Consider the following 451,104-nt stretch of genomic DNA (forward strand, 5'->3'; position numbering starts at 1 on the left):
GTGGGGAAGCGTGGCCCGGCTCGTCGAGGCCGAGGGGCGACCCGCGATGCCGGGACCCGAGCATCTGCTGACGCGCATCGTGACGATGAACGGCGCGCTCGTCTTCCCCGGCCTCGACGAACCCCACGGCTGGAACGACCCGGCCCTGCACGCCATGGAACTCCCGGGAGCGGGCGCCGTCGCCTCCGCGAGCGGCCTCGCCGGTCTGTACGCGGCCGCCGTGACCGGCGTCGAGGGAGGGGAACGGCTGCTCACGCCGGACACGGTGACCGATGCGCTGCGCGAGGTGTCGTCCGGTGCGGGCTGGCTCGGCTTCGACGCCGGTGCGCGCTGGGGCTCCGGCTTCCTGCTCGACTCACCCTCGTTCCGCCCGATGCTCGGCGCGCGCAGCTTCGGGAACGACGGCGCGGGCGGCCAGTTCGCCTTCGGTGACGACGAGTTCGGGGTGGGATTCGCCTATGTGGCGAACCGCATGATCGGCCACGGCGACGCCCGCGCCAACCGCCTGATCGCGGCGGTGCGCGAATGTGTCGGCGGGTGACGCGGGCGGTGTGGAGGCGGCGCATGGCCGCCCCCGGGTGCTCGCACCTTTGCTGAGCGTGTCCTCAGGCAGGCCGCAGCCACACCGTCGCCAGCGGTGGCAGCGTCAGCCGGAGTGAGCCGGGCCGGCCGTGGCTGGGCTCCGGATCCGGCTTGAGGATCCCGCTGTTGAGGACGTCGCCGCCCCCGTACCGCGCCGCGTCCGTGTTCAGGGCCTCGTACCACCCGGGGACGCTGTCCGGCACGCCGAGCCGGTAGTCCTCGCGGACCACGGGGGAGAAGTTGCACACGGCCAGCAGAGGAGCGCCGTCCGCCGCCAACCGCAGGAACGCGAAGACGTTGTCGTCGGATGCGTCCGCGGTGATCCACGAGAACCCCTCGGGCGAGGTGTCCCGCTCCCACAGGGCGGGCGCGTCCGCGTAGGTGGTGTTGAGGTCGCGCACCAGGTCGCGTACGCCGCGGTGGTCCGGCTCGGCCTCGTACGCCGGGTCGAGGAGCCACCAGTCGAGTCCCTGCTCCGCCGACCACTCGCCGCCCTGCGCGAACTCCTGCCCCATGAACAGGAGTTGCTTGCCCGGGTGGGCCCACATGAAGCCCAGATAGGCGCGGTGATTCGCGCGCCGCTGCCACCAGTCGCCGGGCATCTTCGACACCAGGGCCTGCTTGCCGTGCACCACCTCGTCGTGGGAGATGGGCAGGACGTAGTTCTCGCTGTACGCGTACACCATCGAGAACGTCATCTCGTTGTGGTGGTACTTGCGATGCACGGGCTCCTTCTGGATGTACTGGAGCGAGTCGTGCATCCAGCCCATGTTCCACTTCAGCCCGAACCCGAGCCCGCCGCTGTCCGTCGGCCGGGTCACCCCGTCCCAGGCGGTCGACTCCTCGGCGATGGTCACCACACCCGGGCAGCGCCGGTAGACGGTGGCGTTCATCTCCTGGAGGAAGGCGACCGCGTCCAGGTCCTCCCGCCCGCCGAACACGTTCGGCGCCCACTGCCCGGAGTCACGCGAGTAGTCGAGGTAGAGCATCGAGGCGACGGCGTCCACACGCAGCCCGTCGATGTGGAACTCCTCGCACCAGTACACGGCGTTGGCGACGAGGAAGTTGCGCACCTCGGTGCGGCCGAAGTCGAACTCGTACGTGCCCCAGTCCGGATGCTCCGCCCGCCGGGAGTCCCCGGGCTCGTACAACGGGACTCCGTCGAACCGGCCGAGCGCCCAGTCGTCCTTGGGGAAGTGCGCCGGTACCCAGTCCATGATCACGCCGATCCCCGCCCGGTGCAGCGCGTCGACCAGGTACTTGAAGTCGTCCGGCGAGCCGAGGCGGGGTGTCGGCGCGTAGTAGGAGGTGACCTGGTAGCCCCAGGACCCGCTGAAGGGATGCCCGGCGACGGGCATCAGCTCCACGTGGGTGAAGCCCATCTCCTTGACGTACGCGGGGAGTTCATCAGCCAGCTGGCGGTACGTCAGCCCGGGCCGCCAGGACGGCAGATGGACCTCGTACACCGAGAACGGCGCCTTGTGCACGGGGGTGTCGCCCCGGTGGGTCATCCAGCCGGCGTCGCCCCACTCGTACCGCGACACCGTGACGACCGAGGCCGTGTCGGGCGGGACCTCCGTGCGGCGGGCCATCGGGTCCGCCTTCAGGAACCGGTCGCCGTGGCGTGAGGTGATCTCGAACTTGTAGCGGGCGCCCTCGCCGATCCCCGGCAGGAACAGCTCCCAGACACCGGACGCGCCCAGCGAGCGCATCGGGTACTGCGTGCCGTCCCAGTACGTGAAGTCCCCGGCGACCCGCACCCCCTGGGCGTTCGGCGCCCACACGGTGAAACGGGTGCCGGCCACGCCCTCGTGCGTCATCGGCTCGGCCCCGAGAGCGGTCCACAGCTCCTCGTGCCTCCCCTCGCGGATCAGATGCAGATCGAACTCGCCGAGGGCGGGCAGGAAGCGGTACGGGTCGTGGACCTCCCTCTCGTCACCGTCGTACGTCACGAGCAGCGAGTACGCGGGGATCGCGTCGAGGGGCAGCATCGCGGAGAAGAAGCCGTCACCGTCGTCGTGCAGCGCGACGCGCCGGCGGCCGATCCGCACCGCGACGCCCTGCGCGTACGGCCGCAGCACCCGGAACACGACCCCGCCCTTCACGGGATGCGCGCCGAGCACGGAATGTGGATCGTGATGTGTCCCCGACAGCAGGCGTTCGCGGTCCGTCCCGTCCAGCGCGGGTGCGGCCAGGACGGTGCGGCGACCGGGGCCGGGCTTGTCGGGGCGGCCGACACGCTCGGGGGCGGACGTCTTGCGAGCAGCCACGGTTCTGTCTCCTCGGGGAGGGTGGGGCACTCCGGCGGGCGGCGGCGGGATTGCCGCCGCCCGGTTCAGCGGGGTTCGGCGGGGCCGGGTTCGGCGAGGCGGCTGATCGCCGCCATCGGGACGGGCAGCCAGTCGGGCCGGTGCCGCGCCTCGTAGAGCACTTCGTACAGGGCACGGTCCGTCTCGTAGGCGCGCAGCAGACCGGGTTCCTCGCGCGGGTCCGACGTCGCCTCGGCGGCGTAGCCGGCGCAGTACGCGTCCCGGCAGCGGCGCGCCCACTCGGGCCGCCAGGGGAGGCGGGTGCGGGCCGCGTAGTCGAAGGAGCGCAGCATGCCCGCGACATCGCGTACGGGGGACTGGGCGCGGCGGCGTTCGGCGAGCGGGCGGGCCGGCTCGCCCTCGAAATCGATGACGAACCACTGCTGCCCCGACCACAGCACCTGCCCGAGGTGCAGATCGCCGTGGATCCGCTGCGCGGGCCGCTCCGTGTCGAGGAGGGCGAACGCGTCGAACGCGGCCCGCAGCCCCGGTACGTGCGGGAGCAGCGCGGGCACGGACCTGGCCGTCGCGTCGAGGCGTTCCGTCATCGCGGCCGCGAGCCGCTTGTTTCGGTGAGGTTCGGGCGGATCCACGGGAAAGGCCGAGGTCAGCGCGAGATGGACCTCTGCCGTGGCCCGACCCAGTTCGTACGCCTCGTCGGTGAAGTCACCGCCGGACTCGAGAGACCGGAGCGCGAGCGTCCAGCCGTCGTCGGCGTCGGGCAGGAACGGCTGGAGGACACCGAGCGTCGCCTCCTGCGGCTGGGACGTCCGGAACCAGGCCACAGGAGCCGGAACGCGCGTGCAGCCGTGCCGGGCGAGCGCCCGCGGCACTTCCAGATCGGGGTTGATGCCGGCCTGCACGCGCCGGAACACCTTCAGGATGAACGCGTCCCCGTACACCAGGGACGTGTTGGACTGCTCGGCGTCGAGAACCCGCGGGGTGAGTCCGGCGGGCACGTCGATCCGCGCGTCCCGCTCGAAACGCAGGGGGCCCGCCGCGCCCGGGTGGCGCAGCCGGTCGAGCAGCAGCCCGGCCGACCGCGGCTCCTGGAGTGCGTCGTACACCATGAGCCCGGTCAGCGGCCCCTCGGTGGCACGGCCGATGAAGGCAGGCGCCAGATAGGGCGGCAGCATCTCGCGTACGCCGAGCAGGAGTTGGTACAGGTTGTCCGCCGGGGCTGTGCCAGGACCGGAGCGGGTCGCCTGCTCGGCGTGTTCCGCCCGCACCAGAAGATGCAGGCAGCCGGGGTGCAGCTCGGTCATCGAGGCCAGGGTGAGCCCGGTGACAGGCCGTCCCTTGCCCGCGAACCAGCGCTGCCGTGGCAGCCACTCGTGCAGCAGACCGGCGAGTGAGTTCAGCAGCAGAGAGGGGCTGACGCCGGTCGGACTCTGCAGTGCGGTCTTGGGCATGGCGACGACTCCTTTCGAAGGCGGACGGACGGTCCCTGGGGGGCGTGGGGCCGGCCGTCACCAGGTGGTGCTGACGGCTTCCTTGCGGAGCCGGAACCAGTAGAAGCCGTGACCCGCGAGGGTCAGCAGATACGGGAGCCGGCCGATTGCGGGGAAGCGGACCCCACCGATGAGCTCGACCGGGTGTCGGCCGTCGAAGGCCTGGAGGTCGAGTTCGGTGGGCTGCGCGAAACGCGAGAAGTTGTGCACGCACAGCACCAAGTCATCTTTGTACTCGCGCAGGAACGCGATCACCGCCGGGTTGGACGACGGGAGTTCGGTGTAGGAACCGAGTCCGAACGCCTCGTTCTGCTTGCGGATCTCGATCATCCTGCGCGTCCAGTGCAGCAGGGACGACGGGGACGACATGGACGCTTCCACGTTCGTGACCTGGTAGCCGTAGACCGGGTCCATGATCGTGGGCAGGTAGAGCCGGCCGGGGTCGCTGGACGAGAAGCCCGCGTTGCGGTCCGGGGTCCACTGCATCGGGGTGCGCACGGCGTCACGGTCGCCGAGCCAGATGTTGTCGCCCATCCCGATCTCGTCGCCGTAGTACAGGATCGGCGAGCCGGGCAGGGACAGGAGGAGCGCGGTGAAGAGCTCGATCTGGTTGCGGTCGTTGTCGAGGAGCGGGGCGAGGCGGCGGCGGATGCCGATGTTCGCCCGCATCCGCGGATCCTTCGCGTACTCCGCGTACATGTAGTCACGTTCGTCGTCCGTGACCATTTCCAGCGTCAGCTCGTCGTGGTTGCGCAGGAAGATGCCCCACTGGCAACTCGACGGAATGGCAGGGGTCTTGGCGAGGATTTCCGACACCGGGTAGCGGGACTCGCGGCGGACGGCCATGAAGATGCGTGGCATCACCGGGAAGTGGAACGCCATGTGGCACTCGTCGCCGCCCGACGCGTAGTCGCCGAAGTAGTCGACCACGTCTTCAGGCCACTGGTTGGCCTCGGCGAGCAGGACCGTGTCCGGGTAGTGGGTGTCCACCTCGGCCCGTACGCGCTTCAGGAACGCGTGGGACGCCGGCAGGTTCTCGCAGTTGGTGCCCTCCTCGGCGTAGAGGTAGGGCACGGCGTCGAGCCGGAATCCGTCGATGCCGAGGTCCAGCCAGAACTTCAGGGCGGCGAGGATCTCCTCCTGGACGCGCGGGTTCTCGTAGTTGAGGTCCGGCTGGTGGGAGAAGAAGCGGTGCCAGAAGTACTGCTTGCGGACCGGGTCGAACGTCCAGTTGGACGCTTCCGTGTCGACGAAGATGATGCGGGCGTCCGGGTACTGCTTGTCGTCGTCCGCCCAGACGTAGTAGTCCCCGTACGGGCCGGTGGGGTCGCTGCGCGACTCCTGGAACCACGGATGCTGGTCGCTCGTGTGGTTCATGACGAAGTCGATGATCACGCGCATGCCGCGCTGGTGGGCCGCGTCCACGAACTCCACGAAGTCGGCGAGATTGCCGAACTCGGGCAGGACGGCGGTGTAGTCGGAGACGTCGTAACCGCCGTCTCGGAGTGGGGACTTGAAGAACGGGGGCAACCAGAGGCAGTCGACGCCGAGCCACTGCAGGTAGTCGAGGCGGGACGTGATGCCTTTGAGGTCGCCGACGCCGTCGCCGTTGCTGTCCTGGAAGGAGCGGACGAGGACCTCATAGAACACGGCCCGTTTGAACCAGTCGGGGTCGCGGTCCTTGGCGGGGGTGTCTTCGAACGTGTCCGGGACGGGCTTGTTGACGATCATGTGGTGGGTGACCCTCCGGTGGGCGGTGAGGACGGTCGCAGGACGGTGAGGATGTGCGCGGGCGCGCGGCCCGGTTCGAGGCGCACGTAGTTCGTCCTGCCCCATTGGTATGTCTCGCCGGTCAGCTCGTCGTGGACCGGCACCGTCGCGTGTGCGTCGAGTCCGAGCTGAGGCATGTCCAGAGAAACCGTCGCCTCCTTCGTGTGGTGGGGGTCGAGATTCACGACCACCAGGACCGTGTCCGCGCCCGAGCGCTTGCTGTAGGCGATGACCGCGTCGTTGTCGGTGTGGTGGAAGTGCAGATTGCGCAGCCGGCGCAGCGCGGGGTGGCCGCGCCTGACGTGGTTGAGGGTGGTGATGAGGGGGGCGATCGAACGGCCCTCGCGCTCCGCCGACTCCCAGTCGCGCGGACGCAGTTCGTACTTCTCCGAGTGCAGGTACTCCTCGCCGCCCCGGCGGGCCGGGGTGTTCTCGCACAGCTCGTACCCGGCGTACACGCCCCAGGCCGGTGAGAGCGTGGCCGCCAGCACGGCGCGCACCTCGAACGCGGTGCGCCCGCCCTTCTGGAGGTAGCCGGGCAGGATGTCCGGCGTGTTCACGAAGAAGTTCGGCCGCATGTAGGCCGCCGTGTCCCGGGACAGCTCGGTCAGATACTCGGTGAGCTCCTGCTTGGTGTCGCGCCATGTGAAGTACGTGTACGACTGCTGGAAGCCGGCCTTTGCCAGCTCCCGCATGATCGCGGGCCGGGTGAACGCCTCGGCGAGGAAGACGACGTCGGGGTCGGTGCGGTTGATGTCGGCGATCACCCGCTCCCAGAACACGACGGGCTTGGTGTGCGGGTTGTCCACGCGGAAGACACGCACCCCGTGCCGCATCCAGAAGCGCAGGATCCGGGTCGTCTCCTCGATCAGGCCCGGCATGTCCTGGTCGAAGGCGATCGGGTAGATGTCCTGGTACTTCTTCGGCGGGTTCTCCGCGTACGCGATCGTGCCGTCGGGCCGGTGCTGGAACCACTCCGGGTGCTTCTCCACCCACGGATGGTCGGGCGAGCACTGGAGCGCGAAGTCGAGGGCGATCTCCAGACCGAGTTCCTCGGCCCGGCGCACGAACGCGTCGAAGTCGTCGAGGGTGCCGAGGTCCGGGTGGATCGCGTCATGGCCACCCTCCGGCGAGCCGACCGCCCACGGCACACCGACGTCCCACGGGTCGGCCGACAGACTGTTGTCTGGCCCCTTGCGGTACGTCGTGCCGATGGGGTGGATCGGGGGCAGGTAGACCACGTCGAAGCCCATGGCCGCGATCGCGGGGAGGCGGGCGGCAGCGGTCTTGAAGGTGCCGCTCACGGGACGTTCGCCGGCCCGGACCACGGCCCCCTCGGAGCGCGGGAACATCTCGTACCACGCGCCGTACAGGGCCCGTTCGCGCTCGACGAGCAGCGGCAGGGGGGCCGAGCGGGAGACGTGCTCGCGCAGCGGGTGGTCGGCGAGGGCGGCGGTGACGTCCGGGGAGAGGGCCGCCGCGTGGCGGGCGGCGGGCGGCCGCGTATCGTCGCGGAGCGCGTCCACGGCCGCGAGGACCGCGTCCCGGGCCGGGCCTTCCGGCACTCCGGAGGCGGCCCGCTCGTACAGCTCGGCGCCCTCCTCCAGGATCAGCTCGGTGTCGATCCCGGCCGGGACCTTGATGCCCGCCGACCGGCGCCACGAGGACACGGGATCGCCCCACGCCTCCACCAGGAACGTCCAGTTGCCCACGGCCGTAGGGGTGACGTCGGCGCCCCACCGGTCGCTGCCCGGCGACAGTTCGCGCATCGGGGTCCACGGTCCGGGCCGGCCGTCGGGGTCACGCAGCACGACATTGGCGCCGACCGCGGCATGGCCTTCGCCGAAGACCGTCGCGCTGACCTGGAAGGACTCGCCCGGAACCGCCTTGGCCGGACGCCTGCCGCAGTCGACGGCCGGGCGTACGTCCACGATCGGGACGCGGCTCGTCACCGTTCCTGGGTTCATCGGTTGTACCTCCGCCGTGCTCGAGGTCTGCCCGCTCCCGCTGTGGGCGGGCCGCCGGGTTCACATGCGCCGCGGGACGGGCCGTCATCCGCACACCAGTTGGCCCGGCCCGTGGCCGGGCACAGCCGATGACGGGTCGACGGCCTGCGCCCCTCCGGCGACACGCTACGGGAGCCGACCGGCGTCGGCCTGTCGGGAAATGCCCCGATTTCTGCGTGTCGTCCGGCGCCCTGTGTCGACCGGAGGGGTCGGACTACCGCCCGCTGCAGGCGGCGACCGCGACAGCGGTGGCCGCGAGCGGCGGGGCGGCCATGGGCGGATGCTCCACCCCGGGCCGGAGATACCGTTCGGCCGCGTCCGCGGCCTCGCGTCCACAGCGCTTCCCCATCAGCACGCACAGCGTGTAGGCCACGTCCTCGAAGTGCGCGCGCACCTGGTGGTCCGCGGGCGCCGCGAGCAACAGGCGTTCCCACGCGCGGTACTGCGCCAGATGACTGGCGACCTTGGTTTTGGTAGGCAGCAACATGTCGCTGTTCACTTCCCACTCTCGAGTGCGCACGGTGCACCGGGCCGGTGCGCGGGGGCCGTGCACGGAGAGGTACCGGCCCACTACTCCGATCGGTACCCCGTCCCATGGTGCATTTGGCGGCACTTCCCGTCCTGTTGGAGCTTCAACGACGCCGGGGCCGGCTCCTCGTGTTGCACGAATGGAGTAGCACTCCCATGCTGGGGCTGACTCAGGAGCGATCAGCGCTCACGCTACGTGTTCGGGGTACGGCCCGAAGGGGCGAACAACGAGCGGGAGCTTCGCCGGTGAGGAGCCGAAGACGATGAACGCAGTGCCCTGCTACTACCACCTCGATGTCGAGGTCAGCTCGGAGCGCGTCGGACAGGTCAGGCGCATTCTGGCCGCCCACCTCCGGTACTGGAAGCTGGACATTCTCGTCGAGCCCGTCTGCCGAGGCGTCGAGGTGCTGCTTCACACGATCGACGAGCACTCCACGGACAAGAACACCACGGTCGAGATGTGGTGGAACGGCCAGCACCTGATCACCGCGGTGTCCGACCACGAACGTGAACTGCCCGGCCACGCCCCGCAGGGATGTTTCGCGGAGATCGCCGCGCTGAGCGACGGCTGGGGCGGTTGCGCCACGGCCACCGGAAAGATCATCTGGTTCTCGCGCAGGGCCCGTCTCGGTGAGCGCGCCCCGCTGGTCCCGGCCGGACCCGCGCCCACCATCCGGGAGGCGCTGGAGATGCCCCGCGAGGAACCGGTCCCGGCCTACGCCGGATCAGCGCTCCGGGAACCGCTCGTGGCCGCGGCCCCGGCCGCCCGCGCCGGCGGACCGGGAGTGTCCGTCCCGCGCCACATCGTCCGCCCGGCCCCGGCCGGATAGACGCCACACCGCGCTCCGTCCGGAGCGCACCGTCCCGGGCCGCGGCCTGCTTCGGCAGCCGCGGCCCGGCGGCGTGTCAGGGGGCGCCGCCCGTAAGGGCGAAGGACGCGGGCACAGTCGGGGCGCGGGCGGCGCGGTGACGACACAGCCACCAAGATCATCCGTACGGTGGCCGGATGCTCATCTGGACCGGACGCCCCTATCCCCTCGGCGCGGCATTCGACGGCGACGGCACGAACTTCGCCCTGTTCACGGAGGTCGCCGAACGCGTCGACCTCGTCCTCCTCCACGACGACGGCACCCACGACACGGTCACCCTCACCGAGGTCGACGGCTTCGTATGGCACTGCTACCTGCCCGGCGTCGGCCCCGGCCAGCGCTACGGCTACCGGGTGCACGGCCCGTGGGACCCGGCCGCGGGCCACCGCTGCAACCCCGCGAAGCTGCTCCTCGACCCCTACGCCACCGCCGTCGACGGGCAGATGGACAACGACGCGTCCCTCTTCGAGCGGTCGGCCGACGGCCCCTCCCCGGCCGACAGCGCGGAACACACCCTCGTCGCCGTGGTCACCGACAACGCGTTCGACTGGGGCCACGACCGCCCGCCCCTGCGCCCGTACGCGGACTCCGTCATCTACGAGGCCCACGTCCGCGGACTGACCCGCACCCATCCGAAGGTCCCCGCGAAGCTGCGCGGCACCTACGCGGGCCTCGCCCACCCGGCAGTCATCGAGCACCTGACCTCGCTGGGCGTGACCGCCGTCGAGCTGATGCCGGTGCACCAGTTCGCGCAGGACGGCTTCCTGCGCGACCAGGGCCTCTCCAACTACTGGGGCTACAGCACCATCGGCTTCTTCGCCCCGCACAACGCCTACGCCGCGCACGGCACCCGCGGCCAGCAGGTCACCGAGTTCAAGTCGATGGTGAAGGCCCTGCACGCGGCCGGCCTCGAAGTGATCCTCGACGTCGTCTACAACCACACCGCGGAAGGCAACGAGAACGGCCCCACGCTCTCCTTCCGCGGCATCGACAACGCCTCCTACTACCGGCTCGTCGACGGCGACCCGGCGCACTACTACGACACCACCGGCACCGGGAACAGCCTCCTGATGCGGCACCCCAGTGTGCTCCAGCTCATCATGGACTCCCTGCGGTACTGGGTCACCGAGATGCACGTCGACGGGTTCCGCTTCGACCTGGCGGCCACCCTGGCCCGGCAGTTCCACGAGGTCGACCGGCTCTCCGCGTTCTTCGACCTGATCCAGCAGGACCCCGTGATCAGCCGGGTCAAGCTCATCGCCGAGCCGTGGGACGTCGGCGAGGGCGGCTACCAGGTGGGGAACTTCCCGCCCCGCTGGTCCGAGTGGAACGGCCGGTACCGCGACTCCGTACGGGACTTCTGGCGCGCCGGAGAGAACACCCTCGCGGACTTCGCCTCCCGTCTCACCGGCTCCTCCGACCTCTACCAGCACGACAGCCGGCGCCCGCGCGCGAGCGTCAACTTCGTCACCGCTCACGACGGCTTCACCCTGCGCGACCTGGTCTCGTACAACGACAAGCACAACGAGGCCAACGGCGAGGGCAACCGGGACGGCGAGAGCACCAACCGCTCCTGGAACTGCGGCGCGGAGGGCCCCACCGACGACGAGGGCGTCCTCGAACTGCGCGCACGACAGCAGCGCAACCTCCTCGCCACCCTGCTGCTCTCCCAGGGCATCCCCATGCTCGCCCACGGCGACGAACTGGGCCGCACCCAGCAGGGCAACAACAACGCCTACTGCCAGGACAACGAGATCTCCTGGATCGACTGGCGGCTGAGCGAAGAACAGCGCGACCTGATGGAGTTCACCAGGAAGACCATCGCCCTGCGCGCCGCCCACCCCGTCCTGCGGCGCCGCCGCTTCTTCCTCGGCGACACCGCCACCCACGAGGGCCAGCCCCATCCCGACCTCATGTGGCTGCGCCCGGACGCGCGCGAGATGACGGACGACGACTGGCGGCGCGCCGACGCCCACTCCGTCGCCGTGTTCCTCAACGGCGACGCCATCGCCGAGCCCGACCCCTACGGCAGGCCCGTGGTCGACGACTCGTTCCTGCTGCTGCTCAACAGCTACTGGAAGCCGGTCCGCTTCCGCCTCCCGGACGCCACCTACGGCGAGCGGTGGACCACCCGCATCGACACCGCCGATCCGCAGGGCGTCGCGGACGAGACGGAACACAAGCCGGACACCGACGTGGTCGTCGAGGCACGCAGCCTGATCCTGCTGTCGCGGCCGGCCAGGACACCGCGCTGACAGCTCCTGCGGTGGGCCGGACACACGGTCGGCCCACCGCAGGACACCGGCTCAGGCCCGCTTCAGGCGCAGCGTCACCAGCTCGAAGGGACGCAGCGACAGCGTGATGCGCTCCCCGTCCCGCTCGGGGGCCGCCGCGTCGGCGAGCGGACGCTCCAGCAGGTCCGTCGCCGTCGCGGCCGCGACCTCGAAGCCCGCCGTGAGCGTGGCCCGCACCCGCCCGCCACGCGACTCGTGGAAGCGGACCACCACGTCGCCGGAGCCGTCGTCGGCCAGCTTGACCGCCGTCACGACCACCGCGTCCCGGTCGACACCCACGAGCGGCGCCACCTCACCGGAGCCGGTGACGCGCCGTTCGGGCAGGTTGATCCGCCAGCCCTCGCGGACCGCGTCGCCGATCGCCGCGCCCGGCACCAGCGCGTGCCGGAAGCGGTGCACACCCTGGTCCGTCTCCGGGTCGGGGAAGCGCGGCGCGCGCAGCAGCGACACCCGCACGGTCGTCGTGGTGCCCGAGTCACTGTCCCGCACGGCCCGCGTCACGTCGTGCCCGTACGTGGAGTCGTTGACGAGCGAGACACCCCAGCCGGGCTCCTCGATGTGCACGAACCGGTGGTTGCACGCCTCGAACTTGGCGGCCTCCCAGCTGGTGTTGGTGTGCGTGGGCCGGTAGAAGTGCCCGAACTGCGTCTCGGACGCGTACCGCTCCGCGTGGATGTCCAGCGGGAACGCCAGCTTCAGGAACTTCTCCGTCTCGTGCCAGTCGACCTCGGTGTCGATGCCGAGCCGCCGCTCACCCGCCGCGAGCGAGAGCACCTGGGTGACGCGCGAGTCGCCGAAGCTGCGCACCACGCGCACCGAGGCGCCGTCGCCGGGTGCCACCTCGTCGGCGTCCACGAGATCGGTGACCGTGTTGCGGTAGAACTCGTCGACGTCCCACGCGTCCCACATGTTCGGGAAGTCCGGGTGGATCTGGAGCAGGTTCGCCGCCTGCCCCGGAGCCACCGTCTCGCGCCCCGCGACCAGGTCGTACGCGGACACGACCAGGCCCCGGCCGTCGACCTCGACCCGCAGCAGCCCGTTGTCCAGGACGTAGCCGCCCGCGGAGCGCGAGGCGATCGCCGACTCGCCCTCGACGACGGGGGTACGGGCGCCACCCGCGGGCACACCGTCACGGGTGTGCGGCGCCGCGTTGAAGACGAGGGTCCCCGAGCCCTCGCCCGCGAGGGCGCGCTGCGCCGCTCCGATGATCCCGGTCAGCTCGTCGGCGACCCGCTCGTACGTCCTCCGCGCCTCGCGGTGCACCCAGGCGATGGACGAGCCGGGCAGGATGTCGTGGAACTGGTGCAGCAGCACCGTCTTCCAGATCCGGTCCAACTCCTCGTAGGGATACGGGAATCCGACCCGCACCGCGGCCGTCGCGGCCCACAGCTCGGCCTCGCGCAGCAGATGCTCGCTGCGCCGGTTGCCCTGCTTGGTCTTCGCCTGGCTGGTGAGAGTCGCCCGATGCAGTTCGAGGTACAGCTCACCCACCCACACCGGCGCGTCCGGGTACTCGGCCTCGGCCTTCCCGAAGAACTCCGCCGGCGTCTCCCACACCACCGTCGCGGACCCTTCGAGGTCGCGAAGGCGGGCCGCCTTCGCGACCATCTCCCGCGTGGTGCCACCGCCGCCGTCGCCCCAGCCGGTCGGCGCGAGCGAGTGCCGGGCGACGCCCTTGTCCTTGAAGTTCCTCGCCGCGTGGGCGATCTCGCTGCCCTTCATGGAGCAGTTGTACGTGTCGACCGGCGGGAAGTGCGTGAAGATCCGCGTGCCGTCGATGCCCTCCCACCGGAACGTGTGGTGGGGGAACTTGTTGGTCTGCGACCACGAGATCTTCTGCGTGAGCAGCCACTTGGAACCCGCGGCCTTGATGATCTGCGGCAGACCCGCCGCGAAGCCGAACGTGTCGGGCAGCCACGCCTCGTCGTTCTCCACCCCGAACTCGTCGAGGAAGAACCGCTTCCCGTGCACGAACTGACGGGCCATCGCCTCCGAGCCCGGCATGTTCGTGTCCGACTCCACCCACATGCCGCCCGCCGGTACGAACCGCCCGTCCGCGACCGCCTTCTTCACCCGCGCCCACACCTCGGGCCGGTGCTCCTTGACCCACGCCCACTGCTGGGCCTGCGACATCGCGAACACGAAGTCGGGCTCGTCCTCCAGGAGCGCCGTCATGTTCGACGTCGTACGGGCCACCTTGCGCACCGTCTCGCGCAGCGGCCACAGCCACGCCGAGTCGATGTGCGCGTGTCCGACGGCGCTGATGCGGTGCGCGGACGGGACGGCCGGCGCGGACAGCACGTCGGTGAGCCGCGAACGGGCCGCGGCCGCCGTGCCGTTGACATCCTGGAGGTCCACCGCGTCGAGGGCGCGCTCAACTGCCCGCAGGATGTCGTAGCGCCGAGCGGAGTCCGCCGGCAGCTCGGCCATCAGCTCGCCGAGCACCTCCAGGTCGATGACCAGCTGCCACACGTCCTCGTCGAGGACCGCGAGATCCATTCGGGCCAGCGTGTACTGCGGCTCGCTGCCCGCGGTCTCCCTGTCGCCCAACTGCGTGGGCAGGAAGGGGTGGTAGTCGAGGATGACCGGGTTGGACGCCGCCTCGATGTGCAGGCGCACCTCCTCGCCGCCCTCGACCGGGGCGCCGATCCGCACCCACTGGTTGCGCGGGTTGAGGCCCTTCACCGGGGTGCCGTCCGGGCGGTAGACGAGGCCCTCGCACTGGAAGCCGGGCATGTTCTCGTCGAAGCCGAGGTCGAGGATCGCCTCCACGGTCCGGCCCGCCCACGCCTCGGGCACCGTACCGGTCACGCGGAACCAGCAGGTGGCCCACGGGGCGCCCCAGCGCGCGCCCACCGCGATCGGCTCGGGCGTGGCCGCGAGCCCATCGGCGACCGGCACCGGCTCGCCGGGCGCGTTCCACACCGCGACCTCCAGCGGCACGGACTCGGGGTACACGGCGGGTCGGATGCGCTCGTCGAGGACGCGCTTGAGACGGGCTTCGACCAGGGTGCGGTCGTCATGCATGAGGGGTACTCCGTAGGTCCGTGGTGCGGGTGGTTGCCAGGGGTGGACGGTGGTGGCGGGCGGGACGCCTTACAACTCCCCGACGCGGCCGGCTTCGAACCGTCCGGCGACGCCGGACGGCGTGACCACCTCGGTGATACCGCGCGCGGCCAGGTGTTCCCTGTCGTCGGCGCGGCTCGCCAGGACCGTGGTGGGCCGGGCCCCGTCGGCGGTGAGCCGGGCGAACGCCTCGAAGACGGCGCCGCCGGGAGCGCACACCGAGCGGTGCGGAGCGGCTTCGTCGTCGCCCACGTCGACGACGAGCGCGGTGGTGCGGGGCGCGGGTGTGCGCGGCTCGGCGCGCCGGTCCGCGACGATGCGGGCGAGGGCCTTCGCGGCGGGCTTCGGATGCCGGTCGCTCGTCAACAGGCCCAGGCTGTACTCGAGTTCGGGGAAATCGGCGAGATCCCGGCTGACGTCGTGCGAGCACCACCAGGTCACGCCCCACAGGCCCGGGCAGTCCAGGGCGTTCTCGACGGTGGCCTCGGTGAAGTGGGCGGCGTGCTCGGCCGGGACGAGCGGCGCGGGGGCGCCGACCTCCTGGAGCCACACCGGCCGGTGCGGATCGTCGGCCCACGCCTTGGACAGCTCGACGAGATACGCGGCGTGGTGCTCGGTCGCGGTGCCCGTACGGCCGTGGCGCTGCGCCGTTCCGTTGAACACCCAGGAGTGCACGGCGGTGAGCGCGCCGAGCCGGGCCGAGTGCGCGGGGGTGAACGGCTGGTCGTCCTGGTACCAGGCGGCGTCGTACGAGGCGTGCAGATGCGTCCGGCCGGGCGCGCCCTCCTCACACGCCGCGAGCACGCGGCGCAGCCACTCGCCCGCCTGCTCCCGCGTGATCCGGTCGGGGTCGGGGTGCGGGCCGGCCGCGAACTGGTTGACCTCGTTGCCGATGGTCATCCCGATGAAGTTGGGCCGGTCGGCGAGCGCCGCCGCGAGGGTCCGCAGATACGCCACCTCGCCCTCGATCACCTGAGGGTCGGTGAAGATGTTCCGGCGGTGCCAGGTCTGCGTCCACGCGGGCAGGAAGTCGAAGCTGGACAGGTGGCCCTGGAGTCCGTCCACGTTGATGTCGAGCCCGCGTTCGGCCGCCGCGTCGGCGAGCTGGACGAGCTGGTCGACGGCGCTCGGGCGGATGAGGGTGCGGTTGGGCTGGAAGTAGGGCCACAGCGGGAAGACCCGGACGTGGTCGAGGCCGAGGGCGGCGATCGAGTCGAGATCGGCCCGCACGGCGTCGAGGTCGAAGTCGAGCCAGTGGTGGAACCACCCCTGGCTCGGGGTGTAGTTGACGCCGAAGCGCACGGCGGAAGTCATGCGGAGTCCTGGTTCTGGAGTACGTGGGGGCTTCGGTGGGACGGCATCCGCGGTCAGCCCTTGACGGCCCCCTCGCCGACCCCGCGGAAGAAGTACCGCTGGAGGCAGGCGAAGAGGATGATCAGCGGCGCGACGGCGATGATCGTGCCGGCCGCGACGAGGCGCTCGTCGTTGGCGAAGGTGCCGTGCAGGTAGTTGAGGCCGATGGTGAGGGTGAACTTCGCGGGGTCGCTGAGCACGATGAGCGGCCACAGGAAGTCGTCCCAGGCGCCCATGAAGGCGAAGATCGCGACGACCGCGAGGGTGCCCTTCACGGACGGCAGCGCGATCCTCAGGAAGCGCTGCCAGGCGTTCGCCCCGTCCACGAAGGCCGCCTCCTCGATCTCGTAGGGGAGATTGAGGAACGCGTTGCGCATCAGCAGGACGTTCATCGCGGCGATGCAGGCGGGCAGGACCACGCCGATCAGGGTGTTGTTGAGGCCGAGTTCGCGCATCGTCGTGAACTGCGCGATGACGATGCTCTCGACGGGTACCAGCATCGCCAAAATGAACACCAGGGTGGCCGTCCTGCGGCCGCGGTAGCGCAGCCGGGCGAGCGCGTAGCCGGCGAGGGCCGAACCGACGCAGTTCGTGACGACGTTGGCGGTGGCGACCTTCAGGGAGTTGAACGCGTAGTCCCAGACCGGGATGGTGTTCGCGACGCGTTCGTAGTTGTGCAGGGTGGGGCTGCCCGGCAGGAACTTCGGCGGGGAGCTGAAGATGTCCTCGTGCGTCCCCTTGAGCGAGGTGGACAGCTGCCACAGGAACGGCCCGATCGTGATCGCGAGCACGGCGAGCAGCAGCACGTAGCGCAGGACGAGTTCCCAGACGCGGATGCGCTTGCCGTTGTCGTCGGTGACGCGCGGCGCGCGGCGGCGTCGTACAGGGCCGGCCGCGGGGGTCTCCTCGGCGCGGACGTCCTCGGTGACGCTCACGCGTCCTCCTTCCGGTCGGCGCGGAGCACGAGCAGCATCAGCGCCACGGTGATGACGAAGACGACGACGGAGATCGCCGACGCGTAGCCGACGCGGCCGGTGAGGCCCGTGCCGGTGCGCTGCACGAGCATCACGAGCGTGGTGTCCTCGCCCGCGGGTCCGCCGTTCGGTCCGGCCATCAGATACACCTCGGAGAACACCTTGAAGGCGGCGACCGAGGACAGCGCGGCGACCAGGACCATGGTGGAGCGGACGGCCGGGACGGTGACGGTGAAGAAGCGGCGCACCGCGCCCGCACCGTCCACCGCGGCGGCCTCGTGCAGCTCGCGCGGCACGTTGGCCAGGGCGGCCAGATAAATGATCATGTAGTAGCCGAGGCCCTTCCAGACCGTGACGGCCATGGCGCTCAGCAGGAGCAGCCACTGGTCGCTGAGGAAGCCGACCCTGCCGATCCCCACGGCTTCGAGAACCGCGTTCACCAGGCCTCGTTCGTCCAGCAGCCACACCCAGATCAGGCCGACCACGACGATGGACGCGACCACCGGCGTGTAGAAGGCCGACCGGAAGAAGGTGATGCCCGGGATGTTCTTCTGGACGAGAAGGGCGAGCAGCAGCGGAAGCAGTACGAGGGCGGGGACGACCCCGACCATGTACAGGACGCTGTTGCGCAGCCCGGTCCAGAACATGTCGTCGTGGAGCAGCTCCCGGAAGTTGTCCAGGCCCACGAACGTGCCGGGGATCAGGGTCCGCCGGTCGGTGAAGGCGTTGACCAGGGTGGAGACGAACGGATACAGGATGAAGATGCCGACGACCAGCAGCCCGGGGGCGGCGAACAGCCAGGGGCTGGTGGGCAGTTGGCGTCGGACGCGGGAGACGGGCCGCGCGCCCGGGGGCTTCGCGGACGGCGTCGCGGGGGATGTCGCGGGGGTCTTCACGGAGGGAAGGGGACTCGTCATGGTGTACGGCTCCGGGGCTCAGCCCTGCTGCTGGAGCAGCCGGTCACAGGCCTTGACAGCGTTGTCAAGTGCGGTCTTCGGGCTCTCCTTGCCCTGCAGGGCCTTGGCGACGGAGTTCCGCAGCTCGTTCTTCATCTGCTCACTGAAGAGGACCGGCGTGTAGTTGACCGCGTTCTTCAGGGAGTCGGCCGCGGCGATCCGCACCCGCGTCTCGTCCGAACCGTCCTGCTGGGTGAAGTACGGGTCGTCCAGGGAGCCCGCGGTGCTCGGGAAGATGGCGACCTTCTTCGCGAACTCCATCTGGTGCTGCGCGTCGGTCACGTAGTGCGCGAAGGCCACGGCGGCGGGCTTCTGCTTGGTGCGCGAGTTCACCATCACGCCCATCACGTACATGTTCACCTTGCCGGTGCTGGTGATCTGGTCCGTGATCCCGATGTTCTTGTAGAGGCTCGGCGCGTCCTTCTTGAACTTCTGCAGGTCGAGCGCACTGCCGGGGTTCATGGCGACGGCGCCGGTCAGGAACTTCTTGCCCGTGGACTCCGGCGTCGCCGTCAGCGCCTGCGGGTCGAGCGCCTTCGCGTCGTACAACTCCTTGTACTTGGTGAGGAGTTCGACGCCCTTGGCGTCGTTGAACGCGAAGCCGGTGCCCTGCTTGTTCATGAGGGGGGCGCCGTAGCGGCCGAAGTCCTCGATGGTGGGCACGTTGGCGAGCGTGGCTACCTTGCCCTTGCTCTTCTTCGCGAGCTGCAGCGCGTCGGTGAAGAGCGCGTCGTACGTCTTCGGCGGCTTGGAGTCGTCGAGTCCGGCCTTCCTGAACAGGGTCTTGTTGTAGAACAGCGGCCCGGTGTTGAGGTACCAGGGGAACGCGTACGTGCCGTCCATGCCCGGTATCTGGTGGCTCGCCCAGGCCCCCGGCAGGTACTCCTTCCCGTACTTCGGGGCCGCCTTGTCCAGGTCGAGCGCGAGGCCCGCCTTGGCGAGCGGGGCGACGAGGTCGGGGGAGACGTTGACGACGTCGGGCAGCGTGCCGCCGGCGGCGTCCGCGCTGATCTTGTCGGCGTAGCCCTCGCCCGGCTGGTCGATCCACTTCACGTGGGTGCCGGGGTACTTCTTCTCGAAGTCCTTGACCAGGCCGTCGAAGTACGGCTTGAAGTTGGCCCTGAGGTTCCACGTCTGGAACGTGATGTTGCCTTCGATCTTGCCCGAGGCGTCCGTCGAGGCGCTGTCGTCACCGCCGGAGCCGCACGCGCTCAGCGGCAGGAGGACGGCGATGGCGGCGGCAGCGGCTAGTGCTCTGCGAGAGGTGGGCACGGTGACACGGCTCCTTTGCGGCGGCATCGAATGTTGCCGTGCAGACCCTGCATTGCGATCACGGAAGAAGTCAATGCATTCTTGCGAACTGATGTGAGGTGGATGGTATATGTACTGGTCAGCGTGATGAAGTAGACCTTTCATAGTTCTGGACTAATGCGCTTTAGGGTCTTGAACTCAAGCGCATTAGTGTGCGGTCCGCATGCGCTACGCTGGTCGCGGCAACCCACCGGGGTTCCACGGGAAAGGGGCAGCTGTGCCAGCCAAGCGGTCTCCCGCGCGCCGACCGACCATGAAGGACATCGCGCTCAGGGCGGGTGTCTCGGAGAGTGCCGTGTCCTTCGCGCTCAACGACCGGCCAGGAGTCTCCGAGGTCACGCGCGACCGCGTACGCCGGGTGGCCGAACAGCTCGGCTGGCGGCCCAGCACCGCGGCTCGCGCGCTGTCCGGCGAGGGCGCGGCCACGGTCGGCCTGGTCGTGGCGCGTCCCGCCGACACCCTGGGCGTCGACTCGTTCTTCCTCCAGCTCATCTCCGGCATCCAGGAAGTCCTGGCGGAGCGTCACCTCGGCCTGCTGTTCCAGGTGGTGGAGGACGTCGAGGCCGAGTGCGCCGTCTACCGGCGCTGGTGGGCCGAGCACCGCGTGGACGGTGTGATGGCCGTCGACCCGCGCACCGCCGACCCGCGCCCCGCCCTCCTCGACGAACTGGGACTGCCCGCCGTCGTGATCGGCGGAGCGCCCGACGCGCAGCACCCGGGCCTGTCCACGGTGTGGGCGGACGACGCCGGCGCCATGGCGTCCGTGGTCGACGAGCTGTACGCCCTCGGCCACCGCCGCATCGTGCACATCGCCGGACTGCCCGGCCTCGCGCACACCGAGCGGCGCATCCGCACCCTGCGCGCCGAGGCCGAGCGGCGGGGCCTGACCGAGGTGCGCTCCGTGACCACGGACTACTCGGACGCCGAGGGCGCCGCGGTCACACGCCGCGTCCTGGAGGGGGACGCACCCCCGACCGCGCTCGTCTACGACAACGACGTGATGGCCGTCGCCGGGGTCGCCGCCGCCGGTGAGCTGGGCTTCTCGGTGCCCGGCGACGTCTCGGTGGTGGCCTGGGAGGACTCGCCGCTGTGCCGCATGGTCAAGCCGTGGCTGTCGGCGCTCTCCCGCGACACGGTGGAGTTCGGCCGCACCGCGGCCCAGGAACTGACGGCGCTCCTGGACGGGGGCCCGGCACGGACGGTGCAGGTGCCGCTGCCGCGCCTGATCGAGCGTGAGAGTACGGGCGTGGCGAGGGGGGCCGAGGTCGGGTCGGGCTGACCCGCCTGCCGTACGTACGGCAGGTTCGTGGCCGAGGTCAGTGGCCGTGCGGCAGGATCCGGCCGACGGCCTTCCACGCGTCGTGCACGCGGCGGTGATGAACGGCCCCGGACGCGGCGGCCGCCGGACCGGCCGCGTGGGGCGACGGCATCGCGGTCGGCTCCCAGTCGCAGGGCGGAGCCGTACGGACGGAGCGGGGTCCGCCGCACTCCTCGTCACGGCCCCTGACCGCGTCGTGTTCCTTGAGCGCCACACTCATGAGCATCAGAAGCAGCGCCACGTCGTCGTCACAGTCGAGCAGCACCGTGATCCACGAGGCGCCCGGGCGGACCCTGATCGCGGTGCAGTGCAGGAGCTGCGGCAGGAGCCGCTCGACCGCCGCCCGCGTGAGGTAGAGATCTGCCGCATCGTTGGCATGGAAGTGCACAAGGTCGCACCCCGCCGTCCCGAAGGAGCGCCCGACGGCGCACCGGGGAGAGCCACTTACCAGGTTCGGCCACGACTCCAGCTGGGTCATGGCGCGATGGGCCGCGGTCATGTGCACATGGTCGCGCACACTTCACCCTGTCAACCAGCCCCATTCACCACCGGCTTGATGATTCGGGGAATCCGCCGAGCTCACGGGGTGCTCCGCCGCCTCCCCGAGTCGTTACTGTGCCGAGGTGACCGGATCCGCACACCTCCCCCTGCTGTTCCTCGACATCGACGGGCCGCTGATCCCGTTCGGGGGCCCGCCCGAGAGCTACCCGACGTATCCGCTGCGCGGGCCCGGTGGCGCCGTCGACGCGCTGGGCGCGGACCTCCACCCCCTCCTGACCAGGATCGACCCCGCGTACGGGCCCCGGCTCGCGGCGCTCCCGTGCGAGATCGTCTGGGCGACCACCTGGATGGACGACGCCAACGACTGTGTCGCCCCGCTCCTCGGACTGCCGCGCCTGCCGGTCGTGGACTGGCCCGAGCCGACGGCGTGGGAGGCACGGGAGGAATGGCGCGGGGCGCGCGGACTGCACTGGAAGACCCGCGCCCTGGTCGACCAGGCGGGGGGCCGCCCCTTCGTCTGGGTCGACGACGAGATCACCGACATCGACCGCAAGTGGGTCGGCGCGCACCACACGGGACCCGCCCTGCTGCACCGGGTCGACCCCCGGCAGGGCCTCACCGAGGCGGACTTCATCGTGCTCGACGACTGGCTGCGCGCGGTGACGGACTGACTTTCGTCGCGGCCTGCGCTGCGTATCGCGTCTGCGCTGCGTATCACGTCCTGCCCTGCGTTTCACGTGCCCGGAGGCGGGTCGGCGAGCAGCTCCGCGATGACGTGGCGGGCGATGGAGGCCATCACGGGGTTGCTCTCGCGGTAGTGCTGGAGTTCCAGGAGGGCGACCGACAGCGCCCAGCCCCGGCCCCGCGCCCAGGCCGCGTCGTCCGCGCCCGTGCCACTGCGGAAGACGTCGCGCGCACCGGCGGGCAGCAGATACCAGGCCGCGATGAGATCGACCGCCGGGTCACCGAGCCCCAGGCATCCGAAGTCGATGACGGCGCTGAGCCGGCCGTCCGCGACGAGCACGTTCCCGGGCTGCAGATCGGCGTGGATCCACACCGCGGGCCCGGACGCCTCGGACGCGCGCAGGGCCGACGCCCATACGGCGGACACCTGCTCCGCGGCCAGTTCCGCCCGCAGCTCATGGATCGCTGCGCGCGTCACGTCGTCCCGCCGCGCCAGGGGTTCGCTGCGGTAGGAAGCGGGCCCGCCGGCGGGGTCGACGCGTCGCAGGGCGCAGACGAAGCGCGCCAAGTCCTGTGCCAGCAGCGCGGGTTCGGGGGTGCGGCCGGGGCCAGGGTTGGCGCCCTCGAGCCACCGGTAGACGGACCAGGGCCAGGGATATCCCTCGCCGGGGATGCCTCTGCCCTGCGGTGAGGGGATGGCCACGGGGAGCGTTCCGGCGAGCAGCGGCAGCCACCGGTGCTCCTTCGCCACGTCCTGCGCGGACCCTGCGAGGCGGGGGAGCCGCACGGCCAGGTCCTCGCCGAGGCGGAACATGGCGTTGGACGTACCGGCCGAGTCGACCTCGGTGAGCGCGAGACCGGACCACTGAGGAAACTGCGCGTCGACGAGCCGGCGCACCAACGAGGCGTCGATGTCCGCCTCTTCGGGCCGGAACTTACGAGCACACATCGGTGGCCTCTCGGGTTGAACGGTGTCACCGACGCGCCACGATACGAAAACCGGGCCCGGGGGCCCAGCGATTAATCCGGGGCGGGTGGTCCCGGAGACCGTCCCATCCCACCGATCGGCCTCCCTTCACCTCACAGCGACCGGCGCGCCACTTGGCCGTCGAGCGCCGCGCACAGCCAGTCGTGGGCGGCGCCCGCCGTCGGCCGTGACGGGCCCGCCAGCTCCGCGGCGAGCCGCCAGTAGTGGTCGATGCGTGGATCGGCGGCGAGAACCGCGCTGAGCCGCCGACGGAACGACGGCGTGTCCCGTACGCCCCGCGACGCGGCGTACGCGGAGACGAAGCAGTCCAGTGCCTCGCCCCCGTGCGGTGCCCGGCCGGCGCGCAGCCCGGGAGACGCCAGGGCGTAGGCCTCGCGCAGCCCTTCGTAGAGCACGGCGGGCCGGAACCCCTCCTCCGTCCGGTGCGCGGCGGGCTGCCCGCGGTCGCCGCCGTCGCAGGAACGCGAAGTGAACGCGTGCAGCCGCGCGAAGGCGAGGACGTGGGCCGGGGTCGGTTCGTCCGGAAGCTGCGGCACCGCCTCGTCCACGACGGCGGCGACGACCCCCGCCGGCATCCGGGGAGGCAGCCAGCGGCGCCAGAAGCGGGCCGTGGCATCCGTGCTGGGCGGGGCGGACACGGCGCCCACGAGCAGCAGCCGCTCGGCACGCTCGGCGGGAGCGCAGTCCTGGAGCAGCTGAAGGGCCGCCTGCCGCCAGCGCAGCGCGGCGAGTTGTGAGCCGACGTCCCGCAACCGCCCGGCGATGACGCCCTCAAGGACATCGTCCAGTACGTCCTGAGCCGCTTCCTCCCCGTCCCCGGCGAGTACGCGGCTCACGTCCGGCACCGGCAGGTCGAGGGCGCGCAGCGAGCGGATGACCCGGAGCCGGTCGAGCGCCTCGGGCCCGTACCGGCGATGACCTCCCGTGCTGCGCGCGCCCTCGGGCAGCAGACCGCGGTCCGAGTAGAAGCGGACGGTCTTGACGGTGACGCCCGCGCGTTCGGCGAGCTCCCCGATGCTCCATGCGCTGTCGGCGGGCACGGCTTGAACCTCCCTCAGGGGGAGTTCCTACGGTACCGGCGAGCGCGGACGGCCTGGGTGGCCGGTCCGTGGACCACGGCGTGGGAGGAGACGGACGTGACGGCATTCATCCTGGTGGCGGGGGCGCACACCGGTGGCTGGGTCTGGGACGAGGTGGCCGCAGGGCTGTCCGCGGCGGGGGCGCAGGCGTACGCCGTGACGCTCACCGGTATGGACGCAGAGGGGAGTCGTCAGGAGGCGGAGGGGATCGAACTCGCCACGCACGTGGAGGAGTTGGTGCGGATCGTCGACGGGGTCGAGGCGCCGGACGTGGTCCTCGTCGGCCATTGCTACGGCATCCACCCGGTGCGCGGCGCCGCCGACCGGCGGCCCGGACGGATCGCCCGGATCGTCCACGTGGACGTCGGCATCCCGCGGGACGGTGACCCGGCGCTCGCTCTGGTGCCCGACCAGGCGGTGCGCGAACGCGTGATGCGCCTGGCCGGCGATGACGGTGGCGATGGCGACGGCGACGGGTCGATGCCGCCGCCGGGCCCGGGCGAGTGGCAGCGCTGGGGGAGTGCCGAGGGTCTTTCGGAAGAGGCGCTGGCGCGGCTCGCCGAACGGGCCGTTCCGCAGCCACTGGCCACGCTCACCCGGCCGCTGCGTCTCACCGGCGCGGCCTCCGAACTGCCCACGACCGGGATCCTATGCACGGCCAACGGGTCCAGCATCGCCGTGGTCGAGGCCATGGTCGGCATGGGTGACCCCGCGTTCCAGGCGCTCGCAGACCCGCACGTCTCGTTCTTCGAACTCGCCACCGGACACTGGCCGATGCTGTCCGCTCCCCGCGAGCTCGTCGAGGTACTGCTCCTGGCCGCCGCCGGAGAGGGGCACCGTGTGGGCGCGGAGGTACGGGAGAGGCCCGCGCACCTGCGACCGTTCCTCATGGACGTGAAGGAGCGGCCCAGGGAGCGGACCGGCCGCGTCGATCTGCATCTGCCCGACGCCGAAGGACCCAGGCCCGCCGTGCTGTTCGTGCACGGCGGACCGGTGCACGCCGCCGCGCGGCCCACCCCGCGCGACTGGCCCGCGTTCGTCGGCTACGGACAGTACGTGGCGGGCCTCGGCGCGGTCGGCGCGACCGTGGACCACGGGCTCCATGACCTGACCGCGTTCGGGCGGGCCGCCGACGACGTGGCCGGGGCGGTCGAACTCGTGCGGGCCGATCCACGCGTCGACGGCGACCGCGTGGCCCTCTGGTTCCTGTCGGCCGGCGGGCTGCTCGCGGCCGACTGGCTCCGCACGCCGCCGCCCTGGCTGCGGTGCGTCGCGGCCTCGTACCCGGTGCTCGCGCCGCTGCCGGGCTGGGGGCTGTCCGGGGACCGGTTCCGCCCCGTGTCCGCGGTTGGTGGCGCGGGGCGGCTGCCGATCGTGCTCACCCGTGTGGGGCTGGAACGCCCCGAGATCGCGGTGACGGTCGAGGAGTTCGTGGCCGCGGCCGACGACTGCGGGGCCGCCGTCGAGGTGATCGACCTGCCCCGGGGCCACCACGGCTTCGAGACGGCCGATCCCACCGCCGCGTCACGCGACGCGGTGGAACGGGCGGTGCGCTCGGTGCTCGGACACCTGGGGGAGCGGCCCCAGGTGCATTGACCACTCTCCCCGGACGACCCGCTGTCGATCAGTTGACGTTGGCGGCGCCTGACCAAGGCGCGGCGCCTCATCTCGGTCAGGCGCCGCGTCCCGCGAGGACCCCGCGCGGGGTGAGCCGGTTGCGGAGCGCGCCGAACAGGGCGTCCGCGGCCAGCGCGAGGACCGCCACCCACAGCGCCGCGGCGATGACTCCGGACAGGCCGTACGACACCTGGTTGAGGATGATGTCGCCGAGCCCGCCGCCGCCGGCGACCGCGGCCAGGGTCGCGCTGGAGATCACGTACACCGCCGCGATCCTGATGCCGGTGAACAACACCGGTAGTGCCAGGGGCAGTTCGACCCGGGTGAGGATCTGCCACTCCGTCAGGCCCATGCCGCGAGCGGCGCGTACGAGATCGGGGTCGACCTGTTCGACCGACAGGTACGCGTGCGTGAGCACTGGTGGGACCGCCATCACCACCAGTGCCGTCAGCACGTTGACGAAGCCGATGCCGAGCAGCCCCAGGAAGATCGCGATGAGGGCGAGGGACGGCAGGGCGCGGCCGATGTTGGAGATGCTCACCGTGAGGAAGAACCCCTTGCCGCGGTGGCCGAGCCACACGCCGAGCGGCAGCGCGATCACGAGGGCGAGAGCGACGGCGGCGGCCGACAGCTCCAGATGGCCGAGGGTCCGGTCGGCGAGCAGGCCGAAGTGGTCGGCCATGAACGTGAAACTGGCGAAGAAGGTGTGCATCAGACGGTCCTCCGCGTCCGGGCCCACGGCGTGAGCAGCCGCCCCACCAGCACGATCAGCCCGTCCGCGGCCAGCGCGAGCGCCACCGCCAGCAGACCGGCCCCGATGAACTGGGTGTTGAACGGCGACTGAAGGCCCTGGATGATCGGCGACCCGAGCCCCTGGTCGATGATGAACGCGGCGACCTCCACCACACTGATCGTGGTGACCGTGGCCACCCGAAGCCCGCCGATCACCGCGGGCAGGGCCAGGGGGAGTTCGATGCGCCACAGGATCTCGCGCCGGGTGAGCCCCATGCCCTCGCCCGCCCTGCGCACCTCCTCCGGCACCTCACCGAGGCCCGTGAGCGACGACTTGAACAGGACCATCAGGGTGTACGACACAAGCGCGATCTCGGCGGTGAGCACGGAGAGGCCGAAGACCGGGACGAGCAGCGTGAACAGGGCCATCGGCGGGATCGTGTAGAGGAACGAGGTCAGCCCACCGAGCGGCTTCACCAGAGCGCGCCGGAAGTGCGCGAACAGCGCCAGGGGGAACGCGATGAGGAAGCCGACCCCCACGGCGATCACGGTGAGCCGCACATGCTGGGCCAGCGCGGGCCCGAACACGCTGGAGAAGTTGGCGGTGAACCAGTCCACGCAGAACAGTCCGTTGTCCCGGACACACGAACTGACGGTGCCGAAGTCGGGGATGACGGGCCGCGGGCCGACCGCCGCGAGCAGTGCCGCGCTCACGCCGCCTCCCTGATGAGATCCACGGTCACGCAGCCGACGGTCTTCCCGGCCTCGTCCGCGACCGGCAGCCGCTCGGCGCCCGCGGCGAGCAGCGCCGAGAGCGCGGTCCGCAGGGTGTCACCGGTGCGCAGCGACGCCTCGAACTCGCCGTCCGGCGGGTCGAGTTCAAGGTCGCCCAGACTGCGCAGCGTCAGGGCCTTGAGGCCGCGGTCCGCGCCGACGAACCGCGCCACGTAGTCGTCCGCGGGCGCGCGCAGGATGCGGTCGGGGGAGTCGTACTGGAGGAGTTTGCCGCCCTTGGCGAGGATCGCGACGCGGTCGCCCATGCGGACGGCCTCGTCGATGTCGTGGCTCACGAACAGCGTGGTCTTGCGGACCTGCTCGTGCAGCCGCAGGAACTCGTCCTGCATGTGCTCGCGCGTCACCGGGTCGAGCGCGCCGAACGGCTCGTCCATCAGCATGATCGGCGGGTCGGCGGCCAACGCCCGTGCGATGCCGACGCGTTGGCGCTGGCCGCCGGACAGCTGGGCCGGATAGCGCTCCCCGTACTCCTTGTGCGGCAGGCCGACCAGGTCGAGGAGTTCACGCACGCGCTCGGCGATGCGTGGCCGCTTCCAGCCGAGGACCTGCGGGACCGTCGCGATGTTCTCCTCGATGGTCATGTGCGGGAAGAGCCCGGCCTGCTGGATGACGTAGCCGATGGAGCGGCGCAGCTCGATGACGTCCTGGTCGCGGATGCTGCGCCCGTCGATGCGGATGTCGCCGGATGTCAGCTCGGTGAGCCGGTTGACGAGGGTGAGGGCGGTCGTCTTGCCGCAGCCGGACGCGCCCAGTAGGACGCAGATCTCTCCCGCCGGGACGGTCAGGGACAGGGCGTCGACGGCGGGCTCGGCGGCCCCCGCGTAGGTCTTGGTGGCCGCGTCGAAGACGATGTCGGCAGCGCTCTGCATGATCGTGTACTCCTCGGTCACTTCAGGTCGTTGGCGCGCAGGAACCGGTCGGCCACCTTGGCGGGACTCAGGCGCATCATGGCCGCGGCCTCGTTCAGCGCCTGCATGGCCTTCTCGGTGAGCAGTGCGTTCACCGCGTCCAGTGGCTCGGTGAGGCGGGTGCCGTACTCCTCGACCAGCGAGCGCCGCACCACCGGTGACACGTTCTGGAAGCCGAAGATCGCCTGGTCGTCGTCCAGGATGGTGAAGTCGTAGCGCCGCAGCTGCGGGTCGGTGGTGAAGACGTCGGCGGCGTCCACGTCACCGTTCTTGAGTGCCGGGTACTGCAGGCCGATGTTGAGCGGCCTGACCTTCATGCGCGAGAGTCCGTACGCCTTGACGATCGCGTCGTAGCCGAGCGGGCCGGTGATGTTGTCCGGGTACTCGGCGTACGAGATGCTCCCCATGCGGCGCAGGTCACCGACGGTGCGCAGGCGGTGCTCGCGGGCGTCCGAGGTGCGTATGGCGACGGCGTTGCGGTTCTGGAACGGCGTGGGCGTGAGCAGGGTGAGCCCGCGCGACTCCTCGAACTCCTTCGCCGCCAGATACGTTCCGTGCGCCGTCGTCGGCATGTGCTTCGGCTGCGCGAAGGTCTGCAGGATGACGCCCGTGTACTCGGGATAGAGGTCGATCTGGCGGCTGCGCAGGGCGCGGTCGATGATGTCGGCGCTGCCGATGTTGGACTTGAGGACGACCTGGAAGCCGCGGGCCGTGAGGATCTGCGCGTACAGCTCGCCCATCACCCACGACTCGGTGAACTGCTTCGAACCGACGGTGATCACGGGCCCGGTGCCCGCGACCGATCCGGTCGCCGCGCTCACCCCGGCGGCGGCCGCGACGGCGAGGGTGCCGGTGAGCAGGGTACGTCTGCGCATGCTCACACCCCCCTGCGAGGTATGACGGCATCGGTGGTGCGGTGGTACACGCGCTGCTCCCCCTCGTAGGCGGACAGGGTGTTCGTGACAGTGAACGAGCTTTCCTCCGAGCGCATCTGACTGGACGTCACAATCTTCCAGTGCCAGTCATCCCGGCCCCCCTCCTCGGTGCGTTCGCACGCGACGAGCGCGGAGTGCGGGTCGCCCTCGGTGAGGGTGAAGCGGTCGACGGCGTCGGTGCGCCGCCAGGCGCCGTCGCCGAGGTCGGTGAACTCACCGTCGTCGACACCCAGCGTGACGACGGTGGTGTCGCTCACCGGGTCGTGCTCGACACGCCGCCAGGTGGAGCCGGGGGCCTGGCGCAGCGGCGCGGGCAGATCCGGCAGGGGCTTCCCGTACGGGCGCAGCTTCGCGTCGTCCGCGCTCGCCGGGCGCACCGGGAGGCGCAGCGCGGCGGACGGGGCCGGGTGCAGGGTCACCGTGACCGGCCGCGGCGACGGCCAGGCCAGCGGCCAGTACGAGGTCGAGACGGCGACCCGGACGCGGTGCCCGGGGGCGAAGGAGTGCGCGGTCGCGAGCAGCGGCACGCTCACGTCGTACGCGCGTCCCGGCTCCAGGGCGTGCGGCTCGGCGTGGCCGTCGCGATGCGTGAGATTGAGCAGGCCGCGGGTGATCAGGCGGGAACTGCCGTCGGGCGCCACGTCGTTGAGGCGCACCGCGAGCTGGGCGTCAGGGCGGTCCGCGCTGACGCGCAGGGTCACGGTCGGCACGCCCAGGATCTCGGCGCCCTCGTCCAGCGGCACGGTCGTGAACGTGTGGGAGAGTCCGTCGTCGCCACCCTGCGGCCCGAACTGGCCCGCAGCGTCACCGAACTGCAGCCAGCTGCCGCCCGCGGTGCCGATCACCCGGGTGCTGTCGAGGTGCACGGCCCGCTCCCGCAGCGGGTCGCTCGCGGCGCTCGTGCCCGCCGACTCGCCGGCCAGCGGGTACACGCGCTCCTCGATCCGGTGCGAGGGCCAGCTCTCCTCGGCGACCCAGCGCCCCGGCCGCACCTCGCGGTCGCTGCCGGGCGCCGCCCACTCGGGCATCCACACCCGCAGCGCCGGATCGTCGAGCGCGCCGCTCTCCCGGCCGCGCAGGAACTGGTCGAACCAACGCACGACCTCGGCGTGGAAGTCGATGGCCGGACCGGGCTCGGCCTGGTGCGGATAGGTGTGCGCCCAGGGCCCGACCAGCCCCCGCACCGGTACGTCCAGCCCTTCGAGCAGGCGAAGGACGGCGCCGCAGTACGGGTCGTACCAGCCGCCGACCGCCAGTACGGGAGCCTGGATCGCGCCGAAGTCCTCGCACACGGACCCGTGCTCCCAGTACGCGTCGCGTGCCTGGTGGCGCAGCCACTCCTCGACGTAGACGGGGGTGTCCGCCATCCGCCGCAGCCACTGCTCGCGCCAGCCGTCACCGACGACGGCCGGGTCGGCGGGCCGCGCGTTGTAGGCCAGCATGGTCGACGCCCACGGCAGCATCTCGGAGGCGATCAGCGAGCCGCCGGTGTAGTGGACGTCGTCCGCGTACCGGTCGTCCGTCGAGCAGACCGTGACGACCGCCTTGAGCGCGGGCGGGCGGAGCGCGGCGATCTGGAGGCCGTTGAAACCGCCCCAGGACTTGCCGATCATGCCGACGTTCCCGTCGCACCAGGGCTGCCGGGCCAGCCAGTCGATCACCTCGACGCCGTCGGTCAGCTCCTGCCGCGCGTACTCGTCGAGCATCAGCCCGTCCGAGTCGCCGCTGCCGCGCAGATCGACGCGGACGGCGGCGTAACCGGCCTCCGCGAACCGGGCGTGCAGGCTGTTGTCGCGGGCGGCTGTCGCGTCGTTCTTGCGGTACGGGATGTACTCCAGGATCGCGGGGGCGGGCCGGCCGGCGGCCGGGGGCAGCCAGACGCGGGCGGCGAGACGTGTGCCGTCCGCCAGCGGGATCCAGAGGTGGCGCAGCAGGTGTGACGATGTGTCGGGCAAGGTGAAGAACTCCTCGCGAACGGGGGTGCGTGCACGGGCAGGTCCCGGCGAGGCGGCGGGCCCCACCGCCGCTACTCAACGGCCGTTCAGTAGCGGATGACTGGGCACCCTACCCGCGCACCCGGGAGCCGCAACCGTGTTTCACCAGATGGGATCCGCGGGGGAGAGTGGGGACATGGACACCACGGACAGTTCCGTACAGGACGCCCGGCCGTCGCACCGGCTGGTCCCGGGGGACGCGGCATCGCCCGTCCTCCTCCATGTGCCGCACGGGTCGCGCGTCGTGCCGCCGCACGTCCGCGAGGGCATCGTGCTCGACGATGCCTCCCTGGAAAGGGAGTTGGACCTCATCACGGACGCGCACACGCAGGAGATCGCCGAACTCGCGGCCCGTTCGGCGCAGATGACGCCCTGGCGGTTCGTCAACGGACTCTCCCGCCTCGTCGTCGACCCCGAGCGCTTCCCCGACGAACGCGAGGAGATGAACGCGGTGGGCATGGGCGCGGTGTACACCCGCACCACCCACCGCCGTCCCCTCAGGCCCGAACCGCCCGCCGACGGACCCGGACTCCTGGAGACCTACTTCCACCCCTACGCCGCCGCGATGACCGAAGCGGTCGAGGACCGGCTCGCCGCGACCGGCCGCGCCGTGATCGTCGACGTGCACTCGTACCCGAGCCGGGCCCTGCCCTACGAACTGCACGGCACGGGCTCACGCCCGCCCGTGTGCCTCGGCACCGACGCCTTCCACACCCCGGGCGCCCTCCTCGCGCGGGCCCGCGCCGCCTTCGGGACGCTCGGGGACGTCGCCCTCGACACCCCGTTCGCCGGGACCTACGTACCCCTGCGGCACTACGGCGAGGACCCGCGGGTCAGCGCCCTCATGGTCGAACTCCGGCGCGACATCTACCTGGACGAACCGGTGACGCCCACGCCGGGCCTGGCGAGGGCGGCCGCCGCGCTGGCCCGACTGGTCGACATGTGTCACTTGCGGGCCACGTAGTACACGTTCAGGATGTCGCCCTCGACCTGCTCCACCGAGATGTCACCGAACCCGGCGTCGCCGAGCATCTGGAGCGCCCGCTGCCGGCCCCACACCGTGCCGAGGCCCGCGCCGCCCTCGCCCAGCGAGACGGTCATGCAGTAGAAGACCGAGAAGGTGTAGAGGGCGGGGCCCAGCGGATGCCCGATGTTCTCCTCGAGGTTGCTGGACGCGGAGATGTCGCCCATGAGGAACACACCGTCGTCGCGCAGCGCGGCCGCGACGGCCTCCAGGGTCCGCGCGGGCCGGGCCAGGTCGTGGATCACGTCGAACGCCGTGATCAGGTCGTACGAACCCGTCAGTTCGGCCGTGTCGGCCACGTCGAAGCGGACGTTGTCGAGACCGAGCCGCTCCGCCTCGTCGCGTGCGGCCGCGATGCCCTTCTCGGAGATGTCGACCCCACGGAAGGTGCTGGCGGGGAACGCCTGCGCCAGCAGGTTCACCGCGTGCCCCTGGCCGGTCCCGATGTCCAGCGCGTCGATCCCGGCGCGCAGCCGCTCGGTGAGACCGTCGGCGAGCGGCACGATCGCGTCGACCAGGGCCACGTCGTACACGCGCCCCGTCTCCTCGGCCTGCAGCTCCTGGAACCGCGGATACGAGGAGTAGGAGACACCGCCGCCACGCCGGAACGCGTCGAGCACCTCGTCCTCGACGGTGCCGAGGAGCGCGAGATCCTGGAGGAGGGAGGCCATGTTCTCCGGCCCGGCGGCCCGGGTGAGGGAGGCGGCGTGCTCGGGCGGCAACCGGTACGTGCCGTCCTCCGGCCGGTATTCGACGACCCCCGCGACCGTCAGACCGCCGAGCCACTCCCGTACGTAACGCTCGTCGAGATCCGCGGCCTTGGCGATCCGGGTGCTGGTGGACGGCGGCAGCGGAGCCATGGCGTCGAAGAGCCCCGTCCGATGACCGAGGCTGCACAGGTATCCGATGCACGCGTCGTTGAGCACCTGGACCATGCGCCCTGCGAACCGCTCCTGCCGTACGGCGTCGAGACCCGGTCCGGTCGTCATCGCGGACTCCTTCCGGCGAGGCGCGCGGCACACACTCCCCGTGACCGCCGCACCCGCGAGGCGTCGCCCATCGCGTGCAGGATTAGCACCTTTTGTCATGATTCTTATCCTGATTCTATGTCGCCCTACTGGGCGATGGCGCCCGCGAGAGCGTTCTTGCTGCAATGAGCCCCCAGGCCGTGATTCAGGGAGGGTGCACGATGACCGAAGGACTGGCCACCGGAGCCGGTGACGAGGACGGCCTGCCGGACGGCGCCGTGCTCGGGGCCCCTTGCTGGGTGAGCCTCGCCGCACATGACCTCGCCGCCTCCCGGGCGTTCTACGAGGAGGTGCTCGGCTGGGAGTTCCGCCCCGGGAGCCTCGGCGACCGCTTCGCCGTCGCGCTCACCGACGGCAGGCCGGTGGCGGGCATCGGCGCCGTGGCACCCGCCCTCGGCGTGGCCACGGCCTGGATGCCCTACTTCGCCGTCGCCGACCCGGACGAGACGGCCGGCCGTGTCCGGGAGCGCAGCGGCACGGTCGGCGTCGGCCCGATCCCCTTCGCGCTCGGCCGCGCGGCACTGCTGTCCGACCCCAGCGGCGCGGCCTTCGGTATCTGGGCAGGTCAGCTCATGCGGGACTGGAGCGGATGGCGCCCGGACGCGCCGGTCGGGCTCCGCCTCGTGACCAGGGACGCCTTCGAAGCCGCCATCTTCTACGGCCAGGTCCTCGGCTGGACCGGGCCGGGCGGCTGCGACGTCGCCTACGAGGACGACGAGGTCGTCCTGGTCTGCGGGGGGCGGCACCTGGCCCGCATCAGCTCGGGGGCGGTCGAGGCGGCGCCCGACCCCGACGTCCGGCCGCACTGGGAGGTCCGCTTCACCGTGGACGACGTGGCCGACAGCGCCCGGGCGGCCGTCAAGAACGACGGCGCGGTGACGGGCGAGCACGAGGACGAGGCCGGGCTGTGGGCCACCCTCCGGGACGGGCAGGGAGCACAGTTCACGGTGTTCACGCCGCACCCGGCAGGGGAGCGCGGCCAGGTCAGCGGATGACCAACTGGCCGAGCGCGAGCGTCCCCACCGCCAGGACCAGGCTCCGCAGCACCCGGGGGCTCAGGCGTCGGCCCGCCCGCGCGCCGAGCTGACCGCCGAGCGCGGAGCCGGCCGCGACGAGCAGCACCGCCGTCCAGTCGAACTCGGCGACGAAGAGGAAGAACAGCGCGGCGACCGCGTTGACGAGAGCCACCAGGACGTTCTTGACGGCGTTGAGGCGCTGCAGCGGCTCGTCGAGCAGCAGGCCCATGAGCGCGACGTAGATGATCCCCTGCGCCGCCGAGAAGTAGCCGCCGTAGACGCTGGCGAGCGTCAGGCCGCAGAACAGGAGCGGGCCCACGTCGGCGCGCGGTCGTCCCCCGGAGCGCTCGCGGCGCCGCCGCAGCCGGCCGGCGATCAGGGGCTGGACCGCGACCAGGACGAGAGCGAGGCCGACGAGGATGGGCACGATCCTCTCGAACGCGGCGGCCGGCAGCGTCAGCAGGAGCGTGGCGCCCGCCAACCCGCCGCACACGGCACCCGCACCCAGCTTCAGGATGCGCCGCCCCTGGCCCGCGAGTTCGGCGCGGTAGCCGATGGCGCCGCTCACGGAGCCAGGGACGACCCCGAGCGCGTTCGAGACGGTCGCGGTGACAGGCGGTAGACCCGTGGCCAACAGGACGGGGAACGTGATCAGTGACCCGGACCCCACCACGGTGTTGATGGCACCCGCCCCCACCCCCGCGGCACACACGGCGACCATCTCCCACCACGTCACGCTGCCCCACCCCTCGCGGTTCCGCATCCAGTGCCGCCGACGTTAGGGTGTGGACACTTCGGCGCGCGTCGAAGTGTCGTGACGGGGGGCCGGATGGACCGGAACATACACAGCGTCGACGACGTACTCGCGCTCCTGGACGGCCTGTTCGCACCGGAGGCCGACCGCTGGACCAGCGGCGCGGCCACCTGGTGGGACGGCTTTTACGCGGACCGCGACCGGCCCGTGCCGTTCTTCGTGGACAAGCCCGACGAGAACCTCGTCTCCTACCTTCAGCGCGGCCTCGTCACCCCGGGACGCGCACTCGACCTGGGCTGCGGCGCCGGCCGTAACGCGATCCACCTCGCCTCCCACGGCTTCGAGGTGGACGCCGTCGACCTCTCGCCGGAGGCCGTCGCGTGGGCCGGAGACCGCGCCCGGGACGCGGGCGCCACGATCCGCTTCCACCGCGGCGACGCCTTCGCCCTCGCGGGCACCGAACTCCGCGGCCCGTACGACCTGATCTGTGACTCGGGCTGCTTCCACCACCTGCCGCCGCACCGCCGGATCAGCTACCTCGACCTCCTCGACCGGACACTGGCCCCGGGCGGTCAACTCGCCCTGAGCTGCTTCGCGTCCGGAGCGATGGGCTCGGAGGTACCCGACGCCGACCTCTACCGCGGCTCAGGGCTGCACGGCGGTCTCGCCTACACGCCGGAGGCGCTGCGCCGGATCTTCTCGGACCTGACCGAGGTCGAGCTGCGCCGCATGCGCGACGAACCCCCGGAGTCGCCGAACTTCGGCGAACCCTTACTCTGGACAGCGCTGTTCCGGCGCGACGCGTAACCCCCTTGTACCCGCTGGTTCCCGGCGCCTCAGTTGTGGCCGAACTTGTGCGGCTTCTTGTGCGACACATGCTCGGAGATCCGGCGCGCGGGCTCGTCCGACGGTTCGGTCGCCTTCGTCGGCGGCTGCTTGGACTCCGCGGTGGTGCCGTAAGTGTGGCCGCCCGTGCGGGCGCCCCTATTCTGACGGCTCTGTTTCTTGCCCATGATCATTCCTCCTGCGGGGAAGCCGGACGTCAGGCCACTTTCAGAGTTGCACGCGGCCACAAAGGGTGCATGTCGGGCCGTCCTGTCCGCTGTCCGAGGCACACCGTCCGTGCACGCGCGGACGCGCCCCGTCGTCTGTGACCAGGGGTGACCGGGGGTGACCAGGGACTCTTGCCTTTCGATCACGTGGTGGCTATGGTTTTCGGCGTCTCTGTTGTCTCCGATTGAGGTGGACGTTGCGCATCTGAGGATCGCGATCACCGCGCCGTACGGCCTTCCCCGCCGTACGCCCGTCACGCCGTAGCGGCCATCCGTGCCGCCCGTGACCCCGCGTGGATGCGACCTCGGTGCATGAGCCGTCCCCGATGATCTTTCGGGCAGCCGCACCCCTCTTTCCTTCCTGGCCTGGTCGCCGCGTGGTGCTCGCATACGTAGCCCCTTTTCCCCTGCGCCTGCGATTGCGAGATTCACCCATGGCTACCCCCACCGTGCCCAGTGCCTCCCTGACCTGTTCCGGCCTGTCCTTCCAGTGGCAGGACGGCACCACCGTCTTCGACGGGCTCTCCCTCACCATCGGCCGCGGCCGCACCGGACTCGTCGGGACGAACGGCACCGGAAAGTCCACCCTGCTCCGGCTGCTCGCCGGTCAACTCGCCCCCTCCCAGGGGTCGGTGACCGTCGGTGGCAGCCTCGCCCACCTTCCACAGAACATCACCCTCGACACCACGCTCCGCGTCGACCAGGCCCTCGGGATCGCCGACCGGCGCGCCGCGCTGCGTGCCATCGAGGACGGGGACGTGCGCGAGGAACACTTCGACACGGTCGGCGACGACTGGGACGTCGAGGAGCGGGCCCTGGCCACACTCGGCTCGCTCGGCCTCGGCGACGTCGAACTCGACCGCACGGTGGGCCAGTTGTCCGGCGGGGAGACCATCCTCCTGCGCCTGGCCGCCCTCCTCCTGGAGCGCCCCGACGTCCTCCTCCTCGACGAGCCGACCAACAACCTGGACGTCTTCGCCCGCCGCAGGCTCTACGAGGCCGTGGACTCCTGGCGCTCCGGAGTCCTGGTCGTGGTGAGCCACGACCGTGAACTCCTCGAACGCGTCGACCGCATCGCCGAGCTGCGCTCCGGCTCCGTGAGCTGGTACGGCGGCGGCTACTCCGCGTACGAGGACGCCCTCGCCACCCAGCAGGAAGCGGCCGGACGGACACTGCGGGCCGCCGAGGCCGACGTACGCCGGCAGAAGCGCGAACTGGAGGAGACCCAGATCAAGGTGGCCCGCCGGGCACGGGCCAACAAGAAACTCGACGCCCAGCGCAAGGCCCCGAGGATCGTCGCGGGTGAGAAGAAGAGGCAGGCGCAGGAGTCCGGGGACAAACTGCGCGGGCTGCACGAGGACCGGCTCAGCGAGGCGCACGAGCGGCGCGAGGAGGCCGCCGAGGCTATCCGCAGCGACGCCGAGATCCGTGTGAGCCTGCCCCACACCGCGGTACCCGCCGGCCGCACCGTGCTCGGCATCGACGAACTGAGCCTGGCGCACGGCAGGTTGCGGGGCGGCAGCCTGCACATCCACGGCCCCGAACGCATCGCGCTCGTGGGGCGCAACGGAGCCGGGAAGACCACGCTCCTGCGCACCCTCACCGGCGAGCTGGCACCCCTGGCCGGCGAGGCGAAGACGTTCGTCCCGCTGCGGTTCCTGCCGCAGCGACTGGACGTGCTCGACGACGAGCTCAGCGTCGCGGCGAACGTGGCACGCCTCGCGCCCGGCGTCACCGACAACCACATCCGCTCCCAGCTCGCCCGCTTCCTGTTCAAGGGGGCCCGCGCCGAGCAGCCCGCCGGCACCTTGTCCGGCGGCGAACGCTTCCGCGCCGCACTCGCGGCGACGATGCTCGCCGCCCCCGCCCCGCAGCTGCTCATGCTCGACGAGCCGACCAACAGCCTGGACATGGCCAGCGTGCGGCAACTGACCAGCGCACTCGCCTCGTACGAGGGCGCGCTCCTCATCGCGAGCCACGACCTGCCCTTCCTCGAATCGGTCGGCATCACCCGCTGGCTGCTGCTCGGCGAGGACCTTCGGGAGACCTCCGCGGAGGAGGTGCGCGAGCTGCTCGAGGCGCCGGACGCCGGGTGAGGGCCGGGCCGCGCGGGCGCGTTGATCGATTGGCGGGGCCGCGCGGCCAGGATTAACGTCGGTGTAGTGAATGCGGTGAACGACTCCGTTCAGCGCACCACTTCACCGCAGCACTTCACCGCGGCTCTGAGGCGCACGGACACCATGTCGGGTACTCGGTCGACATCCTCGAAGCCTGCCGAAGCCCCGGAGCGGGGCCGAAGCAGGGGGGTCGCGCTATTCGTCATCTGCTCGTGCCAGCTGATGGTGGTCCTCGACATCACCATCGTGAACATCGCCCTGCCGCACATCCAGACCGCGCTCGGTTTCTCGACCGAGAACCTGTCCTGGGTGATCAACGCGTACACGCTGACCTTCGGTGGTCTGCTGCTGCTCGGCGGGCGGCTCGGCGACATCCTCGGCCGCCGCCGCGTCTTCATGTCCGGAGTCCTGCTCTTCGTACTCGCCTCACTGCTCGGCGGACTCGCGCAGGAATCCTGGCAACTGCTCGCCGCACGCTCGCTGCAGGGCGTCGGCGGCGCCATCGCCTCGCCCACCGCCCTCGCGCTGATCACCACGACCTTCCGCGAAGGACCCGAGCGGAACCGGGCGTTCGGCGTGTTCTCGGCCGTCTCCGCGGGCGGCGGTGCGATCGGCCTCATCACGGGCGGTGTGCTCGTCGAGTGGCTCGACTGGCGCTGGGTGTTCTTCGTCAACGTGCCCATCGGCATCCTGATCGCGCTCGCCACACCCCGCTACATCCGCGAGTCCGAACGCCACCCGGGCCACTTCGACATCGCCGGTGCGCTCACCGCCACCGTCGGCATGGTCCTGCTCGTCTACGGCTTCATCCGCGCCTCGAAGGACGGCTGGAGCGACAGTCTGACCCTCGCCGCGTTCGGCGCGGCCATCGTGCTCCTCACCCTGTTCCTCGCCATCGAGAGCCGCTCCAGGCAGCCCATCACACCGTTGTGGATGTTCCGCGACCGCAACCGCGCCGGCGTCTACGGGATGATGCTGTGCCTGGCCGGGGCGATCTTCGGCATGTTCTTCTTCTTGACGCTCTTCGTGCAGAACGTCCTCGGCTTCAGCCCGCTGCGGACCGGCCTCGCCTTCCTTCCCATCAGCGGGATCATCGCCGTCGCCGCCGGATTCGCCTCGCAGTTCCTGCCCAGGTTCGGGCCCAAACCCTTCATGGTCGCCGGCGCGCTCCTGGCGGCGACCGGCCTCGGCTGGCTGACGATGACGGACAGCGACAGCACCTATGCGAGCGGCATCCTCGGCCCGACGCTGGTCCTCGGCTTCGGCATGGGCCTGCAGTTCGTGTCCCTGACGCTGATGGCGCTGTCGGGCGTGGCCACGAAGGACTCGGGAGCGGCCTCCGGAGTCCTCAACACCACCCAGCAGGTCGGTGGTTCGCTCGGCCTGTCCATCCTGGTCACGGTCTACGGCACGGCCAGCCGGAACGAAGCCACCGACCAGATACCGAAGTTCCTCGCGCAGGCGACCCCGGCGCAGCGCATCCAGTTCCGCAGGACCGGACAGCTCCCGCCGCCCTGGAGCGACCAGATCCTCGCGTCGGGCGTCTCCAGCGCGTTCATCGCCGCCGCCGCGTTCGCCGTGTGCGGCGCCCTGATCGCCCTCGTCGTCATCCAGGTGCGCGCCTCCGACCTCGAACGACTCCAGGGCGGCGCCATGCCGCTCGCAGCCGCCGAGGAGGGCGCGACGGACGCGGGCGGCGCGCCGTCCGGCGCCTCGCCGCCGAACCCCGCCGCGCACGAGCGACCACCCCCGGACGGCTGAGCCCTACGCCGTACGCGGCGGCAGCCCCAGGCCGGACGGGTCCACGAACTGGATCCGCCCGGCCGTGCCGAGTCCCCGCGGCGTGCCCGGGAACAGCCAGAGGCCGCCCTTGCCGCGCCGGTAGCCCGGGGCGTCGGCCACGACGTCGGAGCGGCCGTCGCCGTTCACGTCGAGAAGCGGGAACGTGGCGGCGAACCCGTCACCGCCCGTCGGGTCGTGCCGGCCGGGCACACCGGGAGTGTCGAGGTCGAAGGCGGTCGCGCCCGCACCCGTCGGGGGACCGTCCGGGCCGCCCGGGAGCAGCGTGAAGCGCCCGTCGCCCTGGTCCTCGCCCGGCGTGTCCACGACCAGATCCGGCTGCCCGTCACCGTTCACGTCGCCGGTGCCCGCGCCCCTGCCGAAACCGTCCTTGCCCTGCGAGTCGCCCGGGACGCCGGGCGTCTCCTGGTCGAAGACGGAGTGCGGCCGCCCCCTTCCCACACCCGACTTCGACCCGTACGTCACGGTGAGCCGCCCCGAGGCGGGGCCCTCCGCGACACCCACGTCGCGGTAGCCGGGCGCGAGGATGTCCTCGATCCCGTCGCCGTCGACGTCACCGCTGCGCGGCACCATGACCCCGTCGTACGTCTCGTTGCCGAGGTTCCCGGGCGGCGGGGCCGGTGTCAGCCCGCGGGGGCCGCCGCGGAAGTACGTCACGGCCGGGCCGTTGTCCACCGGCGGATCCGCGTCCTCCTCGCCCGGGTCGGGGTCGGTGAACAGGACATCGCCGTAGCCGTCGCCGTCGAAGTCCCCGCTGGTCGCCTGCCTGGGGCCCGCCGTGCTCCTGAGGTCGGCGGTGCGGGCGGGAGCGCCGTCCTTGCCGAAGGGGCCGTACGCCACCAGGCCCTGCCGGTCCGGCAGTTCGGTGTCGTTCCCGTTCGGGTGGTAGCCCGCGTAGACCAGGTCGACGGCCCCGTCGCCGTCGACGTCGACGGCCGCGTGCGCGGAGACGAGCCCTTCGGCCCGGACCGGGAGCGGGTCGCCGAGGCCCTTCCTGCCGCCGGGGATGATCACGGCGTTGCCGGGGTCGTCACGGCGGGCCGGATCCGCGGCGTGGCGGTCGGTGCGCGTCGCGACCAGATCCGTGTAGCCGTCACCGTTCAGGTCGGCGCGGAGCAGCGGGCCGTAGTAGGAGTCGCGGTACGTCCTGCGGCGCCCGGGGTCCAGGCCCTTGGCCGAGCCCGGAAGGACGAGCAGGTGATAGCCGGTCGGCTGTCGGAACTTGTTCCGTGTGGTCAGGGACGTCACGAAGTCGTCGTAGCCGTCCCGGTCGAAGTCCCCGAGCCCGCGCTCGCCCGCACCCCGGCCCGTGGGCACCCGGGGAGCGGGGTCGGCGGTGCGGTCCTGGGCCTCACCCGCCGAGCAGCCCGCGAGCAGCGTCACCGCGCACCCGATGGCGATCAGGGCCGGTGACAGCCGAGGGCGATGACGGGGCGCACGGGACAAGGCGTTCCTCCTGAGGCTCCTGTTGAGCTTTCTCCTGTCGAGCTACGGATAGGACCGCTCGGGAACAGCCATGGTTGCGGTCCTGAAGATCGCGTTTCCGCAACATCGCACGGGGGCCGCCCCGGTGCCATCCTGGAAGGGAGACATCGACATGGAGGACCGTCATGGGTTTCTATGCCGAGCAGGTGCTGCCCCGGATCATCGATGTCGCGTGTGGCGTGAAGTCCGCCGGACCGCTGCGACGCAGGGTCTGCGAGGGGCTGCGGGGCCAGGTCGTGGAGATCGGCTTCGGCACCGGCCACAACGTCCCCTACTACCCGCAGGCCGTCATCGGCGTGATGGCGATCGAGCCCTCGGACGTCGCATGGAGGCTGGCCGCCGAGCGGATCGGGGCGACGAACATCCCCGTACGCCGCGCGGGCCCGGACGGCCAGTCGCTGCCCTTCGACGACGACAGCTTCGACACCGCCCTGTCGACGTGGACGCTGTGCACCATCCCCGACGCCGGTGCCGCGCTGCGCGAGCTGCGCCGGGTGCTGCGGCCGGGCGGGACCCTGCACTTCCTCGAACACGGGCTCGCACCCGAGGAGGACGAGGACGTACGCCGCTGGCAGCGGCGTCTGGAGCCGGTGAACAAGCGGGTCCTGGGCGGCTGCCATCTGACACGGCGGATCCCGGACCTCGTGATCGACGCCGGATTCACCATCACGGCCCTCGACGTCTTCTACGAGAAGGGCGCCCCGAGGCCCCTGGGCGCCGACTCCCTGGGCGTCGCGCTCGTACCGTGAACCGGTTGGTCGTGAACCGGTTGGTCGTGAACCGGTCAGTCGTGAACCAGTCGGTCGTGAGCTAGTCGGTGCGACCCGTCGCCGCGACGGCCACGCCCAGGCCGATCATCGTGAGCCCGCCGACACCGCCGACCATGCCGAGCCGCCGGGGCGAGGTGGTGAACCAGGTCCGCGTCGTCGCCGCGACCAGGCCCCACACGCTGTCCGACGCCACCGCGATGACGTTGAAGACGAGTCCGAGCAGCAGCATCTGCAGCGTGACGTGCCCCTGGCCGCGGTCCACGAACTGCGGCAGCACGGCCGCGAAGAACACGATGGTCTTGGGGTTGGCCACGCCGACGGCGAACCCCTCCCACAACGTACGCAGGGTGCCGTGTGCGACCCCGTCACCGGCGAACGCCGCCTGCAGCGACCGCCGTTGACGCACCGCCTTCACCCCGAGGTACACGAGATACGCGGCGCCCACGAGCTTGAGCGCGGTGAAGACGAGGACCGAGCGCTCCACGACGGCGCCCACCCCGAGCGCCACGGCCACCACGAGGACGTATGCGCCGAGGGTGTTCCCCACGACCGTGGTCAGGGCGGCGCGACGCCCCTGCGACAGGGCCCGCCCGATCACGAACAGCACGCTGGGGCCAGGAATCACGATCAGGAGGAACGACATCGCCGCGAAGGCCAGCAGTCGGTCGGTAGACACCATGCGGGCCATATAACACGCAGGCGCGTCGGGCCCGCAGGTCTTTTTCCGCGCGAAGGCCCCGGGCCCTAGACTCGCTGAATGGCGAAGTACTTCGACGTACACCCCGAGAACCCCCAGCGGCGCACCATCAGCAGTGTGGCCGACAGCATCCGGGCCGACGAACTCGTCGCGTACCCGACCGACTCCTGCTACGCCCTGGGGTGCCGGCTCGGCAGCCGGGACGGGATCACCCGGATCCGGCAGATCCGCAACCTCGACGACCGTCACCACTTCACGCTGGTGTGCCAGAACTTCGCCCAGCTGGGCCAGTTCGTGCACATCGACAACGACGTGTTCCGCGCGATCAAGGCGGCGACGCCCGGCAGCTACACGTTCATCCTGCCCGCCACGAAGGAAGTGCCGCGTCAGCTGCTGCACCCGAAGAAGAAGACGGTCGGCGTCCGCATCCCCGACCACGCGGTCGTGCAGGCACTCCTCGCCGAGCTGGGGGAGCCGCTGCTGTCCAGCACGCTGCTCCTGCCCGACGAGGACGAGCCGCTCACGCAGGGCTGGGAGATCAAGGAGCGCCTCGACCACGTGGTGGACGTCGTGGTCGACTCCGGCGACTGCGGCACCGAGCCGACCACGGTCATCGACTTCTCCGGCGGCGCGACGGAGATCGTGCGGCACGGGGCGGGCGACACGTCGCGGTTCGAATAGGGGACCGGCGGTTCGAGCAGCGGCCTATTCGCGGCGCCGGTGCAGGATGCCGGCGCCCGCCGCTCCTCCCGCGGCCGGCGTCCCGTTCGGGCCGCCATCGCCGGCACCGCCGTTCCCCACGACCGGGAGCGGCGGGAGCGGGCCACGCCGCAGCCACGCCGTCATGAGCTGGTCGACCGGCCGCGCCGCCGGCGCGTACCGGGCCACGTGCGCCATGAACGCCTCCGTGCCGACCACGCCGTGCCGGTGCGCCGACACCCAGTCGCGCACCATGCGGAAGAACGCCTCGTCACCGAGCGCGCAGCGCACCGCGTGCACCGTGAGCCCGCCGCGCTCGTAGACCCGGTCGTCGAACAGCGACTTGCGGCCCGGATCGGCAAGGACGAGGTCCTGCGGCAGCACCGACAGCTCGCGGTGCGCGGCCGCGGCCAGTTCCTGCGTGGTCCGGCCGCCCGAGCGCTCCGACCACAGCCACTCCGCGTACTTGGCGAAGCCCTCGTTGAGCCAGATGTCCCGCCAGGCCGCGATGGTGACGCTGTTGCCGAACCACTGGTGGGCGAGCTCGTGCGCGACGAGCCGCTCCCAGCTCCGCGTGCCGTCCACATGGTTGGCGCCGAACAGCGAAAGCCCCTGCGCCTCCACGGGGACGTCGAAGTCCTCGTCGGCCACCACGACGGCGTACTCACCGAAGGGATACGCCCCGAAGAGCTCTTCGAAGAACCGCATCATCTGGGGCTGCCGGGCGAAGTCCCGGGAGAACTCCGACAGCAGCGGCACCGGCACGTACGCGCTCTGCGGGACACCGCCGAGCCCCGGGTCGCCGAGGAGGACGGTCTGGTACACGCCGATGGACAGGCCCAGCAGATAGCTCGGGGTCGGCGCCGCCTGCTCGTACACCCAGGTCGTCGTCGACGACTTCGTCGTACGGGTGAGCAGGCGCCCGCCGATCACGACGGTGTACGGCGAGGGGACCGTCAGGGAGATGTGGTACGCGGCCTTGTCGTCGGGCCGGTCGTTGCACGGGAACCAGGACGGGGCGCCGGTGGGCTGGCTCGCCACGAGCGCGCCGTCCGACAGCTCCTCCCAGCCGAGCCCGCCCCAGGGGCTGTTGACCGGCTTCGGGTTGCCCGACCAGTGCACCTCCACCGTGAACGCGGCACCGGCCCGCAGCGGCTTCGCGGGCCGGATCCGCAGCTTGCCGCCCCGGTGCGTGTAGCGCGGCTGGCGGCCGTCGACGAGCACCTTGCCGAGCCGGAAGGCCGCGAGGTCGAGATGGAATTCGGCCAGCGGGGCCCGGCCCGCTATGGCGCTGATCCGGGCGCTCCCGGCGAGGCGGTTGGGGCCGGGACGGTAGTCGAGGGAGAGCTCGTAGCGGTGCACCCGGTAGCGGGGGTCGCCGTGGCCGGGGAAGTACGGGTCCGATACCGGTGTCTCGCCGCTCACTGAAGTGTCCACTCCCTGCGCCGTGCTCGTTCAACGTGTCTGTGTCGTGCCCCCCACCCCGTGCCGTACGCATCGAAGCTCTGACCGACTCCGACCGACCATAAGGCGTGCCGCCCCTCCAGGGCGTGTCCGGCCATGATCCGCCGCACACGTCCTAAGGGCGCCACGCCTCGATCGGGTTGCCCAGCCAGCGGGTGTCGTCGGGCACGGACTCCGCCGCCATCACCAGGGACGCGGGACCCAGCGTGGCGCGGGCGCCGACCGTACTGCCCGGCAGGACGATCCCGCCTGGGCCGACCGTCGCGCCGCCGCCGAGCGTCACCGTGTCCATGCGCAGGATGCGGTCGTGGAAGAGGTGCGTCTGGAGCACGCAGCCACGGTTCACGCTGACCGCGCCGCCGAGGGTCACAAGGTCGGTCTCCGGCAGCCAGTAACTCTCGCACCACACGCCCCGGCCGACCCGCGCGCCCAGGCCGCGCAGCCACAGCGTCATGAGCGGGGTGCCCGGCGCCGCGCCGATCAGCCAGGGCACGGCGACGACCTCGACGAACGTGTCGGCCAGCTCGTCCCGCCAGACGAAACCGCTCCACAGAGGGTGTTCGCCGGCCCGGTGCCGGCCCACCAGAAGCCACTTCGCGGCCACCGCCGACAGCGCCCCCGCGCCGCCCGCGCAGAGGAGCACCGGACCCGACAGCGCGGCGGCCGCCCACAAGCCCCACAAGCCCCACCCGGCCGCCGAGGCGAGCGCACACAGCGCCCCCGCCGTCAGCACCGCCAGCGTCGCCGAGCAGAACACCGGCACGAGCCGGAACAGCTCCACGGCGCCCCGCGCCCACAGCAGCCGCGCCGGCGGGTCGTACGTACGGGAGTGGTCGCCGCCCTCGGGCGCGCGGGGCAGCTTCATCGGCGGAAGGCCCAGATACGACGTGCCCTTCTTGGCCTTCTTCGGAGTGGCCGAGAGGACCCCGACGAGACCGCCGTCGGGGACGCTGCGCCCCGGCCCGGTCATGCCGGAGTTGCCGAGGAACGCCCGCCGGCCGATCGCGGCCCGCCCGATCCGCATCCAGCCGCCGCCGAGTTCGTACGGCGCGGTCAGGGTGTCGTCGGCGAGGAACGCACCGTCACCGACCGTGGTGAGGCTCGGCAGGGCGAGGACCGTGGAGATCTCGGCGCGGCGGCCCACCTTCATGCCGAGCAGCCGCAGCCACAGGGGCGTGGCGAGCCCCGCGTACAGGGGGAACAGCGTCTGCCGGGCCGCGTCCATCAGCTGCGTGACCGTCCAGGCCTGCCAGCCGGTGCGGCTGTGCGTCGGGTGAAGGCCGGGCCGCAGCCCGAGGCTCAGCAGCCGCACGGCTCCCACCAGCAGCGACGCGTACGCGCATCCGAAGGCGAGGGTCGCGGGCACCACCGCGGGCAGCGCGCCGCGCAGCGCGTCGCCGAGGCCCGCGTCCCCGGGCACGAAACGCCCCGCGACCGCCAGCGCGGGCACGGCCGCGAGCACCGGAAGGGCGGACAGGGACAGGCCCGAGGCGCCGTACATGAGCCGCAAGGCGTAGGACCGCTTCGGGCGCTGCTTGGGCCAGTCCCGCTTGGCCTTGCCGAGTTTCACCGCGGGGGAGCCCGCCCAGCGCTGGCCGGTGGGGATCTGCCCGGTCACCGCCGAGCCGGGGGCCACCTCGGCCTTCTTGCCGACGCGCGCCCCGGGGAAGAGCAGGCTGCGGGTGCCGACGACGGCGCCGACGCCGACCTTGACGGCGCCGATCACAAGCCGGTCGCCGTCCACCCAGTGACCGGAGAGATCCACTTCCGCCTCGACGGCGCAGCCCCGGCCCAGCTTGAGCATGCCGGTCACCGGCGGCAGCGAGTGCAGATCCACGTCCGGGCCGATACGGGCGCCCAGGGCGCGCGCGTACCGCAGCAGCCACGCACCGGTCAGCGACGTCGCGCCGCTGCACTCGGCGAGCCGCTCCGCCGTCCACAGCCGCAGATGGACCCGCCCGCCGCGCGGATACGTGCCGGGCGTGACGCCCCGCAGCAGCAGCCGCGCGCCTCCCGCCGCGAGCGCGAGCCGCCCCGCCGGGCTGAACAGCACCAAGGCCCCCGCGGCCACCCACCACCACGACACCGCCGGGGCCCACGGATAGGCACCGAACCGGTGCAGCACGTTGCCGAGCGCGGCGAGGGCCACGCACCAGCGCAGCCCCACGAGGGTGAACAGCGGGACAAGGAGCAGGAGTTGGATCACCTGGGCGCGCACGGGGACCGGAGCGATGTCGCGCCTCGTCTCCGTGCCCTGCGCCGACTCCTCGAGGTGGCGGGCGAGCTTGCGGAGCGTCGGGTGCTGGTAGATGTCGAGGACGGCGGCGCTGGGGTAGCGGGCGCGCAGCCGGGTGGTCAGCTGGGCGGCGGCCAGGCTGGAGCCGCCGATCGCGAAGAAGTCGTCCTTGGCGCCGGTCACGGACACCCCGAGCGTGTGGGCCCACTGTTCGGCGAGCCACGCCTCCGTGCCGTACAGCTGCTCGGCGGGTCCGGTGGAGGTCTCCAGGTCGGGCAGCGGCCAGGGCAGCGCTGCCCGGTCGACCTTCCCGGACGTACGCGTGGGCAGGTTCTCGACGGGGGCGAGGAGCGGCACCAGGGCGGCGGGCAGCGCGGCCCGCAGGCGTTCGACGGCCCCGGCGCGGTCCCAGCCGTCCTGCGTGACGACATAGCCGACGAGGAGCTGGTTGCCGCTGCGCGCCGTGCGCACAGCGGCGGCCGCGCCCGCGACGCCGGGCAGCGCCTGCAACGCGGCGTCGACCTCGCCGAGTTCGATGCGGCGCCCGCCGAGCTTGATCTGCTCGTCCCCGCGCCCGAGGAAGACGAGTCCTTCCGGGTCCGCCCGCACCAGGTCGCCGCTCCGATAGGCCCGCTCCCAGCCGAGGGAGGGCAGCGGGCCGTACTTCTCGGCGTCCTTATCGGGGTCGAGGTAGCGGGCGAGGCCCACGCCGCCGATGACGAGTTCGCCGGTGGCGCCGGGCGGGACGGGGGTGCCCGCCTCGTCGACGACGGCCAGCTCCCAGCCCGCCAGCGGCAGTCCGATCCTGACGGGTTCCTCACCGGTCATCAGACAGGCGCAGGCGACGACGGTGGCCTCGGTGGGGCCGTACGTGTTCCACACCTCGCGGCCCTCGGTGACCAGGCGCTGCGCGAGTTCGGGCGGGCAGGCCTCGCCCCCGAAGATGAGCAGGCGTACGTCGTCGAGGACGTGGGGCTCCCACAGCGCGGCGAGTGTGGGCACCGTGGAGACGACGCTGATGTCCTGCTCGACGAGCCAGGGGCCGAGGTCGGCGCCGCTGCGGACCCGGGAGCGCGGCACCGGCACCAGACAGGCGCCGCTGCGCCAGGCCAGCCACATCTCCTCGCAGGAGGCGTCGAACGCGACGGACAGGCCGGCCATCACGCGGTCGCCGGGGCCGATCGGCTCGTCGGCGAGGAACAGGGACGCCTCGGCGTCGACGAAGGCGGCGGCGCTGCGGTGGGAGACGGCGACGCCCTTGGGCTTGCCGGTGGAGCCGGACGTGAAGATGATCCAGGCGTCGTCCTCGGTGCCGGGCAGGCACGCGGCGGACGACGGGAGCGTCCGCACCGCGTCCTCCTCCCCGCGCAGGGATCCCCACGCGGTGAGGTCGTGGCCGGCGCCGATCACGGCGCGGCACCCGGCCTCCCCGAACACCAGGTCCGCCCGCTCGTCAGGGTCCTCGGCGTCCACCGGGACATAGGCGGCGCCCGCCGCGAGCACCGCGAGGATCGCCACGTAGAGGTCGTTCGTCCCGGACGGGACGCGGACGCCGACGCGGTCGCCCCTGCGGATCCCGGCCAGCGCGAGCCGCACCCGCAGGCTCTCCACCTCGTCGGCGAGCGCGCGGTACGTGAGCTGCTTCGCCCCGTCGTCCAGGGCCACCTCGTCCCGGTGGTCGCGCACGGACGAGCCGAAGACGTCCATGAGGGTGCGGGGCGGGGCCGCCGGGCCCCCGGTGAACAGGGCCGTCACCTGCGGCTCGAGCGTGTTGCGTGAGGTCGTCATGAGGTCCTTGCGTGTCGCCGTCGCCGAACAACCTGACGAAGTGTAGTAACCCGCTCGATTGTTTACATGCAGGGACTTGGCCGGATCTGTGAACCGGCGGGGCACCAGGGGAGGCGTGGACGCGAGTTAACAATTCGGCGCAGCCGAATTACCTGTTCGTGTGTAGTGACTTGATAGGCGATCGGCAGTAGAACTCGTTTCGATTCCATCGAGAGTGAGGAACATGCAATGAGTGGTTCTACCACGCGTGCAAACGGTTCCAAGAACGTCTCGCGACGCACTTTTATCGCTGGAACCAGTTCTATTCTGGGCGCCGTCGCACTGTCGGGCCGCGCCTTCGCCGCCGAGGCGTCCGTCACACCGGCCGCCGCACCGATCGACTCCGGAGCGCACGTCCCGGCCCTGGTCGTCGGCACGGGATACGGCGGCTCCGTGGCCGCGCTGAGACTCGCGCAGGCGGGCGTCGACGTCCACATGATCGAAATGGGGATGGCCTGGGACACCCCCGGATCCGACGGAAAGATATTCGCCAACACCACAAGCCCGGATGTCCGTTCCTACTGGCTCAGGACCAGGACCAAACAGCCGATCAGCAACTTCCTCGGCTACCCGCTCGACAAAGACGTCCCCCGCCACACCGGAATTCTGGACGCCGAGGAGATGGGCCAGATCATCGTCTACCAGGGCCGGGGCGTCGGCGGCGGCTCCCTGGTCAACGGCGGGATGGCGGTGACGCCCCGACGCGAGAACTTCGGCGCCATCCTCCCGTCGGTCGACGCGGCGGAGATGTACGGGACGTACTACCCCCGTGCCAACGCGACGCTCGGGGTCGGCACCGTCGACCCGGCCTGGTTCGAGAGCGCCGACTGCTACCAGTTCGCGCGCGTCGGCCGTAAGCACGCCGAGCGCTCCGGCTTCCCGTTCGTCTTCGTGCCCGACGTCTACGACTGGGACTACATGGAGAAGGAGGCGGCCGGCACCGTCCCGCGGTCGGCGCTCGCCGGCGAGATCCTCTACGGCAACAACTACGGCAAGAAGTCCCTGCAGAAGACCTACCTCGCCCAGGCCGGAGCGACCGGCAAGGTCGCCATCTCGCCACTTCACAAGGTCACTTCGGTCGCCCCGGCGGCCGGGGGCGGCTACACGGTCGTCATCGACCAGATCGACACCACCGGCACCACCACCGCCACGAAGACCGTGACCGCGGACAAGGTGTTCTTCGCGGCCGGCAGCGTCGGCACCAGCAAGCTCCTGGTCCAGCTCAAGGCCACCGGCGCCCTGCCCGCCCTGAACGCCGAGATCGGCAAGGGCTGGGGCGACAACGGCAACGTCATGTGCGGCCGCGCCAACCACATGTGGGACCCGACCGGCAAGCTCCAGGCGTCGATCCCCTGCGGCGGCATCGACAACTGGACCGCGGGCGGGGCGTTCGCCGAGGTCGCGCCGCTGCCGACCGGCATCGAGACCTACGCCTCGTTCTACCTGTCGATCACGAACACCCCGCACCGCGCCGAGTTCACCTGGAACCCGCAGACGGGCAGGGCCGACCTGAACTGGCAGACGGCCTGGAAGCAGACGTCCGTCGACATGGCCAGGACGATCTTCGACAAGATCAACGCGAAGGAGGGCACGATCTACCGCACCGACCTCTTCGGCGCCTACAAGATCTGGGGCGACCACCTCACGTACCACCCGCTCGGCGGCGCGGTCCTGGACAAGGCCACCGACAACTACGGCCGCCTGCACGGCTATGCGGGCCTCTACGTCATCGACGGCTCGCTGATCCCCGGCAACACGAGCGTCAACCCGTTCGTCACGATCACGGCGCTCGCCGAGCGGAACATCGAGAAGATCATCGCCACCGATCTGTAGGAGGCGCACGTCTGTAGGAGGGCGCGGTGCGGGGGCCGGACACGGCCCCCGCGCCTCAGCCCGTGGGCAGGACGCACACCGTGTCGAGACCCAGCACATGGTTGAGCCGGCCGAACGCCAGCCAGGAACCGATGCTCATGCTCAGCTCCACGATCTCGGCCTGGCTGTAGTGCGTGGTCATCCGGGACCAGAACTCCTCGTCCAGGCCGTGGTGGTCGAGCGCGTACCGCTCGGCGTACTCGGCCGCGAGACGGGTGCGGTCGTCGAAGGCACCGGTGGTACGCCACGCGGTCACCGCGTCGGCGAACGACTCCTCGACCTTCTCCCCGTCCCGGTCCGTTCGCCAGTCCAGACAGAACCGGCACCCGTTGATCTGCGCGATGCGCAGCCGGGCCGCCTCGAACTCCCGCAGCCCCAGGGTCGTGTGGGCGTACACCGACAGCGAGAAGTTCGCGGCCGCGGTGCCGATGCCGGGGACCAGGTCGCCCCAGACGTAGCCGATCGGTTCCTGTCCCTCGGGGATGTCGATGATCATCGTGGCTTCCTTCCGCTTCGGCCGAGCTTTCCGACTGCGGGGCGCAGCGGGACGTCGAGCGCGTCGTAGAGGCCCGGGTCCGCGTCCACGAGCCAGTCGATGGCGTTCACCAGGCGGCCCACGGCGGTGGCGTTGCCGCCCGCGGACCGGTTGTCTCCCTCGTCCGCCGCCTCCACGGTGACCTCGATGCGCGGACGGCCCTCGATGATCACCCGGTGCGCCCCGGTGCCGTCGGGAGGCGTCGGCCAGTCGGGGCCGCACGACGCGTGGATGCGGGTGACGTGCTCGATGACGAGGAGGGGTTCACCGCCGACGATGCCCTGCACCTCGAACCGCACGGCGCCCTGGGTGCCGGCCGCGAAGTCGCCCATCGTGCGGGTGCTCACGGTGGAGTCGAGGGGGCGGCGCTCCAACGTCTCGCGGATCCCGTCGAGTTCGACGCCAAGGGCCCGCGCCATCAGGCGCAGCTGCCCGCCCCACACCATGGTGGGCACGGTGTCCCAGAGCATGGGCGGGTCGTAGCCCATCGGCTGCCCCATGCCGACCAGGAGCCGCACCGAGTCGGGCTGGTCGTACGTCGAGTAGTCGAAGATCTCCTGGCAGCGGATCGCGTCGACCGTGCTGCCGAGGCCGCTGACGAGGAGCGGCAGGACGTCGTTGCCCCAGCCCGGGTCGACGCCGGACGAGAACAGGGACCCGCCACCTTCCTTGACGGCCGCCACCACCGGGTCCCGGAACTCCGGCGGGGCGCTCCGGTGGTCGTAGAGCGGGTAGAGCGCGGGGGAGACGACGACGGCGCCGGACCGCACGGCCCGGGTGATGTCGGCCAGGGCGTCGTCGGGACGGATGTCGCCGGAGGCCGCGTACACGACGGCGCGCGGCCGGTCCGCAAGCACCGCGTCGATGTCGTCGGTCGCCGCGACCCCCAACTCCCGGTCTAATCCTGCGAGTTCGCCCGCGTCACGGCCGACCTTCGCCGGGTTGTGCACCAGTACGGCGCCCAGGCTCAGCGCCGGATGCGCCTCGACGGCACGGATCGCCGCCCGCCCGACATTTCCGGTACCCCAGACAACGGTGGAAATCATGCGCGGAGGGTAGCGCCGGGGCCCGAACCTTCCTAGGGGCATGACGGATCCGGTGCCCGGCTATGCTCGGCGGCTCGGCCGGGGCGAGGTGTGCCCGGGCCCGCATGCCGAGTTGTACGGGGATCACGGAGGAAACGTGCGCAGGACGGTAACCGGAATTGCTCTCGTCGCGGCGACGGCCGTACTGCTGACCGGGTGCGGCAGTGGCGGGGGAGGCAAGGCGGAGGCCGGGAAGAAGGACGCCTCGAAGGCCCCCTCGCAAGCCGCCTCGACGCCGGCCGGGAAGCCCGCGGGCGAGGAGGCGACCCGTGAGGTGACCTTCGAGGTGCAGGGCCAGGGCAGCACCCAGGTCTTCTGGACGGCGGGCACCAGCAAGACGGAGCAGGTGAAACTGCCCTGGAACAAGACCGTCCAACTTGCCGTCAAAGGAGCCGAGTTGAAGGTCGGCAGCCTCGTGTCGATCGTCCCGGGCTCGGTGTCCGGCTCGGACGGTCGGCTGAGGCCCGCGCCGTGCGTCATCAAGGTCGACGGCAAGCAGGTCGCGGACAACGAAGAAGGCAAGTCGATCGCGGGCTGCAAGTACCTCGTGAAGTGACGGCCGTCGTGCCACGGGGGCAGGGGCTGCTACCTCAACTACCTCAACGAGGCACTGAACCAAGGCCGTTGTCCTACGCCGACGTCTCCTTCAGTTCGATCTCGACGAACGCCAGCCAGGAACCGCCCGTGTTGACGACATCGTGCTCGCCGCCCGCCGGGCGCGCGTAGGACACCCCCGCACGCAGCTGCGACTCCGTCACCGTGCCGTCGGGCGCGAACGCGCTGATCCGGCCGTCCACCACCGGCACGACCACATAGTCGTGCTCGTGGACGTGGCGGCCGGTACGTGTGTCCGGCTCGAAGTCCCAGCGGGTCACCCGGACCCGGTCGTCCTCGTGCTGCACGGTCGGCTTCGCGGTCGTCGTCATCGGACCTCTCCCTGCTTCCGGTCCTGGGCACCGGCTCCGCAGCCCAGGTCAGAGGCCCCTTCGGCCTCCGGCGACCATTCGAACACACCGCGCCGGGGGCGGGCGAAACCGACAGCTCGGGCACATCGGCGTCAGGGATGCGCGCGCTCAGGGTGGGCGCGCTCAGGATGCGCGCGCTCGGGGTGCGGGTGCCAGAAGGCGTCGCAGGGCGTTCGGCGTGTGGCCGAGGTGCCGGCGCATGGTCCGGGTGAGGTGGGCCTGGTCGGCGTAACCGAGGTCGGCGGCGAGGGTGCTGAGGCGGGTCTCGCCGGCCTCCAGACGGTCCAGGGCCCAGCCGATGCGGACGCGGTGGCGATAGCGGGTCACCGAGACACCGAACGTGCAGCCGCACGGCCTGGCGGAGTCCATCGCCGCCATGGTCGACCAGGGGATCCGGGTGATCCGGCGGACGCTAACCTGTACCGGTCAGTTCGACAGGAGGCACGAGTGAGCAACGGACGGATCGTCGCCGCCCTCGACGGGGCCAGCGTGCGCAGGTTCACCACCGGTCAGGTCATCCTCGACGACATCAGCTGGACGGTGCGGTCCGGCGAACACTGGGCGCTGCTCGGTGCCAACGGCGCCGGCAAGACCAGTGTCCTGCGGCTCATCGGCGCCCTGATGCACCCCACCACCGGCACCGTCGAGGTGCTCGGCCAACGGCTCGGCAGCGTCGACGTACGCGAACTGCGGGCCCACATCGGCCTCGTGTCGAGCGCGCAGCGCGTGCCACAGGACCTCACCGGGCACACCGTCGTCCTCACCGGGCACACCGGCACCGTGCAGCCGCTGTGGCGCTCCTACGACGCCGACGTGCGCGAGCGGGCGCACACACTGCTCGCCGAACTCGACATCAAGGAACTCGCCGACCGGCCGTACGGCGTCTGCTCCGGCGGCCAGCGGGCCCGCCTCCTCATCGCCCGCGCCCTGATGGCGGACCCGTCCCTGCTCCTGCTCGACGAGCCCTTCAACGCGCTCGACCTGCCCTCGCGCGAGGACCTCATCGACACGATGCAGCAACTCGCCGAAGCCCGCCAGGAGTTGGCGACCATCACGGTCACGCACCACCTGGAGGAGCTGTCGCCGGCGATCAGCCACGCGCTGCTCCTGCGCGACGGCCGCGTCCTCGCGACGGGCCTGGCCGACGACGTGCTCACGGCCCCCTCGATGACGGCCTGCTTCGGCCGCCCCATCGAGGTCTCCCGCCACGGCGGCCGCTGGCTCGCCCGCTCAGGAGTGGCGAACCAAGGGACACGCCGCCGATGACGTAATTGGTGCTCCGGCCCCGCCGCTGGGACACCCTGTGGTCGTTCGACCGCGGGGTGCCCGGGGCACCCGTCGCGGCACACGCAAGGAGGCGGGACGCGTCGTGAGGGATTCCGGAATCGACTACGAGCAGGTGTTCCGGGCGCTGCCCGGGTCGGTCGCCCTGCTCAGACCCGACCTCGTGTACGTGGACGCGAACGAGGCGTTCTGCCGGATGTCGGGGCGCACCCGCGAACAGCTTGTCGGCCGCTACCTGTTCGACGTCTTCCCTGACAACCCGAACGACGCCTCCGCGACCGGCATGCGCAACCTGGAACTGTCGCTGCGCAGGGTCGTGGCCACCGGGGAACGCGACACGATGGCGCTCCAGCGGTACGACGTCGAGTATCCGGACCGGCCCGGGGAGTGGGACGAGCGGTACTGGAGCCCGGTCAACGTGCCGGTGCTCGGCCCGGACGGCAGCGTGGTGCTCCTCGTGCACCGGGTCGAGGAGGTCACCGAGCTGATCCGCGCCAAGGGCGGCCGCGAGGGCGATCACGCCAAGGTCCTCGAGGCCGAGCTGTACACCCGCGCCCGGGAACTCCAGGAGGTCAACGAGCGGCTGCGCCAGGCCCACGCCCGCGAACGCGAGGTCGCCCTGTCCCTCCAGGCCGCCATGCTGCCGGTCCCCGGCCCGGTCGGCAGGAGCAGGGTGGCCGTCCGCTACCGGCCTGCCGTCGGCGCCCTGAACGTGTGCGGCGACTGGTACGACCTGGCCGAACTGCCGGGCGGCCGGCTCGCGGTGGCCGTCGGCGACGTCGTCGGCCACGGACTGCACGCGGCCGGCGTCATGGGCCAGCTCCGCAGCGCGCTGAGCGCCGCGGTACGGGTGGCGGACGGCCCGGCGGCCGCCCTCGACGCACTCGGTCTCTACGCCCGCTCGGTCGAGGGCGCCGAATCCACCACCGCCGTGCAGGTGGTCGTCGACTACGACAGCCACACCCTCACCTACAGCAGCGCCGGCCACCTCCCGCCCGCGCTGCTGCACACCGACGGCTCCGTGGAGTTCCTCGACCAGGCGACCGACCCGCCGCTCGGCGCGCGTCCGGAACACATCCCCAGACCCGAGGCGGGGACCACCTTCGAAGAAGGCGGCGCCCTCGTCCTCTACACCGACGGCCTGGTCGAGCGGCGCCGCGAGGACATCGACACGGGTCTGCGACGCCTCGCCGACTGCCTCACCCGCCACGGGTCGGCGGACGCGGAACGTCTCGCCGACACCGTGCTGGCCGAACTCCTCCCGCGCGCCGGCAATTCCGACGACACGGCGGTCGTGATCGTCCGCTTCTGACCGAAGTGCCTCAGCCGCGCACCGAGTTACGGTGCTGGAGAGTACGGGCGAGGCGCGGGCCCAGCCACTGCTTGAGCCTGCGGAGCGACTGCAGCTGGTCGGCGGCCCGGTCGAGCCGGTAGTAGAGCTGGGGCGGGACGTGGGGGAGGAGCGGGGAGTGCCGCTGGCCGAGCAGCGCGAACATGTGGGCCGGCGGGAGATGGATGTAGCGGGGGAGGTTCTCGTACCACTGGGCGCTGTGGCGGGCCGCGCTCTGCACGGAGAGCAGCTCGCTCCTGCGGGTGCGCTCGTAACGGGTGAGGGCCGGCCGGAGCGTGTCCGCGTCCGCGTCGGCGACGGCGCTCGCCAGCGTCATCGCGTCCTGCATCGCGAGCGTCGTGCCCGCGCCGATCGAGTAGTGCGTGGTGTGCGCGGCGTCACCGAGGAGGACCAGGTTGCCGTGTGACCAGGTCTCGTTGGTGAGCGTGCGGAAGGTCTGCCAGGGGGCGGGCCCGCCGAGGTCGCTGCGGCCGATGAGCCGGTGGCCGTCGAGGAGCGACGCGAAGATTCCTTCGAGCCGGCGCAGGGCCTCGGCCTGGGGCAGCCGGTCGAGTTCGAGGCCCTGCCAGGTGTCCCGGGAGCACTCGACGACGCAGGTGCTGTGCTCGTCGCTGTACCCGTAGGCGTAGCACCAGATCCAGCCGTGCGCGGTCTCGGCGAACGCGAAGGTGAAGGAGGTGAACACCTTGGTCGTGCCCAGCCAGAGATAGGGGTTGCGGCCCTGGGTGGAGCGGGTGCCGAAGTGGTCGCGGTGGCGGTCGCGCAGCCGGCTGTTGGCGCCGTCGCCGGCCACGACCAGGTCGGCGTCAGGCAGTTGCTCGAGGTCAGCGATCTCGCTGCCGTACTCGATGCCGACGCCCAGGGACTCGGCCCGCCGGGCGAGGATGCCGAGGAGCCGGTGCCGGCCGACAGCGAAGCCCTCGTCGCCCTCGTGCGTCGTCGTGCGCTCCCCGACATGGGCGACCCCGTCACGCCAGCGCAGTGACGCCTCGCTGATCGCGGCCGCCGAGTCGGGGTCGTGGCCGCGCAGCCGTTCCAGCATGTCCGGCCAGTACGTGACACCCCAGCCGTAGGTGGAGCCGGCCGGGTTCCGCTCGTGGACGGTGACGTCGTGCGAACGGTTTTGGAGCTTCAGCAGGATCGAGAAGTACAGGGCGGCGGGTCCTCCGCCGACACAGACAACCTTCACGCACACTCCCTGGGTCTCGTCGCGGCCCGGCCTCGGTGGCCTGGGCCATTCGTGCAACGACGGTAGGGGGAACTGGTTTCGCAAACGCGCACAACACCCTCTGAAATCACACGAAGTGCCCAGAGCCCGCACCGGCTTTTCATCCCCGTTCACGCGCTACGGCATCGACAGGACCGTCTTCGCCGGGGCCGTCCGGTTCTCCAGGGCCTCGTGCACCTTGCCGGCGTTCTCCAGCGGCTCGACCGCCGGCAAGGGCTCGTCCAGAATGCCGCGGGCCACCAAGGAGATGACCGCCGTGAGGGCCTTGGTGCAGGTGGCGGGGCGCAGATGGGCGACGCCGCCGATGCTCAGACCCGACACCGTGCGCGTCGCCAGCCAGGTCTCGTCGCCGGAGAAGGGGCGGTCGTCGCGGCCGGCGTTGCCGAGGACGACATGGCGCCCGAAGGGGGCGAGGTGCTCGAACGCGGTCGCGCGCAGCGGCCCGCCCACCGGGTCGATGACGACGTCCACCGAACCGTCCGGCGTGATCCGGTCCAGCTCGTCGGCGAGCGCGTCCGCGACCACCACGTCCGTGCACGCGGCGGGCGCCCGGTCCGGATCGCGGCCGACGACGCCGATGACCTGCCGGGCCGGGAAGAGCGCCGCCATCCGCGCCGTGGTCCCGCCCAGGCCGCCCGTCACGCCGAGGACCAGGACCCGGTCCCGGGAGTCGATCCGCGCGACATCGTGCAGGGCCACCCACGCCGTGACGCCGTTGACGACGGCGGCGGTCACCCGGCGCAGATCCACGCCGTCCGGCACCGGCGCGGCCATCGTGTGGTGGGCGACGGCGACCTGCGCGTAGCCCCCGGCGCGCTGTCCGCGCCCGAAGTCGTTGAGCAGCGCGGCGACGCTCTGGCCGACCACGAATCCCTCGACGTCGCGGCCCACGGCGCGCACCCGGCCCGTGACCTCGATGCCGGGCACCATCGGCGTCCACAGCGGGAACGCCCCGGAGCGCAGCAGCGTGTCGACGAAGCCGACGCCCGCGTAGGTGACGTCGATGCCGATCTCGCCGGGACCGGGCTCCGGAACCGGCCGGCGTGACACGGCGAGCGTCGAGGCGGGCCCGAACTCGTCGACCCCGGCGGCGAACATGGTCTCGTCATTCATCAGCGGATCTCCAGCCGGGCCGTCGGTGTCACCTGCGTGGGTCGCCTGCCTGTGTCGCTCAGAGGAGTCGCACAGAGGCGTGTCATGTACGTACGTCGTCGGGGGATCCGGCAGTCCGCCCCGGCAGCGCCCGTATCCCCACGGGACGACCTTGCCACCGTGACGGCCGGACGGGTGGGACCACACGCACGCGGGCTCACCCGGCCACGTACCTTCTCCCTGTGCAACTCCTCGAGATATCCGATCTGGTCGTGGACCACGACCCCGGCACGCGTGAGCGCCTGCCCGTCCGGCGCGGTGACGTCGTCGCGCGGCTGACCGCCGCGGGGGACCGGAGCGGTGCCCGTATCGCCGCGGGCCTCGCGTGCGACGACGCGGGGCACCTCGATCCGCTCGCCGTGGACCGCCGTCTCGTCGCCGTCCACACCGAGTTGCAGCGACTCAGCGAGGAACTGCGCCTGGGCGACCGCATCGCGGAACTGCTGGGCCCGCTGCTCGCGGTGATCCGCGCCGCGGGGAGTGCCGACGGCCCGCTGCGGGTGGTCGACGTCGGCTGCGGACTCGGCTATCTCGTGCGGTGGCTGGCCGCGTCCGGCGTCCTGGGACCGGACGTCGACCTGGTCGGTGTGGACTTCAACGCCGCCCTCGTCCGCGAGGCCGAGCGGCTCGCCCGCGCGGAAGGCCTGCCGTGCCGCTTCGTACGGGGTGACGCGTTCGCCCTGGACGAGCCCGCCACCGTGTACGTGTCGACAGGCGTACTCCACCACTTCCGGGGATCCGACCTCGACGCGTTCTTCGCCGCCCAGGCCACCCGGGGCACCGCCGCCTTCTGCCACTTCGACATCGCCGCCACCGGCCTCGCCCCCATCGGCGCGTGGGTCTTCCACCGGGCCCGGATGCGGGACCCGCTGGGCCGTCACGACGGCGTGATGTCCGCGCGCCGGGCCCACGACGACGACACCCTGCTGACCGCCGCCGCGCACGCCGACGGCCTGGTCCCGCTCATGTACGAGCCGCGCGGCCGCAGCAACCCGTTCTGCACCACACTCCGGCCCGTCATCGGCGTACGCCCGGAGCTCCTGTCGCCGCTGCGGGCCGCCCTCGGCCCCGGGCCGTCGGGACGGCTCGTCGGCCGGGCGGACGCCGAAGCGGCGGTGCGCCGGGAGGCCTCGGCGGGCGGGGGCGCCGGGTGAACGCCTTCCTTCTCGCCGCCCTGGCACTCGTCGACGCGGCGTTCGCCGGGTTCCGCGCGTACACCGGGCGGGACGGCCGCATCCGCAAGACGAGACGCGCGCTGCTCGCGGCCCGCCGGGGTCTCGCGGTCGGGGTTCCCGGCCTGCTGCTCAGCACGGCGGTGGCCGTGTCACTGCTCTTCGGTGCCGCGGACCGGGTCGCGCGCTACGCCGAACTCGACGCCGCCGCCCACCGCATGCTCCTGTGCTACGCGCCCTACGCGGCGGTCGTCGTGCTCAGCCTCGCCTGCTATCTGTGGGGTCCGTTCCGGGCCGGCACCCTCGCCGTGGTGGTCGGCCTGGGACCGCTGACCCTGCTGCGCCCGCTGGTCGTGCTCGCGGGGGCGCTCGCGGCCGCCTGGGGTTCGCTCCCCGCGGCCCCGGTGTCAGCCGTCGCGGCGGTGGGGGTGCTTCTGGTCGAGCCGGCCGTCCACCGCCGCTGGTACGCGGAGCCGGTGTGAGCGGCTCCACGCACACGTGCCGTCCCCACTGCGACACCTGGCCGGGGGGCCGGTCCGCTCCTGCGGCTCGCGTGGCGGGAGGCACTACCCGGGGCGGCCCGTACGAGCGGGAGTTCGCACTGATCGCCCGTCCCGATCACACCGTGGTGGGTGTCGTCAGCAACACCCCCCTTCCGGTGTCCAGGCCCAGCGACGGCGACCCCCGTGCGCGGAAGGATCGACCTTGCCGGTGAACGAGCCGGCCGACGAGGAATCCACCCACACGGACACACGACCCGGGGGACACCATGAACGAGATCCTGGCCCGGCGCCTGGCGGGCGTCACCGGCATCGCCGCCGCAGCCGCACTCATCCTCGAAGTGCCCCTGTACTTCGTCTACTCCGGCCCGCCGCCGGACGCGAACGTGCTGAGCAGGCTCCTGATCGGCATCGTCGCGCTCGGCCTCCTGGTCATGTTCGTGACGGCGTTCCGCGAACTGGTCAGGCGCGTGAGCCCCGCGTACGAGTGGGCCGCCTCGCTGGCCTTCTCCGCGGGCCTGGTCTACGCGACCGTCACCCTGGTCTCCAGCGGACTCGAGGCCGGCGCGGTCATCGCCGCCGACCACCCGATCGACCCGACGATCGCGGTCAGCGGCACGTACATCCTCTACGGATCGATCTCCCGGCTCATGCTGGGCTTCTTCCTGACGGCGGTGGGCTTCGTCATCTCGCGGACGCGGCTGCTGCCCCGGTGGACCGGCCGCTCCGCGTACGTCCTGGCGGCCGTCAACCTCCTCTTCGTGCCGTCCCTGTTCTTCGGCAACGCCCCCGCGCACTTCTACGCCGCGAACGGCTGGGGTACGACCGCGCTGATGGGCGCGATCCTCAGCTACTGGCTGCTGGCCGTCGGGATCTCCACGTACCGCAGCTCCCGCCGCGTCGCCCTGGAGCACTGACGCTGACGCGGCACGGGCAGAGGTGACAGGAGTGGGGCCCGCCACGCGCACGTGGCGGGCCCCACCGTCATGCCGTCCGGGCCCGGTCAGGGGGCGTCGTCGAGAGCCTTCAGGCCGGAGGCGGCCTGCCCGGAGCGGAGGGGCAGGAACGCCTGCTGGTCGCCGACCGTGCGCTGGCCCTGCTTGCTGAGGATGAAGCGGGTGAGTTCCTCCATGACCGGGTCGAGACGCTCACCCGGCCGCTTGTTGACGTTCAGGTACGTGAGGCGGCTCAGCGGATAGTTGGCCGAGGCGACGTTCTCGTACGTGGGCGCGTAGGCCGGACCGCCGGCTTCCTGGCTGAGGGAGAGCACCTTGACCGGCCGGTCGACGTAGGCCATTCCGGTGTAGCCGATGGCGTACGGGTCCTGCTCGACGTCCTTGGCGATGTTGAAGACAGTCTTCTCCCAGCGCACGTCCGGGTCGGCCGGGGTGGAGCCGCTCGCCGCGCCGGGGCGCCACTCGCCGCGCTTGCCGCCGCTGCCCAGGACCCGCTGCCGTACGAACTCCTCGAACCCGTTCCACGGCTGGATGCCGACGATGTGGACCGGCTTGTCGGCCCACTCGCCCGTGGCGCCGAGGTCACCCCACGTCCTGACGGCGGCGCCGCCACGGTTGCGGGTCGTGGACAGGGCGGCGTCGAGCTGCGCGAAGGAGAGCTTGTCGATCGGGTTGTCCTTGTTCACGACGAACCCGACGGAGTCCAGGAAACCGAAGTGCCGGTAACTGCCGCCCGAGATGGGGATGCTCAGCGGGTCGTAGCCGAAGGCGTCGTGGAACCCCTGGACGTCGGTGGGTTTGAGCTCGCGGGAGACGAAGACGCAGTCGAGGTTGCCCTTGATCAGCTCCAGGGCGCCGAGACTGCCCGCGTACGGCGGGTTCACCGCGATGTGGACCTTGGGGTACTCCTTCTCGAACTCCTTGATCCACCGATGGGAGAGGTCGGCCAGCACATCGGAGGCACCGCACTCGTAGTTCCCCTGCAGGGAGTTCTTGGGCTTGGCGCGGTAGTCCGCGAGTTTGGCGTCGAGCGTGGGCTGCAGCAGCTCGGGGGTGGGCAGCGGGCGGCCGTTCGCCTTGTTGTACGCGTCCTGCTGGTCGGTCTGCGGGGTCACCGGCTTCTGCGGGGCGACGGCCCAGTGGGTCAGATGCTCGGCGGTGTCGTCGGAACTGGCCATGCTGGTGAGAGTGCCAGCCGTTGCGAGCGTCGCCACGGCGACGGCCAGTGTGGTCGCTGCGCGAACCGTGCGTCTCATCAATGGTCTCCCGGGGGATCCGTCCGGACGGCACACGACGCCGACAGCCCGAGCGGGGGGCCGCCGCACCGTCGTGTGCCGTGATGACGACCGGAACGCTAGGTCCGGCGCGCGCGGCGGGGCCACGACGGTGCGGGAAAATCCCCTAGATCGTCTTTCTGCTCGTTATGCGCACCCGCGCCGTGCCGGCCCCCGGCCCGACGAACGCCGTCGTCACCAGGGGAGCGGGCCCTCGACATCGACGTACGTGCCGGTCGGGCCGTCCGGGCCCAGCTGTGCCATCCGCACGATGATCTCGGCGCCTTCCTCGACCGTCTGTGTGCCGGTGTGAGCGTTGAGGTCCGTCGCCGTGTAGCCGGGCTCCACCGCGTTGATCCGCATGCCGGGGAACGCCTTCGCGTACTGCACGGTGAGCATGTTGACCGCCGCCTTCGACGCCGGATAGGCGACCCCGGGGTACGCGTGGGCCGGTGTGCCCGCGGCGGTGACCCTGGTCAGCGAGGCCAGACCGCTGCTCACGTTGACCACGACCGGCGCCTGCGAGCGTCGCAGCAGGGGCAGGAACGCGTGGGTGACGCGCACGACGCCGAAGACGTTGGTCTCGAACGTCGACCGCATCTCGTCGGCGGTCACCTCCGCGGCGCCGATCACCCCGCCCTCCGGTGTCCGGCCCTCGATGCCGGCGTTGTTGATCAGCACGTCGAGACCGCCGTCGGCCTCGACGGACTTCGCCGCGGCGGTGACGGACGCGTCGTCCGTGACGTCGAGCAGTACCCAGCGTGCGCCGATCCGCTCGGCGGCGAGACGCCCGCGCCCGGCGTCCCGGCTGCCCACGTAGACGGTGTGGCCGGCCTCGACGAGCCGCCGGGCGGTCTCGAAGCCGAGACCCTTGTTCGCTCCGGTGATGAGTGTTGTCGTCATGCCTCCACCTTCGCGCGGGGGAGCGCAACGGGCCAGGAGGACGCGCTTCCTGGGACTGGCGGTACCGGTCCGGAGGCGGGCGGGTCGTAGATGTCTCGACCTCAGGTTTAGGGTGAGAGTTCGGTTATTGGCGGGCTTCAGCCGGCCACCGCGCGCACCGGCACCGACGACCAGCCCCGCAGGGTGTTGTGGACGAACGGCACGTCAGGCCCGGCCGGCTCCAGGCGCTCGATCCGGCGGACCAGCGCGCCGAGCAGGACCTCCATCTCCAGACGCGAGACCGGCTGCCCCACGCACTGGTGGATCCCCATCCCGAACGCCAGATGACCGCTCGCCGCCCGGGTGACCCGGAAAGCGTCGGCGTCCGGGCCCCACTGGCGCGGGTCACGGTTGGCCGCGCCGACGAACAGCAGCACCTTCGCCCCGGCCGGCACCGGGACCCCGCCCGGACAGGCGTCGCGCGCGGCCGTCCGGTAGAAGGACTGGAACGGCGACTCGTGGCGGAACGACTCGTCGACGGCGAACCGGATGTTCGCCGGATCCTCGCGCAGCAGGGCCCACTGCTCAGGAGTGTTGGCCAGGGCGCGCAGCACGTTGCCGATGGCGATCACCGTGGTGTCCAGACCGGCCGAGAGCATCGCCCGCACCAGGAGCGTCGCCTGTTCCTCGCTCACACGACCCGCCTCGGCGTGTTCCCAGATACGCGCCCCGAGCCCGTCGCCGGACAGGGACTCGCGGGCGCAGTTGCGCATCACCCATTCATGCGTGCCCTGTCCGGCGGCGAAGTGGGCGCGGTGGAGTGCGTTGTCCGGGCCGAACGCGCTGAAGTTCATCGCTCCGTGCGCCAGCAGGTTCTCGTGCCGCCCTTCGCGGGGGATGCCGACGGCGTCGCCGAAGACCCGCAGGGGAAAGACCTCGGCGACGTCGGTGACGGCGTCGAACCGGCCCCGGGCGACGACCCGGTCGGCCAGTTCCTCGGCGAACGCCTCGAACGCGGTGCGCAGGGACCGTACCGAGCGGGGTGAGATGACGTTCGCCATCGCGTCGCGCATCACGGTGTGGGCCGGCTGGTCGGTCTCCAGGATGCCCTGTGTGCGCCAGGCCTTCTCGCGACGCAGGTCGACCGGGCCGACGCCGGCGCCGGAGATGAACGTCGGGTGGTCGGCCAGGATCTCCCGGCAGACGTCGAAGCGCGTGAACGCGTGGACGTCGTACCGCGGCAGCCACACCGCAGGACCGGCCTCCCGCATCCGCGCGAACAGGGGATGCGGGTCGGCCAGGTGCTCGGGAGCGTAGGGGTCTTCGTCGAAGACGGGGATCTGCGGGGCGTGCGTCGTCATGGCCTGTCCTCTCGACGGGCCGGCGCCGGGGCGGGGCGCCGGGATCCGCACGGTAGAGACGGCGGCACCGGGCGTGATACCGCTGTTCTCACTCAGTGAGAACAGCGCTGGCCAGCCACTGCGGCACGGACGGAACCTTTGCGTACTTCGGCGGCCGGCGCGGACAGGGAGGGAAGCCATGGGGGAGACCTCGTCGTTCGAACGCGGCCTCGCCGTGCTCCGGGACCTCGCGGTCACCGGCGAGACCACCGTCGCGGCGACCGCCGCACGCGTCGGCCTGCCGGTGAGCACCACCTACCGCTACTTCCGGATCCTGCGGGAGCAGGGCTACACGGAAGAGGACGACGGTGTGTACCGGGCCGGGCCCGCCCTGGCCGGGCTATGGGGCACCAGCTCGGTGCAGGCCCACCTCATCGAGACCGGGACGGCCGTGCTGCGCCGGGTCGTCGAGCGGGTCGGGGAGACGGCCGTACTGATCATCCGGGTGGGCACGCAGGCGCTGTGCCTGCGGCGCGTCGAGCCGGACAAGGCCCTCAAGTACACCTTCGCGATCAACGAGTTGCTGCCGCTGTACGCCGGCGCGGGCCAACGCGTCCTGCTGGCCTGGGCGCCCGCGGCCGTCGTCCGGCAGGTGCTCGACGGGCCCCTCACCCGGTACACCGACGCCACACCGAACCGCGCCCAGCTCGACACGGTCCTGCCGACCGTCCGCCGCAACGGGTGGGCCGTCTCCCGCGGCGAACTGCATCCCGGCTCGCTGTCCGTGGCCGTGCCGGTCTTCCACCACGGCGAGGCCGTCTGCTCCCTCGACGTGGCGGGCCCGGCCACGCGCTGCGACACCCGGGACTGGATCGGCTCCGCCCACGAGACGCTCCTTGCGTCGGCCGCCGAACTGGGCGACTCGCTGCACACCTGGGCGCCGACGGCCCCGCCCGGCCATCTCGGACACTCACCCACCCATCCACCGACCGACGACCGGACGAGGTAACCCATGACCGCTGAACTCCCGTCCCCCGCGCCCGCAGTGCGCGACGGAGCCGCAGACGCCGACGAGCCCGTCGTGCTCGACGGCGGCCGCGTCACCCTGAGCGACCTGGTCGGCGTGGCCCGGCACGGCCGCCCGGTCCGCGTCACCGACGAAGCCCTCAAGCGCATCCTGCCGTCGGCCGAGTGGCTCGGCGGTGTCCTCGACGCCATGGAACGGGGCGAACCGGTCGAGCCCGTCTACAGCGTCAACACCGGCTTCGGATCGCTCGCGGGGCGCGAGGCGTTCACCGACCCGCGCGACGCCGCCGAACTGTCACGGCGTCTGGTGATCTCGAACGCCTCCGGCGTCGGGACGAACGTGGACGCCGAGGTCGTCCGCGCCACCATGCTCATCCGGCTCGTCAGCCTCCTCCAGGGCCACTCGGCCGTCGGCACGGCCGTCGTCGAGACCCTCGTCGAGATGCTCAACCGCCGTGTCCTGCCCGCCGTCCCGGAGTACGGCTCCCTGGGCGCGTCCGGCGACCTGATCCCTCTCGCCCACATCGCCCTCGTGCTGTGCCGCCCGGCCGACGACGAGGACGACGAGCGGGACTCCGGTGAGGCGATCCTCGACGGGCGCGTGGTGAGCGGCAAGGAGGCGATGGCCGCCGCCGGCATCCCGCGCATCCCGCTCGGGGCCAAGGACGGCCTCGCCCTGCTGAACGGCACCTCGTTCTCCTGCGCCCAGACCGCGCTCGCCGTGCACGACGCCGCCAACCTCCTTGAGCACGCGCACATCACCGCCGCCATGTCGACCGAGGCACTCAACGGGTTCGGGGACGCCTTCATCGACGACCTCCACCGGGCGCGGGGCCAGGCCGGGCAGATCGCGGTCGCCGCCCGCATGCGTGAACTGCTCGCCGGCAGCGCCTTCGTCGACGGCGACCGGGACCACGACCCCGGCCGGCAGCCCCCGCAGGACGCGTACTCGCTGCGCTGCGTGCCGCAGGTCCACGGTGCCGTCCACGACACCCTCGCCTTCGTCACCGGCATCGTCGAGAACGAGATCAACGCCGCCACCGACAACCCCCTGATCTTCCCCGGGCTCCCCGCGGGCCGCCGCCTCAAGGCCGTCTCCGGCGGCAACTTCCACGCCGAGTACGTCGCCTTCGCCGCCGACTTCGTGTCGATCGTGGTGACCGAGATCGGCAGCATCTCCGAACGCCGACTCTTCCGGCTCGACGACGGCACCCTCAACCGGGGCCTGCCCGACATGCTCGTCGCCAGCCAGAAGACCGGCCTGGACTGCGGCTACATGCTCCCGCAGTACCTCGCCGCCGCCCTCGTCTCCGACTGCAAGACCCTCGCGCACCCCGACAGCGTGGACTCCATCCCGACCAGCGCCAACCAGGAGGACCACGTGAGCATGGCCAACAACGCCGGCCGCCATGCCCGTACCGTCGTCCGCAACATCGAGAACGTCATCGGCATCGAACTGCTCATGGCGGCCCAGGCGTTGGACCTGCGGCTCGCGGCGGCCGGCGCGGAGCCGTCCGCCCTCAGCCCCGCCACCCGCACCGCCTGGGAGACGGTGCGCGCGGCCAGGTCGTCCGACGGCCGGCCCGTCGACCGCACCGACCAGGACGTCGTGCTCTACCCGCGGGTGCGGCGGGCCGTCGAGCTGGTGCATGACGGCGACGTGCTGACGGCCGTCAACGCCCGGCTGGCGCGCGGCGGTGCGGCATGACGGGGGACTTCATCGACGTGCGCGTGACCGAGGTTCGCACCGAGGCCGACCGGGTCGTCTCCCTGCGCCTCGCGCGGGGCGACCAGGGGGACCTGCCGTCCTGGGAGCCCGGCGCGCACATCGAGGTCGCCACGGACGACGGCACGATCAGGCACTACTCCCTGTGCTCCGACCCCGCCGACACCCGGTCATGGCGGATCGCCGTGCTGCGCGAGAAGAACGGCAGGGGCGGCTCGGAGCGGCTGCACACGATCGCCCGCCCGGGGCTGCGCCTGGCGGTGCGGGGCCCGCGCCACACCTTCCCCTACCGGCCCGGCCGCGAGCGGATCCTCTTCGTGGCGGGCGGCATCGGCATCACCCCCATCCTGCCGATGCTGGCGGCGGCCGAGCGCGCCGGCGCCGACTGGCGGCTCCTCTATCTCGGCGCCGCCGAGTCGTCGATGGCGTTCGTACCCGAACTCCGGCCGTACGGCGACCGGGTGGACGTCCTGCCGGCCGCGCGTACCGGGCCGGTGGACCTCGAAGCCCTCGTCGCCCGGCACACCGCCGGCGGGCCCGCCCACCTCGTCGCCTGCGGTCCGCCGCGCCTCCTCGACGCCCTGGAGGAACTGGCTGCGGCGCGGTCGGAACTGACGCTCAGCAGCGAGCGCTTCAGCCCGCAGGCGCCCGCGGCCGCCACGGCGGCAGGGGAGGACAAGGGCTTCGACGTCGAGACCCGTGACGGCCGCGTCGTCACGGTCGCGCCGGACGAGTCCATCCTCGACGCCCTCGACCGCGCCGGGGTACGCACCCTGAGCAGCTGCCGCCAGGGAACGTGCGGGACCTGCGAGACCCCGGTCCTGGCAGGCGTCCCCGAACACCGCGACGACCTGCTCACCGAACAGGAACACGCCGAGAACCGCACGATGCTGCTGTGCGTGTCCCGGAGCGCCGGGCCACGCCTCACGCTCGACGTGTGAGGTATCTGAGGTGTGAGTGTGAGGTGTGACGCGAGGGCGGGGCGGGCTCCGCGAACGGGTGCGGGACGTGCGTGCGGGAGACGTAGACAGGGTCGCCTCCATGAGGTGGCGCCCCTCGGATATGTGTCCCGGCAAAGATCCCCCGACCGTGGCGTGGCCGGGAGCGGACGCGGTCGTTGGGCAGCGCATGAACGACCCGCGCAAAAGCGTTCCTGCGCCCCGACCGCGCCACGCGGCACCCCTGCTCACCGCCGGGCCCGCCTCGTCGACGCCCATCTACGACGCGCTGGTGCACCAATGGCGCGCCCAGCACCGGGAGGTCCCGCGCCCGCCCGCATCACGCCAGGGCTGGGTGCGCGTCGACCCGCAGGACCTCTTCCACCGTGGCTGAGGGGGACGGCGACGCGTCGGGCGGCGCGGTACGACGAGCATGACGGGCGTCCACGGAGGGCGGAACCGTCGAACGCCGGGCCGGATGGGCGTAGAGTCCCGGGCGTCGTGTCGCGCAGCTTCACTTCGACGGGGAGGCATCTCCATGCAGTACCGCCGCATCGGCAGTGTCACGGTCAGTGCCATCGGGCTCGGCGGGATGCCGCTGTCCATCGAGGGACGGCCGGACGAGGCGCGCGCGATCGCGACCGTCCACGCCGCCCTCGACGCGGGCATCACCTTCATCGACACGGCCATGTCGTACTGCCTGGACTCCTCCGAGACCGGGCACAACGAATCGCTGATCGCGCGGGCGCTCGCGGCCTACGGCGGTGACACCTCCGGCGTGCTCGTCGGCACGAAGGGCGGCGCCGCCCGTGGAGCCACGGGGGAGTGGTCCTTCCACGGCGACCCCGCGACCCTGCGGGAGGCGTGCGAGGGCTCGCTCAAGCGCCTCGGCGTCGACTCCATCGGGCTGTACCAACTCCACGTTCCCGACCCGGACGTGCCGTACGCCGAGTCCGTCGGCGCGCTCGGCGAGCTCCACGACGCGGGCAAGATCCGTGCCGTAGGCATCTCGAACGTGAGCTCCGGCCAACTCCGCGAAGCCCACGGGATCCTCGGCGAGCGGCTGGTGTCCGTCCAGAACAACTTCTCGCCGGCGGTCCGCGAGAGCGAGCCGCAGCTGAGGCTGTGCGAGGAGCTAGGGATCGCGTTCCTGCCGTACAGCCCGCTGGGCGGCATCTCCCGTGCGGGCGGACTGGGTTCGGCGCACGCCGCCTTCGCGCGCATCGCGGAGTCGCGCGGTGTCAGCCCCCAACAGGTGTGTCTGGCGTGGGAGTTGGCAAAGTCTCCGGTGGTCGTGCCGATCCCCGGATCGTCAAGGCCCGCCACGATCACCGCCTCGGCCGCGGCGGCCGACCTGGAACTCACCGCCGCCGAGCTCGCCGAGCTCGACGCCGGCCAGGGCGTGTCCTAGGGCTTCTCGGCGGATCGGATTCCCGCCCGCTCGACCGGTGAACGCCGGAACCCTCTCCCGTCGCGCACCGTGTCCGTCCGTCCGCGAGGCGTGGTTCCCCTCGGGGCGTGAGTCTGTGAAACTCGAACAGTCACGCTCGCCGTGGCAGCCCCCGCCGTCCCATCCCCGTGACGGCGGGGTGCTACGTCCCCGTGCCAAGAGGGGACATGTCGCCTGCTTTCGAGGAGGTGGCGCCGCCTGAATCCCTGTACGACCGGCCGTCCCCGATCGAGGTGTTGCCGGGAGCGGCGTGCGTGACCGGGGAGATGGTGAAAGTACGATCGACGAATGTCTGACACGACCGAGACCACGCCCGGCTGGCTCACCTCCGACGATCTCGAACTGGCACGCGCCCGCATGCCGATCCTGTACGTCGAAGCCGTCCCGGTGCGGGTCGACAACAATGGTGAAGTCACCCACATCGGACTGCTGTTGCGCATCGGGCGGGACGGGACGGTCAGCCGCTCCCTGGTCTCCGGCCGGGTGCTGCACCACGAGCGCGTCCGTGACGCCCTGCTGCGCCATCTGGAGAAGGACCTCGGCCCGGTGGCGCTGCCGCGCGTCCCGGCGTCCCTGCAGCCCTTCACCGTCGCCGAGTACTTCCCCACGCTCGGCGTCACCCCGTTCCACGACCCCCGCCAGCACGCCGTGTCCCTCGCGTACATCGTTCCGGTGAGCGGCGACTGCCGGCCCCGGCAGGACGCGCTCGACCTGGTCTGGTTCACCCCGGAGGAGGCTTCGTCGCAGGCGGTCCAGAACGAGATGCCGGGCGGGCACGGCGTCCTCCTCAAGCAGGCGCTCGCACACGTCGGCGCCCTCTCCTGACCGAGGCCCGGCGCACGCCGGTGGGTCGGCACCCGTCTCATGAGGTCGCCCGTGGTCCGGACCGTCGCGAAGACATGAGACGGGTTGCCGCCCGGGCCCTGCACTGATCGTCGTGGACCCCGAAACCCAAGTCAATCCTCCGGATTTCTAACGAAACCCAAGCGATGACTTGGGGGTTGGGCCGGGAACGGGGAATGCCGGGAACAGGGGACAGGGGGAATAGGGGATGGGCCGCGAGCCTTGGGACCGTACATGACCGACACTTCGTTCAACCCGCGCACGCTGCTCGCACACAGCCGACTCGGTGTCCTCGCCACGATCAAGTCGGACGGTCTGCCCCAGCTCTCCCCTGTCATGCCCTTCTACGACGAGAAGGCCGGAGTCCTCTATGTCTCGATGACCGAGGGGCGCGCCAAGACGGCGAACCTTCGCCGGGACCCGCGCGCCGCACTGGAGGTCACCAGCGCCGACGGCCGGTCGTGGGCCACGGCCGAGGGTCCGGTGACCCTCGTCGGCCCGGGAACCGATCCGAACGGCCCCGAGGCCGACGCGCTCGTGGACTACTACCGCGCCGCCGCCGGTGAGCACCCCGACTGGGACGAGTACCGGTCGGTGATGGTGGCCGACCGCAGGGTACTCATGACGATGACCGTGGACCACGTGTACGGTTCCGCGATCGGCTGACCGCCCCCCGGGTGCGGGCGTCCGGACGAGCGGGGCTCTCCTTGCCGGGGCACGCGATCACCTTGTCACTCGTTGTGAGCGAAAGCGGGGCGCTACGGGCGAAATCGCCATGGACAGGTAAAGCTTCTCGGTACAGGCCCCGGTCTGAGGGCCGGGGCCCGCAGGGGCCATCGCCCCTGATTACGCAGAGTGCTACAAAGGGGATATGACGGAGTCTCTCGGGCGGCGTGCCGTCCGGCAGGGGAGGGCCCTCCGCAGGGAGCCACGGTTGTCCTGGGGACAGAGCCTCCGCGCCCTCGTCAATGTGCACAGCGTCGCGGGCCAGGTGTTCCTGGTCCAGCTGGCGCTGACCCTGGCGCTCGTCGTCGCGGCCGGCACGGCGCTCGTGCTCCAGACCAGGGACGCCACCATGACGGAAGCCAGACAGCGTTCCGTCGCCACCGCCGACACGTTCGCGCACGCCCCCGGGACGCTGGCCGCCATGAAGTCGGCCCACCCCACCGCGCTCCTCCAGCCCAGCGCCGAGGCGACCCGCAAGGCGACCGGTGTCGACTACGTCGTCGCGTTCAACCCGGCGGGTATCCGCTGGACCCACCCCGATCCGAAACTGATCGGCAAACACGTCGTCGGCACGTACTACACCGCTCTCGCCGGACACACGCACACGAGCGTCTTCAACACGAGCGTCGGCCTGGCCGTGAACACGGCAGCCCCCGTCATCGACAGAAACGGCACCGTCGTCGGCATCGTGAGCGTCGGGATAACCGTCCACAACGTGAACGCCGGGGTGGCGGGCAAGCTGCCCCTGCTCCTCGGGTCCGCCGCCGGCGCGCTCCTCGTCGTGACGGCCGGATCGGTCCTCGCGAGCAGGAGGGTGCGGCGCCAGACCCACGGGATGGACCCCGCGGAACTGTCGCGAATGTACGAGCACCACGACGCGGTCCTGCACGCCGTGAAGGAAGGCGTGATCATCACCAGCGAGGACGGCCGGCTGCTGCTCGCCAACGACGAGGCGAAACGGCTCCTCGCCCTGCCCCCGGAGGTGGAGGGGCGCGCGGTGACCGACCTCGGGCTCGACCCGCACATGGCCGAACTCCTCGTCTCCGAGCGCTTCGTGACCGACGAGGTGCACCGCGCCGGCGACCGCCTGCTCGCCGTGAACGTGCGGCCGACCGCCCCGTACGGCGGGCCCGCCGGGAACGCGGTGACGCTGCGTGACTCCACCGAGCTGCGCGCCCTCGCGGGCCGGGCGCAAGCGACCAGAGAACGCCTGGAACTCCTCTACGACGCGGGCGTACGGATCGGCACCACCCTGGACGTCGTGCGCACCGCCGAGGAGCTGGCCGACGTCGCCGTGCCCCGCTTCGCGGACGTCGTGACCGTCGAACTCCTCGAAGGCGTCCTGCGGGGCGGCGAGCCGACCGAGGGCATCACGGAACTGCGCCGTACCGCCGTCACCGGCGTGGAGCAGAAGGACGCGTTCTATCCGGTGGGCGAACTGATCAGGTTCGCCCCCAGCACACCGATGGCCCAGTCCATGAACAGCGGCCGCGCGGTCCTGGAACAGGACCTGAGCGCGGCGCACGCCTGGCGCACCCAGGATCCGGAGCGGGCCCGGCGCGTCCTCGACCACGGCATCCGCTCCCTGGTCAGTGTGCCGTTGCGGGCACGGGGTGTCGTGCTGGGCCTCGCCGACTTCTGGCGGATGGAGAGCACCGGGCCGTTCGAGCCGGACGACCTGTCCGCCGCCGAAGAGCTCGCGGCCCGCGCCGCCGTGGCGATCGACAACGCCCGCCGCTTCACCCGCGAACACACCATGGCGGTCACCCTGCAGCAGAGCCTGCTGCCCGGAGCGTTCCCCGCGCAGTCCGCCCTCGAGGTCGCCCACCGCTACCTGCCGGCCGAGGCAGGCGTCGGCGGTGACTGGTTCGACCTGATCCCGATGCCCGGCGCCCGTGTCGCGCTGGTCGTCGGCGACGTCGTGGGGCACGGGGTGCACGCGGCGGCCACCATGGGTCAACTGCGCACCGCCATCCACAACTTCTCGTCCCTCGACCTCGCCCCCGACGAACTCCTGAGCCATCTCGACGAACAGGTCGCCCGCATCGACGCTGACGCGCGGGAGGGCGAGAGCACGGGCATCGTCGGGGCGACCTGCCTGTACGCGATCTACGACGCGGTCACCGGACGCGCGACGCTGGCCTCGTCGGGCCACCCGGGACCGGCCGTCGTCCTGCCCGACGGCACCGTCACCTTCCCCGACGTACCCGTGTCCCCGCCCCTCGGCCTCGGCGACAGCATGCCGATGGAGACCGTCGAACTGGTCCTGCCCGAAGGCTCCCAACTCGTCCTCTACACGGACGGCTTGATCGAGGACCGCCACCGCGACTTCGACACCGGCATCGAGCTGCTGCGCGACGCCCTGTCCAGGGCGGCGGACCGGACCCCCGAGCAGACCTGCACGGACGTGCTCGCCGCGGTGATGCCCGACCGGCCCGGTGACGACGTCGCCCTGATGGTGGCCCGCACCCGGCTCCTGGACCCCGGCCGGGTCGCCGAGTGGGACGTGCCCGACGACCCCGCGGCCGTCGGCCCCGTACGTTCCGTGTGCCTGCGCACGCTGGAGGCGTGGGGTCTCGACGAGCTCGCGTTCACCGCCGAGCTGGTCCTCAGCGAGCTGATCACCAACGCGATCCGCTACGGCACTCAGCCCATCCGCGTGCGCCTGCTGTACGACCTCAACCTGATCTGCGAGGTCGCCGACGGCAGCAGCACGTCCCCCCACCTGCGCCAGGCGGCCACCACCGACGAGGGCGGACGAGGCCTCTTCCTCGTCGCCCACTACGCGGAACGCTGGGGCACGCGGTACTCGCCGCGCGGGAAGGTCATCTGGGCCGAACTGTCTCCGCACCCCGCAGAGCAGCCGATGCCGGACCTGGGCGAGGACTTCCTGGACCAGTGGGCCGAACCGGAGATCTGAAGCGGGCGGCGAGTCCGTCGGCCTAGGGCGTGTCCGGCGGCGCGGCGGGCTCGTCCCGGGTCACGACCACGATCTGTACGTCGTCCTCGTAGATTACGCGGCCCGGGTCGGCGGAGCGGACAAGGCGGCACTCCACTCCGTGCGCGGCGAGGATCTCCAGATATCCGCCGACGCGGTCCAGCAGGTGCGTCGCCGTCGGCTTGAACCAGGCCGTCGCGGTGGGGTTGACCTCGGGGTCGTAGACGGACGGGTCCACCGAGCCGGGGTCCGGGTACGCGGCGTCGTACCAGGCGTTGTTCGCGCGCCGGAAACGCTCCTGCTCCTCGCTGAGCTTCCCGGCCCGCCCCAGACGGTTGACCAGCCCGAATATGCCGGTGAAGTGTCCGCGCTCGTTCGGTGCCGTGGCCTGGAAACGCAGGTACTCGGTGGATTGGCTGCCCTGAGTCGTCATCGGGTGATCTTCGCATGCCCCTGCCGAGCGGGTTCGGTACGCCGGCGGGCCGTTCCTGCCCCCGCCGCCGCACGGCCGTATCCGGCATCAACAAGGCGCAAAGACTGCCGGGTCACGGCAATGCGCGGCGCTCTCCGTGAGGGCGACCATGTGCGCGGCAGGAACGGGGGCACGGTCCCGGCACCGGGCCGCTCACGCGGAACCCGGTGCCGGGACGGAGCCCCGGCGAGTCGCAAGGGGGTTGGGGGATGGGGGAGTTCCTCGATGCCGCCGTGAGTTCTCCGGTGGCAGCAAGGGGCGGGGCCTGCGCAGGGGCCGGGGCCGACGTGTTCACGGGGCCGCCGTAAGCCACGGGGCCGCAGTAACGCAGCGACACCGGCCCGCCGTAGCGCACAGGGCCGTCCGCGACGGCACCCCCCGCGTTCCGCCGGGCCGCGCCCTTCGATGCGGCGGCGACCCGGAGTCGTACACCGGCCGTCATCCGCGCCGGGTCAGGATCACCACCTCGCGGGGACTCGACCTCCCCGGAATCCCTAGGACTTCACATGGATGCCATCACCGTGGGCGTCGGCGTGTCCGTCGCCGTCGTCCTGATCGTCGTCGTCGCCCTGCTGTTCGTCCTCGGCCGGCTGTTCCGCAAGGTGGAGCAGGGCAAGGCACTCATCGTCTCCCGGATGCGCAAGGTCGACGTGACCTTCACCGGACAGATCGTGCTGCCCGTCCTGCACAAGGCCGAGATCATGGACATCTCCGTGAAGGCCATCGAGATCACCCGGACCGGCCGGGACGGGCTCATCTGCCAGGACAACATCCGCGCCGACATCCGCATCTCGTTCTTCGTGCGCGTCAACAAGACCGTCGAGGACGTCATCAAGGTCGCGCAGGCCGTCGGCACCCAGCGGGCCAGCGACCAGGCCACGCTCCAGGAACTGTTCCACGCGAAGTTCTCCGAAGCGCTCAAGACGGTGGGAAAACAGCTCGACTTCACCGACCTGTACACCAAGCGCGAGGAACTGCGGTACCGCATCATCGAGGTCATCGGCGTCGACCTCAACGGCTACCACCTGGAGGACGCGGCGATCGACTACCTGGAGCAGACGCCGCTGAGCCAGCTCGACCCGCACAACGTCCTCGACGCCCAGGGCATCCGGAAGATCACCGAGCTGACCACGGTGGAACACGTGCGCACGAACGAGTTCCAGCGCACCGAGGAGAAGGAGCTCACGCGGCAGAACGTGGACGCCCGCGAGGCGATCCTGGAGCTGGAGCGCCGCCAGGCCGACGCCGAGATCAAGCAGAAGCGGGAGATCGACACGGTGCGGGCCCGCGAGGAGGCCGAGACGGCGAGCGTCGTGGCGGCGGAACGGCTGCGCGCGGAGGCCGCGTTCCTCGCCACGGAGGAGAAGCTCGGCGTGCAGCGCGAGAACCAGGCCCGCGAGATCGCCGTCGCGCAGAAGAACCGCGAGCGGGTCATCGCCGTGGAGAACGAACGCATCGAGAAGGACCGCCTCCTCGAAGTCATCGCCCGGGAACGGGAGACGCAGCTGACGCGGATCGCCGCCGAGAAGGAGGTCGAGGCGGAGAAGCGGGAGATCGCCGAGGTCATCCGCGAGCGCGTCGCCGTGGACCGTACGGTCGCCGAGCAGGAAGAGTCGATCAAGAAGCTGCGGGCCGTCGAATCGGCCGAACGCGACCGCCAGGCCATCGTCATCGCCGCGGAGGCAGAGGCGCAGGAGAAGCTGGTCAAGGACATCAAGGCGGCGGAGGCCGCCGAGCAGGCCGCGACGCACCGGGCGGCCGAGCAACTGACGCTGGCCGAAGCTCAGTTGAAGTCCGCCGACCTGGAGTCCCAGGCGAAGCTGCGGCTCGCGCAGGGCATCCAGGCGGAGGCCGCGGCGGCGGGCCTCGCCGAGGTGCAGGTGCGGGACAAGGAGGCCGAGGTCACGGAGAAGGCGGGGCGGGCCGAGGCCGAGGCCACCGAGGCGCGCATGCGGGCGGAGGCCGAGGGCGCCCGCGCCAAGGCGCTCGCCGAGGCGACCGGCATCGCGGAGAAGCTCAAGGCCGAGGCCGAGGGCATCAACCAGAAGGCGGTGGCGATGGCCGCGCTCGACGAGGCGTCCCGTGGGCACGAGGAGTACCGGCTGCGCCTCGCGGCCGAGAAGGACATCCGGCTCGCCGGGCTCGACATGCAGCGTCAGGTCGCCGAGGCGCAGGCGACAGTCCTCGCCACCGGCCTGGAGAACGCCGACATCAACATCGTGGGCGGCGAGTCGATGTTCTTCGACCGGCTCATGTCGGCGGTCACGCTCGGCAAGAGCGTCGACGGGTTCGTGCAGCACTCCGAGACGGCCCAGGCGCTCACCGCGCCATGGCTGGACGGCTCCGCGAACTTCACGGAGGACCTGACGAAGGTGCTCAGTTCCGTGGGAGCGGTCAACGCGCAGAACCTCACCGTGTCCACCCTGCTGATGAAGCTGGCGCAGGGCGGCGGCGACCGGTCCGGACAGTGGCGCGAACTGCTCGACAAAGCCGGGCAGTTGGGACTCTCGGACATGCCTCTCACCCAGCTGAACGGCGCCGGCCGCAGCTGACCTGACCGGCCGGAGCCGCCGTACGAGGGGTGGCGGCTCCGGCCACGCACGACATCGCCACGGGAGGAAGAACGGACATGGACACCGGTCTCGACGCGGGTACGTACGACGTCTTGCGCGACCGGCTCGCCGGGCAGGCGCGGCAGCTCGCGGAGCGGGCCACGGCCCTCAACGCCCGCCGCGTGGAGGCCTTCGGCTCGACCGGCCTCACCCTCGCCGGCACCGAGAGCGTCCGCACCGGACAGCCCTGCGTGCCCCGCGACATCGTCGCCGTCGGCGACCGGCTTCTGTTCGGCTACCACGCCGCGCCCGGCCCGGCCCAGGAGACCGCCGTCGGCGACGTGCTCGCCCTGCACGACCGCGACCGGAACCGCCTGCCGGACGACGCGGTGCCCGGACTCCTCGACGACCCCGACTTCCTCCGCGAATTCGCCGCGCTGTTCCGCTACTTCCGCGACGCCCGCCTCCTCCGGCTGCGGCACGTCGAGGGCCGGCTCCTCGCCGTCTTCCAGACCGGCGAGAAGCCCGAGGACATCCGTGTCCTGCGGTGGGCGCTGTCCGGCGACGGGACGGCCCGTTTCCTCGACGCGCGCGGCGAGCGCGATCACGTCTTCCCGCCGTCCCACGACTTCGAGTGGACCGGCACCACCCGCGACGACCATGTCCTGGGCCGCCACCCGCACGTCTCGATCGAAGGAGAGGTCTTCGTCGCGACCGTCGGCGGCTCACTCACCGTCAAGACCGCGGACGACACCGAGTCGGGCGACGGCGTGTACGAGGAGCCCGTCGAGGAGCCCCTCCAGTCGCTGGCCGACGCGGACATCACATACGCGCGCGTGGGCGCCCTGATCCTGCTCCGGGTGCGCCCCTACAAGGAGGACGCCTGGCGGCACCTGGTCTTCAACACGCTCACCGGGACCGTCGTCCGCCTCGACGGCATCGGCCAGGCGTGCCGCACCCTTCCCGAGGGCCAGGGCGTCGTCTTCCCCGGCGGATACTGCCTGGCGGCCGGCGGGCACAAGAAGTTCGACACGGTCGACACCACCGGCCTCGCGTTCGAACGGGCCGTACGTTCCCCCAACGGCGAGGACGTCCTCTACGTCTTCCACGCGCGCGCCGAGGGCCGCAGCCTGCTCCTCCCGTACAACCTGATCCGCAAGGAGATCGCCAACCCGCTGGCCTGCCACGGGTACGCCCTCTTCGACGACGGCGGACTCGTCGTGCTGCGGGCCGAGACCGACGAACCGGCGCGCGTGCACCCGCTCCAGTTCTGGCAGTCCCCGTACGTCGCCGACACCTATGCCGCGTCCCGCCCCGCCGGCGACGGCCCGCTGGCCCGGATCGGCAACGCCGACCTCGTCCGCGGCATCTCCGACTGCCTCTCCGTCGCCCGCGCCGTGGACGGCACCACCCCGACCGCCGCCGTGTACGCGACACTGGCCGCGTCCTGCGTGCGGGCCGCCGACTCCTACCACTGGCTGGCGCGGCCGGAACTCGGCGACCTCCGTACGCCCCTCGACGCGGTGCGCGCCACCGCCGAGCAGGTGCTCACGGAGTTCGAGACCGTCCAGACCCTGCGGCGACAGGCCTCCGAAGCCCTGGCCGAGTCCGCCGCACACATCGCGGGACTCGTCCGCAGGCTGCGCGGCGAAACGCCCCGCGGCGCCACGGAATGGGTCGAGCGGCTGACCGAACTGCGCCGCGCCCAGGGCAGGCTGCTCACCCTGAAGGACCTGCGGTACGCCGACACCGCCCGTATCGACGCCCTGGCCGGTGACCTGGCCGCGGACATCGCCTCGGCGGGGCAGCGCGCCGTGGCCTTCCTCCACCGGCCCGACGCGTTCGCCGACCACCACGCCGAGACCGCACAGCTCACGGCCGACGCCGGGGCGATCGGCACGGTCGCGCGCAGCGCCCAGCTCGCCGAGCGGCTTCAGGAGCTGACCGAACAGCTGCAGACCGTCACGGACGTCGTCGGCGGCCTCGACGTCGGTGACGCCACCGTCCGCACCGGGATCCTGGAGCACATCGCCGAGGTGCTCGCCGGCGTCAACCGCGCCCGCGCGACCCTCGACGCCCGGCGCCGCGAACTGACGGCGCGCGAGGGCCGGGCCGAGTTCGCCGCCGAGTTCTCCCTCCTCGGCCAGGCCGTCACCGGCGCGCTCGCCGCCGCGACCACCCCCGACGCCTGCGACGACCAGCTGGCCCGCCTGCTGCTCCAACTGGAGAACCTGGAGAGCCGGTTCGCCGAGTCCGACGAGTTCCTCGCCGAGCTCGACGCGAAGCGGGACGAGATCCACGAGGCGTTCGCGTCCCGTAGACAGACCCTCACCGACGCCCGTTCCCGGCGCACCGAGCGCCTCGCGGCCTCCGCCGGCCGGATCCTGGAGACGGTCGCACGGCGCCTCGCCGGACTCGGCTCCAGCGACGAGATCAACACCTGCTTCGCCTCTGACCCGATGGTCGCCAAGATCCGCCGCACCATCGACGAACTGCGCCAACTCGACGACCAGGTACGCGCGGAGGAACTGGACGGCCGGCTCAGGTCGGCCCGCCAGGACGCCGCCCTCGCGCTGCGCGACCGCACCGACCTCTACGGCGACGACGGCACCACCATCCGCCTCGGACGCCACCGCTTCGCCGTCAACACCCAGCCACTCGACCTCACCCTCGTCCCGTACGGCGACGGCATGGCGTTCGCCCTCACCGGCACCGACCTCCGCGTCCCGGTCACCGACCCGTCCTTCGCGGCGACGCGCCCGTACTGGGACCAGTCGCTGCCCTCCGAGACCGCCGGCGTCTACCGGGCCGAACACCTGGCCGCCCGGCTCCTCGCCGAGCACGGCGCTGACGCGCTCCAGGCGGCCGACGACCTTCCCGCACTCGTGCGCGCGGCGGCCGAGACCGCGTACGACGAAGGGTACGAGCGCGGCGTGCACGACCATGACGCCGCGCTCGTCCTCGGCGCGCTCCTGCGCCTGCACGCCGGAGCCGGACTGCTGCGTCACGCCCCCGCCGCCCGGGCGGCCGCCCAGCTCGCCTGGGCCCACGACCTCGCGCAGGGAGAGCGGGAGCTGTGGCGGCGCCGCGCCACCTCGCTGGCCCGCGCCCGCGACATCTTCGGCCCCACCCCCGCCATCACCGAGGCGCGCGCCGAACTCGCCGCGCGCATCGGCGGTCCGCAGGCCGCGCCGGCCGCCGACTACCTCTTCGAGGAACTCACCAGCACACCGGCCGGCTTCGTGACCTCCGCGGCCACCCGGGCCTTCCTGGACAAGTTCCGCCGTTCCATCGACGCCGACAACGACGCGTACGAGGCGGACCTGGCCGCCGTGGAGGATCTGGCGGTGCGCCGCCAGCTCGTCGAGGCGTGGCTGGGCGCGTACGCCGCCACGGCCGGGGAGGGCACGGCAGCCGACATCGGCGAAGCGGTCGCCGTCGAACTCTGCCCCGGACTCGACCGGTACGACGCCGAGGCGCCCCTCACCGAGACCGTCGACGGCCTCCTCGGCACACACGCCCGCGTCACCGGCCGCCGCCTCACCGTGCGCCTCGACGAACTCCTCACCCGTACCCGCCAGTTGCGCGAGAACATCGCACCCGGCTTCCGCGCCTACCGAAGCCGCAGAGCCGAACTCGTCGCCGCCGAGCGCGCGCGCCTGCGCCTCGACGAGTACCGGCCCAGGGCCATGTCGTCCTTCGTCCGCGGCCGGCTCGTCGACGAGGTGTACCTGCCGCTCGTCGGCGACAGCCTGCACAAACAGTTCGGCGGCGCCGGCGGACTGCTGCTCCTCGTCTCCCCGCCCGGCTACGGCAAGACGACCCTCATGGAATACGTGGCCGACCGCCTCGGCCTGGTCCTCGTCAAGGTCGACGGCCCCGCGCTCGGCCACACCGTGACGTCGCTCGACCCCGACGAGGCCCCGAACGCCACGGCACGCCAGGAGGTCGAGAAGATCAACTTCGCCCTGGAGGCGGGGAACAACGTCCTGCTCCACCTCGACGACATCCAGCACACCTCGCCCGAACTCCTCCAGAAGTTCCTCTCGTTGTGCGACGCCCAGCGCCGGATGGAAGGAGTCAGTGGCGGCACCTCGCGCACGTACGACCTCCGGGGGAAGCGGTTCGCCGTATGCATGACCGGCAACCCCTACACCGAGTCGGGGCGGCGCTTCCGGATCCCCGACATGCTCGCCAACCGCGCCGACGTGTGGAACCTCGGCGACGTCCTGACCGGCAAGGAGGACGCGTTCGCCCTGAGCTTCGTCGAGAACGCCCTGACCGCCCACCCGGTCCTCGCCCCGCTGGCCGGCCGCGACCGCGCGGACCTGGACCTCCTGATCCGGCTCGCCGAGGGCGACCCCGCCGCCCGCACCGACCGGCTCGCCCACCCCTACGACCCGGCGGAGACCGAGCGGATCGTCACGCTCCTGCGCCACCTGCTGACGGTGCGCACCACCGTCCTCGCGGTCAACGCCGCCTACATCGCCTCGGCGGGCCAGGACGACAGCGCCAGGACCGAACCGGCCTTCCGGCTCCAGGGCTCCTACCGCGACATGAACAGGATCGCCGCACGGATCGATCCCGCGATGAACGCCGCCGAAGTGGCCGCCCTCGTCGAAGACCACTACAAGGGCGAAGCTCAGACCCTCACCACCGGCGCCGAGGCCAACCTCCTCAAGCTCGCCGAACTTCGCGGCACCCTCACCCCCGAACAGGCCGACCGCTGGCAGGCCGTCCGGCAGGCCCACGTCAGGAACCGGGCCCTCGGCGGACCCGACGACGACCCACTCGTCCGGGCGGTCGCCGCCCTCGGCCTGCTCGCGGACCGCGTCGCGGCGGTCGAATCCGCCATCACCCGCGCCGGAGACCCACGGCACGCGCCCACCGGCGACGCGGCCCGGCACGCCCGCCGCACATGACACGGCGACCCCCTTGGTACAGCAACCCCGGAGCTGCGCTAGAAAGGCGGCAGAGACTCATCAAGATTCCGGGGGCGAACGTGGCGGACCAGGGCATACCTGACGTATTTCTGGACGGGTACGCCCGTATCCTGGCCGACGCCTCCGCCACGGGACGCCGCCTGACCCGCGACGAACTCGAGTCCCGCCGCGTCGTGGGCGAGCGCGCCGCCGAAGCGGGCCACGGCCTGCGGGCCCTCGTGGGCGCCCACCTCGACGCGACGCGCAGACACTGGCCGGCCGCAGCCGTCTCACCCGACAGCGTGCTGGCTGCCGCGGCCCAGGCCGTCGACGCCTTCGCCGAGGGCTACGAAAGAGCCCAGCGCCTGGCCGTACGTCAGGAGGAGGCCGCACGCCGCGAGTTCATCGACGACCTCCTGTACGGGCGCAGCGACCTCGGCCAACTAGCCGAGCGCGCCGAACGGTTCGGGCTTCGCCTGTCCTTCGAGCACGCCGTCGCCGTCGCGCAGGGAACCGTCGCCTACGACGAGGGCGACGACGCGCCACGAGAGGTCGAGCGCGCGCTGAACGGCCGCTTCGCCGACCGCAGCATCCTGGTCACCACCAAGGACGGACGCCTCGTCTGTATCGCCCCAGGCGACCAGGACGAGGTCCTCGCCTTCTTCGCCAAGCAGGCCTACGCCGCCACCGACGGCGGCCAGGTCGCCATCGGCCGCGCGCAGCCAGGACCCGGCGGCGTCGTCCAGTCCTACGAGGAAGCGCTGAACGCCCTGGACCTCGCCGGGCGCCTGGAGTTGGACGCCCCGGTCCTGCGCGCCGCCGACCTCCTCGTCTACCCCGTCCTCACCCGCGACCGCCAGGCCATGGCCGACCTCGTGCACAGCGTCCTCGGCCCGATGCGCGAGGCCCGCGGGGGAGCGCAGCCGCTCCTCGACACGCTCACCGCCTACTTCGACGCGGGGTGCGTCGCCGCCGAGGCGGCACGTCGCCTCTCCCTGAGCGTGCGCGCCCTGACCTACCGCCTGGAGCGCATCCGCCATCTGACCGGCGCGGACCCGTCCGACCCCGTCCACCGCTACACGCTCCAGACAGCGGTGATCGGCGCGCGTCTCCTCGACTGGCCCGCGGCCGACTTCTGACCGCCGCGCGGCGGGAGCCGGGAGTCACGCGTGTGCGGCTAGTGCGGCGACGACGACACCGGGAACTCCGTGCCGCAGGGGCCGCCCCCCTGCGCCTCGGCCAGGAAGACCTCCTCGCCCTCCAGCGTGAACGTGCGGTAGTGCCGTGCGATGCGCTCGGCGGAACGCGGCGCGTAGTGGCAGACGAAACTGCGGCGGAACCGGTCCGTGGTCGTGTTCGGCTCCGAGCCGTGGACGAGGCTGCCGTTGAAGAACAGGACGTCCCCCGGGGCCATGTCGACGGGCACGCGGGTACAGCCCGCCGGCGGCGGCACGTACTCCCTCGTGAAGTAGGTGTCCGGGTCGGCCTCCTCGGGACAGAACAGGTCCATGAGGTGGGTGCCGGGCACGACTTCGAGCCCGCCGTTGGCCCGGTCCACCTCGTCGAGCGCCACCCACGCGGCGACACAGGTGCCGGGTTCGACCCGCAGATAGAAGTTGTCCTGGTGAAGCGCCTGCCCCCGCGCCCCCGGCGGCTTGAAGTACAGCATGCTCTGTGCTGCTATCGGTTCCTCACCGATCAGCTCGCCGACGATCGACGTGATGCGCGCGTCGAGCAGACAGCGCATCGCGATGTCGTCGATGAGGTGAGGGTGCATGATGCGCGGGTACTCGCGCAGCGGGTCGTACGGCCCGTCGGGATCCTGCGGCGACGGCTGGAAGTGCCCTGGTACGACGCCTCGTCGGGGGTACGCCATGAAGGCTTCGGCGAGCGAGGCCGCCTCGTGGCGTGACAGGAGACCGCGGGCGACGGCGTGACCGGAGGACCGGAACATCGAGATGTCGACTGTATTCATGGGGCGACCGTAGGACCGCCGTGGTGTGCCAGGCTATGCGCGTGTCCGCCACAGACCTTCGCGAAACTGCTGCACCGCCTCCCGGCGTCGTGATCGTCGGCCGCTACGACGGGCAGCCCGACTACGCGGTCCGCAGGACGGCGGGCGCCCCCAGCTGGCTGCTGCTGTGGACGGAGGCCGGCGCCGGGCACGTCCGCCAGGGCGGGGCCGGGACCGTCGCGGGACCCGGCAGCCTCGTACTCCTCGCGCCGGGCGTGCGGCACACGTACCGGACCGCGCCGGACGAGGAGCACTGGGGGCTGTGGTGGTCCCACTTCATGCTCCGCCCGGGCTGGGAGCGGCGCCTGCGCCCGTACGATCTCGGCAGCGGCTGCCATGTGGTGCCCCATGTCGACCCGGGGGCCCGGCCCGGCATCGCCGCGGCGCTGCGACAGGCGCACGCGGACAGCCGCTGGACCGGCGCGGGCGCCCCGCCCCGCCCGGTGAGCGCCACCCGCCGCACCGTCCCGGCATCGGTGGCGACCGGCCCGGACGCCGCCGCGCTGGCCCTGGGCGCCGTCGAACGCGCCCTGCTGCTCGCCACCTCCCCGGCGGGCGGCACCGGCCCCGGTGACGCGCGGGTCCGCCGCGCCCAGGCCCTCATCGACGCCGACCCGGCGGCCGCGCACACCGTCGACTCCCTCGCCGCGGCCGTGGCGCTGTCACCGTCCCGTTTCGCCCACCTCTTCGCGCAGGAGACCGGCTCCACGCCGATGCGCGCCCTGCGGGAGGCACGCCTGCGCCACGCGGCATGCCTCCTGACGAGCACGGAACTCACCGTGGCGCAGGTCGCCGCCGCCTCGGGATTCGCGGGGCCTTTCCACTTCAGTCACGCGTTCCGCGCCCGGTACGGATCTCCGCCGAAGGCGTACCGGGCCGCGGCGGGGTCGGACAACCCCTCTTCGGTGATCCATTCGACGTAGCGGAGTTCCCGAGTTCCCTTTCCTTCCAGAACACGGATAGGGCTAGGCCGCCGACGTAATCCGCGTCGATATCGAAAGAGACATCGATTCGCTCCCGGTGCGAAAACGCGGATGATGGCCGGTCCGCGCCGGAATGCTCCGGTGCGGGCCGGCCATCCGCTTTCGGGCCGCGCGCTACCTGACGGCCGCGAGGTCCGTGATCTTGCGGGTCCTGAGGTCCGACTGGACCTTGATCTTGGTGACCTCGGGGTTCTTGCCGTCGCTCCAGGTGAGCGTCACCAGCGAGGTCGCGTGCCCCGCGCCCGAGCCGGTGTACGTGACCTTCCACTTCACCGGCACGTTCTGCGCGAACAGGATGCCGTCGGCGTGCTCCTTCGCCTCGAACGCGGCGACCTTCTTCCTCGCCGCGGCCGACAGGTAGAAGGAGCGCAGCGCCTTGGCGTTGGCGCCCGCCGCCGGGTCCTCGTTGTCCCAGACCGAGTCGATGTACGCGCCGTAGAAGTCGGCGACGCGGTTGGTGGTGCTGCGCGGGTCGCCCTGGGACGGCGCGGGGGCGGAGGAGACGGCGGCGGCGTGGGCGGACGTGGACGGGCCGGCGAGGGCCGGGGTGACCGCGGTGAGCGAGAGCGTCGCAGCGATGGCCGCGGAGGCGAAGAGGGCGGTGCGGGTGCGAGCGTGCATGGTCGGTAATACCTTCCCCGATTATGGGCGCCGCAGTGAATGCTGCGGGCTCCTGGTCACGGGATAAGACTGCGCTCGCGGCCCGCCAGTTCCACCCTTCCGGGAATTCTTTTCGCGCACGGTCGCGCGAATGGGATTCATGAAATGGTTGTGCGGTCGGATGGAAAAATGACGGCAAAAATAGCGGCCGCGCTGGAAGGCGAGTCGGGGGCGTCAGGCCGTGGCGGTGCGCAGGCCGTCGATCAGCGCGCCGAGGGCGGCCAGTTCCTCAGCGGTGAGGTCGGTCAGCGGCGGGCGCACCGGGCCCGCGCTGTGGCCGACCGCCGTCATTCCGGCCTTCACGATGCTCACCGCGTAGCCGGGCCGGCGGTTACGGATCTCGGTGTACGGCAGGACGAAGTCGTCGAGCATCTTGAAGACGGCGTCGTGCCGGCGCTCACGGACGGCTCCGTAGAAGTCGAGGGCGAACTCGGGCAGGAAGTTGAAGATGGCCGACGAGTAGGTGGTGACGCCGAGTTCGAGGTAGGGGAGGGCGAACATCTCCGCGGTCGGCAGGCCGCCGATGTAGGTGAGGCGATCGCCGAGGCGGGTGTAGATGCGGGTCATGGCGTCGATGTCACCGACGCCGTCCTTGTAGCCGATGAGGTTCGGGCAGCGCTCGGCGACGCGGGCCAGCGTGGGTGCGGTGTAGACGGCGTTGGCGCGGCTGTAGACGATGACGCCGAGTGAGGTGGCGCGGCAGACGGCCTCCACGTGTTCGGCCAGGCCGTCCTGCCCGGCCTCGGTGAGGTAGGGCGGGAAGAGCAGGATGCCGTCGGCGCCCGCGCGTTCCGCGGCCTGGGCGTACTCGATCGCGGTGCGCGTGCCGTAACCGGCCGGGGCCAGGATGGGTGTGCCCTCGGGTGCGCTCTGTACGGCGGCGGTGACGACGCGCTCGACCTCGGCGCCGGTCAGGGAGAAGAACTCACCGGTGCCGCCGGCCGCGAACAGGCCGCCCACCTCGTACTCGGCGAGGCGCCCGATGTGGTCTCGGTAGGCCCCCTCGTCGAAGGAGTGGTCGTCGGCGGTGAAGTGGGTGACGGGGAAGGACAGCAGTCCGGATCCGATGCGCGGGCCGAGTTCGGACGGGGCGAAGGACGTCATCTTGCGTGCTGCTCCTGAAGAGTGGGCGTGGGGGTCGGGGAGGGGTGGGGCGTGGTCAGCGGCGCTTGCCGGCCTCGTGGGTGGCCCGCGTCCAGGCGCGGGCCTGGTCGGTGAGGGTGATGCCGAGGCCGGGGCGGGACGGCACGTGCATGCGTCCGTCGCTGATCGTGAGCCGCTCGTTGAACAACGGCTCCAGCCAGTCGAAGTGCTCCACCCACGGCTCGATCGGGTACGCGGCGGCGAGGTGGAGGTGGATCTCCATGGCGAAGTGCGGGGCGAGCTGGAGGTGGTGGTGCTCGGCGAGCGCGGCGAGCTTGAGGAACTGCGTGATGCCGCCGATCCGGGGCGCGTCGGGCTGGATGACGTCTGCCGCGTGGTGACGGATGAGCTCCCAGTGCTCGGCGACGCTGGCGAGCATCTCGCCGGTGGCGATGGGGGTGTCGAGGGACGCGGCGAGCGCGGCGTGGCCCTGGGCGTCGTAGGCGTCGAGAGGTTCCTCGATCCAGACGAGGCCGAACTCCTCCATGGCCCGGCCCATGCGCCGGGCGGTCGGCCGGTCCCACTGCTGGTTGGCGTCGACCATCAGCGGGGCGTCGTCGCCGACGCGCTCGCGGACGGCGGTCAGGCGGCGCAGGTCCTCCTTGTGATCGGGGTTGCCGACCTTGATCTTGATGCCGCCGATGCCGTTCGCCAGCGAGGCGGCGGCGTTGTCGAGGACCTGCCCGGTCGGGGTGTGGAGGAAGCCGCCGGAGGTGTTGTAGCAGCGCACGGAGTCACGGTGGGCGCCCAGGAGCTTGGCCAGCGGCAGGCCCGCGCGCCTGGCCTTGAGGTCCCACAGGGCCACGTCGTAGGCGGCGATGGCCTGGATCGCGAGACCGCTGCGGCCGACCGAGGCGCCCGCCCACGCCAGCTTCGTCCAGATCCTGCCGATGTCGCTGGGGTCCTCGCCGAGCAGGCTGCCGGCGATCTCCCGCGCGTGGGCGAACTGCCCGGGGCCGCCGGCCCGCTTGGAGTAGCTGAAGCCGATGCCCTCGTGCCCCTGCTCGGTCTCCAGCTCCACGAAGAGGAACGCGACCTCGGTCATGGGCTTCTGGCGTCCGGTCAGGACTTTCGCGTCGCTGACCGGTGTGGTCAGCGGCAGGGTGACCGAGGAGAGCCTGATCCAGGAGATCCTGTCGAGCGTCGCCTCGCCTGCGACGTGCGCGGCGTTGGTGGTCGTGTGGGTCATGGTCACCACTTCGTGTCCCTGGGGTGTGAGGCGGATGCGGCCGCGCCGTGGCCGGGCGGAGCGTGGACTCGCCCTGGAGCCGGCGCGGACTGGTCCTGAAGCTAAGGTCGGCGATTGATCCACGTCCAACTCAGATTTTGCATGCGCTGATACCTGGAGGGCATCGTTGTTCACGCTGGCACAACTCACCAGTTTCGTGGCGGTGGCCGAGGAGCTGCACTTCACCCGGGCCGCGGAGCGGCTGCAGATGACGCAGCCCCCACTGAGCCGCCAGATCCAGCTCCTCGAACACGACCTGGGGGTACGGCTGCTCGACCGCACCAACCGGTCCGTGCGGCTCACCCCGGCGGGCCGCACCTTCCTCAACGAGGCGCGCCATATCCTGCGCCAGTCCGAGCACGCGGCGCTCGCCGTCCGGCAGGTGTCCACCGGTGAGGCCGGGGCCATCGCCATCGGGTTCACGGCGGCCGGTGCGTACTCGGCCCTCGGCACCCTGCTCGACGCCGCCCGCTCGGCCATGCCCGGAGTGGAGGTCGTGCTCCGCGAGATGGTCACCCGTGACCAGTTGGAGGCCATCACCGAGGGCTCCCTCGACCTGGGCATGATCCGCCCCGCGAACACCGGGCCCGACCTGGAGACGCGGTCCGCCGGCCGGGAGGGACTGCTCGCCGCGCTCCCCAACAGCCATCCGCTGGCCGCACGCGAGGGGGATCTGCGGGTGGCGGACTTCCACGGGGAGGAGGTGCTCATGTACTCGCCGGTCGAGGCCCGCTACTTCCACGAACTGCTCGTCAGCATCTTCCGCGCCGCCCAGGTCGTCCCCGTCTTCACCCAGTACCTCAGCCAGGTGCACAGCCTGCTGGCGATGGTCAACGCCAGCTGGGGCATCGCCCTGGTCCCGGAGGCCGCGGCCCAGATGCGGTTCGGCGGGATCACCTTCAAGCCGCTGTCCCTCGCGGAACCCGAGCCGGTCGAGCTCAATCTGGTGTGGCGCAGGACCAACGACAACCCCGCGCTGGGGGCGTTGCTGCGACATCTGTGACATGAGGGGCGATACGCACCGGGATACGCGGGAGGCCCCGGCCAGTCATGCGCGCAAGGTATCGCAGCCTACAAAAATCGACGTGGACGCGATCCGGAACCGAACCTACGGTCGACCCAGCCACCGCTGCCGTGGCTGGGGAGCCCCCGTCGGGGGCGGCCAACGGGTCGCCCGTCGAGGCGAATTCGCATGCGGCGCGTACGGGGATCAGCTCCCGCCAACTGATCGTCCGCCCCTCACCCGGTCCACAGTTCAAAGGGGAACTGACTTGCCTCTCGTCGTAGTGGGAATCAGCGTTCTGGTCCTGCTCTTCCTCATGACCAGACTGAGAATGAACGGGTTCGCCGCCCTCCTCCTCGTGGCGGTCGGCGTCGCGCTGGTGCAGGGAATCCCGGCGGCGACGGTCCCGGACGTCCTCTCGGAGGGGATCGGCGGCCAGATCGGCGACACGATGCTGACCATCGGCCTCGGCGCCATGGTCGGCCGCGTCATGGGCGACTCCGGAGCGGCGCAACGCATAGCCGACCGGCTCCTCGAAGCCTTCGGGCCGCGCTGGGTCCAGGTCGCCATGGTGGTCACGGCCATGCTCATCGGCGTCACCATGTTCTACGAGGTCGCCTTCATCATCATCGTGCCGATCGCGTTCACCCTCGTACGCGTCACCGGGGCGAACCTGCTCTGGGTCGGACTGCCGATGTCGATCGCACTGTCCACCATGCACAGCTTCCTGCCGCCGCACCCCGGCCCCACCGCGGTCGCCGCGACCTTCCACGCCTCCGTCGGACACACCCTGTTCTACGGCCTCTTCATCGCCGTACCGGCCGGCGCGCTCATCGCCCTCGTGTGGCCGCGCCTGCCCTTCGTCAAGGCGATGAACCCGACCATCCCCAAGGGCCTCGTCAGCGAAAGGGAGTTCACGGACGAGGAGATGCCGGGCCTGGGCTGGTCGCTGCTCGTCGCCCTCTTCCCGGTGGTCCTCATCGCGGGCGCCGCGGTGACCGACATGGCCACCTCCGGCGACAGCCCCGTCCTGCACGCGGTCGCGTTCATCGGCTCGGCGCCGATCGCCCTCATGGTGACGCTGCTCCTCGCGATATGGGCCTTCGGGCCGCGCATCGGCCGCAGCCTGGCCGACGTCAGCGCCTCCTGCGCCTCGGCCGCCCAGGCGATGGCGATGATCCTCCTGGTCATCGGCGCCGGCGGTGCCTTCAAGAACGTCCTCGTCGAAGGCGGGATATCCGACTACATCAAGGACGCCACCGACCACTGGGCCATCTCGCCCCTGGTCCTCGCGTGGCTCATCGCGGTCATCCTCCGCGTCGCCCTCGGCTCGGCGACGGTTGCCGTCGTCACGGCGTCCGGCGTGGTACTTCCGCTCCTCGCGGGCAGCGGCATCCACCCCGAGATCATGGTCCTCGCCGTCTCCTGCGGGTCGATCGCCTTCTCCCACGTCAACGACCCGGGATTCTGGCTCTTCAAGGAGTACTTCAACCTCTCCGTCATCCAGGCGATCAAGGTCAGGACCACCTACACGACGGTACTCGCGGTGCTGGGCCTGGGCGGCGTACTCGCCCTTGAACGCGCTCTGGACGCGCTGAGCCTGTGACCCGCACCCACCCGCACACCTTCCGACCACGGGAACCCGCAATGACCCTGAGCAAGCAGCCGACCGTCACCGCGTTCGACGTCTACCCGGTCGCCGGCCGGGACTGCATGGAACTGAACCTCTCCGGCGCACACGGCCCCTACTTCACCCGCAACATCGTCGTCCTCAAGGACTCCGAGGGCCGCACCGGCCTGGGGGAGGTGCCGGGCGGCGAGAAGATCACCCGGACGCTGCGCGACGCCGAATCCCTCGTCGTCGGCGCGAAGGTGGGCGACTACCAGCGCGTCCTGCGCGAGATCGGAGCCCGGTTCGCCGACCGCGACGCGGGCGGACGCGGCACCCAGACCTTCGATCTGCGCACCACCGTCCACGCCGTCACCGCCGTCGAGTCGGCCCTGCTCGACCTCCTCGGCCGGCACCTCGACGTCCCCGTCGCAGCCCTCCTAGGTGACGGCCAACAGCGCGACTCGGTAAGGGTGTTGGGCTACCTCTTCTACATCGGTGACCCCGACCGCACCGACCTGGAATACGTCCGCGAACCCGACGCGGCGGCCGACTGGCACCGGATCCGGCACGAAGAGGCGCTGACACCCGAAGCGATCGTCCGCCAGGCCGAGGCCGCGTACGACCGGTACGGGTTCCGTGACTTCAAGCTCAAGGGCGGCGTCCTGGAAGGCGCCGAGGAGGTCCGGGCCGTGCGGGCGCTGAAGGACCGCTTCCCCGAGGCGAGGATCACCCTCGACCCGAACGGCGCGTGGTCCCTGCGCGAGGCGATCGACCTGTGCGCACCCCTGACCGGCACCCTCGCCTACGCCGAGGACCCCTGCGGTGCCGAGGACGGCTACTCGGGCCGGGAGATCCTCGCCGAGTTCCGCCGCGCCACGGGCCTGCCCACCGCCACCAACATGATCGCCACGGACTGGCGCCAGCTCACCCACGCGCTGGCCCTCCAGTCCGTGTCCATCCCCCTCGCCGACCCGCACTTCTGGACCATGCGGGGCTCGGTACGCGTGGCCCAGCTCTGCCACGCGATGGGCCTCACCTGGGGATGCCACTCCAACAACCACTTCGACATCTCGCTGGCCATGGTCACCCACTGCGGCGCGGCGGCCCCGGGCGAGTACAACGCTCTGGACACGCACTGGATCTGGCAGGAGGGCCTGGAGCGCCTCACCACGGCCCCGCCCCGGATCGTCGACGGGGAGATCGCCGTCCCCGACGCCCCGGGCCTGGGCGTCGAACTCGACATGGACAGGCTCCTCGCGGCCCACGACCTGTACCGGAGCAAGGCGCTCGGAGCCCGCGACGACGCCGCCGGAATGCGGTACCTCGTCCCGGACTGGCAGTTCGACAGCAAGCGCCCCTGCCTCGTCCGCTAGGGAAGTGGTCAGAGGTACCGGCTGTGATGGCGTACGGTGGTGTCTACCGACGCGGGGTGGAGCAGCTCGGTAGCTCGCTGGGCTCATAACCCAGAGGTCGCAGGTTCAAATCCTGTCCCCGCTACTGGCCATCGAGGCCCGGATCCTTTCGGATCCGGGCCTCGATGCTTTCCGTCTGCATGTTGGCCTACGCGGCCTTCACAACCTCGCCACGTATCGCAGCGGACCACTCGATGACGAGGACTTCGTACTCACGGCGCTGCGCCGCGCTCAACCGGCCACCGCTGCGCAGCATGAGGCAGCGGATCTCTTCGTTCAGATCGTCGGCGGACCGCACGGAACCAGGGCTCGGAGTGGTGGACATGTGAAGAAGCCTAGAGGGTCGGTCTGACAATCCGCGTGCGAATACCGCCGGGGCGGCGTCGGGTGTTGTCGCGCGTACGTCGCTGACCTGGGGGATCGGCAGCGGAATCACCGCCTCCGCACGAAACTGTGACCTTGGCCTCACGTAGTGTCGCGGCCGTTTCGGGCCGTTTCACGCGCTCCGCGAGGGGTAAAGGGGCGGCTACTCGCCGGGGTCCGCCGGGTCGGACCCGGCGGCCGGGGTCCTGCGGCGGGCCACCATGACGGCCAGGGTGATGACGGCCGACAGCGACACGGCGAGCCCGCCCAGGCTGGTGATCGCGCCGGAGAGCCACCGCCACGGCTGCCTGAGCCATGCGAGGCCGTCGCCGGGCGGAGACGCGACCTCGACGCGCGCCGTCAGGGGCGGCTTCTCGAGGAGCACGGTGTCGGTGTCCCGGTAGTAGGCGGTCACGGTCAGGGTCATGCTGACCGTTCCCGCCCGCTCCGCGCCCACGTCCCACAGCCACGTCGCCGAGTCGCTCTTCGACAGGACGTTCTGGCGCTCCGAGGACAGCGGCGTGCACCGTACGTGGGCGCCCGAGCAGTGCAGCTTCACGCCGATCTCGGCGCCCGCGCCGGTCGGGGAGTGGGTCTCACCGGGCCCGTCCGCGTGCCAGGTGCCCATGATCCGGGCGCGGAACTGGCGTGGCTCCCCGCCGGCCACGAGGTGCAGCGACCTGGTGTCCGTGCGGACGAGCTCACCGGTGAAGAGCTGTCGACGCGCCTGGCCGATCTCGTCGACGTAGGTCTGCTGCGGCTTGCCGCCCTTGGGTTCGTCGCTGCGGCCGAGGAACAGGAACACGCTTGAGCCCAGGACGATCAGCACGGTGAGGACGGTCCACGGGAAGCAGCCGGAGGCCAGGCCGGCGGCGGCCGCCCTCTCCGGGGGCCGAGGTTCCTGTGGTGCCGCCATGGTCCCCCGTACCTTCTGCTCGCCGATGTGTCGCCCGGCTCGCCGTGTGACGTCCTGAGCGGGGCATCCCCATGGTCACTCAACTCCCGTGCCGGGCGCTCGTGTTCGGGAAGATCCACGGTGGGACCGTGCGGGGAGGGGGAGCGGCGAGGGCCCTGACCGGGCGCCCCGCGCCTGGTGCCAAACCCCCGGAAGGTAAAGTTGATCCCGGACTGTGCCGGCCCTGACCGGGGCCGGGCGCAAGGTCAGTACCACTGTCGATCACAGAGGTGTGCTCCGCGCAGCTACGACCGTTCCCTCTCCCGTCGTCCTGCCGGCCGTGAGCCGCCCGCCCCGGAAACCGTCACCTTGAGCACCGATTCCATGCTGCGCCCCGCGCCTGCCACCCCTGCCACCGATGCGCCCCGCGCGCCGGCCCGGCCCACGCCGGCGGCCGCGTTCCACACCGTCAGCGCGGTCACGGCCGTCCTGTTCGGCCTCGTGGCCATAGGCGCCATGATCCACGAGCCGGTCCTGATACCGCCGCTGGCCGCGAGCGCCGCCCTCGTGCACAACGCCCCCACCCTGCCCCTGGCGCAGCCCCGCAGCGTCATCCTGGGACACCTTCTCGGCGCCGGAGCCGGCTACGGGGTCCTCGCGCTGACCCACAGCAGCCCCTGGGCCGCGGCGCTGGCCGGAGCCATCACGCTCGCGGCGACGATGCTCGCCCGTACCCCGCATTCGGCGGCCTGCGCGACGGCCGTGATCGTCGTGCTGCAGACGCCCGCTCCCGGGCGCTTCGTGCCGCTGCTGTTCGGCGCCACCGTGCTGCTCGTCCTGACCGGCTTCGCCGCCTCTCGCGTGCGCCGCGCGGCGCCGAAGTACCCGGCGTACTGGTGGTGATCCGCGGGGCACGCCTGGCCGGCGGCAGGCCCGGGGCGTGACAAACGAAACGGAGGGGTGTGCGCACCGGTGAGACCGGCGCGCACACCCCTCCGTCATGGCGATCAGGCCAGGTCGAACCGGTCCAGGTTCATGACCTTGTCCCACGCGGCGACGAAGTCCTTGACGAACTTCTCCTTCGCGTCATCGCTCGCGTAGACCTCCGCGACCGCGCGCAGCTCGGAGTTCGATCCGAAGACGAGGTCGGCACGGGTGCCCGTCCACTGGACCTTGCCCGAGGCGTCGCGGCCCTCGAAGGTGCTCGCGTCGTCGGCCGTCGCGCTCCACGTCGTGTCCAGGTCGAGCAGGTTGACGAAGAAGTCGTTCGTCAGCGTCCCGGGGGTCGTGGTGAGCACGCCGTGCGTCGACTGCCCGTGGTTCGCGCCCAGGACGCGCAGGCCGCCGACGAGGACGGTCAGCTCGGGCGCGCTCAGGTCGAGCAGGTTCGCCTTGTCGACGAGCAGGTACTCGGCCGGCAGGCGGTTGCCCTTGCCGAGGTAGTTGCGGAACCCGTCGGCGGACGGCTCGAGCGCGGAGAACGACTCCACGTCCGTCTGCTCCTGCGTGGCGTCCGCACGCCCCGGCGTGAAGGGCACCTGGATGTCGTGGCCCGCGTCCTTCGCGGCCTTCTCGACGCCCGCGGCACCCGCGAGCACGATCAGGTCGGCCAGCGAGATCTGCTTGCCGCCGGACTGGGCGCTGTTGAAGGTCTCGCGGATGCCTTCCAGCTTGCGCAGCACGGCCGCGAGCTCGTCGGGCTCGTTGACCTCCCAGCCGCTCTGCGGCTGGAGGCGGATGCGCGCACCGTTCGCGCCACCGCGCTTGTCGCTGTTACGGAAGGACGAGGCCGACGCCCATGCCGTGGACACGAGCTGAGACACCGTCAGGCCCGAGGCCAGGATCTGGTCCTTGAGGGCGGCGACGTCAGCGGCGTCGACGAGCGGGTGCGTCACCGCGGGCAGCGGGTCCTGCCACAGCAGCTCCTCGCTCGGTACCTCCGGGCCGAGGTAGCGCACGATCGGGCCCATGTCGCGGTGGGTCAGCTTGAACCACGCGCGGGCGAAGGCGTCCGCGAACTCGGCCGGGTTCTCGTGGAACCGGCGCGAGATCTGCTCGTAGGCCGGGTCGAACCGGAGCGAGAGGTCGGTCGTGAGCATCGTCGGGGCGTGGCTCTTCGACGCGTCGTGGGCGTCCGGTACGGAGCCGGCACCCGCGCCCTCCTTCGGCCGCCACTGGTTCGCGCCCGCGGGGCTCTTGAAGAGCTCCCACTCGTAGCCGAAGAGGATGTCGAAGAACGTGTTGTCCCAGGCGGTCGGGGTGTTCGTCCAGATCCCCTCGAGACCACTGGTGATCGCGTCGCCACCCTTGCCGGTGCCGTACGAGTTCTTCCAGCCGAGGCCCATCTCCTCGATCGAGGCGCCCTCGGGAGCCTCGCCGACGCTCTCCGCGGGGCCCGCGCCGTGGGTCTTGCCGAAGGTGTGGCCACCGGCGATGAGGGCGACCGTCTCCTCGTCGTTCATCGCCATCCGGCGGAACGTCTCACGGATGTCGCGGGCCGCGGCGAGCGGGTCCGGGTTGCCGTTCGGGCCCTCCGGGTTGACGTAGATGAGGCCCATCTGGACCGCGGCGAGCGGGTTCTCCAGCTCACGGTCGCCCGTGTAGCGCTCGTCGCCGAGCCAGGTGGTCTCGGGGCCCCAGTAGACGTCGTCGTCGGGCTCCCAGGCGTCGACGCGTCCGCCGCCGAAGCCGAACGTGTCGAAGCCCATCGTCTCCAGGGCGACATTGCCCGTGAGGATCATGAGGTCGGCCCACGAAAGGTTCTTGCCGTACTTCTTCTTCACGGGCCACAGCAGACGGCGGGCCTTGTCGAGGTTGCCGTTGTCCGGCCAGCTGTTGAGCGGCGCGAAACGCTGCTGGCCGGTGTCGGCGCCACCGCGGCCGTCGCTGATCCGGTAGGTGCCGGCGCTGTGCCACGCCATGCGGATCATGAACGGGCCGTAGTGGCCGAAGTCGGCGGGCCACCAGTCCTTCGAAGTGGTGAGCACCTCCGCGATGTCCTGCTTGACCTCGGCGAGGTCAAGGGTCTTGAACGCCGCGGCGTAGTCGAAGTCCTCGCCGAGAGGGTTGGACACGGCGGGGTTCTTGGCAAGGATCTTCAGGTTGAGCCGCTGCGGCCACCACTGGCTGTTCGCGCCGTTGCCCTGCGTGGGGTGCGGGGCGTTCCCGTGCACGACCGGGCAGCCTCCCGCGCCCTCGGTTTTTGCGTCGGTGACGATCGCGTCTTGGTTCTCGGACATTGGAAATCCTTCCGGACGGGGCGAATCACACTGCTCAGGAACTGCGGTGGGTCAGCGGCAGAACGGCTGCGGGTCGACAGTAAGGCTCAGAGCGAGGCGAAGGGGTGCGCGCTCAGCCGTGGCGAGCGCGTGGAGGGCCTCACACGGCGTGCGGGGAGCAACGACCTACGCGCGATCGCGCGCCCCTCGGAGGTGATCAAACGTCCGTCTCCTGCCGCACTGGAGTCTTCCTGTCCCTTGGCTATCGCCGTAACCGATCCTACGATGGACAGAGTCCAAGTCAAGAAGTGCACCAAGCCCATTTCCCATGGGTCCGGTTACGTACCGGTCAACCCCGGGTATCCCACCGAACCTGAATAGGTGAACCTATGAGTGGCCTGCTGGAGCGACTGCGAGGGCGTGGCTGGCGGATGACCTCTCAGCGGCGCGTCGTTGCGGAGGTTCTCGATGGTGATCATGTGCATCTCACGGCCGACGAGGTGCATGCCCGCGCGGCCGAGCGCCTGCCCGAGATCTCCCGGGCGACGGTGTACAACGCCCTGGGGGAACTGGTCGCCCTGGGCGAGGTCGTAGAGGTCGCCACCGACGGCCGCGCCAAGCGCTACGACCCGAACGCGCACCGGCCGCACCAGCACTTGGTGTGCTCCAACTGCGGAATCATCCGCGACGTCCATCCGACGGGAGACCCGCTGTCCGTCCTGCCCGCGGAGGAGCGGTTCGGCTTCAGCGTGTCCAAGGCCGAGGTCACCTACAGGGGGATCTGCCCGTCCTGCACCTGAGGCAGCGCCCACTCAGGCCCGGGCCGGGCGGTCATCCAGGACACGGTGGCGAAGAGCGGACCCAGGACGGTGGCGGGGCCCTCTCCCGGCATCGGGCCCGCGAGAGGGGTCATGCCCTGGTCGGGAGCCGCGCCCTCGTCCGGAGCCGCGCCCTTGTCCGGGGTCAGGCCCTCTTCGGGTGCGGCGTTCCCCGCGGTCGCCGCGCCCTCGTCCGCCGTCCCGGTCCCGGCAGGGGTGGGGCCGCCGCCGGGAGTGGGGCCCACCGCGAAGGGGGCGCTGTAGGCGCGCGCGCCCGTGTCCCGGGTCGTGACCTCGATGGAGTAGTCGGCGCCGTCCGGCACCGGGGGCACCGCCGCGACCAGCTCGGCACTCGGCTTACTGCTCGCCTTCGAGGCCAGCTTGAACATGCGCTGCCCGCCGCTCGCCCCGCCGCCCTGCACCAGCCAGATGTCGACCTCCTGACCAGTGGTGTTGTGCCACCCGACGAACAGACTGCTGTCCACGGGATGCACGGAGTCGGCGGCCGGAGAGGTGACGGTGACCGGGGTGTCCGAAGCGTCGGACACCGCGGGGGACGCGGCGCCGATGCAGCACAGAAGCGCTGAGGCGGTGACGGGTAGAACCTTGGTGCGAAGCATGGGACGACGACCTCGTTCCGGGTGTGGGAGGTGTACGGCCATACCCCTCCCACATGTCCTCCGCGCCGAAGAGGGGCCCCGGCAAGCTTCACCCCATGGGGTGCCGCGTCCGCCCGGCGGGCCCGTGTCGTGGTCCCGTGCAGGTCGGTGCGCTTTGTTTCAGTGAGCGCCATGTCGGACGCACACGCCGAGGGGCGGCATGCCGGGGGCGGGCACATGGAGGAGCAGGCCAGGGCGATCGACGGCAAAGGGGGGCCCGGTCACACGGTCCTGATCGCGCTGGCCCTCGCCGTGCCGGTCACCAAGGTCGCCTACACCGTCGGGGGCGGCGGCGCCGTCCGCGACGTGTTCGTCGGGATGGAACTGTCGAACTGGCCCGACGTCCTGATCGGCATGGTCCTCACCGACCCGCTGCTGGCGTCGGTCCTCGCGGTGGTCGTCTCCCGGGTGGTGTTCGCGCTCTTCGCGGCCCGTGGGTCGGTGCCGACGGGAGGGGGTGTGGCGAAGGCCGCGCGGCGGACAGCCATGACCGTCGTCAACCCGGTCGCCGTCGGCGTGATCGACGCGTGCTTCTTCGGGCCCTGGTGGGGTATCGGCACCGGCCTTGCGGCGTACGCGCTCCGCAAGGGCGTCGTCGTCGAGTACCGGACGGGCCGCCGCCGCTCGCACCACGGCACCGGTCACCCGGCGAACGGCTACCGGCCGCCGTCCTGGTTGCGCCGGGCCGCGGCCGTCGAGCAGTGGGTGGCGCTCGCCCTCACCGTCGTCGCCCTGCCGCTGCTCGCCTTCACCTCGGCGCTCGACGGCAAGGCGTGGACGTCGGTCGTGGACTGCCAGGTCACGGAAGGCACACACAGCACGCACAACCGCCTGATCGAACTCGGCCGTAAGGGCAACGGCGTCGTGGGCTGGAACCTCGACACGGAGCAGGTCTCCAACGGCCTGGGCTGCACGAGCGACGAGAGCCTGTACGTGCGTGAGCCGTGGTGGCGTCGCTGAGCGGACGCGACCGCGCATGAAGCGGCCGAACCGAGCTCCGCCGTCGGGACGTTGTCCTCCAGACCCTGATCACCGGCGGGGACGCCGTGTCGCCCCGGGTGGCGAAGCCCACACCTTCCGGCCGGCCCGCCCCGTCGTCAGCCGCGTCCCGCCCGCGCGTGCCCCTGCGGCGGTGCGAGCGGTTCGGCCACTCCTGGGGTGAAGAACCGTTCGTCGACCATGTCCAGGGCGATCCGCACGGCCCCGAGCACGACGGCCTCGCGGTCCAGGGCGGACGCCACGATGCGCGGCACCCGGATGCAGACCCGTTCCAGCTCCTCGGTGATGTGTCCGAGCACGATGTCGGCGGAGCGTGAGATGCCGCCGCCGAGGACGACGAGCTGCGGATCGAACGTGAGGCACAGCGCCACGATGCCCTGGGCGAGCGCCGTCGAGAACCGTTCGACGGCCGCCTGCGCCAGCGGGTCGCCCGCCCGGGCGCGGGTGAACACACGCTCGGCGACTTCCTCCGGGGCGATGCCCGCTCCGAGGCCGGGCAGGCTGATGAGGTGCATCGGGGCCTCGGCCCAGCCCAGGGCGCTCATCGCCCCGATCTCGCCCGCGGCGCCGCTGTATCCGCGCAGGGGCTTGCCGTTGACGAGGACTCCGGTGCCGGTGCGCAGACCGGCGTGGATGTAGACCAGGTCGTCGGTTCCCTGAGCGGCGCCCTGCCAGCGTTCGGCGAGGGCGGCGGCGCGGCAGTCGTTCTCCACGTGGAGCGCGCAGGGGAGGGTGTCGGCGAAGGCCGCGCCGAGGTCGAGGCCCGACCATTCGGGCAGGGCGACCGACTTGACGACCCGGCCGGCGTGGTCGACCACTCCTGTCGTGGCGAGGCCGACGCTCCACAGGTCGGCGGGTTCGATGCCGGCGTCCCGGGCCGCGTTCGCGATGGCGGTGCGGGTCGCGGCCAGTCGGGCGTCGGCTCCGTCGCCGGGGGAGACGGTGATCCTCGACTGTGCGCGGAGAGTGCCGGCGAGGTCGGAGATCGCGGCGGAGACGCTGTGCGCGCCGATGTCGATGCCGGCGACGTGACCGGCCTCGCTGCGGAACCGGAAGAGCCGTGCCGGACGCCCCACCGAGCGCACGGTGTCCGTGCCGGTGTCGTCGGCGGCCGTGTCGATCCAGCCGGTCCCGGTGAGTTCGTCGACCACCGTCTGCGCGACGGGGCGGGAGAGTCCGGACCGGGCGGCGAGTGGTGTCAGCGCGAGCGGACCGGCGGAGCGCAGGGTGCTGAGCACCGTCAGGGCGCGTATCCGCCGGAGCAGTACCGGGTCGGCCCCCTTGATCGTCACCGCGAGCTCATTCATCCCACACCCCTGACCCAGATTTCTCGTTCGTGCGAAGCAATATTAGTGCCGCAGGCCCACCGCGTGGTCGTCCCCTGATCGCCTTCTGCCTCTCCTCGTGATCGCGTTCTTGGCCGTGCGGCCAAGAAGATATCGGGCGAACTCTATCAACTAGCGCTATTTCCAAGCCTGTTCGTCTGATGTGCGAGCCCTTCCTCTTGACGACGGTCCCTCAATTATTAATCATCCCCGTATTAATTATTGGGCCACCGTGGAGGGGATGGTGCGGACAGTGCCGTTGGGGCCGGCAGAACCGGTGACGCTCGTCGTGGCCGGCGCGGGAATGCGCGGGATGATCTACGCCCGACGCGCCGTGCTCGAAGGGCGTGCGCGGATCGTCGCGCTCGCCGAGCCACGCGCCGACATACGTGAGGCGGCGGCAGCGGAGTTCGGCATCGACCCGTCCCGGGTGTTCGCCGACTGGCGCGAGCTGGCCGCCGCGGGACGCCTCGCCGACGCGGCCGTCGTGGCCACCCAGGACTCGATGCACACCGAACCCGCCGTCGTCTTCGCCGAGTTGGGCTACCACCTCGTACTCGAGAAGCCGATGGCGCCGACCGAGGAGGAGAGCGCGCGGATCGTCGCGGCGGCGGAGAAGGCCGGCGTGATGCTCGCGGTCTGCCACGTGCTGCGCTACACCCCCTACACCCGGGCCCTCAAGGCGCTCATCGACTCGGGCCGCATCGGCACGATCGCCAGCATCGAGCACCTGGAACCGGTGGGCTGGTGGCACCAGGCGCATTCCTTCGTACGCGGCAACTGGCGCAGCGAGGCCGAGTCCTCGTCCATGCTGCTCCAAAAATCGTGCCACGACATCGACTGGCTGATCCATCTCATGGGTCAAGTCCCCACCCGTGTTGCCTCGTTCGGCTCGCTGCTGCACTTCAGGCCGGAGAACAAGCCGGACGGCGCGGCCGACAACTGCCTCGACTGCGGCGTCGAAGCCGGCTGCCCGTACTCCGCGAAGCGCATCTACACCGGCTTCCTCGACCACCCGGACACCCGCCACTGGCCGCTGTCCGTCGTCACCACCGACCACACCGAGGAGGGCGTGCTCGCGGCACTGCGCACCAGCCCCTACGGAGCATGTGTCTACTCGGGCGGCAACGACGTCGTCGACCACCAGGTGGTGACCATGGAGTTCGCCACCGGCGGCACCGTGTCGTTCACCATGACCGCGTTCACCGCCGCCGACCACCGCAAGACGCGGATCTTCGGCACCCACGGCTCGGTGGAGGGTGACGGAGTCAGGCTGCGGGTGCACGACTTCACGACCGACACCGTCGAGACCATCGACACCGGGAGCGGCGAGGACGGCACGGCCGCCGCCGGGCACGGCGGCGGTGACGAGATGCTCCTGGACGCGTTCGTCGAAGCGGTCCGCACCGGCGACCGCTCCCTGATCCTCACCGACGCACGCGACAGCCTCGCCTCCCACCAGGTCGTGTGGGCGGCCGAACGGGCCAGGAAGACCGCCCGGGTGGTCGCCCTGTGACCGGCCCACCCACCGCGCACCACCACAGCTCCGCACCACCACAAGCCCCGCACCGTCGCAGCACCCGTCCATCCACCGTCATCCAGCAGGAGGATTCCCACGATGCATGCCATCCGCCGCACGACAGCCCGGACCGCACTGGCAGCGGCCATCGCGACAGTGATGTTCGCGGCCGGCTGCGGGCAGAAGATCGACGGTGACAAGAAGACGGGCCAGGCCGGCGGCAAGGGCGCGGACATCGGCGCGGCGGCGAAGTCCGAGAAGCGGGTCGACTACTGGTCCACCTGGGGCGAGAGCGAGCCGCAGGCCAAGATATTCAAGGCCCGCGCCACGGCCTTCACCAAGGCGACCGGCATCGCCGTCAACATCAAGTACCTGGGCCGCAGCGGCAACAAGGTCCTGCCGCAGGCCATCACCTCGGGCAACGGCCCCGACCTCTTCGACGGGGGCAGCGACCACATCGCCGCCGACGAGGCGCAGCATCTGACGCAGAGCGTGGACGGCGTCCTGAAGCTCCCCGTGCCCGGCGAGAACGGCAAGAGCGTGTCCGACGTCCTGCCGGCGAACGTCCTCAAGTCCGCCCAGGACAAGGACGGCCGGCTGATCGTCGTCCCGCACACCCTGATCTCCACCGCGATCTGGTACGACAAGGCCCGCACCCCTGCCATCGCCAAGGACAAGCCCAAGACGTGGAGTGACTTCCTCGCCCTCCTCGACAAGGAGAAGGCCGCGGGTAAGACCCCGATCGCGCAGGACGGCCTCGTCAACTCGTACAACGTCTACTGGTTCTACTGGCTGATGATGCGGCACGGCGGGCCCGGCAGCCTCGTCGGGCTCAGCACCGACGCCAAGAACTGGGACAGCCCGGCCGTCCTGAAGGCGGCGAAGGACGTGGCGCGGCTCGCCAAGGGCGGCTACTTCCAGTCCGGCTACATGGGCACCAAGTACCCGGCCGCGCAGAACGACTGGGCGCAGGGCAAGGGCGCCCTGAACATCAACGGCACCTGGCTGGCCGCCGAGACCAAGCCGCAGGCCCCGGCCGACGCCGCCCCCGACAGCTTCCCCTTCCCGGCCGTCCCCGGCGGCCACGACTCCGTCGAGATCGGCTCGCTCGGCTGGGAGCTCAGCGCCAAGGCCAAGCACCCCAACGCCGCCAAGCTCTTCCTGAGCTACCTCGTGCAGAAGGCCGTTAGCGAGCAGATCAGCCGCACCGCCCTCAACATCCCCGCCCGCCAGGACACCCCCGCCCCCGTCGCCCTCAAGTCCGCGCAAGCGGCGATGGTGTCCGCGAAGGAGACCAACACGACGTACGACGGCGCCACCGCGAACAGCGCCTGGTGGAACAACGTGCTGCTGCCGCTCGACGACAAGCTGCTCGGCGGGAAGATCAGCCCCTCGGCGTTCGTGGCCGAGGGCAGGAAGAAGACCGCTGATGCTCTCGCCAACGGCTGAGCGCACGGCCCCCGTCGCGGACCGGGCGGGTGCGGCGACGCGTCCCGCCCGGCGCCGCGGCACGAGCGAGGGCCCCGCCGACCGCGCCTACCGCCGGTTCATGTTCCCCGCCGCGCTCGTCTACACCGCCGGCTTCGTGCTGCCCTCGGTCTACGGCGTGGTGCTCAGCTTCATGAAGTGGTCGGGGCCCGGCACCGAACAGAAGTGGGTCGGCTGGCACAACTACGTGCGCGTCTTCCGCGACGACACCGTCCGCCAGGCGTTCGGCAACACCCTCGTCATCGTCGTGGTGGGCGGGGCCGGTGTGTTCGCGCTCGCGTTCTGCGCCATGGCCGTGCTGCGGGAGATGCGCGGTCGCGCGTTCGTGCGCGCCGCCGTCTACCTCCCCTCGATCATCTCCATGATCGCCATCGGCACGTCGCTCGGCTTCCTGCTCAACCCGGACGGGGTCGTCAACCGCCTCCTGCGCTTCGTGGGCCTGCACACCCTCGAGCGGTCCTGGCTGGAACCGCAGCACATCTTCGGCTGCATCGTGCTCGGCGTCATCTGGATGACCAGCGGAACGTACATCGTGCTCCTCATGACGTCCGTCGACGGCATCCCTCAACACCTCTACGAGGAAGCCAAGTTGACGGGTCTGACGCGCCTGCAGCAGTTCCGTCACATCACCTTTCCGCTCAGCCGGGACATGATCTCGATCGCGGCGGTGCTGTGGACGGTGAACAGCCTGCGCACCTTCGACATCGTCATCGGCTTCACCGGCACGGCGGGCACCCCGACCCCCGAGGCACGCACCTACGCGGTGCAGCAGTGGATGACGACCAACTCCCAGGTGGGCATCCCCGAACTCGGCTACGGCTCGGCGATGGCGACGCTGCTGACCGTGCTCACCATCGTGCTCCTCGTCCTTGTCAGGCGGATGAGCCGGAGCGAACGGCTGGAGATCTCATGAGGACCGTCGGCCGCTACTTCGGCGACATCGCGATCCCGCGCGCCATCAAGGCCGTGCTGTGGGTGTTCGTCGCGTTCAACCTGGTCATCCTGGGCTGGACACTGCTCAGTTCCTTCCGCGGCTCGCGCTCGCTGTGGACCGACCCCCTCGGCGCGGACGGCCTGAACGTGGGCGGCTACGCACGCGCCTGGCACGCGGGCGACTTCGCCGGCATGGCACTCAACAGCGCCCTGACCACCGCCGCTTCCGTGGCCGGCATCATGGCGCTCTCCGCGCCCGCCGCCTACGCGCTGGCCCGCTCCCGGCGCCGCAGCGCGGCCCCCGTCGTCACGTACTTCGCCGCCGGGCTCGCCCTGCCGGTCCAGGCGGTGCTGATCCCTTACCAGACACTGTCGATCAAGCTCAGCCAGTTCATGGTCGACTGGGTCACCGGCTGGTGGGACGCGCGGATCTCGCTCGTGATCTGCAACGTCGCCCTGTCGCTGCCGTTCGCCGTCTTCGTCCTGACCGGCTACTTCAGGTCGCTGCCGACCGAGCTCGAAGAGGCCGCGGCGCTCGACGGCGCCGGGTCCCTGCGCACGTTCCTCCAGGTGATGGTGCCCGTGGCCCGGCCGGGTCTGACGATCGTCGCCGTACTGAACGTCATCGGGATCTGGAACGAGCTGCTGCTCGTGATGGTCCTGATCGACGACCCGAAGAAGCAGACACTGCCCGCGGGACTCAGCCAGCTGAGCAGCACCATGCAGTACACCTCGGACTGGGGCGGCCTGTTCGCGGGTGTGGTCATCCTCGTCGCCCCGATGATCCTCCTGTTCTTCTGGTTCGGCCGGAAGATCATGGACGGGATGACGCTCGGCATCTCGAAGTAGGCCTCCGTACCCCTCGCTGTCCGCACCTCTGTCCGCACAACTCCCGCCGGCCGCCCGGTCGGCGGCGCAGAGCGATCCGACAAGGAGCCCCTCATGTCACGTGGTTGGCGTTTCGCCGGGCCGGCCCTCGCGGCCGTGCTCATAGGAACGAGTACCGGCATCACCGCTCCAACGGCATGGGCCGCACCGGCCCGTGACCACGGTGGCCCCTCGCTCAAGGCCGCCACCTCGTACTACGTGGATCCGCAGGGCAGCGACAGCGCGGACGGCCGCACGCCGGCCACCGCCTGGAAGACGCTGAGCAAGGTCAACGCCCAGACGTTCAAGGCCGGTGACACCGTCAGCTTCAAGGCGGGCGGCGCGTGGACAGGGCAGTTGACCCCGCACGGCTCCGGGACCGCGTCGAGCCCGGTCACCCTCACGTCCTACGGGACGGGCGCCAGACCCCGGATCGACGGCGGCGGTTCGGTGGACGCGGCGATCAAGATCGCCGACCTGCACGACGTCGTCGTGGACGGCTTCGAGGTCACCAACACCGGATCCGGCACCACACCCCGCATCGGCATCGGCGTGAGCGCCACCGACAAGGGAGCCGTCCCGGGCATCACCGTCCGCAACAACCAGGTGCACGCCATCCAGGGCGCGGCCTCCGGCAGCCAGGCGTCCAACCCCTCCGCCGGCGGCATCATCGTCAGCGCCCTCGGCAAGCAGACGCCCACCTACTACGACAACCTGCGGATCGAGGACAACGAGGTCTTCGACAGCCGGTCCTACGGCATCGTCACCTGGTCGCAGTGGATGCAGAGGGAGGGCTGGAACAGCCTCTGGGCCGACCTCATGGGCATCCCCGACGCGGACTACCGGCCCTGGACGCCGAGCACCGGCGTGGTCGTCGACGGCAACACCGTCCACGACATCTCCGCGGGCGGCATCACCGTGATGCAGGCCCAGGGCGCCAGGATCGAGCACAACCGCGTGGACAAGACCGCGCAGAACCACGGCAACGTCGGCATCTGGTGGGCCGGCGCCGACGACACGATGGTGCAGTACAACGACGTGTCCGGCACGAAGTACTGGGGCGTCGCCAGCGACGGCACCGCGTTCGACGCCGACGCGTCCGTGCACCGCAGCATCGTCCAGCACAACTTCAGCCACGACAACGAGGGCGGCTTCTTCATCGCCGTCTCGACGGCCTCCGCACCCGCCGAGGCGAAGATCCGCTACAACGTGAGCCAGGGCGACGCCAACCAGGTCTTCGCGCTGTCGACCAACGCCAAGAACATCGACATCTACAACAACACCATCTGGGTGCCGCTGACCCCGTTCATCGCCAACCACCCCGACCGGGCGTCCTTCAGCCTCGTCAAGGTGTGGAACAGCACGGTGAAGGACGTCAGGTTCCGCAACAACGTGATCTACAACGGCGCGAAGCTGCCGTACAACGACCAGTCCGTGGTCACCTACGACCGTAACCTCTACCAGGACGGCCCCGTGCCGTCCGCGGACAAGGCGGCCCTCACCGGTGACTCGAAACTGACCTCCCCCGGCACCGCCAAGTCGATCGCGGACCTGTCCGGTTACGTGCCGTCGGCGAACTCCCCGGCGATCGCCGCGGGCCTCGACATCGCGAACGACGGAGGCCGGGACACCGTCGACACCAAGCTGCCGTCCGGCATGCCCGACCTCGGCGGTCTCCAGCGTGCCGGCGGTCCGGGCCGCGACGAGGCGGCGCCGACCGCCACCACCACGTTCGGCGACGGCCAGTCGACGTCGCCCGCCGCGCTCACCGACGGCTCCGACTACACCAGTTGGGCGAGCCCCAGCTCCGGCGTCACCTACCCGGGCACCATCACCCTGAACTTCCCGAGCGACCGCACGGTCTCCGAGGTCGTCCTGGCCACCCACTTCGGCCAGGGACAGGGCATCACGAAGGCCGACGTCCAGACGTGGAACGGCTCCTCGTGGGTCACCCGGGCCACCGACGCACAGATCACCTGGACGAGCAACTCCGCGACCGTCGAACGGCAGTCGGTACGCCTGCCGAGCGCCGTCTCCACCACCGGCCTGCGCCTCGTCGTGAAGTCCGCCAACCACACGTGGGGCAACCTCTCGGTCAACGAGATCACCACCCGCTGACGTCCCTCCGGGGATTCGGCGCCACGCCCCCGATGGGTGCAATGAATCGCGTCCGGGGCGCGGTGGGGGTCTGATGGGTCCGGCAAGTACCGTCATCCCACTTGAGGAGAAGAATGCGTATCCGGACCTTTATCGCCGCCACCGCCCTGGGCGCCGCCGCCATCCTCGCGGGAGCCGGCGCGGCCAGCGCCGACAGTGACGCGGACGGCTACGCCGTCGGCTCGCCGGGCATCATCTCCGGCAACAACATCCAGGTACCGATCGACCTGGACGCCAATGTCTGCGGCAACACGATCAACGTCATCGGGCTGCTGAACCCCGCGGCAGCCAACTTCTGCGCCAACAAGTGATCTGACGCAGAGCACCACGGCTGGGCCCGTCCGGAATCCCCGGACGGGCCCGGTCCTGTTCCGGCGCCGCACATCCGCAGGGGGAGCGCCGCACCCGTGCCGCACGCGTCGCGCACCCGCCGCCTCCTGCCTAGGCTCGAAGTACCGAGTGGCACTGTCGAGGACGGACGTCATGGCCGGCACGGTGGCGGGCTTTCCCTTCGTCTGGCGCGACGACGTGCTGGGCGAGGTCCAGGCCGTGCTCGCGGGAGCGGCGGCCGGGCACGGCGGACTCGTCACCCTCGTCGGGGCGGCGGGCGCCGGCAAGACCCGTACCGCTGAGGCCGCCGCGCGGGCCGACGGGTTCCGGGTGCTGTGGACCTGGTGCCCGCCCGGCACGGCGGGCACCGCCTTCCGGCCCTGGACCCGGCTGCTGCGTGAACTCGTCGCCGACGACGTGCGGTGCGGCCGGCTCCTGAGCGCGTCACCGCCCTTGCGGGCCCTGGTGTCCGGCACGTCCGCGGGACCGCCGCACGGCACGGACCCCGAGGCGGAGCGGCTGCGGCTCGCGGACGACGTCGCCGAGGTGCTGGCCGTCGTGGCGGGACACCGGCCCCTGCTGCTGGTCCTGGACGACGTGCACGCCGCCGCCGCCTCGCTGAGCCTGCTGATGGAGACCGTGGACGCGGCCCGCACCGCCCCGGTCGTCCTCTTGGCCACGGCACGTGACGACGCCGTCGCGTGGCAGGACCGCACCTGGGCGCGGGCCCAGTTGCTGGTCACCGCCCGCCTTTCGCTGGCCGCCGGGCTCGTCGAGCCGGAGGAGGACCGGATCGCCCTCGCCGAGGAAGCGGTCCGCACCGCCCGCGAGGTCCACGACCCCGCGACCCTCGGCCCGGCCCTCGCGGCCCTGTGCGACGCCAGGGCGGGCCCCGACCACTGCCGCCAGCGGCTCGCCTGGTCCACAGAGATCGTCGCCCTGGCACGCGAACTGCCCGATCCGGTCCTCGAACTCCTGGGCCGGCGCCTGAGGCTCCTGGCCCTCACCGAGACCGGCGCCTTCGCGGAGGCCGACGCCGAGGCCACCGCGTACGAGGGAGTGGCCCGGCTGCTCAGGCGGCCGCTGTGGCGCGGCGCCCGGTCGTTGCGCGAGGGCAGGTACGAGGACTGCGCGGCGGCGATCGGCGAGGTGGAGGCCCTGGGACGTGAGGCGGACAGCGCGAACGCGCGGATACTCGCCGGCACGCAGACCTGGTGCCTGTTCACGGAGACGGGCGACCCCGAGGCGGGGCAGCGGGTGCGGGAGACGGTGCCGGTCCCGGAGACGTTTCCGCACCTGTGGGCCAGGGTCTCGCTGGGGCTTGTCGCGGCACAGTTCGGCCGCCTGGACGAGGCGGCGAAGCGCCTGACCGCGGTGGCGCCCCGGCTGGGCGGAGCGCCGCGGGACAGCGAGTGGCTTCCCATGATGGCGCAGGCCGCGGAGACCGTCGGCATGCTCGGCACCCACCCCTGCGCACCCCTCCTGTACGACGCACTCGTCCCCTACGCCCCGCTCTTCGCCGTCGAGGGCATCGGCGCGGCCGTACGCGGACCGGTCGACCGGCACCTCGCGCTCCTCGCCTCCGCGATGGGGCGCGAGGGCGACGCCGGAGTTCCGGACGGGCTCCGTGCCCGACGGACTCTTCACCGACGACGTGTTCTGCGACCTGAGTCTGGCGCAGTGGCGGATCCAGACGAGCGGCCGCGACGAGCTGGCCACGCTCCGCCGCACCAGCCACCCCCAGATCGGCACCGTTCCCCGCCACCGCGTCTCCGTCACGGACACCGGGCTCGTCATCGAGTTCGAGGAGAGCTGGGAGGACGGCGGCGGCGACTGGTACTGCCGCGAGATGCTGCGCGCCGACGTGCGCGACGGCGCGATGAGCGACGTGTCCGTCTACTGCACGGGCGACTGGTCCCCGGACGTACAGGCGGCCCACCGCAAGGAGGTGACCCTGCTGCGTCCGTGACCGGAAGTCCGCGTTGTCAGACCCCTCTGCGATGGTGTCGGTACGGGGGGTGGCGTGACGAGCCGCCCCCGCCGGGCACGGGAGGGGGCATGGTGGAAGGACTCGCCGAGCTGTGGGAGGCGGTCATGGACGACGAGCCCGCCGAGGCACGGGAGTTGGTCTCGGAGGGGGTCGATCCATGGCGGCCCCTGTACGGGGGCTGGTCGCCCGGCAGGCTCAGCCTCGCCGGGCCGACGCCTGATCTGTTCACGCGGCCCGCGGGTGAACGCGGGCTGACCGAGGAGGAGTTCGCGACGGTCCGCGAGGGCCGACGCCTCGTAGCCGCGCTGGGAACGTTCCACCACGACGGCACGGGACTCGCCTGCGTGTCCGGGATCGACGCGCAGGAGGCGGTCCGCCGCCTGGCGGCAACGCCCGCCGGCCCGGAGGACCTGGACGAACTCCTGGAAGACCCGTACGCGCTCGACATGGACGAGAGCCTGCACATCGTCGGCGTGACCACGGTGCCCGGCGGGTGCGTGGTCACCCAGCCGTGGGGATACGCGCCCCAGATGCCGGGCGTCCTGACCACGCTGTCCGCAGGCACATACGCCTACGGCCTGTACGCCAACCCCAAGAGCGGCAACCAGGGAAGCATCGCCCGCGACGGACACATCGAAGGCTCGGACCTCCACCCGGGCGGGGCGCCGGACCGTGACGACACACCGGAGGAAGTCCTGGCCTCCTACCTGTACCGGTACAACGCGGTGGCGTACGCGTGCGCCTACGCGGGGCTGCGCCCGACCGACGCGCGCGCGGTCACCGGGCCACCGGACGTGTGGGTCGAGCTGCCCCGCCGTGACTACTGGGCCATCAGTCGAAGAGGTCCGGCTGCTCCTCGGTGATCTGGTCCCACAGCGGCCTGAGCTGGAACCAGCCCGCCAGCGGAGTGCCGATCTGCTCGCGCACCTGGAGCGCCGTGTCGCGGTCGATCGGGTACGGGGTGCCGGCCGCCATGGCCAGGAGCTGCGCCTGGCAGGAGCGCTCCATGGTGATGAACCACCAGGCGGCCTCGGCCACGGTCGCGCCGACCGTCAGCAGTCCGTGGTTGGCGAGGATGACGGCCTTGTTCGGGCCGAGCGCCGTGCCGATCCGCCGGCCTTCCTCCGTGTCGTTGACGACCCCGCGGAAGTCCTCGTAGAGCCCGTGGTCCTCGAAGAACGCGCAGGCGTCCTGCGTGAGCGGGTCGAGGCGGCGGCGCAGCGTCGAGAAGGCCTTGCCGTGCACGGAGTGGGCGTGGGCCGCGGCGACGGCGTCCGGGCGGGCCTTGTGCACCTCGGAGTGGATGCAGAAGGCGGCGCGGTTGACGGGCTGGTCGCCCTCGACGACGTTGCCCTCGTGGTCGACCAGGACGAGGTCGGAGACCTTGATCTGGGTGAAGCTCATGCCGAAGGGATTGACCCAGAACCAGTGCGGGTTCTCCGGGTCGCGTGCCGTGATGTGTCCCGCCACCCCTTCGGAGAAGCCGAACTTGCCGAACAGGCGGAACGCCGCGGCGAGTTCCTGCTTGCGATGCAGCCGCTCCTCCTCCAACGAGTGGAAGACCGGAGGGACCTTCGCCTTGAATCCCGGCGGTACGGGCCCGACGCCGGTGTGGGGTGTCCGTGTCGCAGTGGACGTGTCCATCGACTGTCTCCTCGCGAGCGTGAGAATCGGATACAGGTCTGTATCCGATACGGCCCTGTATCGTGATGCGGGTCTCATCGACGTGTCAACGGCCAGGGAGGGACCAGTTGCCGAAAGGGCTCACCAAGCGGCGCCCCCAGACGACCGCGCGGCTGCTCGAAGCCGCGCAGGAGACGTTCGCGGAACGCGGCTTCTACGGATCCTCGATCGAGGTCATCAGCGAGCGGGCGGGGCTGACCCGAGGGGCGTTCTACTCCAACTTCCGCAACAAGGAAGAGCTGTTCTTCGCCCTGTTCGACCTGCACGCGCAGCGTGTCGTCGACCGGCTCGACCAGGCCGTCGGTGAACTGGACGCCTCGGACGACCCCGTGCGGGCACTGTTCGCGCGCGCGGTCACCGTCGACGCGGCCGAGCGCCGCTGGTACCTGCTGTCCACCGAGTTCACGCTGCACGCCATCAGGCACCCCGAGACCGCCCGCCTGCTGGCCGAGCGGGACCGCGCGCTGCGGGAACAGATCGTCGGGATACTCGCGCGCCTCTTCGCGCGCATCGGACGCCGGCCCACCGCGGACCTGGACTCCCTCGCCCGGCTCACCACGGCCGTCTACGAGGGATCCCTGGCTCAAAGCCTCGTGGAACCCGGCGAGTTGGCGCCCGAGGAGCTGGCGGTCACGTATCTGCCGCCACTGTTCGACGCGGTCTCGGAGCCGGTGGCTCCGGGGGAGGACGCGGAGCAGGCGTAACCTCGCCCCTCACGGAGCGAGGCCGAGCCGCCGCATGGTGTCCCGTGTCAGCGAATCTGATCCGGCGTCACCGTCAGCCACCGCTTGTCCGCCGTGACCTTCCGCCCGAGTTCCTTCTGCCGCTGCGCGCCCGCGGCCTTCATGCCGTCGATCTCCTTCATGTAGCTGTCCTTGCGGTTGACCCACACCCGCACCCCGCCGTGCGTCACATCCGTCGACCGCAGCAGCATCGGACCGTCGCTCTTCGGGGTGTCACCGGCGGCCAGGACGGGCTTCTGCCAGGCGTCGATGTACGTACTGATGGCTGCGGGCTTGCCCTCGTACCAGGTGGCCGGCGCCCAGAGGGTCGGCGTCAGTTCGTGGTCGGCGAGCTTCCCCTGGTCGTAGTGTCCGGCGGCGATCTCCTTGCGGGCGCTGGTCACTTCGCCGGTCTTGCGGTCCTTGAGGAGGGCGGAGACGCCGAGCACGTTCTCGGGCCGCACGTCGTAGCCGTACTTCGGGTCCGCGAGCACCATGCGGACGAGATCCTCGCTCGCGGCGCTCACGACGTAGACCCTGATGCCGTGCTCGTCCAGCGCGTGGTAGAGCTCCCGCATGCCCGTGGAGAACTGCGGCGGCTTCACCCCGCCCGGCAGCGGCTTGTCATAGGCGAGCAACTCGTCCACGTACCCCTTGAGTTGCCTCAGGGTGAACCCGGAGAAGATCTGCGCGGCCCACGGGTAGGAGACCTGGTCGTCGATGTCGCACAGGCGGGCGTAGTACTCGGTCAGCGTCTCCTTGTGCGTGGCCGTGTCCTTGAAGGGGATGATCTTCAGGGAGGGATCCATGGTGTCGCGCGTGAGGACGCCCTTCATCTCCAGGAAGGGAAGCAGCGACTCCTCCAGGTCGTTGCGGTACGAGGTGTTGTCCGCGTCGAACACGGCGTAGGCGCCCTGGTGGTCGTGGTCGGCGATGACCTCCGCCAGCTTCTTCGCCACCGGCGCCGGCCAGTGCTTCAGCTCCGCGGCCACCGCGCGCTGCCGCGCCCCGTCCGCCGCCGCCGTGGCCTCGGTGTCCGGCCACAGGGCGCCCGCGGCGAACACGGCACCGGTGAGAGCGCCCACCGCGCCGAGCAGAACGGCCTTCTTACGCATCGGGTGTCTGTTCACGGCGCGCAATGATAGGCCGAGCCACCCGGATCGCCCATGATCGAAATCATGGAGTGGGGCGGCGGGACCGGGGTAGGCAGGGCTTCAGCGCTTGCGGTAAGGCCCGACTGAAGGGGACGGTGGGCGCGATGACTTCAGCGTGGAAGTGGGACGAGACCCTGTTCGCCGGGACGTCCCCCTACTACCGGCGCGGGCGGTTGCCGTACGCCGCCGGACTGGCGGACGAGCTGGCCGGAATGCTGGAACTCGACGGGCGCGGACGGCTCGTCGACGTCGGATGCGGGCCGGGCACCCTCGCCCTGAGCCTTGCGCACCTGTTCGGCGAGGTCGTCGGTGTGGACCCGGACGAGGGGATGATCGCCGAGGCCACCCGCGAAGCGGCCGCACAGGGTGTGAGCGGGAAGACGCGCTGGGTTCGAGCCCGCGCCGAGCAACTGCCGTCGGATCTCGGCACCTTCGACATCGCGACCTTCGGACAGTCCTTCCACTGGATGGACCGCGAGCTGGTGGCCGCGACCACCCGGGACATGCTCCGGCCGGGCGGCGCGCTCGTGCACATCACCGACCTGAGCACGGCGACCCCCACGGCCGCTGGCCTCCAGTACCCCGGTGTGCCCGGCGCGGCGGTCGACGCGCTGGTGAAGCGTTACTTGGGACCGGTGCGCCGGGCCGGGCAGGGCGTGTTGCCGCACGGAACGCCCGGCGGCGAGGCCGAGGTGTACCGGCGGGCGGGCTTCTTCGGTCCCGAGCACCGGGTCGTTCCCGCCGGACAGGCGCTGGAGCGCACGGTCGACGACGTCGTGGCAGGGGTGTTCTCCAGGTCGTTCTCGGCCCCGCACCTGTTCGGTGCGCGGCGCGGCGCGTTCGAGGTGGACCTGCGGAGACTGCTGCGGGAGGCTTCGGCGACGGGCCGGTTCTCCGAACTCCAGCCGGACACCGAGGTCTTCGTCTGGTGGAAGGATCCCCGGTGACGGGTCGGCGTCCGCGGGACTTTCGCCACGCGCCCTAGGGCGTGTTTCGAAAGTCCCGCCTGCCCCGCGGCGTCTGGCACGCACTCCCCCACTCTCGGCTTCGCTCGAGCGGGGGGACCCCCATGCGGCGTTGCCGGAACGTCCGAGTGGCTCCGCCACTAGGACGCTCCGGCGCCTTGCGATCGCACGCACCAGACGCCGCGGGGCCCGCCCTCCGGGCGGACGACGCTACTTTCGAAACACGCCCTAGGGCCTCTCGTTTGGATCAGGCCGGATCAGGGAGCGGGGCCTGGTGCCGTGCATCGCAAGGCGGAGGAAGGAGCCCACGGAGCGTCGGCGACTGACGACAACGCCGCGAGGTGCGGTGCCAGGCCCCGCGAGCCTGGCCTGATCCAAACGCGAGGCCCTAGTCCTGCGGCCCCTGCACCGCGCGTCGCATGAGGGCGAGGAACTGGTCCCGTTCGGCGGGGGTGAAGTGGGTCAGGATCTGCTCGCTGACGCCGACGACGGCGGAGGCGAGAGCCGTGGCCAGGTCGTGGCCGGCCCCGGTGATCGTGACGAGCTTGCGGCGCCGGTCCTTGTCGTCCTTGGTGAGCTCGACGAGGCCGCGCCGCTTGAGGCGTTCGAGGAGCGGCGCCGCGGTCGACTTGTCGAGACTTGCGAGGGTGCCGAGCGTGCCCTGGTCCATCGGGCCGTGCATCTGGAGCAGTCCGAGGACCGTGAACTGCGGGCCGGTCAGGTCCTGATGCACCTGCTCGTGCCACAGGCGGGTGTGGAGCTGGCCGAGCTGGCGCACCAGGGGGCCGAGGCCGTCGAGCGCCGCGTGCACGGCGGGCGAGGCGCCGGGTGCGGCGCCGTGTGGGGTGCCGGGTGTGGCAGGGGCTGTAGGTGCGGCGCCCGGTGCTGCGGGGGCCGGGTCGTCGTGTCCGTTCATCGCTCGGCGCTGCTCCCTCGGGATTGATTAGGACGTACACGTACTATACCCTCGGCCGAAATAGGGCGTGTACGTCCTTCTTGGGTTTCGGGCGTGTGGACGCGGGACGGAGGTGCGGCGTGCGGCTTGTCGTCGCGATGACGGGAGCGACCGGGGCGCCGTTCGGTGTACGGCTCCTTGAGGTGCTGGCGGAGCTGGGCGTGGAGACACACCTGGTCGTCAGCCGGTGGGCGCGGGCCACGCTCGCCCAGGAGACCGGGCGCAGCGTGCGTGAGGTGCAGGCGATGGCGTCGGTGTGCCACAGCCCCGACGACCAGGGGGCGTCGGTCTCCAGCGGGTCGTTCCGCGTGGACGGCATGGTCGTCGTGCCGTGCAGCATGAAGACGCTGGCCGCCATCCGCACCGGCTGCGGGGACGGCCTGATCGGGCGTGCGGCCGACGTGATGCTCAAGGAGCGGCGCCGCCTCGTCCTCGTGGCGCGCGAGACCCCGCTCTCCGCCGTGCACCTGGAGAACATGCTCGAACTGACCCGCATGGGCGCCACCGTCATGCCACCGGTCCCCGCCTTCTACAACCACCCCGCCACCATCGCCGACCTCGTCGACCACATCGTGGCGCGCGTCCTCGACCAGTTCGGCCTGGACATGCCCGCCGCCAAGCGCTGGCAGGGCATGGGGCCGACCGCTCCGAGCGGCGGGCGCGCCGGCGGCGGCGTCAGGGACGACGTCCGCATCTGAGGCACCTCGCCGGCCACCCCCACCCTCACCCCTCACGACAGCAGAACAGGACTCGCCATGACTCAACGCGGCAGCGCGCTCAACTTCCGTGACTTCGTACAGGAGTTGCTCGACACCGGTGACGCGGTCGACATCCGGAAGGCCGTCAGCCCCACCCTCGAAGCCGGTGCCGTCACCCGCCGTGTCTACGAAACCCGCGGCCCCGCCCCGCTGTTCGGCAACCTCACCGAGGGAGACCCGGGATTCCGGATCCTCGGCGCGCCCGCCGGACTGAGCCCCGTCAAGGACGGCACCTACGGACGGATCGCCGCACACTTCGGACTGCCCCGCGACACCACACCCCGCGCCCTGCTGGAACACCTCGTCGCCGCCATGCACGCCGACCCCGTCGCCCCACGCGTCGTGGAAACCGGTCCCTGCAAGGAGAACGTGCTGCGCGGACCCGACGTCGACCTGCACCGCCTCCCCGTACCCCTGCTGCACGAACAGGACGGCGGCCGTTACCTCGGCACGTACGGATTCCACGTGGTGCGCACCCCCGACGGGCAGTGGACGAGCTGGTCCGTCGCCCGCACCATGCTGAACGGCCGGAACACCCTGGTCGGTCCGGCCATGCCGCAGCAGCACATCGGCATGATCCACCGGATGTGGCGGGAGAAGGGCGAGCCCACCCCCTGGGCCATGGTGCTCGGCGCCCCGCCCGCCGCGCTCGCCGCCGCGGGCATGCCGCTGCCCGCCGAGGTCGACGAGGACGGTTACGTGGGCGCGCTGACCGGCAGCCCCGTCGAGGTGGTCCGTACCGAGACGAACGGCCTGTACGTACCCGCCTGTTCGGAGATCGTCCTGGAGGGCTGGATCAGCCCCGACGAGACCGCCCCCGAAGGACCGATGGGGGAGTACCACGGCTACGCCTTCTCCGGCAGCAAGCCGCAGCCCGTCTTCCACGTCGAGGCGGTGACCTACCGCGACGACGCCGTCCTGCCCATCTGCGTGGCAGGTGTGCCGCCGGAGGAGAACCACACCATCTGGGGCACCATGATCTCGGCCGCCTCCCTGGACGTCCTGCGCTCGGCCGGCCTGCCGGTCACCATGGCCTGGTGTTCGTACGAGGCCGCGACCTGCTGGATCGCCGTGGCGATCGACACCCGGCGTCTGGCGGGGACGGGCATGGGGGAGAAGGAGCTGGCGGACGCGGTGGCCGGCGTTCTCTTCGGCTCGCACACGGGGTGGCTCGTGCCCAAGGTCGTGCTGGTCGCCGACGACATCGACATCACCGACATCGACCAGCTGGTGTGGGCGATGGCCACGCGCTACCACCCCGGCACCGGTGAGTACGTCTACCCCGACGCGCCGGGCATCCCCATGGTCCCGTACCTCACCGGCGAAGAGGTGCGCACGGGCAGGGGAGGCAAGTCCGTCATGAGCTGTCTGCTGCCCGCGCAGTTCGAGGGCCGCGCCCCGGGCGTCACCGCCTCGTTCGCCAACTCGTTCCCGGACGACGTACGCCGGCGGGTGCTCGGGAACTGGGCGGAGTACGGGTTCCCCGAAGCGGGGTGAAGGCCCGTGGCGTTCAGCCCACGTGGACTCGGGGACGGCGGGAGCGGTCGGGTTCGGCCTCGCGCAGGACCTCGCGGGTGACGGGGGCCACCTCGCCCTGGCCGAAGAGGAAGAAGCGCAGGAAGTTGGTGAACGGATTGCCTTCCGTCCACTCGAAGTAGATGTGCGGATTCTGCCCGGTGATGTCACGGACGTGAAGGAGCAGGGCGGCCAGGGCGTTGGGGATGGAGGAACCCTCCAGCGTCAGGACCCGGTAGCGGCCGTGCAGCACCTCGCCGCGGACGTTCAGGCCCCCCTCGAACTCCGACGGGTCGAGCACCGTGACCTCGACGAAGACAAAGTCCTCCTGGACCGGGACGTCGTTGTCGTGGCGGATCTGGTCGATTTTCTCGCGGTACTCGGCGATGTCCCGCTTGTCGGGTTCGTTGGCGACGAAGCGGATTCGGCGGCTCGCGATGTCGCGTACGAAGCGCTCCGCGAGGTCGTCCAGGGTCACGCTCGTGACGCGCAGTTCGAAGGCGCGGGCGAGTCGTGAGGCGAGCGAGACGAGGATGATGCCGGCGATGAAGCAGGCACCGATCTTCACGCCGTCGGGGCGCTCGATCACGTTCACGACCGTGGTGTAGAGGAACACCGCGGAGATGACGGCGAACCCGATGGTCCAGTTGCGCTGGCGGGCCTTGTGCGCGGCGATGGTGACGGCGATGGCCGCCGAGCTGATCAGGACCAGGACGCCGGTGGCGTAGGCGCCGCCCTGCTTGTCGACATTGGCGTCGAAGATCCACGTCACCAGGAACGCGACCAGGATGAAGACGATCACCATGGGGCGCACGGCGCGCGCCCAGTGCGGGGCCATGCCGTACCGCGGCAGGTAGCGGGGCATCAGGTTGAGGAGCCCGGCCATGGCGGAGGCGCCGGCGAACCACAGGATCGCGATGGTCGAGACGTCGTAGACCGTACCGAAGGTGCTGCCGAGGTACTCGTGGGCCAGATAGGCGAGCGCCCTGCCGTTGGCCTGGCCGCCCGTCTTGAACTCCTTCTCCGGGATGAGCAGCGTGGTGATGAAGCTGGTGCAGACGAGGAACACGCTCATGATCACCGCGGCGGTCGTCAGCAGCTTCTTGGCGCCCCGGATACGGCCCTTCGGGCTCGCCTCGGTGTCGTCGGGGTCGCCCTTCACATGGGGCATGACCGCCACGCCGGTCTCGAAGCCGGAGAGGCCGAGCGCCAGCTTGGGGAAGACGAGCAGCGCGACTCCGATCATGGCGAAAGCGTTGCCGTGCTCGGTGGTGAGCGCCGTGGTCCAGTCGGTGATCACATGGCCCTTAGTGACGACGTGCCAGAGCCCGGTCACCACCACCACGGCGTTGAGCGCCAGATAGATGCCGACGAGGACGAAAGCGACGCCGATGGCCTCCAGGAACCCCTTGAGGAACACCGCGCCGAGCAGGGCGACCAGGCCCAGCGTGATGACCATCTGACTGTTGTGCAGGGCGTCGGCCAGATGGGGGTTCTCCACGAGGTGGGTGGAGGCGTCCGCCGCCGACAGCGTGATGGTGATGAGGAAGTCGGTGGCGGCGAAGCCCAGCAGGGTGAGGACGAACAGCTTGCCCTTCCAGAAGGACAGCAGCCGCTCCAGCATCGCGATCGAACCCTCGCCGTGCGGGCTCTCCTCGGCGACCCGGCGGTACACCGGCAGAGCGCCCACCAGGGTGACGATCACCAGCACGATGGTGGCCACCGGCGACAGCAGGCCGGCCGCGAGGGCGGCGATGCCGGGCTGGTAGCCGAGGGTCGAGAAGTAGTCGACGCCCGTCAGGCACATCACGCGCCACCAGGGCTGCCCGCCGTGGGGCGGCTCCGACGGGGCGTGCGGTCCGTGGGGCTCGCCCTTGGCCATGTCGGACAGGCCCTCGAGCATCCACGCGCGCAGGCGACTCGTACGGGCCTGGTCTCCGCTGGCCATCGACGTACTCCTGACATGCTGCCGAGCCCGGGATTCCGGCCGTCACCCGGACACACCACTCGTCCGTGCCGCCCATTGTCACCACCGGTGGACGGATCGGCACGACGGAGGAGCGCGTCCGGGGCTGTGGCGTACGGGGGCGCGCTGGGGGGGGCAGCCGCGTTGCCGGTGTGATGCCGCCGCTGATGAGGTGTCGATAGCCTGCGCGGATGAAGCGTGTGGAGCGGGCAGTGGGTGCTGTTGTGGGTTCGGCCGTGGGGGATGCGCTGGGGGCTCCCTTCGAGTTCGGGCCTGAAGGCGCGTTCTCCGCGCGGTTTCCCCGGCCGCACGCCGGTGGCGAGATGTGCGGAGGCGGTGGCTGGGAGCCGGGGGAGGCGACGGACGACACGCAGATGGCGGTCCTGGTGGGGGAGTCGCTGCTGCGCCACGGGCGACTGGATCTGCCGGACGTCTTCGCCCGCTTTCAGCGGTGGGCGGCGTCGGAGCCCAAGGACATCGGTCTGCAGACCGAGGACGTCCTGACCAACGGCATGCCGTGGGACAGGGCCGCTGCCGTGCACTTCCAGGTCAACCAGCGAGCCGCCGGGAACGGCTCCCTGATGAGGGCGTCGACCTCCGCGGTCCACTTCGCCATGGACGGCCGTTCGGCCACGATGGATGCCGCCCGGCGTATCGCCGCCCTCACTCACGGCGACCGGGCCGCTTGGGAGGGCACCGCCGTCTTCCACGAACTCATCCGTGTCACCCTCGCGGACATCGACCCCCTGCAGGCTCTCCCGGAGATCCTCTCTCTGGTCCATCCCGACCACCGCCCGCGCTACGCGACCGTCCTCGCCCCCGACTGGCACCCTGACCGGGCGACCGAGTTCAACGGTGCGGTCTGGCCCTGTCTCGGGTCGGCCGTATGGGCTCTGCGGACGACGACGAGCTTCGAGGACGCGGTCCGTGCAGCCGTCGACCTCGGTGGTGACACCGACACCGTCGCCGCGGTCACGGGTGGACTAGCGGGTGCCTACTACGGACTTGATGCGATTCCCGCGCGCTGGACTGCGCCGCTGCATGTTCCGTTGCCGGGGTTCGACGGGCGGGTGCTGCGGCTGCCCGAGCTGACCGATCTCGCGACGCGCCTTGCCGGCTGACCCAGGCGCGTGATCCGCCGCACCCCGGAGCGTCGGCCGGGGTGCGGGGTGAAGGCCGGCCGGCCCTCAGGACACCGTCACTTCCACCGGAAGTTGCTTGATGCCGTTGACGAAGTTCGAGCGGACTCGGGGGACTTCGCCGGTGAGGCGGATCGTGGAGAGGCGGGGGACCAGTTCCTCGAACATGATGCGGATCTCCGTGCGGGCCAGCAGGTTGCCCAGGCACAGGTGCGGGCTGCCCTTGCCGAAGGTGACGTGGTCGTTGTCGGCGCGGGCGACGTCGAAGTCGTACGGGTTGCCGAAGACCTTCTCGTCGCGGTTGCCGGATGCGTACCACATGACGACCTTGTCGCCCTCCTTGACCTGCTTGCCGCCGAGTTCGACGTCGCGGGTCGCGGTGCGGCGGAAGTGGTAGACGGGGGACGCCCAGCGCAGGAACTCCTCGACCGCCGTCGGGATCAGGGAGGGGTCCTCCTGGAGGCGGGCCAGCTGCTCGGGGTGCTGGAGGAGCGCCAGCATGGAGTGGCTGATGGTGTGCCGGGTGGTCTCGTTGCCGGCGACCACGAGGAGCAGGAAGTAGTTGTCGAAGTCCTGTCCGGAGAGGGGGACTCCGTCGCGGGGGGTCTCGTTGACCAGCCTGGAGATCAGGTCGATGCCGTCCCCTCCGCGCCTCTGGCGCGCCAACTCCCGCCCGTACTCGAAGACTTCGAGGGAGGCGGGGGAGCGGAACGGCAGGTCGCGGTACTTCTCGCTCTCCGCGCTGCCGAGGAGCACGTCCGCATAGTCGGGGTCGGTGTTGCCGATGATGCGGTTGCCCCAGTCGATGAGCTGCTGGTTGTCCTCCGGGGGCACGTCGAGGAGGCGGGCCAGTACGTTGATGGGGAAGTCGGCGGAGACCTCCTTGACGAAGTCGAAGCGGCCCTTGGCGAGCGCCGCGTCCAGCGTCCTGGCGGTGAGTCCGCGCAGGAAGTCGGCGTAGCTGTTGATGACGCTCGCGCCGAACTGGCGCTGCAGCAGGCTGCGCAGGGCGCGGTGGCGCACGCCGTCGAGTTCGAGGATGGAGGCGCGCTTGCTGATCTGGTCGTCGTCCACCTCCTCCAGGTTGACGAACTTCGTGGAGGTGAACGTCTCGGCGTCGCGGTCGACGCGGGCGATGTCCTCGTGCCGGGTGACGGCCCAGAAGCCGGAGTTGGGGGCGTCCTCGGGCTGCCAGTGGACCGGGTCCTCGTGGCGCAGGGTGTGGAACATGCGCCACGGGGTGACGCCGTCCGTGAAGTTGTCGAGGTCGGCGAGGTCGACCTCGGCGAGCGGCATGGGGTCGGTCGGGTCGACGGCGTCGGCGGGGTTCGTCATGAGGGTGCTCCTGAGGGTGGTGCGGCCGGTCAGAGGTGGTAGGAGTACTCGGTGAACTCCCAGTCCGTGACGTGGTGGTTGAAGCGCTCGACCTCGTTGCGCTTGTAGGAGAGGAAGGAGGCCGTGAACGCCTTGCCGAGGACCTCGGTCAGCGCGTCGTCCGCCTCCAGTGCGTCGAGCGCGGCGGGCAGCGTCGTCGGCAGCGGCGGCGACTTCTCGGGGTCGTAGCCGTAGCCCTCGAGGGGCGCGGGCGGCTCGCTGCCGTCCTGGATGCCGAGGACGGCGGCGGCGCAGAGCGCGGCGACGGCGAGATAGGGGTTGGCGCTGGCGTCGCCGAGCCGCAGTTCGAGACGGGTGCCGCAGCCGCGCTCGGGTGGGACACGGACCATGGCGCTGCGGTTGTCGAGGCCCCAGTCGACCAGCCAGGGCGCGAGGGTGTCGGGCCCGAAGCGCTTGTAGGAGTTGACGGTCGGGTTGAGCAGCGCCGCCAGGGCGGGCGCGTGGGCGAGGATGCCGGCGACGGCGTGCCGGGCGGTGTCCGACAGGCCGTACGCGCCGGTGGGGTCGTCGAAGACGTTGCGGCCCGCGCCGGTCCCGGTGCCGGTCCCGGTTCCGGTGTCGGCCCCGGTCGCGGAGTCATCGGCGGATTCGGCGGATACGGCGGATACGGCGGAGAAGTGGAGGTGGAAGCCGGAGCCGCCCGCGTCGTTGAAGGGTTTGGCCATGAAGGTGGCCAACTTCCCTTCCTTTCGGGCGAGTTCCTTGACGGCGGCCTTGAAGAGGAACGCGCGGTCGGCGGCGTCCATGGCCTCGGAGTGGTTCAGGTTGATCTCGAACTGCCCGGCGTCGAACTCGTGGTTCCCGCTGATCACGCCGATGTCGAGATCGCGGAGCCGGCGCAGCGCGGGCAGCAGGTGGTTGTCGGCGTCGGCGCGCAGGCCCGCGGTGTAGACGGCGCCGGTGACGCCCTGTCCGTAGCGGCGCCAGCCGGTCGGCGCCGCGGTGTCCGGTTCGAGCAGGAAGTACTCCAGCTCGGGGCCGACGACGGGGCGCAGGCCGGCCTGTTCGCAGCGGGCGAGCACCGAGCGGAGCAGGTCGCGCGGGGACTCCGGGCTGGGGGAGCCGGTCGCGGGGTCGGTGCTCTCGCCCAGACACCAGGCGACGCCGGGCTCCCACGGAAGGGCGCGGAGGGTGCTCAGGTCGGGCCGTACGGTCACGTCGGGAAGGCCCGCGTCGAGCCCGCCCGCGACCGGTACGACATCACCCTGGGGGCTGGTGTGGTAGACGGCGCGACAGAAGGCGAGTCCGTGATCGCGGGCCGAGGGCAGATGGTCGAGCAGGACGTCGCGGGCGCGGTCGGTGCCGATGAGGTCGGGGTACGTCACCCGGACCACGTCGATGCCGTCGGCGGCGAGCCGGTCCATGGTCGGGCGGAGTTCTGGGGTGTCTTGAGCGCTCACCGATGTCTCCTCGGCGGATGTGAACGGGGCGTGGTGGACGGCGGCGGGCGGGGGCGGACCACCCGGTGAGGCGCCGGCGCCGGAGCCGGAGCCGGAGTCCGAGCCGGAGCCGGAGTCCGAGCCGGCGCCGGAGCCGGGGGCGGGCGGCGGTCGCGTCGGGCCTCTGCCGCCTGCTGTTTGATGCCAAACGGTATGGATGGCCGCCCCTCTCCGCAAGGGGTCGGGGGAAAGAATTTATCCATCTGGATAGCTCTTGACCAGGGTCCGTTCGCTTCCTATGTTGTTTGAAGCCAAACGAGTGAGGGTGTGGCGGTCGTCCACACCCTTTTGGCCGGGGCCCGGCCTAGGGGCCGGGCCCCACTTCCCCCGGTGCGCCCCGACGCCCTCACCTCCAGGAGGACCGGCCATGAAGGTCGTCGTCGACATGAACAAATGCCAGGACCACGGACAGTGCGTCTTCTCGGCCCCTGACGTCTTCCAGCTGGACGACACCGGGCGCCTCGCCTACGTCAGCGAGCCCGACGACGCGCTGCGCGACGAGGTCGAGGAGGCCGCCGACGTCTGTCCCCTGCAGGCCATCCGGATCGAGGCCTGAGATGACCGCCACGCCCCACGACTCCCCGGGCCCGGGGCGCGTCGTCGTCGCCGGTGCCTCGATGGGTGGTCTGCGCGCCGCCGAGCAGCTGCGTGCCGCCGGCTGGACCGGGGCGATCACGGTCGTCGGGGACGAGCCCCACATGCCGTACAACCGGCCCCCGCTGAGCAAGGACGTCCTCGCGGGCGCCGCGCCGTTCGAGTCCCTCGCGTTCACACCGCGAGCGAGCACCGCGGACGTCGAGTGGCGTCTCGGCACCTCCGTCACCGCGGCCCGTCTCGCCGAGCGGGTCGTCGTCCTCGACGACGGGACGGAACTCCCCTTCGACGGCCTGGTCGTCGCCACCGGAATGCGGCCACGCAGGCTCCGTTGCGCCGGTCCCGCCGGCCCCGGCAGCGGCCGGCACACCGTGCGGACCCTCGCCGACGCCCAGGCTCTGCGGGACGAACTCACCCGGCCCGGCGTCCGCGTGGTCGTCGTCGGCGCGGGCTTCATCGGCTGCGAGGTGGCCGCCACGGCCAAGGGTCTCGGCGTAGCCGACATCACCGTGGTCGACCCCGAACCGCTGCCCATGCTGCGCCCGCTCGGCGAACTGCTGGCCCGCTCGCTGCACCGGCGCCACGAGGAACGCGGAGTGCGCTTCGCCCTCGGCGTGGGCGTCGCCCGCTTCGAGGGCGAGGACCGGGTGACCGGCGTAGTCCTGAGCGACGGGTCCGTCCTGCCGGCCGACGTCGTCGTGGAGTCGGTCGGCTCCATCGCCAACACCGAATGGCTCGACGGCAACGGCCTCGACCTCACCGACGGCGTCCTCACCGACGAGCACCTGCGCGTCGGCGGCCACCTCCACGTCGTCGCCGTCGGCGACGTGGCACGCTTCCCCAACGCCCGCTACGACGGCGTGCCCCGACGCGTCGAGCACTGGTCGATCCCCACCGACACCGCCAAGCACGCCGCGAAGACCCTGGTGGCCCATCTCGCCGGGACGCAGGCGAAGGCCGAGCCGTTCGCCCCGCTGCCCACCTTCTGGAGCGACCAGCACGAGTTCCGGCTGCAGTCGTTCGGCGCCCCCGCCCTCGGCACCGCCGACGTACGCGTCCTGGACGGCGACCCGGAAGGCGACGTCCTCGTGGGCTACCACGCCGACGACCGGCTCGTCGGGGTGGTGGCGCTCGGCGGCCGTGCCGCCACCACCGGCGCCGCCCGCTACCGCGCCCAGCTCCTCGCGCAGCCCGCCCTCACCTCGTAAGGAACCCCTGTCATGGCCAGCGTCCGTGGTTACTTCCACCCCAAGACGGCGACCGGCGACGCCTCGCTGATCCCCTCCCCGCCGTGGCACTACTCCGGCGACCTGCTCACCGTCGAGTACCGCACCGACCCGGCCCGGGTCCGCGAACTCCTGCCCGAACCACTGGAGTTGGCCGACGAGGATCCCGGCGCCGTCGCGCTGATCTGGGCCGACTGGCAGTCGTGCGCCGCGGACGGGAGTCAGCTACTCGACCCCGTGCTCGCCCAGTACAAGGAGGCCTTCGCGGTCGTGCGCTGCCAGTACAAGGGGCGCACCTACTCGCGGTGCGTGTACATCTGGGTCGACAAGGACTTCGCCCTCGCGCGCGGCCTGCACCAGGGCTACCCGAAGAAGCTCGGCTCGATCCACCAGACCCGCCCCCACCCCTACGGGCCCGCCCCCAGGATCGAGGCGGGCGCCCGCTTCGGCGCCACCCTCGCCGCGGCCGACCGGCGCCTCGCCCAGGCCGTGGTCACTCTGCGGGAGCCGTCCGAGACCAACGGGTTCGTCAACGGCCACCCGATGGCACACCACCGCTGGCTGCCCTCGATCGAGAAGGGCAAGGGTCTCGCCCTCGACGAGCTGATCGAGACCGGCGCCGCGTCCTTCGAGGCGGGCCAGGCGTGGGTCGGCGACGGCGACCTCGAACTCTTCGAGGCGCCCACCGAGGAACTGGCCCGCCTCGAGATCCGCGAGCCCATCGCCGCCTACTACCGGCAGGTCGGCGTGGTGTGGGACGGCGGCACGCTCCTCGAATCCGGCACGTCCGAGGCCGGGTAACTCCCTTGTTCCGTACGCTGCTTGGAGACTGGACATGAGTGCACACACCCTCACCGTGGCCGGGGTCGCCGTCGACACCCGGCACTGGGTCGGCGGCGAGCGCGTCACCTCCGCCGAGACCTTCACCGACCACTCGCCGATCGACGGGACCGTCCTCGGTGAGATCGCCCGCGGCACCGCCACGGAGGCCTCGGCCGCCGTCGCCGCCGCACGCGCCGCGTTCCCCGGCTGGGCGGCCACCCCGCCCGCCGAACGGGCCCGCATCCTGCACGTCGTCGCCGACGGTGTGGAGAAGCGTATCGAGGACCTGGCGATCGTCGAGACGCATGACAACGGGGCCCTCCTCCGTTCCCACCGGCGCGGTGTGATGCCCCGCGTGGCACACAACTTCCGCTTCTTCGCCGACTGGCTCCTCAAGCTGGGCCACGACGACTTCGCCACCCGCGGCCACACCAACCACGTCAGCTGGGATCCGGCCGGCCCCTGCGTCCTGATCACGCCGTGGAACGCGCCCCTGATGCTGGCCAGTTGGAAGATCGCCCCCGCGCTCGCCGCGGGCGACACGGTGATCCTCAAGCCCGCCGAATGGTCGCCGCTCACCGCTTCCCTGCTCGCCGACATCGCCGCCGAGGCAGGACTCCCCGCCGGCGTGCTGAACATCGTGCAGGGCTATGGCGCCGAGGCCGGCAGCGCCCTCGTCTCCCACCCCGACGTGCGCCGCATCAGCTTCACCGGGTCGGTGCCCACCGCGAAGACCATCGCCGCCGCAGCAGCCGCCAACCTGGTGCCCGCCAGCTTCGAACTCGGCGGAAAATCACCGCTGTTGGTCTTCGCCGACGCCGACCTCGACCTCGCCGTGGATCTCGCCGTCGAGCAGTACGACAACGCCGGCCAGGTGTGCCTCGCCGCCACCCGCATCCTCGTCGAGGAGACGGTCGCGGACGAGTTCACCCGGCGGTTCACCGAGAAGGCGTCGGCCCTGCGGCAGGGCGACCCGCGCGACGAGGCCACCGACATCGGGCCCAACATCCACCCCCGTCAGCTGGAGAAGATCGACGGCTTCGTGCAGCGCGCGCTCACGGCCGGGGCGCGCGCCGTCATCGGCGGCCACCGGGGCGAGGGCCAGTTCTACGCGCCGACGCTCCTCACCGACGTCGCGCAGGACTCCGAGATCGTCCAGGAGGAGGTCTTCGGCCCGGTCCTGACCCTGCAGACCTTCGCCGACGAGGACGAGGCGGTCCGCCTGGCCAATGACACCCGCTTCGGGCTCGCCGCCACCGTCGCCACCGGCGACAAGGCACGCGCCGAGCGCGTGACCGCGCAGCTCGTGGCCGGCACCGTCTGGGTCAACTGCTTCTTCGTACGGGACCTCCAGGCCCCCTTCGGCGGCTCCCGGCAGTCCGGGGTGGGCCGCGAGGGCGGCACGTGGAGCTTCGACTTCTACTGCGACCTCAAGAACACCGTCACCGCGCCGAGGGGCTGGCGGGACCATGGGTGAGATCGTCGGGGCGGGACTGCTCGCCCATGTCCCCACCGTCGTACTCCCGCAGGAGACACGGTTCGAGCTGAACGAGGGCAAGGAGATCACCCTTGTCACCGGGCTCGACGAACTGCGGCGCGAGGTGTTCGAGAGCGACGACTACGACACCGTCGTCGTCCTGGACTCGCACTGGGCCACCACCGTCGAGTTCGTCGTCACCGCACAGCAGCGCAGGGCCGGCCTCTTCACCTCCGAAGAGCTGCCGCGCGGCATGTGCCGCATGCCGTACGACTTTCCCGGCGACCCCGAACTGGCCGCGAACATAGCCAGGTTCGCCGACAAGCACGGCACGTGGATCACCGCGATCGACGACCCGTACCTGCCGATCTACTACGCCACCACCAACCTGTGGAAGTTCCTCGGCGAGGGCCTGCCCGACAAGAGGTGGGTCACCATCGGTGTGTGTCAGACAGGCGACATGGAGGACCACCTGCGCCTCGGCCGCGCGCTCGCCGACGGCATCGCCGCCACCCCGGGCCGCCGCGTCCTGCTCATCGCCTCGGGCGCCCTCTCGCACACCTTCTGGCCGCTGCGTGAGCTGCGCGACCACGAATCGAGCGACCCCGCTCACATCTTCTCGCCCGGGGCCCGCGAGGCCGACCTCGAACGCATCGCCTGGTTCAAGGAGGGCCGCCACGACAAGGTGCTCGACACCATGGACGCATTCTGGAAGTTCAAGCCCGAGGCCAGGTTCTTCCACTACATCATGATGGCGGGCGCCCTCGGCGAGCGTGCCTGCGTCGCCGAGGCACGCCAGTACGGCGCGTACGAGAACTCGATCGGCACCGGCCAGGTCCACCTGTGGTTCGACCGCCCCGCCGCCGGGTGGACCGGCGACGGCCTGCCCGCACGACCCGCCCCGCACAACCCCCACCGCCGCGCCTAGGAGCCCTCTCATGCCCGAGTACCGCCGCATTCTGCTGGACGGCGCGGCCGTCCAGGTCGTCCGCGAGGACGACGAGCTGGTCGCCGGTGACGGCCGCCGCGTCAAGGCGGAGGACGCCCACCACCTCCCGCCGGTCGTCCCGTCGAAGGTCGTCGCCGTCCACCTCAACCACCGCAGCCGCGTCGACGAGTTCCGGATCGACCTCGCGCCCACACCGACGTACTTCCACAAGCCGACCTCGGCACTCAACTCCCACAAGGGCGCGGTCGTCCGCCCCGAGGGCTGCAAGTGGCTCAACTACGAGGGTGAGGTGGCGATCGTCATCGGCAAGACGGCGCGGAACATCTCGCCGGCGGAGGCGGGGGAGTACATCGCGGGCTACACGGTCGCCAACGACTACGGCCTGCACGACTTCCGTGACACCGACGCCGGGTCCATGCTCCGGGTGAAGGGCTCCGACACCCTGTGCCCGCTCGGCCCCGGCCTGGTCACCGACTGGGACTTCCACGACAAGTACCTGCGCACCTACGTCAACGGAGAGGTGGTGCAGGACGGTTCGACCGCCGAGATGGAGTGGGACATGCACTACCTCGTGGCCGACATCGCCCGCACCATCACCCTGTACCCGGGCGACGTGCTGCTGTCCGGCACACCGGCCAACTCCCGCCCCGTACAGCCCGGTGACGTGGTGGAGGTCGAGGTGGAGGGCCTGGGCCGGCTGACCAACCACATCGTCACCGGCCCCACCCCGATCCGCTCCGACGTGGGCGCCCAGCCCACCGAGTCGGAGGAGGTCCGCTCGACCGCGCTGGGCGGCGACTGGGAGTTCCGCGGCATCCGCCCGCCGCGCCGCGGCTGACGGCACACGAGCCGCGTCGCGCCGGGCCGGACCGAGAACCGCCCGGCGCGGCGCCCCACGTGCGGTGACGCGCCGCGGACGGCGTGCCACCGCCGGACACGCCCTAGGTAGGGTCCCTGACGTGACCGAATCCGCCGAAGCGCCAGACGACAAGAAGAGCCGGAGCCCGCGGGCCAAGGCGCGCAAACGGGTGGACTACGGGACCGGCCGGGACGCGCTCCTGAGCGCTGCCGTACGTGTGGTGGCCCGCGGTGGCCTGCGCAGACTGACCTACCGGGCGGTCGCGGAGGAGGCCGGTGTCACCCACGGTCTGGTCGTGCACCACTTCGGATCCCGTGACGCGCTCATCGAGGCGGCGCTGGCCCACACGGTGCACACCAGTCTGCACAGCAGCGCGATGGAGTCCGGTACCGGCAGGACCGCGGACTTCGCGGCCGGGCTCTCGGAGATGGTCGCCGCGAGCCCGGACGCGCAGGCGTTCCAGTACGAGCTGATGCTGGAGTCCCGTCGCAGACCGGAGCTGCTGCCACCGCTGCGGGCCCTGTACGACGAGTACTTCGAGGCGGCCCTGCGCGAGCTGAACCGCATGCTGCCGGGCGACGCGAGCCCGGCGCTCATGCGGCTCGTCTTCGCCGCCCTGGACGGCCTCGTCCTGCACCAACTGGTGCTCGGCGAGCCGGAGATGACCGACGCCGCCCTCGGCGAGCTCAGGTCCTTGCTGCGCCTGCTCGGGGCCGACTCCGGCACGGACGTCCGACCTTCGTAGCCCGCGGGTGCGAGGGGCGGGCGGGGCAGCACCGGAACCAACCCGCAGGGCCTTGCCAAACGCCGAGTCCCGACCCACCATGGGGCAACTCGTTTGGCCTGAAACGAATCGCCCCTCCCTCATCCCCGGCAGGTGATCCGCGTGGACAGTCAGACGGTCACACGGCAAGAGACCGTGCAGGACCCGCCCACAGCAGGCAAGCTCAAGTCCAACGCCCTCGGTGTCGTGGGCATCCTCTTCTTCGTCCTCTCCGCGCAGGCGCCGCTGACCGGCATCGCCGGCGCCCTCCCCCTCTCGGTCGGCCTCGGTAACGGCGCCGGCGCCCCCGCCGGATACGCCGTGGCCGGGGCGGTGATCTTCCTCTTCTCCGTCGGCTTCGTCGCCATGGGCCGCCACGTCGTGGACGCGGGCGCCTTCTACACGTACATAGGCAAGGGCCTCGGCCGGACCACGGGCACCGGCAGCGCGGGCGTCGCGCTCTTCGCGTACTGCACGATCCAGGCCGCCATGTACGGGCTCTACGGGTCCCTCGTGAGCGGCCTTGTCGCGCAGTACACCGGCCTCCACGCGCCCTGGTGGGTCTGGGCCGTCGTCACGATGCTGGTCGTCCAGGTGCTCGGCGCAGCCGGCATCGAGATGGGCGCCAAGGTACTCGCCGTGTTCGTCCTCGCGGAGTTCAGCATCCTGCTCGCCTTCGCCCTGGTCACCCTGGTCAAGGGCGGCGGACCCGAAGGGCTCGGCCTCGCCCAGAGCTTCTCGCCGAAGGCCGCGCTGCAAGGGGCACCGGGGGTGGCGCTGATGTTCGCCGTGGCGTCGATGTTCGGCTTCGAGGCCACCGCGATCTACGGGGAGGAGGCGCGCGAGCCCAAGAAGACCGTCCCGCGCGCCACCTACCTGTCGGTCGCCGTCGTCACCGGCTTCTTCGCCTTCACCTCCTGGATGCTCGTGTCCGCCTACGGCGCCTCCCACGCCACCGCCGCCGCCGGGAAGGCACTCGCGGGCGGCGACGGTGTGGCGTTCGTCCTCAAGCCGGTCGCCGACCTGTTCGGCGGCTGGGCGGGCGACGTGCTGCCGGTCCTGCTCGCCACGTCGCTGTTCGCCGGCATCCTCGCCTTCCACAACTCCGCCAACCGGTACCTGTTCTCGCTCGGGCGCGAAGGGGTGCTGCCCCGCAGGCTCTGCGCGCTCAACCGCCGCCACTCACCCTGGGCCGCGGGCACCGTACAGACCGCGCTCGCGCTCCTGCTGGTCGTGCCGTTCGCGCTGCTCGGCAAGGACCCCGTACTGAGCCTCTTCTCCTGGTTCAGCGGCGTCGCCGTCCTCGCGATGATGCTGCTGTACTTCCTCACGTCGGTCTCCGTGATCGTCTTCTTCCGGCGCGAGCGCCTCGACACCCGCCCCTGGAACACCCTGATCGCCCCGCTCCTCGGCGCGCTCGGGATCGGGAGTGCGATCTGGGTGATCCTGGCCAACTTCACGACGCTGATCGGCGGTTCGGCGGCTTGGCTGGTGGCCAGTGTCCCGGCCGTCCTCGTCCTGAGCGCCGTCGCCGCCCGCACGGTCCGTACGCGACCCTCAAAAGAAATTCAGTGAGCCGGAGGCCACACCATGCTTGATCTCACCCACGACGCGTGGCTGAGCCGCGCCAAGGACCTCGACCTGTCCGGCGTCCACCACATCGACGGCGTCGACGAACCGGGCGGCGGAGCCACGTACGCAGCTGTCTCACCCCGTGACGGACAGGTACTCGCCCAGATCGCGGACGGTGGCGCGGCCGAGGTCGACGCCGCCGTGGCCGCCGCGCGCCGCGCCTTCGACACAGGCCCGTGGCCGCGCCTCGCCCCCGCCGACCGCGGACGCGCGCTCCTGCGCCTCGCCGACCTCCTGGACGAACAGCGCGACCGGCTCGCACTGACCGTCAGCCTGGAGATGGGCAAACCCATCACGGACGCGTACGACATCGAACTGCGCGCCGCCGTCAACACCTTCCGTTTCTATGGTCAGTTGGCGGACAAGCTCACCGACGAGTCCCCGCACACCGCGCCCGACGCACTCGCCCTCGTCACCCGGGAACCGGCCGGAGTCGTGGGCGCGGTCGTCCCCTGGAACTTTCCGCTCACCCTCGCCTCGTGGAAGGTGGCACCCGCGCTCGCCGCCGGCTGCACCGTCGTCCTCAAGCCCTCGGAGAACTCGCCCCTGTCGGCACTGCACCTCGCGCGCCTGGCCACCGAGGCGGGCCTGCCTCCGGGTGTCCTGAACGTCGTCACCGGCAACGGCGCCACCGCCGGACGCGCCCTCGGACTGCACCCCGACGTCGACGTCCTGGCCTTCACCGGATCCACCGCCGTCGGACGCCACTTCCTGCGCTACGCCGCCGACTCCAACCTCAAGCGGGTCTGGCTCGAACTCGGCGGCAAGTCACCCAACATCATCCTCCCCGACGCCCCCGACCTGGAGAAGGCCGCCGCCACCGCCGCCTGGGGCATCTTCTTCAACCAGGGCGCGATGTGCACCGCACCCTCCCGCCTCCTCGTCCACACCTCCGTCGCCGAACGCGTCACCGAAGCCATCGTGCGACGGGCACACGAACTGCGCGTCGGTGACCCCCTCGACCCCGCCACCGAGATGGGCGCCCTGGTCGGCGAGAGCCACCTCGACCGCGTACTCGACCACATCGGCACCGGGACCGCCGAGGGCGCCCGGCTGCGCACCGGCGGCACCCGGACCCTGGCCGGCACCGGCGGCAGCTACCTGCAGCCCACCGTCTTCGACCGGGTGAACCCCGGGATGCGGCTCGCCCGGGAGGAGATCTTCGGCCCCGTCCTGTCGGTCCTCACCTTCGACGACCTCGACGAAGCCGTCACCCTCGCCAACGCCACCGAGTACGGACTCGCCGCCGGACTGTGGACCTCCGACCTGTCCACCGCACACCGGGTCTCCCGCGCCCTCAAGGCCGGCACGGTCTGGGTCAACTGCTACGAGGAGGGCGACCTCACCGTCCCCTTCGGCGGCATGAAGCAGTCCGGCAACGGCCGCGACAAGTCCGCCCACGCCCTCGAGAAGTACACCGAACTCAAGACCACCTGGATCCAGCTGTGACGACGCGCCCCCTCATCGCCGTACCGGCCCGCTTCGCCGCCTCCACCTCTGCCCTCCGCTACACCGCCGAGGTCAACGCACGCGCCCTGATCGAAGCCGTCTGGAACGCCGGCGGGGAACCGGTCACCCTCCACCCGCACGCACCCGGCGGCACGGCCGACCCCACGGAGGTGGCCACCCGCCTCGCCCGCTTCGACGGACTGCTGCTGCCCGGCGGCGGCGACATCGCCCCGCACCGCTACGGCGCCACGGCGGTACACGCCGGCGTGTACGACGTCGACGACACCCAGGACGCCTTCGACCTCGAACTCGCCCGTCAGGCCCTGCACTTGGGCCTGCCGCTGCTCGCGGTGTGCCGGGGACTGCAGGTCGTCAACACCGTGCTCGGCGGCACGCTGCACCAGGACATGGGAGGCCCGGAGCGCGAGCACCGGCATGTCGTGCACCCGGTGGCGGTGGAGCGGCTCTCACTCCTCGAACAGGCCACCGGCGCCGAGAAGGTGGACGCGTCCTGCTACCACCACCAGCGGGTGGACCGGCTCGGCTCCGGACTCGAAGTAACTGCCCGCGCTGCCGACGGCACCGTGGAAGCACTCGAACTCCCGGGCGCGCGCGGCTGGTTCACCGCAGTGCAGTGGCACCCGGAGGACACGGCGCACGAGGACCCCGCCCAGCGAGGCCTCTTCGAGGCACTGGTGCGCGCGGCACGTGGGGGAGCGAGGGAGGGTTAGGCCTTCGGGCGGCGGCCGCTGCGGCGCGGGGCCGGCTCCGCGCCGTCCAGAAGGGCGAGCCGGCGCTCCTCGCCGTGCTCCTCGACCTGGAGCACGACGCGGCGCAGCGCGTCCGCGACACCGCGGCACTCCTCGTCGCTGAGCTGCCCGGCGACGAAGGCCTCCTCCTCGTTGAACTTGGGGAACACGCGCCGCATCAGCTCCTCACCCTCGTCCGTGAGGCTGAGCAGGACGAGCCTGCCGTCGCTGGGATGCCCGGCGCGCCGCACCAGGCCCCGCGTCTCCAGGGTGCGGGACACGCCGGTGAGCGTGCCCTTGGAAATCCCGGCTTCCTCGGCCACGTGACGGGTCTCCGACTCGCCCCACACCCAGATCACCCAGAGCACGACGAACGCGGTCCACGTCAGGTCGGACTCGCGGAGAACCGAGTTCTCCAGGTGCTGGCGGACGGCGGAGGCGGCGCGGTAGATGTTGGCCACGACCGCCATCTGCTCATGGCGCACCGGCATTCCACCGAGCTTCGCCTCTGCCAGCTTCTCCGCTTCGGTGATGGATCGTTGGCCTGGCACGAGCACACTCCTTCGGCGCCACCACGGCGCGTTCGGGGCAGGATATCGTTCGGGGCCAAATTGCACGAAGTGCCGCGGTTTCCGTCACCCGTGGCGTACCTCCCAGGTGCCGCCGTCGGCGGTGGCACCGCGCAGCCCCTCGAGGATGTCCGGGCCGGTGAGCGCGGGCAGGCGCGCGTCGCGGAGGGAGGCGAACGCGTAGGTGCGGGCCGGGTCCCAGTCCGTGGAGTGGCGCAGCCGTCGCGCCAACCGGGCGAAGCCGAGCGGAGCGGCGGCCATCACCCACGCGTCGGGGAGCCCGGACGTGAGGCGGGTGGCGGGCCGCAGCCACGAGGCCGCGCTCTCGGGCCAGGTGACCGTAGCCAGGACCGTGCCGCCCCGCGCCTTCCAGGCGGCGGCGAAAGCGGCGGCGGCCGCACGGGAAGCATCGTCGCGACTGCGTCCCACGGTGACGGTCTCGATCCCGGACGATCCCGGAGGCGTCAACAAGCTGATGAGGGACGCCAGTTCGGCCTCGGTGTGCGGGGCGGGCCGGGGCAGGTCACCGTACGCGGCTAGCTCGGCGGCACTGATCAGGGGTGAGCGGGGTGCTTCCCGCCTGAAGAGGTGGCTCATGCCGCATCGTGGAAGACGAGGCCGAGGGTGTGGCGGCTACCGGAACGGACGGTGCTCACACCGTGCCGCATAGGGGCGTTGGACCAGCCGCGCCGGGAGGGGACTGGCCGGTCCCGGGTGGTGAAGATCAAGCCGTGGCCCTGGAGCAGGGTGGTGGCCGATCCCCTCGACTGTGCGCGGGCGCGCTGTTCGGTCATGAGGAACTCGCCGCCGGTGAAGTCGGTGCCCGGCGCGTCCAGACCGATGACGACCTGGAGCGGGAAGGCCATGTCGCCGAACACGTCCCGGTGCAGCGCGTTCCAGTCGCCGGGCCCGTACCGCAGCAGAATCTGCGCGGAGCGGTCCTGCCCTGCCGCGTGGCACATGGCCAGCCACTCCGTCAGGGAGTCGGGCCACGGTGCGGGCTTGCCGAGCCTTCCGGCCCAGTCGCGGGCGACGGGGAGCAGGCGCGGATAGAACGCCTCCCTCAACTCCCGCACGATGACGGGCAGTTCATGGGTGAAGTAGCGGTACTGGCCGGATCCGAACCGGTGGCGGGCCATGTCGACGGTGGTACGGAAGCGGGCGACGTCTTCGTAGAGGCCCGCGATCTGCCGGCACTCGTCGGGCGTGAGGAGCGGACCTGTCGGCGCGTGTCCATGTGCGTCGAGCTCATCGGACAAGGCGCCCCAGTCCTGACCGGCGACACGGTCGATGACGGGGCCTGTCGGGTGGGTGTTGGTGTCCAACATGGTGCGGGTCCTCGGGTGGCTCGGGGTTCTGGGGATCCTCGGGGAGTTCGGGGATCTGGGGGGGGGTGGGTTTGTGGAGTCCGTACCTTCCTGCCGCCCACTCTGTGGCTTTGGCGCCGTGATGTCCGGCGGGATTCGGACGTCACGTTGTGAAGGTCCTTGAGGAACATCACAGGCAGTCAAAGCGCGCCAAACGGACATATCACGCAAGGGTCGCCCCGCTCTCACGCTCGACCCCTGTAGCGTCGCCGGCCGAAGGGCAGACCTACAGAGCAGGACGGAAGAACCCCCATGCCGGGAACGCACATACCGCGACGCGCGAAGCGGGGACTGGCCGCGGTCCTGGCGGCCGGGTCGGCGCTCACCGTCTTCGCCGCCGCCACACCGGCCGGCGCGAGCACCCCCGGCGCGACCGTCGGCGGGTCCAAGGTGACGTGCACCTCGCAGCAGCACGGATTGGCGGACCTCCTGGAACGCGACATCACCACCGCGCTCCACGGACACGGCAACGCCTCGGCCCTCGCGCTCTACGACCGCACCACGGCGACCACGTGCACGTTCCGGGCCGACCAGGCCTTCGACTCGGCGAGCGTCGTCAAGGTCACCGTCCTGGGGGCGCTGCTGCGCCAGGCCATGGAGCGGCACCGCGCGCTGACCTCACGCGAGGTGGCCCTGACCACCGCCATGATCACCAAGTCGGACAACGACGCCACCAACGCCCTGTGGCACCAGATCGGCCATGCCGGAATCCAGCACTTCCTGGACGTGGCCGGGATGCGGGACACGGTTCCCGGTCCGAAGGGCAAGTGGGGACGTACGCAGATCACGGCCGGCGACCAGGTGAAGCTGCTCCGTCTGCTCACCTCCGACAACCAGGTCCTCGACACCGGCGCCCGCACCTACGCGCTCCGCCTGATGAACCGTGTCGTCCCCGAGCAGCGCTGGGGAGCGCCCGCCGGTGCGCCCAGGACGGCGACCGTCCACGTGAAGAACGGCTGGCTGCCGCTGGACACCAATGGCTGGCGCGTGCACAGCCTCGGCGTCTTCACGGGCCGGGGCCACGACTACGGAATGGCCGTTCTCTCGCACGGCAATCGCACGATGCAGAAGGGTGTCGCGACCGTCGAGAGCGCGGCACGCGTCATCAACCGCGACCTGAACCTGCCGTCGACCTCATAGCTCCGACTCCCCGCGGACCGCTCCACCGGCGACGGCCGCTGAAACAGCACCACGCCAGCGCCGTCCCCATGCCGAGGAACATCACCACGTCCTTGAAGGCGTGCCGGCGACTCGTGTCGGCCCACGGCCAGTCGATCCCGGCGATCTGAGGCACCAGCGGCAGCCAGACCCACGGGGAACGCGCGGCGGCACCGGGCGCCGTGGCCGAGGCGAGCAGCACCAGGACGACCACGAGCACATAGTGCACGAAGGTGGGCCGGGAGATCAGAAACGTCGACAGCATCAAAAGGCAGCTGGTCTCCACCAGGCGAAGCGCGGCGTCATCGGCACGCCGCCACCGCACCCACGACAAGTACAGGCCGGTCACGGACAGTGCCACAGCGAGCACGACCGCGACCGCCTCCGGGACACCGAGCCGCGGCAGTACGGAGACGAGCGAGGCGTCGAACGGCTTCGCGTACGCGTCCTGGCCATGGAGGAGAAAAGGGACGGTCTTCGTCAGGAACAATCCGGGCTGCGGCATGAAAAGCACGGAGACCAGGCTCGCCGCCGCCGGAACACCGACGAGTGCCGCACACGCCTGCCACTTCCTGGCGAAGACGAAGAGCAGGAGCATCGGCGCCAGTATCGGTTTGAACGCGATCGCCGCTCCGGTCACCGCGGCGGCTCCCACCCAGCGGCCCCGCGCGGCGAGCAACAAGGTGATGGGCAGGGCCGCGACCGAGAACGCCGTCCAGTTTCCGAGAGCCACTTCGCTGCGAAAGGGAGCGAAAAGCGCGAGCCCGCCCGCTCCGAAAGCCGCCAGCCTGCTTCGCGGGGACACATCGAAGATCCGCAGAGCGAAGAACCAGCCCACCAGCACCAGGCCCGCCGCGCCCACAGGCACGACCACGCGCAGCACCTCGGGGCCGGCCAGCGTCTCCGGAACGGCCAGCAGCGCGCTGCTGGGCAGATACAGGAAACGCCGGTCCTCGTAAGGGGAAATACCGCTGAGGTATTGGCGGGCCGCGTCCACCAGTACGGCGTTGTCCGATTCACGGACACGGCGCTGGATCTCGCTCACGAGAAACGCGGCCAGCAACAGGGCGGCCGCGACGTGTGCCGTGAAGGGCGCCCGCCCTCTCATCCAGCGCGTCAGTGGATCCTCGACGCGGGAATGCCGGGCAGTGTCCAGTGACATGCGGCACATGCTAAGTCGGGCCGTCGCGCGGGCTGCGGAAGCCGAGTTCCGGCGTGGTGACGGCGAGAGACGGCAGGGGGACGGCAAGCGGGGGGCAGAGATACGGCAGGGGTATGCGGATGGGAAAAGGGCGGGAATTCAGAGCCAGCGCCGGGCTGCCTCGACGCTGTCGCCGCCACTGGTGTTGAACGCGATCGAGGCCTGGGGCGCGTGGCGTCGGATCAAGTTCACGATCTGCTCGAAGAGCGGGAGCAGCTGTTCCGTCTTGCGGATACCGCCGCCCACGACCACCACGTCCCAGGGACGCTCGGTCAGTGCGGCGACCAGTACGGACTCGGCCGACTCGTCGAACACCACGAGGGCCATGGCCGCATCGATGCCGTGCTCACCGAACCGGGTCAGCTCCTCGTCGAGAGCCGCGCGAAGGGCGTCCCCGTCGACGCCGGGTGCCGCTTGCGGGGCGTAACCGACAACAAGTGCAGAAGGCATACGGGCAAGCTACCGGGATTGTCCGAGCGGTGCGGGCGGGTCGAGCGGCCCGGTCGTCCCCCGGAACCGACACCGCCGGCCGTCACCCGGTCAAGGCGCTCACGCTGAGGCACTCCGGGTGACCTGCGGAGACGCTGCGCCGAGCGGCGATTGTCAGTGGGGGCTGCCATGCTGCGTCTGAGTGGGAATCGTCAGTGAACGAAAGGCCTGATCATGCTTTCGACGACGTATGTGCCGGGTGCGCCCAACTGGCTCGACCTCGGTGTTCCGGATGTGGGCGCGGCCGCCGAATTCTACGGCGGGGTGTTCGGCTGGACGTTCCAGTCCGCCGGCCCTGAAGGGGGCGGGTACGGGTTCTTCCAGCTCGACGGCAAGTCCGTGGGGGCCGCCGGACCGCTGACCGAGCCGGGCGCCACCCCGTCCTGGACGGTCTACTTCCACACGCCCGACGCGGACGGAGTCGCCAAGGCGGTGGAGGCGTCCGGCGGAAGGGTCCGCGTCCCGCCCGGCGACGTCTTCACCGCCGGACGGATGGCCGCGTTCACTGATCCGACCGGCGCGGATTTCGCGGTCTGGCAGCCCGGTGACACGAAGGGCCTCGACGTGGTGATGCAGCCCAACGCCCTGTGCTGGACCGAGCTTTACACCACCGACGACGCCACGGCCAAGGACTTCTACCGCACGGTGTTCTCCTGGCAGTACCAGAGCATGCCGACGGGTGAGGGAGGCCCCGAGTACACCGTCGTCGCGCCCGCCACGGCGTCGGACGTGGCCGAGGCGTCCCACGGCGGCATCATGCAGCTGCAGCAGGACAACCTCGATGCCGGCTCCGGCTCCGAGTGGCACCCGTACTTCGGAGTCGAGGACTGCGACGCGACGTACGCGGCGGCGACCGCGCGTGGTGCCACGACTCTCTTCCCGCCCATGGACGTGCCCGGCGTCGGGCGGATGGCGATGGTGAACGACCCGTTCGGCGCCACCTTCGCCCTGATCAAGGGCGACCCGACCATGGGCTGACGGAGTCGAGGAATTGACGGAGCTGAGGTGCCGGTGGAGCTGACGGAGCTGAGGTGCCGGCGGACTTGAGGAGTCGGCGGACGAGCGGACGGGATCAGCGCACGACGAGGACCAGCTTGCCCGTCGTCCGGCCGGTCTCGCCGAGCTCGTGGGCCTTCGCGGCCTCGGCGAGCGGGAAGGCGCCGGCGATCGTCGCGCGCAGTTCGCCCGTGGCGATCAGGCCGGCGATCGCGTTCATGGCGGCGTGATCGGACTCCACGGCCATCTCCACGCCCCGCACGCCGAGCCGCTCGGCCTCCTCCGCCAGTTCCGAGGTGCCCGTCGGCAGGATCGAGACCAGCACGCCACCCGGGCGCAGCGTGCGCAGGGACCGGCCGCGGTAGTCACCGCCGATGGTGTCCAGGACGACGTCCAGGTCACCGACGGCCTCGGCGAAGTCGGTCGTGCGGTAGTCGATCAGCTCGTCGGCGCCCAGACCGCGCAGGAAGTCGTGCTTGGCCGCGCTCGCCGTACCGATCACGTACGCGCCCCGCGCCTTGGCGATCTGCACGGCGAGGTGACCGACGCCGCCGGCCGCCGCATGGATCAGGACGCGCTGTCCGGGCCGCACCTGCGCGGTGTCGACGAGTGACTGCCAGGCGGTGAGCGCGGCCAGGGGGACGGCGCCCGCCTGCACGTGGTCCACCTGGGACGGCTTGTGCGCGAAGGCGCGGGCGGGCGCGGTGACGTACTCGGCGTGCGAGCCCGCCCCGTGCGGGTAGGGCAGCATGCCGAACACCTCGTCGCCCGGCTTGAACAGGGTCACGCCGACGCCCGTCGCCTCGACGACCCCGGACACGTCCCAGCCCAGGACGAACGGAGGCTGCCCCAGGAAGACGCCCGCCTCCCGGTGCTTCCAGTCGGTCGGGTTGACGCCCGCGGCATGAACCCTGACCAGGATCTGGCTCACGCCCGGGACCGGTCGTTCGCGCACGACCTCCTTCAGTACCTCGGGGCCGCCGAGCACGTCCTGGCTGACGGCGCGCATGGTGGCGGCGGGGGAGACGGGGGAGACGGGGGAGGTGGGTGCGGTGCTCTGTGCAGTGCTCATGAGTCCAGCGTGCCGTCACGTACCCCTGGAGAAAATGGCATGACTGCCACCCTTCGATAGAATCGTGCCATGAGTGGCAGTGGGGCGACCGATGTCCGTGACCTCGATGATCTCCGTGATCTCCGTGACCCGGGTGCCGTGCACCGGGTCGTGGTGCTGGCCCTTGACGGGGTGCACCCGTTCGAACTGGGCATTCCGCAGCGGATCTTCGGCGCCGCGGACGGCCGGTACGAGATCCGCACGTGCAGCGTCGACGGCGGCCCGGTGCGCGCGGACTCCGATTTCCGGATCACCGTCGAGCACGGCCCCGAAGTGCTGGCCGAGGCCGACACCGTGGTGATCCCGCCGGTCGAGCAGTACCCGTCCGACAGCACCGCGCTCACCGGCCCCCTCGCCGACGCGCTCGCACGCATCCGGCCCGGCACCCGCATCGTGTCCATCTGCACCGGCGCCTTCGTCCTCGCCGCGGCCGGTCTGCTCGACGGCCGCCGGGCCACCACGCACTGGGTTCTCGCCGAGAGGTTCATGCGCCTGTTCCCGCAGGTCAAGCTGGACCCGGACGTGCTCTTCGTGGACGACGGCGACATCCTCACCTCGGCGGGCGCCGGTGCCGGGGTGGATGTCTGCCTCCATGTCGTACGCCGCGATCACGGCGCTGAGATGGCCAACCATGTGGCGCGGCAGTGTGTGGTGCCGCCCTGGCGCGAGGGCGGTCAGGCGCAGTACATCGAGCAGCCGGTCCCCGAGGCGTCCACGGCCGGGACGGCCGCCACCCGGGAGTGGGCGCTGGGCCACCTCGACCTGCCGCTGACCCTGGCCGACCTCGCGGACCACGCGCAGATGAGTCTTCGGACGTTCGCCCGCCGGTTCCGGGACGAGGCCGGGATGAGCCCCGGGCGCTGGCTCACCCAGCAGCGCGTCGCCCGGGCCCGCCATCTGCTGGAATCCAGCGACATGCCGGTGGACCGGATCGCCGGGGAGGTGGGCTTCGCGACGGCCGCGTCGCTGCGGCAGCATCTGCACGCCGCGATCGGGGTCTCCCCGCTCGCATACCGGCGCACGTTCCAGTCGACAAGACAGGCGTACTGACCGGGGCAGTTGCGCCCGTCGCGGGCGTACTGGCCAGGCCGGTTGCGCGTGTCTTCATATCGCACGGTGAGACAATGGTGTCCACATGGCGGATCGCGTTTGTCGTGGGCGCCAGGTGCACGTCAGGATGCGTCCATGAACCCCGCCCTCGTCTCCCGCCGCCACGTGGATCTGCTGCGTGTCTCGGGGATGCTCTGTCGGGCGAATTCCTGCTGTCGTACAGCCTGTTGCTGACCACCCGCAACCCCGCTCGCCGCTGACGACACACCTTCCTCCAGTCCTTCGTGACCCCTGAGACGGGGTCATCACGCGCGCCCCCGCCCCTCACGCACGGCGGTGGTGTGTCCGCGTCCACCCCCTCACCAGAGGTGTTTCCCGCATGCCCTCACGCCCTGCCCCCGTACTGCACTGGTTCCTGCCCACCGGCGGCGACGGCCGCGACCCGGGCGCCGTCACCGCCGTCCAGGGCCGCACCGCGACCGCGACCCGGCGCGGCGCCGACCTCGGCTATCTCGCCCAAGTCGCCCGCGCCGCCGAGCAGTCGGGGTTCGCCAAGCTGCTGACTCCCGTCGGCCTGGGATGCGTGGATCCCTGGGTGCTGACGTCGGCCGTGGCCGCCGTCACCGAGCGGATCGGCTTCCTCGTCGCCTTCCGTGCCGGTCTCGCCCAGCCGACGCTCCTCGCCCAACAGGCCGACACCTTCCGCCGGTTGTTCGGCGACCGCATCGCGCTGAACGTGGTCACCGGCGGGGACCCGGTCGAGCAGCGCGCGTACGGCGACCAGCTCCCCAAGGAGGAGCGCTACGTCAGGACCGGCGAACTCATGCACATCGTCCGGGAGTTGCTCGACGGCAAGCCCGTCGACTTCGACGGGAAGCATGTGCGCGTGGAGGGGGCCCGCTTGGAGGACCCTGCCCTCGAGTCACGGATCCCGCTGTACTTCGGCGGCGCGTCCCCGGCCGCCGAAGACGTCTCCGCCCGGCACGCGGAGGTGCAGCTGCTGTGGGGCGAGCCGCCCACCGCCGTCGCCGAGCGCGTCGAACGTGTCCGGGCCAAGGCCGCCCGCCTCGGGCGCGCCCTGCGCTTCGGTCTCCGGCTGCACGTCATCACCCGCGACACGGCCGCCGAGGCGTGGGCGGAGGCCGACCGGATCCTCGCCGGATTCGACCCCGATGCCGTCCGTGCCTCGCAGGAACGCTTCGCACGCATGGACTCCACCGGACAGGCCCGCATGACCGCCCTGCACGGCGGATCGGCCGAACACCTGACCGTCGCGCCCAACCTCTGGGCCGGCATCGGCCTCGTCCGCGAGGGAGCCGGCACCGCGCTCGTCGGCTCGCACGACGAGGTCGCCCAGCGGCTCTTCGAGTACCGGCAGCTCGGTGTCGACGAGTTCCTCCTGTCCGGCTATCCCCACCTCGAAGAGGCGTACCGCGTCGGCGAAGAGGTGGCGCCCCGGCTGCGCGCGCTCGTGGAGGCCGCGGGATGACCCTGGTCAAGGAAGCCCACCGGAGCCGGACCGCGACCGACCCGGCGCCGGGCCAGGTCGCCGGGAAGCGTGCCTGGGCCGCCGCGACGGCGCTGCGCTGGACGGCGCTGCGCCTCCTCGCGCTCGTCGTGCTCCTCGCGGCCTGGCAGGCGGTGGTCACGGCGGAGATCTGGCCCCGCGTCCTCGTCCCGTCCCCCGCGGACGTGTGGCACGCCTTCGTGCAGGCGTCGACCGTCCACGACGGTGTACGTGGCTACAGCGGCCACCTCCTCGTCGAACACCTGGCGGTCTCCCTGCGCCGGATCGGCGTCGGAACCGGCTACGCCGCGCTCGTCGGCATCCCGCTCGGGCTGCTGATCGGCGTACTGAAACCGCTCGCCGTGGTGCTGGAACCCGCCGTCACCTTCCTGCGCACGCTTCCGCCCCTCGCGTATCTGTCGCTGCTGGTCATCTGGTTCGGCATCGACGAGTCCCCGAAGATCTGGCTGCTCGTCATCGCCGCACTGCCGCCGATCGCCGCGGCCACCGCCGCCGCGGTCCGGGGTGTGCCGGGCGACCTGGTGGAGGCCGCCCGGGCACTCGGCGCCGGGCCCGGGTCCCTGCTCCTGGCCGTGCGGCTGCCCGCCGCCCTCCCGGAGATCCTCACCGGCGTGCGCATCGCGGTCGGCGTCGCGTACACGTCCGTCGTCGCGGCCGAGACGATCAACGGCGTACCGGGCATCGGCGGCATGATCCGCGACGCCCAGCGCTACAACCAGACCGACGTCGTCATCGCCGGGATCATCGCCATCGGCATCTCCGGAATCGTCCTCGACGCGCTGTTCAAGGGCGCGGAGCGGCTCACGGTGCCGTGGCGCGGCCGCGCCTGAGTTCCCCCCAACTGCCCTTCCCTGTAATCCCTTTACGAAGGAACGATCTCTGATGCCCGGACGTACCCGCCGCACCCTCCTTCTCGCCTCCGCCACCGCCCTCGTCGCACTCACCGCGACCGCCTGCGGCGGCGGTGCCGACGCCGCGTCCGGGAGTGGGAAGACCCAGGTCCGGATCGCCTACCAGGCGATACCCAACGCCGACCTCGTGGTGAAGAACCGGAAACTGCTGGAGAAGGCGCTCCCGGACGCCGATGTGAAGTGGGTGAAGTTCGACTCGGGCGCCGACGTCAACACGGCGGTGATCGCCGGGTCGGTGGACCTCGGCCTGGCCGGATCGAGCCCCGTCACGAAGGGACTCTCGGCGCCCCTGAACATCCCGTACAAGGTGCTCTGGATCCACGACCTGATCGGCGAGAACGAGGCGCTCGTCGCCCGGAAGGGCATCACGTCGGTCAAGGCGCTCAAGGGCCGGAAGATCGCGACACCCTTCGGATCCACGTCCCACTACTCGCTGCTCGCGGCACTGCAGGCGGCCGGGCTCAAGGAGTCCGACGTGACCCTCGTCGACCTCCAGCCGCAGGACGCGCTCGCCGCGTGGCAGCGCGGCGACATCGACGCCGCGTACGTGTGGACGCCCACACTCACCGAGCTCGCGGCCAAGGGCGGCAAGGTGCTCGTGACCAGCCGGCAGATCGCCGAACAGGGCAAGCCCACGGCCGACCTGGGCGTGGTCACGAACGCCTTCGCGGCCAAGCACCCGAAGATCGTCGATGCCTGGCTCACGGCGGAGAACCGGGCCGTCGAGCTGGCCAAGAGCGATCCCGCGAAGGCGGCCGAGGCCATCGGCGCCGAACTGAACGTGAGCCCCGCCGACGCCCGCAAGCAACTCGCCCAGCTCGTCCTGCTCACGGCCGAGGAACAGCAGGGCGCCGACTACCTGGGCAAGCCCGGCGCCCCCGGCGCGCTCGCGAAGAACCTGCGGGACGCGGCGGTCTTCCTCAAGACGCAGAAGGCCGTCGACGCGGTGCCGGACCGGTCGGTGTTCGAGAAGGCCCTCGCGGTGAAGGAGCTGTCCCGTGTCGCCAAGTGAGGCCGCGCGCAAGGAAGGTGACGCCGCGCGCAAGGAAAGCGAGGCGGCGCACAAGGAAAGTGAGGCCGCGCGCCAGGAAAGTGAGGCGCTGCGTAAGAAGATTGCGGACGCCGACATCGAGCTGACGGACGTCAGTGTTCGGTACGGCACGGCCAAGGCGCCGGTGACCGCCGTCGCCGACGTGTCCCTGACCGTGGAACGCGGTGAGTTCGTGGTGCTGGTCGGGCCGTCGGGCTGCGGCAAGACGACACTGCTGCGACTGGTGGCCGGCTTCGAGCGACCGGCCACGGGAAGCGTGGAGGTGCGGCGCAAGGTCGGGGTCGTCTTCCAGCAGCCACGCCTGTTCCCGTGGCGCACGGTGGGCGGCAACCTCGCCTTCGCCCTCGCGCGCAACGGAACCCCGCGCGCCCAACGGACCTCCCGGGTAGAGGAGTTGCTGTCCCTGGTCGGCCTGCCCGGCATGGCAGGGCGACGCACCTGGGAACTGTCCGGCGGACAGCAGCAGCGGGTGGCCATCGCCCGCGCCCTGGCCACCGAACCGCAGGTGCTGCTGATGGACGAGCCGTTCGCCGCGCTGGACGCACTCACCCGCGAACGCCTCCAGGAGGAGGTCAGGACCCTCGCGGCGATCACGGGGACCACCGTCCTGTTCGTCACCCACTCCGCCGAGGAGGCCGTACTGCTCGGATCCCGCGTCCTGGTCATGGCGGCGGGTCCCGGCCGGGTGATCGACGAGGTGAGCGTCCCGCTCCCACGCGAGCCGACGACGGACGTCGCCGCCCTCCGCGGAGACCCCTGCTTCGCCGCACTGCGCGCCGAACTGGCGGCGGCGACGCGGAGGGTGGTGGCGGCCTGAGGACACGGGCCGGTCGGCAGGCGAACCGGTCAGCCGGCCGTCGTGTCCACGTCCTCAAGGCTCAGCCGGCGCCGGGCACGGCGTGCAGGACGTGCAAGTCGGCTCCGCGCCCAGTCACTTGCGCGCCCTTCGGCCGCAGCGGTGACGTCGTCCGTCGGGTGCGTGTACCGGCGTGGTGCTAACCGCGCGGGAACACCGGAGGGAAGAGTTCGTCCACCGGGCGCCGGCGGTGGTCGCGCTCCGGGTATGCCGCGCGCATCTGGTCGAACAGCCGCTGGCCGGCTCGCCGCAGCGCGGGGAGGTCGACGCCGGGGATCGCGCCGTCGCGCATGACCACCTTGCCGGCGACCATGGTGAGGACCGCGTCGCGGGCGGTGCCGTTGAGGACCAGGGTGCGCAGCGGGTCCTCGGTCACGCCCATGCGAAAGTCGTCCAGGGCGAACGCCGCGAGGTCGGCTGCCGCTCCCGGCGCGAGACGGCCGAGGTCCGGGCGGTGCAGGGCGGTCGCGCCGCCGGTCCACAGGGCGTCGAAGTAACCGGCGAGGTGGCCCTGCCCGAGGTCACCGGCCTGGAGCTTGGCGATCTGGGTGCCGACGTCGATGCCCCGGATCAGGTCGGGTGGGAAGGAGTCCGTACCGAGGCACAGGTTCACGCCCTGCGCCCGGTAGCCGCCGAAGGTGTGCAGGTTGTGGGCGTACCGGGCGTTGGTGAGCGGGCAGTGCACGATCGAGACACCGGCGTCCGCCAGCACGGCGACATCCCCCGTGTCGGTGCCGAGGATCTCGGGATGCACGTCGAGCACGACACCGTGCGGGACGATCAGCCGGTCGGACAACAGGCCTGATTCGGCGATGAGTTGGAGCGGGGTGCGCCCGTAGGTCCGCTGGATGAACTCCCGCTCGGACACACCCTGCAGGGCGTGCAGGCGTATCAGCGCGCCCCGCCGGCCGGCGGCCTCGGCGACGTCGCGGAGCAGGTCGGGGGTGAGTGTCTCGATGCGGCAGGGGAGCAGGACTCCCGTCACCAGCGGGTCGTCGAGCAGCTCGGTGTGGTCCAGGAAGCGCAGCGCGTCGGCGAGGCCGCGCCGGCCCGCCTCCTCGTCGAAGCGCACGGTGCGCTTGCCGTCGGTGCCGATCACGTTGACGCCGGAGCGGAACGAGGGGCCGAGGAACGAGCGCAGCCCGAGCCGCGACGACACCTCGGCCATCGCCACGAAGTCCTCGTAGGTCTCGGCCCAGTCGCTGTGCACCTCGGACGCGATCGGCATGTAGCTGGTGATGCCGTGCAGGGCGAGCTGGGTGAGCGCGTACTCGCGCACCGTGCGACGCTCCGCCGCGTCGAACACCGCGCGGGGCGCGTCGAAGTATTCGCTCGACCAGGTGAAGCCGGTGGACAGCTCGGGGGAGCCCCAGGAGTCCAGGATCAGGTGGTCGATGTCGGTGAGGGCGTCGAGGTCGATGAGGCCGGGGGTGATCACCGCGTCGCCGAGGTCGATGCGCTCGCCGGCCGGGTGCCGGTCGAGTTCCGTGCGCTCGCCCACGGCGAGGACGGTGTCTCCCTCGATCAGCACGGCGCCGTCGGGGATCTCCACGTGTGAGCGTCCGTCGTGGGCGATCACCCAGGACGCGGTCACCAAGGTCTTCATCGGTCTCCCTCTCGGATTTGGTACACCACGTGGGCGTAGCGCTCGCCGATGACCGGGTGGTGGGTGGTCGTCCCGCACGATCGGAACACGCCGCCGGCGTCGGTACGCGCCTTGCTGTGCGTGACCATATCCCGTCCGTGAGAAGGGACGTAAGGGCTGTTGCGGGGTGCGCTCGGGGCACGCAACGAGTCGGTCGCGGATCGAAAAAGACCCTGGTGGAAACCCGGATGCTTGGTATACCGTTCCGGCCACCCACACCCCCGAGCACCGAAGGATCGACGTGCCGGATCCGCATGAGCCGCCGAGTCGGACGCCCCGCGCCGACGCGCCGCAGCCCCCCGACGGGCAGGTGGCCACCCTGCCTTCACCGGAGCCCGTGGCCACACCCACCGAGCTCAGGCCCTCGGCGGAGATCGCCACCGCGCGGTCGCTGCTCGGCACGGCCTGGCTCCGGATCCGGCGCAGCCGGATCGCCGTCGCCGCGCTCGCCGTGGTGACCTTGATGGTCCTGTCCGCCGTCCTGGCCCCGGTGCTCGTACACATCGAGGGCTCCGACCCGTTCACCTCCCGTACCGGCCCTGACTTCCTGGACGACTTCACCACCCCGGGCCTGCCGCTCTCGTACTACCGCTTCCCGTCCGGCGAGCACTGGCTCGGTCTCGAACCGGGGCTCGGCCGCGACATCTTCGCGCGCATGGCCTACGGCGCCAGGATCTCCCTGACCATCGCGCTGCTGTCCACGGTGGTGTCGGTCGTCCTCGGTACGGTGCTCGGCGCGGCCGCCGGCTACTTCGGCGGCAAGGTCGACATGGTGATCAGCCGGGTCATGGACCTGTTCCTGGCCTTCCCGCACCTGCTCCTGGTGCTCTCGCTGACCCCGATCCTGCAGTCCCGGCTCCACGGCACCGCGCTCGACTCGGGCAGCCTCGTGCCGATCGCCTCGCTGGTGATCATCCTCGGGTTCTTCGGCTGGGCCTATCTGGCGCGGGTCGTGCGCGGCCAGGTCCTCTCGATCCGGCAGCAGGAGTTCGTCGAGGCCGCGCAGGCCTACGGCGCCTCCCACCGCAGCATCATCTTCCGGCAGATCATCCCGAACGTCATGGGGGTCGTGCTGGTCTACGCCACCATGATGATCCCCACCAACATCACCGCCGAGGCGGCCCTCTCGTTCCTCGGCGTCGGCGTCAAGGACCCCACACCCTCCTGGGGCCAGATGCTCAACGCGGCCCAGTCCGGGAACTGGTACCTGTCCGACCCGTGGTTCCTGGCCGTCCCGGCCGGCGCGCTGGTGATCACCGTGCTCGCCTTCAACCTCCTTGGCGACGCCGTACGCGACGCCCTGGACCCCAAGTCCTCCCGCAACTGATCCACTCGCGGCGCGTCCACGGTCCACCCGTGACCCACCCTCTGTTCCACCCCCTGTTTCACCGTCTGTTCCACCTCTCTGACGCGCCACACCTTTCCGTCCGCAAGGAGTAGCAGTGAATCGAAGCACCATCGCGGCGATCGCCCTGACGGCGACCGCAGGGCTGGCCCTCACCGCCTGTGGCGGCGCCAAGCCCACCCCCGGAGACAAGCAGGGCGCCAACGCCGACGCCTACGCGCCGGTCACGGTCGGGAAGGGTTTCACCACCAAGGGCGGCAACATCAACGTCCTGATGTCCTCCGACTTCCAGACCCTCGACCCCGGCAACAGCAACTACGTGCAGACGGCCAATGTCGGTCAGCTGTACTACCGCACGCTCGTCATGGCCAAGGAGACCGCGGGGCAGCCGCCCAAGATGGTCCCCGACCTCGCCACCGACCTCGGCAAGGCCTCCAAGGACGGTCTCACCTGGACCTACACCCTTAAGAAGGGGCTCAAGTTCGAGGACGGCTCGCCGATCACCAGCAAGGACATCAAGTACGGCGTCGAGCGCACCTACGCCCGCGACGTCTACACCCAGGCACCGCAGGAGCTCGACTCCGCGCTGGCGGACGACAGTTACAAGGGCCCGTACCACGGCGGCGACTTCAAGGGGATAGACACCCCGGACGACCAGACGGTCGTCTTCCACCTGAAGCAGCCGTACGCCGAGTTCCCCGCCCTGGTCTCCCGGTCCAACACGGCGCCGGTGCCGAAGGCCAAGGACACCAAGCTCGACTACACCAACCACCCGCTGTCCTCCGGCCCGTACAAGATCAAGTCGTACGACCGCGGGCGCTCGATGAAGCTGGTCCGCAACAGCAACTGGGACCCGGCCACCGACCCCAACCGGTCCGCCCTGCCGGACACGTTCACCTTCAGCCTGTCCACCGCCCAGGCCACCATCAGCCAGCAGCTCCTCGCGAACTCCGACCCGACGGCGATCACGCTGGACAGCAACGGCGGCCTCCAGGCGTCGGACGCGGCCAAGCTCAACGACCCGAAGGTCAAGAAGCGCACCGCCGCCGGCCTGCTCGGCTGCACCGACGTGCTGAATCTCAACACCGAGACCATCAAGGACAAGGACGTGCGCAAGGCGATGGCACTCGCCATCGACCGCGCCGCCGTCCAGGTGCAGTACGGCGGCGCCCGCTTCGGCAAGATCGCCCAGTCGTACATCAACCCGGCCCAGGTCGGCTACGTCCCGCAGCACACGGACCTGGACCCGGCGGGCAAGCCGAAGCTCGACGAGGCCAAGAAGCTCATCAAGGGCAAGAACGTCCCCAAGAAGCTGGTCTACGGCTACGCCGACACCAACGCCCGGTACAAGAATGTCGGCACCGTGCTGCAGCAGAACCTCAAGCAGCTCGGCATCGACCTCCAGCTCCGCCCGATCCCGGCCGCCAACTACTACACCGTGCTCGCCGGTGACCAGATGCCGGACATCGCCCGCAGCGGCTGGTGCGGCGGCGCGGACAGCGGTTCCGTGCGCACCACCATCGACCCGAACGTGGGCCCGAGCCTCGACGGCAAGACCTACGGGTTCTCCAACATCCCGCGCTACCACGACGCGAAGATCGCCAAGGCCATGTACGAGCTGCGCGGCACCAACGGCACCAGCGAGGAGCTGGGCAAGAAGTGGGCCACCCTCTACGACCAGGCCATGCAGGACTACCCGCTGGTCCCGCTGGTCCGCAGCTACACCAGCAGCGTCGTCGGCTCCAAGGTGCGTAACGCCCAGATGGGTTACTTCTTCGGCGCCATCGACCTGTCGACCGTCGGCGCCGAGCACTGACGCTCGCGGCACAAGAGAGGTAGAACGGTGAGTTCATCCCGAGCAGGGTGGTCGCAGCCATGACCAGTTTCCTGATGCGGCGCTTCGTCGCGATGATCGTGCTCCTGTTTGTCATCAGCTTCGTGACGTTCACCTTGTTCCAGCTCGGTCCTGCGGACCCGGCCGCGGCAGCCTGCGGACAGGAGTGCACCCCGCAGCGCATCGCCGAGGCCCGGGTCGCGCTCGGGATGGACAAGCCGTTCCTCACCCAGTACTTCACCTATATGTCCGGGCTCTTCAGCAGCCACATGGTGGGCGCGCCAGGGTCCCAGGCCCTGTGCTCATGGCCGTGCCTCGGCAAGTCGTTCCAGACGAACGAGGACGTCACCACCATCATCGCGAGGGCCCTGCCCTACACGCTGTCGGTGGCCTGCGGCGCCGTCGTCCTGTGGACCGTCGCCGGCGTCGGCCTCGGCCTCCTCGCGGCCCTGCGCAAGGGCAGGTTCACCGACAAGCTCATCGTCGGCGGTGCCTCGGTGGGCGTGTCCCTCCCCATCCCGGTGACCGGCCTGTTGCTGCTGCTCCTGTTCGTCAGCACGCTCGACCTGCTGCCGTTCACCACCAACGAGATCGCCTCACCGTTCGGGGCCGCGGGCCCCGGCGGCTGGTTCCTCAACTACCTGTTGCCGTGGGTCGCGTTGGCCGTGCTGTTCAGCGCGCAGTACATCCGCGTCACGCGAAGCAACATGCTGGAGACCCTCGGCGAGGACTTCATGCGGACCGCCCGCTCGAAGGGCCTGTCCCGGCGCAGCATCGTGTTCAGGCACGGAGCACGCGCCGGCCTCACCCCGGTGGTCACCATGCTCGGCCTCGACATCGGCAGCCTCCTCGGCGGCGCCGTACTCACCGAGACGATCTTCTCCGTGCCGGGCGTCGGCTTCACCGCCGTGCACGCCGCGCAGTCCGGTGACCTGCCGGTCACGATGGCCATCACGATGATGGCCGCGTTCTTCATCATTGTCGCCAACGTCCTGGTCGACATCGCCTACGCGGTGATCGACCCGCGAGTGAGGGTCGCCTGATGACCACGCCCGAAGACGCTCCCATGCTGGCCATCCGCGATCTGCGGGTGAGCTTCCCGACCGACGACGGCGTCGTGCACGCCGTCAACGGGATGGACCTGACCCTGGCGCGCGGGGAAACCGTCGGAATCGTCGGCGAGTCCGGCTCCGGCAAGACCGTCACGAGCCAGGCGCTCATGGGCCTGCTCAAGGACACCACGGCCTCCGTCACCGGAGAGATCCTGCTCGACGGGCAGGACCTCAACACGCTCACCGAGACCCAGATGCGCGCCTACCGGGGCAAGAAGATCGCGATGATCTTCCAGGACCCGCTGTCGGCGATGCACCCCTTCTACCCGGTCGGCGCCCAGATCGCCGAGGCGTACCGGGTGCACAACAACGTGTCGAAGAAGGCCGCCGCACAGGTCGCCGTCGACATGCTCGGCCGCGTCGGGATCCCCGACCCGAAGCGGCGGTACGCGGCGTACCCGCACGAGTTCTCCGGCGGCATGCGCCAGCGCGCGATGATCGCCATGGCGCTCGTCTGCGAACCCGAGCTCCTGATCGCCGACGAGCCCACCACCGCACTCGACGTCACCGTCCAGGCCCAGATCCTCGACCTGCTCAACGAACTGCAGGAGGAGACCGGGACCTCCGTGATCCTCGTGACACACGACCTCGGCGTCGTCGCCGAGGTCTGCCACCAGGTCGTGGTGATGTACGGCGGTGTGTGCGTGGAGCAGGCGACCGTGGCCAACCTGTTCGACGACCCGCGCCACCCCTACACCCAGGGCCTGCTGGCCTCCATGCCGTCACTGGCCAGGCGGTCCGAACGGCTCAGCCCGATCCCGGGCTTCCCGCCGTCGCTCCTGGCCCTGCCCGACGGCTGCCTCTTCGCGGACCGCTGCCCGAAGACGCACCTGGTCCCGGACGGCGCCTGCGCCACGCACCGCCCGACGCTGACCGGCGTCGACGGACACCCGTCGCGGTGCCACCTCGAGACCCTGCAACCGACCCGAGAGGTGGCCTGATGACGCCCCTGCTGCAGGTCACCGACCTGACCAAACACTTCCCCGTCCGCTCCCGCGGACTGCAGCGCGCCAGTGGCGCGATCAAAGCCGTCGACGGCGTCAGCTTCTCGGTCGAGGCCGGCCAGACCCTCGGCCTGGTGGGCGAGTCCGGCTGCGGCAAGTCGACCACGGGCCGCCTGCTCATGCGGCTCCTCGAACCCACCTCGGGCAGCATCAAGCTCGACGGCCGGGAAATCGCCGAACTGAAGCGTTCGGAACTTCAGGAGTACCGGCGCCGGGTCCAGATGGTGTTCCAGAACCCGTCGTCCTCCCTCAACCCCCGCCAGTCCGTGGGCAGTGCGATCGCCGCACCCCTGCTGGCCCAGGGCATCACGCCGCCCGGCGGCGTGAAGGCCAGGGTGCGGGACCTCATGGACCGCGTGGGCCTGCGCCCCGACCACTACAACCGCTTCCCCCACGAGTTCTCCGGCGGCCAGAAGCAGCGCGTCGGCATCGCCCGCGCGCTCGCCCTGGACCCGCAGCTGATCATCTGCGACGAACCCGTGTCCGCGCTGGACGTCTCCGTGCAGGCGCAGGTGATCAACCTCCTCGAGGACATCCAGCGGGACACCGGGGTGGCGTACCTCTTCATCGCCCACGACCTGTCCGTGGTCCAGCACTTCGCCGACCGCATCGCCGTGATGTACCTCGGCAAGATCATGGAATACGGGGACACCGACGGGGTCTTCGGCGCTCCCGAACACCCCTACACCCGGGCCCTGTTGTCCGCCGTCCCGCAGCCCGATCCGGCGGCGGACCGCAGCGGGCGGATCCGGCTGAAGGGCGATCTGCCCAGCCCGGCCGACCCGCCGCGCGGCTGCGTCTTCCAGTCCCGCTGCCCCGTGCAGCCGGGCCTGGACCCGGAGCGCAGGCAGCGCTGCACGGAGAGCGTGCCGAGCGGTGACGTGGCCTGCCACCATGTCGACATCGCGGCGGAGGCACTGGCGGCGACGCTCCGCTGACTCCCTCTCCGCACCGAGCCGTACCGCACAACCGCTTAACCGCTCAGTCGCACAACCGCACAACCGCACAACAGAAAGGTGACAGCAGTGTTGATCCGTGACGTCCGTCCGTGGGGTGGCGAGCGCAGCGACGTCGTCCTGTCCGGTGACCGCATCGCGGCGATCCGCCCGCACGATCCGGCGGCGGCCGCGCCGGCCGGCGAGGTGGTCGAAGGCCGCGGCCGGCTGCTGCTGCCCTCGTTCAGCGACGTGCACGTACACCTGGACTCCACCAGGATCGGCCTGCCGTTCCGGCCCCACACCGGCGGCCCGGGCGTGTGGACGATGACGATGAACGACCGGGAGAACTGGCGCTCGGCGGAGGTCCCGCTCGTGGAGCGCGTGGCCGGCACGCTGGAGCGGATGATCGCCCGCGGCACCACGCGGGTGCGGTCCTACGCCCAGGTCGACGTGGACTGCAAGCTCGAGAAGTTCGACGCGGTGGTGGCCGCGAAGGAGAAGTTCGCCGGGCAGGCCGACGTCCAGATCATGACGTTCCCGCAGGCGGGCATCCTTCGCGAGAAGGGCACCGTCGACTACCTGGAGGCCTCGCTCAAGGCGGGCGCCGAGGTCATGGGCGGCATCGACCCGTGCACCCTCGACAAGGACCCCAAGGGACACCTGGACGTCGTGTTCGGGCTTGCCGAGAAGTACCAGGTCGAGGTGGACATCCACCTGCACGAGCCCGGCCACCTCGGCGTCTTCTCCACCGACCTGATCCTTGAGCGCACCCGGGCGCTCGGCATGCAGGGCAAGGTCACCATGTCCCACGCCTACGAGCTCGGCTCGGTCTCCGAGTCCGTGAGCCGCCGCATCATCGACGAGTTCGCCGAGCTCGACATCGCGATGGCCACGGTGGCACCGTCGTTGCGCGGACAGCTCTCCCTCGTGGACCTCACGGAGGCGGGCGTCCGCGTGGGCCTCGGCGAGGACGGCCAGCGCGACTACTGGAGCCCGTACGGCAACTGCGACATGCTCGACCGCACCTGGCAGCTGGCCTTCACGAACAACTTCCGTCGTGACGACCATGTCGAGATGTCCCTCGCCGTCGCGACCATGGGTGGCGCGTCGATCATGAGCCATGACGTCCCGCGCCTCGCCGGCGTCACGGACCGCCCCGGCCTGGCCGTCGGCGACCGAGCCGACCTGCTCCTGGTCGACGGCGAGACCCCGACGAGCGCCGTGATGGACCGCGGCACGGACCGCACGGTCCTGCACGACGGAGTCGTGGTCGCGGACCAACTGGCTCTGATCCACGGCTGATCCGCGAGACACCGACGGCGCGCTTCCCCTCGACCGGTCAGGGGGAAGCGCGCCACATGTGCGGGTCGGTGTCCTGCCGTAGACCCACGTTGAACTGATTCAAGGCGTTGCGGCGAGCGTGACGAGGTGTTTCGTCGTGGCTGCCGGGGCGATGATCTGGTGGAGGTGTTCGCCGGGTAGGTGGGCCACCTGCCAGCCGCGTGTGCGTGCCTCGGTGGCCATGGCGTCGTACGGAGGGCCGAACAGTAGGTACGAGCATGGGTGGTCGTCCCAGCCCTCGGGGACGGGGATGTGCTGCTCGTAGTAGGAGAGCGGGAGCGTGGGCTGTTCCTCGATGATCTTCTGCCGTTGCGCCGGGTTGGAGTCGGAGAACATGGGGGCGATGTCTTCCTCGGCCCACCAGTCGGTCCAGCGAGGGAGTCGGCCGTTCACCGCCATCGGGCCGAGGAAGTCCAGAAACTCCGGTGTGGCCACGGGAGTTGGGCCGAACCGGGCCGGTAGCGGGGCGTCGACGAAGACCGAGGCGGCCACCGGGTGGTCGAGTCGTGAGCGGATCGCCGGCAGGAACAAGCCCGCGTTGCTGTGTGCCACCAAGGTGACCGGGCTGTCGACGGGGACCTGTCGCAGGTCTTCGTGGACGGCGTCGGCGACGCGGGGCCAGAAGGGCGGGTCACCGCTGCCGATGTGGAGCAGCGATGGCACCCGTACCTGGTACCCCGCCGCAGTGAGGTGCTCGGCGACGGGATGCCAGGTCGAGGGTCCGACGGACGGACTGTGTACGAGAACGAAGACAGGGCGCACGTGACCATCCTGTCCCCTTGCCGACGTGGGCGGGTACGGCTCGGCCCGCGGCAGAATGTCCTGTCGCTCTGTCAGGCGTAGGTCCAGCGCCAGGCGTTGGAGCTGTACGCGCACTTGATGGCCGTGCCGCTCTGCGTGGTGGTCACGGCCCCATGGTCGCTGTTGCGGCAGAACTGGCCCGCCGAGTAGCAGTTGCCGGCGTTGGAGACGATCGAGCACGTGCCGGACGAGTCCTGGCTTCCGCTTCCGCTCCCCGTGCTGCCGCTGGTGCCGTTCGCGGCGGCGGCGTGGGCGGTCCTCGTGACGGTGACCGTGGGGCGGGGCTTGGGCTTCGCCCTGACCGTCTCGGTGACGGTCGGTCCGGGTTCGGGTGTGGTCGTCACGGTGGCGGTGACCGTCGTCGCGGGCTTGGCGCGAGCGGCGACGGGCTGCGGCTGCTCGCTGTTCCCGGCGCCCACGAGAAGCGCACCGGTGAGAAGCAGGCCCGAGCCGCCGAGCCATATTCGCTTCCGCTTGTGAAGCGGGCGGGTGTCCGGCGGGCGCGGCGCGGGCGGCGTCGTGTACGGGTTGTTGGCCATGTTGTCCCCCCTGAGGTGTTGCGGGTGGGATGACGGTAATACGCCAACGGAGTATGTGGAGGAGATGTGGAGGTCTAGTGCTGTATTCGTAACTCCTTGATTGCCGGATCGCGTCCTCGTCGAGATCGAGGCGGACGGACTCCTGCCGTAGTCCCCGGAACTGACTGGCGGCGCGTGGATCGTGCCGGGTAGCTTCCCGGCATGGTTGACGAGGAATTTGGGCATCCGCGGCTCGCCGCCGTCTACGACGCGCTCGATCCCGACCGCAGCGATCTCGACGCGTACCTGCGCGTCGCGGAGGAGTTCGAAGCGCGTCGGGTGCTCGACATCGGCTGTGGCACCGGCGTGTTCGCCCTGCTGCTCGCTGATCGCGCGGTCGACGTCGTCGGCGTCGACCCCGCCCGAGCGTCCGTCGACGTCGCTCGCGCCAAGCCCGGCGCTGAACGGGTGCGCTGGATCTGCGGCGACGCGGCCACGCTCCCGCCCCTGCGGGTGGATCTGGCGACCATGACGGCGAACGTCGCCCAGGCCATCGTCGATCCGCAGGGGTGGAGGGAAACGCTGCGAGGCGCCTACGAAGCCCTGCGGCCCGGCGGGCATCTCGTGTTCGAGACCCGCGATCCCGCGAGACGTGCCTGGGAGGAGTGGAACCGGGCGGAGTCGTACGCCGAGACGCGGATCCCCGGTGTGGGTGTCGTCGAGAGCTGGGTCGCGGTCACCGACGTGAGCGGACCACTCGTGACGTTCCGGTGGACGTATGTCTTCGCCGAGGACAGCGAGGTCTTGACGTCTGACTCGACCTTGCGGTTCCGCGAGCGGGACGAGGTCGAGTCGGATCTAGCCGCGCAGGGGTTCGTGGTGGCGGACGTTCGCGACGCCGCGGATCGTCCAGGCAGGGAGTTCGTCTTCGTCGCACGGCGCCCCGACAACGACTAACCGACACCGCGCCGCGTCGAGTCCCGCACCACCACCGTGCACGGCACCATCGCACTGCGCGGCGCCTTCCCGTCGAGTACGTCGATCAGCATCGTGACCGACTCCGCACCCAGACGTCGTGCGTCCAGGCTCAGCGCGGTGAGCGGTACCTCCCAGTCCTCGGCGCCGCCGGACTGCGCACTCTCCCGCATGACGCTGATCATCAGGTCGCCGGGGATGCTCAGGCCGAGCCGGCGTGCCGCGATCACCAGCGCCTGCCCGTACGTCTCGTTGAGCCCGTGCACCGCGTCCGGGCGGTCGGGACCGGACAGCAGCCGCAGCGCGGCCTCCACCGCGTCCTCCGAAGCGGCCGGTGTCTCCACGACCGGCGTCTGCCCGGCCGCCTCGCACCACTCCCGGTAGTGGCGCTCGCAGTCCTGGGTGTACGCGTCGGGCTCGGCGCCCGAGAGGAGGCCGATGCGGGTGGCACCCGCCGTGCGGAGGTGGTCGAGCACCTCCGCCATGCCGTGCTCCAAGTCGCTCTCGACCGTGGGGACTTCCTCGTAACCCGGGTCGATGGGGCGGCCGTCGGTGACGACGGGGAGTCCGCGGCGCGCGCAGTCCGCGAGCAGCGGGTCGTCGCGTACCGGGTCGACGATGATCAGGCCGTCCATGGGGACCCGCGCCCACAGGCCGGAGGCCGGGTCGCCGGGGACGACGACGAGCGCGTAGTCACGTTCGACGGCGGCCATGGTGGCTCCGGCGGAGAACGCCGCGTAGTACGGGCGGTACGTGCTCGCCCACGGGCGGTCCGCCATGTGGCCGACGGCGACGCCGATGATGCCGGTGCGTCCGGACACCAGGCCCTGGGCCACGGGGTCGGGGCGGTAGCCGAGTTCCGCCGCCGCGCTGCGCACCCGCTCACGCGTGGCAGGGGCGATCTGGCCCTTGCCGCTGAGGGCGTGGGACACCGTCGTGATGGACAGTCCGGTGGCCCGTGCCACGTCGCGGATCCCGGGTCGCCGGCCCCCGGTCTCCGCTCGCGTGGATTTCCGGCTGGTCATGCCTCGGTCCGCCTTCCCTGTCGATCCCCGTGCGGCCCCCGGAGCGTACTGGAGAGCCGCTGTCCCGCTGCTGCGTCCCAAAACGTTTTTGTTGCGATGGGCTCAGGGTCTTGACGGGCCCAAAACGTTTTGGGCACTGTAACGCATCACCGAATACCGGCACTTGCCCGAGGAGCTCCATGCGCATCCGTACGTCCGCCGTGCCCGCACTCACCGCCCTGATGCTGGCGGCCCTCACGGCCTGCGGAGGTTCCGCCGCGGGCAGCGGGGACGACTCCACCACCCACACCACCGACGCCAAGGGCGCGACCTACGGCAAGTGCAAGGTGACCGGTGAACGCGGCTCGATCCACCTCAGGACCGTCCAGAAGGACACCCTGACCGTCGTCGGCGACCTGCCCAGTCCCGGCTGGTGGAACGGCGACACCGTGCGCCAGATCGCGGACGGCTACGAGTACTGCTTGGCCGCGAACATCGCCTACCGTGCGGGCCTGTCCAGGCTCACCGTGCGCAACGTGTCCTTCGACGCGCTCGTCGCGGGCAAGACGCAGGACTTCGACATGGCGCTCGCCGAGATCTCCATCACCGAGCCGCGCCGCAAGGTGGTCGACTTCTCCGCCCCCTACTTCGCCTCCAACATCGGTGTCCTCGTGACCTCGGGCTCCAAGGCGACCGCCAAGAACATCGCGGGTCTGCGTCTCGGGGTGAAGCAGGGCACGACCGGTGCCGACTTCGTCCGCGACAAGATCCGCCCCAAGACGGCCCCGAAGGTCTTCGCCGGTGACGTCGAACTGCAGGCGGCCCTCCAGGCCGGACAGGTCGACGCGGCGCTCACCGACGTCGCCATCGTGCTCGGCAAGGCCCAGGAGTCGAAGGGCAAGCTGCAGGTCATCGGCCAGTACAACACCGGTGAGTCCTACGGAGCGCTCTACCCCAAGGGCAGCAAGAACTCCGCCGCCCTCGACGGAGCCATCGACGGCATGAAGAAGGACGGCACGCTCGACAAGCTCTCCTCCGTCTACCTGGCCAAGGCCTTCGGCGGCGACCCCTCCGCGATCCCCACCTGGAGCACCAAGTGACCGTCGGCTCCGACCTGTTGACGGCCGGCCCCGCCCGGCCGAAGGCGGCCGCGCCGCCCCGCAACGCCCTTCCGCTGGCGGGCACCGCGGTGGCCGCCGTCCTCGCCGCCGTCGCGCTGACGGCCGTCACCGCCCTGTCCGTCATGGACGCGGTACCCGGCGCAGGGGTCGCCGTGACGGCGGGTGCCGTCATCGTGGCCGCCGCCGTCCTGACCCAACTGCGGCCCGCGCTACGGGCGGTGCGCTCCAGCCGGAAAGCGGCCGAGGCCTGGGCGCAGGACCGGCGGGCCGACGCCCGGCGCGCCGTCTCCGAGGCACGCGAGGACGCCTGGACCGCACTGGGCTGGTGCCTGACCGCACTCGTCGTGCTGGGCGCGGTGTGGTTCCTGTTCGCCAACGACCGTGCCGTGCAGCGCACGTTCTTCGACCGCGACGTCATCGGGATCAGCATCTCGGAGATCGCCTCCGCCTTCGGCACCAACCTGTTCATCGCCGTCGTCGCCCAGGTGCTCATCCTCGTGTGGGGGCTCGCCCTCGCGCTCGCCCGGATGGCCCCCGGCCGGGCAGGACGGCCGCTGCGGCTGCTCGCCACCAGCTACATCGACGGCTTCCGCGCCGTACCCGCGATCATCATCATCTACCTCATCGGCTTCGGACTGCCGCTGGCCAAGGTGCCGTTCCTCAGCTCGCTCAGCCCCGTCTGGTTCGCGATCCTGGCCCTCACCCTGACCTACGGCGCGTACGTCGCCGAGGTGTTCCGCGCCGGCATCGAGTCCATCGCGCCCGGCCAGAGCGCCGCCGCCCGCTCCCTCGGCCTGTCACAGAGCTCGACCCTGCGCCACGTGGTACTGCCGCAGGCCACCCGCCGCGTCGTCCCGCCGCTCCTCAACGACTTCATCAGCCTGCAGAAGGACACCGCGCTGGTGAACGTCATCGGCACCATCGACGCCTTCAACCAGTCGAAGATCTTCGCCTCCAACCACTTCAACCTGTCCTCGGTGACCGTGGTCGCGGCGCTCTTCATCCTCATCACCATCCCGCAGGCCCGCCTCGTCGACCGGCTTGTGGCCCGCGAGCAGCGCCGCGGCAAGGGAGCCTGACATGCCCTTCATCGAGATCGACGGTGTACACAAGAGCTACGGGGACACCCCCGTGCTCAAGGGCATCGACCTGAACGTGGAACAACACCAGGTCGTGACCCTCATCGGCGCCTCCGGCAGCGGCAAGAGCACCCTGCTGCGCTGCATCAACGGCCTGGAAGACATCAGCGGCGGCCAGATCCGGGTCGACGGAGAGGTCGCCTCGGGACGGGGCACCGACGTGGACCGGCTGCGCCGCGACGTCGGCATGGTCTTCCAGCACTTCAACCTCTTCCCGCACATGAGCGTGGTGCGCAACGTCGCCCTCGCGCCGATGCGGGTGGGGGGCGTGCCGCGGGCCGTGGCCGAGGAACAGGCCCGCGTCCTGCTCGAGAGGGTCGGTCTCGCCGACAAGGCCGACCGTATGCCGGACCAGCTCTCCGGCGGCCAGCAGCAGCGCGTGGCCATCGTCCGCGCCCTGGCCACCGGGCCCCGCGCCCTGCTGCTCGACGAGATCACGTCCGCCCTGGACCCCGAACTCGTCGCCGAAGTGCTCGCGATCGTCCGCGAACTCGCCGAAGGCGGCATGACCATGCTGCTGGCCACCCACGAGATGGGCTTCGCCCGGGAGGTGTCGAACAAGGTGTGTTTCCTGCATCAGGGTGTACTGCTGGAGGAAGGTCCGCCGGAGCAGATATTCGGCGAACCGCAGCAGGAGCGCACCCGCGCCTTCCTGCGCCGCATCGTCGAGGCGGGGCGGCTGTGACCGGCGCGCGGGTGCTCGTCGTCGAGCACGAGGACGGTACGGGGCCGGCCCAGGTCGGTGAACGCCTCGCCGCGCAGGGGCTGGTGATCGACCTGTGCCGCCCCTGGGCCGGGGACACGCTGCCCAACACGCTCGACGGCCATGACGGGTTCCTGGTCCTCGGCGGCTCCATGGGCCCGTACGACGAGGAACGGGCGCCGTGGCTGCCCGCGGTGGGCGGCCTGCTGCGTGAGGCGGTGGCCCGGGACATGCCCACGCTCGGGATCTGCCTGGGCATGGAGCTGCTCACGGTGGCCTGCGGGGGAGAGGTCCGGCACGCGGCACGCCCCGAGGTCGGGCTCTGTGAGCTGACCCCCCTTCAAGAGGCCGCCAAGGACCGGCTGTTCGGCCCCTTCGTCGACGCGGACACATGGCTGAGCGCGGTGCAGTGGCACTGGGAGGAGACGGGAACGCTCCCCGAGGGCGCCGTCGCGCTCCTCACCAGCGAGCGCTGCGCCCACCAGGCGTACCGGATCGGCACGTCGGTCTGGGGTGTGCAGTTCCATCCCGAGGTCCTGGCCGGCGACATCGGCACCTGGGGATCATCGGACGTGGGCCCGCTGCAGGCCCTCGGACTCGACCCGGCCGGGGTCGTGGCCGAGGTGGCCCGCGAGGAGACGGCGCTGCGCGAGCTGTGGGGCGCGTTCGCCGAACAGTGGGGCGCCATCGTGACGGAGGACCGCAGCACGGTCGAGGCCCCTCCGTCGGCGTAGGAACTGTCCGCGCGGTGAGCCACGCGGCCGTCCCGTGCCGTTGTGGCTCACCGGCGGGCTCCCGGGCGGCAGACTGGCCCCATGACCGCCACGGATCCGAAGGACGACCTCCGCCAGTATCTGCAGTCCGCCCGCGACGCCCTGCTCTGGAAACTCGAAGGGCTCTCCGAGTACGACGCCCGACGCCCGATGACGCCCACCGGCACCAACCTGCTGGGCCTGGTCAAGCACGTGGCCAGTGTGGAACTCGGGTACCTCGGGGACACGTTCGGGCGGCCGTCCGGCGAGCCGCTGCCCTGGCTGGCGGACGGGGCCGAGCCCAACGCCGACATGTGGGTCACCCCCGACGAGTCACGCGAGGACATCGTGGCGCTCTACCGCCGCGCCTGGGCCCACGCGGACGCGACGATCGACGCGCTGCCCCTGGACACGACGGGCAAGGTGCCGTGGTGGCCCGACGGCAAGGACGAGGTGACGCTGCACCATGCCGTGGTACGCGTCATCGCCGACACGCACCGCCACGCCGGGCACGCCGACATCCTCCGCGAACTCGTCGACGGCGCCGTGGGGATGAACGAGGGCAAGGACAACATGGCGTCCACCGACCCGGATTGGTGGGCGGACCACCGGAGCCGGCTGGAGCGCGCCGCCCGGGAGGCCGACCGGCGCGCGTGAACCTGGCCCCCGGGCGCGGCAGCGGACTCAGCGGACTCAGTGGACCGAGAACCCGCCGTCCACGAAGATCGCCTGCCCGGTGACGTAGGCGGAGCCACGGCCCGCCAGGAACACCGCCGCTCCGGCGAAGTCCTCGGCCAGGCCGTTGCGCCCGACCATGGTGCGCGCGGCCAGCGCCTCGACCTTGTCCGGGTCGCTCGCCAGGCGGGCGTTGAGCGGGGTCATGACGAAGCCCGGCACCAGCGTGTTGCAGGTGACACCGTGCGGCGACCACGCCTCCGCCTGCGAGCGGGCCAGCGCTTCGAGAGCACCCTTGGAGACGCCGTACGCGCCGCTCTGGACGAACGCGCGGTGCGCCTGCTGGGAGGTGATGTGGATGATCCGCCCGAAGCCCCGCTCGGCCATGCCGGGACCGAACCGCTGGCCCAGCAGGAACGGCGCCTCCAGGTTCACCGCCATCGTGGTGTCCCACACCTCGTCGACGAGGTCGCTCATCGGTGGCCGCAGGTTGATCCCCGCGCTGTTGACCAGGATGTCGGGCTCGCCGAACACCGCGGCCGCTTCATCGGCGGCCGCACGTACTCCGTCGCGGGTTCCGAGGTCCGCGCTCACCCAGCCCGCCCGGCAGCCGGCCGCCGTCAACTCATCGACCGTAGCGGTGAGTTCGGCCTCCTTGCGGGCCACGATCACCACGTTCGCCCCCGCCCGCGCGAGCGCTTCGGCGATGGCACGTCCGATTCCGGAACTGCCACCGGTCACCACCGCGGTCCGGCCGTCGAGCGAGAAGAGTTCGGAGAGGTAGGTGTGCGACGTCATACCCGCACCCTAATGTCTCAACGGGCCGCCTCGATGGTCACCTTGACGTGCTTCATGATCGGCTGGTCGCTCTGGGTGCTGTAGTCGCCAAGGGCGCACAGCACGTTCATCTCGGGCATGTACCCGGCCGCACACCCTCGCGGGATGTCGTAGGGGATGGCGAGATGGCCGTTGAGGTGGCGCTGGGAGCCGTCCTTGGCGGTGCTGGTGATGTCGACGGGGTCGAACTCGGCGATGCCGCGTTCCCGCATGTCGTCCTTGTTCATGAAGACGAGGGTGCGCAGGTTCTTGACGCCGCGATACCGGTCGTTGTCCGAGTAGATCGTCGTGTTCCACTGGTCGTGCGAACGCATCGTCCCGAGCGCCAGCGTGCCGGGGGCGGGTACGACGTCGGGCAGCGCGGCGGCGGAGAACTCGGCGCCGCCGGACTCCGTCAGGAAGACCAGTTCGCGGGCGGGCTGCTTGAGGCGGAAGCCCAGGGGCAGGCGCACCCGCCGGTTGAAGTCCTCGAAGCCGTCCAGGGCTTGGGCCATGGTGTCGCGGATGCGGTCGTAGTCCTCGATGTACCACTCCCACGGGGTGGCACTGTCGGGCAGCGCCGCGCGGGCCATGCCCGCGACGATGGCGGGCTCGGACAGCAGATGCGAAGAGGCGGGGCGCTTCATGCCGACCGACAGGTGGACCATGCTCATCGAGTCCTCGACCGATGTGCTCTGGAGCCCCTTGCGCTGGTGGTCCTTCTCGGTGCGGCCCAGACACGGCAGGATGAGCGCCTGCCGGCCGTGCACGAGATGGCTGCGGTTGAGCTTGGTGCTCACCTGGACGGTGAGGTCGCAGTTGCGCAGGGCTTCGTGCGTGACCGGGGTGTCCGGGGCGGCGTTGGCGAAGTTGCCGCCCATGCCGACGAACACCTTCACATCGCCGCGGAGCATGGCCTGGATGGTGTTGACGGTGTCGAGACCGTGGTCGCGCGGCGGGTCGATCTTGCAGACCTCGGCAAGCCGGTCCAGGAACGCCTCGGTCGGCCGGTGATCGATGCCGCAGGTGCGGTTCCCCTGGACGTTGCTGTGCCCGCGCACGGGGGAGGGGCCCGCGCCCTCACGGCCCAGATTCCCGCGCAGCAGAAGGAGGTTGACGATCTCGCGGACGGTGTCGACGCCGTGCTCGTGCTGGGTGAGACCCAGGCACCAGCTGATGATGCTGCGGTCGGCGTCGCGGTACACGCGCGCGGCCTTGAGGATGTCGTCGCGGCTGACCCCGGACTGGTTCTCGAGCTCCTCCCAGGACGTGCTCTCGCACAGCTCCCGGTACGCCTCGAAGCCCGTGGTGTGGCGGTCGACGAACTCCTTGTCCAGCGCCTTGGGATCCGTATGGGCCTGCTCCAGGATCGCCTTCGCCATGCCGCGCAGGAGCGCCATGTCGCCGCCGATGCGCGGCTGGAGGTTCAGGGTGCTGGTCTTCGTCGTCTTGAACAGCGCCATGTCCAGGAAGTCGTGCGGGACGATGGTGCGGGTGGCCGCGGCCTCGACGAGCGGGTTGATGTGCACGATCTGGGCGCCGCGCCGGTAGGCCTCGGAGAGGGCCGTGAGCATACGGGGGGCGTTCGAGGCGGCGTTGACTCCCAGGATGAACAGGGCGTCCGCGCTCTCCCAGTCCTTGAGGTCGACGGTCCCCTTGCCCGTTCCGAGCGACGCCTGCAGCGCGCGGCCGCTGGCCTCGTGACACATGTTGGAACAGTCGGGGAGGTTGTTCGTCCCCAGCTCACGGGCCATCAACTGGTAGAGGAACGTGGCCTCGTTGCCGAGCCGGCCGGACGTGTAGAACGACGCCTGGTTCGGGTTGTCCAGCTCGCGCAGCGCGCGGCCCGCCACCTCGAACGCGTCCTTCCAGGTGATCGGGACGTAGTGGTCCGTATCGGGGTCGTAGACCATCGGCTCGGTCAGGCGGCCCTGGTTCTCGAGCTCGAAGTCGCTCCAGGCGGACAGCTCGCTCACCGAGTGCGCGGCGAAGAACTCACGCCCGACGCGCTTGCGCGTCATCTCCCAGGTGACGTGCTTGATGCCGTTCTCGCAGATGTCGAGCTTGAGGCCCTTGGTGTCGTCCGGCCACGCGCACCCGGGACAGTCGAAGCCCGTGTTCTCGTGGTTCATCCGCATGATCGCCCGAGGCCCGTCGACCAGCTCACGCTCGCGCACCAGGAACTGCGTCACGCTCTTCGCGGCACCCCAGCCCGCGGCGGGGTGGTGGTAGGGGTGGAACTCCGGTTCCTCCAGGGGGACCGGCCCCACCCTGGGCTCCAGCTCTTCCTGCGGCTTCGCGTCACTTTCGGTGCTCAAGAGTCTCAGATCCTTCGACGCACGAATCAGGGCACAAGTCGAACAAAGCTAGTCTTGTCCGTAGGCTAGGTGCCCTGATACACGCACGCCACTCGGTCTTCCGACGCGGCGTTCTCACACCGGGGTGTGGCCCTCCAGGTAGTGGCGCACGGTGCCGGACAGTCCGTCGGCGGCGCTGACGGCCGCCGCGACCGGTACCCAGTGGATCTCGTCCGGAGGCAGCCGCGCCCCGTCCGACGGATCCTCGGTCAGCAGTTGGCACACGACCGCAGACGGTGCGTCGGTGTCGGCGTACGGCTGCAGCGGCCTCGAACCGTCGACCAGATAGCCGGTGAGCTCGTACACCGATCGCGCGGCGCAGGCCTCGGCCGACTCGGCGGGCTCGGGGAGGCCGGACGGCAGGGTTCTGGAGTCGGGTCCCCGCCCCACCAACAGCAGGCTTCCGTTGTGGATGACAACCGCCTGTACCACGCCCTGGTCCGCCCGCTCCGGCGTCATGGCCCCACCGCCCCTTCGTCGTACGCCCGGCACCCGGGCCCTGCGTTCCTACCCGTCGGCGGTCACTTCACGCGGCCGCCCCCCATCCGCCTCGGGACGGAGTCGGACGCGGTCGGCCGCGATCAGCAGTTACTGGAGGGACAACTCGTACGCGCGCTGCGTGAGTTCGTGGTCCGCGAAGCCGCCGGACAGCGTCGGCTCGCCCGTGCGGCCGGACTGTACGGGGACGTGGAGCGGGTGACGTGTGACGCGGTGCGAGAATGGGGCCATGGCAGGGGATGACACTTTTGAACCCGAGTCCGAGCGGGTCACTCGCACATTGCGCGACCAGATTCTCGACGGGGTGCGCGCGCCGGGCAGCAAGCTCGTGGAGCGCGAACTGGCGGCTGAGCTCGGGGTGAGCCGGCTGCCGGTCCGCGACGCCCTCAAGGACCTGGTGAACGAGGGGCTCGTGACCCCGCGCCCGCGGAGCTGGGCGGTGGTCCGTGAGTTCACCGCCGCCGACGTCGAGGACCTCGACGAGGTCAAGGCGGCGCTCGAGATGCTGGCGTTCCGGCTCGCCGCCCAGCGGCGCACCCGCGCGGGACTCGCGCGGCTGCGCGCGGACCTGGACGCCGAGCTGAGCGCGGCGGCGAAGGGGGAGGCCGTACCGGCGCGGCGGGCCGCGGCCGACTTCCACGAGACCGTGACGGCGCTCGCCGACAACGAGCTCCTGAACGAGCTCGGCCGCACCCTGAGCAGCAGGATGCGCTGGCTCCTCGGTCAGCACGACGACATCGTGGGCGTCGCGAAGGAACACGAGGAGCTGTACGAGGCCATCGAGGCCCGGGACGTGCCGCGGGTCGAGGAGCTGGCCCTCAAGCACCTGGCGACGGGACGCAGCGAGGCCGCCGCACACAGGAAGCGGGGCTCCGAGCAGTAGCCGCCGGCCTGCGCAGGCGCTACGCGCGTCGCGGCCGGGGCAGGTCCGGGCACACACGACGGCGCCCCCTCCCAGCGGCTGGGAGGGGGCGCCGTCGTGTGCTGCGCTACGACGTAGCGGTCGCGTTGCGCGTCGAGATCCCTTCGAAGGCGACGTAGGCGATCAGGGCGACCACCAGGCCGCTGACCGCGTCGGAGAACTGCGGCGCGTACCAGTGCACGAGTCCGCCGGCCGCCGCGCCGACCGCCCACGCGGCGAAGGCGGTGGGACGCACGGCCGAGGCGACCCGGCCCTCGAGCTTGCCCCGCAGCACCACCTGGTCGGCGATCAGCACACCGCCGAGCGGCGGCACGAAGACGCTGAGGACGACCAGCCAGTCCAGGAAGTGGTTCCACACTCCGGCCAGAGCGGCGACCGTGCCGATGACACCCAGGACGATCGTCATGACGCGCATCTTGCTGCCGGTCAGGTGCGACCAGCTGAGCGCACCGTTGTAGAGGCAGTGGCTGCACACGGACCCGAGGTTCACGAACACGAAGATCGCGGCGAGAACGCTGAGCACGGCCCCGTGACCGCTGGTGAGGATCGGCAGGAAGTTGCCGCCCACCGTCTGGGCCGAGGCGATGGCACCGGCCGCGACGATGACGCCGCCGGTGATCTGGGCGACGAGGCTGGCCACCGGGAACGCGGTGGCCGTCGCGATGACCGCTTCCCTGCCGTTCTTGGACCAGCGGGTGAAGTCGGCCGTCATCGTGCCCGAGTCGGCGAAGGTGGCCATGATCAGCGAGACCGCCGCACCGAAGGTGAGGGCGGCGCCGCCACCGACACCCTTGTAGTCGAACACCGCGGTGAGGCTGTGGTCCCTGGCCACGATCACCAGGGCGATGATGCCGACCACGATGAACAGCGGGGCCGCGACCGCGCCCAGCCACGACAGGGCGCGGATGCCGAGGAACGTGATCGCGATGAACACGACACCGGCGACGACCGCCACGAGCTTCTCGTGCCAGCCGAACGCCTGGTGGAGCGTGGCTCCGGTGGCGCCGGTGTTGAACGCGAACCAGCCGACGACGACCGTCGCGAGGAAGCCGGCGGCCACGACGTACCCGACCTTGCCGAACGTCTTCGTCGCCTGGAGGGAGAAGCTCTCGCCGGTGCTGCCCGCCCGGTGGCTGAGCAGACCGACGTAGACGAGCATCACCAGGTTCGCGGTGAGGATGGCGGCGAGGCCGTGCCAGAAGCCCATCAGCGCGACGACGACCCCGCCGGGGACCGCATTGGTGAGGATCATGGGGAATCCGAACCACACGGCGGACACGGTGAGGAGGGACTTGCGGCTCTCCTGGGGAACAGCTGTGTGCTCGAACTCCGGGTCCAGCTCGTGGCTGGTGGCCTGGGCCGGTTCCGCCACGACGGCGGGGTCCTGTCTGGTCATGGTGGTCTCCCTGGGGGAACCTGGGCGCTGTCAGGCGACCGTGCGGGCGAGGGCGACTGCGGCCTGCTCGAAAGCGGTCGCGGGCGGATGCGTGATACCGGCGCCGATCATGCCGATGCCCGCGTCCTTGTGGGCGATGGCGGTGTTGATGATGGGCAGGATCCCGGTGGCGAGCACCTTGCGGACGTCGATACCGGTGGGCAGACCCTGGAAGTTGAGCGCCGGGATCGTCACGTTCGGGTTCTCCGCCGTCGTGATCTCACCCATGTCGCGGGTGTAGCCCATGGCCTCGGCCACGGTGCCGCCGACCAGGGCGACGATGGCGGGCGCGGCCGACATGGCGAAGCCTCCGAAGCCGTACGTCTCGGTGATGGCGCTGTCACCGATGTCGAGACCGGAGTCCTCGGGCTTGTAGCCGGCGAACATCGGGCCGACGACCTTCTGCGCCGGGCCGGTGAACCACTGGCCGGGCAGACCGGCGACGCGGATTCCGAACTCGACGCCGTTGCGGGCCATCGTGGTGACGACGGTGGAGTTCTCCACGCCGTTGGCGGCGTCGAGAGCGGCCTTGGCCACGGCCATCCAGGTCGGGCCCGAGAAGTAGTCGGAGGACGCGACGAAGTCGAAGACCTCCTTCTTCTGCGCGGTCGTGAAGGACGACTGGAGCAGTCCGGGGGCGAGCGCCTGGAAGAGGAGCAGGGTGCCGGCGCCGTTGCGGTTGTGGCACTCGTCGCCCATGTGGATGGCCTGCGAGAGCAGCAGCCGCAGGTCGATCGGGCCGGTGAACTCGACGGCTTCCTTCAGCATCGGGCCGAAGACGTCGCGCATCCAGACCAGGCGGTCGATGACGCTCTGGTCGTTGGCGCCCATCCGCAGGATCTTGGCCATCTGCTCGGACAGGTTGGTGTACGCGACGTTGCCGTGCGTCTCGTTCTTGACGATGTGCACGTACATCGACGCCGAGGTGACACCGGCCATCGAGCCGACCGAGTCCGCCTCGTGGCAGGGCTTGAAGGTGATCTGTCCGGAGGCGGCGACCTCGGCGGCCTCGTCCAGGTCCTTGGCCAGGCCCTCGAAGACGATGGCACCGGTGACGGCACCCTTCATCGGGCCGTTCATCCGGTCCCAGGTGATGGGCGGGCCGGAGTGCAGGATCGTGGTGGGCGTCATGCCGGGCACCACGTCGAGCGCGCGGCCGTAGCCGATGAGCATCGGGCGCGCGGACATGATGCGCTCGACGGCCTCGGCGTTGGCCGCCGCGATCCGCTCGGCGACCTCAGGGGCCTCAAGGGCGTCGAGCGCGGCGAGGGCCTCGGGGTTGCCGCCCGCGGGCGGGGTCCAGTCGAGGGTGGTGACCTGCGCGCCCTGCGCCGTGATGTCCCGGTCGAACATGGCGAGGCCGACGTTGATGACGCTGAGGTCGCTGCTGAAGAGGCTGGTGGCGGGGGTGCTCATGCGCGGTGTGCCTTCCGGGCGGTCTCGCGGGCGAAGGTGCCCGTCTCGGTGCTGCTGCGGGTGACGGTGACGCCGGCTGCATCGAGGGCCGCGACCTGCTCGTCGAGGCCCGGGGTGTCGCGGTCGGTGCCGAGGACGTAGCCCACGATCTCCAGGTGGCGGCCGGCGTCGGACGCGGTCTTCTTGGCCTGGGCGATGGCGGGCAGGGTGACGCCGACCGGGTCCTCGTGGGCGCCGAAGCCGAGGACGAAGTCCATGACGATCAGGGCGACCTCGGGGTCCTTCGCCTCCTCGACCAGACGCGCGAGGCGCAGGGACGGGTCGATCATCGGGTGCGGGCGGCCGTTGGTGAACTCGTCGTCACCGAAGTCGAGGAAGGTGTGCCCCGTGCTGGCGCTGCCGGCCGGCAGCTGACGCTCGGGGTTCTTCTGGATGTTGCTCCACACGTTGTCGCTGACGTCGAGCACCGCGTACATGGACTCGTCACACAGGGTGCCGCCGCAGAACAGGCCGCGTACGTAGCGCTGCTCGGGCGTGAGACGGGCGACGAGCTCGTCCACCCGCTTCGGGTCGGGCTCCTCGACGGAGGCCTCGGCGTCCACCCCGAGGCGCACCGCCTGGAGCGCCGCGTCCTGGGTGCTCGCCGCGAAGTGACCGCCGGCCGCGACCACGGCCTCCTCGGTACCGCCGACGAAGTAGACGACGACGGGCTTGCCCGCCTTCGCGATCTCGTCGAGGACCTTGCTCTCCACGGCCTTGGCCGGGGGCTTGGACACGAGCAGGATGACACTGGTGCCGGGGTCGGCCGCGAGCGCCCGGATCCCGTCGATCATCATGATGCCGCCGACCTCTTCGCTGAGGTCGCGGCCGCCGGTGCCGATGAGCTGGGAGATGCCCGCGCCCAGGGCGTGGATACGGACACTGACTTCCTGGGCGCCGGTGCCGGACGCCGCGACGACACCGACCGTGCCGGGCCGTACGGCGTTGCCGAAGCACAGGGCGACGTTGTTGATGATCGCGGTGCCGCAGTCGGGGCCCATCATGAACAGGCCCTTGCTGTGGGCGAGTTGCTTGAGCGCGACCTCCTCCTCGACCGGCACGTTGTCGCTGAAGACCATGACGTGCAGGCCGTTCTCCAGCGCCTTGCGGGCTTCCCGGCCCGCGTACGCGCCGTTGACCGCGACGATCGCGAGGTTCGCCCCGGGGGTGCCGCTCGCGGCGCTGTCGACGGTCCGGTACGTGACCGCGTTCTCACCGCCCGACGCGGGAGCCTTCTGCGTCAGGAGTGCCTCGACCTCCGTCAGCAGCTCCGTGTGGTCGGCGCCCTCGTCCGCCTCGACGACGATCATGAGATCGCCGGTGCCCGCGGCCTCGAGATCCGCCGTGAGGAGGCCGAGGCTGCCCAGCACACCCTTGTTCATCTCGGTGCCCATGGCGACGAACGCCTGGACCACGCCGGGCAGTTGGTTCGCCCGGGTCGAGATGGACATCAGCGATACCGAGTCGAAATAGGTGTTCTTCTTGACGACTGCTGTGATGCTCACAGCGAACCTCGCAGTTCTTTCTCCAGGCGAAGCCCGGTCACGAGACCGGACAAGATGTCGGTGCCGGACGTGTGGCCGATGGCCAGCACGTCCCGGACCGGGTTTCGAAGGGATCGCGTGACCCGTGCCTCGGTGTGTCCGGAGGTGTGGGACAGCGTGTGCACCAGGTCGAGGAGCGGGGCGAGGGCTCGTCCCCGCAGTGCCTCGTCCAGGGTCGCGGCGCTGAGCCGCGTGGTGCGTCCGGGGTGCTCGCGCAGCACGTGTGAGAGGACGCGCGCGAGCGGGGTGAGTCCGCTGCCGGGCAGGGCCGACAGGAGGGCGAGGGCCGTGAGGAAGTCGTCGCCGGACGGGGTGAGGCCTGGGCCGAGTCCGATGAGGGCCAGGAAGGCGCGGCGCATCGCGGGTTCGTCCGCCGACGCGACGGCTTGCGTGAGCAGGTCGCGCCCCTCTGCCAGTGCCCGGGTGACGGCGACTTCCATGGGGGGCGCGGCGGGTGAGGGGCCGAGCAGGCCGCCCGGCGACCCGTGTTCGCGCACAAGCCGGTCGAGCGCGTGGGCCGCGACTGTGAGGTCATCGGGGCCGAGGTTGGCGAGCGACGGCGTAATGGGATGCCATTCGCCGGCACCTTCCACCTGCACATGTGTGGGGGTGGCGGGGGCCCCGAGAGTGATCGTCGGCGGCGTGAAGAGCACGGCCTGCCCCGGCGAGATGCCTCGGTCCGACCAGTGGTCCACGTCGGTTATGAGGGTGCGGGGTGCGTCGGCACCGTCGTGTGCGGAGAGGGAAATGAGCATGTCATCCGGCATGAGGATGTTGACGGTGCGACGGAAGACACCTTCCACCACACCCTGCCCGCGGAAGGTGCGCAGGTGTGCCAGGAGCGCGGCGTCGCCCGAGCGTGTGCGCACGGTGCCGGTGGCGGTCACGGATGGCACTGCGACCTCCTCTCCGTGGCTGTGTGAACCGGTGTGACGGTTCCCCTTGACGTTCGCCTACTGGTATACCATTTGACAATAGGAAGCGAACAAGTCTGTGGAGGGAATCCATGCGCATCGTCGCGGCTCTCGGAGGTAACGCGTTGGCGCGACGGGGGGAGCCGATGACGGCCGACCACCTGCGTGCGAACGTACGGGCCACCTGTGAGGCACTCGCCGGCCTCGCTCGCGAGCACGAGCTCGTCATCACGCACGGCAACGGACCCCAGGTGGGCCTGCTGGCGCTGCAGAACCTCGCGTACCAGGATGTGGCGGCCTACCCGCTCGACATCCTCGGCGCCGAGACGCAGGGCATGATCGGCTACGTCATCCAGCAGGAGCTCTCCAACGCCCTGGCAGGTGAGCGTGAGGTGGCGGCCGTCGTCACCACGACCGTGGTCGACGAGGCGGACCCCGCCTTCGACCGCCCCACCAAGCTCATCGGTCCCACGTACTCCGCGCAGGACGCCGCGGAGGCCGCGTCCGAGTACCGGTGGACCATCGCGCGTGACGGCGCGGCGTTCCGGCGTGTGGTGCCGTCCCCGGCCCCGATCCGCATCGTCCAGTCGCCTCTCGTGAGCATGCTCCTCGAGAACGGCCGGCTCGTCGTCTGCGTCGGTGGCGGTGGCGTGCCCGTCAAGATCGACAGCAAGGGCCGCCAGACCGGCATGCAGGCGGTCGTCGACAAGGACGCCGCCAGCGCGGCCCTCGCGGCCGAGCTGAAGGCCGACATGCTGATCATGCTCACGGACGGCGACTACGTCAGTGAGAACTGGGGCACCCCCGAGCAGCGGGACATCCTGACCGCCTCCCCGGAGGGCATCTCCGAACTGTCCTTCGCCGAGGGCTCCATGAAGCCGAAGGTCGACTCCGCGGTGCGGTTCGCGAAGTCGGGCGGCAGCGCCCTCATCGGTCCGCTCGACCGGCTCGACGACCTGATCGCGCGTCGCGTGGGCACGGAGATCCGTCCCGACGTCCCGGAAGGCATCGTCTGGGCCTGACACGCCCCGGACGGGTCGCCTCCGGTGACCTGACGAGCCGCTCAGCCGCACCCGCCGAATTCCTCGACTTTCACCGGTCGAGCGTCCTGGATTCCTTGGATTCCTCGGATATTATTGGGCGGGTGCGGCTATTTCTATGCCGGTCTCCATTCGGCGCACAGAGTATTTGCGCACGCAGAGCATGCAGAAAAGGGGCCCGGTAGGCCCCTCATCATGCGTGATGCGCGTTTTACGCGGGATTTTCCCGCCCCTGGCGGGAGCCCCTGAGCGCCATGTCCGGCCCCGACGGCTCCGCCTCCGCGCGCGGGACGGCGCGGGGCAGCGGCTCGGCGGGCGGGGTGGGGCGGGGCGGCTTCGGGGTGCGTCCGCCGGCCAGCGTGGCCGTCGCGGCCGCTGCTACGAGGAGGACGATCAGGGGGACCCGGATCGCCGAGGTGAAGCCGTGCAGGGTGGCGGCCCGCTCGCTGCCGGGGAACGCGGCGGCCGCGCTCGCCGCCACCGTGTTGAAGACGGCGGAGCCGATGGAGCCGCCCATCTGCTGGGCGGAGTTGACCGTGGCCGAGGCGATGCCCGAGTCCTGGGGCGGCACGTCGGACGTGGCGGCCGTCATGATGGCCAGGAAGCTTCCGCCCATGCCGACGCTGAACGTGACAAGCGCGGGCACGACGTTCGCCGCGTACGTCGACTGCGGGTCCAGGAGCGTGAGCTGGAACAGGCCGCAGGCCGCGATGAACAGGCCCGCCGTCATCATCACGCGCGGGCCGAGCCTGGGCAGGAGACGCGTGCCGAGCTGGGTGGCCGTCGTCGTGGTGACGAGGCTGATCGGCAGGAAGCCCAGACCGCTGGCGAGGGCGGACCAGCCGAGCACGGTCTGCAGGTAGTAGGTGAGATACAGAGACACGGACAGCTGGCCCGCCATCAGCGCGCTGCCGGCGAGCAGCGCGGCGACGCGGCGCCGGTCGCGTACCAGGCGGGGCGGCAGCAGGGGGGCGGCCGCGCGGGTCTGCCACCAGGCGAACGCCGTCAGGAGGGCGACTCCGGCGAGCAGGGCGCCGAGTACCGCAGGCGTCGTCCAGCCGTGCGCCTCCGCCTGGCTGCACCCGAACACCAGCGTCGTCAGGCCCCCGCAGCCGAGGACGGCCCCGGCGATGTCGATGCGGCCGGTGAGGCGCTGCGTCCGGTCGCGCGGCGTCCAGAACGTGCCGAGGAGCGTGACGAGGGCGATCGGCACGTTCACCAGCAGGCACCAGCGCCAGCCGAACCACTGGGTGAGCAGTCCGCCGAGCACGACGCCGAGGGACGCGCCGGCTCCGCCGAGCGCTCCGAAGACGGCGATGGCCTTGCGGCGTTCGCGTGCGTCGGTGAAGGTCGTGGCCACCAGGGCGAGCGCCGAGGCGGCCAGCAGCGCGGCGAACGCCCCCTGCACGGCGCGGGCGGCGAACAGTGTCTGTGCGGTGGGCGCGGCCCCCGCCGCCGCCGAGGCGACCGCGAAGCCGAGCAGGCCCGCGGAGAACACACGCTTGCGTCCCGCGTGGTCGGCGATGCGCCCGGCGAGCAGGAGCAGCCCTCCGAAGGCGACGGTGTAGGAGGTCACCACCCAGGGGCGGTCGCCGTCGGCCATGGCAAGGTCCGACTGCATGGACGGCATGGCCACGTTCACGATGGTGCTGTCGAGCAAGATCATCAGCTGGGCCAGGCCGAGGACGCACAGCGCCCACCAGCGCCGGGGATCCGGAAGCTGCTCCTGAGGTGTTCGGGCGGGCGCGGGAGGGACTGGCATGCAATTTTTGTATACCAAAGTTCACCTCAACGTAAAGGTGAGGACCGAGGGGTGGACAGGGGGTTCTGAATGGCATACAGAACGCCTACCTTCGGTAGCGCGTCGCCGCGGAGGGGCTGTGCCCTCGTTCGCTGCCTACTTGCAAATTTGCCCAAGCAATGAATTCGGCGTGAGTGGCGAGGTCGCCAAGGGGATGTGCAAATTCCTATTCACCTATTGACCGCCCCCGGTGACCCCCGTAATCTCCCTTTCCGAAACAAGGAAGTGTTATTCCGCAATACGGAAAGCCGGGTGTGCCATGGCCGCCGTGCACGAAAAGCCATCCCTTGCCGCGGTCGACGCGGGCCCGCGGACGAGTCCCGCGCTGTACAGCAGGGACCTCGCCCCCACGAAGAAGGAAGGGCGCAAGTGGGGCGCCTACAGTGTGTTCACCCTCTGGGGTAACGACGTCCACAGCCTCGGCAACTACGCCTTCGCGATCGGCCTGTTCGCGCTCGGGATGAGCGTCTGGAGCATCCTCGCCGCCTTCGTGATCGCCTCGGTGCTGCTGTTCCTGCTTCTGACCCTCTCCGGGTACATGGGGAGCAAGACGGGTGTCCCGTTCCCCGTCATGAGCCGCATCTCCTTCGGTATCAAGGGCGCGCAGATCCCGGCCATCGTCCGCGGTGTCGTGGCCATCGCCTGGTTCGGCATCCAGACGTACCTCGCGTCGTCCGTGCTCGGCGCGCTCGCCAAGGTCCTCTTCCCCGGACTCCGCTCGCTCGACGAGAACTCGATCCTCGGACTGTCCACCCTCGGCTGGGCGACGTTCCTCACCCTCTGGGTCGTGCAGGTCGTCATCGTCAGCTACGGCATGGAACTCATCCGTAAGTACATGGAGTTCGCCGCCCCGACCATCCTGATCACGATGACCGCGCTCGCGATCTGGATGTTCGTCCGCGCCGGCGGCTCGATCGCCATGTCGACCGGGCACGCGCCGAGCGGCTTCGGCATGTGGCGTCAGATCTTCGAGAGCGCCGCCCTCTGGGTCGTCATCTACGGCACGTTCGTGCTCAACTTCTGCGACTTCACCCGCTCCGCGAAGAGCGACCGCGCCATCGTCCGCGGCAACCTCGTCGGCATCCCGGTGAACATGCTGTTCTTCGCCGTCATCGTGGTCGTGCTCAGCGGCGCCCAGTTCAAGCTGAACGGCGAGGTCATCACCGGACCCGAGGACATCGTCCGGTCGATCCCCAACACGTACCTCATGGCGGCGGCCTCGCTCGCGTTCATCACGCTGACCATCGCGGTGAACCTCATGGCGAACTTCGTGGCGCCCATCTACGCCCTCGTCAACCTCTTCCCGCGCACGCTCAACTTCCGCCGCGCGGGCATCGTGAGCGCCGTCATCGGCCTGGTCATCCTGCCGTGGAACCTCTACGACAACCCGACCGTCGTCAACTACTTCCTCGGTGGCCTGGGAGCACTCCTCGGCCCGATCTTCGGCGTCGTCATGGCCGACTACTGGCTGGTGCGCCGCACCCGGGTCAACGTGCCCGACCTCTACACCGAAGAGCGTGACGGCGAGTACTTCTACCAGCGCGGATTCCACCTGCGGGCCATCGGCGCGTTCGTGCCCGCCGCGGCCGTCGCCGTCGTCATCGCGCTTGTCCCCGCCTTCAAGTCCGTCTCCGGATTCTCCTGGTTCATCGGCGCGGCCCTCTCCGCCGCGATCTACCTGGTCGTGGCCGACCGCAAGAAGGCCACCCAGGACGTCGACGGCGAAGCGATCGCCGTAGCCGCCGGCTGACCGACCCGCGTCACCCCCGGCCCCGGCCGACCCCCAGCAAGGAAAAGCACACATGCGTATCCTCGTCGTCAACGTCAACACCACCGTCTCGATGACCGAGAGCATCGGCGCGCAGGCCCGCTCCGTGGCCTCTCCCGGAACCGAGATCGTGGCCCTCACCCCGCCGTTCGGTGCGGAGTCCGTGGAGGGGAACTACGAGAGCTACCTCGCGGCCATCGCCGTGATGGAAGCGGTCCGCACCTACCCGCACCCCTTCGACGCGGTCATCCAGGCCGGGTACGGCGAGCACGGCAGGGAGGGACTCCAGGAACTCCTGGACGTCCCGGTCGTCGACATCACGGAGGCCGCCGCCAGCACCGCCCAGTTCCTCGGCCACCGCTACTCCGTGGTCACCACCCTGGACCGGGCCGTGCCGCTCATCGAGGACCGGCTCAAGCTCGCGGGCCTCACGGACCGCTGCGCCTCGGTCCGCGCCAGCGGCATGTCCGTACTGGAACTGGAGAGCGACGAGGAAGCCGCCGTCGAGGCCATCGTCGAGCAGGCCGCGCAGGCCGTCGAGCACGACAAGGCCGAGGTCATCTGCCTGGGCTGCGGCGGCATGGCCGGCCTCACCGAGCAGGTCGTGAAGCGCACCGGCGTACCCGTGGTGGACGGGGTGGCGGCGGCCGTGACCATCGCCGAGTCCCTCGTCCGCCTCGGCCTCTCCACGTCGAAGGTCCGCACCTACGCGTCGCCGCGCCCCAAGAAGATCAGCAACTGGCCGCCGAACCTGACCGGGGCCGGCACGGACGGCGAGACCCAGGCCTAGGACTCACGGGCAGCGGCCGCCCTGCCCCGTCAGTGGGCAGGGCGGCCGCTGCCGCGCTCCGTCAGTGGGCAGGGCCCGCGTCGCCGCGCTCCGCTACCGGGCGTCGAGGTCGGCGGAGACGAGTGCCGCCAGCTCGTCGATGGCGGCGTCAGCGCCGTCGCCCTCGGCGGCGAGGGTCACGGAGTCGCCGTGCTTGACCGCGAGCGCGAGCACGGACAGCAGGCTTCGCGCGTCGACCGGGCTCTGCCCTTCGCGGGCCACCGTCACCTTGACCGGCTGCCTGGCGGCGGCCTGGACGAAGACGGAAGCCGGACGGGCGTGCAGACCGGCGGGCGAACCGATGACGACAGTGCGCTGAGGCATACCTTGCTCCTCTTGTCCGAGGGTCGCTGAACGGATGTGGTTTTGCATCCGTTCAATGACCGACTCTGTGGATTTACCAGGATGCTACGGCGATGATGCGGGGAAGTAAACAGATACGGGCATGAACGGAAGGGGTTCGGGCCCGAACGGGAATCGGCGCCGATCGTCCCGCGGGCACGACGGCCGACCGCCGTTTCCTCCGCCGTGACACGGGCGGTCTACGAGGTCGGGAGGCTGCCGCCCGATCGGGGAAGGGACCAGAGGTGCGACTGGTATCCGAGCGGCTGGTGAAGCTGCTGAACCGTGTGCCCGGCGGCAGCGTGCTCGTGAGACAGCTGCGCAACCCGGTCGTCGTACAGATGCTGCGGGCCACCGCCGCGGCGACGATCGCCTACGTCATCGCACTCCACCTCAGCCGCGAGCCGGCCCCGCTGACCGCGCCGCTCACGGCGCTCCTCGTCGTCCAGGTGACCCTGTACGCCACCGTGAAGATGAGCATCAGCCGCATCAACGCCGTGGTCGTCGGTGTGTTCATCGCCATCGGATTCAGCGCGCTGGTGGGGCTGAGCTGGTGGAGCCTGGCGCTGATCATCCTGGCCTCCCTCACCATCGGCCCGCTCGTACGCGCCAACGAGTTCGTGCCCGAGGTGGCGATCAGCGCGATGCTCGTACTGGGCGTCACCCAGGTCGCGTCGAGCGCCTGGGACCGCGTGCTTGAAACCCTCATCGGAGCCCTGACCGGCCTCGGCTTCAACCTCTTCTTCGCGCCGCCCCTGTGGGTGGACACGGCGGGCGACGCGCTGGAGGACCTCGCCCGGCGCATGCGCCGGCTGCTCCTCGACCTCGGCGACCAGCTCGACGCCGAGACGCCATGGCCGGTCGCCGCGGAACGGCTGCACGAGGCGCGCCGCCTCGACCAGGACATCGCGGAAGTGGACGGCTCCCTGCGTCAGGCCGAGGACAGCCTCCGGCTCAATCCGCGGGTGCGCGAGGGGAGACTGCACAGGGTGGTCCTGAGGACCGGTCTCGACACTCTCGAGATCTGCACCGTCGTGCTGCGCGTCATCGCCCGGACCCTGACGGACCTGGCCAAACAGCGCGAGGAGGAGTGGCTGCTCGAACCCGAGGTGTCGTTCGCGATGCGCGAACTGCTCGGCCATGTCGCGGACGCGATCGTCAGCTTCGCCGTCCTCGTCGCCACCGGCACCAGCGCGGAATCGGAGACGGCCGAGGACCGCCTGGTGAGCGACCTCGCGGCCGCCGGCACCCAGCGCGAACGGGTCGCGCAGCTGCTCCTCGACGCCGTCCAGGACAACCCACGTCAATGGCAGCTGCAGGGCGCCCTGCTCACCGAGATCGACCGCATCCTCGCCGAACTCGACACGGAGCACCGTTCGCAGCGCCTGATGGAGGAACTGGACCGCAACAGTCAGCAACTCCACGACCGCATCCCGGCGCTCGCCCGGGTGTGGAACTGGGCCCGCAAGCACAGGCCCCGCGCCCGCCGCAGCCGTTCATGACGGCGCGGTGACTCGGGCGGTGACTCCAGCCGTGGTGAGCTCTCAGGCGGACAGGTGGCGGATTTCGGCGTGGATCCGGTCGACGAGCGGTTGTGCCAGGTGACGGTGGCCGTGGTCGGTGAGGGCGGTGACGACCGATCCGCCGCCGTGGCGCATGAACGTGAGCGCGAGGGGGTGGCCCGGGCCGAGCGCAGGAAGGCCCGCCATCGCGGTGAGCCGCGCGGAGCCGAGGGTGAGTTCCCCCGCGTGTGTGGCCACGCTGCTGCACACCAGTGAGAAGTAGCGGGGCGAATCGACATAGCGGCTCGCCGCGTTGCCCAGGGCAGTCACTTTGCGCGGCCGTGACGAGACCACGGCGGCTTGGGCCCGCGCCCGCGCGCCGATCGCGCCGCGCCTGATGAAGGAGTCCACGGCGGCGAGCCGCAGCCGCCCGTCCCGCTGCGCGGGGAGCGGGATGCGGACCGTCGCGTAGTGATTGCCGAGCAGTTCTCTCTGCTCGTCGGTGCGTACGTCGACCGGCACCAGGGCGCACACTCCGGGCAGCCGCGGGAAGCGGCCGGTGAGCCCCAGGGTGCGCAGCGCTCCGGAAGTGGCGGCGAGGAAGACGGCGTTGGCGGAGGCCCGTTCACGGCCGGTGGCGCCGGAGACCGATGCGGCCCGAGCGGCGGCCAGTTCCTCACTCGGCACCCGGCGGAAGGCGATGACGCGGTGCGGGTCCACGGGACCGTGCAGGGGCAGCGGACGTGCCTTGGGCACCAAGTCGCCCAGGGTCCAGGCCAGTTGACGGAACCGTGAAGGTGGCTCCACGGGGGGCGGACCGGTCGGCGATCGGTGGGCGGGACCGGTCGGCGGCCGGTGGGCCGGAGTGGTTTCGTCGAGCAGGGCGCGGAGCACCGTCGCGATGGACCGGCCGTCCAGCAGGGCATGGTGTGCGCGGAGCAGGAGGACGAAGCCGCCCGTGGTGGGGATGAGGTGCAGCTGCCAGGGCGGGCGATCGGGATCGAGGGGCGCCGTGAACAGGGCCGCGATGTGCGCTTCGAGCCCGGTGGCGGGGACGTGCGGGCTCTCTGCGATGTGGCGGTCCGCCTCGAACCGTGGGCCGGTCGACCAGAGCGGCCAGCTGCCGGTGGCGTGAGCGGTCGTGGGGGAATGGGGAACGAGGCGCAGCCGTGCGTAGCGCGCGAGACGCTGCCGGGCCAGGGAGCGGAGCGTGGTCACCGTGGGTGGCGGGCCCTCGAACCAGGTGAGCAGCGCGCCGGTCATGTTGGAACCGCCGTAGACCTGTTGGCGATGCAGCCAGGCGTCCAGCGGGGGCATGGCCGAGAGGGTGGGCTCTGAGTCGTCGTACTCGGGCGACGTGGAGGGCGAAGGCGGTGCCGGTGATGGGGTGGCGAGAGGGGACGGAGTAGCGGACTGTGTCATGGGGGGTGTCCTCACGTTCATGACGTACGGCAGATGGGGGACGGGTGCGGCCGGCCTCCGGAGAAGCCCGGAGAAGCCCGGAGAAGCCCGGAGAAGCCCGGAGAAGCCCGGAGAAGTCCGGAGAGGCCGTCCTTGCGCCGGCAGTGCGATGATCGCCCGACCACCGCGCAGGGCGACCGTTTCGACGGGCTCAGGCCATCGCCGCGACCGCGCGGGCCACCGCGCCCGCCCCGTCCTCGCGGGCCAGCCGCGCCGCCGCCGCTGTGGCGTTGCGGGCCAGGTCACGATCTTGGACCGCCCGGGTGAGCGCGTCGGCCAGCCGTGGGGCGGTCAGCTCGGCGCAGGGAAGTGCTTCCGCGCTCACCCCGAGTTCCACGAGCCGGGCCGCCCACCAGGGCTGGTCGGTCATGACCGGGACCGGCACCGCCGGTACGCCCGCCCGCAGACCGGCCGCCGTGGTGCCCGCGCCCGCGTGGTGGACGACCGCGGCGGTCTGCGGCATCAGCCAGCCGTGCGGCAGTTGGCCGACCGTGATGACGTCGTCGTCGACCACCGAGAGACCGGCCCAGCCCGACTGGACCACACCGCGCAGCCCCGCGCGCCGCAGTGCCTGTGCCGCGATCTGCCCCAGCTGCTCGGGATCGCCGGGCATCATGCTCCCGAATCCGATGAGCACGGGGGGCGGACCGGCTGACAGGAAGTCCGTTACCAGAGACGGGGGTTGCCAGTTCGGGCACTCGTGCGGCCACCAGTAGCCGCCCACGTGCAGTCCGGGCCGCCAGTCCGCCGGGCGGGGAACGACCCAGGGGCTGTATCCGTGCCAGATCGGCCACTGGGAGCGTTCGCGCGCGCTGCGCAGCCGATGGCCGCCGCGGTGGCCGACGCCGAGGCGGTCGTGCGTGGCGCGGTGGGCCGTGCGGTAGAGGGTGTCGAAGAGCGCGTTCGTGGCGTGACCCCGTAGACGGTTGGTGCGGGCCGGGCCGCGCCAGGGCGTCGTACAGGGGGAGAACTCGCTTGTGGGGACGTCGGGTTGGAGGAAGACGCCCATGGTGGGGATGTGATGGTGGCGCGCGACGGCCGAACCGATGGGGGCGGCGATGGTCGACAGAAGGATGAGGTCGGCCTTGGGGTCCACCGCGTCGAGGACGTCGTCGACCAGCGACAGCATGGCCTGCCGGGTGTCCCGGGCGAGGGAGCGCAACGACCGCACCGCACGCACGGCGTCCGAAGGACGCGACGGCGACGGCGCCGGCGATAGGGACGGCGACGGCGGTGCGGAGGTGCCGGTGAGATGGCTGTGCGCGCCGATCAGCGCCTCGAAGGGGTCGGCCTGCAGCGGCTTCATGCGAAGCCCGCAGCACGCCACCATGGGGGCGAACTTGGCGTGGGTGACGACCTCGACGGCGTGGCCCTCGGCCAGAAGCCGGTGTGCGAGGCCGGTGTACGGGGCGACCGAGCCGGTCGTGCCCACCGTGATGACTTGGATCCGCATCGGGTCGGAGCTCTCCTGTCGGAATGTCGGACGGTTGTGCGGGGGACGGGATCCGCCCGGTTCTCAAGGTGTCGCGCAGAGCGGGGAGGTGCGCTCGACACCGCGGCAGTACGAAAGCTGCTCCAGCGGCTCGCCCATCAGGAAGTGCGTGATCAGATCGGCGAGTTCGACCGGCCGCTCCAGCGGAAGCATGTGGTCGGCGTCGGCCACCCGCGTGAACCAGCTGTCGGAGCACGTGGCGGCGAGGGCCCGGCACAGCTCCGGCGTCGTGAACGCGTCGTGCTCCCCGGTGGCGACCAGCACCGGCATGCCCGGGGGCCGGCTCGTGTCGAGCATCTCGTGCCGGAGCAGGCGCATCGTGTTGGAGAGGTGCTTCTCGACGTCCTCGTCGCTGAGGTTGAGCATGCGGCGCATCAGGAAACGGCGGACCCGCGTGCCGGCGGCCACGGAGTCGATCCGGTCGGCGTTGACCATGAACGCGACCGTCTCCTGGGCGAACTCCTCCATACGCCCCTCGACCAGCAGATCCAGGGTCCGGCGCATGGCGACCCGGGCGTGCCCGGGAATGGACGTCATCGTGCCCACCAGCACCATCTTCGCGACCAGTTCGGGCCGGCGCTGCGCGAGCCGGTAGGCGATCGCGGTGCCGTACGAGCCGCCCACGAGGTGCACGGAGGTCAGTCCCGCCTCGTCGATCATGTGCCCCAGGGCGTCCGCGAGGAAGTCCGCGCCGTGGCGGTCCGGCAGGACGTTTCCCGCACCCCAGCCCGGCAGGTCGACGGTGAAGACGTCCACGTGGGCGAGGAGCTCGCGCTCCAGGCGGCCCCAGCTCTCCTTGGTCTGGAACGCGCCGCCGACCAGGACGAGGGGCGCGATGCGCGGGGAGACGGCCGGCACCAGGCGTGACTCGCAGCGGTAGCCCTCCCACTCATGACGGGACACGACGGCCGACCGGGCACGGGTGTTCGGGATGGCCGGCGCGGGGGGCATCAGAGACACGGGACGTCGACCCCTTCCGCATGAACTGCCGTACCGCACCACGCTGTCGATTCGGTCGAGGTCCTGACATAAACGTACATTGGCATGCCATCACGGTAGCGCTCGAATGGAACATTAGGTTCCATTCGCTGGAAATTGGCCGAGCCGCGAAAGGTTGCCTGCTCGGCGGGCGTGGCGCGGGTCGATAACGCCCGTATGCCACCGGAGAGTTGATCTCCCGTGACCGGTCCGCTGATCGATTCGGTGGCCGATCCCATGACCGAACGGGTACGGGAACGGGTGTTCCGGTCGGCTGTCCTGACCGACCGGAACACCCGTGACGCCGTACCAACAGCCGCCTCTACAAGGAGAGTTCGGCAGGCTCGTCGAGGCGCGTCAGCTTGCGCGGGTTCGCCATCGCGTAGATCCGCGTGACCCGCCCGTTCTCCACCACGAGGCTCACCGTGGCCAGCCGGCCGTCGCCCTCGATCCGGCCCGCCGGCGCACCGTTCAGCCACACGGCGGACACCACGCGGCCCGGCCGGGCGAGCATCCTGGCCACGGCCTCCGCCCCGTGGACCGGCGCCTGGGCGGCGGCCGCGTGCCCGCCGCCGTCGGCGATCAGGACGACGTCGGGCGCCAGCACGTCCAGCAGTTCCTGCAACCGCCCCGTGCGCAGCGCGCCCAGGAACCGCTCCACCACGGCCTGTTGCTCCGGCCCGCTCACCGGCACGCGCGGCCGACGTGCGGCCACGTGTTCGCGTGCGCGACGCGCGATCTGCCGTACCGAGGCCGCGGACTTCCCCGTGGCCTCGGCGATCTCCCCGTACGGCAGGTCGAAGACCTCGCGGAGGACGAACACCGCGCGTTCCGCCGGTCCGAGTGTCTCCAGCACGGTCAGCATCGCGATCGAGACGCTCTCGGCGAGTTCGACGTCCTCGGCGACATCGGGGCTCGTCAGCAGAGGCTCCGGCAGCCACTCGCCCACGTAGTCCTCGCGGCGCCGGGACAGCGTGCGCAGCCGGTTGAGCGCCTGCCGCGTGACCACGCGCACGAGGTACGCCCGCGGGTCACCCACCCGGGACCGGTCGGCGCCGGCCCACCGCAGCCAGGACTCCTGCACGACGTCCTCCGCGTCGGCCGCCGACCCGAGCATCTCGTACGCGACCGTGAACAGCAGGCTGCGATGGGCGACGAACGGGTCCTCGGTCATGCCGTCGCGGCCGCGTCGGACGGCGTGGGGCGCGGGGCCAGCGGAATCTCGCAGGCGGCGGAGAAGCCCTGCGACGTGACCCCGTTCGCCACGTTGGCCCGGGTGGCCAGATTGACGTAGGCGATGAACGCGGTGAGTTCGACCATGGCCGCGGGGCCGAGCCGGTCGAGCAGGCCCGCGTACAGCTCGTCGGTGACGGTGGGTGGTGTGTTCGTCATTGCCTCTGCATACTCCAGCACGTCCCGCTCCAGCGCGTCGAACACGTCCGACTCACGCCAGCGCGGCACCTGGCTCGCCTTGGTCAGGTCCAGGTTCTCGTTCTGCGCCTGGAAGTACCCGACGTCGAGGCACCAACTGCAGCCGACCTGCGCCGCGACGGCCATGTGCGCGAACGACTTGAGGCTCGCGTCCGCCCCGTTCCACGCGCCGATCCTGGCGCCGAACTCCAGGCTGTCCTGGGTGACCTGCGGGCTGTGCCACAGCACTTCGACGTTCTCGGGCACGGCGCCCAGTTGCTTGATCATGTTCTCCGCGAGCTCGCTGGGGAGCTCGGCCTTCGGGATACGAAGTGCCATGGTCTCCTGTCCTCCTCGGACGTCCGCCTGGGTGGCTGTCAGGCATGAAGACACCGGCGGTCGCGCGAATGTGACAGCCCGGGGGACACCGGCTTTGATCGGCCAGTTCTTCGGCGCAGACCCCGGCCTTCAGGCCGGGGATAGCCGATCCTCGCAGCGGAGCCGCGGAGTTCGCTGCGTTGTCAGTGGCGGGCACTATGTTGATCACATCAGTTGGGGGGGTGTTTTCATGCTGTCGGGCCGCAGGTATCGGCTTGAGTTGACGTCCGAACAGGCGGAGATGTGCGAGGAGTTCGGCAACGTCTGTCGGTCGGTGTGGAACACCGGCCTTCACCAGCGCCGGGAGTACCGGCGGCGCGGGGCGTGGATGAACTACGTGCCCCAGGCCGCCGAGCTGGCCGACGCGAAGAAAGAACACGCCTGGTTGAAGGCCGCGCCGTCGCACGTGTTGCAGCAGACCCTGCGGGATCTCGACAAGGCGTGCCGGGATCATGGCACGTTCAAGGTGCGGTGGAGGTCGAAGGTGCGTTGGTCGCCTTCGTTCCGGTTTCCCGACGCCAAGCAGATCAGCGTGGAGCGCTTGGGCCGGAAGTGGGGCCGGGCGAAGCTGCCGAAGGTGGGTTGGGTCCGCTTCCGCTGGTCCCGTCCCCTGGGCGGTGAGATCCGGTCCGCGACCGTGTCGAAGAAGTCCGGGCACTGGTTTGTGTCGTTCCTCGTGGACGACCAGGCCGTCACACCCGAGCGGCATGCGATGCCCGGCACAGCGGTCGGGATCGACCGGGGCGTCAAGACCGCGGCGGTCACCTCGGACGGCGACTTCCACGACCGGGAGTTCATCACCGCAGGTGAGGCTGGACGGTACCGGCGGCTTCAGCAGCAGTTCGCCCGCGCCAAGAAGGGCAGCGCCAACCGGTCCAAGACCCGGGCGGCGATGAACCGGATCATGGGCCGGGTCACGGACCGGCGTGCGGATTTCTGTGCGCAGACCGCTTCCCGGATCGTCGCGAAAAACGCTCTGGTGGTGCTGGAAGACCTGCGGATCAAGAACATGTCCGCGTCCGCCTCGGGCACGATCGAGGCGCCGGGTTCCCGCGTCGCTCAGAAACGGGGCCTGAACAGGGCCATCCTCGACAAGGGATGGCACCGCCTCGAACTCGCCCTCGTGGGCGCCGCCCGGTACACGGGCACGACCGTGGTGAAGGTCAATGCCGCGTACACGTCGCAAAGGTGTTCCGCCTGCGGCTTCGCCTGCGAAGAAAACCGAGAGAGCCAATCGGTCTTCGTGTGCAAGGCCGAAGGCTGCGGATACACCGCACACGCCGACGTGAACGCGGCCGTCAACATCAAACACGCGGGCGGGCAGCCCGTGTCAGCCTGTGGAGACCTCGGCGCCAGCCGGTCTGCGAAGCAGGAACCCGTAAGCCGGGCGACCGGCCGAACCCCCTCATAGGGGATTCCCCCTCCCTTCAGGAGGGGGAGGAAGTCAACGAGCCCTCACCCGTGTGATCGCATGTGCTGATGCAATCGAACGAACCCGCCGCAGACCTCACGGCAGAACCCGCCGCAGATCCCGCCGCAGACCTCACGGCAGAACCCGCCGCGCGAATACGGGGGACGCGCCCCCGTGTCATCGCTCGCCGGACCGCGAAGACGGTCCTCGGCCTGGGCGTCGCGCTCGCCTTCCTGGCCGTCGGCGACCGCTGGGCCGTGCTCTACGCCGAGAACCTGGCCGCGAGCCAGGTGCGGGACGCGCTGCACCTGCGTGCCGAGCCCGAGGTGCACATCGACAGCTTCCCGTTCGTCGGGCAGCTCGCCACCGGCGACCTCGACCACGTCGAGGTCAACGTCCCCGACATCTCCGCCGGGCCCGTCTCCGTCGCACAGGTGAAGGCGACGGTCGACGACATCCGGATCGTCGGCAGCCTCCCCTCGTCGGTCAAGGGCGCCGTCCTGGGCCGGGTACGAGGCGACGTCTTCCTCGACTTCGACGACCTGAACCGTGAAGTCGGCGCCTCGCAGGTCCACTTGGCCCCTGGCCGGCAGAAGAACACGGTGGTGGCCCACGGAGACGTGCCCGTGGCGGGTACTCAGGTACAGGTCCGGGCGCGCGGGCAGGTCCGCCGTACCGGTGACCGGGGTGTGGCACTGACCGTGTCCGGCACCCGCCTCGTCGTGCCCGGCCTCCTCACCTACACCCCGGGCAAGGGCGGCGGACTCCAACTGGCCGCGCCCGCCGCCGGCAAGGTGGACGCGGGAGACTTCGAGGAGACGACCGGGCAGCGACTGGTCCCGGGCCGGATGATGAAGGGCCCAGTGCTGGACACACTGATCGAGCACCCCGCGCTGCTGAAGCCCGCGGGCATCGATCCGACGCTGCTCAAGGGCCTCCGCAAGACGCAGGAGCCCAAGGTCGCCGAGGCCATGGAGTTCTCGGCCCGGCTCCCGGACGACATGCCGGGCGACCTGGGCCTGCGTGACATCTCCGTGCGGAAGGACGGCATCGCGGTGAAGCTGACCGGCACCTCGGTACCCGTGGGCTAGCGCCGATTTCGGCGACGGTCCTCCGGTGGACCACCCCGGCGCGTACGGGCGGTCGCGGGGGAGATGTCTCATCCGCCGATGAGTTCCTTGACGGCCTTGAGGGTCTGGCCCGGGGCGTCCTCCGTCGCCATGTGGCGCGCGGCATCCGCGGCGGCGCGGGTGTACGTCTGCCGTTTCACGACCAGGTCGAGCGCGTCGGCGAGCCGTTCGGCGGTGAGGGACGAGAAGGGGATCGGGGCGGGGGCGGCCCCGACGGCGGCGAGCCGCCCCGCCCAGAACGGCTGGTCCGCCGTCACCGGCACGGTGACCGCCGGAACGCCCGCGCGCAGGGCCGCGGCCGCCGTACCGGCCCCCGCGTGATGGACCACCGCGGCCAGCCGGGGGAACAGCTGGGCGTGCGGCACCTCTCCGACGGTCAGCATGTCGTCGGCCTCGTACGCGAGTCCCGCCCTGCCGGCCTGGAGGATGCCGCGCAGCCCGGCGCGCCGCAGGGCCCGCACGGCGATGTCGCTCAGGCGTTCCCCCTCACCGGCCGCCATGCTCCCGAAGCCGACGAAGACCGGCCGGGCTCCGGCGCGGAGGAAGTCCTCGATCTCCGTGGGGAGTTGTGAGGTCAGGTCGTGGTGGGGCCACCAGTTGCCCACGACTTTCAGGCCGGACCGCCAGTCGGCGGGGCGGGGCACCAGCGCGGTGCTGAAGCCGTGCAGGACGGGCCAGTTCGCCTGTTCCTGCCGGCGGCGCGTCTCGGTGGGCGTGGCCGGGGGCAGTTGGAGGCGGCGGCGAAGTGCGGGGACAGCCTGCTCGTAGACGCGGTCGGCCATGCGGAGGGCGAAGCGTCCGGTGGCGTGGTTGGCGAAGCGGCCCAGGGAGCGGGCGCCGGTGACGGCGGGCGGGAAATCGCCCGTCGGCGTGGTGGGCTGGAGGTACACGCCGAGGGTCGGTGTGCCGGTGGCCTCGGCGAGGTGCCAGCCGAGCGGGGCCGTGGTGGTCGACAGCAGGAGCAGATCCGTGCCGCCGTCCATCGCGTCGGCGAACCCCTCGCCCAGTTCGGTGATGAACCCCGCGGCGGCGCGCATCAGCTCACGCTTGCCCCGAACGCCGGCCGGCGCGTGTGTGTCGGCGGGCAGCCGGCGGAATCCGAGACCGGCGGCGCGCACGAGGGGCGCGTAGGCGTCGGTGGTGGCCAGGGACACGTCGTACCCGGCGCGGCGCAGCTCCGCGCCGAGGCCCGTGTACGGCGCGACGTCCCCGCGCGAACCGGCCGTGGCGATCATGATTCTCATCGGTCTTCCTCGCAGGTGGTGGTCGGGGACTGCGTGCGGCGGGACGCGTTGGCGTGGATCGCTTCGCGCAGGTACGCGTCGAGGCCCGGGCGTTGCTCCGGCGCCGGTACGGCGAGGGCGAAGGCGCGCGGATCGGCCGCGAAGTCGTCCGCGATGCGCCGGTGCATGTCGGGCGGGCAGGCGGTGAACCAGCGTGTGAGGTGCAGGCGGTGCTCCTCCGCGATGTCCATGGCTCGGTCGCCGTCGCCGGGCACGCCGTCGTCGAAGGCGGCGAGCAGTTCCGCCCGCCAGGCGGCGGCCTCGCCCATGAGCTGCCGCCAGTCCTCCTTGCTGTGGGCCGCGGCACGGGCCATCGACTCCTGGTGCCCCGGCGAGTCCTCCCATTTCAGCTGGGCCTCGGTGGCGTAGCTGAGGTCGAAGGTGACGGGGCCGAAGACCTCGGAGCGTTCCTCCGGGGTCAGCTCCACACCGGTCCGCTGCACCTCGATGGCCCGCTCCGTCACCTCGGCGAGCCGCTGCAGCCTGGCGATCTGGTCCCTCAACTGGCCATGCCGAGCGCGGAGTTGGTCCAGCGCGTTGGCCTGGGGGTCCGTGAGGATGGCTGCGGTCTCGTCGAGGGAGAAGCCGAGTTCGCGGTAGAAGAGGATCTGCTGAAGGCGCGCGAGGTCCGCGTCGCCGTAGAGCCGGTACCCCGCATGACTGCGCTCGCCGGGTGACAGCAGGCCCGTCCGGTCGTAGTGGTGCAGGGTACGCACCGTGACCCCGGCAAGAGCCGAGACCTGCCCCACGGAGTAACTCACGCGCCTGTCCTTTCGTCCGCTCACAGCTTCAAGCCTGACGTAAGGGGAGGGTCAACCCGCTCCCACTCTCGGCCCCGCTCCCGGTCGGGGCCGCCGGCCGGTGGATACCGGGGGCGGCGTCGCATACCGTGAGTGGAGCGATCTTCGAGCACTGGAGTGCCATGACTGATCCGTCCGCCACCGGCCGCCTCACGCGGGACCTGGTCTCACGGGTGAAGCTCACCGACCTGGAGGCCTGCTACCAGGATCTGCACCGCCACCCCGAACTCGCCTTCCAGGAGCACCGCACGGCAGGTCTGCTCGCCGACCGCCTGGAGAGCGCCGGATTCACGGTGACGCGAGGCGTCGCCCGTACCGGTGTGGTGGGTGTCCTCGCGAACGGGGACGGTCCGGTGGTGTGGCTGCGCGGAGACATGGACGCGCTGCCGGTCCAGGAGGCCACGGGCCTGGCGTACGCGTCCACGGTCGACGGTGTGATGCATGCCTGCGGCCACGATCTGCACGTCACCTGGCTGGTGGGCGCGGCGGAACTGCTCGCCGACGCCCGCGACACGTGGTCGGGCACGCTCGTGGTGATCGGCCAGCCCGCCGAGGAGGGTTCCGGCGGAGCCGCGGCGATGGTCGCCGACGGACTGCACCGGCTGGCGCCGCGCCCCGACGCCGTCTTCGGCCAGCACGTCGCCCCCGGACCGGCGGGCCTCTACCCGCACACACCCGGGCTGATCATGTCGGCCGCCGACGACATCCACGTCACCGTTCCCGGCGTCGGTGGCCACGGCTCACGTCCGGAGTCCACCGTCGACCCGGTCGTCGCGGCCGCGTACATCGTGACCCGGCTGCAGACCGTCGTCTCCCGGGAAGTGTCCGCAGCCGACTCCGCCGTGCTGACGGTCGGCCAGTTCAACGCCGGTCTGCGCCCCAACATCATCCCGGCCGAGGCGCGGCTCGGGCTCAATCTGCGCACGCAGAAAGCGCACGTGCGGGAGCGGATCCTGGCCGCCGTCCGGCGGATCGTCGAGGCGGAGTGCCAGGCCGCGGGGTGCCCGGCGCCGCCCACGATCACGACCGGCGGCAGCTACCCGGCCACCGTCAACGACGCCGCCCTCGACCAGGAGATCGCGGCGGTGCACCGCGAACTGTTCGGCCACGACACGGTGTTCGACTTTGGCCCGGCCATGGGGAGCGAGGACTTCTCCCTCCTCGTCCCCGCTGGGGTGCCGTACGACTTCTGGTTCGTGACGTCGACACCGCAGGACGTGTGGCAGGCCGCGCCGGGCGACGATCTCGCACAGAAGCTCGACGCCGTGCCGGGCAACCACAGTCCCCTCTTCGCCCCCGACCTGTCCGTGCTCGGCCCCGGTGTCCAGACGCTGGTGTCGGCGGCCCTCAGCCGACTGGCCGCCTGACCCGGGGCCGCCCCCGTCACCCGTTCCTGAGCCGGTGTCAGGTGCGTCCCGGTCCGAGTGACGCGAGGAAGTCGTCGAGCATGGCGGCCTGTACGCCCTCGGGGAAACGGCCGGGATCGAAGAGCGCCTGGACGACGAGCCCGTGGGTGAACGCCACGGCGGTGGCGGCGAGTTGTTCCGGGTCGGCGGTGGTGGGCAGCTCGCCCAGGGCGCGCGCGGCTTCGAGGTGCGGGCGGATCGTCGCGCGCAGCCGGGTGTACCGGTCGGCCTGGCCGGTGGCGAGCCCTTCGTCGGCGAGCGCCAGGTCCCAGGAGCTGACCCAGATGCGGTTGCGGGCGGTGTCGTCGCCGGTCAGCGGCAGGATGTCGAGCAGCATGGCCCGCACGGAGGCGAGGCCCTCGGCGGGACGCTCGCGGCGCGGACGTTCCGCGGTGCGCTTCTCCAGCAGGTCCAGGGCATGCGCGATGAGGGCCCGCTTGGTCGGGAAGTAGTGCATGAGCATCCCCGTGGAGACGTTCATCGCGGTGGCGACGGAGCGCAGGGTCAGTCCGCCGAACCCCTTGTCGGCGAGCACGCGCCACACCGCCTCGGACACGTCTTTCCGGCGGGCTTCACGATCTCCAGGTGCGGGGGGCATGCGGCATCTCCAGGTACGGGGGCGTGGTGCTACCTTACGTACCGAACGCATGTTACGTACCTGGAACGAGGTGTCCGTGTTCACCCTGACGCTCGGCGACGACGCGCAACTCCGCCCCCTGGAGCCCTGGCACGCACAGGAGTTCCTCGCCCACATCGACCGCGCCCGCCCTTACGTCGACCCGTGGATACCCTGGGCCTCCTTCAGCACCGACCTCACCTCCGCCACCGCGGTGCTCCAGCGCTACGCCGACCGCCAGGCCTCGGACACCGGACGGATCTACGGGATCTGGCTGGACGGCACGCTCGTGGGCGGCGTCATGTTCACCACCTTCGACGTGGACGCCGGGGTGTGCGAGGTCGGCTGCTGGCTGGAGGAGGCGGGGGCGGGCCGGGGCCTGGTGACCCGGGCGGGCCGCGTCCTGATCGACTGGGCGTTCAAGGTGCGGGGGATGAGCCGCGTCGAGTGGTGGGCCGCGTCGGGCAACACCCGCAGCATCCAGGCCGCGCGCCGCCTCGGCATGACCCGCGACGGAGTGCTGCGCCGGCGTATCGACTACCGCGGCGAGCGGCGCGACTGCGAGATCTGGTCGGTCCTCGCGGAGGAATGGCCCCCGGCCGACGAGCGTGTGGGCGAGCGGCCCTCGTCCGGCAAGCACGTGGCCCGACCCGCCGCCCAGGCACCCGCCGCCGAGACACCCGCCCGCGCCGACGACAAGGCCGAACTCGACGAGCTGGTACGGCGTTTCTTCGGCGCGTTCACCAACACCGGCGGCACCCGGCCGGACGTCGCGGCCATCCGGGAGGTGTTCATCCCGCAGGGCCTGATCACCGCGAACTCCGGGGGTGACCCCGTCGTCTATGACCTCGACGGGTTCGTCGAGCCCCGCGAGAAGATGCTCACCGACGGCACCCTGACCGAGTTCTCCGAGTGGGAGGTCTCCGAACGGACCGAGATTTTCCATGCGATCGCCCACCGGCGGAGCGAGTACCGCAAGTCCGGCTACCTCAAGGGCGAATGGTTCGAGGGCTCCGGCCGCAAGACCACACAGTTCGTCCGGACGTCGGCGGGCTGGCGCATGAGCGCGGTGTCCTGGGAGGACGACGAGTAGGACTCGGACTCCGGACGAGCAGACGCTCCGACCCCGGCCGATGACCTGCCGGGGCGCGTCGACATAATGATCACGTGACTCCTCTCCAGCACCCCAATTCCCCTGCTCCAGAACGTGTTTCGGTCGTCGTGGTGGGCGCCGGACCCGCCGGGCTCACGGTCGGGAACATCCTGAGACGCGCCGGGGTCGACTGCGTGGTCCTGGAGACGGAGACACGCGAGTTCATCCAGGGGCGGCAGCGGGCCGGAGTCATCGAGGAGTGGGCGGTGCGGGCCCTCCAGGAGCGCGGCCTCGCCGGGAACCTGCTGAGCAGGGCGGAGCGGCACACCGCCTGTGAATTCCGGTTCGAAGGACGCCGACAACGCTTCTCCTACGGTGAACTGACGGGGCGGCACCACTTCATCTACCCCCAGCCCATGCTCGTCACGGACCTGCTGCGCGAGTACACCGACGTGCGCGGCGGCACGGTCAGGTTCGATGTGCGGGACGTGCGGGTGCACGACGTGGACACGGACCGGCCGTCGGTCTCGTACCTCTGCCCCCGGTCCGGACGCCGGGAGGTCGTGCACTGCGACTTCATCGCCGGGTGTGACGGGGCGCGCGGGGTGACCCGGAAGGCGCTCGCCGCGGGCCGGACAGCCCGGCACGACTACGGCATCGGCTGGCTGTCCCTGCTGGCCGAGGCGCCGCCCTCCTCCGACTGCGTGCTCTTCGGTATCCATCAGGACGGATTCGCGGGACAGATGCCCCGCAGCCCCGAGGTGACCCGGTACTACCTCCAGTGCCCGCCCGGCGACGACCCGGAGAACTGGCCGCACGACCGCGTATGGGCGGAGCTGCGCCGACGGCTCGCCGCCGACGGCGCCCCGGAACCGGTCGAGGGTCGCCTGATCGAGAAGCGCGTGCTCGACATGCACGACTACGTCGTCGAGCCGATGGCGTCCGGGCGCCTCTTCCTGGCCGGCGACGCGGCCCACCTCGTCGCACCCATCGCGGCGAAGGGCATGAACCTCGCTCTGCACGACGCGTTCCTGCTCGGCGACGCGCTGGTGGCCCGGCTCCAGAGGGAAGACGGTGACGACAGCGCTCTGGCGGGCTACTCGGAGGCCTGTCTGCGACGGGTGTGGGACTACCAGGAGTTCTCGCAGTGGCTGTCCGAGGTGTATCACGGGCCCGCCGCGGGGGAGCCGTTCCGCACGGGCACCGCACTCGCCCGGCTGCGCCGCCTGTTCGCCTCTCCGGTCGCGGCGGCGGCCTTCGCCGAGCAGTACCTCGGCACGGCCGAACGCTACTGACGCCGGGTCGACCCAGGGCGAACGGCCACACACCGGTGCGCGCGCAATGATCTGCCGTGCCTGCGCAACGAATGAGCGTTAACAGGGCGGCGCCTCCCTCGTAATCTCTGTGCCACCCCTCACACATCGCTCGTTCGCCGACAGATCCAAGGAGCAGGAATGGCACTCTCCCGACGCACCGTCGTCACGGGAATCGCGGGCGGGTCGGTGCTGTCGGCCGCGGGCCGCGCACAGGCCGGCACGGCGGACGACGCCGTGCAGAACATCCTGAGCACCGCCGGCGCCTGGCGGCAGACCGCGGCCGAGCGCGACATGCTGTACCGGCAGGCGTTCAACATCGCGCGGGACCGCATCGACGCCGTGTTGCGTGGCAGGGGCCAGCAGCACCGCGGCAGCAGACCGCTCGCGGTCATCTCCGACGTCGACGACACCGTGCTGTCCTCCGACACCTACTGGGCGCGGCTCGTCTCCGCCGGCAAGCAGGCCTTCGACGACGACATGTGGGACGCCTGGGTACGCGAGAACGGCCCCACCGCGACCCCCGGCGCCGTCGAGTTCACCCACTACGCGCAGAGCAAGGGCGTGGAGGTCTTCTACGTCTCCTCCCGCGACCAGGGGCCGGACACACAGGAGTTGGGGATCGCCAACCTGCGTCACGTAGGCCTGGCCTTCGCCGACGACGCCCACGTGAACATGCTGCGGGAGTCGTCGAACAAGGAGCCGGCGCAGCAGGCCGTCGCCGCCGGACACGACGTGATCGCCTACCTCGGCGACAACCTCAACGACTTCCGCCGCCGCTACTACGTCACCTCCGTCGCGCAACGCAAGGCGCTGGCCACGGAGGACGCCGAACACTTCGGGCGCGACTTCATCCTGTTCCCGAACAACACCGACGGCCACTGGATCCGGGCCGTCTTCGGGGAGAGCGAGCCCGCCGACACACCGGCCTACCGCGCCCGCATGCTCCAGGCGGCGGAGGGACTGGTCAACTGACCTGTTCTCTGCCTGCCCTGACGAGTCGTCAGGGCAGGCAGAGTCGTCAGGCGAAGACCGACAGCAGGAGCGCCATCCCCAGGCCGAACACGCTCACCAGGGTCTGCACGGCGGTCTGGGTCTTCGTGGCCTGCGTGAGGTCCATCCCGAACGACTCCTTCACCAGCCAGAACCCGGCGTGGTTCACGTAGTTGAGGCCGAGGGAGCCGGCGCCGATGGCCACCACGAGCAGCGACGCCTCCAGACCGCCGCCGGTGCCGATGAGCGGTGCGACGATGCCGGTGGCGGAGACGATGCCGACCGTCGCCGAGCCCGTCGTCAGGGACAGCAGGAGGGCGATCAGCCAGCCGAGGACGATCACGTTGAGGTGCGCGCCCTGGGCCGCCGACGCGATCGCGTCGCCGATGCCGGAGTCCTGGAGCACCTGCTTGAACGCGCCGCCACCGCCGATGATGAGCAGGATCGCGGCGATGGACTTGAGGCTGTCCGTGAGGGAGTCACGGGTCGCGTCGCCGGAGCGGCGGCCGGCGGTGAGCGTGACGCCGAGCGCGAAGAGGAACCCGGCGAGCATCGCGACGAGGGGCTCGCCGACGAAGGTGAGGGCGGACCGTACCGGGCTCGACTCGTCGAGCACGGTCTCCGCGAAGGTGCGCAGCAGCATGAGCCCGACGGGGATCAGGACGGCGGTGACGGCCAGGCCGGTGCGCACGCGCGGGCGGGTCGCCGTGTCCGTGGCCAGCTGCGCGCCGGGCCCGTCGGAAGCATGTGCGGTCGCGGCCTCCGATCGGGCGGGGCCGGTGAACTGGGCGACGAGCGCGGCGTCCGGGCGGACGTCGCTGAGACGGGGCGCGATCCAGCGGGCGTAGACCGGTCCGGCGAGGATGACGGTGGGGACGGCGCACACGATGCCGACGGCGAGCGTCAGTCCGAGGTCGGCGTGGAGGCCGGTCATCGCCGTGAGCGGCCCGGGGTGGGGCGGCAGCATGCCGTGGAGAGTGGCGAGGGCGGCGATCGCGGGGACCCCGAGCAGCACGTACGGCGACCCCTTGGCCCCGCCCTGGTCCTCCAGGCGCCGGGCCACGCTGAAGATCAGCGGAAGCAGCACGATCAGGCCGACCTCGAAGAACATCGGCACACCGATCACGAACGCGGCGGCGGCGACGAGCCACGGCAGCCTGCGCGATGACGAGCGGTCGACGATGGCGTGGGCGATGGCGTCGGTCGCGCCCGAGTCGGACAGCAGACGGCCGAGCATGGCACCGAGCGCAAGCGTGATGCCGACGTCGCCCAGGGTGCCCCCGGCGCCGTCCTCGATGGAACCGATCAGCTTCTCGACGGGCTCTCCGGCGGCGATCCCGGTGCCGACGGTGACCACGATGAGCGCGATGAACGGATGTATGCGCAGGCGGGAGTTGATGAGGTAGATGAGTGCGCCGATCGCCACGGCCAGGATGAGCAGCAGTGACCAGGTGTGGGACGTCATGCGGGTGCCTTTCGGGGGTTCTGGCCGCGTGCGGGCGCAGGGGAGCGCGACGGCGCGCGGGCCGTCCAGGGGTGGGTAAAGGGGGGTGCGGTTGAAGCGAGTGGGCGGAGGGGGGTCCGCCTACTCCAGGCCGAGACGCGTGACGAGATCCGCCACGGTCCTGTCCTGCCGGGACAGATACGCGGCGAACGCGTCGCCGGTGAGGAACGCGTCGCTCCAGCCGTGCCGGGTCAGCTCGGCCTGCCACCGGCCGGAGTCGTGCAGCGCGGTGAGGGCGTCGATCCAGGTCTTCCGGTCCGCGGCGCTGATGCCGGGCGGTGCGACGATCCCGCGCCAGTTGTCGAAGACCAGGTCGATGCCGGACGCCTTGAGCGTGGGAACACCGGGCAGGGCGTGAACGGGCCGCGCGCTGGTGACGGCGAGTACCCGCAGCCGGCCCGCCTGGATCTGGTCCAGGAACTCGCCGAAGCCGGTCGTGGCGAACGCGACCTTCCCGTCGAGGAGAGCGGGCAGCAGTTCGCCGCCGCCTCCGTCGTAGGCGCCGTAGTCGACCTTCGTGGGGTCGATGCCGACGGCCTTCGCGAGCTCCATGGGCAGCAGGTGGTCCGGCCCGCCGGGCGAGGAGCCACCCCCGACCCGCAGCCCCGCGGGATCCTTCCGCCACGCCGCGACGAGGTCCTCGACGGTCCGGTACGGCGAGTCCTCGCGTACGACGACGGCGCCGGCCTCCTCGATGAGGCGGGCGAGGGGTGTGGTCCGTGCGACGGTCACCCTCGCCCCCGACACATGTGACGTGCCGACGACTCCGAGACCCATCTGCAGGGCCAGCCTGCCGTTGCCCCGTTCGTTCACGACACGTTGCAGACCCACCGCGCCCCCGGCCCCGGGGACGTTGAAAACCTGCACGTCGGAGGCGATCCGGGCCTCTTCCATCACCCTGGCCGCGGTGCGGGCCGTGGTGTCGTAGCCGCCCCCGGGCGTGTTGGGGACCAGGATCCGCAGGCCCTCGACGGGCTCGCCCGCACCACCGGGCCCGGCGCCGCACGCGGTGACGGCGAGCAGGGTGAGTACGGAGAGGGCACCGAGAACGACGCGTGCCGGACCTCTCATGCCACCCTCCCTTCCACTCACGTCGCTGCGGGCCTCATGATTGTGCAGCCCGGCAGCCGGGCCGTCCGCGTTGTGTCAGCAGGAGAGATTGAGTTCATTGTGGTAACGCCGTTCCGCCGCCATACGCTCGCGGGCGAGATGCTGGTGCTCCAGCTCGCCATCGTCGTCGTGGTGATGCTGGTGGTCGCCGCCCTCTCGCTGGCCCAGTCCGAGGCGACGTTCCGGCGGGTGGAGGGGCGGCGTGTCACCGCGCTCGCCGAACAGATGGCTGCGAACCCCCTGATCCGCAGCGAGCTGGTGCTGCCCGCGCCCGAGAAGACCCTGGCTCCGCTGGTGCACTCCACGGTCGCCCAGTCCGGCGTCTCGTCGGTGACCGTCGCCGACGCCGAGGGGAGCGTGGTCAGTTCGACGAATCCCACCGTGATCGGCACCCGGCTCGCCCTCGGCACCGGCGTCGCGGGCGGCCGGGGCTGGTCCGGGGAACTCGCCCTGGACGGCAACCGCCAGCTGGTGGCCCAGGTCCCGGTGATCGGAGCGACCCGGCACAACCTCGGACGCCAGCTCGGCACCGTCATGATCGGCGAGACCTCCCCGACGGTGTGGCAGCGCATCGGCGGAGCCTCGTCGTACCTGCTCGCCTATGTAGGCATCGCCAGCGGCCTCGGCCTCGCCGGATGCTGGCTGCTCGCACGCCGCGTCAAGCGCCAGACACTCGGCCTCGAACCCCGCGAGATCACCGGACTCGCCGAACACCGCGAGGCCATGCTGTACGGGATCGCCGAGGGAGTGATCGCCCTCGACCCGCAGCTGCGGCTCACACTCGTGAACGAGGTGGGCAGAAGCCTGCTCGACCTGCCGGGGGACTGCGTCGGACAGAGCCTGGCCGACCTCGGGATCGACGGCCGGCTGCGGGACGTACTCGCCGGGGTCCCGGGCGAGCCGGCGCGCGGCGGGACGACCGACCGCAAGGACGAGGTCGTCATCCGCCGAGGCCGCGTCCTGGTGATGAACCGGATGACCGTCACCAAGGACGGCCGCCTGCTCGGCTCGGTCACCACCCTGCGGGACCGGACCGAACTCGCCCGCCTGGAGCGGGAGATCGGCTCGTTCCGCAGCTCCTCGGAACTGCTGCGCGCCCAGGCCCACGAGTTCGCCAACCAGCTCCACACCATCTCCGGCCTCATCCAGATCGGGGAGCAGGACGAGGTCGTGCGCTACATCCGCGCGCTGAATCAGCGCCGCCAGTCGCTGGACGTGACCCTCAGCCGGCGCGTCCGCGAGACCGCCGTCGCCGCCCTGCTCACGGCCAAGTCCTCGCTCGCCGCCGAACGCAGGGTCACCCTGCGCATCTCGGAGCGCACCGCGCTCGACCGGCTTGCGCCCGAGGACGCCGCGGACGTGGCGACCGTGGTCGGCAACCTCGTCGACAACGCCGTGGACGCGGCCGCCCCGCACGCCGAGGGGCACGACGCATGGGTCGAGGTCGAACTGCGGCAGGACGCCGCCAGCGTGGAGATCGTGGTCCGCGACTCGGGCCCAGGTGTCGCCCCCGGACTCGCCCGCGAAGTCTTCGCCCACGGCTTCACCACCAAGGCCGCACGCGAGGGCGAGCGCGGCATCGGACTGGCCCTGACCCGGCTCGTCTGCGAACGCCACGGCGGCGAGATCTCCGTGGCCAACACCCCGGACGGGGCCATGTTCACAGCCCGTATGACCGTCAAGGTTCCCGCCGACACGGTCACAGTTCCCGCCGACTCGGTGACAGTCTCCGCCGACTCGGCGACAGAAGGAGTTCCGCGATGAGTGACACGATCGATGTGCTGGTCGTCGACGACGACTTCATGGTGGCGCGCGTCCACCGCACCTTCGTCGAACGCGTCACGCCCTTCCGGGTGGTCGGCGAGGCGAGTACCGGCGAGCGGGCCATCGCGGCCGTGGGCCGGCTGCGCCCGGACCTCGTCCTGCTCGACCTCTATCTGCCGGACATGTTCGGCCTCGACGTCATCCCGCGGCTGCGCACCGCCGGGCACGACTGCGACGTCATGGTCATCAGCGCCGCACGCGAGGCCGACGCGCTGCGCGGCGCCGTACGCCACGGCGTCGTCGACTACCTGCTCAAACCGTTCGACTTCGACGACCTGGAACCCCGCCTCACGCGGTACGCGACGCGCCGCCGCCGTCTGCTGACCACCGTCGTGCGCGGCCAGGCCGACGTGGACCGGATGCTGGCGGGTGCGGCCGCGCCCGCTCCCGGCGGCCCGCTCCCCAAGGGCATGAGCGTGGAGACGGCGGAACTCGTCGAACGCTCGTTGCGGGAGGCCGACGGCACCCTGTCCGCGACGGAGTGCGCGGCCCTCACCGGCGTCTCACGCGTCAGCGCCCGCCGTTACCTGGAGTACTTCCAGTCCACCGGCAGCGCGGACGTCTCCCTGCGCTACGGGGTCGCGGGCCGCCCGGAGCGCCGTTACGGCTGGCGCGTGTGACACGGCGCGGCCCCGCGCGATCACGCAGCGGTCGCAGATCCTGCCGTGAGAGGTGATGGTGGAGTGAGGGGGACCGCGCCGAGGAGGTTGCACATGTCCATGATGGACAAGCTGAAGAGCATGCTGAAGGGCCACGAGGAGCAGGCGGGAAAGGGCGTCGACAAGGCCGGTGACATGGTCGACGACAAGACCCAGGGCAAGTACAGCGGCCAGGTCGACCAGGCCCAGGACAAGCTCAAGGACCAGTTCGGCAGGGGCGACCAGGGACAGCCGCCGCAGCAGTCCTGACCGCGGAACATCAGCGGGCCGGATCAGCGCCGGATCAGCCCCGATCATCCCCGGATCGGCCGGCCCGCCCCCTCCCGCCCCTCCTGTCGACGAGTTCGAGGATCACGCCTTCCGGACAGGGTGGACAGGGCCGTCACCGACCTCGTAACTTAACGAATGTTCGACTTGACGTCGGTCGCACGCCGACGGACGTCCGGCATTCGGCGGGGTTACGGGAGGGGTGGCGCGATGAAGGCGGCGGAGGCGGAGGGGTCCCCGGGGTCACCGGCGTCGGCCGGAGACGCCGGCGGGTCACGGGACGCGCACGCGGCGGCCTTCTCCGACTTCCCGGCCCCCCTCGGCCCCCTGGGCAAGGGCGAGACGCTCAGCCTCGAACGGCTCGACGACGGGACGTTCACCGGGTACTGCCACGGTGGTCGTGCCGCCCACCGGGCCTACGGGGGCGCCGTGGTGGCGCAGGCGCTCGCGGCCGCGTGCCGCACCGTGGACGAGGACCGCCCGGTGCATTCCCTGCATGCGTACTTCCTCCGGGCGCTCGACTCCCGGCGGCCTGTCCGCTTCGCCTCCCGCGTCCTGCGCGACGGGCGCAGCTACTCCGCCCGCCAGGTGGAGGCGACGCAGGAGGGCCACCACGCCCTGACGATGACGGTCTCCTTCAAGGAGCGGCAGCCGACCGCGAACTGGCGGCACCCCGAGATGCCCGACCTACCAGGGCCGGACGGCCTGGAGGACGGCTTCGCCCACCGCCCCGCCACGCATCCCCTGCGGCAGGCCGTCGAGTTCCGGGAGATCCCGCCGGTCCTGGACCCGGGGCAGCCCGAGATCGAGCGGTTCGGGTGGTTCCGTACGGTGGGCGCCCTGCCGGACGGGCCCGCGGCGCACGCCGGCGCCGTCGCCTACCTGTGTGACGCGACCCTGGCGCCGACCGCGCTGGTGCCGCACGAGCCCACGTCCTTCGAACGCGGCCGGCCTTCGCGGCACACCATCGCCTCGCTCGATCATGCGATGTGGTTCCACCGCCCCTTCCGCGCGGACCGCTGGCTTCTCTACGCCCAGCGCAGCCGCGTGGAAGGTGACGGCCGCACCCTGGCCTACGGCGAATTCTGGTCGCCCGAGGGCGAGTTGGCGGTGTCGGTGATTCAGGAGGCGCTGCTTCACGTGCGGGAGCCGTGAGCCCGCACTCGCGGGCCGAGCAGGCAACCCTCGTTTGGCGTGGACAGGTCCGCGTGACCGGTCTACTTTAACGATCGTTCGCCAGCATTCCAGGGGTCGGGCCACCCGGACCAGTCGGACGAACGAGCCTTCGGGGCGCCCGACTTCGCCATGCCGCACCAGTGCCCGAGACGATGGAGGAACCCCGTATGGGCCCGTACCTTCCGGACACCGTTCGTCAGCACGCCGTCGAGCGCCCCGACGCACCCGCCGTGACCGAGGGCGAGCGCACCCTCACCTACGCCGAACTGAACGAACGCAGCAACCGTGCGGCTCAGGCCCTGCTCGCCGCCGGTCTCGGCGAAGGCGCTCGGGTCGGCTGTCTGGCGCGGCCGGGCATCATGTCGGCGGAGCTGCTCCTCGCCTGCGGCAAGGCCGGGCTCGTGGCCACACCGCTGAACTGGCGCCTCACGGAACGGGAGTTGGCGGCCGTGGCGCGGGACGCGGAGCTGGGGGCCGTGGTGACACAGGGCGAGTTCCTGCCCGGCGCGCGTGCCGTCCGAGGCGTACTCCCCGGGATCCCGCTGATCGTCGACGGCGAACCGGCACCCGACGAACTCGCCTACGAGACCTGGCTGACGGGCGCGTCGGACAAGGACCCCCTCCAGGGCGGTGCGGTCCACGGTGACACGGTCTTCCTCCAGCTGTACACCTCGGGCACGACGGGCCTGGCGAAGGGGGTGCAGCTGACGCTCGACAATGTCGACGCCGGGCACTCCCAGCTCGCGGAGATGGGCTGGAGCGGGCGGAGCGTCGGGCTGAACGCGATGCCCGTCTTCCACATCGCCGGCACCGGCTGGCTGCTCACCGGGCTCAGCGCCGGCGCGCACACCGTGACCCTGCCGGACCTGGACCCGCTCCGGGCCGTGGAACTCATGGAGCGGCATCGCGTCACCCATGCCTTCTTCGTCCCGGCGGTGCTGCACCTCCTGACGCAACTGCCCGACATCCGCGAACGCGACTTCTCCGCACTCGAAATGATCGTCTACGGGGCCTCGCCCATCACGCCGACGCTGCTCCGCAGGTCCATGGAGATCTTCGGCTGCGGCTTCCTCCAGAAGTACGGGCTGACGGAGACGACCGGCTCCGCGACCCGGCTGCTGCCGTCGGACCACGACCCGGACGGCCCGCGGGCCCACCTGTTGCGGTCGGCGGGCAACGCCCTCCCGGACATCGACGTCGCGGTCGTCGACCCGGTGACGGCCGAGCCGCTCGCCTCGGGAGAAGTCGGTGAGATCGTCACGCGTTCCCACCAGGTGACGCCCGGCTACTGGCAGCGGCCCGAGGACAACGCCCGGCTCTTCACCGAGGACGGCTGGCTCAGGACGGGAGACGCGGGCTACCTGGACGCCGACGGCTACCTGTTCATCACAGACCGCATCAAGGACATGGTGATCACCGGCGGGGAGAACGTGTACCCGGTCGAGGTCGAGTCGGCGCTCGCCGAGCATCCGGACGTCTGCGACGTGGCCGTTTTCGGGACCCCGGACGAGACATGGGGCGAGGCCGTCACCGCGGCCGTCGTCCTGAACGCCGAGGCCGGCGACGTCACCGCCGACGACCTCGTCGAGTTCACCCGCACCCGCATCGCCTCGTACAAGAAGCCGCGCATCGTCCACTTCGTGGAGGAGCTGCCGCGCAACCCCAGCGGCAAGTTCCTCAAGCGCGTGCTGCGGGAAAGTCTGGGGCGCTGAACGGACCCTGGCGCGGGCTGACGGGTGGTGAGGCCGTTGCCGCCTATGCTCCTCGCATGATCAATGGTGGACACGTCATCCTCTACAGCCGGGACGCGGAAGCCGACCGGGCGTTCTTCAGGGATGTGCTGGACTATCCGCACGTCGACGCGGGCGGCGGCTGGCTGATCTTCAAGCTGCCGCCCGCGGAGATCGCCGTGCATCCCACGGACGGCCCGGCCTCACAGGAGTTCTACCTGATGTGCGACGACGTCGAGGCGACGGTGGCCGAGCTGTCCGCGCGGGGCGTCGAGTTCACACAGCCCGTCACCGACGCGCGCTGGGGGCGCCTCACCCGGTTCCGGCTGCCGGGCGGCGGCGAGGTGGGCATGTACGAACCCCGCCACGAGCGAGCCACCGACCTCTGACCCGCACACCCGCACACCCGCCCTCACTCCACCGGCATCACCGGCAACGCGAGTGCCTTGCGTACCGTCGTCCGGGCCAGGACCGCCGTCGGGTCGACGACCTTGAGACCGGCGCTCATCTCGCCCAGCAGCAAGGGGAGTTCGGTGCATCCGGCGACGAGCAGACCGGCACCGCGAGCCGCCAACTCGCCCGCCGCCCGCTCGATCAGGCAGACCGGGTCCGCGCCCACCTCGCCGGCCTTCACCCGGCGGATGGCCCCCGTGACCGCCTCCTCCTGGGTCAGGGTCGTCGGGACGACGGTCCTCAACCCCGCCGCCTCCAGCGCGTGTTGGTAGAGCTCCGCCCGTAGCGTCCCCGTGGTCGCGAGGAGCCCGACCGAGGTGACGTCCGGATGGCACGCGCGGATCTCGGCCACCGTCTCCGCGATCATGTCGGGCATCGGTACGCGCACACTGGCGCGGACGGCGTCGAGGAAGGCGTGCGCGGTGTTGCAGGGCGTCGCGATGACCTGCGCGCCCAGCGCCTCCAGGCGATGCGCCCCGCGCACCAGCCAGGGCGTCGGGTCCGGTCCGCGCCCGGTGAGGGCGGCCGAGCGGTCCGGCACCGTCGGGTCCGCCCACACCACCACCGGCACATGGTCCTGGTCGGCCCCGGCGGGTGTCGCGTCGATGACCTTCCGGTAGAAGTCGACGGTGGCCAGCGGCCCCATCCCGCCGAGGATGCCGATCGTCATCCGCTTCACGTTCCCCACTGGTCGAAGGCGAGCTTGCCGACGAGCGCGACCACGACGACGAGCATCACGCCGCGCACGAATCCACTGCCGCGCTTGAGTGCCATGCGGGCCCCCACGGAGGCACCCGCCAGGTTGAACAGCGCCATGAAGGGCGCCAGGGTCCACAGCACGGTCCCCTGGTAGGTGAACATCGCGAGGGCGCCCAGGTTCGTGCCTACGTTGACGACCTTCGCCGTCGCGGTCGCCGTCACCATGTCCATGTTGAGCAGGGCGACGAGACCGATCACGAGGAACGTGCCGGTCCCGGGCCCGAGCAGCCCGTCGTAGAAACCGATGCCCGCGCCGACGACCACGATCGCCGTCAGGACCCGCTGCCGGGACACGGAGCCGGACGGCTTCTGCCCGAACTGGGGCTTGAGCACGACGAACGCGGCCACCGCGAGCAGCAGCGCCATGATGACCGGCCGCAGCACCGCGCTGTTCACACCCGCCGCGAAGAAGGCACCGCCGACGGCGGCCAGGGCGGCGAGCCCGCCGAGCCGCGCCGCGAGCCGCACGTCGACGGTGGCCCGCCGCGCGTACGTCACCGCGGCCGCCGAGGTGCCGACGACGCCGACGGCCTTGTTGGTGCCGAGGGCGAACGCCGGAGCCAGGTGGGGGAAGGCGATCAGCAGGGCGGGCACCTGGAGCAGCCCGCCACCGCCGACGACCGCGTCCACCCAGCCCGCGAGGGCGGCGGCGACGCACAGCATCACCGCCGTGGTGAGGGTCAGGTCATGCATCGGCGCGCGTGTCCTCGCCCGTGCCGGTCCTGCCGTAGCTGTCCTTGCTCAGGACGCGGCCGCCCGCGCGGACCAGCACGTCGGCCGTCAGCTCACCCGGGTACGGGTAGAAGCGGCGCAGCCAGCGGTCGGCACCGTCGTAGCGCGGAGTGAAGTCGCTGCGGCCGTGCACGACGATCCGGTTGTCGACGAGCAGCATCTCGCCCCGGTCGGCGCGCACCGCGCGGTGCACCGTGTGCATGGCCTCGTTGAGCCGCTCCAGAGCCTGCTGCGCCTCGGGGTCCGTGCCGAAGGTGTTGTGCATGTTGAACCGCACGCGGGTGCCCGGCGCGCCGGCCGGACCGTCCGCAAGGACCGGGTGCGGCTCGGTCACCGGCCGCGCGTCCTCCGCGAGTCCGCGGGTGAAGGAGAGCGGGAAGCGGCTGCGGTAGCGGTCCGTGCGCAGCGTCTCGCGGTCGGCCGCGGAGAGCAGCGGCTCGGCCTCGCGCACGGAGGCGACCATGGTGGCGGCCCGCCGGTCGTGGTCGGGGCGCAGGCAGAGCAGGCCGAGGTGGGACGGGCGCACCGGGTGGTGGACGTTCTCGGTGTGGAAGTCGAAGAGCGAGGAGCCCGAGTTGAGTGGCTTCGCGGCGTCCGAGGCCACCGGGTACACATCGTGCACGAGGGCGCCGGACTTCTCGTCCTCGTATCCGATGAGACCGCCGAGGGGGTGGGCGACCAGGGCGACGAGGAGGCTGGAGGGGTGGGTCTCGCCGAGGACGTTCGAGCCGTAGGCGCCTGGGGTGGCCGGGATGTCGCCGACCGGAAGGCCGCGCACCACCATCAGGCCGTGGTCCGGGGGTGTGTCGCGGAAAGACTCGACACCTTCCAGGAGCCGGGTCGGCAGATGCTCGGCGAGGGTGGCGAACGCGTCGGACATCAGGGTGTGTTCGAGCGGCCCGGGCAACTGTGCCGCCGTGCGTATCAGCTCCTCCAAGCTGGCGGTGTCACGCGCGTCGAGAGTGAGCGGGGCAACTTCTGTACGGGGCTGTGCGTATGTCGTCATGGCCATGATCCTGGGCCCCAAGACCCGTCCCCACCAGGGAAGTTGACTGTCCGGAAACGTCCATGACCCGCTCCGGACACAGGCCCTCGGTGGCCGGAAGGGGCCGCGGCCTGAAGCGGACGAGCCCCCGGCCGCCGGCCGCACCGCTCCGTGAGGCAGCATGGTCGCACGTGCACTCCATACGTTCCTTCCCGTTCACGGCGGTCAACGCCGGCATCGTGGCCACCGTGGTCTCGTACGCCGGGCCGCTCGCCCTCGTCCTGGCCGCGGCCGACGCGGCCGGCCTCACCGGCGCGCAGAGCTCGTCGTGGGTGTGGGCCCTCTCCATGGGCGCCGGACTGACCTGCGTCGGACTCAGCTGGTGGAGCCGGACGCCGGTGATCACGGCGTTCTCGACGCCCGGCGCGGCCATCCTCGTCACCGCGCTGCCCCAGCACGCGTACGCCGAGGCCGTCGGAGCCTTCCTGCTGGCCGGTGTCGCGGCCACCGCGCTGACCGCGACGGGGGTGTTCGCGCGGGTGCTGGCCAGGATCCCGGCCGGTGTGGTCTCCGCGATGCTCGCCGGGACGCTCTTCTCCTTCGGCACCGCGATCTTCACCTCGCTGCGTGCCGCACCCCTGATCGCCGGCGCGATGCTGCTCACCCACCTCCTGGCGCGCCGCTTCGCACCCACGTACGCGGTGGTGTGCGCCCTCGCCGTCGGGCTGGCCGTGGCGGCCTTCGACGGCGGGCTCCATGTGCACCTGGCGGGCGCCGGGCTCGCCGCACCGCACTTCACGATGCCCGCGTTCTCCGTCGGCGCCGTCATCGGGATCGGTGTGCCGCTCCTTGTGGCCACGCTCGCCGGACAGTACGCGCCGGGCATGGCCGTCCTGCACGCGGACGGCTTCCGGCCGGACGAGCGGGTGGTGTGCGGGACCACGGGCCTGGTGTCGGTGCTCCTCGCGCCGTTCGGCTCGCACGCGATCAACCCGGCCGCCATCACCGCGGCGATCTGCACGGGGCCCGACGCCCACCGCGACCCGGGCAAGCGCTGGGTCGCGGGCGTGAGCTGCGGCATCGGCTACCTCGTCGTCGGCTGCTTCGGCTCGACGCTGGTCGCGCTGTTCACCGGGCTGCCCAAGGCGCTCGTGGCGACGCTCGCGGGACTCGCGCTGCTTGGCGCGCTGTCCGGCAGTCTCGCGAGGACCGTCGCCGACGAACGCGACCGCGAGGCCTCCGTCATCACCTTCCTGGCGACGGCCTCCGGAGTGACGATCGCCGGAATCGGCTCACCCTTCTGGGGCCTGCTCGCCGGAGTCCTCGCGCACGTACTGCTCAATGTCGCCCGTTCCCGGCGAGAGCCAGTCGGCGCGCTCGGCGAGGACCGCGACCTGGAACCGGCTCGTGGCACCCAGACGGGTCGTCAGTTCGCCGACCATACGGCGGACCGTACGGTCGGAGACGCCGAGCCTGCGCCCGACCGCCTCGTCGGTGAGGCCCTCCGCGAGTAGCCGCAGCACCGCCCGGTGCCGCCGGTCGGTCAGACCGTCGCTCTCGTCGCCGGGACCGTCGGACCGGCCGAACCCGGCGGCCTCGGTCCAGGCGTGCTCGAACTGCACACGGAACACCTCGACCAGCGAAGGGTCGTACACGACCACGGCGGCCGACTGCCCCTCGGTCCCCGTGGCGGGCACGACCGCGAGGTGCCGGTCGATCACGATCATCCAGTGCGGCAGCGTCACCGCCGTCCTGACCTGCCCGCCCGCCCTCCTCAACTCCCGTACGTGCGGACCGATCTCGGGCGTCGCGGCGGACGACGTGAGATACACGGCGCGCATCGCGACCCCGCGCCGCAGCACCCGCAGGTCCCGCGCGAGTCCGTCCTCCAGCAGATGCTGGGGCACCCCGCGTCCCGGGCGCAGTGTGAGGACCTCGTCGCGGGCCTGCTGGGCGGCGTCCTCGAGCGCGGCCGCGATGTTGGCGGTGCCCTCCACGAGCACCGCCTGGGTGCCGGACACGCGCTGGGCGTGGATCGGCGCGAAGTCGGTCAGCATCCGCACGAGCGCGTCGCGGGTACGGGTGCTCTGCTCGATGAGCGCGTCCACGCGTGACGCGTCGGCGGCGAGGAGGTGGCCGAGCGCGGACTCGGAGGACATGCACGCCCAGCCGCTCGGCGTCGCGGTGGTCCGCACCAGAAGGCCCAGCTCCGAAAGGACCTGCACGGCCGCCACGTACTCGTCGCTGCCCCAGCCGAGCCGCCGGCAGACGGTGGCGGGTGTCCAGGACGCGTCCTGGACGGCGATCACGTACAGCTGCCGGGCCAGCTTCTGGTCAACGGTCGCGACCTTGCCCATGAAAATCCCCCTTGTTCATCCCGTGCGCGCGCGACGAAGGGCCGCCACTCCTGTGCGGAGGAGTGACGGCCCTTGTCACACGACGGGGCTCAGGGTACGCGAACTGCCCATGGCGCCCGAGGGGTTGTCCCCTTCAGTGTCAGCCGTCGGACTCCGCCGACGGGATGTAGGCGCCGGGGACGTCCTTCGGCGCGTAGAGCTTCTTCTCGCCCGGGTACGGCTTCGACCACTCGTGCGTCTGGTACCACGTGAAGTGGTTCATCTGCGCGGGGTTCGCGTAGTCCGGTACGGCGCCCGGCCCGGTGAGCCGCTGGTGCGACTTCCAGTCGTCCCACTGCGCCGCGAGCTCCTGCTTGTCAGCCGGCACCTTCGTGGAAGGCACGGCCGCGGCGCTGGGGTTCTGCGGGGCAGGGGTGTCCACGCCGCAGGACGGCGGGGTCTTGAGGCCGTCGGTCAGCGAGGTCCGGTTGGGCAGCGCCTTGAACGGCGTGAGGTCCGGGGTCTTCGTGAACGCCCCGCGCATCGGGGTGGCCGCGCTGTCCTTCTGGTTCATCGGGTGGACACCGAGGATCTGCTCGATGGTCCGGATCATCGTGATCTGGGAGTAGTACCGGCTGTCGACGACGCCGTGCCGGGCGTAGGGGCTGATGATCTGGATGGGGGCGCGGTGGCCGTCCACGTGGTCGAGCCCGGCCTGGGAGTCGTCCTCGACGACGAAGATCGCGGAGTCCTTCCAGTACTTGCTGTGCGAGATCTTGTCGACCATCTTGCCGACCGCGAGGTCGTTGTCCGCGACCTGGGCGGACGGGCTGGCGGGACCGCCGGTGTGGTCGTTGGAGAACCAGAACATGTTCAGGTTCGCCGGACCGTTCTTCTCGAAGTCCTGGTTCCAGATCTGGTACTTGTAGACATCCGGGACATTGAGGTCGAACATCGGGAAGCCCTGCACCGAGACGTCGTTGAGCGAGGGGATCGCCGAACCCGTCTTGATGGGGTAGGCCGTGGACCGGCCCGTCGCGTCCATGTCCTTGGCGTCGCAGTACAGGTTCTGCCAGGACGCGCCGGAGGGCTTGCTCTCCATCGACTGGAACTCGCCGAAGTCCTTGACGGACCGGCCCGCCGCCTGCGCACCGGTCCACAGGAAACCGGACTTCTGGTGGCCGAGAGCGTCGTCCTCGGTGTCGTAACTGCGCGCGTACTCACCGGCCGAGGACTCGGTGTACTCCGGGTTGTCCGCCTGCATCAGCCAGTTGTGGCCCTCGGCGGAGTTCGTGCCGATGTCGTACGTGTTGTCGTACAGGCCGAACTGGTCCGCCAGCGCGTGCTGGTTGGGGGTCACGTTCTCGCCGAACTGCGCCAGCTTCGGGTCGCCGTTGCCCTTGGCGATGTCGCCGAAGACCTGGTCGTAGGTCCGGTTCTCCTTGACGATCATGAAGACGTGCTTGATCGTCGAGGGGTCACCGAGCCGCTGGGGGACCGGTACCGGGTCGGCGTGGCTCGTGCCCTTTGCCACCTTGACCGAGCCGCCCGTCCAGCCGTTCTGCTGGAAGACCTTGTCCGTCTGGGACTTGATGTCACGGTCGCTCGGCAGCGTGAACCGCTGCAGGCTGGACGTCGTGTCGTGGGTGGCGTGCCCCGCGTTGTTCGTGGCGCGACGGGCGTCGACGCCACGGGTGTTGGAGACCACGACCTGATCGCCGACGGTGGCGATCTCGGACGGGAAGTAGTCCGTCGGCAGCAGACCGACGTAACTGACCGGCTCCTGCGGGCTCGTGTACCGGTAGACGGCCACCGCGTTGGCGCGGCCGAGCGTCACCAGCAGATGGCCGTCGTCGGTCACCGTCACCGCGTCGGGCTCGTAGCCGACCGACGCCTCGGGCCACGGCTGGGTGTTGACGGTCTGCACGACCTTGTTCTTGGTCGTGTCGATGACCGACACGTCGTTGGTCGCCGTGTTGGTGACGAACAGCGCGTTCTTCTTCGCGTACAGCGCCGTCGGATGCAGGCCGACGTCGATGCTAGTCACGTTGGCCGCCGGGTCCGCGAGGTCGATGACGCTGACCGTGCCCGTGGTCGTGGCGGCCGTCTTCGGGTCGGCCGGCACCTGGGTGTTGTACGAGTTGACGGTGCTCTCACCGGGCTTCGCCGGGCGCCCGCCCTCGTTGCTGACGTAGAGCTTGGAGCCGACCTTCGCCAGGTCGCGCGGGGCGTTGCCGACGGCCCAGCTGTGCTGGACGGAGCCGGTCGCCGCGTCGATGGCCACGACCCGGTTCTGGCCGTTGACCGCCGAGTACACGGTCGAGCCGTCGGGGGAGAAGACCGCCTCGCCCACCAGCGCGTGCTTGGGCCCGTCCGCCGGGATCGGCACGGACTTCGGGTCGGCGAGACTGCCGTCCGCCTTCACCGTGAACCTGGTGTACCCGTCGGCCTGCCCCAGCCACAGCTGCGACCCGTCGGGCGAGTACGTGGGGCCTTCCTGGCCCACGCTGTTGCCGCTGATGCGCAGGTCCGCGGCAGCGTTGTTGCCGACGTACTGCTGCACCTTCCACGACTTCAGGTCGACGATGGACAGCGCCATGCCGCCGTCCGTGACCGAGGCCGCGAGGTGGGTGCCGTCCGGGCTGACCGACGACGACATGATCTTGCCCTTCTGGAGGACGAGACGGTCACCGTACGGCGCGATGTACTGGTTGCTGGAGATGACCTGGCCGCGGTCGGTGACCTGGCCGACCTGGTCGCTGCCGAACTGCTGGGTCTGGGCGAAGGCGGTGCCGGCGGCGGCGAGCCCGAGCACGGTGACGCCTGCCACGGCCAGAGGTATTCGACGTCCGGTGCGTCTGCCGGGAAGACCGGAAAGGTCTCCAGCGGCACGCCTGCGACGGCGCGTTACCTGCATTGATTTGTCCCTTCTGGACGGGAGAGCTGGGGGGTGGCGGTATGGGGGTATCTGGGGGGTGGGATCTGGGGGGGGGCGGCGATCTACGGGGCGGCGATCTACGGGGTGGCGAGCAGTCCGACCGTGCCGTCGAACTGCCAGAGCGGGTTGGGCTCGTCCCCGGTCGGGGTGCGCACCAGGAAGTAGCCGTTGACTTCCTTCGGCCCGTCGCCGTCGGCCAGGAACCGGCCGTCCGCGGTGATGTCCAGCTGGTAGATGGCCGAACCGGTGGCCTCGACGCCGGGGAGATGCCACGACACGACGCAGCGCCAGTCGTTGCCGGGCCCCTTGGCGTCGTCGCTCACATCGCCCTTGGTGCACGCGGCCGAGGCCTTGAGCTGCTTCTCGGTGACGGCGGGCCGGTGGAGCTGCGTGGTCTGCAGGCGGTACAGGTGGGCGAACGCCGTGGCGACCGCACGCTGCACCTTCTTCTGCTCGATCCCGGAACCCGTGCCCGTACTCGTCGGCGCGAGCGCCCCGACCGTCACCGCCATGAGGGCGACGAGGGGGAGGACGGCGGTGGCGACCGCGCCGCGCCCCGCGCCGTCGTGGGCCGGGTTGGTGAAGTCCCGCCGCAGGAAGAGCCGGTAGGCGAGGGCCGTCGCGGTCACGGCCCACAGCAGGCTGACCGCGAGGGAGATGAGGAGGGGGCCCAGCTGCACCGGGTCGGTGAACAGGCCGTTCCAGGCGATGAACGCGTAGCCGGGCAGGGCGAGTCGTACGGCGACGGGCAGCGGAAGCAGCTGCGCGAGCTGCATCGCCAGCGCGACGAGCGCCGGCAGCAGGAGGCCCATCGGGGACCGGCCCAGGGCCACGGACCCGAGAAGTCCGACCGCGGCCAGAGCGAGGGTCGGCGCGAGGACGCACACCCACGCGAGGAGGACCTTGACCGCCGCGTCCCCCGGAGTCAGGAGGTGGCCGTCGAGGCCAGGCAGCGGCTGGTCGCCGACCGCCACCACGCCGCCGGCCGTGCTGGAACAGACGAGCCCGGCGAAGAGCAGAAGGATCACGGTCAGGCCGGCCAGCGTCTTCGCCGCGAAGATCCGCCGGGGCGAGCGCACCGCCACGAGCAGATGCCGCCACGTGCCGAGCCGGTCCTCGGAGGCGAACACGTCACCGGCGACCATCGACGTCAGCAGCGGGAGCGCCCACGACCCCGCGAAGCCGAGCGTCACCAGCGGCCCGGCCCACCCCGTGGCGTGCATCCAGCGGCCGAACAGCGTGTCCACGGGGAGCGAACTCTGCCGGCTGACCGCGGCGACGAACAGCGCCGGAGCGATCCAGCACACGAGCAGCAGCAGACGGATCCGCCACTGCGAGACCAGCTTGACCAGTTCGAAGCGGTAGCCGCGCGCCATGGACACGCCGCGCGCCTTTGTGGGTCGGGGCGCGGTGACGGTCGCGGTCACAGGCCGGCCTCCTGCTGCTCGGTGAGCTCTTGCTGTCCGGTGAGCTCCTGTTGCTCGGTGAGCTCCTGCTGTTCGGCGAGCTCCTGCTGTTCGGTGAGGGAGAGGAACGCCGCCTCGAGCGGCGACACCAGGGGGGCGAGTTCGCGCAGCGCGATGCCGTCCCGGACGAGCCGCACCACCAGTGCGTCGAGGGCGGGAACGAGCGCGCGGACGACGAGCATGTCCGCGTCGTGGCGCGTCCCGGCGTCGTCGACCACCTGGATCCCGGGGGTGTCGGCTGCCAGCCGGCGCGCTGCTCGGGCGTCACCGGTCAGCAGGCGGTAGTCGAGTTCACGGTTCTCGGCGGCCAGCTTGCCGAGCGGGCCGGAGAACACGACGCGTCCCGTGGCGACGATGGTGACCTCGGAGCACAACGCCTCCAGGTCGTCCATGCGGTGACTCGAAAGGACGACGGTCGTCCCCTCCTCCGCGAGCCGGGACAGGACGCCGTGCACGTGCTTCTTGCCCGCCGGGTCGAGACCGTTGGCGGGCTCGTCGAGCACGAGCAGCCGGGGCCGGGTGAGCAGGGCGGCGGCCAGGCCGAGCCGCTGACGCATGCCCAGAGAGAAGCCGCGGGCCCGGTCGTCGGCGACGTCGGTGAGACCGACCTGGTGCAGTACGTCGTCGATCCCCGCCGTCCGCGCGTCGTGGCCCCGCAGGGCGGCCAGCGCGGCGAGGTTCTGCCGGGCGGTGAGCCAGGGGTACAGGCCGGGGCCGTCGACGAAGCCCGAGACGCCCTCGGCCGCGGTCAGCGCGCGCCCGACCGGTGTGCCCAGAATCTCCAGGCTGCCGCTGTCGGCGACGGCGAGGCCCAGCAAGAGACCGAGCAGTGTGGTCTTGCCGGCGCCGTTCGGACCGACCAGACCGTGGATCTGACCCTGTGCCACATCCAGGTCGATGCCGTCGAGCGCGACGACGTCGCCGAAACATTTGGTGATCCCGCGGGCCCGGATGGCGAGCTGTACGTCCATGAGTCCCTTCCTTCGAACCTCCGAGGACCTTAGGGACGGCACGCGACGCAGGCAGGGACAGCTACTTGACAACCATGGAACGGAAGACGACGGGTTACCGACGCGCGGCCGAACTGATGTTTGTGCGCGGCAAGTTGACCACGGTGGTCCGAGAGGCGTCTACCATTCCAAACCCGGTCATTCGGTGCGGAGCGGGAGCGGAGGTGCGCCCGGTACCGCACACGTCCGACACCCGTCTATAGGCTGGCCGGATGTCGACGACGCCGGTCATCTTGTTGCTGTCGGGGAGCCTGCGGGACGGCTCCACCAACGAAGCGGTACTGCGCACGGCGCAGGCCGCGGCCCCCGGGCGGCTGCGCACCGTCCTGTACGACGGCCTCGCCGGGCTCCCGCACTTCAACCCCGACCACGACACCGACCCGCTCCCCGCCCCCGTGGCCCGGCTGCGGGAGGCGATCGACGCGGCGACCGGAATCCTGATCTGCGCCCCGGAGTACGCGGGCACCCTGCCGGGCTCGTTCAAGAACCTGCTGGACTGGACGGTCGGCGGCACCGAGATCTGCGACAAACCGGTGGCCTGGATCAACGCGGCGGGCCCCGGACGGGGCGACGGCGCCGCCGCCACGCTCCGCACCGTCCTCGGCTACACCGGCGCAGCCGTCGTGGAACCGGCCTGCGCGAGAATCCCGGTGGACCGGGGGGCGCTCGACGCGGACGGCCTGATCACCGACCCGGCCGTCCGCGCCCGACTGGCCGACGTGCTGGACCTGTTGGCGGCGCACCATGCGGAGCTTCAGGAAGCGCCGCAGGAACTGCGGGCCACGTAACTCGCGGCCTCCTCCTCGATCTCGTCGATGTCTGTGCCGGGACACCGTCGTACGGAGTGACCCGGTCGGCCCATCCGCGTGGACGACCGGCATCCGGGAGGGTTGCGTGGGAGGGGACGAGTGCCGCGAACGCGCGCACCCGCCCGGCAAGAGAGACGAGGCCCCGCATGGGCGGCTACCCGCCGATCGCCGACCACGGGCTGATCGGCGACCTCCAGACCGCCGCGCTCGTCTCCGGCACCGGCGCCGTCGACTGGTTCTGCGTGCCCCGCTTCGACTCGCCGAGCATCTTCGCCGCCCTCCTCGACCACGAGCGCGGCGGCCACTTCACCATCGCGCCGGACACGGACGACGTGACCGTGCACCAGATCTACCTGGCCGACACGGCCGTCCTCATCACCAGGTTCCTGACCCCGGACGGCGTCGGCGAGGTCGTCGACTTCATGCCCGTCGACCCGCACCCCGACGTGCCGAGCGACCGGCACCGGCTGGTGCGCGCACTGCGCGTGGTCCGGGGAACGGTCACCTTCCGCCTCGAATGCAGGCCCCGCTTCGACTACGGCCGCGCCCCGCACACCCTGGTCCTGGACGGGCGCGGCGCCGCCTTCCACGGCCCCGGCCTCGACGTCCACCTGCGGAGCACCTTCCCGCTGGACGAGGACGGAGACGACGTGCGCGCCACCGTGACCCTCGGGGCGGGACAGCTCGCGGGCGTCGTGCTCGACACCCGCGCCCAGGGAGCCGCGGGGCCGGGGCCGGTCGATGAGACGCAACTCCAGGCGGAGTTCCACGCGACCCGCCTCTTCTGGCACGACTGGATCCGCCGCTGCCGCTACCGGGGCCGCTGGCAGCAGATGGTGAACCGCTCGGCGATCACCCTCAAACTGCTCACCTACGCGCCGTCCGGAGCCCCGGTCGCCGCCGCCACCATGGGCCTGCCCGAACAGGTCGGTGGCGAGCGCAACTGGGACTACCGCTACACGTGGATCCGCGACGCCTCCCTCTCGATGAGGGTCCTGCTCGATCTCGGCTACGTCGACGAGGCCGACGCGTTCCGGAAGTGGCTCGGCGCCCGCCTGCGCGCGCCCCGCCCGGCCGGAGCGGAACCGATGCAGATCATGTACAGGATCGACGGCGACCCCGAGCTGGCCGAGGAGATCCTGGAACACCTCAGCGGCTACCGGGACTCGTACCCCGTACGGGCCGGGAACGGCGCCGCGGGCCAGCTGCAGCTCGACATCTACGGCGAGTTCGCCTACGCGATGACGCACTCACCGGACCTGGCCGAGGTCGCGGGCTACGAGGGGTGGAAGGCGTTCGCCGCGCTGCTCGACTGGCTCGCCGGCACCTGGGACCGCCCCGACGAGGGCATCTGGGAGACCCGGGGCGGGCGCAAGGACTTCACGTACAGCCGGCTCATGTGCTGGGTCGCCCTCGATCGAGGGATCCGCCTCGCCACCGAGTACGCGCGGCCCGCCGACCTGGCCCGCTGGACGGCAGAACGCGACGCCATCCTCCACCAGGTCATGGCACGCGGCTGGAACCCGGACCGCAAGGCGTTCGTCCAGCACTACGACGGCGACGTCCTCGACGCGTCGCTCCTGCTGATGCCGCTGGTCGGCTTCGTCTCACCCAAGGCCTCGCAGTGGCTGGACACGCTCGACGCCATGGACCGCGAACTGGTCACCGACAGCCTCGTCTACCGCTACAACCCCCAGGCATCCCCCGACGGCCTGCGCGGCAGCGAGGGCACGTTCTCGCTGTGCAGCTTCCTCTACGTGTACGCGCTGGCCAGGGCGGGCCGCCTCGAACAGGCCCGCTACGCGATGGACAAGATGCTCACCTACGCCAACCACGTGGGCCTCTTCGCCGAGGAGATCGGCCCGACGGGCGAGCAGCTCGGCAACTTCCCCCAGGCCTTCACCCACCTCGCCCTGATCACCGCCGCGCTGGCCCTCGACGAGGAACTCGACAAGGCCGACGGGCGCTGAGCCCGGACACAGACGTCGGCGCCGCTACGGGGGGAAGCGGCGCCGACGTGTTCGGTGAGTGTGGCATATGCCGAGGGCGCGATGGAAGCCTCGGCCGAGGGGCGAGACGGCGAAACGGCGCAATGTTCAGGACGGGGTCGGCGCGGTGACCGGAGCGACCGTGAAGACGTTCGAGCAGACGCGGAACGGCGCCGGGATGAGAAGGGCGTCGTACGAGGCCGGCGGATAGACCCGCACGTACGTGCCCGTGGTCCGGCAGGGACCGCCGACGGGACCGTTCGTGGTGTGGAGGACCGCACCGACCGTACGGGCCGGCTGGATCGTGACCGTGCTGTACGTCTGCCCCGAGCGTCCCGCGGCCCCGCCGATCTGCTGGTGGGCGGTGTTCAGGACGCTCACACCCGGATAGCCGCGCAGCGAGCAGGCGGTGGTGCTGGTGTTGGTGAACTCGACGGGCCAGTACAGCTGGCCGGCCCCCGTGCCCTTGGCGCCCATCGACCCGTACAGGTCGTGGACGGTGCACGTACGGACGCTGCTCGCGGCCTGTGTCCGGGCGGTCCCGGACGTGGCACCGGCCGCGACGCCGCCGGTGGCCAGGGCCACGAGGGCCCCGATGGCCGCGAGTTTGCCGAGAAGAGGGATTCTGGAAGGAAGGAACATGGCAACACGCCTCCGTCGCCGTATTCCGACATGGTGTCGGCTGTGAACGGTGACCCGCGAGCGCGCCGAATGGTTGTACCGGCCGCGGCGGCCGCGGCGGCCGACGCGGTCGGGCGCGGGCGCGTGACCGTGGATCAGCTCGTGAGGACCACCAGTTGCTGGGTCGCCCGCGTCATCGCGACGTAATGGTCGACCGCTCCCTCGATGCCGTCGCCGAACGTGGCCGGGTCGACGAGGACGACCAGGTCGAACTCAAGCCCCTTCGACAGCTCGGGGGTGAGCGACCGGACGCGGGGCGTCGACCGGAACGTCGGATCGCCGATGACGCACGCGATTCCTTCGGCGTGCCCGGCGAGCCAGGTTTCCAGGACGGCGTCCAGGTCCGAGAGGGAACCATGGACGACGGGGACACCGCTGCTGCGGACGGAGGTCGGGACGTTGGCGTCCGGGAGCACGGCCCGGATGACCGGCTCGGCCTCCGTCATGACCTCTTCCGGCGTGCGGTAGTTGATGCTCAGGGAGGCCACGTCGATCCGGTCGAGGCCCACCCGCTCGAGCCGTTCCTCCCACGACTCGGTGAACCCGTGCCGTGCCTGGGCGCGGTCCCCGACGATCGTGAAGCTGCGGGACGGGCAGCGGAACAGCAGCATCTGCCACTCCGCGTCGGTCAGTTCCTGCGCCTCGTCCACGACCACGTGGGCGAACGGGCCCGCGAGGCGGTCCGGTTCGACGGTGGGCAGGGCGCTCTCGTCGATCAGCGTGTCCTGGAGGTCCTTGCCGCGCAGCATCCGCACCGCGCCCTCGCTGTCGTCGCCGGCCGAGGAGAAGTCGGCGGCCGACAGGATCTCGTCGATGACGCCGGCCATGCGTTCGCGCTCGGCGGCGACCGCCGCGTCGTGGCGGCGCTGACGACGTGCCGTCTCCGGGTCGCCGAGCCGCTGCCGCGCCGCGTCAAGCAGCGGCAGGTCGGACACCGTCCACGCCCGGGCGTCCGCACGCTGTAGCGTCCGGACGTCGTCGCGGCTCAGCCAGGGAGCGCACAGCCGCAGATAGGCGGGCACCGTCCACAGATCGCCGACGAGGTCGGTCGCTTCGAGGAGCGGCCACGCGCGATGGAGGGCCGTGACCAGTTCCCTGTCCTGGCGCAGCGACCGCAGGAACCGCTCGGGCGAGATGCCGTCCTCGTCCTCGTCCATCCCCTGCTTGTCCATGAGGATCGACGCCAGCTCCTCCCAGATCTGCTCGCGCGCCTCGTTGTGCGGGGTGCCCGGGCCCGGAGCGCGGAACGCCTCGGCCCAGTCGGCGGCGCTCACCCGGACGTCGGACCAGGCCGTCGTGACGGTCATGGCTTCGGTGGGCGGCTCTTCGTAGATGGAGACGGCCTTCTCGATCGCCTGCACCATGTTCGCGGACGACTTCAGACGCGCCACCTCCGGATCGGCCTCGGCCGGCGCTCCGGAGCCCTCGGCGACGAGGTCCCGCAGCGTGCAGATCTGGACCCCCTCCTCACCGAGGCTGGGGAGGACATCGGCGACGTAGGCCAGATACGGCTCGTGCGGGCCGACGAACAGGACACCACCCCTGTTGTGGCTGAGGCGCGGGTCCGAGTAGAGGAGGTAGGCGGAGCGGTGCAGGGCGACGACCGTCTTGCCCGTACCGGGACCGCCGTCGACGACGAGAGCGCCGCGGGAACCGGCCCGGATGATGGCGTCCTGGTCGGCCTGGATGGTGGAGAGCACGTCCCGCATCCGTTCGGAGCGGTTGGTGCCCAGGCTGGCGATGAAGGCGGACTGGTCGTCGAGCGCGGCGTGCCGTTCGAACCCGTCGGCGGTGAACACCTCGTCCCAGTAGTCGCTGATCCTGCCGCCCGTCCAGCGGTATCTGCGGCGGCTCGCGAGACCCATCGGGTTGGCGTGGGTCGCCGCGAAGAACGGCTCGGCCGCGGGGGAGCGCCAGTCGATCAGCAGCCGGCGCCCCTCGTTGTCGGTGAGCCCGAGCCGCCCGACGTACAGCGGCTCGGAGCCGTCCGCGCCAACGACGCGTCCGAGGCAGAGGTCCAGGCCGAAGCGCCGCAAGGTACGCAGGCGACCGGTCAGGCGGTGGATCTCCAGGTCCCGGTCCATCGCCTCCCGGCCGATCCCGCCGGGGGCCCGCCGCTCGGCGTCGAGACGGTCGGACAGCTCGTCGATCGACTGCCGGAGGCTGTGCGCGATGGCCGCGAAATGCCGCTCGTCGTCGGCGATCAGGGTCGGGTCGGCCTTGGGGGAGAGGTTCGTGGGGAGGGCGAACGCGCTGGTGGTGAGGGGTTCCATGTCTCCTGTTTCTGCAGGTCCCGGCCTTAAGGTCAGGGATTCTGCAGCACAGTGGGGGCCTTGCCGCAAGCCCCCCACTGCGCTATAAGTTGAAAGTGGCAAGGAGTGGGTTCTCCTCCTGCCCCTCTCCTCCCTCCCTCCCTCCCTCCCTCCTCTCCCTCGCCTGCGTGTACACGGCGGAGCGATGGGTGGCGTTTTATCGTGGATTGATGCGGCATGTTCCGAAATGGGCCCTGTTCACGTCGGGGTGCGCGCCCGTCCTGCTGATCGGCGGCTGGACGATGGCGGCCAGACTGGAGGGGCCCGCGTACAACCCCGTCACGCAGACGATCAGCGTCCTCGCGGCCTATGGCTCCGCCGGATTCTGGTGGATGACCGGAGCGCTGCTCGCCCTCGGCACGTGCCATCTGCTGACCGCCTTGGGGCTGCGTACGGCGGCGCTCGCGGGACGCCTCGCCCTCGGCGCGGGCGGGGTGGCCGCACTGGTCGTGACCCTCTTCCCGGCGCCGAGCAGCGGAGGCTCCTACCGCCACGGCTCGGTCACCGCGGTCGGCTTCGCCCTCCTGACCGTGTGGCCCATCCTGGCCGCCGCCCGCGACGGAACCAAACCGTGGGGACTCCGCCTCGTCCCCTCCGTCACGGCGACGGCCTGCATGTGCGCGGCCGCGGTCTGGTACCTGGTCGAAACACAGAGTCACGGCGCCGCGGGCATCGCCGAACGCCTCGTCACCGTCCTGCAGTCCGTATGGCCGTTCGTGGTCGTGGCGTCATGTCTCCTGCATCGCGTCGACGACAGCGCGTCGACCTGACAGCCCGGGCGGCCGCGCGCCGCTCAGGTGTCGTACGAGCTCGCGCGCGTCACGCATCGTGTCGAGCCCCTCGACGGCGTCGGCGACGGACCCGGCCTGGCGCGGAGCCATGACCCGTCCGGCGAGTCCGTGGAACTTGGCGGCGACGGCGTGCGCGTCCAGGGGATTGGTCGCTGACCCGAGAGGGTCGGCGACCTGTCGCGTATGGACTGTTCCCGCGCGAGTGGTGAGCGTGATGACCGGCTCGGCGTCCGAGTGCATCGCCGTGTCGACGTCCAGCACGATCCGGTCCAGGACGGAACGCACGTGTGGAGAGCGCCGGTTGTCCAGGTCGTAGGCGGTGAGGTCGGCCCGGCCCAGGGCGATGCGTGCTGCGATCGCGTACGGAAGACTCAACTGCGCGGCAGGCAGGGAGTCCACCTCGGTTCCGCCGCACATACCGTGGACGAAAGTGCTGAGGCGTACGTGGACACCGGTGACGTCGTCACGGCCGAGGCCGTGAGCGTCGAGGACCGCGCCGACCGCGTCGACGGCGGAGTGGGTGCTGCGGCATGAGGCGTACGGCTTGATCGAGCAGCGGGAGATCCGCCACCGTCGGCCGAGACCTGCGGTGAGCGCGTCCGGTGCCTGGTGTGCGGGCGCGAGGGTGCGCAGGAAACCGCCCCATACGTCTTCGAAGACGTGGGCCGGGCCGGTGACGCCGTGCGCGGCCAGCAGCGCGGCCGTGAGCCCGGATTCCGCGGCGCGTCCCGCGTGCAGTCGCTTGCTCATCGCCCCGTCGTGGACGAAGGCCCACACGCCACCGCTGGAACTGGCCGACAGGGCGAGGGCGTGGGCGGTCCGTGGTGCGTCAAGGCCCAGGACATGGGCGGCGGCCGCCGCGGCGCCGAAGGGCCCACAGGTTCCGGTGGAGTGCCACCCCGCCTGATTGTGGGGTGTGTATCCGCCGAGCGCTTCGAGGACGCGGCGGGCCACGTCGTAACCGAGGACGACCGCGGTGAGGAGTCGCGCTCCGGAGACGACGCGGTCGGTGGCCTGGAGTGCGGCGAGGGCCGCGGGCACGACGACGGCTCCCGAGTGGTCGCAGCCTCCCGAGTCGTCGAGTTCGAATGCGTGCGCAGACACGCCGTTGACCAGCGCCGCACTGCGCGGTGTGAGGGTGAGGCACGTTCCCCAGACGGCGGCTTCGCCCGTAGGTTCCGTGGCCGTGAGGGCGGCACACAGGGCTGAGGTTTCCGCGCTGTCCGTGCCGGCCAGCGCGGCCCCGAGAGTGTCCAGGAGATGGTGCTTGGCCTTGGTGACGACAGGCGCGGGCAGGTCATCGATCCGGGTACGGACGGTGAAGCGAGCGAGGGCGCCGAGGGCGTCGGCGGCCCCGTCCCGGTGGTCCGCGGCCGTCATGTGCCCACCCGGGTGAGACGGGCGAACACCTCGGCGGGGTGGTCGGGTTCGTTGCTGTCATGGGTGGCTGCCCACCAGTCGGCGATCTCGCCCACGGTCGCGAGCCACACGTCGTCGTGGCCACGGATGTGGGCGAGCAGTTCGCGCACCAGGGAGATGCGCCCGGGAGTGCCGGTGACCTCGGGCTGGAGGCGCAGGACATAGCAGAGCCCGAACCGGTGGTAGGCGGTGAACTCGGTCGTCCAGTTGCCCAGGACCTCGCGGTAGGAGGCGATACGCGACTGTCCGGACGGGAAGGCCGGGTCCAGGTTGAAGAAGAAGTAGGGGTGGTCCTCCAGCTCGAAATGGACCGGGACCTCGACAAGGCGTCGCGCTGAGCCCGCTGTTGCGGGATGCAGGTGGGGGAGGTCGTCACCGCGCAGGGACGACGACCATGTGAACCCCAACTCTCCCAGAACCTCCGGCAGTTCGGGTGCCCAGTCCCCGTCCGGGATGCGGAATCCCCTGGGGTGCCGGCCGGTCACCTCTGCGAGGGCCGCGCTGCCACGCTCGACGACGGCGCGCTGGCCGGCCAGGTCAAGGAGGTCGAAGTTCTCGTGCGCGTGGCCGTGGTGGGCGATCTCGTGGCCGGCCTGTGCGATGTCATGGACCAGTGCGGGGCGGAGCTCGGCCTGGCGTCCTGGCACGAACCACGTGGTGCGCACGTCCAGTTCACCGAAGGCCGCCAACAGCCGGTGCACGCCACGGGTGGCGCCGTAGCGGCCCACGGAGAGCGTCTTCTCGCGGCGTGCGATGTCGGGGGACGAGGCGAGAAGGGGGAGTTCCGCGTCGAAGTCGACCGTGACGGCGACCGCGCAACGGGCCCCGCCGGGCCAGCGGCCCTGTGCCGCACTCGGCTCAGACACGCTGATCACCCCGCTGCGGGTTCACGGGCGCCTCCGTACGCGACCACCATGCGGCCACCTCACGGCAGGTGGCGAACCAGACCTCACCGCTGGAGCGCATGTGGGCGAGAAAGCGTTCGAGCAGGAGCAGCCGTCCGGGCTTTCCGCACACCTTCGGATGGAACAGGGTGGTCATGCACAGCCCTTCGGCGTGTGAGCCGTCGAACTCGCGTATCCAGTTGTCGAGCGTCAGCTCGTAACTGGCGATACGGTCCTGGCCGGCCGGGTAGTCGGGATTGCGGGTGTAGGCGAGGGACGCGTAGTCGTCGAGGTCCCAGCGCCCGGGTATCTCGACCAGCGGGGTGAGCGCGCCGTCGACCTCGTGCAGATACGGCCGGTCGTCGCCGCGCATCGAGCTGGAGTAGGTGAAACCCGCCTCGACGAGCAGCCGGGGTGTGTCTGGGTGCCAGTCGCCCGAGGGGGTGCGGAAGCCGACCGCCGGGGCGCCGAGCACATCGTGGAAGATCCGCTGGCTGCGTTCGACGACCTCGGCCTGCTGGTCGGGCTCCAGATCCCAGTACCGTTCGTGCCGGTAGCCGTGGTGGGCCATCTCGTGACCGCGTTCGATCACGGCGCGGCAGGCGTCGGGCCAGATCTCCACGACCCAGGCGGGGGTGAAGAACGTCGCGCTCACGCCGGCCTCGTCGAGCAGGTCCAGGATGCGGGGCAGCGCACGGTGGGGGCCGTAGGCGCCGAGGGCGAAGTAGCTGGGCTTGTGCCAGATGGAGCCGTCCAGCATGGCGTCGCCGGTGGGTCCGTCGAGGTCGAAGGCGAGCGCGACCGCGCTGCGGTGACCGGTCGGCCAGTACCCGGGTGTGCCGGGCTCGGTGGTGCTCACACGTGGTCCTAGGGGAGGAGGGAGGGGCGCGGTGGGGCCCCGGAGGCCGGGACTCCACCGCGCGGGCGGCGCTTGCTACTTGGAGCCGTTCAGAGCCGGGGCGACGAGGGCGTACTTCATGCCCGCGTCAGTCAGGATGCGGCCGTAGGTACCGTCCTTGACCAGGGCGTTCATGGCCTTCAGGACCGCGCCGGACATCTTGGTGTCGCCCTTCTTCAGGACTATCCCGAAGGGCGTGGACGGCAGCGGTGCCAGAACGGGCTCGAACTTGGCCGGGTCCTTCTTCTCGAAGTACGTGAGGTTCTCCGCGCCCTGCAGGGCGATGTCCACGCGGCCCTGTTCGAGCTGGAGGCGGGCCGCGGAGCCGGAGTCGGTCGGCAGCAGGGTGATCGCCCGCTTGCCGGCGCCGGAACAGTTCTTCCTGCTGAAGTCCTGGGCCTGCTCGTAGTAGTCGGTCTTCTTGCTCACGGCGAGCGTCTTGCCGCAGGCGTCGCCGGCTTCCTTGTACTTCGTGGCGTCCATCTGGCGGGTGTAGAAACGGCCCTGGGAACCGAAGTAGTCGATGAAGTCGACCGTCTTCTGACGCTCGGGGGTGTCCGAGAGGCCCGACATGACGAGGTCGACGCGGCCGGTCTGGACGGAGTTGAGAAGCTGGTCGAAGGACTGCTGGACGATCTGGACCTTCACACCCAGCTGCTTCCCGAGCGCGTGGGCCAGCTGGACGTCGACGCCGGTGACACCCTTGGTCTTCTCGTCGAGGTACTCCATCGGCGGGAAGTCGGGAGACATGCCCACGCGAAGGGTGCCGGACTGGGCGACGGCGGCGGGCAGTCCGCTCTTCGCGGCGGCGTCGCTGTTCGCGGCGCTGTTACCGCCGCAGGCGGAGGCGAGCAGGATCGTGCCCACCGCGAGCACGGGCAGGGGCTTGATGGCACGGACGAATCGGGACACGGCGCAACTCCAAGGGGGACGAGCGGAGATGAGGGACTGTGGCGCTGAGTGCGGTGCGGGCTTCGCTCACCGGTGTGAACCGGATGCGCAGCAGGACAGGGACGAGAGGACCCGGGACGAGAGGACCCGGGACTAGAGGACCCGGGACAGGAACGCCTTCGTGCGGTCGTGCCGAGGGGCGTCGAGGACCTCGGCGGGAGTCCCGGTCTCGACGATCCGGCCGCCGTCCATGAAGGCGACGCGGTCGGCCACCTCGCGGGCGAAGCCGATCTCGTGCGTGACGACGATCATGGTGAGACCGGTTGCCGCCAGGTCCTTCATCACCGTGAGGACCTCGCCGACGAGCTCGGGGTCGAGCGCCGAGGTGGGTTCGTCGAAGAGCATCAGCTCCGGCTCCATCGCCAGGGCCCGCGCGATGGCCACCCGCTGCTGCTGGCCACCGGACAGCTGCCGGGGATAGGCATGGAGCTTGTCGCCGAGACCCACCCGCTCCAGGAGCAGGGTGCCGCGCTCCTTGGCCGACCTGGAGTTCTCGCCCTTGACCTGTACGGGGCCCTCGATGACGTTCTCCAGGGCGGTGCGGTGCGGGAACAGGTTGAACCGCTGGAAGACCATGCCCATGGACCGGCGCTGACGGATGATCTCCCGCTCGGGCCGCTCGACGAGCCTGGTGCCCTGCAGGCGGTAGCCGATGGTCTCGTCGCCGAGCCAGATCTGACCCGAGTGGATCGTCTCCAGGTGGTTGATGCAGCGCAGGAACGTGCTCTTCCCCGAACCCGAAGGCCCGAGCAGACACAGCACTTCACCGGGCGCGATGTCCAGGTCCACGCCCTTGAGGACATGGTGGTCGCCGAAGTACTTGTGGACCGCCTCGGCGCGCACGAGGGGGGACGGAGTGGTCGAAGTGGTCATCGCAGCACGGGCTTTCGTCCGGCGGCCGCGCGCAGCCGCTGCAGGGGAGTGGGGGGCAGCGGGCGGGAGGAACCCTTGGCGAAGTGCCGCTCGACGTAGAACTGCGCCACGCTCAGAACCGAGACGGCGGCCAGGTACCACACGGCGCAGACGATCAGCAGTTCCATGATGCGGTTGTTGACGTAGTACGCGTGCTGGGCCTCCAGCAGGATCTCCGTCACGCCGACCGCCGACGCCAGCGACGTGGTCTTGAGCATGCCGATGGTCTCGTTGCCGATCGGAGGCACGATGACGCGCATGGCCTGCGGGAGGACGACCCGGTACATCGTCTTGATGCGGCCCATACCGATCGCGTACGCGGCCTCCACCTGCCCCTCGTCGACGGAGAGGATGCCCGCGCGTACGACCTCCGAGGTGTACGCGCCCTGGTTGATGCCGAGGCCGAGGGCGGCGGCGACGAACGGCGTCATGACCTCGACGGTGCGGGCGCTGTAGACGCCGGGGATGGACACCATCGGGAAGATCAGCGCGAGGTTGAACCACATCAGCAGCTGGAGATAGACCGGGGTGCCCCGGAAGACCCAGACGTAGAACCAGGCGATCCCGCTGGTGACCGGGTTCTTCGACAGGCGCATCACGGCGATCAGCACACCGAGGACCACGCCAAGGAGCATGGCCACCACTGTGAGGAGGATCGTCATCCCCAGGCCCTGGAGGAGGAATCCCGCGCCGAGGTAGTGGCGTACGACGCCCCAGTCGATCGCCGCGCCGGCGAAGGCGTTGACGAGGAAGACGGCGACCAGCAGCACTGCGACGGCGCCCGCCCAGCGGCCGGGATGTTTGCGCGGCGCGGTCAGCAACTCCTCGGTGGCACACGGCGGATCGGTGCTGCTCGCGGTCTTCGTGACGGATGTGCTGGGCATCGGGGGGCTCCTCATGGCGCGGTCCTGGGGGTGGACCGGGGGACGGGGACGAGGGGAGATGCGGGGAGACGCCGGGAGACGCGGGGAGATGAAGCGGTCGGCCGGGAGGGGAGGGAGCGGGCGCCGGGGCGTCAGACGCGCGGGCCCGCGTACGCGGCGACCCAGTCGCGGTGGGCGACGATCCGCTCCGTGAACTCGTCGATCTGTTCGGCGACGCGTGCGGGTGAGGTCCCGCCGCGGCCGGAGCGCGCCGCGAGCGCTGCCTCCACCGTCAGGACCGAGCGGACCTCGGGTGTGAGGCGCGGGTCGACGGCGGCGAGGTCGTCGTCGCTGAGATCCGGGAGGTCGATGCCGAGGTCCTCGCAGCGCCGCACCACCGAGCCGGTGATCTCGTGCGCGTCCTGGAACGGCACCCCGCGCAGGGCGAGCCAGTCGGCCATCTCGGTGGCCAGGGTGAAACCGGCGGTGGCCTGCGCGCGCATTTCGGCGGTGTTCACCGTGAGCGTGCGCATCAGGCCGGCCATGGCGGGCAGCACGGTCAGCAGGGTGTCGACGCTGTCCATCGCCGCGCGCTTGTCCTCGGCGAGGTCACGGTTGTAGGCGAGCGGAAGTCCCTTGAGCGCGCCCATCAGGCCGGTGAGGTTGCCCAGCAGCCGGCCGGCCTTACCGCGGGCGAGCTCGGCGATGTCCGGGTTCTTCTTCTGCGGCATGATCGACGACCCGGTGGCGAACCGGTCGTCGAGGGCGACCCAGCGGAACTGGCGCGACGCCCACAGGCACACCTCCTCGGCGAGCCGGGAGATGTCGACAGCGAGCATCGAGGCGGCGAAGGCGAACTCGGCGACGTGGTCGCGGGAGGCGACCGCGTCGATCGAGTTGCGGCACACCCGGTCGTAGCCCAACTCCTCGGCCGCGAGCTCCGGTCGCCGGGCTACCGCGGACCCGGCCAGCGCGGCGGCGCCGAGCGGGGACTGTGCCGCGCGCCGGTCCCAGTCCCGGAAGCGATCCGCGTCCCGGTCCAAGGCGTGGGCGTGTGCGAGGAGTTGGTGCCCGAAGGTGATCGGCTGCGCCGGCTGCAGATGGGTGAAGCCCGGTGCGGGTGTGTCCGTGTGCTCGGCGGCCTGCGCGAGGAGCGCCTCGATGAGACCGACGGCGGCGAGGACGACAGCGCGGGACTGGTCGCGCAGATAGAGGCGAAGATCGTTCGCGGCCTGGTCGTTGCGGGAGCGGCCCGCCCTCAGTTTGCCGCCCAGCGGGCCGAGGCGCTGCGTGAGGACGCGCTCCAGGAACGTGTGGACGTCCTCGTCGTCGGGTGACGGGGCGACCGTGCCGGCGCGGTAGTCGGTGTCGAGCTGGTCCATGCCCGTGAGCACCGTGGTGAGTTCGGCTTCGTCGAGGATTCCCGCCCGCAGGAGTTCGCGGGCGTGAGCCCGGGATCCGGCGAGGTCGTACGGGGCCATGTCGAAGTACCCGGGCTCCGAACGGGAGAGTTTGGCCAGCGCCGGATCGGAGGCCTCGCGGAAGCGGCCGCCCCACAGCTTGGTCGTCGTACTCGTCACAGAACACCCTTCGTTTGCGCGTCCGGAGCCGAATTCGGCACCGGACACTCGACACGCGTCTGATCGTCGGACAATGTTGTGGATGTGAGGTCCTGGGAGTCAATACATCGTCCGACATTCGGACGATCGTGCGTTAGATTGCCTGCATGGAACCGATCAACCTCGATCGCTCCAGCGTGGTGGAGCAGGTGGCGTCCGCGCTGAGGGAGCAACTGTTCACCGGGCGCCTGAAGCCCGGTGCCGCGCTGCGTGAAGGGACTCTCGTGGAGAGCCTCAACGTGTCACGGAGTACGGTCCGCGAGGCGATGCAGCTGCTCATCGGCGAGAAGCTGCTCGTCAGGGTGCCCAACAAAGGTGTGCTGGTACGTCAGCTCACCGAGGACGACGTCGAGGACATCTTCCGCGCCCGGCGCATCCTCGAACTCTCCGGCGTCCGCGCGGTCGTCAGCGCGAGCCGGCGGGATCTGACGACTCTGAACACCAGGCTCGAGGAGTACGAGGCCGCCGTCAGGGGCGGTGGGCCGGTCGAGATCGCGCGGACCCACATGCGGTTCCACGTGGCCATCGTCGGACTGCTCGGCAGCCCGCGCCTGACCGAGGTCGCCGGATCCCTGCTGGCCGAACTCCAGCTCGCCATCTCCTCGGTGGACCAGACCAGCGACGACCTGCCCGAGATGCTCCAGGCGCACCGGAAGATCGGCGAGATGATCAGAAAGGCCAAGGTCGACGAGGCGGTCCAGCTCCTCGACCAGCACATCTCCAACGCCAAGGCCTTCGTGCCCGCGTCGCCGGACTGAAGGCCGTACGTCGGATTGCCGCACGTCGGATTGCGGTGCGCCGTGGCCGGGCGCCGCAACAAAGAGGGAAAGGGCAGAGGTCCCGCTCAGCGCATCAGCACGTCGCGTACGGCGATGTTGTGGTGCGCGCGGAGCCGGTGAAGTTCCCACAGGCCGACGGCGGTCACGGAGAGGGGGGCGCCGAGGATGAGCAGCGCCCGCAGCGCGCCGGGCACGCCCGGGTAGGCGCCGGTGAACACGTCGATCGCCGCCATCTCCCACACCAGCGTGATGGCCAGCAGCGGCGGCACGGTCTCGTGGATGTCGGCCGTGCGGAAGACGTGGGTGAGTGCCAGGCCGAGGCCCCAGACGATGAAGGGCAGTACCCACACCAAGGTCAGTACGATCGCGGTGTAGGTGACGACGGTCATCAACGGGGTCGTGGCGAACCGGCCGTTGTAGAAGCCGGTGAGCACGGACGCGGGAAAGACGGCGACCGCGGCGAAGAGAGCGACGATCGCACCGAAGCACCTGCCGGCGCGGCGCAGCAGCTCACGGCGGGCCGTGGGCGAGGCGAGGGCCAGCAGGACGCCGACCGCGACAGGGAAGGTCACGGACAGCATCAGGAAGCTGAGCCACGACTGGTCGGCACGGTCGTTCGCGACGTCACCCACGGAGTGGGCCAGGTTGGTCGACATCGACACCCAGACCACGGCGCCCAGTCCGACCAGGGTGCGGATCTTCTGGATGCGGGCGACGAACGGGTCGTCGATGATGCCGGGGCGCGACGGCTTGAACACGCGCCGCGCGGTGTGGATCGGCCCGATCCTCTGCCGGAGCCTTCGCGTGAGGGTGGGGGCGGGAGCCGGCGGGAAAGGGTGCGGCGGGTAGGGATGCGGAGGGAACGGCTGCGGGGAGGGATGCGGGATCTGCGGCGGCCTGCCCCCGTTGGGCACCGGTGGCGGCGGGGGGTACGGGCCGGGCTGTGGCTGGGGAGCGCCGTGCGGGTCATAAGGCGGTTGCCCGCCCGGGTTCCATGCGTTCATCCGTGATTCCCCCGAGGTGACTGATGGAGCGTGAGCGTCAACAGGATAGGCGGATCTGTGTCCTGGGTCACTCCTGCCCGGCGGCGGCTGGATGACGGGCGATCAGACCGGGGGTGAGCGTCGGGTGTTGATGTCGGCCGGCTCGGCCCCGGCGCGCCATCCCGGCAGGGGATTTCCCTGGGGTCTGCCGGGTGGAGGTCGCCGGGTGAAAGGTGCTCCGGGGTCAGCGCACCGTGAGCGTGCCGTGCATGGTCGGGTGGATGGTGCAGTGGTAGGAGTACGGGCCCGACTTCGACGGCGCGGTGAACGTGGCTGACTTCCCCGGCGCGATGTGGCCGGTGTCGAACGACTTGTCGTCGGCGGTCAGCGTGTGGGCGGTCGTGTCCTGGTTCGTGACGGTGATCTTCGTCCCGGGGGCGGCCTCGGCCTTGGCCGGGTGGAAGGCGAAGTTCTGGATCGTGATCTTCACCCCGGTCCTGCCGCTCGCGGACGCCGCCGGGGAGGAGGCCGAGGTGCGGGGAGCGGCGGAGGGCGACGAGTTCGGGGTGCTGCTCGACGAGTACCCGCCGCCCGAGTCGGAGCAGCCGGTGAGCGAGGGGAGGAGGCACAGGGCGGCGACGACGAGGGCCGCGTGCGTTCGGCGGTGACGGATCTTCATCGGAACTCCGGAGGGGCTGAGGCTTCCTGCCGCGGGCCGGGCGGTGGCGCGTACGCCCGACCCGTTCGGGGCGGTCACAAGGTCACGACGCCTTCGCCGGCGGTTCGGCCGGTTCGGGCGTCGCTATGAGACTTCGGCAGGAGCACGTCCTCGCGCGAGCGGGGCGGCCCGAATGGCCTACGCGCCGTACGGAGACGCCGGTGCGCCCTACTTGTTCGGGTCGCGGAAGCGGCCGAACGCCTTCGTGAGCGCGCCGAGCGGTGAGCCGCCGTCCCTCCCGGCCGGCCCCGGCACGGGCAGCCGCGGCACACCGTTGCCGCCGGTCGCCTCGGCCAGCGCGGCCTGCGCCGCCTCGGCCGCCTGCTGGTACAGGTCACGGGACTTCGTCATGGCGGTCAGCGCGTCGGCGTACTTGGTGACCATGCCCTGGGCGTGGACCAGCTCCTCCTCCGGGGTGAGCAGGTGCCAGCCCCGCCGCAGACGGGCCAGGGCCTGCTCGGCGTCGGCCGGCAGCGGCCTGGGCAGCGCGGCGAACTCCCTGATCCGGTCGAGGAGTTCGGTCGGTTCGGTGCCGTCGAGGAAGACGCTGCGCACCGTGAACCGCTCGGCGTCGTACCCCTGGGTCTGTGGCGTCGTGGGCAGGACGGTGGCGCCGCCGCGCGGCATCCGCACGCTCAGCTCCCGCTTCAGCGCGAAGTCGGCGATCTGCGCCTGCTCGGGCGTGGCCCGGTGCTCGACCACCCGGTGCCGCAGGCTCGGCGGCAGGAACGCCGACACCGGCCGCTGTCCCAGGGCGTCCGGCGTCATCGCCTCGTGCACCACGACGTGGATGAACCAGCTCCTGCGGGTGCAGTCCCGCAGCCGGTGGCGCAGCTCGTCGTCGTCCTTCGGCAGCTGGTTCGTCGCCCGCAGGCGCACGCCCGGCACAGTGTCGTGGTCCCAGGCGACCTGGTCGCTGTCCGGCCAGAACATGGTGGCGGGCGAGGGCCAGTGCGCGTCCCACGCCCGCTCCGCCTCGGCGACCAGTACCCAGATGACGCCCTCACCGTCCTTGCGGCGGGCCTCGGGGTCGTACGTGGTGAGCTGCGCGCGCACCGTGACGTCGTCGGCCACGCGCCAGCGCGCCTCGAAGAGGCGGCGGGCCGAGGGGCCGGGGTCGGCGGACTCGTCCCGCGGGTGCAGGACGGTGGAGCGGGCCGCTTCGACGGGGTCGAGGTCCAGGAAGTCGTCGAGCACCCCGGCCGCCTTGAGGGCGATCAGGTTGCGCCGGACGTCCTGTTCGGGCTCGGGCCCGAGGTGGCGCCCGCGCCCCAGCCACGCGGTGTCGGGGACGATGGTCGAGGAGCTGCTGTTCTTGGCCATGGAATCGTTCTGTGGGTGATCAGGACCCGACCAGTATGGTCCGTGCGCCTGCCGATCGAAACGGTGCCCCGGCGACAAAATTCGCCACGCCGGGACGGGATGCCCGCCCGGGAACGGCGCGGCGGCCGGACACCGCCGGTCCTAGACTCGGGTCATGGCCAGAACCGATCGCGTCAGCCGGGTGATCGCCGCGCCGCCCGCCGCCGTCTACGGAGCGCTCCTCGACCGGGAGTCCGTCGAGGCCTGGCTGCCGCCGGAGGGCATGCGCGGGCGGGTCGAGCGATGGGATCCCCGGCCGGGCGGAGGGTTCCGGATGGTCCTCACGTATCTCGACCCCGCCGGCAGCCCCGGCAAGACCGCGGACGCGACGGACGTCGTCGACATCGGGTTCGCCGACCTGGTGCCGCCGGAGCGTGTCGTGCAGCGGGCCGTGTTCGAGTCCGACGACCCGTCGTACGCGGGCACCATGACGATGACCTGGCAGCTGGCCGCCGCCGGTGACGGGACGGAAGTGACCGTCACCGCCACCGACGTGCCACCCGGCATCGATAAAGAGGCCCATGAGACCGGGATCGCCTCGTCGCTCGCGCATCTCGCGTCGTACGTCGAAACGGCGGCCTGACGCACGTCGGCGTGACCGAAAGACTTCGGTCAGGGCGCGACCGGACGACTCCGGTCAGGGCGCGACCGGCAGCTGACGCTTGTGCTCGGTGAGGCGGTAGCGGCGCACGATCGACTCGAACGCGGGCTCGCTGACCGGCTTGCCCTCCAGGAAGTCGTCGATGTCGTCGTACGTCACACCGAGCGCGTCCTCGTCGGGCTTGCCCGGCTCGAGCGTCTCCAGGTCGGCCGTCGGCGTCTTCCACACCAGCTCGGCCGGGGCGCCCAGCTCGTCGGCGATCGCCCGCACCCGGCGCTTGGTGAGCCCCGTCAGCGGTACGACGTCCGCGGCGCCGTCACCGTACTTCGTGAAGAACCCGGAGACGGCCTCGGCGGCGTGATCCGTGCCCACGACCAGGCCGGCGTGCGCGCCCGCGACCGCGTACTGGGCGATCATGCGCTGCCGTGCCTTGATGTTGCCGTGCACGAAGTCCTCGTGATGGGCGTCACGGAAGACGACGCCACCGGCGAGCGAGGCCGCGAGGGCGGAGTCGCTCGCGCCCTTCACATCGACGCTCAGCACGTGGTCGGCCTTGATGAACGACAGGGCGAGCTGGGCGTCCTTCTCGTCGGCCTGGACGCCGTAGGGCAGGCGCATGGCGTAGAACACCGCGTCGTGCCCGGCGGCGCGGGCGCGCTCCACCGCGAGCTGGCACAGCCGGCCGGCGGTCGTGGAGTCCACGCCGCCACTGATCCCGAGCACGAGGGACCGCAGCCCGGTCGACGTCAGCCGCTCCGTGAGGAAGGCCACCCGGCGCTCGATCTCCAGCCGGGCGTCGAAGGTCTCGGACACCTGGAGATCGCGGGCGATCTCCTCCTGCAGGGCGCGGGACACCGGCTCGCTCAAGGCTGCTCCTCGTGGTCGTCGTGAGGCGGGACGTTTTTCCGGTCCAACTGTATGCGGCGTGCGGCCGGGCCCGGCCGCGGAGGTCCTCCCGGCGCCGGGCGGGACGCGACCGGCAGCTGACCAGGCCCGCGACCCGTCAGCCGACGACCCGGGTCGCGACGGCCCGCGCGCACACCAGGGACTCCGTGTGGGCCGTGTCGACCTCCATGTCGTACGTGATCCCCTCGTGCACCGCTTCCGCCTGCGCCGCGGCCATGCCCCGGACCCGGTCCCCCCGCGCGACCTCACGGCCCGCGGCGATCGCGCTCTCGCACCGGACGCCGACCCACAGCACCCCCAGGTCCCCCAGTGCCTTCCGCCACCGCTGCTGGGAATCCGGTCCGCCCAGGAAGACGTCGTCGACAATGACGCGGGCGCCCGCGCGGGCCATCGCCGCGATGCCCTCCGTCCAGGCCGCCTCGAGCGCCCGGAACTCCGCCCCGACACTCACCCCGCCGTCCGCCGCGATCTCGATCCCCGCGTCCGACGCCTGCATGCTCGCGGGCATCGACGCGACGAAGGAATCGACTCCGAACGCCAGCCACGGATCCGGCAGCACAGCTTGCAGGCACCGTACGATCCCGGACTTCCCCGAGCTGGAACCACCATTGAGAATGATCACCTGAGTCGTCGTCACCGCGCCACACTAGGGGCGCCGGTCACGGTCGCGAAGCGAATTTCCCAGGACCTCAGATCCACCCCCTGCGCGCCGCGATCACGCCCGCCTGGAAGCGGTTCGCCGCGCCCAGTTCCTCGTGGAGACGGCTGATGCGGCGGCGCATCGTCCGGATCGACCAGCCCAACTGGCGTGCTATCGCCTCGTCCTTGAGGCCCGAGACCAGGAGGGTCAGCAGCCGGCGGTCCTCCTCCCCGAGGGGGTCCTCCTCCGTCGTGGTGCCGAGCGGGGTCGCCGTGCGCCAGCACAGTTCCCAGTAGTCGATCAGTCCGTCGAGCAGCGCCGACGGACGGATGACCGCGGCCCGTACCTCGGAGGTGAAGTCCAGGGTCAGCGGCATCAGGGCGAGGCGGCGGTCGGAGATCGCCAGCTTGATACGCAGGCCCGGCAGTACGCGGGCCTGTTCGCCGTGGGCGACCAACTCGCGGATGTCGCCGAGCACTCCGGGCCACTCCAGCGCCTCGGGTGCGTACACGGCGCGGTAGCGGACACCCCGGGTGAGGGCGGTCGCCTCGACCGGGTTGGAGGTCGTGAGCGCGTACGGGGGACGGTCGAGGGTGATCACCTCGTCGCGCGCCTCCTGCTGCAGCTGTACGAACCAGCGGCCCAACGCCTCGCCGCCGGTGATGACTTCGACCTGTTCGGAGTCGCCCTGACGGGCCGCCGTGAACAGCCGTGACAGCTCGCCGGCCGCCGCCCGGACGCTGTCGAGGTCGGCGGTGCGGGAGCGGACCAGGGACTCCAGGGCCGCGCCCGGCTCGATGGCCGCGTACCGGCGGCGGGTTCCGGAAAGGCGTCCGACCAGACCGTTCTCGCGCAGCCGGTCGAGGGCGCGGGCCGCCCGTTCGGTGGAGCAGGACAGGTCGCCGGCCAGTTCGGCGGGTGCGGCGGTGTGCCGGACGAGGATCGCGCGGTAGACGCTCTCGTCGAAGGCTTCGATTCCTGCAGCGGTCAGCTGGGGCATGACCGGATCCTGGCCCGTGTGTGCCAGAGGCAGCAATGGGCCAGGCCAAATCGTTGTCCGGACCACGGGATTGCGCTTTCTTCGTGTGTCATGACCCCTCGAAGAACGCTCACCGCCGGGCTCACGGCCGCCGTCATCGGCGGCCTGCTGTCCGCGGTGCCCCAGTCCGCGAACGCGGACCAGCCCAAGGATCCCGGACAGCGCGTCATCGTCACGCTGTCCGGGGACGCCGCCGCGGCCGGAAGAGGCAGGCTGCGGTCCGCCGACGCGAAGGAGATCGGCGCCGACCGTGCCGTTCTCGCCGCCCGGCAGAGGACGTTCCTCGACGACGCGAAGGACGCCGGACTGCACACTGGCTCCCCGCGCAGGCTGAGCCTGCTGCTCAACTCCGTCGCGGTGACCGTGAAGTCCTCCGAGACCGACGCACTGAAGCGGCTGCCCGGTGTGACCTCCGTGGTCCCCGACGCCAGGATGCACGTCCTCACCGACGACAGCGTGCCGCTGATCAACGCCCCGCAGGTCTGGCAGCGCAAGGACCCCGCAGGCAACGGCGCCGACGGCAAGGGCGTCACCGTCGCCGTCCTCGACAGCGGTGTCGACTACAGCCACCCCGACCTCGGCGGCGCCCTAGGCGAGGGCCACAAGGTCGTCGGCGGCCACGACTTCGTCAACGGCGACGACGACCCGATGGACGACAACGGCCACGGCACCCACGTCGCCGGCATCATCGCGGGCAAAGCCGCCGAGAAGGGCGGCGTCACCGGCGTGGCCCCGGGCGCGAACCTCCTGGCGTACAAGGTCATGGACGACGCCGGGCAGGGCTACACCTCCGACATCGTCGCCGGTATCGAGGCCGCGATCGACCCGGCGAATCCGCACCGCGCCGATGTGATCAACATGAGCCTCGGCGGTTACGGAGACGGTCACGACCCGCTCGGGCTCGCCGCGACGGCCGCTGTCAGGGCGGGAGTTGTCGTGGTCGCCTCGGCCGGCAACGAGGGACCGGGCAGCGGCACCGTCGGCACCCCGGCCGCCGCCGACGGCGTCATCGCGGTCGGCGCCTCGGTCAGCGGGCTGCGCATACCCGGCGCCACCTACAAGGGTGGCGAGAAGATCCAGACGTACCGGGGCGTGCTCTCCGCCAATCCGCCCGTCGCCCCCGTCACCACCGAACTCGTCGACGTCGGCCAGGGCACCCCCGAGGACTGGGACCGCGCCGGTGACGTCAAGGGCAAGGCCGTCCGTATCGACACGCTCGTCGCCGACTCCCAGGAGCACCTGACCGGACGGGATCTGGAGACGGCCCGCGAGGCGGAGCGCCGTGGCGCGCTCGCCGTCGTCGGCGGCTCGGACTCGGGCGGCGGGCCGGTGCTCGCCGCGCAGCCGGACGCGTCGGGACGGCCGGGCGCGACGGGACAGCCGGACGCGGCGGGACGGTCTGGCCGGAAGGCCGACGGCACCGTGCCGCTCGCCCCGCAGACCTCCGTCAAGGAGTCGGGCGACTCCCTGCGCATGGACTCCCTCATCCTCCTGGGCGTCGACTCGACCCAGTACGCTGAGCTCGGCCGACGCCTCGCGGACGGCACGGTCGAGGTGACGATCAGCGGCACCGACGTCACCGACAGCATCGCCTCCTTCTCCTCCCGCGGCCCCGCCCTGGACTGGAACCTCAAACCGGACCTGGTCGCACCGGGCTACGACATCCGCTCCACGATCCCCAAGTCCCTCTACAAGCCCGGCTATTACCGCCTGTCCGGTACGTCGATGGCGGGACCGCACGTCGCGGGCTCCGCGGCCCTGCTGCGCCAGCTGCACCCCGGTGAGACCCCGGCGAACGTCACGTCCGAACTCGTGGGCAGCGCCCGGCAGGTGAAGGACCAGGCGGCCACGACCGCCGGTTCGGGCCGGCTCGACGTGGCCGCCGCGGCGGACCGGGCGGACACCGGCGTCACCACCACGCCGGCCACCCTCTCGTACGGGCTCGCCGACCTCGCCCGGCCCACGGTGGGCGGCAGCAAGAAGCTCACGGTGAGCAACTCGGGTGCCCGGGCCCGCACCGTCCGCCTGAAGGTGAGCGGCGAGGCGGAGGTCAGCCCGCGCACTCTGCGGATCCCGGCGGGCGGCGGCGCCACCGCGACCGTGACCCTGAGGGCGAAGCGCCCCGCGGGCGAGGCCGAGATCAGCGGCGCGGTCACCGTCACACCGGAGGGCGGCGCTCCCCTGCGCGTGCCCTATCTCCTGGTCGTCCGGCAGCTGTTCGTCCAGGCGGGGCCCGACCCGAGCGACGGCACGTCCACCGCGGTGGTGTTCACCCCGGCGCCGCTGGCGAAGCCGCCGGTGCTGACCGTGACCCCGCCGCACGGCAGGCCGTACAAGGTCACCACCGTACGGCGCTCCGGGAACGTCTACCAGGCCGGGATCACCGGCCGGGGCGTCGGCGCGCACCTGGTCTCGGCGAGCGGGGTGACCACCGACGGCAAGACCCTGACCGCCAACCGCGACGGCTTCGAGGTCACTCCCGAGGACAGCCGCGACGCCCGCTGGCAGCCCGTCGGACCCAACTCGGAGAGCGGCGACATCACCACCGCCCAGAGTGATCCGGGGGCCGCCGTCCTCACCCAGTACGGCAAGCTCGGCCCCTGGTCGACCGAGGACAACGGCGCGACCTGGAAGCAGCACACCCGACTGCCCCTCGGCGACGTGGCGGGCCAGGCCTTCACCGTCGTCGACCCGAAGAACGCGAAACGCTGGTGGTACGCCGCGAACAGCGCCTCCGGCATCCCCCGCACCGGCTCGATCCTGCGCACCGAGGACGGCGGCCGTACGTGGCAGACGCTGGACACCCCCGACACACCCGTCTACGACTTCCTGGCCGACGAGGCGGCGAAGACGCTCGTCGCCCGCACCGCCACCGAACTGCTGATCAGCAAGGACGGGGGCGACACCTGGACCCGGGAACCCCTGGGCATCCCCGCCGACCGCGTGTACGGCCTGGCGATCGGCGGTGACAGCCTCTACTTCTCGGCGGGCAAGTCCCTCTGGAAGCGCGACGGCCTCTCCACCGGCACGCTCGGCCTGGCCGTCAAGGTCCGTGACGCGGCGAACGGCGGCGTCTCCGTCACCGTCGTCGCGGACAGCCAGGTCGTGGCGGTCTACGAGATCGGCTCGGGCATCGTCGGCTCCTTCGACGGAGGCAGGACCTGGGCGACCCTGGACAACCACGGCTACGGCGCCAGCGGCATGACCCTCACGGGGGGAGACCTCTACGTCGGCTACGGCGGTGACATCCGCGTCGGCCGCGACCACGGCCGGAACTGGAGCACCATCCCGAACGTCAACCGCGCCTCGACCACGTCCGACTTCGACCGCTGGGCGGACGGCTCACTGACCGTGTCCGCGGACGCGGCCGGTGTGTACCGGGGCACGGCCGACGGCAAGGACTACCGGCGCCTGGGCGTCCAGGGCGGCACCGTCAACTCCCTTGCGGTGAGCGGAGACCAGCTCCTCGCGGCCGGCCGGCAGGGCATCCACCGCTCGAAACTCCCGGTCTCCGGAGCCGAGTGGGGCACCACCCGCGGCGAGGGCATGATCGGCGTCGCGGCCCGCCTGATGCAGACGTCCCCCAAGGACTCCCGGACGGTCTGGCAGGTCCGGTACGACGCGTGGGGCGGGTTCCATCTGAAGCGCAGCGGCGACAGCGGCGCCACGTGGCAGGAGAAGGGCGCGAGCGACGGCACGGTGTTCGCGCTCGCCGTGCACCCCGCCGACCCCGACCGGGTGTACGTCGCGTACGGCAATCTGCGGGGCGTGGGCCTGTTCTCCACGGAGGATGGCGGAGCGCACTGGAAGAACCGGCTCAACGACAGGACGCACTTCACCGCGGTCGCGGGTGATCCCGGGAACCCGGACCGGCTGTGGCTCGGCGCCCCCGACGGGCTCTACCGCTCGGACAACGGCGGCGACGACATCACCAAGGTGGCGGACGGACGGGTGGACACCATCGAGTTCGCCGGTGCGCGAATGGTGACCGGTGGTGACACCATCAAGGTCTCCACGGACGGCGGGAAGACCTTCCGTACGGCGGACACCGGCAAGCTGCCGGTCCGGGTGAGCGATGTGCTCCAGGTGGACGGCACGCTGTACGCGGCGACCACCGGTTACTGGGACAAGGCCCTGCCGCGTGGCGGCCGTGGCGTGCTGCGCTCCACGGACGGCGGCCGGAGCTGGCAGAACATCTCCACCGGGTTGCAGAACCTCGACGCGACCAGCCTCGCCGCCGACGGCGGATGGCTGTACGTGGGCACGGTCGAAGGAGGTGTGCACCGGCTCAAGCTCTGACCGTTCCCTCGAAGGCCGTTCCCCTCGAACCCGCGCCGCACACGACCCTGCCCAGGGCGTGTGCGGCGCACGGGTGTGTGGGCGGAGGGATCAGGGGGTGCCGGTCCCGGTCTGCGCCTCTGCGGGTTCGAAATCGATCTTCTCCCGGACGCCGCAGTCCGGACAGCACCAGTCGTCCGGGACGGCGCTCCAGGGCGTTCCGGCGGGGAAGCCCTCGCGGGGCACGCCGGCCTGTTCGTCGTAGACGAAGTCGCAGACCGGGCAGACGTATCGCGTCATGAGGCCTGCTCCGCCTTTCCGTAACGGGTCAGGATGGCACGGGACTTGGAGGGCTGGATGTTCGCGCGGGTCACGTCGCCGTCGTAGTGCGCCAGGACGCGGTGGTCCATGGTGCGGCGCCACAGCGGCGGGAAGTAGGCCAGGACGATCATGCCGGCGTATCCGGTGGGCAGTTCGGGCGCCTCTTCGAAGTGCCGCAGGGCCTGGTAGCGGCGGGTGGGGTTGGCGTGGTGGTCGCTGTGCCGCTGGAGGTGGTACAGGAACACGTTCGTGGCGACGTTGTCGCTGTTCCAGCTGTGCCGCGGGGCGCAGCGTTCGTAGCGTCCGGTCGCCGTGCGGGCCCGGAGCAGGCCGTAGTGCTCCGTGTAGTTGATGACCTCCAGCAGACAGAACCCGAAGACCGCCTGGACGGCCAGATAGGGCAGGATGCCCGGGCCGAACGCCACCGTGAGCGCCGCGAAGAGCACGACGGACATCGCCCACGCGTTCAGTACGTCGTTGTGCACGGTCCAGGGGCTCCTGCCCCGGCGGTTCAGGCGGGCCTTCTCCAGGTGCAGGGCGTTGCGCAGGCTGCCGACGACGGTGCGCGGCAGGAACCGCCAGAAGCTCTCGCCGAGCCGGGCGCTCGCCGGGTCCTCGGGCGTGGCCACGCGGACGTGATGGCCGCGGTTGTGCTCGATGAAGAAGTGCCCGTAGAAGGTCTGGGCGAGAGCGATCTTGGACATCCAGCGCTCCACGCTCTCCTTCTTGTGGCCCAGTTCGTGGGCGGTGTTGATGCCGATGCCCGCGACGCCGCCGAGGGTGATGGTGAGTCCGAGGCGGTCGGGCAGGCCGAGGCCGCCGTGGGTCAGCAGCCAGCAGCCGGTGACGAGTCCCGCGTACTGGAGGGGGAGGTACAGGAAGATGCACCACCGGTAGTAGCGGTCCTGTTCGAGCCAGGTGAGGGCCTTGTCCGGCGGGTTGGCGGAGTCCTTGCCGAACAGGTGGTCGACGACTGGGAAGATCACGTAGAGGAGGACGATCCCCGTCCACCAGAAGGCTCCCAGTCCGGTGAACGTCACGAGTCCCCAGGAGATGAAGGGGAAGAGAGGGACGACGAGTCCGATGAGCCAGAGGTAGCGCTTGGGGTCGCGCCAGGTGACCTGCCCGCTCTCGGCTCCGGTGGGTGCCGTCATGTGCCAACTCCTTGATGTGGAAGGGCAGTTGAGCGACCGATGGTCCAGTATTTAGACACTTCGGGGGTGGAGTGTCAATGATGTGGACATGAGGGGAGTCGGTAGAGTGAGGACACGATGACAAGATTTCGTGAAAGCGTCCGATCGCTGCTCCGTGAGCAGGTGTTGAACGCCGCCTATGACCTTGTCGCGGCCCGGGGGTGGAGCGGGCTGCGACTGGCGCCCGTGGCCCGGATCGCGGGCATCAGCCGGCAGACCCTCTACAACGAGTTCGGCTCGAAGGAAGCCGTCGGCCGGGCCCTCGTCGAGCGGGAGGCGGAGCGTTTTCTGCTCGGCATCCAGCAGGAACTGGACGCCCATCGCGACGACTTGGAGGCGGCCGCCGCGGCCGGCGTCGGCTTCACCCTGCAGCAGGCCGCGGACAACTCGCTCATCAAGGCCGTACTCACCGCCGCCCGCGGTGGCGACGACCATCTGCTCGCCTACCTGACCACCCGTCCCGAGCCCGTCTTCAACACCGCGACCGCCATGCTCGACGCGTACGCGGCCGACGCCTGGCCCGAGGTCGACGAGGAGTCCCGTCATCTCGCCGTCGAGGTGATCGTCCGGCTCACGGTCAGTCACATCGTGCAGCCCGCGGCCTCTCCAGAGGAGTCGGCACGGCGGATCGCGAAGATCACCGTGCGCACGGCCCAGTACGTCCGCCCCGACCCGGCCCCCGGCGCCGCCGACGATTCCCTGCCCGCCTGAGGTCCGGCGCTCGAGCTGCCGGCGACGGGCATCGCCTCACGGCGTCGGCAGCAGCCGGTCCGCAGTCGCCGTGATCGCCTCCACCGCGTGGACGAGCGCGGGGTGCTCGCGGGCGCCGAGGCGGGTGACGGACATGATGCGCCGGGCCGGGGCGGGCTCCCCGCTGAGCGGGATACGGGCCACCGGGCCCTCCTCGTGCAGCTGCGCGAGGCGCGGCACGAGCATCACGCCGAAGCCGTGGGCGACCAGCGCCGTTCCCGTGGCCCACTCGTCCGCGTAGTGCGCGATGTGCGGGGTGAAACCGGCGCTCATGCAGGACGCGAGCACGAGCCGGTGGTACGTCGTACCCGGGTTGCCCAGGACCCACGGTTCGTGCGCGGCGTCGGCGAGAGTGACCCGCGACCGCCGGGTCAACGGGTGGTCCCGCGGCACGACCAGGTCCAACGGGTCGTCCAGCAGCGGCCGTTGGTCGAAGCGCCCGTCCGTCATGGGCGGCGAGTCCGCCGTCACCACCAGGAGCGCGAGGTCCGCCTCCTCCGACAGCAGCAGGTCGAAACACCGGTCGGGCTCCGCCTCGATGATCCGTACGCCGATGAGCGGGTGGGCGTCACGCAGGGCGGCAGCGGCGGCCGGGAGCAGCCGGCTCGCGGCCGTGGAGAAACCGCAGAGCGTGATCCGGCCGGTGGGCTGGGTGCCGAGCGCGGCCAGTTCGGCGCGGGCCAGCTCCCACTGCTCGTGCAGCCGCTCGGCGTGACGCAGCAGGACGCGGGCCGCGTGCGTCAGGCGTATGCCCCGGCCCTGCTGCACGACCAGTTCGGCACCCACGGCGGCGGACAGCTGACGCAACTGGTAGGAGACGGCGGACGGCGTGTAGTGCAGGGTCTGCGCGGCGGCGGTCACCGTGCCGTGCTCGGCGACCATCTGCAGGATGCGGAGCCGGGGGTCGATCATGCCGACAGTCTGGGCGCTCATGTGCGGCTCCGTTCGGGCTTCCACCGCGCCGGGTGGGTCAGGCATCGATCACCAGGTTCTCCAGCGGAGTGGAGCAGCACAAGAGGATCTTGTTCTGGGCCCTGTCCCTGGGACGGAGGCCGCCGTTGTCCCGCATGTCGACCGACCCCTTCTCCAGAGTGGTCACACAGGAACCGCACAGGCCCTGCCCGCACGAGGAGGGGAGCGTGATGCCCGCACGCGCGGCGGCGTCGAGCACCGGCACGCCGGCCTCGCACTCGATGGTCGTCCCACTGCGGGACAGCGCCACGGAGAACGTGGTGCTCGCGCCCGGATCGGCCGCCCCTGCCGGAGCGGCCGGGCCCGTGAAGCTCTCCTGGTGATACCGGTCCTCCGGCAGGCCGGCCGCGGAGAGCAGCCGACGGGCCGCGTCCATGTATCCCGCCGGACCGCACACGAACACCTCCCGCGCCAGGAAGTCGGGGGCGACCCGCAGGAGCACGTCGGAGGTGAGACGTCCGCGCTCCCCGGCCCACCCCGCCACCGCCCCGTCGGCCTCGCAGACGTGGATGACGCGCAGGCCCGGCGCAGTCGCCGCCAACACCTCCAGCTCACGCCGGAAGGGGATGTCCTCGGGGGTGCGTGCGCTGTGTACGAAGATCACGTCCGCCGGGGCGGCCCCGTCATGGAGCGCCCGCGTCATCGACATCAGCGGTGTCACCCCGCTGCCGGCCGACAGGAACAGATAGGCGGGTGCCGGATGCCGTGCTGTCGAGAAGTCGCCGAACGGTCCTCGGGCCCGGACCGCTCTGCCCGGCGCCAGGTGGTCGTGCAGCCAGTTCGACACCAGGCCGCCGGGGACACGTTTAACGGTGATGGCGAGCGTGCCGGGCCGCGTCGGGGGTGACGAGATCGTGTAGCAGCGGACCGCCTCCCGGCCGCCGACGTCGAAGGTGAACGTCAGGTACTGGCCCGGGTCATGAGTCCCCGGACCGGACCCCGGACCGGCCGGTTCGAAGGCGAAGGTACGCATGTCGTGGGTGACGTCCTCGAACCCGGTGCACACCAGCACGTGTTCGGGCGCACCCTCCTGGGGTCCGCCGTCCGCACCGGCATTGGACGACGCGAGGGATTCCGGGCCGGGCCGGGCCAGCATCTCGGTCAACGCTGCAACTCCTCGCTCAGGCGGGCCAGATACCAGGCGCAGAACGCCTCGACCTGGTACTCGCCGGGGGCGTACGGGCCCGGTTCGTAGGCCGGGCCACCGACACCCTGCTGGGCGCGCGCGACGAGCCGGGCGTCCTGTTCGTTCGTCGCGGTCCACACCTTGAGCAGGGTGTCCCGGTCGTAGTCCACACCCTCCTCGGCCTCCGGATGGACGAGCCACGTGGTGCGCAGGAGCGTCTTGTCCGGGGTGAGCGGCAGAACGCTGAACGTGATCGCGTGGTCGCCCACGACGTGGAACCACGCGTTGGGCTGCATGTGCAGGGACAGGTGTCCCAGGCGCGGAGTCGGCAGATCCCCGAGGCGGCGGCGGCACGCGGCCGTGCCGTCCGGGGTGAAGGACTCGCCGGCCAGGTCGAGCGCGTCGCGCTGGATGCGGAACCCGGTGGGGCGTTCCGCCAGTTCCTCGATCAGGCCGTACGGCAGGCCGAGCCCGGTGTACGTGGCGCGCATCTCGGCGTCGGCCCGCAGGTAGCGCTCGTGCGCCGGGCGCAGCCGCGCGGGGACGTCCGCCTCCGTGTAGCCGTAGGTGGGGAAGAACGTGCGGAGCAGTTCGGGGTGGCCGTCGCAGTGGTAACACTCGCGGTTGTTCTCCATCACGAGCTTCCAGTTGCCGTCCTCGACGAGCTCCGTGCGTGCCGCGACCCTGGTCCGGCGCAGGTCGTGGGGGAGGAGGTAAGGCTCGATACGGGAGGCGACCTCGTCGAAGTCCGCCGGGGGACGTTCGGCGAGGCAGATGAACACGAGCCCGCCGACACCACGCACGTGCACGGGCTTCAGGACGAAGCAGGAGCGGTCGAAGTCCGCGGCCTGGGACGGCGCGTGCAGCAGCGAGCCGTCGGTCGCGTACGTCCACTTGTGGTAGCCGCAGACGAGGTTGCCGCCCGACGCCTGTCCCGGGTCGAGGAGCCGGGCGCCGCGGTGCCGGCACACGTTGTGGAACGCCCGGAGCCCCTCGTCGTCGTCACGCAGCACGATGACGGAGTACGGGCCGAACTCCACGGTGGTGCGGTCGCCCGGCTCGGGCAGGTCGGCTTCCACGGCCACGAAGATCCACTGCCGGGCGAACACCGCCTCGATGTCGAAGTCGAAGAAGTCCCGGTCGGTGTAGAAGGGGCCGTCGAGGCTGTGGCCCGCCCTGCGTGCCGCCACCGCGTCCGAAATCCGTTCCTGTGCGGGGGAGATGATGCCTGTCCGCGTGGTCACTTCGCTCTCCTCTCGTCGCTGCGGATGGGCCGGTCGTCGCTGCGCCTCTGCCGGTCAGACGGACCGGCAGAGCCGCAGCGCGTCCAGCACCGCGGCATGGATGTTGCGGCTGGTGACGGCGTCACCGATCCGGAACAGCTGATACGTGCCCTGCGGGTTGCCGGCCGTGCGCTGCGGCCGGCCGGCGAGGAGGGCGTCGTGGTCGACCTCGCCGAGGTTGCTCGAACCGGGGAGCAGATCCCAGTACAGATCGGCGTGGGGCAGCGTGCCGTGCTCCACCACCACGTGGTCGACGGTGCGCTGCACCTCCCTCTCCGCGTACTCGCCGCGCAGCGTCGCGGACAGCCGCCCGCCTTCCGCCCGGCGTACGGACACGAGCCGGTGGGTCAGCGTGGTGCGCACGTCGTGTTCCGTGAACACCCGTAGATAGGCAGGGGAGTTCATGCTGCCGACGTCGGGGGCGAGGGTGCGCTCGGGTGTGACGTACTCGACGGCTATGCCCTGACGGGCCATCACCTCTACGGCGTCCAGTGCGGGGTAGGAGCCGTTGTCGTCGTAGACCAGCACGCTGCCGCGCGGGCGCAGGGTCCTGCCGAGGACGTCCCAGGTGTCGGCGACGAGTCCGGCGCCCTCGGTGAGGAACGACGTGTCGGGCAGGCCCCCGGTGGCGATCAGGACGATGTCGGGGTGCTCGGCGCGGACGTCGGCGGCCTCGGCGGGCGTACCGAGCCGCAGCTCGACACCGAGGGTCTTGCACTCGTCGACACGCCAGTCGACGATGCCGAGCAGATCGCGCCTGCGGGGGTTGGCGGCGGCGATGCGCAGCTGGCCGCCGGGCTGGTCGCCCGCCTCGAACAGGACGACGTCGTGCCCGCGCTCGCCCAGGACGCGGGCCGCTTCGAGGCCGGCGGGACCCCCGCCGACGACCACCGCCCGACGGCGCTCGGCCGCCCGCGCGACCGTGTGCGGCAGGGTGAGCTCGCGTCCCGTGGAAGGATTGTGGACACACTTGGCGTCCCCGGACGCGTAGATGGCGTCGAGACAGTAACTCGCGCCCACACACGGCCGGATGCGGTCCTCCGCCCCGGCGGCGACCTTGGCCACGAGGTGCGGGTCGGCCATCTGCGCCCGTGTCATCCCGACCAGATCGAGCAGCCCCTCCCGCACGGCGTGCCGGGCGGTGGCCACGTCGGCTATCCGGGCCGCGTGCATCACCGGGACGCCGAGGCGGCGCCTGACCTCCGCGGTGAAGTCGAGGAACGGCGCCGAAGGCGTGCCCATGGACGGGATCGCCCTGGCCAGGGCCGCGTCACTCTCGATCGTGCCGCGGACGGTGCTGACGAAGTCGATGCCGTCCTCGACGTACCGACGGGCCGCCGCCAGCGCGTCCTCGAAGATGAGCCCGTCCGGCCGGTCCTCGTCCAGCGACATCCGGATACCCACGACGAACCCGGGCCCCACCGCCGACCTGATCGCGCGGATCACCCGCCGGGGGAAGGCGGTCCGGTTCGCGAGACCGCCGCCGAGCGCGTCCTGCCGCCGGTTCGTCGCCGGAGACACGAACCCGTCGAGGAAATGGCCGTACGACTGGATCTCGATGCCGTCGAGACCGCCCGCCTCACATCGCGCGGCGGCGTCCGCGTAGTGCCGCACGATCCGGTCGAGGTCCCAGGGCTCGGCCTCTTTCGGGAACGCGCGGTGCGCGGGCTCCCGCAGCGGTGACGCCGCGAGCACGGGCAGCCAGTCGCCCGCGTAGTTGCTGGTGCGCCGCCCCAGATGGGTGACCTGACACATGACCGCGGCCCCGGCCTCGTGGACGTCGTCGGAAAGGCGGCGCAGCCACGGCACCACCTCGTCGCGGTAGAGCAGCAGGTTGCCGAAGGACGGCGGACTGTCGGGCGACACGACGGCCGAGCCGCCGATCATGGTCAGGCCGACCCCGCCCCTGGCCTTCTCCAAGTGATACGCGCGGTAGCGGTCCTTGGGCAGGCCGTCCTCCCCGAAAGCCGGTTCGTGCGACGTGCTGACCACCCTGTTGCGCAGGGTGAGGTCTTTGATCGTGAAGGGCTGCAGTAAGGGATCCGACGCTCGCGTAGGCATGGCGCCAGCGTGGCGCCCGTCCGGCCTCGGCACAATCAAGGGAAGTTCGACGAAATCGTGCGAACCGCCTCCACGATCAACAGCCGTCGCCCCTCTTCCCGGGACGCCCGACGCCTGCTAGCCGACCGCGGATCAAGCGATCGGGGGCAAGCAATCCGGATCAAGTAATCCAGATCACACCGCCGGGGTGTCACAGCCCGGCCGGGCGCGGCGTCCAGTGTCCGACAACCGTCGAGACCAGGAGGAAGCATGAAGGTCGTGGTGGTGGGCGCCGGCTACGCGGGGACGATCGCGGCGAACCGGCTGGCCAGGAAGGTGCCGGGAGCGGAGATCACGATGGTCAACCCGCGCCCGGAATTCGTCGAACGCGTACGGCTGCACCAGCACATCGCCGCGAGCGGCGCGGTCGCCACGCCGCTGACCCGGATGCTGGGCGACGGCATCCGGGTGCACCAGGGCACCGCGGACAAGATCGGCGACGGCACCGTCACCCTCACCGACGGCGAGAGCCTCGACTTCGACCACCTGTTCCTCGCCGTGGGCAGCACCGTCGTACCCCTGCTGGGCTCGATCCCGATCGGGACGTGGGAAGGGGCGGAACAGGCGCGTGAGGCGCTGACCCGGCTCCCCGACGGCAGTCGTGTCACCGTCGTCGGCGGCGGACTGACCGGCATCGAGACCGCGGCCGAGATCGCCGGGTCCCGCCCCGCCCTGAGCATCCGCCTCGTGGCCCAGGCGATCGCCCCGAGCCTGTCGGCGGGCGCGCGGGCCCGGGTGCGTACCGCTCTGGACCGCTTCGGCGTGGACGTCGTGACCGACACGGTCACGGAGGTGGCGGACGGGGGCGGCCCGGAGAACGGCAAGGGTGTGGTGCGTCTGAGCTCCGGAGCCGAACTCGACACGGATCTCACCCTGTGGGGAATCGCGGCGAGCGTGCCCGACCTGGCCGCGCGCAGCGGCCTGGAGGTGAACGCCGAAGGCCGCGCACTGGTCGACGAGTTCCTGCGCAGCGTGAGCGATCCCCGGATCTTCGTCATCGGTGACTGCGCCGCCGTTCCGGGCGCGCGGCTGTCCTGCGCCACCGCCATGCCGCAGGGCGCGCACGCGGCGGACACGCTCGCCCGCATCGTCAAGGGCCGTACGCCCGAGCCGTATTCGATGAGCTACGTCGGACAGGCTGTCAGCCTCGGCCGGCGCGACGGACTGCTGCAGGTCAGCCGTCGCGACGACACGGTGAGGCGACTGTACGTCTCAGGGCGCGCCGCGGCCCTGGTCAAGGAAGGTGTGTGCCGGGTCGTGAAGTACGGTGCCAGGACTGCTAATTACGCGTGGCTGCCGGGGAAGAAGTGACCGACGTACCGAAGCCGATGGATGTCTTTACGTCCCACCGGCCGCTGTTGTTCTCGATCGCCTACGAGATCCTGGGGTCGGTGGCCGACGCCGAGGACGTGCTGCAGGACAGCTATCTGCGCTGGCAGACGGTGGACGAGACGTCCGTGAAGAACCCGCGGGCCTACATCGCGCAGATCGTCACGCGCCAGTCGCTCAGCGCCCTGCGGTCGGCCGCCCGCCGCCGGGAGGAGTACGTGGGGCCATGGCTCCCCGAACCCCTCGACACCGACCCGAACCGGGCACCCGACGGCGTCACCCACCTGCTCACCGGCGAGGCCGTGACCACGGCGATGCTGCTGGTGCTCGAATCCCTGACGCCGACCGAGCGGGCCGTGTTCGTCCTGCGCGAGGTCTTCGACTTCGGCTACGCGGAGATCGCCGCCGCGGTGGGGAAGTCCGAGCCGGCGGTGCGACAGGTCAACCACCGCGCCCGGAACCACGTGCACGCGCGGCGCCAGGTGGCGGTCGCCGCGCCGAAGGAGGCACAGTCGGTCGCCGAGCGGTTCATGGTCGCGGCGGCAACCGGTGACGTCCAGTCACTCATGGACGTGCTCGCCCCCGAGGTGGTGTTCATCGGTGACGGCGGCGGCAAGGTGACGGCGGTGATGCGGCCCGTGCGCGGGGCCGACAAGGTGGGCCGCCTTGTCCGGGGCCTGCTGGAGAAGGGGGCGCGGATGGGCGAGGTCGACGTGCGCGTGGGCGTGTACAACGGGATGCCCGCGGTCATCGGCCTGCTCGACGGAGAGCTCGATCAGGTGACCTGCATCGAGGTGCGCGGCGGCCTCGTCACCGCGCTGTACTGCACGCGGAACCCGGACAAGCTCAAGGCCGTACGGATCTGAGGGTGGAGGGCACGCCGAAAGGCGTGCCCTCCACTTGCCGTTGCCACGTGCCGCTACCGTCCGCGCAGCCAGACCCGTAGCGGGCCGACCGGTTCGAAGCCGTGACGGAGGGCGCCCGCCAGGTCCTCCCCGTGCTCGTAGCCGACCACCGGCAAGGCGGGGAACAGGGAGTTGACCGCGTCCAGGACGACCGGCCAGGCCGCGTCGGGACCGCCGTCGCGCGCGAAGACGTTGGAGACGCCGACCACCTCGTCGCTCCTGCTCGCCACCGCTCCGGCAACCACGTGACCGCCGGCCGACCGTGCGGCGAGCACGAAATGCCCTGCCGCATCGAGGAGTTCGGGCCGGAACAGGTCCGCGTCGCCCTGTCCGCCGTCCCAGGCCACCGCCCACGCGCGCAGGGTTTCCGGGGTGTCGGCCACGCCCCAGTCCCAGGAAAGCTCCGGAGTGACGGCGGGCGGACCGGCGGGGCGGTGGATCCAATGGGCCTCGAACAGCACGTGGAAACCGGCCTCGGTGAGGTCGAGGTCGGCGAAGCTGTCCTTCACGGTGGCCCCGGCCGTGGCGTCGATCGCGGCGGTCACGGCCGGCGCGGCGACGCCCGGCGCGAGGGTCACGGCGTCCGGGTGGAAGAGCGGAGTGCGCGAGGGGGCGGCCCAGGCGTGAGCGCCGAACTCCCCGGCCAGGCCGTGGGATCGGCACATCGCGGCGCACCACTCGGCGTTGTTGCGCGCCGCGGCCCGGACCAGGTGCTGCTCTGTCGTCGTCACAAGGGGCGATCATGGCGCGTACGCCCGGGCCCGTCGAGCGACTTTCGTGCGTTCACCCCGTCACGTGGCCGACGCGGGGCCGGGTGGCAGATGGACCGTCATGATCAGGTGGCAGGTCTCGGTGCCTGAGCCGAGATAGGTGTGCGCGGTGTCGCCGTCGAACGTGGCGGTCTGTCCGGCGCCGACGGTGTGCTCGGTGCCGTCGACGATCAGCGTGACGCTGCCGGAGGTGACGCTGACGGTTTCGACGACGCCGGCCTGGTGGGGGTGGCTGGGGTAGTCCTCGCCCGGCTCCAGTCGCCAGCGCCAGACCTCGACGGGAGCCGGCCCGGAGGTCGTCAGCATGAGGCGCGCCTCGCTGCCCTTCTCGCCGGTCCACAGCGGTGCCACGTCGTCGGCGGTCACCACGCGGACGCGACCTTGGGGCGGGCCCTGCATCAGGGCGGACACCGAGATGCCGAGCGTGTCGGCCAGCCGGACCAGGGTCGCCAGATTGGGGTTGCCCTGGGCCCTCTCCAGGGCGACCAGAGCGCCCTTGCTGACCTGGGCGCGGCGGCTGAGCTCGTCCAGGGACAGGCCCGCGCGGGTGCGGGCCGCCCTGACGTTGTGGGCGACCGTCCGCAGGGCCGCGGCCGTCTCGGTCACGTGATCACCATCCTCGCCTCACCACTGCCGGTGGAACAGCGCCGAACGCCCACGGCACAGTCGAATGCACCGTGCGGTCGTTTGGTTGACATCTATCGGTCGGTTCACTGTACGATCCGGTCGTTCGAGTAGATAGTAAGGGATGTACGTACCGTGATCGCTCTGCTGCTGGCTCTGGGCAGCTCCCTCGCCTACGGGTGCGCCGACTTCCTCGGCGGCCTCGGCGCCCGGAAAGCCCATGTGCTGCGCACCGTGATGGTGGCCGCGCCGGCCAGTCTCGCGGTCGAGCTGCTGCTCTGGCCGTTCCTCGGGGCCTCGTTCAGTGCGGACGCCGTCGGCTGGGGTGCCGCGTCGGGAATCGCCTCGGCCGCCGCGTTCGCCCTGCTCTACCGGACCCTGGCGATCGGCCCGATGAACGTGCTCTCGCCCGTGACCGCGCTGGTGTCCGCCGCCCTGCCCGTCGGCGTCGGCCTGATGCAGGGCGAGCACCTGGCCCTCGCCGGAATCGTGGGTCTGCCGCTCGCGCTGGTCGCGGTGGTGCTGGTCAGCGCCGGACATGGCGCGGGCTCGGCGCGCCCGTCCCGTACGGCGCTGCTCCTGGCCTTCGGCGCGGGCGCCGCGATCGCGCTGCAGCTGGTCTTTCTGCACCAGGCGCCGTCCGACAGCGGTGTCGCCCCGCTGATCATCGGGCGGGCCGTCTCCTCCGCCGTCACCCTGGCCGCGGCGGGACTCATGCGCCGCAGGCTCGGCACCGAGCGCCCCGCCTACGCGATGTCGGCCGGCGCCGGGGCCCTGGACTCCGTGGCGAACCTGATGTTCCTGCTCGCCGCCCGCAGCGGGGACCTCACCGTCGTCGCGGTGATCACCGCCCTCTACCCGGCCGGCACCGTCCTCCTCGCCCGCAGCGTGCTGGCCGAACGCATCCACCGCAGCCAGCTCGTGGGCCTCGGCACCGCCGCCGTCGCCGTAGGCCTCCTCGCCCTGACCTGACGACCTGAGCATCCCGGGGCCCCTGGAAGTCCTGACCCCCACCACTCGCCCGTACGTCCGCACGTCCGAAGGAAACGGAACCTCGCTCATGACCGCCTTCCGCCTCGCCCCCGCCGTCGCCGACGCCTTCCCCGACACGCTCATCGCCCTGGTCACCGCCAAGGGACTGCGCGGCCGTGAGGCCTGGCCCGACACCGCCGCGGCAGTGGCGGACCTGGAGCAGCAACTCGCCCTCGGCGCCTGGCAGCCCGCGGACGAGCACGACCCCCGCATCGAGGCCTGGCACACCGCCTACCGCTCCTTCGGCACGAACCCGCGCCGCGTCCGCCCCAGCGTCGACGCGCTCGGCCGCCGCCTCGCGAAGAAGGGCGCCCTGCCCCGCATCAATCCGGCCGTCGACACCTACAACACCGTCTCCGTGCGCCACGGCCTTCCGGCCGGCGCCTTCGACCTCGACCAGGTGTCCGGCGACGTCGAGATCCGGTACGCGGACGGCACCGAGTCCTTCACACCGCTCGGCGAACCCGACACCGTGGAGACCCCCAAGCCCGGCGAGGTCGTCTACGCCGACGCCGCCGGAGTCCTGACCCGTCACTGGAACCATCGCGACGCCCACCGCACCCGGGTCGGCGAGGACTCCACCCATGTCGTCTTCATCCTCGAAACCCTCCACGAGACCCGTGACGGCCACCTCCTCAAGACCGCGGCGGAGGAACTGCGGGGCTTGCTGATGCCGCACGCCGAACAGACCGCCGTGCACCAACTCGGCCCGGCGCAGCCCCGGATCACCGTCTGAGGCCGCGCAGCCGAAGCCAGCAAGGGGACTTACTCCTGGACGCCCGGCAGAGGCGGCCTGCGGTGGGACCACGGCGCCGCTTCCTCGTAGGCCGCACAGGCGTCAAGCAGCAGGTCGTCGGCGAGATGGCGGCCGATGAGGTGGAGTCCGACGGGGCGCCCGTCCGCGGTCCAGCCGGCCGGCACGTTCGCGGCGGGGAGGCCGGCGAGGTTGGCGAGGGGCGTGAACGACGTCCAGTGGTCGGCGCCGACCATGCGGCCGTCGATGACCTCGGGCCCGTGGAACCCGACCGGGAAGGCGGCGGAGGACGTGGTCGGGGTGACGATCAGGTCGTAGTCGGCCAGCAGGCGGGCGAGCCGGTTGACGACCCGCTTGCGCATGATGTTCGCGTCGGTCAGCTGCTCCGCGGTCCACGGGGTGCGGACGAATTCGAGCAGGCGCGGTGACATCTCGTCGCCGTACCGGTCGGCGAGGGCGCGCAGGCCCGTGAGGTCGGTGTCCGCGGCGATGATCGCGCCGAACGTGTCCTCGAAGTGGGGGAGTCGGAGGTCCGGCTGCTCCACCTTGGCGCCCAGGTCGCGCTCGAGGACGGACACGGCGGCGTCCGTGACGCGGCGTACCTCGGGATCGACGGCGATGCGTCCCAGGTCGGGGCTGTAGGCGACGCGGAGTTCGGAGACCGGGCGGCGGCGCGTCCAGTCGACATCGCCACCGGGGACGGAGTGCCGGTCGCGCGGGTCGGGCCCGGCGAGCACGGACAGGGCGAGGGCCGCGTCGGCGACGGTGCGGGACAGCGGGCCGATGTGCTCGATCGACTCCCAGCCGGAGACGCCGGGGTAGCGGTCGTCGCGGCAGCCCGGGTAGACCGGCACGCGCCCCATCGACGCCTTGAAGCCGAACAGGCCGCACAGCGCCGCGGGGATGCGGATCGAGCCGCCCCCGTCGCTGCCGAGGGCGAGCGGGCCGAGCCCGGCGGCGACCGCGGCCGCGGAACCGGCACTGGAACCGCCCGGCGTGAGGCCGGTGTTCCAGGGGTTGCGGGTCGTGGGGAAGAGCGGGTTCTGGCCCACCGGGCCGAAGCCGAACTCGGAGGCGTTGGTCTTGCCGAGCACCACCGCGCCCGCGGCGACGGCACGCTCGACGACGATGTCGTCCTCGTCGGGCACGAAGTCGCGGTAGGCGGGGGAACCGGAGGTCGTGCGGATGCCCTGGGTGGAGATCAGGTCCTTGATCCCCATCGGAACTCCGGCGAGCGGGCCGGGATCTCGTCCGGCGGCCACGTCGTCGGCCACGCGGCGGGCCTGGGCGCGAGCCTGTTCGGGGACGACGGTGCAGAAGGCGTGCAGGTGCGGGTCGACGGCCTCGATGCGCGCCAGGACCGCGTCGGTCACCTCGACGGGGGAGAGTTCACCGGCACGCACTCCGGCGGCCGTCTCGGTGGCGGTCAGGGCGCAGATCTCGTCGCGTTCCGCGGCGTTCACGTCGTTACTCCTTCTGAAGGGGGCGAGTTGGTGCAGGAGAGGCGCCGCACCGGCCCGTCGTACGGGCGGGTGCGGCGCCGGCGCTACCGGGACGGCGGCCGCGCTTCGGGTGCTACGCGGACAGCGCGGGGTCGGGCCGTCCGGCGGTGGGCCGGCGCCGCATGACCGTCTCGGCGGCCGCGTACACCACAGCCGCCGTGATCATGCCGATCACCGGGTCCACGAGCTCGGGCAGCGTGTAGTGCGCGAGGCCCGCCGCGGCGGCTCCGGCCGCCCAGGACGCGAGCGCGGTGACGCGGAACGCCCCGGCGGGGCGGTCGCCCGTACGGGCCTTCAGCAGACGGTCGGTGATCAGCACCGCGCCGATCGGCGGGACGAACACGCCCAGCAGGTTGAGCCAGTTGAGGAAGTAGCCCCACACGCCGCTCAGGGCGAAGGCCACGCCGACCGTTCCGAGGATGACGGTGAGGGAGCGCATCCGGAGCGGGGTGAGGGCCGACCAGCCGACGGCACCGTTGTAGAGACAGTGGGAGGCCACGGAGCCCAGGTTGACGAAGACGAAGATGATCGCGATGCCGGTGAGCAGGGTGCTGTGGCCGGTGAGCAGATTGAGGAAGCCGCCGCCGTCCTTGGCGGGGTTGGCCGTGGCGCCCACGGCCACGATCAGGCCGCCGGCCCCGTTGGCGAGGAAGTTGGCGAAGGGGAAGGCGGTGAGCGTGGCGAGGACCGCGGAACGGCCGTCCTTGGACCAGCGGGTGAAGTCGGCCGTCATGGTGCCCGAGTCGGCGAATCCGGCGATGATGATGGCGACGGCGCCGCCGAAGCCGAGGGCGGTGCCCGCACCCTGGTATCCGATGGTGTCGCCCAGGGTGGTGTGCGCGTCCAGGCCGTAGGCCAGTGCCACCACGGTCAGTACGAGGAACAGGGGCGTGGCGATCATCCCGATGAGGGAGAGCGCGCGGATCCCGGCCATGGTCAGGAGCGTGTACAGGACGCCGCCGACGGCCGCGCCGCCCAGGGCCGACCAGCCGAGGGAGCCACTGAGGGTGGTGCCGGTGAGGCCGACCTGGAAGGAGAACCAGCCGATGACGACGGTGGCGAGCAGTCCGGCGGGCAGGTTGCGGCCGCGGCTGCCGAAGGTGTCGGCGGTCAGGAGGGCGAAGTTCTTGCCGGTGCTGCCCGCGTGGTGGCTGAGCGCACCCACGTAGCAGAAGAGCACCAGGTTGCCGACCAGGATGGCGAGGGAGCCCTTGGCCAGGCCGAGGTTGTAGACGATGACTCCGCCGAAGACCGCGCTGCCCAGGTTCATCGGGAAGCCGAACCAGGTGGCTGCCACGGACATCAGGCTGCGCCGGGCCGACGCGGGGACGGGTTCGTGCTCGTACTCCTCCGCGTGGGAGGAGTGGTGGGGGTTGCTTCCTTCGGGCTTTGCGGGTGCTGCGGGGCGGTGCGCTGTGGTCATGACGCCTCCGTGCTGGCAAATGGAACCTGAGGACATGGGGGGGAGCGTGCACGCGTGCGGGACCGGTCCGAGCAGGGCGGATGGCTGTGCACCGGCCGGATGCACTGTGCCCTTGACGTCGCCGTTCCGCGCTATGGCATACCAAATACTGTGGGTGCGTCAGGCCGCCGTCAAGAGTTTGGTATACCGTAATGAGTTCTTTACGGAGAGGGGTTCGCCGCGGATTAGGGTGCTTTGCCCCGGGTACTCGGCAGCCATGATCACAGCGCAGACTGGAATGTACGAGCTGGCCTCGGCCAACACGCTCCTGTCGGCGATCGGCGCCTTCGCCGGCGGAATGGTGATCGCCGGAGCGCTGATCTGGATAGTGCGCGGCGGCATCAGGGTGCGACGGGAAGAGCTGCCGACGCCCAGCCCGGAGGAGCAGCCCAGACTCCCCGACACCGGTCCCGTCCGTGAGGAACGGGAGATGCGCGACCCGGACGAGATGCCGGTAGCCACGAACGAGAGCGAACGGATGTACCCGTACGAGCTCCATCACTCGGGAAGCAAACGCAGTGAGAACCAGGAGCCACGGCACTGGCGTCCCGGCTCGAGCGGCGGCTTCGGCAGCGGCGGACCGGGCAGGACATAGAAGGGGAGGCGCCGTTCGGCGCGCAGGTCTCACGTGGGGTGTCGAAGCGGTGCCGCGGGGAACCCGGAGGCGGCACGGCAGGTCATCAGCAGCGGAGGAAGGAGGCGGTGAGCCGCCCGAGCAGATACGCCGACTTCGGGGATCGGAGGCGGGTCGGCCCGCTCCTCGGCCGTTTCGTGGCGGCACGGTACACGTGGGGAGGACACCAGTCACGTGGTGACCACACCTGGAGGAGAGGCATGGTGGCAACCCGACTCGACGAGTCCCAGATCGAACAGCGAATGTCCGGCGCAGACATGGCGGACTGGCACCGGACGGGCGACGTCCTGCGCCGCAGCATCGAGGTGTACGACTTCTCCACGGCCGTCAACGTCGTCCACGACATCGTCTACCACGTCAAGACGCTCGACCGGCACCCCGAAGTCCACATCCGGGGCAACCAGGTGAGCTTCGTCATCCGCTCCGACGGCGGTCTCACGGACACGGACCTGGAACTGGCCCACCGCATCGAGAGGGCGGCGGGCTCACACGTACGGGGCTACGCGTAGGCGTCGCTGGAGAATGGGACGCGAGGCGAGGGCCGGTGCGCCGCCGGCCCTCACCGCTCGCCACAACGGGCGGCAATCTGTGAGATTCGGGTAAGAACGGTCCGCGCCCCTCGAGTTCCCGTGTAGTGCCTACGTATATTCCGCATGCGTGCGCGCAGGGACCTCGACGGTCGGCGATCGAGGCCCCTGCGCGCACGCGTCGTGTACTACCCAACCCGGCTACCCGGCGGTAAGGTGCGGGCCCCGTCCGCACTATGGGGGAGTGGCATGGGTTCCGTCACGAGATTCGATCGCGCCGCCGAGCACGAGAGGACCCGCGCCGCGCTGGGCGCCGTCGTCCCGCGACTGGTCCGGCTGCTGCGCGAAGTACCCGACCAGGACGCGGCCTCGGGCGTCCCGGTGTGGTCCGTGGGCGACGTCGGAGCGCACCTCGCGGCCGTGTATCTCGCGTACTGCTCAGCAGTCTCCCTCGAGGAGGCTGTCGACTGGGACAGTGTCCTGCCGCCGGGCGACGGGCCGCTCGCCGAGCGCCTCAGGGCTGTGAACGCCGAGTCCATCCGTCTGTTCGGCGGTCAGGAGCGCGCCCGGCTCGGTGACTTCCTCACCGAGCGGGCCGAGGCGTACCTGCGGGCCACCGAGGGCGTCGCGCCGGACACCCCGGTGGCCGCGCCCTGGTACGGGCCGGGGCGGACGATCCCGCTGGCGGCCGCGACCGGCCTCATGCTCAGCGAGAGTCTGGTGCACGGCCTGGACATCGCGCGCGGCGCCGGACTTCCCTGGGCGATCGGCCCGGACGAGGCACGCCTGGTCATCGGGCAGTCGATGCCGACGATGATGCCCCTCGCCCTCGACACGGAGAAGGCGCGGGGCGTCAGCGTCGCGTTCGACCTCGCGGTCAGGGGCGGTCCACGGCTCGCGGTCGTCGTCGACGACGGGACGATGACCGTGACCCGCGACGCCCCGCCGCGCGCCTACGACTGCAGGATCATGGTGGACCCGACCGCGTTCCTGTTGGTCGCCTTCCGGCGCACACCGATGTGGAAGCCGATCGCCCGGGGCCGGATGAGGGCCGGAGGGCGCCGGCCGTGGCTCGCCACACGGCTCGGCGCACTCATGGCCACACCCTGATCACTCAGGACGCGGGGGCTCCGGGACGCTCTCGGCCTCAGCTGAAGACCACGGTCCGGTTGCCGTGCAGCAGGATCCGGCCCTGGCAGTGCCAGTTGACGGCGCGGGCCAGTGCCAGGCGTTCGGCGTCGCGGCCGACGGTGACGAGGCGTTCGGGTCCCGCGCGGTGGTCGACGCGGATGATCTCCTGCTCGATGATCGGACCCTCGTCCAGGTCGGCGGTGACGTAGTGGGCGGTCGCGCCGACCAGCTTCACCCCGCGCCGGTGGGCCTGGTGGTACGGCTTGGCTCCGGCGAAGCTCGGCAGGAAGGAGTGGTGGATGTTGATGGCCCGCCCCTCCAACTGCTTGCACAGGTCGTCGGAGAGCACCTGCATGTAGCGGGCGAGGACCACGAGGTCGATGCGGTGTTCCTCGACCAGGTCCAGAAGCAGGGCCTCCGCCTCCGGCTTGGTCGCGGCCGTGACCGGGACGTGCTGGAACGGCACGCCCTCGGCCGCCGCCAGCGGCTCCAGGTCGGGATGGTTGGAGACCACCAGGACGATCTCGGCGTCCAGGGCGTCGCTGCGCCACCGGTAGAGCAGGTCCGCGAGGCAGTGGTCGAACTTCGACACCATCACCAGGACGCGCGGCTTGACCGCCGCGTCCCTGAGCTGCCACTCCATCCCGAAGCCGGCGGCCACGGGGGCGAATTCGTCCCGCAGGCCGTCGAGGGTGACCCCGTCGGTGGGGGCGCTGAAACTGGTGCGCAGGAAGACGCTGCCGTGCTCGGTGTCGTCGAACTGCTGGTGTTCCGTGATGTCGCAGCCGTGCCCGAGGAGGAAGGACGTCACGGCATGGAGGATGCCGGGGCGTTCGGGGCAGCTGAGGGTGAGGACGAACTCGCTGTTCATGCAGGGCCCTTCAGCACTCGACGACGTTGAGAGCGAGACCGCCGCGGGCGGTCTCCTTGTACTTGTCCTTCATGTCGGCCCCGGTCTCGCGCATGGTCTTGATCGCCTTGTCGAGCGAGACATGGTGGGTGCCGTCACCGTGCAGCGCCATGCGCGCCGCGGTGATCGCCTTGAGGGAGGCGACCGCGTTGCGTTCGATGCAGGGGATCTGGACCAGACCGCCGACCGGGTCGCAGGTGAGGCCGAGGTTGTGCTCGATGCCGATCTCGGCGGCGTTCTCCACCTGTTCCGGGGTTCCGCCCAGGATCTCGGCCAGGCCCGCCGCGGCCATCGAGCACGCGGAACCGACCTCGCCCTGGCAGCCGACCTCGGCGCCCGAGATCGAGGCGTTCTCCTTGAACAGCACGCCGATCGCGGCCGCGGTCAGCAGGAAGCGGACGATGCCGTCCGGGCTCGCGCCCCGCACGAAACGGTCGTAGTAGTGCAGGACCGCGGGGACGATGCCGGCCGCCCCGTTCGTCGGGGCGGTCGCCACCCGCCCGCCCGCCGCGTTCTCCTCGTTGACCGCAAGGGCGTACAGCGTCACCCACTCCATGGCGTGCAGGGAGTCGGTCTCGGCCTCGGCGTCCGCCGTCAGGAGCTTGCGGTGCAGGGCGGCCGCCCTGCGGCGCACCTTCAGGCCGCCCGGCAGCACCCCGTCGATTCCGCACCCCTTGCGTACGCACTCCTGCATCACCGACCAGATGTGCAGGAGGCCGGCGCGCACGTCGTCCTCACTGCGCCAGGCCAGCTCGTTCGCCATCATGATCGAGCTGATCGGCAGTCCGGTGGCCCGGGTGTGGGCCAGCAACTCGGCGCCGGTGGTGAACGGATAGCGCACCGGTGTGCTGTCCGGGACGATCTGCGGACCGCCGGCCTCCGTCTCGTCCAGCACGAAGCCGCCGCCCACGGAGTAGTACGTCCGCGACGCCAGACGGCGCCCGTCGTCGGCCGTGGCCTCGAAGGTCATCGCGTTGGAGTGGAAGTCGAGGCGCTTGTTGCGGTGCAGCACCACATCGTCGTCGAGGTGGAACGCGATCGTGTGCTTGCCGAGGAGTCGCAGGGACCGCGTCGCCTCCACGCGGTCCATCGTCGGCTGCGCGACGGCGGGGTCGACGAGTTCGGGTGTCTCGCCCTCGAGTCCCAGGACTACGGCCTTCACACTGCCGTGTCCGTGCCCGGTGGCGCCCAGCGAGCCGAACAGCTCGACGTGGACGTGGCTCGTCTCCGCCAGCAGACCGTCCTGCTCCAGGGCGTACGCGAAGGTGTGCGCCGCCCGCATCGGGCCCACCGTGTGGGAACTGGAGGGCCCGATGCCGACCTTGAACATGTCGAAGACGCTGATGGTCATGCGGTGCTTCCCCGGTACTCGGTGCACGCGTCGACGAGCCAGGTCGCCAGGTAGGTCGCGAACGAGGAGCGGACCAGCAGCCAGACGGCGGACGCCGCCTCCTCGCGTACGACGAGGGTGACGGGGGCCTGCGCCAGGACCGTCGTGAGGCACGAACCCACGGGCGTCACGCGCGGATCGAGGTCGATGGCACACCCCTGGGCGAGCACGTCGCGGACGAGGTCCCCGGACAGGGACAGCGTGGTGCGCTGCGCGGACACGTCGGTGACGGTGGCGAACTCGTCACCGATCGCGGCCCGCAACTTCCCTGCCAGGTCGTCCTGCTGGCCCTCGGGAGCTACCAGCAGCCATTCGTCCGGGCCCATCCACAGCGCCTTGACGTCCCCCGCCATCTCGCTGCCCGAGGGACCCGGCAGCGTGATGCCGAGCGTCGCCTCGACGGCGGCGGCCGCGGGGCTGCCGGGCCGCACCCGCAGCGTGAGCTGGGTCAGGAAGGGCAGTTCCGTCGCCCGCAGGCCGGCGGGCAGCTGCGCGAGTTCGTCCCGCCAGGCGGCGAGCGGGCTGAAGCGAGTGGGCGTCTCAACCGTCACGGCGAGCTCCCTCCTTGTCGAAGAGCACGGGTTCGGTCACGGTCACGGCGACGGTCTGTCCGTCCAGTGGCACGTAGAGGGTTTCGCCGATGCGCTGCGTTCCCGAGCGCACCAGGGCCAGGGCGAACGTCCGTTGCAGGGCGTCGCTGCGGTAGCTGGAGGTGACATGACCCAGCATCGGAACGGGCGGCGCCGGAATGTCGCTGGTGGCGATGATCTGGGCGCCTTCCGGAAGGAGCGTCCGCTCGTCGGCAGGCAGCAGGCCCACCAGCTGCTTGCGGTCACCCCGCTGGTTCTCCTCGCGGGCGAAGGACCGCTTGCCCACGAAATCCGGCTTCTTCTTCGACACGACCCACGACATGCCCAGGTCCTGCGGCGTCACGGTGCCGTCGGTGTCCTGCCCGATGATCGGGTACGCCTTCTCGGCGCGCAGCACGTGCATGGTCTCGGTGCCGTACGGGGTGATGCCGAAGCTGTCGCCCGCCGCAATCAGGGCCTTCCACACGGTGATGGCGTCCCACGCGGGCACGTTGACCTCGTAGGCGAGTTCACCGGAGAAGCTGATGCGGCACACCCGCGCGGGGATGCCGGCGACGGGTGTGTCCCGCCACGACATGAACGGGAACGCCTCGTTGTCGACGTCGAGTTCGGGAGCCACCAGGGCCAGCACGTCCCGGGAGCGGGGGCCGACCAGGGGGATGGTCGCCCAGTGCTCGGTGACGGAGGTGAGATGGACGCGCAGGTCGGGCCACTCCGTCTGGAGCCACTCCTCCATCCATTCGAGGATCCTGGCCGCGTTGCCGGTGGTCGTCGTGAGCAGGTACTCCTGCTCGGCCACCCGGATCACCGTGCCGTCGTCGATGGCCATGCCGTCGACGCCGCACATGACGCCGTAGCGGACCCGGCCCACCTTGAGGGTGCTCATCATGTTCGTGTAGAGCCGGTCCAGGAGCACGCCGGCGTCCGGGCCCTGCACGTTGATCTTGCCGAGTGTGGAGCCGTCCATCAGCGCGACGCCGGTGCGGGCCGCCCGGCACTCGCGCAGCACGGCCTCGTCCATGGTCTCGCCCGCCCGCGGGTAGTACCAGGGTCGCTTCCACTGGCCGACGTCCTCGAACAGCGCGCCGTGCTCGACATGCCAGGGGTGCAGCGAGGTCACGCGGACCGGGTCGAACAGCTCCCCGCGGTTGCGGCCCGCGAAGGCGGCGAAGGGCACAGGCACGGCGGGCGGACGCAGGCGCATGGTTCCCATGTCGGCGACGTCCACGCCGAGTGCCTCGGCGATGATGCCCGAGGTCATCACGCCGGACGTGCGGCCCTGGTCGTGCGCGGTGCCGATCGTGGTGTACCGCTTGACGTGCTCCACCGATCGAAGACCGGCCCCGGTGGCCCGCAGCACGTCGGAGACCAGTGCATCTCGCTGCAGGTCGACGAACTGGTGGGAGCCGTCGGCGCCGTCCCGCGGACTCGGCACCCGCCACAGCACCCGGCCGGGTGCCGCGTCCGGAAGGGGGTCGGTGGCCGGAAGGGCGACGGGCCCGCCGGTCCTGCCGAGGGCGGACAGGGCCCGCGCGGCGGCGTCGGCGCCGTCGGCCAGACAGCCGGCCAGGGTGAAGTTCCCGCCGGCCGCTCCGGCCGTGCGGACGCAGGCCAGGGCCTGCGCCGGCACGAACGCCCCGATCGCGGCGTCGTAGCGCAGGGCGCCGCGGGCCTGGCTGAACAGCGCGACGGCCGGGTTCCAGCCGCCGGAGACGAGCAGCAGGTCGCAGTCGATGCCCTGCCGTTCGCCCGGACGTCCCTGGCCGAAGGCGGCGACGTGGGCGCGCGAGACACGCTCGATGCCACTGGTCCCGGTGACGACATGGCCTGCGCGCACGTCGATGCCCCGCTCGTCGCACGCGGCGCGCCAGTGTGCCGGCACCTCCTCGCGGGCGTCGACCACGGCGGCGATCCGCACGCCGGCGTCGGCCAGTTCGAGCGCGGCCGGGTAGGCGCTGTCGTTCGTGGTGAAGACGACGGCCCGCCGTCCGGGCAGTACGCCGAAGCGGTTCAGGTAGGTGCGCGCCGAGCCGGCCAGCATGATGCCGGGCCGGTCGTTGTCGTCGAACGCGACCGGCCGCTCGTAGGCGCCGGTCGCGAAGACGACCTGCTGGGCGCGGATGCGCCAGATCCGCTGGCGCGAGACGTGCTCCGGAGCTGCGGCGCCGAGGTGGTCCGTGCGCTTCTCCAGGGCCAGGACGAGCCCGTCGTCGTAGTGGCCGAAGGCGGTGGTGCGCCGGAGCACCCGCACGTCGGGCAAGGTGTCGAGCTCGGCCACGACGTCGCTGACCCACGCGGCCGAGGGGGCGCCGTCGAGACGTTCCTGGCTGCCCAGCAACGACCCGCCGGGGAGCGGGAGTTCGTCGACGAGGATCACCCGGGCCCCGGAGCGGGCCGCCGTCAGCGTCGCGGCGAGCCCGGCGGGTCCTGCGCCGACGACCAGGACGTCGCAGTGGGCGTGCACGGTGTCGTAGCGGGCGGAGTCCGGCTCGCTGCTCAGGCGGCCCTGCCCGGAGAGCCCCCGCGCCACGAGACCCTCGTACAGCTCGACGGTCGTGGACGTGAGCATGGGCTCGGGGAAGGGCGCCTCGATCTGGACGAGCGCGTTGGGCTCTTCGACGCCGGCCGTGAGAATCCCGCGCGGCCTGCGGTACTTGATGCTGTCGGCCACGTGGTGCACGCCGCTCGCGAGCAGGGCCGAGGCGAGGGTGTCGCCGCGGTGCCCGGTGTAGGCGGTGCCGTCGAACGTGAACGAGAGGGTGATGTCGCGGTCGACGTGGCCGTGGCCGTCGGCACGGAAGGGGGCGTTCATCGGCTGGCCTCCTGACCCTTCCGCTGCGGCGCGGCGGGTGCGGTGCTCGTGGTGGAAGGGGGTGTGGCGCCGGTGTACACCGCGAGGAACTCGTGGGTGACGGTGTCACGCAGGGCGTTGAACCAGCGGCGGCAGCCGGCCGAGTGCACCCAGCGCTCGGCGAAGGGGCCCTTGGGGTTGTCGCGGAAGAACACGTACTGGGCCCACTGCTCGTCGTCGAGCGCGTACGGGTCCTCGGGGTAGGCGATGTGCGCCTGGCCGCCGTAGTGGAATTCCGTTTCCTCGCGCTGACCGCACCAGGGGCAGGCTATGAGCTGCATGTCGATCTCCTTGCCGTGGACGGCGGTCAGTGGGCGACGCCGGCCGCGCCGTGCTCGTCGACGAGGGCGCCGCTGGTGAAGCGGGAGAGGGTGAAGGGCGCGTTGTACGGGTGCGGTTCGCCGGTGGCGATGGTGTGCGCGTAGCACCAGCCGACGCCCGGTGTGGCCTTGAAACCGCCGGTGCCCCAGCCGCAGTTGAGGTAGAGGCCCTCGACGGGGGTCGCGCCGACGATGGGCGAGGCGTCGGGGGTGACGTCGACGATGCCGGCCCAGGTGCGCAGCATGTGGGCGCGGGCGAACACGGGGAAGAGTTCGAGGGCGGCCGCCATCTGGCGCTCCAGGATGTGGAAGGCGCCGCGCTGCCCGTAGCCGTTGTAGCTGTCGATGCCGGCGCCCATCACGAGCTCGCCCTTGTGCGCCTGGGAGACGTACACGTGCACGGCGTTGGACATCACCACGGTCGGGTGCACCGGTTCGAGGAGTTCCGAGACCAGGGCCTGCAGCGGGTGGCTCTGCAGCGGGAGGCGCAGACCGGCCATGGAGGCCAGTACGGAGGTGTGTCCCGCGGCCGCGAGCGCGACCTTTCCGGCGGCGATGTCACCGCGCGTGGTCCGTACGCCGTGGATCCGGCCGCCGCGGATGTCGAGGCCCGTGACCTCGCAGTCCTGGATCAGGTCGATGCCGTACTCGTCGGCCCGGCGGGCGAAGCCCCAGGCCACGTAGTCGTGCTTGGCGATGCCCGCGCGCGGCTGGTAGGTGGCGCCGTGCACCGGATAGCGCACGTCCTGGGAGGTGTTGACGATGGGACAGACCTTGGCGACCTCTTCCGGCTCCAGCCACTCGGCGTCGATGCCGTTGAGCTGGTTCGCGTAGACGCGGCGCTTGCTGTCGCGGACGTCCTGGAGGCTGTGCGCGAGGTTGAGCACGCCGCGCTGGCTGAAGAGGATGGGGTAGTCGAGGTCCTCTTCGAGGGTCTCCCACAGCTTCAGGGAGTGCTCGTAGATGCCGGAGCTCTCGTCCCACAGGTAGTTGGAACGGATGATCGTCGTGTTGCGGGCCATGTTGCCGCCCGCGAGCCAGCCCTTCTCCAGGACCGCGATGTTCGTGATGCCGTGGTTCTTGGCGAGGTAGTAGGCGGTGGCCAGACCGTGCCCGCCGCCGCCGACGATGACGACGTCGTAGGACGGCTTGGGGTCGGGGTTGCGCCACAGGAAGTCGGGATGGTCGGGCAGGACGTCCTCGTGCGCGTCGGGGGCGTTGTCGATCGGGCGCATTACTGACCAGCCTCCTGGGCCGCGGGCTGCGGATGAACGGGGTACAGGACTGCCTCAGAGCTAAAAGCCGACTGATATATCAATCTTCTGTTGCGCTACGCTAGGAGGGCGGAGCGAGCCGCGTCAAGGGAGGGTGTGGAGTGACTTCGACTTCTTCGACCGTCACCGGTCAGGGCCAGGGAACGCTGGCCGACCAGGCCTACCGCTCCATCTCGGAACGGCTGGTGACCCTGCGGATCCGCCCCGGCGAGCCCATCAACGACGAGCGGATCGCCGCCGAACTCGGCTTCGGGCGCACCCCGGTCCGGGAGGCGCTCAAACGCCTCGAACACGAACGCCTCATCGTCTCCTACCCCCGGCGCGGAACGTTCGCCACCGAGGTGCAGATCGCCGATCTCGGACACATCTCAGAGGTCCGCCAGCAGCTGGAGCCACTAGCGGCGGGCCTCGCGGCCCAGCGCGCCGACGAGCGCCACCGCGACGAACTGGGCCAGCTGCTCGCGCAGTTGGCCGAGACACCCGAGGACGGCGCGGACCTGATCCGGCTCGACATGACGCTGCACCGCGCCATCTACGCCGCGACCCGCAACCCCTACCTGGAAGACACGCTGGTCAGGTACGACAACCTGGCCACCCGCATCTGGTGCCTCTTCATCGACCGGCTGCCGGGTCTCGCGGGCCACGTCCACGAACACGGACCGCTGTTGCGGGCCATCATCGACCGTGACCCGGACAAGGCGGCAGCCCTGGCAGCGGGCCACGTGGAAGGGTTCGAGGCGGCGATCCGGGCGGTCATCTGAGCACGACTACGCCCTGTCGTCACCTATGCGGTGACCGGAGTGATGGTGAAGATGTTCGAGCAGACGCGGAGCGCCGCCGGGATCAGGACGGAGTGGGAGGAGCCCGGGGGGAAGACCTGTATGTAGGTGCCGGTCGGCCGGCAGGAGCCGCCGATGGGACCGTTCGTGGTGTGGATGACCGCGGTGACCGTGTGGGCCGGGCGGACCGTCACGGTGTGGATCGGCTGCGTCGTGCGTGTCGCGGGTGCACCGATCTGCTGGTGAGCGGTGTTGAGCACGCTCACGCCGGGGAAGCCGCGCAGCGTGCACGAGGTGGTGCTGGTATTGGTGAACCTGATGGGCCAGAACAGCTGCCCGGCGCCCAGGCCCTTGGCCCCCATGGACAGATAGAGGTCGCTGACGCCGCAGGCGCGCGTGCTGCTCACGGTCTGCGCCTGCGGGGCCCCGGTGGCGACCCCGGCGCCGGCGCCACTCGCGGCGAGGGCCAGAGCGACCCCGACGGTCGCGAGCTTGCCGCGTCGGGAGAGTTCGGAAGGGAGGAACATGGCCACACCCCCGTTGCCTGATTCCGGCATTTCGTCGGCTACTTGTAAAGACTAGTCGGGGGCCCGGATGGTTGCAGTCGGGGCGCCCGGGCGTCCGGCCGCCTCGCCGTCGCCCTCGCCTGCACCCACTTCGCGCACTGACGGGGACCGGTCGGCGCCTACAGGTGAGGCGGGACGACGGCGTCGATCAGGTGCGGGCCGGGTTCCGCGAGGGCGCGGCGGAACTGCTCGGCGAGTTCCTCGCAGGTGGTCGCCCGTGACGAGGGGACACCCATGCCTTCCGCGATCCTGGCGAAGTCCAGGCCGGGGGAGGAGAGATCGAGGAGCGTCTTCGCCGCGGGCCCCGAGAGGTCGGCGCCGACCCGCAGCATCTCGACGCGCAGTACGGCGTAGGCGCTGTTGTTGAGGATGACGGTGGTGACGTCGAGATTCTCGCGGGCCTGGGTCCACAGGGCCGAGATCGTGTACATCGCGCTGCCGTCGGCCTCCAGGTTCACCACCGGCCGGTCGGGCGCCGCGATCGCGGCCCCGGTGGCGACCGGGATGCCCTGGCCGATCGCGCCTCCGGTGAGGGTCAGTACGTCGTGCCGGGGCGCACCGGCCGTGGCCGCGGGCAGGGCCACGCCTGACGTGTTCGCCTCGTCGGAGACGATCGCGCCGTCGGGCAGCAGGGCGCCGATGACCTCGGCCCAGTTGTTCGCGGTGAGAGGGCCGCTCGGCAGCACGGGGCGGGACGGCTCGGCGAGCGTCGGGAGGGTGTCAGGCGCCACCTCCTCGGCCAGCGCCTCCAGTGCGGCGACCACGTCCTGCGACGGGTCGGCCAGGGTGTGCATCTGGGCGCCGTCCGGCACCAGGTCGCTCGGCTTTCCGGGGTAGGCGAAGAACGAGACGGGGGAGCGGGTGCCGGCCACGATCAGGTGCTTGACGCCGTCGAGTTGTTGGGCGGCCTGCTCGGCGAGGTAGCGCAGACGGTCGAGGGCGGGCAGGCCCGCGCCGCGCTCGAGGCGGGCGGGAAAGGTCTCGACGAGCGCCCGCGCACCGGTGGCGTTCGCGATCCGGCTGGCCGCCAGGAGCCCTGGCTCACGGCAGGCCTGACCGCCGATCAGCAGCGCGACGGGCTCGCCGCCGCGCAGGACGTCGGCGACGGACGCCACCGCCTGCGGGTCGGGCGCCGCGGGAGTGCGCGGGGGCAGCGGTTCGGCGACCTGGCCGCCCTCGTCCCAGGATGCGTCGGCGGCCAGGATCAGCGTCGCGACCTGCCCCGGCGGGTCCATGGACGCGGCCACCGCGGCGGCGGCGACGGAACCGACGTCGGCGACCTGGTCGCCGCGCCGCACCCAGCCGCTCACCGAACCGGCCACCGCGTCGATGTCGGACTCCAGCGGAGCGTCGTACTTCTTGTGGTGGGTGGCGTGGTCGCCCACGACGTTCACGACGGGGGTGTGGGCGCGGCGCGCGTTGTGGAGATTGGCCAGCCCGTTGCCGAGGCCGGGGCCCAGATGCAGCAGGGTCGCGGCCGGCTTCCCGGCGATGCGCGCGTAACCGTCGGCGGCTCCGGTGACCGCACCCTCGAACAGGCCGAGCACGCCCCGCATTTCGGGGACGGAGTCGAGCGCGGCGACGAAATGCATCTCCGACGTGCCGGGATTGGCGAAGCACACGTCGACGCCGCTGCGGACGAGAGTACGGATCAGCGACTGCGCGCCGTTCATGGGCTGCCTCTCTGTCGTGCTGCCTGCCAGGCGGACCGACTGGCCGACTGCCTGGGCGGACCGACTGGCCGCCTGCTGGATACTAAGCGGTCGGTAAATGGGGTGTCGAGGGTCCGTCGAGCGCCCGTCCGACGCCCCGGCTCACCCGTACGGGCCGCCCTCGCGTGCGCACCGACGCCGCGCCGCCGATCGTCGAAGCATCACGATCGGCGCGGTGCGGGGGGACGGTGTGGCAGAGCCAGGGACGCTCATCCTCATCATGGCGGCGGCCGTCGTGGCGCCTCTGCTGGCCCACGGCCTCGGCCGCCGGGTACGGGTGCCGCTGGTCATCTTCGAGATCGTGCTCGGCATTCTCATCGGCCCCGACGTGCTTGGCCTGGCACATCCGGGCCAGGTGATCGACGTCCTGTCGGACCTGGGCCTGTGCATGCTCATCTTCCTCGCCGGCTACGAGATCCAGTTCGCCGCCATCCGCGGTGACACGCTGCGCCGCTCCTGCTGGTCCTGGGTGGTCACCCTGCTGCTGGGCCTCGGCGTGGCGCTCGCCATGACCGGACTGGACTTCTCCCGCAGCGTCATCATCGGCACGGCGCTGACGAGTACGGCGGTGGGCGCGGTGCTGCCGATCCTGCGGGACAACGGCGACCTGCAAGGGCGGTTCGGCACCGTGACGATGGCGTTCGGAGCGCTCGGCGAATTCGGGCCCATCATCGCCATGTCGGTACTGCTCAGCGGCCGCGCCCCCGGTACGGCCACGGTCATTCTCGTGGCCTTCGCCGCGATCACGGCGGCCGCCCTGTACTGGGCCCTGCGCCCACGCCCCGCCTGGTTCAGCCAGGTCATCCGCACCACCCTGCACACAAGCGGACAGTTCGCCGTGCGGTTCGTCATGCTGCTGCTGGTGTCGATGCTCGCGCTGTCGCAGGCGTTCGGCCTCGATGTGCTCCTCGGTGCCTTCGCCGCCGGACTGCTCACCCGGCTCGTCCTGCACGGCGCGGTCCCGGAGAGCAGCGAAGAGGTGCTGGCCAAGGTGGAGGCGATGGGCTTCGGCTTCCTCGTTCCGCTCTTCTACATCGTCACCGGCATCGAGTTCGACCTCGCCTCGCTCCTCGACGGCGGCCGCTACCTGCTGCTGCTCCCCGTGTTCCTCCTCCTCTTCCTCGTCGTACGGGGACTGCCGGCGTACGTACTCGCTCCGCGCGACCTCACGCCCCTCAGCCGCAGGGCGCTGTCCCTCTACACGTCGACCTGCCTGCCACTGGTCGTCGCCATCACGACGATCGGGCTCGACGACGGCGTCCTGGGCAAGGGCGAGGCAGCCGCCCTGGTCGGCGCCGCGATGATCTCCGTCCTCGTCTTCCCCCTCCTGGGCATGGGGGTACGCGCCCGGGAGCAGAAGAAGCAGCCTCAGCTCACGGGTGCGTCGGAGGCGGAGTCGTGGTGACCGCCGGCCGTTGAGTCCGAGGACAACAACCCCACCGTACGGGAACATGTGAACAGGTCTTCAAGTGTCATCAGTAGGATAGGAGCCATGGGCCACGGAGTCGATGACAAGAACGCCGCCACCACCCGCGAACGCCTGGACGCCGTGGGGAGCGCGGACGTCGCCGCCACCCTCCAGGCCCTCGCCACACCCTCGCGGCTGTACATCCTGGCCCGGCTCCAGGAAGGGCCGTGCGCCGTCGGCGACCTGGCCGAGGCCGTCGGCATGGAAGCCTCCGCCTGCTCCCACCAGCTACGCCTGCTGCGCAACCTGGGCCTGGTCGCCGGTGAACGCCGCGGCCGTTCGATCGTCTACGCCCTGTACGACCACCATGTCGCCGAACTCCTCGACCAGGCCCTGTTCCACGTCGAACACCTCCGCCTCGGCCTGCCCGACGCCCCCGATTCCGTGGCGGAAGCGACGCACGCGATGTGACCCGGCGTCAGTCGGCGATGTGCAGGAGCAGCTTGCCCGTTGAGGAGCGTCCGCCCATCAACTCGTGCGCTGCGGACGCCTCGGACAGCTCGAACTCGGCGGTGACCGGCACGGTGACGGTGCCGTCGACGACGGTGCGGAAGGCGCGTTCCGTGAGGGCGCGCAGTGCGTCGGGAGCCGACTGGGCGAGGGCGAGGATGGAGAAGCCCGCGACGGTGACGCCCCGTTCGGCGAGGTCGGACTGGCCGACCTGCCACGGCTCCGCCCCGCTCGCGTTGCCGTAGGACACCAGGCGCCCGAAGACGGCCAGGGAGCCGAGGCCGCGGCGGAGGGTGTCGCCGCCCACCGGGTCCAGGATCAGGTCGACGCCCCGTCCGCCGGTGACGCGGAGGATGTCGTCGGTGAACGTGTCGGCCGTGAACACCTCGTCGTAGCCGTACCTGCGGGCGTAGTCGGCCTTCGCGGCGGAGGAGCTGACGCCGTACACCGCGCCGGCGCCCGCCGCCCTGGCCAGTTGCCCGGCCACCGTGCCGACGCCTCCCGCGGCGCCGTGCACCAGCACGCTCTCACCCTTGCGCAGCCGGCCCACGTCGTGAATCAGGGCGTACGCGGTGGGCACCACCGTCGGGAGCGCTGCCGCCGTCCGCAGGTCGAGCCCCTCGGGCAACGGGAAAACGGTGGCGGCGGAGGCGATGACGACCTCCGCGTAGGCGCCACTGTCGACCAGCGCGACGACTTCCTGTCCCGGGGCCAGCCCCTCGACGCCCGAGCCGAGGGCCCGGATCCGGCCGGATACCTCCAGGCCCGGGACGAACGGCAGCGAGGGCACCCGGTACCCCGCGGCGCGTGCCTTGAGATCCGCGAAGTTCACCCCCGCGTAGGCCACGTCGATGGTCACCTGGCCCGGCCCGGGACCGGGCGTTGCGGTCTCGACCACCTTCAGCACCTCGGGGGTGCCGTACTCCTGGAACTCGACTGCACGCATCGGCGTCACGCACCCTTAGGTCGGGAAGTGTTCAACGGAAAGCGAACACCCAAACTGTATGATGAGCATCGAACACTCGGCAAGTGGTTCCGGAGGAGAGCGACATGACAGATCAGGTGGGGGGCGCCGGTCATCGCGCCGCGCCGGTACACACCGATCCCGACAAGGTCCCGCTCCTGACGGCACTGTCCGCGCTGGCCGACCCCGTGCGCATCCAGCTCGTCCGCGAGCTGGCGGGCTCCGACGACTGGACGCGCAGCTGCGGCAGTTTCGACGTCCCCGTCGGCAAGGCGGCCCTCAGTCACCACTTCACGGTCCTGCGCGCGGCGGGCCTGGTCGAACAGCGCGACCAGGGCGCCAAGCGGGTCAACCGGCTGCGCCGCGAGGAATTCGAAGCCCGCTTTCCCGGGCTGCTCGACCTGCTTCTGCGAACCGACGACGTGGGCTGACGGCGTGGACCGACGGTGCGGACCGGCGGCGTGTACTGACGGCGTGGACTGAGCGGACGGTGCCGGGCGCGCGCCGACGCGCCGTGCGTGGGCGGGGAATTCGGTCGCGTCCGGTCGGCGCAGCCCGTTAACTATCGCCTGAGCATGGCGAGTTACGAGACGCGACCCCGGGGGAGCCAGGCATGGACGCGAACGCCATGAGCGCACGGACCGACCGTTTGGGCCTGCTGCTCGACCAGTTCGACCATGCCCGGGAGATGGCCCAGGTACGGCTTGACGGCCTCGGCGACGAGGAGTTCCTGTGGGAGCCGGTGCCTGACTGCTGGTCACTGCGGCGCCGGGGAGAGGCGACGACGCCCAGGGCGTTCGGGCCGGGGGAGTGGGTCCTCGACCAGGGCGCCCCGGACATCCCCGCGAGCGAGTACGCCGAGGTCGCCCGGCAGGCCGCCGGCGGCATGACCGTGGCCAAGATCGCCGACGACTGGAGCGTGAGCGTCGAGCGGGTCGAGCAGGTCCTCGCGCACACCGGGCGGCCGGAGCCGGACAAGGTGCCGGTGACGACCATCGCGTGGCGCCTCGCACACCTCCACTTCCACTTCGCCGGCGGCTGGGAGTGGACCTTCGGCGAACGGCGGCGGGAGCCCAGGCTGTTGGTCGACTTCACCCCCTCCGCCGCCTTGGCGCTCGACCGGTTCTGGCGGCTCATCGACCGCTGGCGCGACAGCGTCGGCGCCGTCACCGACGAGCAGCTCGACACCGTGGGCTTCTCGCAGTACCCGTACGGCTCCGACCCCGACAACCCCTTCATCGCCGTACTGGCGGGGGCCAACCTCGAGTTCATCCACCACATGGCCGAGATCGCGCTGCTCCGCGACCTGTGGCGAGCTTCGAACAACACCACACAGCACACCCGTTGAGTGTTTGTTCGCGCGCGGATATGTTCACTGAGGATCCGTCAGTTCTGTGCTCTCCCGTGTTCTTCTGTGTTCATGTGAAGGAGTGGGTGTGTCTCGTTTTTGGGGTAGGTGTGCGTTGATGGTGGCGGCTGCGCTGACGGCTGTCGGAACAGCCCCGGTGGTCTCGGCCTCGGCGGTCCCGGCCTCGAACCGCGGTCAGGACGTCACGGTGGTGACGTTCAACATCCATCACGGAGCGGACCCGGACGAGGCCCTCGACCTGGAGAAGGTCGCCGGCGTGGTGCGGGGCTCGGGCGCCGACATCGTCGGCCTGCAGGAGGTGGACCGGCACTGGTCCTCGCGCAGCGACTTCATTGATCAGGCGCAGTGGCTCGCCGACCGCCTGGACCTGCACGTCGCCTACGGCGCGAACCTGGACCTGGACCCGGCGCAGCCGGGTGACCCGCGCCGCCAGTACGGCACGGCGGTCCTCTCGCGCCACCCGATCGTGGACGCGCACAACACGCTCCTGCCACGGTCGGAGGCAGGCGAGCAGCGGGGCCTGCTGGAGGCGGACGTCCTCGTGCGCGGCAAGAAGATGCGCTTCCTGAACACGCACCTGGAGCACACCTCGCAGGCGGAGCGCCTGTCGCAGGTCAAGGCGATCAACGACATCGTGGACGACTCGCGACTGCCCACCGTCCTGGTGGGTGACCTCAACGCCACGCCGGACACCGAGGAAGTCGGCGTGCTGACCGAGCAGTTGGCCGACACCTGGCCGCTGGCAGGGCAGGGCGACGGGTTCACATACAGCGCGGAGAGCCCGTACGAGCGCATCGACTACGTGCTCACCTCGCCGGGCATCAAGGCCCGGCAGGCGCAGGTCCTGAGTACGAACGCCTCCGACCATCGGCCGGTCCGCGTCGAACTCAGTCTGCCGTGACGCACTACGCTGGACCCATGTGACGCACGTCACAAGCAGTCGTGTCACAACTCGTCGAGCCGGACCGTCAATGGTGTGTAACCGCAAGTCGACGGCATGGGAGCGCATCATGGAAGCACGCCTCAACCCCTTCACCAACCCGGTCCTGGGCAAGGTCTTCAAGCACATCATCGCCGCGGGCAAGGTGCTTGAGGACTCGACCCTGCCGGCCTCGACGCAGGAGCTGGTGAAGCTCCGGGCCAGCCAGATCAACGGCTGTGGCTTCTGCACCGACATGCACTTCAAGGACGCCGTGCACGCCGGAGAGTCCGCGGAGCGCCTCAACCTGGTCGCGGCCTGGCGCGAGGCCACCGTGTTCACCGAGGCCGAGCGTGCCGCGCTGGAGCTGACCGAGCAGGCCACGCGCATCGCCGACGCGGCCGGCGGCGTCCCGGACGAGGTGTGGGAGAACGCCGCCAAGCACTATGACGAGGACCAGCTCGGAGCTCTGGTGGGCGTCATCACCGTCATCAACGCCTTCAATCGCGGGAACGTCATGCTGCAGATGCCCGCGGGCGACTACCAGCCCGGCCAGTTCGGGTGACCGCAGGCGCAGCCTGAAGTGAGCGGTTCCGCCCCGGTGTTGTGGCTGTCGCGTGCATCGCGCGCAGGTCACGGCGCCGGGGCCGCCTTCTGTGGTGGGGCTGCCCGCCACCTGCGCGATATTTCTCGTAACACTCGTTGCGTGAAAAATTGGGGCTCGGTACGATGTCCGCCCCAGGGAGTCGGCCGGTGTCCGGAGGTGCAGGGTGACGGTGATACGGGCCGCCAGGTACGCGGAAGAGGAATACGGCGGGGTCGTCGTGCTCGTCGGGGCCCAGCGGGGTGCCTACCCGTTCGGGAACTCGCTGCTCGTGCGCGGCGCTGACGCCACGCTGGTCGTCGATCCGTCGTTGTCGCTGGTCGAAGAGGCGCCGCACGCGGACGTCGTCCTGGTGAGCCATGCGCACGAGGACCATGTCGCGGGCCTGGGGAGCTACGACGTTCCGGTCCACATCCACGAAGAGGACGTCGCCGGACTGCGGTCGCGCGAGGCCATGGTCGCCGGGATCGGTCTCCCGCCCGAGGCCGTCGGCGAGGCCGACCGGACGTTCAGGGACAAGTTCCATGTGCGCGACCGCCCGGACGCGACGGGCTTCACCGACGGTGCCGTGTTCGACCTCGGTGGGCGCACCGTCACCGTGGTCCACCTGCCCGGTCACACCGCGGGCCACTGCGGGTTCCTGATCGAGCCGGACGGTTTCCTGTTCGTGGCGGACATCGATCTGACGTCGTTCGGCCCCTACTACGGCGATCTGGGCAGCAGCCTCGGGGACTTCGAGGCGTCCATGCGCCGCTGCCGTGAGATCGACGCCCGCTGGTACGGCACGTCCCACCAGAAGGGTGTGATCGAGGGGGCCACGGAGTTCCGCAAACGGCTCGACGACTACGCGGGTGTGGTCGAGCGGCGGGACGCGGTGCTCCTCTCCCTCCTCGCCGAACCGCGGACCGTCGCGGAGATCGTCGAGCACCGGCTGGTCTACCGGCCGCACATCGAAGGCGCACATGTGGGTCCCGTCGAGCGGAGGACGGCGCGGCAACACCTGGACCGCTTGCTGGTGTCGGGGTCCGTCGCGGACGTCGGCGACGGCCGGTACCGCGCGACGTAGCGCCGAAGGGGTGGTCGACCCGTCGCCGGACCGGTCAGGTTGCGCGGCGGGTGGTGGGCGCCGGGGTGATCAGGGTGATGGCGGCGTCGAGGAGCGCCTTCACCCGCGCCGGTGTGAACCGCTCCGGTTCGAAGGGGAACATCATCATCCAGCCGTCGCCCATGGCGCTGAGCTGGTCGGCCAGCAGGTCGGCGGGGATGTCGGCGCGGACGGTGCCCTGCTCCTGGCCCCTCGCCAGGATCGAGGTGTACACCTCGCGGAAGCGCGCGTACCGGCGCTCGATGAGGGCGGCGAAACCCGGCTCGTACCGTGCGTGGGCGAACAGTTGGGACATCACGGGCCAGAACTCCGGATCACCCGTCGTCAGCTCCAGCCACCGCTCGAAGAGCTTCTTGACGCCGGGCTCGGCCCGGGCGGCCTCCAGCATCGCGTCGTAGCGGTCGAACCGGCTCTCGGCCAACGCGGCGACGAGGTCCTCCTTGTTGGCGAAGTAGTACGTCACCGCCCCCGTCGTGCACCCCGCTTGCTGGGCCACCTTGCGCAGTGATGCGTTGGCGTAACCGTCTCGTGCGATCACGGTCGTCGCCGCCTTGAGCAGCTCGGCCCGCTTGGCGGCGTGGTCGCCTGTCGGGCGGCCACGCCGCACGGTGGACTCGCCGTTGACATCGCCGTGCACGCGGGGGGCTGGGCTCTTGGGCATCCTCCGATCCTTGCACAGTCGTTCCGCGGGGATCCGATGCCGGAGGACGGCTCCGCAAGCGCCTGGGATAACGTCCCTGGTGCTCCGGGTGGTCCGGACATCCGAGTACTCCGGTCAATTCCGGGAGGTACTCCGGACGAGCGAGAGGGCTTTTGTGCAGTTTCGGGTGCGTGGGTGGAGCGGCCGCAACGTGATCACCCTGGTGTTCATCGGGTTCGGGGTGCTGTTCCTGGCCATCGGGCTGACCTTTACGTGGGTGACGGCCTCGTTCGTCGCCGACGCGAAGCGCGCCCGGGGGATGGTCGTGGAGCTGGACTGGCGTACCGACCACAGCAGCAGCTCGTACCGCAAGCACCAGAACGACGACAAGCCCATGGCCTACCCGGTCGTCACGTTCACCCCGGCAGGCGGTCCGGAGCGGACGTTCCGCAGCACCTCGGGTTCCAACCCGCCTTCGTACGACAGGGGCGAGTGGGTCGAGGTGCTGTACCGCGCCGACTCCCCGCAGGACGCGAAGATCGACGGGTTCGCCTCGCTGTGGCTCGGTCCGGTGATCTTCAGCGCGTTCGGGCTGGTGTTCTCGGGGATCGGGACCGGTCTCGCGATGTCGATGCGGAGGCGGTAGTCGGACGGTGCGCCGCCGACGGCATGGACCGTGGTGGACGCCCTCGCGGGTTCCGGCCGCGTGTCGTCCCGGACCGGGGAGCGTGTCGAGGCCGCCGCGACGGCGCACGGCTACGTGTCCAACCGCGTGGCCAAGAACCTGCGGCAACGGTCGACCGGCGCGCTCGGCCTGCACATCCCGCCGGTGTTCCGGGCCGCCACCTTCTACCTGGAGTTCGCGTTCGGGGGCGCCGAGCGGGCCTCCGCCGACGGCTACGACCTGACGCTCTTCGCCCAACAGGGCGCTTGTGAGGGCGGGTTCATGGTCGACGGCGCCGTCGACGTCGACCCGCTGCCCGAGCTGCCCGACCCGGCCATCACGTGCGTGCGCCTGGGGGCACGGCAGTTCGCGGACGAGGCCTTCGGGCTGCTGGTCGACATCCTCGCGGGCACGGCGGAACGCGATGCGCACCGTACGCATCAGGCGGTGCTGGTGACGGACGAGCTCGGCTGACGTCGCCGGTTCCGCTGCCGTCCGGATGCGTGCCGACCCGGTGGTGCATCGCTCCCGCCGCTCGCCGACGTAGGGTCGAAGTGTGGACAACCGACAACCGTGAAACGGAGCGATCATGAGCCGGATCCTGGTGACCGGGTCCGCGGACGGCCTGGGACGTGCCGCAGCGGACGCGCTGCTGTCCGCCGGACATGACGTCGTGGTACACGCCCGGAACGAGGAGCGCGCGGCGGGACTTGCCGCGCTCGTCGACCGCGGGGCGGGCCTCGTCGTGGGCGACTTCACGGAACGTGACGCGGTGCGGCGCGTCGCCGCCGAGCTGAACGACGCGAAGCCGCTCGACGCGGTGATCCACAACGCCGGCGTGTGGAGCGGGCGGGCGGTCATGCCGGTCAATATCATCGCGCCGTACCTGCTCACGGCGCTGCTGCGCGGCCCGCGCCGGCTGGTGTATCTGAGCAGCGGCTCGCACTTCGACGGGCGTGCCTCGCTCGCCGGGGTCGACTGGCGAGGGGCGAGCGCAGGCTCGTACTCCGACAGCAAGCTGTTCGTCACGACGCTCGCGGCCGCGGTGGCGCGCCTGCGCCCCGCGGTGCCGAGCAACGCCGTGGATCCGGGCTGGGTTCCGACCAGGATGGGTGGCCCGAGCGCACCGGACGACCTGGAGCTCGGCCACCGGACGCAGGAGTGGCTGGCGTCCAGTGACGACCCGCGGGCCCTCACCACCGGTGGGTACTGGTACCACGGTGAGCGCCAGCAGCCGCACCAGGCGGTTCACGACGAGGCGTTCCAGGACCGGCTCATGAGGGCGCTGGCCGAGGAGACGGGCACCGCGCTCGACTGAACGCGGCCTCGTATCCCGGTCGTATCTCCCCGGAGCCGGAGCCGGAGCCGGAGCCGGTCGGCTGTTTCAGGCCTTCTTGACCACGCTGGACTTGAGCTGCATGGCGCCGAAGCCGTCCACCTTGCAGTCGATGTCATGGCCGTCGACGCCGTCCTCGATGAGGCGGATGTTGCGGACCTTCGTGCCGGCCTTGATGCCGGAGGGGCTGCCCTTGACCTTGAGGGTCTTGACTACGGTGACGGTGTCCCCGTCGGCGAGCACATTGCCCACCGAGTCCTTGATGACCCGCTCCGCGTGGGCGCCGTCGGACGCGTCACCGGACGCGAGGGACCACTCGTGCCCGCACTCGGGGCAGACCAGCAGCGCGCCCATCTCGTAGGTGTAGGCGCTCGAACACTGGGGGCAAGGGGGAAGCGATTCAGTCACCGGGACAGTGTAGGTAACGACTAGCTGAATTGCGAAATTATGCAATTCGTTAGATGGTGTGCGGGTCGTGTCCGTGACTGTCGAAGGCCGGGAGAGGTCGCGTGTCGGTTCCGCTGTATCAGGCCAAGGCCGAGTTCTTCCGGATGCTCGGACATCCCGTGCGGATACGCGTACTTGAGCTGCTGCAGGAGGGCCCGACCCCGGTACGGGACCTGCTGGCCGCGATCGAGGTCGAGCCCGCCGCGCTGTCGCAGCAGCTCGCGGTGCTGCGCCGCTCCGGCATCGTCAGCTCCCGGCGTGAGGGCTCGACCGTGGTGTACGCGCTGGCCGGCGGCGACGTCGCCGACCTCATGAGGGCGGCCCGGCGGATCCTCACACAGATGCTCACGGGCCAGAACGAGCTCCTGTCGGAACTGCGCGAGTCCGAGGAGCAGGGATCCGGGATGGAGGGGTCCGAGGCCCAGGGGTCAGAGCTGCGCGAGTCCGAGGTCGCGGCCCGATGAGTACGCGTTCCAGGGGCCGGTCCGAGGCAGGCCGGTCCACGCCAGGCCGGTCCACGCCAGGCCGGGCCATGACGGGCCGAGCCTTGATGGGCCGAGCCCTGACAGGCCGGTTGGCCTCGCTTCTGCCCACACGTGCCGATCTCGCCGACGTGCGCCGTGATCCGCGCCGCGACCTGCTCGCCGGACTGACGGTCGCCGTCGTCGCGCTGCCCCTCGCGCTCGGTTTCGGTGTCTCCTCCGGTCTGGGCGCGGCGGCCGGGCTGGCGACCGCGGTGGTGGCGGGTGCCCTCGCCGCCGTGTTCGGCGGATCGAACCTGCAGGTGTCCGGGCCGACCGGCGCGATGACCGTGGTGCTCGTGCCGATCACCGCGAAGTACGGTCCCGGGGGCGTGCTGACCGTCGGTCTCGTCGCCGGACTCATGCTGGTCGCGCTCGCGGTGGCGCGAGCGGGCCGGTACATGCAGTTCGTGCCCGCCCCTGTGGTCGAGGGGTTCACCCTGGGCATCGCGGGCGTCATCGGACTCCAGCAGGTGCCGAACGCCCTCGGCGTGGCCAAGCCCGACGGCGAGCAGGTCCTCGCGGTCACCTGGCGGGCCGTCGAGGAGTTCACGAAGTCGCCGAACTGGACCGCCCTCGGCCTTGCCGGCGGAGTGGCCCTCCTGATGCTGGCCGGGGCGCGCCGGTGGCCGCGGATCCCGTTCTCCCTCGTCGCCGTGATCGCCGCGACGCTCGTCGCCCAGATCTTCCACCTGGACGCCGCACCGCCCATCGGAGATCTGCCGGCCGGCCTGCCCGTGCCGTCGTTCGGCTTCCTCGACCTCGGAGCGCTCGGCACCCTGCTTCCGTCGGCGGTCGCGGTGGCCGCGCTCGCCGCCCTGGAGTCGCTGCTGTCCGCGTCGGTCGCCGACGGAATGACGACAGGTCAGAAACACGATCCGGACCGGGAGTTGTTCGGTCAGGGCCTGTCGAACATCGCCGCCCCGCTCTTCGGCGGCGTCCCCGCGACGGGCGCGATCGCCCGCACCGCGGTCAATGTGCGCACGGGCGCACGCTCGCGGCTCGCCGCGCTCACCCACGCCGCCGTGCTCGCCGTGATCGTGTTCGCCGCCGCTCCGCTCGTCTCGAAGATCCCCCTCGCGGCGCTCGCGGGTGTCCTGCTGGCCACCGCGATCCGCATGGTCGAGGTCGGCTCCCTGCGCGCCATGGCCGGGGCGACTCGCTCCGACGCCCTCATCCTCGTCCTGACCGCCGCCGCCACCCTCGCCCTCGACCTGGTCCACGCCGTGATCATCGGCCTGGTCGTGGCCGGGGCGCTCGCGCTGCGCGCGGTCGCCAGTCAGGCCCGCATGGATCAGATGCCGCTCGACCGGGACGGTGACGCGGACGAGGAACACGCCCTGCTGGCCGAGCACATCGTGGTCTACCGCATCGACGGGCCGCTCTTCTTCGCCGCCGCGCACCGCTCGCTCGTGGAACTCGGCGAGGTCTCCGACGTCCGCGTGGTCATCCTGCGCATGTCCCGCGTGACGACCATGGACGCCACCGGCGCCCTGGCCCTCAAGGGCGTCGTCGAGAAGCTGAAGCGGCGCGGTATCACCGTCATGACCTCCGGGGTACGCCCAGGACAACGCCAAGTCCTGGAATCCGTAGGGGCGTTGGAACTGCTACGGCTCGACGGGCGCGAGTACGCCACCGCGCCCGAGGCCCTTCAGGGCGCACGCGACCACCTGCGGTGCGCCGGAATCCTGACCGCTCTTCCCGTTCAGCGGACGGCAGTTCACGGCAGCGAGGAACCAGCCCGATGAGCACCACCCTGGACAACGCGCCGCGCATGATCGAGGTCTCAGGGGCCGAAGCCCTGTGGCTCCTGGAAGGCAGCAGCCTGGGCCGCCTCGTGTACGTCCAGCGGGAGCGGGCGGTGATCCGCCCAGGCCGTCACCTCTGGGGCACCGGACGCCTGATCGTCCGCGCGCCCGCCGCGGCCGGTGCGCTTCCGGCTGCCGTGTCCTACCAGGTGGACGAGGTGGACGCCACGACCGGAGAGGGCTGGACGGTCACGGCCACCGGTCCCGTCGACGCGGTCACCGACCCCCACGAGGCCGCGCACTACCGCCGAACCCTGCCCGGCTGGGCCTACGGACCACACGACACCGTGCTGCGGCTGCGCCCCCAGACGGTCAGCGGATTCCGCCTGACCACCGCCAAGGAGAGCCGATGAGTGCCGCGACCGAGGAGCTGCCGCTGCGGCACGCGCTCACCGTGCCGGCCGTGGGCGCGGCGGTGCGGATGGCGCGCGAGACCGCGGAGATGGTGTTCACCGAATGGGGCGTGAACCCGGGACACCCGACGGTGAATCCGGCGCTGCTGGTCCTCAGCGAGCTGGTCACCAACAGCGTCCGGCACGCGGCCGAGGTGTCCCCGATGGTCACGGTGATCTTCGCGGGCGGCAGGGACTGCCTGGCCTTCGGTGTCCACGACCGTCACCCCTACCGGCCGTCGTTGTCCGCGTCCTTGATCGGTCCGGACGCCGGCGGCCTGGGCACCGTCATGGAACTCACCCTGGGCCTTGGCGGTACGGCGGTCGTGCACGGCGACCCCGACGGTCAGGGCAAGAGCATCTGGATCACTCTGCCCCTTTGAACCGGGTTTCCGAGCCAGGAGCGGCACGCCTGTCAGCGCCGCGCACCGCATCGACCCTGACGAGTTCGGGATGTCCGCAGCGGGGGCAGCCGCCGTCGGGGCCCACCGCGGCCTGCAGGCACTTCAGGCGGCAGGAGGGACATGTGAGCAGCGTCCCGTCCGCGCCTCGCAGTCGTGGGATGCGCATGGAAACTCCCCCTTCTGACCTGGGTGATTGCTAATGTTAGCAATTATGAAGGTCATCAGTCCGGTCCCGGCAGGCGAAGATGGCCCCATGGCGACGATTTCTTGGCAGCGGGGACGGGCGCGGCACTCTGACGCCGGCGCGGGCAGCGGGAGGCGGAATCGATGAGTACGCCCCTGTACCAACTCAAGGCCGAGTTCTTCAAGACGCTCGGACACCCCGCCCGCATCCGGGTCCTGGAGCTGCTGAGCGAGCGCGAGCACGCGGTGGCCGAGATGCTGCCCGAGGTGGGCATCGAACCGGCACACCTCTCCCAGCAGTTGGCGGTGCTGCGCCGCGCGAACCTGGTGGTCACCCGCAAGGAAGGGTCGAACGTCTACTACTCGCTGACCAGCCCGCACATCGCGGAGCTGCTGCGGGTGGCGCGCACCATCCTGTCCGGGGTCCTCAGCAGTCAGGCCGAACTCCTCGCCGACCTGCGCCTCACGGCAGGTGAGCCGAAACCGCCGTCGTAGGCGACACCTGGAAACGTGGCCGGGTCGGTCAGGCGCCGGTGGCCCCGGCCTTGTCGGCCAGGCGGCGGTGCAGCTCCTTGATCGCGGGAACCAGCTCGTCGACCGGCCCCTCGACCCGCACGTCCGGCGCGATCTCTTGCACCGGCAGGGAGCGTACGGGGCCCTGAGGCCGTCCCCACTCGGACAGCCACTCGCCCAGCTGGGCCGACGACGCGACGTAGACGATCCGGCCCAGTCCGACCCAGGCGTGCGCGGCCGAGCACATCGGGCAGTGTTCGCCGGAGGTGTACACGGTGGCGGCGTCGCGCTCGTCGGGGGTGAGGTTCTCGGCGGCCCAGCGGGCCAGCTCGAACTCGGGGTGGCGGGTGGAGTCACCGCCCGCGACCCGGTTCCGGTCCTCCGCGCGGACCGTGCCGGCGCCGTCCACAAGCACCGACCCGAAGGGTTCGTCACCGGCCTCCAGGGCTTCCTCGGCCAGCTCCACACACCGGCGCAGATGCGCCAGTTCACGATTTTCCATCACAGCCTCACTCCACGACGCGACCGGGCAGTGCGCTGGCCATGATGACATAGGCCACCTCGGCGTGACCTGGACGAATCGCCGCCCGGCACACGTCCACGCGTGCTCCGGGCGGACCGCGCCCCGGTACCCCTCCTGTGGCATCCGTCGGCGCTTTCAGGCCGGTTCGCACAGGAGGAGGTTTTACGCCGTGCGGTTCTCCAGACGCGCGTAGAGAAGTGGCATACGGTCAACACATGGACGGGGAACAGTGGTTGGCGGCATGCCATCCGGATCCGGCGGCGGTGTACAGACAGTGGGGCGGGCCACCGCACCTGGCCCGCCTGCCCACCGGGAAGCACTTCGCGGCCCTGCGCCTGTTCCAGCCACTCGGTCTGACCGTGCTGTGGGAACTCGGCGACCAGGCCGACAAGGTGCCGGTGCTGGAGGAGCACGCCCGGCCGCGCCCGTTCTTCTACCTCCTCATGCAGCCCACCGACTCCGACTCGGACGCCTGGCCGTCGGAGCAGGACGCCACCTTCCTGGGCGCGGGTGACGAGTTCACCGCGCCCTCGCCACACGCCGACGGCATCACCGGCGTACAACAGCACTCCTTCATGTGGCGGGTGGCCCCCGACGGAAGCGGCCGCCTCGCCGACCCGGACGCCCTGCGCGCCGCGCTGCGCCTGGCCCGCGACTGCGACCGGCAGGCGGCCCGCATCCGCGCCGCCCGCTCGGTCTTCTACGGCGCCAAGCACACGAAGCACACCCGGCAGACGTAAGGCGGGGTCCGGGCGGAAGCCTCGGCGCCGGTACACGGCCGGACGTGCGCGGACTCGCCGACGAAGGGGTGACGGTCGGCGGTCCGACAGGGGTGGCCGGATATCAATGGAGGCCCCCCACCAAGGAGGTTCTCCCATGTCACCTCGGCTTCGCCCGGCCCTGGGCACGGTCGCCGGCGCCATCCTGCTGCTGTTCGGCGCCCCGGCGGCGGGTGCCGCGGCGCCGAACGATTCCGTTACCGTCGATGCGCCGAACGATTCCGTCACCGTCGATCCGGTCGGTCACCTCGCGCCGGACGGCACCGTGACGCTCTCCGGTACCTACAGCTGCACGAGCAGTTCAGGACCCGCGTTCGTCTCCTCCTCCGTCGGACAGGATCCCGCCGGGCAGAACTCCGCAGGGCAGAACTCCGCAGGGCAGAACTCCGCAGGGCAGAACTCCGCAGGGCAGAACTCCGCCGGCCAGGCCAGTGTTGTCGTGCGGCAGGGCATCGGCGGTACCCAGGCCGTGTGCGACGGCGCAGAGCACCGTTGGGAGAACACCGGCAAGGCGTCCGCCGAGGCGGTCAGGGCCGGTGCTGTCCAGGTCGAGGCCGCGGTGATGGAGCTCCGCTCCCAGGGTGGCCTGCCTCTGCCCTACATCCACGCCACGCACAGTCAGGACGTGAACTTGGTGGCGGAGGGCTGAGTTCCCGCTGCTCCCCTAGGTGTTGTGCTGCGTAGACCTGTTCACGGGCAGCCAGGCCTACGCGGCAGATCACGTGATTTCGAGGTTGGCCATCATGCCCATGTCCTCGTGTTCCGCGTTGTGGCAGTGGAACAGGTAGCGGCCGCGGTACCCGTCGAAGCGGGTGATGATCTCCGCTGATTCGCCCGGTCGCAGCGAGATCGTGTCCTTCAGTCCGGCATCGTGCGGCAACGGGGCGCGGCCGCCGCGGGACAGCACCCGGAACCCGACCAGGTGGAGATGGACCGGGTGGTGGACGTCGGCGACGAACCGCCACACCTCCACGGCACCGAGCCGGGTGCGGACGTCGGTGCGTGCGGGGTCGAACGTCCGCCCGCCGATGACCCAGCTGCGGCCGTGCTCCTTCTCCCCGGCACGGAACGCGAAGTCCCGGACCGCGGTCGCCTCGGAACGCCGCCACGTGGGCAGGTCGTCCGAGAGTCTCTTGGGGATGTGGCTCTCGTCCCGGGCGCGGCGCGCTATGCGGAAGGCCATGACCTCACGGGTACGGCCGGTGCCGAGCCGGTTGATCAGACGCACGCGGCTGCCGGTCGGGAGTCCCGCGAAGTCGATGACGACGTCGTAGCGTTCGGCCGGTGCGACCGGCAGGGTGGTGTGGGTGACGGGGGCGGCCAGCAGCCCCTGGTCGGCGCCGACCTGCACCAGATCCAGACGGCGCCCGTCGTCGGTGACCGCCTGGAACTCGTAGTGGCGGGCGTTGGACGCGTTGAGCAGCCGCAGCCGGTAGCGGACGGCGTCGACTTCGTGGATCGGCCACGGTGCGCCGTTGACCAGCACCACGTCGCCGAGCACCCCGGCGGCGTAGGGCCCCTTGACTCCGGGCCGGTCGCGCAGCGAGGGGTCGAGGGAGGGGTAGGTCAGGGAGCCGTCGGCGGCGAACGCCCGGTCGGCGATCATCAGCGGGAGTTCGCGTTCCCCGCGGGGCAGGCCGAGGGCGTCCTCGGTGTCGTCGCGGACGATGTGCAGCCCGGCCAGGCCGCGCCAGACCGCCGGGGCGGTGAAGTCCATACGGTGGTCGTGGTACCAGAGCATGGTGGCCCGCTGGTCGAGCGGGAAGGTGTAGTCGCGGGTGCCCCGGCTGGTGACCGCGCGCGGGTCGGCCATGGAGTGCGCCCCGGCGTGCTGGTGTTGTTGGCTATGGCTATGGCTATGGCTCTGGTTCGGGGGCTGGTGGTCGTGTGCTGCGGGGGTGGGCCAGTCGTGCGGGAGGACGAGGTCGGTGGGGTAGCCGTCGGAGGCGGCGGGTGTGCGGCCGCCGTGCAGATGCACCACGGTCGGGACCGGCAGTTCGTTGCGGTGCGTCACGGTCGCCGGCCGTCCCCGACGGGAGTCGATCGTCGGGCCGGGGAAGACGCCGTTGTAGGTCCACAGCTTCGTCCGGATCCCGGGCAGGATCTCCGCGGTCGTCTCGCGCTGCGTGATCTCGTACCGGTCGGTGCCGCCGGAGGTGCTGACGGGTTTGAGTACGGGCGGGATCGGCAGCGGCACCGTGTACGGCTCGGGCAGCGGTACGGCGCTGCGCAGCTGGTTGCCGGTGCTCGCGGGGCGGTGTGCCATCGTGCTGGCGAGTGCCAGGCCGCCCGCCGTCGCCAGCCCCAGCGTGCCGCCTATCCCGAGCACGCGGCGGCGCGTCCACTCCGTGCTGCTCCAGCGGTCACGGCGGAAGGGGTGAGTGCGCTCAGACATGGGTCTCGTCCCGCCGGGACTTGCTTGCTCCCTGGGCCTGATCGGCTGTTGCGGCACGGTCCGGCAGTGGCCGTACCCAGAGCGCGGCCGACAGCACGGCCAGCGAGGCGATGATCATTACGCCGAGGGGGAGATGCACCCAGAGCAGGCCGGCCAACCCCGCCCCGTACTGCCCCGACTCGGCCACCAGGATCAGCACCGAGACCGCCGTCGGCCACCGGAGGCCCCACCGCACCCAGGCGGCGACGGCGACGGCGACCTGCAGCACACCGAGGGAGAATACGACGTCGGCGCCGCGGGCGTGCCAGTCGAGGCCGCCGATCTCCCCGGAGAGATAGACACCCGCGAAGACCGGCTGGCCGAAGGCCACGACGGTGTGCAGGGTCACCGCCGCCCGGAACAGTCGACCGACAACACCCTTGGGCGGCACGGTAGTTGATGGTCGTTCATCGATGGTGGTCACGGGTACTACAGAAATGCCTCGCACGGCATCACGTCAAAGATCAATATTGCTATCCTGCTATGCCCTTGGTGTTATGCCCTCGGGCATGACGTCCTTGGGGGGATGGCGATGGATCTGCATGCGCTCGAACAGTTCCTCGTAGTCGCACGGCTGGAGCACCTCAGCCGGGCCGCCGGTGAACTGCACGTGGCCCAGCCGTCGTTGAGCCGCACCGTCGCACGCCTTGAGGCAGAGCTCGGGGCGCCGCTGTTCGACCGGGCGGGTCGTCTGCGGCTGAACGAATCCGGGCGGCGCTTTCGCGACCATGTGGAGCGCTCCCTCGGGGAGCTGGAGGCCGGGCGGCGGGCGGTGGCGGAGGCGGCCCGCGAGGGGGTCGGCAGTGTGCGGCTCGCCTCGGAGACGTTCCTGACCATCACCGGTCCGCTGGCCGTCTTCAAGACCGCCCACCCCGACATCGACGTCGAGCTCCACCAGATGCCGGCCGTGGACATGCACCGGGCCCTGCGCACCCGCGAGGTCGACCTGTGTGTCGCCTCCCAGCCGATCCGGGGCGACGGCCTGGACAGCGTCCACCTGCACGACGAGCAGGTCTGGCTGACGGCGCCGCCCGGCCACCGGCTCGCCTCCCGCGCGTCCGTCGGCGTCGAGGAACTGCGCGACGAACCGTTCGTCATCTCACGCCCCGGGCACTGGCAACGCCGCCTGCTCGACCGGCTCTTCGCCGGCCACAACCTGATGCCACGGATCGTCTGCGAGGGCGACGAACCCGCGGCCCTCGCCGGCCTGGTGATCGCCGGTATCGGCCTCAGCCTCATCCCGGCGATGGCCCGCGATTCCGACCTCAGCGCACTGGGCGCGTGGATCGCCATCGACGACACGGCCTGCCGCCGCATCCTGACCCTGCACCGGTCCGCCGACAGCCGGCTCTCGAAGGCCGCGCAACTGATGCACGCCACGCTCGTTGCGTGGCCCTGGAACACCCCGGGTGGTGACCGGAGTGTTGGGTGACGCCCGCGGTGCGGCGGGTCACCCGTGTGAAGATCGGGGTGTGAACGATCTACGTATTCGTCTCGCCGACGACGCCGACCTCGCCTCTCTCGTGCGTCTGCGTGATGACGCCGCGCGCTGGATGCTCGTTCGGGGTGTCACTGGTCAGTGGCAGCCCGGCGAGTTGGATGAGGCGCACTTCCGTCGGGTGATGGAGCGAGGGGAGGTGTGGCTCGCAGAGCATGGCGGACTTGCTGTCGGGGCTTGGGAGTTGTGGTGGGACGACCAGGACGCCTGGGGAGCGCAGCCGCCGGTCGCGGGGTATGTGCACCGGCTGATGGTGGACCACACCCGTGTCCCGTCAGGAACAGGACTGCGGCTGTTGGGAGTCGCGGAACGGCGGGTGGCCGAGGTGGGCCGACAGTTGGTGCGTCTGGACTGCGTGGCCGGCAACGCGCGCCTCAACGCGTACTACGTCAAGGCCGGTTACCGGGTGGCCGGGCACAAGCGCGGCAAGGCGCAGCCAGGCGGCACGCCCAAGTCGTTCACGCTCCTCGAAAAGTCCGTACAGGACAGCGAGAAGTCCGTACGGGGCAGCGTGCCGTCCTGACGTCACCGACCCGGCCTGACCCGGCCCGGTATCGGCGTCAGCTGCTCCCCTCCCCGTAAGCCGCCGCGATCTCTTCCGATCCCGCCCACCGGCTGTACGTGGGGGACTGCGGCCAGCCCTCCGGCGAGTCCTGCCACACTTCCTGGCGGCCGTAGGGGAGCAGGTCGACGAGGCCGAAGAGGTGGCTCAGCTGCTCGGTGCCCCGGCCGTCCGTGTGCCAGGTCCGGTACACCGTGTCGCCGTCGCGCAGGAACACGTTGACCGCGAATCCGCCGTTCGCCGGTGCACCGACATCGCTGCCGAAGGAGCTGTTCGCCGTCGAGTACCAGGTCATCGTGTTCCCGACCTTGCGCCTGTAGGCGAGCGCCTCGTCGATCGGGCCCTGGGTCACGATCACGAACCGGGCGTCGAACTTCTCAAGGCCCAGGAGCCGGGTGAACTGGGAGGTGAAGCCGGTGCAGCCGCTGCACTGCCACGGTGCGCCTTCGTGCCACATGTGGTTGTAGACGATCAGCTGCGGGTGCTCGCCGAAGATCTCGGCGAGCCGGACCGGGCCGTCCTCGCCCTCCAGGACGTAGTCGGGCATCTCGACCATCGGCAGCCGGCGGCGCTGCGCGGCGATCGCGTCGAGTTCGCGGGTGGCGGCCTTCTCCCGGACCCGTAGGGCCGCCAGTTCCTTCTGCCAGGTGGCTGTGTCGACGACGGGCGGGAGGGCGTTCGCGGTGGTGGACATGGTGCCTCCGGACGATCGGGTTGCCTTCTGGGAGTACCGACTGGCCGGCCGAGGAGAAGTCATCGGTCGGGAGGCGTTCGGAGGCATTCGGTGCACATTCGGGAGGCATGTCGCAACACACAATGGGGAGACATGTCGCAGCCTGGGTGCATCAGAGCCGACCGGCTGTGGTCAGAGGGCGCTGCCGCTGCCGTAGGGGGCGTACAGGTCCAGGAGGCGGGTGCGTGTCAGCTGCAGGCGGTGGGCGACGATGCTGCCCACCCACTGGAACACGGCGGCGCCGAGTACGGGATCCCGCTCGCACATCTCGCGCACCGCGGCACCGTCGAACTCGTAGGCGCTCACCGGGCTCGTCGCCTCGGCGCCCAGATGCCAGACGTGTGGTCTGAACAGCCAGGACCAGCCGACGAGTTGGTTGTGGGTGAGTGTCTCCACGACGACGGCGCGGCGGCCCGGCACGTGGAGGTCGAGCGAGACGGTGCCGCTGCGGATGATCCAGAACCGGTCGGCGCAGCCGCCCTCTTTGAACAGGCGCATACCTTGGGGGAACGACACCTCTCGGGCCACGCTCATCAGCCGGTCCCGGAGCTCGGCGGGCAGGGCCCGCACCATGGTCGCGGTGGGGGAAGCGTTCATGGCTCTGCCTCCTCGGGCTGGACTCTCCCATCTCCAAGGTCTTCCGGGGCGGGTTCTTCCACCATGGGCCGCCTGGCTCCGCGAGGGGGCCCGTTCGGCACTCGACGGCCAAGGGGGTCGGCCAAGGGGGTCGGGCGGGCCCCGGCGGCGCGCAGAGTCCCGCGTCATGTCATCCGGCGGCCCCATCCCGGTTCGACCTGCTCCCACTCGCGGGCCCACTGGTCGTAACGCCGCTGGTCGAGACGCCACCGCGCGAGACGGCCGGCGGCGAAGACGACACCGCCGAACGCGGCCGCGGCACCCGCGCCGAGCGTGCCCGCCTCGACGGCGGCCTCACCCGTGGCCGGCGGGTTGTCGGTGATCTGTCCGTGACCGTTCACCCACACCGTGACCGGCGAACCGACCTTCAGACGGGAGTCCACCGGCGCGCTGCCGGTGTGGACGGATCCGTCCGACGCCTTCCACCGGACCTGCGCCCAGACGTGGCCGTACACGTCCGCTCGCCCGGCCCGTGCCGCGTGGGCGGTGCTCTCGACGAGAACGGCCTGGGCCGTGTGCCGGTCGTTCCGCAGCTGGGTGAACGACGCGCCGGCCGCCTGGGCCGTGATCAGGCCGACGAACACGCCGCCCAGGGCGATGACGATCCACGTGACGAGGACGATCCAGGTCTCCACGACGTCGTCGTGCCGGCGCAACGGATTGCTCCGCCACCGCCAGCACCTCTGTTCCACGGCCTTGGGTGCACGCATGGAGTGCACCTCCTCGTCACCGTATCCGTCCGGCACAAGTAGCTGACACCCGGAAGAGGGCCGGCGGCATGGGCCGGTCGGACCGGGTCGGGGGCCATGCGGTCCCTTCGCGCGCGGGAACACCTTCGGTACGTCACGCGCCACGGCGTGTGACGGCGAAGTCAGCTCCTGCTCGGCGTGACCCCGCGGAGGCCCTTGTAGGGAACGGGTCGGCCGGTGTGCGCGTCGAGCAGGGCGCGGTCACCCAGGGGGCGTTGTAGTTTCACCGTAACCCGCTGCATCCTGGCCTGCTTGGTGCAGTTCCCGTCGTGCCCGTCGCCCTTGGTGGAGGCCGACAGGACCACGCTGCCGCGTGTTTCCAGCACGTCGACGGAGGCGCCCTGGTCGCAGACGCCATGAAGGGCGATGACGGCCACCGATCGCGCGTCCGCGGCGATGCGAACGAGCCTGTCGACCGGATACCCGGGCATGCCCTGGGCCGGGCGGATCGGGGGCTGAGGGCGTTTCGACGGGACGGCGGCGGCCTGCTTGAGAGGGGAGGCGTAGCCGTCCAGGGTGAAGAGCCAGGCCGGCACGGTCGCCGGCCCACGACTGGTGGCCAGCGTCATCTCACCCAGCTTCACTCCCGTCACCGTGAGCTGCGGCTTCGAGCGGTCGCGGGCGTCGCGGGCGCGGGCTCCCGTCCCGGCCAGGGACTTGAACGATTCGCCCGCCCCCGTCAACGGCCGCGTGAGCGACTGGCCACCGGCCCACTTCACCCGCCCGTCCTTCGGGCCGGTGCCGGGCAACTTCCCCCGCAGGACGACGTTCCGATCCCGGTACGCCCGCTTGTCGGCCGGGCCGCTCAGGCCGCCCCGCGGCAGCTGGACCGACTCCCCCATGGGGTAGTAGCCGGCGCGCCACGCGGCGGACGCGGCCGAGCCGTCCCAGGCCGCGGCGACCCGTCGGGCGCGGTCCGCCGGCCTGTCCGCGCCTCCGCCACCGGCCACCTGATGGCTGCTGCCACAACCCGACAAGGCGATGAGCCCCAGTCCAGCGGCGGATAAAGCGACCCAGACACCGGGTCGGCCGACGGATCGCGACGGCCCGTTGTACGGCATGTGCCCCTCCCGGCGAACTGGGTGAACTCGGTGAACTGGGCGAACTGAGTGAACTGGGCGAACGACGTGACATGGATCCCGACGTCGATTCTGCCTCGCGTCATGGCCCGGCCCGGCAGGAACAGGTCAAACAGGAACAGGTCAAGTGCGTCCGCAGACCTTGCCGCTCACCTCTCCGCCGTCCTCGGTGTCGAACGCGCCGACCGCCGTGAGGCTCCTGCGGTCAGTTGCCGGCCGGCCCCTCCTGCTCGTCCAGCCGGGCCCGCAGCACATGCTTCGTGATCTTCCCGGAGGGTGTGCGCGGCAGTTCACGTCGCAGGACGAGCTCGCGCGGGATCTTGTAGCGGGCGATCCGGCTCTCCAGCCATGTGCGCAGCTCCGCCAGGTCGGGCTCCGTACCCTCGCGCGGCACCACGACCGCCACGACCGTCTCGCCCCACTGCGGATGCGGGCGGCCGACGACGGCGACGTCGAGGATGTCCGGGTGGCCGCGCAGCGCGCCCTCGACCTCCTGTGAGGCGACGTTCTCGCCGCCGGTGATGATCACGTCCTTCATCCGGTCGACGACGGTCACGAAGCCGTCCTCGTCGATCCGGCCCAGGTCACCGGTGCGGTACCAGTCGCCCACGAACACCTCCGCGGTGGCCGCCTCGTCGTCGAGGTAGCCGGCCATGCGGGTGTCCGAGCGGAGCCAGATCTCCCCGGTCTCGCCCGGCCCGGCGTCCGTGCCCTCCGGACGTACGACCCTCAGGTCCACCCCGGGCATGCCGCCGCGCCCGATGGAGCCCGCCTTCGCCACCTGCTCGGCGGGGGAGAGGGAGGTCCCGACGGGGCCCATCTCGCTCATCCCGTACACCTGGTGGAAGTCGTCCGAGCCGTACGCCTTCATCAGGCGGCGCGCGGTGTCCGCGTCGAGGGGGCCACCGCCGTAGATCCACGCGCGCATCGACGTGAGGTCGAAGTCGGGGAAGTCGGCGACGGTCTGCAATGGGGCGATGAGCGCGATCGGGGCGGCGAACAGGGCGGTGACCCGCTCGCGCTGGATCGTCTCCAGCATGCCGCGCGGGTCGTACTCGCGCTGGAGCACGACCGTGGCGCGCAGGAGCAGGTTGCTCATCGTCCAGTTGTTGAGCGGGGACGCGTGCCAGATCGGCATGCAGATCAGGAAGCGCTCGTCACGGTGGAGGGGGACCGTGGCCGCGGTGTACGTGGCCGCCAGTGCGATGCCGCGATGCGTGTGCACGCAGCCCTTGGGGTTTCCGGAGGTGCCGGACGTGTAGAGGATCTGGGCGATGTCGCTGTCCGGGCCCGCCTCCCCGGTCCACGGTTCGGCGTGCGCGACGCGGGACTCGAAGGAGTCGGCGGGACGGGTGTCCGCGTCGGCGTCGGGGTGGCTGACCAGCCACGGGACGACCACATCTGCGGCGGTGGCGCGCTTGCCGATCTCCGCGTCCACGATCCCCAGGCGGGCCCCGCAGTGCCGGAGCTGGCGCTCCACCTCGGCCGTCTGGAGCTTGTGGTTCACCGGTACGAGTGTGGCGCCCGCGTACCAGGCGCCGAACGCCGCGAACAGGAAGGCCGGGGTGTTGTACGTCATCACCGCCACCCGGTCGCCCGGGCGCACGCCGGCCTCCCGCAGCACCGTCGCGGCGCGCCGGGCGGCACCGGCGAACTCCCGGTAGGTCCACCGCTGTTCACGGTAGACGACCGCTTCCTTGTCGCCGGCCGAGCGAACCGCGCTGTCCAGCAGGGCACTGAGGTGCATCACGTTCTCCTGACGAGCCGGGCCGGTGCCGACCGACCGTGGCGGGAAACTCTGAATCATGGTTCACTGCTTCCATGGCCTACCGCAAGACCCCTGCCGAAATCAGCCGGCTCGAAGCTGCGAGAGAACGACTCGTCGCCTGCGCCACCTCGGTCGTCGCGGAAGTGGGCTGGTCACAGGCGTCCGTCACCGCCGTCGCCGCCTCGGCGGGCATCGCGGCGGGCTCTGTCTACCAGCACTTCCCGTCCAAGGCGGCGCTCGCCGTGGAGGTGTTCCGCCGCGCGGCCGAACGCGAGGTGGAGGTGCTCGGCGACGTACTCCGTGGCCCCGGCGACCCCGTCGAACGCTTGACCAGAGCCGTGGACGTCTTCGCCCGCCGCGCCCTGGAGAACCGCGGCCTGGCCTACGCCCTGCTCGCCGCCCCCGCCGAACCCGCTGTCGGCGCCGAACGCCTCGACTTCCGCCGCCGCTACCGCGCGCTGTACGCCGAGGTGGTGCGCGAGGGCATGGCGACGGGCCAACTGCCGGACCAGAACGCCGAGATCACGGCCGCCGTGCTCACCGGCGCGATCGGCGAAGCCCTCGTCGACCCCCTGGGCGCCCCCGACGAGAACGCCACCGAGGAACTCCTCGCCGACCTGACCGCCGCCGTGCTGCGGTGCGCCGGCGCACCGACCGCCTGAACCCCGCCCGCCCCTCTGAAGGAGGCCCCATGACCAGCAACCCCACGGCCGTGACGCACGAAGTGACCAACCAGGTGCCGCCGTTGACCGGTCACGACGCCGCCGACGACCCGGTGCTGCTGGAGGGCGTACGCCGAGAGGGGGCCGCCTGGTACCTCGACGACCTGCACCGGCTCGGCCGCCGTGCGGTCAGCGAGGAGGTGCAGCGCTGGGCCGACGAGGCCAACCGCTTCGAGCCGGTGCTGCGCACCCACGACCGCTACGGCAACCGTGTCGACGAGGTCGACTTCCACCCCTCCTACCACGCACTCATGGACGTGGCGATCAGCGAAGGCCTCGGCGGCAGCGCGTGGGCCGACGAGCGGGAGGGCGCGCACGTCGCGCGCGCGGCCGGTTTCATGGTGTGGAGCGGCACCGAGGCGGGACACGGCTGCCCCGTCTCCATGACCTACGCGGTCGTCCCCGCCCTGCGCCACGCCCCCGACCTGGCCAAGACGTACGAGCCGCTGCTGACCAGCCGCGTCTACGAATCCGGCCTGCGCACCCCCGCCGACAAGCCCGGCCTGCTCGCGGGCATGGGCATGACCGAGAAGCAGGGCGGCACCGACGTCCGCGCGAACACCACCTCCGCCACCCCGCACACCGACGGCACATGGCGGCTGCGCGGTCACAAGTGGTTCACCAGCGCTCCCATGAACGACCTGTTCCTGGTGCTCGCCCAGGCGCCCGGCGGCCTCTCCTGCTTCCTGGTCCCACGCGTCCTGCCCGACGGCAGCCGCAACACCTTCCGCATCCAGCGCCTCAAGGACAAGCTCGGCAACCGCTCCAACGCGTCCAGCGAGCCCGAGTTCGACGACACGGTCGCCTGGCTCGTCGGCGCGGAGGGCAAGGGCGTCCGGACCATCATCGACATGGTGACGATGACCCGCCTGGACTGCGTCCTCGGCTCCGCCGCCGGCACCCGCGCCGCGCTCGCGCAGGCCGCCCACCACGCCCGGCACCGCTCCGTGTTCGGCGCGAAGCTGATCGACCAGCCGCTGATGCGCAACGTACTGGCGGACCTGAGCGTCGAGTCCGAGGCCGCGACGACCCTCGCCCTGCGTCTCGCCGGCGCCGCCGACCGTGCCCAGCACGGCGACGACACCGAGCGCGCCTTCCTCCGCCTGGCCACCGCCGTCGGCAAGTACTGGGTGTGCAAGCGCCAGCCCGTCGCCGTGGCCGAAGCCCTGGAATGCCTCGGCGGCAACGGGTATGACGAGGCGTCAGGCATGCCCAGGCTCTACCGCGAGGCCCCGCTCAACGGCATCTGGGAGGGCTCCGGAAACGTCAACGCCCTCGACATGCTCCGCGCGTTGGCACGCGAGCCGGAGTCCCTGGAGGCGTTCCGTACGGAGATCGAGGCGGCGGCGGGCGGCGACCGGCGCCTCGACGCGGCCTGGCAGGACCTCCAGGGCGAACTCGTCCTCACCGAGGACGCGCCGCTGCGTGCCCGCCGGGTCATCGAACGCGCCGCCCTCGTGCTGCAGGGATCGCTCCTGGTCCGGCACGCGCCCGCCGCCGTCGCCGACGCGTTCTGCGCCTCCCGCCTCGCCGGCGACCGAGGCCTCGCCTTCGGCACGCTCCCCCCGGACACGGACTTCGCGGCGCTGCTGGAGCGTCTGCCGGTCTGACGTCCGGGCTTCATTCAGGTCGCGGGCCGGGGCTCGCGCTCTCCGTCGCCGGTCCCCGCCCCCGACCCCGCCCCCAGGAACTCCACGACAGCCATCACGAACAGCAGACACAGCGCGATCCCGAACACCACCCAGCCCGTCGGATAGGACCAGAGCAGGAGCACGACCAGCGCGGCGACCACGACGATCCAGGTGATCCAGGTGCGGTAACGGCGGACGAAGGGACCCACCGGGCCGAGGCGCATCCCCGCCCCGTCGGCCGTCGATCGTACGGCTCCGATGCCCGACGTCCACAGCCCGCGCACCACCCCCGCGCGGCGCCCCGGCCCGGTGAGCCAGGCGCCCAGCGCGACCACGACACCCAGCGCGATGACCATCCGCACCATGGTGAACAGGAAGTGGGTCATGGTGTCGTACACGGCGGCGGCCGCGTCCTGCGAGACGCTCGCCGGCAGCCGGTCGAGGTAGATCACCCGGAAGATCCGCAGCCCGATGCCGAGCAGCCCGACGGCGACGGCGACGCCCAGCGCGCCGCTGACCACGGCCCGGCGTCTGCGCACCGAGAGCAGGACGCCCGCGGCGACCAGCACGAGGGCGATGACGGGCAGCCAGTTCCCGGCCACCTGTAGCAGCCGCACATACGTCTTGACCTTGCTGATCTTGTCCGAGGTGAGGATCGTGAAGTTGGTGTGGATCTCGGGGATCCGTCCCGCGGCACTCATCCCGGAGTCGACGAGCCGCTTCTTCACCCGGTCCACGAGCGGCCCGATGTCAAGGGTGACCGTGTTGCCCTTGAGCTGGACGGCGCCACCCCCCTTTCCGGTCAGCGCCTTGTCGAGGGAGCTGTGGATCTGCCGGTTCGCCTGTTTCCAGATGGTCTCGAACGCGCTGGAACCGGCCACGGCGAGCGCCTTGTCGTGGACGAAGCTGCGGACCGCGCCCTCCAGCGAGTTGCCGAGTTTGCCGAGCGCCTTCTCCAGCCGGGGCCGGTCCGCCGGCGCCACGCCGGCGAGCAGGGTCGACAGATCGATATGGGACATGAGCGCGTCGGTCGCACGGTTCGCGACGGCTTCCTGAACGGCCGGGTTCGAGGCGAGCGGGCCGACCGTGGCGACGTACCGGTCGGTGTCGCCGACCTCGTCGGCCGCCCAGGCCGCGACCACGGACAGCGGCGCGAGTACGCATCCGATGACGATGAGGATCGCGGCGAGGAGGGACCGGCCCCGATGTCGTGGGGCCCGGGGGGCGCGTGCGGATTCGAGTGTCGCCACCCGGTCGCGCAGTTCCCGGATCTCGTCCCGATCGTCGGGCTGCGCGGGCCCGTTGCCGTCCGTCACGGTTGCCTCCTTGCGGCGCCGTCGTGCTGCTCCCAGGGGACCGCCGGAGTGGCGTACCGGCGAGGTGGGGCGTCCGTTCAGGTGAGGTGGCGGGCGGGAAATGCGCGTACACGTGACCGGAGCAATACTGAATTCCCCTTCCCCCATCCCCCTGTCGACTTCTCTCTCCACCTTCTCCGAAAGGCGTGTGGAGTGGACATGCCGGTGCCGTCGGCGAACATCCCTGAGGGGACCCGCCCCACCGTCCGAGGAGGCCGCGTATGACGGCCGCCGACGGTCCGGCGCCGGGGAGTCCGGCCGAGGACGCGTCGGCGGACGCCGCGCAACAGGTCCTGCTCAGCGGACGCTACCTCCGCGTCCTTTTGCTGTCCCTCCTGCTCGGCGTGCCGATCGCGCTGGCCTGCTTCTTCTTCGTGGGACTCCAGCACTCGCTGCAGCACGAGGTCTGGACGTCGCTCCCGAAGGCCGTCGGCTACAAGGAGGCGCCGTGGTGGTGGCCCCTGCCCGCGCTGGCCCTCGCGGGAGTGATCCTCGCGCCCATCGTCACCCGGATGCCGGGAGGCGGCGGGCACCTGCCGGTGAACGGACTCGGCGGCAGCGGCAGACCCATCGGTCCGCGCGAGCTGCCGGGAGTCGTCCTGGCGGCGCTCGCGACCTTGCCGCTCGGCGTCGTCCTCGGACCGGAGGCCCCGCTCATGGCGATGGGCAGCGGGCTCGCACTCCTCGCGGTGCGCAGGTTCGACGTGACGAACCCTCAGACGGCCGCGATCGTCGCGACCGCCGGGTCCACGGCCGCGATCTCCACCATCCTCGGTGGACCGATCGTCGCGGCCATCCTCGTCGTCGAGGCAGCAGGCCTCGCGGGCGCCCGCCTCGCCGTGCTCCTGTTGCCCTGCCTCATCGCGAGCGCTGCCGGAGCGGTGGTCTTCACCGGGTTCGGCACCTGGACGGGACTCTCCGTCGGCGGACTCGCGCTGCCCACCGTGCCGCCCCTGGTCACCCCCGACGCCGGCGACTTCCTGTGGGGCGTGCCGCTCGCCGTGGTCATCGCGGGCGTCATCACCGTGACCCATCGCCTCGGCTACGTGACAAGCCGCTGGACGGCCGGTCGTCGCACCACGCTACGCACGCTCGCCTGCGCCGTCGCCGTGGGCATCTGCCTCACCGCGTACGCCCTGCTCACCGGAAGGTCGCCCGAGGAGGCGGCGCTCTCCGGACAGGCGACCCTCGGCGACCTCGCCGCGAACACCGGCGTGTGGCCCGTGGGGGCTCTGCTCGCACTGGTCGTCTGCAAGGGACTGGCCTGGGGCATCAGCCTCGGCAGCCTGCGCGGTGGCCCGATCTTCCCGGCGCTGCTGCTCGGCGCCGCCGGGGGCGTCGCCTGCGCCGGACTGCCCGGCCTCGGCGCGACACCGGCCCTCGCCCTCGGCATCTGCGCGGCAGGTACGGCCGTGATGGGACTGCCGCTGTGCAGCGCGGTGCTGACGGTGCTGCTGATGGGGAAGGACGCACACGACCAGACGCCGTTGATCGTGACGGCCGCGGTGGTCGCGCATCTCACCGTGCTGTTCGTGAACCGGGGGCACGCTGCCGACGCGCAGCCGGATCACACGGCATGACGGAGGGCGCGGAACTCGTCGGCGTGTTCCTGAGCCCATGACCGGAACGTGCGTGCCGGTGCACCGGTGATCTCCTCCACCGTGCCGGTGATCAGGTGTGACGCGGGCCGGTTCTCCGCGCTCGCCAACAGGGCCTCGACGAGGGCGGGCGGCCGTCCGTCGGCGAGCATCCGCTCTCGCGCGACCCGCACGGGAACCTCCTCGAAGCGCGTCGTGCGGCCGATCGCCTCCCCGATCAGGCGCACCTGGTCGGCCCGGCCGAGCACCTCCGGGCCGGTCAGGACGTGGGTCGCCCCCTCATGCTCATGCCCGTCATCGGTCAACACCCGTACGGCCACGGCCGCGACGTCGCGCTCGTGGATCAGCGCGGTGGCGGCGATGCCGGGACCGCGCACGACGTGGGTGGTGCGGATCTGCCCGGCCCACCCTCGCGCATTGGAGGCGAGCGTGTCCGACCGCAGGACGGTCCACGCCGGTCCGGACTTCTCGATCAGCCGCTCCATGTCGGCGTGGAGCTGGTTGATCGGGTCGGTCTGCCGCTCGGCGCCCTCGTCCACACCGGACGACGAGAGGTAGACGACGCGGCGGGCGTGCCGCGCCACCGCCGCCAGCACGGCGGTGGCGCCTTCGGTGCTGAGGAAGGGCCAGATCAGAAACACGGTCTCGACGCCGCTCAGGGCCTCGTCCAGCGTGTCCGGCCGGGAGAGATCCCCGGCGACGACGGTGACCGCCCCCGGGAGTCCGGCCGACTCGGGATCACGCGCCAACGCGCGAACGCCCGCGCCCCCGGCCAGAAGCTGAGCGACAACTTCCCGCCCGACATTGCCCGTTGCCCCCGTCACAAGAATCTCACTCATGATCAGGTAAGCCGCCGCCGTGGCCGGAGTATTCCGCGGCGCCCGACGAGGTGCGCGCCGTGCGCCGGTGCGATGTTGAGTACGGGTACTCATGTCGTGGTCGCCGGGCCCGCGCATACTCGCGCCATGCAGATGGAATCGCCGGGGTGCCCGGACTGCGGTACGCCTCTCGGGTCGCCTCCGCCCGCTTCGTGCGCGCGCTGCGGGCTGCCGTTGACCGGGCCGGACGCGTACGCGTTGTGGCAGGTCGCGGGGGAGCTGAACGCGCTGGACACGCGCAGGCGCTGGCTGGTGTGGCGCCACGGTGAGCTGTTGGCCGCGTTGCGGGCGCGTCGGGATGCGCCGGTGGCGGTGTCCGCGGGGGCGGTACCCGCCGGCGTGCCGGGATTTGCTTCCGCCGGGTGGGGCAGGGCCGGGGCGCCCGGGCGGGAGGTTTCCGCGCCGTCCGCCCGGACCGTGCTGCTGATCATCGGCGGAGTGCTGGTGGTCGTGGCCGCACTCGTGTTCACGGTGGTGAGCTGGGGCGGCCTTGGCATCGGCGGGCGGGCCGCCGTACTCCTCGCGCTGACCGCGTGCGCGCTCGCCCTGCCCCGGCCGCTGATACGGCGGCGGCTCACCGCCACCGCCGAGGCGTCGGCCGTGATGGGCCTTGCCCTGGTGCTCCTGGACGGCTACGCGGCCCGGCAGGCCGGGCTCGGTGGCCTGGACCGAATGGGGACGGAGGGCTACTGGGCGGTGCTCACCGTGCTGACGGCGGTGGGGGCGGCGGGTTACGGCTGGTGGCAGCGGCTCCGGCTCCCGCTGGCCGTCGGTCTGTTGACGGCCCGGCTGCCGGGGCTGCTGATCGTGGCGGCTCTGGGCGGCGGAGCCGAGGACTACGCGACCGCGCTGATCGCCACGGCCGCCGTGGACTTCGTGACGTTGTACGCGCTCACGGAGCGCGGCGGCGCCGGGACCGATGGGGTGCGTGACCGGCTGGGCGGCGAACGGGCTGCCGCCGTCCTCGTCGTGGGTGTCCGGGCCGTCGGTGGTGGGTGGGCGCTGGTGGGCGGCGCGATCGCGGTCGCGCACGCGGTGGCTGCCGTGTCGTGGGCCGAGGTGGTGCCGGCCTGGGTGCCGCTGGGGCTGCTCGCGCTCGTGGGTGTGGTGTTCTGCCGAGCCTTCCGCGCTCTGCCGTTCGCGCTGCGCTGCGGTGCCGAGGGCGCGGCCGTCGTGGCGTTGATCGTGGCCGTCGGCTCCGGGCTGCGGTGTGTCACGCCCGGAGGGTGGGGCGTGGCCGGTTATGCCGCACCGGCGGCGGTCATCGCGGTGTGGGCGGCGATGTCCTGCGCGCGCGGCGGCCGGTGGGTGAAGGCTGAGGCGGAGGCCGGGGCATTCGTACCACCGGCCGGCGTCGCGGCTGCGGTGGGGGAGCTGGCCTCGGCCTCAACTGCCTTGCTGCTCACGGGTGTTCTGGTGTTGCCGGACATCGTGCACGCCCTCACCCTGCCCGCCGTCCACGGCGTGGAACTGTGGTTCGACGGTCACCCGCAGCGTTGGAACTGGGAGGTCGCGAGCGCGCCGCTCGTCGTGCTGTGGCTGTTCGCCGCCGTCCTGGCGGCCATGGCCGCCCTGCGTGCCCGTTCCGCCGCCGCCGCGAACACGGACCGGCTGGCGAACGCGTTGCGCAACGCCCGCGCGCTGAGCGCCGTTCCCGCGCTGCTCCTCCTGCCGGTGGCGCTCCGGGTGCCGTACGGGTGGGTACTGGCGGCCGCCACGGTCGGATCCCTCGCGGTAGTGGTGGACGTCGTGCGCCGGCCGGGGGCCGCACTCACCTCCCGGCTCGTGGCGTCGGTCGCCGCCGGGGCGCTCGCCCTGCTGTGGTCGTGGGCCGACCGGGCCGCCGTACTCGCGGTGTGGGGGACGTTCGCCGCGTCGGCCGCCGTACTTGCACACGTCCTGTCGGCGCCGATGAGGGGCCACCCCACCGCCCGTGCGGCGGCACGCGTCGCGGGTGCCTTCGCCGTCCTCGCCCTTGGCGTCGAAGCGGTCGCGTCCGGGGTCACCGCCGACCTGCCCTGGCATGGCACGGCGTTCGTCGTGCTCGCCGTTGCCGGTGTCTCCGCCGGCGCCGCGGCGGCCTGGCACCGGATTCCGGGGCGCGATCAGGTCGCCACCGCCGTCGAAGGTACGGGCTACGTACTCGCGGCCGTCGCCATCGCCCTGACGGTCCCTCACTTCGATGCGCTGAGCCTCGCCCTGGCCGTGAGCGGCGTCGCCGGCCTCGCCGTCGCGCTGCGCCCCGACCGCCGTCGCGCCGCACTCGTCGGAACCGGCCTGCTCATCGCCTCCTCCTGGGTGCGCCTCGCGCTCGCGGGTGTCGACTCCCCTGAGGCGTACACGCTCCCGGTCACGGCAGCCGCGCTGGTCATCGGCCACCGCCGTCGTACGAGCGCTCCGGACACGGGTTCCTGGGCCGCGTACGGGGCGGGCCTTGGTGCGACGATGTTCCCCAGCCTCGCCGCCACCTGGACCGACCCGAGCTGGGTACGGCCGCTACTCCTCGGCCTGGCCGCCCTGTCGGTCACCGTCGTGGGTGTACGGGCCCGCCTGCAGGCGCCGTTGGTCGTCGGCGGCGCCGTACTCGTGATGGTGGGGCTGCACGAACTCGCCCCGACCGTGGTCCAGGTGTTCGGCCTGCTCCCGCGCTGGGTGCCGCTGGCCGCGGCGGGCCTGCTCCTGCTGCTGCTCGGGGCCACGTACGAGAAGCGGATCGAGGAGGCCCGGCGTCTGCGTGACGCGGTGGGCGGCATGAGGTGAGCCGGCCGGCGGTGCCACGGGCACCGCCATGACCGGGCCGCCGTCACCGTGGTGATGAGTCGAGCACGCGCCGCGTGGCGGGTGAGACCTCGGCCGTCAGCACGGCGAGGCCGGCGTCGACCAGGTCCGCCGCGAGCAGGCTCTGGCTCGGCCGGTCCTGCGCCCCGGCGCCACGCGCCTGAAGCAGCCTCTCGCGCTGGGCGAGGGTGTGCAGCAGCAGTCCGATGAAGAAGTCCCACCGGTCGGCCCTGATCTCCTCGGGGAGATCGCGCAGGCAGTCCTCGATGCGGGTGCGGATCAGATGCAGGCCCCGAGTCCACTCCTGGGCGGACAGGTCGAACGGCGCGATCTCCTCCACGTACAGCGCGTTGGCGACGAACCGCAGGAACCAGCTGGGGTGTTCGGGGCTGCCCAGCCGCTCCACCATGGGACGGACGAGCACTTCGGCCAGTGAGCGCAGGTCCTTGCCCCGCCCCTGTGCGTCGAGTGACTCCAGCATGCGGAGCTGCCGGCACGTCGTCGGCGTCAGTCGGTGCTCGTAGACGGCGTCGACCAGCGCCCGCTTGGTCCCGAAGTGGTAGGCGACCGCGGAGGTGTTGCGCTGGCCGGCCGCCGCCGCGATCTCGCGCAGGGACACGGCGTTGATGCCGCGCTCGGCGAACAGCCGCTCGGAGACCTCGATCAGTCGGACTCGGGTGTCGGAATTCTCTGCCACACCGATCAGTGTGGAGGCCTTGCGTGATTAACGCAAGCGCGTTAAAACTTCCCACGGCCCGCATCCGTGAAGCCGGTCCCTACCGCGAGGAGAACGCCGTGCGCGATGCCTCCCCACCTCTCTTCAACGCGCGCCCCGGTCCCGACACGGCCGTCGGCCGGCTCGACGCCAGGTCCACCGCCTCCTGCGTTCTCCTGCTCGTCCCCCTCGTCCTGCTCACCGAGGTCGTCGCGCTGGAACTGTCCCTCGTGTACCCGGCCCTTCCCGCGATGGCGGCGGAGTTCCGCACGCCCGCGATCGGATGGGCGCTCACCGTCGTCAGCCTGGTCGGAGTGGTGGCCCAGCCGCTCCTCGGCAAGGTCGCCGACGCCGTGGGCAAGAAGCGGATGATCACGCTCGCCGCCGTCGCCTTCGCCGCGGGCTCGCTCGTCTGCGCCCTCGCCCCTTCCTTCCCCGTACTGCTGATCGGCCGTGCGCTGCAAGGGACTTGCCTGGTCATCGCGCCCTGCGCCTACGGCCTGATCCGCGACGTCCTCCCGCCCCGTGCCGTACCGGTCGCGCTGGGTGCCATCACGACCGGGCTCGGGCTCAGCGCCGTGGCCGGGCCGGTGATCGGCGGACTGCTGGTCAACGCCTTCGGCTTCCGCGCCGTCTTCTGGTTCTGCCTGGCGTACGTCCTCGTGCTGACCCCGGTCCTGGTGCTGACCGTCCCCGAGTCGGGGGTGCGGCTGCGTCGCCGCGTCGACCTCGCCGGCGGAGTGCTGTTCGGCGCGGGAGCCGCGGGCCTGTTGCTCGCGGTCGGCCAGGGCAGCTCCTGGGGATGGGCTGCACCCCGGACCCTCGCCGTCATCGGGGGCGCCGGCGTCCTGCTCGCGCTGTTCGTCCTGTGCGAGCTGCGCAGGGAGGAGCCGCTGATCGACGTGCGGCTCCTGACGGGACCGGCGCTGCGGTGGACACTCCTGGCGACCTTCGGCGGTGCCTTCGCGATCGGCGGTCAGGCCTTCGTCGTCCCCCTGCTCGTACAGACCCCGAAGTTGCCCGGATACGGCCTGGGGGCGGACGCACTCGGCGTGGCGATGTTCCTCGTGCCCCAGGGGCTGGTCGGCGCCGTCTGCGGACCGGTCGGCGGTCTTGTGGCGCGCCGCCGCGCACCCCGGACCAGTTTCCTCGTGGCGCTGGCCGCTCTCACCGCCGGCGCGGTGATCCTCGCGATGCTGCACGCCGAGCCATGGCAGGTGCTCGTCGCCGCGCTGGTGCAGGGGATCGGATTCGGGTTCTTCTTCGTGTCGGCCTCGAACCTGGTCGTCGAGGCGGTTCCCGCCACCCACACGGCGGTGAGCGCGGGAATGATGGGCGTGGCCAACAACCTCGGCAACGCGACCGGGGTGACGGTTCTCGGCGTCGTCCTCGCGCAGCACGTCCTGCGCGCCGATCAGGACACGGGCCGGATCGTCTACGCCGAATCCGGGTTCACCCTCTCCTTTCTGCTGGCCGCTGCCGTGGCGGGCGTCGCGGTGGCCGTCGCGGTGTTCATGCGCGGCGGCCGGAGCCCGGCCACCGGCGGACAGGCCGGCCCCGTACACGTGTGATCACGACGAAAGCGAGTCAGACACATGAATGAGTCAACGACAAAGCACCCCACGACAAAGCGGCCCAACATCCTTCTCGTCGTCTCGGACCAGGAACGGCAACGCGGCTGGCTGCCTCCCACGGTGCGGCTGCCCTGGCGCGAACGGCTGCTCGCCGAGGGGCTCGAGTTCACCAACTACTGGACGCATTCGGCGCCTTGCTCCCCGTCACGCGCGACGATGATGACGGGCCAGTACGTCCCGCAGCACGGCGTCGCGGAGAACGTCATCTTCCCCTGGCAGCCGGAACTCGACACGACCGTCCCCACCATCGGAAGTTCCCTGCGGAAGGCCGGCTACCGGACCTCCTACATCGGCAAATGGCACCTGTCCCGGTCGGCACGGCCCGACATGGAGGCGTACGGGTACGGCGACTGGGACGGCAACGACCACCACTTCATGGGGATGGCCGGCACCGGAGTGCACTTCGACCCGGTCATCGCCCGCAACGCCGCACACTGGCTGACCCGCAACGCGGACGCACCACAGCCCTGGTTCCTCACCGTCGCCCTCGTCAACCCGCACGACGTGATGTGGTACCCGATCGACCAGCCGGACTACCAGCGGGCCAACCCGAAGATGCTCGACTTCGTCCGGCAGTTCCTGGACAGCGGCGACTGGGGCGGCGGGCAGGCCATACCGCCCTACGAACAGTCGTATGACGAGGTGTTCACCGATCTGCCCGCCAACTTCGACGACGATCTGCACACCAAGCCGGACACCCAGCGGCAGTGGCGCCACGACCAGCAGAACAGTCTGTGGGGGCACATCGACCCCAAGGACAAGCGGGCGTGGCTGCGCCACCTCGACTACTACGCGCAGCTGCACCGGCTCGCCGACGAGAGCCTGGGCACGGTGCTCGGCGCCCTGGAATCCTCGGGCAACTGGGACGACACGATCGTCATCTTCACGTCCGACCACGGCGACATGTGCGGCTCGCACGGGCTCCGGTCGAAGGGGCCGTTCGTCTACGACGAGATCATGCGCGTGCCCTGCTACGTCAAGGTCCCCGGCGTGACGCGGCCGGGCAGCACGACCCATGCGCTCGCCTCGCACGTCGACCTGGCCACCACGATCTGCTCGCTCGCCGGCGTCGCTCCGGACCCGTCGTTCCAGGGGACCGACCTCTCCCCGGTGTTCGCAGATCCGGCCACCTCCGTGCGCGACTACGTGCTCTTCGCCCACGACGCCGTACACACCCGGCGGATCCAGCACACGCGGTACGCCGTGCGCGGCATGTTCGACGGGCGCTTCAAGTACGCCCGCTACTTCGGGGTGGGCGGAGGCATGCCCGCCGACCGCCCCGAACCACCGGCTCCCTCACGGCAGTTGTACGGCCCGGACGCCGCGTTCGACGACAACGACCATGAGCTCTACGACCTTCGGGAGGACCCGGGGGAGCTGGTCAACCTCGCCATGGACCGGGGCCGCCGAGCGGAGGTGCGTGAGCGCTTCGCGCAACTGCGGGCCATCGAGCACACCGACCTCGCGCCGCTGAAGGAGTAGTTGGCGGGAACGTGCTCGTCCGGCACGGCACCGCAGCCATGTCACGCTGCTCGTGCCGTGCCGGACGAAAACACTCGGCGAAACACCCGGCCGAAAGCGCTCGGCCCGGACCACTCAGTCGGTGCCGCTGACCGCCGCGACGTCCAGGGCCGTCCAGGCGAGCGCGGTGGCCGCGTCCAGGAGAGCCTTCTCGGCGTCGCCGCCGACACAGTGGGCGGCGAACTCGGGCTGATGGTTCAACGCCGGAAGGGACCCGATGCCCACGTAGGGATGAATCGCGTTCACCACCTGGGACACGTTGCCCATGTCGGTGGACGCGCGGTTCATGTCCCGCGCCGGCGAGTTCCGGTCGAAGACCCGGCCCAGGTGCTCCGCGTTCCGCACGTAGGCGTTCAACGCCGGCTGGTACGTGCGGAATTCGGCGTAGGGCTTGCTCTCCGGCTGGATGTCGAGGGAGGCGCCGGTGGCCAGCGCGCCCGCCTCGAAGCAGCGCCAGACCTTGTCCTCGGTCTCGGTGAGCTGGTCCAGGCTGGCCGCCCGCACGTACCAACGTCCCTCGGTGCGGGCGGGAATGGCGTTCGGCGCCTCTCCACCGTTGGTCATCACACCGTGGACCCGCACCGTGGGCGGCAACTGCTGGCGCAGCAGACCGATCGCCACCTGCGCGACGGTGAAGGCATCGGCCGCGTTGACACCCTGCTCCGGGTAGGCGGCCGCGTGGGCCGCCTTGCCCTGGTACGACACGTGCGAGTGCGACACCGCGAACGGCTCCGCCTCCGCCACGTCGACAGGGGCGGGATGCGCCATCATCGCCAGGTCGAGCCCGGCGAACGCCCCGCGCTCGAGCAGCTCGATCTTGCCGCCGCCGCCCTCCTCGGCCGGGGTGCCGTAGACCTCGATCGTGAGCCCGGCGGCATCGGCCAGCGGGGCCAGGGCCCGCGCCGCGCCGACGGTGATCGCCGAGATCAGATTGTGTCCGCAGGCGTGGCCGAGGCCGGGCAGCGCGTCGTACTCGGCGCAGAGCCCGAGCCGGAACGGGCCGCTGCCGAACGTCGCGAGGAACGCGGTGTCGAGCCCGAGGTACGCCGGCTGGACCGTGAAGCCCGCCTCTTCCAGGGACTCGGCCACCCAGCGTGCCGAGCGGTGTTCCTCCCATGCCGTCTCCGGATGGGCGTGGAGCTGCTCCGACAGCCGGATGAGCCGTTCGGCGTCCGAGGCGACCGTGCGGGCGGCACTCTCCTTCGTCGCCTCGACGGATGCGTCCCGCCCGGTCATGTCGTCGGCGGCCATCACTCGTCTCCGGGGACGCCGTACGACGGCGCGGCGGCCGGGTTGAGCCCGCGGGCCACGTAGTCGTCGCGCTGGGGCAGCCAGACGTCCAGGAGGGAGCGCAGCTCGGCGAGGGGCGCCTCGCTCCAGTCGACCCGCAAGTCGGTCTCGCGCCACGGGACTTCACGGACGACGGAGAGCCCGGCGGAGTGCACGGGACCCGCCTCGCCACCGGCCTCGAGGCCGGCTTCGAGGGCGGCCATCAGTCGCTCCTCCAGCTCGCCCGCCGAGCCCTCGAAGGCCTCGACGATCGCGTCGACGACCTCGGGGGAGGCCAGCATGTTCCCCGCCGCGACGACGTGTGCGCCGACGCGGTCGCGGTGCTCGCCGAGCGTCTTGGTGCCGGAGAACGCGGCGCCGTCGCCGTTCAGTTCGAGGACGGTGAGCTGGCGGTACTCGATCAGGTCGCGGCCCTGCACCACGGCGTCCAGCGCACCGCGCGCGCCGATGCCGGTCTCCAGCGCGTCCAGGAGCGCGGGGCCGAGGCGCGGGTCGGTGATGTTCTGCGACGACGCACCGCCCACGCCCGCCCGCAGGTGGACGCAGCGGGCGGCGACCGCCGGGCTCGACGAGGTCACGGCCATCCCGACGGCGCCCTTGCCGTCGGTGGCCAGCACAGAGAACGTCACTTCTCACCCTCCGGAATGACGGCGATCGCGTCGACCTCGACCAGCCACTCGGGCCGGGCGAGCGCGGAGACCACGATTCCGGTGGAGATCGGGTGCACGCCCTTGGTCCAGCGGCCGATGGTGCGGTAGACGGTCTCGCGGTAGCGCGGGTCGATGATGTAGATCGTCAGCTTGACCAGGTGCTCCATGCGGGCACCGGACTCCTTCAGGAGCATGTCGATGTTGGCCATCGCCTGCTCCGTCTGGGCCTCCACGTCCCCGATGCCGACGGACTCGCTGGTGTCGAGGTTCTGCCCGATCTGGCCCCGCACGTAGACGGTGTTACCAGCGACGACGGCCTGGCACAGGTCGTTGTCGAGGTTCTGCTCGGGGTACGTGACGCTGGTGTTGAACGGCCGGATCCGGGTGTGCCCGCCGGCGACGATCGGGGCCGGCACCTCGCGGCCCGTGCTGGTGGAAGTCATCGTCTGTTCCTCAGTCCTTCAGTTCTGCGGGGCGGCCGGCGCCGCGTCGGTCCGGGCGGTCGAGTCGTACGAGAGGTAGGACCGCTGGATCCCGATGTGGTCGGCGACGTACCGCGCGTCGTGCCAGACACCCCAGATGAAACTCGATCCACGGCGGGACAGCCACGGCAGGCCCAGGAAGTAGACACCGGGCTCGGAGGAGACGCCGCGGCGCTGGACCGGCCGGCCCCGCTCGTCGAACGTGTCGGCCTTGAGCCAGCTGTAGTCGGCGGCGAAACCCGTCGCCCAGACGATCGACGTGACGCCCGCCTCCGCCAGGTCGAGCTCAAGCAGCGGATCGGTCACGCACTGCGGGTCCGGTCCGATGACGTGGGCCTCGGGCTCCTCGGGAAGGTCGATCCCGTTGCGCTCGACGTACTCGTCGGCGGCCCGGAGGAGTTCGAGGTACTTGGCGTCGCCGGCGGCGATGTTCGCGCCGAGGTCCGTCGCGAAGCGCAGCACACCGTCCTCGTAGGACGCCGTCATGCCGACCAGCTCGACGCCCGTGCCGGCCAGGGCGCGGAAGTCGACGGTGTGGCCACCGCGGGCGCCGCTGACCGCGATCGTCACGTGCTCGGCACCCTGCGGCGGCGTCTCCGCGTCCCAGCGGCCGAGAACCCCGAGCCACCAGCAGAAGTCGCGGCCGCGGTACTCGCGCGGCGGGCGGTCGTGGGGACCCACGGAGAGGAAGACGCGGCGGCCGGAGCGGCGCAGCTCGTCGGCGATCTGGACACCGGAGGAACCGGCGCCGATCACGAGAACGGCGCCCTCGGGCAGCTGCTCGGGGTTGCGGTAGGCGCTGGAGTGGATCTGCACGGGCACGGCGTCGGCCGGCAGGATGGGCGGGATCACGGGCTTCTGGAACGGCCCGGTCGCGGCGACGACGTACCGCGCGTTGATGACGCCCTCGGAGGTCTCCACCCGGAATCCGGGGCGGTTGGCGTGCCGTTCCACGGAGGTGACCTCGACGCCGGTCCGGATCGGGGCGTCGATCTTCTCGGCGTACGCCTCGAAGTAGTCGGCGACCTGCTCCTTTGAGGCGAAGGCGTCGGGGGCGACGTCGGAGAACTCGAGGCCGGGGAAGCGGTCGTGCCACGCGGGCCCGTTCGCGACCAGGGAGTCCCACCGCTCCGAGCGCCAGCGCTCGGCGATCCGGCTCCGCTCCAGGACGATGTGCGGCACACCGGAGGCTCCCAGGTGCTCACTCATCGCGACGCCGGCCTGACCTGCCCCGACGACGACCACTTCGGTCTCTTCGCTCGACATTTCAACCTCCACTCAGGCGGCGGTCCGACTCGGGTACGGAGTGGACTGTGGCCGCAAGAGAAATCCTCGGGCGTGCCCGAAGTTCTGTCCAATAGATGTTGTTGTTGTTCTGGTTCTGTTTTTTCGATACGGGCCTCAGGGGAGGCCGCAGCCCGAGGGGGGAGGTCACTGTCCGGCCTCGAACATCGACCGGATCGCCCCCTTCCGCAGCAGATCGCGGACGAGGCTCTGCACCTCCGCCATCCGCCGGGTGGGACGCACCGCGGCCGCCTTGATGAGGGCCACGTCGAGCGGGGGCGCGTCGTCGGCGACATCGACGGCGACGACCCTCCGCGCCTCGTCCTTCCCGACCCCCTGCGGCTTCGCGTTCAGCAGCGTGTACGCGAGTCCCCTGGCCACGATGGCCCGACAGGTCTCCGCACTGGTGGACCGGAACCGCACCGTCGGCTGGATGCCGAGCGAGTGGAACATGTCGGCGAAGTAGTCGCGGCTGTGCGGCAGGTCCAGCAACGCCATCGGCTCGTCCCGCAGTTCCGCGAGAGCCACCTTGCCGCGCCCGGCCAGCGGGTGATCGTGAGGGAAGAGGGCATAGGGACTCAGCGAGTGCAGAAGCTCCTTCTCCAGGCGTGGGTCGGCGGTGAGGTCGTAACCGATGGCCAGCTCGAAACGGCCACTGACGACGCCCTCGACGAGCTCGGCGAGATCCACCTCGCTCGTGGTGATCGTCAGCCCCGGCAGCCGCGCGGCCGCTTCCGCGAGAAGGTCGGGAAGGATGTAGGGAGCCAGCACGCCGAAGCAGGCCAGATGAAGCGTGCCGGACACCTCCGAGCCCAGACCGTGTGCCTCCTCGGCCAGCTCCGCCGCCTGTTTCAGCAGCTGCCGGCCCGCCACGAAGATCTGCTCACCGGCCGTGGTGAGGGTGACGCCCTTGGCGTGGTGCCGCAGGAACAGCTGGACCCCGAGCCCACGCTCCAGTTCCACGAGCGCGTTCGACAGCGCCGACTGCGACAGGTGGATCTGTTGTGCCGCACCGGTGAGGGTCCCTGCCTCCGCGGCGGCGATGAAGTACTCCAACTGCCGGAGCGTGTACTGCGCCACTGAATCCTTCTCCCCACGCCTCTCCCCGAGGCGATGACTTCGGCGTCACACGCCGACAGTTGCTGCTTCCTGGTCGTGCGTGCCGTCCGCCGCGTCGTCCGGAACCGGCGCGAAGCCATGACGGACGGGGTAGCGCTTCATCAGCACGTAGAAGGCCGCGGAGGCCACGAACAGGCCGATGATCCAGGAAATGTCGGCTCCGCCAAGGAGCTTGACCATGGGGCCGGTGTAGAAAACGGTGCTCACGAACGGGAGCTCTACGAGGACGCCTGCCACGTAGGCCGTCATGGCGCGCCAGTCCGTTCCCCGGTAACGGCCTCGCGGATCGTACATGGCGTCGAGGTCGTACTTCTCTTTCCTGATGAAATAGAAGTCGACGAGATTGATCGCCGTCCACGGGATGAGGATGACCGAAAGCAGCACGATGAAATTCATGAGGTTGTCGAGGAAATCACCTCGGCCGAGAATGGCGATCAGCGTGCTGAGCGTGGAGATGCCCAGGATGGTGGCGATCCGTCCGGCCGACGAGACGGTCCGGGTGGCGCGGAACACTCCGGTGATCGTCACGACGGACATGAAAGCGCCGTAGATGGAGATCGCGAGAGCGGGAATGTTGCTCAGCATGATGATCGCCAGGAACAGCCACGGCGCGAAGCCCGCCTGTTCGGTGATGAACGTGACGGATCCGCCGCCGAACGCCTTCGGGGCGGCAGCCGCGAGCGCGGCGCCGAAGGAGAACATCCAGATCGAGCAGACGACGGTGCCGAGATACGTCCACCAGAAAGAGGCCCGCACCGAGGTGTTCGCCGGCAGATAACGGCTGTAGTCCGCGACGTACGGGGCGTATGTCAGCTGCCAGGTCGCGGACAGCGTCACGGCGAGGAGGAAGATCCCCCAGCTGAACTGGCCGTGGTGCGTCGACCCGCTCACGTCGTTACGGACGAAGAAGCCGATCGTGAGGACGAGGAGGACGACCGCCATCACCCACGAAAGCACATTGATCCATGCCTTGAGGACCTGATAGCCGAATATCGCGATCAGTGCCCCGACGGCGTTCGCCAGGACGATACAGAAGTCGACGTTCCAGCCGGTCAGATCGGCGAGCGCGTTCCCCGTGAGGACGCCTCCACTCGCGATGTAGCCGATATACATGGCCACGACCAGGACGAGCGGCATCATCGCGCCGAAATAGCCGAACTGTGCGCGGCTCTGGATCATCTGCGGAATGCCGAGGATGGGGCCCTGCGCCGAGTGGAGCGCCATGAAGACCGCGCCGACGCAGTGCCCCACGACAGCCGCGACGACCGCCCAGACCAGAGGCAGGCCCATGGCCACGGCGACCGCCCCGGTGGCGATGGTCAGCACATTGGAGTTGACGGTGAACCAGATCAGAAAAAGCCCGCTGACCTTGCCGTGACGTTCCGCATGAGGAACGAAATCGATCGAGCGCTTCTCAAGCTTCAGCGCCTCATCTGCTGCCATCGCTTCCGGCCTCTCTTGGCGGCTGCCAAATTCCATGCCAGCGGGCGCGAATGCACTGTCCGGAAGTGAAGAGAATTCGGAGAGCGGCGCGTTACTGGCCGTAGCACCAATTGCTGGTGCCGAAACCATAGGTGGACATGCTCCGCCCTGAACAGCTCCGACCGGATCGCATTAATCGGGGTACTGCATCGATTCTGGCGATGCCGGGGCGAGCCCGACCGGGCCGGACCGGGCCGAGGGTGCATCATCACGTGAATCGATGGCTCTCCACAGAAACATCTATTGGGCAGATGGCTGTGCGAGTGGTGCACTGAGTCGGGCAGATGCCAGCAGGTCGACTCGAAAGACGCGGTGCGCACACGTGAACACGGACCAGACCCGACGTGAGCAGGACTTCCTCGGAGAGCGCGCGATTCCGGCGGACGCGTTGTGGGGCGTCCACACCTCACGGGCCCTGGAGAACTTCCCCATCAGCGGTACGTCGATCGCGCGGCACCGCGAACTGGTCGCGGCTCTCGGCTCGGTGAAGCTGGCCGCCGCCCGGGCCAACGCCGAGCTCGGCCTGCTCGACGAGCGTCGCCTCGGTGCGATCGAGAGTGCCTGCGGTGAGGTCATCAAGGGCCTGCTCGACGACCAGTTCGTCGTCGACGTGGTCCAGGGCGGGGCCGGCACCTCGACGAACATGAACGCCAACGAAGTGATCGCCAACCGCGCCCTCCAGGTCCTCGGCCTGCAGCCCGGCGACCACGCCGAGATCCACCCCAACGACCACGTCAACGCCAGCCAGAGCACCAACGACGTCTACCCGACCGCGGTCAAGATCGCGCTCCTGCACGGCCTCGACAACCTCGCCGGCGCCGTCCGCACCCTGTCGGAGGCGTTCGCCGCCAAGGGCGAGGAGTTCCGTGCCGTGCCGAAGGTGGGCCGCACCCAGCTCCAGGACGCGGTGCCGATGACGGTCGGTCAGGAGTTCTCGGCCTGGGCGGCGACTCTCGCCGAGGAACAGGCCCGCATCCTCGACTCACGCGGCCTGCTCAGCGAGATCAACCTGGGTGCCACCGCCATCGGCACCGGCATCACGGCCGACCCGCGCTACGCCTCCGTGGTCCTGCGCCACCTCCGGGAGATCACCGGGATGCCCCTGCAGACCGCGGGTGACCTCGTGGAAGCGACCGCCGACACAGGGGTCTTCGTCCAGCTCTCGGGGGTGCTGAAGCGGACCGCGGTGAAGGTCTCCAAGATCTGCAACGACCTGCGGCTCCTGTCGTCCGGCCCGCAGGCAGGCCTGGGGGAGCTGCGCCTGCCTCCGCGTCAGGCGGGTTCGAGCATCATGCCCGGCAAGGTGAATCCGGTCGTCCCCGAGGTGGTCAACCAGGTGGCGTTCTGGGTGGTCGGGAACGACGTGACGATCACGATGGCCGCGGAGGCCGGCCAGCTCCAGCTCAACGCCTTCGAACCGATCATGTGTCACGGGCTGTTGCAGAGCATGGACTGGATGGCCCGGGCGTTCGACACGTTGGCCCGCCTGTGCGTGCGCGACATCGAGGTGAACGCGGCGCACCTGGAGCAGGTGAGCGCACACAGCGTCGGCGTGGTCACCGCCCTGCTTCCGCACCTCGGATACGCCGAGGCGAGCGCGATCGCAAAGGCGGCCCTGTCCGGTGAGGGCGACGTCCGGTCACTGGTCCTGCGCACCGGCACGCTCGACGAGGCACGCCTGGACGAACTCCTCGACCCGGAGCGGCTGGCGGGAGTGAAGGCGACGGCCGCCGTCGGGGAAGAGGCCATGGACTGAGCTTTCGACGTGCCCGCATCGCAGGATCGTGGCGGGCGCGTCGGCGCGTCATGGCGGAGGTCGGTTGCTCCTGCGACGAAGATTTACGCATGAGCGACGCGACGAAAGCAGTTCTCCAGGGCGGCCCCGACGATCTCCCCGAGCGGATCGTCCCCCTCTCCACGCCCGGGGAGGACATCAAGATCCCCTTCCGCGGGGGATTCGAACACTTCAGGGCCACCCCGCGTGAGGAGGAGACAGGGCAAGGCCTGCTGCCCGTCTACGAATGGTGGGAGCGCACCGAACTGCCCGGCTAGGCAAGTCGGGGCGCGGGCTTCACAGTTGTCCCACTCACCGGGAAACTGCACTCCCGGCCCGCGCCGGCCCGGCCTAGGTTCGTCGCACCGTCCGACCGCCTGCCGGAGGGCCCGCCATGCAGTCCGTAAGGGAGCAGACCATGTCCCGTACCTACCTCGTCACCGGAGCGGCCTCCGGCATCGGCAAGGCCACCACGGCCCTCCTGCGGGAGCAGGGGCACACCGTCATCGGCGCCGACCTCAAGGACAGTGACATCTGCGTCGACCTGTCCACCGCCGAAGGGCGGGCCGACCTCGTCACCCAGGCCCGTGGCCTGACCGGCGGCCGCCTCGACGCCGTCGTCGCCTGTGCGGGCATCGCACAGTTCGACGCGCTCACCATCAAGGTCAACCACTTCGGCGCCGTCGCCACCCTCGACGGCCTGCGCCCGCTCCTCGCCGCCGGCACCGACCCGCGGGCCCTGGTCATCGGCTCGATCGACTCCGTGCACCCCACCGACCCCGTGATCGTCGACGCGGCGCTCGCCGATGACGAGCCGGCGGCGGTGGCAGCATCCCAGGAGGCCGTCGACCGAGGTGAGGGCCACCTCGTCTACTCCTCCTCCAAGGCCGCCGTCTCCCGCTGGATCCGCCGCCGCGCGATCACCGACGACTGGGCCGGTGCCGGCATCCCGCTCAACGCCGTCGGCCCCGGCGTGATCCTCACGCCCATGACCGAGCCCCTGCTGGAGGACCCGGAGATGCGGGGGCTCGTCGAGCGGAGCGTGCCGATGCCGCTGGCCGGGCACGCGCGTCCCGAGCAGATCGCCCCGCTGATCGCGTGGCTCACCTCGCCCGAGAACACCCACGTCACCGGTCAGGTCGTCTTCGTCGACGGCGGCGCGGACGCCGTCCTGCGCGGCGACGGCGTCTGGTGACCTCCACCTGAAGGTGACCCGCACCTGAAGGTGACTGCACCTCAAGGGGACGAGGGCCGACGCGGATTCACGCCCGGCCCTCTTCCGTCAGCTCCCGCGCCCACCGACCGTCCGGTGACCGCAGGAGACGTACGAAGGCCTGCTCCGCCGGCGACAGGAGACGGTCGCGGCGGCGGACCAGGGAGATGTGGCGGGGCTGGGGCGACGGGTGGACCGGGAGGACGGCCAGGGAGCCCGCCTGCTGGACGTCGTCGACGATCGCGTGCTCCGAGATGAGGGCCACCCCCAGGCCCGCCGCCACGCACTGTTTCACGGCCTCCGGGCCCCACACGTCGGAACGCGTGGCCTGCCCCGCGAGGCCCCACTCCTCCAGGACGCGCTCCTGCTCGGAACGGGTGTGGGAGCCGGGCTCGCGCATCAGGAAGCGTTCACCCGAGAGCGCCCCCGGGGCCAGGGGCGCGGCGACGCCCGCCAGCGGATGGCTCGCACGGGCGACCAGGACGAGGCGCTCCTCCAGGACCGGTTCGACGAGCAGCTGCGGCTCCGCGGGGCCGCCCGCCACCACCGCTATGCCTATGTCGCCGGCGAGCAGACGCTCCGCCACCACCCGGTTGTTGCCGACGAACACGTCGCACTCGACCCCCGGGTAACGCTCCTGGAAACGGGCCAGGAGCGTGGGCAGCAGATACGTACCCACGGTCGTCGAGCCGCCGACCATCAGACGGCCCTTCTCCAGCGAGGACACCTGCTGGACCGCCGCGACCGCCTCGTCGGCGAGCAGGAAGATGCGCTTCGCGTACTCGGCCAGGACCTCGCCCTCGGCCGTCGGCCGGGTGCGGGCCCCCGAGCGGTCGACGAGGGTGACGTTCAACGACTGCTCCAGGCGCCGGACCTGGTTCGAGACCGAAGGCTGGCTCATGTACAGCTCGTGGGCGGCGGCGGAGAAACCCTGGTGCTCCACCACCTTCAGGAAGATGCACAGGCGGTGCAGGTTGAGTTCCACGGGCCCTCCTGCGTGAAGCCGGCTCGATCTTGGGTCGGGCGAGCGTAACGCACACCTGACCTGCCGCAACCCCCTGCGGTTATGGCGGCCATAGCGAGTTTCGGGCTTCTGTGCCCCCTCGCGGCCGGTGTACCCATGACAGCGGAGACCTTCGGTCGCCACGGAACTCGCAACACGACCTGCAGAGGTGGACGTTCAATGAATCCTGTCGCCGGCGCCCCGCTCACCGTCAACGGGCGTTCGTATCCCCGCCCCGGCCGCCCCGTCGTGGTCGTCTGCATCGACGGCAGTGAGGACGCGTACCACGAGCGGGCCATCGCGGACGGGCTGATGCCGTTCACGGAGGCGATGCTCGCGCGCGGCGCCGATCTGCGCGGCGAGTGCACGATGCCGTCGTTCACCAATCCCAACAACCTCTCCATCGCCACGGGTGTCCCGCCCGCTGTGCACGGCATCTGCGGCAACTACTTCTTCGACCCGGCCACCGGCGAAGAAGTCATGATGAACGCGCCCGAACTCCTGCGCGCGCCCACCGTGTTCGCCGCGTTCTCGCAGGCCGGCGCCAAGGTCGCGGTCATCACCGCCAAGGACAAACTGCGGAGGCTGCTCGGCAGCGGGCTCGCCGAGGGCGGTATCTGCTTCTCCGCCGAGAAGGCCGACCAGCTCAGCATCGCGGAGAACGGTATCGAGAAAGTCCTCGAGTCGACCGGCTTCGAGCTGCCGTCCGTCTACAGCGCCGAACTCAGCGAACTCGTGATGGCGGCGGGCTGCGACGTCCTCGAACGCGACCGCCCCGACCTGATGTACCTGTCGCTCACCGACTACATCCAGCACAAGCACGCTCCCGGCTCGCCCGTCGCCAACCGCTTCTACGCGATGCTCGACCGCTACTTCGCGCGCATCGACGCGCTCGGGGCGATCCTCGTCGTGACCGCCGACCACGGTATGAACGCCAAGTCGGACGCCGCAGGTGACGCACAGGTCGTCTTCCTCCAGGACTGGTTCGACGAGCGGACCGGGCCGGGCGCCAGCCGGGTCATCCTGCCGATCACCGACCCGTACACCGTGCACCACGGTGCGCTCGGCTCGTACGCGACCGTGCATCTGCCGGCCGGCGCGGACCGGTCCGCGCTCCTCTCCGAACTCGCGGGCGTCGACGGCGTGGACACGGTGCTGACCCGCGAGGAGGCCAGTGAGCGGTTCGAGCTGCCGGCCGACCGGATCGGTGACCTGGTCGTCATCGCCGAGCGCAACACCGCCCTCGGGACCACCCCCGCCCGTCACGACATCTCCGGGTTCACCGAGCCGCTGCGCTCGCACGGCGGCCTCACCGAGCAGCGTGTCCCGGTGCTCGTGAACCGAGGCGTCGAGCTGCCCGCCGGACACCGGCTGCGCAACTTCGACGCGTACTGGATCGGCTGCCACCTCGCGGCCGAGAAGCCGCTCACCAAGTAGCAGCCACCCGACCCTCACCGTAAGAGCCAGCCGGCCCTCACCCCTTCAACTCACCGCACCCGCAAGGCCAACCCACAGTTCCGGCCCCGGCGCGCCGCCGAGGCGTGCGCCGGGGCCGTTGTCGTACCCGGTTCCGCTCATCCCCCCGACGACGAGACAGGATCCATCGCCATGGCCGAGAATCCAGCACCACCACCCGTCCCCACCAGAGAGGCCCAGCGCACCGTCCATCCGTATCTGGTGAACCCGAGGCTGCGCTGGCAGATCTTCGTCGTCACCTGGATCGCGTACGCGGGCTTCTACTTCGTGCGGCAGGCGTTCTCCGTCGCCAAACTCGGCATCCTCGACGATCCGCTCGTCTCCTCCACCCTCACCGAACGCGTCCTCGGCGTCGTCGACGCCATCTACCTCGCGGCGTACGCCGCAGGCCAGTTCCTGTGGGGTGCGTGGGCCGACCGGTTCGGGCCGCGGGTCGTCGTCATCGGCGGGATGATCGGCGCGATGGGCGCGGCCTGCGTGATGGGATTCTCCAGCGCGCTGCTGGTCTTCGGCGGCGCGATGGTGATCCAGGGGCTCGCCCAGTCGGCGGGATGGGCGCCCCTGTGCAAGAACATGGGGGCGTTCTTCCCGCTGGAGCAGCGCGGCCGCATCCTGGGCATCTGGTCGACCAACTACGCGTTCGGCGGCCTCGCGGCGCCGCCGTTCCTCGGCTGGATCGCGTACGACCTCTTCGACAGCTGGCATGTCGCGTTCTTCGCGGGCGCGGCGACGCTCGCCGTGATCCTCGTGCTGTTCGTGATCTTCCAGCGCAACGCGCCGCACGAGGAGTCCACGGAGGCGAAGACGGCCGAGCCCGTCGAGCCGCAGCGCGCGCTCGCCCTCTACCGCAAGACCCTGCGCGACCCGATGGTGATGACGCTCGGCGCCGCGTACTTCCTGCTCAAGCCGGCCCGCTACGCGATCCTGCTGTGGGGTCCGGTCCTGGTGAGCCAGCGCCTGCCCCAGGTCGACAAGGTGGGGGCGACGCTCATCCCGATCGCGTTCGGCGTGGCGGGCGTGCTCGCGCCGATCGTCGTCGGCTGGGTGTCCGACCGGCTGTTCAAGTCCCGGCGCGTGCCCGCCTGCGTCATCTCGCTGGGGCTGCTGAGCGTGATCCTCGCCCTGTTCATGCCCCTGACGGCTGCCGGTAGCGCGCTGGTGATGATCGGCGTGCTCGGCGCGATCGGTCTGACGGTGTACGCCGCCGACTCGATGATCTCGTGTGTCGCCGCCGTCGACTTCGGTACGGCCGAAGGGGCGGGCACCGCGGCCGGCCTGGTCAACGGCTGCGGCTCCATCGGCGCCATCCTCGGCGGACTGCTGCCCGGATTCCTCAGCGGAACGGCCCTGTTCGGCCTGTTCGCCGGGGCCGCGGCACTCGCCGGCGTGATCATGATCCCGCACTGGAACCGCCGTCCGCGCGCCGCAGCTCTCGCGTAGCGCACCTCAGTAAGAGAGAAGTTGGCGAAGGGCCCGGCGCTTGCGAGCGCCGGGCCCTTCGTCAGCCTCCGTGCCGATCAGTACGAGGTAGCCGATCAGTACGAGATGCAGGCCGAACGCCATTCCGTGTAGAAGTCGAAGACCTCCGGCGAGCACTCCGGCGGCCCGTACTGGCTGGCCTTGGCGCCGATGTGCGGCAGGTGCGCGTACGCTCCCACGCCCGGCCGGTTGACGTGGAGCATGCCCGCCTCGAAGCGGTCGAGCGCCTCGAAGGCGCGGCTCTGAGAGGCCGTGAAAATGGTCCCGGACATGCCGTACTTGACGGAGTTGGCGATGCGCATCGCGTCGTCGAAGCCGTCCGCGTCGACGACGGCGAGGACCGGGCCGAACACCTCCTCCTGCGCGAGATCGCTGTCCCACGGAACGTCACGGACGACGGTGGGCTGGACGTAACATCCCTCCGGCAGGTCCGGACGCTCCTCGCGCTTTCCTCCGCACAGCACCTTGCCGCCGTCGTTCTGCGCGCCCGCGATCGCGGCGAGCGCCGCGTCGAGACGGTCCGTGTTGACGACCGGGCACAGTTCGGACGCCGGGTCGAAGCCGGGCCCGACCCGCAGCCCGGCCACCCGGGCCACCAGGCGCTCCAGGAACTCGTCGCGCACCCGGACGTCCACGACGGCCCGGCTGGTCGCCGAACACCGCTGTCCGGCCTGCCCGAACGCGCCGTGCACGACGGCGTCGACGGCCTTGTCGAGGTCGGCGTCGTCGCAGACGAGCACGGCGTTCTTCCCGCCGAGTTCGAGCTGGGTGCGCAGCAGCCGGTGCGCGCCGCCCGTGTGGATGGCGGTGCCGATGGGGAGCGAACCGGTGAAGCTGATGCCGGCGACGGCGGGGTTGGCGACGAGCGCCTCACCGGCCGCCGCGTCACCCTGGATGAGGTTGAGCACCCCGTCGGGCACCCCCGCCGCACGGAACACGTCCACGAGCAGCGCGGAGGTCAGCGGGGTCAGCGGCGACGGCTTGAGGACGGCGGTGCATCCGGCGAGCAGGGCGGGTGCGACCTTCCACATCGGGATCGCCAGCGGGAAGTTCCACGGAGAGACGAGGCCGACGACACCGATCGGCCTGCGGAACGTGTACGCGAACGTCCGGGGCTCCTCCGCGGGCGCCGTCACACCGCCAAGGCGGCGCGCCTGCCCGGTGGTGAACTCCAGTACCGCACACGCCCGTTGAACCTCGCCACGGGCTTCCTTCAGCAGCTTGCCCTGCTCACGCGTGATCGCGTACGCGAGCTCCTCCGACCGCTCCCCGAGGATGCGCAGCGCCTCGGTCAGATATGCCGCTCGCTTGATCGGCCCGAGATCGCGCCACCCGTCGAGCGCACGGCGGGCGGAGTCGACGGCCAGGTCGACGTCGGCTCCGCCGGATTCGGCGAACTCGCCGATCACATCGCTCAGATCGGCCGGGTTGAGATCAGTGCGCCGCTGCCCGGACTGCGCCGGGCACCACTGCCCGCCGATGAAGTTCTCGCGCAGGTGGCCCGCCACCTCGAACCGGAACTCGCCTGGTGCCACAGCCATGCCGTGCTCCTTCGCCGCCGTACGGATCGGATACCGCCACCCTCGCCCGCCGCACAGCACATGAACAACGGGCGATCAGCCAATGAGGGCGATAGGGCCCGGCTATGTGGCACCACGCACGTGGCCCGCCCTGGCCCTGGTCACTGCGGGCGAGTTCGATTTTCCTGGGTGAGCCGCTTCTCGAACCAATGGTCGGCGTAGGGCTCGTCGTTGAAGGCGGGGACCTCGGTGTAGCCGCTGCTGCGGTAGAGGCGGGTGGCCGCTTCGAGGGCCTTGTTGGTGTCGAGTCGCAGCAGCTCGACGCCGTGCCGGGCGGCGCGCTCCTCCAGTTCGGTCAGGAGGCGCCTGGCCAGGCCGAGCCCTCGGGTGCCGGGGGAGACCCACAGCCGTTTGATCTCCGCGGGCGCTCCCGTCGGCAGCTTGAGGCCGGCGCAGCCCACCGGGTCGCCGTGCAGCCGGGCGACGAGGAACAGGCCGCGCGGCGCCCGCAGTTCGCCCGGGTCGGGCAGCAGGCTGTTCGCGGGGTCGAAGCCGGTGTCGAAGAGCTCTTGGAGTTCGGCCGCGTAGGCCCGCAGGCAGAGCGCGGCGTCCGGGTGGTCGGGGTCGAGCACTTCCACCGTGACCACCGACGCGGTCAGCAGGCGCTCGACCTCCGCCATGGCCGCGGTCAGCCGGTCCCGCTGCCGGGCATCGAGCGGATCCAGGAGCGATGCGGCCAGCGCGTCGCTGCGGTCGTCCAGAAGGGCGCGCTCGGCCCGCCCGGCCTCGGTCAGCCGCACGGTGCGTACCCGCCGGTCCTCGGGGTGGGGCTCGACGGCGACGAGGCCGTCGCGCTCCAGCGCTCGCAGCAGCCGGCTCACATAACCGGAGTCGAGGCCGAGCCGGGCCCGTACGCCGCGGACGTCGTGCGTGCCCTCGTCGCCGATCTGCCAGAGCAGCCGGGCCTGCCCGTACGGGCGCGCGCCGCCCAGATAGTGGTCGTGCAGCACTCCGACGCGCTCGGCGACCGTCCGATTGAAGCGCCGCACCTGCTCTACTTGCTCCGTCGTCATTCTCTGACCTTAGTCAGGTAATGCCGGTCGCGTAAACGGCATCGGCCTTCGCGGTCACTTGGACCTGGTCGCCCAGGTCCGATCGCGAAGGCCGATGCGTCAGTGCGGTACGGGAGTGCGGTACGGGAGTGCGCTACTTGATGTAGACGAGCCCGTCCGTCGTGACCGTCGGGCGGCCGGTCGTGCCGACCACAACGATCTTCACCGTGTGCTTGGCGCTACTGGACCACGTCTTGGTCCAGACGGCCTGGCGGTACAGGGTGCTGGTCGACTTCAGGTCGACGGTGCTGACCTTGACGCCGTCGACGTAGACGTACGCCTGCCCGGACGTCGACGCCCGCGAGACCACCCACGAGGCGGAGCGGCCCGTGAACGTCCACGTGAGGCTCGCGCCCTTGGAGCCGCTGGAGTACGACTTGCCGCCGAGGTAGCTGGAGGAGGAACGGGCCGTCCAGGTACCGGACTTGGTGGCCGACGTCTCCTGAAGGATCACCGGAGTGAAGGCGGCGGAGGACGTCCGGGTGTTGCCCGCGTAGTCGTCCGCCCGCATCGACCAGGTGCTCGCGGTGCCGGACGCGGCGGTGCGGCTGGAGCTGGTCGTCGTCGGGCCGAAGGTGCCCGTCGTCGGGGTCAGCAGGTTCACCGACTTCAACGCGGTGTTGTCGGTCGCCTTCCAGCCGAGGGTGACCGGGACGGCTGTGGTGTTGACGGTGCCGCTGCGCAGGGAGACGTTCGGCGCGGTGGTGAAGGTGGGCGCGGTCGTCTCCGCCACGACGTTCACGGCGTCGGACGTCGTGGCCTTGCCGGACTGGTGCACGGCCCGCACGGCGACCGTGTGGGTGCCCAGCGGGAGCGTCGTGCCGACCGAGGTGGCCGTACCCGAGGCGCTCGCGACGGCCTTGCCGTCCACCAGCAGCTCGAACTTGGAGATCAGCGAACCCGGCGTCGTCGTCGACCACTTCGCCGTGATGGCGCCCTTGGTGTAGTACGTCGCCCCGGACAGACCGGCGCCGGACAGCGAGGTGACCTTCAGGCCCTGCACCGGACCGGACGCCCAGGCGCGGATCGTCGGCAGCTGGGTGTAGAGCGAGTTGCCCGGGCACTGGGTGTTGTAGCCGTCGCGGTGGGCGGAGACCCGGTTGAACGTGTACTGGCTGCCCGCGGTGAAACTGGTGCCGAAGTAGTTCGTCTGCGTCGCTCCGGCGGTGAGCTTCACGGTCGAGGCCGGGTCGGCGTTGTACTGGCCGAGCTTCCAGGCCGCGATCCGGGCGACGGAGGTCAGTGCGGCATTGGTCGCGCCGGTGGTGGTGTAGTCACCGAGCACCGCGATGCCCGCGGCCTCCCGGTTCCAGCCGTAGGTGTGCGCGCCGAGCACCGGCAGGTCGACCCCGCCCTTGCGGCCCTCGAAGATCGTGCCGCACTTGTCGACCAGGAAGTTGTAGCCGATGTCGTTCCAGCCGTTGGTCTGCGTGTGGTACGCGTAGATGCCCCGCACGATCGACGCGGAGTCGGCGCAGGAGTAGTCGTTCGTCCCGTCACTGTGGTGGACGAAGACGGCCTTCACGTCGGCGTTGTACTCCGACGGGTCCGGGCTGAGCGACTCGTCGGCGCCCCAGCCCGCGCGCGTGGTCATCGGCGGCTTGGGCACGGTGGACGGGGGAGCGGTGGGGGTGGTGGCCGACGCGGTCGGGCTGGCCGAGTCCGTCGGTGACGCGGGCGCGGAGGTGACGGGGGAGTCGCTCGGGGAGACCGGCGCCGTGTCCGTCGGTGTGCCGCCGACGCCGGCGGTGTCGCTCGGAGACGCGGAGTCGGAGGGCGAGGCGCTGTCGACGGTGGCCTGCTCGACGTACGCGGCGGTCTTCATCTTCGTCTCGGCGTCGGTCGCCACGCCCGGGTCGACCAGGTTGACCTGGAGGCCCTTGGGCAGGCCCGAGCTGGTGGAGCCGTTCTTGTGGACGACCTGGACCTGGACGCCGTCGGAGGGGCCCACCCACAGCGGCTCGGACGCGCCGCGCATGTCGGCGCCGCCCTTGGGGTCCTCCAACGGGTCGACGTCGGCTTCCAGGTCCTTCCAGGCGGTCCACGCGCCGGTGTCCAGGCTGCGGGTGCGCACCTGGGCCGTGCCGTGCAGCCGCTCGGTCGCCCCGGTCCAGGAGACGCCGAGCATCGAGAACTGCCTGGTCTGCGTGCGCGGCAGCTCACGTTTGGCACTCGTGGTGCCCTTCAGCGCGAGGTCGTAGACCTTCACCGGCCGCTTGGCCCGGCCCGCCGCTCCGGGATCCTGCGAAGGGCTGGCCACGGCGTAGGTCACCACACCCCCACCCCCGAGGACCACCGCGCCGATCGTGATCCACGCCCGGCGTTTCAGGCTCAGCGGTCTGTATGCACGCGAGGTACGACGACTCAAGAAGATCCACCCCAATAGAAGGCCGATATGGCCACATACGAATGTCACTTGAGGCACATCCGTCACAGGGATGGCCCACTCACACAGCGCGGCCAGGCCTGGAAGTGTCACAGCGTCACGGAGTGCAGTGACGGACCTCGCTTCGCGTCACGAAGGTGGGTGATCCCGGGAATTGGCCGGCTTTTGACGACCGAGGGCGACCGGGCGGTGGGGTTGTTCCGGAGTTGGTAAAAAGTTGGTGAGAAGGCAGTGGGGAGTTCAGCTTCTACGTCGCATCTGGCCGACTCCGATAAGGATCAGACCGGAGAACATCAACGCGTTCTGCGCGACGAATCGGACCTCCCAGGACGGGCTCGCCAGGATGCGGAAGTAGAAGAGCCCTTGGACCACGCAGGGCACTCCCACCAGCACTGCGCCCAGTCCGTAGAGCGAGGGCCGGGTGACACGGCGGCGCGCCCAGGGCGGCACCCAGCCGGTGCGCATCGAGGCGGTGCCTGAGGCGATGAGGAGCAAGCCCGCGAGCATTCCTGTTCCGACGACCCATTCCATGGGCCCCTCCCGCTCCGTCCGGGCACCGGGATGCAAATTCCTCTTCATCCGGCGCGGCCACTGCACCCCGATCATCCAAGGTGACCGAGACGAGTGCCAGACCTCGGAGGGCGCGGTCCGCCAGGAGTTTTCATCCCGTCAGGGGCATTTGGCCGGGATGGGGCCTTCGCATTGCCGGGGATGTCTGCGCCGATTGGCCGATGTTGTTCCGTGCGTTGCGGCGGGTGGGCGAATTCGTGCCGTGCCGGAACGCGAAATGACCTGGGCGTTCCGGTGTTGTACGTTGCGCCGTGTCGATCGCGTCCCGTTCCGGGGAACTCGCCGCCGCCCGACCAGCCCGACCAGCCCGACCAGCCCGACCAGCCCGACCAGCCCGACCAGCCCGGACTCTGAGCCCCGGCGGACCTCTCATCGTCACCCGGATCCGGGCCCGAAGGTTCAACCGATCGGTTGACACCGGGAAGCACGCACGCGGTGAGGATGGTGAGCGCAAGAACGCGAACGTCCCCCGTTTCCAGGAGTCCTGATCCCGATGAAGAAGCTTTCCCGTCGCGCTCGCATCGCCATCGGTGGTGCCGCCGTCGCAGTCGTCGCCGCCGGCACGTTCGGCGCGATGACCGCGAACGCGTCGGCCCCGGCCGACGTGGCGGCCGCCCCGGCCGCCGACGTCAAGGGCGACACCACCACGACGTCCACGCACCTGACCATCGACGCCGCGTCCAAGGCCGCGCAGGCCGCCCTGGACGCCGCCGAGGCGGAGGGCCAGCACATCTCCGTGGCCGTCGTGGACCGCAACGGCAACACCATCGTGACGCTCCGCGGCGACGGCGCGGGCCCCCAGTCCTACGAGTCCGCCGTGCGCAAGGCGTTCACCGCGGTGTCCTGGAACGCGCCGACGTCCGAGCTGGCCAAGCGCCTCACGAACGCGCCGACCCTGAAGGACATCCCGGGCACCCTGTTCCTCGCGGGCGGCGCCCCGGTCACCGCCAAGAACGCGCCGATCGCCGGCGTCGGTGTCGCGGGTGCGCCCTCCGGCGACCTGGACGAGAAGTTCGCCCAGGCCGGCGTGGCCGCCCTCAACTGACCCCGGTCCACAGCTCGGTCTCCGGCGACACCAGGCTCCTCAGCCGGTGCCGCCGGAGCCGTGTCAGCCACACGTCTCCAGGGACCGCCGACCCGAATACACCCCTGCGCCCCGCAGCGCCTCAGGACGCCATGGCCTTCACCCGTTCCAGGTCCCTCAGGCGGCGTGCCGGGTCCGGGGACACCGGGTTGACCTTGAGCGTGGTGACCCCGGCCGCCCGATAGGCCTCGACCCGCTCCGCGACGTAGGAGGCGGGGCCGATCAGCGAGAGGTTGCGCAGGAGGTCGGAGGGGACCGCGGCCGCGGCCTCCTCCTTCCGGCCGGCCAGATACAGGTCCTGGATCGCGGCGGCCTCGGCCTCGTAGCCGTAACGGCACACGAGGTTGTGGTAAAAGTTGCGGCCGCGTGCGCCCATGCCGCCGATGTAGAGAGCGGTCTGCGGTCGGGCCAGGTCGACGAGGTCCTCGACGTCCTCGCCGATCGCCAGGGGTGCCTGGGCCACGACGTCCAGCGGCCCGAGCGCCGGATCGCGCCTGGCCGCGCCCTCTGCCAGGGCCTGCCCCCACACCTCGCCCGCCTTTCCCGGGTGGAAGAAGAGCGGCAGCCAGCCCTCGGCGATCTCGGCGGCCATCGCCACGTTCTTCGGCCCGAGCGCGGCGAGGATGACCGGCACACGGTCGCGTACGGGATGGTTGATGAGCTTGAGCGCCTTGCCGAGGCCCGTGCCTCGCTCGGCGGGGAGCGGGATCTGGTAGTGACGGCCGTCGTGGACCACCTTCTCGCGGCGCCACACCTGTCGGCAGATGTCGATGACCTCGCGGGTCCTGGCCAGCGGAGCGTCGTACGGGACTCCGTGGAACCCTTCGATCACCTGAGGCCCGGACGTGCCGATGCCGAGGGTGAACCGGCCGTCGGAGACGTAGTCCAGGCCGGCCGCGGTCATCGCGGTGAGGCTCGGAGTGCGGGTGTAGATCTGCAGGATGCCGGAGGCGATCTCCAGACGCTCGGTACGCGCCGCGATGAAGCCGAGCTGGCTGATGGCGTCGTAGGAGTAGGCCTCCGGCACGAACACGATGTCGAGGCCGGCCTTCTCGTAGTCGCCGAGCACGTCGACGGTCTCCTTGAAACCACCGCTGTAGCTCAGCATCATGCCGATCCTCATCGGATCCCTCCCGTTGCCTTCGGCTGTGCCTCGGTCGCCGCCGTCTTCGGGGCGAACTTCGCGTGCTGTGACCGCAGTTCGGTCTTGAGGATCTTGCCCGCCGCGGACACGGGGAGGGCCGGGACGAAGTGCAGTTCGCGCACCCGCTGATAGGGGGCGACCCGCTCGGCCACGTACGCCATCAGTTCCTCGGCCGTCGCCGTCGCGCCGTCGCGTGGCACGACGTAGGCGGCCGGGATCTCGCCCGCGTCCCGGTGCGGCACGCCGATCACCGACGCGGCGGCGACGGCGGGATGACCGGCGAGGACGTCCTCCAGGTGCAGGGGGTACACGTTGTACCCCTTGTAGATCAGCATGTCCTTCGCGCGGCCGGAGAGGAACAGGTGGCCGCGGTCGTCCACGTGGCCGATGTCGCCGGTGCGCAGCCAGCCGTCCCGGAACTGATCGGCTGTCAGGTCGGCCCGGCCGTGGTACCCGTCGGTGATCTGCGGGCCGCGGGCCCACACCTCACCGGACTCACCGGCCGGCACCTCGCGTTCCAGGTCGGTCAGATCACGGATGGACAGTTCGGTGTCCGGCAGGGGCAGGCCGACGGAGCCGGCCGGGATGCCCACGTCGGGATCCAGGGGGTGCAGGACCAGCGCCACGGTCGCCTCGGTGAGGCCGTACCCCTCGGTGATGCGCGCGTTGGGAAACAGTTCGGCCAGGCGCCGCCAGGTCTCCGGATCGATGGGCGCGGCACCGGAGTTGACGACGGAGACCGATTCGAGGCGTCGCCCGGTGGCGGCCGGTGAGGCCAACAGCGCCCGGTACATGGTGGGGGAGCCGTTGAGGAGGGAGACCTGGTGCTCGTCCACGTCGGCGAGGAAGCGTTCGGGGTGGAAACGGGAGGACAGCACCGTGGTCGTACCGACCAGCGTGTTGGCCACCAGGCTGGCAAGGCCCAGCGCGTGGAAGAGCGGCGCCACCGCGAGGGTGACCCCGCTGCCGGGCGGCCGATGCCACGGGGTGGCCCGTTCCTTGTCCTGCTCGACGCCGAGCACTCCGTCGGCGAGCACCGTACGGGAGGCCGCGCGGACCCAGCTGACCTGCGCCACATTGGCGACCAGGTTGCGATGGAGGACCCGCACCGCCTTGGAGCGGCCGGTCGTGCCGCCCGTGTACGCGAGGTGCGCCAGATCGTCGGGGTGGCGCGTGGTCCGCTCCGCGACGCCGTACCCGAGCAGGGACTCGGCCGCCACCACGGTCCGGCCCTCGGGCGCGGGCGAAGCGTCCTGGTCCGCGGGTACGACGACGGTGAGGCGCGGGCCCGGTCCGTCGACACCGTGGACGGACGAGAGCGAACCGGGGTGGGCGACGACCGCGCGGGCCCCCGAGTCGTCGATCTGGGCGGCGAGCGCCGCGGACGGCAGCGCCGGGTTGGCGGGACTGACCACCGCGCCGGCGTACAGCGTTCCCCAGTAAGCCACCGGGAACCAGAGGCAGTTGGGGGCCAGGAGCAACACCGTGTCACCGGAGGCGATGCCGTGTTCGCGCAGTCCGCGGGCGAAGCGCAGCGCGCGGTCGTGCAGTGCGGCGAAGGTGAGGGTCTGCGCTCCGTCGCGTACGGCGACGCGGTCCGGGAAGTGGTGCGCGGCGCCGGCGAGGACGGCTCCGGCGTCGACGGCGGGGAACGTCAGGGTGGTTCCGGTTCCGGTTCCGGTCATGCGATGACTCCTCGCCTGGTGAGACTGTCGAGTTCGCTCTCGGTGAGGCCGGCGCCGGCCAGCACGCTCCGGGTGTCCTCGCCCTGCTCGGGCCTGGCGCCGGGCGTGGTGGCCGGGGTGGCCGGGGTGGCGGAGAACCGGGGTGCGGGGGCGGGGCGCAGCGGTCCGTCGCCGTGGACGAAGGTGCCGCGGGCCGCGTTGTGCGGGTGGGTGGCCGCCTCGGTGAGGGAGAGCACGGGGGTGACACATGCCTGGGTGCCCGCGAAGTGTTCGGCCCAGGCGTCGCGGGTGCGGGTCGCGAAGACCTCGGCGAACCGGCGGCGCACGTCGGGCCAGGTGCCCGGGGCGCCCTGCGTGGCGCACGCGGGGTCGTCGGACAGGCCGAGGCCGTGCACCAGGGCCGCGTAGAACTGCGGCTCGATGGCGCCGACCGCGACATGGTCGCCGTCCGCGCAGCGGTAGGTGGTGTAGTGGGGCGCGCAGCCGCTGAAGAGGTTGACGCCGCGCTCGTCGGACCAGAGTCCGCCGGCGAGGAACCCGTACGTCATGGCGAGCAGCAGGGCGCTGCCGTCCGTCATGGCGGCGTCCACCACCTGACCGCTGCCGGTGGCGCGGGCGTGCAGGAGTGCGCTGACCACTCCCAGGGCGAGGAGCATTCCGCCGCCACCGAAGTCGCCGATCAGGTTGAGCGGCGGCACGGGGTCGCCGCCGGCGGGGCCGATCGCGTGCAGCACCCCGGTGAGGCCGATGTAGTTGATGTCGTGGCCGGGGGCCTGGGCCAGCGGTCCGTCCTGGCCCCAGCCCGTCATCCGCCCGTACACCAGACGGGAGTTGCGGGCCAGGCATTCGTCCGGTCCTAGGCCGAGGCGTTCGGTGACACCCGGCCGGAACCCCTCGATGAGGGCGTCGGCGGAGTCGGTCAGGCGTAGCACGGCGGCCACTCCGTCGGGGTGCTTGAGATCGACGGCCACCGACCGCCTGCCGCGCAGCAGGATCGTGTCGGCGGGGCTGATCCGGCCTCCGGGCCGGTCGATGCGGATCACCTCGGCGCCGAGGCCGGAGAGCACCATCCCCGCGAACGGGCCGGGCCCGATGCCGCCCAGTTCCACGACGCGCACGCCGGACAGGGGGCCTGCCGGTGGTTGCGGTCCTTCCGGTGTCTGCGGTCCTGCGGGTGTTTGTGGCCCGGTCGACGCTTGTGGCTCGGTCGATGATTGTGGTCCTGGTGACGCTTGCGGTCCTGTCGACGCTTGTGGTCCTGTCGACGCTTGTGGTCCGGTCGGTCCTTGGGGCGCGGCGGACATCAGCGGCCCGTCCAGCGCGGGGCGCGCTTCTCGGCGAAGGCCCGCGGGCCCTCCTTCGCGTCCTCGGAGACGAACACCGGTTCCACCAGGGCCCTTTGGCGCTCCTTGGCCTCGGCGGCGGGCCAGACGGTGGAGCCCACGACGACCTCCTTGGTGACGCGGACGGCGAGCGGTCCGTTGGCCGCGATGGCGGCGGCGAGCTCGCGCGCGGCGTCGAGCGCGCCGCCGGGCTCGGTGAGCCGGTTGACCAGGCCGTAGCCGTGGGCGCGGCGGGCGTCCAGGAAGGCGCCGGTCAGGGCCAGTTCCATGGCGATCTGGTACGGCAGCCGCTGGGGCAGCCGCAGCAGTCCGCCCGCGGCGGCGACCAGGCCGCGCTTGACCTCGGGGATGCCGAACTCGGCGTTGTCGGCGGCCACGATCAGGTCGCAGGCGAGGGCGAGTTCGCAGCCACCTGCCAGCGCGTATCCCTCGACCGCGGCGATCAGCGGCTTGCGGGGCGGGGCGTCGGTGAGACCGCCGAGGCCACGGCCCTCGATGCTGGGACGTTCGCCCTTGAGGAATGCCTTGAGGTCCATGCCGGAGCAGAACGTGCCGCCGGCGCCGGTGAGGATCCCGACACTGAGGTCGTCGCGGGCGTCCAGCTCGTCGAGCGCGGCTGCGATGCCCTCGGAGACGCTGAGGTTGACGGCGTTGCGCGCCTCGGGGCGGTTGATCGTGATGACGGCGACGCCGTCGGAGAACTCGGTGCGGACCGCGTCGGACATGGGTGGTGGCTCCGTAGGTGGTCGGCGGCCAAGGGCCGGGGGAGTTACGGCGGTTCGAACCTGCGGGGGCCCGGCCCCCCCCGTGGGTGGGGGAGGCCGAGTCCCTGTGAGCGTGAGCGGGATGCCGGTGGGTGGTGACCACCCGCTGGTACTACTTCGGCGCCATCCGGATGGCGCCGTCGAGGCGGATGACCTCGCCGTTGAGCATCGGGTTGTCCACGATGTGCGCGACCAGCGAGGCGTACTCGTCCGGGGCGCCGAGGCGCGGCGGGTGCGGCACCTGCTTGCCCAGCGAATCGCGCAGTTCCTGCGGCGCCTTGCCGAGCAAGGGGGTGTCGAACAGGCCCGGGGCGATCGTGGCCACCCGGATCTGACGGCTGGCCAGGTCACGGGCGATCGGCAGCGTCATGCCGACGACACCGCCCTTGGACGCGGAGTACGCGGCCTGCCCGATCTGCCCGTCGAACGCCGCCACGGAGGCGGTGTTGACGATGACACCTCGGTCGCCGTCCAGCGGCTCGTTGCCGACCATCTTCGCGGCGGCCAGACGGATCACGTTGAAAGTGCCGATCAGATTGACGGTGACGACCTTGGTGAACCGCTCCAGGGGGTACGGCCCCTCCTTGCCGACGGTACGGGCCGAGCCGCCGATCCCCGCGCAGTTGACGACCACGCGCAGCGGCCCCTGTTCCGCCGCGGCCTCGACCGCACGCGTCACATCCGCCTCGTCGCTGACGTCACCGGCCACGAAGGAGGCGCGCTCGCCCAGCTCCTTGGCCACGGCCTCGCCGTCGGAGGACGGAAGGTCGAAGAGGACGACACGGGCGCCGGACGCCAGAAGCTTCCGGACCGTGGCAAGGCCGAGGCCCGAGGCCCCACCGGTGACCAGAGCGGACACACCTTCGGTACGCATGGAACTCCCCACTTTCATTCCTGTGGCGGGTGGCTGCGGCGGACTGGCGGGCTCGTCCCCACGCTCGGAGGAACAGCGTCGTTGAAGCAGTGTCGGAGAAACGGCATCTGCGCGCTCCGCTCCAGGCGAGTGGCTGTCGGTGAGGCACCCGATCTGTTAACTTAACGATCGTTCTGCCAGTGCCGTCCTCAGGCAACCACAGGCCCCAGACGGTGTCAACGGAAGGATGGACTGTGACTCTTGAGATCACCGGCACCTCGCAGTGGCAGGCATGGCAGGACGGCGTCATGCCACCGGTCGAGCGCGTGCGCGACGGGCTGTGGTCCATCCCCGTACCCATCCCGGACAACCCGCTGCGCTACGTCCTGGTGTACGCCCTGGAGTCCGGCGACGGCGTCGTGCTCATCGACGCAGGCTGGCCCGCCGACGTCTCCTGGCAGGCCCTTCGCGGCGGACTCGCCGAGATGGGCACCACCGTCGAGAACGTCAAGGCCGTCCTCGTCACCCACAACCACGCCGATCACCTCGGCCTGGCCGGCCGCGTACGCGAGGCCTCCGGCGCGTACGTCGCCCTGCACGCCCTGGACGCCGCCCCTCTCGGCGAGGGCCTCGGCACCCGTGAGCGATGGCGCAGCGATCACCTCAGCCACCTCGTCCGGAACGGCATGCCCGACGCCGACGCCACCACCACGGTGGACGCCATGAACGCCGACCTGCTGTTCGAGGCTCCCAGCCCCGACGTGCTGCTCCAGGACGGGGAGCGGATCAAACTGCCGGACCTGGACCTGCGCGTGGTGTGGACCCCCGGGCACAGCCCCGGCCACTCCTGCTTCTACGAACCAGGACGCCGGCTGATGTTCTCCGGCGACCACGTGCTGCCCCGGATCACGCCCGCGATCGGCGTGTACTCCCGTACCGTCGGCGACCCGCTCGCCGACTTCCTGGTCTCCCTCGAACGGCTCGAGCGGTACGACGTCGAAGAGGTCCTGCCCGCGCACGAGTACCGCTTCCGCCGCCTCGACCAGCGGCTGGCCCAGATGGCGCGGCACCACACCGAACGCCTGGCGGAGACCTTCGCCGCGGTACGGGCGGCGCCCGGAGCCACCGGGTGGGAGCTCGCGGCCCACCTGGAGTGGTCGAGGCCCTGGTCCGCCTTCGGTGTGCAGCAACGACGGTTCGCCCTGGGGGAGACGCTGGCCCACCTCAAACTCCTCGCCGCCCGCCAGGAGATCACCGAGCACGGAGCCGGACCGACGCGCTGGTACCCGGCCGCGTCACGGTGAGCGAGGGGCGAAGGAGCAAGGAGCGAAGCTGATTTAACGATCGATAAGTCATCGGCAGGGCCGGGGCCCACCCTTTCCCGCCTCCTGCCTGGGCTCATAGGAATCGCTTAACCCACGGTTCCGTCCTGAGTCTTTGCGTCACGGACAGGCGGGCACTCACGATGTCCCCCACCGCTCCCCACTGCCGGAACACCACGCAGGCCCGAGCCGCAGTCGGTGCTTCCGGCCCCCAGAGGGGTACGTCCCCGAAGGAGCCGCCCCGTGACCACGAGCAAAGTGGCAGGTCCCCGTCCCGCCCCCGTCGAGTCCGCCACCGAATCCCGGGCCAGGGCCTGGGGGTTCACCGGACTGCTGATGCTGCTGTACACGGTGAACTGGGCCGACAAGGCCGTGTACGGCCTCGTGGCCCAGCCGCTCGCCGAGGAGCTCGGGCTCAGCGCCTCACGGATCGGCTTCATCGGCAGCGCGTTCTTCGTGACCCTCACGCTCGGCAACCTGATCGCGGGTCTCCTCAACAAGTGGACGGCCCTCAAGTGGTCGCTCGCGATCCTCGCCGTCGGCTGGTCGATCGCCATGCTCCCGGTGGTCGCCTCGGCCACCTTCACCGTCCTGCTGGTCAGCCGGATGCTGCTCGGATTCCTGGAGGGGCCTTCGGGCCCCATCATCCACACGGCGCTCTACTCGTGGCACCCGAGCGAGAAGCGGGGCCTCCCCTGGATGGTCAGTTGCCCACGCAGACGGCTGTCGGTGTCCGTCACGGAGCCACCCGCCGACGCGATGTCACGGAGGAGCCGGCGGGCGGGGCCCACGAGAGCGTGACCGGCCGAGGTCGGCACCATGCCCCGCCCGATGCGACGGAACAGCAGTGTGCGCAACTCGTGCTCAAGAGCCCGGATGCCCTGGGAGACGCTCGGCTCGGTCACGCCTGCCGATGCCGCCGCCGCTTTGATGCTGCCGCGATCGACGACGGCCAGGAAATAGCGCAGGTGAGGCAGGTCCACCGCGCCAGGCTAGCGAGAGGTGTCCGTTGAGGGGAGGGGGCCGAGGACTTGGCCGCCCGTTCGTTGACACCGCTGTGTCCTGCTGCCAGAGTATGGCCTGTCGAACGATCGTTTAGTTGGGATGGGTTGCGTGCTCAGAACCAGGTTCACGGATGAGTTCGGGATCGGGTGTCCGATCGTCCAGGGCGGGGCCTCGCGCGGCTCGGGGGCGGCGGAGTCCGAGGCGTCGACGTTCCGTGACATCCCGACCCGCGACGAACAGACCCGAGCGGCGGCCCCGACCCCGACCCCGGGCGCGTCATGAGCGGCGCGCGCCGGATCCCTCCACTGCTGCATCGGCCCTTCCCGGTGTCGACTCCCGAAGGCGTCTCGCTGGCGGAGCTGCTCGACCTGGAGAAGATCGACAGCGATCTGTTCCGCGGGAACACGGTCCTCGACGAGCCGTTCTCGCTCTACGGCGGGCAGGTCGCGGCGCAGGCCCTGGTCGCCGCCGGCCGGACCGTGGACGACGACCGGCCGCCGCACTCGGTGCACGGGTACTTCCTCCGTGCCGGAGACGCGGGCCGGCCGACGGTGTTCCGCGTCGACCGCGACCGTGACGGCCGGTCGTTCTCGGCCCGCCGGGTCGTGGCACTGCAGGACGGCCAGGTCATCTTCAACATGTCCGCCTCCTTCCACGCCCGTGAGGAAGGCAAGGACGTCCAGGTGTCGCCCGCCCCGGACGCCGGGCCCCCCGACGCACTGCCCGCCGCGCTGCTGCCGCGGCTCGTCTCCTTCGAGGCCCGCGAGCCGGCCCAGCCGTACCCGGACGCGCGGTGGCCGACCCGTTTCTGGGCGCGCTGTACCGCGCAGCTCGGTGACGACCCGCTGCTGCACGCGGCCGCGCTGACCTACCTCTCCGACGCCCTGAGCGGCCTCGTCTCCCTGGCGGACCGGGAGGGGAGCCCGATGAGCAGCCTGGACCACGCGGTGTGGTTCCACCGTCCGGCGCGGCTCGACGACTGGGTGCTGCTCGACCTGGTCCCGCACACGGTGGCGGGCGGGCGTGGCTGGTACACGGGGACGGTCAGCGGCTCCGACGGCGGGCTGCGGGCGAGCCTCACGCAGGAGCAGTTGTTCCGGCGGCGGACACACGCCACGGAGTGACCCCGCGTCCCGGCCCGACCGGTCGGGCTGACCCGGCTGATCGCCGTCCTCGGCCGCACGCACAGCACACGCGCATGTCAGCACCGGAGACGAATGGGAGAAGTCATGCAAGAGCACGCCGTCGATGCCGTGTCCGCCGGCCGCCGGATGTCCTTCGGGGCCCAACTGGCCCGCTGCGCCCGCAAGTTCCCTGACCGCATCGGCATGCAGCACGGGGACCGCCGGCTGACCTTCCCCGAGCTCGACGCGCGCGTCTCCCGCCTCGCCAACGCCCTGGCGGCCCGCGGAATCGGGCGCGGTGACCGTGTCGCGGTGGTCATGCACAACCGGATCGAGGTCGCCGAGGCCATCCTGGCCACCGCCCGGCTCGGAGCCATGGTCGTACCGGTGAACTTCCGGCTCGTCGCCGACGAGATCGCGTACATCCTCGCCGACAGCGGCTCCACCGCCCTCCTCGTCGACGAACAGCTGGTGGCCGTCTGTACCGAGGCGGCCCGCGAGCTCGACGGGCGGTTGCGCACCGTGCTCGTCACCGGGGACGGCGCCGCGCAGGCCGGGCCGCACGCCGAGTCGTACGAGGCCGCGCTCGCCGCCGCCCCGGCCGTGGACCCGGGCATCGACGTCGACGAGAACGACCCCGCGTTCATCATGTACACCTCCGGGACCACGGGCCGCCCGAAGGGCGCCGTACTGACCCACCTGAACCTCGTCATGTGCGCGTACGCCGTGCTCTCGGCGACCGGCGGCATCCAGCAGGAGCCCGGAACCCTGCTGGTCGGGGTGCCGATGTTCCACATCAGCGGGCTGAACTCCACGCTGCGCGGCCTTATCGACGGCAGCCGGGTGGTGATCGACTCATCCACACACTTCGACCCGGCCGCGCTCGCCGATCTGCTCGAACGTGAGCAGGTCACCAACTGCTTCCTCGTGCCGAGCCAGTGGCAGGCGGTGTGCGCGGTACCCGGCCTGAAAGACCGTCGACTCGCGTTGCGTACGCTCGTCTGGGGCGCGTCTGTCGCACCGCCGTCGGTGCTCGAATCGCTGCGGGACTGCTTCCCGCAGGCCCCCGCGTACAGCGCGTTCGGGCAGACCGAGATGAGCCCGACCACCACCATGCTGCGGGCCGAGGACGCGATACGGAAGATGGGATCGGTCGGCAGGCCGCTCCCGGGCATCGAGGTGCGCATCGTCGACGAGGAGATGCGGGACGTACCGGTCGGAGCGGTGGGGGAGATCGTCTACCGGGGCCCGACGACCATGCTCGGCTACTGGAACAAACCGAAGGAGACCGAGGAGTCGTTCGCGGGCGGCTGGTTCCACTCGGGAGACCTGTGCCGCGTGGACGACGAGGGTTTCATCTATGTCGTCGACCGCAAGAAGGACATGATCATCTCCGGCGGGGAGAACATCTACTGTGCCGAGGTCGAGGCCGTCATCGACACACATCCCGGCGTGGCCGAGGTCGCGGTGATCGGCGTGGACCACCCGAAGTGGGTACAGACTCCGCGCGCGGTGGTCGTGCCGGCCGATCCGTCCGCGCCGCCGTCCGCGCAGGACATCATCGACCACTGCCGTGACCGGCTCGCCTCCTACAAGAAGCCGACCTCGGTGGTGTTCGCGGACGCCCTGCCGCGCAATGCAAGCGGAAAGGTCCAGAAGTTCCAACTGCGGGAGAACTACGGGGCAAAGACGGCCGGAGAGCCCGCAGGAGACCCCCGCCTGTCCGGCGGCGCCCGGCACACCGACACCTGAGGAGCGAACCGTGACGGATTCCGTACTGGTGGAGCGGAACGACGACGCCACCGCCGTCGTCACGCTGAACCGGCCCGACGTACGCAACGCGATCGACCCCGAACTGCTGCAGGGACTGCGGACCGCCCTGCGCGAGCTGGACGAGGACGACACGGTCGGCGCGATCGTCCTCACCGGCGCAGACCCCGCCTTCTGCGCGGGCCTCGACCTGCGCAGGCTCGGCTCGCCGGAGGGCGGCCTGCCCGGCGGCGTCGTCGATCGGTCCGTGTCGCGGGCGCCGTGGGGCGATCCGCTGCGTACCCCGCTCATCGGCGCGGTCAACGGGGCCGCCGTGACGGGCGGGTTGGAGCTTGCCCTGAACTGCGACATCCTCATCGCCTCGGAGCGGGCCCGCTTCGCCGACACCCACGCGCGGGTCGGCGTGCTGCCCGGCTGGCGCCTCTCGGTGCTGCTGCCGCTGTTCGTCGGTTCGGGTCTGGCCCGCAGGATGAGTCTGACGGGGGACTTCCTCTCCGCGGCCGAGGCGCTGCGGGCAGGCCTCGTCACCGAGGTCGTCCCGCACGGGGAACTGCTGCCGGCCGCGCGCCGGGTGGCGGCGACGATCGCGGGCAACGACCGGGCCGCGGTGCAGACTCTGCTCGGCTCCTACCGGCGGGTGGAGGCCGAACTCGTGGGCGACGGCGACCGGGTGGAGGCCACGACCGCACGCGAGTGGCTGGCCTCGACCCCCGGCACGGCGGACGTTGAACGCCGCCGAGAGGTGATCATCTCGCGCGGCAGGGAACAGAACCGACCCGCGTAGGGCGGCGAACCGAGACGGCCCTGGCGGGAGTCGAGCGCTCCTGCCAGGGCCGTACCCAGTGCGGCGGGCGGATCGGGCGGACCGGGCGGACCGGGCGGATCGGGCGGACCGGGTGGACCGGGCGGATCAGAGATCGGTGAACCGCGGCTCGCGCTTCTGAAACCGTGCTGTCACCGCCTCCACCTGGTTCGGGCTGCCGATCAGAGCACCGATCTCCTTCTGTTCCTCGGCGAACCCGGCCCCGAGTCCGGTGCGCCCGGCCAGGTCGAGGAGCCGCTTGGCGGCCCGTACCGCGTGTGGGCTCTGCCGGGCGATCTCCGCGGCCAGGGCGAGCGCCGCCGTGCGCGGCTCGGGGTCCGTGCGGGTCGCGAGCCCGATACGGACGGCCTCCTCACCGCCGACGACACGGGCCGTGAAGGTCAGCTCCTTGGCCACGTCCCGCCCGACCAACTCGGGGAGCAGCTGTGAGCCCGTCATGTCCGGGACGAGACCCCACGCCACCTCGAACACGCTGAGCCGGGCGTCCGGTGCCACGATCCGGATGTCGGCGCCGAGCGCGATCTGCAGGCCGCCCCCCAGCGCGTTGCCGCGCACCGCGGCGACGACGGGCACGGGCAGTTCGGCCCACACATACGCGGCGCGCTGCCCGGCGGCCTGCGCCGGCCCCTCGGACGGCGGGAGTCGGGTCCGCGCGGAGAGCCGCTGCCCGTCCGCATCGCCCGGAACGCGGTGAAGTCCAGGCCGGAGCAGAAGTCCGGCCCCTCGCCGGACAGCACCACCGCCCGGACCCCCGGCTCGGTCTTCAGCCGCTCCCCGGTCGTCACCAGAGCCTCGAACATCTCCGGGTCGAGGGCGTTGCGCTTCTCGGGCCGGTTCAGCCGTACATCGGCGACCCCGTCGCTCACCGAGACGGTCACGCGCTCGGACGTACCTGTCATGCGTCGTTCTCCCACTTTCGGCCGGCGGTCTACAGGAGTTCGAGAATGGTCGCGTTGGCCATGCCGCCCGCCTCGCACATGGTCTGGAGGCCGAATCGGATGCCGTTGTCCCGCATGTGATGGAGCAGGCGCGTCATCAGCACGGCACCGGAGCCGCCCAGGGGGTGCCCCACCGCGATCGCCCCACCGAGCGGGTTGAGGCGGTCCGCCCGCGCACCGGTCTCGGCGAGCCAGGCCAGCGGAACGGGCGCGAACGCCTCGTTGACCTCGAAGGCCCCGATGTCGTCGATCCCGAGTCCCGCCTTCGCCAGCGCCTTCGCGGTCGCGTTGATCGGAGCGGTGAGCATGATGACCGGGTCGTCACCGGCGAGGACGGCGGTGTGAACCCGAGCCACCGGGGTGAGGCCGCGCGCCCGGGAGTGCTCGCTCGACGTGATGAGCAGCGCACCGGCGCCGTCGGAGATCTGGGACGAGTTCCCGGCGTGTATCAGGCCGTTCTCGCGGAACGCGGGCTTGAGGGCGGCCAGGGACTCCGGCGTGCCGCCGCGCCGCACCCCCTCGTCCGTCCGCAGGCCACCGGGGAGCGGTGCCAACTGGCCGGTCAGCGCACCGGAGTCGATGGCAGCCGCCGCCCGCTCGTGGGACCCCAGCGCGTACTCGTCGAGCTGCCGACGCGTGAGACCCCACTTCTCGGCCACCATCTCCGCGCCGATGCCCTGACGGAAACCGTCGACGCCGTACCGCTCCAGGACACTCGGGGGCATGGGCTCGCCACCCTGCCGCGCGCTGCCCATGGGCACGCGGCTCATCGATTCGACGCCGCCCGCGATCACGAAGTCGTACTGCCCGGCGATCACCCCGGCGGCGCCGAAGTGCACCGACTGCTGGCTGGAGCCGCAGGCGCGGCTGACGGTGGTCGCGGTGACGGTCTCGGGCCAGCCGGCGGCGAGCACGGCGGCGCGCCCGATGTTGCCGGACTGGTCACCGGACTGCGTGACGCAGCCCCAGACGACGTCGTCGATCTCCTCGGGCCGGACCTGGGTCCGTTCGAGGAGCGCCTTGAGGACATGGGCCGACAGGTCGGCCGGATGAACACCGGCGAGCGCACCGTTGCGCCTGCCGACAGGGGTTCGTACCGCGTCGACGATGACGGCGTCCTGCATCGTGTACTCCCAACGTTTCGGGCGGCGCCCCGGATTGCCGCGCGAGGCGAGTGCTACGGGTTCGCATACCGGTCGCGCACCTCGCGCCGGAGCATCTTTCCGGAGGGCGTCCTGGGGAGCCGCTGCGTGAACTCGATCCGGCGTGGGACCTTGAACCCCGCCAGCCTGGACCGGCAGTTCTCGATGAGGCGATCGGCGAGACCCGCGCCGGGCGTGACGTCGGCCTCGGGCTGTACGACGGCGACGACGCGTCGCCCCCACTCCTCGTCGGGGACGCCGATCACCGCGACGTCCGCGACTTCGGGGCTGAGCAGCAGGACCTCCTCGATCTCCGCGGGGTAGATGTTGACCCCGCCGGAGAGGATCAGATCGGTGCGCCGGTCGCAGAGATACAGCCAGCCGTCCTCGTCCACGTAGCCCACATCGCCCGCGGAGAAGAAGCCGTCGAGCAGGGCGCCCGAGGTCTTCGCCGGATCCTTGAAGTACTCGAACGGGGCGGGGAGCCGGAAGTAGACCGTGCCGGTCTCGCCCGCCGGGAGTGGTCGCCCCTCGACATCGACGATCCGGAGTTCGCTCCCTGCGAGCGGATATCCGACGCTGCCCGGCTTCGTCAGCCACTCCGCTGTGGTCAGCGCTGTGGCAGAGCCCTCGGTGGCCCCGTAGAACTCGGTGAGCACCGGTCCGAGACAGTCGATCGCACGGCGCTTCACCTCGACGGGACAGGGAGCGCCCGCGTGTACGACGCTGCGCAGGCTGGACGTGTCGTAGCGGTTCCGAACGGATTCCGGGAGCCGCACGATCCGATGCAACATGGTGGGAACGGTGAACAGCACGTTCACCCTGTGCCGTTCGACAAGCCGCAGGATCTGCTCGGCGTCCGGGCGCTCGGCGACCACCACGGTGTGGCCGAAGCTGAGCGCGATGCTGGAGAACGTGCCGGGGGCCGCGTGGTAGAGCGGCGACACCACCAGGTGCACGCCGGGTCCGGGGCGGATGTCGAGGCGGGCCATGAAATCCCGCACGAAGGGCGTCACCTCCGGCGGCCGGCCGGACAGCGGTTTGCGGACGCCCTTGGGCCGGCCGGTCGTACCCGACGTGTACCCCATGACATCGCCCGCGGTGACGTCCGGCGGCGGAGTCACCGGATGCCCGGCGAGCAGCTCCTCGTAGTCACGCCACGGGCCACCGCCGCCCTCGCCGCCACCGATGACGAACCGGCCCTCGTCGGCGAAGCCCGCCTCGTCCAGCGCGGGGCCGGCGGCCTTCAGCAAGGACGCGTCCACGAAGACGGCTTTCGCCTCGCTGTCGGTCACCAGATACGCGATCTCGGGAGCGGTGAGATGGTGGCTGACCGGAGTGAGATACAGGCCGATCTGACCGGCTGCCAGGCGCAGTTCGTAGTACGCGCGTCTGTTCGGGGTCATCGCCACGACGCAGTCACCCGGCACGAGGCCCTCGGCCCGCAGGGCGTGCGACAACTGGTGGCACCGGGCCGCGAGTTCCCCGAAGGTGACCTGGGTGCCGTCGGGATCGACGACGGCCGTGCGGGCCGGGTACGTCGCGGCGACGGCGCCGAAGCCGACGGGGTGGGTCTGGTGGGTGGTTCCCGTGGTTCCCATTGCGGCGAGTTACTCCTGTCCAGGAATGCCCCGTTGGTGGGATGAGCCGGTCGAGACCGAGCAACTACTGAACGAACGATCGAGTGATATCGCTCGTACGAGGGTGGCCCGTCATGAGGCCATGGTCAAGAGGCCCTGAGCCCCGACTGCTTCCGGGAGGCGGCGAGACGTTGACGCGTGATGCCGCCGTAGCCATTATTGGATCCAATTTTGCAGCCGTTGAGGACGTCAGCGGCAGGCCTGAGCGGGCCCATGAGCCCGGATCCGGGCAGATCCCGGCAGATCCGGACCGCACGGGGTGAACCCCGTCGAGACCTCTTCGGCGACCTCTCCGACGCCCCGGACATGGCGTCCACGGGACCCGCACCCGCTCCCACAGCCCCCACCGTCTGAACGATCGAAAAGGATCCCCGTGGCAGACCTCGAATACTCGGTGCGCGCCCACGTCGCGACCATCCTGCTCAACCGGCCCCACCGGAAGAACGCCTTCACCCTCGACATGGTCGAACAGTGGGCGGACGCCCTGCTGGAGGCCGGCCGCGACCCCGACGTACGTGTCATCGTCGTCACCGGCGCGGGCGGCGCCTTCTGCTCCGGAGTGGACCTGTCCGACTTCAAGGGCGACAAGCGCTCCCCGCTGGGCGAGAAGGAGTTGCTGACCAAGCGCGTCCACCGGGTCGCCCTCGCCCTGGAAGGCATCGACAAGCCGGTCCTCGCAGCGGTGTCGGGGCCCGCTGTCGGCGCCGGTATGGACATGGCGCTGCTCTGCGACGTGCGCTTCGCCGGGAACAGCGCCCGCTTCAGCGAGGGGTACATCAAGATCGGGCTCGTTCCCGGCGACGGCGGCTGCTGGCTGCTGCCGCGCGCCGTGGGCACCTCCACCGCCCTGCGCCTGCTGTGGACCGGTGACTTCGTCGGCGCCGAGGACGCGCTCCGCATCGGCCTGGTCGACGAGGTGCACGACGACGAGAAGCTCCTGGACGCGGTGTACGCGTACGCGGAGCGGCTCGCCGGGCGCCCGCCCGTCGCCATCCAGATGATCAAGCGCGCGGTGCGACAGGGGGCCCGAACCGATCTGCCGACGGCGCTGGACCTCATCTCCTCGCACATGGCCGTCGTCACCGCCACCGAGGACTCGCAGGAGGCCTACGCCGCGTTCCAGGAAAAGCGCGAGGGCCACTTCACGGGCCGGTGAACCGGCTACGCCACCCGATCGAGAACAGACCACTCCGTCGAGCGAAAGGCCGCCGTGGACCACGCACACCCCCCGACGCCGCCCGGCACAGCGAGCCGCCGATCAGGACCTCAGGAGAACTGGCTCGAACTGCGCACGCAGGTACGCCGGTTGACCGCCGACTGGCGGGACGCCGGGCGCTACCGGCCGCGCAGCGACGCCTGGCTGCGCTCCTTCGACCTGGACTTCAGCAAGGAGCTCGCCGCGCGCGGACTCGTCGCGATGACCTACCCGGAGGAGTTCGGGGGCGGTGGACGCTCCCATGTCGAACGTCTCGCCGTCACCGAGGAGTTGCTGCGCGCCGGTGCCCCGGTCGCCGCCCACTGGATCGGCGACCGGCAGATCGGCCCGGCCGTCCTGCGCCACGGCACCCGAGAGCTGCAGGAGGAGATCCTGCCGCAAATCTCCTCCGCGACCGCGGTGTTCTGCCTCGGCATGAGCGAGCCGGAAGCCGGATCCGACCTGGCCGCCGTGCGCACCACCGGGCGGCGCGTGCGGGACGGCTGGCGGATCACCGGACACAAGATCTGGACCAGCCATGCCCACCGCGCCACCCACGCCTACGTACTGGCGCGCACCGAGCACGCCGCACGCAAGCACCAGGGGCTCACGGAGTTCATCGTCGACATGCAGGCCGACGGTGTGTCCGTCACCCCCATCGTCGACCTGACCGGCGAGCACCACTTCAACGAGGTGCGCTTCGACGACGCCTTCGTGCCGGCGCACCGTGTGCTCGGCCGGGCCGGCGCCGGCTGGAAGCAGGTCGTCGAGCAGCTTTCCTTCGAACGTGGCGGCGCCGAACGGGTGCTGTCCAGCTACCCGGTGCTCGTCGACCTGATCGCCGCCACCGCCGAGGCCCAGGCTCATGAACTCCAGGGGTTGCTCGGCTCGTTGACCGCACGACTGGCCGTCCTGCGCCGCATGTGCTGGGACGTCGCCCGCTCGCTGGACGCCGGTGAGGCACCGGTGCAGCAGGCCGCGACGCTGAAGTACCTCGGCAACACCTTCGAACACGACGTCATCGACGCGCTGCGCAGCACGGACCTGTGCCGCGACGCCGCACGGGACAGCGTCTTCGGTCAGGCCCTGCTCGCCTCGCCCGGGTTCGGGCTGCGCGGCGGAGCGGCCGAGGTGCTGCTGTCCGTGATCGCCAAGCAGGAGGCCCGGGCATGAGCGAGTTCGCCGCGGAGCTGCGGACGTTGATCGACGACCTGGTGTCCGCCGAGGGTGGCACGGCCGGAGACGTCGACCCCCTGCGACTGTGGGAGCGGCTGCGGGAACTCGGCCTGCACCGGGTGGGCCTGCCCGAGGAGCGCGGCGGTTCGGGTGGTTCGCTCGACGATCTCGTCGTCGTGGTCGAGGCCCTGGCCTCCCGGGGCGTCGGCGTGCCGATCGTCGAAACGTCGGTGGCCGACTGGGTCGTGGGACATGCTCAGCCGCTCGACGACCGGCTGACCACCGTCGTCCTGCTCGATACGTCCACCGCACCCACCGACCGGGGTCCAGGTCTGCCGGTCGTGCCGTGGGGCCGCCACGCGCAGCGCCTCGTGTTGTGTGCGCCCGGCCGTCCGGCGCAGGCCGTGGACATGGCCGGAGCGGTCGTCGAGCCCGGTGAGAATCTTGCCGGGGAGCCGCGCGACGTCGTGACCCTGACGGGCGCCACACCCGCTGAGCTGGCCGGCGCGCCCTCGTACGACGCCGTGCGGCAGCGGCTCGGGCTGCTGTGGTCCGCCGCCGTGGTCGGTGCGGCGCAGGGTGCCTATCGGCTGACGAAGGCGTATGTGGCCGAGCGGCGCCAGTTCGGTGCTCCGCTGCTCGAGATCCCCGCGGTCGCGTCCGGGGTCGCGCAGATGCGGGTCGGCCTCGCCCAGGCCGAGACCGCGCTGGCCCTGGCCCGCGAAGCCGTCGCAGCGGAGGGCGAGACCCCGGCCGACGTGAACGTCTCAGAGTCCGCCGTCGCCACCGCACGGATCATGACGGCCGCCGCGGCGACGGACATCGCGCGCCTGGCCCACCAGCTGCACGGCGCCATGGGCGTCACCCACGAGTACCCACTGCACCACTGCACGCGACGGCTGTGGGCCTGGCGCGACAGTGTCGCCGCCGAGCGGCAATGGGCCGAGGAACTCGGCCGTCAGGCCGCGGCCGCGGGCGAGCACGGCGTCTGGACCCGTCTGACGGCCACCGCGTACTAGTCGCCCATAAGGACTAGCTTAACGATCGTTCGAATAATATGCTGCAGCGCGGAACACACCTGGCGAGAGAAGAGGCTGCCGTGCGTCTTTCGGTGTTCAACGAGGATCACGAGGCGTTCCGCGCGACGCTGCGGGACTTCATCGAGAAGGAGGTCGTCCCGGTCCACCACGAGTGGGAGGAGCAGGGGCACCCGCCGCGTGACTTCTACCGCAGGCTCGGCGCCCTTGGCGTACTCGGCATCCAGGTGCCCGAGGAGTTCGGCGGCGCGGGGGAGTCCAGCTTCAAGTTCGCCGCGATCGCCACCGAGGAGACGACGCGGGCAGGCGTGTCCTTCGGCAACTACTCGGTCCACACGAACCTGATCCTGCCGTACCTCATGACGTACGCGACCGAAGAGCAGAAGAAGCGGTGGCTGCCCGGATTCGCGAGCGGGGATCTCATGACCGCCATCGCGATGACGGAGCCCGGCACCGGCTCCGACCTCGCCAACATCCAGACCAGGGCCCGGCTTTCGGCGGACGGCACGCACTACGTCCTCAACGGCGCCAAGACGTTCATCACCGGCGGCGCCCTCGCCGACCTGGTGCTCGTCGTCGCCCGCACCACGCCCTTCGACCCCGGGGACCGGCGGGCGGGCCTGTCCATTCTGTGCGTGGAGTCCAGGAGCGAGGGCTTCGCGGTCGGCCGCAAGCTGCAGAAGATCGGCCTGAAGGCCTCCGACACCGCCGAGCTGTCCTTCACCGACGTCAAGGTGCCGGTCGAGAACCTTCTCGGCGAGCAGGGCAAGGGCTTCTCGTACCTCTCGCACAACCTTCCCCAGGAACGCCTGACCATCGCGCTCGGGGGTGCCGCCACCGCCGCCGCGGCCCTGCGTTTCGCGACCGACTACGTCCGGGAACGCACCGTCTTCGGCAAGCCGGTCGCCCACTTCCAGAACACCAAGTTCGTCCTCGCCGAGTGCGCCACGGAGGTCGAGGCCGCGCGGCTCATGGCGGACCGCGCCCTGGAGCTGCACGACGCCGGCGAGCTGACGGTCGCCGACGCGGCCAAGGCCAAGCTGTTCTGCACCGAGGTCGCAGGGCGCGTCATCGACAAGTGCCTCCAGCTGCACGGTGGTTACGGCTACATCACCGAGTACCCCATCGCCCGCCTCTACGCCGACACCCGCGTGTCCCGCATCTACGGCGGCACCAGCGAGGTCATGAAGACGATCATCGCCAAGTCCCTCGGCCTCTGACCGCCCGAGCACCCTTCCGCAAGGCGTCCCGCATCCGAGCCGACGCCTGGCCCCGGCACATCCGCCCGAACGCACGATCAGGAGTCCCTCGTATGCGTGACGCAGTCATCGTCGACGCCGTTCGCACAGCCGTCGGCAAGGGAAAGCCGGGCGGTGCGCTGTCCGGCATCCACCCCACCGACCTGTCCGCCCACGTCCTCAAGGCGCTGGCCGAGCGCAACGGCCTCGACCCGGGCACCGTGGACGACGTCATCTGGGGCTGTGTGTCCCAGGTCGGCGAGCAGGCGGGCAGCATCGGCCGCTACGCGGTCCTGGCGGCGGGCTGGCCCGAGCACGTTCCCGGCCTGACCGTCGACCGCCAGTGCGGGTCCTCGCAGCAGGCCGTGCACCAGGCCGCGGCCGGGGTCATCGCCGGTCAGTACGACATCGCGATCGCCGGTGGCGTCGAGTCGATGTCCCGGGTGCCGATGGGATCGACCCGCGCCGACGGCAAGTATGGCGAGCCGTTCGGCACGCTGGTCGCCGAGCGCTACGACAACTACCGCTTCAACCAGGGCATCGGCGCCGAGATGATCGCCGAGGAGTTCGGGCTCACCCGCGGAGAGCTCGACCAACACGCCCTCGACTCGCACGCGCGCGCCGCCCGCGCCGCCGACGAGGGCCGCTTCAAGAGCCAGATCACCCCGGTGACCCTGGCGGACGGCAGCGTCTTCGACACCGACGAGGGAGTGCGCCGCGGCGGCACGCTGGAAGCGCTGGCAGGCCTGAAGACCCCGTTCAAGGCGGACGGCGTTGTCTCGGCGGGCAACGCCTCACAGATCTCGGACGGTTCGGCCGCGCTGCTCGTCACCACGAGCGACATCGCCGCACGCAACGGATGGACGCCGATAGCCCGCTTCCACACGGGAGTTGTCACCGGCGTCGATCCGGTCACCATGCTCAAGGGTCCCATCCCGGCCACCCGCAAGGCACTTCAGCGGTCCGGCCTCGGCGTCGACGACATCGGCGCGTTCGAGATCAATGAGGCGTTCGCCTCGGTCTCGCTCGGCTGGCAGCGCCAGACCGGCGCCGACTATGAGCGGATGAACCCCAACGGCGGCGCCATGGCCCTCGGCCATCCGCTCGGCGGCTCCGGCGCCCGCCTGATGACCACTCTGGTCCACCACATGAGGGACAACGGCATCCGATACGGCCTCCAGTCGATGTGCGAGGGCGGCGGCATGGCGAACGCCACCATCCTGGAACTCGTCTGACCGTCCGGAGCCGGAACACGCGCGAGCGGCCCGCCGAGTCGGCGGTCGCCGCGCGGGACCGGCCCCGGGCCGGGGGCCTCGGGGACACGTAGACTGATCGCCGTTTGTCGGGCGTGAGGAGGACACCGGTGCGAGGCACGGGCCAGCAGGCCATTCTGGACGCCGCCCGGCACGAGTTCGGGGAGCGCGGGTACGCCGCCGCGTCCATCCGCGACGTCGCCCGGCGTGCCGGTGTGAGTCTGTCGGCGATGTACCACTACTACACCGGCAAGCAGGAACTGCTGCACGCGCTGGTGAACGGCAGCGGCCAGGCCTACTTCGACTCCTGCCGCAAGGAACTGGAGTCGACCGGTGACGACCCGGGGGAGCGGCTGGCCGCCCTGGTGCGGGCCACCGTGCGCTATCGCGCCGAGTACCGCCTGGAGAGCAACCTGACGCTCGCCGAGTGGCGCAGCATGTCGGAGGAGCAACTGGAGGAGTTCCGGCGCCGGCAGTTCGACGGCACGCGGATGTTCCAGCAGATCATCGAGGACGGCGTGGCCGAGGGCGTCTTCCGCACGCCCCACCCCAACGACGCGCGGCGCGGCGTGATCGCGATGTGCAACGCCGTCGCCCAGTGGTACCGGGAAGGCGGCGAGGAGGGTGTGGACGAGCTGGCGGAGCGGTACGTGGAGCTGTCCCTCGTCCTGGTGGAGTACCGCCCTTCGACCAGGCGTCCGCGCGCTCAGGCGTGAGAGTCGGCCCAAGCCGACGCTCAGGTCTGGGAGTCGGCCCGAGCCGAAGTGCACGGTGGATTGGGCCTGATGGGGTGGCTGACCGTCGAGCGGTCGCTCACCCGGCAGCCCACTGACCCGTGAACTCGGGTTCCCGCTTCTCGTTGAAGGCGGCGTACGCGGCCGGTGCGTCCTCGGTCGCGAAGTTGACGACCTGGGCGCGGGCCTCGCTCGCCAGGGCGTCGCGCAGCGTCCGGTCGGCTCCTTCGTTGAGCAGGGCCTTGTTCTGGGCCTGAGCCACCGGTGGGCCCGCGGCCAGGCGCCGGCCGAGGTCGGCGACGAACTTGTCGAGCTCGGGAAGGCCGACCAGCCAGGTGACGAGGCCGAGGCGGTGGGCTTCGTCGGCGTCGATCATCTCGGCCAGCAGGGCCAGCCGTTTGGCCTGCTGGAGGCCGACCAGCCTCGGCAGCTGCCAGGATCCGCCGAAGTCGAGGGAGAGGCCGCGACGGGCGAAGATCTGGGAGAACCGGGCCCGGGGCGTGGCTACGACGAGGTCGCAGCCCAGGGCCAGGTTCCAGCCGGCTCCGACCGCCACCCCGTCGACCTTCGCCACGGTGGGCTTGGGCAGCTCGTGCAGGCGGAGAGCCACGTCGTTGATCTTTCGCATCCGGTCCATCGGGTGCGGTGGGGCGGCGTCGCCGGACCGGGTGGACCCGGGCGAGAGGTCGGCCCCGGCGCAGAAGTCGCCCCCGGCGCCGGTGAGTACCACCGCCCGCACCCGGGGATCGGTGCCCGCCTCGGTCAGTGCGTCGCCGAGCGCGGTCCACAGCTCGCCGTTGATGGCGTTCTTGCGGCGGGGGCGGTTCAACGTGAGCGTCAGGACACCGTCGGTGCGATCGGTCAGCAGAACGGGCTCGTCGGACATGGCGGGGCCCACCTTCCTGGCAACGTGGAGCAGCGATCGAAAATTAGCGAACAATCGTTAAGTAGTCAATCGCGGGCCGGGATGGGCCGGGGTGGGCGGGACCGGACGGGTCCGGTCCCGCCAGGCGGGCACCGACGCCGTGAGCATCACGGCGGCGGTGAGGGCGAAAGCCCAGGGGTATCCGGTGTGAGGTGCCAGGGCGCCGAAGGCGAGGGCGCCCGCGCCCATGCCGGCGTCGTACGCGAAATTCCACAGGGCGGTGACGGTGGCGTGCCCGGCCGAGGGGACCCGCCCGTACATCAGCGTCAGGGTGGCGTTCTGCATGAGGCCGAAGCCGATGCCGAAGAGGGCGACGCCGGCCAGGACGGCGGCAGGGCTCGCCGTGAACGCGGTGAGCAGCATGCCCGCGGCACACACGAGCAGGCCGGGCAGGACAAGGCCGGACGGGTCGCGCCGGTCGCCGTGCCGGCCCGCGGCCCAGCGGGCAGCCATCGCCGCCGCGCTCTGCACGAACAACGCGGCGGTCACCACCTCGGCGGACGCCGCGGGGACGGCGAGCGGCAGGAAGGTCACGACGATGCCCGCTCCCAGTGCGGTGGCCGTGAAGACGGCAACAGGCCGCATCAGAGCGGCCGTTCGCAGCCCCGCGGCCACCCCCACCGCGTGTCCCACGCCCAGCTCGCGGTCGGGGAGCCCCGGAACGGCGGCGATCGAGGCCAATGCGATGAGGCCGCCGGCCACGCAGATCGGCGTGTACCCCACCTGCTCGACGAGCCACACACCCAACGGCAGCCCCACCAGCGACGGCACACCGGACACGATGCCGACCAGCGCCAGGCCCTCGCCCCGCCGCTCCGGCGGAATGAGCGAAACCGTCAGCGCGCCGCCCGCGACGATGGTGACGGCGAAACCGAGGCCGCGGACCAGGCAGACCGCCACGATCCAGAGCATGCTCCCGGACAGCGTGAGCACCAGCGCGGGCGCGCCCAGCAGGAAGAGCCCGGCCGCCAGCGCGACCCGGTAGCCGAAGCGGGACACGAGACGGGGCGCGGCCAGCTCGCCGATGACCGTCGTGAGCATCAGCGCCCCGGTCGCCAGGCCCGCCGAACTCCCGCCCCCACCAGCCGAATCGGCGTAGATCGGAACGACGGACAGCAGCAGGAACAGGCTCGTCGACGCGCCGATGATGGAGACGAAACGCAGCAGCAGGGGAGTGGTCACCAGTGGCGGCCGGCCCGACGCGGGCGGTGGGTTCGTTGTCACGGTCATGAACGCGACGGTAGGAGCCGAGCGGACCACCGGTAAGGTCCAATTCCATGTCGCTCAAGTGGTCCGGTCTGTCACCGGAGTTGTTGCTGACGCTCGACAGGCGGAGCGCCGAGCCGCTGCGCTGCCAGGTCGAACGCCAGGTGCGCGAAGCCATCCGCACCCAGCGGCTCCAGGCCGGCGAGCGGCTGCCGTCCTCTCGCGAGCTCGCGCGCGCGCTCGGCCTCTCGCGGGGCGTCGTCCAGGACTGCTACGCCCAGCTCCAGGCCGAGGGATACCTCGTGACGCGAGTGGGATCCGCCACGCGCGTCGCGGCGTGCGCCGACGTGCCGGCCACGCCCAGGACCGCGCCGACGCCCCCGGCGGCACCCCCACGGCTGCTCGCCGACTTCCGGGCGGCCGTCCCGCACCTGGGCGGATTCCCGCTCGACGACTGGCTGCGGGCGTTGCGTGAAGCCGGACGCGGCCTCCCGACGGCAGACCTCGACTACGGCGATCCACGCGGCAGCGCCGTACTGCGCGAGGTCGTCGCGGGCTACCTGCGGCGGGTGCGCGCCGCAGCCGCGGACCCCGAACACCTCGTGGTCTGCGCCGGCTACGCCCAGGGTCTCGACCTGGCCCTGCGCACCCTGGCCAGGACGGGTGTCGACACGGTGGCGTACGAGGATCCCGGGTCGCCCGCCTCCATCGGGGCGGCCGCCGAGGCGGCGGGCCTGTCGGCGGTCCCGGTTCCGGTGGACGAGCACGGCCTCGACGTCCGGGCGCTGGCCGCCACCCGTGCGCGGGCCGTCATCGTGACCCCGGCGCACCAGTGGCCGACCGGTGTGGCCATGGCTCCCGACCGGCGGCTGGAACTGATCAAGTGGGCCGAGCGGCAAGGTGCGTTCGTCATCGAGGACGACTACGACGCGGAGTTCCGCTACGACCGCGAACCCATCGGCTGCCTGCAAGGGCTGGCGGCCGACCGCGTGATCAGCATCGGCACCGTCAGCAAATCCCTCGCACCGGCACTGCGGATCGGCTGGATGCTGTGCCCGCCCGCGCTCGCCGGAGAGATCAGCACGGCGAAGTACCTCAGCGACCGGGGCTCACCCGTGCTCGATCAACTCGCCCTGGCCAGGCTCATAGAGTCGGGCCGCTACGATCGGCACCTGCGCCGCATGCGCACGACGTACGCGGCCCGGCGCCGCGCCCTGACCGCCGCGCTCGCCACGCACGCGCCCGGGGTCGCGGTGACCGGTCTCGCCGCCGGGTTCCACGCCGTCGCACACCTCGGCGAGGGCACGGACGAGCAGGGCGTCATCGCCGCCGCCCGCGCCAGGTCCGTGGGTCTCTACGGCATGAGCGAGTGCCGCTCGACGGCACGCCGCAGCGACGGGCCTGCGCAACTGGTCCTGGGCTTCGGCGACGTGAGCGAGAGCGCCATCGCGGAAGGCATCGCGGCGATCGGGGATCTGCTGGCGGGACCGTGACGCCCGCGCGCCTTCCCCTGCCGCCCGCCCTCCCAGCCGACCGCTGGAGAAGTCAGCCTCGGCCGGCCCACCCGACAGCGTCTGAATTGAGCCTCTTTCGTACCGCCGGCGCCGCGCGTCTGCCGCACCGCATATGGGCCCCGCCCCGCCCGTCGTAGTCGCCACGTCACCGCTTCCGGCTGTCCGGATCTCGTCGCTGCCCCCGCTCGCTTGTCAGTGGCGTGCGCGAGGGTGCGGTCCCTCGATCCTGTCCAGGTCGTCGGAGGCACCCGTTGCAGGCGAAGCACACAGCTGTGCAATCCCCCATCAGGGCTACGACCCGACCCGCGTCACCAACACGAGGGAATTCGAAAACGCGGCAGCCGCGCGGAGCCCCGAAGTCGCAAGGCCGAGCGCATGACCTTCGAACTCGTGCGCGACTTGTCGCTCGTCCCGCACCCGTGTCGGCGCTGTGATCAGCAGCGTTGTCCGGTGTGCTGCACCCACCCCTCTCGACCAAGGAGTAGCCGTGAATCCTGTGCTCGCCCTTCCCGCCCTTCGTGACGTGTTCGAAAATCCGCCTGCCCAGCTCGCCGCGAGGGCCGTACTGCGGCGCCCCGTGGACGTGCGTCGCAGCCTGTTCGCCGCCGCGTCACACCCGTCATCGAGGTGGGGCGCATGACCGTCCTGACGCTGCCCTCGCCGACGCTCATGTCCTGGGCGCACAAGGAGCTCGGCCCCCTGCCGACGCCCCCGGTGGACGTCTCGCACCCGCGCGTGAACTCCCGCGTGTGGGAGCTGACCCGCCCGAGCCGCGTACGGGTCTTCCTGAAGGTCTCCCCGAACCCGGTCACGTACCAGCGCGAGACCTTCGCCCTGCGTCACGCGGTCCCCGCCCTCGGCGCCCACCGCGCACCCCAGCTGATCGCCTCCCATCCTCAGCACCTGGCCCTGCTGGTCACCGCCGTCGACGGCAGGCCGATCAAGCAACTCACCCCGTCCGCGGCCGAAGAGGCCGAGGCGCACCGTCAGGGCGGCCTGCTGCTGGCCCGACTGCACGCGGCCGGCGACCTGACCGGGCCGCGCCGCGCCGAGGCCGAGCGCGCCCTGACGGACGCGGCGGCCGGAGCCGAGGACCGTCTCACCGCGGCCGGTGACCGGCTCACCCCCGACGAACGCGACCTCGTACGCGCCTGCGCAGCGCACCTGTCCCAACTACCGCCGCTCCCCCTCGCGTTCATCCACGGTGACGCCTGGCCGAGAAACCTGCTGTGGAACGGCGCCACAGCGGCGTGGATCGACTTCGAGCGCGCACGGTTCACCGCGGTCGTCCAGGACCTCGTGCCACTGGCCTGCGCCGTATGGCCCGGCCGCCCCGACCTGCGTGCAGCGTTCTTCGCCGGATACGGCCGCACCCTGACCGCGTCCGAAGACGCGGCCCTGACGTGCCTGTCCGCACTGGACGCGGTCAGCTGCCTGCGCTGGGGCCCGGATCACGGAGATCCGCAGGTCACCGCGCGCGGCAGGCGCACCCTGGACCGGCTGACGGGGGAGGTGCGCCGGTGACCGGGACCACGAACGCCCGGCACGGCGGGAGCGGGGAACGCGCGCGGAGGGGCTTGCTGCGCCGTCCACGAATGGAAGAACCGAAGGTCTCGGCCGCGGAGGAGGAGCTGTTCGGCGGGCCCCTGCGGTACGACATGGGGTGGAACGAGCACGAGCGTGCCCGCCTTGAGACATCCCTGCTCACGGCGTTGCGGGCGATGCCGCGCGTGGCCTGGTCGACACTGCGGCGGGCCTGGCGGGCGGATCGGAACGCGCTGCTCGTCGTCGGCGTGAGCGAGATCGGGCAGGGGATCGTGGCGGCCGTGCAGCTGCTCGTCCTCAATGCGATCATGCACGCCCTGCTCACCCCCGGCACGGCGACCGAGCGCGTGCGTTCCGCGGTGCCCGCGATGATCGTCGGCGCCGTCGTCGCCGGCGTCAACTCCGTGCTGGCCAGCCTGTCCACGTCACGCGCCGGTCGTCTGGAACCGCTCGTCGAACGCGTGGTCACCGTCGAATACCTGGAGACCGCCCAGGCGGCCGAGCTCGAGGCGATCGAGGACCCGGCCTACCGGCGACTGCTCGACATCGCGTACTACGGTGCCGCCTCCGCCCGCCGGATGATCTCCCTGTGCGTCGCCGCGTTGAACGGGGCCATCGCGCTCGTCTCGACCGCCGGCATTCTCAGCGTGCTCCACTGGGCACTGTTCCCGATGCTCCTGCTGATCGTGGCGCCGCGCGGCTGGGGCGCGATGCGGGTGGCGCAGCGCCGCTACATCTCCGTCCAGACCTGGGTCGAGCACCTGCGCGCCAGCCGTCTGATCGCCAATCTGCTCACCGAACGGAGCGCAGCCCAAGAGGTACGGCTGCACGCCGTGGGCCCGTTCCTGCTCGACCGCTATCGCGACATGGCCGAGAGCGCCGAGGCCGAGCAGAAGCAGCTCGCCGACAGGAAGGCCGCGACCGAGCTGACGGCGACGGCCCTGTCCGGCCTGGCGACCACCGCTACGTACGGCGTCATGCTCTGGCTGATCACGGCGGGGCAGATGAGTCTGGCCGTCGCCACGACCGCCGTGTACGCCATCCGGTCGGGGTCGGCGGGTCTCGGATCTCTGGTCATGAACATCAACAGCCTTCACGAGGAGGCCCTGTACGTCCAGGATCACGTGAAGTTCGTGGAGGAGTCAGGCCGGCGCACCCTCCCCACCGGCGGCAGGGAACTTCCCGACCGTATCGACGCGGTGGTGCTGGACAGGGTGACCTACCGCTACCCGGACCGGGAGCACCCGGCCCTCGACGCGGCCTCGCTGACCGTACCGATGGGCTCCGTCGTCGCGGTCGTGGGCGAGAACGGAAGCGGCAAGTCCACCCTGATGAAGGTCATCAGCGGACTCCTGACCCCGCAGTCCGGCTCCGTCCACTGGGGCGGCGTCCCGGTCCAGGACCTCGACAGGCCCCGACTGTTCGAGCGGGTCAGCCAGTTGACCCAGGACTTCCAGCGCTGGCCGTTCACGGCGGCGCTGAACATCCGCATCGGGCGCCCGGGCCATGCGGCGACGTCGGAGGACCTGAAGCCGTCCGTGGATTACGCCGCGGCGCAGTCCGTCATCGAGAAACTGCCGGGCGGAATGGGCACGTTGCTCGCACGGCAGTTCCGCGGCGGGGGCGAGCTGTCCGGTGGCGAGTGGCAGAAGGTCGGCCTGGCGCGCACCCATTGGCGTACGAAGACGTGTACGGCGGACAGCGTGCTGATCGTCGACGAGCCGACGTCCGCACTGGACCCGGAGGCCGAGATCGAGGCCTTCGACCGCATCCGCGACCTGGCCGCTCCCCACCGGGCCGTCGTGCTGGTCACCCACCGCATGTCCGGCGTGCGCTGGGCCGACCTCATCTACGTCCTGCGCAGGGGCCGCGTCGTGGAGCAGGGCACCCACGCCGAACTGCTCGCCGCCAACGGGCGTTACGCGGCGATGTTCCGCACCCAGGCGGCCCAGTACGGACACGACGACCACCCCGTCACCATGCCCGCCCCTGCCCGCCCACCCGCCTCCGAACCCGCATGACGGTAACCACAGGTCAGGCAACAGGCCCCGGGCAACAAGGCCCCTCGTCATCCATCCGCACCCCTCAGGAGCACACCGTGTCCGTCGCGGACCGCAACAAAGAAGCCTGGACCCTCTACGGCCGACGACAGCTCGACCACGGGTTCCTGCCACCCGTCCCGGAGACGATCGTGTGGGGTCCATGGAACGGTGTCGGCCCCGGCACCGAGGTACTCGGGGAGCTGACCGGTAAACGCGTGCTGGACATCGGCTCCGGACCGGGCCACCACGCCGTCCACCTGGCCCGGAACCACGGTGCGCGCGTCACCGCGATCGAGCAGTCCGCCACCCAGCACGAACGCGCCACCACCCGGTTCGCCACGGAGCCAGGCGTCCGGTGGGTGCACGGCGAGGTCATCGAGCACCTGCACGCCGCCGACCCGTACGAGGCCGCGTACGCCGTAGGAAGCCTGGCCTACGTCGATCCGCACGAACTGCTGCCCGCCCTCCGCGACGGCCTGACGCCGCACGCCCCGCTGATCTTCTCCGTCATCCATACGGATCTGCACGGCCGCGGCCCGTCCACCGGCGTCGAGCCGCGCGAGCAGCAGGTCCTGTTGCGTGACGAGCCCCCGATCCCGGTGGAGATGTGGGTCCTGACACCTCACCTCTGGGAGGACCTGCTCACCGCGTACGGCTTCCGGGTGGAAGAGGTGCAGCTGCTGACCGCTCCCGACACGGACAGCCCCGTCGTCCAGCAACTCATCAGGGCGCGCCGTGCGCCGGCCGACACGGGCGAAGCGGGTTGGTGAGTGAGGCGTGGTCGTGACTGTGGAGGGGCAGGGCTCGGGCGTGCGGGTGAGGAAGGGGAGCGGGGATGGGGCAGTACGAGACGGACAAGGCGAAGTTCGAACGCGAGCAGGCGCTGGCCCATGTGGCCAGGGCCGGTGCTCAGCGTGAGGCGGGCCGGCCGGTGTTCGTCGTGAACGCGCGGATCATTGACTCGGATGTGATGGCGGAGGTGATCTACGGCATCGAGGAGCGAGGCTGGGCGCTGGACAAGATGAGCACGGACGCCTTCACGGACACGTACGGGAGGGTGACACAGATGGTGTTCATGGTCTTCCGGGCGGCGGCGGCCCGGTAGCCGTTTCGTCGGGCGTCATTTCTTCCACCCCCACGCGGTGAGCATGCCGGCCGACAGTGCGGCGCAGTCGTCGGATTCCAGATACTGGAGGGCCGTTCCGATGGCTGCGTCGTCGACCAGCCCGGTGGCGAGCATGGCCGCCCTGCTGCGCTCCCATGTGTCGGCCCAGAAGCGGCTGATGGGGCTGCCCGGCGTCAGAGGCGGTACGTGGATCTCGGCGGCGACCGGCACAAGGCCCGCTCCCCGCAGCAGGTGCGGGTAGGACGGTACCCAGGAGACATCGGTGCCGATGGTGGCCTTCAGGCCGTGCCACATCGCTCGCATCGTGGTGGTGTACGGCGTGGCAGGTGTCCGGTCGCTCGTCAGGTCGACCGCGTCGCTGAGTACCAACACCCCGCCGGGTTCAAGGAGTTCGGCGAGTGTCGTGATCAGGCGTTCGTGCTCGGGCAGGTGCATCAGTACGAAGCGCGCGTGGATGAGCCGGAACCGGCCCGGGGCGAAACCCGGAGCGGTGATGTCGGTCTCCAGCACGTCGAGGCCCGGCGCGGGCCGCTCGGCGAGGAAGCGTACGTCGCGGTCCACGGCGAGCACGCTGTCCACCCGGGCTTCGTTCAGCAGCCTGCGGGAGACCGTGCCGGTGCCCGCGCCGAGGTCCAGGCAACGCCATCCCGGGCCGACCCCGAGTGCCCGTAGCCGCGTCATGGTGATGTCGTCGTAGGCGAGCGCGCCGAAGTCGACGCGCTCCGCCTCACCCGCCTGACCGGGAGGGAAGACGGTCTCGCCGTAGCGGCCGCCCTGCGGCGCGCCGTCGTCGGGCGCGGAGCCCGTCACGGGGCCCGTCACGCGGCCGTCGGCGTGACGCCGAGGGTGTCGTCGAGCCGGCCGGACACCTTCTGGACGAGCAGGGAGTGGAACGGTTTCATGGCCGGGCCTCTTCACACGGTGGGGCGGAGCAGGGCGGCGGCCCGTCCTGAGGCCGCCGCCCACCGATCCTCGCGCCTCGACCGCCCGCACGGCCGAGGCGCGCCGCACCTGCACCGATCGGCCCAAGCGGCGAGGCGCCGCGCCTGCTCACGGCGCGGGCCGCTGCCTCCTGCCGCTGCAGCCCAGTCGGCTGCTGCGCCGTATCCGTGTCGTGCGATGCTGCACTCATGGACGCACACGTGGTACCCGAACAGGCGGCGACACTGCGGCTGGTGGACCCGCACGCGGCTCTCTCAGCCCTGGAGGCGGCGGTCCCCGGACTGGCGGCACTGCGGCGTATCGAGCCGGCCCGCATCGACTGGGCGGCGGTGGAGGCCGCCCTCGGAACGGCGCTCCCGGCGGACTTCAAACTGTTCGGCGAGGTCTACCCGCCCCTGCTCTTCGGTGACTTCATGTCCATACAAGCACCGACACCGGGCAGGGAAGAGGCGTGGGCGAAGGCGACCCTGGAGGAGCGGGAGGACGTGGAGGACCTTCTTGACATCGAAGGCCTCAGCGACGTGCTTCCCGTGTACCCGGACCCCGGCGGCCTGCTGGGCTGGGGCGGCTCGCACGACGGCGACACGTTCCTGTGGACCACGGCCGGCGACAGCCCTGAGGAGTGGATGGTCACTGTCGCCTCTCACAACGGAGACTGGTGGCACTACCCGGCCGGCGCGGTCCAGTTCACGGCCGACCTGATCTCCGGAGCCGTCGAACCCTGGGGCCTGCCCTCCGTCCGTCCCGAGGTCGTGACCGCCGGCGACTGAGGACAGGACCTCGAAGGTGCCGGCGACCGGCGCATCATGGTGTCACTGCGTGACCGTCCAGCCCCCGTCGACCGGGAGAAGCACGCCGTTGATGTAGGAGGCGAGCGGCGAGAGCAGGAAGAGCACCGCGTAGGCGATGTCGTCCGGGGTGGCCATGCGCTTCAGTGGGTTGCGTTCGAGTGCCCGTCGGCCGACCGGGCTGGCCGCGAAGCCCGCGAGGCGGGGAGTGTCGGTCATGCCCGGGGCGACGGCGTTGCTGCGGACGCCGGCAGTGGGGTGGGCGGCCAGATGTCTGGTGTATCCCGTGATTCCGGCCTTCGCCGCGGAGTACCAGCCTGAGGCCGTGCCGATCAGGTTGCCCGCCACGGAAGCGATGTTGACCAGCGCGGCTCCGGTCGGGACCCCGCCGGACAGCCATGTGTCGGTCATCAGCCGCACACTGCCCACGGAGATCTGCACGGCGACGTCGAAGTCGATCTCGGCGGCGGAGGACGGTCCGGCGTTGTTGACCAGGTAGCGGATCTCGCCCAACGCGCCGATGGTGTCGGCGAATCCGGCGCGCACGTCGGCCGGCTCGGACACGTCCGCGGTCACCGCCATGGCGATCCCTCCGGCCTCCGCTATCTCGTCGACCGTCGCGGCGACCGCGCCGGCGTCGAGGTCCCACGCTGACACGCGCAGTCCCAGCTGCGCGGCCCTGAGGGCGGTGGCCCGGCCGATCCCGCTCCCGGCGCCGCTGATCACGGCCACGTCTCCGGGGGTGAACCCGAGGTCGGGGCAAGGCTCAGTACTCACATGTACTCCTCACAGGGGGTGGCTCAGATGCCGTAGCCGCCGTCGATGTCGAGTTTCTGGCCGGTGATGAACCGGGCGCGGTCCGAGGCCAGGAAGCACACGGCTTCGGCCACGTCCTCGGAGGTGCCGAAGGTGCGCAGCGGGATGTTGGCCATGGCGGCGTCGAGGGCGCGACGGTCCAGGTCGCCCGACGCCATCAGGCGTGCGGACATACCGTCGGTGAGCATCCCCGGCCCCACGCAGTTGACCCGTACGCCGAAGCGCCCTTCCTCGGCGGCGAGGGCGCGTGCCAGCGCTTCCACCGCGGCCTTGGGGCCCGCGGACAGGCCGTCGCGCACCGGATAGCGGCTGGTCGCCGCCGTGGTGACCGCCACCGCGGAACCCCGGCTGTCACGGAGCGCCGGCAGCGCGGCGTGCAGCAGGTTGAAGAACGCGGCCGCATCCGTGTCGAGCTGCTCGCGCAGCCGCTCCGGTGAGACCCGGGAGAGATGGACCATCGGTACGTGCGGGCCCGCACAGTGGACCACGGTGTGCACCGAGTCGAACCGGGCGAGCACGGACTGCACATAGCCGCTGGTGGCCGCCGCGTCGGCCAGGTCGAGGCGATCCGTGGCCACGGTCACGCCATGCGCGGCCAGCTCGGCGGCCACGGCGTCGGCCTGGTCCTTGTTCTGGCGGTACGTCAGGGCCACCGCCGAACCGGCGGCTGCCAGGCGGCGGCAGACGGCTGCTCCGATCCCTCCGGAGCCACCGGAGACGATGGCCACCCCCGCCCTGTCCTCGAAGTCGCGCATGGAAGAGGCCTTCCGTGTTCGTAGACAAACAAGCGTTTGGTCGCAGGTTAAGTAGGGGCTGGAGGGCGGTCAAGTGCCTTGACCCAGCACGCGAAATCCCCCCGGAAAGTGGTCGAAAGGATGCGAGTCGAGTGCTTGACCGGCGCGAGATTCACCATGCTACGGTTCGCCGCACTATCAAGCGCTTGGTTCGGTATCGGCGCCTCTCGGCTCTCCATAAGGGTTGAAAATGAACAGACGAATCGTTGCGGTGGTCGCTTCGGCGACGGGTCTCGCCCTGACCCTCACGGGTTGCGGATCCGGTTCGGGCAAGGATGCGAAGAGCGCCGACGAGCCCTATCGCGTCCTGGTCACCGGTGGCCTGAGCGCTCAAGGTGCCCTCGCGGACAACTCGGCGACGTCGGTGCTCTCGGCCAAGGCGGGCGCCAAGGTCGTCAACGCGTCCGGAGGCATACTCGGCCACAAGGTCGAGGTCACGGTCGTGGACGACGCGAGCGACCCCACGACGGCGGTCACCAAGCTCCGGGAAGCGATCAACTCGGGCAAGAAGCCCGACCTGTTCCTCGACTCGGGCCCGTCGACCGTCACGGCCGCGGTCCTGCCCATCCTGAAGCAGAGCAACATCCTCTCCATGAACATCGGCCCCACCGCCGACTCCTCGAACCCGTCCGCGTTCCCGCTGAACTTCGACCTGGCTCCGAGCCCGACCGACTACGTCAAGGGCTTCATCCCCCACCTGAAGGAGAAGGGCTACAAGAAGGTCGGCATCATCCACGGCAGCAGCTCCTACGGCGAGACCTTCAACACCGAGGTGACGAAGGCGTTCACCGGGGCCGGCATCAAGGTGGTCAAGAGCGAGGAGTACGACGTCGCCGCGCTCGACATGACCCCGCAGCTCCAGTCGGTGCGCGCGGCCGGCCCGGACGCCCTGATCATGGACGGCTACGGCGCCCCGGTCGGCTACCTGCTCAAGAGCATGAAGAAGCTCGGGTGGAAGATCCCGATCGTGGCCAACACCTCGGTCTCCGCGACCGGCCTGATCTCCACGCCGCCGCCCACCGGGGTCCTCGGCACCGACCAGGTGAAGAACCTGGTGATGCAGGTGCACAAGAGCACCAAGCACGACTCCGGCGACGCCGCCGTGAACAAGGCGGTCGCGGCGATGAAGTCGTTGGGCAGGATCCGGTCCACCCTGATCCTCGCCAACAACTACGACGCGCTCACCCTCGTCGCCGCCGCGGCCGAGAAGACCGGTTCACTCGGCGACCCCAAGGCGCTCGCCAAGGCACTCGAGGACAAGTCGGTGCAGGCCAAGGCGAAGACGACGATGATGAACGGCTACCACTTCACCGCCACCTCGCACAGCCCCAACAGCGACGCCGGTGCGTTCCTCTTCGTCGAGCCGTCCGAGATCAAGGACGGCCAGTTCCAGTAGGGACCGGCCACACGAGGATCGAGCTGCCGTGACACTGATCTGGGGCGGACTGGCCCTCGGTGCGGTCTACGCACTGGTCGCAGTCTGCTACAACATCGTCTTCATCTCTTCGAAGACCTTCAACTTCGCCCAGGCCCAACTCATCATGGTGGGTGCGTTCGTCGCCTACACCGGCCTGGTGACCTGGAAGCTGTCCGTACCGCTCGTGATGCTGCTGGCCGTCGCCTCGGTCATGGCCCTGGCGGCGATCGAGGAACGGCTGGCGGTACGGCCGGTGAAGGACCCGCACAACATCCTGGTCACCACACTCGGCGTGTCCATCCTCCTCAACGGAGCGACCCAACTCGTCTGGGGCACCCAGCCGTTGAACGTCCCCTTCTTCGGCGGCAACGACGTCCTCGAGCTGTTCGGCGGCCAGATCTACCCGGTGGAGATCGCGCTCGTACTGGTGGCCGTCGTCCTCGTATGGGCGCTCACCCGGCTCAGCCGGCGCTTCCTGGTCGGTCTGGCCCTGCTCGGCATGTCGGAGGACCGCGAGGCGGCGATGCTGCGCGGTGTCAACGTCCGCCGGCTCGCCTTCGGCGCCTTCGCGTTCTCCGGCGCCGTCGCCGGTCTGCTCGGCATGTTCGTCGGCCCCAAGACCTTCGCGGTGGCCACCCTGGGCGCCTCCCTCGCCCTCAAGGGCTTCGTCGTCCTGGCCATCGGCGGGTTCGGCTCGATGCCGGGCACCCTCGTCGGCGGCCTGGTCGTGGGTCTCGCCGAGGCCCTGGCCGCCCGCTACCTGGGCGGGGAGTACGCCAACATCACCGTCTTCGTCATCCTCATCACCATCTTGCTGGTGCGACCGGCGGGCCTCTTCGTCCGGGTCCGGGAAAGGACGGTGTGACCATGGTGCTGTGGCGAACCGTTCGTGCGGTACCGGGCTGGATCCTGGCCCTGGCCCTCGGTCTGGTCCTGCTCGTCCTCCCCTGGGCGGGCCTGGACTTCTCAGCCTCGAGGCAGATCCAACTCACCCTCATCCTCGCCCTCGTGGTGAGCGGGCTCAACCTGAGCCTCGGATACGCGGGGGAACTCGCCCTGGGGCAAGCGGCCATGTACGCCTCGGGGGCCTACATCGCCGGTCTGCTCTCCAAGGCCGGCCACACCGACATCCTCGTGCAACTCCTGGTCGCCGGCCTCGGCGCTCTGGCGGTGGGCGTCGTCACCGGCATCCCCGGGCTGCGGCTCGGCAGCTGGTCCCTGGCGATGACCTCGTTCTTCCTCGTTCTCCTGGTCCCCGACGTGCTCGCGATCTTCCCCCGTGCGACCGGCGGCAGGAACGGCCTGAGCGGGATCCAGAGCCCGACCCTGTTCGGCACCCTGCTCGACGGCACGGGCTTCTACCTGGTCATCTCGGTGGTCGCGATCCTGTGGTTCGCCGTGCTGCGCAACATCGTCACCTCCCGGCACGGCATCGCACTGCGGGTCCTCAAACAGAGCCCGGTGCTCGCGGCGTCGACCGGCATCTCGGTCTTCCGGATGAAGCTGCTGGCCTACGCGCTCGGGGCGATCCCGGCGGGCCTCGCCGGCGCCCTGTTCGCCAACCTCGACCTGTACGTCTCCCCGGAGGCGTTCTCCTTCACCTTCGCCACCACGGTGCTCTCGGCGTCCATCCTCGGCGGATCCGCCAGCGTGTACGGCGCGTTGGTGGGCGCCGCGGTCATGCAGTTCGGCCCGAACCAGTCCTCGGGATTCCAGCAGTACGCACTCGTCTTCACCGGGGTGTTCCTCGTGGTCGGCGGTGTCCTGCTCACCGGCGGGCTCGCCCGGGTGTGCCGCGTACTGGTCACCAGGCTCGACCGCATGGCGCAGCCGGAGGTGAACACGGTCGCCACCGGGACGGGTCCCGCCCCGAACATCCCCCCGTACAAGGGGGCCACCCTCAGGATCCGTGACGTGTCCAAGGCGTTCGGTGGCAACCAGGCCCTGAAGGACGTCTCGCTCGAAGCCCTGCCGGGCACCGTGACCGCACTGATCGGGCCGAACGGATCCGGCAAGACGACCCTCCTGAACATGGTGTGCGGCTTCTATCGCACCGACAGCGGCGAGATCACCCTCGACGGCGCCCCCTTGCACGGCCTGACCTCCGACGGTGTCGCCCGAGCAGGTGTCGCCCGCACCTTCCAGACCCCGAACATCCCGGCCGGGGTCACCGTTCTCGAAGCAGTGGCATCGGGCCGGTACACGGGACACCGCACCTCCGTCCTCGCGGCGGTGCTGCGCACTCCCCGGTTCCGGCGCGTGCGCCATGAGGATCTGCGGGAGGCCGAGCGCATGCTCGCACTCGTCGGCCTCGATCACCTGCGGGACACCGAGGCCGTCTCGCTGCCGCTGGGTATGCGCCGGCTCCTCGAAGTGGCCCGGGCCCTGATCGACGCCCCGGGCGTGCTCCTGCTCGACGAAGCGGCCTCCGGCCTCGACGAGCACGAGGTCGAACGCCTCGCCTCACTGATCCGTCAGATCCGTGACGCCGGCGGGACCGTGGTGCTTGTCGAGCACAACTTCCGGCTCGTCCTCGCCCTCGCCGACGACATCGCCGTACTGGCCCACGGGCAGCTCATCACCACCGGCCCTCCGGAAGCGATCGAGCGTGACCCCAGGGTGCTCAGCGAGTACCTGGGAGTGGACCCCGCGCCGACCGCCGCGCACACGAGCACCGACCGCATGACCGGTGCGGCCACCTCGGGGGAGAACACATGACGACACAGCAGACCGACGAACCGATCCTCCGGGTGCGCAACCTCGGCACCGGGTACGGCGACCTGCGGGTCGTGTGGGACGTCTCCTTCGACGTCTGGCCGGGTCGACTGACCGTCCTGCTCGGACGCAACGGTGCCGGCAAGACCACCACGCTCCGGGCGGTCTCAGGGCTCAACAAGGCGACCGCCGGCAGCGTCGAGCTCGGCGGCCGCGACATCACGAAGGCAGCCGCGCACACGCGCGTACGACAGGGGATGGCCTACGTCCAGGAAGGCAAACGGGTCTTCCACGCGCAGACCGTCGAGCAGAACCTGCTGCTCGGCGGCTACACCCGCCGCCTCAAGCGCACCGAGCTGCGCCAGGAAGCGGAACGGATGTACGAGCTGTTCCCCGTCCTCGGCGACAAACGGTCGCTGCTCGCCGGCACGATGTCCGGCGGTCAGCAGCAGATGCTCGCGATCGCCCAGGCCATGATGGCCGGGCCGCGGCTCCTGATGCTCGACGAGCCCTCCGGCGGCCTGGCCCCGGTGATCGTGAACGAGGTCATGGAACGCGTGGGCCTGCTGAAGGAGACCGGGATCGGGATCCTCCTCGTCGAACAGGCGGTGGAGGCATCGATCGCCGTCGCCGACCACGTGACCGTCCTCGACATGGGACGTGTCGTCCTGGCCTCGGCGGCGGACGACCTGGACAACCTCCAGGACGCCTACTTCGGCAGGACCCCGGCACAAGGATCAGCCTCCCGGGATTCCTGAGAGGCCCGCGGTCGCACAGCACCGGCCCCTGCCGATCGAATCGGCAGGGGCCGGTCGGCGTAGCCCACCTCTGCGCCTCAGCCCGTCGGTGTCCCGCCGCGCAGATCCGCCTTCATGATCTTTCCGCTGGCGTTCTTGGGGAGTTCGTCGATGAGGACGACCTTGCTCGGCACCTTGAAGTTCGCGAGCCGGGTCCTGCAGAAGGCGATGATGTCCTCGGGCGTGGGACGGGCGCCGCGACGGGGTACGACGTAGGCACACGCCACGGTGCCGAGGCGCGCGTCCGGGATGCCCACGACGGCGGACTCCGAGACGTCGGGGTGGGCACCCAGGGTGTTCTCCACCTCGGCGGGATACACATTGAAGCCGCCGACGATGAACATGTCCTTGATGCGGTCGGTGATCTTCAGACAGCCGTGTTCGTCGAGCCGGCCCACGTCTCCCGTGTGGAACCAGCCCTCGGAGTCGATCGCGGCACGGGTGGCGTCCTCGTCCTCGAAGTAGCCGAGCATGACGTTGTCACCCCGCAGCAGGATCTCGCCGTCCTGCCCGACGGGCACACTCTTCTGCTCCGCGTCGACGACACGTATCTCGATGCCCGGGACCGCCGGGCCGGTCGTCTCCGCGACGTGTGCGGGATCCTCGTTCGGACGGGACTGGGTGGCCACGACGCACTCGGTCAGACCGTAGGCCTGCGCCACGGTCTCGAACCCCAGCTCGTCCCGCATCCGCTGGAACAGGGATTCGGGCACCGTCGCCGCCCCGGCGATCGCGAAGCGCAGCGAGCCGAGATCGAACTCCGGCAGCCGCGGGTGGTCCAGGAGGGAGGTGAAGATGGTGGGCGCCCCCGGAAGCACGGAGATTCCGGCGGCCGAGATCAGCGAGAGGACCTGGTCCACGTCGAACGTGGCCAGCGGGTAGATCGTGGAGCCGGCTTCGAGCGCGGCGATCATGCCCGCCTTGTAACCGAAGCCGTGGAAGAACGGGTTCACGATCGCGTAGTTGTCGGCCGGGCTCAGCTCCGCGCCCGTGGCCCAGACCCTGGCCACACCGACCGTCTGGCGATGCGCGCTCATCACGCCCTTGGGCACACCTGTGGTGCCCGAGGTGAACATGATGTCGCAGACATCCTCCGGGGCCACGGCCTCGGCCGTCTCCGCTCCTTGTTGAGGCGAGATCTGGTCCGCGCGGGAGAGGAAGTCCGGCCAGGCCAGCGTGTGCGCCGCGCTGCTGTCGGCGGTGATGTCGACCAGCGTCTTCAGCGCGGGAAGCCCTGGTACGGGCCCGGTCTCACCCGGACGCGCCTCCGGGGCCACCGCGTCACGCAGCATCGCGGAGAAGTCCTTGCCGAGGAATCCGCCCGCGAACACGAGGACCGAGGCCCGCGACCGCCCGAGGATCACGGCGGCCTCCTGCCCGCGGTAGCGCGTGTTGATCGGGACCACACAGGCACCCGCCGACTGGGCCCCCAGCATGGCGAGCATGAACTCGATCCGGTTCGGCGCCCAGACCGCGACCCGGTCACCGGGGCGGACGCCGGAGGCGATGTAGGCCCGGGCGGTCCGGAAGACCATGTCGGCCAGTTCCCGGTAGCTGACGCGGAGGTCACCGTCGACGACAGCCAGGTTCTCCCGGTGCTTCGCCGCCGCGTCCGCGAGAAGACGGGGAATGGTCAGTGGGGCTGCACTGCTGCTCACAGGATCCTCCGAATCAACCAAGTGCTTGGTAGGTATGCTAGTTGGCGACGGATGGCGGTGTCATTGCCTGGAACGTGACTTCCGCTCTGTTCCTTGCGTGCTTCCGGGGCGGATCGGGTCCCGTGCGTGGGAAGATCGGCGCCGGGCAGGACGCCGTGCCGGGTGTGGGAAGCTGCACCAGGTGGGGACAGTCGTGACAGGCTTGAACAAGTGTGTGTTGGGGGAGAGGGTCTCCCGCCAGGAGGGACGGACGACATGGCGGCAGGGCGGTCCGGGCAGACGGCGGCCAGGAGGCGCGGCACCAGGGCCGGCGGGAACAGCGGCTCGCACCGCCGTGGTGAGCTCCTCGGCATCGCCGCCGAGCTGTTCGCCACCCGCGGGTACGCCGAGACGACCGTCCGGGACATCGCCGACGAGGCGGGCATCCTGTCGGGCAGCCTCTACCACCACTTCAGCTCCAAGGAGGAGATGCTCGACGAGATCCTCCGTGACTTCCTCGGTCCGCTTCTCGAGCGCTTCATCGCGATCGAGAAGGAGGGCGAGAACCCGGAGCAGATCCTCGACGAGCTGATCAGGCACTCCTTCGCCGCCATCGACGCCTCTCCTGTCGCCGTGGCGCTCTACCAGAACGAATCGACCATGCTCAACCGCCAGTCCGGCTTCGAGTACGTCGCCGAGATCGGCAAGAAGATCGAGAAGATCTGGCTGCAGGTGCTCAAGGCGGGACAGAAGTCCGGGGTGTTCCGCAGCGACGTCGACGTCAACCTGTCCTACCGGTTCATCCGCGACGCGATCTGGTCCACCGTGCGCTGGTACCGCCCGCGCGGCAAGTACAAGCACGAGGCCGTCGCCGTGCAGTTCCTCACCGTGCTCCACGGAGGCCTGCACACCACATAGCCACCACGACAAGGGGAGGGTGCAGGAATGGCCGGTGTTGCCGGAACCAGGGCGCTGGGTGACCTGGAGGTCTTCCCGATCGGCCTGGGTGCCATGACCTTGACGCAGGTCATGGGCTATGACGAGAAGCGCGGGATCCGCACCGTCCATGCGGCCCTGGACGCCGGCGTGACGCTGATCGACACCGCGGACGTGTACGGCCCGGCGGGCGGTTACGGCGTGAACGAGCTCGCGGTGGTGAAGGCGCTCGCGCTGTACCCCGGCTCCACCGACCACGTGATCGTCTCGACCAAGGGCGGTCACCTCCGTAACCCGGACAACACCTGGTGGATCGACGGGCGCCCCGCACACCTGCGCAGCGCCTGCGAGGACTCACTCCGGCGCCTGGGCTACGACGCGCTGCCGCTGTACTACCACCACCGCCCCGATCCGCAGATCCCCTACGCCGAGAGCATGGGCGGGATGAGGGATCTCTACGACGCGGGCCTCATCCAGCGCGCCGGGATCTCGAACGCCGACCCGGAGCAGATCCTGCTGGCCCGCGAGATCCTCGGCGACGCACTCGTCTCGGTGCAGAACGAGTTCTCACCCCGCTTCCGCTCCAGTCAGCCCGAGATCGACCTGTGCGCACAGCTCGGGCTCGCCTTCTCGTCCTGGAGCCCGCTCGGCGGCATGCGGGAGGCGAAGGAACTCGGGTCGGCCCACGGCGAGTTCCACGCGATCGCCGAGGAGCGGGGAGTCAGCCCGCAGCGGGTGGCGCTGGCCTGGCAGTTGATGAAGTCGCCGGTGATCATCCCGATTCCGGGGGCGAGCCGGCCGGAGTCCGTCCTGGACTCGGTCCGGTCCGTCGAATTCCGGCTGAGCGCCGAGGAGTTCGACCGGCTGGAACGGAGCGTCTGAGGCCGGGGGTTCAGGTGCCGGCGACCGGGGACGGGGGCTCGACGAGTTCGACCCGGACCCGGTCCGGATCCAGGACGTAGACCACGCGGCACCCCTCCAGGGGGCCGTCCCCGGCCACGATGGGCTCGGAGAGTACGGCGACGCCCTCCTCCCGTACCCGGGTCAGGAGGGCATCGAGCCCGGTCACGTCGACGGCGACATGGACCGCGCCCGCACGGCCGTTGTCCGGGTCGACCACGTCCGTCGAGCCGCCGACGTACTGCAGCAGTTCGATCAGGGCCCTGCCCTCGGAGAGTCGGACGAACGCCTGACGGACAAGGATGCCCGGGTAGCCCGTCACCGCGTCGATCCGCGGGCCGCTGCGCTCCCATGACCCCAGGTGTTCGCCGCCGAGGACGCGTACGTAGAAGTCCAGCGACCGGTCCAGGTCGCTGACGGTGATACCGACGTGGTTGATCGAGGTCATGGTGGCTCACTCCTGTCGAGGGTGGCGCGTTCATCGACACGGTACCAACCAAGCATTTGCTACGTAGAGGGTGCGGAGCGCTACCGGAGACCGAGGGAGCGCTGCTATGTTGCGAACCAAGCGCTTGCTTGAAGAGCGCGCTGAGGTGCGGACGAGAGGGTGGGAATCGTGGTGGAGCAGTTGGTCGACCTGCGGGACAAGGTTGCCTTCGTCACCGGAGCCGCGCAGGGCCAGGGTGCCGAACATGCCCGGCTTCTCGCGCGGCTCGGGGCCCGGGTGGTCCTCGTCGATCTCGACGAGTCCGGGGTGCGGGCCGTCGCCGACGGTATCGACGCCGACGGCATCGAGGCCGAGACGCTCGCCTGCTCGCTCGACGTCGCGAGCGAGAGCGCCTGGGCCGACGTCATGGGCCGGGTGGGGGAGCGGTTCGGGCGCGTCGACGTGCTCGTCAACAACGCCGGCGCCTACCGCAAGAAGCCGCTCGTGGAACTCACCGAGAAGGAGCTCACGACCACGTTGCAGATCAACCTCGTGGGCCCCGTCCTCGGTATGCAGGCGGTGATCCCCCTGATGCGTGAACGCGGCGGGTCCATCATCAACATCGCGTCCACCGCGGCGCTCAGCGGTTACGCCGGCGGACTCGCGTACAGCGCGTCCAAGTGGGGACTCCGGGGTGCGAGCAAGTCCGCCGCCAAGGAGCTGGGCGCGCTCGGGATCCGGGTCAACTGCATCTGTCCCGGGGCGATCGACACCGCGATGATCAGCGAGGAGACCAGGGCCGGCGGCGGAGCGGTGGCGGGTCTGCCGATTCCGCGGGTCGGCAGGCCCGCCGAGGTGTCTTCCCTGGTGGCCTTCCTGGCCAGTGACGCCGGCAGCTACTGCACCGGCCAGGACTTCGTCGTCGACGGCGGCCAGACCGCCTGAGGAGGTGTCGCATGGGCGTCTATGAGATCGACGGTGTCGTCCCCGTCGTGGACCCCACCGCGTTCGTGCATCCGCAGGCGTCGCTGATCGGGGACGTCGTCATCGGCCCCGGCTGCTACATCGGTCCGATGGCCAGCCTGCGGGGCGACTTCGGCCGGATCACGGTCGGGGAAGGGTCCAACGTCCAGGACAACTGCGTACTGCACGCCTTCCCCGGCGCGGACACGGTCCTGGACCCCGGAAGCCACGTCGGCCACGGCGCGATCCTGCACGGCTGCCACGTCTCGGCCGAGGTACTGGTCGGGATGAACGCCGTGGTGATGGACGGGGTGAGCGTCGGCGCCCGTTCGCTGATCGGGGCCAACAGCTTCGTGCCCGCGGGTATGGAGCTCCCCGTCGAGTCGCTGGTCGCCGGTAGTCCCGCGAAGGTGGTCCGCCGGCTCGACGCCGACACGCTGGCATGGAAGGCCAACGGGATCGGGGTCTATCAGGAGCTCGCGAAGCGCTCGCTCGCCACGTTGCGCGAGGTCACGCCCTTGGAGGCCGTCGAGCCCGACCGCAAGCGGGTCAGCACCGGCCGCGAGGTGTCGATCCCTTTGCACGAGACGCGCAGGGCGGCCGGGTGAGCGTGGACGAGCGTGAACGACTGGTCGAGGCCACCCGCGCCCTGACGTATGCCGTCGCGGTGACGGATCTCCCCGACGAGGACCTCGCCGCGGTGAGCGAGGCCGTCGACTCCCTGAGCCGGGCGCTGCGGAAACAGACCCGGAAGCGCTGTGTGACGGAATCCGTCACCGCCGTCGTCGAGAGCCGGCCCGTCGTGCTCGACCGGTACAACCCGGCAATGATCCCGCTGGAGGTGCGCTTCCCGGAAGACGGCACCGCCGCGGCCACCGTCACCCTGAACGCCGTGCACCAAGGTCCCACGGACTCGGTGCACGGCGGGGTGAGCGGACTGCTCATGGACAACATCCTCGGGATCCTCGTGCAGTCCAAAGGGCTTCTGTGCGTGACGGGGACGCTGAGCCTGCGCTATCGGGCGCTGACCCCGTTGGACCGGCCGCTCGAACTCCGCGCCGAGATCGTGGACCACTCAGGGCGCAGGGTCACCGTGACGGGATGGATCGAATGCGGCGGAGTGAGGACGGTCGAGGCCACGGGCGTGTTCATCGAAGTGCCCAGCCGCTGACACCGGATGGGCGGCGGCGTCGGCTCGGTCTCCGTCAGGGTTTCCGGAAGCGGATGTGGCCCGCGGACAGTACGGATTCGCCGTCTCGTGCGACCTCGAAAGTGGACCGGTCCCCGTCCTGCCAGGCCGTGATGTCGAGCGTTTCGCCGGGCAGGACCGGTGCGGCGAAACGGCCGTCCAGCTCGGCCAGGTCCGCGGGATGGGCGCCGACGGCGTCGGCGAGCCGCAGGACGGTGCCCGCCAGGGTGCACAGTCCGTGCAGGATCGGGCGTGGCTGCCCGATGGCGGTGGCGGCCGCGGGGTCGATGTGGATGAGGTGCCGGTCGCCGGTGAGCCGGTACAGCGCGGCCTGGGCCGGAAACGTCTCCAGGTTCGTCCGGTGCGTGGGCTCACCCACGGGGGCGGCAGGTCGTCCGGGCCCCCGCTCGCCGCCGAACCCGCCCCGCCCCGGAGCGAAGACCGACCACACGGCGTGGAAGTACGGGCTGTCCACCGCGACTTCAAAGACCGCGGCCCCGCCCTTGTCCCACACGTCGGTGACGACGGCGGAGCATGTCACCTCCCCGGACGGTGGCAGCGGCTTGTGGACCGTCAGCCGCTGCGCGCCGTGCAGCGCGGTGCCGTCACCGAAGGCCCCCTTGCCCGCCAGGACATCCGGGGCCCACTGGGCGAGGGTCAGGGCGAAGGTGGGCAGCACACGCAGCTCACGCTCGAAGACCAGGTCCAGGTCGGCAACCGGGTGGGCGCCCACGGCCAGGGCGTAGAGCATCACGTCACGTTCGTCGTAGGAGACCGTCCTGCTGCCGAGTGCGCGTCCACGCCACCGGTAGGCCGCCTCCGGCGCCAAGGTGTGATCCGTCGTGTGATCTGTCGTGTGTTCCGTCGTGTGTTCCAAGACCTCATCCAATCAAGCGCTCGCTTGGTGGGGAGAGTAGGGAGGAAGTCCGCATGCGTCAACGGCCGTGCTGCCCCGCCCTGTTGGGTGGTGAGGCGACTTGTCTCGTCCGGATCCCGCTCAGCGGGAGCCGTTCGTTGCCTCGACATCCCCGGGCGCTGTAGGCAGTTGAAGCGGTCAGAGGTTCAAGTGGTTCAAGAGCTTCAAGAGCTTCAAGTGATTCAAGGGCTTCAAGGGCTTCAAGGGATCAAGTGGAAGGTGATGGAATGGCAGGCTCAGTGGAGGTTTTCGGCGGTGGCACAGCCGTCATCACCGGTGCGGCCGCCGGTGTGGGAGCGGGGCTCGCCCGGCACGCCGCACTCGCGCTCGGGATGAACGTCGTGCTCGCCGACATCGACGAGGCCGCACTGCGACGCACCTGCGCCGAGATCACGGACGAGGGCGGGCGCGCGACACCCGTGGTCGTGGACGTACGCGACGCCGCCGCCGTGCAGAGCCTGGCGGACAGCGTGGTCAAGGAGTCGGGGCCGCTCCGTCTGCTCGTCAACAACGCGGGCGTGCTGCAGTTCGGCTACCTGTGGGACATCCCCGTGGACGGCTGGGAACGGCTCGTGTCCATCAACATCAGCGGTGTGTTCCACGGTGTCCGCGCCTTCCTGCCCCACCTTCTGCGCCAGTCCGAACCGGCCTGGGTGCTCAACCTCGCCTCCATCGGCGCCGTCACGGCGCGGCCGCTGCAGACGCCGTACATCATGAGCAAGCACGCCGTCCTCTCGATGACCGAGTGTCTTCACCAGGAGGTGGCCCTGGCCGGGGCCCGGCACATCCACGTCGGGGCGGTGCTGCCCGGGGCCGTCACCTCGCGCATCTTCGACGAGGCGGGCGGGGTCGACCGCGGCGATCTCTCCGCGGCCGAGATGGAACGGGAGGCGATGTTCCGCGTTCGCGAGCACGCCATGGGTCCCGAAGAGGCGGCCGCGACCATCCTGCAACAGGCCGCGGACGGCGAGTTCTACATCGTCACCCAGCCCGACGCGGTGCATGCCGCCATGCGCGACCGTGCGCAGCAGCTGACCGCGCGCCGCCCGCCGGCCCCCGTGCGCAGCCGCTTCACCGCGCAGCAGCCGGAATGATCCCGAGCCCCGGTTCGTGCTGCTCAGTCGCTCACTGGCTGGCGTATCCGCCGTCCACCAGGAACTCCGAGCCCGTCGAGTAACTGGCCTCGTCCGACAGCAGGTAGAGCACCATGTTCGCGACCTCCTCGGGCCGGGCCTCCCGAGGGATCGGCTGATGCTTCACCGACTCGTGCGAGCGCTCCGAGTTCGCCGTCATCTCGGTGGCCACGATGCCGGGATGCACCGAGTTGACGCGGATCTTGTACGGCGCGAACTCCTGCGCCGCCGCCTTCGACATCCCGCGCACCGCCCACTTGGACGCCGTGTAGCTGAGGATGTAAGGGAACCCGATGATCCCGCCCAGCGAGGAGATGTTGACGATCGAGCCGCCACCGGCCGCCCGCATCGACGGCAGCACGGCCTTCATGCCGAGGAAGACGCCGATCTCGTTGACGTCGATCACCCGGCGGTAGTCGGCCTCGGTCAGCTCCTCGATGGGGCAGCGATGGACGAGGCCCGCGTTGTTCACAAGCCCTGTGACCCTGCCGAACGTCTCCTCCGTGCGGGCGACGGCCGCGTTCCAGGATGCCTCGCCAGTGACGTCAAGCTCCATGAACAGGGCGTTGTCCGCGCCCAGTTCCTCAGCGAGGGCCTCGCCCTCCTTCACGAGGATGTCGCCGATCACCACCTTCGCGCCCTCCGCGACCAGCCGCCGCGCGAACGCGGCTCCCATGCCGCGCGCGCCGCCCGTCACGACGACCACCTTGCCGTCCGCCCGTGCGCTCATCCCGTGATCTCCCCTGCTGGTCGGTGTGTGAGTGGCGGTGATGGTCGCAGCGGATGTGTTCCGGGGGCGACGGAATGTTCCCGGTGACCGGGAAAGCACCCTGCCGCCGAAGGCCCGGGTGCGGGCAGGCTCGACGGAGCCTGTGTCGGTGGGACACGGGGCCCTTCCGAATATCCGCGTAGCCGCGTATCCGTAACGAGGAGAACCGCTGTGACCGTGCCTAGCCCCGAGGTCCGGGCGATCATGGACCTGTGCAGTGCCAACTTCCCCCCGCTGGGAACGGAGATGACGGACATCGCCGACGTGCGCGCCTTCTTCGCCGCCCGTCCCGCGCCCGCCCGCGTGCCACTGTCCCTCGCCCACGTCGCGGACGAGGACGCCGACGGAGTTCCCGTCAGGGTCTACGACCCCTCCCTGCGCGAGGACGCCCCGGTGGTGCTGTTCTGCCACGGCGGCGGCTTCGTCATCTGCGACCTCGACAGCCATGACGACTTCTGCCGTGCCATGGCGAAGGCCACGGGGGCCGTCGTCGTCTCCGTGGACTACCGGCGCGCCCCCGAGCACAGGTTCCCCGCCGCCCCCGAGGACGCCTACACGGCCCTGCTGTGGGCGGCGAAGACGTACCAGGGCCGCCCGATCGCCGTCGCCGGGGACAGCGCGGGCGGCAACCTCGCCACGGTCCTCACCCTGCTCTCCCGCGATCGGGGCGGCCCCGAGATCGTCTTCCAGGCGCTGTACTACCCCATGCTCGACCCCACCCGGTCCGGCGCCTCGCACCGCGACAACGCCGAGGGCTACTTCCTCACCGCGGACCACGTGCGCTGGTTCTGGGAGCAGTACCTGACCACCGACGCGGACGCGGCGAACCCGTACGCGGCGCCCCTGGGCCACGCCGACCTGACCGGCCTTCCGCCGGCGCAGGTCATCAGCCCCGGCCTGGACCCCCTGTGCAGCGACGGTGACGCCTACGCGGTGGCGCTCGCCGAGGCCGGCGTGCCCGTCGTCACCCGCCGCTACGACGGCATGTTCCACGGCTTCCTGTCCATGGGCGCCGCCCTTCCCGAGGTCGCGGAGGCCTGCGAGGAAGCGTTCGCCGTGCTGAAGGCCCGGCTGACGGAAGCGGCGGCGGGCTGACGCCGACCGGGCCGGTTCGGCCGAAGGGGCTGTGTCCTCCCTGGGTGGGAGGACACAGCCCCTTGCGTGTCTCGGCGGTGCCGCGTCAGCCGGCGATCAGGCCGAACCCCTTGTACCCGGAGTCCGCGACCTCCTTGATGATCTGCCCGTACGCCCCGAACCCGCCGACGTACGGCATGAACACCCGTGGTTTGCCCGGGATGTTGGCGCCGAGGTACCAGGAGTCGGCCGACATCATCAAGGTGGCCTCCGCCTTGCGGCGGCACTCGGCGACCCAGTCCGCCACGGACTCCTCCGTCGCCTCGATGGCCGTGTACCCGTGCTCGTCGAGGTGGCGCAGACAGTCGGCCAGCCAGTCGACATGCTGCTCGGCGCACAGGATCACGTTGGCAAGCACGGACGGGCTGCCGGCGCCCGCGAGGCTGAAGAAGTTCGGGAAGCCGTCGGTGCCCAGGCCCAGGTACGTGCGCGGCCCGGCGCTCCAGGCGTCCGTGAGGAGCCGCCCGCCCCGGCCGCGCACCTCGATCCGGTCCACGGCACCCGTCATCGCGTCGAAACCGGTCGCGAAGACGATCGCGTCGAGCTCCACGTGCTCGCCGTCCGCGAGCACGATGCCGCGCTCGTCGATCCGCTCGATCGGATTCCCGCGCAGGCTGACCAGGCGCACGTTCTCCCGGTTGTACGTCTCGAAGTAGTCCGAGTCCGTCACGATGCGCTTCGTGCCGATGGGGTGGTCGGTGGGCACGAGCAGGTCGGCGACCGCCGGGTCCTCGATCCGGGCACGGACCTTCTCCTCCCAGAACGCCCGCGCCACACCGTTGGCGGCCAGGTCCGTCGTCTGGTCGGGGAACGTCTTGGAGTACAGGACGCCGCCCAGCTCCCAGCGCCGCTCGAACGCGGCACGGCGCTCCTCCTCGCTCGCCTCGAACGTCTTCTTCGGGTGCGCCATGTGCGGGGAACCGCCGCCGCTGAGCCGCGAGAGACGGCGGCGCTCGGCGTACCCGGCCTTCTGCTCCCGGCGGGCCTCCTCGTCCAGCGGCTTGTTGCCGGCCGGGATGGAGTAGTTGGGGGAGCGCTGGAGGACGGTCAGCTGCGCGGCCTGCTCGGCGATCAGCGGGATGGACTGGATGCCGGAGGAACCCGTGCCGATCACACCGACCCGCAGGCCCGTGAAGTCGACGCCTTCGTGCGGCCATTCACCGGTGTGGTACGTGGCGCCCGCGAAGTCGCCGATGCCCGCCACCTCCGGCAGATGTGTGCTGGAGAGACAGCCGACCGCGAACACGCAGAACCGGGCCGACAACACCTCCCCGCCGTCCGTGCGCACCGTCCAGCGCAGGGTCTCCTCGTCCAGCTCGGCCGAGGTCACCGACGTGGAGAAGGTGTAGTCACGGCGGATGTCGAAGCGGTCGGCGACATGGTGCAGATAGCGCATGATCTCCGGCTGCGTGGCGTACTTCTCGCTCCAGTCCCACTCCTGCTGGAGGTCGTCGTCGAAGGAGTACGAGTAGTCCACCGACTCCACGTCGCAGCGGGCGCCCGGGTAGCGGTTCCAGTACCAGACGCCTCCGACGTCGGCGCCGCGCTCGAAGCCGCGCACGCTGTAGCCCATGCCGCGCAGCTTGTGCACGGCGTACAGGCCGGTGACGCCCGCGCCGACGACCACGACGTCGACGGACCGAGGAAAGGTGCTGGTGTCGCTCATGTTCCGACGTCCTCCTTGCCGCCCCCGCTTCTGTGCCGGGGCGTGGTCACAACCTCAACGGAACGGAGACTGACAGGCGAAGGCGGTGTGGTGCAGGAGGTGGTTCCCGGTCAGCGGGAAGACGTACAAGCGTCCGCCCCGCCCGCGTCCTACGGTCGGCACACCATGAGCGGCTGACCGATCAAGGGAGTTACGGACATGACGACTCAGTACGACGAGGTGCGGGTCATCGACGCGGGGGCGCCTCCCGCCAGGTTCGCGCGTGGCTGGCACTGCCTGGGGCTCACCAGGGACTTCCGCGACGGGAAGCCGCACGAGGTCGAGGCGTTCGGCACCAAGCTCGTCGTCTTCGAGGGCGCGGACGACGGAGAGCTGCACGTCCTCGACGCCTACTGCCCGCACATGGGCGGCAACCTCGCCCACGGCACCGTCAAGGGCGACACCGTCGCCTGCCCGTTCCACGACTGGCGCTGGTCGGGCACCGGCCGCTGCGCCGACATCCCGTACGCCCGCCGGGTCCCGCCACGCGCCCGCACGCGCGCCTGGATCACCCGCGAGCGCAACCGGCAGCTGTACGTCTGGCACGACCCCGAGGGCAGCCGGCCGGCGCCGGAGCTGGAGATCCCCGAGATCGAGGGGGTGCACGGCCCGGAGGCGGGGGAGTGGTCCGACTGGTCGTGGAACGCGATCCGCGTGGAGAACGCCAACTGCCGCGAGATCGTCGACAACGTCGTGGACATGGCGCACTTCTACTACGTCCACTTCTCGTTCCCCACGTACTTCAAGAACGTCTTCGACGGCCACGTCGCCACCCAGTACATGGAGTCGGCGCCCCGCCCCGACATCGACCTGGAGACCCTGTCCGGTCAGGGTGCCATCCGTTCGGACGCCTCGTACTTCGGCCCCTCGTACATGATCGACAAGCTGTGGACCGACGTCGGTGGAGGCGTCGAGGTCGAGTGCGTCCTCATCAACTGCCACTACCCGATCGACGAGAACAGCTTCATGCTCATGTACGGGGCGATCGTCAAGAAGCTGCCCGGCATGACCGACGAGCAGGCCTCCGAAGCCGCCCGGCTCACCTCCGAGGGCCTGGCCGCGGGCTTCGAGCAGGACGTGGAGATCTGGAAGAACAAGACACGGATCGACAACCCGCTCCTGACGGAGGAGGACGGCCCGGTGTATCAACTGCGCCGCTGGTACGAGCAGTTCTACGTGGACGCCGCCGATGTGAAGGACGAGATGGTGCGCCGCTTCGAGTTCGAGCTCGACACGAGCAGGGCCAACGAGTCGTGGAAGGCGGAGGTCGCGGCGAACATGGAGCGGAGAGCCGCCGAGCGGTGACATCGGGTGGGGCGGGGCCCTCGCCGCGAAGGGACCCCGCCCCACACTCCCTCCCTCCCGTCACATCCAGCTGCCGGCCCGCGCCCACCGCAGCATGCTGTCCATCGGCACCGGAACTGCCGCCTGGGGAGCCTCCACCGGGGGAGCGAAGCGGGCCGCGCGCCCCGGACCGTACAGCTCGGTCCAGATCGATCGGGCGCACGACTGGAGCATCGGGGCCAGGCGTTCCAGGGTGCGGTAGTGGCCCGTCGACGACACGGAGACCGCGGCGATCGCCCGTCCGGCTCCCCGCAGCGGAACGGCGGCGGACACGAGGCCCCGACACGTCCCCTGCGGATCCCACGCGACACCCGTCTCGCGGACGGAGACCAGTTCCGTACGGAAGAGGAGCGGGCGCGTCACGGTGTGCAGCGTGCGAGGGGACAGGCCCGCCTCGAGCACCCGCTCCACGTCGGCCGGGTCGCCGAAGCCGAGGATGGCCTTGCCCGCGGCGGCGCAATGGGCGGGCAGGCGGGCGCCGACGTGGGTGGGCAGCGCATGGTCGTCGAGGGAGCCGATGCGCTCCAGACAGACCACCTCGGTGCCGTCCAGCACGAACAGCTGAACAAGCTTTCCTGTCGCATCGTGGAGTGCGTCGAGGCGGGGCAGAGCCGCCCGGAGCAGCCGGTTGTGGTGCGCGGCGAGCCCGCCGTGCTCCAGGAGCCGCAGGCCCATGCAGTACTCGCGGCCCTCCCGCTCCAGCCAGCGCAGCTGCACCAGTTGGTCGAGGATGCGGTGCGCGGAGGAGCGGCTGAGGCCCGAGCGGCGGATCACCTCGGTGAGGGAGAGCCGCGGGTGCGCGCGGTCGAACGCACCGAGCACCTGCTCGGCTTTCTCCAGGAGGGACGGAGCTGCCGTGCCTGGCCCGGGCTCCGGAGGTTGGGAGGCCGGTGACGCCGGCCTCTCACCGTTCCCAGGGACCGACGCGTTCCGACCGTCCACCACTGCCGTTCGAGGCACAGGAAACCCCCTGCTCAACGGGATAGGTTCGTGATGCTACGCACGTATTTCGGCGTTGAACGAACCATGCCACGCCGCCCTGCGCGGAGGGAAGAAACCGGCACGAGGTGTTTCGAAACGAAATATCGCGACGCCTTTTGGGGACGCTATGCGGGAGCCGCTACTTGGGGAGACCGAGCACGCGCTCGGCGATGATGTTGCGCTGGATCTCGTTCGAGCCGCCGTAGATCGTGTCCGCCCGGCTGAAGAGGAACAGGCGCTGGAACGCGTCGAGTTCGTAGGGTGCGTCCTGGACCGTCAGCGAGGAGGCGCCCGCCACCTCCATGGCCAGCTCTCCGAGGTTGCGGTGCCACGTCCCCCACAGCAGCTTGGCGATGGACGCCTCGGGCCCCTGTGAACCGGCCAGCATGCGCAGTGCGTTGAGCCTGATCACCTCAAGTCCCATGTGGGCACGGGTGATGCGGTCCTGGATCGCGGGGTCGTCGATCGCTCCGGTGTGCCGGGCCAGGGTCACCACGGTCTCCAGCTCGCGGGCGAATCCGATCTGCTGCCCGAGGGTGGAGACGCCGCGCTCGAACCCGAGCGTCGCCATTGCGACCTTCCAGCCGTCACCGGGGGTGCCCACGACGAGCGAGGCATCGGTGCGGGCGCCGTCGAAGAACACCTCGTTGAACTCGGACGTGCCGGTCAGCTGGTTGATCGGCCGCACGTCGACGCCGTCCTGCCGCATGGGCACCAGGAGATACGACAGCCCTGCGTGCCGCGTCGAGCCCGGTTCGGTCCTCGCGACGACGAAGCACCAGTCGGCCAGGTGCGCCAGTGACGTCCACACCTTCTGCCCGTCGATCACCCACTGGTCCGGGCGGCCCGGTTCCGTCGCCCGCTCCAGGCGGGCGCGCGTCGAGACGGCCGCGAGATCCGAGCCCGCCCCGGGCTCGGAGTAGCCCTGGCACCACAGCTCCTCCACCGCGCGGATCTTCGGCAGGAACCGGTCCTTCTGCTCCTGGGTGCCGAAGGCGATGAGGGTGGGGCCGAGCAGTTCCTCGCCGAGATGGTTGACCCGGGCGGGGCCGTCCGCCCTCGCGTACTCCTCGTGGAAGATCACCTGCTGGGTGAGGGAGAGTCCCCGGCCGCCGTGTTCCTCGGGCCAGCCGATGCAGGTCCACCCGTGGGCGGCCATGTGCCGGTCCCAGGCGAGCCGTTCCTCGTACGCCTCGTGCTCGCTGCCCGATCCGCCGCGTCCGCGGATGCCGGCGAAGTCGCCGGAGAGTTCCGTCCGGAGCCAGTCCCTCACCTCCTGTCGGAAGGCTTCGTCCTGTGGTGAGTGCGCCAGGTCCACGATTCCCCCTCGAAGAGGCCGCCGGTTCTTTGGTGCTGGTCGAGAGCTGGGCTTTCCATTACAGTACCCCACCAAGCACTTGTTTGGTTAGCGCCCAGGGTCGCAGTGAAGGAGCTGGTATGTCCACAGCGGAGAGCCGCCCCGTCGAGGAACAGGTCGTCACCTACGAGGTCCGCGGCACCGTCGCCGTGGTCACCGTGAACCGGCCCCAGTACCGCAACGCGCAGAACTCGAAGGTGACTTACGCCCTGGACGCCGCCTTCACCCGGGCGGTCGACGACGACGACGTCAAGGTCATCGTCCTGGCCGGCGCGGGCGAGCACTTCAGCGCAGGGCACGACATCGGCACGCCCGGCCGCGACATCCACGAGACCTTCGAGCGCAAAGCCGTCATGTGGTGGGACCACACCGACAAGCAGGGCGCCGACTCCCGCTTCGCCCGCGAGTCCGAGGTCTACCTGGGGATGTGCCGCCGCTGGCGCGAGATACCCAAGCCGGTGATCGCCATGGTGCAGGGCGCGTGCATCGCGGGCGGCCTCATGCTGGCCTGGTCCTGCGACTTCATCGTCGCCTCGGAGGACGCGTTCTTCTCCGACCCCGTCGTGCGGATGGGCATCCCCGGTGTCGAGTTCTTCGCGCATCCCTGGGTGATGAACCCGCGGGCCGCCAAGGAGTTCCTGTACACCGGGGACCGCTTCGGCGCCCGGCGCGCGCACCAGCTAGGCATGGTCAACCACGTCGTGCCCCGCGAGGAGCTGGAGTCGACGGTGTTCGCCCTGGCCGAGCGGATCAGCGCGATGCCCCGCTTCGGCCTGGCGCTGACCAAGAAGGCGATCAATCAGGCGGAGGACCTGCAGGGGATGCGCTCCGGGATGGACTCCGTCTTCGGCCTGCACCACGTCGCGCACGCCCACAACGCCGAGGTGGGCGCCGACTCCCTGGCCGGCATGGACGCCCGGGCGATGCGCGACTCGGGTCGGCAGACGGCGGGCACCGCGTGAACCCCGGCCCGCACCCCACCCCGGAATCTCACCGAAGGGCGACCGGATGACATTCGCACCCACCGAGGAGCGCGACGAACTCGCCGCGACCGTACGGAAGTTGCTCGGCCGCCGCAGCGACAGTGGCGCCGTGCGCAAGGCCGTCGCACAGGCCCCCGGCCATGACGAGGGCCTGTGGCGCACCCTGTGCGAGCAGTTGGTGGTGGCGAGCCTCGCGATCCCCGAGCAGTACGGCGGCGCCGGCTTCAGCCTGCTCGAGACGCACGCCGTACTGGAGGAACTGGGCGCGGCGCTCACGCCGTCCCCGCTCCTCGGCTCGGGAGTGCTCGCCGCCCAGGCCCTGCTGCTGAGCGGGAACGAGCCGGCGTGTGCTCGCCTGCTGCCGGGCATCGCCGAGGGCACCCGGACGGCCGCCGTCTGCTGGGCCGGAGAGGACGGGCGCTGGCGGACCGACCGCAGCGACGTACAGGCCGTGGAAGGGGCGCAGTGGCACCTGTCCGGACCGGCTACGCTCGTCCTCGACGGCGCGGCGGCCCACACCTTTGTCGTCGTCGCGAGGACCGGACCCGGGCAGGTCGGCCTCTTCGAGGTGGACGCCGCCGACGACCGGGTCCGCACCACCTCCACTCCTGCGATGGACACCACCGTGAGCCTGGCCCGGGTGGAGTTCGACGGAGTCCCGGGCGCGCCGCTGACCCTCGACGCGACCGGTGCGCTCGCCACGCTGCACGACATCGCCGCCGTCGCCGTGACGGCCCTGCAGGTGGGCGCTGCCCGGCGTGCCCTGGACATGACGGTGGCCTACAGCAAGGAACGCGTCCAGTTCGGCCGCCCCATCGGCTCGTTCCAGGCGCTGAAGCACCGCATGGCCGACATGCTGGTCCAGGTCGAGACGGCCCGGTCGGCCTCGTGGGCGGCGGCGTGGTCCGCGGCCCGCCTGGATCCGGACCTGCCCGAGCGGGCGGCCCTGGCCAAGGCGTGGTGTTCCGAAGCGCTCAACAAGGTGGCCTCGGACGCCGTCCAGCTGCACGGCGGGATCGCGATCACCTGGGAACACGACGCCCAGATGGTGTTCAAGCGGGCTCACGCGACGTCCCAGCTGTTCGGCCAGCCGCACGAGCACCGACAGCGCCTCTTCCGGCACGTCGTGGCACGCCGGTCCTCTCTCGACCCGAACCAGTGCTAGGTCAGGGCCGACCCTCTGGTGGCCAAGCGCCTGCTTGGTTAGAGTCGGGGTTCCGGGACAACGCGCTCCTGACTCCGCAGGCCACGCAACTGCCCGGAGGGGCCCGGTGATTCGATGAACGACCTGCTCGATCTGCGGCGCCTGGTGGAGACGTACGCGCTCGCCGTGGACCGCAAGGATCGCGATCTGCTGGGGGAGGTGTTCACCCCCGACGCGCGCCTCGTGGTGCACAGGGCGGACGGCACGGTGGGGCGGGAGCGGACGTCCGCGCAGGAACGGGCGCAGATCCTCGACGAGTTGGCGGCCTTCCGGCACACCTTCCACCTCGTCGGCAATCACCTCGCCGACGTGGACGGATCCACCGCGACCGGCGTCGTCTACTGCCTCGCCCACCACTACGACGCCGACCCCAGAGGCAGCGTGGACCTGGTGATCCCCGTCCGCTACGAGGACGACTACGTACGCACGGCCGACGGCTGGCGCATCGCCGCCCGCACCGTGCATCTGCTGTGGCACGAGCGCCGTACGTACCCGGCCGCCGGCACATGACCGCCCGGCGGCCGCGCCGCGCTCGCTGCGCACCGCCCCCACCGGCTCGGCTGGCATTACTTGGACCTGTACCTATGAGGAGAGGCTGATGAAATACGCCCTGGTGCTCCCTGTCGGGCTCGGTATCACCGCCGACCCGGACGAGATCGTGAAGGTGGTCCGGCACGCGGAGGAACTCGGCTTCGAGTCCGTCAGCGCGGTCGAGCACGCCGTGGTCGTCAGTGACACGGAGAGCCGCTACCCGTACGCGCCCGACGGCAAGTTGCCCCTGCCCGACGACTGTCCGTACCCCGACCCGCTGGAGCTGCTGGCCTTCCTGGCCGCTTCGACGGAACGGATCGGTCTCGCCACCGGCGTCCTCGTACTGCCCAACCACCATCCCGTGGTGCTGGCCAAGCGGCTCGCGACGCTGGACCGGCTGAGCCGCGGGCGGTTGCGGATCTGCCTGGGGCTCGGCTGGATGCGTGAGGAGATCGAGGCCTGCGGGGGTGACTTCCGGCGCCGCGGGCGCATCGCGGACGAGGCGATCGACCTGATGCGCGCGCTGTGGCGCGGCCAGGACGCCCAAGGTGTCGATTTCTCGGGCGAGTTCTTCACCGTCCGGGGCGCGCACAGCTACCCCAAGCCGCACCGGGCCTCCGGAGTGCCCCTGCACATCGGCGGGCACTCGGCCGCCGCGGTCCGGCGCGCGGGACGGCTCGGTGACGGGTTCCAGCCACTGGGGCTGGCCGGCGAGGAACTCGGGGCCGCACTCTCGCTGCTGCACGAGGAGGCACGCGCGGCCGGGCGTGACCCGCAGGAGATCGAGCTGACCCTGGGCGCGACGCTGCCGCGCGCCGCCGACAAGGCCGAATGGGCAGAAGGGCTCGGTGCGCAGCGGCTGTTGCTGTCCGGCTCCGGGCGAGCCACCACCGTCGACGCCCTCCTGGAGGAGATGTCCGAGGCCGCGCGGAAGCTGGGGCTGAAGCAGTGACGTCCCTCCCCTCCGACGGGCTGCCCGTCCCGCCGGAGCCGCCCGCGCCGTCCGCCCTGCCCCGCGTACCCGACGCGCCCCTGTTCGCGCACCGCACGGCCGTGGTCACCGGCGGGGGCGGAGGCATCGGGGCGGGCATCGTGCGCGCCCTGATCTGGCACGGGGCGCGGGTCGTCCTGGCCGACGTCGATGCCGGGGCGGCCCGCCGTACCGCCGACCTGGCCGCCGAGGAGAGCGGCGCCGAACCGGAGATCGTGGTCGGAGACATCCGCGCCCCGGACACGGTCGCCGAGCTGACGGACCTGGCCGGTCCGGCGGACTTCCTGGTGAACAACGTCGGGGACTACCGGCCCGCCGGCCCCTTCCTCACCAGCGACGAGACCGACTGGCAACACATGTACGACCTCAACCTGCTGCACATCCTCCGCGTCACCCGGGCGTTCCTGCCGGGAATGGCGGAACGCGGCCGCGGCGGCATCGTCAACCTCACCTCGGTCGAGGGCCTGCGCGGCATACCCGGCAACGCCGTCTACGGCGCCTTCAAGGCCGCCGTGGTCAACTTCACCGCCTCCCTGGCGGCGGAGGTCGGTCAGTACGGCATCCGCGTCAACGCCGTCGCACCCGACCTGACGGACAGCCCGCAGACCCCGATGTGGGCCGGCACCCGCGCCAAGTACGCCGACCATGTGGGCAGTTGGGTGCCGGTCGGCCGCTTCGGTCATGCTTCCGACCACGGCGACGCGGTGGTTTTCCTGCTGTCGGAACAGTCACGGTTCATCACCGGCGAGACCTTGCGGGTGGACGGCGGCACCCTCGCCGCACCCGGCTGGTTCCGGCGCGACGAGCAGCGGTTCACCAACATGCCGCGCCCGCTGCACTGACCGCGACGGCGCCCCGCGTGGACTACGGGGCGCCCCGCGTGGGCTTACGCGTGGACTATGAGGCGCCCCGCGTGGGGCTACGCGTGGACTATGAGGCGCCCCGGGTGGGGCTACGCGTGGACTATGAGGCGCTCGCGTCGAAGTCGCCGGTCATGAGCCGCGGCGCACTGCGCGTACGGAGCTGCTCGGCGCGCATCGCCATGGCGCCGCCGACCATTTCCAGGTGCGTCAGCAGGTAGAAGTCCGCGGCGGCGCCCTGGGCGAAGACGACCTCGGCCGCCTCGAGAGCGGACATGGACACCTCCTTGACCTGCAACATCGCGGCGCGCTCGGCCTCGGAGGCGGCACGGTCGCCGGACTCGACCCCGCCCGCCGACTCGAAGATCCTGCTCGCCACGGGACCGGGCAGGATCGCGGCGACCGAGATGTCGATCCCCGCGGTCTCGAGGTCGAGCTCGAGGCACTCGGTCAGGGCGAGCACCGCGTGCTTGCTGACGATGTAGGGCGCCTGCCGCGGACCGCCCGGACGAGCTCGTCGGCGACCGTGGTGGCCGCATCGAGGTCGATGTCGGCGATCGCGACCGCCATGCCGAGCGAGGCAGCGTACCTGGCCAGGCCCTCTCCCACACCGGATCCACCACCGGTCACGGCGAGCACGCCACCGGCGAACTGCTTCTGCGCTTCACGCACTCTTCGACTCCTCCTCGCGCGCGTACATTCCCGGTCTGCGGGAAACCGCTGTGGCCGCGATCCCCCCGCGGGCCAAGACTGCTCTCCCCGGCGGACCTTTCCGCGCACACGACCCACACCGTCAACCACCACACCCGAGGGACGAGATGGAAAACGCAGACATGGCATGGGACCAGGAGTGCGACGTCCTGGTGGTCGGTTCCGGCGGCGGCTCGCTCGTCGGCGCGTACGGCGCGGCGTCCCGCGGCCTCGACACCCTGGTCATCGAGAAGACCGCGTACTTCGGCGGCACCACCGCCTACGCCGGAGCCGGCCTGTGGCTGCCGGGCAATCAGAGCCAGGCCCGCGACGGCCTGGAGGACTCCGCCGACCTCGGGCGCGCCTACTTCCGTGCGGTGGTCGGTGACGCCACCCCGCACGAGGTGCAGGACGCCTACCTCGACGGCGCCGCGGAGACGGTCGCCTTCCTGGAGGACAACCCGCACGTCCGCTTCGAGTACCGGCCCTTCCCCGACTACTTCGCCGCCCCCGGCCGGTTCGAGGCCGGCCGCGCCGTCTTCCCCGTCGACCTGCCCACGGCCGACGGACCGCGGGAACTGCTCGACGCCGTACGCCCCCCGGCGTGGGCCGAACGGCTCGGCCTGCCCGTTCCCGACGGCCCGCTCACCGACGGCCGGGCCCTGATAGGCCGGCTGCTGCTCGCGCTGGAGTCGACCGGCAACGGCCGTACCCTCCGGCACACCGCCCTCACCCGGCTGATCACCGAGGACGGTGCGGTCATCGGCGCGGAGGCCGAGCAGGACGGCCGCACGCTGCGGATCCGCGCCCGCCGGGGCGTCCTCCTCGCCGCCGGCGGCTTCGAGGCCAACGCCGAGCTGCGCCGCACCTGGCAGGACCTCCCCGGCGCCGACTGGACGATGGGCGCGCCCGGCGGCAACACCGGCGACGCGATCACCGCCGCCGTCGAGGCCGGAGCCGCCACCGGCCTGCTCGACCAGTCCTGGTGGTGCCCGTCGCTGCGCTTCCCCGACGGCTCGGCCGCCTTCACGCTGGGGCTGCACGGTGGCATCTTCGTCGACGGCTCCGGCCGCCGCTTCGCCAACGAGTCACTGCCGTACGACCAGATGGGCCGTCAGATGCTGGCGGCCAAGGCGGGAACCACGCACGACAGTCCGGTCTGGTGGGTCTTCGACGGCCGGTTCGGCGACGAGCTGCCCGGCATCACCGTCGTCCCCGCCGACCGCAAGGCATTCACCGAGGCCGGGCTGTGGCACACCGCCGACACCCTCCACGGCCTCGCCGAGCGGATCGGCGTCGACACGGAGGCGCTGCGGACCACCGTGCAGGCCTTCAACGGCTACGCCGCCGACGGGGTGGACGAGGACTTCCACCGCGGCGAGGACGCCTACGACCGGTTCTTCGCCCAGGGCGAGGGCGCGAACCCCTGCCTGGTCCCGATCGAGGAGGGGCCGTTCCACGCCGTGCAGATCGTCCTCGGCGACCTGGGCACCAAGGGCGGGGTACGGACCGACGTCCTCGCGCGGGCGCTGCGCGAGGACGGCACGCCGATCCCCGGTCTCTACGCGGCGGGCAACACCGCCGCCTCGGTGTCCGGCCCGTACTATCCGGGCCCCGGCGTGCCGATCGGCTCCGCGATGGTCTTCGGGCACATCGCCGCCTCGCACATGGCGGAGCAGGGAGCGGGCAGCTGATCCGAAGGCGCTGATCCGGGAGGTGATCACGGTCACGAGCGCCGCGTGCCGCGTTCGAAGCGCGGATCAGGGTGCCGTCGGGCTGAAGACCGCCGCACTGACGGAGGTGTAGGTCACGCCGTGGTCGGCCAGGGTCTCGGCGACGGTCCCGCCCGTCAAGGTGAGCGCCAGCAGCAGGTGCTCGTCACCGATCTCCCGGTCCTTGCGGGCCACCGCCACCCGGAGGGACTTCTCCAGGACGGTCTTGGCCTCCCGGGAGAAGGGCCGGCGCCCCGACGGCCGCCCGGCGTTCTCGCGGTGGGCCGCCAGCGCGCCGGCGCCATGGGTCTCTTCGACCCGCGCCACGATCGCGCCGACGTCGATGCCGAGGTCTGCCAGGGCCTCGGCATCGGCGCGGGACAACCCGGCCCGGCGCCGGGCGTCGGCCAGTGCGGCTGCCAGGAACGGGCGGCGGTCCGGCGGGCACAGCTCCCGCAGCGCTGCCGACGCCCGTGTGCCGTCCCGGTCGAGCAGGGCCAGCAGCAGGTGCTCTTCCGTGACGACCGTCGCACCGGACCGGTCCGCGTGCTCGACCGCCCCCTTCACCACGGCACGTGCGCTTTTCGTGAACCGTTCGAACATCACTGCCTCCCGTACTTCTTGTGGACGGCTTGCCGGCTGACCCCCAGCTCGGTCGCGATCTCCTGCCACGACCATCCCTGGTGACGCGCACTGCGCACCTGGACGGCTTCCAACTGTTCCAACAGCCGCCGCAGGGCGGAGACGGCCCGCAGCCCCACCCGGGGGTCGCGGTCACCCGCCCGTGCGGCGAGATCGGTCGCATCGGTCATGTTGTCAATGTAGGTTGACAGGGTCGATTGTGTCAACCGTGATTGACGGCAGGGCTCCGTGGGGCAAGGCAACAGGACACGCCTCAGCGCCTGAGGTATGCCTTTCCCATGGACCCCCGACGGCGAGCCCCCGCCCCCCGCCTGTCACGGCGCGGCGGACGGCTGCTGCTCGCCGTGCCGTTCGCACTGATCGTGGCGGTCACGGTGGTGGACATCCTGTCGCCGCCCGATGTCCACCTGGGGCCGTTCCTGATCGCGGCGCCGGCGGTGACGGCGTCGTTCGCGGGACCACGTATGACGGCCTTCGTGGGCGGGGTCGCGGTGCTCGCCGAGTCGGTGGTGGCGATCACGCGGGCCAGCCTCACGGACCTCAACCACACGTATCAGATCGTCGCGCTTGTCCTGATCTCGATCATCGCGACGTTCTTCGCCCACCTGCGGGAACGCGACGAGATCCGGGTGGCGCGGCTGCGCTCCATCGCCCACGCCGCGCAGAGCGTCGTCCTGCGTCCGCTGCCCCAACGGGCAGGACCGCTACGCATCGCCTCGGTCTACCTGGCGGCCGAGGAAGAGGCGCAGATGGGCGGCGACCTGTACGCGGCGGCCCGCACACCGTCCGGGACCCGGCTGCTGATCGGGGACGCCAGAGGCAAGGGGCTCGACGCGATCAGCGAAGCGTCACTCGTCCTGGGCGCCTTCCGGGCCATGGCCCGCCGCGAGCCGGAACTGCCGCGACTGATCGGCCACCTGGAGGCGGGAGTCGACTCGGGAGAGGAGCCGGCGGACCTGACGGATGCGGCCGACCACACGGACGAGGCCTTCGTCACCGCGCTGGTGCTCGACATCCCCGATCACGAGCCGCAGGTACGGCTCGTGAACTGCGGCCACCCGCCGCCGCTCCTTCTGCGGGACGGGCAGGTGATCCCCCTCGACACGGCCGAGCCGAGCCCTCCGCTGGGACTGTCGGACGTCCTGTTCTCCGAGGTGACGGTGGAGACTTTCCCCTTCGACGTGGGCGACGTACTCCTTCTCTACACGGACGGAGTCGTCGAGGCCCGAGACCACTCGCGCGCCTTCTACCCCCTCAGCGACCGGCTCACCGCCTGGGCCGGCGACGACCCACCGACCCTGCTCGGCCGTCTCCGCTCCGATCTGGAGGCGCACGCGGGCGGCCATCTCGGCGACGACGCGGCACTGGTGGCGATCGAACGGCTCGCGCCGGACGGGTAGGAACGGCTCGCGCCGGACGTGTAGGTGCGGAGAGGACGATGCGGGGCTGATCCGCGCTCGCGCCCGGTCTCCGTCGACGACGTGGCGGGCGGCGCGCCGGCCGGATGCCGCCTGGTCAGAGCCGGGCATCGGTCGATCGATCACTGTTCCCGCCACGCCGACAGCTCACTACCCTGCGGGGATGGAGCACGAGCAACTGCGAATGTCCGGGCTCGGGTCAGGTCCGGAGTCGATGATGCGGATCGTCGCGTACTTCGACGGGCTCGGGGAATCCGCGGCCGACGCGGACACCGTCGTCAAGCATGCCGCCGCCCTCGCCGAGTGCGGGACCGGCGGGCGGCTGCCCTCCGGCATCGTCGTCCGCTACGGCCCGCTCGGCGACCGACTCGACGGCGTGCCCCAGGTCCCGGACGCCGGCGCCCGGCCGCTCCCCGAGGCGTGGCTCGAACGCGCCGGGCCCGCGCACCCCCTGGACCAGGTGCTCCTCGACCGGCTGCTTCACGCCCTGCGCATGCTGGACGTCCGCCCGCCCGCGCGCACAGGACTGCACCTCGGCGACCCGGCCCTGGTCGAGGTCCTCCTCTCCGACGACGAGCACCGCACCGACCGCGTCCGCGCCGTCGAGCTGTCGGGCCTCGACCCGGGCCGGGACGTCCGCGTACTGGCCCTGTACGCGGATCAGGCCGGCCCGGTCGTCGAGTTGATCGAGCGCGTCTGCCCCGGGCGCCTCGTCCGCTCGGCGCCGACCGGCGGGCTGACCGCGGTCCTGACACAGACGCCGGTCGAGGACCGGCTGCTCTGCGACGCCCTGCACACCGCCCTCGCCGCCGCGGCCCCTGCGCCGCCGCGTCCCGGCGGCGGACACGGGCCGTGGATCGGCATCGGCGAGCGGATGAGCGTGTACGCGGCGCCGACGTCGTGGGCGCAGGCCCGGCGCGCGCTGCGGTTCGCGTCGTCGACCGTGTACGGGCGGCGCGCGGTGGCGTTCGGCCGGCTCGGCCCGCTGGACCTGCTCGCCGACGTGCCACTGGGCCGGCTCCTCGGGGCGCGCGGCATCGCCCGGGTCAACGCGCTGGCCGCGACGGCGACGGGCGCCCAGGACGTGGACACGCTGGAGGCGTTCTGCGTCTACGGGTCGCTGCGCAGGACTGCCTGCGAACTGCACGTCCACCACAGCACGGTGGCGAGCCGGCTCGCCCGCGTGGAGGCCGCAACGGACTGGGACCTGGGGAACTCGATCGACCGGTTCATCGCCACCCTGGTGCTGATGCTGCGCCGGATGGCACTGTCCTCGGCCGAACTCGCGGCGGCCGAGGGGGCGGACGGCGGCACGGGGCACCCCACCGGGTGAACTCCCGGACACCCGACGGGAGTCGGCCGTCCCGCCCCCATCGGCCGACGGCCGTCTGCTGCGGTGGCCGGGCGCGCTCACCACAATCGAGGCGCGGGCCCGGATCCCGGGTCGCGCCCCGCCCCTACTCCAGAACAGGAACCCCTCCATGCCTGTCATCGACCCGCAGCGCACCTGGGCGCCGCTCGAGGAGCGCCTGTCCGTCACGAAGGACGAGCGGCACCGGGTGGTGCTGAACGTGGTGATCGAGCACATGAAGGCTGAGGCCGCGCCGGACCTCGACCGGTTGATGGCGACCCTGAGTCCCACACCCGACTACCACTTCTGGAACGGCGGCCAGGACGTCGGCCCGAAGACCACCGACGGCGTGCGCACCTACTACGCGAACTTCGTCGCGTCCCGGAGCAACGTCCTCGAGTTCGCGATCGACCGACTCGTGCTCGACGACCACTGCCTGGTCACCGAGGGCTACCTGAAGCAGATCTACCCCGGCTCCTACGCGGCGCAGCTCGGCCTGCCGGTGGACGACGAGTCCGCCGACTACCTCGTCGTGAACCGCCTGCTGCTGCTGTGGCCGGTCGACGAGGACGGCCTGGTCCAGGGTGAGGACTCGTACAGCTCGGGCCCGGCGAGCATCACGAAGCTGTCGCTGGACGAACTGCCCCGGCAGTACATCGACCTGGTGCACGGCTCCCAGGACGCGCCGGCGTAGGGCCTCTCGCGCCGGGCATCGGGGGCTGGGGGAACGACTGTCCTAAGCGGTCGGGGTGGTCGGGGTGGTCTTTGACCACCTCGCCCGTACTCGTCGACGGCGCGCCCAGAACGGCGAGTCCCTCACCTGAACCACGCGCCCCGGGCCGTCCGGCCACGGCCTCGCCGCGCGTGGGTGCGTGGAGGCTGAGATGCTGGGCGTGAGGGCACTGGCCAGAGCTGGACGGACAGTGGTGATGGACCCATGACCGTGATCGACGAGCATGATCAGCACCCGGCGACCTGTTCGGGGACGGTCGATCCTTCCGGTCTCCCGTTTCTGCGGGCCCGTTTCACGCTGCCGCCGAGCCCCGAAGGGTTTCTGCGCCGCGAGCGACTGACCGAGAAGCTCGACCGGGCCTTGATCACGCCTTTGACGGTGGTCAACGGGTCGGCGGGCGCAGGCAAAACCCTTGCGGTGGCCGACTGGGCTGCGGGCCTGGACATCCCGGTCGCCTGGCTCACCGTTGACGAGGCCGACCGAGCTCCAGGACTGTTCTGGGCGTATGTCCTGGAGGCTCTGCGTGCCGCCGACGTGTCCGTGCCCGAGGAGGTCGGGAGCCCTTCCGACGCGGACAGCGTGGACCGCGGGATGCTGTCCCGCCTCGCCGCCGTACTCCAGGGCCGTGACCGCCCCGTGGTCCTCGTACTCGACGCATACGGTCGCGTCACCACGCCGGAGATCGCGGAGCAACTGGAGTTCGTCCTGCGCCATGCGGGAGAGGGACTGCGTCTGGTGCTTGCCACCCGCACCGATCCACTGCTGCTCACGCACCGCTACCGGGCGTCCGGCGAGCTGACGGAGATCCGGGACACGGAGCTTGCCTTCACCCGGGCGGAGACCGTGGAACTCCTGAGGCTGCACGGCCTGTATCCGTCCAAGAGCGCCACGCACGCCCTGACGGCGCGCACACAGGGATGGGCCGCGGGCCTGAAGCTCTGTGCCATGGCGGCCCGCCAGAGCTCGGATCCCGAGACGTATCTGAGGGAGTTCGAAGCCGGCCGGAGTGTTGTGGGCGACTTCCTCCTGGCCGAGGCTCTCGACCCGCGTCCGCCCGACACACAGGACCTGCTGCTGCGCGTCAGCGTCCTGGAGCGCTTCTGTCCTGATCTGGCGAACGCCATGACGCTCCGGACCGATGCGGAACCGACCCTGGCCGTGCTGTGCCGGGAGAACGCGTTCGTCCAGTATCTCGGGCACTCGTGGTACCGACTGCAGCCCCTGTTCAGGGAAGTCCTCCGCGCCCACCTGCGCGAGCGCGCACCGGGGCTCGAGACCGAAGTCCGCCGTCGTGCCGCGCTGTGGTTGAGGCGCGCCGGACTCCTGCCCGAAGCGCTGGCCCAGGGGGCGGCCGCAGGCGAATGGGAGTTCACCGCCGGCCTCGTCGTCGGCGACCTGGCGATCGGACAGCTGTTCACCGGCGTGCACTCCGCGGACCTGTCCCACTTGTTCGCGAGGATGAGCCCGGACGCGACGGGACCGGCGGCCGACCTCGTCCGCGCGGCCTGTGAGCTGGCGCACCGAGAGCTCGAACCGGGCCTGCATCACCTGCACCACGCGGAGGAATGCCTGGACGGGAACGGGTCCGGCCAAGGCGCGCCCTCCCTGGACGGGAACGGGTCCGGCCCTGCCGCCGCCCGGCTGAGCTGCGCCCTGCTCGAAGCTCTCTCGGCACGGCTGACCGGTTCCCCGGGCAGAGCGGAGCAGGCCGCGGAGGCGGCACAGACGCTCACCCGGGATGTCCCCGCGCGCCTTTTGGGTGAGCATCCGGAGGTCACCGCCCTCGTGCTCACTCACCTCGGCTCCGCCCGACTGTGGGCCGGCCGTTTCGAGGACGCGCGCGTTCCCCTGTCTGCGGTCGCCGGGCGCAAGGGCGGAGCCCAGATGGCGCTTCCCCGCCTGGAGTGTCTCGGCCATCTGGCGCTGATCGACTACTTGGACGGCTGGCTCGGCCGGGCGGAGAGCAGGGCACTGGAGGCCGGGCGTGAGGCGAAACGCTACGGCCTGCCCCGACGGTCGGGCTCCGGCATCGGCCAGTTGGTCCTGGCCGCTGTCCTCGTCGATCGCGACGAGCTGGATGAGGCCGAGGCCCTCCTGGATGACATGGCCGGCTCGGGCGCGCTTCTGGAGGACCCGGTGACGCAGGCCAGCAGGGCCATCATCACCGGGCGCCTGCTGCTGGCCAGGGGAGACACCCGAGCCGCGCTGGAGGCGGCGAACTCGACCGTCCCCGCGGTGGTGAACTCGCCCTGGGCGGAGGACCACGCCGCCCTCGTCACCTCCGCCGCTCATCTGGCCCTGGGCTGTCCGGAGAAGGCCGAGAAGGTGCTGGCGGGCGTGGCGGAGGACCGGCCGGCCTGTGCGATCGAGGCCGCGCGGGTGCGGCTCGCGTCGGGGCACCGCGACGACGCACTGGACATGATCGAGAGCCTGTTCGGCAGCGCCCGGCCGGGCCCGGCGGTGACAGTCCGGGCCGACCTGGTGCGTGCCCAGGCCGCGCACCAGGCAGGGGACACCGCCACGGTCCGTCGTCTCGTTTCCCAGGCACTGCTGGCCGCTCGGCGTGACCGGTTGCGTCGGCCGTTCCTGGACATCGGCCCGTGGATCCTCCCCGTACTCGACACCGACCAGTTGCGTCCTCTTGCCCAGGACTGGCTCCTGACCGGCTCCGACGGGCACGGCTCCCTCGGGCGGACCACCGTGGAACTGTCGCTGCCCGTCCTCGAGGAACTGAGCGGACGCGAGCTCGACGTCCTGCGGCGGCTGGCCCAGCTGATGTCCACGCAGGAGATCGCGGCCGATCTGTTCGTGTCCGTGAACACGGTGAAGACGCATCTCAAGGGCCTTTATCGCAAGCTGGCGGTGAACCGGCGCAGCGACGCCGTGCGCCGGGCACGGGACCTGGGACTGCTGTGACCTGACCTCGCGAAAGGCCGCGCCCGCTCGGCCCGTTCGTCTCCCCCGGAACGGGTGAGGCACCGACGGCGTTCGTCCGGTGTGATGGACGCGGCAGCAGAAACGCGCCCCTTGGGACGCGGGGCGCCGAAGGCGCCAGGCCGACTCAGAACCGGGAGCACCCCGTGTCCCACTGGCGGGCGTTGATCGTGCTCGGGGCGGCCCAGTTCCTCATGGTGCTGGACACCTCGGTCATGAACGTGTCCATCAGCAAACTCGTCGAAGACTTCGACACCGAGGTCACCGCCATCCAGGCTGTCATCACGCTCTACGCCCTGGTCATGGCCGCATTCATGATCGTCGGCGGCCGGCTGGGAGACATCTACGGGCGTCGGCGCATGTTCTTCCTGGGCCTCGCCGTGTACGGCACCGGATCGGCCCTCACCGCAGTGGCTCCCACCCTCGGGGTGCTCGCGCTCGGCTGGTCGGTGATCGAAGGACTCGGCGCCGCGATGGTGCTGCCGGCCATGGCGGCCCTCGTCGCCGAGAACTACCGGGGGCGGGACCGGGCCGTCGCCTATGGAGTCGTCGGCGGGCTCGCCGGCGCGGGCATCGCGGTCGGTCCGCTGCTGGGCGGCTGGATGACCACGTACCTCACGTGGCGGCTCGTCTTCGCCGGTGAGGTGGTCGTCGTCGTGGCCGTCCTCCTCTGCCGTCGGGTGATCAAGGAAACCCCCCGGATCGGCCCGCCCCCCAGGCTGGACGGCGTCGGCGCGGCGCTCTCGGCGTGCGGCCTTGCGCTCGGCGTGCTCGGTGTCCTGCAGAGCGGGACCTGGGGATGGGTGCAGCCCCGCAATCCGCCCTTCACCGTCCTGGGCTTCTCCCCGACCCTGTTCGTCATCGGCGCCGGAGTGGCGGTCCTGGTCCTCTTCACACACTGGGAGCGGCGCCGGGTCGCCGGCGGCACCGATCCCCTGGTGCACCTCACACTGCTGCGCCAACCCGTGCTGCGCTCCGGTCTCCTCTCGCTGCTCAGCCAGAACCTCATCCTTCTCGGCCTGTTCTTCACCATCCCGCTGTATCTCCAGGTGGTGCAGGGCTTCGACGCCTTCCAGACAGGTCTGCGCCTGCTCCCCGTGTCCGCGACCATGCTGGTCGCGTCCACGGTCGGCTCCCGCCTCGGCCGGGTCGCGGGACCACGCCGAGTGGTCCGCCTGGCCCTGGCGACACTGACCGGGGCGGTGGTGTGGCTGCTGGCCACCATCGACCCGGTGATCGACGACGCGCAGTTCGCGGCGGCCATGGCCGTGCTCGGCGTGGGCATGGGACTGATGGCGTCGCAGCTGGGCAACGTCATCCAGACCGGCGTGGGGGAGAAGGAGCGCAGTGAGGCGGGCGGGTTGCAGTTCACCGCCCAGAACCTGGGCTCCGCACTGGGCACCGCACTCATCGGTTCCCTGCTCATCGGTGCCCTGGCACAGGCTTTCACCACGCAGGTGGAGGGCGATCCACGGCTGTCGCCGGAAGCCCGGCAGCAGACGGGAGTGGCGCTGGAGGCCGGGATCTCCTTCGTCTCCACGCAGCAGGTGCGCTCGGCGGCCGAGGAGGCCGGGCTGCCGCCTGCCGAAGTCGACGCCGTCACGGACTCCTACGCCACGGCGCAGTTGCAGGGGCTGAAGACGGCGATACTGGCCACCGGAGGGATCACCCTCGCCAGCTTCCTGGTCACGAAGGGGTTGCCGACCGGACGAACGGGCGAAGCACAACCCCCTGACACCGACACCGACACCGACACCGACGCCGGAACCGACACCGACACCGACACCGACATCACCCCACAAGGGTGATTCCCCGAGGGCACGGCGCGCGGGACACTGGCTTCGAGGGGTCACACCTGCGCGTGTGAGGAGGAGCCGTGAGCGATGCGCGTTCGGCACAGCCCACCGGACCGCAGCCGGACCCCTTCGGCGCGGCCCCGGGCCCGCCGGACGAGGGTCCCGCGTTGGCGCTGGCGGCCCTCGGGCGTTCCTGGCTGTGGATCCTGGGGGCGGCCGTCACGACGTTGGTACCGGGCATCTTCGTTCTGGTCTGGCCGGACGAGACCCTGCACGTGCTGGCCGTCCTGATCGGTCTGTACCTGCTCGCGACCGGGGCCTTCCGTTTCGTGTCGTCCTTTTCCCAGGAGGGACACGGACAGCGGCTGACCGGGCTGCTGCTCGCCGTGCTGTACGTCCTGGCCGGTGTGCTGTGCCTGCGTAACCCGTTGCAGACCATCGCGGCACTGTCGCTGGTCGTCGGGGCCGTCTGGCTGGTGTCCGGTGTCATCACCCTTCACACGGCTCTGGCCACCAAGGATCTGCCGCACCGTGGCTTCGTCCTCGCCGTGGCGGTGCTAGGCATCGTGGCGGGGATCGTCGTACTGGCTCTGCCGGCCGAGTCGGCCCACGCGTTGACCCGTCTGCTGGGGCTGTGGATGGTGCTGCTCGGTCTGTGCGAGCTGGCGGCCGCCCTCGCATGGCGGGCCGCGGTCCGCAAGGCCGGAGCCCCGATGCCCGGCGGACCCACCGAGACTGTCTGAGAACCCGCTCGATCCGCCGAACCCCCTCGATCCGCCGACGGCACGCATGCCTCACCCGCTTTGGGTGAGGCGCCCCGGCCTTTGCCGTGGGCACGCTGAGAGCGGCACAAAACCACCTTCCGGGAGCGTGTCCGCGACGGAGGCGCGTCCGGGTTGGAGGAGAGATATGAGCGCGCAGACCGTTCTCGCGTACGACTTTCCGCTGCTGAGCGCCTTCTGGACGATGCTGTGGTTCTTCCTGTGGATCATGTGGTTCGTCCTGCTCTTCAAGGTCGTCGTCGACATCTTCCGCGACGACTCGCTGAGCGGCTGGGGGAAGGCCGGCTGGCTGGTCTTCGCCTGCGTCCTGCCCTTCCTGGGCGTGTTCGTCTATGTGATCACCCGCGGCAAGGACATGGGCAAGCGGGAGTTGGCACAGGCACGCGCACAGCAGGAAGCGATGGACAAGTACATCCGGGAAACCGCCCGGGGTGGCGAAGGCGGGGCGAGCAGTGTCGACGAACTCGCCCGGCTGTCGGAGATCCGTGCGCGGGGCGACATCACGGACGAGGAGTTCAAGAAGGCGAAGGAAATGGTCCTGGCCGGGTCGGGTACCTCCGGGCACTCAGGCGACGGACACGCCAAGTCCGGTGGCTGAGCGCGGTCAGACACACGCAGTCAGGAACCTCGGACGACCCTCACTCCACCCAACCGAAATGAGGTATCCCGGATGACCGCCGTACATCCCGGACACGCGCACACAGCGAAGCAGCACTGGGCCTCGGGCCTGACGGTCTTCGCCGGAGTCTCGCTCATGATCGTCGGAGTCCTCGCCATCATGAGAGGCATCGCGGCGATCGCCAAGGACGACATCTTCGTCACGACGAGGAACTACACCTACGCGTTCGACCTGACCAGCTGGGGCTGGATCCACCTCGCCCTCGGCGTGGTCGGTGTGATCGTCGGAATCGGGCTGTTCCAGGCGTCGGTGTGGGCACGCGTGGCCGGTGTGGCCATCGCGGCTCTCGTCATCATCGCCAACTTCCTCTCCCTGCCGTACTACCCGGCCTGGTCGATCGTGATGATCGCAGCCTCCGGCTTCGTCATCTGGGCGCTGTGCGTGGCGAAGAAGGACGAGTCCTTCGACTCGTCGGAGAAACCACCGCGGGCAGCGTGACCCGCCGGGATCAGGAGACCCGAGCGCGCCAACTTCCCCTCTCCGCCTACGACTTTGGACCGTCGGCGTTCGCCGAGAGTACTGTGCCGACGTGCCGGTGATCGGCGACATGGTCCGGGCCGTGCGTCCGAGGGGGAGTTGGCGTGGCGAAGGAAGCGGCGAGCGATGTGCGGGATGCCGGGGCGGAGGCCGACGGCCCGAGACCGGGGCACCGCCCGAGCCTGTGGCGGCAGCGGGACTTCATGCTGCTGTGGAGCGGCCAGACGGTCAGTGAGATGGGTTCGGCGGTCGCCCAGGTCGCGCTGCCCCTGGTCGCGGTCGTCGCGCTGAAGGCGAGCACGTTCCAGGTCGGGCTGCTGACCGCCGCCACCACGCTGGCCTTCGCGCTGATCGCGTTGCCCGCGGGCGCGCTCGTGGACCGCGGCTCCAAACGCACCATCATGATCGTCTGCGACGTCCTCCGCCTGCTGATCATCGGCTCGGTCCCGCTCGCGGCCGCGTTCGGCAGCCTGACGATGGCGCAGCTCTACGCCGTCGCGGTCGCCGCCGGTGTGTGCACCGTGTTCTTCGACGTCTCGTACCAGAGTTACGTGCCGTCACTCATCAGCGCCGATCACCTGATGGACGCCAACGGAAAGCTCGGGACCACCCAGGCGTTCGCGCAACTCGGGGGACCGAGCCTGGGCGGGGGACTGGTCGGGCTTTTCGGCGCCGCGGGGGCGATGACGGCCGACGCGATCTCCTACGGGGTCTCGGTCCTGTCGGTCTTCGGGATCAGGACCCGTGAGGAGCCGCCGTCGGCGCGGGGAGCGGACCAGACGCTGCGGAGCCAGATCGCCGAGGGGCTGAGGTTCGTCCTCCGGCACGAGATCCTGCGCAGGATCGTGGCGTGCACGGCCACCGCGAACCTGTTCAGCGGCATGAGCATGGCGCTCACGATGGTCTTCCTCGTCCGGGTGCTGCACGTGCGTCCCGCGCTCACGGGCCTGGTCATGGCGGGCGCGGCCATCGGCGGGATCGCCGGGGGAGTGCTCGCGGGCCGACTCGCCGAGAAGGTCGGATCCGCGCGCGTCATCTGGGTGTCGATGCTGGTGTTCAGCGCGCCGCAGGTCGTCGCGGCGGCTGCCTGGCGCGGCTGGGGAGTGCTGCTGTACCCGCTGGGCTCGGGCATCGCGTACTTCGCCGGGATGGTGTACAACGTCGCGCAGCTCAGCTACCGGCAATCGGTGACACCGCCGGAGCTGATGGGCCGGATGAACGCGGCCGTGCGCTGGGTCGTATGGGGCACGCTGCCGGTCGGCGGGGTCCTGGGCGGGGCGCTCGGCACGCTGATCGGGGTGCGGCCCGCGCTCTGGCTGGCCTTCACCGGCGCGTGGGCGGCCGGCTGGTTCGTTTTCCTCTCCCCGCTCCGCCACTTGCGCGACGTTCCCCAACTTGCCCCCGATTCCAGCCCCGTTGCGACGAGTTGACGTCACCGTGTCTTTGTCCCGTCAAGCCGCTCACTCCCCAGCCCTTCACGGACTCGCGGGCGGCTGAACCCCCAACTGGTCCTGTTCCCCACCCGGTTGGCACGAGGCGTTCATCAGCACTTCCCCCGCCGCCGTCCGCTCGTACAGCACGGACCGCCCGGCTCGTCGCCGCCGCACCAGGCCCGCGTCCAGCAGCACCCGCAGATGCCCGCCCACCGACCCGAGCCCCTGCCCGGTGACGGCGACCAGATGGGTCGTGCTCATGGGAGTTCCGAGCAGTGACAGCAGCGCGGCTCGCGCCGGCCCGACGAGTGCGCCGAGTCCGGACGGGACGGGGCGTCTGTCGTGATCCTCGGCGAGCACGCCGAGACACGGGTAGACGACCGCGTACCGCTCCTTCCCCTCCCACGACACCCAACTGGTCCTCGGCGTCACCGGCATGAACAGCAGATCCGCCCCGGCAGCGATCTCCCGCGGCGGATAAGCGCTCTGGTTGACCTGGAAGCGGCTCTCGCCGAGCCAGCGCGTGCCGGGTTTGAGCGAGTCGAGCACGGCTGCCCAGCCTCCCTGGTTCACCCGAGCGGTCCGCGCGATCACATCGGCCTCCAGGATCCGCCGTCGCCGCTCCCAGTACGGCCGCACGGCCTCCTCCCAGACGTACGTCAACAGCGAGGTCGCCCGTCCGGGCAGATCGTCTCGCTCCAGAGTGGCGGGGAGCGGGCCCTTGAGGCATACGCGGAGGTCGGCCCGTGCCTCCTCGGCCCCGGCCGCCCGCACCCGGGCCACGGTCTCCTCGAAGCTCTCCCCCTCGCACGAGGTGGGGCAGAAGAAGTCGGCGATCCAGGACGTCCCGATCGCCACCTGCACGAGCCGTGCGACCACCGGGTCGGCGGCGAGATACGCGCGGTAGCCGGGCAGGTGCGCGCGTAACCACGTCTCCTCGCCCGCGTGGGCGCCGGTACCCGCGTGCAGCAGCTTCAGGCTCGCGAACGTCTCGGCGAACGGGGAGAGCACGAATCGGCTGTGCGCAAGGGTGTCCGTGTCGATCTGCCACAAGCCCATCCGTACGACCTTTCGTGTGTCGGCGAAACAATACCCACGCGCCCGGGCAGCCCCGAGACTCCGGCCCATGCGCAGCTACCGAACCTTGTTCCGCACCGCGGAGTTCACCCCGTTCCTGCTCTCCTTCGCCGCCTCCGCCGCCGCCCAGACCGTCGGCGGTCTGGCCCTGGGCACGCTGGTCTTCCGGGCCACCGGATCCCCGCTCCTGACGGCGGTGAGCATGTTCGGCCCGCAGCTCGCGCAGTTGCTGGGCGGCGCGCTCCTGCTCTCGGGCGCCGACCGCCTGCCCCCGCGGGCGACCCTCACCGCCCTCGCCCTCGCCTTCGCGGCCGGTACGGCGGCTCTCGCGCTGCCCGGCCTGCCGGTCTGGGCGGTCTTCGCCGTCATCCTGGGGCAGGGCCTGGTCGCGTCGCTCGGCGGTGGAGTGCGCGGAGGCCTGCTGAACGAGATCCTCCCCAACGACGGCTACGTCCTGGGCCGTTCGGTGTTCAACATGCTCTGGGGCCTGGTGCAGATGGCCGGATTCGCGGCAGGCGGCGTACTGCTGGCGTTCCTGTCCCCGCGAACATGCCTGCTCCTGGCGGCCGCGCTGTACGTTCTGTCGGCCCTCGTCACGCGCCTGGGACTGACGGCACGCGCGCCGCGCTCCACCGGCAGGCCGTCCCTCGCGGCGACCTGGCGCACCAACGCCCTGCTGTGGTCCTCACGCCCCCGCCGCCTCACCTACCTGGGCCTGTGGATCCCCAACGGCCTGATCGTCGGCAGCGATTCCCTCTATGTCTCCTACGCCCCCGGCGCCGCCGGCACCCTGTACGCGTGCGGCGCACTGGGCATGCTCGTCGGCGACATGACGGTGGGCCGACTGGTCCCGCCGGCACTGCGTCCCCGTCTCGCGACCCCGCTGCGCCTGCTGCTGGCGATTCCTTACCTGTTCTTCGTCCTGCGGCCGGGAGTGGCGGTGTCGGCGGTGGCCGTCACCGTGGCCTCCGTCGGTTTCGCCGCGAGCCTGGTCCTGCAGGAACGCCTGATGTCCCAGCTCCCCGACGGCCTCGCGGGCCAGGCCCTCGGCCTGCACGCCACCGGTATGTCCGCTCTGCAGGGCGTCGGCGCCGTCCTCGCAGGTTCGCTGGCCCAACTGACCACGCCCGCCACGGCGATGACCCTGATGGCGACCGCATCGGTCACCGTGACGCTGGCCCTTGCGGCACTGGGAAAGCGCGAGGAGCGACAACTGGTCGTCCCTGTTCCGGGCATGGGCATCGTCGATCAGGTTGTACGAAAGAGCGATCGATAGGCATCCACATCGACGTTGCTGCCGCACACGATGGTGACTACGTGTCGTCCGGCGAAGCGGTCACGGTCTTCCAGGATCGCCGCGATACCGAGCGCGGCCGACGGCTCGACGACGAGACCGGCGTCGTCGAGGAGCATCCGCATGCCGGCGATGATCGACGTCTCCTGGACCAGAACGGCATCGTCGGCCACGAGGAGGAGGTCGTTCAGGACAGCTGGGATGGGCCGCCGGGCGGCGACGCCGTCAGTGATGGTGTCGGTCGAGTCGGTGCAGACGACGCGCCGCAGGCGCCACGAGTGTGTCATCGCCGGGGCGCCCAGCGGCTGAACGCAGATCACCTCGACATGGGGCGCCGCGGCCTTCATCACATGCCCCACACCGGTGGCCAGCGCCCCTCCGCCGAGAGCGATCAGGACGGTGTCGAAGGGCGGGCCGCTCTCGCGCGACGGCACGCTCTCGAACGATGGCGTGCTCTCGAACGACGGCACGGCGTGCAGCAGCTCCAGGCCGATGGTCGCCGCGCCCTCGCAGGTCTCGATGTCCAGGCTGTCCTCGACCAGTCGGATGCCGCGGCCCCGCGCGATGGCCGCCGCCCGCTCACGAGCCACATCGAAGTCGCCGTCCACCAGCTCCAGGCTGGCGTCCAACGCGCGGATGCGATCGAGCTTGACCGCAGGCGCGGAGCGGGATGCCACGACCGTCACGTCGAGACCCCGGCCGCGACCGGACCAGGCGAGGGCCTGGCCAAGGTTGCCGGCGCTGGCACACACCACGGCTCGCGAGCCGCTTGCGGCGAGCCGGCTCGCGACGACCTCGGTGCCACGGGCCTTGAAGCTGCGGACCGGGTTCGCCGTTTCGAGCTTGATGCTCACCTTGCACCCGAGGCCGGGCTCCAGCGCCTCGCAGCGATACAGCGGGGTGTCGAGAAAAATCGGGTCGATCACCTGGCGGGCCGCCCGGATCCGAGCGATGTCGAGGCGCGTCTCCTGCACGGTCCGGCAGTCTAGCGCCGGGGGTGGCCGGCTGTGGGCGACGCGGACCCAACTCGGCCAGTGGGGCGTCAGGTTGAGCGCGGACGCAGGCGCGGGCGCAGGCAGCGGTGGCGGGGACTGGAGGCGGCGCCCGAACCAGAACACCGAACCAGAGCGCAGAACGACAAAGGCAGGGAGATCTGTCTCCCTGCCGCTCTCAACTTATAGCGCACCGGGGGGCTTGCGGCAAGGCCCGGGTGGTGGCGCAGAATCATCGGCCGAGGCCACCACCTGGGGAAATGAGGGGCACATAGTGCGTGTGTTGGTGCCAGTGGTCACGTCGGCCACCTGGCCGGCCGAGTCGGTGGTTCGATCGGCCAGTGCAAGGCAAGGCAAGGCAAGGCAAGGCAAGGCAAGGCAAGGCAATGCGGTGCGGAGCGCAGCGGAGCAGGACGGCCCCGGAGGTGTCGCGGTGAGCGAGCAGTACGTGTTGGACCTTCAGGAGATCGACGAGTCTCAGGTCGCGGTCGTCGGGGGGAAGGGCGCGCACCTGGGCGCGCTGTCGCGGATCGAAGGCATCCGCGTACCGGCGGGCTTTTGTGTGACGACGGATGCCTTCCGGGCGGTCATGGCGGAGGCGCCGTCAGTCGACGAGCTGCTCGATCAGCTGTCGCGCCTGGACTCGGATGACCGGGAGGCGATCCGCGGGCTGAGCGCGGAGATCCGCCGGGCCATCGAGGGAATCAGCATTCCGGACGATCTCGCGTCGGCGATCACCAGGGCGCTCGCCCCGTTCGGAGAGGGGACCGCCTACGCCGTCCGTTCCAGCGCCACCGCGGAGGACCTGCCGACGGCCTCCTTCGCCGGGCAGCAGGACACGTACCTGAACGTTGTGGGGCCGGCGGCGGTCCTCGAACATGTCAGCCGGTGCTGGGCCTCGCTGTTCACCGAGCGGGCCGTGACGTACCGCCGGCGGAACGGTATCGACCACCGCACGGTCCACATGGCCGTAGTCGTGCAGCAGATGGTCTTCCCGCATGCGTCCGGCATCCTGTTCACGGCCGACCCCGTCACGGGCAACCGGAAGGTGGCCACCGTGGACGCCGGCTTCGGCCTCGGTGAGGCCCTGGTCTCCGGCCTGGTGAACCCGGACGTCTTCAAGGTGCGACACGGCGAAGTCGTCGCCAGGACCATCGCCGCCAAACAGCGTGCCGTCGAGGCCGTGCCGGCCGGCGGTACGCAGGAAGTGGCGATCGAGGCGCAGCGGCAGGAACAGCCGGCGCTGACCGACGAGCAGGTCGTGCGGCTCGTGCAGCTCGGGCGGCGGATCGAAGCGGACTTCGGCCGCCCGCAGGACATCGAGTGGTGCCTGGTCGACGACGACTTCCAGATCGTCCAGAGCCGGCCGATCACGACGCTCTTCCCCATCCCCGTCCCCGAGAGCGGCGACCAGGACAATCACGTGTACGTCTCCGTCGGTCATCAGCAGATGATGACCGACGCCATGAAGCCGCTCGGGCTCTCCCTGTGGCAGCTGACGGCCATGGTGCCCATGCAGGAGGCAGGCGGGAGGCTGTTCGTCGACGTCACCCGGCGCCTGGCCTCGCCCGCGAGCCGCGCCGCGCTCCTGGACGTCATCGGGAGAGGCGATCCGCTGGTCAGGGACGCGCTGGAGACGGTCCTCTACCGGGACGACTTCGTGGCGCCGTTCCCGGACGTGGTTCCTGGCAGGCCCCCGGCCGCCGGCGGTGCGCCGGCCCCGATCGAGACCGATCCGGCCATCGTCACCGAGCTGATCGAACGGAGCCGGACGTCCGTCGACGCCCTGGAACGCGACATCCGGAAGAAGACAGGACCGGAGCTGTTCGACTTCCTGCTGGAGGCTTTTGAGGAGCACAAACGCGTCCTCAGCGACCCGCTGAGCATGCAGGCGATCATGGCGGGTATGGAGGCCACGTGGTGGCTCAACGACAAACTGCAGGACTGGCTGGGCGAGAAGAACGCGGCTGACACGCTCACCCTGTCCGCCCCCGACAACATCACGTCGGAGATGGGACTTGAGCTGCTCGACGTCGCGGACGTGATCCGCCGGCATCCGGAGGTGGTGGCGTTCCTGCAGGGCGTCGAGGACGACAGCTTCCTGGACGAGCTGGCGAAGCTCGCGGGCGGGACCGAAGCGCGTGCCGCCATCGAGTCCTACCTCGACCGGTACGGCATGCGCTGCGTCGGCGAGATCGACGTCACGAGGCCACGTTGGCGCGAGCGCCCCGCCACGCTGGTGCCCGTGATCCTCGACAACGTCAGGAACTTCGAGCCGGGCGCCGCCGGGCGGCGCTTCGAGGAAGGGCGGCAGAAGGCGGAGAGGAAGGAACAGGACGTGCTGTCCCGCTTGCGGGTCCTGCCGGACGGGGACCGGAAGGCCGACGAGGCCAAGCGGATGATCGACCGGGTCCGGACCTTCATCGGGTACCGGGAGTACCCGAAGTACGGCATCATCAGCCGCTACTTCGCCTACAAGCAGGCCCTGTTGGAGGAGGCCGAGCGCCTTGTGCAGGGCGGTGTGCTCGCTGAGGCGGAGGACGTCTTCTACCTCACGTTCGAGGAGTTCCACGACGCCGTGCGCTCCAACGAGGTGGATGGCCGGCTCATCGAGCAGCGCAAGGACGCGTTCCGGTCGTACCAGGCGCTCACACCGCCCCGCGTTCTCACCTCGGACGGTGAGGCCGTCACCGGGGCGTACCGGCGTGACGACGTGCCGGCCGGTGCCCTGGTCGGCCTGCCGGTTTCCGCCGGCACCGTCGAGGGAAGGGCGCGCGTCATCCTCGACATGGCGGATGCCGATCTCGAAGCGGGCGACATCCTGGTCACGACCTTCACGGACCCCAGCTGGTCGCCCCTGTTCGTCGGGATCGCCGGCCTGGTGACGGAGGTGGGCGGCCTGATGACCCATGGCGCGGTGATCGCCCGGGAGTACGGCTTGCCGGCCGTTGTTGGCGTCGAGCAGGCCACCCGGCTGATCCGGGACGGTCAGCGGATCCGCGTACACGGAACCGACGGGTACATCGAGATCCTGCCCTGACCGCCCATGAAGTGGTGGCCGGGGGCCCACCCGCCCACGCCGCACTGCGACGCCTCACCGCCGGTCTCGGCCCCGGCCGCCGATGACCCCGTGCCATGGCAGCCGCCGCCGCACAGTGCCGCTCGCCGCCGGCCGGACGTGTCACTGCGTTCTTCACGACCGGTGAACGTGCAGCATGAGGGGCTCGGACCAACAGCACGGATGCCGATCGCCCGCGGGCCCGGTCGTCGTGCCGTGCCGGATCATCTCGCGGAGGATTCATGGCCTTGCTGAAGAGGTACGCGGTAGTGGCGCCCCTGGCCGCAGCGTTGCTGCTGGTGCCGGTCGGGCCGGGATCGGCAGCTTCCTATCCGACAAGCAAGTACAAGGTCGCCTTCGGCCAGACGTACACCAAGGGAAGCCTGAGCTGGTACGGGCGTTCGGTGTTGCTCAAGGGGGAGCAGAAGTCGGTCAGCAAGTCGAGCTGCCGTCTCACCTACGTGGCCGCCTTTCGCTCGGACGGTGGCCCCAACTACACCAGGCTGAGCGAGCGCACCACCAAGCCGGTGTGCGGCAGGTCGAGGAGCATCTCGGTGACCCTGCCCGCGAACGTCGCCGGGGGAGCGGACTTCGTCTTCATCTGTCTGGACAACATCCCCAACCACCAGCGCTGCGAGACCTTCGACCGACCCTGAAGCGGGTGCGGGTGGCAACGGGTGCGGGTAGCAGCGGGACGGAGCGGAGAAATGGCCCCTACCTGTGGATCACGCGTTCTATAGACTCCGCGGATGGCCAGCGATCTTCTCCGTCTCACCGTTCTGGGCTGTGCGACGCCCTATGCGAGCGTGGACAATCCGTGTTCCGGTTACCTGGTGTCCAGCGGCGCCACCCGGGTCTGGATGGATGCGGGCAGCGGCACGCTGGCGCAGTTGCAGCGGCATGTCCGGCTCGACGAGGTCGACGCGATCTGGATCTCCCACCTGCACGCCGATCACAGCGCGGATCTGCTCACCGCCTACTACGCGGCGCTCTACGCCGATATCCGGCTCGCCGCGCCCATCCCCCTCTACGGACCGCCGGGCATCGCCGATCGGCTGGCGCACTTCCTCACGAACGGCTCCACGCGCAGCCCGGTCGAGTCCGCCTTCGCTGTCCATGAGCTGGCTGACGGGCATCGGGTGCGCGTCGGCGCGCTCACCATGACCAGCCGGGCGGTGGCGCACGGCATCCCGGCCTTCGCCGTGCGCGTCGAGGCCGAGGGCCGCTCGCTCGTCTACTCCGGTGACACGGCGCCGTGCGCGAACCTCACACAACTGGCAGAGGAATGCGATGTGTTGCTGTGTGAGGCCGAGAGCGCCCAGGCACCGACCGAGGGCGAACAGGTGCACCACACGCCCGAGGACGCCGGTGGCACGGCCGACGTGTCCCGGGCGGGCCGGCTGATCGTCACCCACGTCGGCCGCTTCCTCACCCCGGATCAAGCGGTGGCACGCGCCGCAGCCCGGTTCAACGGCCCCGTCGACTACGCAGCCCCGGGTACCACCTTCTCGATCGGCTAGCCCGCAACCGCCCGCGGGCGCTCGCCAGGGAACGGGCGTTGCGTCCGGACAGGCCACGCTTCGCATGGCGGGCCGGGCCTGTCCATCGGGTCTGGTCCTGCCGGACGGACCCTTGGTCCCTGGCCCTGAGGAGAGCCGAGCGGTTGAGCGTGAAGGTGAAGCCGCCGGAGAGCTCGCCGCTCAGCCGGACTACCGGAACGAGCCACTCCTCCGTGACCAGTCTCTGACCCAGGTGATCAGAACCGCCAGTGACAACCCAGTTGTTGAGCACAGATGTACACCGATTTCAGTGTGAGAAGTCCGCAGCAAAAAGGAGCGCGGCGCACAGGCGCGACGCGCGACAGTTCAGCGCTCGGGAGGTCTCACAGGGTGTACAACGGCATGTCCTTGCCTGGACGACTGGGTTTCGGCAGCACCGTAATGGCGCACAGCCGCGCGGTTCCACTCGTTTTCGAGTGCTGGCTTACCATCAGATCAGCGACGCAAGGTGAAGAGCACTTCATCAACTTCTTCGCCTCGTGCGTTCGCGAAACCCCGATCGTGCCCGGAGACGACGAATCCGCACTTTTCCAGGACCCGGATGGAACCGAGGTTGTCGGCGGCCGCCCGGGCGAACACCGGACGCTCAGGTGCCAGGCGGAGCAGTTCCCGCAGTGCGGCGGAGGCAACTCCTCGGCCCCAGTACTGCCGTCCGATCCAGTAGGTGACCTCGCGTTCCTCGGGCGGGCCGAACACGGAAGCGTGGCCGACGATCTCGCCCCTGCCGTCAGTGACAGTGCGCACGACGACCTCTGGATTCTGGCGGATCCGCGTCCATCGGGCGTGGAAATCGGCACTGTCTGACGGGTCCTCGGCAGTGAACGCCGCCATCCGAACCCCCTCGGGCTCGTTCATCTGGGCGAAGAAGACACGCAGGTCGGCGTCTCTCACTTCCCGCAGCGCTACCTCCATCGACGCCTCCATCGACACCTTCTCGCAGCGGACAGCGGACCGATGCTCCCACGGTGGGAAGGGCGGTGGAGGGCAAGTGATTGATTCTGCTCGAAGCAGTGTGACTGCGAGCATGTATTGACACTCCTAGGCGGCGGCGCCATAGTCTCCCGAGTTGAATGTTGTCAGGTGCATGGCTAAAACTCTCCAACACCCCCAAAAGGAGACCCGGATGAAACGAGCGTTGACGCGCATGGCGGTGGCAGCCCTGGCCGCACTCGTCCCGTTCATCGCAGCACCAGGCGCACAGGCGCAGACCTTCGGCGGGAACGAACTGCTGTCGTGGTCCGTCAGTGGCGCTCCCAGCGGGGGACTGACTTCCCTCAACTTCCCGATCACCGTGAACACCGGCACAGCCCGCGTGTCCGGGACCTACTTCGCGATGCAGTACGGCTTCACCGGCCAGAGCAACATCGCCTACGCGGGGCTGCAGCCGCGGCCCGACGCGAACGGGCACCAGCGCCTGCACGGCGTGTTCTCCTCCTTCATCAGTGGCACGACAAGCGCCCACCCCAACTGCTCGGACGGCGCTGACGGCGGCGCCGGCGTCAGCTGCGGAGTGGACTTCAACGCCGTGTACGGCCACACCTTCCGCGTCGAGATCGCCCAGGCCGGCACGGACACCTGGTCGGGCACCATCGTCGACACCAACAACGGACAGCGGACCCCCGTCGGCACCTACAAGCTGCCTGCCGGCTCCGGCAAGCTGAAGGCCTCGCAGGCCGGTTTCATCGAGTACTACAACGTGCCCAGCTGTGCCCAACAGCCGCGCTACGACGTCACGTTCGGCGGGGCTTCCTCCGGCTCCCTGTCCGGCACGACCAAGTGGGTCAAGGAGTACGGGGCGTGTGCCGGCTACGGCAGCACCAAGGTGACCACCGTCGGCGCGGGTGTGCGCGTGACCCGGGGTAGTGCGGGGTAGCACGCGTGGCAAGGTCGGCATGTGAGGGGCGGTCTCGCGGAGGCCGCCCCTCGATCGGTTCGCGATGCGTATGACCTCGCCGTAGCGTTCACTTCTCATTCATTGCAATGGGCGGGGCGACTATCGTTGCGTTATCCGTGGAACCGTTGCAACACTTTACTGGCCTTCACCTGCATAGATATGTATCCCGTGCAAAGAGTCTGTTGTCGGAACATGGAAAGCAACGTAGCGTTTCTGGTGTCAGAAACAGCGAGCAACGACCAGTGAGCATGGGAGAGCACGATGCAGAAGTTCGAGACCACCGCCCCGATCTCCGCCGTCCTGGACATCCCCGCCGGGCGCATACAGTTCATCGCCGCGGACCGCGCCGACACGTGCGTCGAGGTCCGGCCCGCCGATGCCTCCAAGAGCCGCGACACCAAGGCCGCCGAGCAGACCCTCGTCGCCTTCGCCGACGGCGTTCTGCGGATCACGGCCGCGGCCTCCGGCAACCAGATCCTCGGCCCGTCGGGATCCGTGGAGGTCACCGTCCAGTTGCCCGTGGGTTCCCACGTCGAGGGCAAGGCCGCCAGTGCCGAGCTTCGGGGTGTGGGGCGCCTGGGTGACGTCGCCTTCGACGGTGCGTACCGCCAGATCAAGCTCGACGAGGCCGCGAGCGTCCGCCTCACGGCGATCGACGGTGACGTCGAGGTGGGCAGGCTGGGTGGCCCTGCGGAGATCAGCACCGCGCGGGGTGACATCCGGATCGCGGAGGCGACGTGCGGCACGGTCGTGCTCCGCACGCAGTCCGGCGACATTTCCGTCGGCGCCGCTGCCGGTGTCTCGGCCTCCCTGGATGCCGGCACGGATCACGGCCGCGTCACCAACGCCCTCAAGAACGACGGCACCGTCGAACTCGACATCCGCGCCACGACGTCTCACGGCGACATCGACGCCCGCAGTCTCTGACGACGCCCTTTGCGAGGAGCAGCGTCAAGGCGCTTCCGGCCGGGTCCACGGCGATCGAGATGCTGTTGGTCGACGTCGCCGAGGACCCGGGGTGCGTGAGCCGGGCCGGGTGTTCTCGAACCAGCCCCGGATAGCGGTCAGTTCTGCGGTGAGTAGTTGCGGTGTCCGTGCGTCGAGGAGCGCCGCGATGTGACTGAGCACTACATCTGTCTAATGAGCACTGGACTTGTCGCGCTGTGCACTCGACTTGGCGGGCAAGGTAGCCCTCGCCAAGTCTGAGCTGGGCTGTTTCGCCCTATCTCCGTTCGCTGCCTCACCAGCGTGGTGCGCTGGTGTTGTGGAGAGCTGGCTGCGATCGTCGCTGCGGAGTTGGATGGTGGAATGGTCGGCGGCCAGCACCCAGGTGGGGTTCCCGGTGGCGGCGCACGCTTTGGGGCCGCCGTCGGCGGCGATGGTGCCGATTCGCGGAGCCGACCTTCTCATGGACGGTGGCGTCACCTTCGCCCATCGGCAGCCAGGGTGGTGCGAGCCATGCGTCCCACGGTGTTCACCATGGGCCGAGTGCGGCGGTGAGTTGGTCTGTCGTGACGATGGCCTGGGCGTAGGTGGGGCCGTTGAGTCGGTGAGCGGCGTGCATCATCTCGGGGCTGAAGGACGCGGTGGCGTCGGTGACCAGCGTGACGTGGTAGCCGAGCTCCATGGCGTAGCGGGCGGTGGCCTCGATGCAGGTGTTGGCCAGGACGCCGATGACAACGACGTGAGTGATGCCGTGCTGCTTGAGCTGCATGTCCAGGTCCGTGTTGGCGAACCCGCTCGATCCCCAGTGTTCCTGTACGACGACCTCGCCCGGCTGCGGTTGGAAGTCAGGGTGGAACTCCCCGCCCCAGGAGCCCCGGGCGAAGTGTTGGAACTCCTGGATCTTCCGCTGCGAGGGGGTCGGATGGTCCCACGACTCGTAGTCGCCCGGCTCCCAGCGGCGGTGCGGTACGAAGACCACGCGCACACCGTTTTCGCGGGCGGCGGCGACCACAGACCGGAGATGGTCCAGAAGATCGACGCTGCGGGCCACGGGCTCCAGGCGGGGCCAGACCTTGCCGCCCTCCGAGAGGAAGTCGTTGTAGGGGTCGACCAGCAGGACGGCCGTGTGGCGAGGATCGTAGATTTCGGCCATGGTTCCTCCTCGTCCCGGCCCTACTTGGGGGGCGGTCCCGGTCTGCTCACAGTGGTGCCGGGCCGGGAGGCGTCACGCCTTGTGCCCGAGTCCGCTTCGCGTCCCCGCCGAGGCACACGGTCGGTACAGGATTGAACCGCGCTATCCGGCCGCGGCAGGGTACTTTCCGGCGTACGGCCGCAGGTGGTCGATCTCCGTCTTCTCTGCGTACTGTTCGCTCTGGTTGAGGAAGCGACGGACGTGGGGGCTGACGTCCGTGTTCCTCGAAGGTGGCTCGGTCGGCGTACAGCTCGAAGAAGAGGCGCTGGTTCGGTGCTCCCTCGACTTCACTGCAGGGGTACACCAAGGGGACCGGCTCGTGTTCGAGGACCCCCTCGACGGCCTCCCGGACCAGTTCGTCGAACGCTTCACCAGCACCGTCACGCAGCGTGAAGCGGACACAAAGCGCCATCTGGCTCATCCCTGCCTCCTTCTACCACTCCCAGTCTCCTCACACAGCGGGCGGCACGCGCGTCGACGGACCTGGTCCGATTGCGAGAGCACAGGTCACGGCTGAGCATGAGGCTCAACGAACGCGGGACCTGCAACGGGCGCGTGCGGCCATGGTGTGCGGTCACGCATCGCCGCCACGGCGCCGAGACGGGTTCCGCGTGTCACCACACCTCACTGAAGCGACCGCCAGGGGCGGAAAGGGAGCCCATGTCTCAGGCATCCGGGAACAGTGACTCCGACGACGAAGCCACCGCCACAGTTGCCCCGGCGCCACCTGCTGCGCACTGCCGGTGCGTTGGGGCTGGGAGGTGTCGCGCTGACCGCCGTCACCCTGCCGCGCGGCGGGGCCCCGCAGCCCCACACGACCTCCACACCCACGCCCGAGGCCCTCGGCTCCGTCCGGCAGGCGATGGTTTCCAGGGCGGCGTAGCGGGCGTCGCGCAGGCCCTCCTCTTTTGCCACCAGAGTCAGACCGGCCGGCGGGATGGCGGGAAAGCGATGAAGACGGATGAAGACGATGGCGCTCTGGCCACGGTCTGGGTGACGAAGAAGAAGGCGCGGTTGATCACCTGGTACCGGTCGTAGTCCGCGGCCGTATGTTCCAGGAACGACCCTTGACCCGAAGACAGCGGCCGCAGTGACCAGGAGCGTCGGCGTGCTCCTCGGTGAGGATGTCCCGCAGGAGGTCGACGGCCACCGGGTCGGTCAGGTCAGCGCCCGGACCGGCGAGATCGCCGTGGGGGGACAGTGCGGCCACCGCCTCGTCTGCGCACTCCACATACGCTGGATACTGCCCTGACCAGGTGGAAGACCTCTCGGCCGGCAAATCGCTCGAAGGCATCGGATGATCTTGCGTCGGGTCTTGCCCTCCTGGGTGCGGCGTTCGTAGTACGTCTGGGTGCGGGGGTCGTGGCGCAGCCGGGTGAACACGATGCGGTGCAGGGCGGCGTTTGCTTGGCGGTCGCCGCCGTGGTTGAGCCGGCGCGTGCGCCGCCGGACCGTCGGCACGAGAGCCGCCAGAAGCTCGCGACTCCTCCGGCGATCTTGCCCTTGCAGCTCGTCCTTGCGCACACAGAAACCGGCGTACGAGACCGCCCGCAACTCCCTGGTCGATCCGCCCGTGGGTGGGAGCCCGAATACGCACAGAGGCGCGCAGCCATCTCTGACCGCAAAATGGATATAAGTCGCTCCCGCTCCTGACGGAGACGATACCGGCGATTCGGAGGCACAGGCGATGTCCACCAGCCCGAGCCGATGGATGACGATCGGCGACTTCCTGCTTCGGCGTCTGGAGGAGGCCGGCGTCGGCCACCTCTTCGGCGTCCCTGGTGACTTCAACCTCGAACTGCTCCAGCAGCTTCAGGACGCGGGCACGCTGCAATGGGTCGGTAACTGCAGTGAGCTGAACGCGTCCTACGCAGCGGACGGCTATGCCCGGCTGAACGGCATGGGCGCGCTCCTCGTGACGAACGCCGTCGGCGCCCTGAGCGCGATCAACGGTGTCGCCGGCTCCTACAGCGAGCACGTGCCGGTGGTCTGTATCTGCGGGTCGATACCGCTCAAGTCCATCGATCGCGGCCTGGGCATGCACCACACGATGGCCGACGGCACGTGGGACCGCTTCCTCGGCGCCTACGCGCAGGTGACCGCCGCGCAGGCGCGGCTGACCCCGCACAACGCGGTCACCGAGATCGACAGGCTGATCCTCACCGCGTGGCGGGAAAAGCTCCCGGTGTACGTGGAGTTGCCTTCCGACATCGCCTATCTCGACATCGAGGTTCCGCAAGCGCGGCTGGTGCTCGCGCAACCGCCCAGCGACCCGGAACGGCTTCGGTCGTGCGTCACCGCAATCGCAGCCCACCTGTCCGCCGCCAAGTCACCGGCGGTCCTGGTGGATCTGGACGCGGACCGCTTCGGCGTGGCAGCCGACCTCATGGGGCTGGCCGAGAAGATGCAGCTTCCCGTGGCAGTGATCAGCACAGCCAAGGCGGTCATCGACGAGACGTTCCCCTACTACGTCGGCATCTACAACGGCCAGGCAAGCGAGCCGCATGTGCGCGCGGCGATCGAGTCCAGTGACTGCCTGCTCTCCATCGGCTACCGGCCGATCGAGGTGACCACGGGCGACTTCACTGCTTCGCTGCCCGCCGACACGATCCGCGCCCGTAGCCACTCGGTGGACATCGGTGACGACAACTACCAGGCAGTGACGCTCCAGGAAGTCATCCGCGGTGTACGGGACACCGTCCCGCACGTCACGAGCCGCGCTGCGCCACAGCGGGGGGCTACGGCGGCAAAGACCCCCGCAGGCGGCTCCACCAACCTGACGCAGGCCGCGTACTGGCAGGCAATCCAGGGCTACCTCCGGGCCGGGGACGTGCTCCTCCTCGACAACGGCACGTCGTACGCCCTCCTCGGCCTGCACCTGCCACCGGACTGCACCTTCGTCGGATCGATCAACTGGGGCTCGATCGGCTACTCGGTCGCAGCCCTGCTCGGCACGCTGACCGCAGCACCAGACCGTCGCCACCTGCTGTTCCTGGGCGACGGCTCATTCCAGCTGACCGCGCAGGAGCTGTCGACCATCCTCCGGCACGACTACAAGCCGGTGATCTTCCTGATCAACAACGGCGGATACACCATCGAACGCGGATACCTCGGCAAAACCGGGCAGTACAACGACATCGCGACCTGGGCCTACGCGGATCTACCGAGGGTGCTCCGCCCGGACACCACGGCGCGGTCGTTCGTTGTCAAGACTCCCGCGGACCTGGCGGAGGCCCTCAGCGCGCCCAACGACACGCTGATCCTCATCGAGGCAGTCATGGATCCCTACGACGCTCCCGCCGCGGTCATGGCCAGCAGCAACACCGGCGCGGACATCGACTACGGGCCTCGCGGCCCGCAGCACCGCGACAACGCCCAACTCCGGCCGGCCTGACTCCCCCCACGCGAAACAGCGGCGCGGCCCGGAGACGACTTGGTTGAGGCAGGCATCGCAGATCAAATCGATGTGCGTCTCCGTGAACAACAAGCCGGGACAAGCGGCAGGTCCGTGCCTTCGACTCCGGCGTGCAGGGCGTATTTGGCCGCCGGCCGAGATGTAGAGGGCGGACGTGCCCAAGCAGCTGGACCAGCTTCCCCAGCCCCTGCGGCGGTGCTCAGGCCGTGAAGCCCTCGATCGCCACGGGAAGGTGCCGGGGGCCGCGCAGTACGGCGTTGGCGCGGTACGGCGGCGGGTCCTCGAGCAGCCTGGAGAACCTGACCCGGCGGAACAGTTCGGGCACCGCCACATGGAGTTCTATCCGGGCGAGGGGGGCGCCGAAGCAGTAGTGGATGCCGGTGTAGAAGCCCAAGTGTTCGTTGTCCCTGCGGTCGGGGTCGAACCGGTCGGGGTCCTTGAAGCGTCTGGGGTCGCGGTTGGCCGCGGCCAGCATGAGCCAGACCGGCGAGCCCTCGGGGATCGTGGTGCCGGCGACGTCGATGTCGGCCAGGGCTGTGGTCCACGGGACGAACTGGACCGGGGGCTCGTAGCGCAGCACTTCCTCGATGAGCGGGACGGCCAGGTCCGGGTCCTTCTGGAACCGCTCGAGGACGTCAGGGTGGCGCAGCAGGGTGAGGGTCGTGTTGGTGATCGCGTTGACGGTGGTTTCGTGGCCGGCGACCAGGAGCAGCACCGCGGTGGCCTCCAGGTCCGCCGGTGTCATGGCAGGGGCGAGCGCGCTGAGCATCCCGGGGCCGGGGTGACGGCGTTTGGTCTCGATCAGATCGGTCAGGTAGGCGCCCATGTCCTGGCGGGCCCGCTGTGCCTTTTCCTGGCCGTCGTCGCCGGCCTGGGGATCGATTGACGACGCCAGGGCGTCGGCTCAGACGTGGAAGCGCGGTTCGTCCTCGCGCGGCACGCCGGGGTCGGGGAAGGCCGGGTCGATCGGTTCCAGCGTCTCGGTCCGGCGGTCGACCGTGCGGTACTCCGGCGGGAACGGCGCGCCGGACGCGATCTGCTGCTCGTAGAACCCCAGCCACTTGGCTCCGTCGAAGGACGCCGCGGCGATGACGCGGCCCCGGTAGCCGTACACCGCGACGAACCGCTCCTCCGTGAGCGCCCCCTGGGCGACGACCAGTTGGTCGCCCAGCGAGGGCACACCCACCGACTTGATGTTGACGCCGAACTGGGTGGACCAGAACATCGGCAGCCACAGGTGCGGACGGCGGTCCGGACCCGCACAGATCATGTTGTGGGCGGCGATCTCTGCCTGTTCGACCGCGTTGCCCCAGTGCTCCAGCGCCAGGAACTGGTAGTCGAGCAGCGGGTGGGGGCTGCGGGCGACGTCACCGGCGGCGTAGATGTCGTCGGTGACGATGCCGTTGACGTCGAACACCCGACACCCGGCGTCGCACGCGATCCCCCGAGGACCTGCGGCCACCCCCGAGCCGGCCAGCCATTCCGTGTTCCGCATGGCACCGAGCGAGACGACCGCCACCTCCACGTCGATCGCCGAACCGTCGGACAGATGGGCACGCCTGAGTCGCCCCACATCGTCGCCCTCGAGGGCGGTGACGCTGATGCCGCAGCGCAGGTCGACTTCGTGCTTGCGCTGCAGCCGGTCCGCTACCGCGCCGATCACTCCGCCGAGCGCGCCCACCAGCGGGGCCGGGCCGCGCTCGGTGACCGAGTGCCTGGTCGTCGACGACGGCGGGGTCGTGTCGCCAGCCGTTCCCGTCCCAGGCCTGGTGGGCCGGCGGCATGCCGTGCTCGAACTCGGTGACGCGGTCCACCTCGCCGCTGATCAGGATGCCGCTGGCCAGCAGCGACGGCTGCCGCCGCTCGATCACCTCGAACCCTTCGCGTTCCAGCGCGCCTCGGGACAGCGTGGGCAGCTCCAGACCCTGGCCGGCCGGTAGGTCCAGCCGGCGGCGGGTCCAGACCGCGGGGTGGACGGTCAGCGGCAGGCCGGAGCGACCGCGCAGCCGGGCCAGGCCGTCGAAGCCGCCGGCGTGGTCGAAGTGTCCGTGGCTGAGCACGACGCCCTGCAGGCCGCCGACATCGAGCCCCAGACGCTCGGCGTTCACCGCTAGCCCGTCCGGCGACGCTCCCGTGTCGAACAGCAGCATGCTGTTCGTGTTGCCGCTTCGGGCGGTGACCAGGGCGGAGAAGCCGTGCTCGGCACGCAGCCCCGCGAGGGCCTCGCCGCCGGCGAACTGCCGCGCGGCGGTCCGTCCGGCGCCCGCCGACGCCCGGGTGACGCCTTCGGCGGAGGCCAGCAGGGCGTCGTAGATGTTGTCGACCATCGTCGTGACCCTGACCTCGTCGACCTCGGGCAGCGTCACCGGGTCGACGGCCGGTCCCTCTGCGAGGCGAGGTGCTGACCAGGCCGCCTCGGCATCCGAGTATCCGTGATCGTCGCACATGCCAGAAACCGCCTCCCCCCCGATCCGGGAAGGCAGATCCCCGGTACGAACCGCAGGCCCACGGCGCTCGCACCGGCCGCAGGCGCCGCGCGGTGTCATGCTTCCACCCGCGCGGGCGGGACGACAACGTCGATGAGCCCGGTGGTTACGTCGTACACGAGCCCTGAGACGAATACACCGGCCCGGAGGTTCTGCCTGAGGATGTCGACGTCGACGCGGACGGCGGCGACCGGGTCGGTGACCGCCTTGGCGGCCAGGTCGGTGGCTGGCACGTCGAAGTAGTCGGTCAGCAGCCCGGGGAACGCGGCCAGGTCTGTGATGCCGCAGTCGGTGTGGTGCAGCACCGCGTAGTGGTTGTCGCGCGGGCCGGGGCTGCCCGTGCGGGCCTGGACGACCTTCGAGAGCATCTCCAGCGTCGCAAGGGTCGCGGGCGTGACCCGTCCTCCGACGTTGCGGATCACCGCTGCCTCGCCGAGCTCGAGCCCGAGTACGGCGGACGGGTCGACACGCGGGTCGACGCATCCGATGACCGTCAGACCGCCTCTGGGCATCAGTTTGAGGCCGACGAACGATCCACCGTCGGCGAACCTCACGTTCCGCTGGGTCAGCTCGTCCTTGTCGATCACGTGGCCGGTGATCCCATCGTCCTCGGCGCCTGATCCCTGGTGACACCGTCACTCGCCTCCAGCCTGGCTCGTAGCTGCCTCCCATGCCACTCGGCGGGCCGCAGGCAGTGATCGTGCAGGTCAACGCCTTGCGGGAACCGACTTGGCGTGGCAGGGCCGCTTCCTGTCCGTCGTCCTCGGCCCGGCTGGCTCCGAAGACGAACAGTGGCTTGGTGCCGTGGGCAGGCGCTTCGGCGAGCGCGACGGCTTCGGCGAAGCGTGCGAGCGGGAAGGGCCGCCCTTGGGGGATGCTCAGCACCTCGTCGGCGACGAGATCGCGGACCCGACGTTGATCGTGCGGATGCCCAGATGCCGGGCGAGCTGGATGACGAGCCGCCCGACGGTGGAGCCTGCGGCCGTCTGCAGTAGACATTCGCCCGGCTGCACATCGAGTTCGCGTGTCACGAGGAGCAGCGCGGTCGGCGGGTTGACTGCGAGCTGGCAGGCGGTCGAGTCGCTCAGGTGGTCGGGGACCGGCAGGAGCCTTCGGGCGTCGATGACGAGGTATTCCTGCCAGGTGCCGGCGACGGGAGGTTCGGGCACCGCCGGGATCGCAGCGGCCACAACGCGCGCACCGGCCTCCGGTGTCCGGGCCCAGGGCCTCGACGCGGCCCACGCACTCCATGTTGCCCCCGACAGCGGCGAACTCGGGGAAGAAGCCGTAGCGGCCGCGCAGCAGTGCAGACCACTGGCGTAAAGGGGAGTCGCCGTCACCCGGATCAGTGCCTGACCGGCCTTCGGCGTGGGAACAGGCCGGGATTCCAGCCGCAGGACATCGGTGGGTTCACCGGCCTCCAGGGCTATGAGCGCGCGCGTCCATCGGGGCATGTGTGGCTCCCCGTCTCGTAACGCCCGAGACGGCTCGGCGTGCTGGTATCGCGCGGCCGGGGGGATCAGGACCGTTCGCCGCAGCGCACCACCCTGACTCCGTCACTCCACGCTACGCCCGCCCCCGGGAAGATTTCCGGCGGCTGACCATCCTTCGGAAGCCTTTCCTCCCGGGGGTTGACCAGGGCCGAAAATCAGAGGGCCAGGCGGCGGATCGCGACTGCGGCCGCGTCGTCGTTCAGGTGGCCGTGGACGTGGGCCAGAAGGTCGTCATGGAGAGCGCGCAGGAGCTCGTCAGGGTCGTCATCGGGCCACGCGGGCGCCCGTTCAGTGAGCTGGTAGAAGAGGTGGTCGGTGTTGCGTGCTTCGATGACGCCGTCCGTGTACAGAAGGAGCAGGTCGCCGACCTCGAACGGGAACGTCTGGACGTCGTATGCGGTGATGCCGAAGGTGCCGCCGAGTCCGATCGGAAGGTGGCTCGCCTCCGGCGTGAGGGCGGTGACTTGAGTGCCGCGCAGGAGCAGCGGCGGTGGGTGACCGCAGTTGATGAGGTGGACGACCGGCTGGTGGTCGGGGATGTCGAGCAGGATCGCGGTGGCGAAGTCCTCGTCGGTGTCCTGCTCCGTCTGCGAGCGCCACTGGCTGCTGTCCCAGCGAAACGCGGCGTCCAGGTGGACGGCGAGGCGGGGCAGGGTGGCCTGCCGATGGGCGGCCGCGCGGAAGGCGCCGAGCAGCAGGGCGGTGTTGTTGATCGAGGCCAGACCGCTGCCACGGACGTCGCCGATGAGGAGCCGGGTGCTGTGGTGATCGGTCCGCGCGGCCGCGTACAGGTCCCCACCCAGAGAGGCTTCCTCCTCGGCCGGGATGTACAGGCCGGCGATCCGCAGCGGGCCGGCGCGGCCGGGCAAGGGCTGCAGCAGCACGCTCTGCGCTGCCTCTGCGACGGACCGCACCCGGTGCAGCTGACGTTCACGCCGGTCCCGCAGCACGCAGACGCCGACACAGACGGCCGAGACGACGATCAGAGCGGCGGTCTGAGCCTGGATGTTGGCGGTGGACAGGCCTTCTCTCAGCACACCGATCAGCGCCTGCGCCGCCACGGCGAGTACTCCCATCAGCGCCGTCATGCGGGCGCCTGCGAACGCCACCGTGATTGCCGGTGCCGCCACCAGCAAGGGCCCGAGGTGAATGTGCGGCGGAGCGATCACATCCACCACACAGACCGCGACGATCAGCCCCAGAGGGATCACCATCAGCGCGGGCGCGTGACCCGGCTGCCAGGACCGCCGGAACACCCGCCACGCTCGCAAGGCCATGCCCCAAGTCTTCCACCCACCTTCCCCTGCGGGAACGCGCCGCTCCGGAGGCCATCCGCTGCACATGACGACTGAACGCGCCACCGCGCCTGCGCCATGACGGCCCCCTGCCGGTGGGCCGCCGTGCACAGCTCTCCTGTGCGAGGGGCGCTGGGTACTCGCCAGCCACCCGGTGACGCTGGGCCCCGAACTGTGCATCGCATTTGTCCATCCGGGCCACCTGGAGTGCACAGTCACACGCGAAATCATCGGCGAGCAGCCGCAGTTGGGGCGCTCTCGTCGGCCCAGGACTTCTTGACCTGGTACGAACGCTGGCTCAAGCACATGCGGAACGGTAAGGACGACCCCGCACATTGCCGATCGATCCCCGCAGCTGACGGAACCCGTGACGGTGCTAAAAATTGTCGTATGTGGGTAGAGCGAGTGATCGAGCTGACCGGGTGGGAGCCGCTCGGGATCTGTGTCGACTGGGCGGCTGTCGAGGCAGAGTTGGGGGTCCCGCTGCCGGCGGATTACAAAGGAGCTCTACGAGGCGTTCGGCGGCGGCGTCTTCAGCGATTCCGTCTATTTTCTGGGGCGCGACGAGGGCGTCGTGTTCGACTTCCTGACACAGTGGCGGGTCTCCCTGAAGGTCGCCCAGGACAGCAAGTTCGGAGATGTCTCCGCTGTCGAGCCCTACGGCGTGTACGCGCCGGGCAGCAAGGGGCTTGTTGAGTGGGGCTCCACCGAATGGGCCGACGAATACTTCTGGTTGATCGATGCCGAGCGGCCGGGCGAGTACCCCATCCTCGCGCGGTCCAATGACATCGGCGCATGGCACCGGTACGACATGTCCACCGCCGAGTTCCTGTGCCGCGTCCTCGCCGATGCCGATTTCAAACCGTTCGGGATCGCTCAGTACGACCTCGGCACGACGTTCGAGCCGCCCGGTTCCGGCGACGATGAGTGACCGCTTGAGGGTGTCACCGGTCCGGGCGTCACGGGCCACCTCGCCTACCTGATCCGGACGAGAGGACCTAGGCGTCCAGCTCCACGTCCAGTCGCTCCGCCTCGTCCCAGAACTCCGCATCCGCCTTCTGCAGACGGGCCGCCGCGTGTTCCATGTGGCGGTGGGCCGCCGAGCGGGCCGCCTCGGGGTCGCCGTCCTCGATGGCGGTCAGGATCGCGTGGTGTTCCTTGCGGACCGCCTCGAAGAAGTCGCCGCGGCGGGCCTCGTTGGCGCGGGTGACGCGTATGCCGCCGCGGGAGACCTCTCCGAGGTAGCGGGCCGTGGAGACCAGGACCGGGTTGCCGGTCGACTCGGCGATGGAGCGGTGGAACGCCAGGTCCTCCTCCACACCGTCACCGCCCGCCGAGACCGCCTTGTCGATCGCGGTCAGCGCCGCACGCATACGTGCGACGTCGGCGGGCGTCGCACGGGTCGCCGCGAGATGGGCGGCCTCGGCCTCCATGGCGCGGCGCACCTCGACGATCTGCAGCACCTTCGCCTTGGTGTCGGTGGCCTCGGTATCGGCTTCCAGGTCGAGTGGACGGGTCCGGCGCGGCATCACGAAGACACCGCGGCCCTGGCGTGCTTCGACGAGGCCCGCGTTGCGCAGCCGGGAGACCGCCTCACGGATCACCGTGCGGCTGACGCCGAGCTGCTTGACGAGTTCCACCTCGGTCGGCAGCTTGTCGCCGGCGGTCAGCCGCCCGGACTCGATTTCCTCGGTGAGCATCGCGGCGACGCGATCCGCCAGCCGCACGGGCCCGTCCACCTTGTTGAACATGGCTTCAGTCTATCGGCGTACGCGCGGTCGACCCGGCGCGGGCCAGGGCGTCGGCCGTCACCGCGTCCGCGTGGTCCGTGACGTACTGCCGTACCACCGACGCGAAGTCGGGGTCGGGTGTCAGGCCGAGCGCCGCGGCGCGCGTGTTGTCGAACGCGGCGGGCCACGAGCCGACGATCGCCTCCACGGCCGGGTCCGGCGCGATCTTCACCAGGCCGGCGACCGCGTCCCCGGCCACCTCGCGCAGGGTGTCGAGCATCTCGCCGACCGTGACGGTGAGGGCCGGGAGGTTGACCGGGAGTGCGCCGGTCAACTGGCCGGGGCCCTCGCCACGCTCGGCCTGGGCGATGCGGAGGATGCCCTCCACGGTGCGGCGCGGGGAGGCCAGGGCGACGCGCAGGTCCGGGCCGACGGGGCAGGTCGCCGGGAGGCCCGCGAGCGGTTCGCGCACCACGCCGGACAGGAAGCCGGACGCGGCCGCGTTCGGCTTGCCGGGACGTACCGACACCGTCATCAGACGGGTGACGCGGCCGTCGAGGTAGCCGCGGCGCGTGTACTCGGCGACCAGCTGTTCGCAGATCCGCTTCTGCACGCCGTAGCTGGACTGCGGCGTGGGCAGCGTCGACTCGTCGACCACGGGAGGCAGGGGAAGCGCGGCGTCGGAGCCGTAGACGGCGACGCTGCTGGCGAGGACGAGGCGCACCGGGGTGCCCCCGGCCGCCGACTGGGAGCGCGCCGCTTCGAGCAGGGCGCGGGTCGTGTCCAGGTTGGCACCCATGCCGAGGTCGAAGTCGGCCTCGCACTCGGCGGACACCGCGGCGGCGAGGTGGATGACCACGTCCACCGGTTCGGCGAACAGGTCCCCGAGACGCTCGGTGAGATCGCCCTGGACCACTTCCACCAAGGGGTCGGCTGTCAGGGGCGAGGCGTCCGGTACGAAACGGTCGGCCAGAGTCAGGCGTTCGACGGGCCGGCCGTCGAACGTGCGCTGCTCCAGCAGGGCCTCGGCGACCTGGCGGCCCAGGAAGCCGAAGCCGCCCGTGATGACGATCCTCATGCGGTGTCCTTCAGAGACTTGTTCTGGTTTTGGTTCTGGTTCTCGGTCTGGTTCTTGTACTTGTTCTTGTTCGGGAACTCGGGGCGGAAGTCGTCGAGCCAGCCGAGACCCTCGCTCGTGCCGGCCGCGGGGAAGTACTCGCAGCCGATCCATCCGTCGAAGCCCAACTCGTCGATGACGCCGAAGAGATGGCGGATGTCGAGCTCGCCCCTGTCGGGCTCGTGGCGGTCGGGTACGCCGGCGATCTGCAGATGGCCCACGCGACCGGTCGGCAGGTCGCGGCGGAGGGTGGTCGTGAGGTCGCCCTCGACGATCTGGCAGTGGTACAGGTCGAGCTGGACCTTCAGGTTGGGTGCGCCCACCTCCTGGACGACGGCGTGCGCGTCGGCCTGGCGGTTGAGGAAGTAGCCCGGCATGTCACGGGTGTTGATCGGCTCGATCAGGATGTCGACACCGGCGCTCGCCGCCTGCCGCGCGGCGTACGCGAGGTTCGCCACGTACGTCTCGCGGTGCCGGGCCAGGTCCGCGGGAGTGGCGTCCGGCGCGACCAGACCCGCCATCATGTGCACGCGCGGGCTGCCGAGCGCGGTCGCGTACTCCAGGGCCCGGTCGACGCCTTCGCGCACCTCGGACTCGCGGCCCGGAAGTGCGGCGATGCCGCGCTCGCCGCGGTCCCAGTCGCCGGGCGGGGCGTTGAACAGGACCTGGCGCAGGCCGTGTTCGTCGAGGCGGCGGCGGAGTTCGCCGCTCTCGTACGCGTAGGGGAAGAGGTACTCGACGGCCTCGAAGCCGTCAGCCGAGGCCGCGGCGAAGCGGTCGGGGAAGTCGTGCTCGGGGTACAGCGTCGACAGGTTCGCTGCGAACCTCGGCATGGGGGCTCCTCGTGGTGCGGTGGTGCAGTGGGACGGGGATCAGCGGTTGACGACGCTCTTCTTCGTGGTGAGGACGGCTGCGGCCCCGACGACGAGCGCGAGCGCCAGTACATACATCGGGATCGCTGTCGAGCCGGTCGAGTCCTTCAGCGCGCCGATCATGTACGGGCTGACGAAGCCGGCGAGGTTACCGACCGAGTTGATCACGGCAAGGCCCGCGGCGGCCGCTGTGCCGCCGAGGAACGAGGTCGGCAGCGACCAGAACAGCGGGGCGCAGGTCAGTACACCGGCCGCGGCGATGGACAGGGCGACCAGGGACAGCACAGTTGATCCGGTCCAGCTCGCCGCCATCGAGAAGCCGACGGCGCCCATGAGGGAGGGGACGACCAGGTGCCAGCGGCGCTCTCGGCGCTTGTCGGCGGAGAATCCGAACAGGTTCATGGCGATGAGCGCGGCGACGTACGGGATGGCGCTCAGGACGCCGATCGCGAGGGCGCCCTTGATGCCGGTGGACTCGACGAAGGTCGGCATCCAGAAGGTGAGCGCGTACTGACCCATCACGAAGCAGAAGTAGATGAGGCACATCAGCCACACCTTGCCGTCGCGGAACGCGTCGAGGGCGCGGCCGTGGACGGTCTGCTGCGCGGCGTCCGCGGCGACGGCCCGTTCGACGACCGACTTCTCGTCGTCGGTCAGCCACTTGGCGTCACGCACGCCGTTGTCGAGCCAGAACATCGTGATGACGCCGATGACGAGCGCGGGAACGGCCTCCACGAGGAACAGCCACTGCCAGCCGTCCCAGCCGCCCACACCGTGGAACACGTCCATGATCCAGCCGGAGAGCGGATTGCCGAAGATGCCCGCCACGGGGATCGCCGACATGAACAGGGCGATGACGCGGGCCCGGCGCCGGGACGGGAACCAGTACGTGCAGTACAGGATGACGCCCGGGTAGAACCCGGCCTCGGCGGCGCCGAGCAGGAAGCGGAGCACGTAGAACGTCGCCTCGTTGGTGACGAACACGAACGCCGCGGACACCAGGCCCCAGCTGATCATGATGCGGGCGATCCAGGTACGGGCGCCCACCCGCTGCATCAGCAGGTTCGAGGGGACCTCGAAGAGGAAGTAGCCGATGAAGAACAGCCCCGCGCCGAGACCGTAGGCCGCCTCGCTGAAGCCGAGGTCCGAGGACATCTGCAGCTTGGCGAAGCCGACGTTGACGCGGTCGAGATAGGAGACGACATAACAGAGCATCAGGAAGGGGACGATGCGGCGGACCACCTTGCGGAACACGGCGTTCTCACGCGCGAGTTCGGGTGTGACGTCCGTGGGCACGGTCGTTGGCATGAGGGGCACTTCCTTGTGCGGCTCAGTGGTGCTCGAGCGGATGGGGACGGTCGACCGGGGGAAGGTCGACGGCGAAGGGTCACCAAGCCGCGCCGAAGGTGTCTCTCAGTTCGGCGATGGCGTGGTCGGGCAGCGGCTCGGGGTGACGGCCGGTGGTGAGCCACACGCGGGCCGTCTCCTCGAGTTCTTCGAGGACGGCGAGCGCGGAGGCGGCGTCCGGGCCCCATACGACGGGGCCGAGACGGTCGAGCAGCACTCCCTTGATCGGGGTGCCCTCGGCGGCGCGGGCGGCGATCCGCTCGGCCACCAGATCGGCGACCCGCGGGTCGCCGGGCCGGTGGTAGGGGACGAGCGGGACGTGCCCCACCTTCATGACGTAGTACGGGGTGATCGGCGGCAGTACGTCGTCCTGCCGCCACACACCGGCCAGGGTGAGCGCGACCAGGTGCGTGGAATGGGTGTGGATCACGAAACGGGCCGTGGGGTCGGCCGCGTAGATCCGGCGGTGCAGGGCGAGCGTCTTGCTGGCGCGGTCGCCCGCGAGCTGCTCGCCGTCGGCGCCGACCAGCGCGAGCCGATCGGCATGGAGGAAGCCGAGGGCCGCGTCGGTCGGGGTGATGAGATGCCCGAGGCCGTCGTCGAGCCGGGCACTGATGTTCCCGGCGGCGGCGTGGACGTAGCCGCGGGCGAACAGGCTGGTGCCGACGCGGACGATCTCGGAGCGGGCCGCGTCGACGGCGCGCTCGTGTGCTTCCGGGTGGGTCATGCCGCCGCCTCGTCGAGCAGGGTGAACGCCGCGGTGAAGAAGTCCGGGCCACCGAAGTTGCCCGACTTGAGCGTGATGTGGAGGGTGTCGCCGCCGGGCAGGGGCGCGGCGCACCACGGCACGCCCGGATCGATCTGCGGACCGATGCGCAGGCTGGTCAGCCCGAGGGCCTGGACGACGGCCCCGGAGGTCTCGCCACCGGCGACGACGAGCCGCCGCACCCCGCGTTCGACAAGGCCCTGAGCGACGCGGGCGAGCGTGCCCTCGACCAGCTCCCCGGCATCGGCGGCACCGAGCTCGTCCTGCACGGCGCGCACGGCGTCGGGCGACTCGGTGGAGTAGATCAGGACCGGCCCGTCGGCCAGGTGGGCCTCGGCGAACTTGAGAGCCTCACCGGCCACGTCGTCGCCCGCCGCGATCCGCAGCGGATCCACGCTGAACGCCGGGCGCCCCGAATCCAGGAACTCCCGCACCTGGCCGTTCGTGGCGGCGGAGACCGATCCGGCGACGACCGCCGAGTGACCGGAGGCCGCGGGGAGCCGGGCGGCGACGGGGGAGGGCTCGATGCCCCAGTTCGCGGGCAGCCCGATGGCCAGGCCCGAACCGGCGGTGACCAGCGGCAGGCCGGCGACCGCCGAACCCAGACGCACGAGGTCCTCGTTGGAGACGGCGTCGACGATCGCGGCACCGACCCCCTCCCCCCGCAGTTCGCCGATCCGCGCCGCGATCGCCTCCGGGCCCGCGGCGACGGCCTTGTGGTCGATGAGCCCGACCGGCCGCCGCATCTGCGCACCGAGCACGGACACCAGGTTCGAGTCGGTCATCGGGGTGAGCGGATGGTGGCGCATGCCGCTCTCGCCGAGCAGGACGTCACCGACGAACAGATGGCCCTTGAAGACCGTGCGCCCGTTGTCCGGGAAGGCGGGGGTCGCCACGGTGAAGTCGGTGCCGAGCGCGTCCATCAGGGCCTCGGTGACCGGGCCGATGTTGCCGGCCGGCGTCGAGTCGAAGGTCGAGCAGTACTTGAAGTAGATCTGCCCGGCGCCCGCCGACCGCAGCCAGTCCAGGGCGCGCAGCGAGGCGTCGGCGGCCTCGGCCGCCGGGACCGTGCGCGACTTGAGCGCGATGACGACCGCGTCCGCGTCCACGGGCGGGTGCGCTCCGGGCGCCGGTACGTCGATCAGCTGGACCACGCGCATGCCCGCGCGCACCAGGTTGTTGGCGAGGTCGGTGGCGCCGGTGAAGTCGTCGGCGATGCATCCGAGACGGATGGGCATGTCAGTTCTCCTCCGCCGGCCCGGGCCGGCCGGTCTTCGCTCCGGGCAGCTCGATCCCGGGGAAAATCTTGATGACGGCGCTGTCGTCCTCGCGGCCCAGACCGGACGCGGACGCCTGCAGGAACATCTGGTGGGCGGTCGCCGACAGTGGCAGCGGGAACGTCTCGGACCGCGCCGAGTCCAGTACGAGACCGAGATCCTTGACGAAGATGTCGACCGCGGACAGCGGCGTGTAGTCCCCGGCCAGCACATGGGCCATGCGGTTCTCGAACATCCACGAGTTGCCGGCGCTGTGCGTGATGACCTCGTACAGCGCGTCGGCCGGAACGCCGGCCTTGATGCCGAGGGCCATGGCTTCCGCGGCGGCGGCGATGTGCACACCCGCGAGGAGCTGGTTCACGATCTTGACCTTGGAGCCGAGTCCGGCGTGGTCGCCGAGCCGGTAGACGGTGGCGCTCATCGCGTCGAGCACCGGTCCTGCGAGGGCGTAGGCCTCGGGGGATCCGGAGGTCATCATGGTCAGCTCCCCGGACGCGGCACGCGCGGCGCCGCCGGAGATCGGGGCGTCCAGGTAGTGCACGCCCGACTCGGCGAGCCGTCCTTCGAGTCCGGCGGAGAAGGCCGGGTCGACGGTGGAGCACATCACGTAGACCGCGCCCGGCCGCAGCCGGGCCGCCGCGCCGCCGCCCTCGCCGTCACCGAACAGCACCGACTCGACCTGTGCCGCGTTGACCACGACGCCGACCAGGACGTCCACGTGGGCCGCGAGGTCTGCGGGTGACGCGAAAGCGGTCCCGCCGTCGCGGGCGAAGTCCGCGGCCACCTCGGGGCGCAGGTCGTGGACCCCCACGGAGAATCCGGCGGCGCGCAGACTGCGGGCCATGCCGAGCCCCATGGCCCCGAGGCCGACGACGCCTACGCGGGTCCTGGGCTCCGCGTCCGGTGCGGGGTGGTCCTGGTCGTTCATGTCACTACCTCTGTTCGTCGTGCGCAGGTCATATGATGACCTGCGGATGACATTGAGTACATAGTGACGCCGGTCACATTTCTGGGGGAGCGGGCGGTAGTCAGGAAACGGGAACGGGCGGGGCTCGGAAGCCCCGCCCGTTCCTGCCTACCGCCCGTTCCTGCTCCACCGCCCGCGTCACACCTGTGACTTGTACAGCCCGAACTCTCTGATGTGGACGGCGGCCCGGGCCTGGGTGACCCGCAGTCTCCAGCGCCGTGCGGTGACCGGCGCGGGCAGGGGCAGGATCCTGGTGGCGCCGACGGTGCCGTGCTCGGCGGCGACCGTCCAGGAACCGCCCACCTCCGCCTCCACCACGAAGTGCTCCACCTGCTGGCCGTGCCGGATGTCCTCGGCGAGCCGGATCCGGTCGACCGCCAGGGGCCTGCCGAGGTCGACGGTGCGCGTGCCCGCCCCGTCGTCGGTGACCCGGGCGTCACGCGTCAGGTCCACGGGCAGCTCGCGCTCGGTGCGCTCGCGGAACTCCCTGAGCCGGGCGACATCGGCGGCGGGCAGCAGGCCGTTCGTGTCCGGCGGGACGTTGAGCAGCAGAACGGCGCCGCGCCCCACCGACCGGTACCAGATGTCCGTCAACTGCGCGACGGACTTGGGCTGTTGGTCGGCGTGGTAGAACCAGCCGGGCCGGATCGACACGTCGCACTCGGCGGGGAACCACTGCAGGGCGGCGGCGTTCGGCTGCGCCTTGAGCAGCGCCTCGCGGCTGCCCTCGTCGGCCGAGTTGTACGGCAGTACACGCCCGTACTTGCCGTTGTCGCCCTGTTTGACGGCGATGACGCTCCACTCGTTCTCGCGCGCCATGCCGTCCTCGTTGCCGACCCATCGCACATCGGGCCCGGACACGGCGATCGACGCGTCCGGGGCCAGCTCGCGCACGAGGGCGTACCAGCTGTCCCAGTCGTACTTCTCCACCTTGTCGGGCGGGATGCGGCCCTGCGCCCCGTCGAACCACACCTCGTCGACCGGCCCGTACTCGGTGAGGACCTCGTAGAGCTGGTTGAGCATATGGGCGCCGTAGTCGGTCGCGTCGAGTTCGTACGAGGGCACGCCGCGCCCCGTCCGGTCGTCGCCGTCGACCAGGGTGGGGACGGTGCGGGTGGACCGCTTGCTGCCGTTGGCGTACACGCCGTGGGCGTACTGGTTCTCGTCGGCGGGCGAGATGTAGACGCCGACCTTGATGCCGTACTTGCGCATGGAGTCGGCGAAGGAGCGCAGGACGTCAGCGTCGCCGCCGCGCCAACTGCTGCTCACCACCCCGTGCTTGGTGTAGCGCGACTGATAGAGCACGAAGCCGTCGTGGTGCTTCGCGGTGAGGATGGCGAGCTTGAAGCCGCCGTCGCGCAGGGCGCGCGCCCACTGGTCGGTGTCGAGACCGGTCGGGCGGAAGATGTCCGGGTCCTCGTCGCCGGTGCCCCATTCGAGGCCGGTGAACGTGTTGACGCCGAAATGTAGGAAGGCGGTCTTCTCCAGGCTCTGCCAGGCGAGTTGCCGCTCTGTCGGACGGACGCGGGAGGCCTTCGCGATGAGTTCGCCGGGGGAGTCGTCGGGGCTGACGGGTATACGGAAGTGGGGTTCGGCCGGGGTCGCCGCGAACGCGGGAACGCCGGTGGTGGCGACCACCGCCGTGGCCGTGGCCGCCAACAGCACGTGACGTCGGGTCAGGGGCATGTGCGGGGGTCCCTTCGTCAGCGCTGGGCCAGGGCCCAGGTCGTGGGGGCCTTCTGGTCGGGCGGGTACTGCACGAGCCGCCCGTCCGTGTCCGCGTCCAGGGCCATACGCGTGATCGCGCTGGTAATGCGGTAGCCCCCGTCGGCCGCGGCGAGCTGCCAGCGCTGGAGGGTGTCCTTCGCGTCACAGGGCTCCCAGGTGACGGCGGATCCGGGCTCCAGAGGGACGTTGAGGGTGAGTTTCCCGCTGCGCGTCTCCAGGCAGGTGGTGCCGTCCGCGGATGCGATCGTCACATAGCCGTCGGGGGTCCGCGTGAGCCGGGCGCCGGCCGGCGCCGTGCGGTGGCCGCGGTCGGAGAGGGTGTACGTCCCGTCGGGGACCGGCACCCTGGTCGTGTCCTGCCATCCCGGCGCGTGGCCCACCGCCTCGGCGCGCGCGGTGAACTCCGCGTAGGTGGCGTCGGGGTGGGGAGCTCCCCAGGTGGCCTGGGCGATGTGGTTGAGCGGCAGGAAGGTGGCCTTGGCGACCTCGTTCTCGGTCTCGCCACGCCCGTTGTCCGGCCAGAGGCTGATCTTCGCGCCGGTGATGCCGTCGCGCGAGGCGAGCTTCTCACCCTCGAAGCTGCGCGGGTCCCACTGCTCGTCGTACAGCTTCTTCGTGTTGGTGTGGAAACCGCCGCGGACGAGGTAGAGGGAGTAGGCGGCGTTCATCACGGGGTGGCCCTGCGCGATGAGCTGACTCGGCTTCGTCCTGACGTTCAGCCAGTGTTCCACCGTCGTCCCGGGCGTGACGGGCACGGTGTTGGCGCCGGTCAGCCCGTCGTTCCAGATGCGCAGGTGCTTGCCCTTGCCGGCCGCGTACGCCCCGACGCGGTTCACGAAGTCGATGAACGCGTCCTGCGGTGTGGCGTTCGCCCCGTACTTGGCCTTCGCGTACGCGAGTACCTGCGGGTACTTGGCGAAGTCGGAGCCGAGCATGTACTCGTCCGCGCCCATGTGCCACCAGTCGGCGGGGAACACCTCTGCGTACTCGTCGATGAGGCTCTTGTAGTACGCGAAGGCCTCCGGCTTGGTGATGTCGAGCCGGGAGGGCTGTGCCTTGCCGTCGGTGTCGACGAGCTGGAGGTCGGGCCTGTCCTGGATCCAAGGGTCCATGTGCCCGGGGGAGTTGATCTCCGGGACGATGGTGACGTGGTACTTCTCGCCGAGCGCGACGAGGCGCCTGATCTCGCTCTTGGTGTAGTAGCCCCAGGAATTGGCCTCGGGGTGCGCGTCGCTCTTGACCTTGATCTCGACAAGGAGCTGGTTGAGCTTGTGGTACGCCATGTCGCGCACCAGGTTCTCCAGCCAGTCCGTGGAGATGTGGATGTAGCAGGCGCAGACGCCGACGCCGCGCTCCTTGTACTGGGGTACGTCGACGGTGCGTCCCGCCGGTATCTCATCAAGGTGGGCCAGGAGTTGCAGGACGGTGCGGGTGCCGTAGAAGGCTCCGGTCTCGGCGGCGCCGGTGATCTCCAGCTGCTTCCCGACCCGCAACTCGTAGCCCTCTGCTCCGAGTTGCTTGTCCCCCGGCTCGACGTCGACGACTATGTCCCCGCTACGGGACGGTCCGCCGGTGACGGGAACCGTGCCCTTGCCGGCGGCGCGCAGGTCGTCGGCGAGGGTCCGGGCGACGCGCCGGGACGCCGCATCGTCGGCGACGAGGCGAACGCCGGGGCCGTACTCGTAACTGCCGCCTCCGGGCGACCAGTTGGTGAGGGCGGGCACCGTCTGCGGAACCCCGGCGGGTTCGCTGTCGGCGCGCGCGGCGGAGACCGGGACGGCGGCGGAGAGCAGGAGGGCGAGCGCGGCGCCGAGGAGCCGGCGGGATGCTGTCGTCATGGCGGTCCCCCTTGCCGCTCCACCTTGAAGGTTGGCCCGGCGTCTTGGGTGCGAACTCATACTCAGAGCACTCCTCGATACGGCTCAAGGCTCGGTATTCATCGGAGGTCTGATGATGGTGGGGGTCTGCTGACGCGTCAATGGGTCGCGCGGGGAGGGAGGTTGAAGAAGTGATCGGATGACCATCCGTCGACGTCACTCACCGGTGATGTCCGCTCACGGAAGGTGTCCGCTCACGGAAGGTGTCCGCTCGCGGAAGGTGCCCGCTCGCGGATGGTGTCCGTCGCCGCGCTGTGACTTCCGATTCGACGACGCGCGAAAGGGCACTCGAATACTCGGCAGCTCACAGGAGGCCAGTGATGGCACGGATGCTCATCGACGGTGATGACCTGGTCGTGCACCTGTCGTGGCGGGAAAAGGCAGCGGCGCGTCGAGGTGATGTCCGCGCGCCGCTTACCGCGGTGAGCCGGGTGACAGTCGAACCCGACTGGTGGCGCCCCCTGCGCGGGGTCCCGCACAGAGGCCTCTGGAGCCCCGGAACCCGGTGTATCGGCACGCGTACACACGAGGCGGGGCTGGACTTCGTGGCCATCCGGCACGGCAGGCCGGTGGTGTGCGTCGAGCTCCGGGCCTCCGCTCCCTTCCGCCTGGTCGCCACCTCGGTTCCCACCATTGCGGAGGCCAGGTCCACGATGCAGGCCCTGGTCGGGCAGGCGCCGGACCTCGACATGTCCACGCCTTGCCGGCAGCCGTTGCCCGTACCCGACGAGAACCCGCCCTCCGCGTGAGTGCGTCCCCGGCGGCTCTCGCACGGGTTTTGCGTTCCTTCAGCTATTGTCCACCGCTGCGTAACCCGTAGCGTCTACAGCCGTGTAAACATTGTCGTGCTCCGCCCCCCCACGCATCGCGCAGTGCTCCACGCACTCATTCGCCACCTGCCCAGAGACGGAACCCATGAGCGTCATAAGCATCGGCCAGGCCGCCGTACTCGGAGTCGTGGAAGGAGTCACCGAATTCCTCCCGGTCTCCTCCACCGGCCACCTGAAGATCACCGAAGGGCTGATGGGCATCCCCGTCGACGACGCCTCCGTCGTGGGCTTCACCGCCGTCATCCAGGTCGGCGCGATCGCCGCGGTACTCGTCTACTTCTTCAAGGACATCGTGCGCATCGTGAGCGCATGGGGCCGAGGGCTGACCGACAAGGAGGAGCGCTACCACCACGACTACAAGTTCGCCTGGTGGGTCATCTACGCCACCATCCCGATCGTGGTGGTCGGACTCGCCGCCAAACCCCTGGTGGAGGGGCCGCTCGCCTCTCTGTGGGTGGTCGCGGGATCCCTGATCGTCGGCAGTGGCGTGATGTGGGCGGCCGATCAGATGGGACGCCACAAGCGCGGCGAGGACGACACCACCTTCAAGGACGCCATGCTGGTGGGCTGTTCGCAGATCCTGGCGCTGCTCTTCCCCGGCTTCTCCCGCTCGGGGGCGACCATGTCCACCGCCCTCATCCTCGACCTGGACCGGGTGGCCGCGACCCGGCTCTCCTTCTTCCTGGGCATCCCCGCCCTGACCGGCGCCGGCCTGTACGAACTCAAGGACGCCATCGGCACCGGAGTCGGCGCCGCACCTCTCGTCGTCGGCACCGCCGTCTCGTTCATCGTGGCCTACGCCTCGATCGCCTGGCTCCTCAAATTCGTCGCCCGGCACTCCTTCAACGCCTTCGTCGTCTACCGCGTCGTCGTCGGTGTCCTGCTCCTCGCACTGCTTGGAACAGGAGCCCTCAACGCCTGATTGCACGGTGTACACACGTGCTGCCGGCCGTCACGGCACCCGAATCGGGGCGCCGTGACGGCCGGCGGATCACGCGAATGACCGTACGAGAGTGGTGCAGTTGGCCGTGTGCTCGGGCCTGAGGTGCTCGCCCGGTGCGGCTACTGGTGTGCGACGACGGCGACCGGCGCCCGGGTGTGGTGGAGAACCGCGTGGGTGATCGGGCCGACGTGGGCGCCGACCGGGGACCGGCGGATGCGTCGGCCGACGACGACAAGTCCCGCTTCGGCCCCCGCTTCCACGAGCTGCCAGGCGGTACGCCCTTCCGCCGCGCGCGCGACGACGTTGACGCCGGGGTACTTCTCCCGCCACGGTTTCAGCAGCTCGTCCAGGCCGGTCTTCGCCGCCGTCTCGCGCTGGGCATGGAGTTCCGGGTCGTAAGCGGCTCCGTATCCCGCCAGTTGGGGAGGAGCCCAACTGTGCAGCGCCCGCAGGGTGCAGGACCTCCGGGCCGCCTCCTCGAACGCGAAGACCAGTAGCGCGTCGCAGGGTCGGCCGACGTCGACACCCACGACCACTTCACGGTCCGCGTCATGACTCTGGGAGTGCGGGGTGCCGTCCTCGCCGGCGCGCACCAGCACGACGGGTCGCTCCGTCGAGTGGATCACCGCCATACCGACGGAGCCGAGGACGAACCCGAGCAGCGTGCCGTGGCCTCGGGAGCCGAGGACGAGCATGTCCGCGGAGTCGGCCACGGAAGCCAGTGCCTTCGAGGGCGGATCGTCGTGGGACTCGGTGTCGATGTCCAGGTCGGGGTGGCTGTCGCGGAGCTCGTTCGCGACATCGCGCAGGAGCTTCTCCGCCCACCGGGACCGTTTCTCGGCACTGGTGAGGTGAGCGAGGTCGCGGGGTGCCGACCACTGCCTGGCGTGGACGAGGCGGAGCGGAACCTTACGCAGAAGCGCCTCCCGCGCGGCCCAGTGAGCCGCGGCCAGACTCTCCTCGGAGCCGTCGAGGCCGACGGCGACGAATCCGGTCATGATGGCCATCCTCAGGGTTCATGGACGAGGGCCGGCCCGCTGTCTGTGGCCCGTCTCCGCCGTGCCGAGGCGGAACGGAGGGGCCTCCTGAGTACCTCCTGAAACTCTAGCTCTCATCCTTCGAGCCTGTGCATCACTGCAGGCGGTGGTCTGTGTGGTTGCAGGCCAGGGGGCCCGTTCCGTCCGGAACGGGCCCCCTGGAAGCAGGTCAGACTCGGTCGGCGGCGATGAGGAGGTACTGGAAGGAGCCGTCCTTGTAGGAGTTGATGAACGCGTCCTCGATTCCCGTGACCAGCGACGACGTCGCCCGCAGCTCCCAGTAGGGCAGGGTGGCGGGGGTGAGGTCGACGACGGCCTGCGGCACCAGGCGATTGTCGGCCATGGCACGCAGGTACTCGCGGCGCGAGTGGATGTTGCACTCGAAGTGCGCGTTGATCTGGGAGACCCACTTCGAGGGCTGGCCGTACCGCGGGTTCCAGCAACCGGTGATGGTCACGTAGCGGCCGCCGACCTCGAGGATGCGGGAGTGTTCCGCGAAGAGGTCCTGCAGGTCGACGTACATGCTCGACTCGTTGTTCCACGAGGCCGCGGCCTGCCCGGTCTCGAAGGGCGTGGAGAGCATGTTGCAGACGCGGGCGCGTACGTGGTCCTGGATGCGGAGCTCGTGGGCGCGCCGGTTGGCGAAGTCGGCCTGCTTGGCCGACAGGGTGACACCTTCGACCTTGCATCCGAAGCGCTGGTGCGCCATCACCATCGACCCGCCGCGCCCGCAGCCGGCGTCCACCAGAGTGTCGTCACGTCCGATGTCGCCGAGGTGCTCCAGGAGGACGTCGGCCTGCGCCGACTCGAGTCGGTGGAGCTCGGCGATGAGCTTCTTCTCGCTCTCGCTGTCCTCGGGGTCGCCGAGTGCCGAGTGGTCCACGTCACCGATGCCGTAGTGGTGGTGGTAGAGACCGTCGACATCGCCGAGGCGCAGGTTCACGGGCCGGGCTTCGCCGTCCCAGTAGCGGGCGATGTCTCCCTGGTAGGGGGTCGCCGGGCCGGGGATGAGTACAGAGGCGTCGGTGGCGGTGAGTTCGGTGCTGGTCGTGCTGGTCACAGATGCGTCCATTCTTCCTACCAGAAGTCGGGCAGGCTGTAGCGATAGGTGTTGGTCCGGTGCCAGTGGTGGTTTCCGTCGACCCAGGCGGCCACGCCTCGCAGGAAGCGGTGCACGGTCGGGACGGGGCAGTCGGCGGCCAGGGCCGCGGCGTTGCTCTCGAAGGCGTGCATGAGGTCGTTGTGGACCTCGACCGATTTCAGGTAGGCGTCCCGGTCGGAGAGGCCCTCACGTTCGGCGATCACGACGGGCAGGTTCAGGTGCCGCCCGGGAGCGGCGAGTTCCTTGGTGTACGAGTACAGGTCGTTCACGATGGTCGTCGCGTTTCCCGCGAGCGCGATGACCTTCTGCATGGCGGCCTGGGCGTGCAGGTCCGCCGGCAGTTCGTAGCCGCCTACGGTGTCGGTGATGGTCGGGCAGGGGCGGAAGTTGTTGAACTGGCGCATCGCCAGGTATTCCCACACCTCGGGTACGTGGTCCATCTGGGACCAGGCCGCTTCGGCGAGATACCCCAGGTGAAGCCGGGCCATGTCGTGCCGGAACCGGTCACTCTGGGAGGGGCTGGCCGCCTGGTCGAAGTAGGCCATGGCGGAGCGGTAGGCGCGCCGGGGTGCGTCCGCGTGGAGCGACTTCGCCCATGGCGCCTGGTACTCCTCCGTCGTGTACACGGGGTCGAGTGCGGTGTGCGCCAGCAGAAGGCGTTCGCCGAGGCCGTCGGGCGAGCCCCCGTGGTCCTCGCAGTAGCAGTCGTCCACCGCGTTCTCGGCCACCATCAGTCGTGTGGCGATCATCAGGTGGTCGACGGTGGGTGCGTCCGGATGGCAGCCGACCATGTACCGGCCCACGGAGAAGCCGTCGAACTGTTCCTCCCAGTCCTCGGGATACAGAGAGACCTCGTCCAGCGCCCAGGACTTGATCCTCCGGCTGACCTCTTCGACCCGCACCGGGTCGGGCTCGGCCACCGGGTGGTGGTAGAGGCCCGGGATCGGCCTGCCTTCCGCCGTAGCTGCCGACGGCTCTGATGGCGCCGGCAGCTGCTCCCGCGGGATCAGGCTCAGGCCCGCCGTGCCCAGGCCGCCGGGGCCGCGCAGGATCCGGTCCAGGTCGGGGGCCGGTGCCGGCACCACGGTTGCCGGGGCATCGGCGGGAAGCGGTGCGGGCACGGACACCGCAGGCGGTGCGAGCACGGACACCGTAGGCGGTCCGGGCATGGAAACCGCAGACGGTACGGCCACGGAATCCGGGGGCGGTGCCGGCATGGATCGTGCACCAGGCGGGTCGCCGGTGGCCGCCTTGATGTCGCAGGCGCGGGCCGCGGCTTCGACGAGGATGTGCGCCCCGAAGTGGGCAGTGGCCGCCGGCAGGCTCGACTGCGGAGATGTCGGCTCAGGCGCGGGCATCGATGGCTCCTTCGTGGGGTGGGCGGCTGTCCCGTGGCCCTGTCAGGTGGGTGCGAACCGGAGGGTCCGGGGCGTGGCGGGACGCCGTGCAGGCCATCGCCCGTTACCTGGGCCAGCGGGCGATCTGGACGTTCTCCATCACGCCGACCGCGTCCGGCACGAGGATGGCGGCGGAGTAGTAGGTGCTGACGAGATAGGAGGTGATCGCCTGCTCGTTGACGTTCATGAAGCGGACCGACAGACCCGGTTCGAACTCGTCCGGCAGACCTGTCTGATGAAGACCGATGACGCCCTGGTTGTCCTCGCCGGTACGCATGCAGAGGATCGAGCTGGTCTTCTCCTTGGTGATGGGGATCTTGTTGCAGGGAAGGATCGGAACCCCGCGCCAGGCCGGAACCTGCTGACCACCGAGGTCGACATGGTCCGGGTAGAGCCCCCGGGCGTTGAACTCACGCCCGATCGCCGCGATGGTCTTCGGGTGGGCGAGGAAGAACTTCGACCCGCGACGGCGGCTGAGCAGCTCGTCCAGGTCGTCCGGGGTGGGCGGGCCGGAGTGCGGCTGGATGCGCTGCTTGAAGTCGGCGTTGTGGAGCAGGCCGAACTCCCTGTTGTTGACCAGCTCGTGCTCCTGGCGCTCGCGCAACGCCTCGATGGTGAGCCGGAGTTGCTCCTTGGTCTGGTTCATCGGCTCGTTGTAGAGGTCGGCGACCCTCGTGTGGATCCGCAGAATGGTCTGCGCGACCGAGAGTTCGTACTCGCGCGGATTCAGTTCGTAGTCGACGAACGCGCCGGGCAGCTCATGCTCGCCGGTGTGGCCGGCCGACATCGCGATCTCCGCCTCGCCGCGGTGGTTCTGCCGCTGGTGGGGGAGCCGGGCGAACTCTGCGATGTGGTCCCGCAGGCCCGGGGCATTGGCGAGCACGGACTCGAAGTCGGCGCGCGACAGAGTGAGGAGGGTGCCCGCCGTCTCGGCGGTGGCGGTGTGCTCCCACGGGGCGTTCCCGTCCAGCAGGGCGTGGTCCCCGAACCGGTCGCCGTCGGCCAGTACGTCCAGGGCGACCTCGTCGCCGTACTCGCCGACGGAGGTCTGGCTGATGCGGCCGTGCGCGATCAGGTGGAGCTTGTCGGCGGCCGTGCCGCGTTCCACCAGGGTCTCGCCGGGCCCGAAGTCGCGTTGGACGCACTTGTCGGCGAGCGCAGTCAGTACTTCTACGTCGTCGAAGCCGCGCAGCAGTGCCACTTCGCCGAGCTCCCGGGGGATCACCCGGACGTTGCCGCCGTCCTGGACGAACTCCACGCGCCCGTCGCCGACGGTGTACGTCAGGCGGCGGTTCACCCGGTAGACGCCGCCCTTGGTCTCCACCCAGGGGAGCATCCGCAGCAGCCAGCGAGAGGTGATCTCCTGCATCTGCGGGGCGGACTTGGTGGTGGTGGCGAGATTGCGGGCCGCCGCCGTGCCGAGGCTGGATTGCTGGGGTGGCTCCGGTCGCGCTTCCTGACTCGAGTCAACAGTCATCGGGCGAGCACTCCTTGTTCAGGGGGGTGATGGCGCTCAGGCGGACGCCATCGGACAACAGGATGAAATGGGTCTATACGAAGGTGAATCCGTCCAGATCCAGGGGAACGCTAGTGGCCGTTCCGCCCCGTGGACCATGGGAAACCGGGGACATTAACTCGATCCGATGATCAAGGCATGCGCGATGTTTGCCCGGGTAACAGTGGGATTCAGCCCCGCTTGGGCGGCGCGTTCCGGCCAGCGGCCGGTCGCCTCGCGCAGGAGGGGACTTGGCAAGTCGGGGGGCCGCGGAAGTGCCGTACTCCTGGGGCGACTTGGGCGACCGCCGTCAGGGAGCATTCGCCCCTTGACATCGTGCGACGTTGTGGGTGGCGCACTCGGCTCACCGGCCGGCTCTCTTGAGGTCGAGAGGCCTGTGACGGAACGAAGACGCCGCGGAGGACCCCCCTGTGACTCGGTGCGAGTTGCAAATACTTCCGACCACATGCACCGCGCCAGTTCTGGGGGATCACGGTGGCTCGAAGCCGGCGGGCGGTGGCTCGGGGGGAAGTGGCCCGCGGGCGCGGGGGAGGTCAAGGGCGCCTACACCGACGTCCTGGTCTACCCCACGCACAACACCAAGTAGGGGCGGTGCCCGCACCCCCCACCCCTGGGGCGAGCAGCCGCATCGCCAGCCGCTCGCCCCTTTCGCTGCCAGATGCCGGGACGGGTCGTTCCGCCGTCGGCCGAAACCTCGTAACGACGCCGAAAACCTCATAACGACCAGGAATGGTCATGGAGTTGGCGCCGGGTTCGGCGGATGCGCGACGAGGTCCGTTCACTGTTGATCGCGGTCTTGTCAGTGAGCCGTGTGGTGGATAGGACTGTCGGTGTGCTTGATCACCGGAGGTGTGGGTGCGTCCTGTCGTGGCAGTTGGTTCGGAGGTGAGTCGCTGAGCGCGTGAACTGCACGATCCGTTGATTTCCGGGTGAGTGGAAGGTGGAGCAGCTCATGAGTCAGGCGCGGAACACGGGAGTGAGCCGGCGGCGTGTGCTGCGTACGGCCGCCGGATTGGCCGTGACCACGGCGGCGGTGCCGTCCGGAGTCGCGTTCGCGGCACCGGAGCGGACGCTGTCCGATGAGGACCGCCGGCGCAGACACGCCGCCAAGGTGACGATCACGCGGGACGACTGGGGTATTCCGCACATCGTGGGGGAGACCACCGCCGACGCCGTGTTCGGGATGATGTACGCGCAGGCGGAGGACGACTTCAACCGGGTCGAACGGAACTACCTCGTCGCGCTGGGCCGCCTCGCCGAGGCCGAGGGCGAGAGCGCGATCTGGCAGGACCTGCGGCAACGGCTGTACCTCGATCCGGAGGCGCTGAAGAAGGATTACGCGAAGTGTCCTCAGTGGCTGCGCACACTGATGCAGGCCTGGGCGGACGGGCTCAACCACTACCTCGCGACCCACCCCGAGGTGCGCCCGCGCGTGCTCGACCGGTTCGAGCCGTGGATGCCGTTGAGCTTCTCGGAGGGCAGCATCGGCGGCGACATCGAGTCGGTACTGCTCACCCAGCTCGAGGCCTTCTACGCGGAGCGGGACGTGCCGATGACCGACGAGGAACGCGGCCTCGTGCTGCGCGAACCCACGGGGTCCAACGGCTTCGCGATCGCGCCGAGCCACACCCGGGACGGCCACGCGCTGCTCCTGATCAACCCGCACACCAGCTTCTTCTTCCGCTCGGAACAGCACGTGACGAGCCGCGAGGGGCTCGACGTCTACGGTGCCGCCACCTGGGGCCAGTTCTTCATCTACCAGGGCTTCAACGCGCACACGGGATGGATGCACACATCGAGCGGCGTCGACAACATCGACGAGTTCGCCGAGACGATCGTGACGCGGGCCGACGGGACCCTGCTCTATCGTTACGGCGACGAGCTGCGCCCCGTCACGACGAAGACGATCACGTTGTCCTTCCGCACCGAGGACGGCGGACAGAGAAAGCGGAGCTTCACCACGTACGCCACGCATCACGGGCCCATCGTGCGCGAGGCGGCGGACGGCAAGTGGATCGCGTGTGCGCTCATGAACAAGCCCATAGAGGCGCTCAAGCAGAGCTTCCTGCAAACCACGACGGACAACTTCGCGGACTATCTCCGGGTGGCGGGCCTGAAGGCCAACAGCTCGAACAACACCCTCTTTGCGGACTCGAAGGGCGAGATCGCCTTCCTGATGCCGCAGTTCATGCCGAAGAGAGACGACCGTTTCGACTACCTCAAGCCCGTCGACGGCAGCGATCCCGCGACCGACTGGCACGGACTGCACAGCCTCGACAGCATGCCGCACGTCGTGAGCCCGAAGAACGGCTGGGCGTTCAACACGAACAACTGGCCCTGGACCGCCGCCGGTTCGGACAGTCCCAAGGCGGCCGACTATCCACGCTACTTCGACAAGGTCGGCGAGAACCCGCGAGGGCCGCAGGCGGAGCGAGTGCTGGGCGCGCGTGACGACTTCACCCCGCAGACGCTGCTCGCCGCCGCGTTCGATCCCTACCTGACCGCCTTCGCGCGGCTGCTGCCCGGGCTGGTCGCCGCGTGGGACCAACTCCCCGAAGGCAACGGCCAGAAGGCGGCGCTGGCTGGTCCGATCAGGCTCCTGCGCGACTGGAACCACAGGTGGGCCGCTGAGTCGACCGCGACGTCCGTGGCCGTTTTCTGGGGTGAGGACATGTGGGCGCTCACGTCCCAGGCGGCGGCCGATGCCCGTATGTCGGTCTGGGACTACATCGCCGACCGCGCCAGTGACACGCAGCGCCTCGGGGCGCTGGAGACGGCGACCCGGCGGCTCGTCCGGGACTTTGGCAGCTGGCAGGTGCCCTGGGGCGACATCAACCGTTACCAGCGCAACGACGGAGCCGTCGTCCAGCAGTTCAACGACGCCAAGCCGAGCATCCCGGTGCCCTTCGCCTCATCGCGCTGGGGATCCCTCGCCTCGTTCGGAGCGAAGGCCTACCCGGGAACGAAGCGCTACTACGGCACCAGCGGCAACAGCTTCGTGGCGGTGGTGGAGTTCGGGCCGCGGCTGCGCGCCTGGGCGGTGACCGCGGGCGGCGCGAGCGGACATCCCGACTCACCGCACTTCAACGACCAGGCCGATCGCTACGCGAAGGGCGACCTGCGGCCGGTCTATTTCTACCCGGACGACCTCGAGGGCCACATCGAGCGGAGGTACCGGCCAGGCATGTGAGGCTGGTGGCCCCGGCCGGGACGGGCTACGGACCGGGGCCCCGGCCGGGGCTGGGCTCGCGCCGAACCAGGCCGACCTAGCATTTGCTTGGCTCAGGCTTGTAGAGTCATGGGTATGCGAACCGGGCTGTGCTCGTCCCTGATCCGACAGGATTCCGCCGTGCGGGACCTTCAACGTTCACCGGCGACCCGTTCATGTCCCCGATGAAACGGTTCTCCGGCGTCACGCCGACGTCCGAGCCCGCGTCACTGCGTGAACTGAGCGACCGGCAGCGGATCCATGACGTCGTCCTGCGCTACTGCCGTGGTGTCGACCGCCTCGACCTCGACCTGGTCCGCTCCGCGTACCATCCCGACGGAGTGGACCACCACACCGGCTTCAGCGGTCCGGTGGACGCCTACATCGCGTGGCTGGAACCTCTGCTGCGGGCGTTCGACGGTACCCAGCACATCATCGGCAATCACTACGTCGAACTGCTCGGCGACGAAGCCGTGGCGGAGACGTACGGCACGGCCGTGCACTGGGGCTCACCGGCCGACGACGCGCGGCTCAACTTCACGAGCGGCTTTCGCTACGTCGACCATTTGGCACGGCGGGACGGGCAGTGGGCGATCGTCGAGCGGTTCGCGGTCCGGGAATGGACACGCAGTGACGCCGGCGTGCGCATGGCGCCCGAGGCGGACGGGCCCCGGCCCCGGCGCGACGGGTCCGACCCGCTGCACATCCTCACTCGCCGCGTCCGCCGGACTGCCCGGTCGTAGAAGTCGGCCGCCGCCGAGGCTGCGGCAGGGTCCACATCACCGCCGTCGGATACTTCTCTCCGACCGCACATCGATCGATTCGTGAACGGAACGGAAACCCGACCATGCCGATCCAACGCCTGAACCACGCCGTGTTGTTCGTGTCCGACGTGGCGCGCAGCACGGACTTCTACTGTGATGTCCTCGGGTTCCGGGCGCTGCCGCAGGCGTTTCCCGGCGCCGCTTTCCTGCAGGCGGCGGGCTCCGCCAACGACCATGATCTGGGGCTGTTCCAGTCCCAGGACACGGCGCCCGGCGGTCACCGCGCCGGCGGAGTGGGGCTGTACCACCTGGCCTGGGAGGTCGACACCCTCTCCGAACTGCGCCGCGTGCAGGTCCGCCTGGCGGAGGCCGGGGCGCTGACCGGGGCGAGCAATCACGCCTCCACGAAGGCGCTCTATGCGCGCGACCCGGACGGTCTGGACTTCGAGGTGTGCTGGCTGGTCCCGGATGAGGCGGTCGTCGCGGAACTGTCGGCCATGACCTCTCCCACCCGCCCCCTCGACCTCGACGCCGAGATCGCCAAGTACGGCGCGGACACCCCCGGTGGTCCCCGCACCGACCCGACGGTCTGGCAGCACCTGAGGACCTGAGGACCTGAGGACCTGAGCACGTGAGCACGTGAGCACGTGAGCACGTGAGCACGTGAGCACGTGAGCACCTGAGCACGTGAGTACCTGCGTACCTGACACGGCCGCTCTGAGCCCGTAGAACCGGGGGGCTATCGCGTCATGCTCCGGTGCCAGCGGAGCTCGCCGTCGTGCCAGGTGTCCGTGGGCGTGAGCCCGGCGGCGGTGGCGACGGCGGCGGATGCCCGGTGTTCGGGGTGGATGTGGGCGATGACGGTGTGCACAGGCTGTCCGCTGAGCCAGTCGACGAGTCCTCGGGCTGCTTCGGTGGCGATGCCTCGACCCTGCCATGGGGTACCCACCACCCAGGCGATCTCGGCCACGAGGCCGTGGCCGGAGGGTCCGACCGTGGCCTGGACCGTGCGCGTCAGACAGGATTCATCACGGAGTCGCGTCACCCAGTTCAGCCAGGAGACGGCCGGATCGGGGGAGCCCGCGGTCATGCGCTCATAGCGCGAGCGCAGGGCTTGCGGAGTGTCCGGAGCGCCGCCGATGAAGGTGTGCAGGGCCGGATCGGACAGCACGGCGGCCATCTCCTCGGCGTGCTCCACGTGCAGCGGCAGCAGGTCGAGCTGCCGGGTGCTGATGACCTGGGCCGCGAGCTCGCTCACGCTGCGGCCGCCTCGGGGTGTTCGACGAGGCGGCCGCGTTCGAAGGAGTAACCGGTGGTGGTGCCGTCAGAGTTGACCACGCTGAGCACGGGCGTGCCTTCCCGGCCCGCGCGCCGACGTGGGCCTGCTCGATACCTGTGTACCGCTTTGGCGCGGCAGTTCTTGAGCACGGCCGGGTTGGCCGGCGCCCCGTAGGCGAGGGCGGTCAGTCCGTCAGAGGGCAGTGGGTGCCGGTGTAGATGGTCGGCATGCAGCGGTTGCAGTGGATGCATGAGGACCGTACGTCCCCGTCGGCAGCGATCCGTGCGATCAGGTCGGGTTCGCGCAGCAGGGCCCGCGCCATGGCCACGAACTCAAAGCCCTCGGTCATGGCCCGGTCCATCGTCTCCCGGCGGGTGATGCCGCCGAGCAGGATCAGCGGCAGGTCCAGTGCGGCACGGAACCGCCGGGCCGACTCCAGCAGGAACGCCTCCTCGTACGGGTAGCTGCGCAGGAACTGCTTGCCCAGCAGGCGGATGCCCAGCCGCTGGGGCTGCGGAAAGTGCGCCGCGAACTCCTTGATCGGCGCGTCGCCGCGGAAGAGGTACATCGCATTGAGCAGGGAGCTTCCCGCGGTGAGTTCCAGCGCGTCGACCGAGCCGTCGTCCTGGAGGAAACGGGCCACCTCGATGCTCTCGTCGATCCCGAAGCCGCCGGGAACGCCGTCCTCCATGTTGAGTTTGGCGGTGATCGCTATCCGGTCGCCGACCTCGTCCCGTACGGCGCGTGCGATGCCGCGGGCGACCTTGGCGCGGTTTTCGAGGCTGCCGCCGTAGCCGTCCGTGCGGCGGTTGAGTTTGGGGCTGAGGAAGGAGCTGGCCAGGTAGTTGTGCCCGAAGTGGATCTCCACGGCGTCGAATCCGGACTCGATCGCGATGCGCGCCGCGTCGGCGTGGGCCCGGGTGACGCGGGCGATGTCCGCTTCGGTGGCGGGTTTGCTCAGACGCAGGCTGACCGGGCTGAGCAGGCGGCCGGGCGCCAGCGCCGGCAGCCCGTTGGACCTGGCGTCGGCGACCGGTCCGGCGTGTCCGAGCTGGGCGGAGACGGCCGCGCCCTCGGCGTGGATCGCGTCGGTCAGCCGGCGCAGTCCCGGGACCGCCTCCGGGCGCATCCAGATCTGCCGGCGCTCGGTGCGGCCCTCCGGGGCCACGGCGCAGTAGGCGACCGTCGTCATGCCGACACCTCCGGCGGCCGGGCGCCGGTGGTACTCGATGAGCTCGTCGGTGACGAGGGCGTCGGGGGTGCGGCCCTCGAAGGTGGCCGCCTTGATGATCCGGTTGCGCAGGGTGAGGGGGCCGAGCCTGGCCGGAGCGAGGACGTCCGGCGGGGGAGGGGGAGCGGTGTGCGCCATGAGGATCAACCTTCGTGAGGATCGGAGCCGGCCGGCGGGGCGTCAAGGCCGGCGGTGACGAACGCGATCACGGATGTGAGAGGCACAGGCGGCGCCGCACCGAGGTCGGCGACGTCTGCGGCGGGCTCGCCGTACAGCTGCAGCAGCAGGCCGAAGGCCAGCCGCCAGCGGTCCTCGGCCTCTTGGGCCGACAGGTCCGGGCGGGCCGCGCGGAGCAGTTCGCGCCAGGGGTCGTGGCGGAACCATGGATCGTCGAAGGGCAGCTCGTGGCTGCGGAGCACCACGCGCGCCAGCAGGTGCAGCAGCATGCGTCCCTCGCGGCGGGTGGCGAGTTCAGCCAGGGGGCGGACCACCACGTCGACGAGTTCGGCCACGTCAGGGGTCCAACCTGTGTGCCGACGCCGCGTCAGCCCGGCCAGGCGATCCGCCCAGAGCGGGCCGAGCCGGCTCTGCAGCAGGGCCACGGCCAGGCCCTCTTTGGAGCCGAAGTGGTAGTGCACCGCGGCGGGGTTCATTCCCGCCTCAGTGTTGACGGCACGCACCGAAACACGCTCATACCCCTGTTCGAGGAAGAGCCGCTCGGCCGCATCGAGCAGGCGTGCCCGGGTCGCATCAGTGGCCATGGCACGGCATGACAGCACAGAGTGCGAGACCTTTCAATCAGTGATTGAAAAATTGTGACAGTGGACGAAGGGAGAGGTACGGGAACAGTCGGTGTGGTCGGCACGGTTGCATCGACCGAGGGACCGGCGCCGCGGTGGCGGAGAGCACGGAGACCGTGAGGTCGTCCGCTCCGCTCCACCAGGATCCGGGCCCCGGGATCGCGGTACGCCCGCCGCGTACTCGGACGACGACGTATTTATGCAGGAGGACTTTTCATGACTGACCGGCCCTTGACGCTCATGGCAGTACACGCCCACCCCGACGACGAGGCCACCGGAACCGGAGGGGTCCTTGCGCGGTACGCGGCGGAAGGAATCCGCACGGTTCTCGTGACATGTACCGACGGCGGTTGCGGTGACGGACCGGGGGGTGTCAAGCCGGGCGATCCCGGGCACGATCCGGCGGCCGTCGCCGTGATGCGCCGTCAGGAACTCGAGGCGAGCTGCGGCGTCCTGAAGGTCAGCGACCTGGAGATGCTGGACTATGCCGACTCCGGGATGATGGGCTGGCCGAGCAACGACGCCCCCGGATCTTTCTGGCAAACGCCCGTGGAGGAAGGCGCCGCCCGGCTCGCGGAACTCATGCGGCACTACCGCCCCGATGTGGTCGTCACATACGACGAGAACGGTTTCTACGGACACCCCGACCACATCCAGGCCCACCGCATCACGATGGCGGCCCTGGAGATGACCGCGCTGACACCAAAGGTGTACTGGACGACGATGCCCCGCTCGGGGATGCAGCGGTTCGGTGAGATCATGCGCGAGTTTCATGAGGACATGCCGGAGCCGGACCCTGCCGAGGCCGCTGCGATGGCCGAGATCGGCCTCCCCGACGACGAGATCACCACGTGGGTGGACACCACCGCGTTCAGCGGTCAGAAGTTCGATGCGCTGGCCGCGCACGCCAGTCAGGGCGAGAACATCTTCTTCCTCAAGATGGGCAAGGCGCGGTTCGGCGAGTTGATGGGCGTGGAGACCTTCCTACGAGTCAAGGACGCCACCGGCGCGGCCGTACCCGAGAACGATCTCTTCGCCGGACTGCGCTGAAATGTGAACGCGAGTGTTCTGCGCCCCATGTGTCGCCCCTCGCCGAGGACTTGAGCAGATGTGCCGTACAGGCAGATCATGCACTCGGGGCCGGCCGGGGCATCGGCCGGGTGGCAAGGGGGAGACCATGCGGCACAGGCCGTTCTTTCGCTGGGTACTGACGCTCGGCGTTCTGCTGTTCGGTTGGTCGGCGTACCTGTACGCGTCCTATCCCGAGACGCGGCAGATCGACCTCACCGTGATCAGCGAGAAGCCCGACGGCCGGTGCACGGTTCGCTGGAAGGACCCGTACAGCGACGGGGGTCGCCGGCGTGAGGCCACCTACCTCTGCGATCCCGGCCGCGGTGCGGTGCTCAAGCCGTCGCACAGCATCCTGGGCATGGAGAACGGCTGGGAGACCGGGTTCATGTTCACCGAAGGCCCACACAGGGGCGACCTGGAGCCGTCCCTCGACGAGAAGGATCCCTACGGCCTGTCCGACACGCTCGTGCTGTTCGGGCTGGCCCTGATCGGCATCGGTCTCGTCGGGGGAAACATCCGTGGCGCGATACGCCTCACGGGTGCGCGCCCTAAGACCCTCGCGCGGGCACGGAAGTTGTACGAGGCGGCCGACCAGGTGGCCCGGGACCACGCGCAGGCCTGCGACGCCGTGCGTGCGGCGTGGAACGCGCTGCGCCGAGAGCGGATCGACGCGAAGCTGACCGCTGTCCCCGTCGCGCAGCTGATCAGGACAGTGACGGGCAGACAGGCGCTACGGGACCTAGAGGCGGCCGGCGTCCGCACGACGCGCGACGTACTCGACGCCGGAGTGCCGGGCCTGGAACACATGGGCGTGGGCGACCGCTCGGCCGAACACGCCCACACCGCCGCCCGTCGCCTCGCCGACGATGTCGAGGCCACCCTGTCGGGGCGCCTCGATCCCGCCACCCCCGGACCACACACCGCCGCCCTGCTCGTCGCCCTGCACGTCCTGCTGGAAGCGGGAGCCGAAGCCCACCAGGTGGCACGCAGGGGCAAGGAACTCGCCGGCGAACTCGAACCGGTCCTCACCGCGGCCGAACCCGCATCCGGATACCTCAACATGCTGCGCGCCGGCCGGGAACAGCGCGAGAGCGCCCGCTCCGCCGTCACCGAGCTGCGATCCCTCATCACCGCCTCCGAACAGGAAGAACTCCTCGCCCGTTTCGCCCAGACATCCGTCGACCTGCTGCGCGCATCCGACGACCGGAACCTCGGCCTCTCCGCACGGGTGGATTTCGAGAGCCGCACCGGTCAGTACTACGGATTGCTGGCGCAGGTCGTGAACGCGCGCGGCGCCCTTGCAAGTCACTGACCTGAGTTTCACGGGCCGCCAACCGCTTGGGGTGGGCGCAGTGCGGTGGCTCACGCCATTTCGCGACTGCGCGCATCGGCACGGGCCCGGCCGGCCGGTCAAGGGGCCCGGAACGCTCGCCGGTAGGCGCCCGGGGTCGTGCCGGTGTGGGCGCGGAAGCGGCGGCGCAGGTTGACCGCCGAGGCGAGGCCGACACGGGCCGCGATCGCCTCGACCGGCAAGTCCGTCTCTTCCAGCAGGGTGCGTGCCGTGGCCACCCGCCGGGAGAGCAGCCACGCTCCCGGACTCGTGCCGAGCCGGTCGGCGAAGCGTCGGGCCAGGGTGCGGCGTGAGACGCCGAGGTGGGCGGCCAGGCCGTCCACCGACAGCGGCGTCCCGAGGCGCTCGTCGGCCCACCTGAGCAGGCCGTCGAGCGCATCGTCCGGCGGCGGAGGCGGCGCGTACCGCGCCCGGCCGCCCTTGCGCTGCGGCGGCAGCACCATGTGCCGCGCGAGCAGCGCGGCGTACGCGGCCCCGTGGTCGCGCCGGACCAGATGCAGGCACAGGTCGAACCCCGCGCCCGCGCCGGCACTGGTGGCGACGTCACCGTGATCCACGTAGAGCCTGTCCGGCTCCACACGCACCTGGGGGAACTCACGCCGTAGCTGCTCGACGCGCGCCCAGTGCGTGGTGGCCGAGCGGCCGTCCAGCAGTCCCGTGCGGGCCAGCGCGAACACCCCGGAGCAGATCGTGACCAGCCGCGCCCCACGCGCGTGCGCCCGCAGCAGCGCGCGGCGCACGGCATCGGAGAGCGGCTCCTCCACCGGCAGCCAGCCCGGGATGATCACGGTGTCCGCTGTCTCGAGCGCCGACAGGCCCTGCGACACGGACATCGCGTAACCGCCCGTCGTCGGCACCGGGCCGGGTGTCTCCGCGCACGTCTCGAATGCGTAGTGCTGCGGCACCCCTGGCCGCTTCGTGCCGAAGACCTCGACGGCGCAGCCGAGTTCGAACGTCGACTGCACCGGCCGCACCAGGGTCACCACGCGATGCATGGCACGAAAGTACCCCACGGTGTCATCGAAGGATCTGTCCCGCCGGGGCCGACGGACGGCACTGTTGCAGGCATGCACCCCGAGATCCTTACGCAGGAGGGTTACACCTCCGTCTCTGTCGATGTATCCCCCGTCCGTGAGCTGTTCCCCGGGATCCGGCTGCGTCCCCTGTGGCGGGGACCGGCTGGCGCGCACGCCCACGTGCTGGAGATGGACGCGGGCTCCACCTGGCCGCACCGCGACGTCCACGAGCCCGGCCCGGAGGAGGTCTACGTGGTGGCCGGCACCTTCAACGACGGAGCACGCGACTACCCGGCCGGCACGTTCCTGCACGCCCCCGCCGGGTCGTGGCACGTGCCCTCGACCACCACAGGCTGCACGCTGTTCCTCTTCTACCCGGCGGGCTAGCGGTCCGTCGGACCGGACCATGGGCGGAGCCGAGTAGCGGCGGCAGCAGGGGAGGTTGATGGAGCATCAAACGGCGTTGTCAGTGCCCCCTCATAGAGTGAAGTCATTCGACAGGCTCTGGGGCGAGGGAGTAGCAGCATGTCCGTGAACAGGATCCAGCACAAGGTGAATCATGTCGCGCTGGTAGTGGACTGCTCCGGTTCGATGCGTCCGCACGAGAGTCAACTGGTGCGTGTGGTGGACGAGTTCGTGTCGGGGCTCAAGACGGAGTCGGACACCCTCGGCCATCCCTGATCTTGCGTGGGTATCCCCGGCTTCGGCCGGAGAGGGAAACGCATCTTCGGATCGAAGGCGCGCAGTGCCGGAGTTCTCTTCGTCTCTTCGGTGACGGTCAGATAGGGCGCTTCTGGCGAAGTAGGACCGAACCGACGAACCGACGTGAAGGGGGGTGGGTCGGATGATCCGTGCGTACAAGTTCCTCATGCGGCCCACCGTGGGCCAGGCGGCAGCGCTCGGCGAGATGCTGCGCGATCATTGCTCGCTCTACAACGGTGCGCTGCAGGAACGCCGCGACGCCTACCGACACGTCTCGAAGACGAGCATCAAGTACGGGCAGCAGTCCGCACAGCTCAAGGACATCCGGGCGTTCGCCCCGGAACGTCAGGGCCGCTGGTCGTTCTCGTCGCAGCAGG

The 451,104-nt window shown here is 70.8% G+C and carries 399 protein-coding genes, 1 tRNA gene and 8 pseudogenes (1 of these 408 running past the window's edge); 210 read left to right on the forward strand and 198 right to left on the reverse strand.

The features are described from left to right. On the forward strand, positions 1 to 541 hold the final stretch of the coding sequence (locus EOT10_RS05800) for a serine hydrolase domain-containing protein (protein ID WP_127826959.1). It extends 605 nt beyond the left edge of the window; only the last 541 of its 1,146 coding nucleotides appear in the window; its start codon lies beyond the left edge, outside the window; it ends in the stop codon at positions 539 to 541. Between the two features lie 64 nt (positions 542 to 605). Here the strand turns inward: EOT10_RS05800 and glgB are convergent, their stop codons facing one another. From glgB to EOT10_RS05825, 5 genes are all read right to left on the reverse strand, one after another. Further along, positions 606 to 2,852 carry a 1,4-alpha-glucan branching enzyme gene (gene glgB / locus EOT10_RS05805; RefSeq protein ID WP_127826960.1) on the reverse strand — a complete coding sequence of 749 codons (2,247 nt, stop codon included), beginning with the start codon at positions 2,850 to 2,852 and terminating at the stop codon, positions 606 to 608. Between the two features lie 65 nt (positions 2,853 to 2,917). Further along, positions 2,918 to 4,303, reverse strand: coding sequence for a maltokinase N-terminal cap-like domain-containing protein (locus tag EOT10_RS05810; protein WP_127826961.1), 1,386 nt, complete (start codon positions 4,301 to 4,303; stop codon positions 2,918 to 2,920). A gap of 57 nt (positions 4,304 to 4,360) precedes the next feature. Continuing rightward, positions 4,361 to 6,073 carry a maltose alpha-D-glucosyltransferase gene (treS, locus tag EOT10_RS05815; protein WP_127826962.1) on the reverse strand — a complete coding sequence of 571 codons (1,713 nt, stop codon included), beginning with the start codon at positions 6,071 to 6,073 and terminating at the stop codon, positions 4,361 to 4,363. Next, positions 6,070 to 8,079, reverse strand: coding sequence for an alpha-1,4-glucan--maltose-1-phosphate maltosyltransferase (locus EOT10_RS05820; protein ID WP_127826963.1), 2,010 nt, complete (start codon positions 8,077 to 8,079; stop codon positions 6,070 to 6,072). Before EOT10_RS05820 ends, treS begins: the two co-directional genes overlap by 4 nt. 253 nt (positions 8,080 to 8,332) lie before the next feature. Then, complete coding sequence (locus tag EOT10_RS05825) at positions 8,333 to 8,605, reverse strand: DUF5133 domain-containing protein (protein WP_127826964.1); 273 nt, start codon at positions 8,603 to 8,605, stop codon at positions 8,333 to 8,335. A gap of 304 nt (positions 8,606 to 8,909) precedes the next feature. On the opposite strand from EOT10_RS05825, the gene EOT10_RS05830 reads away from it, so the two are divergent. Beyond that, positions 8,910 to 9,476, forward strand: a complete 567-nt coding sequence (locus EOT10_RS05830) for a pep a2 (RefSeq protein WP_223280826.1) — start codon at positions 8,910 to 8,912, stop codon at positions 9,474 to 9,476. Positions 9,477 to 9,652: 176 nt separating this feature from the next. Further along, positions 9,653 to 11,770, forward strand: coding sequence for a glycogen debranching protein GlgX (gene glgX, locus EOT10_RS05835; protein WP_189491223.1), 2,118 nt, complete (start codon positions 9,653 to 9,655; stop codon positions 11,768 to 11,770). Between the two features lie 51 nt (positions 11,771 to 11,821). On the opposite strand, the gene EOT10_RS05840 is transcribed toward glgX, so the two are convergent. From EOT10_RS05840 to EOT10_RS05860, 5 genes are all read right to left on the reverse strand, one after another. Continuing rightward, positions 11,822 to 14,836 (reverse strand): alpha-mannosidase, encoded by a 3,015-nt coding sequence (locus EOT10_RS05840; protein ID WP_127826965.1) that lies wholly within the window; start codon positions 14,834 to 14,836, stop codon positions 11,822 to 11,824. Positions 14,837 to 14,905: 69 nt separating this feature from the next. Further along, entirely contained in the window at positions 14,906 to 16,189 is a 1,284-nt protein-coding gene (locus tag EOT10_RS05845; protein WP_189491227.1) for a glycoside hydrolase 5 family protein, read from the reverse strand. A gap of 53 nt (positions 16,190 to 16,242) precedes the next feature. Further along, complete coding sequence (locus EOT10_RS05850; protein ID WP_127826966.1) at positions 16,243 to 17,163, reverse strand: carbohydrate ABC transporter permease; 921 nt, start codon at positions 17,161 to 17,163, stop codon at positions 16,243 to 16,245. Then, complete coding sequence (locus tag EOT10_RS05855) at positions 17,160 to 18,119, reverse strand: carbohydrate ABC transporter permease (protein ID WP_223280827.1); 960 nt, start codon at positions 18,117 to 18,119, stop codon at positions 17,160 to 17,162. The genes EOT10_RS05850 and EOT10_RS05855 overlap by 4 nt, the downstream gene beginning before the upstream one ends. Before the next feature lie 18 nt (positions 18,120 to 18,137). Continuing rightward, a complete protein-coding gene (locus EOT10_RS05860; protein WP_127826967.1) occupies positions 18,138 to 19,430 on the reverse strand; it encodes an ABC transporter substrate-binding protein in 1,293 nt (430 codons plus the stop codon). A gap of 256 nt (positions 19,431 to 19,686) precedes the next feature. Here EOT10_RS05860 and EOT10_RS05865 point away from each other — a divergent pair, with 256 nt between their 5' ends. Continuing rightward, on the forward strand, positions 19,687 to 20,748 hold the full coding sequence (locus EOT10_RS05865) for a LacI family DNA-binding transcriptional regulator (protein WP_127826968.1): 1,062 nt from the start codon (positions 19,687 to 19,689) through the stop codon (positions 20,746 to 20,748). 37 nt (positions 20,749 to 20,785) lie between these two features. On the opposite strand, the gene EOT10_RS41165 is transcribed toward EOT10_RS05865, so the two are convergent. Next, complete coding sequence (locus EOT10_RS41165) at positions 20,786 to 21,175, reverse strand: luciferase domain-containing protein (protein WP_488803547.1); 390 nt, start codon at positions 21,173 to 21,175, stop codon at positions 20,786 to 20,788. A 235-nt stretch (positions 21,176 to 21,410) separates the two neighbouring features. Here EOT10_RS41165 and EOT10_RS05875 point away from each other — a divergent pair, with 235 nt between their 5' ends. After that, a complete protein-coding gene (locus EOT10_RS05875) occupies positions 21,411 to 21,959 on the forward strand; it encodes an HAD domain-containing protein (RefSeq protein ID WP_127826969.1) in 549 nt (182 codons plus the stop codon). Positions 21,960 to 22,021: 62 nt separating this feature from the next. Here EOT10_RS05875 and EOT10_RS05880 read toward each other — a convergent pair whose 3' ends face one another. Together EOT10_RS05880 and EOT10_RS05885 are read right to left on the reverse strand one after the other, a co-directional pair. Beyond that, the gene (locus tag EOT10_RS05880; RefSeq protein WP_127826970.1) at positions 22,022 to 22,921 is read right to left on the reverse strand and encodes an aminoglycoside phosphotransferase family protein; all 900 of its coding nucleotides are present in this window, start codon (positions 22,919 to 22,921) and stop codon (positions 22,022 to 22,024) included. A gap of 131 nt (positions 22,922 to 23,052) precedes the next feature. Beyond that, positions 23,053 to 24,000, reverse strand: a complete 948-nt coding sequence (locus tag EOT10_RS05885) for a MerR family transcriptional regulator (RefSeq protein ID WP_127826971.1) — start codon at positions 23,998 to 24,000, stop codon at positions 23,053 to 23,055. 96 nt (positions 24,001 to 24,096) lie between these two features. Between EOT10_RS05885 and EOT10_RS05890 the strand changes: the two genes are divergently transcribed. Next, positions 24,097 to 25,635: an alpha/beta hydrolase gene (locus EOT10_RS05890; protein ID WP_127826972.1), complete on the forward strand. Its 1,539-nt coding sequence runs from the start codon at positions 24,097 to 24,099 to the stop codon at positions 25,633 to 25,635. 76 nt (positions 25,636 to 25,711) lie between these two features. Here the strand turns inward: EOT10_RS05890 and EOT10_RS05895 are convergent, their stop codons facing one another. Genes EOT10_RS05895 through EOT10_RS05915 form a run of 5 tightly spaced genes read right to left on the reverse strand, consistent with a single transcriptional unit; the run spans position 25,712 to position 30,981 of the window. Next, entirely contained in the window at positions 25,712 to 26,368 is a 657-nt protein-coding gene (locus tag EOT10_RS05895; protein ID WP_189491233.1) for an ABC transporter permease, read from the reverse strand. Beyond that, positions 26,368 to 27,102 carry an ABC transporter permease gene (locus tag EOT10_RS05900; RefSeq protein WP_223280828.1) on the reverse strand — a complete coding sequence of 245 codons (735 nt, stop codon included), beginning with the start codon at positions 27,100 to 27,102 and terminating at the stop codon, positions 26,368 to 26,370. The genes EOT10_RS05895 and EOT10_RS05900 overlap by 1 nt, the downstream gene beginning before the upstream one ends. After that, complete coding sequence (locus EOT10_RS05905) at positions 27,099 to 28,052, reverse strand: ABC transporter ATP-binding protein (protein ID WP_127826974.1); 954 nt, start codon at positions 28,050 to 28,052, stop codon at positions 27,099 to 27,101. The genes EOT10_RS05900 and EOT10_RS05905 overlap by 4 nt, the downstream gene beginning before the upstream one ends. Positions 28,053 to 28,069: 17 nt before the next feature. After that, positions 28,070 to 28,966, reverse strand: coding sequence for an ABC transporter substrate-binding protein (locus tag EOT10_RS05910; protein WP_127826975.1), 897 nt, complete (start codon positions 28,964 to 28,966; stop codon positions 28,070 to 28,072). Between the two features lie 2 nt (positions 28,967 to 28,968). Further along, positions 28,969 to 30,981 (reverse strand): CocE/NonD family hydrolase, encoded by a 2,013-nt coding sequence (locus EOT10_RS05915; RefSeq protein WP_127826976.1) that lies wholly within the window; start codon positions 30,979 to 30,981, stop codon positions 28,969 to 28,971. A gap of 175 nt (positions 30,982 to 31,156) precedes the next feature. Between EOT10_RS05915 and EOT10_RS05920 the strand changes: the two genes are divergently transcribed. Next, a complete protein-coding gene (locus EOT10_RS05920) occupies positions 31,157 to 31,984 on the forward strand; it encodes an N-formylglutamate amidohydrolase (protein ID WP_127826977.1) in 828 nt (275 codons plus the stop codon). On the opposite strand, the gene EOT10_RS05925 is transcribed toward EOT10_RS05920, so the two are convergent. Beyond that, on the reverse strand, positions 31,966 to 33,033 hold the full coding sequence (locus EOT10_RS05925; protein ID WP_127826978.1) for a class I SAM-dependent methyltransferase: 1,068 nt from the start codon (positions 33,031 to 33,033) through the stop codon (positions 31,966 to 31,968). The genes EOT10_RS05920 and EOT10_RS05925 overlap by 19 nt on opposite strands. Before the next feature lie 200 nt (positions 33,034 to 33,233). Here EOT10_RS05925 and EOT10_RS05930 point away from each other — a divergent pair, with 200 nt between their 5' ends. Then, entirely contained in the window at positions 33,234 to 34,067 is an 834-nt protein-coding gene (locus tag EOT10_RS05930; RefSeq protein ID WP_127826979.1) for a VOC family protein, read from the forward strand. Here the strand turns inward: EOT10_RS05930 and EOT10_RS05935 are convergent. After that, positions 34,057 to 34,824: a sulfite exporter TauE/SafE family protein gene (locus EOT10_RS05935; RefSeq protein WP_189491236.1), complete on the reverse strand. Its 768-nt coding sequence runs from the start codon at positions 34,822 to 34,824 to the stop codon at positions 34,057 to 34,059. The two genes, EOT10_RS05930 and EOT10_RS05935, sit on opposite strands and share 11 nt — an antisense overlap. A 93-nt stretch (positions 34,825 to 34,917) precedes the next feature. On the opposite strand from EOT10_RS05935, the gene EOT10_RS05940 reads away from it, so the two are divergent. After that, positions 34,918 to 35,649 carry a class I SAM-dependent methyltransferase gene (locus EOT10_RS05940; protein WP_127826981.1) on the forward strand — a complete coding sequence of 244 codons (732 nt, stop codon included), beginning with the start codon at positions 34,918 to 34,920 and terminating at the stop codon, positions 35,647 to 35,649. Positions 35,650 to 35,678: 29 nt separating this feature from the next. Here the strand turns inward: EOT10_RS05940 and EOT10_RS41170 are convergent, their stop codons facing one another. Next, positions 35,679 to 35,855 (reverse strand): hypothetical protein, encoded by a 177-nt coding sequence (locus EOT10_RS41170; RefSeq protein ID WP_189491239.1) that lies wholly within the window; start codon positions 35,853 to 35,855, stop codon positions 35,679 to 35,681. Positions 35,856 to 36,328: 473 nt separating this feature from the next. On the opposite strand from EOT10_RS41170, the gene EOT10_RS05945 reads away from it, so the two are divergent. Together EOT10_RS05945 and EOT10_RS05950 are read left to right on the forward strand one after the other, a co-directional pair. Continuing rightward, positions 36,329 to 37,990, forward strand: a complete 1,662-nt coding sequence (locus EOT10_RS05945) for an ABC-F family ATP-binding cassette domain-containing protein (protein WP_127826982.1) — start codon at positions 36,329 to 36,331, stop codon at positions 37,988 to 37,990. 144 nt (positions 37,991 to 38,134) lie between these two features. Continuing rightward, entirely contained in the window at positions 38,135 to 39,772 is a 1,638-nt protein-coding gene (locus EOT10_RS05950; RefSeq protein WP_127827335.1) for an MFS transporter, read from the forward strand. A 3-nt stretch (positions 39,773 to 39,775) separates the two neighbouring features. Here the strand turns inward: EOT10_RS05950 and EOT10_RS05955 are convergent, their stop codons facing one another. Then, positions 39,776 to 41,257: an FG-GAP repeat protein gene (locus EOT10_RS05955; protein WP_127826983.1), complete on the reverse strand. Its 1,482-nt coding sequence runs from the start codon at positions 41,255 to 41,257 to the stop codon at positions 39,776 to 39,778. A gap of 164 nt (positions 41,258 to 41,421) precedes the next feature. On the opposite strand from EOT10_RS05955, the gene EOT10_RS05960 reads away from it, so the two are divergent. Beyond that, complete coding sequence (locus EOT10_RS05960) at positions 41,422 to 42,045, forward strand: class I SAM-dependent methyltransferase (RefSeq protein ID WP_127826984.1); 624 nt, start codon at positions 41,422 to 41,424, stop codon at positions 42,043 to 42,045. Positions 42,046 to 42,106: 61 nt separating this feature from the next. On the opposite strand, the gene EOT10_RS05965 is transcribed toward EOT10_RS05960, so the two are convergent. Then, on the reverse strand, positions 42,107 to 42,745 hold the full coding sequence (locus EOT10_RS05965) for a LysE family translocator (RefSeq protein ID WP_127826985.1): 639 nt from the start codon (positions 42,743 to 42,745) through the stop codon (positions 42,107 to 42,109). Positions 42,746 to 42,823: 78 nt separating this feature from the next. Between EOT10_RS05965 and EOT10_RS05970 the strand changes: the two genes are divergently transcribed. Further along, positions 42,824 to 43,444, forward strand: a complete 621-nt coding sequence (locus EOT10_RS05970) for an L-threonylcarbamoyladenylate synthase (protein WP_127826986.1) — start codon at positions 42,824 to 42,826, stop codon at positions 43,442 to 43,444. A gap of 24 nt (positions 43,445 to 43,468) precedes the next feature. Here EOT10_RS05970 and EOT10_RS05975 read toward each other — a convergent pair whose 3' ends face one another. Together EOT10_RS05975 and EOT10_RS05980 are read right to left on the reverse strand one after the other, a co-directional pair. Further along, a complete protein-coding gene (locus tag EOT10_RS05975; protein WP_127826987.1) occupies positions 43,469 to 44,887 on the reverse strand; it encodes a M1 family metallopeptidase in 1,419 nt (472 codons plus the stop codon). A 154-nt stretch (positions 44,888 to 45,041) separates the two neighbouring features. Further along, positions 45,042 to 48,950, reverse strand: coding sequence for a Pls/PosA family non-ribosomal peptide synthetase (locus EOT10_RS05980; protein ID WP_127826988.1), 3,909 nt, complete (start codon positions 48,948 to 48,950; stop codon positions 45,042 to 45,044). Between the two features lie 228 nt (positions 48,951 to 49,178). Between EOT10_RS05980 and EOT10_RS05985 the strand changes: the two genes are divergently transcribed. Continuing rightward, the gene (locus EOT10_RS05985; protein ID WP_127826989.1) at positions 49,179 to 50,822 is read left to right on the forward strand and encodes a GMC oxidoreductase; all 1,644 of its coding nucleotides are present in this window, start codon (positions 49,179 to 49,181) and stop codon (positions 50,820 to 50,822) included. A 55-nt stretch (positions 50,823 to 50,877) separates the two neighbouring features. Here EOT10_RS05985 and EOT10_RS05990 read toward each other — a convergent pair whose 3' ends face one another. Together EOT10_RS05990 and EOT10_RS05995 are read right to left on the reverse strand one after the other, a co-directional pair. Next, on the reverse strand, positions 50,878 to 51,357 hold the full coding sequence (locus EOT10_RS05990; protein WP_127826990.1) for a carboxymuconolactone decarboxylase family protein: 480 nt from the start codon (positions 51,355 to 51,357) through the stop codon (positions 50,878 to 50,880). Further along, on the reverse strand, positions 51,354 to 52,442 hold the full coding sequence (locus EOT10_RS05995; RefSeq protein WP_127826991.1) for an NAD(P)H-dependent amine dehydrogenase family protein: 1,089 nt from the start codon (positions 52,440 to 52,442) through the stop codon (positions 51,354 to 51,356). Before EOT10_RS05995 ends, EOT10_RS05990 begins: the two co-directional genes overlap by 4 nt. Positions 52,443 to 52,578: 136 nt before the next feature. On the opposite strand from EOT10_RS05995, the gene EOT10_RS41175 reads away from it, so the two are divergent. After that, positions 52,579 to 53,037, forward strand: coding sequence for a hypothetical protein (locus tag EOT10_RS41175; protein ID WP_189491242.1), 459 nt, complete (start codon positions 52,579 to 52,581; stop codon positions 53,035 to 53,037). 73 nt (positions 53,038 to 53,110) lie between these two features. Here EOT10_RS41175 and EOT10_RS06010 read toward each other — a convergent pair whose 3' ends face one another. Further along, a complete protein-coding gene (locus EOT10_RS06010; protein ID WP_127826993.1) occupies positions 53,111 to 53,407 on the reverse strand; it encodes a cupin domain-containing protein in 297 nt (98 codons plus the stop codon). A gap of 162 nt (positions 53,408 to 53,569) precedes the next feature. After that, on the reverse strand, positions 53,570 to 53,815 hold the full coding sequence (locus EOT10_RS06015; RefSeq protein ID WP_223280829.1) for a helix-turn-helix domain-containing protein: 246 nt from the start codon (positions 53,813 to 53,815) through the stop codon (positions 53,570 to 53,572). A gap of 78 nt (positions 53,816 to 53,893) precedes the next feature. On the opposite strand from EOT10_RS06015, the gene EOT10_RS06020 reads away from it, so the two are divergent. Continuing rightward, positions 53,894 to 54,712, forward strand: a complete 819-nt coding sequence (locus EOT10_RS06020) for an ABC transporter ATP-binding protein (RefSeq protein WP_127826995.1) — start codon at positions 53,894 to 53,896, stop codon at positions 54,710 to 54,712. A 103-nt stretch (positions 54,713 to 54,815) separates the two neighbouring features. Further along, positions 54,816 to 56,042 carry a PP2C family protein-serine/threonine phosphatase gene (locus tag EOT10_RS06025; RefSeq protein WP_127826996.1) on the forward strand — a complete coding sequence of 409 codons (1,227 nt, stop codon included), beginning with the start codon at positions 54,816 to 54,818 and terminating at the stop codon, positions 56,040 to 56,042. Positions 56,043 to 56,052: 10 nt separating this feature from the next. Here the strand turns inward: EOT10_RS06025 and EOT10_RS06030 are convergent, their stop codons facing one another. Both EOT10_RS06030 and EOT10_RS06035 read right to left on the reverse strand, forming a co-directional pair. Next, positions 56,053 to 57,270, reverse strand: a complete 1,218-nt coding sequence (locus tag EOT10_RS06030) for an FAD-dependent monooxygenase (RefSeq protein ID WP_189491247.1) — start codon at positions 57,268 to 57,270, stop codon at positions 56,053 to 56,055. Positions 57,271 to 57,426: 156 nt separating this feature from the next. Further along, on the reverse strand, positions 57,427 to 58,422 hold the full coding sequence (locus EOT10_RS06035; RefSeq protein WP_127826998.1) for a quinone oxidoreductase family protein: 996 nt from the start codon (positions 58,420 to 58,422) through the stop codon (positions 57,427 to 57,429). A 221-nt stretch (positions 58,423 to 58,643) separates the two neighbouring features. Here EOT10_RS06035 and EOT10_RS06040 point away from each other — a divergent pair, with 221 nt between their 5' ends. The 3 genes from EOT10_RS06040 to EOT10_RS06050 all read left to right on the forward strand — a co-directional run bounded on the left by EOT10_RS06040 (position 58,644) and on the right by EOT10_RS06050 (position 61,050). After that, positions 58,644 to 59,615, forward strand: coding sequence for a class I SAM-dependent methyltransferase (locus EOT10_RS06040; RefSeq protein WP_127826999.1), 972 nt, complete (start codon positions 58,644 to 58,646; stop codon positions 59,613 to 59,615). After that, positions 59,612 to 60,115 carry a hypothetical protein gene (locus EOT10_RS06045; protein WP_127827000.1) on the forward strand — a complete coding sequence of 168 codons (504 nt, stop codon included), beginning with the start codon at positions 59,612 to 59,614 and terminating at the stop codon, positions 60,113 to 60,115. The genes EOT10_RS06040 and EOT10_RS06045 overlap by 4 nt, the downstream gene beginning before the upstream one ends. A gap of 287 nt (positions 60,116 to 60,402) precedes the next feature. Next, positions 60,403 to 61,050: a hypothetical protein gene (locus tag EOT10_RS06050; RefSeq protein WP_127827001.1), complete on the forward strand. Its 648-nt coding sequence runs from the start codon at positions 60,403 to 60,405 to the stop codon at positions 61,048 to 61,050. An 86-nt stretch (positions 61,051 to 61,136) separates the two neighbouring features. On the opposite strand, the gene EOT10_RS06055 is transcribed toward EOT10_RS06050, so the two are convergent. The 3 genes from EOT10_RS06055 to EOT10_RS06065 all read right to left on the reverse strand — a co-directional run bounded on the left by EOT10_RS06055 (position 61,137) and on the right by EOT10_RS06065 (position 64,606). Continuing rightward, positions 61,137 to 62,267 (reverse strand): PstS family phosphate ABC transporter substrate-binding protein, encoded by a 1,131-nt coding sequence (locus EOT10_RS06055; protein WP_223280830.1) that lies wholly within the window; start codon positions 62,265 to 62,267, stop codon positions 61,137 to 61,139. Positions 62,268 to 62,558: 291 nt separating this feature from the next. Further along, on the reverse strand, positions 62,559 to 63,266 hold the full coding sequence (locus EOT10_RS06060) for an SDR family oxidoreductase (RefSeq protein WP_127827003.1): 708 nt from the start codon (positions 63,264 to 63,266) through the stop codon (positions 62,559 to 62,561). A gap of 137 nt (positions 63,267 to 63,403) precedes the next feature. Further along, complete coding sequence (locus tag EOT10_RS06065; RefSeq protein WP_127827004.1) at positions 63,404 to 64,606, reverse strand: cytochrome P450; 1,203 nt, start codon at positions 64,604 to 64,606, stop codon at positions 63,404 to 63,406. 178 nt (positions 64,607 to 64,784) lie between these two features. On the opposite strand from EOT10_RS06065, the gene EOT10_RS06070 reads away from it, so the two are divergent. The 8 genes from EOT10_RS06070 to EOT10_RS06105 all read left to right on the forward strand — a co-directional run bounded on the left by EOT10_RS06070 (position 64,785) and on the right by EOT10_RS06105 (position 74,214). After that, entirely contained in the window at positions 64,785 to 65,594 is an 810-nt protein-coding gene (locus EOT10_RS06070) for an IclR family transcriptional regulator (protein WP_127827005.1), read from the forward strand. Positions 65,595 to 65,597: 3 nt separating this feature from the next. Beyond that, complete coding sequence (locus tag EOT10_RS06075; protein ID WP_127827006.1) at positions 65,598 to 67,319, forward strand: HAL/PAL/TAL family ammonia-lyase; 1,722 nt, start codon at positions 65,598 to 65,600, stop codon at positions 67,317 to 67,319. Next, positions 67,316 to 68,278: a PDR/VanB family oxidoreductase gene (locus EOT10_RS06080; protein ID WP_127827007.1), complete on the forward strand. Its 963-nt coding sequence runs from the start codon at positions 67,316 to 67,318 to the stop codon at positions 68,276 to 68,278. The genes EOT10_RS06075 and EOT10_RS06080 overlap by 4 nt, the downstream gene beginning before the upstream one ends. A 148-nt stretch (positions 68,279 to 68,426) precedes the next feature. Continuing rightward, a complete protein-coding gene (locus tag EOT10_RS06085) occupies positions 68,427 to 68,669 on the forward strand; it encodes a hypothetical protein (protein WP_127827008.1) in 243 nt (80 codons plus the stop codon). A gap of 144 nt (positions 68,670 to 68,813) precedes the next feature. Continuing rightward, entirely contained in the window at positions 68,814 to 69,686 is an 873-nt protein-coding gene (locus EOT10_RS06090; protein ID WP_127827009.1) for an aldo/keto reductase, read from the forward strand. Between the two features lie 327 nt (positions 69,687 to 70,013). Continuing rightward, the gene (locus EOT10_RS06095) at positions 70,014 to 70,550 is read left to right on the forward strand and encodes an NUDIX hydrolase family protein (protein WP_127827010.1); all 537 of its coding nucleotides are present in this window, start codon (positions 70,014 to 70,016) and stop codon (positions 70,548 to 70,550) included. 252 nt (positions 70,551 to 70,802) lie between these two features. Beyond that, positions 70,803 to 71,234 carry a PPOX class F420-dependent oxidoreductase gene (locus EOT10_RS06100; protein ID WP_127827011.1) on the forward strand — a complete coding sequence of 144 codons (432 nt, stop codon included), beginning with the start codon at positions 70,803 to 70,805 and terminating at the stop codon, positions 71,232 to 71,234. Positions 71,235 to 71,439: 205 nt separating this feature from the next. After that, the gene (locus tag EOT10_RS06105) at positions 71,440 to 74,214 is read left to right on the forward strand and encodes a SpoIIE family protein phosphatase (RefSeq protein WP_127827012.1); all 2,775 of its coding nucleotides are present in this window, start codon (positions 71,440 to 71,442) and stop codon (positions 74,212 to 74,214) included. 22 nt (positions 74,215 to 74,236) lie between these two features. On the opposite strand, the gene EOT10_RS06110 is transcribed toward EOT10_RS06105, so the two are convergent. Further along, a complete protein-coding gene (locus tag EOT10_RS06110; protein WP_127827013.1) occupies positions 74,237 to 74,665 on the reverse strand; it encodes a hypothetical protein in 429 nt (142 codons plus the stop codon). Between the two features lie 545 nt (positions 74,666 to 75,210). Here EOT10_RS06110 and EOT10_RS06115 point away from each other — a divergent pair. The 3 genes from EOT10_RS06115 to EOT10_RS06125 all read left to right on the forward strand — a co-directional run bounded on the left by EOT10_RS06115 (position 75,211) and on the right by EOT10_RS06125 (position 83,317). Next, positions 75,211 to 77,256 (forward strand): flotillin family protein, encoded by a 2,046-nt coding sequence (locus EOT10_RS06115; RefSeq protein WP_127827014.1) that lies wholly within the window; start codon positions 75,211 to 75,213, stop codon positions 77,254 to 77,256. Between the two features lie 77 nt (positions 77,257 to 77,333). Continuing rightward, positions 77,334 to 82,178: a DNA repair ATPase gene (locus tag EOT10_RS06120; RefSeq protein WP_127827015.1), complete on the forward strand. Its 4,845-nt coding sequence runs from the start codon at positions 77,334 to 77,336 to the stop codon at positions 82,176 to 82,178. Between the two features lie 80 nt (positions 82,179 to 82,258). Beyond that, positions 82,259 to 83,317: a PucR family transcriptional regulator gene (locus tag EOT10_RS06125; protein WP_189491250.1), complete on the forward strand. Its 1,059-nt coding sequence runs from the start codon at positions 82,259 to 82,261 to the stop codon at positions 83,315 to 83,317. 38 nt (positions 83,318 to 83,355) lie between these two features. Here the strand turns inward: EOT10_RS06125 and EOT10_RS06130 are convergent, their stop codons facing one another. Next, entirely contained in the window at positions 83,356 to 84,153 is a 798-nt protein-coding gene (locus EOT10_RS06130) for a phytanoyl-CoA dioxygenase family protein (RefSeq protein WP_127827017.1), read from the reverse strand. Positions 84,154 to 84,188: 35 nt separating this feature from the next. Here EOT10_RS06130 and EOT10_RS06135 point away from each other — a divergent pair, with 35 nt between their 5' ends. Next, positions 84,189 to 85,115, forward strand: coding sequence for a helix-turn-helix domain-containing protein (locus EOT10_RS06135; RefSeq protein ID WP_127827018.1), 927 nt, complete (start codon positions 84,189 to 84,191; stop codon positions 85,113 to 85,115). Positions 85,116 to 85,289: 174 nt separating this feature from the next. Here the strand turns inward: EOT10_RS06135 and EOT10_RS06140 are convergent, their stop codons facing one another. The 3 genes from EOT10_RS06140 to EOT10_RS06150 form a co-directional block, all read right to left on the reverse strand. Further along, a complete protein-coding gene (locus EOT10_RS06140; RefSeq protein WP_127827019.1) occupies positions 85,290 to 85,796 on the reverse strand; it encodes a hypothetical protein in 507 nt (168 codons plus the stop codon). 213 nt (positions 85,797 to 86,009) lie between these two features. Next, on the reverse strand, positions 86,010 to 86,939 hold the full coding sequence (gene kdgD / locus EOT10_RS06145) for a 5-dehydro-4-deoxyglucarate dehydratase (protein WP_127827020.1): 930 nt from the start codon (positions 86,937 to 86,939) through the stop codon (positions 86,010 to 86,012). A 55-nt stretch (positions 86,940 to 86,994) separates the two neighbouring features. Beyond that, the gene (locus EOT10_RS06150; RefSeq protein ID WP_127827021.1) at positions 86,995 to 88,176 is read right to left on the reverse strand and encodes an L-talarate/galactarate dehydratase; all 1,182 of its coding nucleotides are present in this window, start codon (positions 88,174 to 88,176) and stop codon (positions 86,995 to 86,997) included. A 157-nt stretch (positions 88,177 to 88,333) separates the two neighbouring features. Between EOT10_RS06150 and EOT10_RS06155 the strand changes: the two genes are divergently transcribed. The 4 genes from EOT10_RS06155 (at position 88,334) to EOT10_RS06170 (ending at position 92,318) form a co-directional block, all read left to right on the forward strand. Beyond that, the gene (locus EOT10_RS06155; RefSeq protein WP_127827022.1) at positions 88,334 to 89,209 is read left to right on the forward strand and encodes a LysR substrate-binding domain-containing protein; all 876 of its coding nucleotides are present in this window, start codon (positions 88,334 to 88,336) and stop codon (positions 89,207 to 89,209) included. Positions 89,210 to 89,477: 268 nt separating this feature from the next. Then, positions 89,478 to 90,815, forward strand: a complete 1,338-nt coding sequence (locus EOT10_RS06160; protein WP_127827023.1) for a gluconate:H+ symporter — start codon at positions 89,478 to 89,480, stop codon at positions 90,813 to 90,815. A gap of 41 nt (positions 90,816 to 90,856) precedes the next feature. Further along, positions 90,857 to 92,194, forward strand: coding sequence for an enolase C-terminal domain-like protein (locus tag EOT10_RS06165; protein WP_127827024.1), 1,338 nt, complete (start codon positions 90,857 to 90,859; stop codon positions 92,192 to 92,194). Positions 92,195 to 92,244: 50 nt separating this feature from the next. Continuing rightward, positions 92,245 to 92,318 (forward strand) — tRNA-Met (locus EOT10_RS06170). A gap of 63 nt (positions 92,319 to 92,381) precedes the next feature. Here EOT10_RS06170 and EOT10_RS41180 read toward each other — a convergent pair. Next, positions 92,382 to 92,558 (reverse strand): hypothetical protein, encoded by a 177-nt coding sequence (locus EOT10_RS41180; protein ID WP_189491255.1) that lies wholly within the window; start codon positions 92,556 to 92,558, stop codon positions 92,382 to 92,384. Positions 92,559 to 92,759: 201 nt separating this feature from the next. Beyond that, a complete protein-coding gene (locus EOT10_RS06175) occupies positions 92,760 to 93,512 on the reverse strand; it encodes a hypothetical protein (protein ID WP_127827025.1) in 753 nt (250 codons plus the stop codon). 348 nt (positions 93,513 to 93,860) lie between these two features. Here EOT10_RS06175 and EOT10_RS06180 point away from each other — a divergent pair, with 348 nt between their 5' ends. Then, a complete protein-coding gene (locus EOT10_RS06180) occupies positions 93,861 to 94,394 on the forward strand; it encodes an HPP family protein (protein WP_223280831.1) in 534 nt (177 codons plus the stop codon). Between the two features lie 104 nt (positions 94,395 to 94,498). On the opposite strand, the gene katG is transcribed toward EOT10_RS06180, so the two are convergent. Beyond that, on the reverse strand, positions 94,499 to 96,730 hold the full coding sequence (gene katG / locus EOT10_RS06185; protein WP_127827026.1) for a catalase/peroxidase HPI: 2,232 nt from the start codon (positions 96,728 to 96,730) through the stop codon (positions 94,499 to 94,501). Positions 96,731 to 97,098: 368 nt separating this feature from the next. Between katG and EOT10_RS06190 the strand changes: the two genes are divergently transcribed. Beyond that, positions 97,099 to 97,509, forward strand: coding sequence for a Fur family transcriptional regulator (locus EOT10_RS06190; protein WP_127827027.1), 411 nt, complete (start codon positions 97,099 to 97,101; stop codon positions 97,507 to 97,509). On the opposite strand, the gene EOT10_RS06195 is transcribed toward EOT10_RS06190, so the two are convergent. Continuing rightward, on the reverse strand, positions 97,479 to 98,147 hold the full coding sequence (locus tag EOT10_RS06195; RefSeq protein WP_127827028.1) for a Ser-Thr-rich GPI-anchored membrane family protein: 669 nt from the start codon (positions 98,145 to 98,147) through the stop codon (positions 97,479 to 97,481). The two genes, EOT10_RS06190 and EOT10_RS06195, sit on opposite strands and share 31 nt — an antisense overlap. Before the next feature lie 171 nt (positions 98,148 to 98,318). Here EOT10_RS06195 and EOT10_RS06200 point away from each other — a divergent pair, with 171 nt between their 5' ends. Beyond that, positions 98,319 to 99,146 carry a hypothetical protein gene (locus EOT10_RS06200; protein WP_127827029.1) on the forward strand — a complete coding sequence of 276 codons (828 nt, stop codon included), beginning with the start codon at positions 98,319 to 98,321 and terminating at the stop codon, positions 99,144 to 99,146. Positions 99,147 to 99,283: 137 nt separating this feature from the next. On the opposite strand, the gene EOT10_RS06205 is transcribed toward EOT10_RS06200, so the two are convergent. Next, entirely contained in the window at positions 99,284 to 100,492 is a 1,209-nt protein-coding gene (locus tag EOT10_RS06205; protein WP_127827030.1) for an ROK family protein, read from the reverse strand. Positions 100,493 to 100,751: 259 nt separating this feature from the next. On the opposite strand from EOT10_RS06205, the gene EOT10_RS06210 reads away from it, so the two are divergent. The 7 genes from EOT10_RS06210 (at position 100,752) to EOT10_RS42845 (ending at position 110,657) form a co-directional block, all read left to right on the forward strand. After that, positions 100,752 to 102,026 carry a Gfo/Idh/MocA family protein gene (locus EOT10_RS06210; RefSeq protein WP_127827031.1) on the forward strand — a complete coding sequence of 425 codons (1,275 nt, stop codon included), beginning with the start codon at positions 100,752 to 100,754 and terminating at the stop codon, positions 102,024 to 102,026. Positions 102,027 to 102,128: 102 nt separating this feature from the next. Next, positions 102,129 to 103,478, forward strand: coding sequence for an ABC transporter substrate-binding protein (locus EOT10_RS06215; protein ID WP_127827032.1), 1,350 nt, complete (start codon positions 102,129 to 102,131; stop codon positions 103,476 to 103,478). Next, the gene (locus EOT10_RS06220) at positions 103,459 to 104,430 is read left to right on the forward strand and encodes a carbohydrate ABC transporter permease (protein WP_127827033.1); all 972 of its coding nucleotides are present in this window, start codon (positions 103,459 to 103,461) and stop codon (positions 104,428 to 104,430) included. Before EOT10_RS06215 ends, EOT10_RS06220 begins: the two co-directional genes overlap by 20 nt. Beyond that, complete coding sequence (locus EOT10_RS06225) at positions 104,427 to 105,299, forward strand: carbohydrate ABC transporter permease (protein WP_127827034.1); 873 nt, start codon at positions 104,427 to 104,429, stop codon at positions 105,297 to 105,299. The genes EOT10_RS06220 and EOT10_RS06225 overlap by 4 nt, the downstream gene beginning before the upstream one ends. A gap of 93 nt (positions 105,300 to 105,392) precedes the next feature. After that, positions 105,393 to 107,435 (forward strand): right-handed parallel beta-helix repeat-containing protein, encoded by a 2,043-nt coding sequence (locus tag EOT10_RS06230; protein WP_127827035.1) that lies wholly within the window; start codon positions 105,393 to 105,395, stop codon positions 107,433 to 107,435. 113 nt (positions 107,436 to 107,548) lie between these two features. Next, a complete protein-coding gene (locus EOT10_RS06235; RefSeq protein ID WP_127827036.1) occupies positions 107,549 to 107,785 on the forward strand; it encodes a chaplin in 237 nt (78 codons plus the stop codon). A 172-nt stretch (positions 107,786 to 107,957) separates the two neighbouring features. After that, on the forward strand, positions 107,958 to 110,657 hold the full coding sequence (locus EOT10_RS42845) for an AAA family ATPase (protein WP_189491258.1): 2,700 nt from the start codon (positions 107,958 to 107,960) through the stop codon (positions 110,655 to 110,657). Here the strand turns inward: EOT10_RS42845 and EOT10_RS06255 are convergent. Beyond that, a complete protein-coding gene (locus EOT10_RS06255) occupies positions 110,626 to 111,438 on the reverse strand; it encodes a class II aldolase/adducin family protein (protein ID WP_127827037.1) in 813 nt (270 codons plus the stop codon). The genes EOT10_RS42845 and EOT10_RS06255 overlap by 32 nt on opposite strands. 107 nt (positions 111,439 to 111,545) lie before the next feature. On the opposite strand from EOT10_RS06255, the gene EOT10_RS06260 reads away from it, so the two are divergent. Beyond that, positions 111,546 to 112,181, forward strand: a complete 636-nt coding sequence (locus EOT10_RS06260) for a TetR/AcrR family transcriptional regulator (protein ID WP_127827038.1) — start codon at positions 111,546 to 111,548, stop codon at positions 112,179 to 112,181. A gap of 47 nt (positions 112,182 to 112,228) precedes the next feature. Here EOT10_RS06260 and EOT10_RS06265 read toward each other — a convergent pair whose 3' ends face one another. Continuing rightward, positions 112,229 to 113,329, reverse strand: a complete 1,101-nt coding sequence (locus EOT10_RS06265) for an HAD family hydrolase (protein ID WP_317617334.1) — start codon at positions 113,327 to 113,329, stop codon at positions 112,229 to 112,231. Between the two features lie 128 nt (positions 113,330 to 113,457). On the opposite strand from EOT10_RS06265, the gene EOT10_RS06270 reads away from it, so the two are divergent. Further along, positions 113,458 to 114,300, forward strand: coding sequence for a class I SAM-dependent methyltransferase (locus EOT10_RS06270; protein WP_127827039.1), 843 nt, complete (start codon positions 113,458 to 113,460; stop codon positions 114,298 to 114,300). Positions 114,301 to 114,706: 406 nt separating this feature from the next. Here EOT10_RS06270 and EOT10_RS06280 read toward each other — a convergent pair whose 3' ends face one another. Further along, on the reverse strand, positions 114,707 to 115,234 hold the full coding sequence (locus EOT10_RS06280) for a MarR family winged helix-turn-helix transcriptional regulator (protein ID WP_127827040.1): 528 nt from the start codon (positions 115,232 to 115,234) through the stop codon (positions 114,707 to 114,709). 119 nt (positions 115,235 to 115,353) lie between these two features. Between EOT10_RS06280 and EOT10_RS06285 the strand changes: the two genes are divergently transcribed. Next, a complete protein-coding gene (locus tag EOT10_RS06285; protein ID WP_262985398.1) occupies positions 115,354 to 115,971 on the forward strand; it encodes a non-oxidative hydroxyarylic acid decarboxylases subunit B in 618 nt (205 codons plus the stop codon). Between the two features lie 57 nt (positions 115,972 to 116,028). Continuing rightward, the gene (locus EOT10_RS06290) at positions 116,029 to 117,528 is read left to right on the forward strand and encodes a UbiD family decarboxylase (protein WP_127827041.1); all 1,500 of its coding nucleotides are present in this window, start codon (positions 116,029 to 116,031) and stop codon (positions 117,526 to 117,528) included. 13 nt (positions 117,529 to 117,541) lie between these two features. On the opposite strand, the gene EOT10_RS06295 is transcribed toward EOT10_RS06290, so the two are convergent. After that, on the reverse strand, positions 117,542 to 119,494 hold the full coding sequence (locus tag EOT10_RS06295) for an APC family permease (protein ID WP_127827042.1): 1,953 nt from the start codon (positions 119,492 to 119,494) through the stop codon (positions 117,542 to 117,544). A gap of 209 nt (positions 119,495 to 119,703) precedes the next feature. Between EOT10_RS06295 and EOT10_RS06300 the strand changes: the two genes are divergently transcribed. Beyond that, complete coding sequence (locus tag EOT10_RS06300; protein ID WP_127827043.1) at positions 119,704 to 120,633, forward strand: ADP-ribosylglycohydrolase family protein; 930 nt, start codon at positions 119,704 to 119,706, stop codon at positions 120,631 to 120,633. Between the two features lie 66 nt (positions 120,634 to 120,699). Here EOT10_RS06300 and EOT10_RS06305 read toward each other — a convergent pair whose 3' ends face one another. Both EOT10_RS06305 and EOT10_RS06310 read right to left on the reverse strand, forming a co-directional pair. Beyond that, a complete protein-coding gene (locus tag EOT10_RS06305; RefSeq protein WP_127827044.1) occupies positions 120,700 to 121,986 on the reverse strand; it encodes a cytochrome P450 in 1,287 nt (428 codons plus the stop codon). Between the two features lie 29 nt (positions 121,987 to 122,015). Then, entirely contained in the window at positions 122,016 to 123,446 is a 1,431-nt protein-coding gene (locus EOT10_RS06310) for a glutamine synthetase family protein (protein WP_127827045.1), read from the reverse strand. 406 nt (positions 123,447 to 123,852) lie between these two features. On the opposite strand from EOT10_RS06310, the gene EOT10_RS06315 reads away from it, so the two are divergent. From EOT10_RS06315 to EOT10_RS06360, 10 genes are all read left to right on the forward strand, one after another. Further along, the gene (locus EOT10_RS06315; protein ID WP_116504940.1) at positions 123,853 to 124,041 is read left to right on the forward strand and encodes a ferredoxin; all 189 of its coding nucleotides are present in this window, start codon (positions 123,853 to 123,855) and stop codon (positions 124,039 to 124,041) included. A 1-nt stretch (position 124,042) separates the two neighbouring features. Further along, a complete protein-coding gene (locus EOT10_RS06320) occupies positions 124,043 to 125,287 on the forward strand; it encodes an NAD(P)/FAD-dependent oxidoreductase (RefSeq protein WP_127827046.1) in 1,245 nt (414 codons plus the stop codon). 12 nt (positions 125,288 to 125,299) lie between these two features. Beyond that, positions 125,300 to 126,106 carry an acetoacetate decarboxylase family protein gene (locus EOT10_RS06325; protein ID WP_127827047.1) on the forward strand — a complete coding sequence of 269 codons (807 nt, stop codon included), beginning with the start codon at positions 125,300 to 125,302 and terminating at the stop codon, positions 126,104 to 126,106. Positions 126,107 to 126,140: 34 nt separating this feature from the next. Beyond that, entirely contained in the window at positions 126,141 to 127,604 is a 1,464-nt protein-coding gene (locus EOT10_RS06330; RefSeq protein WP_127827048.1) for an aldehyde dehydrogenase, read from the forward strand. Beyond that, positions 127,597 to 128,532 carry a 3,4-dihydroxyphenylacetate 2,3-dioxygenase gene (locus EOT10_RS06335; protein WP_127827049.1) on the forward strand — a complete coding sequence of 312 codons (936 nt, stop codon included), beginning with the start codon at positions 127,597 to 127,599 and terminating at the stop codon, positions 128,530 to 128,532. Before EOT10_RS06330 ends, EOT10_RS06335 begins: the two co-directional genes overlap by 8 nt. A gap of 10 nt (positions 128,533 to 128,542) precedes the next feature. After that, positions 128,543 to 129,391: a fumarylacetoacetate hydrolase family protein gene (locus EOT10_RS06340; RefSeq protein WP_127827050.1), complete on the forward strand. Its 849-nt coding sequence runs from the start codon at positions 128,543 to 128,545 to the stop codon at positions 129,389 to 129,391. 121 nt (positions 129,392 to 129,512) lie between these two features. Further along, positions 129,513 to 130,157, forward strand: a complete 645-nt coding sequence (locus EOT10_RS06345) for a TetR/AcrR family transcriptional regulator (RefSeq protein ID WP_127827051.1) — start codon at positions 129,513 to 129,515, stop codon at positions 130,155 to 130,157. Positions 130,158 to 130,298: 141 nt separating this feature from the next. Then, on the forward strand, positions 130,299 to 131,750 hold the full coding sequence (locus EOT10_RS06350; protein ID WP_127827052.1) for an APC family permease: 1,452 nt from the start codon (positions 130,299 to 130,301) through the stop codon (positions 131,748 to 131,750). 15 nt (positions 131,751 to 131,765) lie between these two features. Beyond that, complete coding sequence (locus EOT10_RS06355) at positions 131,766 to 133,256, forward strand: aldehyde dehydrogenase (RefSeq protein WP_127827053.1); 1,491 nt, start codon at positions 131,766 to 131,768, stop codon at positions 133,254 to 133,256. Beyond that, positions 133,253 to 133,987, forward strand: coding sequence for a gamma-glutamyl-gamma-aminobutyrate hydrolase family protein (locus EOT10_RS06360; protein WP_127827054.1), 735 nt, complete (start codon positions 133,253 to 133,255; stop codon positions 133,985 to 133,987). Before EOT10_RS06355 ends, EOT10_RS06360 begins: the two co-directional genes overlap by 4 nt. Here EOT10_RS06360 and EOT10_RS06365 read toward each other — a convergent pair. From EOT10_RS06365 to EOT10_RS06375, 3 genes are all read right to left on the reverse strand, one after another. Continuing rightward, positions 133,984 to 134,556: a MarR family winged helix-turn-helix transcriptional regulator gene (locus tag EOT10_RS06365; protein WP_127827055.1), complete on the reverse strand. Its 573-nt coding sequence runs from the start codon at positions 134,554 to 134,556 to the stop codon at positions 133,984 to 133,986. The genes EOT10_RS06360 and EOT10_RS06365 overlap by 4 nt on opposite strands. Positions 134,557 to 134,640: 84 nt before the next feature. Continuing rightward, complete coding sequence (locus EOT10_RS06370; protein WP_127827056.1) at positions 134,641 to 135,171, reverse strand: type 1 periplasmic-binding domain-containing protein; 531 nt, start codon at positions 135,169 to 135,171, stop codon at positions 134,641 to 134,643. Next, the gene (locus EOT10_RS06375) at positions 135,168 to 135,902 is read right to left on the reverse strand and encodes a 2OG-Fe(II) oxygenase (protein WP_127827057.1); all 735 of its coding nucleotides are present in this window, start codon (positions 135,900 to 135,902) and stop codon (positions 135,168 to 135,170) included. The genes EOT10_RS06370 and EOT10_RS06375 overlap by 4 nt, the downstream gene beginning before the upstream one ends. Positions 135,903 to 136,193: 291 nt before the next feature. Here EOT10_RS06375 and EOT10_RS06380 point away from each other — a divergent pair, with 291 nt between their 5' ends. Further along, positions 136,194 to 137,081: a serine hydrolase gene (locus EOT10_RS06380; RefSeq protein ID WP_127827058.1), complete on the forward strand. Its 888-nt coding sequence runs from the start codon at positions 136,194 to 136,196 to the stop codon at positions 137,079 to 137,081. Here EOT10_RS06380 and EOT10_RS06385 read toward each other — a convergent pair. Next, positions 137,047 to 138,261: a glycosyltransferase family 87 protein gene (locus EOT10_RS06385; RefSeq protein ID WP_189491261.1), complete on the reverse strand. Its 1,215-nt coding sequence runs from the start codon at positions 138,259 to 138,261 to the stop codon at positions 137,047 to 137,049. The genes EOT10_RS06380 and EOT10_RS06385 overlap by 35 nt on opposite strands. 138 nt (positions 138,262 to 138,399) lie before the next feature. Beyond that, positions 138,400 to 138,750, reverse strand: a complete 351-nt coding sequence (locus tag EOT10_RS06390) for a hypothetical protein (RefSeq protein ID WP_127827060.1) — start codon at positions 138,748 to 138,750, stop codon at positions 138,400 to 138,402. Between the two features lie 213 nt (positions 138,751 to 138,963). On the opposite strand from EOT10_RS06390, the gene EOT10_RS06395 reads away from it, so the two are divergent. Next, a complete protein-coding gene (locus EOT10_RS06395) occupies positions 138,964 to 139,767 on the forward strand; it encodes a VOC family protein (RefSeq protein WP_127827061.1) in 804 nt (267 codons plus the stop codon). Between the two features lie 94 nt (positions 139,768 to 139,861). On the opposite strand, the gene EOT10_RS06400 is transcribed toward EOT10_RS06395, so the two are convergent. After that, positions 139,862 to 140,857, reverse strand: coding sequence for an NADP-dependent oxidoreductase (locus tag EOT10_RS06400; protein WP_127827062.1), 996 nt, complete (start codon positions 140,855 to 140,857; stop codon positions 139,862 to 139,864). 69 nt (positions 140,858 to 140,926) lie between these two features. Here EOT10_RS06400 and EOT10_RS06405 point away from each other — a divergent pair, with 69 nt between their 5' ends. The 5 genes from EOT10_RS06405 to EOT10_RS06425 all read left to right on the forward strand — a co-directional run bounded on the left by EOT10_RS06405 (position 140,927) and on the right by EOT10_RS06425 (position 146,253). After that, positions 140,927 to 141,946, forward strand: coding sequence for a GlxA family transcriptional regulator (locus EOT10_RS06405; protein ID WP_127827063.1), 1,020 nt, complete (start codon positions 140,927 to 140,929; stop codon positions 141,944 to 141,946). 379 nt (positions 141,947 to 142,325) lie between these two features. Next, on the forward strand, positions 142,326 to 143,435 hold the full coding sequence (locus EOT10_RS06410) for an LLM class flavin-dependent oxidoreductase (protein ID WP_127827064.1): 1,110 nt from the start codon (positions 142,326 to 142,328) through the stop codon (positions 143,433 to 143,435). Further along, a complete protein-coding gene (locus EOT10_RS06415; protein WP_127827065.1) occupies positions 143,432 to 144,304 on the forward strand; it encodes an ABC transporter permease in 873 nt (290 codons plus the stop codon). The genes EOT10_RS06410 and EOT10_RS06415 overlap by 4 nt, the downstream gene beginning before the upstream one ends. Positions 144,305 to 144,356: 52 nt before the next feature. Beyond that, complete coding sequence (locus tag EOT10_RS06420) at positions 144,357 to 145,397, forward strand: taurine ABC transporter substrate-binding protein (protein ID WP_127827066.1); 1,041 nt, start codon at positions 144,357 to 144,359, stop codon at positions 145,395 to 145,397. Between the two features lie 88 nt (positions 145,398 to 145,485). Then, positions 145,486 to 146,253: an ABC transporter ATP-binding protein gene (locus EOT10_RS06425; protein ID WP_127827340.1), complete on the forward strand. Its 768-nt coding sequence runs from the start codon at positions 145,486 to 145,488 to the stop codon at positions 146,251 to 146,253. A gap of 178 nt (positions 146,254 to 146,431) precedes the next feature. Here the strand turns inward: EOT10_RS06425 and EOT10_RS06430 are convergent, their stop codons facing one another. Beyond that, positions 146,432 to 147,898 carry a chlorohydrolase family protein gene (locus EOT10_RS06430; RefSeq protein ID WP_127827067.1) on the reverse strand — a complete coding sequence of 489 codons (1,467 nt, stop codon included), beginning with the start codon at positions 147,896 to 147,898 and terminating at the stop codon, positions 146,432 to 146,434. A 376-nt stretch (positions 147,899 to 148,274) separates the two neighbouring features. Here EOT10_RS06430 and EOT10_RS06435 point away from each other — a divergent pair, with 376 nt between their 5' ends. From EOT10_RS06435 to EOT10_RS06460, 6 genes are all read left to right on the forward strand, one after another. After that, positions 148,275 to 149,264, forward strand: coding sequence for an ABC transporter permease (locus EOT10_RS06435; RefSeq protein WP_223280832.1), 990 nt, complete (start codon positions 148,275 to 148,277; stop codon positions 149,262 to 149,264). A gap of 115 nt (positions 149,265 to 149,379) precedes the next feature. Beyond that, positions 149,380 to 151,098: an ABC transporter substrate-binding protein gene (locus EOT10_RS06440; protein ID WP_127827068.1), complete on the forward strand. Its 1,719-nt coding sequence runs from the start codon at positions 149,380 to 149,382 to the stop codon at positions 151,096 to 151,098. Positions 151,099 to 151,157: 59 nt separating this feature from the next. Further along, positions 151,158 to 152,159, forward strand: coding sequence for an ABC transporter permease (locus EOT10_RS06445; protein WP_127827069.1), 1,002 nt, complete (start codon positions 151,158 to 151,160; stop codon positions 152,157 to 152,159). Further along, entirely contained in the window at positions 152,159 to 153,169 is a 1,011-nt protein-coding gene (locus EOT10_RS06450; RefSeq protein WP_127827070.1) for an ABC transporter ATP-binding protein, read from the forward strand. The genes EOT10_RS06445 and EOT10_RS06450 overlap by 1 nt, the downstream gene beginning before the upstream one ends. Continuing rightward, positions 153,169 to 154,170, forward strand: a complete 1,002-nt coding sequence (locus tag EOT10_RS06455) for an ABC transporter ATP-binding protein (RefSeq protein WP_127827071.1) — start codon at positions 153,169 to 153,171, stop codon at positions 154,168 to 154,170. Before EOT10_RS06450 ends, EOT10_RS06455 begins: the two co-directional genes overlap by 1 nt. 87 nt (positions 154,171 to 154,257) lie before the next feature. Beyond that, positions 154,258 to 155,472, forward strand: coding sequence for an amidohydrolase family protein (locus EOT10_RS06460; RefSeq protein ID WP_127827342.1), 1,215 nt, complete (start codon positions 154,258 to 154,260; stop codon positions 155,470 to 155,472). A gap of 99 nt (positions 155,473 to 155,571) precedes the next feature. Here the strand turns inward: EOT10_RS06460 and EOT10_RS06465 are convergent, their stop codons facing one another. After that, complete coding sequence (locus tag EOT10_RS06465) at positions 155,572 to 156,273, reverse strand: alpha/beta fold hydrolase (protein ID WP_127827072.1); 702 nt, start codon at positions 156,271 to 156,273, stop codon at positions 155,572 to 155,574. A gap of 71 nt (positions 156,274 to 156,344) precedes the next feature. Continuing rightward, a complete protein-coding gene (locus EOT10_RS06470) occupies positions 156,345 to 156,851 on the reverse strand; it encodes a hypothetical protein (protein ID WP_127827073.1) in 507 nt (168 codons plus the stop codon). A gap of 201 nt (positions 156,852 to 157,052) precedes the next feature. Here EOT10_RS06470 and EOT10_RS06475 point away from each other — a divergent pair, with 201 nt between their 5' ends. Continuing rightward, entirely contained in the window at positions 157,053 to 157,787 is a 735-nt protein-coding gene (locus tag EOT10_RS06475) for a class I SAM-dependent methyltransferase (protein ID WP_127827074.1), read from the forward strand. On the opposite strand, the gene EOT10_RS06480 is transcribed toward EOT10_RS06475, so the two are convergent. Next, positions 157,784 to 158,770 (reverse strand): LacI family DNA-binding transcriptional regulator, encoded by a 987-nt coding sequence (locus EOT10_RS06480; protein ID WP_262985399.1) that lies wholly within the window; start codon positions 158,768 to 158,770, stop codon positions 157,784 to 157,786. The two genes, EOT10_RS06475 and EOT10_RS06480, sit on opposite strands and share 4 nt — an antisense overlap. 239 nt (positions 158,771 to 159,009) lie before the next feature. Between EOT10_RS06480 and EOT10_RS06485 the strand changes: the two genes are divergently transcribed. The 5 genes from EOT10_RS06485 to EOT10_RS06505 all read left to right on the forward strand — a co-directional run bounded on the left by EOT10_RS06485 (position 159,010) and on the right by EOT10_RS06505 (position 163,181). Further along, on the forward strand, positions 159,010 to 159,909 hold the full coding sequence (locus EOT10_RS06485) for an ABC transporter substrate-binding protein (RefSeq protein ID WP_223280833.1): 900 nt from the start codon (positions 159,010 to 159,012) through the stop codon (positions 159,907 to 159,909). Beyond that, complete coding sequence (locus EOT10_RS06490; RefSeq protein ID WP_223280834.1) at positions 159,906 to 161,009, forward strand: amino acid ABC transporter permease; 1,104 nt, start codon at positions 159,906 to 159,908, stop codon at positions 161,007 to 161,009. The genes EOT10_RS06485 and EOT10_RS06490 overlap by 4 nt, the downstream gene beginning before the upstream one ends. Before the next feature lies 1 nt (position 161,010). Then, positions 161,011 to 161,754, forward strand: a complete 744-nt coding sequence (locus tag EOT10_RS06495) for an amino acid ABC transporter ATP-binding protein (protein WP_127827076.1) — start codon at positions 161,011 to 161,013, stop codon at positions 161,752 to 161,754. Then, entirely contained in the window at positions 161,751 to 162,506 is a 756-nt protein-coding gene (locus EOT10_RS06500) for a type 1 glutamine amidotransferase (RefSeq protein ID WP_127827077.1), read from the forward strand. Before EOT10_RS06495 ends, EOT10_RS06500 begins: the two co-directional genes overlap by 4 nt. 81 nt (positions 162,507 to 162,587) lie before the next feature. Further along, positions 162,588 to 163,181: a DinB family protein gene (locus tag EOT10_RS06505; protein WP_127827078.1), complete on the forward strand. Its 594-nt coding sequence runs from the start codon at positions 162,588 to 162,590 to the stop codon at positions 163,179 to 163,181. Between the two features lie 36 nt (positions 163,182 to 163,217). On the opposite strand, the gene EOT10_RS06510 is transcribed toward EOT10_RS06505, so the two are convergent. The 4 genes from EOT10_RS06510 to EOT10_RS41190 all read right to left on the reverse strand — a co-directional run bounded on the left by EOT10_RS06510 (position 163,218) and on the right by EOT10_RS41190 (position 167,101). Then, complete coding sequence (locus EOT10_RS06510) at positions 163,218 to 163,997, reverse strand: SDR family NAD(P)-dependent oxidoreductase (RefSeq protein ID WP_127827079.1); 780 nt, start codon at positions 163,995 to 163,997, stop codon at positions 163,218 to 163,220. Positions 163,998 to 164,014: 17 nt separating this feature from the next. Continuing rightward, positions 164,015 to 166,333, reverse strand: coding sequence for an FdhF/YdeP family oxidoreductase (locus tag EOT10_RS06515; RefSeq protein ID WP_127827080.1), 2,319 nt, complete (start codon positions 166,331 to 166,333; stop codon positions 164,015 to 164,017). 114 nt (positions 166,334 to 166,447) lie between these two features. Beyond that, positions 166,448 to 166,831 (reverse strand): NUDIX domain-containing protein, encoded by a 384-nt coding sequence (locus EOT10_RS06520; protein ID WP_127827081.1) that lies wholly within the window; start codon positions 166,829 to 166,831, stop codon positions 166,448 to 166,450. 129 nt (positions 166,832 to 166,960) lie between these two features. After that, positions 166,961 to 167,101, reverse strand: coding sequence for a hypothetical protein (locus EOT10_RS41190; RefSeq protein ID WP_189491264.1), 141 nt, complete (start codon positions 167,099 to 167,101; stop codon positions 166,961 to 166,963). On the opposite strand from EOT10_RS41190, the gene EOT10_RS06525 reads away from it, so the two are divergent. Further along, a complete protein-coding gene (locus EOT10_RS06525) occupies positions 167,100 to 167,753 on the forward strand; it encodes a GntR family transcriptional regulator (protein ID WP_127827082.1) in 654 nt (217 codons plus the stop codon). The two genes, EOT10_RS41190 and EOT10_RS06525, sit on opposite strands and share 2 nt — an antisense overlap. Before the next feature lie 106 nt (positions 167,754 to 167,859). On the opposite strand, the gene EOT10_RS06530 is transcribed toward EOT10_RS06525, so the two are convergent. The 4 genes from EOT10_RS06530 to EOT10_RS06545 are packed head-to-tail and all read right to left on the reverse strand — an operon-like array spanning position 167,860 to position 173,122. Then, positions 167,860 to 169,188 (reverse strand): cytosine permease, encoded by a 1,329-nt coding sequence (locus tag EOT10_RS06530; protein WP_127827083.1) that lies wholly within the window; start codon positions 169,186 to 169,188, stop codon positions 167,860 to 167,862. Between the two features lie 30 nt (positions 169,189 to 169,218). Beyond that, a complete protein-coding gene (locus EOT10_RS06535) occupies positions 169,219 to 170,643 on the reverse strand; it encodes a YlbE family protein (protein WP_127827084.1) in 1,425 nt (474 codons plus the stop codon). Next, positions 170,640 to 172,187, reverse strand: a complete 1,548-nt coding sequence (fdrA, locus tag EOT10_RS06540; RefSeq protein WP_127827085.1) for an acyl-CoA synthetase FdrA — start codon at positions 172,185 to 172,187, stop codon at positions 170,640 to 170,642. Before fdrA ends, EOT10_RS06535 begins: the two co-directional genes overlap by 4 nt. Continuing rightward, positions 172,184 to 173,122, reverse strand: coding sequence for an oxamate carbamoyltransferase subunit AllH family protein (locus EOT10_RS06545; protein ID WP_127827086.1), 939 nt, complete (start codon positions 173,120 to 173,122; stop codon positions 172,184 to 172,186). The genes fdrA and EOT10_RS06545 overlap by 4 nt, the downstream gene beginning before the upstream one ends. Before the next feature lie 110 nt (positions 173,123 to 173,232). Between EOT10_RS06545 and EOT10_RS06550 the strand changes: the two genes are divergently transcribed. Beyond that, entirely contained in the window at positions 173,233 to 174,162 is a 930-nt protein-coding gene (locus tag EOT10_RS06550) for a carbamate kinase (protein ID WP_127827087.1), read from the forward strand. A gap of 229 nt (positions 174,163 to 174,391) precedes the next feature. Here EOT10_RS06550 and EOT10_RS06555 read toward each other — a convergent pair whose 3' ends face one another. After that, positions 174,392 to 175,942, reverse strand: a complete 1,551-nt coding sequence (locus tag EOT10_RS06555) for an MFS transporter (protein ID WP_127827088.1) — start codon at positions 175,940 to 175,942, stop codon at positions 174,392 to 174,394. Positions 175,943 to 176,240: 298 nt separating this feature from the next. On the opposite strand from EOT10_RS06555, the gene EOT10_RS06560 reads away from it, so the two are divergent. Both EOT10_RS06560 and EOT10_RS06565 read left to right on the forward strand, forming a co-directional pair. Beyond that, positions 176,241 to 177,731, forward strand: a complete 1,491-nt coding sequence (locus EOT10_RS06560; RefSeq protein WP_127827089.1) for an NCS1 family nucleobase:cation symporter-1 — start codon at positions 176,241 to 176,243, stop codon at positions 177,729 to 177,731. Positions 177,732 to 177,783: 52 nt separating this feature from the next. Then, entirely contained in the window at positions 177,784 to 178,539 is a 756-nt protein-coding gene (locus tag EOT10_RS06565; protein ID WP_127827090.1) for an aspartate/glutamate racemase family protein, read from the forward strand. A 93-nt stretch (positions 178,540 to 178,632) separates the two neighbouring features. Here the strand turns inward: EOT10_RS06565 and EOT10_RS06570 are convergent, their stop codons facing one another. Further along, on the reverse strand, positions 178,633 to 178,902 hold the full coding sequence (locus EOT10_RS06570) for an HPr family phosphocarrier protein (protein WP_127827091.1): 270 nt from the start codon (positions 178,900 to 178,902) through the stop codon (positions 178,633 to 178,635). A 263-nt stretch (positions 178,903 to 179,165) separates the two neighbouring features. On the opposite strand from EOT10_RS06570, the gene EOT10_RS06575 reads away from it, so the two are divergent. Beyond that, positions 179,166 to 180,422: an FUSC family protein gene (locus EOT10_RS06575; protein ID WP_431313260.1), complete on the forward strand. Its 1,257-nt coding sequence runs from the start codon at positions 179,166 to 179,168 to the stop codon at positions 180,420 to 180,422. Positions 180,423 to 180,464: 42 nt separating this feature from the next. Here the strand turns inward: EOT10_RS06575 and EOT10_RS06580 are convergent, their stop codons facing one another. The 5 genes from EOT10_RS06580 to EOT10_RS06600 all read right to left on the reverse strand — a co-directional run bounded on the left by EOT10_RS06580 (position 180,465) and on the right by EOT10_RS06600 (position 186,102). After that, positions 180,465 to 181,739 (reverse strand): wax ester/triacylglycerol synthase domain-containing protein, encoded by a 1,275-nt coding sequence (locus EOT10_RS06580; RefSeq protein ID WP_189491267.1) that lies wholly within the window; start codon positions 181,737 to 181,739, stop codon positions 180,465 to 180,467. Positions 181,740 to 182,034: 295 nt separating this feature from the next. Continuing rightward, positions 182,035 to 183,336, reverse strand: a complete 1,302-nt coding sequence (locus EOT10_RS06585) for a glycosyltransferase (protein ID WP_127827093.1) — start codon at positions 183,334 to 183,336, stop codon at positions 182,035 to 182,037. A gap of 63 nt (positions 183,337 to 183,399) precedes the next feature. After that, a complete protein-coding gene (locus EOT10_RS06590; protein WP_223280875.1) occupies positions 183,400 to 184,326 on the reverse strand; it encodes an alpha/beta fold hydrolase in 927 nt (308 codons plus the stop codon). A gap of 349 nt (positions 184,327 to 184,675) precedes the next feature. Next, entirely contained in the window at positions 184,676 to 185,527 is an 852-nt protein-coding gene (locus EOT10_RS06595; RefSeq protein WP_127827095.1) for an RNA polymerase sigma-70 factor, read from the reverse strand. Then, the gene (locus tag EOT10_RS06600; protein WP_127827096.1) at positions 185,524 to 186,102 is read right to left on the reverse strand and encodes a carboxymuconolactone decarboxylase family protein; all 579 of its coding nucleotides are present in this window, start codon (positions 186,100 to 186,102) and stop codon (positions 185,524 to 185,526) included. The genes EOT10_RS06595 and EOT10_RS06600 overlap by 4 nt, the downstream gene beginning before the upstream one ends. 94 nt (positions 186,103 to 186,196) lie before the next feature. Here EOT10_RS06600 and EOT10_RS06605 point away from each other — a divergent pair, with 94 nt between their 5' ends. After that, positions 186,197 to 187,552 (forward strand): RNA-guided endonuclease InsQ/TnpB family protein, encoded by a 1,356-nt coding sequence (locus EOT10_RS06605; RefSeq protein ID WP_223280835.1) that lies wholly within the window; start codon positions 186,197 to 186,199, stop codon positions 187,550 to 187,552. Between the two features lie 68 nt (positions 187,553 to 187,620). Next, positions 187,621 to 188,643 (forward strand): LmeA family phospholipid-binding protein, encoded by a 1,023-nt coding sequence (locus EOT10_RS06610; protein ID WP_127827097.1) that lies wholly within the window; start codon positions 187,621 to 187,623, stop codon positions 188,641 to 188,643. Between the two features lie 68 nt (positions 188,644 to 188,711). On the opposite strand, the gene EOT10_RS06615 is transcribed toward EOT10_RS06610, so the two are convergent. Then, positions 188,712 to 189,926 carry a glycosyltransferase gene (locus EOT10_RS06615; protein ID WP_127827098.1) on the reverse strand — a complete coding sequence of 405 codons (1,215 nt, stop codon included), beginning with the start codon at positions 189,924 to 189,926 and terminating at the stop codon, positions 188,712 to 188,714. Then, on the reverse strand, positions 189,923 to 190,726 hold the full coding sequence (locus tag EOT10_RS06620) for a MerR family transcriptional regulator (RefSeq protein ID WP_127827099.1): 804 nt from the start codon (positions 190,724 to 190,726) through the stop codon (positions 189,923 to 189,925). Before EOT10_RS06620 ends, EOT10_RS06615 begins: the two co-directional genes overlap by 4 nt. Positions 190,727 to 190,887: 161 nt before the next feature. Between EOT10_RS06620 and EOT10_RS06625 the strand changes: the two genes are divergently transcribed. Beyond that, complete coding sequence (locus EOT10_RS06625) at positions 190,888 to 192,132, forward strand: amidohydrolase (RefSeq protein ID WP_127827100.1); 1,245 nt, start codon at positions 190,888 to 190,890, stop codon at positions 192,130 to 192,132. Positions 192,133 to 192,169: 37 nt separating this feature from the next. Here the strand turns inward: EOT10_RS06625 and EOT10_RS06630 are convergent, their stop codons facing one another. Beyond that, on the reverse strand, positions 192,170 to 192,769 hold the full coding sequence (locus EOT10_RS06630; protein ID WP_127827101.1) for a TetR/AcrR family transcriptional regulator: 600 nt from the start codon (positions 192,767 to 192,769) through the stop codon (positions 192,170 to 192,172). A gap of 76 nt (positions 192,770 to 192,845) precedes the next feature. On the opposite strand from EOT10_RS06630, the gene EOT10_RS06635 reads away from it, so the two are divergent. The 3 genes from EOT10_RS06635 (at position 192,846) to EOT10_RS06645 (ending at position 196,168) form a co-directional block, all read left to right on the forward strand. After that, complete coding sequence (locus EOT10_RS06635; RefSeq protein ID WP_127827347.1) at positions 192,846 to 193,880, forward strand: GNAT family N-acetyltransferase; 1,035 nt, start codon at positions 192,846 to 192,848, stop codon at positions 193,878 to 193,880. A gap of 74 nt (positions 193,881 to 193,954) precedes the next feature. Then, entirely contained in the window at positions 193,955 to 195,175 is a 1,221-nt protein-coding gene (locus EOT10_RS06640; protein WP_127827102.1) for a 4-hydroxybenzoate 3-monooxygenase, read from the forward strand. 159 nt (positions 195,176 to 195,334) lie between these two features. Next, positions 195,335 to 196,168, forward strand: a complete 834-nt coding sequence (locus EOT10_RS06645; protein WP_127827103.1) for a 5'-nucleotidase, lipoprotein e(P4) family — start codon at positions 195,335 to 195,337, stop codon at positions 196,166 to 196,168. A 46-nt stretch (positions 196,169 to 196,214) separates the two neighbouring features. Here EOT10_RS06645 and EOT10_RS06650 read toward each other — a convergent pair whose 3' ends face one another. Further along, positions 196,215 to 197,651, reverse strand: a complete 1,437-nt coding sequence (locus tag EOT10_RS06650; RefSeq protein WP_127827104.1) for a GntP family permease — start codon at positions 197,649 to 197,651, stop codon at positions 196,215 to 196,217. A 120-nt stretch (positions 197,652 to 197,771) separates the two neighbouring features. Beyond that, positions 197,772 to 198,761, reverse strand: coding sequence for a Bug family tripartite tricarboxylate transporter substrate binding protein (locus EOT10_RS06655; RefSeq protein ID WP_127827105.1), 990 nt, complete (start codon positions 198,759 to 198,761; stop codon positions 197,772 to 197,774). Positions 198,762 to 198,899: 138 nt separating this feature from the next. Between EOT10_RS06655 and EOT10_RS06660 the strand changes: the two genes are divergently transcribed. The 6 genes from EOT10_RS06660 to EOT10_RS06685 all read left to right on the forward strand — a co-directional run bounded on the left by EOT10_RS06660 (position 198,900) and on the right by EOT10_RS06685 (position 204,845). Beyond that, on the forward strand, positions 198,900 to 200,564 hold the full coding sequence (locus EOT10_RS06660) for a sensor histidine kinase (protein WP_431313261.1): 1,665 nt from the start codon (positions 198,900 to 198,902) through the stop codon (positions 200,562 to 200,564). Beyond that, the gene (locus tag EOT10_RS06665; protein WP_127827107.1) at positions 200,561 to 201,244 is read left to right on the forward strand and encodes a response regulator; all 684 of its coding nucleotides are present in this window, start codon (positions 200,561 to 200,563) and stop codon (positions 201,242 to 201,244) included. The genes EOT10_RS06660 and EOT10_RS06665 overlap by 4 nt, the downstream gene beginning before the upstream one ends. Before the next feature lie 93 nt (positions 201,245 to 201,337). Then, complete coding sequence (locus EOT10_RS06670; protein ID WP_127827108.1) at positions 201,338 to 201,532, forward strand: antitoxin; 195 nt, start codon at positions 201,338 to 201,340, stop codon at positions 201,530 to 201,532. 228 nt (positions 201,533 to 201,760) lie between these two features. Continuing rightward, positions 201,761 to 202,705, forward strand: coding sequence for an acyl-CoA thioesterase (locus EOT10_RS06675; protein ID WP_127827109.1), 945 nt, complete (start codon positions 201,761 to 201,763; stop codon positions 202,703 to 202,705). Between the two features lie 188 nt (positions 202,706 to 202,893). After that, the gene (locus tag EOT10_RS06680) at positions 202,894 to 204,438 is read left to right on the forward strand and encodes a long-chain-fatty-acid--CoA ligase (protein WP_127827110.1); all 1,545 of its coding nucleotides are present in this window, start codon (positions 202,894 to 202,896) and stop codon (positions 204,436 to 204,438) included. Positions 204,439 to 204,494: 56 nt separating this feature from the next. Beyond that, positions 204,495 to 204,845, forward strand: coding sequence for a VOC family protein (locus tag EOT10_RS06685; RefSeq protein ID WP_127827111.1), 351 nt, complete (start codon positions 204,495 to 204,497; stop codon positions 204,843 to 204,845). Between the two features lie 23 nt (positions 204,846 to 204,868). On the opposite strand, the gene cuyB is transcribed toward EOT10_RS06685, so the two are convergent. Genes cuyB through EOT10_RS06700 form a run of 3 tightly spaced genes read right to left on the reverse strand, consistent with a single transcriptional unit; the run spans position 204,869 to position 207,406 of the window. Beyond that, the gene (gene cuyB / locus EOT10_RS06690) at positions 204,869 to 205,579 is read right to left on the reverse strand and encodes a cysteate racemase (protein ID WP_127827112.1); all 711 of its coding nucleotides are present in this window, start codon (positions 205,577 to 205,579) and stop codon (positions 204,869 to 204,871) included. A gap of 5 nt (positions 205,580 to 205,584) precedes the next feature. Continuing rightward, positions 205,585 to 206,361, reverse strand: coding sequence for a TSUP family transporter (locus EOT10_RS06695; RefSeq protein WP_127827113.1), 777 nt, complete (start codon positions 206,359 to 206,361; stop codon positions 205,585 to 205,587). Continuing rightward, a complete protein-coding gene (locus tag EOT10_RS06700; RefSeq protein WP_189491282.1) occupies positions 206,354 to 207,406 on the reverse strand; it encodes a TauD/TfdA family dioxygenase in 1,053 nt (350 codons plus the stop codon). Before EOT10_RS06700 ends, EOT10_RS06695 begins: the two co-directional genes overlap by 8 nt. 170 nt (positions 207,407 to 207,576) lie before the next feature. On the opposite strand from EOT10_RS06700, the gene EOT10_RS06705 reads away from it, so the two are divergent. Then, positions 207,577 to 208,899, forward strand: coding sequence for a benzoate/H(+) symporter BenE family transporter (locus tag EOT10_RS06705; protein WP_223280837.1), 1,323 nt, complete (start codon positions 207,577 to 207,579; stop codon positions 208,897 to 208,899). On the opposite strand, the pseudogene EOT10_RS42850 reads toward EOT10_RS06705, so the two are convergent. The 4 genes and pseudogenes from EOT10_RS42850 to EOT10_RS06725 form a co-directional block, all read right to left on the reverse strand. Further along, positions 208,825 to 209,742: pseudogene (locus EOT10_RS42850) on the reverse strand (helix-turn-helix domain-containing protein); the annotation flags it as partial. The gene EOT10_RS06705 and the pseudogene EOT10_RS42850 sit on opposite strands and share 75 nt — an antisense overlap. Before the next feature lie 139 nt (positions 209,743 to 209,881). Continuing rightward, positions 209,882 to 212,638, reverse strand: a complete 2,757-nt coding sequence (locus EOT10_RS06715) for a bifunctional YncE family protein/alkaline phosphatase family protein (RefSeq protein WP_127827116.1) — start codon at positions 212,636 to 212,638, stop codon at positions 209,882 to 209,884. Positions 212,639 to 212,736: 98 nt separating this feature from the next. Then, on the reverse strand, positions 212,737 to 214,035 hold the full coding sequence (locus EOT10_RS06720) for an ABC transporter permease (protein ID WP_127827348.1): 1,299 nt from the start codon (positions 214,033 to 214,035) through the stop codon (positions 212,737 to 212,739). 47 nt (positions 214,036 to 214,082) lie between these two features. Beyond that, positions 214,083 to 215,096: an ABC transporter ATP-binding protein gene (locus EOT10_RS06725; RefSeq protein ID WP_127827117.1), complete on the reverse strand. Its 1,014-nt coding sequence runs from the start codon at positions 215,094 to 215,096 to the stop codon at positions 214,083 to 214,085. 251 nt (positions 215,097 to 215,347) lie between these two features. Here EOT10_RS06725 and EOT10_RS06730 point away from each other — a divergent pair, with 251 nt between their 5' ends. Continuing rightward, a complete protein-coding gene (locus tag EOT10_RS06730) occupies positions 215,348 to 215,923 on the forward strand; it encodes an NADPH-dependent FMN reductase (RefSeq protein ID WP_127827118.1) in 576 nt (191 codons plus the stop codon). Between the two features lie 167 nt (positions 215,924 to 216,090). Then, positions 216,091 to 217,914 (forward strand): glycoside hydrolase family 15 protein, encoded by a 1,824-nt coding sequence (locus EOT10_RS06735; RefSeq protein WP_127827119.1) that lies wholly within the window; start codon positions 216,091 to 216,093, stop codon positions 217,912 to 217,914. 126 nt (positions 217,915 to 218,040) lie between these two features. On the opposite strand, the gene EOT10_RS06740 is transcribed toward EOT10_RS06735, so the two are convergent. Both EOT10_RS06740 and helR read right to left on the reverse strand, forming a co-directional pair. Next, on the reverse strand, positions 218,041 to 218,574 hold the full coding sequence (locus EOT10_RS06740; protein ID WP_127827120.1) for a DUF4232 domain-containing protein: 534 nt from the start codon (positions 218,572 to 218,574) through the stop codon (positions 218,041 to 218,043). 134 nt (positions 218,575 to 218,708) lie between these two features. Further along, positions 218,709 to 220,886 carry an RNA polymerase recycling motor ATPase HelR gene (gene helR, locus EOT10_RS06745; protein ID WP_127827121.1) on the reverse strand — a complete coding sequence of 726 codons (2,178 nt, stop codon included), beginning with the start codon at positions 220,884 to 220,886 and terminating at the stop codon, positions 218,709 to 218,711. A gap of 209 nt (positions 220,887 to 221,095) precedes the next feature. Between helR and EOT10_RS06750 the strand changes: the two genes are divergently transcribed. Beyond that, positions 221,096 to 221,695 (forward strand): DUF998 domain-containing protein, encoded by a 600-nt coding sequence (locus tag EOT10_RS06750; RefSeq protein WP_127827122.1) that lies wholly within the window; start codon positions 221,096 to 221,098, stop codon positions 221,693 to 221,695. Here the strand turns inward: EOT10_RS06750 and EOT10_RS06755 are convergent. The 7 genes from EOT10_RS06755 to argH form a co-directional block, all read right to left on the reverse strand. Beyond that, complete coding sequence (locus EOT10_RS06755; protein WP_127827123.1) at positions 221,654 to 223,096, reverse strand: MmgE/PrpD family protein; 1,443 nt, start codon at positions 223,094 to 223,096, stop codon at positions 221,654 to 221,656. The two genes, EOT10_RS06750 and EOT10_RS06755, sit on opposite strands and share 42 nt — an antisense overlap. Further along, positions 223,093 to 224,001, reverse strand: coding sequence for a polysaccharide deacetylase family protein (locus EOT10_RS06760; RefSeq protein WP_223280838.1), 909 nt, complete (start codon positions 223,999 to 224,001; stop codon positions 223,093 to 223,095). Before EOT10_RS06760 ends, EOT10_RS06755 begins: the two co-directional genes overlap by 4 nt. Beyond that, positions 223,994 to 224,878, reverse strand: a complete 885-nt coding sequence (locus EOT10_RS06765; protein ID WP_223280839.1) for a polysaccharide deacetylase family protein — start codon at positions 224,876 to 224,878, stop codon at positions 223,994 to 223,996. Before EOT10_RS06765 ends, EOT10_RS06760 begins: the two co-directional genes overlap by 8 nt. A 75-nt stretch (positions 224,879 to 224,953) precedes the next feature. Next, complete coding sequence (locus tag EOT10_RS06770) at positions 224,954 to 225,829, reverse strand: ABC transporter substrate-binding protein (protein ID WP_127827124.1); 876 nt, start codon at positions 225,827 to 225,829, stop codon at positions 224,954 to 224,956. 132 nt (positions 225,830 to 225,961) lie between these two features. After that, on the reverse strand, positions 225,962 to 226,741 hold the full coding sequence (locus EOT10_RS06775) for an amino acid ABC transporter ATP-binding protein (RefSeq protein WP_127827125.1): 780 nt from the start codon (positions 226,739 to 226,741) through the stop codon (positions 225,962 to 225,964). After that, positions 226,738 to 227,664, reverse strand: coding sequence for an amino acid ABC transporter permease (locus EOT10_RS06780; protein WP_223280840.1), 927 nt, complete (start codon positions 227,662 to 227,664; stop codon positions 226,738 to 226,740). The genes EOT10_RS06775 and EOT10_RS06780 overlap by 4 nt, the downstream gene beginning before the upstream one ends. A 131-nt stretch (positions 227,665 to 227,795) precedes the next feature. After that, the gene (gene argH / locus EOT10_RS06785; RefSeq protein WP_127827127.1) at positions 227,796 to 229,223 is read right to left on the reverse strand and encodes an argininosuccinate lyase; all 1,428 of its coding nucleotides are present in this window, start codon (positions 229,221 to 229,223) and stop codon (positions 227,796 to 227,798) included. 146 nt (positions 229,224 to 229,369) lie between these two features. Between argH and EOT10_RS06790 the strand changes: the two genes are divergently transcribed. Then, complete coding sequence (locus tag EOT10_RS06790) at positions 229,370 to 230,020, forward strand: GntR family transcriptional regulator (protein WP_127827128.1); 651 nt, start codon at positions 229,370 to 229,372, stop codon at positions 230,018 to 230,020. A gap of 86 nt (positions 230,021 to 230,106) precedes the next feature. On the opposite strand, the gene EOT10_RS06795 is transcribed toward EOT10_RS06790, so the two are convergent. From EOT10_RS06795 to EOT10_RS06810, 3 genes are all read right to left on the reverse strand, one after another. Further along, the gene (locus EOT10_RS06795; RefSeq protein WP_223280876.1) at positions 230,107 to 230,799 is read right to left on the reverse strand and encodes a hypothetical protein; all 693 of its coding nucleotides are present in this window, start codon (positions 230,797 to 230,799) and stop codon (positions 230,107 to 230,109) included. A gap of 469 nt (positions 230,800 to 231,268) precedes the next feature. Then, a complete protein-coding gene (locus tag EOT10_RS06805; RefSeq protein WP_127827129.1) occupies positions 231,269 to 231,703 on the reverse strand; it encodes a cupredoxin domain-containing protein in 435 nt (144 codons plus the stop codon). A gap of 207 nt (positions 231,704 to 231,910) precedes the next feature. Further along, complete coding sequence (locus tag EOT10_RS06810; protein ID WP_127827130.1) at positions 231,911 to 233,065, reverse strand: hypothetical protein; 1,155 nt, start codon at positions 233,063 to 233,065, stop codon at positions 231,911 to 231,913. 154 nt (positions 233,066 to 233,219) lie between these two features. Between EOT10_RS06810 and EOT10_RS06815 the strand changes: the two genes are divergently transcribed. Further along, positions 233,220 to 233,687 (forward strand): SRPBCC family protein, encoded by a 468-nt coding sequence (locus EOT10_RS06815; protein ID WP_127827131.1) that lies wholly within the window; start codon positions 233,220 to 233,222, stop codon positions 233,685 to 233,687. A 54-nt stretch (positions 233,688 to 233,741) separates the two neighbouring features. Here EOT10_RS06815 and nadE read toward each other — a convergent pair whose 3' ends face one another. From nadE to EOT10_RS06830, 3 genes are all read right to left on the reverse strand, one after another. Then, positions 233,742 to 234,572 carry an NAD(+) synthase gene (gene nadE / locus EOT10_RS06820; RefSeq protein WP_127827132.1) on the reverse strand — a complete coding sequence of 277 codons (831 nt, stop codon included), beginning with the start codon at positions 234,570 to 234,572 and terminating at the stop codon, positions 233,742 to 233,744. A 136-nt stretch (positions 234,573 to 234,708) separates the two neighbouring features. Further along, positions 234,709 to 235,248 (reverse strand): chloramphenicol phosphotransferase CPT, encoded by a 540-nt coding sequence (gene cpt / locus EOT10_RS06825; protein ID WP_223280841.1) that lies wholly within the window; start codon positions 235,246 to 235,248, stop codon positions 234,709 to 234,711. A gap of 52 nt (positions 235,249 to 235,300) precedes the next feature. After that, positions 235,301 to 236,251 carry a helix-turn-helix domain-containing protein gene (locus EOT10_RS06830; RefSeq protein ID WP_127827133.1) on the reverse strand — a complete coding sequence of 317 codons (951 nt, stop codon included), beginning with the start codon at positions 236,249 to 236,251 and terminating at the stop codon, positions 235,301 to 235,303. Positions 236,252 to 236,341: 90 nt separating this feature from the next. Here EOT10_RS06830 and EOT10_RS42565 point away from each other — a divergent pair, with 90 nt between their 5' ends. Next, entirely contained in the window at positions 236,342 to 240,589 is a 4,248-nt protein-coding gene (locus EOT10_RS42565; protein WP_127827134.1) for a S8 family serine peptidase, read from the forward strand. A 90-nt stretch (positions 240,590 to 240,679) separates the two neighbouring features. Here EOT10_RS42565 and EOT10_RS06840 read toward each other — a convergent pair whose 3' ends face one another. Continuing rightward, positions 240,680 to 240,868: a rubredoxin gene (locus tag EOT10_RS06840; protein WP_127827135.1), complete on the reverse strand. Its 189-nt coding sequence runs from the start codon at positions 240,866 to 240,868 to the stop codon at positions 240,680 to 240,682. Then, positions 240,865 to 242,043, reverse strand: coding sequence for an alkane 1-monooxygenase (locus EOT10_RS06845; RefSeq protein WP_127827136.1), 1,179 nt, complete (start codon positions 242,041 to 242,043; stop codon positions 240,865 to 240,867). Before EOT10_RS06845 ends, EOT10_RS06840 begins: the two co-directional genes overlap by 4 nt. 117 nt (positions 242,044 to 242,160) lie before the next feature. On the opposite strand from EOT10_RS06845, the gene EOT10_RS06850 reads away from it, so the two are divergent. Then, positions 242,161 to 242,793: a TetR/AcrR family transcriptional regulator gene (locus tag EOT10_RS06850; RefSeq protein ID WP_127827137.1), complete on the forward strand. Its 633-nt coding sequence runs from the start codon at positions 242,161 to 242,163 to the stop codon at positions 242,791 to 242,793. 36 nt (positions 242,794 to 242,829) lie between these two features. Here EOT10_RS06850 and EOT10_RS06855 read toward each other — a convergent pair whose 3' ends face one another. The 4 genes from EOT10_RS06855 to EOT10_RS06870 are packed head-to-tail and all read right to left on the reverse strand — an operon-like array spanning position 242,830 to position 248,274. Further along, positions 242,830 to 243,744, reverse strand: coding sequence for a LysR family transcriptional regulator (locus EOT10_RS06855; protein WP_127827353.1), 915 nt, complete (start codon positions 243,742 to 243,744; stop codon positions 242,830 to 242,832). 58 nt (positions 243,745 to 243,802) lie between these two features. Then, positions 243,803 to 244,900, reverse strand: a complete 1,098-nt coding sequence (locus EOT10_RS06860) for an FAD-binding oxidoreductase (protein WP_127827354.1) — start codon at positions 244,898 to 244,900, stop codon at positions 243,803 to 243,805. Positions 244,901 to 244,905: 5 nt separating this feature from the next. Continuing rightward, positions 244,906 to 246,174, reverse strand: a complete 1,269-nt coding sequence (locus EOT10_RS06865; protein ID WP_223280843.1) for an aromatic ring-hydroxylating oxygenase subunit alpha — start codon at positions 246,172 to 246,174, stop codon at positions 244,906 to 244,908. A 54-nt stretch (positions 246,175 to 246,228) separates the two neighbouring features. Further along, entirely contained in the window at positions 246,229 to 248,274 is a 2,046-nt protein-coding gene (locus EOT10_RS06870; RefSeq protein ID WP_127827138.1) for an NADH:flavin oxidoreductase, read from the reverse strand. A gap of 249 nt (positions 248,275 to 248,523) precedes the next feature. Here EOT10_RS06870 and EOT10_RS06875 point away from each other — a divergent pair, with 249 nt between their 5' ends. Next, positions 248,524 to 249,624: an NAD(P)/FAD-dependent oxidoreductase gene (locus EOT10_RS06875; protein WP_127827139.1), complete on the forward strand. Its 1,101-nt coding sequence runs from the start codon at positions 248,524 to 248,526 to the stop codon at positions 249,622 to 249,624. After that, a complete protein-coding gene (locus tag EOT10_RS06880; protein WP_223280844.1) occupies positions 249,621 to 250,508 on the forward strand; it encodes an RNA polymerase sigma-70 factor in 888 nt (295 codons plus the stop codon). The genes EOT10_RS06875 and EOT10_RS06880 overlap by 4 nt, the downstream gene beginning before the upstream one ends. 53 nt (positions 250,509 to 250,561) lie before the next feature. On the opposite strand, the gene EOT10_RS06885 is transcribed toward EOT10_RS06880, so the two are convergent. Both EOT10_RS06885 and EOT10_RS06890 read right to left on the reverse strand, forming a co-directional pair. Then, positions 250,562 to 251,278, reverse strand: coding sequence for a hypothetical protein (locus tag EOT10_RS06885; protein WP_127827140.1), 717 nt, complete (start codon positions 251,276 to 251,278; stop codon positions 250,562 to 250,564). Positions 251,279 to 251,338: 60 nt separating this feature from the next. Beyond that, positions 251,339 to 251,923, reverse strand: coding sequence for a helix-turn-helix domain-containing protein (locus EOT10_RS06890; protein ID WP_127827141.1), 585 nt, complete (start codon positions 251,921 to 251,923; stop codon positions 251,339 to 251,341). Positions 251,924 to 252,076: 153 nt separating this feature from the next. Between EOT10_RS06890 and EOT10_RS06895 the strand changes: the two genes are divergently transcribed. Both EOT10_RS06895 and EOT10_RS06900 read left to right on the forward strand, forming a co-directional pair. Beyond that, positions 252,077 to 252,913, forward strand: a complete 837-nt coding sequence (locus EOT10_RS06895) for a DMT family transporter (RefSeq protein WP_127827142.1) — start codon at positions 252,077 to 252,079, stop codon at positions 252,911 to 252,913. A gap of 88 nt (positions 252,914 to 253,001) precedes the next feature. Beyond that, positions 253,002 to 253,709 (forward strand): B3/B4 domain-containing protein, encoded by a 708-nt coding sequence (locus EOT10_RS06900; RefSeq protein ID WP_127827143.1) that lies wholly within the window; start codon positions 253,002 to 253,004, stop codon positions 253,707 to 253,709. 29 nt (positions 253,710 to 253,738) lie between these two features. Here the strand turns inward: EOT10_RS06900 and EOT10_RS06905 are convergent, their stop codons facing one another. Both EOT10_RS06905 and EOT10_RS06910 read right to left on the reverse strand, forming a co-directional pair. Beyond that, positions 253,739 to 255,190, reverse strand: coding sequence for an amidase (locus EOT10_RS06905; protein ID WP_223280845.1), 1,452 nt, complete (start codon positions 255,188 to 255,190; stop codon positions 253,739 to 253,741). A 112-nt stretch (positions 255,191 to 255,302) separates the two neighbouring features. After that, positions 255,303 to 256,652 carry a purine-cytosine permease family protein gene (locus EOT10_RS06910; RefSeq protein ID WP_127827144.1) on the reverse strand — a complete coding sequence of 450 codons (1,350 nt, stop codon included), beginning with the start codon at positions 256,650 to 256,652 and terminating at the stop codon, positions 255,303 to 255,305. 256 nt (positions 256,653 to 256,908) lie between these two features. Here EOT10_RS06910 and EOT10_RS06915 point away from each other — a divergent pair, with 256 nt between their 5' ends. The 3 genes from EOT10_RS06915 to EOT10_RS06925 all read left to right on the forward strand — a co-directional run bounded on the left by EOT10_RS06915 (position 256,909) and on the right by EOT10_RS06925 (position 258,962). Then, a complete protein-coding gene (locus tag EOT10_RS06915; RefSeq protein ID WP_189491283.1) occupies positions 256,909 to 257,286 on the forward strand; it encodes a DUF6479 family protein in 378 nt (125 codons plus the stop codon). 239 nt (positions 257,287 to 257,525) lie between these two features. After that, the gene (locus EOT10_RS06920) at positions 257,526 to 257,834 is read left to right on the forward strand and encodes a 4a-hydroxytetrahydrobiopterin dehydratase (protein WP_127827145.1); all 309 of its coding nucleotides are present in this window, start codon (positions 257,526 to 257,528) and stop codon (positions 257,832 to 257,834) included. 267 nt (positions 257,835 to 258,101) lie between these two features. Continuing rightward, positions 258,102 to 258,962, forward strand: coding sequence for a maleylpyruvate isomerase N-terminal domain-containing protein (locus EOT10_RS06925; RefSeq protein WP_127827146.1), 861 nt, complete (start codon positions 258,102 to 258,104; stop codon positions 258,960 to 258,962). Between the two features lie 37 nt (positions 258,963 to 258,999). Here EOT10_RS06925 and purU read toward each other — a convergent pair whose 3' ends face one another. The 5 genes and pseudogenes from purU to EOT10_RS06955 form a co-directional block, all read right to left on the reverse strand. Next, positions 259,000 to 259,854, reverse strand: a complete 855-nt coding sequence (gene purU / locus EOT10_RS06930) for a formyltetrahydrofolate deformylase (protein ID WP_127827147.1) — start codon at positions 259,852 to 259,854, stop codon at positions 259,000 to 259,002. Positions 259,855 to 259,864: 10 nt separating this feature from the next. Next, positions 259,865 to 261,244 (reverse strand): L-serine ammonia-lyase, encoded by a 1,380-nt coding sequence (locus EOT10_RS06935; RefSeq protein WP_127827148.1) that lies wholly within the window; start codon positions 261,242 to 261,244, stop codon positions 259,865 to 259,867. After that, entirely contained in the window at positions 261,241 to 261,834 is a 594-nt protein-coding gene (locus EOT10_RS06940) for a sarcosine oxidase subunit gamma (protein ID WP_127827149.1), read from the reverse strand. Before EOT10_RS06940 ends, EOT10_RS06935 begins: the two co-directional genes overlap by 4 nt. After that, positions 261,824 to 265,005, reverse strand: a pseudogene (locus tag EOT10_RS06945) (sarcosine oxidase subunit delta family protein). The gene EOT10_RS06940 and the pseudogene EOT10_RS06945 overlap by 11 nt, the downstream one beginning before the upstream one ends. Positions 265,006 to 265,031: 26 nt before the next feature. Further along, positions 265,032 to 266,279 (reverse strand): sarcosine oxidase subunit beta family protein, encoded by a 1,248-nt coding sequence (locus tag EOT10_RS06955; protein WP_127827152.1) that lies wholly within the window; start codon positions 266,277 to 266,279, stop codon positions 265,032 to 265,034. 140 nt (positions 266,280 to 266,419) lie between these two features. On the opposite strand from EOT10_RS06955, the gene EOT10_RS06960 reads away from it, so the two are divergent. Next, positions 266,420 to 267,079, forward strand: a complete 660-nt coding sequence (locus tag EOT10_RS06960) for a GntR family transcriptional regulator (protein WP_127827153.1) — start codon at positions 266,420 to 266,422, stop codon at positions 267,077 to 267,079. 23 nt (positions 267,080 to 267,102) lie between these two features. Here EOT10_RS06960 and EOT10_RS06965 read toward each other — a convergent pair whose 3' ends face one another. Both EOT10_RS06965 and EOT10_RS06970 read right to left on the reverse strand, forming a co-directional pair. Beyond that, positions 267,103 to 267,624: a DUF4232 domain-containing protein gene (locus EOT10_RS06965; protein WP_189491286.1), complete on the reverse strand. Its 522-nt coding sequence runs from the start codon at positions 267,622 to 267,624 to the stop codon at positions 267,103 to 267,105. Positions 267,625 to 267,782: 158 nt separating this feature from the next. Further along, the gene (locus tag EOT10_RS06970) at positions 267,783 to 269,336 is read right to left on the reverse strand and encodes an acetolactate synthase large subunit (RefSeq protein ID WP_127827155.1); all 1,554 of its coding nucleotides are present in this window, start codon (positions 269,334 to 269,336) and stop codon (positions 267,783 to 267,785) included. Positions 269,337 to 269,565: 229 nt separating this feature from the next. Between EOT10_RS06970 and EOT10_RS06975 the strand changes: the two genes are divergently transcribed. Continuing rightward, a complete protein-coding gene (locus tag EOT10_RS06975) occupies positions 269,566 to 270,780 on the forward strand; it encodes a cation:proton antiporter (RefSeq protein ID WP_127827156.1) in 1,215 nt (404 codons plus the stop codon). Positions 270,781 to 270,867: 87 nt separating this feature from the next. Beyond that, on the forward strand, positions 270,868 to 271,254 hold the full coding sequence (locus EOT10_RS06980) for an ArsR/SmtB family transcription factor (RefSeq protein ID WP_127827157.1): 387 nt from the start codon (positions 270,868 to 270,870) through the stop codon (positions 271,252 to 271,254). A 7-nt stretch (positions 271,255 to 271,261) separates the two neighbouring features. Here EOT10_RS06980 and EOT10_RS06985 read toward each other — a convergent pair whose 3' ends face one another. Then, positions 271,262 to 272,239: a quinone oxidoreductase family protein gene (locus tag EOT10_RS06985; protein ID WP_127827158.1), complete on the reverse strand. Its 978-nt coding sequence runs from the start codon at positions 272,237 to 272,239 to the stop codon at positions 271,262 to 271,264. Positions 272,240 to 272,343: 104 nt separating this feature from the next. Here EOT10_RS06985 and EOT10_RS06990 point away from each other — a divergent pair, with 104 nt between their 5' ends. From EOT10_RS06990 to EOT10_RS07010, 5 genes are all read left to right on the forward strand, one after another. After that, positions 272,344 to 272,688, forward strand: coding sequence for an ArsR/SmtB family transcription factor (locus EOT10_RS06990; RefSeq protein WP_127827159.1), 345 nt, complete (start codon positions 272,344 to 272,346; stop codon positions 272,686 to 272,688). 182 nt (positions 272,689 to 272,870) lie between these two features. After that, on the forward strand, positions 272,871 to 273,605 hold the full coding sequence (locus EOT10_RS06995) for a DinB family protein (protein WP_223280846.1): 735 nt from the start codon (positions 272,871 to 272,873) through the stop codon (positions 273,603 to 273,605). A gap of 118 nt (positions 273,606 to 273,723) precedes the next feature. Then, positions 273,724 to 274,527 carry an endonuclease/exonuclease/phosphatase family protein gene (locus tag EOT10_RS07000; RefSeq protein WP_127827160.1) on the forward strand — a complete coding sequence of 268 codons (804 nt, stop codon included), beginning with the start codon at positions 273,724 to 273,726 and terminating at the stop codon, positions 274,525 to 274,527. 109 nt (positions 274,528 to 274,636) lie between these two features. Continuing rightward, the gene (locus EOT10_RS07005; protein WP_127827161.1) at positions 274,637 to 275,110 is read left to right on the forward strand and encodes a carboxymuconolactone decarboxylase family protein; all 474 of its coding nucleotides are present in this window, start codon (positions 274,637 to 274,639) and stop codon (positions 275,108 to 275,110) included. A 205-nt stretch (positions 275,111 to 275,315) separates the two neighbouring features. After that, positions 275,316 to 276,215 carry an MBL fold metallo-hydrolase gene (locus EOT10_RS07010; protein ID WP_223280847.1) on the forward strand — a complete coding sequence of 300 codons (900 nt, stop codon included), beginning with the start codon at positions 275,316 to 275,318 and terminating at the stop codon, positions 276,213 to 276,215. Between the two features lie 34 nt (positions 276,216 to 276,249). On the opposite strand, the gene EOT10_RS07015 is transcribed toward EOT10_RS07010, so the two are convergent. After that, positions 276,250 to 276,915 (reverse strand): TetR/AcrR family transcriptional regulator, encoded by a 666-nt coding sequence (locus EOT10_RS07015; protein WP_127827162.1) that lies wholly within the window; start codon positions 276,913 to 276,915, stop codon positions 276,250 to 276,252. A gap of 190 nt (positions 276,916 to 277,105) precedes the next feature. Between EOT10_RS07015 and EOT10_RS07020 the strand changes: the two genes are divergently transcribed. The 3 genes from EOT10_RS07020 to EOT10_RS07030 all read left to right on the forward strand — a co-directional run bounded on the left by EOT10_RS07020 (position 277,106) and on the right by EOT10_RS07030 (position 278,876). Beyond that, positions 277,106 to 277,540: a DUF3592 domain-containing protein gene (locus tag EOT10_RS07020; protein ID WP_223280848.1), complete on the forward strand. Its 435-nt coding sequence runs from the start codon at positions 277,106 to 277,108 to the stop codon at positions 277,538 to 277,540. A 30-nt stretch (positions 277,541 to 277,570) separates the two neighbouring features. After that, positions 277,571 to 278,032 carry a LacI family DNA-binding transcriptional regulator gene (locus EOT10_RS07025; RefSeq protein ID WP_127827164.1) on the forward strand — a complete coding sequence of 154 codons (462 nt, stop codon included), beginning with the start codon at positions 277,571 to 277,573 and terminating at the stop codon, positions 278,030 to 278,032. Positions 278,033 to 278,147: 115 nt separating this feature from the next. After that, positions 278,148 to 278,876, forward strand: coding sequence for an SDR family NAD(P)-dependent oxidoreductase (locus EOT10_RS07030; protein WP_127827165.1), 729 nt, complete (start codon positions 278,148 to 278,150; stop codon positions 278,874 to 278,876). 66 nt (positions 278,877 to 278,942) lie between these two features. On the opposite strand, the gene EOT10_RS07035 is transcribed toward EOT10_RS07030, so the two are convergent. Beyond that, positions 278,943 to 279,302, reverse strand: coding sequence for a zinc ribbon domain-containing protein YjdM (locus EOT10_RS07035; RefSeq protein ID WP_127827166.1), 360 nt, complete (start codon positions 279,300 to 279,302; stop codon positions 278,943 to 278,945). Positions 279,303 to 279,403: 101 nt separating this feature from the next. Between EOT10_RS07035 and EOT10_RS07040 the strand changes: the two genes are divergently transcribed. The 5 genes from EOT10_RS07040 to EOT10_RS07065 all read left to right on the forward strand — a co-directional run bounded on the left by EOT10_RS07040 (position 279,404) and on the right by EOT10_RS07065 (position 283,144). Next, a complete protein-coding gene (locus EOT10_RS07040) occupies positions 279,404 to 279,805 on the forward strand; it encodes an ArsR/SmtB family transcription factor (RefSeq protein ID WP_127827167.1) in 402 nt (133 codons plus the stop codon). Between the two features lie 86 nt (positions 279,806 to 279,891). Then, entirely contained in the window at positions 279,892 to 281,610 is a 1,719-nt protein-coding gene (locus EOT10_RS07045; RefSeq protein WP_127827168.1) for a SulP family inorganic anion transporter, read from the forward strand. Then, on the forward strand, positions 281,607 to 282,023 hold the full coding sequence (locus EOT10_RS07050; RefSeq protein ID WP_223280849.1) for a pyridoxamine 5'-phosphate oxidase family protein: 417 nt from the start codon (positions 281,607 to 281,609) through the stop codon (positions 282,021 to 282,023). The genes EOT10_RS07045 and EOT10_RS07050 overlap by 4 nt, the downstream gene beginning before the upstream one ends. Beyond that, positions 282,020 to 282,445 (forward strand): ATP-binding protein, encoded by a 426-nt coding sequence (locus EOT10_RS07055; RefSeq protein ID WP_127827169.1) that lies wholly within the window; start codon positions 282,020 to 282,022, stop codon positions 282,443 to 282,445. The genes EOT10_RS07050 and EOT10_RS07055 overlap by 4 nt, the downstream gene beginning before the upstream one ends. A 348-nt stretch (positions 282,446 to 282,793) precedes the next feature. Next, positions 282,794 to 283,144 (forward strand): ArsR/SmtB family transcription factor, encoded by a 351-nt coding sequence (locus tag EOT10_RS07065; protein ID WP_127827171.1) that lies wholly within the window; start codon positions 282,794 to 282,796, stop codon positions 283,142 to 283,144. A gap of 28 nt (positions 283,145 to 283,172) precedes the next feature. On the opposite strand, the gene EOT10_RS07070 is transcribed toward EOT10_RS07065, so the two are convergent. After that, positions 283,173 to 283,664, reverse strand: coding sequence for a nucleoside deaminase (locus tag EOT10_RS07070; RefSeq protein WP_189491289.1), 492 nt, complete (start codon positions 283,662 to 283,664; stop codon positions 283,173 to 283,175). A 236-nt stretch (positions 283,665 to 283,900) separates the two neighbouring features. Here EOT10_RS07070 and EOT10_RS07075 point away from each other — a divergent pair, with 236 nt between their 5' ends. Both EOT10_RS07075 and EOT10_RS07080 read left to right on the forward strand, forming a co-directional pair. Continuing rightward, positions 283,901 to 284,425: a hypothetical protein gene (locus EOT10_RS07075; protein WP_127827173.1), complete on the forward strand. Its 525-nt coding sequence runs from the start codon at positions 283,901 to 283,903 to the stop codon at positions 284,423 to 284,425. A gap of 136 nt (positions 284,426 to 284,561) precedes the next feature. Beyond that, positions 284,562 to 285,113 carry a DUF6299 family protein gene (locus tag EOT10_RS07080; RefSeq protein ID WP_127827174.1) on the forward strand — a complete coding sequence of 184 codons (552 nt, stop codon included), beginning with the start codon at positions 284,562 to 284,564 and terminating at the stop codon, positions 285,111 to 285,113. Positions 285,114 to 285,182: 69 nt separating this feature from the next. Here the strand turns inward: EOT10_RS07080 and EOT10_RS07085 are convergent, their stop codons facing one another. After that, positions 285,183 to 286,859, reverse strand: a complete 1,677-nt coding sequence (locus EOT10_RS07085; RefSeq protein WP_127827175.1) for a multicopper oxidase family protein — start codon at positions 286,857 to 286,859, stop codon at positions 285,183 to 285,185. Then, on the reverse strand, positions 286,852 to 287,322 hold the full coding sequence (locus tag EOT10_RS07090; protein ID WP_127827176.1) for a hypothetical protein: 471 nt from the start codon (positions 287,320 to 287,322) through the stop codon (positions 286,852 to 286,854). Before EOT10_RS07090 ends, EOT10_RS07085 begins: the two co-directional genes overlap by 8 nt. A gap of 108 nt (positions 287,323 to 287,430) precedes the next feature. On the opposite strand from EOT10_RS07090, the gene EOT10_RS07095 reads away from it, so the two are divergent. Further along, positions 287,431 to 288,330: a LysR family transcriptional regulator gene (locus EOT10_RS07095; RefSeq protein WP_127827177.1), complete on the forward strand. Its 900-nt coding sequence runs from the start codon at positions 287,431 to 287,433 to the stop codon at positions 288,328 to 288,330. Positions 288,331 to 288,370: 40 nt separating this feature from the next. Then, complete coding sequence (locus EOT10_RS07100; protein ID WP_127827178.1) at positions 288,371 to 288,919, forward strand: GNAT family N-acetyltransferase; 549 nt, start codon at positions 288,371 to 288,373, stop codon at positions 288,917 to 288,919. A 37-nt stretch (positions 288,920 to 288,956) separates the two neighbouring features. On the opposite strand, the gene EOT10_RS07105 is transcribed toward EOT10_RS07100, so the two are convergent. From EOT10_RS07105 to EOT10_RS07125, 5 genes are all read right to left on the reverse strand, one after another. Further along, on the reverse strand, positions 288,957 to 289,652 hold the full coding sequence (locus EOT10_RS07105; protein WP_127827179.1) for a DUF899 family protein: 696 nt from the start codon (positions 289,650 to 289,652) through the stop codon (positions 288,957 to 288,959). Positions 289,653 to 289,823: 171 nt separating this feature from the next. After that, a complete protein-coding gene (locus EOT10_RS07110) occupies positions 289,824 to 290,288 on the reverse strand; it encodes a Crp/Fnr family transcriptional regulator (protein ID WP_127827180.1) in 465 nt (154 codons plus the stop codon). Between the two features lie 164 nt (positions 290,289 to 290,452). Then, positions 290,453 to 291,037, reverse strand: coding sequence for an Rv1733c family protein (locus EOT10_RS07115; RefSeq protein ID WP_127827181.1), 585 nt, complete (start codon positions 291,035 to 291,037; stop codon positions 290,453 to 290,455). A 161-nt stretch (positions 291,038 to 291,198) separates the two neighbouring features. Next, positions 291,199 to 292,026, reverse strand: a complete 828-nt coding sequence (locus EOT10_RS07120; RefSeq protein WP_317617335.1) for a hypothetical protein — start codon at positions 292,024 to 292,026, stop codon at positions 291,199 to 291,201. Positions 292,027 to 292,360: 334 nt separating this feature from the next. Continuing rightward, positions 292,361 to 293,902 carry a class I adenylate-forming enzyme family protein gene (locus tag EOT10_RS07125; protein ID WP_127827183.1) on the reverse strand — a complete coding sequence of 514 codons (1,542 nt, stop codon included), beginning with the start codon at positions 293,900 to 293,902 and terminating at the stop codon, positions 292,361 to 292,363. A gap of 74 nt (positions 293,903 to 293,976) precedes the next feature. Between EOT10_RS07125 and EOT10_RS07130 the strand changes: the two genes are divergently transcribed. Then, a complete protein-coding gene (locus EOT10_RS07130) occupies positions 293,977 to 294,585 on the forward strand; it encodes a TetR/AcrR family transcriptional regulator (protein WP_127827184.1) in 609 nt (202 codons plus the stop codon). A gap of 29 nt (positions 294,586 to 294,614) precedes the next feature. Continuing rightward, positions 294,615 to 296,255: an acyl-CoA dehydrogenase family protein gene (locus EOT10_RS07135; RefSeq protein ID WP_127827185.1), complete on the forward strand. Its 1,641-nt coding sequence runs from the start codon at positions 294,615 to 294,617 to the stop codon at positions 296,253 to 296,255. A 14-nt stretch (positions 296,256 to 296,269) separates the two neighbouring features. On the opposite strand, the gene EOT10_RS07140 is transcribed toward EOT10_RS07135, so the two are convergent. After that, positions 296,270 to 297,739 carry a hypothetical protein gene (locus tag EOT10_RS07140; RefSeq protein WP_431313262.1) on the reverse strand — a complete coding sequence of 490 codons (1,470 nt, stop codon included), beginning with the start codon at positions 297,737 to 297,739 and terminating at the stop codon, positions 296,270 to 296,272. Between the two features lie 113 nt (positions 297,740 to 297,852). On the opposite strand from EOT10_RS07140, the gene EOT10_RS07145 reads away from it, so the two are divergent. After that, entirely contained in the window at positions 297,853 to 299,211 is a 1,359-nt protein-coding gene (locus EOT10_RS07145; protein ID WP_127827187.1) for a chloride channel protein, read from the forward strand. Here the strand turns inward: EOT10_RS07145 and EOT10_RS07150 are convergent. Further along, complete coding sequence (locus EOT10_RS07150; RefSeq protein ID WP_127827188.1) at positions 299,199 to 300,068, reverse strand: NAD(P)H-binding protein; 870 nt, start codon at positions 300,066 to 300,068, stop codon at positions 299,199 to 299,201. The genes EOT10_RS07145 and EOT10_RS07150 overlap by 13 nt on opposite strands. Before the next feature lie 126 nt (positions 300,069 to 300,194). Between EOT10_RS07150 and EOT10_RS07155 the strand changes: the two genes are divergently transcribed. Next, entirely contained in the window at positions 300,195 to 302,867 is a 2,673-nt protein-coding gene (locus EOT10_RS07155) for an SCO7613 C-terminal domain-containing membrane protein (RefSeq protein ID WP_127827189.1), read from the forward strand. Positions 302,868 to 302,910: 43 nt separating this feature from the next. On the opposite strand, the gene EOT10_RS07160 is transcribed toward EOT10_RS07155, so the two are convergent. Continuing rightward, positions 302,911 to 303,582 carry a TetR/AcrR family transcriptional regulator gene (locus EOT10_RS07160; protein ID WP_189491292.1) on the reverse strand — a complete coding sequence of 224 codons (672 nt, stop codon included), beginning with the start codon at positions 303,580 to 303,582 and terminating at the stop codon, positions 302,911 to 302,913. A gap of 23 nt (positions 303,583 to 303,605) precedes the next feature. Here EOT10_RS07160 and EOT10_RS07165 point away from each other — a divergent pair, with 23 nt between their 5' ends. Together EOT10_RS07165 and EOT10_RS07170 are read left to right on the forward strand one after the other, a co-directional pair. Continuing rightward, complete coding sequence (locus EOT10_RS07165) at positions 303,606 to 305,171, forward strand: MFS transporter (protein WP_127827191.1); 1,566 nt, start codon at positions 303,606 to 303,608, stop codon at positions 305,169 to 305,171. A gap of 24 nt (positions 305,172 to 305,195) precedes the next feature. Further along, complete coding sequence (locus tag EOT10_RS07170) at positions 305,196 to 306,716, forward strand: sulfatase family protein (protein ID WP_127827192.1); 1,521 nt, start codon at positions 305,196 to 305,198, stop codon at positions 306,714 to 306,716. A gap of 114 nt (positions 306,717 to 306,830) precedes the next feature. Here the strand turns inward: EOT10_RS07170 and EOT10_RS07175 are convergent, their stop codons facing one another. From EOT10_RS07175 to EOT10_RS07200, 6 genes are all read right to left on the reverse strand, one after another. Continuing rightward, positions 306,831 to 308,006, reverse strand: a complete 1,176-nt coding sequence (locus EOT10_RS07175; protein ID WP_223280850.1) for a M20 family metallopeptidase — start codon at positions 308,004 to 308,006, stop codon at positions 306,831 to 306,833. Next, a complete protein-coding gene (locus tag EOT10_RS07180; RefSeq protein ID WP_127827193.1) occupies positions 308,006 to 308,674 on the reverse strand; it encodes a DUF1028 domain-containing protein in 669 nt (222 codons plus the stop codon). Before EOT10_RS07180 ends, EOT10_RS07175 begins: the two co-directional genes overlap by 1 nt. Then, positions 308,671 to 309,138 (reverse strand): RidA family protein, encoded by a 468-nt coding sequence (locus tag EOT10_RS07185; RefSeq protein WP_127827194.1) that lies wholly within the window; start codon positions 309,136 to 309,138, stop codon positions 308,671 to 308,673. Before EOT10_RS07185 ends, EOT10_RS07180 begins: the two co-directional genes overlap by 4 nt. 18 nt (positions 309,139 to 309,156) lie before the next feature. Continuing rightward, positions 309,157 to 310,443 carry a flavin-containing monooxygenase gene (locus EOT10_RS07190; protein ID WP_127827195.1) on the reverse strand — a complete coding sequence of 429 codons (1,287 nt, stop codon included), beginning with the start codon at positions 310,441 to 310,443 and terminating at the stop codon, positions 309,157 to 309,159. Positions 310,444 to 310,608: 165 nt separating this feature from the next. Then, positions 310,609 to 311,541: a LysR family transcriptional regulator gene (locus EOT10_RS07195; protein ID WP_127827196.1), complete on the reverse strand. Its 933-nt coding sequence runs from the start codon at positions 311,539 to 311,541 to the stop codon at positions 310,609 to 310,611. 45 nt (positions 311,542 to 311,586) lie between these two features. Beyond that, positions 311,587 to 313,152 (reverse strand): purine-cytosine permease family protein, encoded by a 1,566-nt coding sequence (locus tag EOT10_RS07200; RefSeq protein WP_127827197.1) that lies wholly within the window; start codon positions 313,150 to 313,152, stop codon positions 311,587 to 311,589. A gap of 232 nt (positions 313,153 to 313,384) precedes the next feature. On the opposite strand from EOT10_RS07200, the gene EOT10_RS07205 reads away from it, so the two are divergent. From EOT10_RS07205 to EOT10_RS07215, 3 genes are all read left to right on the forward strand, one after another. Continuing rightward, positions 313,385 to 314,818 (forward strand): aspartate ammonia-lyase, encoded by a 1,434-nt coding sequence (locus EOT10_RS07205; RefSeq protein WP_223280851.1) that lies wholly within the window; start codon positions 313,385 to 313,387, stop codon positions 314,816 to 314,818. Between the two features lie 89 nt (positions 314,819 to 314,907). Beyond that, positions 314,908 to 315,114 carry a DUF5988 family protein gene (locus EOT10_RS07210; RefSeq protein ID WP_127827199.1) on the forward strand — a complete coding sequence of 69 codons (207 nt, stop codon included), beginning with the start codon at positions 314,908 to 314,910 and terminating at the stop codon, positions 315,112 to 315,114. A gap of 140 nt (positions 315,115 to 315,254) precedes the next feature. Next, the gene (locus EOT10_RS07215) at positions 315,255 to 316,031 is read left to right on the forward strand and encodes an SDR family oxidoreductase (protein WP_127827200.1); all 777 of its coding nucleotides are present in this window, start codon (positions 315,255 to 315,257) and stop codon (positions 316,029 to 316,031) included. 67 nt (positions 316,032 to 316,098) lie between these two features. Here EOT10_RS07215 and EOT10_RS07220 read toward each other — a convergent pair whose 3' ends face one another. Further along, entirely contained in the window at positions 316,099 to 317,034 is a 936-nt protein-coding gene (locus EOT10_RS07220) for a LysR family transcriptional regulator (protein ID WP_127827201.1), read from the reverse strand. Between the two features lie 198 nt (positions 317,035 to 317,232). Between EOT10_RS07220 and phnA the strand changes: the two genes are divergently transcribed. Further along, a complete protein-coding gene (gene phnA / locus EOT10_RS07225; RefSeq protein WP_127827202.1) occupies positions 317,233 to 318,489 on the forward strand; it encodes a phosphonoacetate hydrolase in 1,257 nt (418 codons plus the stop codon). A gap of 171 nt (positions 318,490 to 318,660) precedes the next feature. Then, positions 318,661 to 319,968 carry an MFS transporter gene (locus EOT10_RS07230; RefSeq protein WP_127827203.1) on the forward strand — a complete coding sequence of 436 codons (1,308 nt, stop codon included), beginning with the start codon at positions 318,661 to 318,663 and terminating at the stop codon, positions 319,966 to 319,968. Positions 319,969 to 320,063: 95 nt separating this feature from the next. Here EOT10_RS07230 and EOT10_RS07235 read toward each other — a convergent pair whose 3' ends face one another. From EOT10_RS07235 to EOT10_RS07250, 4 genes are all read right to left on the reverse strand, one after another. Further along, the gene (locus tag EOT10_RS07235; RefSeq protein ID WP_127827204.1) at positions 320,064 to 321,548 is read right to left on the reverse strand and encodes an aldehyde dehydrogenase family protein; all 1,485 of its coding nucleotides are present in this window, start codon (positions 321,546 to 321,548) and stop codon (positions 320,064 to 320,066) included. Between the two features lie 140 nt (positions 321,549 to 321,688). After that, the gene (locus EOT10_RS07240) at positions 321,689 to 322,600 is read right to left on the reverse strand and encodes a bifunctional helix-turn-helix transcriptional regulator/GNAT family N-acetyltransferase (protein ID WP_127827205.1); all 912 of its coding nucleotides are present in this window, start codon (positions 322,598 to 322,600) and stop codon (positions 321,689 to 321,691) included. 133 nt (positions 322,601 to 322,733) lie between these two features. Continuing rightward, positions 322,734 to 324,968, reverse strand: a complete 2,235-nt coding sequence (locus EOT10_RS07245; RefSeq protein ID WP_127827363.1) for a peptidoglycan recognition protein family protein — start codon at positions 324,966 to 324,968, stop codon at positions 322,734 to 322,736. A gap of 297 nt (positions 324,969 to 325,265) precedes the next feature. Continuing rightward, entirely contained in the window at positions 325,266 to 325,556 is a 291-nt protein-coding gene (locus EOT10_RS07250; protein ID WP_223280852.1) for a hypothetical protein, read from the reverse strand. A gap of 532 nt (positions 325,557 to 326,088) precedes the next feature. On the opposite strand from EOT10_RS07250, the gene EOT10_RS07260 reads away from it, so the two are divergent. Continuing rightward, a complete protein-coding gene (locus EOT10_RS07260) occupies positions 326,089 to 326,640 on the forward strand; it encodes a GlcG/HbpS family heme-binding protein (RefSeq protein ID WP_127827208.1) in 552 nt (183 codons plus the stop codon). 121 nt (positions 326,641 to 326,761) lie between these two features. On the opposite strand, the gene EOT10_RS07265 is transcribed toward EOT10_RS07260, so the two are convergent. From EOT10_RS07265 to EOT10_RS07285, 5 genes are all read right to left on the reverse strand, one after another. Continuing rightward, positions 326,762 to 327,802, reverse strand: coding sequence for an LLM class F420-dependent oxidoreductase (locus tag EOT10_RS07265; protein WP_127827209.1), 1,041 nt, complete (start codon positions 327,800 to 327,802; stop codon positions 326,762 to 326,764). Beyond that, positions 327,799 to 329,508 (reverse strand): class I adenylate-forming enzyme family protein, encoded by a 1,710-nt coding sequence (locus EOT10_RS07270; protein WP_127827210.1) that lies wholly within the window; start codon positions 329,506 to 329,508, stop codon positions 327,799 to 327,801. The genes EOT10_RS07265 and EOT10_RS07270 overlap by 4 nt, the downstream gene beginning before the upstream one ends. Then, positions 329,505 to 330,626 carry a CaiB/BaiF CoA transferase family protein gene (locus tag EOT10_RS07275; RefSeq protein WP_223280853.1) on the reverse strand — a complete coding sequence of 374 codons (1,122 nt, stop codon included), beginning with the start codon at positions 330,624 to 330,626 and terminating at the stop codon, positions 329,505 to 329,507. The genes EOT10_RS07270 and EOT10_RS07275 overlap by 4 nt, the downstream gene beginning before the upstream one ends. A gap of 185 nt (positions 330,627 to 330,811) precedes the next feature. Beyond that, positions 330,812 to 331,576, reverse strand: a complete 765-nt coding sequence (locus tag EOT10_RS07280; RefSeq protein ID WP_127827212.1) for a crotonase/enoyl-CoA hydratase family protein — start codon at positions 331,574 to 331,576, stop codon at positions 330,812 to 330,814. 151 nt (positions 331,577 to 331,727) lie between these two features. Next, positions 331,728 to 332,489: a 3-hydroxyacyl-CoA dehydrogenase gene (locus EOT10_RS07285; RefSeq protein WP_127827213.1), complete on the reverse strand. Its 762-nt coding sequence runs from the start codon at positions 332,487 to 332,489 to the stop codon at positions 331,728 to 331,730. A 233-nt stretch (positions 332,490 to 332,722) separates the two neighbouring features. Between EOT10_RS07285 and EOT10_RS07290 the strand changes: the two genes are divergently transcribed. Together EOT10_RS07290 and EOT10_RS07295 are read left to right on the forward strand one after the other, a co-directional pair. Then, on the forward strand, positions 332,723 to 333,772 hold the full coding sequence (locus EOT10_RS07290; protein ID WP_223280854.1) for an MBL fold metallo-hydrolase: 1,050 nt from the start codon (positions 332,723 to 332,725) through the stop codon (positions 333,770 to 333,772). Between the two features lie 261 nt (positions 333,773 to 334,033). Next, on the forward strand, positions 334,034 to 334,591 hold the full coding sequence (locus tag EOT10_RS07295; protein ID WP_223280855.1) for an MFS transporter: 558 nt from the start codon (positions 334,034 to 334,036) through the stop codon (positions 334,589 to 334,591). A 56-nt stretch (positions 334,592 to 334,647) separates the two neighbouring features. Here EOT10_RS07295 and EOT10_RS43075 read toward each other — a convergent pair. After that, positions 334,648 to 334,773: pseudogene (locus EOT10_RS43075) on the reverse strand (LysR family transcriptional regulator); the annotation flags it as partial. Between the two features lie 348 nt (positions 334,774 to 335,121). Here EOT10_RS43075 and EOT10_RS07305 point away from each other — a divergent pair. The 3 genes from EOT10_RS07305 to EOT10_RS07315 all read left to right on the forward strand — a co-directional run bounded on the left by EOT10_RS07305 (position 335,122) and on the right by EOT10_RS07315 (position 338,473). Beyond that, on the forward strand, positions 335,122 to 335,919 hold the full coding sequence (locus tag EOT10_RS07305) for an acyl-CoA thioesterase (protein ID WP_223280856.1): 798 nt from the start codon (positions 335,122 to 335,124) through the stop codon (positions 335,917 to 335,919). A gap of 105 nt (positions 335,920 to 336,024) precedes the next feature. Beyond that, positions 336,025 to 337,671 (forward strand): long-chain-fatty-acid--CoA ligase, encoded by a 1,647-nt coding sequence (locus EOT10_RS07310; RefSeq protein WP_127827216.1) that lies wholly within the window; start codon positions 336,025 to 336,027, stop codon positions 337,669 to 337,671. A gap of 10 nt (positions 337,672 to 337,681) precedes the next feature. Then, a complete protein-coding gene (locus EOT10_RS07315) occupies positions 337,682 to 338,473 on the forward strand; it encodes an enoyl-CoA hydratase (RefSeq protein ID WP_189491295.1) in 792 nt (263 codons plus the stop codon). Between the two features lie 126 nt (positions 338,474 to 338,599). Here the strand turns inward: EOT10_RS07315 and EOT10_RS42570 are convergent, their stop codons facing one another. The 4 genes and pseudogenes from EOT10_RS42570 to EOT10_RS07335 all read right to left on the reverse strand — a co-directional run bounded on the left by EOT10_RS42570 (position 338,600) and on the right by EOT10_RS07335 (position 342,193). Then, positions 338,600 to 339,103 (reverse strand): enoyl-CoA hydratase-related protein, encoded by a 504-nt coding sequence (locus EOT10_RS42570; RefSeq protein WP_262985400.1) that lies wholly within the window; start codon positions 339,101 to 339,103, stop codon positions 338,600 to 338,602. 92 nt (positions 339,104 to 339,195) lie between these two features. Continuing rightward, a pseudogene (locus EOT10_RS43080) lies at positions 339,196 to 339,411 on the reverse strand (enoyl-CoA hydratase-related protein); the annotation flags it as partial. Between the two features lie 29 nt (positions 339,412 to 339,440). Further along, positions 339,441 to 340,574, reverse strand: coding sequence for a thiolase family protein (locus EOT10_RS07330; protein WP_127827220.1), 1,134 nt, complete (start codon positions 340,572 to 340,574; stop codon positions 339,441 to 339,443). A 53-nt stretch (positions 340,575 to 340,627) separates the two neighbouring features. Beyond that, on the reverse strand, positions 340,628 to 342,193 hold the full coding sequence (locus tag EOT10_RS07335) for an AMP-binding protein (RefSeq protein WP_127827221.1): 1,566 nt from the start codon (positions 342,191 to 342,193) through the stop codon (positions 340,628 to 340,630). Between the two features lie 412 nt (positions 342,194 to 342,605). Here EOT10_RS07335 and EOT10_RS07340 point away from each other — a divergent pair, with 412 nt between their 5' ends. From EOT10_RS07340 to EOT10_RS07365, 6 genes are all read left to right on the forward strand, one after another. After that, a complete protein-coding gene (locus EOT10_RS07340) occupies positions 342,606 to 343,388 on the forward strand; it encodes an enoyl-CoA hydratase/isomerase family protein (protein ID WP_127827222.1) in 783 nt (260 codons plus the stop codon). A 54-nt stretch (positions 343,389 to 343,442) separates the two neighbouring features. Beyond that, entirely contained in the window at positions 343,443 to 344,600 is a 1,158-nt protein-coding gene (locus EOT10_RS07345) for an acyl-CoA dehydrogenase family protein (protein ID WP_127827223.1), read from the forward strand. Continuing rightward, on the forward strand, positions 344,597 to 345,622 hold the full coding sequence (locus tag EOT10_RS07350) for an acyl-CoA dehydrogenase family protein (protein WP_127827224.1): 1,026 nt from the start codon (positions 344,597 to 344,599) through the stop codon (positions 345,620 to 345,622). The genes EOT10_RS07345 and EOT10_RS07350 overlap by 4 nt, the downstream gene beginning before the upstream one ends. Before the next feature lie 80 nt (positions 345,623 to 345,702). After that, on the forward strand, positions 345,703 to 346,860 hold the full coding sequence (locus tag EOT10_RS07355) for an acyl-CoA dehydrogenase family protein (protein ID WP_127827225.1): 1,158 nt from the start codon (positions 345,703 to 345,705) through the stop codon (positions 346,858 to 346,860). A gap of 92 nt (positions 346,861 to 346,952) precedes the next feature. Continuing rightward, the gene (locus EOT10_RS07360) at positions 346,953 to 348,113 is read left to right on the forward strand and encodes a thiolase family protein (protein ID WP_127827226.1); all 1,161 of its coding nucleotides are present in this window, start codon (positions 346,953 to 346,955) and stop codon (positions 348,111 to 348,113) included. A gap of 128 nt (positions 348,114 to 348,241) precedes the next feature. Continuing rightward, positions 348,242 to 348,847, forward strand: coding sequence for a TetR/AcrR family transcriptional regulator (locus tag EOT10_RS07365; RefSeq protein WP_189491298.1), 606 nt, complete (start codon positions 348,242 to 348,244; stop codon positions 348,845 to 348,847). 97 nt (positions 348,848 to 348,944) lie between these two features. Here EOT10_RS07365 and EOT10_RS07370 read toward each other — a convergent pair whose 3' ends face one another. Both EOT10_RS07370 and EOT10_RS07375 read right to left on the reverse strand, forming a co-directional pair. Then, a complete protein-coding gene (locus EOT10_RS07370) occupies positions 348,945 to 349,751 on the reverse strand; it encodes an enoyl-CoA hydratase/isomerase family protein (RefSeq protein ID WP_127827228.1) in 807 nt (268 codons plus the stop codon). A 57-nt stretch (positions 349,752 to 349,808) separates the two neighbouring features. Then, positions 349,809 to 351,020 (reverse strand): MFS transporter, encoded by a 1,212-nt coding sequence (locus EOT10_RS07375; protein ID WP_127827229.1) that lies wholly within the window; start codon positions 351,018 to 351,020, stop codon positions 349,809 to 349,811. A gap of 47 nt (positions 351,021 to 351,067) precedes the next feature. Between EOT10_RS07375 and pdxR the strand changes: the two genes are divergently transcribed. The 5 genes from pdxR to EOT10_RS07400 all read left to right on the forward strand — a co-directional run bounded on the left by pdxR (position 351,068) and on the right by EOT10_RS07400 (position 357,202). Continuing rightward, the gene (gene pdxR, locus EOT10_RS07380) at positions 351,068 to 352,489 is read left to right on the forward strand and encodes a MocR-like pyridoxine biosynthesis transcription factor PdxR (RefSeq protein ID WP_127827230.1); all 1,422 of its coding nucleotides are present in this window, start codon (positions 351,068 to 351,070) and stop codon (positions 352,487 to 352,489) included. A gap of 657 nt (positions 352,490 to 353,146) precedes the next feature. Continuing rightward, a complete protein-coding gene (locus EOT10_RS07385; protein ID WP_127827231.1) occupies positions 353,147 to 354,034 on the forward strand; it encodes a phosphotransferase enzyme family protein in 888 nt (295 codons plus the stop codon). A gap of 71 nt (positions 354,035 to 354,105) precedes the next feature. Next, entirely contained in the window at positions 354,106 to 356,076 is a 1,971-nt protein-coding gene (locus EOT10_RS07390) for an ABC transporter ATP-binding protein (RefSeq protein WP_127827232.1), read from the forward strand. Positions 356,077 to 356,153: 77 nt separating this feature from the next. After that, positions 356,154 to 356,867, forward strand: coding sequence for a class I SAM-dependent methyltransferase (locus EOT10_RS07395; RefSeq protein WP_127827233.1), 714 nt, complete (start codon positions 356,154 to 356,156; stop codon positions 356,865 to 356,867). A gap of 65 nt (positions 356,868 to 356,932) precedes the next feature. Next, positions 356,933 to 357,202, forward strand: coding sequence for a hypothetical protein (locus EOT10_RS07400; RefSeq protein WP_127827234.1), 270 nt, complete (start codon positions 356,933 to 356,935; stop codon positions 357,200 to 357,202). A gap of 15 nt (positions 357,203 to 357,217) precedes the next feature. Here EOT10_RS07400 and EOT10_RS07405 read toward each other — a convergent pair whose 3' ends face one another. Then, positions 357,218 to 358,045: a class I SAM-dependent methyltransferase gene (locus EOT10_RS07405; RefSeq protein ID WP_223280857.1), complete on the reverse strand. Its 828-nt coding sequence runs from the start codon at positions 358,043 to 358,045 to the stop codon at positions 357,218 to 357,220. 308 nt (positions 358,046 to 358,353) lie between these two features. Between EOT10_RS07405 and EOT10_RS07410 the strand changes: the two genes are divergently transcribed. Beyond that, positions 358,354 to 358,935: an SMI1/KNR4 family protein gene (locus tag EOT10_RS07410; protein ID WP_127827235.1), complete on the forward strand. Its 582-nt coding sequence runs from the start codon at positions 358,354 to 358,356 to the stop codon at positions 358,933 to 358,935. A 42-nt stretch (positions 358,936 to 358,977) separates the two neighbouring features. Here the strand turns inward: EOT10_RS07410 and EOT10_RS07415 are convergent, their stop codons facing one another. Both EOT10_RS07415 and EOT10_RS07420 read right to left on the reverse strand, forming a co-directional pair. Then, on the reverse strand, positions 358,978 to 359,730 hold the full coding sequence (locus tag EOT10_RS07415) for an SDR family NAD(P)-dependent oxidoreductase (protein WP_127827236.1): 753 nt from the start codon (positions 359,728 to 359,730) through the stop codon (positions 358,978 to 358,980). Positions 359,731 to 359,753: 23 nt separating this feature from the next. Then, a complete protein-coding gene (locus tag EOT10_RS07420) occupies positions 359,754 to 360,524 on the reverse strand; it encodes an SDR family NAD(P)-dependent oxidoreductase (protein WP_127827237.1) in 771 nt (256 codons plus the stop codon). A 229-nt stretch (positions 360,525 to 360,753) separates the two neighbouring features. Here EOT10_RS07420 and EOT10_RS07425 point away from each other — a divergent pair, with 229 nt between their 5' ends. The 4 genes from EOT10_RS07425 to EOT10_RS07440 are packed head-to-tail and all read left to right on the forward strand — an operon-like array spanning position 360,754 to position 365,453. Then, entirely contained in the window at positions 360,754 to 361,959 is a 1,206-nt protein-coding gene (locus EOT10_RS07425; RefSeq protein ID WP_127827238.1) for an ABC transporter substrate-binding protein, read from the forward strand. A 28-nt stretch (positions 361,960 to 361,987) separates the two neighbouring features. Further along, positions 361,988 to 362,845, forward strand: coding sequence for a branched-chain amino acid ABC transporter permease (locus EOT10_RS07430; RefSeq protein ID WP_127827239.1), 858 nt, complete (start codon positions 361,988 to 361,990; stop codon positions 362,843 to 362,845). A 2-nt stretch (positions 362,846 to 362,847) separates the two neighbouring features. After that, positions 362,848 to 364,698, forward strand: a complete 1,851-nt coding sequence (locus EOT10_RS07435; protein ID WP_127827240.1) for a branched-chain amino acid ABC transporter ATP-binding protein/permease — start codon at positions 362,848 to 362,850, stop codon at positions 364,696 to 364,698. Continuing rightward, complete coding sequence (locus EOT10_RS07440; RefSeq protein WP_127827241.1) at positions 364,695 to 365,453, forward strand: ABC transporter ATP-binding protein; 759 nt, start codon at positions 364,695 to 364,697, stop codon at positions 365,451 to 365,453. Before EOT10_RS07435 ends, EOT10_RS07440 begins: the two co-directional genes overlap by 4 nt. 77 nt (positions 365,454 to 365,530) lie before the next feature. Here the strand turns inward: EOT10_RS07440 and EOT10_RS07445 are convergent, their stop codons facing one another. Beyond that, a complete protein-coding gene (locus EOT10_RS07445) occupies positions 365,531 to 367,150 on the reverse strand; it encodes an AMP-binding protein (protein ID WP_223280858.1) in 1,620 nt (539 codons plus the stop codon). A gap of 255 nt (positions 367,151 to 367,405) precedes the next feature. Between EOT10_RS07445 and EOT10_RS07450 the strand changes: the two genes are divergently transcribed. After that, positions 367,406 to 368,047, forward strand: coding sequence for a TetR/AcrR family transcriptional regulator (locus tag EOT10_RS07450; protein ID WP_127827242.1), 642 nt, complete (start codon positions 367,406 to 367,408; stop codon positions 368,045 to 368,047). Between the two features lie 27 nt (positions 368,048 to 368,074). Continuing rightward, complete coding sequence (locus EOT10_RS07455) at positions 368,075 to 368,947, forward strand: aldo/keto reductase (RefSeq protein ID WP_127827243.1); 873 nt, start codon at positions 368,075 to 368,077, stop codon at positions 368,945 to 368,947. Positions 368,948 to 368,957: 10 nt separating this feature from the next. On the opposite strand, the gene EOT10_RS07460 is transcribed toward EOT10_RS07455, so the two are convergent. Continuing rightward, positions 368,958 to 369,413, reverse strand: coding sequence for a VOC family protein (locus EOT10_RS07460; RefSeq protein ID WP_127827244.1), 456 nt, complete (start codon positions 369,411 to 369,413; stop codon positions 368,958 to 368,960). Positions 369,414 to 369,581: 168 nt separating this feature from the next. Between EOT10_RS07460 and EOT10_RS07465 the strand changes: the two genes are divergently transcribed. Genes EOT10_RS07465 through EOT10_RS07475 form a run of 3 tightly spaced genes read left to right on the forward strand, consistent with a single transcriptional unit; the run spans position 369,582 to position 371,526 of the window. Then, positions 369,582 to 370,337 carry an SDR family NAD(P)-dependent oxidoreductase gene (locus tag EOT10_RS07465; protein WP_127827245.1) on the forward strand — a complete coding sequence of 252 codons (756 nt, stop codon included), beginning with the start codon at positions 369,582 to 369,584 and terminating at the stop codon, positions 370,335 to 370,337. Positions 370,338 to 370,348: 11 nt separating this feature from the next. Next, positions 370,349 to 370,963: a transferase hexapeptide repeat family protein gene (locus tag EOT10_RS07470; protein ID WP_127827246.1), complete on the forward strand. Its 615-nt coding sequence runs from the start codon at positions 370,349 to 370,351 to the stop codon at positions 370,961 to 370,963. Further along, entirely contained in the window at positions 370,960 to 371,526 is a 567-nt protein-coding gene (locus tag EOT10_RS07475) for a PaaI family thioesterase (RefSeq protein WP_127827247.1), read from the forward strand. Before EOT10_RS07470 ends, EOT10_RS07475 begins: the two co-directional genes overlap by 4 nt. A 34-nt stretch (positions 371,527 to 371,560) precedes the next feature. Here EOT10_RS07475 and EOT10_RS07480 read toward each other — a convergent pair whose 3' ends face one another. Continuing rightward, on the reverse strand, positions 371,561 to 372,373 hold the full coding sequence (locus tag EOT10_RS07480; protein ID WP_223280859.1) for a MaoC/PaaZ C-terminal domain-containing protein: 813 nt from the start codon (positions 372,371 to 372,373) through the stop codon (positions 371,561 to 371,563). Positions 372,374 to 372,687: 314 nt separating this feature from the next. Between EOT10_RS07480 and EOT10_RS07485 the strand changes: the two genes are divergently transcribed. After that, on the forward strand, positions 372,688 to 373,554 hold the full coding sequence (locus EOT10_RS07485; RefSeq protein WP_127827248.1) for an SDR family oxidoreductase: 867 nt from the start codon (positions 372,688 to 372,690) through the stop codon (positions 373,552 to 373,554). 31 nt (positions 373,555 to 373,585) lie between these two features. On the opposite strand, the gene EOT10_RS07490 is transcribed toward EOT10_RS07485, so the two are convergent. Beyond that, complete coding sequence (locus EOT10_RS07490) at positions 373,586 to 374,323, reverse strand: glucose 1-dehydrogenase (RefSeq protein ID WP_127827249.1); 738 nt, start codon at positions 374,321 to 374,323, stop codon at positions 373,586 to 373,588. 210 nt (positions 374,324 to 374,533) lie between these two features. Here EOT10_RS07490 and EOT10_RS07495 point away from each other — a divergent pair, with 210 nt between their 5' ends. Continuing rightward, the gene (locus EOT10_RS07495) at positions 374,534 to 375,457 is read left to right on the forward strand and encodes an alpha/beta hydrolase (RefSeq protein ID WP_223280860.1); all 924 of its coding nucleotides are present in this window, start codon (positions 374,534 to 374,536) and stop codon (positions 375,455 to 375,457) included. A gap of 85 nt (positions 375,458 to 375,542) precedes the next feature. Here EOT10_RS07495 and EOT10_RS07500 read toward each other — a convergent pair whose 3' ends face one another. Next, the gene (locus EOT10_RS07500) at positions 375,543 to 377,162 is read right to left on the reverse strand and encodes a flavin-containing monooxygenase (RefSeq protein ID WP_127827250.1); all 1,620 of its coding nucleotides are present in this window, start codon (positions 377,160 to 377,162) and stop codon (positions 375,543 to 375,545) included. Between the two features lie 198 nt (positions 377,163 to 377,360). Here EOT10_RS07500 and EOT10_RS07505 point away from each other — a divergent pair, with 198 nt between their 5' ends. Further along, entirely contained in the window at positions 377,361 to 378,506 is a 1,146-nt protein-coding gene (locus EOT10_RS07505; RefSeq protein ID WP_127827251.1) for a 3-ketosteroid-9-alpha-monooxygenase, oxygenase component, read from the forward strand. Between the two features lie 60 nt (positions 378,507 to 378,566). Here EOT10_RS07505 and EOT10_RS07510 read toward each other — a convergent pair whose 3' ends face one another. Further along, positions 378,567 to 379,490, reverse strand: a complete 924-nt coding sequence (locus EOT10_RS07510) for an IclR family transcriptional regulator (protein ID WP_431313263.1) — start codon at positions 379,488 to 379,490, stop codon at positions 378,567 to 378,569. A 175-nt stretch (positions 379,491 to 379,665) separates the two neighbouring features. Continuing rightward, positions 379,666 to 380,844, reverse strand: a complete 1,179-nt coding sequence (locus EOT10_RS07515) for an acyl-CoA dehydrogenase family protein (protein ID WP_127827252.1) — start codon at positions 380,842 to 380,844, stop codon at positions 379,666 to 379,668. Between the two features lie 119 nt (positions 380,845 to 380,963). Here EOT10_RS07515 and EOT10_RS07520 point away from each other — a divergent pair, with 119 nt between their 5' ends. The 5 genes from EOT10_RS07520 (at position 380,964) to EOT10_RS07540 (ending at position 385,434) form a co-directional block, all read left to right on the forward strand. Beyond that, positions 380,964 to 381,845: an enoyl-CoA hydratase gene (locus EOT10_RS07520; RefSeq protein WP_127827253.1), complete on the forward strand. Its 882-nt coding sequence runs from the start codon at positions 380,964 to 380,966 to the stop codon at positions 381,843 to 381,845. A 46-nt stretch (positions 381,846 to 381,891) separates the two neighbouring features. Next, on the forward strand, positions 381,892 to 383,031 hold the full coding sequence (locus tag EOT10_RS07525; protein WP_127827254.1) for an acyl-CoA dehydrogenase family protein: 1,140 nt from the start codon (positions 381,892 to 381,894) through the stop codon (positions 383,029 to 383,031). A gap of 114 nt (positions 383,032 to 383,145) precedes the next feature. Continuing rightward, positions 383,146 to 383,580: a nuclear transport factor 2 family protein gene (locus EOT10_RS07530; protein WP_127827255.1), complete on the forward strand. Its 435-nt coding sequence runs from the start codon at positions 383,146 to 383,148 to the stop codon at positions 383,578 to 383,580. Positions 383,581 to 383,668: 88 nt separating this feature from the next. After that, positions 383,669 to 384,553 carry an LLM class F420-dependent oxidoreductase gene (locus EOT10_RS07535; protein ID WP_127827256.1) on the forward strand — a complete coding sequence of 295 codons (885 nt, stop codon included), beginning with the start codon at positions 383,669 to 383,671 and terminating at the stop codon, positions 384,551 to 384,553. Next, entirely contained in the window at positions 384,550 to 385,434 is an 885-nt protein-coding gene (locus EOT10_RS07540; protein WP_189491326.1) for an SDR family NAD(P)-dependent oxidoreductase, read from the forward strand. The genes EOT10_RS07535 and EOT10_RS07540 overlap by 4 nt, the downstream gene beginning before the upstream one ends. A gap of 121 nt (positions 385,435 to 385,555) precedes the next feature. Here the strand turns inward: EOT10_RS07540 and EOT10_RS41830 are convergent, their stop codons facing one another. Next, positions 385,556 to 385,915, reverse strand: coding sequence for a hypothetical protein (locus EOT10_RS41830; RefSeq protein WP_223280861.1), 360 nt, complete (start codon positions 385,913 to 385,915; stop codon positions 385,556 to 385,558). Then, positions 385,903 to 386,124: a hypothetical protein gene (locus EOT10_RS41835; RefSeq protein WP_223280862.1), complete on the reverse strand. Its 222-nt coding sequence runs from the start codon at positions 386,122 to 386,124 to the stop codon at positions 385,903 to 385,905. The genes EOT10_RS41830 and EOT10_RS41835 overlap by 13 nt, the downstream gene beginning before the upstream one ends. Positions 386,125 to 386,285: 161 nt before the next feature. Here EOT10_RS41835 and EOT10_RS07550 point away from each other — a divergent pair, with 161 nt between their 5' ends. Next, positions 386,286 to 387,836, forward strand: coding sequence for an FAD-dependent oxidoreductase (locus EOT10_RS07550; protein ID WP_223280863.1), 1,551 nt, complete (start codon positions 386,286 to 386,288; stop codon positions 387,834 to 387,836). A gap of 66 nt (positions 387,837 to 387,902) precedes the next feature. On the opposite strand, the gene EOT10_RS07555 is transcribed toward EOT10_RS07550, so the two are convergent. Together EOT10_RS07555 and EOT10_RS07560 are read right to left on the reverse strand one after the other, a co-directional pair. After that, positions 387,903 to 388,457, reverse strand: coding sequence for a Clp protease N-terminal domain-containing protein (locus EOT10_RS07555; protein WP_127827259.1), 555 nt, complete (start codon positions 388,455 to 388,457; stop codon positions 387,903 to 387,905). Continuing rightward, entirely contained in the window at positions 388,457 to 388,666 is a 210-nt protein-coding gene (locus EOT10_RS07560; protein WP_043228359.1) for a helix-turn-helix domain-containing protein, read from the reverse strand. The genes EOT10_RS07555 and EOT10_RS07560 overlap by 1 nt, the downstream gene beginning before the upstream one ends. Before the next feature lie 108 nt (positions 388,667 to 388,774). Between EOT10_RS07560 and EOT10_RS07565 the strand changes: the two genes are divergently transcribed. The 9 genes from EOT10_RS07565 (at position 388,775) to EOT10_RS07605 (ending at position 400,096) form a co-directional block, all read left to right on the forward strand. Beyond that, positions 388,775 to 389,896, forward strand: coding sequence for a PP2C family protein-serine/threonine phosphatase (locus tag EOT10_RS07565; protein WP_127827260.1), 1,122 nt, complete (start codon positions 388,775 to 388,777; stop codon positions 389,894 to 389,896). 181 nt (positions 389,897 to 390,077) lie between these two features. After that, positions 390,078 to 391,247 (forward strand): PucR family transcriptional regulator, encoded by a 1,170-nt coding sequence (locus EOT10_RS07570; protein ID WP_127827261.1) that lies wholly within the window; start codon positions 390,078 to 390,080, stop codon positions 391,245 to 391,247. A 148-nt stretch (positions 391,248 to 391,395) separates the two neighbouring features. Further along, entirely contained in the window at positions 391,396 to 391,959 is a 564-nt protein-coding gene (locus EOT10_RS07575) for a nuclear transport factor 2 family protein (protein WP_127827262.1), read from the forward strand. Positions 391,960 to 392,202: 243 nt separating this feature from the next. Further along, positions 392,203 to 394,914: a winged helix-turn-helix domain-containing protein gene (locus EOT10_RS07580; protein WP_127827263.1), complete on the forward strand. Its 2,712-nt coding sequence runs from the start codon at positions 392,203 to 392,205 to the stop codon at positions 394,912 to 394,914. A gap of 164 nt (positions 394,915 to 395,078) precedes the next feature. Beyond that, entirely contained in the window at positions 395,079 to 396,740 is a 1,662-nt protein-coding gene (locus EOT10_RS07585) for an MFS transporter (protein ID WP_127827264.1), read from the forward strand. A 68-nt stretch (positions 396,741 to 396,808) separates the two neighbouring features. Beyond that, positions 396,809 to 397,471 (forward strand): HdeD family acid-resistance protein, encoded by a 663-nt coding sequence (locus EOT10_RS07590; RefSeq protein ID WP_127827265.1) that lies wholly within the window; start codon positions 396,809 to 396,811, stop codon positions 397,469 to 397,471. 166 nt (positions 397,472 to 397,637) lie between these two features. Beyond that, positions 397,638 to 398,108 carry an SHOCT domain-containing protein gene (locus EOT10_RS07595; protein WP_127827266.1) on the forward strand — a complete coding sequence of 157 codons (471 nt, stop codon included), beginning with the start codon at positions 397,638 to 397,640 and terminating at the stop codon, positions 398,106 to 398,108. 72 nt (positions 398,109 to 398,180) lie between these two features. After that, positions 398,181 to 398,627, forward strand: coding sequence for a DUF7144 family membrane protein (locus EOT10_RS07600; protein ID WP_127827267.1), 447 nt, complete (start codon positions 398,181 to 398,183; stop codon positions 398,625 to 398,627). A gap of 143 nt (positions 398,628 to 398,770) precedes the next feature. Continuing rightward, positions 398,771 to 400,096, forward strand: coding sequence for an MFS transporter (locus EOT10_RS07605; RefSeq protein ID WP_223280864.1), 1,326 nt, complete (start codon positions 398,771 to 398,773; stop codon positions 400,094 to 400,096). Between the two features lie 45 nt (positions 400,097 to 400,141). Here EOT10_RS07605 and EOT10_RS07610 read toward each other — a convergent pair whose 3' ends face one another. Beyond that, positions 400,142 to 401,158 carry an ArsR/SmtB family transcription factor gene (locus EOT10_RS07610; protein WP_127827268.1) on the reverse strand — a complete coding sequence of 339 codons (1,017 nt, stop codon included), beginning with the start codon at positions 401,156 to 401,158 and terminating at the stop codon, positions 400,142 to 400,144. 67 nt (positions 401,159 to 401,225) lie between these two features. On the opposite strand from EOT10_RS07610, the gene EOT10_RS07615 reads away from it, so the two are divergent. After that, positions 401,226 to 402,452: an MFS transporter gene (locus tag EOT10_RS07615; protein ID WP_127827269.1), complete on the forward strand. Its 1,227-nt coding sequence runs from the start codon at positions 401,226 to 401,228 to the stop codon at positions 402,450 to 402,452. Here EOT10_RS07615 and EOT10_RS07620 read toward each other — a convergent pair. Further along, the gene (locus EOT10_RS07620; RefSeq protein WP_127827270.1) at positions 402,425 to 403,444 is read right to left on the reverse strand and encodes a threonine ammonia-lyase; all 1,020 of its coding nucleotides are present in this window, start codon (positions 403,442 to 403,444) and stop codon (positions 402,425 to 402,427) included. The two genes, EOT10_RS07615 and EOT10_RS07620, sit on opposite strands and share 28 nt — an antisense overlap. Positions 403,445 to 403,895: 451 nt before the next feature. Here EOT10_RS07620 and rph point away from each other — a divergent pair, with 451 nt between their 5' ends. The 3 genes from rph to EOT10_RS07635 all read left to right on the forward strand — a co-directional run bounded on the left by rph (position 403,896) and on the right by EOT10_RS07635 (position 408,040). Continuing rightward, a complete protein-coding gene (gene rph / locus EOT10_RS07625) occupies positions 403,896 to 406,502 on the forward strand; it encodes a rifamycin-inactivating phosphotransferase (protein ID WP_127827271.1) in 2,607 nt (868 codons plus the stop codon). Positions 406,503 to 406,762: 260 nt separating this feature from the next. Further along, positions 406,763 to 407,176, forward strand: coding sequence for a hypothetical protein (locus EOT10_RS07630; RefSeq protein ID WP_127827272.1), 414 nt, complete (start codon positions 406,763 to 406,765; stop codon positions 407,174 to 407,176). A 93-nt stretch (positions 407,177 to 407,269) separates the two neighbouring features. Further along, on the forward strand, positions 407,270 to 408,040 hold the full coding sequence (locus EOT10_RS07635) for an MBL fold metallo-hydrolase (RefSeq protein WP_127827273.1): 771 nt from the start codon (positions 407,270 to 407,272) through the stop codon (positions 408,038 to 408,040). Between the two features lie 474 nt (positions 408,041 to 408,514). On the opposite strand, the gene EOT10_RS07640 is transcribed toward EOT10_RS07635, so the two are convergent. Beyond that, positions 408,515 to 408,991 (reverse strand): GNAT family N-acetyltransferase, encoded by a 477-nt coding sequence (locus tag EOT10_RS07640; protein ID WP_127827274.1) that lies wholly within the window; start codon positions 408,989 to 408,991, stop codon positions 408,515 to 408,517. A 211-nt stretch (positions 408,992 to 409,202) separates the two neighbouring features. Between EOT10_RS07640 and EOT10_RS07645 the strand changes: the two genes are divergently transcribed. Then, the gene (locus EOT10_RS07645; RefSeq protein WP_127827275.1) at positions 409,203 to 409,952 is read left to right on the forward strand and encodes a hypothetical protein; all 750 of its coding nucleotides are present in this window, start codon (positions 409,203 to 409,205) and stop codon (positions 409,950 to 409,952) included. Between the two features lie 282 nt (positions 409,953 to 410,234). Then, positions 410,235 to 410,900 carry a DUF4097 family beta strand repeat-containing protein gene (locus tag EOT10_RS07650; protein ID WP_127827276.1) on the forward strand — a complete coding sequence of 222 codons (666 nt, stop codon included), beginning with the start codon at positions 410,235 to 410,237 and terminating at the stop codon, positions 410,898 to 410,900. 547 nt (positions 410,901 to 411,447) lie between these two features. On the opposite strand, the gene EOT10_RS07655 is transcribed toward EOT10_RS07650, so the two are convergent. Next, positions 411,448 to 412,071 (reverse strand): cysteine hydrolase family protein, encoded by a 624-nt coding sequence (locus EOT10_RS07655; protein WP_127827277.1) that lies wholly within the window; start codon positions 412,069 to 412,071, stop codon positions 411,448 to 411,450. A 46-nt stretch (positions 412,072 to 412,117) separates the two neighbouring features. Further along, on the reverse strand, positions 412,118 to 412,531 hold the full coding sequence (locus EOT10_RS42980) for a putative quinol monooxygenase (RefSeq protein WP_348539242.1): 414 nt from the start codon (positions 412,529 to 412,531) through the stop codon (positions 412,118 to 412,120). Between the two features lie 669 nt (positions 412,532 to 413,200). Between EOT10_RS42980 and EOT10_RS41200 the strand changes: the two genes are divergently transcribed. Both EOT10_RS41200 and EOT10_RS07675 read left to right on the forward strand, forming a co-directional pair. Then, the gene (locus EOT10_RS41200) at positions 413,201 to 413,362 is read left to right on the forward strand and encodes a hypothetical protein (RefSeq protein ID WP_189491304.1); all 162 of its coding nucleotides are present in this window, start codon (positions 413,201 to 413,203) and stop codon (positions 413,360 to 413,362) included. Between the two features lie 435 nt (positions 413,363 to 413,797). After that, positions 413,798 to 415,504, forward strand: a complete 1,707-nt coding sequence (locus EOT10_RS07675) for an alpha-keto acid decarboxylase family protein (protein ID WP_127827278.1) — start codon at positions 413,798 to 413,800, stop codon at positions 415,502 to 415,504. A gap of 220 nt (positions 415,505 to 415,724) precedes the next feature. Here the strand turns inward: EOT10_RS07675 and EOT10_RS07680 are convergent. After that, positions 415,725 to 416,468 (reverse strand): annotated as a pseudogene (locus EOT10_RS07680) (cytochrome P450); the annotation flags it as partial. Continuing rightward, positions 416,460 to 417,236 (reverse strand): annotated as a pseudogene (locus EOT10_RS07685) (FAD-dependent oxidoreductase); the annotation flags it as partial. The pseudogenes EOT10_RS07685 and EOT10_RS07680, both read right to left, overlap by 9 nt. A 28-nt stretch (positions 417,237 to 417,264) precedes the next feature. On the opposite strand from EOT10_RS07685, the gene EOT10_RS41840 reads away from it, so the two are divergent. Beyond that, entirely contained in the window at positions 417,265 to 417,465 is a 201-nt protein-coding gene (locus EOT10_RS41840) for a hypothetical protein (RefSeq protein WP_223280880.1), read from the forward strand. 57 nt (positions 417,466 to 417,522) lie between these two features. Here EOT10_RS41840 and EOT10_RS43085 read toward each other — a convergent pair. Beyond that, positions 417,523 to 417,675, reverse strand: a pseudogene (locus EOT10_RS43085) (MBL fold metallo-hydrolase); the annotation flags it as partial. Positions 417,676 to 417,720: 45 nt separating this feature from the next. Here EOT10_RS43085 and EOT10_RS41850 point away from each other — a divergent pair. Beyond that, entirely contained in the window at positions 417,721 to 417,930 is a 210-nt protein-coding gene (locus EOT10_RS41850) for a hypothetical protein (protein ID WP_223280881.1), read from the forward strand. 137 nt (positions 417,931 to 418,067) lie between these two features. On the opposite strand, the gene EOT10_RS07695 is transcribed toward EOT10_RS41850, so the two are convergent. The 3 genes from EOT10_RS07695 to EOT10_RS07705 all read right to left on the reverse strand — a co-directional run bounded on the left by EOT10_RS07695 (position 418,068) and on the right by EOT10_RS07705 (position 420,781). After that, a complete protein-coding gene (locus EOT10_RS07695) occupies positions 418,068 to 418,598 on the reverse strand; it encodes a carbonic anhydrase (protein WP_127827281.1) in 531 nt (176 codons plus the stop codon). 291 nt (positions 418,599 to 418,889) lie between these two features. Further along, positions 418,890 to 419,180 (reverse strand): MDR/zinc-dependent alcohol dehydrogenase-like family protein, encoded by a 291-nt coding sequence (locus EOT10_RS41855; RefSeq protein ID WP_223280865.1) that lies wholly within the window; start codon positions 419,178 to 419,180, stop codon positions 418,890 to 418,892. A gap of 479 nt (positions 419,181 to 419,659) precedes the next feature. Continuing rightward, entirely contained in the window at positions 419,660 to 420,781 is a 1,122-nt protein-coding gene (locus EOT10_RS07705; protein ID WP_127827282.1) for a PP2C family protein-serine/threonine phosphatase, read from the reverse strand. A gap of 460 nt (positions 420,782 to 421,241) precedes the next feature. Here EOT10_RS07705 and EOT10_RS07710 point away from each other — a divergent pair, with 460 nt between their 5' ends. Next, positions 421,242 to 421,730 (forward strand): hypothetical protein, encoded by a 489-nt coding sequence (locus EOT10_RS07710; protein WP_127827283.1) that lies wholly within the window; start codon positions 421,242 to 421,244, stop codon positions 421,728 to 421,730. A 67-nt stretch (positions 421,731 to 421,797) separates the two neighbouring features. Here EOT10_RS07710 and EOT10_RS07715 read toward each other — a convergent pair whose 3' ends face one another. The 9 genes from EOT10_RS07715 to EOT10_RS07755 all read right to left on the reverse strand — a co-directional run bounded on the left by EOT10_RS07715 (position 421,798) and on the right by EOT10_RS07755 (position 432,441). Next, entirely contained in the window at positions 421,798 to 422,550 is a 753-nt protein-coding gene (locus EOT10_RS07715) for a FadR/GntR family transcriptional regulator (RefSeq protein WP_127827284.1), read from the reverse strand. A gap of 4 nt (positions 422,551 to 422,554) precedes the next feature. Further along, on the reverse strand, positions 422,555 to 423,607 hold the full coding sequence (gene denD / locus EOT10_RS07720; protein WP_127827285.1) for a D-erythronate dehydrogenase: 1,053 nt from the start codon (positions 423,605 to 423,607) through the stop codon (positions 422,555 to 422,557). After that, positions 423,604 to 424,479 (reverse strand): 2-oxo-tetronate isomerase, encoded by an 876-nt coding sequence (otnI, locus tag EOT10_RS07725; RefSeq protein WP_127827286.1) that lies wholly within the window; start codon positions 424,477 to 424,479, stop codon positions 423,604 to 423,606. Before otnI ends, denD begins: the two co-directional genes overlap by 4 nt. 39 nt (positions 424,480 to 424,518) lie before the next feature. Beyond that, positions 424,519 to 425,826 carry an MFS transporter gene (locus EOT10_RS07730; protein WP_127827287.1) on the reverse strand — a complete coding sequence of 436 codons (1,308 nt, stop codon included), beginning with the start codon at positions 425,824 to 425,826 and terminating at the stop codon, positions 424,519 to 424,521. A gap of 79 nt (positions 425,827 to 425,905) precedes the next feature. Then, a complete protein-coding gene (locus EOT10_RS07735; protein ID WP_127827288.1) occupies positions 425,906 to 426,592 on the reverse strand; it encodes a class II aldolase/adducin family protein in 687 nt (228 codons plus the stop codon). Then, positions 426,589 to 427,869, reverse strand: a complete 1,281-nt coding sequence (otnK, locus tag EOT10_RS07740) for a 3-oxo-tetronate kinase (RefSeq protein ID WP_127827289.1) — start codon at positions 427,867 to 427,869, stop codon at positions 426,589 to 426,591. The genes EOT10_RS07735 and otnK overlap by 4 nt, the downstream gene beginning before the upstream one ends. Position 427,870: 1 nt before the next feature. Then, the gene (gene ltnD, locus EOT10_RS07745; protein ID WP_223280878.1) at positions 427,871 to 428,884 is read right to left on the reverse strand and encodes an L-threonate dehydrogenase; all 1,014 of its coding nucleotides are present in this window, start codon (positions 428,882 to 428,884) and stop codon (positions 427,871 to 427,873) included. Between the two features lie 129 nt (positions 428,885 to 429,013). Continuing rightward, positions 429,014 to 430,561 carry an alpha-L-fucosidase gene (locus tag EOT10_RS07750; protein WP_127827290.1) on the reverse strand — a complete coding sequence of 516 codons (1,548 nt, stop codon included), beginning with the start codon at positions 430,559 to 430,561 and terminating at the stop codon, positions 429,014 to 429,016. 17 nt (positions 430,562 to 430,578) lie between these two features. Then, the gene (locus EOT10_RS07755) at positions 430,579 to 432,441 is read right to left on the reverse strand and encodes a glycoside hydrolase family 20 protein (protein WP_127827291.1); all 1,863 of its coding nucleotides are present in this window, start codon (positions 432,439 to 432,441) and stop codon (positions 430,579 to 430,581) included. A 470-nt stretch (positions 432,442 to 432,911) separates the two neighbouring features. Here EOT10_RS07755 and EOT10_RS41010 point away from each other — a divergent pair, with 470 nt between their 5' ends. Continuing rightward, positions 432,912 to 433,229: a hypothetical protein gene (locus EOT10_RS41010; protein WP_146003133.1), complete on the forward strand. Its 318-nt coding sequence runs from the start codon at positions 432,912 to 432,914 to the stop codon at positions 433,227 to 433,229. Between the two features lie 166 nt (positions 433,230 to 433,395). Beyond that, positions 433,396 to 434,232 (forward strand): undecaprenyl-diphosphate phosphatase, encoded by an 837-nt coding sequence (locus EOT10_RS07765; RefSeq protein ID WP_127827293.1) that lies wholly within the window; start codon positions 433,396 to 433,398, stop codon positions 434,230 to 434,232. Positions 434,233 to 434,372: 140 nt separating this feature from the next. Here EOT10_RS07765 and EOT10_RS07770 read toward each other — a convergent pair whose 3' ends face one another. The 4 genes from EOT10_RS07770 to EOT10_RS07785 form a co-directional block, all read right to left on the reverse strand. Beyond that, on the reverse strand, positions 434,373 to 435,251 hold the full coding sequence (locus EOT10_RS07770; RefSeq protein WP_127827294.1) for a universal stress protein: 879 nt from the start codon (positions 435,249 to 435,251) through the stop codon (positions 434,373 to 434,375). A gap of 208 nt (positions 435,252 to 435,459) precedes the next feature. Beyond that, positions 435,460 to 436,362: a geranyl diphosphate 2-C-methyltransferase gene (locus EOT10_RS07775; protein WP_127827295.1), complete on the reverse strand. Its 903-nt coding sequence runs from the start codon at positions 436,360 to 436,362 to the stop codon at positions 435,460 to 435,462. 5 nt (positions 436,363 to 436,367) lie between these two features. Then, positions 436,368 to 437,750, reverse strand: coding sequence for a family 2 encapsulin nanocompartment cargo protein terpene cyclase (locus EOT10_RS07780; protein WP_127827296.1), 1,383 nt, complete (start codon positions 437,748 to 437,750; stop codon positions 436,368 to 436,370). A 103-nt stretch (positions 437,751 to 437,853) separates the two neighbouring features. After that, on the reverse strand, positions 437,854 to 439,266 hold the full coding sequence (locus EOT10_RS07785) for a family 2B encapsulin nanocompartment shell protein (protein ID WP_127827297.1): 1,413 nt from the start codon (positions 439,264 to 439,266) through the stop codon (positions 437,854 to 437,856). Positions 439,267 to 439,750: 484 nt separating this feature from the next. Here EOT10_RS07785 and EOT10_RS41205 point away from each other — a divergent pair, with 484 nt between their 5' ends. The 4 genes from EOT10_RS41205 (at position 439,751) to EOT10_RS07800 (ending at position 443,888) form a co-directional block, all read left to right on the forward strand. Next, the gene (locus EOT10_RS41205; RefSeq protein ID WP_189491307.1) at positions 439,751 to 439,891 is read left to right on the forward strand and encodes a hypothetical protein; all 141 of its coding nucleotides are present in this window, start codon (positions 439,751 to 439,753) and stop codon (positions 439,889 to 439,891) included. A 366-nt stretch (positions 439,892 to 440,257) separates the two neighbouring features. Continuing rightward, positions 440,258 to 442,495 (forward strand): penicillin acylase family protein, encoded by a 2,238-nt coding sequence (locus EOT10_RS07790; RefSeq protein ID WP_127827298.1) that lies wholly within the window; start codon positions 440,258 to 440,260, stop codon positions 442,493 to 442,495. 203 nt (positions 442,496 to 442,698) lie between these two features. Continuing rightward, entirely contained in the window at positions 442,699 to 443,256 is a 558-nt protein-coding gene (locus tag EOT10_RS07795) for a nuclear transport factor 2 family protein (RefSeq protein WP_127827299.1), read from the forward strand. Positions 443,257 to 443,360: 104 nt separating this feature from the next. Next, positions 443,361 to 443,888: a VOC family protein gene (locus EOT10_RS07800; RefSeq protein ID WP_127827300.1), complete on the forward strand. Its 528-nt coding sequence runs from the start codon at positions 443,361 to 443,363 to the stop codon at positions 443,886 to 443,888. A 128-nt stretch (positions 443,889 to 444,016) separates the two neighbouring features. Here the strand turns inward: EOT10_RS07800 and EOT10_RS07805 are convergent, their stop codons facing one another. The 3 genes from EOT10_RS07805 to EOT10_RS07815 form a co-directional block, all read right to left on the reverse strand. After that, entirely contained in the window at positions 444,017 to 444,535 is a 519-nt protein-coding gene (locus EOT10_RS07805; RefSeq protein WP_127827301.1) for a GNAT family N-acetyltransferase, read from the reverse strand. A gap of 205 nt (positions 444,536 to 444,740) precedes the next feature. Beyond that, positions 444,741 to 445,925, reverse strand: coding sequence for an NADH:flavin oxidoreductase (locus tag EOT10_RS07810; RefSeq protein WP_127827302.1), 1,185 nt, complete (start codon positions 445,923 to 445,925; stop codon positions 444,741 to 444,743). 5 nt (positions 445,926 to 445,930) lie between these two features. Beyond that, positions 445,931 to 446,548 (reverse strand): TetR/AcrR family transcriptional regulator, encoded by a 618-nt coding sequence (locus EOT10_RS07815; protein ID WP_127827303.1) that lies wholly within the window; start codon positions 446,546 to 446,548, stop codon positions 445,931 to 445,933. Positions 446,549 to 446,803: 255 nt separating this feature from the next. Here EOT10_RS07815 and EOT10_RS07820 point away from each other — a divergent pair, with 255 nt between their 5' ends. Both EOT10_RS07820 and EOT10_RS07825 read left to right on the forward strand, forming a co-directional pair. Next, a complete protein-coding gene (locus tag EOT10_RS07820) occupies positions 446,804 to 447,637 on the forward strand; it encodes a PIG-L family deacetylase (protein ID WP_127827304.1) in 834 nt (277 codons plus the stop codon). A gap of 127 nt (positions 447,638 to 447,764) precedes the next feature. After that, positions 447,765 to 448,970: a hypothetical protein gene (locus tag EOT10_RS07825; RefSeq protein ID WP_127827305.1), complete on the forward strand. Its 1,206-nt coding sequence runs from the start codon at positions 447,765 to 447,767 to the stop codon at positions 448,968 to 448,970. Positions 448,971 to 449,068: 98 nt separating this feature from the next. Here EOT10_RS07825 and EOT10_RS07830 read toward each other — a convergent pair whose 3' ends face one another. Further along, entirely contained in the window at positions 449,069 to 450,004 is a 936-nt protein-coding gene (locus EOT10_RS07830; protein WP_127827306.1) for a GlxA family transcriptional regulator, read from the reverse strand. Positions 450,005 to 450,076: 72 nt separating this feature from the next. Here EOT10_RS07830 and EOT10_RS07835 point away from each other — a divergent pair, with 72 nt between their 5' ends. The 3 genes and pseudogenes from EOT10_RS07835 to EOT10_RS07845 all read left to right on the forward strand — a co-directional run. Continuing rightward, positions 450,077 to 450,412: a cupin domain-containing protein gene (locus EOT10_RS07835; RefSeq protein ID WP_127827307.1), complete on the forward strand. Its 336-nt coding sequence runs from the start codon at positions 450,077 to 450,079 to the stop codon at positions 450,410 to 450,412. A gap of 138 nt (positions 450,413 to 450,550) precedes the next feature. Then, positions 450,551 to 450,700: pseudogene (locus EOT10_RS07840) on the forward strand (VWA domain-containing protein); the annotation flags it as partial. 169 nt (positions 450,701 to 450,869) lie between these two features. Further along, positions 450,870 to 451,104 (forward strand): helix-turn-helix domain-containing protein (locus EOT10_RS07845; RefSeq protein WP_148671505.1); only part of this gene is annotated, 235 nt, incomplete at its 3' end.

The sequence above is a fragment of the Streptomyces antnestii genome (assembly GCF_004005495.1).
Lineage (GTDB): Bacteria > Actinomycetota > Actinomycetes > Streptomycetales > Streptomycetaceae > Streptomyces > Streptomyces antnestii.

Excerpts from the sequence above, each read along its gene's own strand:
- EOT10_RS05810 (WP_127826961.1), bottom strand. The coding sequence starts at position 4,303 with ATGCCCAAGACCGCACTGCAGAGTCCGACCGGCGTCAGCCCCTCTCTG.
- treS (WP_127826962.1), bottom strand. The coding sequence starts at position 6,073 with ATGATCGTCAACAAGCCCGTCCCGGACACGTTCGAAGACACCCCCGCC.
- EOT10_RS05820 (WP_127826963.1), bottom strand. The coding sequence starts at position 8,079 with ATGAACCCAGGAACGGTGACGAGCCGCGTCCCGATCGTGGACGTACGC.
- EOT10_RS05825 (WP_127826964.1), bottom strand. The coding sequence starts at position 8,605 with ATGTTGCTGCCTACCAAAACCAAGGTCGCCAGTCATCTGGCGCAGTAC.
- EOT10_RS05830 (WP_223280826.1), top strand. The coding sequence starts at position 8,910 with ATGAACGCAGTGCCCTGCTACTACCACCTCGATGTCGAGGTCAGCTCG.
- glgX (WP_189491223.1), top strand. The coding sequence starts at position 9,653 with ATGCTCATCTGGACCGGACGCCCCTATCCCCTCGGCGCGGCATTCGAC.
- EOT10_RS05840 (WP_127826965.1), bottom strand. The coding sequence starts at position 14,836 with ATGCATGACGACCGCACCCTGGTCGAAGCCCGTCTCAAGCGCGTCCTC.
- EOT10_RS05845 (WP_189491227.1), bottom strand. The coding sequence starts at position 16,189 with ATGACTTCCGCCGTGCGCTTCGGCGTCAACTACACCCCGAGCCAGGGG.
- EOT10_RS05855 (WP_223280827.1), bottom strand. The coding sequence starts at position 18,119 with ATGACGAGTCCCCTTCCCTCCGTGAAGACCCCCGCGACATCCCCCGCG.
- EOT10_RS05880 (WP_127826970.1), bottom strand. The coding sequence starts at position 22,921 with ATGTGTGCTCGTAAGTTCCGGCCCGAAGAGGCGGACATCGACGCCTCG.
- EOT10_RS05895 (WP_189491233.1), bottom strand. The coding sequence starts at position 26,368 with ATGCACACCTTCTTCGCCAGTTTCACGTTCATGGCCGACCACTTCGGC.
- EOT10_RS05905 (WP_127826974.1), bottom strand. The coding sequence starts at position 28,052 with ATGCAGAGCGCTGCCGACATCGTCTTCGACGCGGCCACCAAGACCTAC.
- EOT10_RS05910 (WP_127826975.1), bottom strand. The coding sequence starts at position 28,966 with ATGCGCAGACGTACCCTGCTCACCGGCACCCTCGCCGTCGCGGCCGCC.
- EOT10_RS05920 (WP_127826977.1), top strand. The coding sequence starts at position 31,157 with ATGGACACCACGGACAGTTCCGTACAGGACGCCCGGCCGTCGCACCGG.
- EOT10_RS05925 (WP_127826978.1), bottom strand. The coding sequence starts at position 33,033 with ATGACGACCGGACCGGGTCTCGACGCCGTACGGCAGGAGCGGTTCGCA.
- EOT10_RS05930 (WP_127826979.1), top strand. The coding sequence starts at position 33,234 with ATGACCGAAGGACTGGCCACCGGAGCCGGTGACGAGGACGGCCTGCCG.
- EOT10_RS05940 (WP_127826981.1), top strand. The coding sequence starts at position 34,918 with ATGGACCGGAACATACACAGCGTCGACGACGTACTCGCGCTCCTGGAC.
- EOT10_RS41170 (WP_189491239.1), bottom strand. The coding sequence starts at position 35,855 with ATGGGCAAGAAACAGAGCCGTCAGAATAGGGGCGCCCGCACGGGCGGC.
- EOT10_RS05945 (WP_127826982.1), top strand. The coding sequence starts at position 36,329 with ATGGCTACCCCCACCGTGCCCAGTGCCTCCCTGACCTGTTCCGGCCTG.
- EOT10_RS05950 (WP_127827335.1), top strand. The coding sequence starts at position 38,135 with ATGTCGGGTACTCGGTCGACATCCTCGAAGCCTGCCGAAGCCCCGGAG.
- EOT10_RS05960 (WP_127826984.1), top strand. The coding sequence starts at position 41,422 with ATGGGTTTCTATGCCGAGCAGGTGCTGCCCCGGATCATCGATGTCGCG.
- EOT10_RS05965 (WP_127826985.1), bottom strand. The coding sequence starts at position 42,745 with ATGGTGTCTACCGACCGACTGCTGGCCTTCGCGGCGATGTCGTTCCTC.
- EOT10_RS05970 (WP_127826986.1), top strand. The coding sequence starts at position 42,824 with ATGGCGAAGTACTTCGACGTACACCCCGAGAACCCCCAGCGGCGCACC.
- EOT10_RS05980 (WP_127826988.1), bottom strand. The coding sequence starts at position 48,950 with ATGACGACCTCACGCAACACGCTCGAGCCGCAGGTGACGGCCCTGTTC.
- EOT10_RS05985 (WP_127826989.1), top strand. The coding sequence starts at position 49,179 with ATGAGTGGTTCTACCACGCGTGCAAACGGTTCCAAGAACGTCTCGCGA.
- EOT10_RS05990 (WP_127826990.1), bottom strand. The coding sequence starts at position 51,357 with ATGATCATCGACATCCCCGAGGGACAGGAACCGATCGGCTACGTCTGG.
- EOT10_RS05995 (WP_127826991.1), bottom strand. The coding sequence starts at position 52,442 with ATGATTTCCACCGTTGTCTGGGGTACCGGAAATGTCGGGCGGGCGGCG.
- EOT10_RS06010 (WP_127826993.1), bottom strand. The coding sequence starts at position 53,407 with ATGACGACGACCGCGAAGCCGACCGTGCAGCACGAGGACGACCGGGTC.
- EOT10_RS06015 (WP_223280829.1), bottom strand. The coding sequence starts at position 53,815 with ATGGACTCCGCCAGGCCGTGCGGCTGCACGTTCGGTGTCTCGGTGACC.
- EOT10_RS06035 (WP_127826998.1), bottom strand. The coding sequence starts at position 58,422 with ATGAATGACGAGACCATGTTCGCCGCCGGGGTCGACGAGTTCGGGCCC.
- EOT10_RS06050 (WP_127827001.1), top strand. The coding sequence starts at position 60,403 with ATGAACGAGATCCTGGCCCGGCGCCTGGCGGGCGTCACCGGCATCGCC.
- EOT10_RS06055 (WP_223280830.1), bottom strand. The coding sequence starts at position 62,267 with ATGGCCAGTTCCGACGACACCGCCGAGCATCTGACCCACTGGGCCGTC.
- EOT10_RS06060 (WP_127827003.1), bottom strand. The coding sequence starts at position 63,266 with ATGACGACAACACTCATCACCGGAGCGAACAAGGGTCTCGGCTTCGAG.
- EOT10_RS06065 (WP_127827004.1), bottom strand. The coding sequence starts at position 64,606 with ATGACGACGCACGCCCCGCAGATCCCCGTCTTCGACGAAGACCCCTAC.
- EOT10_RS06070 (WP_127827005.1), top strand. The coding sequence starts at position 64,785 with ATGGGGGAGACCTCGTCGTTCGAACGCGGCCTCGCCGTGCTCCGGGAC.
- EOT10_RS06075 (WP_127827006.1), top strand. The coding sequence starts at position 65,598 with ATGACCGCTGAACTCCCGTCCCCCGCGCCCGCAGTGCGCGACGGAGCC.
- EOT10_RS06080 (WP_127827007.1), top strand. The coding sequence starts at position 67,316 with ATGACGGGGGACTTCATCGACGTGCGCGTGACCGAGGTTCGCACCGAG.
- EOT10_RS06090 (WP_127827009.1), top strand. The coding sequence starts at position 68,814 with ATGCAGTACCGCCGCATCGGCAGTGTCACGGTCAGTGCCATCGGGCTC.
- EOT10_RS06095 (WP_127827010.1), top strand. The coding sequence starts at position 70,014 with ATGTCTGACACGACCGAGACCACGCCCGGCTGGCTCACCTCCGACGAT.
- EOT10_RS06100 (WP_127827011.1), top strand. The coding sequence starts at position 70,803 with ATGACCGACACTTCGTTCAACCCGCGCACGCTGCTCGCACACAGCCGA.
- EOT10_RS06105 (WP_127827012.1), top strand. The coding sequence starts at position 71,440 with ATGACGGAGTCTCTCGGGCGGCGTGCCGTCCGGCAGGGGAGGGCCCTC.
- EOT10_RS06110 (WP_127827013.1), bottom strand. The coding sequence starts at position 74,665 with ATGACGACTCAGGGCAGCCAATCCACCGAGTACCTGCGTTTCCAGGCC.
- EOT10_RS06115 (WP_127827014.1), top strand. The coding sequence starts at position 75,211 with ATGGATGCCATCACCGTGGGCGTCGGCGTGTCCGTCGCCGTCGTCCTG.
- EOT10_RS06120 (WP_127827015.1), top strand. The coding sequence starts at position 77,334 with ATGGACACCGGTCTCGACGCGGGTACGTACGACGTCTTGCGCGACCGG.
- EOT10_RS06130 (WP_127827017.1), bottom strand. The coding sequence starts at position 84,153 with ATGAATACAGTCGACATCTCGATGTTCCGGTCCTCCGGTCACGCCGTC.
- EOT10_RS06135 (WP_127827018.1), top strand. The coding sequence starts at position 84,189 with ATGCGCGTGTCCGCCACAGACCTTCGCGAAACTGCTGCACCGCCTCCC.
- EOT10_RS06140 (WP_127827019.1), bottom strand. The coding sequence starts at position 85,796 with ATGCACGCTCGCACCCGCACCGCCCTCTTCGCCTCCGCGGCCATCGCT.
- kdgD (WP_127827020.1), bottom strand. The coding sequence starts at position 86,939 with ATGACGTCCTTCGCCCCGTCCGAACTCGGCCCGCGCATCGGATCCGGA.
- EOT10_RS06165 (WP_127827024.1), top strand. The coding sequence starts at position 90,857 with ATGACCCTGAGCAAGCAGCCGACCGTCACCGCGTTCGACGTCTACCCG.
- EOT10_RS41180 (WP_189491255.1), bottom strand. The coding sequence starts at position 92,558 with ATGTCCACCACTCCGAGCCCTGGTTCCGTGCGGTCCGCCGACGATCTG.
- EOT10_RS06175 (WP_127827025.1), bottom strand. The coding sequence starts at position 93,512 with ATGGCGGCACCACAGGAACCTCGGCCCCCGGAGAGGGCGGCCGCCGCC.
- katG (WP_127827026.1), bottom strand. The coding sequence starts at position 96,730 with ATGTCCGAGAACCAAGACGCGATCGTCACCGACGCAAAAACCGAGGGC.
- EOT10_RS06190 (WP_127827027.1), top strand. The coding sequence starts at position 97,099 with ATGAGTGGCCTGCTGGAGCGACTGCGAGGGCGTGGCTGGCGGATGACC.
- EOT10_RS06195 (WP_127827028.1), bottom strand. The coding sequence starts at position 98,147 with ATGCTTCGCACCAAGGTTCTACCCGTCACCGCCTCAGCGCTTCTGTGC.
- EOT10_RS06200 (WP_127827029.1), top strand. The coding sequence starts at position 98,319 with ATGTCGGACGCACACGCCGAGGGGCGGCATGCCGGGGGCGGGCACATG.
- EOT10_RS06205 (WP_127827030.1), bottom strand. The coding sequence starts at position 100,492 with ATGAATGAGCTCGCGGTGACGATCAAGGGGGCCGACCCGGTACTGCTC.
- EOT10_RS06210 (WP_127827031.1), top strand. The coding sequence starts at position 100,752 with ATGGTGCGGACAGTGCCGTTGGGGCCGGCAGAACCGGTGACGCTCGTC.
- EOT10_RS06215 (WP_127827032.1), top strand. The coding sequence starts at position 102,129 with ATGCATGCCATCCGCCGCACGACAGCCCGGACCGCACTGGCAGCGGCC.
- EOT10_RS06220 (WP_127827033.1), top strand. The coding sequence starts at position 103,459 with ATGCTCTCGCCAACGGCTGAGCGCACGGCCCCCGTCGCGGACCGGGCG.
- EOT10_RS06225 (WP_127827034.1), top strand. The coding sequence starts at position 104,427 with ATGAGGACCGTCGGCCGCTACTTCGGCGACATCGCGATCCCGCGCGCC.
- EOT10_RS06230 (WP_127827035.1), top strand. The coding sequence starts at position 105,393 with ATGTCACGTGGTTGGCGTTTCGCCGGGCCGGCCCTCGCGGCCGTGCTC.
- EOT10_RS06235 (WP_127827036.1), top strand. The coding sequence starts at position 107,549 with ATGCGTATCCGGACCTTTATCGCCGCCACCGCCCTGGGCGCCGCCGCC.
- EOT10_RS42845 (WP_189491258.1), top strand. The coding sequence starts at position 107,958 with ATGGCCGGCACGGTGGCGGGCTTTCCCTTCGTCTGGCGCGACGACGTG.
- EOT10_RS06255 (WP_127827037.1), bottom strand. The coding sequence starts at position 111,438 with ATGGACACGTCCACTGCGACACGGACACCCCACACCGGCGTCGGGCCC.
- EOT10_RS06270 (WP_127827039.1), top strand. The coding sequence starts at position 113,458 with ATGACTTCAGCGTGGAAGTGGGACGAGACCCTGTTCGCCGGGACGTCC.
- EOT10_RS06280 (WP_127827040.1), bottom strand. The coding sequence starts at position 115,234 with ATGAACGGACACGACGACCCGGCCCCCGCAGCACCGGGCGCCGCACCT.
- EOT10_RS06290 (WP_127827041.1), top strand. The coding sequence starts at position 116,029 with ATGACTCAACGCGGCAGCGCGCTCAACTTCCGTGACTTCGTACAGGAG.
- EOT10_RS06295 (WP_127827042.1), bottom strand. The coding sequence starts at position 119,494 with ATGGCCAGCGGAGACCAGGCCCGTACGAGTCGCCTGCGCGCGTGGATG.
- EOT10_RS06300 (WP_127827043.1), top strand. The coding sequence starts at position 119,704 with ATGAAGCGTGTGGAGCGGGCAGTGGGTGCTGTTGTGGGTTCGGCCGTG.
- EOT10_RS06305 (WP_127827044.1), bottom strand. The coding sequence starts at position 121,986 with ATGACGAACCCCGCCGACGCCGTCGACCCGACCGACCCCATGCCGCTC.
- EOT10_RS06315 (WP_116504940.1), top strand. The coding sequence starts at position 123,853 with ATGAAGGTCGTCGTCGACATGAACAAATGCCAGGACCACGGACAGTGC.
- EOT10_RS06320 (WP_127827046.1), top strand. The coding sequence starts at position 124,043 with ATGACCGCCACGCCCCACGACTCCCCGGGCCCGGGGCGCGTCGTCGTC.
- EOT10_RS06325 (WP_127827047.1), top strand. The coding sequence starts at position 125,300 with ATGGCCAGCGTCCGTGGTTACTTCCACCCCAAGACGGCGACCGGCGAC.
- EOT10_RS06330 (WP_127827048.1), top strand. The coding sequence starts at position 126,141 with ATGAGTGCACACACCCTCACCGTGGCCGGGGTCGCCGTCGACACCCGG.
- EOT10_RS06335 (WP_127827049.1), top strand. The coding sequence starts at position 127,597 with ATGGGTGAGATCGTCGGGGCGGGACTGCTCGCCCATGTCCCCACCGTC.
- EOT10_RS06340 (WP_127827050.1), top strand. The coding sequence starts at position 128,543 with ATGCCCGAGTACCGCCGCATTCTGCTGGACGGCGCGGCCGTCCAGGTC.
- EOT10_RS06355 (WP_127827053.1), top strand. The coding sequence starts at position 131,766 with ATGCTTGATCTCACCCACGACGCGTGGCTGAGCCGCGCCAAGGACCTC.
- EOT10_RS06370 (WP_127827056.1), bottom strand. The coding sequence starts at position 135,171 with ATGAGCCACCTCTTCAGGCGGGAAGCACCCCGCTCACCCCTGATCAGT.
- EOT10_RS06375 (WP_127827057.1), bottom strand. The coding sequence starts at position 135,902 with ATGTTGGACACCAACACCCACCCGACAGGCCCCGTCATCGACCGTGTC.
- EOT10_RS06380 (WP_127827058.1), top strand. The coding sequence starts at position 136,194 with ATGCCGGGAACGCACATACCGCGACGCGCGAAGCGGGGACTGGCCGCG.
- EOT10_RS06385 (WP_189491261.1), bottom strand. The coding sequence starts at position 138,261 with ATGTCACTGGACACTGCCCGGCATTCCCGCGTCGAGGATCCACTGACG.
- EOT10_RS06390 (WP_127827060.1), bottom strand. The coding sequence starts at position 138,750 with ATGCCTTCTGCACTTGTTGTCGGTTACGCCCCGCAAGCGGCACCCGGC.
- EOT10_RS06395 (WP_127827061.1), top strand. The coding sequence starts at position 138,964 with ATGCTTTCGACGACGTATGTGCCGGGTGCGCCCAACTGGCTCGACCTC.
- EOT10_RS06400 (WP_127827062.1), bottom strand. The coding sequence starts at position 140,857 with ATGAGCACTGCACAGAGCACCGCACCCACCTCCCCCGTCTCCCCCGTC.
- EOT10_RS06405 (WP_127827063.1), top strand. The coding sequence starts at position 140,927 with ATGAGTGGCAGTGGGGCGACCGATGTCCGTGACCTCGATGATCTCCGT.
- EOT10_RS06410 (WP_127827064.1), top strand. The coding sequence starts at position 142,326 with ATGCCCTCACGCCCTGCCCCCGTACTGCACTGGTTCCTGCCCACCGGC.
- EOT10_RS06415 (WP_127827065.1), top strand. The coding sequence starts at position 143,432 with ATGACCCTGGTCAAGGAAGCCCACCGGAGCCGGACCGCGACCGACCCG.
- EOT10_RS06420 (WP_127827066.1), top strand. The coding sequence starts at position 144,357 with ATGCCCGGACGTACCCGCCGCACCCTCCTTCTCGCCTCCGCCACCGCC.
- EOT10_RS06430 (WP_127827067.1), bottom strand. The coding sequence starts at position 147,898 with ATGAAGACCTTGGTGACCGCGTCCTGGGTGATCGCCCACGACGGACGC.
- EOT10_RS06445 (WP_127827069.1), top strand. The coding sequence starts at position 151,158 with ATGACCAGTTTCCTGATGCGGCGCTTCGTCGCGATGATCGTGCTCCTG.
- EOT10_RS06450 (WP_127827070.1), top strand. The coding sequence starts at position 152,159 with ATGACCACGCCCGAAGACGCTCCCATGCTGGCCATCCGCGATCTGCGG.
- EOT10_RS06455 (WP_127827071.1), top strand. The coding sequence starts at position 153,169 with ATGACGCCCCTGCTGCAGGTCACCGACCTGACCAAACACTTCCCCGTC.
- EOT10_RS06470 (WP_127827073.1), bottom strand. The coding sequence starts at position 156,851 with ATGGCCAACAACCCGTACACGACGCCGCCCGCGCCGCGCCCGCCGGAC.
- EOT10_RS06475 (WP_127827074.1), top strand. The coding sequence starts at position 157,053 with ATGGTTGACGAGGAATTTGGGCATCCGCGGCTCGCCGCCGTCTACGAC.
- EOT10_RS06485 (WP_223280833.1), top strand. The coding sequence starts at position 159,010 with ATGCGCATCCGTACGTCCGCCGTGCCCGCACTCACCGCCCTGATGCTG.
- EOT10_RS06495 (WP_127827076.1), top strand. The coding sequence starts at position 161,011 with ATGCCCTTCATCGAGATCGACGGTGTACACAAGAGCTACGGGGACACC.
- EOT10_RS06505 (WP_127827078.1), top strand. The coding sequence starts at position 162,588 with ATGACCGCCACGGATCCGAAGGACGACCTCCGCCAGTATCTGCAGTCC.
- EOT10_RS06510 (WP_127827079.1), bottom strand. The coding sequence starts at position 163,997 with ATGACGTCGCACACCTACCTCTCCGAACTCTTCTCGCTCGACGGCCGG.
- EOT10_RS06520 (WP_127827081.1), bottom strand. The coding sequence starts at position 166,831 with ATGACGCCGGAGCGGGCGGACCAGGGCGTGGTACAGGCGGTTGTCATC.
- EOT10_RS06525 (WP_127827082.1), top strand. The coding sequence starts at position 167,100 with ATGGCAGGGGATGACACTTTTGAACCCGAGTCCGAGCGGGTCACTCGC.
- EOT10_RS41190 (WP_189491264.1), bottom strand. The coding sequence starts at position 167,101 with ATGGCCCCATTCTCGCACCGCGTCACACGTCACCCGCTCCACGTCCCC.
- EOT10_RS06530 (WP_127827083.1), bottom strand. The coding sequence starts at position 169,188 with ATGACCAGACAGGACCCCGCCGTCGTGGCGGAACCGGCCCAGGCCACC.
- EOT10_RS06535 (WP_127827084.1), bottom strand. The coding sequence starts at position 170,643 with ATGAGCACCCCCGCCACCAGCCTCTTCAGCAGCGACCTCAGCGTCATC.
- EOT10_RS06550 (WP_127827087.1), top strand. The coding sequence starts at position 173,233 with ATGCGCATCGTCGCGGCTCTCGGAGGTAACGCGTTGGCGCGACGGGGG.
- EOT10_RS06555 (WP_127827088.1), bottom strand. The coding sequence starts at position 175,942 with ATGCCAGTCCCTCCCGCGCCCGCCCGAACACCTCAGGAGCAGCTTCCG.
- EOT10_RS06560 (WP_127827089.1), top strand. The coding sequence starts at position 176,241 with ATGGCCGCCGTGCACGAAAAGCCATCCCTTGCCGCGGTCGACGCGGGC.
- EOT10_RS06565 (WP_127827090.1), top strand. The coding sequence starts at position 177,784 with ATGCGTATCCTCGTCGTCAACGTCAACACCACCGTCTCGATGACCGAG.
- EOT10_RS06570 (WP_127827091.1), bottom strand. The coding sequence starts at position 178,902 with ATGCCTCAGCGCACTGTCGTCATCGGTTCGCCCGCCGGTCTGCACGCC.
- EOT10_RS06580 (WP_189491267.1), bottom strand. The coding sequence starts at position 181,739 with ATGCCCCCGCTGGACGCCTGGCTGCATCGCCAACAGGTCTACGGCGGT.
- EOT10_RS06585 (WP_127827093.1), bottom strand. The coding sequence starts at position 183,336 with ATGCGGATCCAAGTCATCACGGTGGGCACGACCGGCTCGGTCGCCCCG.
- EOT10_RS06590 (WP_223280875.1), bottom strand. The coding sequence starts at position 184,326 with ATGCCCCCCGCGCCGGCCATCCCGAACACCCGTGCCCGGTCGGCCGTC.
- EOT10_RS06595 (WP_127827095.1), bottom strand. The coding sequence starts at position 185,527 with ATGACCGAGGACCCGTTCGTCGCCCATCGCAGCCTGCTGTTCACGGTC.
- EOT10_RS06600 (WP_127827096.1), bottom strand. The coding sequence starts at position 186,102 with ATGGCACTTCGTATCCCGAAGGCCGAGCTCCCCAGCGAGCTCGCGGAG.
- EOT10_RS06610 (WP_127827097.1), top strand. The coding sequence starts at position 187,621 with ATGCAATCGAACGAACCCGCCGCAGACCTCACGGCAGAACCCGCCGCA.
- EOT10_RS06615 (WP_127827098.1), bottom strand. The coding sequence starts at position 189,926 with ATGAGAATCATGATCGCCACGGCCGGTTCGCGCGGGGACGTCGCGCCG.
- EOT10_RS06625 (WP_127827100.1), top strand. The coding sequence starts at position 190,888 with ATGACTGATCCGTCCGCCACCGGCCGCCTCACGCGGGACCTGGTCTCA.
- EOT10_RS06630 (WP_127827101.1), bottom strand. The coding sequence starts at position 192,769 with ATGCCCCCCGCACCTGGAGATCGTGAAGCCCGCCGGAAAGACGTGTCC.
- EOT10_RS06645 (WP_127827103.1), top strand. The coding sequence starts at position 195,335 with ATGGCACTCTCCCGACGCACCGTCGTCACGGGAATCGCGGGCGGGTCG.
- EOT10_RS06650 (WP_127827104.1), bottom strand. The coding sequence starts at position 197,651 with ATGACGTCCCACACCTGGTCACTGCTGCTCATCCTGGCCGTGGCGATC.
- EOT10_RS06655 (WP_127827105.1), bottom strand. The coding sequence starts at position 198,761 with ATGAGAGGTCCGGCACGCGTCGTTCTCGGTGCCCTCTCCGTACTCACC.
- EOT10_RS06660 (WP_431313261.1), top strand. The coding sequence starts at position 198,900 with ATGCTGGTGCTCCAGCTCGCCATCGTCGTCGTGGTGATGCTGGTGGTC.
- EOT10_RS06665 (WP_127827107.1), top strand. The coding sequence starts at position 200,561 with ATGAGTGACACGATCGATGTGCTGGTCGTCGACGACGACTTCATGGTG.
- EOT10_RS06670 (WP_127827108.1), top strand. The coding sequence starts at position 201,338 with ATGTCCATGATGGACAAGCTGAAGAGCATGCTGAAGGGCCACGAGGAG.
- EOT10_RS06675 (WP_127827109.1), top strand. The coding sequence starts at position 201,761 with ATGAAGGCGGCGGAGGCGGAGGGGTCCCCGGGGTCACCGGCGTCGGCC.
- EOT10_RS06680 (WP_127827110.1), top strand. The coding sequence starts at position 202,894 with ATGGGCCCGTACCTTCCGGACACCGTTCGTCAGCACGCCGTCGAGCGC.
- EOT10_RS06685 (WP_127827111.1), top strand. The coding sequence starts at position 204,495 with ATGATCAATGGTGGACACGTCATCCTCTACAGCCGGGACGCGGAAGCC.
- cuyB (WP_127827112.1), bottom strand. The coding sequence starts at position 205,579 with ATGACGATCGGCATCCTCGGCGGGATGGGGCCGCTGGCCACCGTCGAC.
- EOT10_RS06695 (WP_127827113.1), bottom strand. The coding sequence starts at position 206,361 with ATGCATGACCTGACCCTCACCACGGCGGTGATGCTGTGCGTCGCCGCC.
- EOT10_RS06700 (WP_189491282.1), bottom strand. The coding sequence starts at position 207,406 with ATGACGACATACGCACAGCCCCGTACAGAAGTTGCCCCGCTCACTCTC.
- EOT10_RS06715 (WP_127827116.1), bottom strand. The coding sequence starts at position 212,638 with ATGCAGGTAACGCGCCGTCGCAGGCGTGCCGCTGGAGACCTTTCCGGT.
- EOT10_RS06720 (WP_127827348.1), bottom strand. The coding sequence starts at position 214,035 with ATGGCGCGCGGCTACCGCTTCGAACTGGTCAAGCTGGTCTCGCAGTGG.
- EOT10_RS06725 (WP_127827117.1), bottom strand. The coding sequence starts at position 215,096 with ATGGACGTACAGCTCGCCATCCGGGCCCGCGGGATCACCAAATGTTTC.
- EOT10_RS06730 (WP_127827118.1), top strand. The coding sequence starts at position 215,348 with ATGTCGACGACGCCGGTCATCTTGTTGCTGTCGGGGAGCCTGCGGGAC.
- EOT10_RS06735 (WP_127827119.1), top strand. The coding sequence starts at position 216,091 with ATGGGCGGCTACCCGCCGATCGCCGACCACGGGCTGATCGGCGACCTC.
- EOT10_RS06740 (WP_127827120.1), bottom strand. The coding sequence starts at position 218,574 with ATGTTCCTTCCTTCCAGAATCCCTCTTCTCGGCAAACTCGCGGCCATC.
- helR (WP_127827121.1), bottom strand. The coding sequence starts at position 220,886 with ATGGAACCCCTCACCACCAGCGCGTTCGCCCTCCCCACGAACCTCTCC.
- EOT10_RS06750 (WP_127827122.1), top strand. The coding sequence starts at position 221,096 with ATGCGGCATGTTCCGAAATGGGCCCTGTTCACGTCGGGGTGCGCGCCC.
- EOT10_RS06755 (WP_127827123.1), bottom strand. The coding sequence starts at position 223,096 with ATGACGGCCGCGGACCACCGGGACGGGGCCGCCGACGCCCTCGGCGCC.
- EOT10_RS06775 (WP_127827125.1), bottom strand. The coding sequence starts at position 226,741 with ATGACCACTTCGACCACTCCGTCCCCCCTCGTGCGCGCCGAGGCGGTC.
- EOT10_RS06780 (WP_223280840.1), bottom strand. The coding sequence starts at position 227,664 with ATGCCCAGCACATCCGTCACGAAGACCGCGAGCAGCACCGATCCGCCG.
- EOT10_RS06790 (WP_127827128.1), top strand. The coding sequence starts at position 229,370 with ATGGAACCGATCAACCTCGATCGCTCCAGCGTGGTGGAGCAGGTGGCG.
- EOT10_RS06805 (WP_127827129.1), bottom strand. The coding sequence starts at position 231,703 with ATGAAGATCCGTCACCGCCGAACGCACGCGGCCCTCGTCGTCGCCGCC.
- EOT10_RS06810 (WP_127827130.1), bottom strand. The coding sequence starts at position 233,065 with ATGGCCAAGAACAGCAGCTCCTCGACCATCGTCCCCGACACCGCGTGG.
- EOT10_RS06815 (WP_127827131.1), top strand. The coding sequence starts at position 233,220 with ATGGCCAGAACCGATCGCGTCAGCCGGGTGATCGCCGCGCCGCCCGCC.
- EOT10_RS06830 (WP_127827133.1), bottom strand. The coding sequence starts at position 236,251 with ATGCCCCAGCTGACCGCTGCAGGAATCGAAGCCTTCGACGAGAGCGTC.
- EOT10_RS42565 (WP_127827134.1), top strand. The coding sequence starts at position 236,342 with ATGACCCCTCGAAGAACGCTCACCGCCGGGCTCACGGCCGCCGTCATC.
- EOT10_RS06840 (WP_127827135.1), bottom strand. The coding sequence starts at position 240,868 with ATGACGCGATACGTCTGCCCGGTCTGCGACTTCGTCTACGACGAACAG.
- EOT10_RS06845 (WP_127827136.1), bottom strand. The coding sequence starts at position 242,043 with ATGACGGCACCCACCGGAGCCGAGAGCGGGCAGGTCACCTGGCGCGAC.
- EOT10_RS06850 (WP_127827137.1), top strand. The coding sequence starts at position 242,161 with ATGACAAGATTTCGTGAAAGCGTCCGATCGCTGCTCCGTGAGCAGGTG.
- EOT10_RS06855 (WP_127827353.1), bottom strand. The coding sequence starts at position 243,744 with ATGATCGACCCCCGGCTCCGCATCCTGCAGATGGTCGCCGAGCACGGC.
- EOT10_RS06860 (WP_127827354.1), bottom strand. The coding sequence starts at position 244,900 with ATGCTGGCCCGGCCCGGCCCGGAATCCCTCGCGTCGTCCAATGCCGGT.
- EOT10_RS06870 (WP_127827138.1), bottom strand. The coding sequence starts at position 248,274 with ATGCCTACGCGAGCGTCGGATCCCTTACTGCAGCCCTTCACGATCAAA.
- EOT10_RS06875 (WP_127827139.1), top strand. The coding sequence starts at position 248,524 with ATGAAGGTCGTGGTGGTGGGCGCCGGCTACGCGGGGACGATCGCGGCG.
- EOT10_RS06900 (WP_127827143.1), top strand. The coding sequence starts at position 253,002 with ATGACCGCCTTCCGCCTCGCCCCCGCCGTCGCCGACGCCTTCCCCGAC.
- EOT10_RS06910 (WP_127827144.1), bottom strand. The coding sequence starts at position 256,652 with ATGACCACAGCGCACCGCCCCGCAGCACCCGCAAAGCCCGAAGGAAGC.
- EOT10_RS06915 (WP_189491283.1), top strand. The coding sequence starts at position 256,909 with ATGATCACAGCGCAGACTGGAATGTACGAGCTGGCCTCGGCCAACACG.
- EOT10_RS06920 (WP_127827145.1), top strand. The coding sequence starts at position 257,526 with ATGGTGGCAACCCGACTCGACGAGTCCCAGATCGAACAGCGAATGTCC.
- EOT10_RS06925 (WP_127827146.1), top strand. The coding sequence starts at position 258,102 with ATGGGTTCCGTCACGAGATTCGATCGCGCCGCCGAGCACGAGAGGACC.
- purU (WP_127827147.1), bottom strand. The coding sequence starts at position 259,854 with ATGAACAGCGAGTTCGTCCTCACCCTCAGCTGCCCCGAACGCCCCGGC.
- EOT10_RS06935 (WP_127827148.1), bottom strand. The coding sequence starts at position 261,244 with ATGACCATCAGCGTCTTCGACATGTTCAAGGTCGGCATCGGGCCCTCC.
- EOT10_RS06955 (WP_127827152.1), bottom strand. The coding sequence starts at position 266,279 with ATGCGCCCGATCGACAACGCCCCCGACGCGCACGAGGACGTCCTGCCC.
- EOT10_RS06965 (WP_189491286.1), bottom strand. The coding sequence starts at position 267,624 with ATGTTCCTCCCTTCCGAACTCTCCCGACGCGGCAAGCTCGCGACCGTC.
- EOT10_RS06970 (WP_127827155.1), bottom strand. The coding sequence starts at position 269,336 with ATGAACGGCGCGCAGTCGCTGATCCGTACTCTCGTCCGCAGCGGCGTC.
- EOT10_RS06980 (WP_127827157.1), top strand. The coding sequence starts at position 270,868 with ATGGGCCACGGAGTCGATGACAAGAACGCCGCCACCACCCGCGAACGC.
- EOT10_RS06985 (WP_127827158.1), bottom strand. The coding sequence starts at position 272,239 with ATGCGTGCAGTCGAGTTCCAGGAGTACGGCACCCCCGAGGTGCTGAAG.
- EOT10_RS06990 (WP_127827159.1), top strand. The coding sequence starts at position 272,344 with ATGACAGATCAGGTGGGGGGCGCCGGTCATCGCGCCGCGCCGGTACAC.
- EOT10_RS06995 (WP_223280846.1), top strand. The coding sequence starts at position 272,871 with ATGGACGCGAACGCCATGAGCGCACGGACCGACCGTTTGGGCCTGCTG.
- EOT10_RS07000 (WP_127827160.1), top strand. The coding sequence starts at position 273,724 with ATGGTGGCGGCTGCGCTGACGGCTGTCGGAACAGCCCCGGTGGTCTCG.
- EOT10_RS07005 (WP_127827161.1), top strand. The coding sequence starts at position 274,637 with ATGGAAGCACGCCTCAACCCCTTCACCAACCCGGTCCTGGGCAAGGTC.
- EOT10_RS07015 (WP_127827162.1), bottom strand. The coding sequence starts at position 276,915 with ATGCCCAAGAGCCCAGCCCCCCGCGTGCACGGCGATGTCAACGGCGAG.
- EOT10_RS07030 (WP_127827165.1), top strand. The coding sequence starts at position 278,148 with ATGAGCCGGATCCTGGTGACCGGGTCCGCGGACGGCCTGGGACGTGCC.
- EOT10_RS07045 (WP_127827168.1), top strand. The coding sequence starts at position 279,892 with ATGGGCCGAGCCCTGACAGGCCGGTTGGCCTCGCTTCTGCCCACACGT.
- EOT10_RS07050 (WP_223280849.1), top strand. The coding sequence starts at position 281,607 with ATGAGCACCACCCTGGACAACGCGCCGCGCATGATCGAGGTCTCAGGG.
- EOT10_RS07055 (WP_127827169.1), top strand. The coding sequence starts at position 282,020 with ATGAGTGCCGCGACCGAGGAGCTGCCGCTGCGGCACGCGCTCACCGTG.
- EOT10_RS07065 (WP_127827171.1), top strand. The coding sequence starts at position 282,794 with ATGAGTACGCCCCTGTACCAACTCAAGGCCGAGTTCTTCAAGACGCTC.
- EOT10_RS07070 (WP_189491289.1), bottom strand. The coding sequence starts at position 283,664 with ATGGAAAATCGTGAACTGGCGCATCTGCGCCGGTGTGTGGAGCTGGCC.
- EOT10_RS07075 (WP_127827173.1), top strand. The coding sequence starts at position 283,901 with ATGGACGGGGAACAGTGGTTGGCGGCATGCCATCCGGATCCGGCGGCG.
- EOT10_RS07080 (WP_127827174.1), top strand. The coding sequence starts at position 284,562 with ATGTCACCTCGGCTTCGCCCGGCCCTGGGCACGGTCGCCGGCGCCATC.
- EOT10_RS07085 (WP_127827175.1), bottom strand. The coding sequence starts at position 286,859 with ATGTCTGAGCGCACTCACCCCTTCCGCCGTGACCGCTGGAGCAGCACG.
- EOT10_RS07095 (WP_127827177.1), top strand. The coding sequence starts at position 287,431 with ATGGATCTGCATGCGCTCGAACAGTTCCTCGTAGTCGCACGGCTGGAG.
- EOT10_RS07105 (WP_127827179.1), bottom strand. The coding sequence starts at position 289,652 with ATGTCCACCACCGCGAACGCCCTCCCGCCCGTCGTCGACACAGCCACC.
- EOT10_RS07110 (WP_127827180.1), bottom strand. The coding sequence starts at position 290,288 with ATGAACGCTTCCCCCACCGCGACCATGGTGCGGGCCCTGCCCGCCGAG.
- EOT10_RS07115 (WP_127827181.1), bottom strand. The coding sequence starts at position 291,037 with ATGCGTGCACCCAAGGCCGTGGAACAGAGGTGCTGGCGGTGGCGGAGC.
- EOT10_RS07125 (WP_127827183.1), bottom strand. The coding sequence starts at position 293,902 with ATGCACCTCAGTGCCCTGCTGGACAGCGCGGTTCGCTCGGCCGGCGAC.
- EOT10_RS07130 (WP_127827184.1), top strand. The coding sequence starts at position 293,977 with ATGGCCTACCGCAAGACCCCTGCCGAAATCAGCCGGCTCGAAGCTGCG.
- EOT10_RS07135 (WP_127827185.1), top strand. The coding sequence starts at position 294,615 with ATGACCAGCAACCCCACGGCCGTGACGCACGAAGTGACCAACCAGGTG.
- EOT10_RS07140 (WP_431313262.1), bottom strand. The coding sequence starts at position 297,739 with ATGGGGGAAGGGGAATTCAGTATTGCTCCGGTCACGTGTACGCGCATT.
- EOT10_RS07145 (WP_127827187.1), top strand. The coding sequence starts at position 297,853 with ATGACGGCCGCCGACGGTCCGGCGCCGGGGAGTCCGGCCGAGGACGCG.
- EOT10_RS07150 (WP_127827188.1), bottom strand. The coding sequence starts at position 300,068 with ATGAGTGAGATTCTTGTGACGGGGGCAACGGGCAATGTCGGGCGGGAA.
- EOT10_RS07155 (WP_127827189.1), top strand. The coding sequence starts at position 300,195 with ATGCAGATGGAATCGCCGGGGTGCCCGGACTGCGGTACGCCTCTCGGG.
- EOT10_RS07170 (WP_127827192.1), top strand. The coding sequence starts at position 305,196 with ATGAATGAGTCAACGACAAAGCACCCCACGACAAAGCGGCCCAACATC.
- EOT10_RS07175 (WP_223280850.1), bottom strand. The coding sequence starts at position 308,006 with ATGGCCGCCGACGACATGACCGGGCGGGACGCATCCGTCGAGGCGACG.
- EOT10_RS07185 (WP_127827194.1), bottom strand. The coding sequence starts at position 309,138 with ATGACTTCCACCAGCACGGGCCGCGAGGTGCCGGCCCCGATCGTCGCC.
- EOT10_RS07190 (WP_127827195.1), bottom strand. The coding sequence starts at position 310,443 with ATGTCGAGCGAAGAGACCGAAGTGGTCGTCGTCGGGGCAGGTCAGGCC.
- EOT10_RS07200 (WP_127827197.1), bottom strand. The coding sequence starts at position 313,152 with ATGGTTTCGGCACCAGCAATTGGTGCTACGGCCAGTAACGCGCCGCTC.
- EOT10_RS07210 (WP_127827199.1), top strand. The coding sequence starts at position 314,908 with ATGAGCGACGCGACGAAAGCAGTTCTCCAGGGCGGCCCCGACGATCTC.
- EOT10_RS07215 (WP_127827200.1), top strand. The coding sequence starts at position 315,255 with ATGTCCCGTACCTACCTCGTCACCGGAGCGGCCTCCGGCATCGGCAAG.
- phnA (WP_127827202.1), top strand. The coding sequence starts at position 317,233 with ATGAATCCTGTCGCCGGCGCCCCGCTCACCGTCAACGGGCGTTCGTAT.
- EOT10_RS07230 (WP_127827203.1), top strand. The coding sequence starts at position 318,661 with ATGGCCGAGAATCCAGCACCACCACCCGTCCCCACCAGAGAGGCCCAG.
- EOT10_RS07235 (WP_127827204.1), bottom strand. The coding sequence starts at position 321,548 with ATGGCTGTGGCACCAGGCGAGTTCCGGTTCGAGGTGGCGGGCCACCTG.
- EOT10_RS07240 (WP_127827205.1), bottom strand. The coding sequence starts at position 322,600 with ATGACGACGGAGCAAGTAGAGCAGGTGCGGCGCTTCAATCGGACGGTC.
- EOT10_RS07250 (WP_223280852.1), bottom strand. The coding sequence starts at position 325,556 with ATGGAATGGGTCGTCGGAACAGGAATGCTCGCGGGCTTGCTCCTCATC.
- EOT10_RS07260 (WP_127827208.1), top strand. The coding sequence starts at position 326,089 with ATGAAGAAGCTTTCCCGTCGCGCTCGCATCGCCATCGGTGGTGCCGCC.
- EOT10_RS07265 (WP_127827209.1), bottom strand. The coding sequence starts at position 327,802 with ATGAGGATCGGCATGATGCTGAGCTACAGCGGTGGTTTCAAGGAGACC.
- EOT10_RS07270 (WP_127827210.1), bottom strand. The coding sequence starts at position 329,508 with ATGACCGGAACCGGAACCGGAACCACCCTGACGTTCCCCGCCGTCGAC.
- EOT10_RS07280 (WP_127827212.1), bottom strand. The coding sequence starts at position 331,576 with ATGTCCGACGCGGTCCGCACCGAGTTCTCCGACGGCGTCGCCGTCATC.
- EOT10_RS07285 (WP_127827213.1), bottom strand. The coding sequence starts at position 332,489 with ATGCGTACCGAAGGTGTGTCCGCTCTGGTCACCGGTGGGGCCTCGGGC.
- EOT10_RS07310 (WP_127827216.1), top strand. The coding sequence starts at position 336,025 with ATGCAAGAGCACGCCGTCGATGCCGTGTCCGCCGGCCGCCGGATGTCC.
- EOT10_RS07330 (WP_127827220.1), bottom strand. The coding sequence starts at position 340,574 with ATGCAGGACGCCGTCATCGTCGACGCGGTACGAACCCCTGTCGGCAGG.
- EOT10_RS07335 (WP_127827221.1), bottom strand. The coding sequence starts at position 342,193 with ATGGGAACCACGGGAACCACCCACCAGACCCACCCCGTCGGCTTCGGC.
- EOT10_RS07350 (WP_127827224.1), top strand. The coding sequence starts at position 344,597 with ATGAGCGAGTTCGCCGCGGAGCTGCGGACGTTGATCGACGACCTGGTG.
- EOT10_RS07360 (WP_127827226.1), top strand. The coding sequence starts at position 346,953 with ATGCGTGACGCAGTCATCGTCGACGCCGTTCGCACAGCCGTCGGCAAG.
- EOT10_RS07370 (WP_127827228.1), bottom strand. The coding sequence starts at position 349,751 with ATGTCCGACGAGCCCGTTCTGCTGACCGATCGCACCGACGGTGTCCTG.
- EOT10_RS07375 (WP_127827229.1), bottom strand. The coding sequence starts at position 351,020 with ATGACCGTGACAACGAACCCACCGCCCGCGTCGGGCCGGCCGCCACTG.
- pdxR (WP_127827230.1), top strand. The coding sequence starts at position 351,068 with ATGTCGCTCAAGTGGTCCGGTCTGTCACCGGAGTTGTTGCTGACGCTC.
- EOT10_RS07385 (WP_127827231.1), top strand. The coding sequence starts at position 353,147 with ATGACCGTCCTGACGCTGCCCTCGCCGACGCTCATGTCCTGGGCGCAC.
- EOT10_RS07390 (WP_127827232.1), top strand. The coding sequence starts at position 354,106 with ATGGAAGAACCGAAGGTCTCGGCCGCGGAGGAGGAGCTGTTCGGCGGG.
- EOT10_RS07400 (WP_127827234.1), top strand. The coding sequence starts at position 356,933 with ATGGGGCAGTACGAGACGGACAAGGCGAAGTTCGAACGCGAGCAGGCG.
- EOT10_RS07410 (WP_127827235.1), top strand. The coding sequence starts at position 358,354 with ATGGACGCACACGTGGTACCCGAACAGGCGGCGACACTGCGGCTGGTG.
- EOT10_RS07420 (WP_127827237.1), bottom strand. The coding sequence starts at position 360,524 with ATGCGCGACTTCGAGGACAGGGCGGGGGTGGCCATCGTCTCCGGTGGC.
- EOT10_RS07425 (WP_127827238.1), top strand. The coding sequence starts at position 360,754 with ATGAACAGACGAATCGTTGCGGTGGTCGCTTCGGCGACGGGTCTCGCC.
- EOT10_RS07435 (WP_127827240.1), top strand. The coding sequence starts at position 362,848 with ATGGTGCTGTGGCGAACCGTTCGTGCGGTACCGGGCTGGATCCTGGCC.
- EOT10_RS07440 (WP_127827241.1), top strand. The coding sequence starts at position 364,695 with ATGACGACACAGCAGACCGACGAACCGATCCTCCGGGTGCGCAACCTC.
- EOT10_RS07450 (WP_127827242.1), top strand. The coding sequence starts at position 367,406 with ATGGCGGCAGGGCGGTCCGGGCAGACGGCGGCCAGGAGGCGCGGCACC.
- EOT10_RS07455 (WP_127827243.1), top strand. The coding sequence starts at position 368,075 with ATGGCCGGTGTTGCCGGAACCAGGGCGCTGGGTGACCTGGAGGTCTTC.
- EOT10_RS07460 (WP_127827244.1), bottom strand. The coding sequence starts at position 369,413 with ATGACCTCGATCAACCACGTCGGTATCACCGTCAGCGACCTGGACCGG.
- EOT10_RS07470 (WP_127827246.1), top strand. The coding sequence starts at position 370,349 with ATGGGCGTCTATGAGATCGACGGTGTCGTCCCCGTCGTGGACCCCACC.
- EOT10_RS07485 (WP_127827248.1), top strand. The coding sequence starts at position 372,688 with ATGGCAGGCTCAGTGGAGGTTTTCGGCGGTGGCACAGCCGTCATCACC.
- EOT10_RS07490 (WP_127827249.1), bottom strand. The coding sequence starts at position 374,323 with ATGAGCGCACGGGCGGACGGCAAGGTGGTCGTCGTGACGGGCGGCGCG.
- EOT10_RS07500 (WP_127827250.1), bottom strand. The coding sequence starts at position 377,162 with ATGAGCGACACCAGCACCTTTCCTCGGTCCGTCGACGTCGTGGTCGTC.
- EOT10_RS07505 (WP_127827251.1), top strand. The coding sequence starts at position 377,361 with ATGACGACTCAGTACGACGAGGTGCGGGTCATCGACGCGGGGGCGCCT.
- EOT10_RS07520 (WP_127827253.1), top strand. The coding sequence starts at position 380,964 with ATGTCCACAGCGGAGAGCCGCCCCGTCGAGGAACAGGTCGTCACCTAC.
- EOT10_RS07525 (WP_127827254.1), top strand. The coding sequence starts at position 381,892 with ATGACATTCGCACCCACCGAGGAGCGCGACGAACTCGCCGCGACCGTA.
- EOT10_RS07530 (WP_127827255.1), top strand. The coding sequence starts at position 383,146 with ATGAACGACCTGCTCGATCTGCGGCGCCTGGTGGAGACGTACGCGCTC.
- EOT10_RS07535 (WP_127827256.1), top strand. The coding sequence starts at position 383,669 with ATGAAATACGCCCTGGTGCTCCCTGTCGGGCTCGGTATCACCGCCGAC.
- EOT10_RS07550 (WP_223280863.1), top strand. The coding sequence starts at position 386,286 with ATGGCATGGGACCAGGAGTGCGACGTCCTGGTGGTCGGTTCCGGCGGC.
- EOT10_RS07555 (WP_127827259.1), bottom strand. The coding sequence starts at position 388,457 with ATGTTCGAACGGTTCACGAAAAGCGCACGTGCCGTGGTGAAGGGGGCG.
- EOT10_RS07560 (WP_043228359.1), bottom strand. The coding sequence starts at position 388,666 with ATGACCGATGCGACCGATCTCGCCGCACGGGCGGGTGACCGCGACCCC.
- EOT10_RS07565 (WP_127827260.1), top strand. The coding sequence starts at position 388,775 with ATGGACCCCCGACGGCGAGCCCCCGCCCCCCGCCTGTCACGGCGCGGC.
- EOT10_RS07570 (WP_127827261.1), top strand. The coding sequence starts at position 390,078 with ATGGAGCACGAGCAACTGCGAATGTCCGGGCTCGGGTCAGGTCCGGAG.
- EOT10_RS07575 (WP_127827262.1), top strand. The coding sequence starts at position 391,396 with ATGCCTGTCATCGACCCGCAGCGCACCTGGGCGCCGCTCGAGGAGCGC.
- EOT10_RS07580 (WP_127827263.1), top strand. The coding sequence starts at position 392,203 with ATGACCGTGATCGACGAGCATGATCAGCACCCGGCGACCTGTTCGGGG.
- EOT10_RS07595 (WP_127827266.1), top strand. The coding sequence starts at position 397,638 with ATGAGCGCGCAGACCGTTCTCGCGTACGACTTTCCGCTGCTGAGCGCC.
- EOT10_RS07600 (WP_127827267.1), top strand. The coding sequence starts at position 398,181 with ATGACCGCCGTACATCCCGGACACGCGCACACAGCGAAGCAGCACTGG.
- EOT10_RS07610 (WP_127827268.1), bottom strand. The coding sequence starts at position 401,158 with ATGGGCTTGTGGCAGATCGACACGGACACCCTTGCGCACAGCCGATTC.
- EOT10_RS07615 (WP_127827269.1), top strand. The coding sequence starts at position 401,226 with ATGCGCAGCTACCGAACCTTGTTCCGCACCGCGGAGTTCACCCCGTTC.
- EOT10_RS07630 (WP_127827272.1), top strand. The coding sequence starts at position 406,763 with ATGGCCTTGCTGAAGAGGTACGCGGTAGTGGCGCCCCTGGCCGCAGCG.
- EOT10_RS07635 (WP_127827273.1), top strand. The coding sequence starts at position 407,270 with ATGGCCAGCGATCTTCTCCGTCTCACCGTTCTGGGCTGTGCGACGCCC.
- EOT10_RS07640 (WP_127827274.1), bottom strand. The coding sequence starts at position 408,991 with ATGGAGGTAGCGCTGCGGGAAGTGAGAGACGCCGACCTGCGTGTCTTC.
- EOT10_RS07645 (WP_127827275.1), top strand. The coding sequence starts at position 409,203 with ATGAAACGAGCGTTGACGCGCATGGCGGTGGCAGCCCTGGCCGCACTC.
- EOT10_RS07650 (WP_127827276.1), top strand. The coding sequence starts at position 410,235 with ATGCAGAAGTTCGAGACCACCGCCCCGATCTCCGCCGTCCTGGACATC.
- EOT10_RS07655 (WP_127827277.1), bottom strand. The coding sequence starts at position 412,071 with ATGGCCGAAATCTACGATCCTCGCCACACGGCCGTCCTGCTGGTCGAC.
- EOT10_RS42980 (WP_348539242.1), bottom strand. The coding sequence starts at position 412,531 with ATGAGCCAGATGGCGCTTTGTGTCCGCTTCACGCTGCGTGACGGTGCT.
- EOT10_RS07675 (WP_127827278.1), top strand. The coding sequence starts at position 413,798 with ATGTCCACCAGCCCGAGCCGATGGATGACGATCGGCGACTTCCTGCTT.
- EOT10_RS07705 (WP_127827282.1), bottom strand. The coding sequence starts at position 420,781 with ATGGCCTTGCGAGCGTGGCGGGTGTTCCGGCGGTCCTGGCAGCCGGGT.
- EOT10_RS07715 (WP_127827284.1), bottom strand. The coding sequence starts at position 422,550 with ATGTTCAACAAGGTGGACGGGCCCGTGCGGCTGGCGGATCGCGTCGCC.
- denD (WP_127827285.1), bottom strand. The coding sequence starts at position 423,607 with ATGAGGATCGTCATCACGGGCGGCTTCGGCTTCCTGGGCCGCCAGGTC.
- otnI (WP_127827286.1), bottom strand. The coding sequence starts at position 424,479 with ATGCCGAGGTTCGCAGCGAACCTGTCGACGCTGTACCCCGAGCACGAC.
- EOT10_RS07730 (WP_127827287.1), bottom strand. The coding sequence starts at position 425,826 with ATGCCAACGACCGTGCCCACGGACGTCACACCCGAACTCGCGCGTGAG.
- EOT10_RS07735 (WP_127827288.1), bottom strand. The coding sequence starts at position 426,592 with ATGACCCACCCGGAAGCACACGAGCGCGCCGTCGACGCGGCCCGCTCC.
- otnK (WP_127827289.1), bottom strand. The coding sequence starts at position 427,869 with ATGCCCATCCGTCTCGGATGCATCGCCGACGACTTCACCGGCGCCACC.
- EOT10_RS07750 (WP_127827290.1), bottom strand. The coding sequence starts at position 430,561 with ATGCCCCTGACCCGACGTCACGTGCTGTTGGCGGCCACGGCCACGGCG.
- EOT10_RS07755 (WP_127827291.1), bottom strand. The coding sequence starts at position 432,441 with ATGACGACAGCATCCCGCCGGCTCCTCGGCGCCGCGCTCGCCCTCCTG.
- EOT10_RS07765 (WP_127827293.1), top strand. The coding sequence starts at position 433,396 with ATGAGCGTCATAAGCATCGGCCAGGCCGCCGTACTCGGAGTCGTGGAA.
- EOT10_RS07770 (WP_127827294.1), bottom strand. The coding sequence starts at position 435,251 with ATGACCGGATTCGTCGCCGTCGGCCTCGACGGCTCCGAGGAGAGTCTG.
- EOT10_RS07775 (WP_127827295.1), bottom strand. The coding sequence starts at position 436,362 with ATGGACGCATCTGTGACCAGCACGACCAGCACCGAACTCACCGCCACC.
- EOT10_RS07780 (WP_127827296.1), bottom strand. The coding sequence starts at position 437,750 with ATGCCCGCGCCTGAGCCGACATCTCCGCAGTCGAGCCTGCCGGCGGCC.
- EOT10_RS07785 (WP_127827297.1), bottom strand. The coding sequence starts at position 439,266 with ATGACTGTTGACTCGAGTCAGGAAGCGCGACCGGAGCCACCCCAGCAA.
- EOT10_RS41205 (WP_189491307.1), top strand. The coding sequence starts at position 439,751 with ATGCACCGCGCCAGTTCTGGGGGATCACGGTGGCTCGAAGCCGGCGGG.
- EOT10_RS07790 (WP_127827298.1), top strand. The coding sequence starts at position 440,258 with ATGAGTCAGGCGCGGAACACGGGAGTGAGCCGGCGGCGTGTGCTGCGT.
- EOT10_RS07795 (WP_127827299.1), top strand. The coding sequence starts at position 442,699 with ATGAAACGGTTCTCCGGCGTCACGCCGACGTCCGAGCCCGCGTCACTG.
- EOT10_RS07800 (WP_127827300.1), top strand. The coding sequence starts at position 443,361 with ATGCCGATCCAACGCCTGAACCACGCCGTGTTGTTCGTGTCCGACGTG.
- EOT10_RS07810 (WP_127827302.1), bottom strand. The coding sequence starts at position 445,925 with ATGGCGCACACCGCTCCCCCTCCCCCGCCGGACGTCCTCGCTCCGGCC.
- EOT10_RS07815 (WP_127827303.1), bottom strand. The coding sequence starts at position 446,548 with ATGGCCACTGATGCGACCCGGGCACGCCTGCTCGATGCGGCCGAGCGG.
- EOT10_RS07820 (WP_127827304.1), top strand. The coding sequence starts at position 446,804 with ATGACTGACCGGCCCTTGACGCTCATGGCAGTACACGCCCACCCCGAC.
- EOT10_RS07825 (WP_127827305.1), top strand. The coding sequence starts at position 447,765 with ATGCGGCACAGGCCGTTCTTTCGCTGGGTACTGACGCTCGGCGTTCTG.
- EOT10_RS07830 (WP_127827306.1), bottom strand. The coding sequence starts at position 450,004 with ATGCATCGCGTGGTGACCCTGGTGCGGCCGGTGCAGTCGACGTTCGAA.
- EOT10_RS07835 (WP_127827307.1), top strand. The coding sequence starts at position 450,077 with ATGCACCCCGAGATCCTTACGCAGGAGGGTTACACCTCCGTCTCTGTC.